The sequence below is a fragment of the Shinella kummerowiae genome, from assembly GCF_009827055.1.
Lineage (GTDB): Bacteria > Pseudomonadota > Alphaproteobacteria > Rhizobiales > Rhizobiaceae > Shinella > Shinella kummerowiae.
In genome coordinates, this window is the sequence record NZ_WUMK01000004.1 from 229,500 (window position 1) to 555,158 (window position 325,659).

356 protein-coding genes, 12 tRNA genes and 1 riboswitch (1 of these 369 cut by a window edge) are annotated in these 325,659 nt (G+C 62.1%); of the genes, 166 read left to right on the forward strand and 202 right to left on the reverse strand.

What is annotated here, in order from left to right:
* The 6 genes in view from GR138_RS11960 to GR138_RS11985 are tightly spaced (at most 60 nt apart) and all read left to right on the forward strand, a layout consistent with a single transcriptional unit that may run on beyond the window.
* Positions 1-70 carry the end of a head-tail adaptor protein gene (locus GR138_RS11960; protein WP_160859484.1) on the forward strand. The gene continues 287 nt to the left of window position 1, outside the view, so the window shows 70 of its 357 coding nt (coding positions 288-357); the start codon falls outside the window, past its left edge; the stop codon is at positions 68-70.
* A 28-nt stretch (positions 71-98) separates the two neighbouring features.
* Positions 99-590, forward strand: a complete 492-nt coding sequence (locus GR138_RS11965) for an HK97 gp10 family phage protein (protein ID WP_160859485.1) — start codon at positions 99-101, stop codon at positions 588-590.
* Positions 587-994, forward strand: coding sequence for a DUF3168 domain-containing protein (locus GR138_RS11970; protein WP_160859486.1), 408 nt, complete (start codon positions 587-589; stop codon positions 992-994). The genes GR138_RS11965 and GR138_RS11970 overlap by 4 nt, the downstream gene beginning before the upstream one ends.
* A gap of 60 nt (positions 995-1,054) precedes the next feature.
* Positions 1,055-1,489 carry a phage tail tube protein gene (locus GR138_RS11975; RefSeq protein WP_202402622.1) on the forward strand — a complete coding sequence of 145 codons (435 nt, stop codon included), beginning with the start codon at positions 1,055-1,057 and terminating at the stop codon, positions 1,487-1,489.
* A 3-nt stretch (positions 1,490-1,492) separates the two neighbouring features.
* Entirely contained in the window at positions 1,493-1,876 is a 384-nt protein-coding gene (locus GR138_RS11980) for a hypothetical protein (RefSeq protein ID WP_202402623.1), read from the forward strand.
* Complete coding sequence (locus GR138_RS11985; protein WP_338091088.1) at positions 1,873-2,088, forward strand: phage tail assembly chaperone; 216 nt, start codon at positions 1,873-1,875, stop codon at positions 2,086-2,088. Before GR138_RS11980 ends, GR138_RS11985 begins: the two co-directional genes overlap by 4 nt.
* 18 nt (positions 2,089-2,106) lie before the next feature.
* On the opposite strand, the gene GR138_RS11990 is transcribed toward GR138_RS11985, so the two are convergent.
* Positions 2,107-2,355, reverse strand: coding sequence for a hypothetical protein (locus GR138_RS11990; protein ID WP_160859488.1), 249 nt, complete (start codon positions 2,353-2,355; stop codon positions 2,107-2,109).
* Between the two features lie 57 nt (positions 2,356-2,412).
* On the opposite strand from GR138_RS11990, the gene GR138_RS11995 reads away from it, so the two are divergent.
* The 7 genes from GR138_RS11995 to GR138_RS12025 all read left to right on the forward strand — a co-directional run bounded on the left by GR138_RS11995 (position 2,413) and on the right by GR138_RS12025 (position 12,930).
* Positions 2,413-5,370, forward strand: coding sequence for a phage tail length tape measure family protein (locus GR138_RS11995; RefSeq protein ID WP_160859489.1), 2,958 nt, complete (start codon positions 2,413-2,415; stop codon positions 5,368-5,370).
* 3 nt (positions 5,371-5,373) lie between these two features.
* A complete protein-coding gene (locus GR138_RS12000; RefSeq protein WP_160859490.1) occupies positions 5,374-6,096 on the forward strand; it encodes a hypothetical protein in 723 nt (240 codons plus the stop codon).
* A gap of 80 nt (positions 6,097-6,176) precedes the next feature.
* On the forward strand, positions 6,177-6,776 hold the full coding sequence (locus tag GR138_RS12005) for a hypothetical protein (RefSeq protein WP_160859491.1): 600 nt from the start codon (positions 6,177-6,179) through the stop codon (positions 6,774-6,776).
* Between the two features lie 15 nt (positions 6,777-6,791).
* Positions 6,792-7,208 carry a DUF6950 family protein gene (locus tag GR138_RS12010; RefSeq protein ID WP_160859492.1) on the forward strand — a complete coding sequence of 139 codons (417 nt, stop codon included), beginning with the start codon at positions 6,792-6,794 and terminating at the stop codon, positions 7,206-7,208.
* A complete protein-coding gene (locus GR138_RS12015; protein WP_338091077.1) occupies positions 7,205-9,853 on the forward strand; it encodes a phage tail protein in 2,649 nt (882 codons plus the stop codon). The genes GR138_RS12010 and GR138_RS12015 overlap by 4 nt, the downstream gene beginning before the upstream one ends.
* Before the next feature lie 65 nt (positions 9,854-9,918).
* Positions 9,919-12,162, forward strand: a complete 2,244-nt coding sequence (locus GR138_RS12020) for a hypothetical protein (protein WP_160859493.1) — start codon at positions 9,919-9,921, stop codon at positions 12,160-12,162.
* Between the two features lie 9 nt (positions 12,163-12,171).
* The gene (locus tag GR138_RS12025) at positions 12,172-12,930 is read left to right on the forward strand and encodes a LamG domain-containing protein (RefSeq protein ID WP_160859494.1); all 759 of its coding nucleotides are present in this window, start codon (positions 12,172-12,174) and stop codon (positions 12,928-12,930) included.
* A gap of 34 nt (positions 12,931-12,964) precedes the next feature.
* On the opposite strand, the gene GR138_RS12030 is transcribed toward GR138_RS12025, so the two are convergent.
* On the reverse strand, positions 12,965-13,549 hold the full coding sequence (locus tag GR138_RS12030; RefSeq protein WP_160859495.1) for a hypothetical protein: 585 nt from the start codon (positions 13,547-13,549) through the stop codon (positions 12,965-12,967).
* A 258-nt stretch (positions 13,550-13,807) separates the two neighbouring features.
* On the opposite strand from GR138_RS12030, the gene GR138_RS12035 reads away from it, so the two are divergent.
* The 4 genes from GR138_RS12035 to GR138_RS12045 all read left to right on the forward strand — a co-directional run bounded on the left by GR138_RS12035 (position 13,808) and on the right by GR138_RS12045 (position 15,976).
* Positions 13,808-14,746 carry a glycoside hydrolase family protein gene (locus GR138_RS12035; RefSeq protein ID WP_160859496.1) on the forward strand — a complete coding sequence of 313 codons (939 nt, stop codon included), beginning with the start codon at positions 13,808-13,810 and terminating at the stop codon, positions 14,744-14,746.
* A gap of 164 nt (positions 14,747-14,910) precedes the next feature.
* Positions 14,911-15,105: a hypothetical protein gene (locus GR138_RS30250; RefSeq protein ID WP_202402647.1), complete on the forward strand. Its 195-nt coding sequence runs from the start codon at positions 14,911-14,913 to the stop codon at positions 15,103-15,105.
* Entirely contained in the window at positions 15,102-15,416 is a 315-nt protein-coding gene (locus tag GR138_RS12040) for a hypothetical protein (protein ID WP_160859497.1), read from the forward strand. The genes GR138_RS30250 and GR138_RS12040 overlap by 4 nt, the downstream gene beginning before the upstream one ends.
* Before the next feature lie 317 nt (positions 15,417-15,733).
* The gene (locus tag GR138_RS12045) at positions 15,734-15,976 is read left to right on the forward strand and encodes a hypothetical protein (RefSeq protein ID WP_160859498.1); all 243 of its coding nucleotides are present in this window, start codon (positions 15,734-15,736) and stop codon (positions 15,974-15,976) included.
* Between the two features lie 1,429 nt (positions 15,977-17,405).
* Here GR138_RS12045 and GR138_RS12050 read toward each other — a convergent pair.
* The 3 genes from GR138_RS12050 to GR138_RS12060 form a co-directional block, all read right to left on the reverse strand.
* Positions 17,406-17,639, reverse strand: coding sequence for a hypothetical protein (locus tag GR138_RS12050; RefSeq protein WP_160859499.1), 234 nt, complete (start codon positions 17,637-17,639; stop codon positions 17,406-17,408).
* 328 nt (positions 17,640-17,967) lie between these two features.
* A complete protein-coding gene (locus GR138_RS12055) occupies positions 17,968-18,639 on the reverse strand; it encodes an SOS response-associated peptidase (RefSeq protein WP_160859500.1) in 672 nt (223 codons plus the stop codon).
* 293 nt (positions 18,640-18,932) lie between these two features.
* Complete coding sequence (locus tag GR138_RS12060) at positions 18,933-19,307, reverse strand: hypothetical protein (RefSeq protein WP_160859501.1); 375 nt, start codon at positions 19,305-19,307, stop codon at positions 18,933-18,935.
* Positions 19,308-19,984: 677 nt separating this feature from the next.
* Here GR138_RS12060 and GR138_RS12065 point away from each other — a divergent pair.
* Positions 19,985-20,245 (forward strand): DUF982 domain-containing protein, encoded by a 261-nt coding sequence (locus tag GR138_RS12065; RefSeq protein WP_160859502.1) that lies wholly within the window; start codon positions 19,985-19,987, stop codon positions 20,243-20,245.
* A 606-nt stretch (positions 20,246-20,851) separates the two neighbouring features.
* Entirely contained in the window at positions 20,852-21,154 is a 303-nt protein-coding gene (locus tag GR138_RS12070; RefSeq protein ID WP_160859503.1) for a hypothetical protein, read from the forward strand.
* Positions 21,155-21,170: 16 nt separating this feature from the next.
* Here the strand turns inward: GR138_RS12070 and GR138_RS12075 are convergent, their stop codons facing one another.
* From GR138_RS12075 to GR138_RS12090, 4 genes are all read right to left on the reverse strand, one after another.
* The gene (locus tag GR138_RS12075; RefSeq protein ID WP_160859504.1) at positions 21,171-21,527 is read right to left on the reverse strand and encodes a hypothetical protein; all 357 of its coding nucleotides are present in this window, start codon (positions 21,525-21,527) and stop codon (positions 21,171-21,173) included.
* 78 nt (positions 21,528-21,605) lie between these two features.
* Complete coding sequence (locus tag GR138_RS12080) at positions 21,606-21,818, reverse strand: hypothetical protein (protein WP_160859505.1); 213 nt, start codon at positions 21,816-21,818, stop codon at positions 21,606-21,608.
* A gap of 511 nt (positions 21,819-22,329) precedes the next feature.
* Positions 22,330-22,824 carry a YciE/YciF ferroxidase family protein gene (locus tag GR138_RS12085; protein WP_160859506.1) on the reverse strand — a complete coding sequence of 165 codons (495 nt, stop codon included), beginning with the start codon at positions 22,822-22,824 and terminating at the stop codon, positions 22,330-22,332.
* A gap of 60 nt (positions 22,825-22,884) precedes the next feature.
* A complete protein-coding gene (locus GR138_RS12090) occupies positions 22,885-23,121 on the reverse strand; it encodes a helix-turn-helix domain-containing protein (protein WP_160859507.1) in 237 nt (78 codons plus the stop codon).
* Positions 23,122-23,411: 290 nt separating this feature from the next.
* Here GR138_RS12090 and GR138_RS12095 point away from each other — a divergent pair, with 290 nt between their 5' ends.
* Positions 23,412-23,693, forward strand: coding sequence for an HNH endonuclease (locus GR138_RS12095; protein ID WP_246200410.1), 282 nt, complete (start codon positions 23,412-23,414; stop codon positions 23,691-23,693).
* A gap of 205 nt (positions 23,694-23,898) precedes the next feature.
* On the opposite strand, the gene GR138_RS12100 is transcribed toward GR138_RS12095, so the two are convergent.
* Positions 23,899-24,081 carry a helix-turn-helix domain-containing protein gene (locus tag GR138_RS12100; protein WP_160859509.1) on the reverse strand — a complete coding sequence of 61 codons (183 nt, stop codon included), beginning with the start codon at positions 24,079-24,081 and terminating at the stop codon, positions 23,899-23,901.
* A 145-nt stretch (positions 24,082-24,226) separates the two neighbouring features.
* Between GR138_RS12100 and GR138_RS12105 the strand changes: the two genes are divergently transcribed.
* Positions 24,227-24,430 (forward strand): CsbD family protein, encoded by a 204-nt coding sequence (locus tag GR138_RS12105; RefSeq protein ID WP_160859510.1) that lies wholly within the window; start codon positions 24,227-24,229, stop codon positions 24,428-24,430.
* Positions 24,431-24,465: 35 nt separating this feature from the next.
* On the opposite strand, the gene GR138_RS12110 is transcribed toward GR138_RS12105, so the two are convergent.
* Complete coding sequence (locus GR138_RS12110) at positions 24,466-24,651, reverse strand: hypothetical protein (RefSeq protein ID WP_160859511.1); 186 nt, start codon at positions 24,649-24,651, stop codon at positions 24,466-24,468.
* A gap of 119 nt (positions 24,652-24,770) precedes the next feature.
* On the opposite strand from GR138_RS12110, the gene GR138_RS12115 reads away from it, so the two are divergent.
* On the forward strand, positions 24,771-25,070 hold the full coding sequence (locus GR138_RS12115) for a DUF982 domain-containing protein (protein WP_160859512.1): 300 nt from the start codon (positions 24,771-24,773) through the stop codon (positions 25,068-25,070).
* Positions 25,071-25,520: 450 nt separating this feature from the next.
* Here GR138_RS12115 and GR138_RS12125 read toward each other — a convergent pair.
* Positions 25,521-25,596: transfer RNA gene (locus tag GR138_RS12125), tRNA-Lys, on the reverse strand.
* Positions 25,597-25,821: 225 nt separating this feature from the next.
* Here GR138_RS12125 and GR138_RS12130 point away from each other — a divergent pair.
* Together GR138_RS12130 and GR138_RS12135 are read left to right on the forward strand one after the other, a co-directional pair.
* Complete coding sequence (locus tag GR138_RS12130) at positions 25,822-26,571, forward strand: cytochrome c biogenesis protein CcdA (protein ID WP_160859514.1); 750 nt, start codon at positions 25,822-25,824, stop codon at positions 26,569-26,571.
* Positions 26,572-26,716: 145 nt separating this feature from the next.
* Entirely contained in the window at positions 26,717-27,679 is a 963-nt protein-coding gene (locus GR138_RS12135; protein ID WP_160859515.1) for an AEC family transporter, read from the forward strand.
* Here the strand turns inward: GR138_RS12135 and GR138_RS12140 are convergent.
* Positions 27,647-28,855: a UbiH/UbiF family hydroxylase gene (locus tag GR138_RS12140; RefSeq protein WP_160859516.1), complete on the reverse strand. Its 1,209-nt coding sequence runs from the start codon at positions 28,853-28,855 to the stop codon at positions 27,647-27,649. The genes GR138_RS12135 and GR138_RS12140 overlap by 33 nt on opposite strands.
* A 250-nt stretch (positions 28,856-29,105) precedes the next feature.
* Between GR138_RS12140 and pcsA the strand changes: the two genes are divergently transcribed.
* From pcsA to GR138_RS12170, 6 genes are read left to right on the forward strand one after another with little or no spacing between them, the layout of a single operon-like run.
* Complete coding sequence (gene pcsA, locus GR138_RS12145) at positions 29,106-29,828, forward strand: phosphatidylcholine synthase (protein WP_160859517.1); 723 nt, start codon at positions 29,106-29,108, stop codon at positions 29,826-29,828.
* Positions 29,829-29,843: 15 nt separating this feature from the next.
* On the forward strand, positions 29,844-30,821 hold the full coding sequence (locus tag GR138_RS12150) for a quinone oxidoreductase family protein (RefSeq protein ID WP_160859518.1): 978 nt from the start codon (positions 29,844-29,846) through the stop codon (positions 30,819-30,821).
* Positions 30,822-30,850: 29 nt separating this feature from the next.
* Positions 30,851-32,449 (forward strand): ABC transporter ATP-binding protein, encoded by a 1,599-nt coding sequence (locus tag GR138_RS12155; protein ID WP_160859519.1) that lies wholly within the window; start codon positions 30,851-30,853, stop codon positions 32,447-32,449.
* Positions 32,439-33,530 carry an ABC transporter permease gene (locus GR138_RS12160; RefSeq protein WP_160859520.1) on the forward strand — a complete coding sequence of 364 codons (1,092 nt, stop codon included), beginning with the start codon at positions 32,439-32,441 and terminating at the stop codon, positions 33,528-33,530. The genes GR138_RS12155 and GR138_RS12160 overlap by 11 nt, the downstream gene beginning before the upstream one ends.
* Positions 33,530-34,450: an ABC transporter permease gene (locus GR138_RS12165; protein WP_160859521.1), complete on the forward strand. Its 921-nt coding sequence runs from the start codon at positions 33,530-33,532 to the stop codon at positions 34,448-34,450. The genes GR138_RS12160 and GR138_RS12165 overlap by 1 nt, the downstream gene beginning before the upstream one ends.
* 44 nt (positions 34,451-34,494) lie before the next feature.
* Positions 34,495-35,565 carry a BMP family ABC transporter substrate-binding protein gene (locus GR138_RS12170; RefSeq protein ID WP_160859522.1) on the forward strand — a complete coding sequence of 357 codons (1,071 nt, stop codon included), beginning with the start codon at positions 34,495-34,497 and terminating at the stop codon, positions 35,563-35,565.
* 102 nt (positions 35,566-35,667) lie between these two features.
* Here GR138_RS12170 and hspQ read toward each other — a convergent pair whose 3' ends face one another.
* Complete coding sequence (gene hspQ / locus GR138_RS12175) at positions 35,668-36,000, reverse strand: heat shock protein HspQ (protein WP_160859523.1); 333 nt, start codon at positions 35,998-36,000, stop codon at positions 35,668-35,670.
* 155 nt (positions 36,001-36,155) lie between these two features.
* Between hspQ and GR138_RS12180 the strand changes: the two genes are divergently transcribed.
* Positions 36,156-37,187, forward strand: coding sequence for a hypothetical protein (locus GR138_RS12180; RefSeq protein WP_160859524.1), 1,032 nt, complete (start codon positions 36,156-36,158; stop codon positions 37,185-37,187).
* Between the two features lie 42 nt (positions 37,188-37,229).
* On the forward strand, positions 37,230-38,267 hold the full coding sequence (locus tag GR138_RS12185) for a TAXI family TRAP transporter solute-binding subunit (RefSeq protein ID WP_160859525.1): 1,038 nt from the start codon (positions 37,230-37,232) through the stop codon (positions 38,265-38,267).
* 86 nt (positions 38,268-38,353) lie between these two features.
* On the opposite strand, the gene glnA is transcribed toward GR138_RS12185, so the two are convergent.
* The gene (gene glnA / locus GR138_RS12190; protein ID WP_160859526.1) at positions 38,354-39,763 is read right to left on the reverse strand and encodes a type I glutamate--ammonia ligase; all 1,410 of its coding nucleotides are present in this window, start codon (positions 39,761-39,763) and stop codon (positions 38,354-38,356) included.
* Between the two features lie 59 nt (positions 39,764-39,822).
* Positions 39,823-40,161 carry a P-II family nitrogen regulator gene (locus tag GR138_RS12195; RefSeq protein WP_003515720.1) on the reverse strand — a complete coding sequence of 113 codons (339 nt, stop codon included), beginning with the start codon at positions 40,159-40,161 and terminating at the stop codon, positions 39,823-39,825.
* A 366-nt stretch (positions 40,162-40,527) separates the two neighbouring features.
* Here GR138_RS12195 and GR138_RS12200 point away from each other — a divergent pair, with 366 nt between their 5' ends.
* Both GR138_RS12200 and GR138_RS12205 read left to right on the forward strand, forming a co-directional pair.
* Positions 40,528-42,018, forward strand: a complete 1,491-nt coding sequence (locus GR138_RS12200) for an NAD(P)H-hydrate dehydratase (RefSeq protein ID WP_160859527.1) — start codon at positions 40,528-40,530, stop codon at positions 42,016-42,018.
* 169 nt (positions 42,019-42,187) lie between these two features.
* Positions 42,188-43,078: an EamA family transporter gene (locus GR138_RS12205; RefSeq protein ID WP_160859528.1), complete on the forward strand. Its 891-nt coding sequence runs from the start codon at positions 42,188-42,190 to the stop codon at positions 43,076-43,078.
* A gap of 10 nt (positions 43,079-43,088) precedes the next feature.
* On the opposite strand, the gene GR138_RS12210 is transcribed toward GR138_RS12205, so the two are convergent.
* The 3 genes from GR138_RS12210 to uvrA are packed head-to-tail and all read right to left on the reverse strand — an operon-like array spanning position 43,089 to position 47,487.
* A complete protein-coding gene (locus GR138_RS12210) occupies positions 43,089-43,901 on the reverse strand; it encodes a DUF72 domain-containing protein (protein ID WP_160859529.1) in 813 nt (270 codons plus the stop codon).
* 37 nt (positions 43,902-43,938) lie between these two features.
* Positions 43,939-44,562: a glutathione S-transferase family protein gene (locus GR138_RS12215; protein WP_160859530.1), complete on the reverse strand. Its 624-nt coding sequence runs from the start codon at positions 44,560-44,562 to the stop codon at positions 43,939-43,941.
* Between the two features lie 6 nt (positions 44,563-44,568).
* Positions 44,569-47,487 (reverse strand): excinuclease ABC subunit UvrA, encoded by a 2,919-nt coding sequence (gene uvrA, locus GR138_RS12220; RefSeq protein ID WP_160859531.1) that lies wholly within the window; start codon positions 47,485-47,487, stop codon positions 44,569-44,571.
* A 289-nt stretch (positions 47,488-47,776) separates the two neighbouring features.
* Here uvrA and GR138_RS12225 point away from each other — a divergent pair, with 289 nt between their 5' ends.
* The 11 genes from GR138_RS12225 to GR138_RS12275 all read left to right on the forward strand — a co-directional run bounded on the left by GR138_RS12225 (position 47,777) and on the right by GR138_RS12275 (position 57,304).
* A complete protein-coding gene (locus GR138_RS12225) occupies positions 47,777-48,292 on the forward strand; it encodes a single-stranded DNA-binding protein (RefSeq protein ID WP_160859532.1) in 516 nt (171 codons plus the stop codon).
* Between the two features lie 81 nt (positions 48,293-48,373).
* Complete coding sequence (locus GR138_RS12230; protein ID WP_160859533.1) at positions 48,374-48,781, forward strand: cupin domain-containing protein; 408 nt, start codon at positions 48,374-48,376, stop codon at positions 48,779-48,781.
* A 177-nt stretch (positions 48,782-48,958) separates the two neighbouring features.
* Complete coding sequence (locus tag GR138_RS12235; RefSeq protein WP_160859534.1) at positions 48,959-49,174, forward strand: hypothetical protein; 216 nt, start codon at positions 48,959-48,961, stop codon at positions 49,172-49,174.
* 228 nt (positions 49,175-49,402) lie between these two features.
* Positions 49,403-50,419 (forward strand): septal ring lytic transglycosylase RlpA family protein, encoded by a 1,017-nt coding sequence (locus tag GR138_RS30800; RefSeq protein ID WP_338091079.1) that lies wholly within the window; start codon positions 49,403-49,405, stop codon positions 50,417-50,419.
* 70 nt (positions 50,420-50,489) lie between these two features.
* Positions 50,490-51,653 (forward strand): D-alanyl-D-alanine carboxypeptidase family protein, encoded by a 1,164-nt coding sequence (locus GR138_RS12245; RefSeq protein WP_160859535.1) that lies wholly within the window; start codon positions 50,490-50,492, stop codon positions 51,651-51,653.
* 120 nt (positions 51,654-51,773) lie between these two features.
* A complete protein-coding gene (tmk, locus tag GR138_RS12250; protein WP_160859536.1) occupies positions 51,774-52,457 on the forward strand; it encodes a dTMP kinase in 684 nt (227 codons plus the stop codon).
* Positions 52,454-53,485 carry a DNA polymerase III subunit delta' gene (locus tag GR138_RS12255; protein WP_160859537.1) on the forward strand — a complete coding sequence of 344 codons (1,032 nt, stop codon included), beginning with the start codon at positions 52,454-52,456 and terminating at the stop codon, positions 53,483-53,485. Before tmk ends, GR138_RS12255 begins: the two co-directional genes overlap by 4 nt.
* A gap of 68 nt (positions 53,486-53,553) precedes the next feature.
* Positions 53,554-54,012, forward strand: a complete 459-nt coding sequence (locus GR138_RS12260) for a hypothetical protein (RefSeq protein ID WP_160859538.1) — start codon at positions 53,554-53,556, stop codon at positions 54,010-54,012.
* A 124-nt stretch (positions 54,013-54,136) separates the two neighbouring features.
* A complete protein-coding gene (gene metG, locus GR138_RS12265) occupies positions 54,137-55,687 on the forward strand; it encodes a methionine--tRNA ligase (RefSeq protein ID WP_160859539.1) in 1,551 nt (516 codons plus the stop codon).
* Positions 55,688-55,694: 7 nt separating this feature from the next.
* Positions 55,695-56,474, forward strand: coding sequence for a TatD family hydrolase (locus tag GR138_RS12270; protein WP_160859540.1), 780 nt, complete (start codon positions 55,695-55,697; stop codon positions 56,472-56,474).
* A 2-nt stretch (positions 56,475-56,476) separates the two neighbouring features.
* The gene (locus GR138_RS12275) at positions 56,477-57,304 is read left to right on the forward strand and encodes an MBL fold metallo-hydrolase (protein WP_160859541.1); all 828 of its coding nucleotides are present in this window, start codon (positions 56,477-56,479) and stop codon (positions 57,302-57,304) included.
* Here GR138_RS12275 and GR138_RS12280 read toward each other — a convergent pair.
* From GR138_RS12280 to GR138_RS12305, 6 genes are all read right to left on the reverse strand, one after another.
* Positions 57,292-58,236: a phosphoribosylaminoimidazolesuccinocarboxamide synthase gene (locus GR138_RS12280; RefSeq protein ID WP_160859807.1), complete on the reverse strand. Its 945-nt coding sequence runs from the start codon at positions 58,234-58,236 to the stop codon at positions 57,292-57,294. The genes GR138_RS12275 and GR138_RS12280 overlap by 13 nt on opposite strands.
* Before the next feature lie 560 nt (positions 58,237-58,796).
* Positions 58,797-58,873, reverse strand: a tRNA-Arg gene (locus GR138_RS12285).
* Between the two features lie 22 nt (positions 58,874-58,895).
* Entirely contained in the window at positions 58,896-59,201 is a 306-nt protein-coding gene (locus GR138_RS12290; RefSeq protein WP_069058865.1) for an ETC complex I subunit, read from the reverse strand.
* A gap of 129 nt (positions 59,202-59,330) precedes the next feature.
* A tRNA-Pro gene (locus GR138_RS12295) sits at positions 59,331-59,407 on the reverse strand.
* Between the two features lie 117 nt (positions 59,408-59,524).
* Positions 59,525-60,022 (reverse strand): DUF192 domain-containing protein, encoded by a 498-nt coding sequence (locus GR138_RS12300; protein WP_160859542.1) that lies wholly within the window; start codon positions 60,020-60,022, stop codon positions 59,525-59,527.
* Positions 60,022-60,600 carry a cold-shock protein gene (locus GR138_RS12305; RefSeq protein WP_160859543.1) on the reverse strand — a complete coding sequence of 193 codons (579 nt, stop codon included), beginning with the start codon at positions 60,598-60,600 and terminating at the stop codon, positions 60,022-60,024. Before GR138_RS12305 ends, GR138_RS12300 begins: the two co-directional genes overlap by 1 nt.
* 195 nt (positions 60,601-60,795) lie before the next feature.
* On the opposite strand from GR138_RS12305, the gene GR138_RS12310 reads away from it, so the two are divergent.
* From GR138_RS12310 to GR138_RS12330, 5 genes are all read left to right on the forward strand, one after another.
* Entirely contained in the window at positions 60,796-61,236 is a 441-nt protein-coding gene (locus GR138_RS12310; protein ID WP_160859544.1) for a VOC family protein, read from the forward strand.
* A gap of 332 nt (positions 61,237-61,568) precedes the next feature.
* Positions 61,569-62,894 (forward strand): YcbK family protein, encoded by a 1,326-nt coding sequence (locus tag GR138_RS12315; RefSeq protein WP_246200412.1) that lies wholly within the window; start codon positions 61,569-61,571, stop codon positions 62,892-62,894.
* 141 nt (positions 62,895-63,035) lie between these two features.
* Positions 63,036-63,110 (forward strand) — tRNA-Glu (locus GR138_RS12320).
* 131 nt (positions 63,111-63,241) lie between these two features.
* Positions 63,242-63,316, forward strand: a tRNA-Glu gene (locus tag GR138_RS12325).
* A 139-nt stretch (positions 63,317-63,455) separates the two neighbouring features.
* Positions 63,456-63,530 (forward strand) — tRNA-Glu (locus GR138_RS12330).
* A 25-nt stretch (positions 63,531-63,555) separates the two neighbouring features.
* Here the strand turns inward: GR138_RS12330 and recJ are convergent.
* The 4 genes from recJ to GR138_RS12350 form a co-directional block, all read right to left on the reverse strand.
* The gene (gene recJ / locus GR138_RS12335; protein WP_160859545.1) at positions 63,556-65,358 is read right to left on the reverse strand and encodes a single-stranded-DNA-specific exonuclease RecJ; all 1,803 of its coding nucleotides are present in this window, start codon (positions 65,356-65,358) and stop codon (positions 63,556-63,558) included.
* Positions 65,359-65,545: 187 nt separating this feature from the next.
* Positions 65,546-66,868: a homoserine dehydrogenase gene (locus GR138_RS12340; RefSeq protein ID WP_160859546.1), complete on the reverse strand. Its 1,323-nt coding sequence runs from the start codon at positions 66,866-66,868 to the stop codon at positions 65,546-65,548.
* A 58-nt stretch (positions 66,869-66,926) separates the two neighbouring features.
* A complete protein-coding gene (locus tag GR138_RS12345) occupies positions 66,927-68,144 on the reverse strand; it encodes an LL-diaminopimelate aminotransferase (protein ID WP_160859547.1) in 1,218 nt (405 codons plus the stop codon).
* Positions 68,145-68,318: 174 nt separating this feature from the next.
* A complete protein-coding gene (locus GR138_RS12350; RefSeq protein WP_160859548.1) occupies positions 68,319-68,660 on the reverse strand; it encodes an SHOCT domain-containing protein in 342 nt (113 codons plus the stop codon).
* 125 nt (positions 68,661-68,785) lie between these two features.
* Here GR138_RS12350 and GR138_RS12355 point away from each other — a divergent pair, with 125 nt between their 5' ends.
* From GR138_RS12355 to GR138_RS12380, 6 genes are all read left to right on the forward strand, one after another.
* Positions 68,786-70,642 carry a PHA/PHB synthase family protein gene (locus GR138_RS12355; RefSeq protein ID WP_160859549.1) on the forward strand — a complete coding sequence of 619 codons (1,857 nt, stop codon included), beginning with the start codon at positions 68,786-68,788 and terminating at the stop codon, positions 70,640-70,642.
* Positions 70,643-70,648: 6 nt separating this feature from the next.
* A complete protein-coding gene (gene sfsA / locus GR138_RS12360) occupies positions 70,649-71,368 on the forward strand; it encodes a DNA/RNA nuclease SfsA (protein WP_160859550.1) in 720 nt (239 codons plus the stop codon).
* 30 nt (positions 71,369-71,398) lie between these two features.
* Entirely contained in the window at positions 71,399-72,226 is an 828-nt protein-coding gene (gene map, locus GR138_RS12365) for a type I methionyl aminopeptidase (protein ID WP_160859551.1), read from the forward strand.
* Positions 72,227-72,233: 7 nt separating this feature from the next.
* Positions 72,234-73,061, forward strand: a complete 828-nt coding sequence (radC, locus tag GR138_RS12370) for a RadC family protein (protein ID WP_160859552.1) — start codon at positions 72,234-72,236, stop codon at positions 73,059-73,061.
* A 138-nt stretch (positions 73,062-73,199) separates the two neighbouring features.
* Positions 73,200-74,606, forward strand: a complete 1,407-nt coding sequence (sthA, locus tag GR138_RS12375) for a Si-specific NAD(P)(+) transhydrogenase (RefSeq protein ID WP_160859553.1) — start codon at positions 73,200-73,202, stop codon at positions 74,604-74,606.
* Between the two features lie 23 nt (positions 74,607-74,629).
* The gene (locus GR138_RS12380) at positions 74,630-75,433 is read left to right on the forward strand and encodes an endonuclease/exonuclease/phosphatase family protein (RefSeq protein ID WP_160859554.1); all 804 of its coding nucleotides are present in this window, start codon (positions 74,630-74,632) and stop codon (positions 75,431-75,433) included.
* A gap of 42 nt (positions 75,434-75,475) precedes the next feature.
* On the opposite strand, the gene GR138_RS12385 is transcribed toward GR138_RS12380, so the two are convergent.
* A complete protein-coding gene (locus GR138_RS12385) occupies positions 75,476-76,084 on the reverse strand; it encodes a flavin reductase family protein (RefSeq protein WP_160859809.1) in 609 nt (202 codons plus the stop codon).
* A gap of 4 nt (positions 76,085-76,088) precedes the next feature.
* The gene (locus GR138_RS12390) at positions 76,089-76,673 is read right to left on the reverse strand and encodes a nitroreductase family protein (RefSeq protein WP_160859555.1); all 585 of its coding nucleotides are present in this window, start codon (positions 76,671-76,673) and stop codon (positions 76,089-76,091) included.
* Between the two features lie 101 nt (positions 76,674-76,774).
* Between GR138_RS12390 and GR138_RS12395 the strand changes: the two genes are divergently transcribed.
* On the forward strand, positions 76,775-77,767 hold the full coding sequence (locus GR138_RS12395) for a hypothetical protein (protein WP_202402624.1): 993 nt from the start codon (positions 76,775-76,777) through the stop codon (positions 77,765-77,767).
* On the opposite strand, the gene GR138_RS12400 is transcribed toward GR138_RS12395, so the two are convergent.
* Together GR138_RS12400 and thrS are read right to left on the reverse strand one after the other, a co-directional pair.
* Positions 77,768-78,604, reverse strand: coding sequence for a 1-acyl-sn-glycerol-3-phosphate acyltransferase (locus GR138_RS12400; RefSeq protein ID WP_160859556.1), 837 nt, complete (start codon positions 78,602-78,604; stop codon positions 77,768-77,770).
* Positions 78,605-78,677: 73 nt separating this feature from the next.
* A complete protein-coding gene (gene thrS, locus GR138_RS12405) occupies positions 78,678-80,651 on the reverse strand; it encodes a threonine--tRNA ligase (RefSeq protein ID WP_160859557.1) in 1,974 nt (657 codons plus the stop codon).
* Between the two features lie 145 nt (positions 80,652-80,796).
* On the opposite strand from thrS, the gene GR138_RS12410 reads away from it, so the two are divergent.
* Entirely contained in the window at positions 80,797-81,006 is a 210-nt protein-coding gene (locus GR138_RS12410; protein ID WP_160859558.1) for a hypothetical protein, read from the forward strand.
* Positions 81,007-81,149: 143 nt separating this feature from the next.
* Here GR138_RS12410 and GR138_RS12415 read toward each other — a convergent pair whose 3' ends face one another.
* A complete protein-coding gene (locus GR138_RS12415) occupies positions 81,150-82,025 on the reverse strand; it encodes a DUF6602 domain-containing protein (protein WP_160859559.1) in 876 nt (291 codons plus the stop codon).
* Positions 82,026-82,565: 540 nt separating this feature from the next.
* Between GR138_RS12415 and GR138_RS12420 the strand changes: the two genes are divergently transcribed.
* Positions 82,566-82,913: a cupin domain-containing protein gene (locus tag GR138_RS12420; protein WP_160859560.1), complete on the forward strand. Its 348-nt coding sequence runs from the start codon at positions 82,566-82,568 to the stop codon at positions 82,911-82,913.
* A gap of 843 nt (positions 82,914-83,756) precedes the next feature.
* Positions 83,757-84,158 carry a hypothetical protein gene (locus GR138_RS12425; RefSeq protein ID WP_160859561.1) on the forward strand — a complete coding sequence of 134 codons (402 nt, stop codon included), beginning with the start codon at positions 83,757-83,759 and terminating at the stop codon, positions 84,156-84,158.
* Between the two features lie 95 nt (positions 84,159-84,253).
* Here GR138_RS12425 and prmB read toward each other — a convergent pair whose 3' ends face one another.
* Positions 84,254-85,171, reverse strand: a complete 918-nt coding sequence (gene prmB, locus GR138_RS12430; RefSeq protein ID WP_160859562.1) for a 50S ribosomal protein L3 N(5)-glutamine methyltransferase — start codon at positions 85,169-85,171, stop codon at positions 84,254-84,256.
* Positions 85,172-85,285: 114 nt separating this feature from the next.
* Here prmB and GR138_RS12435 point away from each other — a divergent pair, with 114 nt between their 5' ends.
* Entirely contained in the window at positions 85,286-86,098 is an 813-nt protein-coding gene (locus GR138_RS12435; RefSeq protein WP_160859563.1) for a pseudouridine synthase, read from the forward strand.
* Here the strand turns inward: GR138_RS12435 and GR138_RS12440 are convergent.
* Complete coding sequence (locus GR138_RS12440) at positions 86,095-87,339, reverse strand: GGDEF domain-containing protein (protein ID WP_160859811.1); 1,245 nt, start codon at positions 87,337-87,339, stop codon at positions 86,095-86,097. The two genes, GR138_RS12435 and GR138_RS12440, sit on opposite strands and share 4 nt — an antisense overlap.
* A gap of 248 nt (positions 87,340-87,587) precedes the next feature.
* Here GR138_RS12440 and GR138_RS12445 point away from each other — a divergent pair, with 248 nt between their 5' ends.
* The gene (locus GR138_RS12445; protein WP_160859564.1) at positions 87,588-88,169 is read left to right on the forward strand and encodes a methyltransferase family protein; all 582 of its coding nucleotides are present in this window, start codon (positions 87,588-87,590) and stop codon (positions 88,167-88,169) included.
* A gap of 5 nt (positions 88,170-88,174) precedes the next feature.
* Here the strand turns inward: GR138_RS12445 and GR138_RS12450 are convergent, their stop codons facing one another.
* From GR138_RS12450 to GR138_RS12465, 4 genes are read right to left on the reverse strand one after another with little or no spacing between them, the layout of a single operon-like run.
* Positions 88,175-88,702 (reverse strand): DUF1697 domain-containing protein, encoded by a 528-nt coding sequence (locus tag GR138_RS12450; RefSeq protein ID WP_160859565.1) that lies wholly within the window; start codon positions 88,700-88,702, stop codon positions 88,175-88,177.
* Complete coding sequence (locus tag GR138_RS12455) at positions 88,699-89,118, reverse strand: DUF2267 domain-containing protein (RefSeq protein WP_160859566.1); 420 nt, start codon at positions 89,116-89,118, stop codon at positions 88,699-88,701. The genes GR138_RS12450 and GR138_RS12455 overlap by 4 nt, the downstream gene beginning before the upstream one ends.
* Positions 89,119-89,122: 4 nt before the next feature.
* Positions 89,123-89,488 carry a membrane protein insertion efficiency factor YidD gene (yidD, locus tag GR138_RS12460; RefSeq protein ID WP_160859567.1) on the reverse strand — a complete coding sequence of 122 codons (366 nt, stop codon included), beginning with the start codon at positions 89,486-89,488 and terminating at the stop codon, positions 89,123-89,125.
* A gap of 6 nt (positions 89,489-89,494) precedes the next feature.
* A complete protein-coding gene (locus tag GR138_RS12465; protein WP_202402625.1) occupies positions 89,495-89,941 on the reverse strand; it encodes an iron-sulfur cluster assembly scaffold protein in 447 nt (148 codons plus the stop codon).
* Between the two features lie 393 nt (positions 89,942-90,334).
* Between GR138_RS12465 and folE the strand changes: the two genes are divergently transcribed.
* From folE to GR138_RS12480, 3 genes are all read left to right on the forward strand, one after another.
* Positions 90,335-90,946, forward strand: coding sequence for a GTP cyclohydrolase I FolE (folE, locus tag GR138_RS12470; RefSeq protein ID WP_160859568.1), 612 nt, complete (start codon positions 90,335-90,337; stop codon positions 90,944-90,946).
* An 86-nt stretch (positions 90,947-91,032) separates the two neighbouring features.
* The gene (gene hisI / locus GR138_RS12475; protein ID WP_160859569.1) at positions 91,033-91,485 is read left to right on the forward strand and encodes a phosphoribosyl-AMP cyclohydrolase; all 453 of its coding nucleotides are present in this window, start codon (positions 91,033-91,035) and stop codon (positions 91,483-91,485) included.
* A 364-nt stretch (positions 91,486-91,849) separates the two neighbouring features.
* Positions 91,850-92,812: a patatin-like phospholipase family protein gene (locus GR138_RS12480; protein ID WP_160859570.1), complete on the forward strand. Its 963-nt coding sequence runs from the start codon at positions 91,850-91,852 to the stop codon at positions 92,810-92,812.
* Between the two features lie 81 nt (positions 92,813-92,893).
* Here GR138_RS12480 and GR138_RS12485 read toward each other — a convergent pair whose 3' ends face one another.
* Both GR138_RS12485 and GR138_RS12490 read right to left on the reverse strand, forming a co-directional pair.
* The gene (locus GR138_RS12485) at positions 92,894-93,322 is read right to left on the reverse strand and encodes a CBS domain-containing protein (RefSeq protein ID WP_160859571.1); all 429 of its coding nucleotides are present in this window, start codon (positions 93,320-93,322) and stop codon (positions 92,894-92,896) included.
* 185 nt (positions 93,323-93,507) lie between these two features.
* On the reverse strand, positions 93,508-94,248 hold the full coding sequence (locus tag GR138_RS12490) for a rhomboid family intramembrane serine protease (RefSeq protein ID WP_160859572.1): 741 nt from the start codon (positions 94,246-94,248) through the stop codon (positions 93,508-93,510).
* A gap of 293 nt (positions 94,249-94,541) precedes the next feature.
* Between GR138_RS12490 and GR138_RS12495 the strand changes: the two genes are divergently transcribed.
* The 7 genes from GR138_RS12495 (at position 94,542) to GR138_RS12525 (ending at position 101,127) form a co-directional block, all read left to right on the forward strand.
* Positions 94,542-95,177, forward strand: coding sequence for a PAS domain-containing protein (locus GR138_RS12495; protein ID WP_160859573.1), 636 nt, complete (start codon positions 94,542-94,544; stop codon positions 95,175-95,177).
* A gap of 148 nt (positions 95,178-95,325) precedes the next feature.
* Positions 95,326-95,937 carry a PilZ domain-containing protein gene (locus GR138_RS12500; RefSeq protein ID WP_160859574.1) on the forward strand — a complete coding sequence of 204 codons (612 nt, stop codon included), beginning with the start codon at positions 95,326-95,328 and terminating at the stop codon, positions 95,935-95,937.
* A 481-nt stretch (positions 95,938-96,418) separates the two neighbouring features.
* Entirely contained in the window at positions 96,419-97,018 is a 600-nt protein-coding gene (locus GR138_RS12505; RefSeq protein ID WP_160859575.1) for a transglutaminase-like cysteine peptidase, read from the forward strand.
* 241 nt (positions 97,019-97,259) lie between these two features.
* Positions 97,260-98,021 carry a hypothetical protein gene (locus GR138_RS12510; RefSeq protein WP_160859576.1) on the forward strand — a complete coding sequence of 254 codons (762 nt, stop codon included), beginning with the start codon at positions 97,260-97,262 and terminating at the stop codon, positions 98,019-98,021.
* A gap of 120 nt (positions 98,022-98,141) precedes the next feature.
* The gene (locus tag GR138_RS12515) at positions 98,142-99,629 is read left to right on the forward strand and encodes a D-alanyl-D-alanine carboxypeptidase (RefSeq protein WP_160859577.1); all 1,488 of its coding nucleotides are present in this window, start codon (positions 98,142-98,144) and stop codon (positions 99,627-99,629) included.
* A gap of 165 nt (positions 99,630-99,794) precedes the next feature.
* On the forward strand, positions 99,795-100,067 hold the full coding sequence (locus GR138_RS12520; RefSeq protein WP_160859813.1) for a hypothetical protein: 273 nt from the start codon (positions 99,795-99,797) through the stop codon (positions 100,065-100,067).
* Positions 100,068-100,128: 61 nt separating this feature from the next.
* On the forward strand, positions 100,129-101,127 hold the full coding sequence (locus tag GR138_RS12525; RefSeq protein WP_160859578.1) for a helix-turn-helix domain-containing protein: 999 nt from the start codon (positions 100,129-100,131) through the stop codon (positions 101,125-101,127).
* Here the strand turns inward: GR138_RS12525 and GR138_RS12530 are convergent.
* From GR138_RS12530 to GR138_RS12540, 3 genes are all read right to left on the reverse strand, one after another.
* Positions 101,114-102,148 (reverse strand): alpha/beta hydrolase family protein, encoded by a 1,035-nt coding sequence (locus GR138_RS12530; protein WP_160859579.1) that lies wholly within the window; start codon positions 102,146-102,148, stop codon positions 101,114-101,116. The genes GR138_RS12525 and GR138_RS12530 overlap by 14 nt on opposite strands.
* 92 nt (positions 102,149-102,240) lie before the next feature.
* Positions 102,241-102,678 carry a DUF1489 family protein gene (locus GR138_RS12535; protein ID WP_160859580.1) on the reverse strand — a complete coding sequence of 146 codons (438 nt, stop codon included), beginning with the start codon at positions 102,676-102,678 and terminating at the stop codon, positions 102,241-102,243.
* A 76-nt stretch (positions 102,679-102,754) separates the two neighbouring features.
* On the reverse strand, positions 102,755-104,155 hold the full coding sequence (locus GR138_RS12540; protein ID WP_160859581.1) for an L-serine ammonia-lyase: 1,401 nt from the start codon (positions 104,153-104,155) through the stop codon (positions 102,755-102,757).
* Between the two features lie 564 nt (positions 104,156-104,719).
* Here GR138_RS12540 and GR138_RS12545 point away from each other — a divergent pair.
* From GR138_RS12545 to GR138_RS12555, 3 genes are all read left to right on the forward strand, one after another.
* Complete coding sequence (locus tag GR138_RS12545; protein WP_160859582.1) at positions 104,720-105,409, forward strand: DUF599 domain-containing protein; 690 nt, start codon at positions 104,720-104,722, stop codon at positions 105,407-105,409.
* Between the two features lie 76 nt (positions 105,410-105,485).
* A complete protein-coding gene (locus GR138_RS12550; protein WP_246200414.1) occupies positions 105,486-106,523 on the forward strand; it encodes an acetyltransferase domain-containing protein in 1,038 nt (345 codons plus the stop codon).
* 4 nt (positions 106,524-106,527) lie between these two features.
* Positions 106,528-107,001: a methyltransferase family protein gene (locus GR138_RS12555; RefSeq protein WP_160859583.1), complete on the forward strand. Its 474-nt coding sequence runs from the start codon at positions 106,528-106,530 to the stop codon at positions 106,999-107,001.
* Between the two features lie 69 nt (positions 107,002-107,070).
* Here GR138_RS12555 and GR138_RS12560 read toward each other — a convergent pair whose 3' ends face one another.
* Together GR138_RS12560 and mgtE are read right to left on the reverse strand one after the other, a co-directional pair.
* Positions 107,071-107,457 (reverse strand): MerR family transcriptional regulator, encoded by a 387-nt coding sequence (locus GR138_RS12560; protein WP_160859584.1) that lies wholly within the window; start codon positions 107,455-107,457, stop codon positions 107,071-107,073.
* Positions 107,458-107,570: 113 nt separating this feature from the next.
* Positions 107,571-109,001 carry a magnesium transporter gene (gene mgtE / locus GR138_RS12565; protein ID WP_160859585.1) on the reverse strand — a complete coding sequence of 477 codons (1,431 nt, stop codon included), beginning with the start codon at positions 108,999-109,001 and terminating at the stop codon, positions 107,571-107,573.
* A gap of 301 nt (positions 109,002-109,302) precedes the next feature.
* Here mgtE and GR138_RS12570 point away from each other — a divergent pair, with 301 nt between their 5' ends.
* The 5 genes from GR138_RS12570 to GR138_RS12590 all read left to right on the forward strand — a co-directional run bounded on the left by GR138_RS12570 (position 109,303) and on the right by GR138_RS12590 (position 113,404).
* Complete coding sequence (locus tag GR138_RS12570) at positions 109,303-109,797, forward strand: peptide deformylase (protein ID WP_160859586.1); 495 nt, start codon at positions 109,303-109,305, stop codon at positions 109,795-109,797.
* Between the two features lie 339 nt (positions 109,798-110,136).
* On the forward strand, positions 110,137-110,481 hold the full coding sequence (locus GR138_RS12575; protein WP_160859587.1) for a hypothetical protein: 345 nt from the start codon (positions 110,137-110,139) through the stop codon (positions 110,479-110,481).
* A gap of 522 nt (positions 110,482-111,003) precedes the next feature.
* Positions 111,004-111,672, forward strand: a complete 669-nt coding sequence (locus GR138_RS12580) for an SOS response-associated peptidase (RefSeq protein WP_160859588.1) — start codon at positions 111,004-111,006, stop codon at positions 111,670-111,672.
* Between the two features lie 155 nt (positions 111,673-111,827).
* Positions 111,828-112,574 carry a hypothetical protein gene (locus tag GR138_RS12585; protein ID WP_160859589.1) on the forward strand — a complete coding sequence of 249 codons (747 nt, stop codon included), beginning with the start codon at positions 111,828-111,830 and terminating at the stop codon, positions 112,572-112,574.
* The gene (locus GR138_RS12590) at positions 112,571-113,404 is read left to right on the forward strand and encodes a hypothetical protein (RefSeq protein ID WP_160859590.1); all 834 of its coding nucleotides are present in this window, start codon (positions 112,571-112,573) and stop codon (positions 113,402-113,404) included. Before GR138_RS12585 ends, GR138_RS12590 begins: the two co-directional genes overlap by 4 nt.
* A 524-nt stretch (positions 113,405-113,928) precedes the next feature.
* Here the strand turns inward: GR138_RS12590 and GR138_RS30255 are convergent.
* The 10 genes from GR138_RS30255 to GR138_RS12630 all read right to left on the reverse strand — a co-directional run bounded on the left by GR138_RS30255 (position 113,929) and on the right by GR138_RS12630 (position 125,961).
* Positions 113,929-114,375, reverse strand: coding sequence for a hypothetical protein (locus tag GR138_RS30255; protein ID WP_202402648.1), 447 nt, complete (start codon positions 114,373-114,375; stop codon positions 113,929-113,931).
* Between the two features lie 27 nt (positions 114,376-114,402).
* Positions 114,403-114,576 carry a hypothetical protein gene (locus GR138_RS30260; protein ID WP_202402626.1) on the reverse strand — a complete coding sequence of 58 codons (174 nt, stop codon included), beginning with the start codon at positions 114,574-114,576 and terminating at the stop codon, positions 114,403-114,405.
* Between the two features lie 18 nt (positions 114,577-114,594).
* On the reverse strand, positions 114,595-114,843 hold the full coding sequence (locus tag GR138_RS12595; protein ID WP_160859591.1) for a peptidoglycan-binding domain-containing protein: 249 nt from the start codon (positions 114,841-114,843) through the stop codon (positions 114,595-114,597).
* A gap of 11 nt (positions 114,844-114,854) precedes the next feature.
* A complete protein-coding gene (locus tag GR138_RS12600) occupies positions 114,855-115,514 on the reverse strand; it encodes a peptidoglycan recognition protein family protein (protein ID WP_160859592.1) in 660 nt (219 codons plus the stop codon).
* 40 nt (positions 115,515-115,554) lie between these two features.
* Positions 115,555-118,560, reverse strand: a complete 3,006-nt coding sequence (locus tag GR138_RS12605; RefSeq protein ID WP_160859593.1) for an SGNH/GDSL hydrolase family protein — start codon at positions 118,558-118,560, stop codon at positions 115,555-115,557.
* A gap of 65 nt (positions 118,561-118,625) precedes the next feature.
* Positions 118,626-121,265, reverse strand: a complete 2,640-nt coding sequence (locus tag GR138_RS12610) for a phage tail protein (RefSeq protein ID WP_160859594.1) — start codon at positions 121,263-121,265, stop codon at positions 118,626-118,628.
* Positions 121,256-121,687 (reverse strand): DUF6950 family protein, encoded by a 432-nt coding sequence (locus tag GR138_RS12615; protein WP_160859595.1) that lies wholly within the window; start codon positions 121,685-121,687, stop codon positions 121,256-121,258. The genes GR138_RS12610 and GR138_RS12615 overlap by 10 nt, the downstream gene beginning before the upstream one ends.
* 7 nt (positions 121,688-121,694) lie before the next feature.
* A complete protein-coding gene (locus tag GR138_RS12620) occupies positions 121,695-122,333 on the reverse strand; it encodes a hypothetical protein (protein WP_160859596.1) in 639 nt (212 codons plus the stop codon).
* Positions 122,333-123,106 (reverse strand): hypothetical protein, encoded by a 774-nt coding sequence (locus GR138_RS12625; RefSeq protein WP_160859597.1) that lies wholly within the window; start codon positions 123,104-123,106, stop codon positions 122,333-122,335. The genes GR138_RS12620 and GR138_RS12625 overlap by 1 nt, the downstream gene beginning before the upstream one ends.
* 2 nt (positions 123,107-123,108) lie before the next feature.
* The gene (locus tag GR138_RS12630) at positions 123,109-125,961 is read right to left on the reverse strand and encodes a phage tail length tape measure family protein (protein WP_160859598.1); all 2,853 of its coding nucleotides are present in this window, start codon (positions 125,959-125,961) and stop codon (positions 123,109-123,111) included.
* 60 nt (positions 125,962-126,021) lie between these two features.
* On the opposite strand from GR138_RS12630, the gene GR138_RS12635 reads away from it, so the two are divergent.
* Positions 126,022-126,333 (forward strand): hypothetical protein, encoded by a 312-nt coding sequence (locus GR138_RS12635; protein WP_160859599.1) that lies wholly within the window; start codon positions 126,022-126,024, stop codon positions 126,331-126,333.
* A gap of 9 nt (positions 126,334-126,342) precedes the next feature.
* On the forward strand, positions 126,343-126,711 hold the full coding sequence (locus GR138_RS12640; RefSeq protein WP_160859600.1) for a hypothetical protein: 369 nt from the start codon (positions 126,343-126,345) through the stop codon (positions 126,709-126,711).
* On the opposite strand, the gene GR138_RS30970 is transcribed toward GR138_RS12640, so the two are convergent.
* The 4 genes from GR138_RS30970 to GR138_RS12655 are packed head-to-tail and all read right to left on the reverse strand — an operon-like array spanning position 126,712 to position 128,712.
* On the reverse strand, positions 126,712-127,068 hold the full coding sequence (locus GR138_RS30970; protein WP_420853647.1) for a phage tail assembly chaperone: 357 nt from the start codon (positions 127,066-127,068) through the stop codon (positions 126,712-126,714).
* Positions 127,065-127,478 carry a hypothetical protein gene (locus tag GR138_RS12645; protein WP_160859601.1) on the reverse strand — a complete coding sequence of 138 codons (414 nt, stop codon included), beginning with the start codon at positions 127,476-127,478 and terminating at the stop codon, positions 127,065-127,067. The genes GR138_RS30970 and GR138_RS12645 overlap by 4 nt, the downstream gene beginning before the upstream one ends.
* Positions 127,479-127,491: 13 nt before the next feature.
* Complete coding sequence (locus GR138_RS12650; protein WP_160859602.1) at positions 127,492-128,223, reverse strand: hypothetical protein; 732 nt, start codon at positions 128,221-128,223, stop codon at positions 127,492-127,494.
* A 60-nt stretch (positions 128,224-128,283) separates the two neighbouring features.
* Positions 128,284-128,712, reverse strand: coding sequence for a phage tail terminator-like protein (locus GR138_RS12655; RefSeq protein ID WP_160859603.1), 429 nt, complete (start codon positions 128,710-128,712; stop codon positions 128,284-128,286).
* Positions 128,713-128,730: 18 nt separating this feature from the next.
* Between GR138_RS12655 and GR138_RS12660 the strand changes: the two genes are divergently transcribed.
* The gene (locus tag GR138_RS12660; RefSeq protein ID WP_160859604.1) at positions 128,731-128,928 is read left to right on the forward strand and encodes a hypothetical protein; all 198 of its coding nucleotides are present in this window, start codon (positions 128,731-128,733) and stop codon (positions 128,926-128,928) included.
* On the opposite strand, the gene GR138_RS12665 is transcribed toward GR138_RS12660, so the two are convergent.
* From GR138_RS12665 to GR138_RS12715, 12 genes are read right to left on the reverse strand one after another with little or no spacing between them, the layout of a single operon-like run.
* Entirely contained in the window at positions 128,885-129,343 is a 459-nt protein-coding gene (locus GR138_RS12665; protein ID WP_160859605.1) for a hypothetical protein, read from the reverse strand. The genes GR138_RS12660 and GR138_RS12665 overlap by 44 nt on opposite strands.
* Positions 129,343-130,395, reverse strand: coding sequence for a head morphogenesis protein (locus GR138_RS12670; protein ID WP_160859606.1), 1,053 nt, complete (start codon positions 130,393-130,395; stop codon positions 129,343-129,345). Before GR138_RS12670 ends, GR138_RS12665 begins: the two co-directional genes overlap by 1 nt.
* A complete protein-coding gene (locus tag GR138_RS30275; protein WP_202402628.1) occupies positions 130,395-130,562 on the reverse strand; it encodes a hypothetical protein in 168 nt (55 codons plus the stop codon). The genes GR138_RS12670 and GR138_RS30275 overlap by 1 nt, the downstream gene beginning before the upstream one ends.
* On the reverse strand, positions 130,559-130,924 hold the full coding sequence (locus GR138_RS12675; RefSeq protein ID WP_160859607.1) for a hypothetical protein: 366 nt from the start codon (positions 130,922-130,924) through the stop codon (positions 130,559-130,561). The genes GR138_RS30275 and GR138_RS12675 overlap by 4 nt, the downstream gene beginning before the upstream one ends.
* Positions 130,924-131,418, reverse strand: a complete 495-nt coding sequence (locus GR138_RS12680; protein WP_160859608.1) for a DnaT-like ssDNA-binding protein — start codon at positions 131,416-131,418, stop codon at positions 130,924-130,926. The genes GR138_RS12675 and GR138_RS12680 overlap by 1 nt, the downstream gene beginning before the upstream one ends.
* Before the next feature lie 3 nt (positions 131,419-131,421).
* Positions 131,422-131,766: a hypothetical protein gene (locus GR138_RS12685; protein ID WP_160859609.1), complete on the reverse strand. Its 345-nt coding sequence runs from the start codon at positions 131,764-131,766 to the stop codon at positions 131,422-131,424.
* Between the two features lie 52 nt (positions 131,767-131,818).
* Positions 131,819-132,862: a major capsid protein gene (locus tag GR138_RS12690; protein ID WP_160859610.1), complete on the reverse strand. Its 1,044-nt coding sequence runs from the start codon at positions 132,860-132,862 to the stop codon at positions 131,819-131,821.
* An 11-nt stretch (positions 132,863-132,873) separates the two neighbouring features.
* Positions 132,874-133,323: a hypothetical protein gene (locus GR138_RS12695; RefSeq protein WP_160859611.1), complete on the reverse strand. Its 450-nt coding sequence runs from the start codon at positions 133,321-133,323 to the stop codon at positions 132,874-132,876.
* Between the two features lie 4 nt (positions 133,324-133,327).
* The gene (locus GR138_RS12700; RefSeq protein WP_338091081.1) at positions 133,328-134,410 is read right to left on the reverse strand and encodes a hypothetical protein; all 1,083 of its coding nucleotides are present in this window, start codon (positions 134,408-134,410) and stop codon (positions 133,328-133,330) included.
* 45 nt (positions 134,411-134,455) lie between these two features.
* Positions 134,456-135,838 (reverse strand): anti-CBASS protein Acb1 family protein, encoded by a 1,383-nt coding sequence (locus GR138_RS12705; RefSeq protein WP_160859613.1) that lies wholly within the window; start codon positions 135,836-135,838, stop codon positions 134,456-134,458.
* Positions 135,835-137,283: a PBSX family phage terminase large subunit gene (locus tag GR138_RS12710; protein WP_160859614.1), complete on the reverse strand. Its 1,449-nt coding sequence runs from the start codon at positions 137,281-137,283 to the stop codon at positions 135,835-135,837. Before GR138_RS12710 ends, GR138_RS12705 begins: the two co-directional genes overlap by 4 nt.
* Complete coding sequence (locus GR138_RS12715) at positions 137,250-137,798, reverse strand: terminase small subunit (RefSeq protein WP_160859615.1); 549 nt, start codon at positions 137,796-137,798, stop codon at positions 137,250-137,252. Before GR138_RS12715 ends, GR138_RS12710 begins: the two co-directional genes overlap by 34 nt.
* A 24-nt stretch (positions 137,799-137,822) precedes the next feature.
* Between GR138_RS12715 and GR138_RS12720 the strand changes: the two genes are divergently transcribed.
* Positions 137,823-138,104, forward strand: coding sequence for a hypothetical protein (locus tag GR138_RS12720; RefSeq protein ID WP_160859616.1), 282 nt, complete (start codon positions 137,823-137,825; stop codon positions 138,102-138,104).
* A 108-nt stretch (positions 138,105-138,212) separates the two neighbouring features.
* Here the strand turns inward: GR138_RS12720 and GR138_RS12725 are convergent, their stop codons facing one another.
* The 18 genes from GR138_RS12725 to GR138_RS12810 all read right to left on the reverse strand — a co-directional run bounded on the left by GR138_RS12725 (position 138,213) and on the right by GR138_RS12810 (position 148,951).
* The gene (locus tag GR138_RS12725) at positions 138,213-139,289 is read right to left on the reverse strand and encodes a RelA/SpoT domain-containing protein (protein WP_160859617.1); all 1,077 of its coding nucleotides are present in this window, start codon (positions 139,287-139,289) and stop codon (positions 138,213-138,215) included.
* A gap of 416 nt (positions 139,290-139,705) precedes the next feature.
* Positions 139,706-139,778: transfer RNA gene (locus GR138_RS12730), tRNA-OTHER, on the reverse strand.
* Between the two features lie 225 nt (positions 139,779-140,003).
* Positions 140,004-140,627 (reverse strand): hypothetical protein, encoded by a 624-nt coding sequence (locus GR138_RS12735; RefSeq protein WP_160859618.1) that lies wholly within the window; start codon positions 140,625-140,627, stop codon positions 140,004-140,006.
* The gene (locus GR138_RS12740) at positions 140,624-141,073 is read right to left on the reverse strand and encodes a hypothetical protein (protein WP_160859619.1); all 450 of its coding nucleotides are present in this window, start codon (positions 141,071-141,073) and stop codon (positions 140,624-140,626) included. The genes GR138_RS12735 and GR138_RS12740 overlap by 4 nt, the downstream gene beginning before the upstream one ends.
* 210 nt (positions 141,074-141,283) lie before the next feature.
* On the reverse strand, positions 141,284-141,733 hold the full coding sequence (locus GR138_RS12745; protein WP_160859620.1) for a helix-turn-helix domain-containing protein: 450 nt from the start codon (positions 141,731-141,733) through the stop codon (positions 141,284-141,286).
* 328 nt (positions 141,734-142,061) lie between these two features.
* Positions 142,062-142,355, reverse strand: coding sequence for a hypothetical protein (locus GR138_RS12750; RefSeq protein WP_160859621.1), 294 nt, complete (start codon positions 142,353-142,355; stop codon positions 142,062-142,064).
* On the reverse strand, positions 142,355-143,812 hold the full coding sequence (locus tag GR138_RS12755; protein WP_160859622.1) for a DnaB-like helicase C-terminal domain-containing protein: 1,458 nt from the start codon (positions 143,810-143,812) through the stop codon (positions 142,355-142,357). The genes GR138_RS12750 and GR138_RS12755 overlap by 1 nt, the downstream gene beginning before the upstream one ends.
* Positions 143,809-145,113: a DNA-methyltransferase gene (locus GR138_RS12760; protein ID WP_160859623.1), complete on the reverse strand. Its 1,305-nt coding sequence runs from the start codon at positions 145,111-145,113 to the stop codon at positions 143,809-143,811. The genes GR138_RS12755 and GR138_RS12760 overlap by 4 nt, the downstream gene beginning before the upstream one ends.
* Before the next feature lie 64 nt (positions 145,114-145,177).
* Positions 145,178-145,801, reverse strand: coding sequence for a RuvC family protein (locus tag GR138_RS12765; RefSeq protein WP_160859624.1), 624 nt, complete (start codon positions 145,799-145,801; stop codon positions 145,178-145,180).
* A gap of 90 nt (positions 145,802-145,891) precedes the next feature.
* On the reverse strand, positions 145,892-146,434 hold the full coding sequence (locus GR138_RS12770; protein ID WP_160859625.1) for a hypothetical protein: 543 nt from the start codon (positions 146,432-146,434) through the stop codon (positions 145,892-145,894).
* A complete protein-coding gene (locus GR138_RS12775; protein ID WP_160859626.1) occupies positions 146,431-146,799 on the reverse strand; it encodes a hypothetical protein in 369 nt (122 codons plus the stop codon). Before GR138_RS12775 ends, GR138_RS12770 begins: the two co-directional genes overlap by 4 nt.
* Before the next feature lie 118 nt (positions 146,800-146,917).
* A complete protein-coding gene (locus tag GR138_RS12780; RefSeq protein ID WP_160859627.1) occupies positions 146,918-147,253 on the reverse strand; it encodes a hypothetical protein in 336 nt (111 codons plus the stop codon).
* A complete protein-coding gene (locus tag GR138_RS12785) occupies positions 147,253-147,429 on the reverse strand; it encodes a hypothetical protein (protein ID WP_160859628.1) in 177 nt (58 codons plus the stop codon). Before GR138_RS12785 ends, GR138_RS12780 begins: the two co-directional genes overlap by 1 nt.
* Positions 147,426-147,770 carry a hypothetical protein gene (locus GR138_RS12790; protein WP_160859629.1) on the reverse strand — a complete coding sequence of 115 codons (345 nt, stop codon included), beginning with the start codon at positions 147,768-147,770 and terminating at the stop codon, positions 147,426-147,428. Before GR138_RS12790 ends, GR138_RS12785 begins: the two co-directional genes overlap by 4 nt.
* Position 147,771: 1 nt before the next feature.
* A complete protein-coding gene (locus tag GR138_RS12795; protein WP_160859630.1) occupies positions 147,772-148,041 on the reverse strand; it encodes a hypothetical protein in 270 nt (89 codons plus the stop codon).
* A gap of 3 nt (positions 148,042-148,044) precedes the next feature.
* The gene (locus tag GR138_RS12800; protein WP_160859631.1) at positions 148,045-148,413 is read right to left on the reverse strand and encodes a hypothetical protein; all 369 of its coding nucleotides are present in this window, start codon (positions 148,411-148,413) and stop codon (positions 148,045-148,047) included.
* On the reverse strand, positions 148,410-148,754 hold the full coding sequence (locus GR138_RS12805; RefSeq protein WP_160859632.1) for a DUF6197 family protein: 345 nt from the start codon (positions 148,752-148,754) through the stop codon (positions 148,410-148,412). The genes GR138_RS12800 and GR138_RS12805 overlap by 4 nt, the downstream gene beginning before the upstream one ends.
* Entirely contained in the window at positions 148,751-148,951 is a 201-nt protein-coding gene (locus GR138_RS12810; protein ID WP_160859633.1) for a transcriptional regulator, read from the reverse strand. Before GR138_RS12810 ends, GR138_RS12805 begins: the two co-directional genes overlap by 4 nt.
* Positions 148,952-149,033: 82 nt before the next feature.
* Here GR138_RS12810 and GR138_RS12815 point away from each other — a divergent pair, with 82 nt between their 5' ends.
* From GR138_RS12815 to GR138_RS12830, 4 genes are read left to right on the forward strand one after another with little or no spacing between them, the layout of a single operon-like run.
* Entirely contained in the window at positions 149,034-149,837 is an 804-nt protein-coding gene (locus GR138_RS12815) for an XRE family transcriptional regulator (protein ID WP_276508784.1), read from the forward strand.
* Positions 149,837-150,607 (forward strand): hypothetical protein, encoded by a 771-nt coding sequence (locus GR138_RS12820; protein WP_160859635.1) that lies wholly within the window; start codon positions 149,837-149,839, stop codon positions 150,605-150,607. Before GR138_RS12815 ends, GR138_RS12820 begins: the two co-directional genes overlap by 1 nt.
* Entirely contained in the window at positions 150,604-150,795 is a 192-nt protein-coding gene (locus tag GR138_RS12825; RefSeq protein ID WP_160859636.1) for a hypothetical protein, read from the forward strand. Before GR138_RS12820 ends, GR138_RS12825 begins: the two co-directional genes overlap by 4 nt.
* Positions 150,792-151,367: a hypothetical protein gene (locus GR138_RS12830; protein ID WP_160859637.1), complete on the forward strand. Its 576-nt coding sequence runs from the start codon at positions 150,792-150,794 to the stop codon at positions 151,365-151,367. Before GR138_RS12825 ends, GR138_RS12830 begins: the two co-directional genes overlap by 4 nt.
* A 39-nt stretch (positions 151,368-151,406) precedes the next feature.
* Here GR138_RS12830 and GR138_RS12835 read toward each other — a convergent pair whose 3' ends face one another.
* Positions 151,407-151,568, reverse strand: a complete 162-nt coding sequence (locus tag GR138_RS12835; protein WP_160859638.1) for a hypothetical protein — start codon at positions 151,566-151,568, stop codon at positions 151,407-151,409.
* Between the two features lie 555 nt (positions 151,569-152,123).
* Here GR138_RS12835 and GR138_RS12840 point away from each other — a divergent pair.
* From GR138_RS12840 to GR138_RS12920, 17 genes are all read left to right on the forward strand, one after another.
* On the forward strand, positions 152,124-152,552 hold the full coding sequence (locus tag GR138_RS12840; RefSeq protein ID WP_160859639.1) for a hypothetical protein: 429 nt from the start codon (positions 152,124-152,126) through the stop codon (positions 152,550-152,552).
* A gap of 114 nt (positions 152,553-152,666) precedes the next feature.
* Positions 152,667-153,005: a hypothetical protein gene (locus GR138_RS12845; protein ID WP_160859640.1), complete on the forward strand. Its 339-nt coding sequence runs from the start codon at positions 152,667-152,669 to the stop codon at positions 153,003-153,005.
* Entirely contained in the window at positions 153,005-153,424 is a 420-nt protein-coding gene (locus GR138_RS12850; RefSeq protein ID WP_160859641.1) for a hypothetical protein, read from the forward strand. Before GR138_RS12845 ends, GR138_RS12850 begins: the two co-directional genes overlap by 1 nt.
* Positions 153,417-153,629 (forward strand): hypothetical protein, encoded by a 213-nt coding sequence (locus GR138_RS12855; RefSeq protein WP_160859642.1) that lies wholly within the window; start codon positions 153,417-153,419, stop codon positions 153,627-153,629. The genes GR138_RS12850 and GR138_RS12855 overlap by 8 nt, the downstream gene beginning before the upstream one ends.
* Positions 153,630-153,638: 9 nt before the next feature.
* Entirely contained in the window at positions 153,639-154,652 is a 1,014-nt protein-coding gene (locus GR138_RS12860) for a PD-(D/E)XK nuclease-like domain-containing protein (RefSeq protein ID WP_160859643.1), read from the forward strand.
* Between the two features lie 38 nt (positions 154,653-154,690).
* Complete coding sequence (locus GR138_RS12865) at positions 154,691-155,800, forward strand: recombinase RecT (protein WP_160859644.1); 1,110 nt, start codon at positions 154,691-154,693, stop codon at positions 155,798-155,800.
* Positions 155,797-156,081 carry a pentapeptide repeat-containing protein gene (locus GR138_RS12870; RefSeq protein ID WP_160859645.1) on the forward strand — a complete coding sequence of 95 codons (285 nt, stop codon included), beginning with the start codon at positions 155,797-155,799 and terminating at the stop codon, positions 156,079-156,081. Before GR138_RS12865 ends, GR138_RS12870 begins: the two co-directional genes overlap by 4 nt.
* Positions 156,078-156,272 carry a hypothetical protein gene (locus GR138_RS12875; protein WP_160859646.1) on the forward strand — a complete coding sequence of 65 codons (195 nt, stop codon included), beginning with the start codon at positions 156,078-156,080 and terminating at the stop codon, positions 156,270-156,272. Before GR138_RS12870 ends, GR138_RS12875 begins: the two co-directional genes overlap by 4 nt.
* A 1-nt stretch (position 156,273) precedes the next feature.
* Positions 156,274-156,702 (forward strand): DUF968 domain-containing protein, encoded by a 429-nt coding sequence (locus tag GR138_RS12880; RefSeq protein ID WP_160859647.1) that lies wholly within the window; start codon positions 156,274-156,276, stop codon positions 156,700-156,702.
* Entirely contained in the window at positions 156,699-156,956 is a 258-nt protein-coding gene (locus GR138_RS12885) for a hypothetical protein (protein ID WP_160859648.1), read from the forward strand. Before GR138_RS12880 ends, GR138_RS12885 begins: the two co-directional genes overlap by 4 nt.
* Before the next feature lie 65 nt (positions 156,957-157,021).
* Complete coding sequence (locus GR138_RS12890) at positions 157,022-157,366, forward strand: hypothetical protein (RefSeq protein WP_160859649.1); 345 nt, start codon at positions 157,022-157,024, stop codon at positions 157,364-157,366.
* Entirely contained in the window at positions 157,363-158,700 is a 1,338-nt protein-coding gene (locus GR138_RS12895; protein ID WP_160859650.1) for an RNA-guided endonuclease InsQ/TnpB family protein, read from the forward strand. The genes GR138_RS12890 and GR138_RS12895 overlap by 4 nt, the downstream gene beginning before the upstream one ends.
* Entirely contained in the window at positions 158,697-159,500 is an 804-nt protein-coding gene (locus tag GR138_RS12900; protein WP_160859651.1) for a phosphoadenosine phosphosulfate reductase domain-containing protein, read from the forward strand. Before GR138_RS12895 ends, GR138_RS12900 begins: the two co-directional genes overlap by 4 nt.
* Positions 159,497-160,300 (forward strand): hypothetical protein, encoded by an 804-nt coding sequence (locus GR138_RS12905; RefSeq protein WP_160859652.1) that lies wholly within the window; start codon positions 159,497-159,499, stop codon positions 160,298-160,300. Before GR138_RS12900 ends, GR138_RS12905 begins: the two co-directional genes overlap by 4 nt.
* Entirely contained in the window at positions 160,297-160,614 is a 318-nt protein-coding gene (locus GR138_RS12910) for a hypothetical protein (protein WP_160859653.1), read from the forward strand. Before GR138_RS12905 ends, GR138_RS12910 begins: the two co-directional genes overlap by 4 nt.
* Positions 160,611-160,796: a hypothetical protein gene (locus tag GR138_RS12915; RefSeq protein ID WP_160859654.1), complete on the forward strand. Its 186-nt coding sequence runs from the start codon at positions 160,611-160,613 to the stop codon at positions 160,794-160,796. The genes GR138_RS12910 and GR138_RS12915 overlap by 4 nt, the downstream gene beginning before the upstream one ends.
* Before the next feature lie 205 nt (positions 160,797-161,001).
* On the forward strand, positions 161,002-162,069 hold the full coding sequence (locus tag GR138_RS12920; protein ID WP_246200417.1) for a tyrosine-type recombinase/integrase: 1,068 nt from the start codon (positions 161,002-161,004) through the stop codon (positions 162,067-162,069).
* Between the two features lie 87 nt (positions 162,070-162,156).
* Here the strand turns inward: GR138_RS12920 and GR138_RS12925 are convergent.
* A tRNA-Leu gene (locus GR138_RS12925) sits at positions 162,157-162,241 on the reverse strand.
* Between the two features lie 196 nt (positions 162,242-162,437).
* Between GR138_RS12925 and lipB the strand changes: the two genes are divergently transcribed.
* Positions 162,438-163,184, forward strand: coding sequence for a lipoyl(octanoyl) transferase LipB (lipB, locus tag GR138_RS12930; protein WP_160859656.1), 747 nt, complete (start codon positions 162,438-162,440; stop codon positions 163,182-163,184).
* Here the strand turns inward: lipB and GR138_RS12935 are convergent.
* The 3 genes from GR138_RS12935 to GR138_RS12945 all read right to left on the reverse strand — a co-directional run bounded on the left by GR138_RS12935 (position 163,157) and on the right by GR138_RS12945 (position 167,470).
* Complete coding sequence (locus GR138_RS12935; RefSeq protein ID WP_160859657.1) at positions 163,157-164,401, reverse strand: hypothetical protein; 1,245 nt, start codon at positions 164,399-164,401, stop codon at positions 163,157-163,159. The genes lipB and GR138_RS12935 overlap by 28 nt on opposite strands.
* A 77-nt stretch (positions 164,402-164,478) precedes the next feature.
* A complete protein-coding gene (locus tag GR138_RS12940) occupies positions 164,479-166,431 on the reverse strand; it encodes an acetyl-CoA carboxylase biotin carboxylase subunit (RefSeq protein WP_160859658.1) in 1,953 nt (650 codons plus the stop codon).
* A gap of 97 nt (positions 166,432-166,528) precedes the next feature.
* Positions 166,529-167,470, reverse strand: a complete 942-nt coding sequence (locus GR138_RS12945; protein ID WP_160859659.1) for a DMT family transporter — start codon at positions 167,468-167,470, stop codon at positions 166,529-166,531.
* A 157-nt stretch (positions 167,471-167,627) separates the two neighbouring features.
* On the opposite strand from GR138_RS12945, the gene GR138_RS12950 reads away from it, so the two are divergent.
* The 7 genes from GR138_RS12950 (at position 167,628) to GR138_RS12980 (ending at position 172,169) form a co-directional block, all read left to right on the forward strand.
* On the forward strand, positions 167,628-168,032 hold the full coding sequence (locus tag GR138_RS12950; RefSeq protein ID WP_160859660.1) for a helix-turn-helix domain-containing protein: 405 nt from the start codon (positions 167,628-167,630) through the stop codon (positions 168,030-168,032).
* A gap of 85 nt (positions 168,033-168,117) precedes the next feature.
* On the forward strand, positions 168,118-169,245 hold the full coding sequence (locus GR138_RS12955) for an S-(hydroxymethyl)glutathione dehydrogenase/class III alcohol dehydrogenase (protein ID WP_160859661.1): 1,128 nt from the start codon (positions 168,118-168,120) through the stop codon (positions 169,243-169,245).
* Entirely contained in the window at positions 169,242-169,706 is a 465-nt protein-coding gene (locus tag GR138_RS12960; RefSeq protein WP_160859662.1) for a GNAT family N-acetyltransferase, read from the forward strand. Before GR138_RS12955 ends, GR138_RS12960 begins: the two co-directional genes overlap by 4 nt.
* Positions 169,707-169,727: 21 nt before the next feature.
* The gene (locus GR138_RS12965; RefSeq protein ID WP_160859663.1) at positions 169,728-170,189 is read left to right on the forward strand and encodes a YaiI/YqxD family protein; all 462 of its coding nucleotides are present in this window, start codon (positions 169,728-169,730) and stop codon (positions 170,187-170,189) included.
* A complete protein-coding gene (locus GR138_RS12970; protein WP_160859664.1) occupies positions 170,186-170,842 on the forward strand; it encodes a DUF1345 domain-containing protein in 657 nt (218 codons plus the stop codon). The genes GR138_RS12965 and GR138_RS12970 overlap by 4 nt, the downstream gene beginning before the upstream one ends.
* Before the next feature lie 18 nt (positions 170,843-170,860).
* Positions 170,861-171,694, forward strand: coding sequence for an S-formylglutathione hydrolase (gene fghA / locus GR138_RS12975; protein WP_160859665.1), 834 nt, complete (start codon positions 170,861-170,863; stop codon positions 171,692-171,694).
* Positions 171,695-171,854: 160 nt separating this feature from the next.
* A complete protein-coding gene (locus tag GR138_RS12980) occupies positions 171,855-172,169 on the forward strand; it encodes a DMT family transporter (RefSeq protein WP_160859666.1) in 315 nt (104 codons plus the stop codon).
* Here the strand turns inward: GR138_RS12980 and GR138_RS12985 are convergent.
* The 7 genes from GR138_RS12985 to GR138_RS13015 form a co-directional block, all read right to left on the reverse strand.
* A complete protein-coding gene (locus tag GR138_RS12985; protein WP_069058917.1) occupies positions 172,166-172,549 on the reverse strand; it encodes a DoxX family protein in 384 nt (127 codons plus the stop codon). The two genes, GR138_RS12980 and GR138_RS12985, sit on opposite strands and share 4 nt — an antisense overlap.
* Positions 172,550-172,572: 23 nt before the next feature.
* Positions 172,573-174,105, reverse strand: a complete 1,533-nt coding sequence (locus GR138_RS12990; protein ID WP_160859667.1) for an acyl-CoA carboxylase subunit beta — start codon at positions 174,103-174,105, stop codon at positions 172,573-172,575.
* Positions 174,106-174,192: 87 nt separating this feature from the next.
* A complete protein-coding gene (locus GR138_RS12995; RefSeq protein ID WP_160859668.1) occupies positions 174,193-174,846 on the reverse strand; it encodes a hypothetical protein in 654 nt (217 codons plus the stop codon).
* Positions 174,847-174,919: 73 nt separating this feature from the next.
* Entirely contained in the window at positions 174,920-175,705 is a 786-nt protein-coding gene (locus GR138_RS13000; protein ID WP_160859669.1) for an ATP12 family chaperone protein, read from the reverse strand.
* Positions 175,698-176,363, reverse strand: a complete 666-nt coding sequence (locus GR138_RS13005; protein WP_160859670.1) for an HAD-IA family hydrolase — start codon at positions 176,361-176,363, stop codon at positions 175,698-175,700. The genes GR138_RS13000 and GR138_RS13005 overlap by 8 nt, the downstream gene beginning before the upstream one ends.
* The gene (locus GR138_RS13010) at positions 176,363-177,355 is read right to left on the reverse strand and encodes an RluA family pseudouridine synthase (protein ID WP_160859671.1); all 993 of its coding nucleotides are present in this window, start codon (positions 177,353-177,355) and stop codon (positions 176,363-176,365) included. Before GR138_RS13010 ends, GR138_RS13005 begins: the two co-directional genes overlap by 1 nt.
* A gap of 55 nt (positions 177,356-177,410) precedes the next feature.
* Entirely contained in the window at positions 177,411-177,647 is a 237-nt protein-coding gene (locus GR138_RS13015) for an Lrp/AsnC ligand binding domain-containing protein (RefSeq protein WP_024271053.1), read from the reverse strand.
* A 214-nt stretch (positions 177,648-177,861) separates the two neighbouring features.
* Here GR138_RS13015 and GR138_RS13020 point away from each other — a divergent pair, with 214 nt between their 5' ends.
* From GR138_RS13020 to gcvP, 4 genes are all read left to right on the forward strand, one after another.
* Complete coding sequence (locus tag GR138_RS13020; protein ID WP_160859672.1) at positions 177,862-178,149, forward strand: hypothetical protein; 288 nt, start codon at positions 177,862-177,864, stop codon at positions 178,147-178,149.
* A 142-nt stretch (positions 178,150-178,291) separates the two neighbouring features.
* Positions 178,292-178,392: riboswitch (glycine riboswitch) on the forward strand.
* 159 nt (positions 178,393-178,551) lie between these two features.
* Positions 178,552-179,691: a glycine cleavage system aminomethyltransferase GcvT gene (gcvT, locus tag GR138_RS13025; protein WP_160859673.1), complete on the forward strand. Its 1,140-nt coding sequence runs from the start codon at positions 178,552-178,554 to the stop codon at positions 179,689-179,691.
* 43 nt (positions 179,692-179,734) lie between these two features.
* The gene (gcvH, locus tag GR138_RS13030) at positions 179,735-180,097 is read left to right on the forward strand and encodes a glycine cleavage system protein GcvH (RefSeq protein WP_160859674.1); all 363 of its coding nucleotides are present in this window, start codon (positions 179,735-179,737) and stop codon (positions 180,095-180,097) included.
* On the forward strand, positions 180,097-182,958 hold the full coding sequence (gene gcvP, locus GR138_RS13035; RefSeq protein WP_160859675.1) for an aminomethyl-transferring glycine dehydrogenase: 2,862 nt from the start codon (positions 180,097-180,099) through the stop codon (positions 182,956-182,958). The genes gcvH and gcvP overlap by 1 nt, the downstream gene beginning before the upstream one ends.
* Before the next feature lie 228 nt (positions 182,959-183,186).
* On the opposite strand, the gene GR138_RS13040 is transcribed toward gcvP, so the two are convergent.
* The 10 genes from GR138_RS13040 to GR138_RS13085 all read right to left on the reverse strand — a co-directional run bounded on the left by GR138_RS13040 (position 183,187) and on the right by GR138_RS13085 (position 192,931).
* Entirely contained in the window at positions 183,187-183,594 is a 408-nt protein-coding gene (locus GR138_RS13040; RefSeq protein ID WP_160859676.1) for a response regulator, read from the reverse strand.
* Positions 183,578-185,443, reverse strand: a complete 1,866-nt coding sequence (locus GR138_RS13045) for a PAS domain S-box protein (RefSeq protein ID WP_160859677.1) — start codon at positions 185,441-185,443, stop codon at positions 183,578-183,580. The genes GR138_RS13040 and GR138_RS13045 overlap by 17 nt, the downstream gene beginning before the upstream one ends.
* A 122-nt stretch (positions 185,444-185,565) precedes the next feature.
* Complete coding sequence (sufA, locus tag GR138_RS13050; RefSeq protein ID WP_160859678.1) at positions 185,566-185,955, reverse strand: Fe-S cluster assembly scaffold SufA; 390 nt, start codon at positions 185,953-185,955, stop codon at positions 185,566-185,568.
* A gap of 136 nt (positions 185,956-186,091) precedes the next feature.
* Positions 186,092-186,472: an SUF system Fe-S cluster assembly protein gene (locus GR138_RS13055; RefSeq protein ID WP_160859679.1), complete on the reverse strand. Its 381-nt coding sequence runs from the start codon at positions 186,470-186,472 to the stop codon at positions 186,092-186,094.
* A gap of 11 nt (positions 186,473-186,483) precedes the next feature.
* Positions 186,484-187,722 carry a cysteine desulfurase gene (locus GR138_RS13060; RefSeq protein WP_160859680.1) on the reverse strand — a complete coding sequence of 413 codons (1,239 nt, stop codon included), beginning with the start codon at positions 187,720-187,722 and terminating at the stop codon, positions 186,484-186,486.
* A 67-nt stretch (positions 187,723-187,789) separates the two neighbouring features.
* Entirely contained in the window at positions 187,790-189,064 is a 1,275-nt protein-coding gene (sufD, locus tag GR138_RS13065) for a Fe-S cluster assembly protein SufD (protein WP_160859681.1), read from the reverse strand.
* A 21-nt stretch (positions 189,065-189,085) separates the two neighbouring features.
* Positions 189,086-189,841, reverse strand: a complete 756-nt coding sequence (sufC, locus tag GR138_RS13070) for a Fe-S cluster assembly ATPase SufC (RefSeq protein WP_160859682.1) — start codon at positions 189,839-189,841, stop codon at positions 189,086-189,088.
* 48 nt (positions 189,842-189,889) lie between these two features.
* The gene (locus GR138_RS13075; protein ID WP_160859683.1) at positions 189,890-190,051 is read right to left on the reverse strand and encodes a hypothetical protein; all 162 of its coding nucleotides are present in this window, start codon (positions 190,049-190,051) and stop codon (positions 189,890-189,892) included.
* A 114-nt stretch (positions 190,052-190,165) separates the two neighbouring features.
* Entirely contained in the window at positions 190,166-191,635 is a 1,470-nt protein-coding gene (gene sufB / locus GR138_RS13080) for a Fe-S cluster assembly protein SufB (protein WP_160859684.1), read from the reverse strand.
* A 138-nt stretch (positions 191,636-191,773) separates the two neighbouring features.
* Entirely contained in the window at positions 191,774-192,931 is a 1,158-nt protein-coding gene (locus GR138_RS13085; protein WP_160859685.1) for a cysteine desulfurase family protein, read from the reverse strand.
* Between the two features lie 212 nt (positions 192,932-193,143).
* Here GR138_RS13085 and GR138_RS13090 point away from each other — a divergent pair, with 212 nt between their 5' ends.
* Positions 193,144-193,821 (forward strand): alpha/beta hydrolase, encoded by a 678-nt coding sequence (locus GR138_RS13090; RefSeq protein ID WP_069058938.1) that lies wholly within the window; start codon positions 193,144-193,146, stop codon positions 193,819-193,821.
* A gap of 61 nt (positions 193,822-193,882) precedes the next feature.
* Here GR138_RS13090 and GR138_RS13095 read toward each other — a convergent pair whose 3' ends face one another.
* Together GR138_RS13095 and GR138_RS13100 are read right to left on the reverse strand one after the other, a co-directional pair.
* Complete coding sequence (locus tag GR138_RS13095; protein WP_160859686.1) at positions 193,883-195,061, reverse strand: GGDEF domain-containing protein; 1,179 nt, start codon at positions 195,059-195,061, stop codon at positions 193,883-193,885.
* Between the two features lie 89 nt (positions 195,062-195,150).
* Complete coding sequence (locus GR138_RS13100; protein ID WP_160859687.1) at positions 195,151-196,284, reverse strand: anhydro-N-acetylmuramic acid kinase; 1,134 nt, start codon at positions 196,282-196,284, stop codon at positions 195,151-195,153.
* A gap of 129 nt (positions 196,285-196,413) precedes the next feature.
* Between GR138_RS13100 and tyrS the strand changes: the two genes are divergently transcribed.
* A complete protein-coding gene (tyrS, locus tag GR138_RS13105) occupies positions 196,414-197,667 on the forward strand; it encodes a tyrosine--tRNA ligase (RefSeq protein WP_160859688.1) in 1,254 nt (417 codons plus the stop codon).
* A gap of 46 nt (positions 197,668-197,713) precedes the next feature.
* Here the strand turns inward: tyrS and GR138_RS13110 are convergent, their stop codons facing one another.
* Positions 197,714-201,106 (reverse strand): YhdP family protein, encoded by a 3,393-nt coding sequence (locus GR138_RS13110; protein ID WP_160859689.1) that lies wholly within the window; start codon positions 201,104-201,106, stop codon positions 197,714-197,716.
* A gap of 148 nt (positions 201,107-201,254) precedes the next feature.
* Here GR138_RS13110 and GR138_RS13115 point away from each other — a divergent pair, with 148 nt between their 5' ends.
* The 5 genes from GR138_RS13115 to GR138_RS13135 all read left to right on the forward strand — a co-directional run bounded on the left by GR138_RS13115 (position 201,255) and on the right by GR138_RS13135 (position 206,079).
* Complete coding sequence (locus tag GR138_RS13115) at positions 201,255-201,722, forward strand: peroxiredoxin (RefSeq protein ID WP_160859690.1); 468 nt, start codon at positions 201,255-201,257, stop codon at positions 201,720-201,722.
* Positions 201,723-201,744: 22 nt separating this feature from the next.
* A complete protein-coding gene (locus tag GR138_RS13120; protein ID WP_160859691.1) occupies positions 201,745-202,572 on the forward strand; it encodes a ferritin-like domain-containing protein in 828 nt (275 codons plus the stop codon).
* 98 nt (positions 202,573-202,670) lie between these two features.
* Positions 202,671-203,960 carry a M23 family metallopeptidase gene (locus GR138_RS13125; protein WP_338091083.1) on the forward strand — a complete coding sequence of 430 codons (1,290 nt, stop codon included), beginning with the start codon at positions 202,671-202,673 and terminating at the stop codon, positions 203,958-203,960.
* A gap of 193 nt (positions 203,961-204,153) precedes the next feature.
* Positions 204,154-205,656, forward strand: a complete 1,503-nt coding sequence (locus tag GR138_RS13130; protein ID WP_160859692.1) for a DEAD/DEAH box helicase — start codon at positions 204,154-204,156, stop codon at positions 205,654-205,656.
* Positions 205,657-205,665: 9 nt separating this feature from the next.
* Positions 205,666-206,079 carry an NUDIX domain-containing protein gene (locus GR138_RS13135; protein ID WP_160859693.1) on the forward strand — a complete coding sequence of 138 codons (414 nt, stop codon included), beginning with the start codon at positions 205,666-205,668 and terminating at the stop codon, positions 206,077-206,079.
* Positions 206,080-206,096: 17 nt separating this feature from the next.
* Here the strand turns inward: GR138_RS13135 and GR138_RS13140 are convergent, their stop codons facing one another.
* The 8 genes from GR138_RS13140 to GR138_RS13175 form a co-directional block, all read right to left on the reverse strand.
* Complete coding sequence (locus GR138_RS13140; protein WP_160859694.1) at positions 206,097-208,247, reverse strand: TonB-dependent receptor domain-containing protein; 2,151 nt, start codon at positions 208,245-208,247, stop codon at positions 206,097-206,099.
* 110 nt (positions 208,248-208,357) lie between these two features.
* A complete protein-coding gene (locus GR138_RS13145) occupies positions 208,358-208,675 on the reverse strand; it encodes a TfoX/Sxy family protein (RefSeq protein ID WP_160859695.1) in 318 nt (105 codons plus the stop codon).
* 3 nt (positions 208,676-208,678) lie between these two features.
* Entirely contained in the window at positions 208,679-210,289 is a 1,611-nt protein-coding gene (locus tag GR138_RS13150) for an NTP transferase domain-containing protein (protein WP_160859696.1), read from the reverse strand.
* Positions 210,286-210,984: an XdhC family protein gene (locus GR138_RS13155; protein ID WP_160859697.1), complete on the reverse strand. Its 699-nt coding sequence runs from the start codon at positions 210,982-210,984 to the stop codon at positions 210,286-210,288. The genes GR138_RS13150 and GR138_RS13155 overlap by 4 nt, the downstream gene beginning before the upstream one ends.
* On the reverse strand, positions 210,984-211,310 hold the full coding sequence (locus GR138_RS13160; protein WP_160859698.1) for an XdhC family protein: 327 nt from the start codon (positions 211,308-211,310) through the stop codon (positions 210,984-210,986). The genes GR138_RS13155 and GR138_RS13160 overlap by 1 nt, the downstream gene beginning before the upstream one ends.
* Before the next feature lie 10 nt (positions 211,311-211,320).
* Positions 211,321-212,541, reverse strand: a complete 1,221-nt coding sequence (locus tag GR138_RS13165) for a vWA domain-containing protein (RefSeq protein ID WP_246200419.1) — start codon at positions 212,539-212,541, stop codon at positions 211,321-211,323.
* A 15-nt stretch (positions 212,542-212,556) separates the two neighbouring features.
* Complete coding sequence (locus GR138_RS13170; RefSeq protein WP_160859816.1) at positions 212,557-213,432, reverse strand: AAA family ATPase; 876 nt, start codon at positions 213,430-213,432, stop codon at positions 212,557-212,559.
* A 78-nt stretch (positions 213,433-213,510) separates the two neighbouring features.
* Positions 213,511-214,008 (reverse strand): flavin reductase, encoded by a 498-nt coding sequence (locus tag GR138_RS13175; protein WP_160859700.1) that lies wholly within the window; start codon positions 214,006-214,008, stop codon positions 213,511-213,513.
* Positions 214,009-214,180: 172 nt separating this feature from the next.
* Here GR138_RS13175 and GR138_RS13180 point away from each other — a divergent pair, with 172 nt between their 5' ends.
* From GR138_RS13180 to purB, 6 genes are all read left to right on the forward strand, one after another.
* Complete coding sequence (locus tag GR138_RS13180) at positions 214,181-215,257, forward strand: ABC transporter substrate-binding protein (RefSeq protein WP_160859701.1); 1,077 nt, start codon at positions 214,181-214,183, stop codon at positions 215,255-215,257.
* On the forward strand, positions 215,258-216,256 hold the full coding sequence (locus tag GR138_RS13185) for a P1 family peptidase (RefSeq protein ID WP_160859702.1): 999 nt from the start codon (positions 215,258-215,260) through the stop codon (positions 216,254-216,256).
* A 64-nt stretch (positions 216,257-216,320) separates the two neighbouring features.
* Positions 216,321-216,998 carry a ribulose-phosphate 3-epimerase gene (gene rpe, locus GR138_RS13190; RefSeq protein ID WP_160859703.1) on the forward strand — a complete coding sequence of 226 codons (678 nt, stop codon included), beginning with the start codon at positions 216,321-216,323 and terminating at the stop codon, positions 216,996-216,998.
* Complete coding sequence (locus GR138_RS13195) at positions 216,995-217,729, forward strand: DUF2259 domain-containing protein (protein ID WP_338091084.1); 735 nt, start codon at positions 216,995-216,997, stop codon at positions 217,727-217,729. The genes rpe and GR138_RS13195 overlap by 4 nt, the downstream gene beginning before the upstream one ends.
* Positions 217,730-217,731: 2 nt before the next feature.
* Positions 217,732-218,283 (forward strand): hypothetical protein, encoded by a 552-nt coding sequence (locus tag GR138_RS13200; protein WP_246200443.1) that lies wholly within the window; start codon positions 217,732-217,734, stop codon positions 218,281-218,283.
* 59 nt (positions 218,284-218,342) lie between these two features.
* Positions 218,343-219,650 carry an adenylosuccinate lyase gene (gene purB / locus GR138_RS13205; RefSeq protein ID WP_160859704.1) on the forward strand — a complete coding sequence of 436 codons (1,308 nt, stop codon included), beginning with the start codon at positions 218,343-218,345 and terminating at the stop codon, positions 219,648-219,650.
* 139 nt (positions 219,651-219,789) lie between these two features.
* On the opposite strand, the gene GR138_RS13210 is transcribed toward purB, so the two are convergent.
* Positions 219,790-220,593: a DUF2189 domain-containing protein gene (locus GR138_RS13210; protein ID WP_160859705.1), complete on the reverse strand. Its 804-nt coding sequence runs from the start codon at positions 220,591-220,593 to the stop codon at positions 219,790-219,792.
* Between the two features lie 168 nt (positions 220,594-220,761).
* On the opposite strand from GR138_RS13210, the gene GR138_RS13215 reads away from it, so the two are divergent.
* Both GR138_RS13215 and GR138_RS13220 read left to right on the forward strand, forming a co-directional pair.
* Positions 220,762-221,322: an RBBP9/YdeN family alpha/beta hydrolase gene (locus GR138_RS13215; protein WP_160859706.1), complete on the forward strand. Its 561-nt coding sequence runs from the start codon at positions 220,762-220,764 to the stop codon at positions 221,320-221,322.
* Between the two features lie 85 nt (positions 221,323-221,407).
* Complete coding sequence (locus GR138_RS13220; RefSeq protein WP_160859707.1) at positions 221,408-223,996, forward strand: sensor domain-containing protein; 2,589 nt, start codon at positions 221,408-221,410, stop codon at positions 223,994-223,996.
* A gap of 61 nt (positions 223,997-224,057) precedes the next feature.
* On the opposite strand, the gene GR138_RS13225 is transcribed toward GR138_RS13220, so the two are convergent.
* Positions 224,058-224,378: a DUF1476 domain-containing protein gene (locus tag GR138_RS13225; protein WP_160859708.1), complete on the reverse strand. Its 321-nt coding sequence runs from the start codon at positions 224,376-224,378 to the stop codon at positions 224,058-224,060.
* Between the two features lie 225 nt (positions 224,379-224,603).
* Here GR138_RS13225 and purC point away from each other — a divergent pair, with 225 nt between their 5' ends.
* Genes purC through GR138_RS13250 form a run of 5 tightly spaced genes read left to right on the forward strand, consistent with a single transcriptional unit; the run spans position 224,604 to position 227,038 of the window.
* A complete protein-coding gene (gene purC, locus GR138_RS13230) occupies positions 224,604-225,368 on the forward strand; it encodes a phosphoribosylaminoimidazolesuccinocarboxamide synthase (protein WP_069058962.1) in 765 nt (254 codons plus the stop codon).
* A 42-nt stretch (positions 225,369-225,410) separates the two neighbouring features.
* Complete coding sequence (gene purS / locus GR138_RS13235) at positions 225,411-225,653, forward strand: phosphoribosylformylglycinamidine synthase subunit PurS (RefSeq protein ID WP_160859709.1); 243 nt, start codon at positions 225,411-225,413, stop codon at positions 225,651-225,653.
* Between the two features lie 19 nt (positions 225,654-225,672).
* The gene (locus tag GR138_RS13240) at positions 225,673-225,930 is read left to right on the forward strand and encodes a hypothetical protein (protein WP_160859710.1); all 258 of its coding nucleotides are present in this window, start codon (positions 225,673-225,675) and stop codon (positions 225,928-225,930) included.
* Positions 225,927-226,598, forward strand: coding sequence for a phosphoribosylformylglycinamidine synthase subunit PurQ (gene purQ / locus GR138_RS13245; protein WP_160859711.1), 672 nt, complete (start codon positions 225,927-225,929; stop codon positions 226,596-226,598). The genes GR138_RS13240 and purQ overlap by 4 nt, the downstream gene beginning before the upstream one ends.
* A 47-nt stretch (positions 226,599-226,645) precedes the next feature.
* On the forward strand, positions 226,646-227,038 hold the full coding sequence (locus tag GR138_RS13250; RefSeq protein WP_160859712.1) for a hypothetical protein: 393 nt from the start codon (positions 226,646-226,648) through the stop codon (positions 227,036-227,038).
* Positions 227,039-227,049: 11 nt separating this feature from the next.
* On the opposite strand, the gene GR138_RS13255 is transcribed toward GR138_RS13250, so the two are convergent.
* Positions 227,050-227,265 carry a DUF1127 domain-containing protein gene (locus GR138_RS13255; RefSeq protein WP_160859713.1) on the reverse strand — a complete coding sequence of 72 codons (216 nt, stop codon included), beginning with the start codon at positions 227,263-227,265 and terminating at the stop codon, positions 227,050-227,052.
* A gap of 94 nt (positions 227,266-227,359) precedes the next feature.
* On the opposite strand from GR138_RS13255, the gene GR138_RS13260 reads away from it, so the two are divergent.
* The 6 genes from GR138_RS13260 (at position 227,360) to GR138_RS13285 (ending at position 233,474) form a co-directional block, all read left to right on the forward strand.
* Positions 227,360-228,778 (forward strand): aminotransferase-like domain-containing protein, encoded by a 1,419-nt coding sequence (locus GR138_RS13260; protein ID WP_160859714.1) that lies wholly within the window; start codon positions 227,360-227,362, stop codon positions 228,776-228,778.
* Between the two features lie 103 nt (positions 228,779-228,881).
* Complete coding sequence (purL, locus tag GR138_RS13265; RefSeq protein WP_160859715.1) at positions 228,882-231,119, forward strand: phosphoribosylformylglycinamidine synthase subunit PurL; 2,238 nt, start codon at positions 228,882-228,884, stop codon at positions 231,117-231,119.
* Between the two features lie 19 nt (positions 231,120-231,138).
* Positions 231,139-231,372, forward strand: coding sequence for a BolA/IbaG family iron-sulfur metabolism protein (locus GR138_RS13270; RefSeq protein WP_160859716.1), 234 nt, complete (start codon positions 231,139-231,141; stop codon positions 231,370-231,372).
* A gap of 8 nt (positions 231,373-231,380) precedes the next feature.
* Complete coding sequence (locus GR138_RS13275; protein ID WP_160859717.1) at positions 231,381-231,644, forward strand: hypothetical protein; 264 nt, start codon at positions 231,381-231,383, stop codon at positions 231,642-231,644.
* Between the two features lie 163 nt (positions 231,645-231,807).
* Entirely contained in the window at positions 231,808-232,143 is a 336-nt protein-coding gene (grxD, locus tag GR138_RS13280; RefSeq protein ID WP_160859718.1) for a Grx4 family monothiol glutaredoxin, read from the forward strand.
* Between the two features lie 125 nt (positions 232,144-232,268).
* Positions 232,269-233,474 (forward strand): multidrug effflux MFS transporter, encoded by a 1,206-nt coding sequence (locus tag GR138_RS13285; RefSeq protein ID WP_160859819.1) that lies wholly within the window; start codon positions 232,269-232,271, stop codon positions 233,472-233,474.
* A gap of 225 nt (positions 233,475-233,699) precedes the next feature.
* On the opposite strand, the gene GR138_RS13290 is transcribed toward GR138_RS13285, so the two are convergent.
* From GR138_RS13290 to GR138_RS13335, 10 genes are all read right to left on the reverse strand, one after another.
* Positions 233,700-234,521 carry an inositol monophosphatase family protein gene (locus GR138_RS13290; RefSeq protein ID WP_160859719.1) on the reverse strand — a complete coding sequence of 274 codons (822 nt, stop codon included), beginning with the start codon at positions 234,519-234,521 and terminating at the stop codon, positions 233,700-233,702.
* Entirely contained in the window at positions 234,508-235,377 is an 870-nt protein-coding gene (ttcA, locus tag GR138_RS13295; protein ID WP_160859720.1) for a tRNA 2-thiocytidine(32) synthetase TtcA, read from the reverse strand. The genes GR138_RS13290 and ttcA overlap by 14 nt, the downstream gene beginning before the upstream one ends.
* A 31-nt stretch (positions 235,378-235,408) precedes the next feature.
* Positions 235,409-236,335: a glutaminase gene (locus GR138_RS13300; protein WP_160859721.1), complete on the reverse strand. Its 927-nt coding sequence runs from the start codon at positions 236,333-236,335 to the stop codon at positions 235,409-235,411.
* A gap of 75 nt (positions 236,336-236,410) precedes the next feature.
* Positions 236,411-237,028 (reverse strand): 30S ribosomal protein S4, encoded by a 618-nt coding sequence (gene rpsD / locus GR138_RS13305; protein ID WP_069058975.1) that lies wholly within the window; start codon positions 237,026-237,028, stop codon positions 236,411-236,413.
* Between the two features lie 223 nt (positions 237,029-237,251).
* Complete coding sequence (locus GR138_RS13310) at positions 237,252-238,763, reverse strand: helicase HerA domain-containing protein (RefSeq protein ID WP_160859722.1); 1,512 nt, start codon at positions 238,761-238,763, stop codon at positions 237,252-237,254.
* Positions 238,764-238,881: 118 nt separating this feature from the next.
* The gene (locus tag GR138_RS13315) at positions 238,882-239,169 is read right to left on the reverse strand and encodes a HigA family addiction module antitoxin (RefSeq protein ID WP_160859723.1); all 288 of its coding nucleotides are present in this window, start codon (positions 239,167-239,169) and stop codon (positions 238,882-238,884) included.
* Positions 239,170-239,182: 13 nt separating this feature from the next.
* The gene (locus tag GR138_RS13320) at positions 239,183-239,461 is read right to left on the reverse strand and encodes a type II toxin-antitoxin system RelE/ParE family toxin (protein WP_160859724.1); all 279 of its coding nucleotides are present in this window, start codon (positions 239,459-239,461) and stop codon (positions 239,183-239,185) included.
* Between the two features lie 38 nt (positions 239,462-239,499).
* Positions 239,500-240,261, reverse strand: a complete 762-nt coding sequence (murI, locus tag GR138_RS13325) for a glutamate racemase (RefSeq protein WP_160859820.1) — start codon at positions 240,259-240,261, stop codon at positions 239,500-239,502.
* 34 nt (positions 240,262-240,295) lie between these two features.
* Positions 240,296-241,129 carry an RNA methyltransferase gene (locus GR138_RS13330; RefSeq protein WP_160859725.1) on the reverse strand — a complete coding sequence of 278 codons (834 nt, stop codon included), beginning with the start codon at positions 241,127-241,129 and terminating at the stop codon, positions 240,296-240,298.
* Positions 241,130-241,196: 67 nt separating this feature from the next.
* On the reverse strand, positions 241,197-241,772 hold the full coding sequence (locus GR138_RS13335; protein ID WP_160859726.1) for a hypothetical protein: 576 nt from the start codon (positions 241,770-241,772) through the stop codon (positions 241,197-241,199).
* Between the two features lie 215 nt (positions 241,773-241,987).
* Between GR138_RS13335 and GR138_RS13340 the strand changes: the two genes are divergently transcribed.
* Together GR138_RS13340 and GR138_RS13345 are read left to right on the forward strand one after the other, a co-directional pair.
* Positions 241,988-243,202 (forward strand): NADP-dependent isocitrate dehydrogenase, encoded by a 1,215-nt coding sequence (locus tag GR138_RS13340; RefSeq protein ID WP_160859727.1) that lies wholly within the window; start codon positions 241,988-241,990, stop codon positions 243,200-243,202.
* Positions 243,203-243,315: 113 nt separating this feature from the next.
* On the forward strand, positions 243,316-243,951 hold the full coding sequence (locus GR138_RS13345; RefSeq protein ID WP_160859728.1) for a glutathione S-transferase family protein: 636 nt from the start codon (positions 243,316-243,318) through the stop codon (positions 243,949-243,951).
* Positions 243,952-244,130: 179 nt separating this feature from the next.
* On the opposite strand, the gene GR138_RS13350 is transcribed toward GR138_RS13345, so the two are convergent.
* From GR138_RS13350 to recA, 4 genes are all read right to left on the reverse strand, one after another.
* Positions 244,131-244,991, reverse strand: a complete 861-nt coding sequence (locus GR138_RS13350; RefSeq protein WP_160859729.1) for an AraC family transcriptional regulator — start codon at positions 244,989-244,991, stop codon at positions 244,131-244,133.
* Between the two features lie 149 nt (positions 244,992-245,140).
* Entirely contained in the window at positions 245,141-246,373 is a 1,233-nt protein-coding gene (locus GR138_RS13355; RefSeq protein WP_160859730.1) for a GGDEF domain-containing protein, read from the reverse strand.
* Positions 246,374-246,482: 109 nt separating this feature from the next.
* On the reverse strand, positions 246,483-249,143 hold the full coding sequence (alaS, locus tag GR138_RS13360) for an alanine--tRNA ligase (protein ID WP_160859731.1): 2,661 nt from the start codon (positions 249,141-249,143) through the stop codon (positions 246,483-246,485).
* Positions 249,144-249,495: 352 nt separating this feature from the next.
* Positions 249,496-250,578, reverse strand: a complete 1,083-nt coding sequence (gene recA, locus GR138_RS13365) for a recombinase RecA (RefSeq protein WP_160859732.1) — start codon at positions 250,576-250,578, stop codon at positions 249,496-249,498.
* 230 nt (positions 250,579-250,808) lie between these two features.
* Between recA and GR138_RS13370 the strand changes: the two genes are divergently transcribed.
* Complete coding sequence (locus GR138_RS13370; RefSeq protein ID WP_160859821.1) at positions 250,809-251,756, forward strand: carbohydrate kinase family protein; 948 nt, start codon at positions 250,809-250,811, stop codon at positions 251,754-251,756.
* A gap of 46 nt (positions 251,757-251,802) precedes the next feature.
* Positions 251,803-252,729: a pseudouridine-5'-phosphate glycosidase gene (locus tag GR138_RS13375; RefSeq protein ID WP_160859733.1), complete on the forward strand. Its 927-nt coding sequence runs from the start codon at positions 251,803-251,805 to the stop codon at positions 252,727-252,729.
* 43 nt (positions 252,730-252,772) lie between these two features.
* On the opposite strand, the gene GR138_RS13380 is transcribed toward GR138_RS13375, so the two are convergent.
* The 6 genes from GR138_RS13380 to GR138_RS13405 all read right to left on the reverse strand — a co-directional run bounded on the left by GR138_RS13380 (position 252,773) and on the right by GR138_RS13405 (position 259,818).
* On the reverse strand, positions 252,773-253,534 hold the full coding sequence (locus tag GR138_RS13380; RefSeq protein ID WP_160859734.1) for an ABC transporter permease: 762 nt from the start codon (positions 253,532-253,534) through the stop codon (positions 252,773-252,775).
* A complete protein-coding gene (locus GR138_RS13385) occupies positions 253,531-254,457 on the reverse strand; it encodes an ABC transporter ATP-binding protein (RefSeq protein WP_160859735.1) in 927 nt (308 codons plus the stop codon). The genes GR138_RS13380 and GR138_RS13385 overlap by 4 nt, the downstream gene beginning before the upstream one ends.
* Before the next feature lie 93 nt (positions 254,458-254,550).
* Positions 254,551-255,372 carry a sulfite exporter TauE/SafE family protein gene (locus GR138_RS13390; RefSeq protein WP_160859736.1) on the reverse strand — a complete coding sequence of 274 codons (822 nt, stop codon included), beginning with the start codon at positions 255,370-255,372 and terminating at the stop codon, positions 254,551-254,553.
* Positions 255,373-255,745: 373 nt separating this feature from the next.
* Positions 255,746-256,399 carry a glutathione S-transferase family protein gene (locus tag GR138_RS13395; RefSeq protein ID WP_160859737.1) on the reverse strand — a complete coding sequence of 218 codons (654 nt, stop codon included), beginning with the start codon at positions 256,397-256,399 and terminating at the stop codon, positions 255,746-255,748.
* Between the two features lie 97 nt (positions 256,400-256,496).
* The gene (locus tag GR138_RS13400; RefSeq protein WP_160859822.1) at positions 256,497-257,720 is read right to left on the reverse strand and encodes an extensin family protein; all 1,224 of its coding nucleotides are present in this window, start codon (positions 257,718-257,720) and stop codon (positions 256,497-256,499) included.
* Positions 257,721-257,997: 277 nt separating this feature from the next.
* Positions 257,998-259,818, reverse strand: a complete 1,821-nt coding sequence (locus GR138_RS13405; RefSeq protein ID WP_160859738.1) for a methyl-accepting chemotaxis protein — start codon at positions 259,816-259,818, stop codon at positions 257,998-258,000.
* Between the two features lie 203 nt (positions 259,819-260,021).
* Between GR138_RS13405 and GR138_RS13410 the strand changes: the two genes are divergently transcribed.
* Positions 260,022-260,402: an acyl-CoA thioesterase gene (locus GR138_RS13410; RefSeq protein ID WP_069058990.1), complete on the forward strand. Its 381-nt coding sequence runs from the start codon at positions 260,022-260,024 to the stop codon at positions 260,400-260,402.
* A 17-nt stretch (positions 260,403-260,419) separates the two neighbouring features.
* Positions 260,420-261,010, forward strand: a complete 591-nt coding sequence (locus tag GR138_RS13415; RefSeq protein WP_160859739.1) for a hypothetical protein — start codon at positions 260,420-260,422, stop codon at positions 261,008-261,010.
* Here GR138_RS13415 and GR138_RS13420 read toward each other — a convergent pair whose 3' ends face one another.
* The 3 genes from GR138_RS13420 to GR138_RS13425 all read right to left on the reverse strand — a co-directional run bounded on the left by GR138_RS13420 (position 261,011) and on the right by GR138_RS13425 (position 262,353).
* Positions 261,011-261,496, reverse strand: a complete 486-nt coding sequence (locus GR138_RS13420; protein ID WP_476749640.1) for a DUF1501 domain-containing protein — start codon at positions 261,494-261,496, stop codon at positions 261,011-261,013.
* Positions 261,497-261,527: 31 nt separating this feature from the next.
* Positions 261,528-261,932, reverse strand: coding sequence for a hypothetical protein (locus GR138_RS30585; RefSeq protein WP_246200424.1), 405 nt, complete (start codon positions 261,930-261,932; stop codon positions 261,528-261,530).
* Positions 261,933-261,999: 67 nt separating this feature from the next.
* Entirely contained in the window at positions 262,000-262,353 is a 354-nt protein-coding gene (locus GR138_RS13425) for a DMT family protein (RefSeq protein WP_160859741.1), read from the reverse strand.
* Between the two features lie 172 nt (positions 262,354-262,525).
* On the opposite strand from GR138_RS13425, the gene GR138_RS13430 reads away from it, so the two are divergent.
* The gene (locus tag GR138_RS13430; protein WP_160859742.1) at positions 262,526-264,523 is read left to right on the forward strand and encodes a putative bifunctional diguanylate cyclase/phosphodiesterase; all 1,998 of its coding nucleotides are present in this window, start codon (positions 262,526-262,528) and stop codon (positions 264,521-264,523) included.
* Positions 264,524-264,593: 70 nt separating this feature from the next.
* Here the strand turns inward: GR138_RS13430 and GR138_RS13435 are convergent, their stop codons facing one another.
* Positions 264,594-265,181, reverse strand: a complete 588-nt coding sequence (locus tag GR138_RS13435) for an NAD(P)H-dependent oxidoreductase (protein ID WP_160859743.1) — start codon at positions 265,179-265,181, stop codon at positions 264,594-264,596.
* A gap of 88 nt (positions 265,182-265,269) precedes the next feature.
* Here GR138_RS13435 and GR138_RS13440 point away from each other — a divergent pair, with 88 nt between their 5' ends.
* Complete coding sequence (locus GR138_RS13440; RefSeq protein WP_160859744.1) at positions 265,270-266,172, forward strand: LysR family transcriptional regulator; 903 nt, start codon at positions 265,270-265,272, stop codon at positions 266,170-266,172.
* Between the two features lie 381 nt (positions 266,173-266,553).
* Entirely contained in the window at positions 266,554-269,004 is a 2,451-nt protein-coding gene (locus tag GR138_RS13445; protein ID WP_160859745.1) for a hypothetical protein, read from the forward strand.
* A gap of 314 nt (positions 269,005-269,318) precedes the next feature.
* Here GR138_RS13445 and GR138_RS13450 read toward each other — a convergent pair whose 3' ends face one another.
* Positions 269,319-270,266 carry a DUF3137 domain-containing protein gene (locus tag GR138_RS13450; RefSeq protein WP_160859746.1) on the reverse strand — a complete coding sequence of 316 codons (948 nt, stop codon included), beginning with the start codon at positions 270,264-270,266 and terminating at the stop codon, positions 269,319-269,321.
* Between the two features lie 112 nt (positions 270,267-270,378).
* Between GR138_RS13450 and uvrB the strand changes: the two genes are divergently transcribed.
* A complete protein-coding gene (gene uvrB, locus GR138_RS13455; protein WP_160859747.1) occupies positions 270,379-273,492 on the forward strand; it encodes an excinuclease ABC subunit UvrB in 3,114 nt (1,037 codons plus the stop codon).
* Between the two features lie 73 nt (positions 273,493-273,565).
* On the opposite strand, the gene GR138_RS13460 is transcribed toward uvrB, so the two are convergent.
* Both GR138_RS13460 and GR138_RS13465 read right to left on the reverse strand, forming a co-directional pair.
* The gene (locus tag GR138_RS13460; RefSeq protein WP_160859748.1) at positions 273,566-273,922 is read right to left on the reverse strand and encodes an RloB family protein; all 357 of its coding nucleotides are present in this window, start codon (positions 273,920-273,922) and stop codon (positions 273,566-273,568) included.
* A gap of 163 nt (positions 273,923-274,085) precedes the next feature.
* Complete coding sequence (locus GR138_RS13465) at positions 274,086-275,540, reverse strand: AAA family ATPase (RefSeq protein ID WP_160859749.1); 1,455 nt, start codon at positions 275,538-275,540, stop codon at positions 274,086-274,088.
* A 909-nt stretch (positions 275,541-276,449) separates the two neighbouring features.
* Here GR138_RS13465 and GR138_RS13470 point away from each other — a divergent pair.
* From GR138_RS13470 to GR138_RS13485, 5 genes are all read left to right on the forward strand, one after another.
* A complete protein-coding gene (locus GR138_RS13470) occupies positions 276,450-276,863 on the forward strand; it encodes a hypothetical protein (RefSeq protein WP_160859750.1) in 414 nt (137 codons plus the stop codon).
* A 109-nt stretch (positions 276,864-276,972) separates the two neighbouring features.
* The gene (locus GR138_RS13475; RefSeq protein WP_160859751.1) at positions 276,973-277,965 is read left to right on the forward strand and encodes an endonuclease/exonuclease/phosphatase family protein; all 993 of its coding nucleotides are present in this window, start codon (positions 276,973-276,975) and stop codon (positions 277,963-277,965) included.
* 64 nt (positions 277,966-278,029) lie between these two features.
* Entirely contained in the window at positions 278,030-278,203 is a 174-nt protein-coding gene (locus tag GR138_RS30280; RefSeq protein ID WP_202402649.1) for a hypothetical protein, read from the forward strand.
* Positions 278,200-278,829 carry an alpha/beta hydrolase family protein gene (locus tag GR138_RS13480; RefSeq protein ID WP_160859752.1) on the forward strand — a complete coding sequence of 210 codons (630 nt, stop codon included), beginning with the start codon at positions 278,200-278,202 and terminating at the stop codon, positions 278,827-278,829. The genes GR138_RS30280 and GR138_RS13480 overlap by 4 nt, the downstream gene beginning before the upstream one ends.
* Positions 278,830-278,926: 97 nt before the next feature.
* Positions 278,927-279,103, forward strand: a complete 177-nt coding sequence (locus GR138_RS13485; protein ID WP_160859753.1) for a hypothetical protein — start codon at positions 278,927-278,929, stop codon at positions 279,101-279,103.
* A gap of 107 nt (positions 279,104-279,210) precedes the next feature.
* Here the strand turns inward: GR138_RS13485 and GR138_RS13490 are convergent, their stop codons facing one another.
* Complete coding sequence (locus GR138_RS13490; protein ID WP_202402632.1) at positions 279,211-280,152, reverse strand: alpha/beta fold hydrolase; 942 nt, start codon at positions 280,150-280,152, stop codon at positions 279,211-279,213.
* A 266-nt stretch (positions 280,153-280,418) separates the two neighbouring features.
* Between GR138_RS13490 and GR138_RS13495 the strand changes: the two genes are divergently transcribed.
* Positions 280,419-280,733 carry a DUF1883 domain-containing protein gene (locus GR138_RS13495; protein ID WP_160859754.1) on the forward strand — a complete coding sequence of 105 codons (315 nt, stop codon included), beginning with the start codon at positions 280,419-280,421 and terminating at the stop codon, positions 280,731-280,733.
* Here GR138_RS13495 and GR138_RS13500 read toward each other — a convergent pair.
* Positions 280,730-282,037 (reverse strand): replication-associated recombination protein A, encoded by a 1,308-nt coding sequence (locus tag GR138_RS13500; protein WP_160859755.1) that lies wholly within the window; start codon positions 282,035-282,037, stop codon positions 280,730-280,732. The two genes, GR138_RS13495 and GR138_RS13500, sit on opposite strands and share 4 nt — an antisense overlap.
* Positions 282,034-283,437 carry a DegQ family serine endoprotease gene (locus GR138_RS13505; protein WP_160859756.1) on the reverse strand — a complete coding sequence of 468 codons (1,404 nt, stop codon included), beginning with the start codon at positions 283,435-283,437 and terminating at the stop codon, positions 282,034-282,036. The genes GR138_RS13500 and GR138_RS13505 overlap by 4 nt, the downstream gene beginning before the upstream one ends.
* A 204-nt stretch (positions 283,438-283,641) precedes the next feature.
* On the opposite strand from GR138_RS13505, the gene msrP reads away from it, so the two are divergent.
* Entirely contained in the window at positions 283,642-284,583 is a 942-nt protein-coding gene (gene msrP / locus GR138_RS13510) for a protein-methionine-sulfoxide reductase catalytic subunit MsrP (RefSeq protein ID WP_160859757.1), read from the forward strand.
* A complete protein-coding gene (gene msrQ / locus GR138_RS13515; protein WP_160859758.1) occupies positions 284,583-285,227 on the forward strand; it encodes a protein-methionine-sulfoxide reductase heme-binding subunit MsrQ in 645 nt (214 codons plus the stop codon). Before msrP ends, msrQ begins: the two co-directional genes overlap by 1 nt.
* Before the next feature lie 70 nt (positions 285,228-285,297).
* On the opposite strand, the gene rplQ is transcribed toward msrQ, so the two are convergent.
* From rplQ to rpsL, 31 genes are all read right to left on the reverse strand, one after another.
* A complete protein-coding gene (gene rplQ / locus GR138_RS13520) occupies positions 285,298-285,720 on the reverse strand; it encodes a 50S ribosomal protein L17 (RefSeq protein WP_160859759.1) in 423 nt (140 codons plus the stop codon).
* 136 nt (positions 285,721-285,856) lie between these two features.
* Entirely contained in the window at positions 285,857-286,867 is a 1,011-nt protein-coding gene (locus GR138_RS13525) for a DNA-directed RNA polymerase subunit alpha (RefSeq protein WP_160859760.1), read from the reverse strand.
* Positions 286,868-286,967: 100 nt separating this feature from the next.
* Positions 286,968-287,357 carry a 30S ribosomal protein S11 gene (gene rpsK / locus GR138_RS13530; protein ID WP_023513823.1) on the reverse strand — a complete coding sequence of 130 codons (390 nt, stop codon included), beginning with the start codon at positions 287,355-287,357 and terminating at the stop codon, positions 286,968-286,970.
* Between the two features lie 245 nt (positions 287,358-287,602).
* Entirely contained in the window at positions 287,603-287,971 is a 369-nt protein-coding gene (gene rpsM, locus GR138_RS13535) for a 30S ribosomal protein S13 (RefSeq protein ID WP_160859761.1), read from the reverse strand.
* Positions 287,972-288,256: 285 nt separating this feature from the next.
* Positions 288,257-288,841 carry an adenylate kinase gene (locus tag GR138_RS13540; protein WP_160859762.1) on the reverse strand — a complete coding sequence of 195 codons (585 nt, stop codon included), beginning with the start codon at positions 288,839-288,841 and terminating at the stop codon, positions 288,257-288,259.
* Positions 288,838-290,178, reverse strand: a complete 1,341-nt coding sequence (secY, locus tag GR138_RS13545; RefSeq protein WP_160859763.1) for a preprotein translocase subunit SecY — start codon at positions 290,176-290,178, stop codon at positions 288,838-288,840. Before secY ends, GR138_RS13540 begins: the two co-directional genes overlap by 4 nt.
* Positions 290,179-290,495: 317 nt before the next feature.
* Complete coding sequence (gene rplO, locus GR138_RS13550) at positions 290,496-290,975, reverse strand: 50S ribosomal protein L15 (protein WP_160859764.1); 480 nt, start codon at positions 290,973-290,975, stop codon at positions 290,496-290,498.
* 11 nt (positions 290,976-290,986) lie between these two features.
* Entirely contained in the window at positions 290,987-291,190 is a 204-nt protein-coding gene (rpmD, locus tag GR138_RS13555; RefSeq protein ID WP_160859765.1) for a 50S ribosomal protein L30, read from the reverse strand.
* A 13-nt stretch (positions 291,191-291,203) separates the two neighbouring features.
* Entirely contained in the window at positions 291,204-291,770 is a 567-nt protein-coding gene (rpsE, locus tag GR138_RS13560) for a 30S ribosomal protein S5 (protein WP_023515494.1), read from the reverse strand.
* A gap of 124 nt (positions 291,771-291,894) precedes the next feature.
* The gene (rplR, locus tag GR138_RS13565; RefSeq protein WP_160859766.1) at positions 291,895-292,257 is read right to left on the reverse strand and encodes a 50S ribosomal protein L18; all 363 of its coding nucleotides are present in this window, start codon (positions 292,255-292,257) and stop codon (positions 291,895-291,897) included.
* Positions 292,258-292,269: 12 nt separating this feature from the next.
* Positions 292,270-292,803 (reverse strand): 50S ribosomal protein L6, encoded by a 534-nt coding sequence (gene rplF, locus GR138_RS13570; protein WP_160859767.1) that lies wholly within the window; start codon positions 292,801-292,803, stop codon positions 292,270-292,272.
* A gap of 42 nt (positions 292,804-292,845) precedes the next feature.
* Entirely contained in the window at positions 292,846-293,244 is a 399-nt protein-coding gene (rpsH, locus tag GR138_RS13575) for a 30S ribosomal protein S8 (protein ID WP_069059023.1), read from the reverse strand.
* Positions 293,245-293,256: 12 nt separating this feature from the next.
* Positions 293,257-293,562 (reverse strand): 30S ribosomal protein S14, encoded by a 306-nt coding sequence (gene rpsN, locus GR138_RS13580; protein ID WP_160859768.1) that lies wholly within the window; start codon positions 293,560-293,562, stop codon positions 293,257-293,259.
* A gap of 34 nt (positions 293,563-293,596) precedes the next feature.
* Positions 293,597-294,154, reverse strand: coding sequence for a 50S ribosomal protein L5 (gene rplE / locus GR138_RS13585; protein ID WP_160859769.1), 558 nt, complete (start codon positions 294,152-294,154; stop codon positions 293,597-293,599).
* The gene (rplX, locus tag GR138_RS13590; protein ID WP_069059026.1) at positions 294,147-294,458 is read right to left on the reverse strand and encodes a 50S ribosomal protein L24; all 312 of its coding nucleotides are present in this window, start codon (positions 294,456-294,458) and stop codon (positions 294,147-294,149) included. The genes rplE and rplX overlap by 8 nt, the downstream gene beginning before the upstream one ends.
* 12 nt (positions 294,459-294,470) lie before the next feature.
* Positions 294,471-294,839 (reverse strand): 50S ribosomal protein L14, encoded by a 369-nt coding sequence (gene rplN / locus GR138_RS13595; RefSeq protein WP_003495199.1) that lies wholly within the window; start codon positions 294,837-294,839, stop codon positions 294,471-294,473.
* A 235-nt stretch (positions 294,840-295,074) separates the two neighbouring features.
* Positions 295,075-295,314 carry a 30S ribosomal protein S17 gene (gene rpsQ, locus GR138_RS13600; RefSeq protein WP_160859770.1) on the reverse strand — a complete coding sequence of 80 codons (240 nt, stop codon included), beginning with the start codon at positions 295,312-295,314 and terminating at the stop codon, positions 295,075-295,077.
* Between the two features lie 12 nt (positions 295,315-295,326).
* A complete protein-coding gene (gene rpmC / locus GR138_RS13605) occupies positions 295,327-295,527 on the reverse strand; it encodes a 50S ribosomal protein L29 (protein WP_069059028.1) in 201 nt (66 codons plus the stop codon).
* A gap of 12 nt (positions 295,528-295,539) precedes the next feature.
* Complete coding sequence (gene rplP / locus GR138_RS13610) at positions 295,540-295,953, reverse strand: 50S ribosomal protein L16 (RefSeq protein ID WP_117372290.1); 414 nt, start codon at positions 295,951-295,953, stop codon at positions 295,540-295,542.
* A 38-nt stretch (positions 295,954-295,991) separates the two neighbouring features.
* The gene (gene rpsC / locus GR138_RS13615) at positions 295,992-296,723 is read right to left on the reverse strand and encodes a 30S ribosomal protein S3 (RefSeq protein ID WP_160859771.1); all 732 of its coding nucleotides are present in this window, start codon (positions 296,721-296,723) and stop codon (positions 295,992-295,994) included.
* Entirely contained in the window at positions 296,723-297,112 is a 390-nt protein-coding gene (gene rplV, locus GR138_RS13620; RefSeq protein ID WP_069059031.1) for a 50S ribosomal protein L22, read from the reverse strand. The genes rpsC and rplV overlap by 1 nt, the downstream gene beginning before the upstream one ends.
* A 2-nt stretch (positions 297,113-297,114) precedes the next feature.
* Complete coding sequence (gene rpsS, locus GR138_RS13625; protein ID WP_023517272.1) at positions 297,115-297,393, reverse strand: 30S ribosomal protein S19; 279 nt, start codon at positions 297,391-297,393, stop codon at positions 297,115-297,117.
* A gap of 15 nt (positions 297,394-297,408) precedes the next feature.
* Positions 297,409-298,245: a 50S ribosomal protein L2 gene (rplB, locus tag GR138_RS13630; protein WP_160859772.1), complete on the reverse strand. Its 837-nt coding sequence runs from the start codon at positions 298,243-298,245 to the stop codon at positions 297,409-297,411.
* A 31-nt stretch (positions 298,246-298,276) separates the two neighbouring features.
* Positions 298,277-298,570 carry a 50S ribosomal protein L23 gene (locus GR138_RS13635; protein WP_160859773.1) on the reverse strand — a complete coding sequence of 98 codons (294 nt, stop codon included), beginning with the start codon at positions 298,568-298,570 and terminating at the stop codon, positions 298,277-298,279.
* Positions 298,567-299,187, reverse strand: a complete 621-nt coding sequence (rplD, locus tag GR138_RS13640) for a 50S ribosomal protein L4 (RefSeq protein WP_160859774.1) — start codon at positions 299,185-299,187, stop codon at positions 298,567-298,569. The genes GR138_RS13635 and rplD overlap by 4 nt, the downstream gene beginning before the upstream one ends.
* A 12-nt stretch (positions 299,188-299,199) precedes the next feature.
* Positions 299,200-299,883 carry a 50S ribosomal protein L3 gene (rplC, locus tag GR138_RS13645; RefSeq protein WP_160859775.1) on the reverse strand — a complete coding sequence of 228 codons (684 nt, stop codon included), beginning with the start codon at positions 299,881-299,883 and terminating at the stop codon, positions 299,200-299,202.
* Positions 299,884-300,051: 168 nt separating this feature from the next.
* Positions 300,052-300,360 carry a 30S ribosomal protein S10 gene (rpsJ, locus tag GR138_RS13650; RefSeq protein ID WP_003507767.1) on the reverse strand — a complete coding sequence of 103 codons (309 nt, stop codon included), beginning with the start codon at positions 300,358-300,360 and terminating at the stop codon, positions 300,052-300,054.
* 189 nt (positions 300,361-300,549) lie between these two features.
* The gene (gene tuf, locus GR138_RS13655) at positions 300,550-301,725 is read right to left on the reverse strand and encodes an elongation factor Tu (protein ID WP_160859776.1); all 1,176 of its coding nucleotides are present in this window, start codon (positions 301,723-301,725) and stop codon (positions 300,550-300,552) included.
* Between the two features lie 68 nt (positions 301,726-301,793).
* The gene (gene fusA, locus GR138_RS13660; RefSeq protein ID WP_160859777.1) at positions 301,794-303,893 is read right to left on the reverse strand and encodes an elongation factor G; all 2,100 of its coding nucleotides are present in this window, start codon (positions 303,891-303,893) and stop codon (positions 301,794-301,796) included.
* 31 nt (positions 303,894-303,924) lie between these two features.
* Positions 303,925-304,395 (reverse strand): 30S ribosomal protein S7, encoded by a 471-nt coding sequence (gene rpsG / locus GR138_RS13665; RefSeq protein WP_069059038.1) that lies wholly within the window; start codon positions 304,393-304,395, stop codon positions 303,925-303,927.
* A gap of 58 nt (positions 304,396-304,453) precedes the next feature.
* A complete protein-coding gene (rpsL, locus tag GR138_RS13670; RefSeq protein ID WP_022719193.1) occupies positions 304,454-304,825 on the reverse strand; it encodes a 30S ribosomal protein S12 in 372 nt (123 codons plus the stop codon).
* Between the two features lie 555 nt (positions 304,826-305,380).
* On the opposite strand from rpsL, the gene GR138_RS13675 reads away from it, so the two are divergent.
* Together GR138_RS13675 and GR138_RS13680 are read left to right on the forward strand one after the other, a co-directional pair.
* Positions 305,381-305,677, forward strand: a complete 297-nt coding sequence (locus GR138_RS13675; protein WP_160859778.1) for a transcriptional regulator — start codon at positions 305,381-305,383, stop codon at positions 305,675-305,677.
* A gap of 517 nt (positions 305,678-306,194) precedes the next feature.
* Complete coding sequence (locus tag GR138_RS13680) at positions 306,195-307,307, forward strand: helix-turn-helix transcriptional regulator (protein WP_160859779.1); 1,113 nt, start codon at positions 306,195-306,197, stop codon at positions 307,305-307,307.
* A 97-nt stretch (positions 307,308-307,404) separates the two neighbouring features.
* On the opposite strand, the gene rpoC is transcribed toward GR138_RS13680, so the two are convergent.
* From rpoC to GR138_RS13745, 13 genes are all read right to left on the reverse strand, one after another.
* Positions 307,405-311,616, reverse strand: a complete 4,212-nt coding sequence (gene rpoC, locus GR138_RS13685) for a DNA-directed RNA polymerase subunit beta' (RefSeq protein ID WP_160859780.1) — start codon at positions 311,614-311,616, stop codon at positions 307,405-307,407.
* A gap of 156 nt (positions 311,617-311,772) precedes the next feature.
* Positions 311,773-315,912 carry a DNA-directed RNA polymerase subunit beta gene (gene rpoB / locus GR138_RS13690; RefSeq protein WP_160859781.1) on the reverse strand — a complete coding sequence of 1,380 codons (4,140 nt, stop codon included), beginning with the start codon at positions 315,910-315,912 and terminating at the stop codon, positions 311,773-311,775.
* 253 nt (positions 315,913-316,165) lie between these two features.
* Positions 316,166-316,543 carry a 50S ribosomal protein L7/L12 gene (gene rplL, locus GR138_RS13695; RefSeq protein ID WP_160859782.1) on the reverse strand — a complete coding sequence of 126 codons (378 nt, stop codon included), beginning with the start codon at positions 316,541-316,543 and terminating at the stop codon, positions 316,166-316,168.
* A gap of 60 nt (positions 316,544-316,603) precedes the next feature.
* Positions 316,604-317,122 carry a 50S ribosomal protein L10 gene (gene rplJ, locus GR138_RS13700; RefSeq protein ID WP_160859783.1) on the reverse strand — a complete coding sequence of 173 codons (519 nt, stop codon included), beginning with the start codon at positions 317,120-317,122 and terminating at the stop codon, positions 316,604-316,606.
* Positions 317,123-317,481: 359 nt separating this feature from the next.
* Positions 317,482-318,174, reverse strand: a complete 693-nt coding sequence (gene rplA, locus GR138_RS13705) for a 50S ribosomal protein L1 (protein ID WP_160859784.1) — start codon at positions 318,172-318,174, stop codon at positions 317,482-317,484.
* A gap of 2 nt (positions 318,175-318,176) precedes the next feature.
* Entirely contained in the window at positions 318,177-318,608 is a 432-nt protein-coding gene (gene rplK, locus GR138_RS13710; RefSeq protein WP_023517311.1) for a 50S ribosomal protein L11, read from the reverse strand.
* A 199-nt stretch (positions 318,609-318,807) separates the two neighbouring features.
* Positions 318,808-319,338 (reverse strand): transcription termination/antitermination protein NusG, encoded by a 531-nt coding sequence (nusG, locus tag GR138_RS13715; protein ID WP_069059048.1) that lies wholly within the window; start codon positions 319,336-319,338, stop codon positions 318,808-318,810.
* Positions 319,339-319,354: 16 nt separating this feature from the next.
* On the reverse strand, positions 319,355-319,555 hold the full coding sequence (gene secE / locus GR138_RS13720) for a preprotein translocase subunit SecE (RefSeq protein ID WP_160859785.1): 201 nt from the start codon (positions 319,553-319,555) through the stop codon (positions 319,355-319,357).
* A gap of 195 nt (positions 319,556-319,750) precedes the next feature.
* Positions 319,751-319,826, reverse strand: a tRNA-Trp gene (locus GR138_RS13725).
* Positions 319,827-319,962: 136 nt separating this feature from the next.
* Positions 319,963-320,619 (reverse strand): hypothetical protein, encoded by a 657-nt coding sequence (locus GR138_RS13730; protein WP_160859786.1) that lies wholly within the window; start codon positions 320,617-320,619, stop codon positions 319,963-319,965.
* Between the two features lie 304 nt (positions 320,620-320,923).
* Positions 320,924-322,099, reverse strand: coding sequence for an elongation factor Tu (tuf, locus tag GR138_RS13735; protein WP_160859776.1), 1,176 nt, complete (start codon positions 322,097-322,099; stop codon positions 320,924-320,926).
* 219 nt (positions 322,100-322,318) lie between these two features.
* Positions 322,319-322,392 (reverse strand) — tRNA-Gly (locus GR138_RS13740).
* A 24-nt stretch (positions 322,393-322,416) separates the two neighbouring features.
* A tRNA-Tyr gene (locus tag GR138_RS13745) sits at positions 322,417-322,501 on the reverse strand.
* Between the two features lie 293 nt (positions 322,502-322,794).
* On the opposite strand from GR138_RS13745, the gene rlmB reads away from it, so the two are divergent.
* Positions 322,795-323,670 (forward strand): 23S rRNA (guanosine(2251)-2'-O)-methyltransferase RlmB, encoded by an 876-nt coding sequence (rlmB, locus tag GR138_RS13750; protein WP_160859787.1) that lies wholly within the window; start codon positions 322,795-322,797, stop codon positions 323,668-323,670.
* Between the two features lie 70 nt (positions 323,671-323,740).
* Here rlmB and GR138_RS13755 read toward each other — a convergent pair whose 3' ends face one another.
* Entirely contained in the window at positions 323,741-324,364 is a 624-nt protein-coding gene (locus GR138_RS13755) for an FMN-dependent NADH-azoreductase (RefSeq protein WP_160859788.1), read from the reverse strand.
* A gap of 130 nt (positions 324,365-324,494) precedes the next feature.
* On the opposite strand from GR138_RS13755, the gene GR138_RS13760 reads away from it, so the two are divergent.
* Positions 324,495-325,442, forward strand: coding sequence for a LysR family transcriptional regulator (locus GR138_RS13760; protein WP_160859789.1), 948 nt, complete (start codon positions 324,495-324,497; stop codon positions 325,440-325,442).
* Between the two features lie 52 nt (positions 325,443-325,494).
* A tRNA-Thr gene (locus tag GR138_RS13765) sits at positions 325,495-325,570 on the forward strand.
* The last annotated feature ends 89 nt before the right edge of the window (positions 325,571-325,659 follow it).

Here is a 325,659-nt window from a genome sequence, read left to right on the forward strand (position 1 = left end):
GGCGGTCTCGGATACGGACCAGACGAACGCCTGGCTTGAAATGATGGCCGACGACGGCGTGGCCACATAGCGGTAGGCGACATAATGCGGGGTAGGACATGGCGCTGAAGGCCACCATAACCGGCAAGGACGCGCTATTTCGCCGCCTGACAGAGGTTGCGCCCAATGTGGCCAAGTACGCCACCGAAGCCAAGCGGAAGGCCGGTGATGAACTGGCCGAAGCTATCCGTCGGCAGGCGCCTACGGGCGCGACGCTGGAATATATGGAAAGCATCGAGGCCGACGAGCTAGCCAATCGCCCGCATCAGGAACGTGTCAGCAAGGCCGCGGCCAAGGATCCGACGGCTGTTGGGCTGTTCGCCGAATACATCTGGCGGTTTCTGGAGTTTGGGACTGCGCCACACAACACGGCAAAAGGTGGCGGCACAGTGTTGGGGCAGGCGACGCACCGCGAAGGCGGAGGCACGCAGCATCCGGGCACACGAGCGCAGCCACATATCTTTCCTGTGTATCGGGCGATGAAGCCAAAAATCATGAAGCGCATTCGCGCCGCGGTGAACAAGGGCGTTCGGGAGGCCATGAAGAAATGAGTCCCGAATACGAACTGCAGGGTGCGATTGTCGCCAGGCTGAAGGCAGATGCTGCATTCTTGCAGGTGGCCGGCGGGCGGATCTACGATGATCCACCTGACAACGCGGTGTTTCCATACGCTACCATAGGCGAGGCGCAATTCATCCGAGATGACGCCACCTGTATTAGCGGCGGGGATGTTTATCTGACCATGCACGCTTGGTCGCGAGCCGTTGGATACCCAGAGGTCCGGAGAGTGGCGGATGCAGTGGCAGAATCACTGCACCTCGCGCCTTTAGCGCTTCCGACAAACCACCTTGTTTCGATCATGCACCGACAGACGCGCGTTTTCCGCGATCCTGACGGGCTAACCAGCCACGCCGTAATTGATTTCGCGGCGTCGGTACACAAGCCGCTGGCCTAGGCCGGGCATTCCTCAAAATCACACTGAAGAACGTCCGGCGCGCCCGGCGAAGGAGAAATTATGGCAGGTGAACAACTCGGCCGGCTACTTCTGATCAAGCTCGGCGATGGAGCCAGCCCCGGCCCGGAAGTCTTTACCAATCTCTGCGGCCTCAAGGATCGCAGTTTCGACCTTTCGGCAAACTCGGTCGACACGACCAAGCCTAGCTGCACCAACCCTGGCGGCCCGGTTCAGAAGACCAGCCGTCCCGGCATTGTGAGCCGCACCTTCTCCGGCTCCGGCACGTTCGTGTCGAGTGCTGCCATGAAGGCGTTCATGGTTCATGTGAACGACGCGACGGTCTTTAACGCGCAGGTGGTCGTGCCCGGTCTCGGCACCTACGAAGGCTCGTTCTTCGCAGCAAACTTCACCCTCGACGGCAGCATGGAAGACGATCTCCAGTTCAGTGGTTCGTTTGAGGCTGCTGATGCTCTGACGTTTACGGCCGAGGTCTAATCCATGGCTGAAGAGGAGAAAAAGCCGGTGGCAACAGAGAAAAAACCCTTCCCGCTGCAGGTCAATGGCGCGCGCGGGGAGGTTGCCCTGTGGATCGGCGACGTTCCGCTGGTGATTGCTGCGACGATGGGCGGTCTTTCCGCGGTGTCGACGCGGTTGGAGTGTAAGTCTTTTCAGGATCTGTTTGTCCGACTGTCTGGCGTCGAGGCTGCTGCTACGCTGGCCGGCATCGAACTACTGACCGTCAAGGGCGATCGTCTGGCAGCCATCGACAGCTTGAGGCTGAAGCACTTCCCGGCATGCGCAGCGGCGTTCTCCGCGGCGCTGGCGCATCACTTTGATGATGGTGACGAGGGAAACGTGGAAGCCGTCGAAAAGGCGGCATAAAACGAAAAGAAGACCCGTTCCCGTGGCGTGACTGGATGCGAATTGGCTTCGGCGGGCTGCAATGGCGGCCTGCCGACTTCTGGGAAGCGACGCTCACGGAGTTCTTTCAGGCCATCCACGGCCGGAACGAGGCTAATGGCGCCGAAGAAAAACCGAAGGCGCCGACCAAGGGCGAGATGGCGGAGTTGTTGGCATGGGCGGATGGAAAATGACGAAAGACACTGGTGAATTCAGCGAAGAGATTCCGACTGCGAAGCTAGATCGCTTAGACGCTGAAATGCAGTCTTTGCGGCAAGAGCTCGCAGATTTCCAAAAGGCATACTTCTGGCATCAGGAGGCAACCGTACGCGGATACTCAGGTTATCACCGACCAGATCAGAGTCATCTTTTCCGAAATTGATATCGACTTTGGCGATCAAGTCCTCGCCCGCTTCCAGGAAGCAGTCAACTTGATATCTCACGTTTTGGACGTTGCTCATAACCGCTCCATAAAAGCCCGCCTCGCGCGGGCTTCTCTATTTTAGGATGAACCCGCCTTGGCTGACAACTCCACCGACGACATGATTATCGCCATTGGCGTTGACGTGGCGACGATCCGGCGCGGGCTGAAGAAGCTGGAGCAGGAAGTCGCTTCGTCCACCGGCAAGGTCCAGAAGCAATTCGAGACCGTCGGACGTGGCATTGACAACGCCATGACGAGCGCGATGCAGAACCGCATCAATGCCATGGTGGGTATTGGCACCAAGGGCGCCAAGGAATGGACTGGGGCGCTTGCTGACCAGGGCAAGGAACTTGAGCGGCTTCGCGCCAAGTACAGCCCGCTCTTTGCGACGATCAACAATTACAAGTCGGCTGTTGCCGATATCAAGCGCGCTCACGCCGTTGGGGCTATTTCTGCTGACGAGATGACGGCAGCAATCCAGCGAGAACGGCAAGCGGCTCTTGCGAGCACTGCTGCTATCAAAGGGCGGAACGCCGCTCTTGTTCAGGGCGGTAGGGCAGGCCAAGGGTTCCAGACAGCCAATATTGCCGCACAGTTTCAGGACATTGCCGTAACCTCGGCGATGGGCATGAACCCGCTGCAAATTGCTCTTCAGCAGGGCACGCAGTTGTCTTCGGTGCTCGGCACCATGGGCAATGGCAAGCAAGTTATTGCTGGCCTTGGCGCGGCTTTTGCCTCGCTCGTCAGCCCTGTATCGCTTGTAACGATCGGTCTCGTGGCCGGCGGCGCAGCGGCTATTCAGTATTTCTCTACGATGGAATGGGGCGGCGCCAAATCAGAGGAAACTCTGAAGAAGGAAGCCGAACTCGTCGCCGCTGTTGCCAGCAAGTGGGGCGAGGCACTGCCAGCCCTGAAGGCTTACAACGACGAGCGTCAGCGGATCGCTGGCGACCAAGAGCTTCAAGAGGCTTTAAACATCGGCAAGAGCGCTCAGTGGGATGACCTCCGCAAGGCGCTTGGTGATGTCGATATTACTATTGCCGATATCGTATCTCGCATTGCTCAGATGGGCGAGGATACTGGCGCGATTTCGTCGCTTCAGTCCACATTCAATGAGCTAACTAAGGGTATCGACGACGGTACGGCATCAACTGCACTGGCGCAGCGCGCTCAAAAGGAACTGGCCGACGTTGTCAAGAACAACGCGACGCCAGAGCTTGAGGCGCTGCTCAAGATATTCCAGGAACTGATACCCGCGATCGATGGCGCGTCTCGCGCAGCGCAGCGCTTTGATCTGGATGATGCTATTGCGCGGACCTCCCGCTATCCGAGCCGCGGCACCTATGGTGGTGTGGCACGCAACGCTGACGGCACGCCGCAGGGCGAGGGCACATCGCTTCCTTTCAGTGGCCCGACGCCAGAGAGTCGTCCGCTTATCGAATTGGACGGCTTGCCTGGCGCAGACAAGGCAGGAAAGAAGGCCGAAACTGCCGCGCAAAAGGCGGCAAACGCCTACCGTGACCTGATCAAGTCAGCCGACGACCGTATCGGCCAGTTGCGTCTTGAGACCGAGCTAACCGGCCAGTACGGCGTTGCGACGGACGCCGCGCGCTTCCGATTGGAGCTTTTGCAACAGTCCGAGGACAAAGGACGGTCGCTCAGCCCGACACAACGTGCGGAAATCGAGCAAAAGGTTGCTCTCTACGAGAAATACTCGCAGGCGCTGGCGGAAACCAAGCTCCAGCAGGACTTGCTGAACACGGCGCGGTTTTCATCGCTGTCCAAGCAGGACCAGCAGGTTGTCTCGACGCTTCGGCAGTATGGCCTTCCGGAGGACTTGGGTGGCAAGAACGCGCAGGCCATCCGGCAATCGTTGCAGAGCGAAGAGATCAACTCGGCGATCGACGACTTTTCGTCGAGCCTCGCCAACAGCATTGTCTCGAGCGGTGGTGACACCGGCGAGGCTTTCGGTAAGACCTTCCTGGCCGCCTTGCAGGAGTCGGCGCAGAAGCAGCTGACAAACCTGTTTTCTCAGATGCTCAAGGGTTTATTCAACTCGACTTCCCTAGGTGGCGGTGGTGCTGCGCCGTTTGCCGCCAATACAACCATTGGCGCTTTGTTGGGCGCTGGTGCCGCTCCTGTAGGCGCTGTGTCTCGATCGGCGTTACCGGCTCTGCCTACGGGCGATATCGCCTCCTACATCACGCAGGCGGCGATCAAGCGCGGGATCGATCCGGCAATTGCCCTCAAGGTTGCCAAATCCGAGGGCGGCCTGGATAGTTGGAATCTCCAGTCGAGCTTCGTCAAGAACGGCGTGCGTGAACCATCATACGGGCCGTATCAGCTTTACATGGGCGGCGGCTTGGGGAATGCCTTCCAGAAGCAGACGGGTCTAGATCCGCGTCTTGCGGCGAACGGGCCCGCTGGCGTTGATTTCGCACTAGACAACGCCAAGAAGAGCGGTTGGGGTGCCTGGTACGGCGCCGCGAAAGTGGGCGTCGGCAACTGGGACGGAATCGGGAAGGGCGCAAACACGGCGACCGCTGCGCTCGAGAAGATGGCGGCGGCATCGACTGAAACGACCAAGGGGCTTGGTGGGCTCGCCAATAGTCTGGCATCCGGTCTCGGTGGCGCTGGCGGCGGGTTCGACTGGGGTTCGCTGTTCTCGTCGTCCTTCAAGCCGAACACAACGCTCTCGAATTTCCTCAACGGCGTTCCTGGATTTGCGACTGGTACGAACTCTGCGCCGAAGGGCATTGCTCTGGTCGGCGAGAAAGGGCCTGAACTCGTCCGCTTTCGTGGCGGCGAGCAAGTCATCCCAAACAACCAGATCAACGCCCCCCGAGCTCCACGCCTAGCCGCTGCCAATTCGAACCGCATGGTCCGCAATGAAACGTCGCTGACGGTCCAGATTCAGGGCGCCAGCGGCGACGACCATGTCCGCATGCTCGTGAATCAGGGCGTGCAGACGGCGCTTCGTGACCAGAACGAGCACATGCGTCGGCAGGGCTTCGGCAACATACAGCAAGCGTACACCACTGACAGGGGGTAGCCCATGGCTCTCATCGGCTTGCCGACTGTTTTTATCGACTTCCTGGCACCTGAAAAGGTACAGGTCGACCCGAAGGGCGGCGCTCAAGAGGGTGGCCGCCCGCTGGTTGGGGAGCCTGCCACGGCTGATATATCCGGAGGCGGCTTCCTGACTGCATCCTATGACGGATGCAAGATTACGACCGAGGAGCAGCACGAATACGTGAACTACCTCGGCGCTCGGTTGAACGGCAGCTTTCGGAACGTCAATGTTCCAATTCCCACCGACTGGTGGGGGCCGTTCCCGAAGATCGGCGGCATTCGCGCGCCCTACGTGACGAGCATTCCGCACTCCGATGGATCGACCTTCAGCGATGGTTCCGGCTACAGCCAGGCAACCGTGTCGGGTGAGATAACGGCGAGTGCCGCTTTGCGGGCCGGCGTCATTACCTTGACCACGACCGGGATGGACCGACGTCTTCGTCACAGCGATTGGTTCTCGATCTACCACCCGACCAAGGGGTGGCGAGCCTACCGCTACTGGGAGGTCATTTCGGCGCCTTCCGGCACAAATGGGTCTTACACGCTAGCCATCTCGCCACCACTGCGGGAAGCGGTCACGGCAGGCACGCACGTTGAATTCGCCCGTCCTCGTTTCGTCGGTCGGTTTCCCGCTGACTTCACGCTACCGTCCGTAACGGAAGCGTTCTTTGTGACCAAGCAGGACATTCGGTTCGTGGAGGCATAGTCCGCCGGGCCGGCCAAAATGATCGTCATTTGCATCCAATTTCCGGCCACTCGCGGGCCTTTTTCATTTCTGGAGGCCTGATGGATTGGGTTCCCTCCAATGTCGTCGACGCGCTTGCGTCAAGTCACCAACTCGGCATTTTCACCCACATCGCTACAGTTCCTCCTCTCCGCGTCTGGTTCGGCGTCGAAGATATCCCGATCACGATCGAGAGCGTGGACGAGGGTGGCGCCATCTACCAAGGCGGCGGGCGGCTTATCGGCCTTCCGACCCTAGAGGTCCTGGTGAACGGCACGGCTGATGCTGTCGAGTTCACCATGTCTGGTATCGATCCCGCGACGGGTGCCGCTCTGATCAGCAGCATTCCGCCAGTGCGGGGCGCTGATGTCTATGTCGGCATTACCACGCTGGACGACTACTACCAGCCGATGAGCCACATCATCCCGCTATGGCGGGGCACGGCCTCGCACACGACAGAGGCGAGCCCCACGGTAGTTGGGCAGCAAAACCGCACCACAACGCTCGGCTTGTCGATCGCTTCAGGCGGCGAAACCAGAAGTCGCCCATCGCGGTCGCTCTGGTCCGCAGCACAGCAAAAGGCGCTCTCTCCGACAGACAGGTTTTGCGACAACACCTCGCGCATGGCGCGAATGGTTCAGCCGGTCTGGCCAAACTACTGATCGTCAGGGGCATCCATGGACATCAAGGGCTTTTTGAGCCTGCCACATCGTTTTCGATGGGGCGGGGTAGGTGGCGACGACTGCAAAACGTTCCCTGCCACCTGGATGCAGTACGCGATCGGCATCGACCCCGCTGCCGGCCTGCGCGGCACCTACAGCACCAGGGCGGGAGCCCACGCCATTCTGGACACAGCGGGCGGCTCGCTTGCCTTCATGAGCGGGAAGCTGGCGCCCCATGGCTGCCGGCGCGTCGACGCTCCCCAAGACGGCGACATCGGCCTCGTGCGGATGCTGGCGGGAGAGACCTACGGCGAAGTCCGGCTGACTGAGGTTGGCGCCGTTCGCTTCGGCCCGCTCTGGGCATCGATCGCGCCACGCGGAGTCGTGGCATGCCGCGCCGAGGCTGTGGCCATCTGGAGATTGCCTTCGTGAACTATTTCAACCGCGAAATGCACAGCGGCGGTTACGAACGCATGTCTTCTGAGGACATCGAGCGTCGCGTTGCTGAGATGGATGGCTACCGCACGTTCATGCGGTCGACCACCAGCCACTACGACCCGATTTTTACGCCACTGTTTACTGCGATTGGCTTTTCGACTGTAGGCATCGCTGGAACGTCCATAAGCGCGGTCTCAATCGCCTCTGCCATCGCCACCACGGCGCTGTCGATCGGCCTGCAGTACCTGCTGGCGCCAAAGCCGCCAAAGCCAGACGACGGCAAGCAGCCGATGACGCAGGCAATCCCCTATCGCCATTGGGTGGTCGGGCGTCGCCGCGTCTCTGGCGCGTACATGCTTTGGGATTCTAAGGGCAAGTATCTCTATGCCGTCCAGGCTATTGCCGGTCACAAGATCAGCTCCATCAATCGCTACTGGCTGCACGACGACGAGGTAACGCTCGACGTAGACAGTAACGTCGAGGCTTTGGCCGACGGCCGTTACAAGAGCAACATGGTGCAGGTCTACTCGCGCCTCGGCCTGCCCACCGAAACGGCTTATGCGCCTCTGGTTGAGGCTTTGGCCGCCGACGACGTCTGGACGGAAAACCATCGCGGCGACGGACAGGCGTCTATTGCCCTGGTCGCGAAGACGCCTGTCGCGAAATACTACACCGAGCGATTCCCCTATGGCGCCCCGCGGCTCTCGGTTGAGGTCGACGGTGCATTCGTCTGGGACTATCGCATCGACGAAGACCCGTCCAACCCGGCGGCCTGGGTGTTTTCGCGCAATGCCGCGCTCATCATGGCCTGGCATCAGTGCTTCAACGAATTCGGTCATAAGCGCGACTACGCCAAGGCAATTCTTCCGGTCATCGACATGTGGAAGGCTGAGGCCGACGTCTGTGACGAGGACGTCCCGCTGTCTGGAGGTGGCACGGAAAAGCGCTATCTCTGCGACGGGTTTGCCACCGCAGAGAACGACCCGAAAGTCGGAACGAACGCCATTCTGGCGGCCTGCGACGGCTGGATCTGTGAGCGTGGCGACGGTGCCTTGCTGTTCGTGGTCGGCAAATTCCGTGAGGAATACTGCACCACGCTGCGGGATAGGGATATTACGGGCTATCAGCTTCAGCATGACGTCCTGTTCAAAGACGAGTGCAACCGGCTGGTCCCGAAATTCACCTATCCGGCGACTGACTACACCACCAGCGATACCGACTTCTTCGAGGACACCGACGCTCAGCTACTATCTGGCCGAGTCTTGGCTCAAGAGGCCGACTACGGCTGGTGCACCCAGTGGAGGCAAGCTCGCCGGCTCGGCATTCGTGACTGGCGGCGGTTCCAGCAGAAGAAGAAGGGCACGCTTGACGTTCGGCTTTGCGGCATCAACGCCGTGTATAGCCGGTGGATCAGGATGGAGACGCCGCTTGGCCTCCCGTCTCTTCACGATGCGATCATTGAAAACCGCAGGTCTGTCCTCGCTCTTACCAAGGGTGGGTACACGATGGACTTCATCCAGCACCCTGAGAACATCGACGACTGGACGCCGGCCACCGATGAAGGTGCTGCACCGCCTGTCCCGCCCAAGCCGACGATTGCGGGGATTCCAACGCCGGAAATCGACACAATCGAAGTGGTGCCAAAGAGCGGTGTCGTCTTCCTGCGGATATCGATCCCGGTTCCGGATGGCGATGAAGATGAGGTCGATGACAAATCCCTAGCTGTTCGCTATCGGCTGAAGGACGCTGGACTTGGTGTTCCTGGTGAGTGGGTTGAGCAAATCTTCCACGAACCTGAGATTGTCGCCGACGTTATGATCGTAAGTACAGCGCCGGTTCCATCTGACGAACTGCTCGAGGTTGAGGCGGCATACATTTCCGCGAAGGGTAAGTACGGTCTCTGGTCTATCACCGAGGAAATCTTCACGACATCCGACCCGGTTGCGCCGTCAGCCCTTACGGTTTTTACGCAGACAGCCGCCGCGCCGCATCTTGGCCATGCCGTCTTCAGTCTGACGACAGCGAACGACGCACACCTCAAGACTGTGAAGTTATATCGCAAGGCAACAGGTGTCGCGCTCAATATCGCCGTAGATACGCCGCTGGCGACACTGACGGTCGCTTCGTCGATCGCGGCGACATACGGGTACACGGACGGCGATGCCAGCCGCACCAACATCATCAGCAATGGCGACTTCGCTGCAAGTCTAACAGGCTGGACGGCGGGGAGCGGCTGGTCTTGGAACGCAGGCGTGGCGAAAAAGACGGCCGGCACCGCTTCCGACTTGACTCAGGCAGTCGGCGGAATGGCAGCGGGCGATGTTATGCGTATCGCTGTCGACATGAGTGCCCGCACGGCGGGGCAGATGACTATTAGCCTGACAGGCACCACCAACGTCAACAGCACAGGCAAGACTGTCAATGGCAGCTATCTGGAAAGACTTACAGCCAACGCAAGTAGCGTAGGCTTCAGACTTCGCGGAGATGCCACATTTGACGGTGCCGGAGACAACGTCGTCGTCTTCAAGGAAACGGGTACTTGCGCTCCGCAAGGCGTGTGGGACTACTACGCCGTGCCGTTCAACGGTTCTGGCGTTGCTGGCGCCACAAGCGGCCCGGTGACAGTAACCATCATCTAATCAATCAAAAAATTTGAAACCGTCTCCGGCCACCAGCCGGAGCGTTTTCGCGTGGAGAATAGCATATGGGAACTGTCGTCACCGACGTCATAAAGTCCGTTTTTGCGGATGGCCCGAATTCCAATCCAGATCAGGTCGATAAAGCACGCGTTCGCTCCGAGGTCGGGCCGACGATCGACAGCGAGTTGGATAAGTTGCGCGGCCTTTCGACCGTCGCGCTGCAGTGGAAGGTGCCGGTCACGCTTGCCACCTCGGCAAACATCACCCTGTCCGGCGAACAAACAGTCGACGGGGTGATGACTTCATCGACGGATGTTCTCGTCAAGGACCACGCTTCCGGTGTCTTGAAGGGGATCTACACCTCCGGCGCCGGAGCGTGGACGCGCCGCGCTGACGCGAACGAGGCCGCTGAACTGGTCGGTATGGCGGTGTTCGTGCGCTCCGGCACGGTCAATGCCGGCAAACAATTTGCCTGCACGACGCCGGCGCCGATCACGATCGGCGCAACAGCATTGACATTTGTGGAGATTTCCGACCAGGCCGCGCTCAATGCGGGGATCGCCGATCTGGAGGCCACGAAGGCCGACACGACCTATGTCGATGCGCAAATCGGCGCGATCGAGGAGCGGGTGCCCGATGCCGTCGCAGACAGCCGGTATGCCCATGTCGTTGGAGATCCGTCGGGCGCGGTATTTTACGGCATCGATTATGGCGGATATTTCCTCGCGGATCTGACCAAGGCTAATGCCCTTTCCGGTATCAATCCGCTAACGGATGCGTCGTTCGTCATCGCTTCCGGCACGAAGGACGACACACTGGCGGCGCGGTTGCGCAATGGCGTTCCTGCCGATTTCGGGATCGCGCGCATGCCGCTAACCGGCATCGAGCCCATCGGCGGGATGAGCAAGGCCGTGTCCTACTCTCCGGACGGCACGCGTCGGGTGCTTTCGGGGCCTGACTTCGAGTATTTCGGCGGTCAACCGGCTTACGGCAAATCCATGCGCTGCTATGCCCCGCGCCCGCTGTACGGTGCTGGTCGCATCGTATGCGTGGCGTGCGACGGATCGGGCATCGAAATCCCGGATGATCCCGACACGATCTACATGCTTCTAGGCACGGGCCAGTCGCTCATGGCGGGGAGTAACGGGACGGACGCCTACTTCTACACCACCGCCCTCTACCCGAGCCATACGCTGATGTTCCAGTCGAGTGTCTATTCGGATTTCCGGATGGGGCTTGCTGCCGCTGACATCACGCAAGTGCTGGATGGCAACACGCTGACCGGATTCACACCGGCAGTGGCCCGGGTCGGCCGGCTTGGGTATGGCGGGCAGGACATCCTGACATCGGCGGCCAACTACATGCAGCGCATGGCGATGCTCCATTGTGGCAAGACGTTTCCGCTGCTGATCGCCTCCGTTGCTGTTGGCGGGGCATCGCAGGCGGAAATCGGGCCTGGCACCGTGCCTTGGACGAACGGCCTGACGGCTGTTGCGCGGGCAACGGCAATCGCCGCATCGATGGGCAAGCGGCTCTGCGTCCTTGCTGTGGTGCGAAGCCATGGCCAGACAGACGCCACGACCCCGGCACAGACCTATGCCGACAACGAGATCGACCACATGAACCAGCTTTCGACGGCGATCAAGGCGATCACCGGGCAGGTCGGCGACGTGCCGTGGATGGTGGATCAGTGGTCGTCGATGGGCGAGGCGAGCGACAATGAGTCGACGAGCAACTCGGTGATAGGAATCACGCTTGCCGAGCAGGATCAACCGACGAAGTACATGATCTCGACGCCGCACTACCGATACAAGGAGTTCTATTCGCCGGACTTCGTGCACTTCCTCGGTCGCGGCTATGCGCAGATCGGCGAGAAGGTCGGGCATGCCATCCTGACGCGCCTGGTCGGCAATACCGGCAAGAAGGCGTTGCGCTTCTCCAGCGCTGTCTATGACGGCAACGTCACGATCACCGCCACCGCCAACCGGGCGGCCGATGACTTCTTGATCGACACCACTCTGGTGACGGCACAGACGAACCACGGCATCGAGGTCAGTTACGGCTCCGGGCAGTTCCGCACGATCTCGAATGTCGCGCGCTCCGGCAACACGGCGGTCATAACCCTGTCGGCGCCGATCGCCGGGGCGCACATGCTCGGCGTCGGCATGCTCGGGCACGACACCACCCGAACGCTCGCCACAGTGCCGCGAACCAACTTCCGCGATGCGTCCACCAAACGCGCATTGCTGGGCAACATTCCTGACCCCGACGTGATGCTGCACCAGCGCATTCCCGTCACCATGCCATAAGGAAGACCTATGACCATTTATCAGCAGACTGACGTTGTTCTTTCCTCGCCATCCCTGTTCGGGACGGTGCGGGCCGACGAAAACGGAGCGAAGATTGCCAAGCTCCCGGGCCTCATCGATTGGTGGTCCGCCGATCCGAGCTTCACGGAACAGCGCAGCGACGGCACGCTCGACTGGTTCGGGCGTGTCAACCGCAAGACGCTGCGCACGCCCGGCACGGCGGTTCCGCTGTTCACGCAGGGGCTCGCTGGCCGCCACACGTTCGAGTTCGACGGCACCCAGGAGTTCGATGCGATCGACTTCGCCCTGCCAACAGCGACGGCGACCGTTGCGTTCGTGGCGCGGCTTGCCGACAACAATGCATCGCTGCGCACGCTGGTCGGTCCCGCGACAACGGCGGTCGGCGCGAAAAGCTTTTCATTTTCGTGGTCTTCCGGTACGGCGCGCATCGTCCATAGCGGCACATCGCTCTTGATCGATGACCAGACCGGAACCTGGTACGATACCGACCTCTACGGCATGGTGACGCAATCCAATATCAGCGGCATGTCGATCTGGCGCAATGGCACGCAGGCGAAGCGAGGCACCGGCCTCAATGCCGTGCTGACCGATACATCGCTTTCCGTCGGGAATGGCGGCGTAGGATCGACCGCACGGTTCATCGGCGAGATTTCCGACATCCTCGTCTTCGACGTCGATGTGAGCGCGACCGAATATGCCTCGTCGAGGGCCATCCTAAACACGGTCCTGGCTGACTGGGCCAGTTGATCGCCGGCTCAAATCCAATAGCCTTGGCCCTAGATTATTCAATAGGTAGCGAGGCGAAGCCGAAGAAAACAGAGCTGAAGCCGACGGCGATCATGGCGAGACTAGCTAGAGATGGCCACCAATCTACCCTCAATGTCCGTACCCGTTCCAGAATCGACGCAACGGCGTCGCGGCCGAGTGTGTTATGCGAAATGTTGTGGAGGCTTTCCAAGTTCACGAAGAAGCAGGGCAGAATGTACGTGAGAAACATTTGCCAAATTGGCCATCTGTGTTCTTTGGGAACCTCCTTGAGATCCTCTTCGGTTATGCTCTCGGGCCGATATGTGATCCGGCTTGTGATCGCATCGGCCGCAGCTATCATAATAGCTAGCCGTCGTCGCTGCACGAGTTCCTGCCTCATGAAAGCGTGACATGCGATCATGCCACTCCAATACAACCAGTACATTAATTCAATTGGGCCGGCGTGCCGGTTTGAGAGAAGCTGCAGCAGAAGCACAGCGTTCGCCGTGAGAGTGAGGTAGGCCACGCTTTCCTTATGATTGTGAGCGGAATGCCATCGCTCCGTCTTAACGGCCATGTCATCCCAGATTCGGGTTAGCCGATCTTCCAATTTCGTCACTTGTCGATCTCCGCCACCAGTTTGGGAGAGTGGAGCAAATCGCGGCAAAGTTGTCGAGGGGCCAGCCAGCATTCTCTAGGCCTTCTCTGATCCGCGCCGGATCGTTTTCAACTGCAAGGAAATCCCCATGACAACGACCCTGGCCATCCAGGAGCGCGCGCGTCTCTGCGCGTAAAATCCCAAAATCCAAGGAGACCTTTATGGCTCGGGAAACCCTTCCCGTCGCCTAGTCTCTTTGGTGGCCCACAAGGAACCCCAATGACAATCACGACCACATCATCGCGTGGCCGCGCGTTTCTGCGTGACCACGAAGGCAACCCGCTGACCTGTTACCTGGATCCTGTCGGCGTCCCGACGATCGGGCAGGGGTTCACCATGCTTAGCGACGCAGTCCGGGCGGCGCTGGCAAAGCGCGGCATAACGAAACTTGTGCCGGGCAAGACCAAGATCACCGCGGTGCAGTCCGATGAGATTTTGCTCGAGGTACTGGCCGCAGAATTCGAACCAGCCGTAGTTGAGGGAAGCCCATCCAGTCGTAAGCAGCATCAGATGGACGCTTCTGTCAGTGCGGTCTACAACCTCGGCACTGGCGCCATGGGCTGGCGGTGGGCCAAGCTTTGGCGCGATGGCCTGGTGAAAGAAGCGGCGGCCTATCTTGGCAGCCACTACAACACGGCATCTGGCAAGCAGTTGCCAGGCCTTGCGCGCCGCCGCAAGGAGGAGGCCAACCTCTTCCTGAATGGCAACTATGCTGGAGTGACGTCGAGCAAGCCGGAAGGTGTTCCGCGCGAAGCGACCGTAGAACCGACGAAGCCGGACCCGGTCGTGAAAGAGGCGCAGGAAATCCTGACGTCGAAGGGTTTCAATCCCGGCTCCATTGACGGATGGATGGGCGAGAAGACCAAGGCGGCCATCATTGCCTACCAGAAAGCTCACCCGCACCTTGTGGCCGACGGCATCCTCGGCCCGGCCACGCTCAGCCAGCTGCGACGCGATGCCGGTACGGTGAGGGAAGCCGTCACCAAGGGCGTTTCGAGCGCGGCAGGTTCTGGTGTGCTGGCATTCGCTGCTGGCCTGCCGTGGGGCTGGATTGCCGCTGGCGTGGCCATTCTCGTGGTTGGCTATGTGGCCTATCGCAAACGGGACGTTCTGGAGCGCTGGTGGAATACGGTGACGGGGAAGACCGTCGATGTTTAGCGCTCTCTGGCTCAAATTCAAAGGCTACCTGGCAACGGCCGGCGTCGCGGTCGCGGTCATCGCGGGCGCCTTCCTCTATGGGCGCTCAGGCGGCAAGGCTGACGCTGAAGCCGAGCAGGCCCGTAACAACGCAAAAGCAATCAAGAAGGCGAGGGGCGTCGAAGATGCAGTTCAAGGTATGGGCAGCGCTGATGTTGACGCTGGTCTCGCTAAGTGGATGCGTGACGGCAAGCGGTAATTTCTGCGATGTCGCGCGGGCCGTGCGCCCCAGTGTGGAAGACAAGATGACAGAAGAGACGAAGCGGCAGATCCTGCGCGAGAACGAAAAGCTGGCAAAGCTTTGCGGGGTGGTGCCGTGACGCCAGAAATTCTAACTGGCCTGCTTGGCCTTGTCACGCTGGTCGGCGCTGCCTTCGGGTATTGGCGCTACTTCGAATCGCGTGTTGCCGGCGCCAAGGATCGCGCTGACAAGGTCGCTGAAGACCTGGCTGCGCATCGCCTGCACACTGCCGAGACCTACGTCACAAAGTCAGGCATGCGAGAAATCAAGGACGAAATCCTCGGCGCCGTATCCGGCATCCGAGACGACGTTCGTCATCTGGCCACCCGCATCGACGGGATGCATGAGGCGGCCAACAAGGCCAAGCCCGTAACTAGACGCACTTCCTGATCTAGCCCCCTCTGCCTTGACGGTGGAGGGGGCTTTTTGTTTGTGCCTTAGTCGGAGGGGGGAGTCGACTAACTCGGATTCCTCGTCCTATTTGGGGTCCATTGTCCTGCAAAAAGAGGGCCCCGCCGAAGCGGGGCAAGGCATGCGGATCCAGAGACGCGCCCGTCTCCCGGCGGGCAGCAAGGATTTTACCACGAGACGCGAGCGCGTAAAGATCATACGCCGGCATACTCGATCGGCGCCGTCTACCGTGCGGCCTGGAACCGAGCGAACACCCCATCCGTTTTCAATAATGTTCGAAAACACGGGAGGGTGAGATGTTCCACGCATCTGCCGGCGGCGGATTCGGCGCACAGGGCTATGGTCTGCGTGCGTCGATAAATGCCGCGATTGCGTATGATGAGGTCTGCGCCCAGCATAAGATCGAGGTTCAGTTCGAACCGCAGGCGATCATTATCCAGGGTCGAGTGCCGCCGGCAGTCGTTCAGCGGGTCCGCAGGATCATTGTCGAGGTTGCCGGGTCGGTCCCGGTCTGGGATCGGACGTTCTGGCTGGGGTGAACGGTTTCAGCCTCTGATACACAGGCCGGCAGCTTGCTCCGCCCACCGAGCAGGCTTGAGGGCGACGATTCGAAGTTGACCTAATATTACGGTGTGAATTTTTTAATAGCCTTGGACGTAATATCCATGGCGGCAGCATAACGCCGCCATCGTCTCAGCTTTGCGAGCCCTCCTCCGAAGCAAATCAAGAACGAAGGACATGCGATAATGTGGCTTAATCTCACGAAACCCGACGGAGCAAAGACCTCTATTGATTTCGGGAAGGTTTTACATTTCAGCGATCACAAGGCCGGAACCCAGGTCGTCGTGAACTCGTCTGTGCCCAGTAAGGAAAACGGCGCTCCCACGCCGTTGGTTCTTTACGTGGCTGAGAGCTTCGATTCAGTCGTAGCGGCACTCGGAGCCAAGAAAGTACGGCGATAGGCGCCGAAATCCTTCAAAGATCAGCGTGGCGGCATCCCAACCGTCTTTGATATTAGTGTCGCACGATCGCGCAAAAAAAAGAAGGTCGCTTCGGAGGGGGATCGAAGCGACCTTCTGTTGCGGCGGGTCGGGAAACGACGTGAGCGTGGGCGCACATCACTTGCCGCGCAGATCAAACGGCGTTGTCTGCCGCTTGTTCCGCTCGCCCTATCGAACGGCCATTGGCAACGTCGTGCACTTCCCCCACGACATCATGATTTGACCTCGCGCCATCGCCGAACCTCGAACATTTCGGCCACACCTTTACGCTTGAATTGCGGGCGCATTCTCGACTCCTTACCCGACGCATTTGCGCCAAGTAGGCCGAAGCGCTCTAGAACTCCGCGTTCGACTGTTCCGTCGTCTCGCTCATACAGGATCTCAAGACCAACAGGTGGGAGCGTAGTCTTCCATGCCGTCATCGCACTATGCTCCTGCATTCTCTAGCGCCATAAAGAGAGCCCCGCCGGAGCGGGGCGAAGGTGCGACTCTAGAGGCGCGCCCGACTTCCGGCCGGGCAGCGTGGATATTATCACGCGAGCCGAGCGCGTAAAAGATGGTGATCCGCAGGCCGGGCATTAAGGCGGGAGACCGATAAGCGGGGGCTCATCGATCTCCCTAATCCGGGCGACACCTGAGGCACCCGGGTATTCGTGACGGAAGCCGCTCGGCGGGATGTGCTTTACCGCTCCGCGGCCTCCGGCCTGCGTCGCAGCAGACTCTCCAAATATGGCGCTGACGAAATTTATTACAACGCCCGCGTCATCTCTCCGCCTGTCCGGTTCACGGTGCTGCCTGCTGAGAAGATAACCAGCCAAACCGGAAGCGACGGCGACGGATAGGTGGCATTCGCCGACGGTCGAAAAGGGTGCGAATCGACTGGCCGGTTTCCCGGTCATTTTTTTGCTCAACGCCCTGAAGTTTCAGCGTTTCGCCAGCGCGATTCCACTTTGAGCTTTTGCGCTACTTATGCACCCTCAACGAGATCGTACTGACCAGCCTCAGAGAACGCCGGCTCGACGTCCTCGTTGGGCCATCGGATTTTCACGCCTCGGCCAAAAGCTGGAATGTGCGCGACTTCGACGACGATGCCCACGGCGTTTCGGTCGTTCCAGCGCGTGCGTTCCAATGTACTGCCGCTGCGGACCCTGACCTTGTCGCCAACCTTGAGCGCCGGTCTACTTTCGTCCATGTCAACCATCTCGCTATTCCATCTCCGGGATTTCACCCGCCTGAAACAGGATCGTCGGCGGGCCATAATCCCCCAGCGTCGGATCCGCATCGCGGCTCCAGGCCAACAAGCCCCAAAAAAAATGCCTCGCTGGGGATGGCGAGGCAAGAGGCTGAACTAAAAGTGGCGCGCGTTAAACGGCGGTGAAGGCGAATGGTTCCCTACCACCCCATAAAAATGCCGAGGGCGAGCCAAGCCGCCGCTCCGTTCAACACCGCCGCCGCAAACAGCGACCAGTTCGACGGGCGGGACGCGGCCGGCAGTGCGGAGAATACCGCCAGGGCTGAGACCGCATAGATCATAGCGAATTCACGATCGGCGCCGGCCGCTCGGTGAACCTCGAACTGTTGATGTCACGGCTGACGCGATGCATCTGCATTTGTCCGTCGAGATGATGGCCGAGAATGCCCTTGAGGTTTTCCGCGGGCGTGTTGGGGTTCAGCCAACCGTCGAACACCTCTGGATCGAGGATGATGGGCATTCGGTCGTGGATCTGGCTGATGGGCGCAATCGATGGCGCGGTGATAATCGTGCAGCTCGTGACGTCGAGCTTCGAGTTGTGTGCCCACAAGCCCGCGAAGGCATACGGCGCGCCGCCAGGCATCTGGATCAGCCATGGGTCCTTGCCGCCGTCCTCTTCATTCTTCGTCCATTCATAAAAGCCGTCGGCGGGGATGAGGCAGCGGCGCACTTTGAATGCGTCACGGAAAGCCGGGGAGGAATCGACGGTCTCGATACGCGCGTTGAACATCGCGGCCTTCGGCATTTCCTTTGCCCAGTGCGGGACCAGCCACCACCGGCCGTCGTCGACCACCTGGTTGCCTTCGTCATCGAGCCGAACAAATGGCACCGTCTGCGTTGGGGCGACGTTGTAGCGCGCCTCGGTGTTCCGGATGAGGAATTTGTCGGTCAGGCGGTAGAGCCCGACGAGTTCGCGCCAGGACATCATCTGGGTGAAACGTCCACACATTCGATCCAATCCCCTCAGTCTTTGAGCTTTCTTATCGAGGCGCTTGTCCGGTCATTGCACTTGAGCGCGAGGATATGATGGTCCGCCAAGGAAGCGATCGCCACGCAGGCTTCGCCCTCATCCCACCCCGCCTTGAGTGCCTTCCAGACAAGCGCCTGGAAATCGGCTTCGAGGGCTTCCTCGCACTGGAGAAAGCGGTCTTCCGCCTCACCGATCGGTAGTGGTCCACGAATAGCCATGCACGAAGGATAGGGCGGGGCGCCTAGGTGGGCAAGGAGCCATTTGAGGGAGGGTTACCAACCGAACTTTCGGCCGCGCTCCTTCAAATCCGCTATTCGCTGTGAGAGAGCATCCGGCTTTGGCCCGGCGCGAGCAACACCTTCATCATACCAATCTTCAACACGCTTCGCAGCCTCCCAGGCCTCCGCCTCATGTCCGGATTGGGGCATCGGGCGCTCAAACTCCCACCATGAGGAACAGCCGCCAGCCCAGATGAACATGCCTGCCTTTAAGCTCGTCTTGTCGCGATGGATGCGACCAATATAGAGATCGCCGTCGTAGGCCGCCCAGTCCTCGTCTGCCTCCCCGGGCCATGTGAGCCGCCACTGGTATTTCCGCTGCCATCCGGATGGATCGGGCATCACCTTGCGGCCTTTGCGGCTATCCATGTGTTCGTACCGTTGTTTCCGCACTTCCGGCATCGCAGAAACTGCCGGAGAATATAGAGGTGCACGTCGGCGCCGACGCTCTCCTGGAGACGCCAACGATCAATCGCGCCCTCGCGCTCGCATCTCGAGCAGTGGCCGCCGAGTTCGTACAATTGCGGTAGGTCGCCTAACGTCGGACGTGCTGGAGCGAAGAGCGCTTCGAGGTCTGTCCATTCGGGGCTCTCATCACGCCGCCTCGCCACTCCATCAATCCCGCTCAGCTTGTGGCCGCCATCCTCGCGTAAAGCCTGAGCTAATGGCGCGATCGGCCAATTGAAGCTGCCATCGCAGATATGCGCAGTCAGCCAGGAGCGTCGCGACTGCGGCTCGGACGTTTCCGCCGTGCCAAGCCAAGGCTTCGTCGACTTCGTTTCGAGGCTCGTGTGATTCTGCGCGCACGTTTCCGTTCTCCTGTGTTGCTGCCACAGTAGGCATTCGTTCCGGTTTCGAGATGTTGCTAGTATGTTCTCGTTGGGAAAAGAGTCAAGGAGGCGGGGAAGATATTCCTAGATTGCGAGTCGGCGGGGCAAGGTCGGGGCCGCTTAAGAGACGAAACGCCCAGGGCACTCACTAGCGAGGCCAACAATCCGCGGAACGGAAAACGGCCCAGCTCGTTAATTAGGAGGAGGACATATCCGATGCGCGTTCCAGTTTTAGTTGACTGGCCGGCGAGCGTAATCGTGAATCTCGATGAACTCGGCGGTCCTCAAATTGTCGGCTCCACTCGAGAAGCCGCTTTCCTACTCATGCAATTTTGGCCTACACGCCGCGGTCAGGCATTCGGCGAAGCGCTACGCCTTTGCGCAGATGCCCTCGATGCTCACGTGGATCCAAAAGTTGCACGACGGGCATTCCTGAAGGCGGCAGAGGAAGCCGGAATTGTCGTGCGCCTACACTAAGGTGCAGGTGGACGGGATGAAGGTTGACCTCACGAGAGGGTGGCGGTGGAGATGGTGGGGAACCTTAGCTAGGTACGCTGCTCGAACTCCACGGGGCGCCCATACCGCTAATGAGGTGATGGGGAACGATAGCAATGGCCAACTTGGCCGATGCGTTTACTACAGACCCGGCGACAAAAAAACCGGATCGTCTGAGTGTGTCGTTCGTCGTGACAGGGGGTAATTGACGATCGTAGAAATCACCAAATTAAAAAAGCGGAAAGCGGCATGACCCGCAACACCGAATGGTGTGAATTTCGCAACGCGGGTATTGTCATTCCGGTCATGACCGGTAATTGATATGGGCAACCCCGCGAGGGGTTCGATGGAGCGCCGAGGGAGGGCTTGTGGTTTGGATGCCGCAGCCTTTCCTCGACTTCGCAAATTCTCAGCGCTTCCTATCCGGTTTGGACCCGCACAGTCGGCGGGTGTGGAATCCGCCGCGTCTGAAATCACGCAGACAGAACAGAACCAAATGCCGGTAATTGACGCAAGTGCTAACGCGAACTACCAACAGCTTCTTGCGCGGACTTCCCTTAAGTCATTGATAATATTGCCACCGCGGCAATGGGTATTTTCGATGTGCTGTCCATGCCGCAGATGCTGCGCGACCAGGGCGCGGAGCGGACTTTGAGCGTGCGGTTGCGTGAAGCTGCATGGAAGAGGATTCGCGAGCGCGAGGGTAAATCCATTGCCGTCCAGATTCTGGACGGCAATGACAAAAGGAAAGACGGGCGCCGAAAAGGCCCGCAGCACCAGAAACAGTTCGCCACCGAGACAGCAAGCGCCTCTGGCATGAGCCGCAGCGCCATATATCAGGAATTAAAGCGCGCTGAAGGGCTTGGCTGCGATGACGGAGCGGAGGGCTAGCCATGACGGCGGGCCTCTATCCCTTTATCAACCGATCGAACTCAGCTTCTGCCTTGGCTGAAGTTGGCCTTTTCGGCTCGCCGTCAAGAATATCATGAACCAAAAAGACGACCGTCCCGTACTGTCGCTCGAAGCCGATCTTAGAGATTAAGTCTTCAACCTTTCGAGCAAAAGCTCCATCGCTGTCGTTGGTGTACGCCTGCTCAATCTGGTCCATCTCACCCAGATTGAGCATGTTTGAGGTTTCCTGCTCGAAACGGTCTAGGAGGTTCGCGGCCCACTCAAAGCGCACATCTCCCGTCCGGCTAAATTCCTGCCGACGCTTTTTTGACTTTTCCTGAAGAGCATTTCGCAACGGCATAAGATTGAACATCTCGTTACCTTATTCGACTGGGAGCGATTCCTCCCGTGTTTTCTCAACCCTACGGCGAGCACGGGAGGTTGTCTAGGTCTACGCGGGTGGCGGCGCCTTATCCGCAGCCAGCATCGCGCGGATGCGATCGACCTGCTTTCCGGCGTCGCGCTTCTGCTTCGCCTTCGCGTATTCAGCCTCGAGCCGATCTAGCCAAGGCTGCATCACCTCGCCATATTCGTCGACAAGCTCGGCGCACAGGATCAGGTACGGTTCTAGGGATTCGGGGGTGTCCGCTCTTTTGCGCTTCATGCCATCCTCCTGTTGATGGAAGGATGGTGCGCCGAGATGGTGAATGCCGGATTAAGGCTGCCGCTCTTTAGCCCTACGCGCATCTCGTTCGCGCCGCCATTTTTGGAGGTCTGTTTCTCCGCTTTCTGTCTTTGCGGATAGCCCGCTTACTTCATCCAGGCGCGCATCGATCGCTTTCTTGTCCCACTTCCTCGTGCCTGGGATTGCCGGCGGCATCTTGTGGCTCGCCACCCACATTGAAAAGCAGGTCGGAGTGATACCGAGGTAAGCTGCGGCTTCCTTGCGACCTATCAGGCGTGGTCCCCCGGTCATGTACCCTTCCCATAGTACCAGTAGTCAATACACTTGAGGTTGGTGGCCACGAGTGCAGGCTAAAGCGAACGGCGGGGCGTGCAATACGCAAAATCTAGCTAAGTCTTTGACAAAATTGTAAAACTATATTGCCGACATTCGCCCTGACACCAAAAAGCCGGCCAGATTGGCCGGCCTTCTTTCTACCTGTCCTATCGACTTAGGCGGCTTTTTTTGCGGAAGACGTCTTGTTCACAGAGGTGACCGCCAGGTTCGTGAGTTTGTTGTTGGTGGCCTTTTCCTCGTCGAGAATTTCGCTGAGCAGTTTGTGGGCTTCGTCGTGCCCAAGGTCCTTCGCCCACTCGCGCAGCGAGCCGTAGCGCGAAATCTCATAGTGCTCTACAGCCTGGCAGGCAGCGAGCAGACCAGCGTCGAGCGCTGTTCCCGAAGCATCCTTGATGAGGCCGTCGGCTTCCTTGAGCAGGCCTTCGATCGCGTCGCACTTCTCGCCAGATGCCTTTTTGCCGATCGACTTGAAGACCTGTTCGAGCTTCTTGATCTGGCCCTTCGTTTCCTCGAGGTGGTCTTCGGCGGCCTGCTTTAGCTTTGCGTCGCCAGCTGCCTTCGCAACCTTCGGAAGGGCCTTAGCGATGGCGTTCTCGGCGTAGTAAATGTCCTGGAGCGTGTGCTCGAAAATGTCGGACAGGGTTTTCATTGGAATCTCCTTGATGCCTTAGTGGCGAGAAAGCAATGAAACGGGGAGGGTTTTGTTCCTTCAAGCTTGCCGATCCCGCAGCCGAACGCCCGGGCCGCCGGCAGTAGTCTCGCCGTCCGCCAGAAAGATCACCTTATCTTCGAGTGCTGTCCGGAGCGCATCTAGGGTCGATTGTTTGGCGTCGGCGCCATTTTCAATCCGCGTGATCGTGTTGGCCGTCACACCTGCCAATGCGGCAAGTTCTCGGACGCCGAGTCCGACGGCTGCGCGAGCCATCTTGAGCTGAAAAGCCTTCATATTGGTACCTTGTACAAATACATGTTGACACGGAACCAGAATCGGCTATTGTGTCGCTACAGTGTACAAACACACTTCGACAAACGCAACACGAGGAGACCCCATGACCGCCACGTCACCGAGATTAAGACCATACCACTTCGCCGAAGGTCAACCAGTCCTGCTTGGGGGTGATCTGCCCGCGGTTATTCGCGGAAGATTAAGAACCTTCGCAGGGCACGCGCTTTATCAGATCGAACTGACCGGCGAGACCGCCGGTCGCCCTTTCCGGACGGTGATGGAGGATGGGCTTGTCGAAGTCACTCAACGGCCGGCGCAAGCGCGCAATTACCGCGCTGCTGTTCTACCTGCAAGAAGGTCGATGCTGCTACTGCCGGAAGTTCCTGCGACTAAGCTATGCGCCGCTTTATAGAAGCCGGCATGACGCCGCGACGCTTGAGCACGTGCGCCGCCGCGCTGACGGCGGCCGACACTCCCTCGATAATCTCGCTCTGGCTTGTAAATCCTGCAACGACGGGCGCGGCGTGATCGACTGGCTCACCTATGCCAGTTGGATCCGCAATGAATTTTGAGTTTGCCGCTGACGCGCCGTAGGGGGCTGCGCGCGGTCTTTTATTCGAATGCTCGCGCCACGGGGTGGTATCCGCGGCGCCTTCCTCGTGAGGGGATAGGGTGGGCTGTGTTCGCCTCGTAGCCCACCCGAGCAAAAAAAGTCACCACAGGCCCGCGCTGCACCACCCGCGCCAACACACGCGGAGCGCGGGCCGTCTTTTTGCGTTAGATGGCCTTCACGCCCGCGGCGGTCAGGAGCCTGGCCAGCTTAGCGGGATCTACCAGTGCGCCGCTCTCGAGCTTTGTGATTTCCGCGACAGTCAAGCCGGAGATCAGCGACAACTGCTCCAGACTGTAGCCCGTGGATTTGCGTATATCCGCGATCGGGTTTGTAACGTTTATCGTCATCTTTCTCTCCTTTTATTGCATCGCAATATAGGTCGTTTGCGATGCACAGCAAGTGGCGCGGATGTGCCTGGTCAATCAATCCTCGGATCAAAATCCCTCTCTGCGCATTCCTCTGCCATCACCGTCCTCACAACAGGAGATCACGATGGACTGGAATCGCGTTGAAGGTAACTGGAAGCAGGTCAAGGGTAAGATCAAGGAGCAGTGGGGTAAGCTGACTGACGATGATCTCGATGTCATCGATGGCAAGCGTGATCAGCTCGAAGGCAAGATCCAGGAGCGCTACGGTTACGAGAAGGATCGTGCGACCAAGGATGTCGACGATTGGTACGGTCGCCAGACCTGGTAACAACGAAAGGCCCGTCGTTGACGGGCCTTTTCATTTTAGCGCTGCTTTTCGCCGGCGCTCTTGCCGTCAGAGCTTCTGGAGCGCTCGTCAAACCGATCCGCGCCTTTGGCGAGGTCCGAACCCTTCTCAGCTTCAACTTTGCGCTCATCGGCTCGTGCGGTCTTGTGTAAGCCCCTGGCGCCTTCCTTGCCGTCTTCCGTTGGTGCGTTTTCGATCGTCATTGCGTCCTCCTATCTGATCGCAGAAAAACGGTCGTAGCTGCGCGTTGTTCCGCTCTTGAAACGCAGCCGACCAAACACATATCGACTCCGCCAGAATTGTAATTGAAAGGAGCACCACGATGCTGGCTGACGTCTATTTCTCCGTCCCCCTTCACGTTCGTTTCCCCAACGGCGTGACGCGCTCTTTCGAGAGTCTGCACGACACCGTCGATTTTCTTGAAAATGAATGGCCCTTGCGTCACGGCGCCCGATACAAGCGCGCGTGCGAGAAGTGCCGCGCCGCGCTCTATCGAATGGCGCCGGTTGCTGTGGCGCGTGAGGCGTTTGTCTCCGCCTGCCTTGAGGCAGGATTACCTGTCGAAGCATTTACACCGGCTTGGCAAAAAGGACCGTCGTCACCGCCCCGCATGAGCGCCTGAGCGTAACGCCGCTCGTCGGGAGTGGGCGGGCGGCGCGCTTCGGGAACGAAGTTCAGCTAGGCGCGTTCGTCTCTTGATCAAAACAGGAGAGCGTCATGAACCGCATCATCTATATCGTTGGACTGGTCGTCGTCGTGCTGGTGGTATTGTCGTTCCTCGGTCTACGGTGAGCGCGATGAACGATCCACGCGAAAGGCGCATCACAGCGCTAGCTTTCGATCTGTGGCAGGCTGAAGGGTCTGTAGACGGTCGGAGCTTGGGTCACTGAAGCAGGCCGAGCGCGAGATTGAAGAGGAAGGCGCGACCGAGGAAAGCCGACTCGACGCAACTGCACTGGCAGGGGCGGTAAACTCTCACTAGCCGTGGCGACTCGGTGGCGACTCGAAAAGTGCGTCGTCTCGTTTGAAAACAGCTAATTTACGTTTTTCTGTTGATTTTCAAAGGTTTTTATGGTGAGCGCGCAGGGATTCGAACCCTGGACCTACTGATTAAAAGTCAGTTGCTCTACCGGCTGAGCTACACGCTCCCAGGCGGTGCGAACATGCCCCGCGGAAGTGCGCGGAACATAGGCAGGTGGATTTGCCGGGTCAACCCGGAAAATGCGATGAAAAACAGCTTTTGCTGCATTTTGCCGCGTTCTCCAAAAGGTGATTGGCAGGAGAGGGCTTCGGCCGATACTAGGAAGCGCAAATGAAGGAGCGGGCGGAGCGTTTTGGCCCGAACCGCTTTTTCCGCCGTCGCGGAGTTGCCAGTGTCGATTGCCGATATTTCTCTTCTAAGCGCGCTGCTTGCCGGAGCGCTTTCGTTTCTGTCCCCCTGCGTGCTGCCGCTTGTGCCGCCCTATCTCTGTTATATGGCCGGCATCTCCGTGGATCAGTTCCGCGGCAACGAGGCCGTCGCGGTTCGGCGGGATACGCGCGGGGCGGTGCTGCTGGCGGCATTCTTCTTTACCCTGGGCTTTGCCACGGTTTTCGTGGCGCTGGGCGCCGGGGCGTCGACGATCGGCATGGTGCTGCGCCGGCATCTCGACATTCTCGCGCAGATCGGTGGCGTGATCATCATCCTGATGGGCCTGCATTTTCTCGGGTTGCTGCGCATCGGGCTTTTTGCCCGCGAGGCGCGGTTCCAGGGCGGCGGCAAGCCGGCGACGGCATCGGGCGCCTATGTCATGGGGCTTGCCTTCGCCTTTGGCTGGACGCCCTGCATCGGCCCCGTCCTCGGAACGATCCTCGGCGTTGCGGCGGCGCGCGAAACGGTGAGCGACGGGGCGATCCTCCTTGCCGTCTATTCGCTCGGCCTTGCGGTGCCGTTCTGGATCGCGGCGGGTTTTTCCGGCGCCTTCATGCGCTTCCTCCTGCGTTTCCGCCGGCATCTCGGCACGGTGGAGAAGCTCATGGGCGTGTTGCTTATCCTGACGGGCCTTGCCTTCATCTTCGGCTATATCAGCACGGTCGCCATCTGGTTCCAGCAAACGTTTCCCATTCTCTCGCAAATCGGTTAGAGCATTTCCAGCCGGAACCGCATCGCTTCGGCGTCGGATAATGCGGCCAAAACAAATATCTAGAGCCTATCCGATGCACCGCGGTTCATCGGATAGGCTCTAGTCGGGGAGATCATCCTCGGCAAGCGGGAGGGCGCCTCGGCCCATGGGGGACATTGTCGGACTCGTTCTGCCGTTCTTCGGCATGATCCTGCTGGGCTATGTCGTCGCCCGAATCACCAGGCAGCCGGTCGAAGCGCTTGGTTGGCTCAATACCTTCATCATCTACATCGCGCTGCCGGCGCTGTTCTTCAAGCTGGTCGCGAAGACACCGATCGAGCAGCTGACGCGCGTCGATTTCATCCTCGCCAATATCAGCGCGACCTATCTCGTTTTTGCTCTGATCTTTGCTGTCGGGCTTTGGCTGCGCCGCGCGACGATCGGCGAAGCGACGATCCAGGGGCTCGCCGCGGCCTATGGCAATATCGGCTATATGGGGCCGGGGCTGGCACTGCTTGCCTTCGGCGAGCCGGCCGCCGTGCCTGTGGCACTGGTGTTCTGCTTCGAGAACATGCTGCATTTCATGGTCGCACCGGCGTTGATGGCGGTTGCCGGCGGCGAGAAGCAGCCGGCGATCCCGATCGCCGGCGGGGTGCTGCGCAAGATCGTCACGCACCCGTTCATCATCGCGACCGCAGCCGGGTTCGTCGCGGCCTTTGCCGGTTACGAGCCACCGGCGCCGCTGCAACGGCTGATCGACTATCTCGCGCAGGCAGCGGCACCCTGCGCACTCTTTGCCATGGGCGTCACGCTGGCGCTGCGGCCGCTGAAGCGCGTGCCGGTGGAAATCGGCTATATCGTGCCGGCGAAATTGCTGCTGCTGCCGGTGACGATGTATCTGGTGCTCGGTTTTGCCGGCAATTTCGATCCGGTCTGGGTTTTCACGGCCGTGCTCCTGGCAGCCCTGCCGACGGCGACGAATGTCTTTGTCATCGGCCAACAATATGGCGTGTGGCAGGAGCGGGCGTCGGCGACCATCCTCATCACCACCGTGCTGTCGGTCGCTACGGTGACGATCCTGCTCTATCTCATCAAATCAGGCCTGCTTGCGGGCGACCCGTTCCCGTAGGCTTTCGCGGAAAGCCTTCAGCGAGCCGAGCGGTTCGATGCCCTCGCGCATGACGATGCTGCGCAACGGCCCCAGCGCGGAGAGCAGGTGCAGGCCGGCCGAGCGCAGGAACTGCACCGGCAGGAAATCGGACAGCAGCGACCGGTTCAGCAGGTCGACGCTGACCGTGCGCGAGCGGATGTCGGCCTGGCGCTTGCGATCGAAGCGCTCGCCGATACCACTATAGTTTGCCGGCTCATCAATTCGGATGAGGTCTCGCAGCGCCATGATGTCGCGCAGGCTGAGATTGAGCCCCTGGGCGCCGATCGGCGGGAAAGCGTGCGCAGCCTCGCCGACCAGCACGAAACGGCCCTTGCCGAAATGATTGGCGGTCATGCCGGAAAGCGGAAAGCTCTGCGCGCTGCCGTCCACGGTCACCCTGCCGAGCATGGATTGCATACGCTCCTCGACGGCGCGGCCGAGATCGGCGGCGGAGAGTTCACGCATGCGGCTTGCTTCCTTCGGCGGCAGAACCCAGACGAGGCTGGAGCGATTGCCGGGCAGGGGAACCTGCGTGAAAGGGCCGCTCTCCGTGTGGAACTCCGTCGAGACATTGCCGTGCGGGCGCTCATGCGCAAAATTCAGCACGACGGCGGATTGCGGATAGGACCAGTTGCGCACGCTGATTCCGGCGCCGTCGCGGATGCGCGATTTCCGGCCGTCAGCGCCGACCACGAGGGCGGCGGTGACGCGTTCACCGCTGTCGAGCGCCAGCTCGACGCCGGTTTCGAAGCTGGTGGCGGCGGTGACGCCATCCTCCAGGCGCACGATGTTGCTGTCGGCGGCGAGGCGCGCGTCGAGAATGTCGAGGAACGGCGCGTTCGGGATGTTGTAGCCAAAGGCGGGGAGGTCGACCTCGCTGGCGCGGAAGGCGACCGGCGGGGCGCGCAGGAGGCGCGACGTACCGTCGAGGATCTGCATGGTTTCGAGTGCTGCGGCATGGCGCGCGATGTCATCCCAGAGACCGAGCGTCTTCAGGAAGGCGATGGACTGGTCCATCAGCGCGGTGGTGCGGCTGTCCGTGGCGCGGGCGGACGGGGCGATCAGCGCGATGCTGCGGCCCGAATCGGAAAGCGCCAGAGCCGCCAGGCTGCCGGCCAGGCCGGCGCCGACAATCGCGATATCGAACTGTCTCATGACCGATCTCCGAAATATCAAAGTGTTACCCACAGATTTGCGGTGCTTCTACTTCGGCAAAGGTAGGCCGGCAAAGAGGCAATTTCCATGGGGTGAATCGGCGCAGGCACGGAAAGTCGCCCGCAAAGCACCGGATTTCCACTGGCGATGACGGGCAATCAATGCATATTACCGGCAGTAACCGCGCAAGAGGGCCTGCCCGGCGAATTGCGGCCGGAGAAAAGCCCCAAGGGATGGACTGCGAACGGCAATGAAGTTTTTCAACTACAAGCGCGTGCCCTACGCGGAAATCCGTGCCTTTTCCGTCCATATCCTGACGGCATCCGGTTCGTTCCTCGCCTTTCTGGGTGTCGTCGCAGCCGCCGAGCATCGTTTCGTCGACATGTTCTGGTGGCTTGGCCTGGCGCTGCTCGTCGATGGTATCGACGGGCCGATCGCGCGCAAGGTGCGTGTCAAGGAAGTGCTGCCGAACTGGTCCGGCGATACGCTGGACAATGTCATCGACTACGTGACCTATGTTCTTCTGCCGGCCTTTGCGCTCTACCAGAGCGGCATGATCGGCGAGCCCTGGTCCTTCGTGGCGGCGGGCGCCATCGTGGTGTCGAGCGCGATCTACTATGCCGACATGGGCATGAAGACGGACGAATATTTCTTCTCCGGCTTCCCGGTCGTCTGGAACATGGTGGTGTTCACGCTCTTCGTCATCCAGGCGAGCGAACTGACGGCGTCGATCATCGTCTTCGTTTCCGTCTTCCTCACCTTCATGCCGATCAACTTCCTGCACCCGGTGCGGGTCCAGCGGCTGCGACCTCTCAATCTCGCCGTCTTCTTCCTGTGGTCGCTGCTCAGCGGCTATGCGCTGCTCCTGCATTTCGATACGCCGGCCTGGGTCGTCTGGGGTGTCGTGGGCACGGGTCTTTACCTCTATGTCATCGGCGCCGTGCTGCAGGCGATTCCGAGCCTCGGCCGGTAACAGAACAATCGGGAGATGAGCATGACCAAGGCGATCGTTGTCCGCAGTCTCGGCGGCCCTGACGTGCTGAAACTCGAGGACGTCGCGCTCGACGCTCCAGGTCCGGGCGAAGTGCAGATCAAGCAGGCCGCAATCGGGCTCAATTTCATCGACGTCTATTTCCGCACCGGCCTCTACAAGGCGGAACCGCCGTTCATTCCCGGCAAGGAGGGGGCGGGCACCATCACCGCTTTGGGCGAGGGTGTCACGGATTTCGCCGTTGGCGACCGCGTGGCCTATGCCTCGGCGGATGGCGCCTATGCGGCCGAGCGAAACGTCGCGACACGACATCTGGTGAAGGTGCCGGACGGCATTTCGCTCGAGACGGCGGCGGCGATGATGCTGAAGGGCATGACGGCGCAATACCTGCTGCTCCAGACCTACCAGGTGAAGCCCGGCACGGTGATCCTGTTCCATGCCGCCGCCGGCGGCGTCGGCCTCATCGCCGGGCAATGGGCCAAGGCGCTCGGCGCAACGGTCATCGGCACGGCCGGTTTGCAGGCGAAGATCGATCTGGCGCTGGCGCATGGTTATGACCACGTCATCGACTACGGCAAGGACGATTTCGTGGCCCGGGTGCGGGACTTGACCGGCGGGGCGGGCGTCGACGTCGTCTACGATTCCGTCGGCAAGGATACGTTCCCGCACTCGCTGGACTGCCTGAAGCCGCGCGGCCTGTTCGTCAGCTTCGGCAACTCCTCGGGCCCGGTCGATGCGTTCAACATGGGGCTGCTGTCGCAGAAGGGCTCGCTCTACGCGACCCGGCCGACGCTCTTTGCCTATATCGCCACGCGCGCCGCGCTCGATGCATGTGCAAACTCGCTCTTTGATATTGTGCAAAGCAACAAAGTGCGTATCAATATTAATCAGACTTATCCGTTGGCCGAAGCCGGCCGAGCACACACGGATCTGGAAGCAAGAAAAACGAGTGGAACGACATTGCTCATTCCCTGACACGACCCGAATGGGCGGCAAGGGCTGAGATGGCAGGAAAGAGGGGCAGAGTGTCAGCCGTTGGAGCGTCCGAGGGCAGGGGCAGTGCATTGCTGGCTGTCCGCAGCCTGACAAAACTATTCGGATCGTTTGCCGCGTGTAACGGCATCGACCTTGAGATTCAGCCCGGAGAAATCCACGCCCTGCTGGGCGAGAACGGTGCGGGCAAATCCACTCTCGTCAAAATGCTTTTTGGCGTCCTGGCGCCGACCAGCGGCGATATCCTGTGGAAGGGCGAAGCTGTCCGCATTCCGAGCCCCGGCGCCGCGCGCCGCCTTGGCATCGGCATGGTTTTCCAGCATTTTTCACTGTTCGAAGCGCTGACGGTGGCGGAAAACATCGCCCTGTCGCTCAGCCCCGGCATTTCGCTGTCCAAGGTGGCGGAAGAAGCGTCGCGCCTGTCGCATCTCTATGGCCTGCCACTCGATCCGAAGGCGCATGTCGCGGATCTTTCGGTCGGCGAGCGCCAGCGCATCGAAATCGTCCGCGCGCTGCTGCAGAACCCGGAACTCATCATTCTCGACGAACCCACCTCGGTGCTGACGCCGCAGGAGGCCGACCGGCTGTTCGAAACCCTCGCCAAGCTGAAGGCCGAGGGGCGCTCCGTGCTCTATATCAGCCACCGGCTGGAAGAGGTACAGCGCATCTGCGACCGCGCGACGGTGCTGCGCCACGGCAAGGTGACGGGCGCCTGCGATCCGCGGCAGGAAACGCCGGCCTCGCTGGCCCGCATGATGGTCGGCAGCGACGTCGCCTCGGTCACGGCGGCCGGCACCAACACCAAGGGCGAGGTCCTGCTCGAAGCCCGGCATCTCAGCGTTCCGGCGCGCACGCCCTTTGCCGTTACGCTGAAGAATGTCTGTCTCAAGGTGCGGGGCGGCGAGGTTCTGGCCATCGCCGGCGTCGCCGGCAACGGCCAAGGCGAGCTTTTCGATACGCTCTCCGGCGAGTATCCAGCGTCGGATGCGTCGGCCGTCTTCATTCGCGGCAAGGCCGCCGGCAATCTCGGCATCACAGCGCGGCGCCTGATGGGCGCGGGCTTTGTCCCGGAAGAGCGCCATGGCCATGCGGCCGTTCCGGCGCTGCCGCTCTCCGACAACCTCGTTCTGGCGCGCAGCCAGTCAGACCGGAAAACCTTTCTGGCCGGTGGCCTGCTCGGCATCATCCGCCAGGCCGTCGTGCGCATCGCCTCGAAGCGCATTTCCGAAACGATGGACGTGCGCAAGAGCGGCGAGAACCCGGCCGCCGGTTCGCTGTCGGGCGGCAACCTGCAAAAATACATCGTCGGGCGCGAGCTGGACCGCCAACCGGCGGTGCTGATCGTCAACCAGCCGACTTGGGGCGTGGATGCCGGCGCTGCAAGCCGTATCCGGCAGGCGCTGGTGGATCTCGCGAAATCCGGGTCGGCGGTGCTGGTCATCAGCCAGGACCTCGACGAAATCTTCGAAGTCGCGACCGAAATCGCCGTCGTCAACGAGGGGCGACTGTCCGATGCTTACCCGGCTCACGAACTGACGCGCGAAAAGATCGGCCTTCTCATGGGCGGCATGTACGGCAAGACAGACGGCGAGGTGGCCCATGCGCATTGAACTCGAAAAGCGCGCCAATCCCTCGACGCTGTTCTCCATCCTCTCGCCCTTCATCGCGCTGGCACTGACCATCGTCGCCGGCGGCATCATGTTCGCGCTTCTCGGCAAGAGCCCGACATCCGCGCTTTACAGCTTCTTCATCGAGCCTCTGCTCGACGTATGGTCGCTGCACGAGATCGCCATCAAGGCGGCACCGCTGATCCTGATCGGTGCCGGGCTGTCGATCTGCTACCGCTCGAACAACTGGAACATCGGCGCCGAGGGCCAGTTCATCGCCGGCGCCATTGCCGGCGCCATCGTGCCCGTCGTCTTCCATGACTGGCATTCGTCGCTCGTCCTGCCCTTGATGCTGATCTTCGGCATGATCGGCGGCGCGCTTTATGCCGGCATTCCCGCCTTCCTCAAGGCGCATATGAACACCAACGAGATCCTGACGAGCCTGATGCTGGTCTATATCGCCCAGCTCTTCCTCGACTGGCTGGTGCGGGGTCCCTGGCGCAGCCCGGATGCCTATAACTTCCCGGTCACGCGGGATTTTGCGCCCGAAGCCATCCTGCCGGAAATGATCGCGTCCGGCCGCGCCAATCTCGGCTTCGCCTTCGCCATCATCGCAGCCGTCGGGCTGTGGATCATGATGCGCTACACGCTGAAGGGCTTCGAGATCACCGTGCTCGGCCAGTCGGAGCGGGCAGGGCGCTTTGCCGGCTTCTCCTCCAAGCGCATGATCTGGTTCTCCATGCTGCTTTCCGGCGCGCTTGCCGGCCTTGCCGGCATTTCCGAGGTCAGCGGCACCATTGGCAAGCTGCAGCCGATCATCTCGCCCGGTTATGGCTTCACCGCGATCATCGTCGCCTTCCTCGGCCGCCTCAATCCGCTCGGCATCATCGCCGCCGGCCTGTTTCTCGCGCTGACCTATGTGGGCGGCGAGGCGGTGCAATTGACGCTGAGTGTCTCCGACAAGGTGACGCGCGTCTTCCAGGGCCTGCTGCTGTTCTTCGTGCTCTCCTGCGACACGCTGATCCAGTACAAGATCCGCCTGGTCTTCTTGCGGTTCGGCCAATCTAGCGAAGGAGCGCACTGATGGGTATCATCGAAGCGATCCTGCTCACCGTCATCACCGCGGCCACACCGCTGGTGCTGGCCTCGCTCGGCGAACTCGTCACCGAACGGTCGGGCGTGCTCAATCTCGGCGTCGAGGGCATGATGGTGATGGGCGCCGTGCTCGCCTTCGCCGCGACGCAGGCCACCGGCTCGCCTTATATCGGCATTCTTGCCGGCATTGCCTGCGGCGCACTGTTCTCGCTGCTGTTCGGCTTCCTGACGCTGACGCTCGTCGCCAACCAGGTGGCCACGGGTCTGGCGCTCACCATTCTCGGCCTCGGCGTGTCCGGCCAGATCGGCGAGCCCTATGTCGGCATGTCGGGCATCAAGCTGCAGCCGATCGTCATTCCGCTGCTGGCCGACATCCCGTTCCTCGGGCCACTGCTGTTCAAGCAGGACCTGATTTTCTACCTGTCGATCGCGCTCGTCTTCGGCGTCAACTGGTTCCTGTTCAAGAGCCGCGCCGGCCTGAAGCTGCGCGCCATCGGCGACAGCCACGGTTCGGCCCACGCGCTCGGCATCCACGTCATCCGCACGCGCTATCTCGCCGTGATGTTCGGCGGTGCCTGCGCCGGTCTTGCCGGTGCGCAGCTCTCGCTCGTCTATACGCCGCAATGGGTGGAGAACATGTCCGCCGGGCGTGGCTGGATCGCGCTGGCGCTCGTCGTCTTCGCCTCGTGGCGACCCTGGCGGCTGCTGGCGGGCGGTTATCTGTTCGGCGCGGTGTCGATCAGCCAGTTGCACGCGCAGGCACTCGGCATCGGCATCCCGTCGCAGTTCCTGTCGGCTCTTCCCTACGCCGCCACTGTCATCGTACTAATCCTGATATCACACAATCGGCGCATGACGCTGATCAACACGCCTGCCTCTCTCGGCAAGCCGTTTGTGCCCGATCGGTGAGAAGAACAAGAAGAAACAACCACTCCTAACCTACAGAGGATAAAATGAAGAAAATCATTCTCGCTCTCGCCACGTCGGCCGCCGTTCTCGGCTTTGCCGCCGCCGCAAGCGCCCAGGATAAGACGAAGATCTGCTTCATCTATGTCGGCTCCAAGACCGATGGCGGCTGGACCCAGGCGCACGATATCGGCCGACAGGCACTCCAGACGGAGTTCGGCGACAAGATCGAAACGCCGTTCCTCGAAAACGTGCCGGAAGGCCCGGATGCCGAGCGCGCCATTGAGCGCATGGCCCGCTCCGGCTGCGCACTGGTTTTCACCACCTCGTTCGGCTTCATGGACGCCACGATCAAGGTCGCGGAAAAGTTCCCGGACGTGAAGTTCGAGCATGCGACGGGCTTCAAGTCGGCCGCCAATGTCGGCACCTACAATTCGCGCTTCTATGAAGGCCGCTACATCCAGGGCCTGATTGCCGCGAAAATGTCGCAGAAGGGCGTTGCCGGCTACATCGCCTCCTTCCCGATCCCGGAAGTTGTCATGGGCATCAACGCCTTCGTACATGGCGCCCAGTCGATCAACCCGGACTTCAAGGTCAAGGTCATCTGGGCCAACACCTGGTTCGACCCCGGCAAGGAAGCCGATGCGGCCAAGGCGCTGATCGACCAGGGCGTCGACATCCTGACGCAGCACACCGACACCACCGCGCCGATGCAGGTCGCGGCCGAACGCGGCATCAAGGCTTTCGGCCAGGCGTCGGACATGATCAAGGCCGGCCCGGAAACGCAGCTGACCGCGATCGTCGACACCTGGGGCGCCTATTACATCAAGCGCACCAAGGACGTTCTCGACGGCACGTGGAAGCCGGAGCCGGTCTGGGACGGCCTGAAGGACGGCATCCTGACCATGGCGCCCTACACGAACATGCCTGATGACGTGAAGAAGCTGGCGGAAGAGGCGGAAGCCAAGATCCGCTCCGGCGAACTGCATCCCTTCACCGGCCCGATCAAGAAGCAGGACGGTTCGGACTGGCTGGCTGACGGCGCCGTCTCCGATGACGGCACGCTGCTCGGCATGAACTTCTACATCGCCGGCGTGGACGACCAGCTGCCGAAATAACCGGCAAGGCACGGATCAAAAAGAAAGGCGCCCCGAACGGGGCGCCTTTTGTTTACGGCAGGAGCGTTCCTGCCGATGTTGCTACAGGGGAACCGCGGGCGGCTAGTGGAAGATGCCGCTCTGTTCCTTCCAGCGATAATGCCCTTGTTCGCCGTCCATCAGGGCGCGAACCTGCGGATGACGGATCGGCTTGTCGCTGTCGTCGGCAACGAGGTTCTGCTCGGAGACGTAAGCGACATATTCCGACTCATCGTTTTCCGCGAAGAGATGGTAGAAGGGCTGATCCTTCGAGGGCCGGATTTCGGCCGGGATGGCGTTCCACCACTCTTCCGTGTTGGAGAATTCCGGATCGACATCGAAGATCACGCCACGGAAGGGAAAAACCTTGTGGCGGACCACGTCGCCGATTGCAAATTTTGCGTCACGCATCTTCATGGCGTACCTACCTTTCCCTGCATATTTGGGTAATTGCGCAAAAACATCAATAGTTCCGCGCTTTCATACGTTCTTCATGCAGAGGTTGGCGGCGCTTGCGCGCCTTGGCGTTTCGGCGTACCTCGAAGGGCAGCGTCTCAGGCGGGTTGGGTGGCATGAACGATCAATGGGGCAGGAGCGGTAGCGGGCGACCGGCAAGCGGCGGCGGCATTGGCGGCATGCTCTTTGCCTGCGTGGTGAGCCTCGCGCTGGGCGCGGCGGGCGGCTATGGCGCGTTCCGCATGATGGACGGCGCCGTTCCCACCGGCGAAATCGAAGAGCGCGGCCAGCGCATTGCCGATCTTGCCAAGGAGCTTGATGCCCGCGTGGCGCAGGTCGAGGAAAACACCCAGAAAGCCCAGGCCCTGAGCGAGGAAAACGGCGCGCTGCAGCGCCAGCTCGACGCCCTGCGCAAGAATGCCGGAACCGGCGATGCCGCCGCGGCGCTAGCCGAAAACGCCCGGCTGACCGGGAAAATCGTGCCGGAACTCAGGAACGAACTGGAACTGGCAAAGCAGCTCGTCGCCGATGCCGAGGCGCTGAAGAAGCGGGCCGAGGAATCGGTTCGTGACCGCGACCGGCAACTCTCCCTGCGGGCGGACGAAATCGCCCGGCTGGAAAAGGCCCTGACCGCTGCCCGCAACCAGCAAACCAGTTCGCAAAGCGTCGAGAAGGACCGCCAGGCGGCAGAGGATGCCTTGCGGCGCGAACTCGAGGAGGCGCAGCGCGCCCAGGACACGATCCGCACGACGGATCTGCCGGCGCTCCGCGACGAGATTGCCCGCAAGGAGAAGGAGATCGCCGAACTCAAGACGCGCAACGCATCGCTGACGGCGCGCATCGGCGCGCTTGAGAGTGCTGCGCGCGCCGCCACCGTGCGGGGCGAACCGGAGGGCGGCGGCAACAAGCCGGTGGTGATCGACAATCAAAAGCCCGGACAGGCGCGCGACCCACGCAGCGCGGTGCTGGTCGCGCTTGCAATCGACAATACGCCCGGCCTCGACCGCTTGAGCAGCGCCCAGCGCGAACAGCTCGAACGAACGCTGGTCTCCGGGGAATGTGTGACCAAGGCGCTTAACAGCGCTTTGCAGCGCGTGCCGGTTCTGGCGCTGCGCAACCTGATGCGCGACCTCGACAGCGACTGCTAGTTCTACGGCGGCTCGGCCGCTACCTCTGGGAAGGAGATTTTGATGAAGCGATCTGTTCTTTTGGCCGCACTTGGCCTGGCGCTGTCCGCAAGCGGGGTTTTGGCGCAGGAATTCGACCGCAACATCATGACCGGCGGTCCCCAGGGCACCTATATCAAGATCGGTCGCGACCTTGCCGCACTCGGCGCCGAATGCGGCTTGAAGCTCAATGTCGTCGAAAGCGCCGGTTCGCTCGAGAATTTCGTCGGCGTGCGCAACCGGCGCAACACGCAGTTCGGCATCGTGCAGAGCGACGTGCTGGAATATCTGAAGACCTTCGAGGCCAACGATCCGGAGGTGCAGAAGGCCGTGAAGGGCGTGCGCATCATGTTCCCGCTCTACAACGAGGAAATCCACGTCCTGGCGCGCAAGGACATCAACAGCATGAAAGACCTTGCCGGCAAGAAGATCGCCGTCGGCAAGAAGGATTCGGGCACGTTCCTGACCGCAACGCTCATCATGGACATCCTGCAGGTGAAGGCCGGGGAGCGCATGGACATCAACCCGGACGAGGCCTTGCCGAAACTCATGTCCGGCGAGATCGACGCCTTCTTCTACGTCGCCGGCGCCCCGGCCGCCTTGTTTGCCGGCAACACCATCGACAAGGCGAAGTTCCATCTCGTGCCGATCACCGAGGCGCCGCTGCTGGCGACCTACACGCCCTCGCGCATCGAGGCCGGCACCTATTCCTTCCAGGACCAGCCGGTCGATCTCATCGCCGTCAAGGCCGTGATGATGACCTATGACTACGACGTCAAACGCAATGCCTATCACCGCGATAGCTGCAAGACCGTCTCCGACTTCTCCAGCCTCATCCTCACAGGCCTCGACAAGCTCAGGACAACCGGCCACCCGAAGTGGAAAACCGTGGACCTGACCGCGCTGCCGCCGGGCTGGCAGGTCGGCGTCTGCGTCAAGGCCGGCATGGCGATGGATTACAAGCCGGCCTGCAAGCCGGCCGCCGGCAATGCCTCCGACGGCGCTGCGAACGATTCCAACGAGGAATATCTGAACCTCCTGAAGCAGCGGCTCCAGCAGTGACCTCCTGACAAACGACAACAAAAAACCCGGCCATTGGCCGGGTTTTTCGTCTGAAAGGGCCTCCCGTCCCAAGACGGGAGCGCCGATCAGGCGGAGTAGTACATGTCGAACTCGACCGGGTGCGGGGTCATTTCGTAGCGCATGACTTCCACCATCTTCAGTTCGATGTAGGAATCGATCTGGTCGTCGTCGAACACGCCGCCGGCCGTCAGGAACTTGCGGTCCTTGTCGAGGCTTTCCAGCGCTTCGCGCAGCGAGCCGCAGACGGTCGGGATCTTCTTGAGTTCCTTCGGCGGCAGGTCGTACAGGTCCTTGTCCATGGCCTTGCCGGGATGGATCTTGTTCTTGATGCCGTCGAGGCCAGCCATCAGCATGGAGGCGAAGCCGAGATAGGGGTTGCCGAGCGGGTCGGGGAAGCGGATTTCGACGCGCTTGGACTTCGGGCCCGTGCCGAACGGAATGCGGCACGATGCCGAGCGGTTGCGGGCCGAGTAGGCGAGCAGAACCGGTGCTTCATAACCCGGGACGAGACGCTTGTAGGAGTTCGTCGTCGGGTTGGTGAAGGCATTGATCGACTTGGCATGCTTGATGATGCCGCCGATGAAATAGAGGCAGCTTTCCGACAGGCCGGCATATTCGTCGCCGGCGAACTGCGGCTTCGAATCCTTCCAGATCGACAGGTGGACGTGCATGCCCGAGCCGTTGTCGCCGAAGATCGGCTTCGGCATGAAGGTTGCCGTCTTGCCATAGGCATTGGCGACCTGGTGCACGACGTATTTGTAGATCTGCACCTTGTCGGCGCTGCGCACCAGCGTGTCGAACTTGACACCGAGTTCGTGCTGGGCGGCCGCCACTTCATGGTGCTGCTTTTCGACGGTGACGCCCATCTCGGTCAGCACGGTCAGCATTTCGGAACGCATGTCCTGGCACGAATCGACCGGCGGAACCGGGAAATAACCGCCCTTGACGCGCGGACGATGGCCGAGGTTACCGGTCTCATAGTCGGTGTCGTCGTTGGACGGCAGTTCGGACGAGTCCAGCTTGAAGCCGGTGTTGTATGGGTCGGCCTTGTACTTGACGTCGTCGAAGACGAAGAATTCCGGCTCCGGACCGGCATAGACCGTGTCGCCGATGCCCGAGGCCTTGAGGTAGGCTTCCGCCTTCTTGGCGGTGCCACGCGGGTCGCGGTTGTAGGCTTCGCCCGAGACCGGGTCGAGGATGTCGCACATGATGACGAGGGTGGACTGCGCGAAGAACGGGTCGACATGGACGGTCGCCGGATCGGGCATCAGCACCATGTCGGACTCGTTGATCGCCTTCCAGCCGCCGATCGAGGAACCGTCGAACATGACGCCATCCGCGAACATGTCTTCATCGACGCAGCCGACGTCCATCGTGACGTGGTGCATCTTGCCGCGCGGGTCGGTGAAGCGCAGATCGACGAATTTTACATCGTCTTCCTTGATTTGCTTGAGGATATCATTGGCAGTCGTCATGGTTTGCAGTCCCTGTGTGAGATGACGAGATGGAAGCCTCGGCCGAACGGCCGGGCGGATTAGATGGCGTCGACGCCGGTTTCACCGGTGCGGATGCGGATGACTTCTTCGACGTTGGAGACAAAGATCTTGCCATCGCCGATGCGGCCGGTCTGGGCCGCGTTGCGGATCGCCTCGATGACGGCCTCCGCGTTCTCGTCCGCCAGCACGACCTCGACCTTCACCTTGGGCAGAAAGTCGACAACGTATTCGGCACCACGGTAAAGCTCCGTGTGCCCCTTCTGGCGTCCAAAACCCTTCGCCTCGGTGACGGTGATACCCTGCAGGCCAACTTCCTGAAGAGCCTCCTTCACCTCATCGAGCTTGAAGGGCTTGATGATCGCTTCGATCTTTTTCATGAGAAAATGTCTCTCCGCTTCTCCCGTTTGCGCAGGATTTCGCCCGCTGCTCACTTCAAATGCACATAACATGCCAAGTCTAGGCGTTATCTGTTCGAGATTAAGGAAAACCCGCCTCTTTCACCATAACGTTCGTCCTCACGCCGGCGATGATGGGGCTTTCCGGACGAAAGGGCCAGCGGAATTTGCCTAAAAAATGTCACTTTCTGCTTCGGCAGCGGCCGTCCCGGATCGCCGCATAGAAGGGTGACGCCAAAAGCTGCAACTCCGGGCGCACGGATTGTGCAAATGCATAAAAAGAAGGCTATTTTCTCCGCGGCCGGCATTGCGCTTGTCTGTCCTGGGGCTTTGCAGGCATGGTGGGGCATGCACAGGGAAATCGATACGCTGATCCTCACGCCCGACGATATGGGCCGCATCGACCACGACGCCGCCGCGTCGGGCCTTTCGAGCTATGGCCTGATGGAACGGGCAGGGCAAGCGGTTGCCGCCGCAGCCCTCCGGCGCTTTCCGGGCGCCCTGCGTTTCGCGGTGCTGTGCGGCCCGGGCAACAATGGCGGCGACGGCTACGTCGCCGCGCGCGCCCTGCAGGAAGCCGGAGCCGCCATCGCCGTCTATGCGTTCGGCGACCCGGCGACGCTGAAAGGCGATGCGGCGGAAGCCTTCGGCTGTTTCAAGGGTCCGGTTTTTGCCCTGGCCGACTACGCACCGCGTGTCGGCGACGTCGTCATCGATGCCCTGTTCGGCGCGGGCCTGTCGCGCGATCTGCCCGAGACGGTCATCCGCACCATCAATGCCGTACGCGAAAAAGTCCTGCCTGTCCTTGCGGTGGATTTGCCGTCCGGCATCGACGGCCGTACCGGGCAGGTGCGGGGTCGGGCCTTCGAGGCCGTGGCGACCGTCACCTTCATGTGCCGAAAACCCGGCCATGTGCTGCTGCCCGGCCGGATGCTGGCGGGTGACGTGGAGATCTTCGATATCGGTATTCCCGGGCGCGTCCTTGCCCGGCATGCCGGCCATAGCCGGGTCAACACGCCCGCCCTCTGGCGGGTCGCCCTTCCCACAGAGACCAGCGCGACCCACAAATATGTGCGCGGCCATCTCGCCGTCTTCTCCGGCGGGGCGACGGCAACGGGGGCCGCACGGCTCTCCGCCCTGGCCGGCCTGCGCGCCGGCGCCGGCCTCGTCACGCTGCTGTCGCCACGCGACGCGCTCGCCACCAATGCGGCGCACCTGACGAGCGTCATGCTGAAACCCCTCGACAGCGAGGATGACCTCGCCGCCTTGCTGGAAGACGCGCGCCTGAAAACCTTCGTCCTTGGCCCAGGCTTCGGACATATGGACAAGGCACGGCACTATGTCCGCCGCCTTGCTGAAACCGGCCGCCAGCTTGTTCTCGATGCCGATGGCATCACCGCATTCCGCGACGACCCCGGTTCGTTGTTCCAGCTCTTCGCCGCCTCCGACACTCGGCTGGTCCTGACCCCGCATGACGGCGAGTTTGCCCGGCTTTTCCCCGATCTTGCCGCCGACAAAGGCCTTTCGAAGATCGAGCGCGCGCAGAAGGCCGCGGCCCGCAGCAATGCCGCCCTTGTCCTCAAGGGGGCCGATACGGTGATCGCCGCACCGGACGGCCGCGCCCTCGTCAACGACAATGCGTCGCCCTGGCTGGCGACCGCCGGATCCGGCGACGTGCTGGCCGGCATTATCGGCGCCCATCTGACCCAGGGCATGCCCGCCTTCGAAGCTGCGGCCAGCGCCGTCTGGCGTCATGGTGAGGCCGGGCGGGCAGCGGGCGAGGGGCTTACAGCGGAGGATATCGTCAACGCTCTCAGCGGTTTGAGTGAGATCGGCTAACCAAAGCATTGATGAGAGGTGGCCCCAGCCGCCCGGCATCAAAACCCTGAATGGCTTTGATCAAATCTAATGACTTTGAGCGACGGGCATTCCCCGTTAAGCCCATGGCAGAGGCGCAGCTCGCGATGCGAACGCTTACCCCAGCGCCGAAGCGGAAAAGGCCCGGACCATGACTTTGATCGATATCGCGCTGCTCCTGCTCGTCGCCATCGCCTGGGGTTTCAACTTCGTCGTCATCAAGGTCGGCCTTGAGAATTTTCCGCCGATCCTGTTTTCCGCGCTGCGCTTCCTCTTCGCCGCCGTGCCTCTGGTGTTTTTCCTGCCGCGCCCGGCGGTGTCGTGGCGGATTATCCTCGGCATCGGCCTCGTGCTGGGCGTCGTAAAATTCAGCCTGCTGTTTATCGGCATGGATGTCGGCATGTCGGCAGGCCTCGCCTCGCTGCTCCTCCAGTCGCAGGCCTTCTTCACGGTCGTCCTCGCCGCCGTGTTCTACGGCACCCGCCCACGCCCGGCGCAAATCGCCGGCATCCTCATCGCCTTTGCCGGCATGGCCGTGATCGCGACGACGGTGGACGCCAGCTTCACCTATCTCGGCCTTGCCCTGGTGATTGCCGCCGGCCTGGCCTGGGCCTTCTCCAACATGCTGACGCGCAAGGCCGGCAATGTCGACATGCTGGCGCTGATGGTCTGGGTGAGCCTCGTGCCACCGATCCCGCTGGCCATCATCTCGCTGGCGACGGAAGGGCTGGATAGGGATATCGCCGCCCTTCAGGCACTCTCCTGGCAAGGCGTCGGTGCGGTGGCGTATATCGCCTATATCGCCACGATCTTCGGCTTCGGCGTTTGGGGTCTGATGATCCGCAAACACGGTGTCGCCACTGTCGCCCCGTTTTCCCTGCTCGTGCCGGTGTTCGGCATGAGCTTTTCGGCCCTGGCGCTCGGCGAGAGTTTTGGGGCCCAACGCCTCGCCGGTGCCGCACTCGTCGTCTGCGGCCTCATCCTGACGGTGCTCGGCCCACGCCTGCTCGATCGCCTGCGCGGCTCGCCATCGGCCGCATAGGGTCGGATCGTCAGGCCCGCGGCTGGGTGCGCTTCTGCAACTCACGCGCACCGTTCGGCGCATTCACCTTGCCGGAGGTGATGAAGAAGGCGAAGACGTCGCGCGCCTTTTTCGCCGGCTTCGTCTCAGGGTCGATCTTCGGCAGGTCCGACGGTTCGCCACCGCCCGCCCAGTCCTTCAGCCGTGCCGCCCATTCGTCCAGCGCCTTGGGCGGGTAGCAGGTCGGAACGTCGTCGGAGCCCTTCTGCAGACGCGCATAGACGAAATCCGCCGTCACGTCGGCGATCTCGGGATAGTCCTCATGCTGGGCGTAGACGATCGCGGCGTTGTATTTGCGGACGAGGGCCGCGAATTCCGGCACGAGGAACGTGTCGTTGCGCACTTCCAAAGCATGTTTCAGCGTCAGGCCGTCCAGTTTTTCCGGCAGCAGCTTCAGAAAACCCTCGAAATCCTCCGGTTCGAATTTCTTGGTCGGCGGAAACTGCCAGAGGATCGGGCCGAGATGATCGCCGAGTTCGGTCAAACCCTGCGTCAGGAATTTTTCGACCGATTCCCCGCCATCGGCCAGGACCTTGCGGTTGGTGGTAAACCGGCTTGCCTTCAACGAGAAGATAAACCCGTCCGGCACTTCGGAGGCCCATTTGGCGAAGGTCTCCGGCTTCTGCGAGCCGTAATAGGTGCCGTTGACCTCGATTGCCGCCAGCTCGCGGCTGGCAAATTCGAGCTGGCGCTTCTTCGTCAGTTTCTCCGGATAGAAGGTGCCTTCCCACGGATCGAAGGTCCAGCCGCCGATGCCGGTTCTGATGGTGCCGGATGTGCTCATGTCTTGCTCTCCTCGACAGACAGGATGGCGGCGCGGTTCACGCCGGCGCGATGAAGGGTTGCGAAATCTCCCGGAACACCGGCAGGGCCTCCATGCCGGCGCAGTGCGCGACGAGCGCCGGATAGGCCACAGGATTGATGAGCCCCGGATGCGCCTCGCTGACATGCCGCCAGGCGCAGGCGACCGCGATGTCCGCATGGGTGATCCGGCCGAACCAGAAATCTCCCGGCCGCCCGGCGCGTTCCGCATCGAGCGCGGTCAGCACCGTGCCGATCTGCGACCGGCAGCGTTCGACGAAATAGTCCGATGGCGTCTGATGCAGATGCAACTCGTAGAACAGGCTGACGCCTTTGTCGGCGACGCCGGTGGCAAAGGTCATGACCTTCAGCGCCTGCCGCCGCTCCGGTTCGGCCTGTGGCAGCAAGCGTGTTTCCGCCGGAACCAGGCCGTCGATATAGTCGAGGATCGAATGGCTGTCGGCCACGACATCACCGTCATCCAGCACCAGCGTCGGCACCCGCATCAGCGGATTGAGCGCCTGCACCTTCTCGCCGTCGCTGAACACCGACCAGGGCCGGTGCTCGAACGGCAGGTCATAGAGCCGCATGGCAATCGCCACACGGCGTACATAGGACGAGTCGTACTGGCCGATCAGGATCATAAAAACCTACTCCGCCGCCACCCGCTTCATCGGACGACGCTCCAGCAGTTCCTTCAGGAAATGGCCGGTATAGGAGCGCTCCACCTTGACGATGTCCTCCGGTGTGCCTTCCGCAATCACCTCGCCACCGCCGTCACCACCTTCGGGGCCGAAATCGATGACCCAGTCGGCCGTCTTGATGACCTCGAGATTGTGCTCGATGACCACGACGGAATTGCCCTGGTTGACGAGTTCGTGCAGCACTTCCAGCAGTTTTGCCACGTCATGGAAGTGCAGGCCGGTCGTCGGCTCGTCGAGGATATAGAGCGTGCGGCCGGTCGAGCGTTTCGACAGCTCCTTGGCGAGCTTGACGCGCTGCGCCTCGCCGCCCGACAGCGTATTGGCCTGCTGGCCGACCTTGATATAGCCGAGGCCGACCTGGTTCAGCGTCACCAGCTTGTCGCGCACCGCCGGCACGGCGGCGAAGAACTCGACGCCTTCCTCCACCGTCATGTCCAGGACGTCGGCGATCGACTTGCCCTTGAAGGTGACGTCGAGCGTCTCGCGGTTGTAGCGTTTGCCGTGGCAGACGTCGCAGGTGACGTAGACGTCAGGCAGGAAGTGCATCTCGATCTTGATGACGCCGTCGCCCTGGCAGGCCTCGCAGCGACCGCCCTTGACGTTAAAGGAGAAGCGGCCCGGCTGGTAGCCGCGTGCCTTCGCCTCCGGCAGGCCGGAAAACCAGTCGCGGATCGGCGTGAAGGCGCCGGTATAGGTGGCGGGGTTCGAGCGCGGCGTGCGGCCGATCGGCGACTGGTCGATGTCGATGACCTTGTCGATGAATTCGAAACCGTCGATGCGCTCGTGCTCGGCGGGAATTTCGCGCGCGCCCATGATGCGCCGCGCCGCCGACTTGTAGAGCGTCTCGATCAGGAAGGTCGACTTGCCGCCGCCGGACACGCCGGTGACCGCCGTGAAGACGCCGAGCGGGATGGCCGCCGTGACGTTCTTCAGATTGTTGGCCCGGGCGCCGACGACCTTGATTTCCTTTTTCTTCTTCGGCTTGCGGCGCTCGCCCGGAATGGCGACCGAAAGCTCGCCGGAAAGATATTTGCCGGTCAGCGACGCCGGATTGGCGATGACCTGCTCGGGCGAGCCCTGCGCAATCACCTCGCCGCCGTGGATGCCGGCGGCAGGGCCGATATCGACGACATAATCCGCCGTCAGGATGGCGTCCTCGTCATGCTCGACGACGATCACCGTGTTGCCGATGTCGCGCAGATGCCGCAGCGTATCGAGCAGGCGGGCATTGTCGCGCTGGTGCAGGCCGATCGACGGCTCGTCGAGCACATAAAGCACGCCCGTCAGACCCGAGCCGATCTGCGAGGCAAGCCGGATGCGCTGGCTTTCGCCACCCGACAGCGTGCCGGAATTGCGCGACAGCGAGAGATATTCCAGGCCGACATCGTTGAGGAAGCGCAGGCGCTCGCGGATTTCCTTGAGGATGCGGACGGCGATCTCGTTCTGCTTGGTGTTGAGATGCTCCGGCAGCGCCTCGAACCAGTCGCGGGCGACACGGATCGACATGGCCGTCGTCTCGCCGATATGCAGCTTGTTGATCTTCACCGCCAGCGCCTCGGGCTTCAGCCGGTAGCCGGCGCAGGCCGGGCAGGGGGCGGCCGACATGTAGCGCTCGATCTCCTCGCGCGACCAGGCGCTGTCCGTCTCCTTCCAGCGGCGCTCAAGGTTCGGCACGATGCCCTCGAAGGTTTTCACCGTCTTGTAGGAGCGCGCGCCGTCCTTGTAGTTGAACTCGATCTTTTCCTTCGTGCCGTTGAGGATGGCGTCCTGCGCATCCTCAGACAGTTCCGACCAGCGGTTGGAAAGCTTGAAGCCGTAGGCGGCGCCCAGCGCTTCAAGCGTCTGGTTGTAGTAGGGCGACGAGGACTTTGCCCAGGGCGCGATGGCGCCGTCGCGCAGCGTGCGCTCGGTTTCCGGCACGATGAGGTCCGGATCGATCTTCTGCTGGCTGCCAAGGCCGTCGCAGGTCGGGCAGGCGCCGAAGGGGTTGTTAAACGAGAACAGGCGCGGTTCGATTTCCGAGATCGTGAAGCCGGAGACCGGGCAGGCGAACTTTTCGGAGAACAGCACGCGCTCATGCGTTTCGTTGAGCGATTTGTTGGCCGATCCGCCGGCCGACGTTTCCTCGACCGGCAGCGGTTTATCGGCAAACTCGGCAATCGCCAGGCCGTCTGCGAGTTTCAGGCAGGTTTCGAGGCTGTCCGCCAGGCGCGAGGCGAGATCCGACCGCACGACGACGCGGTCGACCACCACGTCGATGTCATGTTTGTACTTCTTGTCGAGCGCCGGCACATCGGCGATCTCGTAGAACTGGCCGTCCACCTTGACGCGCTGGAAGCCCTTCTTCATCAGCTCGGCGAGTTCCTTCTTGTACTCGCCCTTGCGGCCGCGCACGATGGGCGCGAGGATGTAGAGGCGCGTGCCTTCGCCGAAATCGATGACGCGATCGACCATCTGGCTGACCGTCTGGCTCTCGATCGGCAGGCCCGTCGCCGGCGAATAGGGCACGCCGACACGCGCGAACAGCAGGCGCATGTAGTCGTAGATTTCGGTGACCGTGCCGACGGTCGAGCGCGGGTTCTTCGAGGTCGTCTTCTGCTCGATGGAAATGGCCGGCGACAGGCCGTCGATCTGGTCGACATCCGGCTTCTGCATCATTTCGAGGAACTGGCGCGCATAGGCCGAGAGGCTCTCGACATAGCGGCGCTGGCCCTCGGCATAGATCGTGTCGAAGGCAAGCGACGATTTACCGGACCCAGAAAGCCCGGTCATGACGATCAGCTTGTTGCGGGGCAGGTCGAGATCGATGCCCTTGAGATTGTGTTCGCGGGCGCCGCGAATGGAAATTGTCTTGAGTTCGCTCATGATACCCAGCGTCAGAAGTTCTTGCGCATGCGATTGAGGGGTTTGCCCCTATGTAGGAACTGGTTGGGGCGTGTCCATGCGCGGTCGCAGGAATCCGTGCCCGTTTCCGATTCGGTTGACAAGAGTGTAGGGAATTATTAGAACAAAAAAAGAACGAATTTTCGCAATTGATCTGTGGATTGTAGTCCCATGGGGCGGCGCTGGCGCGTGGCAGCCGATAAGATGCCGCATTCATGATGTGAAATGAAGTCGGGCGTCAGAGTCCGGCGCGACAACGGGATGTATGGGTATGGCTGGAAGCGTCAACAAGGTGATCTTGATCGGGAATGTCGGTGCGGACCCGGAAATCCGCCGCACGCAGGACGGTCGGCCGATCGCCAACCTGCGCATCGCGACCTCTGAAACCTGGCGCGACCGCAACAGCGGCGAACGCAAAGAAAAGACGGAATGGCACAATGTCGTCGTCTTCAACGAGGGCCTGTGCAAGGTCGTCGAACAATATGTGAAGAAGGGCGCCAAGCTCTATATCGAGGGCGCGCTGCAGACCCGCAAGTGGCAGGACCAGACCGGCAACGACCGCTATTCGACGGAAGTGGTGCTGCAGGGCTTCAACTCGACGCTGACCATGCTCGACGGTCGCGGTGAAGGCGGCGGCGATCGTCGTGGCGGCAATGATTTCGGCGGTGCGCCGAATTACGACGATTACGGCTCGCGTCCGTCCTCGGGTGGCGGAAGCAGCGGCGGCAGCAGCCGTTCCGGTGGATCGCCGCTGTCGCGCGACATGGATGACGACATCCCGTTCTGAGGACGACGGACCGACCGGCTTTCATGCCGGCCGATATTCGACGCGCCTCCGGCCGGGTACTGCTGGTAGAGGAGGCGCGTCATGAACGACGAAAAGACGGCCACAGATGTGCTTTTCCTGCGGCCGGGCGAGGGGCGAACCTATCCGCTTGGTGCCATGACGGCGGTTTTCAAGGCGGATCATGGCGAGACCGGGAGCGCCTACAGCGTTTCCGAATGGTGGCTTGAGCCGCACACGACGGGTCCGGGGGCCCATTCCCACAGCGAAAATGTCGAACTCTTCTATGTGATTGCCGGTGTCGCCAGTATTTTGGCCGGCGATCAGTGGCTTGATGCGCCGTCCGGTAGTTTCGTTCGGATCCCGGCCAATGTCATGCATGATTTCGAGAACCGCACGGACCAGCGTGTCGGCCTGCTCAACGTTTTCCTGCCGGGCGGGTTCGAGGAAAACATGCCGGCGATCACCAAATGGTTCGCTGACAATCCCTGATGGCGGGCCTGACGATAGGCTCATCAACGTGTCGATGTACCGGAAACACACATGTAAGCCGGCGAAACGAAAGCGGTGCGGCAACTTTTCCCGACTTGTTGCTGACGCATTCCAAGCCTAAGATTCTTGCATACCCGGAAGCAATAGCACCGGCCTATGTGAAAAGGGGAGGATGCAATGGACGTGCTTCGAGACCCCACGCATATCGGCATGTTCGAGCCGCAGGACCTGGATGTTCTCCAGGGCGTTTTCACACGATTGACGGCAAGCAAAAGCCCTGCCTTTGACGAAGCCCGGGCCCGTTCGCTCGCGCGCTCGATCATCACGCTGTATCGGCATGGCGTGCGAGACCCCGAGCAGATTTTCGACGTGCTACAAATCCCGTCGTCCTGACGCCGCAATCGGTATCACCAGTCTCCATCAAGCGCTCGCCCGGCCAAGGCGGGCGCTTAACCATATGGAAACCATAAATCGAACAAGCTCTCTCCCAGCGTTGCATCCATTCGCAATTTTGCCATCTTATTGGCATGATTAACGGACTGTTATTTACTGAGTGGCATTGACGGCCGACTTGCAGGGGCAAGGCAGGTTGGCTGGCACACCGTCGGGGACAATAGCGGCGTGGGACATAAAACTTTCGAGAAGAATGCGATCCGGTTCGGCAAGGGCTTGAGATTGCTGGCTATTCCTCTGGTCTGCGCGAGCCTCGCCGCCTGCGCGACGACGACATCCGCGCCGAAGAAGAAGGTGCGCAGCAAGGAATTCTTTTCTGAATCCGAATATGGCGTGAAGGCGAGCCCGCGCGTCGTGGAAGAAGGCCAATCCGTGCCGAAAGGTGGCGGCCGCTACCAGCTTGGCAAGGCCTACCAGGTCCGCGGCAAGTGGTACAAGCCGAAGGAAGAGCCGGGATACAGCAAGACCGGTCTCGCCTCCTGGTACGGTTCGGCGTTCCATGGCCGCAGGACGGCGAATGGCGAAGTCTACGACAAGTACCATCTCTCCGCCGCACATCCGACCTTTCCGCTGCCGAGCTATGCGCGTGTCACCAATATGGAGAACGGCACGTCGGTCGTCGTGCGCGTCAACGATCGCGGCCCGTTCCATGAAGGCCGCGTGATCGACGTCTCCTCGAAAACCGCCGACCTGCTCGACATGAAGCGCACCGGCACGGCCAAGGTGCGTGTGCAATATGTCGGCAAGGCGCCGCTCGAGGGCAACGACATGCCCTATCTCATGGCCTCCTACGTCACCAAGGGCTCGCGCGTCCCGGCGGTCGATCCGGGCGGCCAGATCGCGACGGGCGTCATGGTGGCATCGGCCGACAGCCGCGCGCTGCCCGGCGTCGCTGCGGACGAAAACATCCTGACCGTGCCCGACAAGAGCACGATGACGGCGCTCGCCAAGACGGCGCCGGAAGCCGACGCCTTCCAGGTGATGGAGCAGTTCGTCATGCTGCCGGCAATCGGCCCGTTGCCGATCGAACGGCCGAATTTCGTGCCGCAGCTTTCGGCCGAGCCGAGCTATGCGGCAGCCTATGCCGACGAGCGCGTGCGTGATGCCGCCGGCGCCTTCGATGCCATCCTGACGATCGACGGCCAGTTGACGCCGCTGTCCGCATTTGCCGACAACGCGGGCTGATCGCCCGCGTTCCCAAAGCCGTTTGCGCAATGCGGTCGGCTGTGGGAGTGTGACGACATCCGGAGTCGCCATGCATCGCCGCCTTTTCGCCTTCCTCATTGTCCTTCTCACCGTCTCTGGCGTCGCCCACGCCCAGTCCGCCGCGCCGCAAGCCGGTTTCGACGTCAAGGCGAAGCAGGTCTACCTCATCGAGGCGGAGACCGGCACGGTGTTGTTTGCCCGGGCCGAGGACGAAACCGTCCCGGCGGCCTCGCTTGCCAAGCTGATGACCATGGCGACGGTCTTCAAGGCGCTGGCCGGCGGCGACATCACGCTCGACACGCAATATCCCGTCACCGAACATGCCTGGCGCACCGGCGGCGCGCCCTCGCGCACCTCCACCATGTTCGCCGCCCTGAAATCGAATGTGCGCGTCGAGGATCTGGTCCGCGGCGTCATCGTTCAGTTCGCCAATGACGCCTGCATCATCCTCGGCGAGGGTATTGCCGGATCGGAGCCCGCCTTTGCCGAAAGAATGACGGAGGAGGCGCGGGCGCTGGGCCTGCAAAAATCCGCTTTCGCCAATGCCACCGGCCTGCCAAACCCCGCAAACAAGGTGACGATGCGCGAGATGGTGCAACTCGCCCGGCATCTGCAGACGACCTATCCCGATTACATGCGCTACTATCTCGAGCCGGAATTCGAGTGGAACAAGATCAAGCAGCGCAACCGCAACCCGCTTCTGGCCCTCAATATCGGCGTGACCGGTTTCGTCACCGGCTTTTCGGAGGAGGGCGGCTATTCCATCGTCGCAGCGGTCAATCGCGACGGCAAACACCTCGTGCTCGCCATGGGCGGCATGGAAAACGACAAGGCCCGGATCGAGGAAACCCGCCGCATCATCGAGTGGGCGCTCTCCTCCTTCGAGCGCCGCACGCTCTTCAGAGAGGGCGAGGCAATTGCCGATGCCAGCGTCTATGGCGGCGACGCGTCCAGCGTGCCGCTGGTCGCCGGCGAGCAGGTGGATGTGTTCCTGCCGAAGGACAATTCGCAAAAGCTCGTCGCGCGCGTCGTCTATACGTGGCCGGTGCGCGCGCCGGTCGAACCGGGCAAGGCGATCGGCACCCTGAAAATCTGGAACGACAAACAGTTGTTGCGCGAGGTTCCGGTGGAGACGGCCGGCTCGGTCGGTGTCGGCGCCCTGCGCTCGCGCGCGCTCGATGCGCTGATCGAACTGTTCTTCTTCTGGATTTGACGGGGCGGGCGAGGGTGAAAAGCGTTTCGCCGGCCGGAAACATCGGTTAGTAGTGGTCCGACTCGTCCCGGCCCCGCCGGGTAACGCCGCTCTGACGGCCATTGGTAACGGAAACAGGATTTGTCGGCCGCACCCGGTTTGTTTGTCACGTTCGAAGGCGGCGAGGGCGCCGGAAAGTCGACGCAGATCCGACTTCTGGCCGAGGCGTTGCGGGCACGCGGCCTGACCGTGCTGATGACACGCGAGCCCGGCGGCTCGAAGGGCGCGGAAGCCGTGCGGCACGTTCTCCTGTCCGGCGCGGCCGAGCCCTACGGTATCCGCATGGAAGCGATCCTCTTTGCCGCCGCCCGCAATGATCATGTCGAGCAGGTCATCCGCCCGGCGCTCTCAGCGGGCACCGTCGTGCTCTGTGATCGCTTCATGGATTCGTCCCGCGTCTACCAGGGCATTACCGGCAACCTGGAACAGCCGTTCATCGCAGCCCTGGAGCGCGTGGCGGTCAACGGCGTCGTGCCGGACTGTACCATCATCTTCGACCTGCCGGCCGCCATCGGCCTGGAGCGCGCCCGCAAGCGCAGCGCCGGGCCGGACGAACAACCGGACCGCTTCGAGAAAGAAGAGCTGGAAACGCACGAGAAGCGCCGCGAGGCCTTTCTCGACATTGCCGAGCGCGAACCGCTGCGCTGCCGCGTGGTCGACGCGACGCAGACGCAGGAGGCGATCGCCGACCAGGTGCTCGCCATCGCCGAGCCGCTGCTGCCGATCAACGCGCATGACCGACACGACCCGGAGCCTATCTCGTGAGCGACGATCGTCCCGGCATCCTCGACGGCGCGGTGCATCCTGCCGAGCAGACACGGTTTTTCGGCCATGCCGCGGCGGAGCAGTTCCTGGCGCGCTCCTACCGGTCCGGCAAGGGCCACCACGCCATCCTGATCGAGGGGCCGGAAGGCATTGGCAAGGCGACGCTCGCCTTTCGCTTCGCCAACCATGTGCTGCACCATCCCGAACCGGCCGAGGCGCCGGAAACGATGGCCGACCCATCGCCCGGGTCTGCGATCACCCGCCAGCTCGTGGCCGGCGCCTCGCACAATCTGTTGCACCTCACCCGGCCGGTCGACGAGAAAACCGGCAAGGTGAAGTCCGCCATCACCGTGGACGAGGTGCGCAAGGCCGGAAAATTCCTGGCGCAGACGTCCGGCACGGGCAATTGGCGCATCGTCATCATCGATCCCGCCGACGACCTCAACCGCAACGCCGCCAATGCCATCCTCAAAATCCTCGAAGAGCCGCCGAAGCGTTCGCTCTTCCTTGTTCTGACCCACGCGCCGGGCAAGCTGCTGCCGACCATCCGCTCGCGCTGCCTGCCGCTTGCGCTGTCGCCGCTGTCGGAAACCGATCTCGCCGCCGCACTCGACAGCCTCGGCGCCGCCCCGTCCGGCCCGCGTGCGGCAGACGTGCTCTCGGCAGCCCATGGCAGCGTCTCGGAGGCGCTGAAGCTGGTGAACTACGGCGGCTTCGATATTGTCGAAGCCTTCCGCACCATCGTCGATGCTGTAGCCGAGCCGCCACGCCGCGACGTGCACAAGCTCGCCGACGTGCTCTCGGCCAAGGACAGCGACACGGTCTTCTCGTTCTTCTGCCAGCACGTCACGGATTTCGTGACCGACAGCGCCCGCAACGCCGCGCTGTCCGGCAACATCGCTCGTGCCGATCGTCTCGCCCACCTTTCCTCGCAGCTTGGCGAACGCATCACCGTCGCGCAGGCCTACAATCTCGACCGGAAGCAGACGATCATCAGCGTGCTCGACGATATCCGGGCTTCGCTCTAGACGCTTGCGCCACAGTTCCGGCTCAGTCGGTTGCAACCTTTCTTCCGTATTCCGGGATGGGGATGTTCATGCCGACGAGGGTGTTCTCTTGCGCTGTTTTTGCAGTGTTACTTTCTGCGACGGCTGCCGTCGCCGACAGCAGGAACGGCGTTTCGTTTGCCGTCCAGGCGGCCATCCTGCCGGACGACGGTGAGCCGGTTGCTGGTGCTGCCACATGCACCCTTGGCAAGGATTGCGAGATTTTCACGCGGGAACAGCATAACTTTGACCTTTCCCTCAAAGTGCACGAAGGCAGTTCCCGATGCCTCTCGAGCGAAATAACCCTGCGCTGCGCATCGGGCGATTGCTCGTTTGGCACTGGCTATTCCAGGCAGACGTTCGGTAGCGAGCGAAGCCTGGACTTCTATGAGGGCAGCGATGGCAATGAACTCGTCCTCAGACGAAGGACGAAGATCGGTAGTATCCTCCTGATCCTTCCTGAATTCGGCCCGATATGCACGCCGTTAATACACGTCATCAAAGGGTAGGGCGATCGCGTTCCAGGCGCGGAGACAAGGCGCGAACACGACGAGAGGGAAACTTGCTGTTTCCCTCCGCGCCCGCATGGTCTAATACCTTGCGGCATTGCACAAACGAAGACAGATACGCCCCATGACCGACACATCCCGCTTCTACATCACGACCGCCATTTCCTACCCGAACGGCAAGCCGCATATCGGCCATGCCTACGAGCTGATCGCGACGGATGCCATGGCGCGCTACCAGCGGCTCGACGGGCGCGACGTCTTCTTCCTGACGGGCACGGACGAACACGGCCAGAAGATGCAGCAGACGGCACGCAAGGAGGGTATTTCCCCGCGTGAATTGGCCGATCGGAATTCGAAAGAATTCAAGGATATGGCCGTTCTTCTTAATGCGTCGAACGATGATTTCATCCGCACGACCGAAGACCGCCACTACGAGGCCTGCGCCGAAATCTGGCGCCGCATGGAAGCCAATGGCGATATCTACAAGGGCGGTTACGCCGGCTGGTATTCGGTGCGTGACGAGGCCTATTACCAGGAAAACGAGACCGAGAAGCGCGATGACGGCGTGCGCTACGGACCGCAGGGCACGCCTGTCGAGTGGGTGGAGGAGGAGAGCTACTTCTTCCGCCTGTCGGACTACCAGGACAAGCTGCTGAAGCACTACGAGGACAATCCGGACTTCATCGGCCCGACCGAGCGCCGCAACGAGGTGATCTCTTTCGTCAAGTCCGGCCTCAAGGACCTGTCGGTCTCGCGCACGACCTTCGATTGGGGCATTCCTGTCCCGGACGATCCTGCACATGTCATGTATGTCTGGGTCGACGCGCTGACGAACTACATCACCGCCACCGGTTACCTCACCGACCCGGAAGGCCCGCGGGCAAAATACTGGCCGGCGAACATCCATATCATCGGCAAGGACATCATCCGCTTCCACGCCGTCTACTGGCCGGCCTTCCTGATGTCGGCCGGCGTGCCTCTGCCGGAGCGCGTCTTCGCCCACGGCTTCCTGCTCAACAAGGGCGAGAAGATGTCGAAGTCGCTCGGCAACGTCGTCGATCCGGTCAACCTGGTGAACCATTTCGGCCTCGATCCGATCCGCTATTTCTTCCTGCGCGAAGTCTCCTTCGGCCAGGACGGCAGCTATAGCGAGGAGGGGATCGCGACCCGCATCAATTCCGACCTCGCCAACGGCATCGGCAACCTCGCCAGCCGCTCGCTGTCGATGATCGTCAAGAACTGCGACGGCAAGGTGCCGGAGTGCGGCGAGCTTTCCGACGCCGACCGTGCGATGCTCGATTCCGTCGATGCGCTGCATGCGGTGACGCGCGAGGAAATGGGCAAGCAGCAGATCCACAAGGCGCTGACGGCAATCATCGCCGTCGTGTCGGAGGCGGACCGCTACTTCGCCGGCGAGGCGCCGTGGGCGCTGAAGAAGACCGATCCGGTGCGCATGGGCACCGTGCTTTATGTCACGGCCGAAGTCGTGCGCCAGATCGCGATCCTGCTGCAGCCCTTCGTGCCCAAGTCCGGCCGCAAACTGCTCGATCTCGTGGCGGCCCCCGTCGACAAGCGCGATTTTGCAGCCCTTGGCGCGGCTGGCCGTCTTGTCAGCGGCACGCCGCTGGAGGCCCCGACGCCGGTCTTCCCGCGTTACGTCCCGCCAGAGGCTTAAAAGCGCAATGCTGATCGACACCCATTGCCATCTGGATTTTCCCGACTTCGAAGCGGAGCGCGACGACATCGTCGCGCGCGCGCACGCGGCCGGCGTGAAGCAGATGATCACCATCTCGACGCGAGTGAAGAAGTTTCCGACGATCCTGGCGATCGCCGAAAAATACCCGTCGGTGTTCTGCTCGGTCGGCACACATCCGCACAATGCGGATGAGGAACTGGATATTCCGGTCTCGGAACTGGTTGCACTGTCGCAGCATCCCCGCGTCGTGGCGATCGGCGAGGCGGGTCTCGACTATTTTTACGACAATGCGCCGCGAGACGCCCAGCAGATCGGCCTCGTCAACCACATTGCCACGGCCCGCGAAACCGGTCTGCCGCTCGTCATCCACAGCCGCTCGGCGGATGAGGACATGGCGGCGATCCTGACGGCGGAAACAGGGAAGGGGGCCTTCCCCTTCCTGCTGCATTGTTTCTCCTCCGGTCCGGAGATTGCCCGCGTCGGTGTCGAACTCGGCGGTTACGTCTCCTTCTCCGGCATCCTGACTTTCCCGAAATCGGAGGAATTGCGCGAGATCGCGAAAACCGTGCCGCTGGAGCGCATGCTGGTCGAGACCGACGCGCCCTATCTCGCGCCAAAACCGTTCCGGGGCAAGCGCAACGAGCCGGCCTATGTGGCGCACACGGCCGCGGTGCTCGCCGAGACCGTCGGCGTCAGCGTGGACGAGATCGCCCGCATCACCACGGAAAACGCCTTCCGCATCTTCTCGAAGATGCCGCGGGTGTAGGCGTGGCCACCGTCCGGCGCTTCACCATTCTCGGCTGCGGCTCATCACCCGGCGTGCCGCGCATTACCGGTGACTGGGGTGCCTGCGACCCGGCCAATCCGAAGAACCGCCGCACCCGCGCTGCCTTTCTCGTCGAGCAAATCGGCCCCGACGGCACGACGACCGTCGTCATCGATACCGGCCCGGATTTCCGCGTTCAGATGATCGCCGCGGGCGTGCAGAACATCGACGCGGTGCTGTTTTCCCATCCTCACGCCGACCATATTCACGGTATCGACGATATCCGCGGGTTCGTGCTGCACAATCACAAGCAGATTCCGATCTGGGCCGATGTGGCGACCATGGAGCGCATCCGCGAAGGCTTCGGCTATTGCCTGAAGACGCCGCCCGGCAGCATGTATCCGCCGATCGTGACGGAGAACCTGATCGAGCCGATGGATGCACCGGTGACGATCGAAGGGGCAGGGGGCTCCATTACCTTCCAACCCCTCCTCCAGGTGCACGGCTCGATCCATTCGCTCGGCTTCCGCATCGGCAATGTGGCCTATTGCAGCGATATCAGTGACTTCCCGGACGACACGGTGCCACGTCTTGCGGGCCTCGACATGCTGATCATCGACGCCCTGCAGTACCGCTACCATTCGAGCCATCTGTCGCTCAGCCAGGCGCTGGACTGGATCGAGCGGTTGAAACCGGCACGCGCGATCCTGACCCACATGCATGTGCCGCTCGACTACGACACCGTGCAAAAGGAAACGCCGGCCCATGTCGAGCCGGCGTATGATGGTCTGAGCTTCGAAATAACGCTCGCCGACGATCAGGCGAAATAGGGCGCCAGATTCGTGCGGATGCGGTCGAGAACCGTGTCGCCGGAAAGATCCGGCACAAAGGTCTTTCCGGTAATCTGTTCAAAGGCCTGGATGTAGACCTTCGACGTCTGCTCGACGAGATCGCGCGGGATTTCCGGGATCGGATCCTTGTAGGGATCGCAGCGCTCGGTGACCCAGGCGCGCACGAAATCCTTGTCGAAGCTTGCCGGACGGCCACCCGTGGCGAAACTTTCCTCATAGCTGTCGGCGATCCAGTAGCGGCTCGAATCCGGCGTGTGGATCTCGTCGGCCAGCACGATACGGCCGTCCTTGTCCGTGCCGAATTCGTATTTGGTGTCGACGAGGATCAGCCCGCGTTCCGCTGCGCGCGCCTGTCCGCGCGCAAAGAGTGCCAAGGCATAGCGCGACACCGTTTCCCATTGCTCGGCCGTCAGCAGGCCCTGGGCAAGGATTTCTTCGCCGGACAGCGGCTCGTCATGGCCGCCGTCGAACGCCTTGCTGGTGGGCGTGATGATCGGCTCGGGCAGTTTTTCGTTGTCCTTGAGGCCATCCGGCAGCGTGATGCCATACATCTGGCGCTCGCCCTTGCGGTACTTCGTCAGGATCGACGTGCTGGTCGTGCCGGCAAGATAACCACGCACGACGATCTCGACCGGCAAGATGTCCAGCCGCGTGCCGATGACGACGTTCGGGTCCGGATAGGACAGCACATGGTTCGGGCAGATATCGGCGGTTTCCTCGAACCAGTAGCGCGCCGTCTGCGTCAGAACCTGGCCCTTGAAGGGAATGGCCGTCAGAATGACATCGAAGGCGCTCAGCCGGTCTGTCGCGATGATGATGCGGCTGCCATCCGGCAGGTCGTAATTCTCACGGACCTTGCCGTTGTAGCGGTTCGGCAGTTCCGGGATATGGGCGTCGGAGAGAATGCGCAAATCGCTCATCGTCGCTGGCTTTCACTGTTGGTTCCGTCTGCCGTTCCGCTTAAGGCCGCGGGCGGTTCGGGGTCAAGGATGAAACCCGATTTCCAGCATTTTCAGGCTTCACGTCCACCAGTCAGTTCCATAATCTATCTTATGTGATCATTGTTATAATCGTGAGATGGGTTCAAGTTTGAAATGTCCAGACCCTGCAACGCCGGAATGCCACTCTCCCCGACTTTGGTGACGTGCGTGCGCCCGTTAAAGATCGAAAGTCTGTGGGCAAGTTCCAGCGACACGTTGAACCAATCAACCGGACGCCACAGGATCAGTCGATCGGCGAACGGATGATCGAACAGAGGGAGACGACGCATTGAAGGTTCGAGCGATTGCCGCTGTTATCTGTCTCGCCATCGTGGGACTGACACTCTCGGGCTGTGCAGGCCGCTCCTGCCGCGATTGGCCAGGGACATGCATCATTCAGTGATGCCGGACCTGGCGTTCCATGGGCTGCGCGAGACATTGGGACGCCCGCGCCCAGCGATCCAGCAAACACCCTAAGCACTTGAAAAGATTGGCGACCCCTGCAGGGCTCGAACCTGCGACATTCTGCTTAGAAGGCAGATGCTCTATCCAGCTGAGCTAAGGGGCCGGAACCGGCAAGGCCGGAAACCTCAATGGGTCCAGGGCTGTGTGCGGCTGAAGCGGAAATTGTCCGGGTAGGCAACGCGCTTGCGGGTCGCTTCCTTGGGCTCGATCACGCGGTATTCGATACCATTGCGCGTCGCGTAAGCCACCGCCTCTTCGCTGGTCTCGAAGGTCAGCTTGACCTGCTGGTACATGTCGCCGGAGCTCGTATAGCCCATGATCGGATCGATCGTCCGCGGCTTTTCGGCGTCGAACTCCAGAACCCAGAGGTTGGTCTTGGCCTTGCCGGACTGCATGGCGGTCTTGGCGGGACGATAGATCTTCGCGGTCATCGAAGCGGCTCCAGAATTCTCGCATAAAGGCGCACCGTTATGCCGGCGCGCGTCCGAGAATGCATAACCCAGATTCCGTGAAGGGGGAATGACCGGAAGAGCATTTGGCATCGAAACGCCCGCCGGACGTGGTCGGAGTGGAGAGATTCGAACTCCCGACCCTCTGGTCCCAAACCAGATGCGCTACCAGACTGCGCTACACTCCGTCCGTCCCGGCGATGGGGAGATACACGCATCGGCCCTGCGCCGCAACAGCAAAAGGCGGCTTGTCCCGGATTTTACAGCGAAACTGCCGTCTCGACGACAGGTCGCCGCCAAGGGCCCTATTGCGCCTTGCGCTGGGATTCGATCAGTTCGCTCTGCACGCGGTTGCCAGCGCGAATACCGAGGCGCTTCACGGTGCCGCCGTTCAGTTCCAGCACGTAGTCGATCGGCCCCTGCGAATCGATGATCGATTCGGACAGCGGCTCGGCATTTTCCTTGATGGCGCGCACCTTGCCGTCCTTGGCGATGAACAGCATGTCGAGCGGCAGATAGGTGTTCTTCATCCACATGAAGACCTGCCGCGTTTCACCGAACGCGAAAAGCATGCCGTGATCCGGCGCCATTTCGCGGCGGTTCATCAACCCCTGCTCCCGCTGGCGCGGCGTCACAGCGAGTTCCACCGTAAAGGCATGGCTTTTGCCATCCTTGGTGACGATCGCCAGCGGCTGCTTGTCGAAGGTTTCGGCGGCACAGGCCGCAAGCGGCATGAAGAGAACAACGGCCAGCAAGGCGCCGGGCAGGCGCGCCAAACCGAAAGCGCGCGCAAAAACCGTCATCAGTGCGCCCTGTTGCCGGGAGCCGGATTGTCGGGGTGAATTTCGGCAGCCATCAGGCCCTTGTCGCCGTCACCGAAGCGCACCAGAACCACCTGCCCCGGCCGCAGCTCGGTCAGACCGAATCGGCGCAGCGTCTCCATATGGATGAAGATGTCCTCGGTGCCCTCACCCCGTGTCAGGAAGCCGAACCCCTTGGTGCGGTTGAACCATTTCACCAGCACGCGCTCCAGCCCGCTCGACGGCGTGACCTGCACATGGGTCTTGACCGGCGGCATCTGCGAGGGATGCACGGCCGTCGACTGGTCCATGGAAAGGATGCGGAAGGCCTGGTAACCGCGGTCGCGCTTCTGGATCAGCGCCACGACGCGCGTGCCTTCCAGAACCGTCTGGTAGCCATCGCGGCGGAGGCAGGTGACATGCACAAGCACGTCCTGCATGCCGTTGTCCGGCACGATGAAGCCGAACCCCTTGGCGACGTCGAACCATTTGATGACGCCGGTGATCTCGATCAGATCGACAGCGTCATTGCTCTGGTCATCACGGCCCGTGATTTCCTTTGAAGACACTCTGTCCACCATGACCTGCCAGCCCCTCGTTTACGCGTCACATGAGTTACGGTTAACTGATTCTTGATAACCAGAATAACATTGTCCCGATGCGAATGCGCAAGCCCCTTTGAAAGTTTTGCCGGTCGTATTGGTAGGCCGCGAGGCTTGCCTCAGGCTGACAAAACCCTAATCTTCCGGGCGATTCCACATTCTAAGGATTTTCCAATGCGTTATCTCCACACGATGGTCCGCGTGAAAGACGTCGACCAGTCCCTGCATTTCTACTGCACCCTGTTCGGTCTCGTGGAAGTGCGCCGTTATGAGAATGAAAAGGGCCGCTTCACCCTGATCTTCCTGGCCGCCCCCGAGGATGTCGATGCCGCGCGGGAAAACGCCGCCCCCTGCCTCGAACTCACCTACAACTGGGACACCGAGGACTATGCCGGCGGGCGCAATTTCGGCCACCTCGCCTACGAGGTCGACGATATCTATGCGATCTGCCAGAACCTGATGGACAACGGCGTCACGATCAACCGCCCGCCGCGGGATGGCCACATGGCCTTCGTGCGCTCGCCGGACGGCATTTCCATCGAAATCCTGCAGAGGGGCGAGAACCTGGCGCCCGCGGAGCCCTGGGCCTCCATGGGCAATACCGGCGCCTGGTAAGGCCCCGCGCGGGACGCAAGCTCCGGGCAAAGCTTGCGTCCTATATTGTATGACAAGACCATTGTTTCGCCGTATTTGACCGGAATTTTCTTGCCGTTCCGGTCGATCGCCAGTGAGAGGGGTGTTTGGCCGATTCGGAGCCGGATGCTTCCCGTTCTGTGTTTTACGGCTTCGCGCGCTTCGACCTTTACACACCCGGTCGAAACGCTAACATCGCGGCAACCGCAACTTGGCCCATCGGGCTGTTCTCGCTTGCGGTTGCGACTGTTTGAAGACATGGCCCGACCGGCGGCAAGACCGAGGGCACGAACGTCGAATGCGGGGGAAAGCCTTTGCAAGATTTGCAGGGAAAGTGGTCAGGCCTGAAGGCGCTGCGGTATGGATTGCTGCTGGCCGTTTCGGTTGCCACGCTTTCGGGCTGCGTTTCCGCGGCCTCCACGGATATGCGCGCCGATAACAAGGCGGCGCAGGAAAGCGAAGATTCCGTCGGCGAAGGCAGCACCGAAGAGACCACAACGCCGGTCATCGCCGCTGGTGCGGCGGCTGGCGGGGCAACGCAGGATGCCTCCGTCACGGCCGATGCCGGCGCGACGGTGCAGCAGACCACAGGCGAAGCCGGCAGCGACATGGCTGGGCTCGTCATGCAGCCCACCTCGCTGAATGCCGGCAAGGTCAGCATCTATTCCAATGGCAACCAGGCGACGCCCACCAGCAATGCCTATGCGACCACGCAGACGACCGGCGCGAATGGCACCATCAACAGCCTCTATGCCGGTTCGGGCGCAGCACAGACCGCCGACCAGTCCGGGCGGCTGCCGGTAGAGGACATGCCGACGACCGATTCGTCCACGCAGCAGCCGGTCGCCACCCTCGGCGATGAAAAGGCCGAAGTCACGCTGCCGGAAACCGTGCCGATCCCGAAGACGGCGCGCACCGCGCTCGTCGCGGAAGCAGCCGCCGGCAATGCCGCGGACCTCGCGCTTGCAGCCCCGGCGGATGACGGCGCTGTCGCCGCCCTGCCGGAAACGGGCACACAGACCAAGGACCAGCCGCGCAAGACCGTGACGCTCGCCTCCCTCTTCGCCAACAAGCGCGAAGCCAAGGAGCAGTTCGACGGCGAACGGTTTGCCGTGCAGCCGCGCCGCGTCATCAGCCGCGACAGCGCTAATGCCACGCAGAAGGCCTCGCTCGGCACGCTTCCGGGCGTTACCACGGCCAACGCGCTGTTTTCGACGGACCACTCGGAATCCGAAGAGGTCGAGGACGACGCACCGCAGTTCAAGGAAGTCGCCTCGCTTGCCGGCCTTGCGCGCCTCGCGCCGAATGGCCTGTGGCTGCAGACCGAAAAGGTGCAGACCGGCTGTTTCAAGCCGGAACTGCTGCAGGTGCTGAAGACCATCGAGAAGCATTATGACAAGCCGATCATCGTCACCTCCGGCCTGCGCGACCTGAAGCGCAACCGGGCCAAGCAGTCGCTGCACACACGCTGCGAGGCGGCGGATATCCAGATCGCCGGTGTCAGCAAATGGGAGCTTGCGGAATATCTGCGCACCATGCCCGGCCGTGGCGGCGTCGGCACCTATTGCCATACCGAATCCGTGCATATCGACATCGGTACGGAACGCGACTGGAACTGGCGCTGCCGCCGACGCAAATAGGGTCTGCGGCCTAACCGCCTGCGATACCTGCGTTTTCACCCCTTCAAAGCCGCCCTCCGGGCGGCTTTTCATTTTTTTGTCACAACGGCTTTTTCCCGCTTGCGGAAGGCAAAACCTCCTTCTATAAGACGCCCACCGCACGCGCCCTTCGTCTATCGGTTAGGACGTCAGATTTTCATTCTGAAAAGAGGGGTTCGACTCCCCTAGGGCGTGCCACGGTTCCCTCCCCTTTCCATCTCTATCCCGATCCGCCTGAAACCTCTGTTTCGGCTGTGAAAAAGTTGCGTCGAACGCTATTTTTCGTCTTGCACATTCAGCCGGTCCTGATTAGAAAACGCCCACCGCACGCGCCCTTCGTCTATCGGTTAGGACGTCAGATTTTCATTCTGAAAAGAGGGGTTCGACTCCCCTAGGGCGTGCCACGGTTCCCTCGCAAAATCGATGATGACGCCCTCGCCCCGCGCGAATTCCGTGTTTGAGCCCGCCGTGGAAAAAATAGAAAATTCCTGCATTTAGGGCTTGCACGAATCCGCCCGCCCGACTAGAAGACGCCCACCGCACGCGCCCTTCGTCTATCGGTTAGGACGTCAGATTTTCATTCTGAAAAGAGGGGTTCGACTCCCCTAGGGCGTGCCACGGTTCCCTCCCCTTAGACTACCGTTCAGAACGCCTTCGCAGCATCGAGCACGCGAAACTGCATGCGCCGGCTGCCCTGCCAGCTATCGGCGGAAAGCGTGCCCGCAAGATGCACCGCCTGGCCGCGTTCCTTCATCAGGAAGAGGCCGAGATCGGCTTCGGCGGCACGGAACGCCATGGCATCCAGGCGACCGCCATCGGGGCCTTCCAGACCGATGCGCAGGTGATTGACGCCGACCGGGCGCACATCGCGCACGCGGTGCGCCGGTAGCGCGAAAATCGGCTGCGGGTGGCCGGAGCCATAGGGGCCGGCCTGTTCGAGCTGGTCGGCGAGCGCCAGCGTCGCGCCGCTTGCGCTCAGCGCGCCGTCGATCTTCAGCGTTTCCACGGCCACCAGGTCGCGCACGGCGCGTTCGGCGCGCTCCTCGAAGAAACTGCGCAGGCGGCCGAGATTGCTCCGCTCCACGGTCAGGCCGGCGGCCATGGCGTGGCCGCCGCCTTTCACGAGGATCCCCTCTTCCACGGCGGCGCGCACCATGCGGCCCATGTCGAAGCCGCTGATCGAGCGGCCGGAGCCGGTGCCCTTGCCCGATGGGTCGAAGGCGATGGCGAAGGCGGGGCGGCGGAACCGGTCCTTGAGACGCGAAGCGAGCAGGCCGACGACGCCGGGGTGCCAGCCCTCGCGAGCGGTGAGAATCACCGAGGCACCGTCACCCGTGCCATATTCCGCCTGCGCTTCGGCCTCCGCCTCGGCGAGCATCGCGGCCTCCATGGCCTGGCGCTCGCGATTGAGCTCGTCGAGCTGCTTGGTGATGCGCTCGGCCTCGCCCGGCTCGTCGATCGTCAGGAGCCGGCTGCCGAGCGCCGCATCGCCGATGCGCCCGCCGGCATTGATGCGTGGGCCGACGAGAAAACCGAGATGATAAGGCGTCACCGGCCCGCCGATACCCGCCTGCTTGAGAAGCGCCGTCAGCCCCGCATTGCCGAGATGACGCGCGGCGACCAGGCCCTTCACCACATAGGCACGGTTCAGGCCCTTGAGCGGCACCACGTCGCAGACCGTGGAAAGCGCCACGAGATCGAGCATGGAAAGAAGATCGAAGCCCGCGGCCCGCGTATCGCCGCGCGACCGCAAGAACCGCTGCAGGGCCACCAGCACGAGGAAGACGACACCGGCGGCGGAAAGATGCCCCTGCCCCGAAAGATCGTCCTCACGGTTCGGATTGACCAGCGCCAGCGCCGGCGGCAGGTCCTCGCCGACCTGGTGGTGGTCGAGAACGACGACGTCGATGCCGCGTTCGCGCGCCACGGCAAGCGATTCGTGGCTGGTCGAGCCACAATCGACGGTGACGATGAGCTGCGCGCCGCGCTCGATGAGCTGGGCGATGGCGTTGGGGTTGGGGCCGTAACCCTCGAAAATCCGGTCCGGGATGTAGATTTCCGCCTGAACGCCGAAATGCGCGAGGAAACGATAGAGAAGTGCGGAGGACGCGGCGCCATCGACGTCGTAGTCGCCGAAGATCGCCACCCGTTCCCCACGTTCGATGGCGCGTGCCAGCCGCTCCACCGCTGCTTCGCAATCCATCAGGCTGTAGGGCTCCGGCATCAGGCGCCGCAAGGTCGGGTCGAGGAATTCGAGCGCACCGTCGAACGACACGCCGCGGCCCGCCAGCACGCGGGAGATCAGGTCCGGCAGGCCGTGGCTCTGGCTCATCGCCAAGGCGCGGTTTTCCCCCGCCTGATCGAGCCGCGCCACCCAGCGCTGGCCGGTCGCCGAGCGCTCGACGCCGAGAAAGGCCCGGCTGACGGGATCTGCGTTTTCCAACATGCGTTTCGCTCCTGCCTCCAGACCGCTTAAAGTCCCAAAAACCTCTCCTTCGTCATGCTCGGGCTCGACCCGAGCATCCACAAACCGTCGAGAAGAATGGATCCTCGGCGCGAGGCCGAGGATGACGGCAGTGGGTGGGCAAGGCTTGTCGGCAACCTCATAGCATGCCGGACGGGAGAACGGGCAATCAGGCGGTCTTCGGGCGCTCGATGCGGATCACCTGCGGCTCGCCGACCAGATAGCCCTCGCTCTTGATGGAGGCGACGGCCTTGCGGACGGAATCCTCCATCGTCGCGTGCGTGACGAGGATGATCGTCTTCGGATCGGTCGATTCAGCACTTGCCTGCGCGCGCTGAACGATCGATTCGAGCGAGATGCCGTTTTCCGCCATGTGCTTGGCGATGCTGGCGAAGACACCGGTGCGGTCTTCCACCGACAGGCGAATGAAGTAGCCGCCGTGATGTTTGCGGATCTGTGCGCGCTTGTAGGGCGCCAGCGCTGCCGCCGGCCGGCCGAGAACCGGCACGGTCTGCGCGCCGGGGCGGCTCTTGGCGATGTCGGCGATGTCGCCGAGCACCGCCGAGGCCGTGGCATTGCCCCCCGCCCCCGGACCGACCATCAGCAATTCGCCGAGAATGTCCGATTCGATCGCCACCGCATTGGTCACGCCGTCGACCTGGGCGATGACTGAATCGAGCGGCACCATGGTCGGGTGCACGCGCTGTTCGACGCCGGTATCGGTCTTCTGCGCCACGCCGAGCAGCTTGATGCGGTAGCCGAGATCGGCGGCCGCACGGATGTCGTCGATCGAGATGTTGGTGATGCCTTCGAGATAGATGTCGTCGGCCGAGATCTTCGTGCCGAAGGCCAGCGTCGTCAGGATCGACAGTTTGTGCGCCGTGTCGTTGCCCTCGATGTCGAAGGCCGGATCGGCTTCGGCATAACCGAGGCGCTGGGCCTCCTTGAGGCAGGCCTCGAAGGACAGGCCTTCCTTCTCCATCTTGGTCAGGATGTAGTTGCAGGTGCCGTTCATGATGCCGTAGACGCGGGAAATCGTGTTGCCGGTGAGCGATTCCCGCAGCGCCTTGATGACCGGAATGCCGCCGGCGACGGCCGCCTCATAGTTGAGAATGCAACCGTTCTTTTCCGCGATGACGGCGAGTTCCACACCGTGCGCGGCCAGCAGCGCCTTGTTGGCCGTCACGACATGCACGCCGCGCGACAGCGCCGCCTTGACGGCCGAATAGGCCGGATCGCCCGCCCCGCCCATCAGTTCGACGAAAACGTCGATCTTCGCATCACGCGCCAGCGCAACCGCGTCATCGAACCATTCCGCCGAAGACAGATCGACGCCACGATCGCGGCCCTTGGTGCGCGCTGTGACCGCCACAATCTCGATCGGCCGGCCGCATGTCGTGGTGAGCATGTCCCTGCGTTCGACGAGAATCTTCGCGAGCGAGGCACCAACGGTACCCAAGCCCGCAATGCCGATCTTCAGGGCATCAGCCATGGTCATGTCCTATGTTTGGGAAGGAAACCCTCCGCGGGTCACGCGGAGGGTGGTTGTGTCAACGGTGGGCGTTCAGCGAGATGACGTTGTGCATCGTCTCGTCGGCCGTGGAGAGGAACTTCTTGATGTTGCGCGCCGCTTGGCGGATGCGGTGCTCGTTCTCGACCAGCGCGAGACGAACGTAGTCATCCCCCATCTCGCCGAAGCCGATGCCGGGTGCGACCGCGACATCCGCCTTCTCGACGAGCAGCTTGGAGAACTCCAGCGAACCGAGATGACGGAACTTTTCCGGGATTTTTGCCCAGGCGAACATGGTCGCTGCCGGCGGCGGAACCTCGAAGCCGGCCTTGCCGAACGCATCGACCATCACGTCGCGGCGGCGCTTGTAGATGTTGCGCACTTCCGCGATGTCCGAACCGTCGCCGTTCAGCGCATGCGTCGCCGCCACCTGGATCGGCGTAAAGGCGCCGTAGTCGAGATAGGACTTCACGCGCGTCAGGGCGGCGATCAGGCGCTCGTTGCCGACGGCAAAGCCCATGCGCCAGCCAGGCATGGAGAAGGTCTTCGACATGGAGGTGAATTCGACGGTGATGTCGATGGCGCCCGGCACTTCCAGCACCGACGGCGGCGGCGTGTCGTCGAAGTAGATTTCCGAATAGGCAAGGTCGGACAGAACGATGATGTCGTGCTTCTTCGCGAATGCCACGACGTCCTTGTAGAAATCGAGCGTCGCGACATGCGCCGTCGGGTTCGACGGGTAGTTGATGATCAGCGCCAGCGGCTTCGGGATCGAATGGCGCACCGCGCGCTCGAGCGGCGGGAAGAAGCTTTCGTCCGGCTCGACCGACATGGAACGGATCACGCCGCCGGCCATCAGGAAGCCGAAGGCGTGGATCGGATAGGTCGGGTTCGGGCACAGGATGACGTCGCCAGGCGCGGTGATCGCCTGCGCCATGTTGGCAAAACCTTCCTTGGAGCCCAGCGTCGCAACGACCTGGGTCTCCGGATTGAGCTTCACGCCAAAACGGCGGGCGTAATAGGCGGCCTGGGCGCGGCGCAGGCCCGGAATGCCCTTGGAGGAGGAGTAACGGTGCGTGCGCGGGTCCTGAACCACTTCGCACAGCTTGTCGACGATCGCCTTGGGCGTCGGCAGATCGGGGTTGCCCATGCCAAGGTCGATGATATCGGCACCACCCGCTCGCGCGCTTGCTTTCAAACGGTTGACCTGTTCGAAAACATACGGCGGCAGACGCCGGACCTTGTGAAACTCTTCCATTTTTAACCCCGTTGGGCGCGAAGCCCCTCCGGCGGCCCTGCCGGACGACGCAAAACTCCGCGCGAATCAAGTGATCGGTTACGGACAAAAGCGTTCAAAATGAAGGCGCTCCGCCCGGCCGACGGCCAAGTGGCCGTCATCCGCTTTGCTGCCAAACGGCAAGAAAGGCAAGTGTTAATTCTTGCCTTCGATCTGCGAAAGCGTCGCCTGGCCGTGACCGTCGCGCAATGCTTGCAATTCGGCGAGTTGGCGGCGGTATTCGGCGTCCGAAATCGCCCCCGAGCGGCGCCGTGCCGTCAGCGCCGTCAGGCGTGCGCTGTAGGTGGCGGCTTCCTCGTCGCTCATCTGCTGTGTTTCGGCGCTAACGATGGCGGTAATGTCCGGATAGGCGGCGGAACGGTCGGCGCCGGTATTGACCGTCGAGGCCGTCTCGGTCGTCGAAGCGCAGGAGGCGAAAACGACCGGCATGGCGGCCATGAGAAGGGCGGCGCTCAAGCGCCTGAATTCGAACGCCATGGGGACGTATGCTCCTGTCGAGACGACCGGTTCCGGATAATGCCGCTAGAGGCTGTCAGGCCCTTGTAATCTGTTTCGTTCAGAATGTAAAAATACAAAAGTAACAATAAAATCGGGAGGGAACGATGGCCGATGAACGCAAAGCGAATGAACGCGATGCGGCCGGAGTGAAGCCCGGTTTACAGCCGTTCGACCCCGCCACGATCGAACCCTATATCGTCAAGGACCCCGAGGCGCTGACGGTCAACCTCGCCCGCACGGTCGAGCAACTCGGCAAGGCCGCCTCCGCCTGGCTCGCCCCCCGCGAAAGCGGCGAGAAGGTCGACACTGTCTCCGAGCCGATGGTCGACATGGTCAAGACGCTCTCCAAGGTGTCGGAATATTGGCTGGCGGACCCGCGCCGCACGCTCGAAGCCCAGACCCTGCTGCTCGGCAGCTATTTCAACATCTGGTCGCGCACCCTCAACCGCATCGGTGGCCAGGAGGTCGAGCAGGCCCCCGACCCGCACAGCAAGGACAAGCGCTTCGCCGATGAAGACTGGATCAAGAACCCGTTCTTCGATTTCCTGCGGCAGGCCTATTTCGTGACCTCCGACTGGGCGGAGAAGCTGGTCGCGGATGCGGAAGGCCTGGATGAGCATACGCGCCACAAGGCCGGCTTCTACGTGAAGCAGATCGCGAGCGCCATTTCGCCGAGCAACTTCGTCACCACCAACCCGCAGCTCTACCGCGAGACGGTCGCCTCGAGCGGCGCCAACCTCGTGCGCGGCATGAAGATGCTGGCCGAGGATATCGCCGCCGGCCGCGGCGACCTCAAGCTGCGCCAGACCGACACCTCCAAATTCGCCATCGGCGAAAACATGGCGCTCACCCCCGGCAAGGTTCTGGCGCAGAGCGATGTCTGCCAGGTGATCCAGTACGACGCGACGACGGAAAGGGTGCTGAAGCGCCCTCTCCTCATCTGCCCGCCATGGATCAACAAATTCTACATTCTCGACCTCAACCCCGCGAAATCCTTCATCAAATGGGCCGTCGACCAGGGGCATACGGTCTTCGTCATTTCCTGGGTGAACCCGGACGAGCGTCACGCCACGAAGGACTGGGAGGCCTATGCCCGCGAGGGTGTCGGCTTCGCCCTCGACACGATCAAGCAGGCGACCGGCGAGGATGAGGTGAACGCCATCGGCTATTGCGTCGGCGGCACTCTGCTGGCGGCGACACTCGCCCTGCACGGGCAGGAAGGCGACAAGCGCATCCGCTCGGCCACGCTGTTCACCACCCAGGTGGATTTCACCCATGCCGGCGACCTGAAGGTCTTTGCCGACGAGGAGCAGATCGACCTCATCGAGCGCGGCATGAAGACGACGGGCTATCTCGACGGCTCGAAGATGGCGACCGCCTTCAACATGCTGCGCGCCTCCGAACTGATCTGGCCCTATTTCGTCAACAACTACCTGAAGGGCCAGGATCCGATGCCCTTCGACCTGCTCTACTGGAACTCAGATTCCACGCGAATGCCTGCCGCCAACCACTCGTTTTATCTGCGTAATTGTTATCTGAAGAATACGCTCACCAAGGGCGAAATGGTGCTGGCCGGCAAGACGCTGTCGTTGAAGGACGTCAAGATCCCGATCTACAATCTCGCCACCAAGGAAGACCATATCGCGCCGGCGAAGTCGGTCTTCGTCGGCAGCCAGTTCTTCGGCGGCAAGGTCACCTATGTCATGGCGGGGTCCGGCCACATTGCCGGCGTCGTCAATCCGCCGGACAAGATGAAGTACCAGTTCTGGACAGGCGGCCCTGTAAAGGGTGAGTTCGAGGACTGGGTGAAGAAGGCGGACGAGACGCCCGGTTCCTGGTGGCCGCACTGGCACGCCTGGATCAAGGCCGAGGACGACCGCATGGTGCCGGCGCGCAAGACCGGCGGCAGCATGAATTCCCTCGAGGAAGCGCCCGGCTCCTATGTGCGTGTGCGTGCCTGAAACGACATGAAATTTGATCCGCCGCTCGTCTCCGGCACCCTCGTGCAGCGCTACAAGCGCTTCCTGTTCGACGCCATTCTCGACGATGGTTCGGCGATCACCGGCTCGTGCCCCAATACCGGCTCCATGCGTGGCCTGACGGCACCAGGCTCGCGCATCTGGATGTCGACAAGCGACAGCCCGACGCGAAAGCACCGCCACCGGCTGGAGCTGGTGGAGGCGGACGACACGGTCGTCGGCGTCAATACCGGCCTGCCGAACCGGCTTGCCGAGGAAGCGATCCGCGCCGGTCTCGTCGCCGATCTCGGTACCTATCCCGTGCTGGAACGGGAACGGAAATACGGCCGCAATTCGCGCATCGACATCCTGCTTTCCGGTCCCGATCGGCCGGCGGCCTATGTCGAGGTCAAGAACGTGCATTTCCGCCGCACCCCCGACCTTGCCGAATTTCCCGACACGGTGACGGAGCGCGGCGCCAAGCACCTCGAAGAGCTCGGCGACATGGCCGAGGCCGGCTTTCGCGCCGTCATGCTCTATCTCATCCAGCGCGAGGACTGCGAACGCTTCCGGATCTGCGCCGACCTCGACCCGGCCTATGCGGCCGGCTTCCGACGGGCGCGGGCGCGCGGCGTCGAGGCCTATGCGGTCAAATGTGCGGTTACACCCCGGCAAATCCAGCCCGTCGCATCGATCGCCATGGACGAACCCGGTGCCGCTGCTTTATGAACAGTCCCAAAGACTAGCGAAAGTTCGACCATGGTGACCTATATCGACGCGACCTCCGCGCCGCTGAAGAACACGGGCGTGATCCGCCTCTACGACGCAGACGCCTTTGCCGGCATGCGCAAGGCCTGCCAGCTGACGGCACGCTGCCTCGATGAGCTCTATCCGCTGGTGAAGCCGGGCGTGGCCACCGATGTCATCGACCGCTTCGTCTTCGAATTCGGCATGGATCACGGCGCGCTGCCCGCCACGCTGAACTATCGCGGTTACACCAAGTCGAGCTGCACCTCGATCAACCACGTCGTCTGCCACGGCATTCCCAATGACAAGCCGCTGCGCGAAGGCGACGTCGTCAATATCGACGTCACCTATATCCTCGACGGCTGGCATGGCGATTCGAGCCGCATGTATCCGGTCGGCGAGATCAAGCGCGCCGCCGAGCGCCTGCTGGAAGTCACCCATGAATGCCTGATGCGCGGCATCGCCGCCGTCCGGCCCGGTGCGCGCACCGGCGCGATCGGCGAGGCGATCCAGGCCCATGCGGAAGCCGAGCGCTGCTCGGTCGTGCGCGATTTCTGCGGCCACGGCGTCGGCCGGCTGTTCCACGACGCGCCGAACATCCTGCATTACGGCCGCGCCAACGAAGGCCCGGAGATGAAGGAAGGCATGATCTTCACCATCGAGCCGATGATCAATCTCGGTCGCCCGCATGTAAAAGTCCTGTCGGACGGCTGGACGGCGGTAACGCGCGACCGCTCGCTGTCCGCGCAATATGAACACACGGTTGGCGTCACGGCGGACGGCTGCGAGATCTTCACCCTGTCGCCCGGCGGTCTCGACCGCCCCGGCCTTGCCGCATAGGCCGCCCATGACAGGACCGCGCGGGCCAAAGCAGACGCCTCCCTCCGCCACGGCGGGGGCCGAGCCTGCGCCCGCCAGGGATCTGCTCTACGACACGGATGAGCGCGGTCACTTCTTCGAGCAGCCTGCCCGCGCGACACCGGCCAAGGCTATTGCGCTTGACGAAAAACACTATCACGGCCACCGCGACCGGCTCCGGGCGCGTTTCAGCGCCAGCGGCGATGGCGCCCTTGCCGATTATGAAATCCTCGAACTGCTGCTCTTCCGGCTGATCCCGCGCCGCGATACCAAACCGGTGGCCAAGGCCCTGCTCGAGCGGTTCGGCACGCTGTCCGGCGTGCTCGGCGCGACGCCGGCACTTCTGCAGGAGGTGAACGGCATCGGCGAAGTGGTTGCGATGGACCTGAAGCTGATCGCCGCCGTGGCACAGCGCTCATTGAAGAGCGAGATCCGCAACAAGACGGTGCTCGGCTCCTGGTCCTCGGTCATCCAGTATTGCCATGCCGTCATGGCGCACGAACCGCGCGAACAGTTCCGCATCCTCTTCCTCGACAAGCGCAACACGCTGATTGCCGACGAGGTGCAGGGGCATGGTACGGTCGATCACACGCCGGTCTATCCGCGCGAAGTGGTGCGCCGGGCGCTGGAACTGTCGTCGACGGCGATCATCCTCGTCCACAATCACCCGTCCGGCGATCCGACCCCGTCGCGGGCCGACATCGACATGACGAAAACGATCGTGGACACCGCCCGCCCCCTTGGTATCACGGTGCACGACCACATCATCATCGGCAAGGACGGCCATGCCAGTCTCAAGGGCTTGAGACTTATGTGATATCCCAAAATCGGATGGGCGTTCTTTCATCCGATTGAAATGCTTTGCTGTCACAGTCGGTTGACGTAATTTGAGACCGCGGAGACAATTGCTGCAACGCAATACGATTCTTCCCGCACAGGACCAGGGCCATCTCACATGCAGGAATATGATCTCGTCGTCGTGGGCAGCGGCCCCGCAGGCCGTCGCGGCGCCATTCAGGCAGCCAAGCTCGGGCGCAAGGTTCTGGTCATCGAGCAGGGCAAGCGCGTCGGCGGCGTCTCGGTGCACACCGGCACCATTCCCTCCAAGACGCTGCGCGAGACCGCGCTGAACCTTTCCGGCTGGCGCGAACGCGGTTTCTACGGCCGCGCCTACCGCGTCAAGCAGGAGATCAGCGCCGACGATCTGCGCCGCCGCCTGCTCATCACGCTCGATCACGAGGTGGAGGTGTTGGAGCACCAGTTCGCCCGCAACCGCGTGCAGCACATTCGCGGCAAGGCGAAGTTCGTGACGCCGGACACGATGGAAATCGCCAAGGACGACGGCGAGATCATCCATGTGAAGGGTGCCAGCATCATGCTCGCCGTCGGCACGAAGCCCTACCGCCCGGACACCATCCCCTTCGACGGCGTCAGCGTGCTCGACAGCGACGAACTGCTCGACATCCAGGACCTGCCGCGCTCGATGGCCGTCATCGGCGCCGGCGTCATCGGCATCGAATATGCCACGATCTTTTCGGCGCTCGATACGCAGGTCACCGTCATCGACCCCAAGGCGACGATCCTCGATTTCATCGACAAGGAGATCATCGAGGAATTCATCCACGATCTGCGCGACCGCAACATGAAGCTGATCCTCGGCCAGAAGGCCGACAAGGTGGAGAAGCTGCCCAATGGCAAATGCGAGATCACGCTGGACAATGGCCGCCATGTCACCTGTGACATGGTGCTCTATGCCGCCGGCCGCGTCGGCGCGACGGACAGCCTCAACCTTTCCGCCGCCGGCCTCAAGGCGGATTCGCGCGGCCGCCTCAGCGTCAATCCGGAAACCTTCCAGACCGAGGTGCCGCACATCTACGCCGCCGGTGACGTCGTCGGCTTCCCGGCGCTTGCCTCCACCTCGATGGAACAGGGTCGCATCGCCGCCCGCGTCGCCGTCGGCGCCATCGCCAAGGAGCCGCCGAAATATTTCCCCTACGGCATCTATGCCGTGCCGGAAATCTCCACCTGCGGCCTCACCGAGGAAGAGGTCAAGGAGCGCGGCATTCCCTATGAATGCGGCATGGCGCGGTTCCGCGAGACCTCGCGCGGCCACATCATGGGGCTGAACTCCGGCCTATTGAAGATGATCTTCTCGCTGAAGACCCGCCGCCTGCTCGGCGTGCATATCGTCGGCGAAGGTGCCACCGAACTCGTCCATATCGGCCAGGCCGTCTTGAACCTGAAGGGCACCGTCGAATATTTCGTCGAAAACACCTTCAACTACCCGACGCTCGCCGAAGCCTACAAGATCGCCGGCCTCGATGCCTGGAACCGCATGGGCGACCTGTCGCAGACGGGCTGAGCCATCGGCGGGAGGGGCGGCGCATGAAAATCCTGTCGCTGAACGTCTGGGGCGGCATGCTGCATGCACCGCTCCTCGCCTATCTCGCCGCCGTCGATGCCGATGTCTATTGCCTGCAGGAAGTGCCGCGCGCGGTGGCCGCGCGGTCGGATTGGCTGACCTACCGCGATGGCGCGGTGGAACTCCAGCAACGCTCGAACCTCTACAAGGAAATCGCAACCGCCCTGCCCGGCCATGACGGCTTCTTCGCGCCGGCGATGCGCGGCGAACTGATGGACGGCGACCGTCCCTGCCGGCAGGAATTCGGCCTCGCCACCTTCGTCCGGCAGGATATCGCGGTGATCGGCCAGACGCTCGATTTCATCCACCAGGACTTTTCTCCGCATGGCTTCGGCGCCCATCCGCGCTCACGCAATGCGCATGCCTTCCGGCTCTATGACTATGCCGCGGATCGCCCGCTTTGCGTCGTGCAGTTCCATGGCCTGCGCACCGAGGATGGCAAAGGCGACACGCCGAGCCGCGATGCACAGGCCGAAGCGTTGATCGCCCTCGTCAATCGACTGCATCGCCCCGGCGAGGGCCTCGTGCTGTGCGGGGATTTCAACCTGCTGCCGGAAAGCCGGACATTCCAGCGCCTGTCAGGCCTCGGCCTCACCGACCTCGTCACCACCCGCGGCTTCACGGATACACGAACCTCGCTCTACACCAAGCCCGGCCGCTATGCGGATTACATGCTGGTGAACGACGCTGTACCTGTCGCGGCCTTCACGGTCGTGGAGGCACCCGAGGTCTCCGACCACCGGGCACTGCTCGTCACAATAGACTGAAAACGGACAAACGCCGCAGCGCGGGCCGAGAGAACGATCCCCTCACCCCACCTTCGGCCGCGTCATGGCAAAGACATCCGCCCCGCCATCGGCATAGTCCATATAGCCCATCCGGCCGAGCGGACGGGCGACAGCCATGTCGATCATGCCATCGCGCAGGATTTCCGGGCTGATATGGATGCCGACGACCTGGCCGAACACCACCCAGTTGTCCGTCTCCCGGCCCTCGATATCGGCCGGCCGCAGGATCTGCGTCGCGCGGCATTCCAGCACCGCATAGGCCTCGCCGACATAGGGCGCATCGACGAGACGCCCGGTGACCGGCGTCAGTTTGGCCAGTTCGAATTCGTCGATTTCCCGCGGCACGGTGGCCGAACTCAGGTTCATCTGCTCGGCAAGGTGCCGGCTCGCCAGCGAGCAGGTGAAAACGCCGGTTTCCTCGATGTTCGTCACGCTGTCCTTGTGGCCACTGGAGGAAAACATCACCAGTTTCGGCCTGTCGCTGATCGCGTTGAAGAACGAATAGGGCGACAGGTTGCGCCCGCCGTTCGCCGCCTTCGTGCCGATCCAGCCGATCGGCCGCGGTGCGACGATCGCCTTGAACGGATCGTGCTTCAGGCCGTGCGCGTTCTGCGCGGTCTCGTAGAACAGCGCGTCAGGCGTCATCGCCGACCCATGTGACGATCTCGGCAAGCTCCGGCCGCGGCCGCTCGGTCGGCGGTACGGTGGGCGTGCCGATATGGATGAAGCCGGCGACCTTCTCGCCCTCGTTCACGCCGAGGATCGCATAGGCGCGCGCGTCGAAAGCATACCACTCCGTCAGCCAGTTGGAGGCAAAACCATGCGCATTGGCGGCCATGACGAGGTTGAGGCAGACGGCGCCGGCCGACATTACCTGCTCCCATTCGGGGATCTTGAAGTGCGGTGCCGCGCGGCTGACGACGGCGACCACAACGGGCGCGCGGCTCAGGCGCGTATTCTCCACCTTCACCATTTCCTCGGACAGGTCCGGCCTGTCACCGATGGCGATCTTCGCCAGTTCCTCGCTGATGCGCCGGCGCTCTTCGCCGCGATAGACAATGAAGCGCCAGGGGGCGAGCTTGCCGTGATCCGGCACGCGCGAGGCGAGCGTCAGCATCTGCTCAACCTCGTCCTTCGACGGACCGGGTTCGCCCATCTGGAAGGCAGGGATCGACCGGCGGGTCGAAAGATAATCGATCAGCTTGATTTCGGTTTTCATCGGGAGGGAGTTCCAATATCTTGGCCCGCGAGCGCGGCCTTGAAAATGCCATTAGACGCGTCTTCAAGTGGAGCCTTACAGTCAGGAAGTCAACCATTCCCATGCGCATGCCGATCCATCCCGCCATTGCCGTGAGCCTTGCCGTGGCGAGCCTCGTCTCGTCGTTTGTCCCGGCCCGTGCGCAGGATTCGGTCGACAGTTTTTCCGAGGTCATCGCGCCGCTGAAAGGCAGCAAGCTCACCTCGTTCAATCCGATCGTGACGGGTGAAGCGACGCCGAAAAACCTGCGCGACATCACCTGCGAGGCGCTGCTGACCAAGGATGGCAGCCCCATGCAGCATGGCCTGACCTGGCGCGTCTTCTCGCCGATCCCGGCGGCCGACGGCAAGCTGCCGCTGCTCGCCACCTCCGAGGGCGGCACGGCCGCCTTCCAGCTCGTGCCCGGGGAATATTTCGTCAACGTCGCCTTCGGCCGCGCGGGCGCGACGAAAAAGCTGCTCGTTCCCGAATCGGGCGATATCGACAAACAGGTCATGGTGCTCGATGCCGGCGGCATCATGCTGAACGCTGTCTCGGGCTCCGACGTGCGCATTCCGCCGAAGGAACTGAGCTTCTCCATCTTCGCCGCCGAAGTGCGCGAGGACGGCGAGCGCAACCTCGTCGTCGCCGAGGTCAAACCGAACTCGGTCGTCCGCCTCAACGCCGGCACCTACCATGTCGTTTCCGACTATGGCTCCGTCAATGCCGTGATCCGCGCCGATATCCAGGTCGAAGCCGGAAAGCTGACGCGCGCGACGATCCAGCACCGCGCCGCGAAACTCACCCTGAAACTCGTCTCCGATCCCGGTGGCGAGGCGATCGCCGACACCGCCTGGTCGATCCTCACCTCCTCGGGCGACACCGTCAGCGAAAGCGTCGGCGCCTTCCCGACGGTCGTTCTGGCCGAAGGCAGCTATATCGCGGTTGCCCGCAACAAGAACCGCATCTACCAGCGCGACTTCACCGTAAAGGCCGGCGTCAACACCGACGTCGAAGTGCTGCTCGACGAAAACGCCAACGACGAGAAGGCGGCTGCGGAAGACGTCGTCGACTGATCAGCCGGCCCGCCGCAAAAACGGCTTCGGCGCCGGGGCCATGGCGAAGACGGCGTCGTAGAGGCGTGCCATGATGTTCTTGCGGTCGCCCGCGTCGAGGTCCGCCCAGCAGATCACGCCGCCGATGCGGGCGGCGATCGTCGAACCGGACAGCTTGCGGAACTCGCGGATCAGCAGCGACAGGCGCAGCGTCATCGACACCTTGCTCGCGAGATGGAACAGCCGGCCGTTCTGCCCCTCGAAATAGACGGGAATGACATTCGCCTGCGCGGACTGGATGAGTTTTGCCGGGAACATCTTCCACGGCAGGTCTTCCGCGCGGCCGAACACCTTCTTGGCCGTCGCGACACCGCCCGCCGGGAACACGATCACCGTCGTGCCCTCCTTGAGCAGCCGCACCGCCTCCGCCCGCGTCTTCATGTTGAGCGCCAGCGCCTCCTTCGTCTCCTCGAAGGAAACCGGCAGCGCATAGGGCTGCATTTCCGGCACTTTCAGCAGGTCGTTGTGGATCATCACCCTGAACGGCCGGCCGAGCTGTTCGGCGAGCGCCAGCACCGCGATGCCGTCGCCGATGCCGAAGGGATGGTTGGCGACGATGACGACGGGGCCGTCCGGCAGGTCCGGCGGCGGCCAAGAGCCCTGCACGGCGAGCCGCACGTTGATCAGCTCCAGCATGTCGCCGAAGACGCGCGCACTCGTGCCGACGATGGAATGGCGCCACGTATCGTAGAGCCGGGCATAGCGGTTACGCCCGGCAAGACCTTCCATGGAGCGGATGAACCATCGTTTGAGGCGCGGATCGTTTTCGTTGGCGTAGGACAGTTCTTTGAACCGCACGGTAGTCCCCAAAAAGATAATCCCGCACTGTTAGCACGGGATCATTACAGTTTTCAGACAGGGGCGGCGGCGCTCACGCCTTGCCGAGCTTGCGCTTGATATCCGGCGGCGTCGCCTCCAGCGTGAGCGTGGCGATCGCCTCGTCGAGCGACATCGCCGTCTGGTTCTGCGAGCCGAGGCGGCGGATATTGACGGAGCGTTCCTCCGCCTCCCGCTTGCCGCAGACGACGATGACCGGAACCTTGGTCACCGAATGCTCGCGGACCTTGTAGTTGATCTTCTCGTTGCGGAAGTCGGTCTCGACGACGAGGCCCGCCTCGCGCAGCAGTTCGGCGACCTCGCGGCCATAATCGTCCGCCTCCGAAGTGATGGTCGCCACCACCACCTGCATCGGCGCGATCCACAGCGGCATGTGCCCGGCGAAGTTCTCGATGAGAATGCCGAGGAAGCGTTCCATCGAGCCGCAGATGGCGCGGTGGATCATCACCGGCTGCTTCTTGTCGGAGTTCTGGTCGATGTAGAAGGCGCCGAAGCGTTCCGGCAGGTTGAAGTCGACCTGCGTCGTGCCGCACTGCCATTCGCGGCCGATGGCGTCCTTCAGCGTATATTCGAACTTCGGCCCGTAGAACGCGCCCTCGCCCGGCAGGATGCCGGTCTTGATGCGCCCGCCGGACTGCGCCTCGATCTGCTTCAAGACGTCCATCATGACGCTTTCCGCCCGGTCCCACAGGTCATCGGAACCGACGCGCTTTTCCGGACGGGTCGAAAGCTTGACGACGACCTCGTCGAAGCCAAAATCCTTGTAGACCGAGAGGATGAGGTCGTTGATGCGCAGGCATTCCGCCGCCATCTGCTCGTCGGTGCAGAAGACATGCGCATCGTCCTGCGTGAAGCCGCGCACGCGCATCAGCCCGTGCAGCGCGCCGGACGGCTCATAACGGTGCACGTTGCCAAATTCCGCAAGGCGAACAGGCAGTTCGCGGTAGGATTTCAAGCCATGCTTGAAGATCTGCACATGGCCCGGGCAGTTCATCGGCTTCAGCGCGAAGACGCGCTCGTCGTCGGTCTCGTCGCCGGCAACGGTCACCTTGAACATGTTGTCGCGGTACCAGCCCCAGTGGCCAGACGTTTCCCACAGCGACTTGTCGAGCACCTGCGGCGCGTTCACCTCTTCATAGGTGCCGGAAAGACGACGGCGCATATAGGCGACGAGCGTCTGGAACATGCGCCAGCCCTTGCCGTGCCAGAACACGACGCCCGGCCCTTCCTCCTGGAAATGGAACAGGTCCATTTCGCGGCCGAGGCGACGGTGGTCGCGCTTTTCGGCCTCGGCGAGGATGTGCAGGTAGCTGTCGAGTTCCTCCTGCGTGCGCCAGGCGGTGCCGTAGATGCGCGTCAGCATCGGATTGTTGCTGTCGCCACGCCAATAGGCGCCCGCGACCTTCATCAGCTTGAAGGCCGTGCCGATCTGGCCGGTGGACGCCATGTGCGGGCCGCGACACAGGTCGAACCAGTCGCCCTGGTAATAGATCTTCAGGTCCTGCCCCGCCGGGATCGCATCGACCAACTCGACCTTGTAGGCCTCGCCCTTGGCGGCAAAGACCTCCTTCGCCTTGTCGCGCGACCAGATTTCCCGGGTAAACGGCTTGTTGCGCTGGATGATTTCCTTCATGCGCTTTTCGATCTTCGGCAGATCGTCCGGCGTGAAGGGCTCGTTCTTGGCAAAGTCGTAGTAGAAGCCGTTGTCGATGACCGGGCCGATGGTCACCTGCGTGCCGGGCCAAAGCTCCTGCACGGCCTCGGCCATCACATGCGCGGCATCGTGCCGGATCAGCTCCAGCGCCCGATCGTCCTCGCGCGTGACGATCTCGATCCGCCCGTTGGAAACGGTCTCGGAGAGATCGCGCAGCTCGCCATCGAGCGCAATCGCAATCGCCTTCTTGGCCAAAGACTTGGAAATCGCCTCGGCGACATCACGGCCCGTCGAGCCCGCGGGGTATTCGCGGACGGAGCCATCGGGAAATGTCAGGGAAACAGGTGCAGACATCAAAAAATCTCCTATCCAGTCCCGCCAACGAATGCGGGTGGTATGCGAGGGAAGTGGCCGGATGCGCCGGCGCGTTGCGCAGCGCGGTATACGGGGATTTTGGGGGGATTGGAAGGGGGAGAAACCCTGCGATCGGATTCCGATCATGGTAGACATCGACTATCATAATCCGCTTGCTCAACGGCTGCTTTGCGCCAATAGCGGACAAATTTGTCGGGGCCGGAAATGTTTATACTGCCCCGAAATTTCGCGCACCCTTGTGATCCGCAAAATCCGCAAAGCAACCGCACTCGAAGGTCGGATGCGGTTTATCAAACCAACTGTAACCAAAGCCTTGACATCTGATCTACCATGACTGATGGTTTTGCCAAGCGTGGTCTGTGGGCCACCAACTAGGCAGCCAAAGCGTGTTTCCGGTCACTCCTGACGGCTAATAGCGGAAAAAACTGGGTAAGGGGGTCGCGCTGGAAACGGCGCGGCCTTTTTTACTTGAGCACTCTAGCGTAGCGAACTGAAAGCGATCTTTCCAATTGCCTTGGCCGGTTTTGATGCAAACGCCGTGAAGCCAGGACGCCTTACGCCAGTCCTTGTCTTATCGTAATATACTGACAGTATGCCCGACAATAAAAATTGAAAACCCTGATGCAATTCAGCGTCGGCCAGCTCTACATACATGTATCGGGCAACGCTATTCAAGGGAGTTGGATTAGATGGTGGCCGCGCTTTAAATACATGCCAAGCGGATAGATCGCCAATGAACCCTATCATATCGTCGAAAACGCTGCTGCTCCCGTAGAGGGCCTCAAGCTTTTCGAACAGTTTTTTTTCTTTCGGTTCCTTCTTGTCAGCAAGGTCAGAATCGGTCCCGACTAAGGCTAGGAACGGCCCGCGACGACGCGCTTCGAGACTACTCTCGTCACAGCGGCAAGCCTTCGAGGCCTCAAGAAGTGCATTACATTCTGCTACGATTTCCGCGTCCCGGAGAGTTTTCTTGACTGAAAGCACTGCAACGACGCCCTCGGGCGGGACAATTACCGTATCGACCATTCGTTGGAAAACGGGATAAGTTCCGGAGTCATAGATTATTATGTCAAGCTGGGTCGTGTGAAGATCCTTCTCGTTGGACCTTGATCTATTGTTATCCCCCAGCTTAACCGCTGGCCGGAGGATAAAGCCCGTAAGAACCTCGAGGTCTTTTGGCAGATACTTTTGAAGGTACGAGCGAACCAACGTTTCCACATACCTACCGTCTTCCCCACGGTGCTCGGCCCCTGCCGTCTTGGGATTGGGCAGCAAGGTTTCGAACTGCCTATAGACTGCTAGAAGTGATTTGACCTCCTGATTCCAGAAATCTTGGAGACGTTGGCCGTCCATATCGCCTTCACCTTGGATAGTTGGTTGTCGTAGTGCGGATGCGCATCGGGGCGAGAAATTACCAAAGACAGGTTATAATCACTTCATCGAACGAACGAACTCTACAGCGGAATACACTCGGCCGACAATTCAACCAATCTAATGCAAATTTTATCATTGAAGGTAGAACCTTGTCAGCCCTGCCAGATAAAGGCGAAGTAAAGTCCGGTCAGTTCGTTTCTTGCGAGATTCGTTGCGAGGAAATGGCCGCTTTCGAAATCGATCATTCATTCAGGTCGCAAGATGTTCGCTTAAGGCGAGACCGGGCCAAGTTAGCTAAAAAACTGTCCCACTCATTTTTCCCACCCCCAAAACCTCCCGTATCCTGAACCTCCTTCCGCCGCCGGACGGATCGCGTAACGTGTCGATGCGGGCGGGAGGAGGCGCTTTCGTGTTCTGCCGAAACGTACGGCCGGGGCGAACGAGGCGTGCAACGCTCTCCCCTTGGCACCCCGCCGCCCCAGCCCTACCTCCCTCCCAGACACACCACGGGAGAACACCATGAAGGTCCAGAAATTCACGGTCGCGGATGCGACGCTGGAAAAATCACCGGGGCAGGATGCGGATATTCTCGTCGGCAATGTGGTGGACGAGCGGCATGGCGGGCCGGTGTCCATCGGTTACGGGCGCTACGGGGCGGGCCAGAGCCTGACGGAGACCATGGCGGTGGACGACACGATGATCATTCTGGAGGGCCGGCTCTCGGTCTCGACGGAGGCCGGCACGCTGGAGGCCGGCCCCGGCGACATCGTCTATATGCCCAAGGGCGAAGCGGTGACGATCCGCTCCGATGCGGGCGCGCTGACGGCCTACGTCACCTATCCCCACTGGCGGCCAGTGCACGATTGAGCGACGCCGTTGCCGACACTGCTAACCTGTTTTTCGCCGCGGTGACAGGGAAAGCGGAGACATCGTGGCACCCACCCTCCCCTTGAGGGGGAGGGTAGGAGCGACGCTCCGGGGTGGGGTGACGCGGCCTCTCGACAATGGACGCCGGTGCGGATGGGATCACCCCCACCCGCCGCTGCGCGACGACCTCCCCCCTCAAGGGGGAGGTGGGAGTGCATGGCGCCGTCATGAGCAGGAAGAGCCGTCGAAGGCGCTGATTTTCCTCACCCTGCACTACTGATTTTCCCCGCTCTGCGCACATCGCCTATTCTAAACCTCCTTCCGCCGCCGGACGGATCGCGTAACGTGTCGATGCGGGCGGGAGGAGGCGCTTTCGTATCCTGCCGAAACGTACGGGAGGGGCGAAAGAGGCGTGGAGCGTCGTGGTGCGCAAAGGCCTTTTTCCGTGTCTTTACGGGATCGGGCCGGCGGGCACTGCGGCGGGCGAGGCTTCCCCCTTCCCCGGGTCGCGGGGTCGGCTTGGGTCCGCCATGCAAGCAGGACGGCCGTGCATATCCCCGAAAAGTGCGGAACGCGGTTTTCGGACAAGGTATATGCACCAACCAGACTGCGCAGCGAAGCCTTGCCATGCCTGAAGGAGGACTAGACCGCCTCCGAAGAACGCCTGGGCCGCGCGAAAGCGAAGCCACAATATACCCATTTCCAGAGGCAACGCTTTCGCGCGGTTCTCCGGATCAGGGCAATTCCGGCAGGGTGTCTGGAATTGCGAAACGAAAACGCCACACCAACCCGATGGGCAACCTGCGGGCCGCTTTCGGCTGCGCGCGATTTTGGGGAGTGCCGATGATGCCGGACAGGAGGAAGACACCGCAGCCCGCGATCGACCGCAGCAGCCTGCCGGTCTACCAGGCCGCGGCGAGCGAGGCCCGTTTCTTCCACACCTGCCGCCTGCCGCAGTGCCGGCGCGCCCGGCGTTGCATCGGCTGGCACCCGGAGGATGCGCGCGGTCCCGACGTCGTCGACCTCATGCTGCCGCCCTGCGTCACCGACGAAGCCAGCTTTCGACGGATGGGGCAGGCTCTGGACGAATTTAACCGATACATCCAGGCGGCGTTCGCCGCCGATTGCGACAGCGACGACACGCAGGACGGCGATGAGGACAGCGACGATGGCGCGGACGTCTGGCCGTTCCCCGCCGTCGTGATCCCCCGCCATCGGCGCAGCCGCCACGGCGGCCGGCGCTAGACAGTTTCAGCCGAAGCGGCATCGCTTCGGCGTCGAAGACGCGCGGGCTGGCGCCATGCCGGCGAACCGGATGTCACCGGCATGAGCCTGGCGGATCAGGAAACGCCGAGCGCTTCGGCCGAAATCCAGAACACCGCGTCCTGCGATTCGGCGGTTTCCAGCCAGACGAAATCGAGATGCGGGAATTCCTCTTCGAGGATTTCGCGGCCCGAGCCGATCTCGCAGATCATGCCGCCGTCCGGATTGAGGAAGGCGGGCGCGTCGTTCAGGATGCGGCGCACCAGATCGAGCCCGTCGACGCCGCCGTCATGGGCCATTTCCGGCTCGGCGCGGAATTCCGGCGGATACCCCTCCAGCGCCTCGTGGTCGACATAGGGCGGGTTGGTGATGATGAGGTCGTAGGTGCGGCCTTCGAGCGGCGCGAAGAGATTGCCTTCCAGCAGCGTCACCTGCCCCGCGACGTCGTGTTCGGCGACGTTGAGCGCCGCGACTTCCAGCGCATCGGCGGACAGGTCCACCGCATCGACCCGGGCATGCGGGAAGAATTTCGCCGCCAGCACCGCCAGGCAGCCCGAGCCGGTGCAGATATCGACGGCACTTTCCACCGCCATCGGATCGGGCAGGAAGGAGGAGCCGTTTTCGCCGAGATATTCGGCAAACAGGATTTCGCCGATATGCGAGCGCGGCACGATCACCCGCTCGTCGACATGGAAGCGCACGCCCTGGATATAGGAGCGGCCGGTGATGTAGGCGGACGGCTTGCGCGTCGTCACCCGCGTCTCGATGCGCTCGGCCAGCAGCTTGCGTTCGGCCGGCAGCAGGCGGGCGTCGAGAAAGGGATCGAGCGCGTCGATCGGCAGGTCGAGCGTGTCGAGCAGCAGGAAGGCCGCGTCGTCGCTCGCCGTCGTCGTGCCGTGGCCGTAGCTCAGCTCCGCCGCATTGAAGCGGGAGATCGCATAGCGCCAATAGTCGCGCAGCGTCACGAGTTCGGTTGTGATGTCGTCCTGTGTCAACGGCGGCCTCGCTTCGGCTATAATCCTCTGGACGGAACCGGCTTTAGAATGGCAAGGGCTGGCGGGTCAACCGATAGAAGGGTGACAGGACGACGATGGCAGGGTTTTAGGCTTATGGCGAAGGACATCCGCAAACCGCAGAGGCAAAAGCCCGGCGCCCGGCCGCGGGCCGGCCGTCCGTCTGTCGTTGATGATGGCGGCAAGCGCGTCACCCTGCCGCGTGCCCTGTCGAAGCTCGGCTTCTGTTCGCGCACCCAGGCCGAGGCGCTGATCGCCGCCGGCCGTGTTACGCTGTCCGGCCGCCTCGTCACCGATCCCGCCACCTGGGTGGACCTGTCCGATGCCGTGATCGCGGTGGACGGCAAGCCCGTCGTCGCCGAGGCGCCTGTCTACCTGATGCTCAACAAGCCGCGCGGCCTCGTCACCACGCGGCACGACCCGGAAGGCCGGCCGACGGTCTATGCCTGCCTCAAGGATCACGATCAGGCCCACCTGTCGCCCGTCGGCCGCCTCGACAAGGCAAGCGAAGGTCTGCTGCTGTTCACCAACGACACGGCCTTCGCCAACGCGCTGCTCGATCCGCAGACGCATGTCGCCAAGACCTATCACGTGCAGATGAACGGCTTTGCCGACGATGCCATGCTGGCGGCGCTCACCGCCGGCGTGCACCACGACGGCGAGTTTTTGCGCGCGCGCAAGGTCTTGCGGCTGCGCGAGGGGGGCAAGAACGCCTGGCTGGAAATCACCCTCGACGAAGGCCGCAACCGCCAGATCCGCCGCATGCTGGAAGCGCTCGGGCTCGAATGCCTGCGGCTCGTGCGCGTCTCGATTGGAAACCTTGCGCTCGGCGATCTGGAAAAGGGCGCCGTGCGGGCGCTCACCGATGGCGAGGTGGACGGCTTGCGCGCGCTCGCAGGAAAACGCTAGCGAAAGGCCACTTCAAGGTTTTGCCGGTCGCGCGACAGCACCGCGCAGGTCGTTTCGAACGCGTCAGCCTTGATGGACAGGGTGAAGTCGGGCGGGATGCCGGCAGAATTGCTGACCGTGATGCCGGCACCGTCCACGCCGAGGCTTTTGACGGTACAATCGATCGTCGAGCGGCGATCGTTGAAAATGATGACGCCCGCCTTTAGCACGCGCCGCCGGGCGCCCGTGCCCGGGGCGGCATTCAGGGCGGTCCAGGACATGCACCGGTTTCGCCCCGTCTCCTTCGCCCGGTACATGGCGGCGTCGGCCTGGGCGAGCAGGGTCTCGATGTCCCGGCCGACGATGGAAAGCGCGCTGCCGCCAAAACTGGCGGTGACGTTGAGCGTGCCGAAATCTCCGGTGACGGGCAAAGCGGCGATCTCCGCCCGCAGCTTTTCCGCCGTCTTCAGCGCGTCCTCGGCGCCGGTGTGAGACAGCACGATCGCGAACTCCTCGCCGCCGAGCCGGCCAAACAGGTCGCTGGTCCGCAGGTTCGCCCGGCAGGTCGCGGCAACGGCCTTCAACACCTCGTCGCCCGCCGCATGGCCATAGGTGTCGTTCACGCGCTTGAAGTGGTCGACATCCAGCACCACGCAGGCGAGATCCTGCTTGTGCCTCAGGGCGGAGGCGATGAGCTGTTCGGCTTCACGCTTGAAGGCGCGCCGCGTCAGGGCGTCGGTCAGACTGTCGGTCGCGGCCGTCTGCATCAGCTCCATCCGGTCCATTGCGGCCCCGGCCAGTTCCTGCAGAATGCCCAGATCCTTGCGGCCAAAGGAACGCGGCGTACGATCGATGGCGCAGACCGTGCCGATCGAATGGCCGGCCTTCGTCTTGAGCGGCACGCCGGCATAGAAGCGGATATGCGTGTCGCCCGTCACGGCGGGGTGCGCGAGGAAGCGCGGATCCTTCGTCGCGTCCTGAATGACCATCGGCTGCTCGTCATCCAGCACGTAGCGGCAGAAGCTGTCCGCGCGCGGCACCTCGTCATTGGAGAGGCCGGAGCACGCCTTGTACCATTGGCGGTGCGCATCGATGACGGAGACAAGGCCGATATCGACCGTGAAGACAGTCTGGATCAGGCGGACGATCCGGTCGAACCCTTCATCGCGCGGGCTGTCGAGCAGGTCGAGGTTTTCAAGTGCGGCAAGGCGTTCCCGCTCGCGCTGGACAAGCTCCGTCGACGACTTGCCGAATGTCTTCATCACGTCTCGTTTCCTCCGCGGAGGGGTCGACGGGACGCGCAACAACACGGCGGGCACCCGTCATGGACAATTCCGGTCGGTCTTTTTGACCATGCCAGTGCCCGACAGGCAACCATCGCCGGCAAATGCCGGGTTCGTTTTCCCCGTTCAAAAAATGCATGAGATCATGGAGCAGACAGAAATGACGGCTTGATCCTCTAGCGGCTAGAGGACGTAGCGTCAGGGAAAATCGAGCCGGAGATCCGAACATGCCGTCCCTGCCCCTTGTTTCCGCCGCCATCATGGGCGGCTATCTTGCCGCCTTTCTCTACCTGACGGCGCGCTCAGCGCAGGCCGCAGACAGGCCGGTCTGGCTGTTCAGTATGGGCGGCAAACAGGGGCTGCCAGCCCTGCTCTTTCGCCTGTGTTTTGCCGGCGCGCTTCTCTACCCGGCGCTTCTGGCGATCGGTGTCGAGCCGGTGCATGAGGTGTTCGACGTGCCGACGTCCGTGCGGGGTGCTGGATTGCTGCTCGCGCTCGTCGGCGGCCTTTTTGGCATCTACGCCCAGCACTATATGGGCGCCTCCTGGCGCATTGGCTCGGTCGAGGGGCATTCCGGCGCGATCGTCGATACCGGACCGTTTCGACGGTCGCGTAACCCGGTCTTCGTCGGCCAGGTGGCAATGTTTGCCGGCTTCCTGCTGGCCCGACCGGATCCCGTTCAGCTTGCGTTTACGGCGGCGCTCATGCTGGCCGTCTGGCTTCAGGTAAGGATCGAGGAGACCGTGCTCGCGCGTGATATGGGCGCGGCCTATCAGGCCTACCGCCAGATGGTGCCGCGATGGCTCTGAACGCGTCAGCCAAGCATTTTCGCAAGCCCATTGACGGTATTGGCGTTGCGCAGGGTGCCGACGCCAAGCTTCTTCGTCGTCAGGTGCGACAGCAATCGCGTTTCACTCGGCTTGCGCCGGAAGTCGATCCACAGGTCGCCATCGACGAGGGCAAGCCCGAGTTCCGGCCCGGCAATCTGCTCGAGCCTTGGCAGAACCGTGGCGGCAAGCGGCGTACGCATCACCCGCACCCCGACATTGGCGCCATCGTCGCCGGGGAACGGATTGCCAGCTGCCAGGCGATTCCAGGCCGCCGCACTGCGCAGGATGATATCGACCTGTTTGCCGAACCGGGCACGAAAAGCCTCCTCCAGGCGCTGTTCGATGCCGGCTATGGTTTCCCCCTCAGCCTCGAAGATCAGATTGCCGGTCGCGACGAGCGTGCGAGGGTTGCGGTAACCCAATGCCTCGGCCATCGCCCGCAGATCGGTCATTACCAGCCGCCGCCCGGGGCCGAGCACGATGCTGTGCAGCAGCGCCACATGAAGCGTCATGGCCGCCAGTACTCCCGTGCCGCCGGCTCAAGCTGCTCCAGCATGCGCGCAAAGGCCGCCGGTTCGACATGGCGATGCAGCGCGCTCGCAACGTCGGCTATCGCCGATTGCGGCGATACATTGTGGTCGCCCCGGAAGGCCAGAACCTCATGTGTCAGCGCCGCCCTGTCGTCGAACGGTATACGCTGTCTGGTGGTATCCCAGCCGGAAACGAACAGCGCGCGCACGACCGGCGGCAGGACATCGGCAAAGGCAATTGCCTGCGCAACGGAAAGCCGGCGGCGGAAAACCACCAGCACGGCCTCCACCATCGTGTATGCCTGGTTGGTGGTCTGCAGCATGGCGGTATCGCGGGCGTCGAGCAGAAAGGCGTCGAAACCCCGGGAGGCCTGGCGGTACTCCATCGGAACGGTCATCGGTTCAACCCTTCGCCGCCGAAACGCGCCAGAGCCGCCAGGGGGCCCACCAGCGAAAACGCGCCTCCAAGTCTTCCGGCACGGGATCGAAACCGTGGGTGCCGCCCGGACCACAGCGGGCCACGCGAAAAAGCGCCATGAAACCACCCTGCCAGAGCCCATGCCGGGCGACCGCCTCGTAGCCGTATTCCGAACAGGTCGGCAGATGACGGCAGGCATTGCCGATGAAACCCGAGAGCGTGAGCTGGTAGAGGCGGATGGCGCCCATGCCGAGCAGCCGGCCCGGCGTCTTGCGGAACGGCCCGTGCCAATTGCGGCCTTTATACGCCAGGCGCCCGGTGGCGTGCCGGCAGTCCGGGGCATTGCACATCGCCCCTCACCCCGTCTTTTCCAGCCGCTTCGCCTCGATCTGGCCGATCGCGTCGACGACGGCGTCGAAAGTCAGCATCGTGGACGCGTGGCGGGCCTTGTAATCCTTGACCGGCTTGAGGAAACGCATGTCCTCGAAGCGGCCGGCCGGTCCCTCGCCGTCGGCCTTCAGCATGGCGAGCATATCCTCGCGCGCCTGGCGGATTTCCGCGGTCGTCGCGCCGATGACGTGGCGCGCCATGACCGAGGAGGACGCCTGCCCGAGCGCGCAAGCCTTCACCTCATGGGCAAAATCGCTCACCCGGTCGCCGTCGAGCTTGAGGTAGACCTTCACGCGCGAACCGCAGAGTTTGGAGTGAGCGCCGGCTTCGGCATCCGCATCGGCAAGCGTGCCGATCTTCGGGATATTGCCGGCAAATTCCAGAATACGGCTGTTATAGATATCGTCCATCATGGCCCTGTTTTCCGCGTTTTTTGCGGAATCTTCAATGATCCGAGGAGATTATTCCGGCGGCGACGGGAAAAAAGCATGCCGTGTCGCCTTCAACCTCTTTCGCAGTCATCCATCGATACTATATGATAACTCGTATTGGGGTGAGCGTTTTGCAAGACGTGCGCAATTCCAGGAAAAGCGTGAAGCGGTTTTCCATTTGGAATTGCGACAAGCAGAAAGCAAGGCATTCACCTGTTGTTTGGGAAACCGTGCCGGACGGTCGAGCGCACTGATAAGCCGAGACCCGAAAGCCCCGGAGCCCGCCGACGGAACCCAAGCCTGCAGGGTTAGGCGAATGGCCAGTGGCGAGTCCGATAAACACGTCAGGTAACCTGCAGAAAGGTTTATGGGTCCATGGACGCCATCGTCACCAATTTTCCGCGTCTCGACGACCAGTCGGACCGCCCCTCGCAGAAAGAGGCCGAAGACGCCGTTCGCGTCCTGCTTCGCTGGGCGGGTGATGATCCGCAGCGCGAAGGTCTGCTCGATACGCCCGCCCGCGTCGCCAAATCCTATCGCGAACTTTTTTCCGGTTACGACCTCGCGGCCGAGGATGTGCTTGGCCGCACCTTCGAAGAGGTTGCCGGCTATGACGACATGGTGCTGGTGAAGGACATCCCGTTCTTCTCGCATTGCGAACACCATATGGTGCCGATCATCGGCAAGGCGCATGTCGCCTACCTCCCGAACGGCCGGGTGCTGGGTCTTTCGAAGATCGCCCGCGTGGTGGAAATCTTCGGTCGCCGCCTGCAGACGCAGGAAACGATGACGGCGCAGATCGCGAAATCGATCGACGAAACGCTGAACCCGCGCGGTGTGGCCGTGATGATCGAAGCCGAGCATATGTGCATGGCCATGCGCGGCATTCAGAAACAGGGCTCGACGACGCTCACCACCACCTTTACCGGTGCGTTCAAGACGGAGCCGACCGAACAGGTCCGTTTCATGACCATGATCCGGAGATAGGCGAAAGCCGGCTCCGGACACCGAAAATCAGGCAAAAGTGGGCAGCGGTTTTGCGTTCGCAATTGCGTAAGACAAAGACAACGCCCATGACAATCACGTTCAAAGCCCCCTCCAAGGACAAGGCCGAGCTGGAAACCGGCCCGGCCTTCACACCGCGTTTCGATGAAAACGGCCTGGTGACAGCCGTGGTGACGGACGCCAGGGATGGCGAACTGCTGATGGTCGCCCACATGAATGCCGCGTCGCTGGCGCTGACCATCGAGACAGGCATCGCGCATTACTGGAGCCGCTCGCGCAACGCGCTGTGGAAGAAGGGCGAGACCTCGGGCAATCTCCAGACCGTCGTGGAGCTCAGGACGGATTGCGACCAGGATGCCGTCTGGCTCAAGGTCTCGGTCGCCGGCCATGACGCGACCTGCCACACCGGCCGCCGCTCCTGCTTCTACCGCACGGTCTCCAACGGGCAGGATGGCGCGGTGCTGACGATCACCGGCGGCGGACCGCAGTTCGACCCGGACGCGATCTACGGTAAAAATTAAGCATCTGCGCGAATTCCGTTCAGTTCCGGCACGGATTCACCAATTGGCAACCGGTCTGATCGCCTAATGTCACGCATGGCGGCCCCTAACCCCGCCATGTGGATCAGGACATGGAACCCAATCGCTGTAGTGCGTCACGACCGGTTTCCACCGCCACCCCGAAGGGGGCGACGATCCCGAGGGCAAGCGCCCTCCTCCAGCTTCGAATGCACACACGCGGCAGGCGGAAGACAAGGATTTTTCCGGCAAAAGTTCCCCGGGTCACAGTCTGCCTCTATCCTGTCATCTATTGTGTAGCAGATGGGCCCGAGGTTCAGGAACCGATTGCCTCGGCGCGAATTCCTCTTTGGAATGGAGGCCTGGCATGCTGAACTGGAGTTTCAATCGTAGTCTCGTAACGGCGGATGCATCAGATCCGGGCGGCCCTTCCATGAACGACATGTCTCACATTCCTCCGGCGGCTCAGCCGCGCAAATCCAAGATCGCACTGGCGCTTGGCGGCGGCGCCGCCCGAGGCTGGGCGCATATCGGCGTGCTGCGCGCGCTGGACGAGGAAGGCATAGATGTCGGCATGATCGCCGGCACCTCGATCGGCGCCCTGGTCGGCGGCTGCTACCTTGCCGGCAAGCTCGACGAACTGGAAACTTTTGCCCGCTCGCTCACCATGCGGCGCATCGCGAGCCTTCTCGATTTCACCATTCGCGGCTCCGGCCTGTTCGGCGGCATGCGGTTGACCAAGCGCATGCAGGAGCACCTGGAGAACCTTTCGATCGAGGAACTCGACCGTCCCTTCGTCGCCGTCGCGACCGAAGTCAACAGCGGCCACGAGGTCTGGATCAACAGCGGCTCGCTGATCACCGCCATCCGTGCCTCCTACGCCCTGCCCGGCATTTTCGAGCCGATCAAGTGTAACAACCGGACCCTGGTGGATGGTGCGCTGGTCAACCCGGTGCCGGTTTCCGTCTGCCGGGCACACGAGGAGCCGTTGGTCGTCGCCGTCAATCTCAACTACGACCTCTACGGCCGCTCGGCCGTCATCAAACACAGCGCCAGCCAGCAGAAGATCGATGACAACCGGCAGGAAGACAGTGCAGCGCGCATGGGGCTGACGAGCGTGATGGTGCAGTCCTTCAACATCATCCAAGACCGCATTTCCCGCGCGCGCCTTGCCGGCGACCCGCCGGATCTTTCGCTGCATCCGAAACTGTCGGATATCGGTCTTTCGGAGTTCCACCGCGCGGGCGAAGCGATCGATCGCGGATACCTGGAAGCCAAGGCGCGGATTTTCGAGATCAAGCGCATGCAGGAAGTCGTCCTGATGCGCTGATGCGTCATCGGAAACAAGCAGACAAACGCACGGCGGGCGGAGCGATGACAATCGTTCCGCCCGAAACCATTCTGAGAGCAATCAGCTGGCGATATAGGCCTTGATGGCGTCGGCTTCGTGCTTGATGGCGCGGATGTGGGATTTGACCACGTCGCCGATCGAGATGATGCCGATGAGCCGGCCTTCCTTCTCCACCGGAATATGGCGGGCGCGCAGCTTGCTCATCATTTCCATGAGGTCGTCGACGGTTTGGTCTTCGCCGCAACGATAGACGTTGCCCCACATGATGGAGGAAATGGGCTTGTCCAGGCACTCGGCCCCGTTGCGGGCGACGGCGGCAACGATGTCGCGTTCGGTCACGATGCCCGCGATGCGGTCATTGCGGTCGACAATGACAATTGCGCCGATGTGATTTTCATGCAGATAGACGGCAGCCTGCTTGACTGTGAGCTGCGGGCCGCCGGTTACGACGTTGCGGCCTTTTTCGTCCAGTATCGTCTTTACATACATGCGTACCTCCCGAGTGCATCATGAAGCAGAAGGCGGGACACCCGCGCAGGGATGCCCTGCCAGTACCGGCGACATCCGCTTCCTCCCGCAGGATGTCGCATCCGTTCCGATGTGCATGTGCGAACCGGAACAATTCTATGGTGCGCCACGAAGGAGGCGATTGCAAGACCGCTAATGGACTATCGTTAATCCCGGCGGGTTTCCGCAGCACCGACGTCGAACAGCGGGAAACAGAGGAAACCGAAAAGGAAGCCGCCGATATGCGCTTCCCAGGCAATCGCGCCGCCCTCGGCCGAACCGAAGACCTGGCCGAACCCGATGAGGAAATTGGTCAGGAACCAGATGCCGGAAAATACCAGGACGGAGCGGTTGGAGAGCGCTTCGCCAATCGTCAGGCGCCGGTTGAGATGGGCGAACTGCCGGCTGATGCGACCGCTCGGCGAAAAGACGAAGCGGGCGGCCGCTCCCATCAAGCCGGAGACCACGCCGGACGCGCCGACCACGAGAATCATTGCACCCCAGTGCAGCGTCGTGTGAAAGGCAACGGCGGCGGCCGCCGACAGGCACCAAAACAGGAAGAACCGCAGGAGGCCGATGCGGCGCACGACGGGCGCACCGAAGGCGACCATCCAGAAGGCGTTGAAGATCAGGTGCTCCCAGCTGCCATGCAGCAGCGAATAGGTCACCGGGCTCCACAGCCACCCCATATCCTGTTCGGCAAACGGAATGGCATAGCGGCCGGGAATGAAGGCGAAGTGCAGCAGGACGAACTCGTCCGTCGACGGCGACAGCAGATAGGTCCGCACCACATGGATGGCGATCAGGATTGCCAGAACCGCGACGAGACTGCCCGGCAGGTTGAAGGCCGGCTCCCGCCTGCGGATATCCGCGCCGCCACCCTGCACCTCAACGCCATCGTTACGCATGAACAGTCCACCAAATACACAAAATACGAATCGCGCTTATACAGAGAAAAGAAAGGCCGTGCAGCTTTCGCTGAACGGCCAGTGCCCCCAATCCCCGGGACAAAATCGATGTGCAATAAACCATTCCCTCGTGGAGGGATGATTGGATGTTCCTTCAACCCGGCCGGGGACGCAATCGAAACCAATCATTAACCTTAACGACGGACTGGCACGAAACTCGCTCCTTCCTACTGAAGACCACCGCACACGGCGACTTTCGTGTCGGAACGGAACAGAATCGATTGGAACTGAGCATGCAGACGAAGGCCGTCACCGCACTTTACGACTATTGGACACGCCAGCGCGGCGATCGCACCATTCCGCTGCGCGGCACGATCGAGCCTGCCGACATCGCATCGATCCTGCCCGACGTCTTCATCCTGGAGCACAGCCGCCTCGCCGATCCGCACTTCCGGCTTGCCGGCACGCGCATCTGTGCGCAGTTTGCGCGCGAGCTGAAGGGCGCGGCCTTCGACCAGCTCTTCGCACCTGATCAGCGCAACCGGGTGGCGCGGATCGCCGAGAACGTCATGGCGCACGCAGCGCCGGCCGTCATGCAGGTCGCACTCGTCGACGGCACGCTGGAAACCACGGAGGCGGAAATCGTGCTGCTGCCGGTCGCCACGAAAGGCCGGACCGCGGACCGCATCATCGGCGCCCTCGCTCCCCTAGCCGGCCAGCCGCCGCCGCTTGCGGCCTTCCGCTACGCGACGCTCGGTGCACTTTCGGTGATCGACACGAGCCGCATGCCGGGTTTCTCCGGCAGCCGGCCGGCGGTTCCGATGCCCACCTCGATCATGGCCATCCGCCCGGCCGGACTGGGCCAGACGATGAGCCGCGTGCTGCACCTGCGGATCTTTGAAGGCGGACGGCAGGTCGACGACGCATAAACACGCATGACGACAACCAAATGGCCAAAAACACTAAATGGTTGTTAATACATATATTTACAGTTGCTTTTAGCAGCGCGGCAAACCTTCTGTTAACCCCGAAAGCTTAAGAGTTGGAAACAGATAGGATCATCAGGCCCGCGCGCACATGTATTCATTCCAGCAGGCATCACCGGCCGCCCGGAAACCGCAGCCCGAGCAACGCAGCTTCCAGCGCGTCTCGGTGAACCTCGGCGGGCGCCTGATGCTGCCCAATCACGACGAATATGACTGCTCCGTCCTCGACATGTCGCCGGGCGACGCCAACTTCGTCTGCGTCGCGCGTCCGCGTGTCGGCGAGCGCATCATCGCCTATGTCGATCATCTCGGCCGCATCGAGGGCACGGTCGCCGTCCTCAACGACAACGGTTTTGCGATCTTCCTCAACGCCACGGACCGCAAGCGCGAGAAACTCGCCGCGCAGCTGACCTGGATTGCCAACAAACACGAACTCGGCCTGCCGGAAGATCGCCGGCACGACCGCCTCAGCCCGCGCCAGGCACCGACCGACCTGACGCTCGACGACGGACGGCGTTATCCCTGCCGCATCATCGACCTTTCCCTTTCCGGTGCGGCGATCGATATCGATGTCCGCCCGGCACTCGGGACATCGGTCCAGCTCGGCAACATGAAAGGCCGCGTCGTGCGCCACTTCCAGGAGGGCGTCGCCATCGAATTTTCCTCTGTGCAATCCCGGGAAGCACTGACCGCGTTCCTGTAGCATTTCAGGACTTCAGCCAGTCGATCCATCGTATCGGGGCCCTTCGGGGCCCTTTGTTGTTTCAAGACGAGACAGCCGGCTGATGGACAAACAATCTCAGAAAAAATTTTCAGCCTCGGAATCCTGCACGGGCTCTTCAGAGCATACAGGCTGACGCATTTCCTGCCTGCAAGACACCATTGGCGGCCTCCACTTCGCCCCATCCAGCCCGGCCTAAAGGCCAGGATCTTCGTGCTTTATCGGCTCACGTGGTGTATTTTCATTTAGATTCAAATGGTTAAAAAGAAAGCCCCGCCGTCGCCTACCAGATAATTCATTCAAATTTTATTCAAATTCCACTCAAATACAGTTCAAATCAAGATCAAATTTTATGCTTGTTTTATTCTTATGCCTCCTTGATTTGAACTAAGTTATACTTCGGCTTTTCGCGCAAGCTCAAAACATAGCTGTCATTGTCACCTCATCAAACGGGGACGACACAATGACAAAAACAATCAAGACAGGGACGTTCGCATTCCTCTTTTCTCTGGTTGCGGCGCAGGCCGCCGTCGCACTTCCGGCCAACATTCCGCTGGCAGGCGCCACCAACCAGCCCATCGGACATTATGAATTCTGCAAGCAGTATTCCGACGAGTGCGGCCCGACCGGCAAAGACGCCGGCCCACTCAAGCTGACGCAGGAAAACTGGAAGACGATCCTCAACGTCAACTACGCCGCCAACACGGAATTCGTGCCGATGACCGACATGGAGATCTACGGCGTCGAGGAGCAGTGGACCTATCCGGATGGCGCCGCGGATTGTGAAGACTACGTGCTGATCAAGCGCAAGCGCCTGATGGAGGCTGGCATTTCGCCCTCCAACCTGCTGATCACCGTCGTGCTCCAACCCAATGGCGAAGGTCACGCCGTGCTGACGGTCCGCACCGATCGCGGTGACTTCGTGCTCGACAACATGCGCAACAAGGTCCTGCTGTGGTCCGAAACCGAATACCGCTACCTGAAGCGCCAGTCCTCGGTGAATGCCGGCAAGTGGGTGAAGCTGCAGGACGGTCGTGCCGACGCCGTCGGTAGCGTCAAGTAATCTCCGGCGCCCTCGAAGCGCCGCATGACGAGATTGCCCGGCGACACCGCCGGGCAAAAAAGGGCCCGGTCAGTCCCCCAATCCCCGTCCCGACCATGGCCCTGCGGCCGGTTCCGCTGTCCCCGGAACCGGCCGCCCCCCTTTTGGGACACCCGCACCCCCGATCTCAATCAAAAATTAACCCTGTTCGCAGACGCTCCGGCAAAGACGGTTCCGACCAGAGCCACCGGAGAGATGCGAGATGACACCGGCCGCAACCGGCACAGACGACCACGCCCCCCTGCTCTCGACCCGCCTCCTCACACGCCTGACCATCGGTGTCGCGATGCTGGCTGGCCTTACGGTGGCGATCAGCCTCGGCGGCCGCATGCTGGGCGAGCGCATCGCGCTTGCCGGCCACACGGAAAGCGACGAGGCCATCGACGTCGTTATCGGCCAGGACCAGATCCGGTTGCCGGCCAATACGATCCGCTTCGAGGAGCAGCGCCAGACCGGCCGCGCCGAACGGCTCGATCTTTACCTGACGTGGCCGGAAATGAATGGCTATTCCAATGCGCAGCGTGGTCGGTTCAACGACGCCAGCCGCCCGGAAAGCCTGATTTTCCTCAACCTTTCGCAAAGCACGATGTCGAGGGACATGTCCGGCCGGCTCGAGCCGATCTACAGCCACCTGTTCGAGAAGCGGGCGGAGCCCGGTCCGGTGGGCCTCACCATGCAACATCTCAAAGAGACGTCGGGTTACGGCGACGAGATTTTTTTCACCGGCACGCTGTCCGACGGCGCGCCCTATGTCGTGCGCTGCATGATGCCAGCCGATGAGGCGCAATCGACCAGCGCGGATTGCCAGCGCGATATCCACATCGGCCGCGATCTTTCCGTGCTTTACCGCTTTTCGAGCAGACTTTTGCCGCAGTGGCAGGCCATGGAGACGCGCGTTCGCGACTATCTCGGCCGATCCCTGATCCAGAACGGCCGTCCGACCTCCACCCGCCAGAGCCGATAAAACAAGACCGATCTCAGAAACCTATGATTCATCATAAACCGATTGGTAACGCTATCTCGCTACTGTGCCAGGAACGGTCGTTTCGGGAGGCCACGCCCGGAACCCATCTGCAATCCGAGAATGAAGAGTAACGTAGTGTCCCGTTCCGTATTCCTCGATTTCCTCCCTCGCTCCTGCCAGGCAATTGCCACCGCGGCGAAAAGTCTGGTGATGATCGGAATGGTCGCCACCGTTGTCGTGGCCACGCCCGCTCAGGCCGCTCCGAAATATGCCGGCATCGTCATCGATGCGAAGACCGGCAAGGTGCTGTACAGCGAGGATGCGGACCAGTTGCGCTATCCCGCGTCTCTCACGAAGATGATGACGCTGTATCTGACCTTCGAGGCGCTCGAGGCCGGCAAGATCCGTCTCAATACCCGCGTGCCCTTCTCCAAGAATGCAGCCAGTGAGCCCCCGACCAAGCTCGGCGTGGGCACCGGCAATTCCATCACCGTCGAACAGGCGATGCTTGGCCTGATCACACGCTCGGCGAACGATGCCTCGACGGCGCTGGCCGAATTCCTTGGCGGCTCGGAAGAGCGTTTCGCCCGCATCATGACGCAGAAAGCCCGTGCCCTTGGCATGACGCGCACCGTCTACCGCAATGCCAATGGCCTGCCCAACACCGCGCAGGTGACGACGGCGCGCGATCAGGCCCGTCTCGGCCTCGCCCTGCGTCAGCACTTCCCGCAATATTATTCGTATTTCTCGGTGCGCAGCTTCCGCTTCGGCAAGCAGACCATCAACGGCCACAACCGCCTGCTCGGCAGCGTGCGCGGCGTCGATGGCATCAAGACCGGTTATACCCGCGCTTCCGGCTACAATCTCGTAACATCCGCGGTTGCCGATGGCCGCAGCGTCGTCGGAGTCGTCCTGGGTGGCCGTTCGGGTGCTGCCCGCGACCAGCAGATGCGCAAGCTTATTGCCGCCTATATGCCGAAGGCCTCGCGCCGCGGCGGTGGCGACCTGATCGCCGAAACCAAGGATGCACCGACGCTGACGGCGGAAGCCAACGACACGCGGACCCTGACGGCCGACGTTGCCAGCAAGGCGACCGTTGCCTCGGTCTCCGGCACGCTCGACCTGCCGGAAAACGGCCCGGTACCGACCTATCGCTACAATGAAGCCCGCATCGAGACGGCCTATGCCGCGACGGCGGAAGACAGCTCCAGCGTCGTCGGCAAGCGCGCGCTCGCCGCAACGCTGAAAATCCAGCGCGATGCCGCCGTTCCGCCGGCCGAGCTGACCGAGCAAGGCGACACGAATGGCGATGTCGACGAGCTGACCACCTCCTCCACCACGGTCGCCTCCACCGCAACGCCCTCGGGCTGGGTCATCCAGATCGGCGCCACGCCGGACCAGGGCCAGGCGTCCGACCTCCTCGCCAAGGCGAAGAACCAGGGTGGCAAGGCGCTCTCCAGCGCGCAGCCCTTCACCGTCGCCGTCAACAGCGGCAGCGGCCAGCTCTATCGCGCCCGCTTCGGCGGCTTCGACAACCAGAATGGCGCAGCGGCTGCCTGCAAGGCACTGAAGCGCAAGGGTTTCGCCTGCTGGGCCAGCCAACAGTAACGGCATTGGAACGCGCCATGTGCTGGCGCGCTCCCTGAACTACCGCCTTGCGCCGCAACGGTCCCGGACAGGTATTGCGTACCGGGTGACTGCGCAGCAAGGCAGGCGGATCGCCGTGAAAACGGCCCTGCCATCCTCGATTGGGTAATGCGTACGAGGCAGATCATGGCGATGAACGAGAACCTGTTCGACTTCCCTCCGGCAGCGCGCGACGAAAAGCGCAAGTCGCTGAAGGGCACGCTCCATCCGCTGCACGAGGCGGCGATGCGGATTGCGGATATCGGGCTTGGCCGTTCACGCAACAGGACGAAGGATCTCGTCGGCATGCTGCTCGCTCATGGCGCCCGCGCCTGGCGTTCGGGTCAGCCGGCCGCCGGGATCCACCTGCATGTCGGCGTCAGCGAACGCCGTTTCCCCGTGCGGATGCGGCTGCGCTGAGCCTCACGGGCTGGTCCTGCCGGCCCTTGCAAAATCCAGCGGCATCTGCTGAGCATGGCCAATGCCGGCAATACCCCTTCCCTTCGTCATCGCGCTGCTTCTCGCCGTCCTTCTGCTGAGACTGGTCCTGCTGCGCGAACCGACGCTGCGACCAGCCATCGGGTTTGTTGCCGCCTGCATCGCCGTCGCCGCCATCGTCGGTGCACGCTGGACCTTCGATTGGCCGTTCGTGCGGTTTCTCCAGCCGGTCCTCGCCTCCGGCCTGCCGCCGATTGCCTGGCTGTGTTTTACCGCGGGGCAGGACACAAAGCGCTGGCTCCATGCCCTGCCGCCCGCATTGGTCTTGCTCCTGTCGGCACTCTGGCCGCTCTGGCAATCGCCCGTCGATCTCGTGCTCGCTTTTCTCTATCTCGGTTATGGCGCCGCACTGCTGCGCCTGGCGCTCGCCGGTCCGGACAGCTTCGTGACGACACGGCTCAGCGACGTGGCGGGTGTACGCAAGGCGACGCTCGCGGCGGGCACGCTGCTCATCACCTCCGCTTTCTTCGACCTGCTCATCGCGGTGGATTTCGGCTTTTACCAAGGCACGCATGCCGCCCGGATCGTGACGGCCGGCAATCTCCTTGTCCTGCCGGTCCTTGCCTATGTCGTCGCCGTGATCGGCAGAAGCATACCGCCGGAGGATGCCGGCGGCGGTCCGAAACCGGCCGTATCGAGTGAAGAGGATCTGCGGATCCTCGATGCGGTCGATCGCCTGATGCGGGAGAAACACTTGTTTCGCGATCCGGACCTGACCTTGAACCGGATCGCCCGGCGCGCGGGCATTCCGGCCCGCCAGATATCCGGCGCCGTCAACCGGCTGCAAGGACGCAACGTCTCGCAACTCGTCAACGGCTACCGGATCGAGGCGGCCAAGCGTCTGTTGTCCGAGACCGAGATGCCGGTCACCACGGTGATGTTCGAAGCCGGGTTCCAAACCAAGTCGAACTTCAATCGCGAATTCCTGCGGACGGCCGGTTGCAGTCCCAGTGATTTCCGCCGCTCCGCTACGGCAGGGTAGCGCCGAGGAAGGTGGCGATGCGATCGGCGACCTCGCGGTGGATCGCCGCCCGGCCGCGCGTGCCACCATCCTTGCAGGCGACGCCGTCGCCGGGCGATCGCTCCTCGATCAGCTTGACCGCGCCGGGCTTGCAAAGCTGCAGGAAGCTGAAATGCATGGCATCCGCGACGACCACATATTCACGTATCGCCATCGGCAGTTTCGCAGCGAGATAGCCCGATTCCAGATCGGCCGGCAGACCGCCGACATCGATGCCGGCGCCGAAGATCAGCATTGGAACGGTCACTGCGGCGAGGCTCTCCGGTGAGAAGCTGCGCGCCAGGCCAAGATCGAGCGACACGACGGCGCCGATGCGCGGGTCGCGCAGATCGCCCTCAAGGGTTTTTCTTGCTTCGCCCGTGCTGTCCAGCCCCAATTCATGGGAAAGCGCGCAGGCCCGCGGGCTGGTCTTCGCCTCGCAATCCGCCGCGAACTGCGCCGCATCAACCCGTGCGCCGGCAAGCGCCGCTACCGTCCAGCCGCCGAGCGAATGGCCGATGGCGGCGATCCGCTTCCCGTCGATGCGCGGTCCCAGTTCCTTGTCGGCAAGCAGGGCATCGATGAGACGGCTGAGGTCGCGGGGACGCTCCCAAAGTTTTGCCGCCTCCGTCCTGCTTCTGTCGAAGGTCGTCGTGCCGGGATGGTCGGTTGCCGCGACGACATAGCCCTTCGTGACCAGCTCTCCCGCAAGCCAGCTCAGATTGCGCCAGCTTCCACTATAGCCGTGGGAGAGCACGACGAGGGGATGGGCCGTCGCGTCCGGCAATGCATTGCGGATCGCCGAGATGCCGAGGAAGGCCGGGTTCTCGCCGACGATCTCGACCTTGCCGTTGGTTTCGGCCGGATACCAGACGACAGTCTTTAGCGCACGCCCATTCTCGGATTGGGGAACCGTGAAATCCCGGACACCGACGGCATCGGCATGGGCAAGGGTCGTGAAGCCGGCAAAAAGCAGGGCAGCGGAATAGAGCACTTTGATCATGGAGACCTCGTTGGTTGAACGAGGTCGGAATGCGCCGGGTGGCGGCAGAAAGAGACCTGAAACGCGATTGAGGACGCCGCGACGGCTATTTTCTAGAGAAGGCCGAGTTCGGCGAGCTCGCGGCGAAGCTCCAGCGGCAGATCGGCGGTGCCGTCGCCCATATTCTTGAGGTCGCGTGGCGCGTCCTCGTCCGGCAGGTAGCGCCAGCCCTGGAAGGCGCGGCGCGGTTGGAATTCGGTCTCGATGACTTCCGGCCCCAGCACCAGCTCGCAGCGCGAAATGCCGTCGACATCCGTAAAGCTCTTCAGATTGAGCAAGCGCTGGCGGGCCTGGACCTGGCCCTTGATCACCCAGTACAGCGAGCCGCCGTCGAGCAGTTCCTGATCGCGTTTCGGGATCATGCGGGTGATATGGCTAGAATGCGGCTCCATGCCCGCGGCGATCGCGATCAGCGAGCGTTCGGACACCCATTCACGCAGGTCATCGATGGAATCCGCGCCGACACAGAGTTTGATGAGATGTAGGGCCATGGCCTTTTGAACGCCCTTGCGGCGGCCGGGTCAAGGGGCCGCCGCGTCGCACTCCACAAGGAATGCCGCGAAAGTCTCAGCACTCCACCACGTTGACAGCGAGGCCGCCGGTGGAGGTCTCCTTGTATTTCTCGTTCATGTCGACGCCGGTCTGGCGCATCGTCTCGATACAGGCGTCGAGCGGCACGAAATGGACGCCGTCCCCCTTGAGGGAGAGCGAGGCGGCGGTTACCGCCTTCACCGCGCCGAGCGCATTGCGCTCGATGCACGGCACCTGCACGAGGCCGGCGATCGGATCGCAGGTCATGCCGAGATGGTGCTCGAGTGCGATTTCCGCGGCATTCTCCACCTGTTCCGGCGTGCCACCCATGACGGCGGCAAGGCCTGCGGCAGCCATGGCGGAGGCGGAGCCCACCTCCCCCTGACAGCCGACTTCGGCGCCCGATATCGAGGCGTTGTGCTTGATGATGCCGCCGACGGCCGCCGCCGTCAGCAGATAGTCGCGAATGCCGTCCTGATCGGCATCCTCATGAAAATGCAGGTAGTAGCGGATGGTCGCAGGCACCACGCCCGCCGCACCGTTGGTCGGCGAGGTGACGACGCGGCCGCCGGCGGCATTCTCCTCGTTGACGGCCATGGCGTAGACGGAGAGCCAGTCGTTGGCGAGCAGCGGGTTGGCCTTGTTGGAACGCCACTCCTCCTGCAGCTTGTCATGGATGGAGCGGGCACGACGGCGCACCTTCAGGCCGCCCGGCATGATGCCCTCGTTCTTGAGGCCACGGTCGATACAGCTCTTCATCGCGCCCCAGATCCGGTCGAGACCGGCATCCAGCTCTTCGCGCGACATGGTCGCTTCTTCGTTCGCGCGCTTCATCTGGGCGATGGTGAGGCCGGAGCGCTGCGCCATTTCCAGCATCTGCTTGGCCGATGCAAAGGGGAACGGCACCTTCTTGTCGCCAGCGCGCGCCTTGCTGGCGCGCATCTGCTCGAGTTCGGTGTCGGTGACGACGAAACCGCCGCCGACGGAGTAGTAGATGCGCTTCAAAAGCAGACGGTCGTCACGGTCGTAGGCAGAGAAGGTCATGCCATTGGCATGGCCGGGCAACGGGTTCTTCTTGTCGAAGATCAGATCGGTCTTCGGCTGGAAGGCGTAACCGGGATGGCCGGGCGGCGTGATCCGGCCGGTGCGCTCCACTTCGCCGACAATCGCATCCATCTGGTCGGGATCAACCGAATCGGGCCGCTCGCCCATCAGGCCGAGAATCACGGCGCGGTCGGAGCCGTGGCCGACGCCGGTATAGGCCAGCGAACCGTGCAGGCTCATGCGGATGGTGGCGACCTGCGCGCCGGAAGGGCGCGGCCAGTCGGAGGACAGGATCAGGTCGAGAAACCGGTTGGCCGCCGACATCGGCCCCATCGTATGGGAGCTCGACGGGCCGATACCAATCTTGAAAACATCGAATACGGAAAGAAACATAACCCGGACTTCTCCCTTGCCTTGGCAGGCGCCTTGATCCCTGAAGCTACGTTATCATGCAGTGCGGATAAGGCGATCTCCCGACATCGGGTTTTACCTGCGCGACATGGTCGCCAAAAACAAAAACAGCGCGTCTCGCGAGAGACACGCTGTCTATGTAGGGGCTATCGCCTGGTGTTTTCAGATGCCGCCGAAGAGATAAGCGATGACCAGAATGACGCCGAAACCGAGAACTGCGCGGGCCGTTACGCCCCAGCAGGACTTTTGTGCAGTGCTTTCCATGATTACCCCGATGGAAGATGTCGTTGCAGCAGCCGTGTTCAGCGCTGCATGGGCTCTGTTTAATGAAGATTTCATGAAACCGCAATCGCGAAAAATGGCGAAACCAAGGCGCCACAATCATAGGAGATACGCGCCCAGCGCATGACCTGTCGCAAAATCAGACATTTGCGCGCAGCGACAGCGGAAACGGAGCGCCCCTTTTCCGCCAAAGGCCTGAATGCGGCGCGGCCGTTTTTTTGGGGCCGCTTGCAAATTGCCGAATCCATGGCACAACGCTCAGCCATGAGCACCCCGGATCTTGCCGCCCTCGTCATCTTCGTCGTCCTGTGGACCGGGTATTCCTGGATCACCGACCGGGCGAAATTTTTCGATCGTGTCAGCCTCACCCGCGCGATGAGTTCGCAGCGCGCGGTGTGGATCCGCAACGCCATGCACCGCGACCTGCGCATGATCGACACGCAGATCATGGCCGGCCTTCAGAACGGAACGGCGTTCTTCGCCTCCACCTCGCTTCTGGCACTCGGCAGCTGCTTCGCATTGCTCGGCGCGACGGAACAGGTCTTCGCGATCTTCAACGACCTGCCCTATGTCTTCCGCGGCAGCCGCGCCGGCTTCGAGCTGAAGGTCGGCGGGCTTGCCATCATCTTCGGCTATGCCTTCTTCAAGTTCGGCTGGTCCTACCGGCTGTTCAACTACTGCACCATCCTGCTCGGTGCGATGCCGATGAGCGGCGACATCCACAAGGACCCCGCCGGCGCGGACCTCGCCGCCGACAAGGTCATCCGCATGAACATCCTGGCGGCTAAGCACTTCAATATGGGGCTGCGCGCCATCTTCCTGTCGATCGGCTATCTCGGCTGGTTCGTCAGCCCCTATCTGTTCATCGTGACGACCATCGGCATCATCATCGTGCTCGTTCGCCGCCAGTTCTATTCCGAAGCACGCCTTGCCGTGCTGGAGCGGCTCGACTGATCAATCCCCCCATCGGCCACCTTTCGGCCATCCGCCCGGCGCAAGCTTGGCGTGACACTTTCCTGTGGACCAGACAATGCGACGACCCCAAACCATGACCACCACGGTGATTGACGGCAATGTGGAAGGAGACGGCGCAGCGACGCGCCGGTTGCCGCGTATTCCGCTGATCGACCAGTTGCGCGGCGTCGCGCTGATCGCCATGGCGATCTACCACTTCACCTGGGACCTCGGCTTCTTCGGCTATATCGAACCGGACACGGCGACGACCGGCGGCTGGCGCATCTTTGCGCGAGTGATCGCCGGCAGTTTCCTGTTCCTCGTCGGCTTCAGCCTCGTGCTCGGCCATCAACGGGGATTTCGCCTTAGGCCCTTTCTCATCCGCTTCGCGAAGATCGGCCTCGCGGCGGCGGCCATCACCATCGCCACCTGGTTCGCCTTTCCCGAAACCTTCATTTTCTTCGGGATCCTGCATGCGATCGCGGCGACAAGCCTGATCGGTCTTCTCTTTCTGCGTCTTCCGGTCGTCGTTACGCTGCTTGCGGCGGCGGCCGTCGTCACCGCGCCGCTGTATCTGCGCGCGCCGCTCTTTGACCATCCGGCCCTGTGGTGGGTCGGCCTTTCGGTCAACATCCCGCGCTCAAACGACTATGTGCCGCTGTTGCCGTGGCTGGCGCCGGCGCTGCTCGGCATTGCGCTTGCTCGCCTCTTCGTCGCGAGTTCATTGCCGGAGCGGCTTGCCGGCTACGGCAATACGACGAAAATCTGGTGGAAAAGCCTGCTGGAGGCGGCCGGCCGCCACAGTCTTGCCATCTACCTTATCCATCAGCCGCTGCTGATCGCGCTGGTGTACGGCTTTTCCCTGGTGGTTCCGGCACCTGCGGCGGACCCGGTCGTCGGTTACACGAAGAGTTGCATGCGCGCCTGCGAGAATGGGAGCAGCGCGGCGTTCTGCCAGAGTTTCTGCGGCTGCACGCTGGATCGCCTGATCGGCGAAAACCTGTTTGCCGACCTGAACCGCGGCGCGATCGACATAACGACGGACGAGCGGATCTCGAAAATCTCCTCGCAATGCACAGCGGATGCGGCAGAGAAAACAAACCTGAAGGAGTAGGATCATGAATGCCTATCGCATGAAGCCACTCGCTTTTCCGTGGCCGCCGTTTATCTACGGCGCGGCCATAGCGGCGGCCTTCATGCTTCAGGCGTATTTTCCGCTCGCGGTCGCGGAAACCAATATCTGGATTGCCCGGGCCGCCGGTGGCGTGTTGATCGCGTCGGCGATCGTACTGGATGTGTGGGCGATGCGCACGCTGCTCGACTGTCATACGACAATCCTGCCGAACCGCTGTTCCACCCATCTGGTGACATCCGGTCCCTATCGCCTGACGCGCAACCCCATCTATCTCGGCTATACGCTAGCGACCGCCGGCATCGGCCTAGCGGTCCTCAATCCATGGTGCATCCTGACGGCCATGATCGCCACCGGCGCGACAAGCATCGTTGCCGTCCGTCGCGAAGAGCTGCACCTGCTCTCCCGTTTCGGCATCGATTTCGAGCGTTATTGCAACGGAACGGCGCGCTGGATCTGACGTTTTCCAGCAAACAGCGACCCGGTCCGCGCCGAAACGACGTTTGTGAAATTGTGTTACCGCAGGCTATCAGGTGCCGACGCCGATTTCGGCCAGGCGCGTGAGGCAAGCCTCCTCGACATTGTCGAGTTCGGCCAGCGTTTCCTCGATGTCGCGCCGCTTCTGGCGCAACTCTTCCCGCTTCTCGCTGACTTTGGTCATCAGCATTTCAAGTTGCCCCACCTCGCCCGGCGGGTCCTTGTAAACTTTGATAATGTCGCGGATTTCAGCGATCGTGAAGCCAATGCGGCGGCCACGCAGGATTTCCAGGATGAGGCGGCGGTCGGCAGGGCGAAAAAGCCGCGTGCGACCGCGACGTTCGGGGTGGATCAGCCCTTCGTCCTCGTAGAAGCGCAGCGTGCGGGTGGAAACCCCGAATTCGCGCGTCAGCTCCGTTATGGTATAAAACTTGTCCACGCCTGCTCCGATCTCGTCTGAGCAGGCATTTTATTGACTTTTACGTATAAGTCAATTTTTCCTGCCTGCCTGTGCAAATCAGAACGCAAAACGCCGCGCATTCTAACCCGATTTTAGCGGATCGCGAACCACCAGGTCGCCAGACCAAGGAATGCGAAGAACCCGACGATATCGGTGACCGCCGTCACGAAGACGCCGGAGGAAACGGCAGGGTCCGCCCCTGCGCGATCGAGCAGCATGGGGATCATGATACCGGCAAGGGCCGCCGCGCACATGTTGATCAGCATGGCAGTGGCGATAACTCCACCGATATTGACGTCATGGAACCACACGGCGGCAACAGCCCCGATCATCAGGCCGAAAGCAAGCCCATGCAGGATCCCGACACCCGCCTCGCGGCGCACGACGCGCCAGGAGTTGTGGATATCGAGGTCGCGGGTCGCCAACGCGCGCACGGTGACGGTCATCGTCTGCGATCCCGCGTTGCCGCCCATGCCGGCCACAATGGGCATGAGAACCGCAAGGGCCACGATCTCTTCGATGGTCGCCTCGAAGAGCGAGATGACCGAGGCGGCAAGGAAGGCGGTCAGCAGGTTGACGAGCAACCAGGGTGCACGCGACCGCACGGTCTCGATGGTGGTGTCCGACAGTTCTTCGTCGCCGACGCCGCCGAGGCGCATCAGGTCCTCCTCGGCCTCCTCCTGGATGACGTCGACCACGTCGTCGATGGTGAGCACGCCGACCAGACGACCGTTCTCGTCGACGACGGCGGCGGACAGAAGATCGTATTGCTCGAAGAGCTGTGCCGCCTCTTCCTGGTCCATCTCGGCCGGGATCGGATGGTTCGTCTCGCGCATGACGGCTTCGATCTTCGTGCCGCGCGCCGTGCGCAGGATGCGGTCGAGATCGATGGCGCCGAGCAGGCGGAAGGTCGGGTCGATGACAAAGATCTGCGAAAAGCTGTCCGGCAGATCGGCGTCCTCGCGCAGGTAGTCGATCGTCTGGCCGATCGTCCAGAACGGCGGCACGGCGACGAATTCGGTCTGCATGCGGCGACCGGCCGTGCTTTCTGGGTAATCCAGCGAGCGGCGCAGGCGGATCCGTTCGGTGAACGGCAGCTTGGAGAGGATTTCCTCCTGGTCTTCCTGATCCAGGTCTTCCAGAATGTAGACGGCGTCGTCCGAATCCATCTCGCCGAGTGCCGCGGCGATCTGCTCGTTCGGCATGTGCTCGACAATGTCGAGACGGATCGCCTCGTCCACCTCGGTCAGCGCCGCAAGGTCGAATTCCGCGCCCAAAAGCGAGACGAGCTGGCGGCGCTGCTCTGGCTGGATGGCCTCCAGAAGGTCGCCCATTTCCGATTCGTGCAGCCGCGCCACATGGCGGCGCAGGAACAGGAGGTCGCGGTCGGCAATCGCCGCACCGACATGCATGAGGAAATCCGAGCGGATCGAGCCGTCCTCGGCGTAGATATCCTCGCCGTCGAAGGTACTGTGTTCCGGCTGTCCCTGGTGGATACGGTGATCGTCGCCGGTGTTTTCCATCGGGCCGCTCCTTGTATCGGGTTCGTCCCGCCCGGCATGTCGGCGGAGGGACGACAGGGATTGAGATGCAGGGTTCCTCGGCAAGGCACGGCGCGCGACAGTGCTTGCTTTCACCGTGCTAAAGCAAAGCATGCGGCCGGTCCATTGCCGAAAGCGGCAAAAAGTCCGCGCAAATCAAAATTTCGCAAGCTGTTGCAATTTCATGCAAATCACACGATTTGCGGCAGGCGCTGGCGGCTGGCATTTTCCCGATGCCGCAAACAGGCTAGGAAGGGCAATCCCTTTTACACCCGGAGCCAGCATGGCGATCCTTCCCATTCTCCGTTACCCCGATCCCCGCCTGCGTCTGCCCTGTCAGAAGGTCGAAGCATTTGACGCACGACTGGCAGCGCTTGCCGACGATCTCGCCGCCACGATGCGCGCTGCCCCCGGTATCGGCATCACCGCCGCCCATGTCGGCATCCTCGAACGGCTGACGGTGATCGAACTCGACGGGCCGGCGTCGCAACGCGTCTATGTGAACCCGGAAATCGAATGGTTCTCGCCGGAGGTGCAGCGACACATCGAGGGAAGCGTCTCCATGCCCGGCGTGACGGACGAGGTGGAGCGCCCTGCCCGCATCCGCCTCACCTATCAGGATCTTTCCGGCAAGCACCACACGGAAGATGCCGACAGCCTCCTCTCCATCTGCCTCCAGCACGAAATCGACCAGCTGGACGGTATTTTCTGGATCGACCGCCTGTCGCGGCTGAAGCGCGACCGCATCGTCAAGAAGTACAACAAGACCCGGGACTGACACGTGCGGGGTTTGCTCCGGCCGGCGACCTCTGCCAGCCGGAATTTGCCGTGTGCAGCTTTCCCGCAAGCATTTCGCAGAAAACAAAAAACCCGGCTGTTAAGCCGGGTTTTTTTGGTGCGGTCGAGAAGACTCGGCCAAACGGCGCAACGTGCTGGAAATAGGGCGTTGAGCGGTCCAACGCGTCTCAAAACGGACCACAACGAATCAAGAACTTGCCAGGAAGTGGTCCAACGCTCGTTCGCCCTTTGAACTCCGTGGCCTACGCTGTCATCCACGGTTTTCGGATCGCTGTGGACAACCCTTGACTCCTCCCCCTCCCCGCATCATCTCCCGCCAATGACCGAACGCTCCTGGAAACGAAAATACCAATGGCGGCTCACATGGCCTGGCGAGGCCGATGAAGACTGGGCAGCTTATGACGGGGATCTCTATATCGGGCGCATCCATCGCGACAAGACGAGCTTAAAGGCCGGAATGTTTATCTGGGCCGGCGGCTGTTCCTCATGGTGGGAGTTTGAGCGCCCTATGCCTCAATCCGGACATGAGGCGGAGGCTTGGGAGGCTGCGAAGCGTGTTGAGGACTGGTATGATGAGGGCGTTGCTCGCACCGGGCCAAAGCCCGAGGCTGTCTCACAGCGAATAGCTGACCTGAAGGAGCGCGGCCGAAAGTTCGGCTGGTAACCTGCTCGGCTTTATAGCGCCCCGCCCCCTCGCCACGATAGCCGACTCACCCTAGACCACTGTCATGGCCTCAGACTTCAACAACGACAAAATCCCCGCTGGCGTGTTCGATCACTACTGCGAGCAACCTGGCTGTAAGGAGTGGGGAGGTTTCGGCTTCTCTCCGTCGAAGGCCGCGCCCGTCAAGTGGTGGTGCTGGGAGCACTACCCGTACAAGCAGCCCGGCAAGCCCGCCTCAAATGGTTCCTTGCCGACATAGGCGCCCCGCCCTATCCTTCGCCCATGGCTATTCGCGGACCAAGACCGACCGTTGAGGCGGAAGACCGCTTTCTCCAATGTGAGGAAGCCCTCGAAGCCGAATTTCAGGCGCTTGTCTGGAAGGCAATCAAGGCGGGATGGGATGAGGGCGAGGCCTGTGTGGCAATCGCTTCCTTGGCGGACCATCACATCCTCGCCCTGAATTGCAACGACCGGACAAGCGCCTCGATACGAAAGCTCAAAGACTGACGGGGTTTGGAACGCATGTGCGGACGCTTCACGCAAATGATGTCCTGGCGAGAGCTTGTCGGGCTTTACCGCCTGACCGACAAGTACCTCATCCGGAACACCGAGGCGCGCTACAACGTCGCTCCGACGCAGACCGTCCCTTTCGTTCGGCTGGACGACGAAGGCAACCAGGTAGTCGACGACGGCCGGTGGTGGCTGGTACCGCATTGGGCGAAGGAAATGCCGAAGGCCGCGATGTTCAACGCCCGGATCGAGACTGTTGATTCGTCGCCAGCGTTCCGCGATGCCTTCAAGGCGCGGCGCTGCCTGATTCCAGCTGACGGCTTCTATGAATGGACCAAGGGCGACGACGGCGGCAAGGACCCGTGGCTGATCCAGATGCCGGGCGGAGCGCCATATGCCTTCGCGGGCCTGTGGGCGCACAACACGAAACTCGACGTCACGAGCTGCACAATCATCACCGCGCCATCGATCGCACCTATCAGCCAGATCCACGACCGCATGCCGGTCATCCTCGACCCGGAGGTGTTTGACGGCTGGCTCAATCCGGCCACGCCGCAGGAAAACCTCAAAGGTATCCTAGGCCATCACCTCGACGGGCAGATGCAGATGCACCGCGTCAGCCGGGACATCAACAGCTCGAAGTTCACTGAGCGGCCAGCGCCTATCGTCAATTCGCTGTAAGGAAAAGAAAGCCGCGTATGCGAAAGCCTTATGCCGAGGCCAAGTACGTGCGTTTCGCCAAGCAGCGCGCTAAGCTAGCAAAAGTTAACATCTCGACAACACGAAGTGTTTAAAGATAGGAAAGCAAAAGATCTTGCAGGTCCATGGAGTGCAGAATGAGTGTTGGGATTATCGAGTGGCCAGCCGAGATGGTTCAGGGAACTCTATTCGTGCATCAGCGACACAACATACCTGCTTCAGTGCTTTTCGAGGCCGCTTTTAACAGACAGGCTACGGCCACTCAGGAAAACACTAACCCGCAATTCGGGCGGTCAGGTATGGCATCCGTTCAGGATCGGGACCATGTACTCAGCGTAAATCTGCAGCCGGGGCGCTGCGATATTAACCTCAACTCGGTTCATAACCCAAATAAATTCACCGGGTCTGGAAAAATCGTCAACGTAGGGGAAAGTATCGAAATCGTAAAAACCGCTATGATGGCTCTTGTTCCTATGATCGGCGATACGGCTAGATTAGCTTTTAGTACTCGGTTTGCGCTGGGCGCAAAATCCCGGGCCGATGCGAACAAATCTCTGCTTAGCGTGATGCCATACAAGATCAGCCTGGGCGATGAAGAGGACTTTCTACTTCAGGCAAACTGGCAAACGAACGTAGCGAGCCACAAGATAAACAGGCTGGTTCGCTGGTCCTCAGAGTCCCTCGTGATGTCGCTTGAGCAGATGGTTCCCGGCTTATCGCCCCAGGTCATAAACAGCGAGGCTATCGTAGGGGTTGTTAACCTGGACTTTAATACGTGGCCGGGACATACCAAATTTACAGCTGATAAAGCTCTTGACGTAGTAGATGCTCTGGTGGCAGAGACGATGAAAGCGCGAAAAAACAACTTGAGGTTCCGGTCGTGACCGAACTTATCCGATCACAGATGGCAAACGAAACTCATTCGACATGGTCTACGAGCGCGACCCTTGAATCCCTCTCTAGCGCTACGACCGACGCGACGAGTTTAACCAAATTCCTACATAGCGCTGTAGTGATGGGCACAGTTGCGGCTGTCTTGACCCCGCTACCTGCGCTCGCAGCCCGTCAGAAATTCGGTGACCTTGATCACAATATTCCTGCACCCGATGACGCAGCAGATCCGTCGCTGGACCTTATCGACGAGCACTATGTCTACCGTTCGGCGTTCGACAGCAATAGCAGCGTTTTCGAGAATTCGGGCGTTCTGTTCAAGCTGCAAGGTGGCAAGATCACGATGCGCCAGCATCGCACTCTTAAGACCAATCACGTGGACAGCAAACCCGCAGCTCGCTTGAAGCCGGGTCTTCCCGCATTCCGCACAAGGCTTCCGGTTACTTCAGCTTCAACATCGGGGCGCCCTCTCTGCTCGGTCAACGTCAAAGACTTGACCGTTAATGTGCGCACGCCTCTTAACAGTGATCCGCTGGTTAGGGCGTTGGAAAATGTCCACAGCTTGAGCCTGAATAAGGATGCCCTTACATTCGCAGGCATATTACGTGACCTCACTTGGCAGCCCGAAGTGTGGGCGGACGATTCTGAGGTTGTGTTCGAATGGATCGGCGATGGTCGTCATGCGGTCGCGAGCATTGAGGGGGATGGGCGGATTGGGTACACACTGATGATAGACGGCCAGTTCGTCTCCGGAGCTGATGCGGATGCATCCGTCACAACTCTTCCTGCCGATCTCAAGGAATACCTCACCAAGACAGCATGATCAGATGCGAATGCCCTAAAGAGGCAGTTTCCCAGAGCAATTTCTCGCCCGGCATTGTCGCAAATGACGAGATGATAGTTTATGCGCTGGTAAATCCGCTTACCAGCAGCGTAGGCCAAATCAGCAAGTCGCAGTTGAAGGAGGCAAGGTTATCCGTTTGCCGCGCCTCGTATATCACCGGTCCCAGCGCGAAGCAAAAGACCGTGGACGTACTATTGGCAAGTAATGTCACTCGGACGCACGAGGGGTACCTCAAGGCCACCTGCGAGGAAATCCGTGGGGTGAAACTTGGACGCTCAACAACCGGTGCATTTTGCGTCATCGACGATGCGCTGAAAGACTATTCAGCGCATGCGCACCTTGGGTATTCAGAACCATCTGATCCGAAGTTGCGCAACGATCGAGAAACCGCAAGAGCCAATCTAATGCTAGTTTTCAAGAAGCGTGGCGTGTCTACGGTTTGGGCTGGCGATCCATTCATAAAATAGAAATCGACCAGCGCGCATCTGGGAGTACGGAGGCGACTACTTTCGCTCGATCCCACTATGCTGCCCCGCCTCGATCCTCTGAAGGATCTCCCGCACAACCTTGATATCGCCCGCCTGCTGGCTGACGAGGTTCTGCAGTTCCTTGATGGCAGTTGCCGTCGATGTCGTGGTCTGCTCGGTTACTGTCACCCGGTAGGACAGGTTCTCCAGCATCGATGTGGCCTTGCGCCCATCGGCTTCGAGGCTCCGGAACCGCTCTTCCGTCCGCCCCTCTCCGGCCTTGACTTCGGCGAGGCGCTCCTTCTGGTATTGCTCGTGCCCGGTGCGCCACGTCTGAAGATCCTCGATGTCGCGGCTCTTGTCGACCCAGATGGTGACGCCGCCGATGATCATGCCCACCAGTGTGACGAGCTGGATGACCGTGTTGAGGTTCCATTCCATAGTCCTTGCACGGGTAATGCCCATGGTCTTCTCCTCGGTCATCCGCTCTTCCTGCATGCTTGCGATGGGTCAGTTGGCGTTCTTCGGCGCCAGATAGGTCAGCACGGCGGGAAGGCCGATCGTGATGACGTAGAGAGCGAGATAGCCATACCAAGGCGTATCGGCCGGCATGAACGGCAGGCCGATGGTGCCGGTTGCCGCGCCACCAGCGGCCGCAGCGAGTGCTTTCGTGATCTTTTCCATGGATATTTCCTTTCGTGATCAGGCCGCAGCCTTGGCTTCAAAGATGGAACGGAGGCGCGCGACCGTCGGCGCGTCGAACTCGCCGGTCTGGTCGAGACTGGATGCGAGCTGGAAAGCACGGATGCCGGCCCGGGTTTTCTTGCCGACGATGCCGTCGATCGGGCCGATGGCGTAGCGGCCGCGCGTGAGCAGGCGCTGGAGATAGGCGGTGCGCGTGTCCGGGCCGTCGAGCACTCCGGCCCTCTCCCTATAGGTGCTGCTGTCCATGGTGGTTCCTTTCAAGCGAGTGAGCTAAGCGGGTCCTTACGCACGTCAAACGACGGGCAGGCCTTGGCGGCGTATTGATTGTGGCCGGTGACTTTCTTGATGGCCGGGTATTTGGCGATCAGCGCCTTTGCGAGGTCGAGGAGAGCGGCCGTCTGGGCCGGTGTGCGGGTATCCTTCGGCGTCTTCCCATCAGCCGCGACGCCGCCGACATAGACGATCCCGATGGTTCCGCTGTTGTGACCGGCGACATGCGACCCGATCTGCGCTTCAGGTCGACCAGGCCGCACCGTGCCGTCGAGCCCCACCACATAGTGGTACCCGATATCCTTCCAGCCTTTGGCGAGGTGCCAGGAGCGTATCGTGTCGACCGAGACCTCCCGGCCCTCCGGCGTAGCCGTGCAGTGGACGATGATTTCCGTGATCTTTCGCGTGGCCTTGGGCTGCTTGAGGATCACTGCCGATGCGATAGACGCCGCATTCGGGTTGGCAGCAGCGATCGGGAAAAGCAGAGCCAGGGTTACAGGGCCGGCGATTCCGTCCGCTGTCACGCCTTTGTCACGCTGGAAAGCCTTCACCGCTTCCCTCGTCTTCGGCCCGTCGATACCGTCGGCCGGTCCCGGTTTGTAGCCGAGCGCAATCAAGCGCTCCTGCACTTGCAGGGGCGTAGTCATGGTGATTTCCTTTTGTGAGGGGTAAATCAGTGGAGGCCGGTCAATCTACCAGCTGTGCCGTGACCTCGGCGATTTGCACGTTTGCCGTATCGACGCGCACTCGCAAGGAGAGAAGACCAGCAATCGGCGGCACGGTGAACCGCACCGTGCAATTCTTCCACCACAGGCCCACCGGAACTTGCTGCAGCATGACGTAGTTTCCGTCGCCATCTGCTCCGACACCACCCGTAGTGTGGAACACCAGACCAACAAGCACTTGAGCGAGGTCGAAGCTGTCGGAGGTGATCGACCCCAGCGCCGGGAAATGTCGAGCGGTGACGACGATCTCCGCCTCACGCCCCCGCACCGGGTCGATGGAGTAGGTGAACGGCTGCTCGATGCTGTCGCTCGTGCCCATCGTGATGATGCGCGCCACACTATCGCGCGGGAACTGGTATGTTTTGTCCGTGCTGACGGCTGGCGCGCCTGTAACCGTCCAGCCCGTGAGGCTGCCGTCAACGAAGGTGGATACCGGCAATATCGCAGCACCCCGAGCTTCACGCTCCGGGAGACGAGGCAGGACGGATTTGCAGCAACCACCGCGCCATTCGACCACAGGAGCCGAGAGCGAGAAGCCGCCGGACTTGTACACGAGGAAACTGACATTATCGCCGTGCAGCTTGCCGGGAAGACTTGCGGATGGGATCGTGAAGCGACCATTGCCGTCGCCGGCAACCGCAGTCCACTTGCACACCGTCGGAGGATTGGTCGGGTAATCCGCCGCCGTGGTCGAGAACAACGCATCACGAACATAGACCGTGAGGCTGGGATCACCCAGCACGAGCGAAAGGTCATTGATCGTGCCGATTTGCCCATCAATCACGGCATCGATCAGCGCATAATCGGAAATGGAAATCGCCTGACCACCGCGCAGAGCGAGGTACTCCGAGCGGATGAGTTCCGAATCCGCACTCTCGTTGACGGCGTCGACTTTCGTTGGATCCAGCATGGAGCGGTGCTGCAGGCTGATTTCTCGCCAACGCTTGGTGCGGCCATAACGATCGCCGAAAATCAGGTCATCGATCGTGGAGAACCCTGAGCGAGGGCGGAAGATTTTTACGGAACGCTGCGTCCTCGGCATCACCGTCCGCAGCAGTCGGTTGAACTCGTCCGAGAGAATGTAGCCAGACCGCGCGCCTTGGTGGTTGGTGCTGGTGGCCCCGCCGCTATCCCAGAAGCCCGCATAGAAGGGTGAGGAGCCGCGCACCCGCAACGTGTTGGGGATAGGATTGATGAAATCCACGCCCATTTCGCGGCAAAGCAGTTCGATGCCGATCTGTGTGACGGGGTTTGCCCGGTCATAGGCCGGCTGCCATTCATGCGAGGCAACAACCTGCCCACCGAGCGACCGCAGGCTTTCGATCATCTCGCGCGAATCCTGGAGATACTGGGCATAGGAGACGCCGAGCGTCCCGCTGAACGCGTCGTTCCATCCGAACTCCACGAAGAAGGTTGTTCCGCGGTAATCCCTGATGCCCTTCTCGTAGGCGAGGATTGGCGGAAGCGATTGATTGCTCCTCACGCGGGTGTTGAGCATATGGCGCATGGTCGAGCCGCCAATGCCCATGACTTCGACATTGAAATCGGAAGCCGCAGAGAACGCCGCCACCCAGTGTTTGTCCTTCAACGTCCATGCACCGCCGGCCGCATACGAGGAGCTGATGATCACAAGCCGGCTAGCATTGTCGAGCGTCACCCGGTTGACCGAAGAGGCATATTTTGTGCGAACGACGACACGTATCTGCGGGGCTGATCCCGTGAAGGCTGCCGCCTGGTCGAAGCTGTCAACGACAGTGTCGGCTCGATAGTGTGGGTTTGCTCCTGTCACGGCAACGGACGTAGCCCACCCGCTATCCGGGGAGCGGAAGCCGATCAACTGACCCGCCCGGACATCGGCCTGAATGTCGATGTGGTTGACACCCGTCTTTGACACCGTCAGTCGGCGCAGGCGCTGCGCTTTGACAAGCGTTATCCCAAAGCGCTCGAACAAGCAGATTTCGATGTTGGCGCCGGCATTTGCCGTCATCTCGATGTAGTCGAGATATCCATCTTCCTTGACCGGATCGGCCAGGACGAGCGTGCCAGTCGGAAAATTGGTGCCCGTCGCAGGCGTCGTTTGCAGCCCGACAAAGCCAGAGGCCGTCGAGATATCCGTCAGGGTCTCGACAATCGGCTGCCGGTTGAAGACGTCGATCGCGAAGGATGCCTGAAGCTGAACCGTCGGGGCGCTCGTCGAGTCCGTGAATGTCCCGCTTGAGAGCGTGCCAGCGAAATGACCGATGTTGTCGACCGTCAGGGTGCTGATGAACCCGGCCGTATCAGAACGCAGCCCAATGTACTGCTCTGTATCGAAAGGCAGATCAACCTGGAAGGTATTGAGGCCCACTACCGTCTGTGCCGTCTTGTAGCGAAGGCGAGCGAACAGATCGGCATCCGAACGCGAAAAGATGCTGATCTCCACCAACGCGGCCACCATGCTGTAAAGCGTGACCTGACGAAGGACGCCCGCGCCTGGCGTTGCAGCCGCGTGGACGAACTGAATGCTTCCGGCCGCGTTATCTCCCGTGGCGGGGCTCGACGCCCCGAAGACCAAAGAGCGAGAAAACCCGGATGAAAGCGCGCCCGACCGATCATCTGCGCGCGTGGTCTGCGCCGCAGTGACCGCCAGCGCAGAGGCATCCGCCTTGGTCGCCAAGGCCGCTACGCTGGGCGTCGTGGCGATCAGAGTTGCGACGGGACCTGAGTCATGGCGGTAGGTATACGAGGCGACGTTCGGGTCAGCGGACGCCACTCGGAACTGTTGGCCGATCGTCGTTCCTGCAAGGCCGGCGGCTGTGTTCGCATACACATCGCCCGCCTCGAAGGCGAGATTTGTGATCCGGTCCAGTTCACTGTCGATTGTCGGCCCGACCTCTTGACGAACGCGTGCCTTGTTGACTTGCTCCGGATTGGAAGTCGGACCATCCGCAAAAACGGACTTGATGACGTCGGTGACGACAGTGGCCATATGCGATTCTCCACGCGAAAGCGCTCCAGCCACGGCCAGAGGCGAATTCCCAATTTTTCGGTTGATCAGATAATGGTGACGGTCACCGGCCCGCTTGGCGGCCCCGCAACGCCCGAGCCATTGAACGGCACGGCGTAGTAGTCCCACACGCCTTGCGGAGCGCAGGTGATGGTTTCTTTGAAGGCAATCACATTGTCCAGCGCGCCATCGAAGCTGGCATCCGCAACGAAGCGGATCGCCGTGCTCGTCGCATTGGCGGTTAGCCTTTCGCGATAGGTTCCATTGGTTGTCTTGGCCGTGCCGTTGACGTTCGGGCTACCCGTCAAGCCCGGCGTTACCTGCCCCGCGGTGCGGCCGGAAACATCAAAGCTGAAGCGCATGACATCGCCGTTCGCCATAGACTGAGTTTGCGAGAGCGTCGAGCCAGTGCCGGCCGTCTTCTTGGCCGTCCCTGCATTCCACGCCCAGCCGCTTCCCGCTGTCCAGCCGGTTAGGTTTGCCGCGAAGTCGCCGTTGCTGATGATGTTGGTGCGGCTGGCATCGCCGTCCGTGTACCCGTAGGTCGCAGCGATCGATGACGCGACCGTCAGCGCTGTCACCTTCGTGCATTGCGCAATAACGTCAGCAGCCGTCGTCAGCGCGGCGCCGGTCGTCTTTCGGTACAGCCCGACCGTCCTCAGATGTGCATCGTTCTGCGTAGCCAGGCTGAAAACAGCATTGCCGAGATGTGGCGCGGCGGCGGTCTGCGTGAACGAGATGAGCGCGGCCGGCGCTATCGGATCGACCGTTGAAGTGACATTTACCGTCGCCGACCAATCTCCGTCACCTCTCGACGTTTTGAACGCTACCTGAATTTCCAGCAGCTTGTCGTTTGGGACCACGTCCGTGTTTAGGTCGATGAAACCCAGCGCCGGTTGTGCGTCGGGAAACTCCTTCTCGATCCATGCGCCGGGCGTACCAAGTCCGTCAGCGTCGGCAACACGGTAGCGAACCATCGGGATGAGCGTATCGTCCTCGGGGTCGATGATGACCACTCGAATGTAAACCGAGCCGTTGCTCGTCTTGGCCTGCACGAGGTTGATGACAGGGGTGATAATGTCGTCAACGTTCGGCTTCGGCGGGACCGGCGGCTGGCGGCCCTCATCCGTTGCCGGGTTCCATGCGTCGATGTCCTCCGGGTGCTGGACGATCTCCATGTTGAAGCCGCCCTGAAGGAGGGCCAGCGTGGACTTGCGGTTCTCGACCAGTTTGCCGGACAGCCTTGGCAAGGAAAGAGGCGTCTGGAGACGCACCCAGCGCGTGAAAACGGCGTTGATGGCAGAGAGACGGAGGTCAAGGGCGCCTGAGACCTTCTCCTGCAGTCGCAGCCAGTCCCGCTTGCCTAACCGCCTCGCCTGCCGCCATTGGTGGCACCATTGATAGACACCATCTTGCGCCAGCACGCGGCCGGCCAGCAGGATAGCGTCTCCGTCCTCGAAGAAATCGGTATCAGAGGTGGCGTAATCGATCGCTGGATAGGTGAATTTCGGAACGAGCCGATTGATCTCGTCCTCGAAAAGCACGTCGTACTGGATCTGGTGGCCGACAATGTCCGCGTCCGTGATCGTGGCGACATACTTCTCCCGAAACTTTCCACAGATGAAAAGGAGTGCGCCGTCGCCGCGCTCGCAAATCCAGCCGTCACAGGTGGCGAGGATTGCATTGGTGCCGACCTTCGGGTCGTTTTCGGTCGTATCAAAGCCGTTGCACTCGTACCGCTTCTCTGTCCCGCCGCCATTGAGAGGAACATCCTCATCGCAGATGTCCGCCTCTTCCTTCCACATGTCGAGCACAGGCAGAAGGGCGCGGGTATAGTCGCGCTTGTGGCCAAAGGGGTTGAAGCACTGGTGCCACGCCAGGATGAGCGCTGAGTTGCGGGTCCACTCCCATGTGTCCGGGTCTTCCGGGTCTTGCGCTGGGTCACGGAAATCCCAGCACAAGGCCATGTCGGCTTCGGCCGAGAGCGATGGGGGACCGTACGGGAAGTTTTTGGGCTGATTGTTCTGGTTCGCGGCTTTGACGGTCATGCCCAAAGAGGCTTGGCCATCGCCTCGATGGTCGTTTGTCCAAGCCTGGCTACCAGGAGCCTCATCAGCGAAAGCGTCGACGATCGCTTCGTAGGGCGTTTCGGGGACAAGCCCGAGACGGTAGAAGATTTTGACCTTGTTCCGATAGCGGCTGCCGTTGATGATCGTGGTACCGGTCTCGTCCAGCAAGACTTCGTCATCGTGGAGCCAATACCGGTTGACCGACTGAATGCGGTGGCCAGCAATAGCCTGAACCGCGTAAAGCATGTTGTCCCGGCTCTCCCAGAGCATGTACGCGCCGGCCACGCGAACACGGCCCACGCCCCACCAGCGATGCGGCACACTCTGTGTTTTCGGAATCTTTCCGTCTTCCGGCTTCGGCGGCTTCGGAGCGAGAAGCATCTGGAGGCCGATAGTTGCCGCCGTCGTCACTAGCGCTGTCGCTGCGGAACCTAGGAACGCCGACACTGTGGCGCTAAAGCCAAGGCTGGCAAACCAAGACGTGAAGATCGGCGTCAGGATTGGGTCGTAGCGCGGCGGCGGGCAACGCAAGAACGTGCTTGCGTAGCGATCCCGCTCTAGCCAGCGGCGATAGGCCTCATCGCTCGGAGTGTCCTCGTACAAACTGCTCACGCGCATCCAGGAATACTCCAGGCGGCAACGCATTCAGCCTGTTTCGCTACAACTCTGCCCGGCGTGAGGAACGCCCAGACCGGCCCGAAGCGGATTGCTCCGATAAGGGTTTGCTCCGCTGTGCCGGTCGGCGCGATGATCACGCCAACGTCACCCGTACGGGGTTCCTGCACCCGCTTAGCGGAGACGAGGGCGAGCTGCCGCCCTGCGAGGTTCACCAGTCCGCCTGCGGCCGAGATTATGGCGTCCGCCTGCTCCTTGTTGTGGTAGGTCCCACGATACTCGCTCACGACGTCCACGCCGGTCTGATCGTGAACCCATGTTCCCGGAAACAGAACGCAGTCGTTGTAGATCTCGGCGCGGCCCGTAAAGCCATAGCCGGACCACTTGAACCGGTGGTCCAAGGCCAAGAACTCGTGCAATGTCATGAGTGCCTCAGTTGTATCGGGGCCAGGTGGGCTGAACGCCGCGCGATAGGCGACCGGTCTGGCTGCAGAACAAGTCGTCGGGGAGAGAAGCGTTGGCGGTACCTTCGCGGAGTTGGCGCGAAACCTCTATTTGTTGAGGCTCACTCCAGAGAGAGCTTGACTTACGAGACCGCATGTTCTCGCCGGCGACGACCGCCAGACTAAGCGAAAGGGTTGGGGTTTCTCCCTCGCCCACTGGCACGCGGGCCTCTTTCGGGTGGGATGCGACACCAGTCCAGAGCGGGATAATTGCGCTCATGGGCTGGTGGTACTGGTCCATGGTAGTGATGCCGAGTTGCACCAATGCCCCGCGGACTGGCGGGATGCTGTCAAGCATCGCCGCCCCCGTCGCCGGGTCTATTCCCGAGATGGTGAAGTCGACGGCGTCAGACGTGCCATTCACCAGAATTTCCAGTGACGGGATACCAAGCAGACGCCCTCCGCCCTGATAGACGGTCCCGTCAGGGTCGATGCTGTCAAAGCCGATCGGTACTTCGTCATCACCGAACCACAGGTGAAGTGCGGGATCCGTATTCACCCGAAGAAAAATGCCGAGCTGGTGGCTTGTCTGGAGCGCCTCGATCACATTGTCGGGCAACCACCCCATCAGAATGCCTCAACAAAGTTGATCGAGGGCCGCGACTGATACCAGCCTTCATATTCGAAGGGCACGGTCTCACCACGACGAAGCTTCATCACACAGGTAGGCCGCGCCGCCTCGATGCGCGTGCCTGCGACGGTTGCCTCTCTCAGCGGAGGATTGATTGCCAGCCGGTAGTCCTTGAAGGATAGGGACACACCCTCGACGGTTTCTGTGCCTTCGTTGAGCATGTCGCTCTCCCAATACCGCCATGCCCGCCAGCCCTTCGATGAGGCCCCGTTCTGGCTGTGATAGATTGAAAACCAGTCCGACCAGCGGAGATCCCGCGAGGCGCCATAGATGCGCATCGTGATCTGACCGGCGCGCAGCGGAGCGTTCTCGATCAGCTTTGCCCAGACTGTTGCCTGAGAATAACCAGAGCCGTCGGAAAAGAACGACCCGTCGGAGTGTTGAATACCTTTCACAATGGGCCGCACCGCGCCATTGATGACAGGGAACGGCCCGATTTTGTCGTTGACGATCGGCACGTTGATGAAACGGAAGCCGCCATTGAGGCGAGCGCCCAGCCAATTGATGATCTCGTGCCGTTCGTCCGGACCTTGCAAAACCATTCGCTCATAGGTGGCCGTGATCATGCCGCCGCCGGAGAGTTCCGACGTGATGCTCTCCCCGAGCCCGTTGACGCCACCGTCGATCGCGTTGCCGCGATTGTCGAAGGAAGCGCGCGTCGGCCGGAGAAAATCAACCGGGAACATGGGCTGACCAATGAAAGTAGCCATGATCAGCCCTTCCGAGAGTTAAAGCGTCTCTGGTCTTCGCCGTAGCCCATGCGCTGCTGATTTTGCTTGTAGGCGCCCATGGACTGCCGGTCCTCGGTCTTGGCCGTACTACGGGCGATGCTCTCGACCTTGGCCTGCCAGTTGCCGTCCTCGTCTACAAAAAGACGAATGCCGGCGATGCCATCCCCGCTCCTGTTGCTGTTCGCCGCCATCATGCTCATGAGCTTGTGATTGCTCATCACGCCAGATCCCTGTGGGAGGTTGAGCAGTTCGGGGCCTTTGTCCCCTACGATGGAGAGGCCACCGCGAGCGTAGTCAGAACCGTTCGCGTAGAGACCAACGCCACCTTTCAGCCAGGCTGAGGCGAACTGCGACGACCCGCCGAACAGGCCCATGCCGTACTTGGTCAGGCTGGCGAGAGCACCGGAGCCGCCGCCATTGGCCATGAGCGCCTGCGGGATGCTTGCGAGGGTCTGACCGAGACCAGCCGTCATCTTGGCTGTGTCGGTTGCCGCAGCGCCGAGATCCTTGACGGCCTTCGCGGACTTGTCGATGCCTTCCCAATCGCCAATGCCAGCCTTCGCTGCACCGTACCACTGCCCCCAGCCGCTCTTCTTGGCGTTGTCGAGTGCGAAATCCACACCAGCCGGACCGTTGGCAGCAAGCGCCGGGTCGAGGCCAGTCTGCTTCATCATGGCGTTGCCAAGACCACCGCCCTTGTAGAGCTGGAATGGTCCGAACGACGGCTCACGCACCCCGTTCTTGACGTAGTTGGACTGCAGGTTCCAGCTATCGATGCCGCCTTCCGACCTGGCCACGCGCAGGGCAATATCCGGGTCGATGCCGCGCTTGATCGCAGCTTCACGAATGTAGGCGCCGATCTCCGTCGTGGCGGGGAGCGCTGAGCGCGCAACGGACGTGACAGGAGCGGCCAATGCCGCATTGTCATTCGCGGCGGCGCCGATTGCCTTGCTTACGATGTCCGGGCCGGCGGCAGACGCGCCACTCTTGCCGGTGAAAAGCGACGCCAACCAGCCAGCCGCAGTATCGAACAGTGTTTCAAACGCCTTCTGGCTGGCTTCCTGCGCGGCATTGAGCGCGGCTGTAGCGATTGCCTTGCCGATCTTGCCGCCATTGCTCCAAGCCTCCGAATAGGCGCCGGAGAAGAAACCTTTGAAGATGTCCTTGGCCTCGCCCTCCCGAAGCTGCTCACGAAGGGCATTGGCCTCGGGCGAGTTCAGATCCTCATTGAAACCGTAGCGGTTCAGCGTGTTGGCGATCTGCCGGTCCATGGCACTACGGCCGGACTGTCGCTCGGAGAAGCTGAGATCGAGCCAGAAATCTGCCTTTGCCTCTTGCGCACGGCGGTAGGCCCTGGTGACCTCGTCAATCTTCTCGTTTTCCTTCTCCAGCTCGAAGAAGTTTGGCTTGCGACCGGGAATTCCAGGCGTGACTAGGACCCCATCTGAATTCTGAATGCGGCTATCAACCACGTCTGGGTCGCCGGCCAAGTCTGATGGCCGACGACTTGGAATGCCCGGAACACGCGGAATGAAATCGGAAGGCCTGCGGATCACGCCGTTGTCGTTGAATGTCGAGTTTTCAACAATGTCCTGCACGCTGGTGCCGCCAGCTATGGCAGCGATCCACTCGGTTCTAGCCTTCTGTGCGGCTTCTACGCCGCGATAAATAGCCGCCGTTACCTCGTCGAATGCCTTGCCGAACGCGAGAACCTGCGGTGTTCCATAGGTGCTAACCGCACCCGCAAGCTCCCGCTGCACTCGATTGAGGTCTGCCATGGAGGCCGTGCCGTTATCCAGCCGCTCACGCAGGTCTCCCCAAGCCGTGACAAGATCACGTACGATGATTGCATTATTGGGGTCGCCGCGAAGGGAACGGAGCGCCTCTGTCGCCTTAACCTTCAGACTGTCGAGATTAGACGAAAGCCCCTCAAGCTCGCGGCCCGCAAGGATGCCCCCGGCTTCCCTACCCTGTGCGATCTTGTCCGCTCGGTCGAGCTCGTCGACATAGCCCTTGAGCGCGGGGGTCGCTTCACCCCAAAGGTCAGCAGCCCGACGGATAACCTCGTTCTGCTCCTCGAAAAGCCTGGTGGTCTTTTCGCTGCCGCTCTCCGCTGTCGTGAAATACTGCACGAGTGCAGCGGCGCCACCGATGACACCGATGGTAACGAGCGAGATCGGATTCAGTATCTGCAAGAAGGCGCCAGCAACGGCCGGGCCGATCGATTGACCACTTGCCTTGATATCGTTGAAGACCTGTGCGACCTGCGGCCCCTGCTGAAGAGCGACCGTGTACCAAGGCATGAATGCCGCGGTGCTGCCGATATCGAAGCCTTGCGCCGCGAGGTTTGACGTGTTGAACCCGCCAGGACGAGCGCCTGGAGTATTCTGGTTTGCGGCTCGTACGGCATTGTCCGCCCCCAACGCAGACGTCTTCAGGCGGTCGAAGGCGAGACGCTCCTCATCGAGGCGCTTGGTCATCTGTTGAGCGTTGATGATGCCCAGCTGATGCGCTCGATTGATGTCTGATACGGTCGCCTCGTAATTTCTGGTCGCCTGCGCCAGCGGCTGGTATCGCATCGTCAGCCGTTCAATCTCAGCCCGGAACGCTTTTACGTGTTCGTCCTGGTTCTGGAATGGCTTGGCGGCCGGGGGCACCTTCTTGGTTTCGTCGCCGACACGCTTGAGCGCATTGGCAAGGGCGCCAGCGGACGCGGTAAGGGCGTCGGCAGACGCTTCCAGCTTAGTTGCTGCAGCGTCAAGCTTTGACAGATCGACGGCAGCGGCAGACGCTGGCGTAGAATCGATCTTGAAGCCGAGAACCGCAGTTGTCATGGGGGCTTTACCTTCAATGCAAATGGCGGCATCGTCGCCGCTCAATCAGGAGGTGCGAGATTGCGATTGCTCTTTTTTGCGGCATTGCTTGCCGCGTCAGCGTCGATCGCGGCGGCGCAGCAGGTGATGGATGGCTCAGGAACGCCGTACGGCGACAGTGTCGCCTCAGACATTGCGGCATCCCTTATCGGCTTGGCCAATGACCCGTACTCAGCGCAGATCGCGAAACTGCGCGCGTCGAGCGGTAGCGACGACGTTATTTGCGGCCTCGTGAATTTGAAAAGCCCTAGTGGCGGCTACACTGGGTTCCAGCCGTTCTATTTCAACCTCAAAACCAAGAGCATCGACCTCCGTCAAAGCTCGGGTTGCTAAGGAAGTACAATGAAGCGATACGCAATGCTGCCTCTATTGGTTCTGGCCGGCTGCCAATCTGACGCATCGGTCAGGAGCAAGCCACCGTTGCAGAGCTTCTCGTCAGGCAAAACGCCCGACGCCGCTGTCACCTGCCTCATCCCGTCTCTGCAAGAGAACTACAAAGCGATCGGCGCTCAACGGTTCGTCGCTCAGACATTGGCTCCTGGCAAGGAATACGATGTTGTCCCGACCGATGGCTTCGTGAACGGGCATTACATCTACACGGTCAACGTCAAGGCGAGCGGGTCTGGCTCAACACTCTCGCTCTACAAGGGACAAGCAATGTTGCCGAGCATCACGCGATCGGTAGAGGCAGGCATTCGCGCCTGCCTTTGATCACTTAACCTTGCTTGCGAAAAGGGCATCAAACAGGCGAGAGGTGAGAGGCCGCTTCGAGACCTCTGCCTTCGGCTCATCTACCGCCACGTTCACCTTTTCCGCCTCAACGGATCGCCGCTTCATATCCATCGCGAGGATGGCGTCCATCTGCCAGGGCAGGAGCTTGGGAAGGTCTCGCTCTTTCCGCCATGCCCGGATTTCCCGGAAGCCGAGGGAGTTCATGCCGTAGCCGTTGCCTTGTCGCTGCGTGTCGAGTTCGCGAAACCAGAACCAGACCTGCTCTCCGGCCGGTGGGATTTTGATCGGCTTGCCGGCCGCTTGGTCGGCGATCAGATCGCAGAGTCGGGCAATCAGCCTTTGGCGAAAGGGCCTCGGCGAACCGCCCTCACCTCAACCTGCTCGGCGAAGATGCGGAAGCGACCGAAGAACGTGCGAGCGTTCTCTTCCGAGAAAGACACGGCCTTGCCGGCGATGGAGGGGTTCGGGGACCAGCCGGTGGTGACCTTGGAGAGATAAGCGGCCGTGCGCTGGTCCTCTTCATCATCCGGGGTTCCCTCGCCCGCCAAGGCGCGGTCCTCGGCCCGCTTGGAGAATTCCTGCGCGACCTCCTTCATCGCCTTGCGGGCCTGTTTGCTGTCAGGGCCGACAAGGCTGATCTTCAGCCCGATCGGCTTGCCCATTTCGTCGACGAGGTCGAATTCGATGCCATCCTCCTGAGATTGGACGAGGGCATCAAAACGGTCGAGGTTGACTGTGTCAGTCATTGGTCACCAGTGGTTAAGCGGCCGCCGCGGCAACGCGCAGGATCGCAGAGTTGATTTCGAGGGTGGTGGAGACGAGCCGGGCCGTATTCGCACCGCCGCCCTGCTCAGGCGAGCCCATGACGATGGCGTAAAACAGCTTCGTCGAGCCGCTGGGAACGGTTGCGACGGTGTGCGTGCCACTCTGCGTGCCCGTCGTGGTGATAGCCGAGCCGCCCGCAGTTGCGGAGACGCTGAACGTGTCCGATGCCGGATTGACCACATAGTAGGTGGTGCCCGCGACAAGGCCGGTCGGCAGGGCGCCGGTCGTCGAGAACTTCACCCGATCGCCTGCAACCAGCGTGTGGCCCGTCCAGGTGATGACGCCGGGCGCGGCGATCGTCATCGTCGCCGTGGCCGACAGTGCCGGCGGTGCGTCGTCATGAACGATGCGGAAAGGGTAGTTGAACGACGTGTTCTCGGCCGCGATAAGGGCGAGCTGTCCGTCATCATCGGGAAGGATGAGGAACTGGTTCTGCATCGATCCGGCGTTCTTCGTGCCGCCCGCCTTGATATCGCGCCCGCGGTTGATGGCGGATTCCGTGATCAGCGCTTTGCTGTCACCGATGGCACCCATCGTCTGCCAGCCGTCGATTTCGGTCCAAGAGACCGAGGCGAAATCGGTGACGTCCAGGTCTTCGTCGTCGGGCACAGAGGTTACGGCCGGGCCGATATAGATGCGGCTTCCAGCTACAGGGTACAACTGCATGGCGGTTTCCTTTCAGGTGGGCTGATTGCGCTTGCCGAAGGCGCCCGAACGGCAGGCCAATCAGGCCGGTTGGAAGTACGAGCGCCACCGAATGGTGACTGGAATGGTGTGGTGTGTATCGCCTGAGACGAGCGGGCCGATCTCAGGGTCTTCGTCGATGCGGACCTGCACCGAGTCCCGAAGCAATTTGGTCCCGCGCTTCAGATGAGCCCGAAACTGGCCGGCGACCTCATAACCATCGACGATGGCCGCCCCCTTGGGCCACATGACATTGGCTCGCATGAAGCCTTGGCGGATCGGGTCGAGCTGCAGCGACAGATCCGTCTCGATCGAGCGGTTGAAGTGAACTTCGACTGAGATGAACTTGCTGGACGCCGTTGGAGAGAATGATGCCCCCGGCAGAACTACCGTGACCCCAGCCGGCGGCGTGAACCCTTGCGCTCGGGTAACCAGCGCCTGGTAGATTTTCTTCTCCACCGTGTCGGCCATCCGTGCTACGTCCTTCCCATGCCCGACCAGCCGTTGACCGACCGCGAGATATTCGCCTTGCTCGACAAGGCCGTTGATCTATTTCGAGGGCAAAAGGCCGAGACCGAAGGCGGTCAGGCCGTGGTGGAAATGTTCATCAAGAACACCGACTTCATTCAGCGGGCTATGCTGATCATGCTGGCTGAGAACCGCCCTCGAAGCGAGAACGAACCTTAGCCTCCGCCTCGGCGACGATCTGGGGCCAGCGCTGCGCTACCGCATCAACGAAGCCGAACCCGGCCTGATTGTAGACGCGTCCCAGACTGTCCTCGCCGACGAACCCGTAGTTCATTCGCGGCGCATAGGCCGCTTGAAACCCGAGATAAACCGCCCCGCCTAGCTCGGCGCCAGCGATCACCATCTCTATCCCGCTATCCGCGAACGTCGTCTGCTCCGGCTTGATTGTCGGCATTTCCGAGGTCGATGCCATCAGAGAGCGTCGGAGGTTGCCAGTGATTACGGGCATTCGACCACCCTCTTCGCGAGGATTACGCACTTCGTTTGCGACGGTCTGAGCAGCCGTCTGGTAAATCGCCTCGGCGCGCTCCAATTCGGCTTGGCCCCATTCGCTTATTGTGGCCGCGAAGCTCATCAGCGGCCTCGTGAGCGGGCGTAGGCCTCGGCGAAGTCATAGTCATATTCGGCGTCACACACGCAATTTACGATCTCAGCCGCGCCGGCACCAAGCGAAGTATCACCAGGGTAACGCAGGAGGGCGCCCGACGGAGATTGGAATGCCAGGTCCATTCCTCGAACCACCTGCCCGTTCAGAATCTGATGGGTATGCCGGACGTTTCGACGCCCGGAACTGCGCCACTTCCGTGTGACGAAGCTTTCGTCGCGGCCCATCTTTTCGAGCCCCTGCCGGTAAGCCTCATGCTTTGCCGACATGACGGAGGTCACGGTCTCTGTTCTGGCAATCGTCTCCCCGCGTAGTTTCAGGTTTCGGTCTCGCAGGCGCATCAGCACCTTGTCGAGAGTTGCCTTGTCCAGCGGCTTGCCGGCGTCGATCGCGCGCCGTACGGCTGCGTCAAGCCGCTTATCGCGGGTTTTCAGCGTCAGATACTTCCGCATCAGCTCAGGGTCACCTGAGAGCAGATTGATGCGGGTGCGCTCGATGAGTTCTGCTTGCGGGGCATTGAGGCCGATGACGCCACCCTCACGGCGCCCTGTCACACGGCTCTGTCGGCCGACGAGGTCAAGGGCGATCGTATTCGGCCCCTGCCCTTGAGCGTAAGCAGACACGATGGCCTCCCGCGTCGCTTCGCGGGTCTGCTGCGTGATGCCGGTGATCAGCTTCGACGAAATCTCACGGATGTTCGCCTCGGCGCCCTGGTTCTGGACGTCCCACCGAAGCACTACGCGTCCGCCTAGCGGATCGGAAAGCCGCGGCATGTCCTTGACGACCATTGTGCCGCCAGCGTTGTAGGCCTGCCTCAGAGCCTCGGCCAACGGGCGGAATGCAGCCTCGTCGATGTGAAGCGCCTCAATTGCGCCCTCAATGTCCCGGCGCTCCAGCCGCTCAACAATCTCCCGAAGCACAATCTCGGACTTGATGTCTTCGACAGCCTCAAGGAACGCCCGCTCCATGTCTGGGGCGAGCCTGTCGATGAGGTCAAGAAGCTGCTGGCGGAGCGTGGCCATTAGGCGACGGGCTTCTCGCTCTTGCTCTTCGGCTTGGAGGCCTCGTCCTTCACTTCAGAGCCGAGCCCCAAGGCCTTGATGGCCCTCGCATCCTTGGCCGAAACGCCGGTCAGGAGCGTGCCGGCTTCCTTGCCCTTGTAGGCCTTTGAGAGCAGGACGTTCGTCATGATGCAATCCTTCCTTGGACGATGAAGACGACGTTCGTGATTCCGTCGTAATTGTTCGGGTCGCCGTTGATGATGCGGAACGTCTTGCCGCTGGCGGTCACGTGGTCGCCGGGCTTCGGTTCGATGGCGAGGCCGACCGATGAAATGTAGATTTGCACGTCGCCGGCCAGGATGTTCGTCCCGTCGATCTCGCGGGCGCTGTAGGCCATTGGAACGAGCTTGGCCGGGTAGGCTGTCGTGGTGCCGTCGCCACCCTCAATCGGGTCTGGCGTCGTGGTGCGCGTCACGGTGCCCTGCTGGCCGAACTCTGCGATAAGCTCGTCGGCTACTGCCTGCATTTCGGCATAATTGAAGGTCGCCATCAGCAGCCTACCGACCAGATGCCGAAGCAGACGAGGTCTTCGTCCTTGAGGTAAGGTGCGAGCATCCCATCAACGATGGAGATGAGCGGCGTGATCGAGGCGGCCGTGCCGTCGCTGTCCTTTGCCGCCTGATATTCCTTCTCGATTTGGCCGACCTTCACGCGCTTCACGGCGCTGGAAGAGGTGCCGATGACTGAGAGAGACCCCGGCGCTACGGCCTCCTGATAGGCCGCATAGTACGAGGCGTTGGTGACGGCTACCGGCACCACGTTGCTCGGGATGAGCTTGCCGTTGACTATGGCGCCCTCACGCGGCCACTGGCGTTCCTGCTCGGCATCCACGACGGAGCCGAGGAAGCGGGAGCCGTACACCGCATCGATGTATTGGCTCCCGCGGTTGCGAAGCACGGCAGGCGACGACGCGCCGACGGGGAGCGCGTAGCCGTTTTCCGTCAGCCAGGAGTTGAATTCGCTGTCACCGCCATAGCCGGCCATGGGTCAGGCTTCCACCTTGTGCAGGTCTGCGAAGGCAGCCTTGTCCTCGTCGGACATCGTATCGAAGCCTTCAAGGTCGGACTGGCGCAGCTTCTTGGTCACGGCCTCGCCGTCCTTGTTGATGACGAACCAGCCGGGACTCGTTTCGGCAACGGCATAGGCGGGTGCGGGGTTCGTCACTGCCGTCTTTCCTTCGGTCGAGCCGCCGGAAATGATGTCGTAGCGCCCCACCCAGCCTACCGGCTCGTTTTCGAGGTCGAGTACTTCGCCGACGGCCATTTCCTTGCCGTCCTTGCCATAGATGCCGGTGGTGGTAGCGCCTGCCGGCGCTTTCAAACGAATCTTCATGTGATCGTTCTCCGTTGAGGATAAGCACCTCGCCCGAAGGCGAGGCACATCATCAGGTGTTGGTGGAGTAGAAGACGCCGGACTTCCCGTTATAGTCGGCCCGGATTTCGAGGCCCAGCGCGCCCATCTTGAGAAACTGATAGTTCGCCGTGGGGTAGAGGCGCGGCATCGCGGTCGTGTTGACGGCCATGCCGATCAGCGGGCGGATGAACTCCGCCGACGGAACGAAACCGAAGAATTCATTGCCCGAGAGCTTGAAGGTCACTTCGATCTTGTTGATGCGCCGGTTGGTCAGGAGGTACTGCAGCAACGTGCCGCCCTTGAAGCCGGCAGAACCGGAGTAGGAGCGGTCAAGGTTGCGACCGATCTCGGGCGAGACGTAGATATTGACCTTGCCCGTGATCAGGTTGGCGTCGAGCATGGTGCCGAGGGTCTGGGTGAAGAAGTTATCGATCGCATCCGACGTGGTCGACGTGGACGTGAGGTCGATGTTCGCACCGGAGGCACCGATGTTGATGGTCTTCGCCAGCGGATTGCTGCGGATGCCGGTACCGCTGTAGCCCTGGAAGACGATCGAAGTGTCGCCGTTCAGGACGTAGTCGGCCTGATCCTTGCGGATCTTGGCGTTTGCGGCTTCTTCGTCGTCTGCGATGGCGTCGAAGTTCTCCGACTGGAGCGTGTTCCATTCTCGCCATTCACGGCCATAGCCGTCCTGGAAGATCGGAACGGGCGTGCCGCGGAACGAATAGACCACCTTATCCATCGGAACCGGCACCTGCCCCGACATCGAGCGAATAACCGGATTGGAGGAATCGGACGCCACGCGGGTCATGCTGACGAGCTTGCCGATGTTGATCGGCCGAGCCAGCGCCATCAGATCGCGCATGTAGACTTCGCCCTCGTCGTCGCGCATTACACGGCGGGTGATGCTGTCGACGTCCATCCACGCATCGCGTGGCAGGACGGCAGCAGCATTCGAGAGCGCCGCCATATGCTCTTCCACCTGGTGGAAGTGTTCACGGTTGACAGAAACGTCGGCCCACCATGCCGCATGCGGGCGGGAGTTGGTGATGAGCTGTTCAGAAAAGTAGCGCATCCGGGTTCTCCTTATGCCGCTGCAAGCTGGTTGCGGGCCACGCGGGCGCGCACAAGCTGGTCCGCGCCGGACGTGTTGTTGTAGGCCTCTTCGGCGATCATGATCACCCGCTGACCAGTGGTAGCGAGAACGAACTTGCCGGCGGCAGAGGTGGTGAGCTGCGAGCCCCGAGCGACGTTGGTGCCGGTCGGGACGCGAACGTTGAAGAACTGCTCGTCAAGCATTTCCATGCCGACGATGCGGTCGTTTGCCAGTGTCGCATCGTCGACACCCTTCATCGCCAGATAGTTATCCTGGGCGATGTAGACCTTGGTCAGCGCGTTGGCGCCGGCCTGGGCAAAGTTCGACCCGGATTCCACCAGGGCAGTGCCGGGCAGGATGGCTGCCGTGCAGATGCGCTCCTGAACCTGCGGCAGGGGCTCGGAAACCGGACCGGCGTAGATCTTGTTATAGCGGGCCATCGGCTTACTCCCCCTTCGGCGGCGTAAAGGCAGGCTTATCCGAGCCGGTACCTTTGAATGCGGAGTTGAGCGGGGCGGCCTTGCCCGGCTCGGTCTTGGGCGCCAGGGCGCGCAGGGTGTTGAGCGGGGTGGCCTTCGCCGTCGCCTCATCCAGGAGGTTGGCCTTGACGACCTTGCCTACCAATTCGGCGTGCTCGGCGTCGTCCTTGGCCTTGGCGTTGGCGACCATCTCCGCCTGCTGATCCAGAACCGGCTTGAGGGCCGTCGTCACAGCGTTGGCGATCGTTTCACCGATCTTTCCCATGCCTTCCGAGAGGGTCTTGACCTCATCGGAAAGCGACTTGAACTGCTCGTCAGAGACAGACATGTCGTCTTCCTTCTTGTTGGTTGAGGGTGACCGCTCCGAAATGCCAAGGCCTTCCAGGATGACGGCTTTCAGTTTATCCAGGAGACCGGCGCGCTGCCGCTTCTCCAGTGCCCGAGCGAGGGAATCCATCGCCCAGTCGATGTCACGCTCCGCCTCTTGGACGGCGGAGTTGATGACCTCGATCTCTTCGACCTCACCTGAGGTCTTGTTCACGAGCATGCCGACGCCCTGTTCGGGGGTGGCTGCTCCGGTATCGTTCAGGAGGATCGCGTCATGATCCCAATGGATGTTGCGCGCGATGTGCTTGTGGTCCTTGGCGCCGTTGACGGCTTCCAGCGTGCAGAGCAGCCCTGTGGACGTGTGGATCGGCGTCCCGGCATTGACGGCTTCCAGCACCGCCTTGCCGCCCTCAGTCCGGTTGGCCACCTCGACGTCAATCACCTTGTCGATGAGGACGCGGCCCTTCTCGCGGCGCACGTTCTCGTTCCAGGCGCCCACGTATCCGAGGTTCAGGCCTTCCGGATCAGAGGCCGAGACGAACTTGCCGTTGATCGTCGGGTGGCCAAGCGGCGCGGGCGTGCGCTCAAGTCCCTTGAAGCTTTTCGCGATCTCGTCTGCCGGGTATTTGATCCCGTTCATGACGATGTCGTCGGGCAGCGTGGCGCTCGGGACGATCACGACATCACGGCCGTTGCGCTTTTCCTTGCGCGCAGCCTTCACGTTCGCCAGTGTCCTGACGTTCACACGAACTTGGGGCATGGGTGGCTATTCCTTCTTGGGCTCGGGCTTCTTGCCCAGCGCAGCCGCGTTCTCGTCGTCGGTGACGTCGTCGCGGTACTTTTCGTCGTCCTTCAGCGGCTCATAGCCGGCCGCACCGCGGATTTCTTCGGGGGTAAAGCCCCACTCGCCGCTGTCTTTGAGCTTCACATTGACGTCGGCCATCTTGTTGGCCCGGTCGATCTTCTCGCCAATCGTCGCTTCCGTGAGGTCAGCCCAATCGAGATACCAGTCCTTTTCGGGCAGGATGCCGACGCGCTCCAGGCGGTTGACCAGAGACATGATGTTCGGGACGGTCTGGTTGGCCCGGCGCGACATGTTCGTCTGCGACCACTCTGCAGCGTCTTCCTGGCTGGCTCGCTCGCCGGTCTGCATGCCTACGAGGATCTTGACCGGCATGTTCATGGACGCCGCGAAGTCCTGCAGGGCGATGGCATAGAAGTGCTCGGGCGACGGCAGGGTGACGTTCAGCGTCTTGGCCTGCATGCCCATGACCATGAGCAACTGGTCGAACCCGGCCTGCCAGTCCGCTACCTGATCGTTCATCTTGTCGGCGAGTTCGTTGGCCGGGATACCCATCGCCTTCGCCATTTCGAGCGGCTTGGCGTCCTTGTCGATCTCAAGGACCGGCGCGGACTTAGCATTCTTCCAGAAGCCCTCGCCTCCGGCGCCCCTCACCTTCTCCATGTCGACGAGCGAGTTGTATCCTGGCTCCAGAGACGATGAACCGTGAACCGTGCCATCCTTCGACCAGACAATCACCCGATCGGGGTGGATGACGAGATTGCGAGGCTGCTTGCTGTTCGTATCGACGGCGGATTCGTTGAACTGAAACTGCTTGGGCTGCCCATAGGTCTCGGATGTCTCGTCCGTATCCCACTGCGAGACCTGAAGCTGTCCTTCCCATGCCGGGATGACTTCGACGAGGCCGAGAAGCCCGCCGGGGACCTTATCAACCGGCTGGTCGAACCGCCTGCTGTCAGCGAACCGGAGGATCACGCCAGCATAGGCACCGACCATCGACATGCGGTCTGCTTCGGCCAAGCGAGCCCAGAGGCGCAGATCGTCGAAGCGCTGGCGGATTTCCTTTTCGAGAGAGGTCTCTTTATCCTCGCCGTCCTGCGAGCCGTCGCGTTCTTTCTCCAGCAGGAAGGGATTGTCCTGCCATGTCTTGCCGATCGTCTTGTTGACGCCGGCCGCCGCCACGCCATTGCGGCAGTACATCCGGTAGACATCGGTGAACTTCAGGTTCTCCGGATATCCGAAATCCTTATAGTGATCGTGCTTGGTGCTGCCACCAGCAAAGAAGGCTGGGAACATGCCACTGAGGCGCCTTTGGGCGTAGTTCGCCAGGCTGACAACTTTGCTCATCGGTGCCTCTTTGACAAAAACATGGCGACCGTCGGGCCGGAGATGTTGACGTTGTCGGCCGCAATGACCGCGTCAGCGAGGTTGTGCGACTTCACGCCAAGGTCTTTCTTCAACTTGGCCTTCGGTACCACGCGCTTTTTGCCCTCACTCTCGACCCACCACGGGACACAAAGCTCGGTGAAGAGCGCGTCGAGCTTGGCGGCGCTGATCACTGAGGAGAAGGACAAAACATCCTCTGGCTTGATCGAATGGCCGCGCGTGACTGCGTTGAACGTCAGCATGGCGCGGCGCGCTGTATTGGCCCACGCCTGCGCCTTCAGATTCAGGTACTCGTTTTTGTTCAGCGGGCTATTGCTGTTCTGCGGGTCGCTCGGCTCGTCCGGGTCCATGACCCCGCCGCCGGCATGAAATGCGTAGTGATCAACGCTGGCGGCGTTCGCCTCATTCTGCTCGTCGATATAGCCGCCAACGAACGCGCCCACGCCGATCGTGTCATACGATACCGTGGCGCCAGCATGCTTTGCCTTGGCCCATACCCTCTTGGCATTCTGAACAAGCTCGTCCTTGCCGGATGACCAGTCCTCAGCATCAGTGAAGACGCCTTCGATCTTGTCGGCCGTCGCGCTCTTGTCCTCGCCGTCGTCGGCCGGGTCGAAGCCGATGATGTTCCGGCCGGTGAGATCGATCTTGAGCTTTGTGTGGGCATCTACACAAGCATCCAGCCAGCGGCGCTTGAAGATTGATAGCTCGCTGTCGCCGAGAGGTACGCCGCCGTAGATATGCTCGAATAGCTCGGGGTTCGCTTCTTGCATTGCGGCGATGTCGCGCAACGCCTTCTGCGAGAGAAACGGGTTATCGGTCCAGTCGATCTTGTGCACCACCGTGTGCGGCGGGGTGTTGACGACGAAATTCTTCCAGACGTAGTCGGTGACCAGCTTCGGATTGAATAGCAGGATCGCTAGGCTGTCTTCCTTACGGATGGTCGGCCCGATGACCGTCCATTGCTCCTCGGTAAGCTTCTCTGCCTCTTCTACCCAGAGGACGTCGACGTCAGAGGTGCCCTTGATGTCCTCAAGGTTCCGCTCGATGCCGTAGAAGATGAACTCCGCGCCGGTTCGGCGATGGATGATCGTCGTCTTCTGGACGTCGAAGGCGGCTTCGAGCCCTAGGTGAGCTATGGCCCATTTCAGTTCGGTGTAGACCGAATCCTGAATGCGGTTCTGGAAGCGCCGAATGCAGAGAACCCGCATCCTGACGCTGACGTGATCGACCAGGCGCACCAGTTGACAGGCCGTGTCTCTCGTCTTTGAGCTTGAGCGGCCGCCGTGGAGCACCGCGATATCGGCTTGGCCTAGAAATACCTCTTCCCAGAAATCATGCAGCGCCGGGTTTGTAAGATGGGTGGTGGCGTCTAGCTCTTTTCGCTGCGCAGCACTTCCCGCCATGTTCTCGTCTCGGTCTGGATAGGGGCGCCGTCCTTGCCGGTGTGCTCGTGCTTCTCGACGACGAAGCCCAGCATTTTCGCCAAGTCGACCAGCGCGCCCTTCTTGTCATGAAGCTTGAACTTGACCCGCCGGACATCGCGGGCGTCTTCGCCTCGGCCGTCCTTGAAATCCTCGACAGTCACTTCGGAGAGCGCCGCGGCTTGATCGCGTGTCAAGCCAGAGAAGTCGAGATAGGGGTCTCCGTCTGGACCGGCCCGCATATAGTCGAGCATGTTGGAGAAGCCGATCTTGGCCAGCTCATCGACGATGCGTTCTTTGGTGATTTCGAGCCGTTCGGCGACCTTGCTCTGCTGCCTGGATAGCTCTTCCTGAACCACAACATTTAACAACAGGCGGCTGCCTTGCTGTTGCGCTGTCTTTGCGCTGTACCCTGCCCTGATTGCCGCTTGCGTTGCATTCAGGTCGATCACATACTCTGAGACGAACCGCTTCTGTTTTTCACTCAGGGCGGGCATGGGCGAACCTTTGGAGGGGTGGGCATGACAGCCTACATGATCAGCTACGATCTTCGAAAAAACAGGAACTACGACCCGCTCATTAAGCAACTTCGCGATTGGGGTTGTGTGCGGCCTCTGCAATCCCTCTGGCTTGGGAACCTCAAAGGGAACGCGGCCACGATACGCGACCTTCTGAGAACCCTGATGGATAGCGATGACGGTCTGATGGTCTGCGAGATTAAAGCAACCAGCGACTGGGCTACTTTCAAGATCGATAATAACGATGCCACGGGAGCCTGGATCAGACAGAATATTGGCCCCTAGAAGATACCCCTGTCTCTACCCTCCACCGAGGATACAGAGAGAAGCATCTGAGAAGCCGGACCTAAGCCCGGCTCTCGTTTCAGGCATGCGGGGCAGATATTCCGATGGCTAGGATGCTGGGATCTCCGGAAGATAATCATCGAGAGCCTGCATGAACATGGTGGTGTCTGCAAAGTAATTCGGATAAGCTTTTCGCAGGGCCGAAATGCTATCCACCTTTACAAGAACCGCCTGGGCACCCGGCTTGTCAGCCAGCGACTTCTCCATCTCAGTGTATTGTTGGTTGGCAACAATCGAATCTCTTGTGAGGAACCCTCTTGCCGAAATCCGCTTTTCGGCAGGCTCCAATGCCAAGAGGAAGAACTTGGCGTCCTTTGTAGACTGGCGTTCAAGCGCTCGTAGCATTTTCTGATAGGTATTCAAAACCTCTCTCACATTGAGCTTGTGGCCCAATTCTCTAATTTCCTCGTCGCGGGCCTTGGCGCTTCCCTCCGCGCCCGGTATTGGGGCGCCATGCTCCTTCTCCGCAATAACTGCACTCGCGAGCGAGAAGAAGCGAAGCCAATCCTCATCTCCTTCGCTAGATTTGAGCGCTTGTTTTGTAAAAATTCCTACTGTTTCAACGGCTGTGGCCCACGCGTGCTGTAAGATACTACGCAGTTGTATCTCAACTTTCAGCCCATCGTAGGAGCCGATCCTATTCGCGCCTTGATAACGATAGATGAGATGCAGACTTCTATACCCGTCCGGCTTCGGGAATGCGATGTAGTCATTCACCTTTGCCAGTTCGTGGGAGAGCTTTTTACTCTTGTATACTTCGCATAGCGCATAAACGTTCGCTGTACTCTGCATAATACACCGAAGACCACCGATGTCCTGCATCTGGGATAACTTCATATCCCCATGTTTGCGCAGCTTCTTCGTGATTGACTCAAGACGCTTTGTTCTGGTTGCAAATATGCACCTTTTATCCACTTTCTGAGCGCGCAATCTCAGCGTCGCCTGAAAGGTGTTTAGCGGGTAAGCGTGCGCCGCGCGCCAATTATTCACGACGGCAAGTGCATCATGATGAGCTTGTAACGCTTGGAACGTGATGTTTCCGGCATCCCATCCATCAGGACTGATCAGCTCTCTGCCAGCGGCGTTTACTGTTTCGCGCGTGTGTTGCGGTACTGCCCAGGCCATTCCATATGCCGCGAATGATTCTTCGCGCCCCCGGTTTCCTCCATCCGAAGTTGCAAGCAAGATGCGCCTCTGTCAATTATTGAGCGACATTACCGCATGGAAAAGACGAGAGCCCACACCGGTTGACCGGCCGGCGCAGGCTCTCTGGCGCACTCCCGAAGGGAGATGGGATAGGCATCGGTGGCTAAGCGCCTCACGTCGACGGATGCGACGGTTTCGGTTGACCTGCCTTACGACGCCGATGACGCCGCCAGAGTTTTTCGGCCCCTGGATGCCTACACCGCCTCACTACGCTTGGCAGTGGACCGGTTCTGTTACGGCTATGCCGTATGGGGTCGGGAAGACGGAGGGCGCGGGACCACGATCCAAATGAAACCGCTTCTTCTCACCTTCCCGATTTCGTTGCCTGCGCAGCAAGCTCCCGGCCGGAGTTGAACCGACGACCTCCAAGGATTAGCCAGGCGCTCTATCCAGCTGAGCTACGGGAGCCTGTTGTTCTGCGCAGTTCGTCTGCCTTTCGGCATATGGCTTTGGAATGGCTGGGCATGTACTGGCTCAGGCCTTGCGGCATACCTAGGATTCGGGGAGCACTACCTAGCCCAGCTTATAACCCCGATGTCGATTGCTGCGTTTCCGCCGCCATTCCAAACTCTCACCCCGACAAGGATAGCAAGGACGCATAGCCTGTAGTCCTTGCGGCATTCGGGGCATATCCTACCTCGCTCCGAGACTGCGGTTCTTGTCTGAATGCCGCGCCCGGACATTCCGGGGGTCGAGTACCCTGACCGAGGCCAGAGCAGGGTCAACTTGCGGCTTTGCGTCCGGTGCGATCCAGTGTGTGGCGCACTTTTCGGACGATACCGTTGTTGGTGTGTCTTCTACGCTGTTTTGCGACAGCCCGTCTAGACGAATGTCCAGCCGAACCAAATGCTTACGGTTGAGTTCTGATGCAATGGATTGACATGCCCGCTGAATTTTCCGCTCGAAAGTTCGGCGCACCATGTCATTTCTCTGCAAATATCGGTCGAGATAGAGGCCCTTCCGGGTCTTGATGAACCCGTAGTCGTAGATCAGCTTGCGGTTTGCTTCATCGAGGTAGGTGTTGATCCACGTCCAAGTCTCCTCCATGCGGGACAGAGCGCCGGGTGCCGGGATGCGCTTGTAACCAGCCGGAGCGGCCCCGTAGGCGTCGTTATATGCCTGTACCACCTCCGACATGCTGCCAAGCCTCATACGAGGCCCCAGAGCAGCTGGGGATGAAAGCAGGGTCTCTGCCGCCTCGATGATCCGCGCCCTCACCTGCTCGTATGTCCAGTCGACGAAAACGGCCACGTTCATGCTGCTTCTCCAATCATGTCCAAAAGGTCGCCCTGGATGGGCCGGTAGAAGCGCACCGAAATCAGCACGAGCAGCGCCTTCCAATTCTCTACGGGGAGCTTCATGGCCTTTGTCTTGCGGCGCAGACTCCCCAGATCGATCGCGTCGAAGTCCTTTGTGAGGGTCGGTGACTTTACCAAATCGGGGTTCTCGATCAGGAGGGACGATACCGCCTTGAGCATATCCGCGAACAGCTCCGCCGCGTTGATCTTCGTCCCGGTCATCAACATGAAGACAAGGCGGAGGTGTTCCTCCCCATGTTCCCGGCCGATGTCCCGCACCGTCGGCTTGCAATAGCACTCATACGCCTTCCGGCCCGTCGGGCTATGCAGATGCCCGTCGAACAGCTTCACGCCGCATTGGCGGGCGACCTTGTAGATGTCGCAGCGATGAGAGCGATGCGGCATCAAGTGATCCACCCTTTCCGAAGACAGAAGCCTACAATCCCATGGCGGTTGAGTGTTCCGGTCACTTCCTTTGCTCTGTCTAGGCGACGCTCTACGGCCCGTCGGCTGATGCCGAGGATTTCGCCGATCTCTTCACCTGTCTTCCCACGAGACAGCCATAGCACGGTCTCGATCTGGGGAAGGGTCAATGGGCACCCGCTGGGAACTTGGTCAGGCATGGGGTTCACCCCTCTTCTGGTCCAGCTCCGTCACGGCATAGAAGATGCTTGTGTGGTGGCGTTTGAACACCACGCCGATCTCTGGATAGGACGGCTGCGGTGACAGCATGTGGCGCAGCTCCCACATCAAGAGGTGCCGGACTGGCACGATGTCCCGGCGACGCGTCGGGCCGATCACGTCATTGTAGTTCGCTCCCAGCTCGATGCAGCGTGTGTAAACGTGCCTGCTGCAGCGCCCTACCGGGAGGACAAGCTTCCAGCGCTGCCACGCTTTAACGTGCTCGTCGTGCTGAACGTCGAGAGAAGGGACTTCCGCGGCCTGGGGGCGTGCTCGCACGACTTGTCGCACTGGATTGCCCATCAGCCGCCGTCGGCGTTCTATGATCGGCTGGCGGTAGTTTGCCGGGTCGAACGGCTGAACGGAAAGAGGTTGCCAGTTCATGCCGCGCTCCTTTCCTTGGTGTACCGACACAGCCGATAGCCAACGAAGCGGCGGCCTTCAACGTCCCAACCTATCGAACGAAGCTTCTTTCGTAGCTTGGAGATGTGCGACATGAGACTGTTGCGCGTTTCCGGCTCTCCGTCTCCGACGTCATCGTATAGGGCTTGAGCCATCTGATCGCTGCGAACCGCAGTTGGGAACGCAAGGACCATAGCGTCGAGCGCCAGTTGCTCCTTGCGTGGCTTGGGTAGCGCGTCCAACTCGTCGAGATCGGCGAGTGGGATCGTTGTTCTTGGGCGCTTGCAGCAGGGGCATATGATTTGAGTGCTCATGCCCGCACCGCCTTTCTCTCCCCCTCTGCTGGCCGGGGCTGGAAGAACACCCGATCGACCTCGTCGCGATAGGTGCTGCGACCGTCGAAGCGCTCGCCGCGGATCTCGTGGCCGTTCATGTAGGCAAGAAGGTGCTTTGCCGCCTCCTCCCATGCCTCGCCGGCGGAGTTGAACACCTTGGGCTTGGCGCCCTTTTCCATAACCGGATGTGGGCGGGCGTCACGCGCCAGGCGGAGCATGCACCACCAGCCGAGGCCGCGCTTCACTGGATAGGCTGCGTAACCGTTCATCAAAACATCCTCGTCTGGTCTTGCTCTTGCAGGTCGGTAAACATGGTCTTCGTGCCCTCCCAACCGACTTCCTTCCGCTGCGGCCAGCGGGTGTGACGGGACAGTGCCACGATGATCTCAGCCTTGCCGCGTACCGTGCCCATGACCTCTTCCCAGATCGGGTGAAGGTCAGAGCCCTCAGAAGGCTCTAGCTCCTGCAGGATCGGTTCGGCTCGGAATGGGATGATGACGTGGTTGGCGTCCTTTTCGCAGGAGCCGTAAATGTCCGCGTACTTCGGCCGGCGGCCGATAGCCATCATGTACGTGGACCGGCTCATCTTCCGGTCCTCAATGGCGAACGTGTTCTTCTTGAGCTGCGCCGCGGCGACGATTGGCAGGCGCAACCGGTTCGCAACCATCTTCAGGCGACGCGTGACGAACGGGCCGAACTCGGTCTCCGATAGCTTGCCAGTCTCCCGATCTCGCTCCACGAGGCCGATATGGTCGATTATGGCCATGCCGCCGGGGTGACGCTTGGCGAAGTCCTTCAGGTCTCGCTCGATCTGGGCGAGCGTCATGCTGTCATCACGGATGAAACAGCGGTCCTGCCATGTCTCGGCGTTCCTGCGAGCCGTCTCCAGCTGCTCGTATTCCCGTTCGGAGACCTTACCGCGGATCTGGCGCCATGCCTGGATGTCTGTCACGCGGGATAGCGACCGGTGGGCCAACTCTTCGACGCCCATCTCACCGGAGTAAATCCAGACCGGATGCCCATTGCAGGCAGCGCCGTGGATGATCTGCTCGATGAGGCTGGACTTGCCCTGCTTGGTTCCGCCGCCGATGACGATCAACTGACCGGGTAGGAATGGGCCTACCATGTCCATGAGAAAGCGGATTCCGTAGTCGACGCCGGCAACGCCGCTGCCTCTGTAGGCCGTCGCCGTCGATTCCAGCGCTCGCTTAGCACCTTCCGCGAGGGTCTTGGCCTCTGCCCGCCCGTTCAGCGCCCGTATGATGTCATCCAGCCGGGACCGAAGCGCCTCGATCTCGTCCATGATCTCCATGTCGGTCGAGAAGGCGGCGTCTTCCATCTTGTGGCCGATGGATATCACCGCCCGACGGGCCGCGCAGTCCATGATGGAGTAGGCGAAGTCAGGCACGTTGACGAGGTTCACGGCATTCACAGCCAAGGACGACACGTACTGCGCCGTCGTCTTGTCGCCGATCATCGTCTCGTCAAGGCGGTTCTTGATCGTGATTGTGGTCGCAGCCCTGCCCTGCCTGGCGCTCTCTACGATGACGCCGTAGATTTTACCGTGCACTGCTTCGGAGAAATGTTCGGCCTCGAGTGGGAGGCGGATGGCGTCCAGGGCCGTGTTGTTGACCAGTAGAGCGCCAAGCAAGGCTTGCTCCGCCTCTACGTTCGCTGGCAGTTCCCGCCGTGCCGCGCCATGCATGGACATGTCGTGGGCGTTCATGCTGCTTCTCCTTCATCCATCGGGAGAGCCGCCTTTATCCGACGCTCAGCGATATCAGCGTATTCCGGGTTCAGCTCGACGAGGACGCTGCGAAGTCCAAGCTGCTCGGCAACGAGGCCGACCGTACCGGCGCCGCCGAAGGGGTCGAAGACCAGACCGGGCTCGGTGCCAAACACCTCACAGATCGGTCCGCATCCCGACGGAGCGCCACAGCATGCGCAGATACGCTTGGGGGTCCCGGCCTTGATGCAGCGCTCGGCGAGTGCCGGCGGGAAAGTGGCGAAGTGGGCTTCGCGGAATGCCTTCGGCGCGATCGTCCAGACATTGCGGGCGTTCTTAGTTTCTGTGAGGTCCGATGTACCATCGCGAAACGATTGCTTACCCTTGCGGAAAGGATCGTCCTCAGGCGCGACGTTAGACGTCGCCTCGGTGCGGCCCTTGCGGTTGATCGTGCCGTGGGCGCCCTTCTCGACGTCCCATCCGCCCGGCACCTTTACTTTGCGGGATATCGGCACTCGATCGACATTTTGCCTGCTGTTCGGTCCGGGCTTGCGCGCATGGGCGGTCCCGGTCACGGGCTCGCGGATCGCCTCGTGATCATAGAAATAGTCCTCGCCCTTCGTAAGCAGGAAGACTTTCTCGTGAGCCGTCGTCGGCCGGTCGTAAACCGATTCCGGCATCGGGTTGGGCTTGTGCCAGATAATCTCGGAGCGAACCCACCAGCCGTCCTCTTGCAAGGCGAACGCCAAGCGGTTCGGGATCATGCAGAGGTCTTTCGGTTTCAGGTAGCCGCCGGCGACGACGCGCCCACCGGTCTCGACGCGGGACTGGCGATCGCTCACCTGAAAATGCCCGCGTGCGGTGCGATTGTACTTGGGGTCATAGATCGGGCCGACTGTCGAAAAGGGTTTGTCGCGGAAAGTTCGGTCATCACTTCCATCCGCCTTGTATGCTTCCGCGCTCTTCCCGTTCGGCGTTGATGCATAGCAATCGCCATAGTTCAGCCAGAGCGTCCCGTGCGGCTTTAGGATCCGCCAGACCTCGCGGAACACTTCGACCATGATTTGCAGGTGCTCGCCGAGCGTCGGTTCAAGCCCGATCTGTCCGACCACGCCATAGTCGCGGAGGCCCCAATAGGGCGGAGACGTCACAACGCAGTCGACCGAGTTTGCCGCCAAGGCCTTCATGGTCTCAATGCAGTCGCCGACATGGATGGTGCACCTGCCGTCGAGAATTGAACGAACTTGGATCACGCCGCCTCCTCCCGCCGATCGACCGGCTTCGCGCAGCGCGAGCACCATTTCTCGATCGCCTCGGCGGCGGTCAGCGGTTTGGTGCAGTGAGGGCATAGGGTGATTAGGTTCTTCATGCCGCGGCCTTCCGTTTCTGGTCGAACGCCCCGGTGCGCAGTTGCATGAACCGCTGCTGCATCCATTTGATTTCCGGGATGGCGCAATTGTGCCAGCAGGTGCAGATGCCGATCGCTTCGGCCGCGTCGCGCTGCTCGGCTTTGGTCGACGGAAGCGAGATCTGCTCGCGCTCGGCGTACTGGATGGCGAGGTCTTTCCAGTCCTGCTTTTCCTGCGGCTTGATACCCTTGCCGAAATAGACCGGGCGCCAGCTGGTGGCGGCGATGGTGCCGTAGGGAATGCCGCGGATCTGACAGACGGAAATGATGGCGCCGGCAATGCCGGTCAACTGAAGCGCGGCCGGGTTGATGGTTGACACCATCTCCTCCTTGCCGGTCAGGTCAACCTTGACCTTCTTCTTGAACTGGCGGACGCCATGTTCGGGCCGCTCGATGGCGACGAAGTCAGGGGCGTACTGCTTGGCCAGCTTCCAGAAGATGCCGGCGGCGATCGCGTATTTGGCCTCCCACTCCCAATCCTTCACCGAGAAGGTGCCGCATTCGATGCTGGAGCGGTGCTTCAGGCTGTCCCTGACAGCCCATCCACTTCTTGTCGCAAGGTCGAGACCCATGATGATCATCGTGCAATCCTCGGGAAGAAAAGGTTCTGGCCATTCGCGGCCAGACAGTGAACAGCGCCCTCCGCAGGGAGGAGAGCGGGGCGCTGGAGGTCAGGCCGCTTCGTCTTCGTCGAGGTCCGGCGGCGATTCCACGTCGGCGTCGTCTTCGAGGCGGGCGAGAATGTCAGGGATTTCCGTCTCGTACTCGGCTTTGCCGGCGTCGTACGAGGCCAGCCACAGCTTGTCGTCCGCGCTGCCGCCGTCGAACATCGACCGGCGCTCCAGACCCAGAAGACCGGCCTTGTATCCCTTGGCCTGGATGAGCTGTTCGTTGTCGACCCGGTCAACCTGCGCAAGCAGGTCACCGCCGCTTGTCGACGGGATCAGACCGAGCCATTCGAGGTTTTCACGGTCGGACTTGAGGCGATCGACCGGCTTCTGGTCGTCCTCGCCGAAGTGGGCCTTGAGGTAGTGGTCGAACTTCTGTCCGGTGAAGGTCGGATCGGCGGCCTTGGCCACCTTGCGGTTCGCCGTTTTGTCCGCCGCGGCCTCGCGCCGGGCCGTCTCCGCCGCCAGTTCCTTGCGGAAGTGATAGGCGAACAGCTTCTGCCGCTGCCCGTCATCCAATTTGCTGTTATGTGCTGCTGTCGTCATGCTCGTACTCCTCGTTTCGCCTTCTCGACTTTCGCCGCCAAAACCTCAGCTTCAGCAGCCAGATCCGCAAAAGTTTCATCGCTGCCGATCCTCGCTTTCTCGACTTCAATTTCGTGCTGCAGCTCGGCAATCTGCCTAGCGCAGAAGTCGAGGTAGGCCGCCCGAACACGGGCGAAGACCGACACGCCGGGGTCTTTCGTCTCGCCGTTGATCAGCCGGCGGAGAGAGCGGGCCGTCATCCCGCACCGACGACCCACCCGGTCCAATGCGTTCAACTGGTCGCCGTTGCCGCGGCTCTCTCGCTCAACCATCTTCCGCGCATACGCTGCGGTCATCTCTGGGGTGAATGCGTCTACAGAACTCATCGCATGCGCCTCTGCTTTGCGGTTTCGGCTATTCGTTGCCGGTCTGAAGTTTGCCATTTTCTGGTCGCCGCTCCTGATAGGTTGAACCCATCAGGACGGAGCGGCGCGTAGGAAGGAACTAAGCCGCCTCGCTCAGCCCCATGTATCGAACTGCATACGCGTCGGTGATAAGCCCGCCCGTCCGCTCGACCTGCCAGTCGAACGAGGAGAGCAACCGAGAGACGCGGATGCGGAGATTGTGAAACTTGATGAGACTTGCCTGATCCCGGCAGATCGTATTGCCGGCCGTATCGCGGGAAATCGGGACTGCCATCCCAAGAGCCCGCATGATTTCAGAAGCCCTGATTTGTGACGGATAGACCGAGCAGAGCGCGCGGATGAAAGCACGCTCGAGCTCGTCTGTCGTCGCCAGTTCGAAAGTCGTGACGACAAATGACGGAAGCCCTGCAGCCATCACACCACCTCACGGTTTTTGCGGGCGATATGGGCGCGAAGCCGATCAAGCCGGTTGACGATATCGACGACATAGGGGTCTGCGACCTCATCACTCCGGACTTCCACTTCGTCGTTCTGATCCAGCTTGGATACGAGACCGTGGAACGCATTGAAGACACGTTGGAGCCGGGTCATGCGTCTTCCCTCACCGGCTGGTTCTGCTTGTTCAGCAGTTCGCGTAGGATCGACATGCCCTTTTCAATGCCGCGCTCGACGACGGGGCGGAAACGCTTCGGATCGAAGCCCGATTCAAAATATCGGCCGCCGATGAACGAATGCGGTCGCTCTATCTCTTCAAGCAGAACAAGAGGGATGAGCCATGTGGGGCTAATCATTATCTCTCGGACTGTGTAGACGGCGCCCAATTGCAGCCCGTCGAGATCACCAACAAGCTGGGTACCTTGAGGCAATTGCTCGTCCCAAAACGCAGCATCGACACAAACGACCTTCTGCCCAACGCGAAATGAGCATTCCATGTCAGCACCCTCCCCCTACGTCTTCGATGATCGGGATTGCGTCTGCCGAGACCGGCAACAGATCGGCCGGCGGCATGTGATGCGGGTGGAGCGGGAGTTCGCACCACGCCAGCAACGAGTTCGCGTTTTCAGGAAAGCCGTCGAAGCGACCGTTCGGGGTGTGCTTCGTCGGCTGCAGCCATTTCGTGATCATTCGCTCGCCCTTGGCCGTGGCCATCAGGATTTGCGAGCCGTCGCGTGGGGCGTCGGTGAGATTGAGGTTCCAGGTCATGTCTCAGCCCTCCGCTTTCGGAGCGGCGGGAAACTCGCACCAAGCATCCGGCGCATCGCCGGGGCCGAGGTCACGACCGATGGCATGACCAAACGTCATCCAGCGAATGCCGGTGCCCATGTTCACGAGCATCCCGGCATAGACGCCGTTGTTGCCATAGTAATCGAGGTGCGGAATGTGGATCAGGATGGCGCGGTTTTCGGGCGCCGTTTCAATCTTCCTCCAATCGACGCCTTCGCGCTCGTTTTTCAGCGCCTTGATAATGGGCGTGCAATTTGCCACCGAAGACGCGATCCCGAGATCGGTACAGACCTCTCCAGCGGTGACGATTATGTCAGTTGGCGTTTTGTGGATGATGTCATCTGCGCTCATGGCTTTTCCTCCGAAGAGGAGGCACGGGCAATGGCGAGATCGAAAGCAGCAAGGACCTCGGCGTGAGTATGGCTGTCGTTGTAAACTCCAACCTCATCATCGAGCCCTGCCTCAAGAAGCTTGAATGCCGTAGAGCATTCAGCGGCGCTGATGTTGCAGCCGTAGGCCTTGGCTATGGCACCGATGCTGCAGAAGCAGACAGAGTCTTCGGGGATGTGATCGGACCCACAATTTACGTTATCTACCCCGTCGGTGTCGCGTGCGTACGCCTCCTGCGTCCAGCGCTTCGGATCGGAGATCAGCTCTCTTGCCTTTTGAAGGGCTTCTTGGGGGGAGGTCATGCTGCGGTCTCCGGCTGGCCGAAAACGTCCGGGCGAAGCTCGTGACGAGAAATCCCGGTAAGGCGCTCGATATCCAAGACCCGCTCAGCGGGAACGCGGTTCCACGAATACAGGGCCGTGTGCTTGATGCCGAGTTCGCGCGCCAGCGTTACAACGCCGCCCGCCTTCTCCGCTGCTCTTTCTACGATCTCTATCATGTAGGCAATGTAGGTTATGCCTACGTAATTTGTCAATGCCTACGTAGGTGCAAATTACGTAATCTCTGCCTACGATTTTGACATGGAGACATTCGGTGAGCGACTAGCCTTCGCGCGCAGGCAGAAGGGCATGACACAGGACGACGTTGCGGCTCGGTTTCACATCAACCGGGTCAATATCAGCCAATGGGAAAGCAACACCACGAATCCGGAAACGCCACGTATTCCCGCGCTGGCTGAGATGCTCGAGACAACGGTCGACTGGCTTCTGTCCGGCACCGGAACACCTCCCGCAAAGCAGCCAAAGAGGAAAAAGGAAACACTCGTTTCTTCTTACGATCCCGACAAGGTCGAACGCGATTCGGACCCGGATTGGGACGGGACCGGGGCCGGCGTTATTGATGGCCGGTTGAGTTATTCTCCCAAGCTTCCAGGCGGGATGCCAGAAACAGCCGCCTCGCCAGGCATGGGCCTAGGCCGCATTGACGACGGTCGCGCCGCGCGCTTGGTCACTGGGGGTATCGCGACAGGCCATCCTGTTCTTAATGAATGGGTGATCCCGCCAAGCTACGTTCGAAACGCCCTAGATGCATCACCATCGCAAGTTATGATCATGCCGGTCATCGGGCACTCTATGGAGCCGATGCTAAAGGCTAATGATCGTGTTTTGGTCGATATCTCGCAGAACGCTTGGGTTGGTGATGCGGTCTACGTGATTGACGACGGAGATACGGTGCTGCGGGCGAAGACCGTCAAAAAAGTGACGGCATCAACCCCTCCACAGTACCGAATTGTATCCGAGGCCGCGCCGGAAGAAGTGGAAATTCTCAACGCCGATCAGTTCAAGATTGTCGGCCGCGTCGTCGGTCGTTTTACGAGGATGTGATGGGCGACGATCTCCAGCGGTTATCAGCTTTGATCGACCGGCTGGATTCAACGCCAGTGCAAGGAAGTCTCGAAGCACGCCGTAGGAACAAGGCGTTCAGTCGCGCCGCTATCAGCCGCATGTTTGATGGCGGCGGAACGTTTGGTGAAGCCGCTGGCACGATGCCCTGGCTGAACGGGCCAGATGCTGTGCAAAATCTTCGCGCCCTCAACGATGACCTCGGCGCGCAAATCGGGATGGTGAACCACATATTGGACACCTGGTTCAAACATGGGGAGCCCGTCGCCCCGCATTATCCGTTTCGGATCGCCGTCATCCTCCGCAAGATGAAGCGCCCCGACCTCGAATCCGATTTTCTCCGTGCCTTTGGAAGACATTTCATTTCTCATCACTATGGCGCTCGGAGCGCCGACCTCGGGACGAGGATGGAGAAGGTACTCGGCGAGCAGGTTTGCGATGAACTATGGCTCGCGTCTGAAGCGCTCGAAGAAAGGCCTGTGGCCGCTCGCGGCGTCAGAAAGCTCGGTGTGTTCCCGCTCCACTCCGCGCCTGTTGCGGGCAGCGCCACGGCTCGCAACTTCACATTCGAGTTCTTATGCAAGCGATGCGGCGGCCGAAACATCAATGTTCCTGACGGACCCGATGATGGCGACATGGTGACATGCTCATCCTGCACGCTGGCTTTCGGCCCGTTTCCTGTCCTCAAAGAATACTGCAACTGGTTGGCGCTGGAGAAGATCAAAGACGACGAGATGGAGGGAATTCGATGAAAAAGACAAAGCCTCCCCGCGAACGCGCCGCCCGCGCCCTTTGCAGCCACTTCGGCGTACCCGAGAACATTGTGCGCGACAAAAAGCCTATGTGGACGCAATACCTGGATATGGCTGATGCCGCGCTTCAGGCCGCGTTGTCTCCGGAAGAATGGGAGCGCGTGAAGGCAGAAGGGCCGGAGGAGTGAACCTCCTCGCAATCGATAGCCCAGGTACTCTGTGGGCAGCTATCGGCGTGGGCGTGATGATCGTCTTCTACTTTTCGGACAAGATCATTGCCGCTTTGATGGCCTTGGTTCGCAGGACGAAAGCAGCCAATGTGCCGGTGGTTGAGCGTCTTTCGCACACGAGGAGCGCCGAACATCCGAATTGGGAAATTCTCAATTTTTCGGTCCGCAATCGAGACGATCTGCGATGGACGATAGAGGCGTTGCGATTTTCATCCCCGCACCATTGTAAAGCGATCAATCAATCGGCCCTCATCGACCACATAGAGGGCGGCGACCCGAACCCGGATGCCGTTGATTTGGCTAGCCTCTCCAATGAAGTAGCCTTGAACTGGGAACTCGCACCGGCTGGGCAAAAGCGCCCCACGCTGATCGCTGGCGATAATGACACCCACTACCTGACGATCTGGGTCTATCTGCCGCGCCGGAGTTCCGAAATCTTCTGTTCAAGCTCGCTTATTTTGCGGTCGAATCCCCAGAAGCGGGAAATGATAAAAATCGAATTCACGAGCCCCGCGATCACCAGCATATAGACGATCAGTTCGACATTCAGGCCGGTTACAGTTTCCATGTCATTCTCCTGCCTGGCGGCTTTCTAGGCGCTTCACGCGAGCAAGCAAAGCATCGATCGTTCGGGATTTGTAGTGCGCCGTTAAGAACGCAGCGATCCCAACAATCATCACAGCAGCAGACTGAAAAACGATCAGTCCCACGATCATCGTATCCATCTCCATCTACCTATCTCCCTCTTGCTGATTTTCGGTTTTGAAGGCTGGTGAGGGAGGGTTCCGGCCAAAGCTTCCCCCTACCCCATGAACCAAGTTCAAGAGGCGGGGGAAACCTTGGCCATGTCCTGAAGGCCGGAGCCGGGATGGGACGCGTGCCAGGACGCCTTTCAGCAATCCACCCTCATTTTCTGGCAGCACAGTAGGGCTTTCGCTTCCCGCGCCTCGGGCTTCACCAGCTCGGGAATTGCACCCGGTCGCCCGTCAAATCGATTTCAGCCCCGGTCGGATCATCCCGCCGGGGCTTTTCTTATGCCATCAGAAAAAATAGTAGGCAATACCTACTTTCTGAATTGACACCTACGTAGGCTTCACTTACATTTCTCCTCGTAGACTTCGATCACGAAGACGCCCCGGCAACTTTAGCCCGAGCCGATCTGGTCGCGGTGAAACGGATGACAGCCAGTCCAGATGGAGGCGGTCATGTGAAGCGCAGCACGGCAACAACGCGGCGGGGCCCGTGCCTCGAACAACCCCGCCGCAACAGCCTACCGGGGAAGACAGATGGCAACGAACGCAACAGCAATCGACCAGATCAAGACACTCAAGAATGACGCGGCCAAACTCGGCACCTTTCATGAGTGGTTCGCAGAGACTTTCGCGGACAAAGCCCACCACGACAAACAGGCGTTCGGCTTCGGCGTTGGCACTGGCGAATACTTCGCCTTCAAATCCAGCGTCTGGTTCTACGCCTACTGTGGGCAGTACGGCAGCTCATCGGTCTATAGCCAGCTCTCGGTTCAGGACAGCAAGGCAGTCAACGCCGCGTTCACTAAGGCGCTGAACCGGCATCAGAAGCTGATCTTTCAGACCATGGCTGAGATCATGACGGACGAAGCAACCAAGCTCCGCGATCAGGCGCAGAAGGAAGTCAGCGCCCTGCAGTCGATGCTGCACGATCTCGACACCCCGCAGACCTCCGAAGCCACCTGATCCCCTTCGGCATCCCGCACACAGTGGCGGGATATCGAAAGTGACCAACAGCCTACCGACTGATGCTCCCGAGGGACGACGAAACGGTACGGCGCCGAACATGAGGATGGGGCAATGTCAGCATTCAGCATCGATTACGATTTCGAGGAAATGCACCTCTGCGGCGACGGCCTGATGGCATGGGGCACCGCAACGCTGGTGCACGACGGGGACGGCGAGTTCTACGTGTCGGCCATCATGATCGGTGGGAAGAAGTTCACCCGCAACGGCTACGGCTCGGATCAGTTCTTCTCGACGACGAACAAGGACATCTTCCTCACGATCGCCAAGCAGCTCGAGGAAAGCAAACACACTCAGGAGACTTGGGGCGAGGCCCTGCGTGAAGATCGCGCCGGTGATCCCGACCGCGCCTATGACGAGCGCCGTGACCATCAGGCGATGGGGTGGGTGTGATGACGAACATCCAGAAGAACTGCGCGGCCTGCGGCAAGCCGATCACTGTTCGCCTTGCCGACCATAAGCGAGGTTGGGGCAAGTTCTGCGGAAAGGCCTGCGCCGCTGGCTACAAATGCGGGATGCGGCCGCGCGACGTCAACAAGCGGCACGCCAAGCAGAGCGCATGGGCTTCCGAAGCTCTCGCGGCCCGCGATGCTGCCGGCGTAAACGAATGGCCAAAGGCGCCTTCGGTCAAGGAGCAGCTTGGCCATCGCGTGAAGGTTCGCCCGATCTATCATTCGCCGTCTGAATGCCGCGAATGTGGCAAGCGCGTAAATGGCCCCGGCCTTTGCTGGGAATGCGAGGCCGAAAACGAGGCCAATGACGCCATGGAAGCCGGTTGGGATGGCCACAAGACCGGAGGCGCACATGCTTGACCGCTGCGGCCTCGCCGCCCATCGCGAATGCTCGTGCGAGCCATCGGCCGTTCCGTGCCGCGCTCATCCGGAGCCCATCGACATCATCGAAGACGCCAATACCGGCATCGCGACCCACGGCCCGATCTGCTTGGCCGCCCTCGCCGCGATCGTTTGGGCCATCACCTTTTACGCCGCGACCAAGTTCGGCACGGCCGCGATTTAGGAGCAACTTATGAACCGCAATGTTGATATCGACCGCGACGCTTCGCAAAGCATTGGCTCCATCGTCGGGAATATGATCAAGGGCTTCAGCCGCGAGAAGGTCTACGCCAGCGGCAAGATCTCCGCACCGGGCGTTTGGACGGCTGTTCCGATCGACGCCTACCACGGCGACACGAAGCTGTTCGACGGGTTTTCCATTTCCAGCTCTGGCCTTCGCGCCGTGCTCCGCCGTCCGTCCGAGTACTGGGGCTTCTCCCCCTACAATCCGAAGCCGTTCGAGAAGGAGGAAAAGACCTCTCTTGAGTTCGGCAAGGCGGCACACATGCTGTTGCTCGGGGAAGACGGTTTCAAGGAACGGTATGCGCTCCGCCCGGAGAAATACCCTGCTGAAAAGGGCGAGATGAAGCCCTGGAACGGGAATGCCAACTGGTGCAAGGGCTGGCTGGCCGACCAGAAGAACGCTGGCCGCACAGTCATCACAGATACCGAAATCGGGCATATCCGGCATATGGCCGACGCTCTCTCCCGGAAAGAGCCTATCCGGCTCGGCATCCTCAATGGCCGTATCGAGCGTTCGATCTTCACCAAGCACGGCAATATCTGGCTGAAGGCCCGTCCCGACGTCGTGCCGAACGATAGCGGCGACTTCGTCGACCTGAAGACTGCAGCGTCCGTCGATGACGAAAGCCTGTCCAAGGCAATCTACCAGCACGGCTACCATGTGCAGGCCGGCTTGCTCCGCATGATCGTCCGCGAAGTGCTTGGCGCCGATGCCTTCACCTCGTTCACCTTCGTCTTCGTCGAGAAGGCCCCGCCCTACGACGTCCGCGTCATGCAGTTGAAGGATGAGGACATCGACCTCGGCGAGCGCCAGGCACGCAAAGCCATCGCGACGGTGCAGGAATGCCTGAAGCGTAAGCGCTGGCCCGGTTTCGACGGTTTCGACCGCGAATTTTCCTACACCGAAATGCCGTCGTGGGCTCGCACCCGAATTGAGAACGAACTCAACCGTGAGGCCGCATAGCCATGAATCAGCTCGCAACGCAGCAGGAACGCCTGCCCATGGATTCCGTCGGCATCTCCAACGGATCGGCCGGTGCCAAGATCGCCCCGCAGAACCTTGCTGAGGTCGTGAAGTTCGCCGAGGTCATGTGCCGGGCCGATATCGCGCTCCCGAAGCACCTTCGCGGCAATGCCGGCGCCTGCATGGCTGTCGCTCTCCAGGCTCTGGAATGGCAGCTCTCGCCGTTCGCCGTTGCCAGCAAATCCTACGCGGTCAACGGCGCGATTGCCTATGAGGCGCAGCTTATCGCCGCCGTCGTAAACACCCGATCCGGCATCAAGGGCCGCCTGCGCTATCGCTACGAAGGTGAAGGCGACAAACTCACCTGCACCGTGACCGGCATCCTTGATGACGAGGAGTGCTCCTACACCACGCCGACGATCGGCAGCATCACGACGAAAAACTCCCCTCTCTGGAAGTCAGACCCGCAACAGCAGCTCGGCTATTTCGCCGCCCGGTCTTGGGCTCGCCGGCACTGCCCGGAAGTTATCCTTGGCGTTTACGACCGTGACGAGGCGGAGCAGTTCCGTGGACCGGAGAATGCGAAGGACGTCACCCCGTCCGTCATGGATCGCTTGAAGGCCCAGAGCGCCACGCAGGAGCCGCAGGGCGATCGCGAGGGATTTAGCCGAGCATTCATCGCCGACCAGACGGAAGAACATTCTGACGCCATTACCGGCGAAATCATCGACAACCAGAATACCGACACGGCGGACCAGTCCCCCTCGGGTCATGTGTCGGTAGACGACGAGACCGCCCCTGTCTCGTCGCAAGAGGACGGAGGCGAGGCATTACCCCCGTCCGCTTCGTCTCCGTCCTCGTCCATTCTGACCGACGCCGACCGGGCGTTGTTCATTGAGTGCGCGTTCAAACTGTTCGCCATCACGGTTCAGGAAGATCTTGATGGGCCGGCGAAGCGCGGCGTGCTCGCGTCGGCAAAGGACAACTGGAAAGAGGCTATCCGGTCCGAGCATCATCCGAAGCTCGCCAGCATCTTCCTCGCGGCCGATTCCGTCATCACCGGGAAGAACAAGGACCGGGCCGGCGCCATTCGTGAGGTGGCGGGCTGGCTGGAGTGTGCTCCCGAAGAGATCGGCGGTGCGGCATGACTATCGAACTCGACGCCGACGACAAGGCATTGATGAAAGCCCTGATGGACGCTGAAACCGACAACTTCGTCGAACTCGGCACTCTGGTTGGGCTGGACCCAGCCAAGGACTACCGCTTTGCCGATTTGCGCGGCTCAAACTTCTCGGATTGCGATCTGCGCGGCTTCGATTTCACAGGCGCCGACCTCACAAACTCGACCGGCACGGAAACGATCTGGGACGAAACCACCATCCTGACGGACGCCGATATCGAGGGCTCCATCTTTGAGGTGAAGGCATGACCAAGTCCCAAACCGACCGCCAGCACCTCATGACGGCACGCCTCCGCCAGGAACTCGCCGTAGCCGAAGCGCTGCGCCGGCTGAACCAATACCGCGACGCCGCAGGCTGGAAGCAGCACCGCACCCCGTCCCAGACGGAAACACTCTCCTCCCTCCCTCCTATCACTGCCTTCATGGGCATGGGAGGGTGAGATGAGTTGGCGTATCAACACAGCAGCCTTTCGCGATGAAGCCGAGCCACCGCGCCGTAGGCCGAAGAAGCGCGCCGACTATCTGTCGTTCCTTCACCAGCTTCCGTGTGTCGTCACGGGCCGTATGGGCGTTCAGGCCGCGCACCTCTCCTACGCCAATGTCTTTCACGGCCATTTCGGCCGCGGCAAAGGCACCAAGGCGCCCGACCGGTTCGCCCTGCCCCTATGCCCCGAGGAACACGCCGCCCAGCACGCCATGAACGAGCGCGCCTATTGGGAAGCCAAGGGCATCGACCCTCACGCGCTCGCCAACACGCTCTTTGGCCTCTGGAACGACTACGACGAGCCTGAGGCCATCACCTACTGCACCAACCGCATCATGCAGGGCCTGGCTGTTGCCGGCCGTCTGCCTTCGAGGGATTTGGCATGACCGACAGCAAGAAGATAGACGACGGCGGGCCGGCTTGGAGCCCGATTGCCACGGCCGACAAGGATGCAGACCGCATGCTGCTCGGCATCGTCAGAAATGACGTGCTCGAAGAAGTGCATATCGGCGGGTATCGCTATGCCATCAACGATGACGAGGTGTCTTGCTGGTGGAGTGATCAGGCCGATGACGAGGTCGTCCCGACCCATTGGGCTCCGATGATCCCGTTTGCCGCCCGGAAGGCAGGTGCCCAGTGACCTCCTCCCCCTCAGAGACCATAGCTAAGGCACTTGAAGGCGAATTCCGCCGTGCGGCCGTCAACTTGGTTGATACGCTCGTTCTTGAGCGCGAGACCAACGGCCAATCCAAAGAGTTCATGGACTGGGCGGTATTCATGACCGTCCGTGCATTCGAGGAGCAGACCGCCGCCCTCGCCCTCCAGTTAGAGGCGATGAAGCGGGAGATGGCAGAGAAGGACGAGCGGATTGCTGTGCTCACTGGCATCGACAGTGCGCAAGACCTCGTCTCCGATTGGCTCAGCGAAGGAACGGACGATCTTCCCGATGACACTCCGGTTCGGATCGAGATCGGAAGCCGCACTGTTATCGGCGACAGGCTCTGCTCGCTCCGCCGCGCCCGCACCCTCGTCCAGGGAGAGAAGCCATGAGGATCAGCCGAGGCCACAAGTTCAAGCTCGACCCGACTGACGCGCAGGCGGAAGCCTTCGCTCGTAACGTCGGCGTCTGCCGCGTGGTCTACAATCTCGCGCTGGAGCAACGCCGCGACCACTACCGTCAGTTCCGCCGCGCCACCGGATACGGCATTTCCTTCGCCTCCCAGTGCCGCGAACTGACCGAACTGCGCGCCGACGTCGAGTGGATCGCCGACGGATCGCTGACCGCCCAGCAACAGGCGCTCCGCGACCTGGCCGCAGCGTACTCCAACTTCTTTTCCGGCCGCGCCGAATACCCGACCTTCCGCCGAAAAGGCGTCAACGAAAGCTTCCGCTTCCAAGGGCGGGAGGTGACGTTCAGGCGATTGAACAAGTCGTGGGGTCTGGTGAAACTACCCAAGATCGGCGAGGTCCGCTTCCGCTGGACCCGCGACATTCCGAGCAAGTTGAAGAACGCCACCATCAGCCTCAATCCTCTCGGCTGGCACATCAGCTTCTCGACCGAGGTAGAGGTAGAGATCGGTCGCAACTTCGGTCCTGCGGTCGGCGTGGACCGCGGCATCGTCGAAGCTGTCGCCTATTCCGACGGCACCTTTGCCGACTTCCCCAAGGCTCGGATAAAGGGCCTCGACAAGAAGGCGAGACGCGCCGCACGGGCGCTGTCGCGCTGCCGCAAAGGATCGAACCGCCGTAAGGTGGCCAAGGCGCGTGTCGCGGCACTTCGGGCGAAGGCGGCGCGGGTGCGAAAGCACTTCCACCACGTCGAGACGGCGCGCCTCGCGCGCAAGTTCGGCGTGGTGTGCATCGAGGCATTGAAGACGAGGGACATGACGGCCTCGGCCAAGGGAACGGTCGCTGAACCAGGCCGCAACGTCCGCCAGAAGGCGGGGCTGAACCGGGCTATCTTGGAACGAGGCTGGCATCAGTTCGAGACCTTTCTATCCTACAAGATCGCCGCAAATGGCGGCACGCTCATCAAAGTTCCTGCCGCGTACACGAGCCAGACGTGCTCGGGGTGCGGCTCTATTTCCAAACACCACCGCAAGAGCCAAGCGGTGTTTGAGTGTTCCGATTGCGGGCATTCGGCTAATGCCGACACCAACGCCGCAATAAACATACTCAGGGCCGGAACGCGGCCTTCGGGGAGGGAGCCGGTCACGGCCCCGATGAACCGTAAATCTCCTCTGGAGGCGCCGGCTTCGTGGCCTGACGCCAGACAGGAAATCACCGTCCTTCAGGTCGGGGAAGACGTTAACCGTAAGGGCTCATCCGAGGGGGACGGCTCCGCCACTATCACATCTGACAACTCGAAAGGACGCGTCGAATGAAGATCGACAGCAGCTTGAAGATCCTTCGCGAAGCGATCGATCAGTTCAACCCGACGCATATCGTTTCGATGGTCTCAGGCGGCCAGGATAGCGCCGCATCCGACCAGGTGGCCGAAGAGCTAGACGTCAAGATCGACTTCCGCATCCACGGATTCACCCGCACAGGGATCAAAGAGACGACGGATCACGTCCGCGAGGTCTATGGGCGGAAGGGCGAATATGTTGAAGCCGACGCCGGCACAGCCTATGAGGACTATGTGCTGCGCAAAGGCTTCTTCGGCAAGGGCATCGATGCGCATGGGTTCGCCTACCGGGTTCTGAAGGCTACGCCGTTCCGGAAGGCCGTCTCTCGCGAGATCAGACAGGGCAAGCGCGGCGTTCGCGTCCTTCTGCTTAATGGAGCCCGCAAGGACGAGAGCGAAAACCGCAAAAAGCACCTTCAGACCTACCGAGCCGATCCCGCATCGCCGGGCAACATCTGGGTCAACATCATCCACGACTGGACGCAAGACGACCGGGACGAATACCTCAAGCGTTGCCAGACGCCGATTAACCCGGTTGCCAAGGCCCTTTGCCGCTCTGGGGAGTGCATGTGCGGCACGATGCAGACGCAGGCAGAACGCGTCGAAGCGGCGGCCCTCTACCCCAAATGGGGCGAGTGGCTGACCGAACTGGAGAAAGAGGCGATGCGCCTGCACGGCTTCGGCTGGGGGCAGAAATCGCCAAAGCCAGCGAAAGGCCAAGGCGATCTTTTCGCCCCCATGTGCAAGGACTGCATGACGAGGGGTGGCCAGGAATGATCGAGAGAATAGTCCCGTCATTCAATGTCGACATTCACATGGCAGGAGACATTGCCGCAGTGGCTCACGTTCTCCAGCAGGAAGCCGCCCGGAAAGGTATGTGCGTAACGCTCACGCCGCAGACCTTTATTTACAGCGGCGGTCGAGAAGATGGCTTCCGCGTTGGTCTGATAAACTACCCACGGTTCCCAAAAACACCAGACGACATAGTCGTCGAAGCCCGCGTCTTGGCCGACTGGCTGCGGGCCTACCTCGGCCAGGTAAGTTACAGCATCACAACGCCGACCGAGACTATCTGGATGTCAGTGCGGAACGAGGATCCCGACATTAAGGCCGAACTATTGGCGGTCGCCGAACGCATGGCGGCGCTTGAAGATGGTGACGGCATGCGGTTTCCGACAAGAGCAGAGACCGCGTGGGCTCGCGAGGTCATCGAAAAAGCCAAACAGGAAGGTCATGCGGGGAGCACATCCTCCACCAGCACAAGTGGAACCGCCCCCTCTCTGGATAAGGAGAGAGGGGATGGCAATCCGGTCGGTTGTGGTATTCTCTCTAGAAATGCTTACGGAGATGGCCATGACAGTGCATTTCACCCCGCCGAGCGAACCGCCGAAGAACCCGCTACAGATGGCGATCGAGGCGCTGAAGGCGCAGGGCAAGGACGTCGCACCGGCGGACATTCCGGGCCTCTTCTGGGTGAACGGGCAAGAGCTTACGATCAATCAGGTGATACAGGTGTCAGGAATTCGCTGACCGCAAACGCCTCTCGCTCCGCTCTGTCGAAGGAGACCGGAGAATGACAGCGCCGGCTGAACTTACCGATATCCAGTGGTGCGTCCTTGATCTGCTCTTGCGGGCAAAGAACAAGGGGGTGCCTCGCGTCAACCGGATGGAGCTTCTGCGTTCATCGTCGGTTCTCGACGGCGTCAAGGTGAAACTCGTGTTCGCCGCTCTAGGCATGTGCAATGGCGATTATGTCGAGTTGCACGGCCAGCACGATTTCGAAATTACGGCGGCCGGCGAGCAACTGTTCCTGGCGAGATATGCCAAACCGACGTCGGTCGCAGATATCGTTATTGCTCTGCCTGATAGGTCAAGGGAGGTGCTACAATGACAGCGCCGGCCCTGCCCTACATCTACCGCTGGAATCGCCAGGACCGCAAAGGCCAGCCCTGCGAGGTTCTTGCCCGCGGAACCATGAATTCCTGCGCCGTCCGATTTGCAGACGGATACAGCATGGTCACGAGCCGCAATGCCTTGAAGAAGAATAAGGCGATCGACGAGGTGCGCAAATGACAGCGCCGGCTCTCGTCCAACCAGCGAAGCGAGTCCGCGCCAGTGAGCGCGCGTTGCGCATTGCCTTGAAGGTAATTCAGGACGCGGGGTTGCCTGTGGATAAGCTGTGCGTAACCGGTGGACAAATCGAAATCCATTGCGGCCACGTTGATGAAGCGGCGCCCTCACCCGACCATGGAGGCCTCAAGGATTGGTGAGGGATTCCATGAAGGTCGACTATCCCGGCCTGATACGGCAAACGTTGCCGTCAGGCACGGTCATCTATCGCGTGCGCCCAAAGGGCCAACATGCGAAACGGATCCAAATTGACGGGATACCGGGCACGGAAGAATTCAGTCGGCAATACAACCTTGCCCGCCGGGGCGTGAAGCCAGACCCGCAGAAGAAGCCGTCGGAGGAGGCTCTTCCTCAATCGATCGGCTGGCTCGTCCATACCTATCTCGAATACCTGGAAGAGCGGGTAAAGGCTGGGAACACCAGCGCAAAGACCGTCAAAAAGAAGCGCAATCTGCTGGCCAAGCTCATCGTAGACCCTGATCGGAAGATGCAGGTCCCGCGTGAGAAGCTGATTGAGATGCAGGACAAAATGGCTGCATCCCCGGCTCAAGCCGACGCCTTCATCGAGGCGGTAGCCGTCCTTTTTGATTGGGCGATCGAGCGTAAGCACATCAAGGAAAACACGGCACGCGGCATCAAGTCGGTCTATAAAAAGGGCGATGGCGCCAAGCCTTGGAAGGCCGCAGACGTGACGGCATTCTTTGCCAGGCACAAGGCCGGGACCACGCCGCATGTTGCCATGTCGGTGCTCTTATGGACCGGATGCCGGATTGAGGACCTGACGATCCTCGGCCGCGACCATGAATGCGTCATTGATGGCATTGAGGCCCTTCGGTGGGTTCCGCTCAAGAAAGGCTCGGCCGAGGTCTGCATCCCACTCCTTGACCCGCTGAAGGCCGCTGTGCGCGCTCCCAAGGTTTTGCCGACGACGTATGTCGCGAAACGGGGCGGGAGCACCTATGCCAGTGGGGATGCCATGTCGGCCATGTTCAAGCGCTGGTGCCAGGATGCGGGGCTCGGGCACCTGTCTGCCCATGGCGTCCGAAAGGGCTTGGCAGAGGTGCTGGCTGAGATGGGGAGTTCGCAGTACGACATCATGGCCATCTTGGGCCATTCAGAAGCCAAAACGAGCGAGGTTTACACTCGTCGCGTCGAGCGCTGGAACCTTGCCAAGGCCGCGCTGGCGAAGGTCGGCAAGATGGGGCTCTGGGGATGATTGGTCCAACGGGTCGAAAACGTTGGACCATAAAAAAGTCTATGTAATTGAATACAAAAAGAAAAACCCGGCACTAGGCCGGGTTCTTGGTGCGGTCGAGAAGACTCGAACTTCCACGGGTTGCCCCACAGCGACCTCAACGCTGCGCGTCTACCAATTCCGCCACGACCGCATCGTGGTAGGCGTCGTCTTGCGGCGACGGGGGTGCATGTAGCAAAAGCATTTGGGGTGCACAAGGCCGATACGAAAGAAAAATGACGGAAAGCGGAACAATTTCAACAGGTCCTTCGCAAGGCCCCGGAAACCCCTGAAATCCTTGCATGATCGCCCCTATATCTGGCAGAACGAAACCAAAAGGACGGCCCTTCATGCAGCGTCAGGACATTTCGACATCCTTCCTCGCGATTCCCGGCTCGCCGCCGGTACGCTGGCGCATCGCGCGCGATCTCGTCTCCTATGACGAGGCCGTCGAAACCATGGAAAACGAGGCGGCGGCGATTGCCCGCGGCGAGGCGGACGAACTTGCCTGGCTTGTCGAACATCCGCCACTCTATACGGCCGGCACGAGCGCAAACGCGGACGACCTGGTGGCGCCGGATCGCTTTCCGGTTTTTTCCACAGGCCGCGGCGGGGAATACACCTATCATGGCCCAGGCCAGCGCGTGGTCTACGTCATGCTGGACCTTAAACGGCGGCGGCAGGACGTGCGCGCCTTCGTGGCGGCGCTCGAAGCCGTGGTGATCGACACGCTCGGCTCCATGAATGTCCGTGGCGAGCGGCGCGAGGACCGCGTCGGCGTGTGGGTGCGCCGGCCCGAGCGTCCGCCCCTGCCCGATGGTTCGCCCGCCGAGGACAAGATCGCCGCGATCGGCATCCGCCTGCGGCGCTGGGTGAGCTTTCACGGCCTGTCGCTCAACGTCGATCCGGATCTCGAGCATTTTTCCGGCATCGTGCCGTGCGGAATCCGCGGCTATGGCGTGACCAGCCTGGTCGATCTCGGCCTGCCGGTGATGATGAGCGATGTGGATATCCGCATCCGTGATTCGTTCGAGCGGGTGTTCGGCCCCACCATTTCCGAAGCGGACTGTCAGCCGAAAAGCCTGTCGCAAGCATAGATGATCGCATAGCCGTGCAGCACGACGGCCGAATAGAGGCCGAAGCCGGCAAGCAGCCGCTGCGGCGGCGTCATCGGATCGAGCGCCCGGCGCGGCTTGACGCCGCCGGCACCGATGAGGCTGAGCACCGTGAAGACGGCGAGGCCGGCGATCAGCATTTGCGCCGGCAAGCCGATTCGCCAGCCGACCCCGAGGATGACCAGCGTCACGAGGAAACTTGCGACAAGCAGGCTCGACCGGGTCGAAAAAACCTGACGCATGACCTGCCCGCCATCGAAACGGTGCATGGGCAGCAGGTTCAGCAGGTTGAAGGCACCGAGAATCAGCAGGAAAACCAGCAGCGCGATACCGGCCATATGGCCGGAGGCCTCGTGCACCGCGATGATGGGCGGCACGAGAAAAGCCGACATGCCTGCCCCCATGAGGGCGCAGACCGCCACCTCGAAGCGGGAATTGTACGGCCTGCCGCCGACGGCAATGCCGCCGAGCAGTGGCACGAAGATCATGCGCACGCGCTGATGCCCGAAAGCCCGGTAGGCGGCCATGTGGCCGAATTCGTGTAGCACGATCACCACGGTGAGCATCGAAGACAGCAACAACCCGCGCAGACCCAGCCCGAAGAACGGCCAGAGCAGCAGGGTGGACAGCACCGCCAGCCCCACCTGCATCAGCGGGCGTTCCAGAACGCCCCGCACCTCGCCGTCTCCTGTCGCCAGCCATTGGTCGAGCGCCTTCATCTCCCGACGAAGCTGGATGTAGCGAAACAAGAGAAAGGCGATGCCGCGATATTTGTCGGTCTGCTCGACCGTCAGCGCCGTGCCGCCGGAGACTGGGCGCAGGAAACGCCGCTCGACATAGTTTTTCCAGAAGGACGCGTCGAGCGCGCTGTCCTCGACAACGCGGGTCTCGCAGGCCAGGCCCGCGGCATCGGAGGTCTCGTTCACGGCGAGTGTGCGCGTGATCGGCTCGCCGCGACGGTCGGGATAGGAAAAGGTCTGCCTGACGCGATTGTCGGCCAACCGGTCGCTGGAGAGAACCGAGGGATGCCAGTCCGCCTCGGCGCCAAGCGGGTTGACGAGCGCTGCGATGCGGCCCGGCGGCGCGCGGAAGACGCGTGTGAGCCGGAGCGTACGGCGCCCGACCGGCGCGGCGATCAAAAGCCAGATCAGGCCGAGATTGATCGCCAGAAGCAAAAGCACCGAAAACGAGGTCGACATGCCCATCCTCCCTGTCCGTCATGGCAGGCAGGATGCAGGCTAACGATAACTTCCTAACAAACGTTAAGAACCCCGAATCAGGCGAACTCCATGATCACCGCATCGACGGCCAGGCTTTCGCCCGGCTTGGCATGGATGGAGCCGACCGTCAGGTCGCGCTCGGCGCGCAGCACGTTTTCCATCTTCATCGCCTCGACGACGGCGAGCGTTTCGCCTGCCTTGACCTCCTGCCCCTCGCTGACGGCGATGGAAACGACGAGGCCCGGCATCGGGCACAGCAGCATTTTCGACGTGTCCGGCGGCAGCTTTACCGGCATCAGGGCGTCGAGTTCGGCAAGGCGCGGCGTGAAGACACGGCTGCGCACGGACAGCCCTTGCCAGTCGATGCGCATGCCGTTCGGGAAGGGCCGCAGCTGCGCGGTCACGTCCACACCAGCGACCGTGCCATGCCAGACCGCATCGCCGGGCCGCCAGTCGCTCACGACAGCGTCGCCCGTGGCAAGCGTGTGATAGGCATCGCCGATCTTCACCGCCCAGTCCTTGCGCTGCACAGAGCCCGGGCGCAACCGGTCGAGATGATGCGCGCGGCGTTCGGCATCGACGAGATGGGCCGACAGCGCAATGCGCGCCAGAATGGCGGCCTGCTCGGCATCCGGTTCCATCGGCGCGAACCCGTCCGGATATTCCTCCGCGATGAAGCCGGTGGAAAGCCGTCCCTCGCGCCAACGCGGATGGCGCATCAGGGCGGCAAGGAACGGCACGTTGTGCTCGATCCCGTCCACCACGAAACCATCGAGCGCATCGCTCATGGCGTCGATCGCCTGCAGGCGCGTCGGCGCCCAGGTGCAGAGCTTCGCGACCATCGGGTCGTAATACATCGAGATTTCCGCGCCTTCGTAGACGCCGGTATCGTTGCGCACCACCGCCGCACCGTTGCTGCCTTCTGCCGGCGGGCGGTAACGCGTCAACCGGCCGATGGAGGGCAGGAAGTTGCGGTAGGGATCCTCGGCATAAAGCCGGCTTTCGACGGCCCAGCCGTTCAGCTTGATATCCGCCTGCGCCAGCGCCAGCTTTTCACCGGCGGCAACGCGGATCATCTGCTCGACAAGATCAATGCCTGTCACGAGTTCCGTCACGGGATGTTCGACCTGCAGGCGCGTGTTCATTTCGAGGAAGTAAAAATTGCGGTCGCGATCGACGATGAACTCCACCGTGCCGGCGCTCTGGTAGTCGACGGCTTTGGCGAGTGCGACGGATTGCTCGCCCATCGCGCGCCGCGTCGCCTCGTCGAGGAAGGGCGAAGGGGCCTCTTCGACGACCTTCTGGTTTCGCCGCTGGATGGAGCATTCGCGCTCGCCGAGATAGAGCGCCGTGCCATGTGCGTCGGCCAGCACCTGGATTTCGATGTGACGCGGATCGACGATGTATTTTTCGATGAAGACGCGGTCGTCGCCAAACGAGCTTTTCGCCTCCGAGCGCGCACGGTCGAAACCATCGCGCACCTCCGCCTCGCTCCAGGCGATGCGCATGCCCTTGCCGCCACCGCCGGCCGAGGCCTTGATCATGACGGGATAACCGATCTCGCCGGCGATGCGCTCGGCATGGGCCACATCTTCGATGATGCCGAGGAAGCCCGGAACGGTCGAGACATTGGCGGCGTTTGCGAATTTCTTCGATTCGATCTTGTCGCCCATTGCGCGGATCGCCTTTGGCTTCGGACCGATGAAGGTGATGCCCTCGGCTTCCAGCGCCTCGCAGAAGCTGGCGCGCTCCGAGAGGAAACCGTAGCCGGGGTGCACGGCTTCGGCGCCCGTCTCCTTGCAGGCGGCGATGATCTTTTCCGCGATGAGATAACTTTCCGCCGCCGGCGCCGGGCCGATGTGCACGGCCTCGTCCGCCATCTCGACATGCAGGGCGTCCCGGTCGGCATCGGAATAGACGGCGACGGTGGCAATGCCCATCCTGCGTGCCGTCTTGATGACGCGGCAGGCGATCTCGCCGCGATTGGCAATCAGGATTTTCTTGAACATGCTTTCCTCCCGGCACTCTCAGAGGGGAGTTGTAGCCACAAATACCCTGTCCATACAACGGCATCGCAACGGCAATTCGCCCGTTGCGCCAGGCACTTTAGTCGAAGGCGATATCGGCCGAAGCCTTGCGGTTCTTGTGTTCGCGCCAGATGATGAACAGGCCGGAGGCGACGATGATGGCAATGCCGAGCCATTTCGACGGTGTGGGAAAGTCGCCGAAGATCGCGTAGCCGAGCACGGTTGCCGAGATGATCTCGAAATACTGGAATGGCGCAAGCAGCGAGAGCGGCGCCATGCGGAAGGCGCGCACGACCAGCATATGCGCATAGCCCGACAGCGCGCCGAGGATGATGAGCAGCATCAGGGCAAAGACCGACGTCGGCAGGGATGGCGCAAAGTCGCCGATGCCGGCCGAATGGCCGGCGAAAAGTGCTGCGCCCATGAAGAGCGTGCCGCCGAAACCGGCGATCGTCTGCATGGTCAGCGGTGAATCGGCGTCACCGATCGCGCGGTTCATGAAGAGATAGATCGAATAGAGGAACGCGCAGGCGACCGGCAGCAGGGCGGTCCAGCCGAACAGTATGAAGCTTGGCTGGATGACGATGAGCGCGCCGCCGAAGCCGACGATGATGGCAAGCCAGCGCCGCCAGCCGACCTTGTCGCCGAGGAAGGCGGCGGACATGGCCGTGAGGATGAAGGGCTCGACGAAGTAGATCGCGAACACGTCGGCGAGCGGCATGTATTTGACCGCCGCGAAGAACAGCAGGCTGGCCGCACCGTGGATGGCGCCGCGCAACAGGTTCAGCCAGGGCCGCTTCGGCCGCAGCGTCGCGGCACCGGCGGCGGTGAAGATCAGCGGGATCGTGCAGACGACCTGGAAGAAGAAACGGTAGAACGTCACCTGCCCCGGCGACATGTCCGCAAATGTCGCCATATATTTGGCAATCGCATCCATGCAGGGCAGAAGCAGCATGGCGATGGCCATCAGCATGACGCCCCGCATGAGGTTTCCGTCCTGTCGGTCCGTCGTGGCGTTCATGATGCGACTCCCTAGATCGCCCCTGCATAGCCCTTTTCCGCGCTGCCGCAATGCCGGAAATCCTGTCCTTCACGCAGGCGTCGCGAAGCGGCGCATTTGAGGTAGAAGGCGATCCCGGATTGCCTGTAAGCTCGCCGGGAAGACAATGGAGGCCGCGATGACGTTTCCCGGCGAAAACAACACGATCCCCTTCCCTTCCGGCCGCGCCGACGGCGACACGCTTGGCGGCCGCATCTGGCGGGCGCGCGACGCACTGGGCCTGTCGCTGGCCGATCTCGCCTCGCGCCTCGGCCTGCCGGAAGAAACGGTAAGCGGCTGGGAACGCGACCACGCCGAACCGGATAGCAAGGCACTGTTCATGCTCGCCGGCGTGCTCTCCGCTTCGCCCTCCTGGCTGATCGCCGGCATCGGCGAGGCGCCAGCAGGCCCGGTCGGTGACGATCCCCTGCACCCGCTGCTGCGCCAGCTTCGTGAAATCCACCAGCTGCACGACCAGACGGGCAAGGCGATCGCCGCGCTCGAGGCTGAGATCGCCAAATTGATCAAATCAGATCAGGGCTGACATTTTTGCACCGAGCGGACTTGAGACGCCGGACGGCCTCTGCAATGGTCCGCCCGAACAGAGAATCCGTATAGGGAGATAGAAGATGGACGTACGCGCCGCCGTTGCCGTTCAGGCCGGAAAGCCGCTGGAAATCATGACCGTACAGCTCGAAGGCCCGCGCGCCGGCGAAGTGCTGGTCGAGATCAAGGCGACGGGCATCTGCCACACCGACGACTTCACGCTCTCGGGCGCCGACCCGGAAGGCCTGTTTCCGGCCATCCTCGGCCATGAAGGTGCAGGCATCGTCGTCGATGTCGGCCCGGGCGTGACATCGGTCAAGAAGGGCGACCATGTCATTCCGCTCTACACGCCGGAATGCCGCGAATGTTATTCCTGCACCTCGCGCAAGACCAATCTCTGCACCTCGATCCGCGCCACGCAGGGCCAGGGCCTGATGCCCGACGGCACCTCGCGCTTCTCGATCGGCAAGGACAAGATCCACCACTATATGGGCTGCTCGACCTTCTCGAACTTCACGGTCCTGCCGGAGATCGCGCTCGCCAAGATCAATCCGGACGCCCCCTTCGACAAGGTCTGCTACATCGGCTGCGGTGTGACGACCGGCATTGGCGCGGTCATCAACACGGCCAAGGTCGAGATCGGCTCGACGGCGATCGTCTTCGGCCTCGGCGGCATCGGCCTCAACGTGCTGCAGGGCCTTCGCCTTGCCGGCGCGGACATGATCATCGGCGTCGACATCAACCCGGACCGCAAGGCATGGGGCGAGAAGTTCGGCATGACGCATTTCGTCAATCCCAAGGAGGTCGGCGAGGACATCGTGCCCTATCTCGTCAACATGACGAAGCGCAATGGCGACCTGATCGGTGGCGCGGACTACACGTTCGACTGCACGGGCAACACCAAGGTGATGCGCCAGGCGCTGGAATCCTCGCATCGCGGCTGGGGCAAGTCGGTCATCATCGGCGTTGCCGGTGCCGGCCAGGAAATCTCGACGCGTCCGTTCCAGCTCGTCACCGGCCGCAACTGGATGGGCACCGCCTTCGGCGGCGCGCGTGGCCGCACGGATGTGCCGAAGATCGTCGACTGGTACATGGACGGCAAGATCCAGATCGACCCGATGATCACCCACACCATGCCGCTCGACGACATCAACAAGGGCTTCGAGCTGATGCATTCCGGTGAATCGATCCGCGGCGTGGTGGTCTATTGACGTCCACGCACCCCTACAGCGTCGATGTGCGGAGACTGCATGCATTCTCCGCCGTCGAACTCTATGCGCTGCTGAAGCTGCGCGTGGACGTCTTCGTCGTGGAGCAGGCCTGCGCCTATCCCGAACTCGACGGCAAGGATCCGGAAGCGCTTCACCTCCGTCTGCTGATCAACGGTGAAACCGCCGCCTATGCACGGCTCTGGCGGCCGGCGGATGCGCCGCCACGGATCGGCCGGGTCCTCGTCGCACCTGATCATCGTGGCAAACGCCTTGGCGACGCCGTGATGCAGGAGGCCATCCGCGTCTGCGCGCTGCATTTTCCCGGCGAACCGATTGCGCTCTCTGCGCAAAGCCACCTGGAACGCTTCTACCGATCGCTCGGTTTCACGCCGACATCGGCGGAATATGTCGAGGACGACATCCCGCATATCGACATGCAGCGCCCCGCCGGCCATTCTTGAGCCATGCAAAAGAACAGCACCATGATCTATGTCGACGCCGATGCCTGCCCGGTAAAGGCCGAAATCCTGAAGGTTGCCGAACGGCACGAGATGGAAGTGACCTTCGTCGCCAATTCCGGCCTGCGCCCGTCGCGGGACCCGATGGTGAAGAACATCATCGTGTCCGGCGCCTTCGACGCCGCGGACAACTGGATCGCCGACCATGTCGGTGACGACGACATCGTGGTGACGGCCGACGTGCCGCTTGCGGTGCGCTGTGTCGAGAAAGGCGCGCATGTGACCGGCCCGACCGGCCGCCTCTTCGACAAGACCAATATCGGCATGGCGAGCGCCATGCGTGACCTTGGCGCCCATCTGCGCGAGACCGGAGAAAGCAAGGGCTACAACGCCGCCTTTTCGCCGCGCGACCGCTCGGCCTTCCTTGAAACGCTCGACCGCCTCTGCCGCCGCGCGAAGAATGCGCGCACGGGACCCGCGCCATGACGACGGATCCGGGGCAAAGGATTTTTGGCCGCCACCTGCCCTTCTATGTCGGCATCGGTGCGGCCGCGCTCGGGCTTGCCGCCGCACTCTGGCTGAAGCCGGATTTCGCCATCGAAATCGCGGCGGTGGCCTTCTTCCTCTGTTACCTGCTGCTGACCGCCTGGCGCGTGCCCTATCTCACGGCCGCCCATCTCGAACACTATGCGACGGACAGCGACGAGCCGGTGGCCATCATTTTCGGCGTGACCTTCGCTGCCGCCGCCGTCTCGACGGGCTCGCTCTTCGTGGTGCTGAACCGGCCGGCGGCATCGCTTGCGGAATTCGTCCTCGCCTTCGCCTCCGTCGCGCTCGGCTGGCTCACCATCCACACGATGGCGGCGATGCATTACGCCCATCTCTACTGGCGGCCCGGCGCTACGGAAACCAGCCCCGACGCCGGTCGCAGCCTCGATTTCCCGGGGGATGCCGCGCCCGGCGCCTATGATTTCCTCTACTTCGCCTTCGTCATCGGCATGACGGCGCAGACCTCGGATGTCGCGATCACCTCCACGGCAATGCGCAAGGTCAACCTGCTGCACGCCGTCGTTTCCTTCTTCTTCAACACGGTGCTGGTCGCCGCCGCCGTCAATGCGGCCGTGTCGCTGGCCTCCTGACTTAACCGGAGTTTCCTGATGAAAGTGCTGTCCCAGAACACCGCCTTCGGCGGCATGCAGGGCGTCTTCGCCCACGATTCCGAGGCCTGCAAGGGCGAGATGACCTTTGCCGTCTTCGTGCCGCCGCAGGCGATCAAGGAGCCGCGCCCCGTGCTCTGGTATCTCTCCGGCCTCACCTGCAGCCATGCAAACGTGATGGAAAAGGGTGAATATCGCCGCATGGCCGCCGAACTCGGCCTCATCGTCGTCTGCCCGGATACCAGCCCGCGCGGCAACGACGTGCCGGACGAAATCACCAACTGGCAGATGGGCAAGGGCGCCGGCTTCTATCTCGACGCCACCGAGCAGCCCTGGGCCGAAAACTTCCAGATGTACAGCTATGTGACGGAAGAGCTGCCCAACTTCGTCAGCCAGCATTTCCGCATGGACATGAGCCGCCAGGGCATTTTCGGTCACTCGATGGGCGGCCATGGCGCCATGACGATCGCGCTGAAGAATCCGGAACGCTTCAAGAGCTGCTCGGCCTTCGCGCCGATCGTCGAGCCCTCGACTGCCGACTGGTCGATGCCCGCCTTCGAAAAGTATCTCGGGGCCGACAAGGCCGCCTGGCGCGAATATGACGCGTGCGCGCTTGTTGCGGACGGCGCGCGGTTTCCGGAATTCCTGATCGACCAGGGCAAGGCCGACGGCTTCCTGGATAACGGCCTGCGCCCCTGGCTCTTCGAGGAGGCGATCAAGGGCACGGATATCGGGCTGACGCTGCGCATGCACGAGCGTTACGACCATTCCTACTATTTCATCTCGACCTTCATGGACGATCACCTGAAGTGGCACGCCGAGCGTCTCGGCTGAGGAAGAGATATGGCGGGGGTGCATGGCTGACATGTCACCCCTGCCCTTGCCCTTCCCGTCCGGATCGGCAATAGTCCGCCCGGTAGACGACTACCGCCGGATTCTTCGTCCGGTCACGATCGCGGGGACGGCCTCGCTCCTTTGAAACGGAGTAGGCATCATGCCCTGGATCCTTCTTACCCTCGCCGGCCTCTTTGAAATCGGCTGGGCGATCGGCCTCAAATATACCGACGGCTTCACCAAACCGCTTCCGACCGCACTCACCGCCGGCTCAATGGTCATCTCGATCGTGCTGCTCGGCCTTGCCGTGAAGACGCTGCCGATCGGCACGGCCTATGCGATCTGGACCGGTATCGGCACGGTCGGCACGGTGATGCTCGGCATCTTCCTCTTCGCCGAACCGGTGACGGCGATCCGCATGGGCTGCATCACGCTCATCGTCACCGGCATCCTCGGCCTGAAGTTCGCGGCCTAACGACGGTTATCGAGGGCGAAAGCCCCCGGCCCTGCCGCGGTAATGTAGAGAAAGATGAAGCAGAACAGCACCGCGGCATCGCCGCGGTTGTTGATCGGGAAAAAGCTCTGCGGCGCATGCGCCATGAAATAGGCGACCGCCGTGAAGCCGCAGAGCACGAAGGCCACAGGCCGCGTGAAGAGACCCACCAGAATCAGCAGTCCGCCGACAATCTCCAGCACGCCCGCCAAGCCGATCAGGTTCATGAGATCGCCAAAGGGCTGCTCTGCCGGCGGAAAATTGAAGAATTTCTGCGTGCCGTGCTCGATGAGCAGCAGCGCCGTCATGATTCGAAGCGCTGCGAGCGCCTGCGGACGGTAAGCGGATAGTCGGTCGAACATGCTCTAACTCCCTGCCGGTTCACTCACAGGGGAATGTTATCGTGTTTCTTCCACGGATTTTCCAGATCCTTGTTGCGCAGCATGCGCAGCGCCCGCGCGATACGCTTGCGGGTCGAATGCGGCATGATCACCTCATCGATATACCCGCGCTCCGCCGCGACGAAGGGCGAGAGGAAACGGTCCTCGTACATCTTAGTATGCGCAGCGATCTTCTCCGGCTCGTTGATATCCTTGCGGAAGATGATCTCGACCGCCCCCCTGGCGCCCATCACGGCGATCTGCGCCGTCGGCCAGGCATAGTTGATATCGCCACGCAGGTGTTTTGACGCCATCACGTCATAGGCGCCGCCATAGGCTTTTCGCGTGATCAGCGTCACCTTGGGAACGGTCGCCTCGGCAAAGGCAAAGAGCAACTTGGCGCCGTGCTTGATGAGGCCGCCATATTCCTGTGCGGTGCCCGGCAGGAAGCCCGGCACGTCGACGAAGGTGACGACGGGAATGCTGAAGCAGTCGCAGGACCGCACGAAACGCGCCGCCTTGCGGCTGGCGTCCGAATCGAGCACGCCAGCCAGCACCATCGGCTGGTTGGCGACAAAGCCGACCGTCGAGCCTTCGATGCGGCCGAAGCCGCAGACGATGTTTTTGGCGAAACTCTCCTGAATCTCGAAGAAATCGCCCTCGTCGACAGTCTTGAGGATCAACTCTTTGATGTCATAGGGCTTGTTGGCATTGGCCGGGATCAGGGTATCGAGCGATTCGTCCACATCCTCGACTGACTGGAAGCACTCGATCTCCGGCACGGGAGATGTGTTCGACTGCGGCAGGAAATCGACGAGGCGCCGGACCTGCAACAGCGCATCGACGTCGTTGTCATAGGCGCCATCGGCGATCGAGGATTTCGTCGTGTGCACGGAGGCACCGCCAAGTTCCTCCGCGGTAACGGTCTCGTTCGTCACCGTTTTTACCACATCCGGCCCGGTCACGAACATGTACGACGTGTCACGCACCATGAAGATGAAATCCGTCATGGCCGGCGAGTAGACGTCACCGCCGGCACATGGCCCCATGATAACCGAAATCTGCGGGATGACGCCGGAGGCCAGCACGTTGCGCTGGAAGACCTCGGCGTAGCCGCCGAGTGCGGCCACGCCCTCCTGGATGCGCGCGCCGCCCGCATCGTACAGCCCGATGATCGGCGCGCGGTTCTTCAGCGCCATGTCCTGGACCTTCATGATCTTCTGGGCATGGGTTTCGGAAAGCGAGCCGCCGAAGACGGTGAAGTCCTTGGCGAAGACGAAGACGGTGCGGCCGTTGACGGTGCCCCAGCCGGTGACGACACCGTCGCCGGCGATCTTCGATTTCTCCATGCCGAAATCCGTCGAACGGTGTTCGACGAACATGTCGAACTCCTCGAACGAGCCTTCGTCCAGGAACACGTCGATACGCTCGCGCGCCGTCAGCTTGCCGCGCTTGTGCTGCGCATCGATGCGCGCCGGACCGCCGCCCATGCGGGCGCGCTCGCGCCGGACTTCGAGCTCGTGGAGAATTTCCTTCATGCCTTCGGTTCCTCCCGTTTCACCAATGGCTTAGCATGCGGGATCGGGAGCTTGAAGGGGCGTTTTCTAGATCGAAGGTCTTAGAATTCACTCGCAACTGATCGTCTGGGTGACGACGCAGGGCGCGATCTTCTTCTTGGAACCCTCGGGCAGCGCACGCGAACGCACCGTCAGTGCCGCTTCGGTCGGGATGACGACCGGGCGCGCATCCCGGCGCGAATGGTCCTGGACGGTCTGGCGCGATGCCGGCTTGCGCTGGCCACCCGCATGTTTGCGTCCCTTGCCGGGGCGCTTGCCGACAGAGGTCTTTCCGGTCGAAACCGGCGCCAGATGGTAGGCAAGCGCCACCCGCTTGGCGATCGCGTCGGCGAGCGCCGTTTCGCGGCCCTTGCGGCCCGGCATGTAGCTGTTGACGGTCATGGCCTGGCGGGACGACGTCCCGCCTTTCAGGTCGGAGAGCGTGACCGTGACACTGGCCGAACTCTGGCCACCGGCAGACTGCGTAACCGCGGAGACCCGGACATCCAGGGCGGCGCGGTCGATCTGTATTGCGCGACGGGTGGCCTTTGCGGCGCGCTTTAGGTGCTCGCCGGTCCGTTTCAGCACGGTCGATGGCACACTTTCATCGCCACTCACCACGACTTTGCGGATATCCCGCACGGGAAATCCTTCTGCGGCAGCGCCAAGCGGCGCGGAAAGGAGGAGGCAGGCGGAGAGAAACGAGCGGAGAAGGAACTGCATAAACGAATACCGGTAGGCGATGTCGATGATCGGTGGCGTGCCAAAATGGTCCGAAAATCTTAACGAAGTCTCATCAGCACGGAACCTCGGCGAGCACGGACGCCGCGACATCCATTTCCTCGCGCCGGAGTTCCCGGCGTTGGAAGGCTTCCTCGTCGGTGCCCCAATGTTCGATCTGCCAGTCCTCGTCGAGATGGGCGAGCGCCCAGGCCTTGTCGGCGTCGATCTCGCCTTCGGCGAGCGCCAGCGCCAGCAGCGCCGAGCCGGTGAGCGTCGTCACCGTGTGCAGGCAGGCGAGCGCAAGCGGGTGGCGGTAGGCGGAGAGTGCGGCCGAAAACGCCTCGATTGCCGGCACCGGCTGTTCCTGGTGCATGACACCTTCGACGAGAATGAAACGAGCACCCTTGGCGTCGGCAGCCCAGCGGATGATCGGATCCCAGCCGTCGCGCTGGCGATCGACCAGACCGGCCGGCGAATCCGCGCGGTAGCAGAGAAGATCCGTGCCGGAAAAGCGCACGATCTCGTCGAAGACAGCATCAAAATTGTCGGCGACGCCATCGACGGCGGTGTTGACGAGACGCGTCACCGGCATTTTTGCGGGATCGATCTCTTCGGCCTGTCCATCCCATTCGGCGCGCAGGCGATCGGCGATCGGCTGGGTCGGCACGGCGAGCAGCTTCTTGCCGGGCGTGCGCACCGGGCGCCCATCGAGCAGGATGCGAAACCCTTCGTCGGCGGTGTCCGTCGAAACCTCTTTGTAAAACCGCTTCGGCGGCGGGCGCTTCATCTGGATCTGCGCGCGACGCACCGGATCGGGATCGCTCATCGCATCGGAAAGGTCGCTCAGAATGTCACGCATCGGAAATCTCCAACCATTCGAGAAGGTCGGCGGGCGTGCGCAGGATGTGATCCGCCCCCGCCTCGACCAGTTCGGGCACGCTGGCATAGCCCCAGGAAACGCCGATCGCCGCAGCACCGGCCGCCTTCGCCATCTGCATATCGTAGATCGCGTCGCCGATAACAACCGTCCTGGCGGCGTCAATGCCCGCTTCGTCACAGCATTCGGTCACCATGGCCGGATGCGGCTTGGACGGGCAATCGTCCGCCGTGCGCGAAACGAAGAAGGTCTTGTCGAAACCATGGGTCGCGCGGATGAGATCGAGGCCGCGGCGCGACTTGCCGGTGACCGCGCCGAGGATCAGGTCGTCCTCCCGCTCCAGCCGCGCCATCATGGCCGCGATGCCGGGGAAAAGAGGCTCCTGGAAGCCCGGTTCGCCGCGCACGCCCATATAGGTCGCCTTGTAGTGCGCGGTCATCGCCAGGGCCTCGTCGTCGACATGCGGCTTGCCCTGCATGCGGGCAATCGCGATATCGAGCGTCAGGCCGATGATGGCCTTGGTCTCGGAAACGTCCGGCCGGGCATGGCCGAAATCGACGAAGGTGCGGGCCATGACCTCATGGATCAAGCCGACGCTGTCGACCAGCGTGCCGTCGCAATCGAAAAGAACGAGCCGCATCAGTCTTCCTCGTCCGCCATGCTCTGGTCGAAGCCGAAGAGGTTCCAGGTCTGCACCATATGCGCAGGCATGGGCGCCGTCACACGCAGCCGCCCACCGGAAGGGTGCGGGACGTCGATGCGGCGGGCGTGGAGATGCAGCTTGTTCTGTACGCCGCCGGGGAAGGCCCAGTTGAATTCGGCCTCGAAATATTTTGGGTCGCCGATAATGGGATGGCCGATATGGGCGGCGTGCACGCGAAGCTGGTGCGTGCGGCCGGTATAGGGCTCCATCTCCAGCCAGGCGAAATTCTGCGCGGCCTGTTCGATGATGCGGTAGAAGGACACCGCGTGGTCGGCGCCGTCCTCGCCGTGCTTGGCGATGCGCATGCGGTCGCCATCGGGCGTCTGCTCCTTGACGAGCCAGGTGGAAATCTTGTCCTCGCGCTTCTTCGGCACGCCCATCACCAGCGACCAATAGGTCTTCTTGGTGTCGCGCTCGCGGAAGGCTGCGGTCAGTTTCTGCGCGGCGCCACGCGTGCGGGCGATGACGAGCACGCCGGACGTATCGCGGTCAAGCCGGTGCACGAGGCGCGGCTTCTCGCCCTTCGGGCTCGTCCAGGCTTCGAGCATCTGGTCGATATGCCGGTTGATGCCCGATCCGCCCTGCACGGCGATGCCGGGGGGCTTGTTCAGCACGATGACCTTGTCATCCTCGTGCAGCAGCATGCGGGAGAGCAGTTCGTGATCCGAGGAATGCTTCAGATCGCGGCCGGCAATCGGCCCGGCCTTCGCAGCCTTGGCGTCGACATCCATCGGCGGGATACGGATCATCTGGCCGGGCTGCACGCGCGTGTCGCTCTTGGCGCGGCCGCCATCGATGCGGACCTGGCCGGAGCGCAGCAGTTTCTGCAGCGGGCCGAAGCCGAGGCCTGGATAATGGGTCTTGAACCACCGGTCCAGGCGCATGCCCGCCTCGTCGTTCTCCACCTGCCTGTGTTCAATGCCTGCCATCTTCGCCTTCTTTCGTTGCGCGTGCTTTAACGCAAGAACGGGCGAAGGGGAACAGCTAGAAGGCGCGGAACGTCAGCGTGGTCAGCGAACGCACGATGCCGGGAATGGAGGCGACGTGATCGTTGATGAACTTGCCGATATCCTCCTCGCTGTCGACATAGATCTTCAGGAGCAGGTCGTAGTCGCCGCTGGTGGAATAAAGCTCCGAGATGAGTTCCGTAGCGTAAAGCGCATCGGCCACCTCATAGGTCTTGCCCGGAGCGCATTGCAATTGCACGAAAATCGGCTTCATCGGTCCTCCCGCGCCATCGGCGGCATGCTGAACAGCCGCCGATTCCGGCGGCATTTCCAACTCTCTTATGACGGATTTCGCCGGACAAAGGCAAGGCCGACCGAAATTCGCACAGACTGTTAAAATTCGATGAAAATGCAACCACGGCGTTTCACACCCGCGAAAGACGCAACTGCTAACTTACTTGGACGCAACCTAACTTTGTTGATCGCCCATGACCCAGATCGTGACAGTCTCGCCGACCACAGCCGCCTATGCATCGCAGGGCACGCGAACGCAGACACGCGCGAACACATTGTTCGAGGAGCGCATCCACGTCTGGAGCGAGGACGCGAAGATCCGCGGCGATGCCCGCACGGTCGCGATGCTCAATGTCATCCAGCCGCCAGCCCTTGCCCTCGCCCTCATCACCGCGACCAGCGGCACGCCGCAAGTGACCGTCGCCGAGGCACAGCGTGTCTATGACGAAAACGGAGCGCTTGTACCGCAAGAGCCCGCCTGATCCTCCCTCAAGAAACAGCCGTCCTCCAATACCTTGGCCCCGTTTTCGGGGCCATTCTTTTGGCTCCTTCCCTCAACGACAAAAAATTGCTCGTGAGCGACGCCGCCTCTTGCCAAAACACAGGCAAGGTCGTTATCTGAAGCCGACCTCGCTGGGAGAAGCTGGCCGCCTGAACAGGGTATGGCCGGTGCCGAAGGAGCAACCGCCCCGGAAACTCTCAGGCAAAAGGACCAGCAAGGTGCCGTCGGAACTCTGGAGAGAAGCGTTTTAGCAGCGCTCGCCGAAGGGATAACAATCTCAGGCGAAGGGACAGAGGGGGCTCAGGAGAACGGCGCGACTGCGCCTGGATTGTGAGCCGGCGCCCGGAGGAATCGTGGGCGCCCAAGGACTGGAGGGCGCCTTTTGGACGGATCGTCTGAACTCAAGAAAACCCCGCTTCATGCGCTGAACCTGTCGCTCGGCGGCCGCATGGTGCCGTTTGCCGGCTACGAGATGCCGGTGCAATATGCCGCCGGCGTGATGAAGGAACATCTCCACACCCGCGCGGCCGCCGGCCTGTTCGACGTGTCCCATATGGGCCAGGTGACGGTGCGTGCCCGCTCCGGCGACAATGCCGACGCCGCCCGCGCGCTGGAAACCCTGGTGCCGGTCGATGTGCTCGGCCTCGGCGAAGGCCGCCAGCGTTATGCGCTGTTTACAAACAACGACGGCGGCATCCTCGACGACCTGATGATCGCCAATCGCGGCGACCATTTCTACGTCGTCGTCAACGCGGCCTGCAAGGACGCGGACTTCGCCCATATGCAGGCGGCGATCGGCGACGTCTGCGAACTGACGCTGCACGACGACCGCGCGCTGGTCGCCCTTCAAGGGCCGCATGCGGAATCGGTACTTGCCGAGCTCTGGGCCGATGTCTCCTCCATGCGCTTTATGGACGTGCGCGCCTGCGACCTGCACGACGCCGACTGCATCGTCTCGCGCTCCGGCTATACCGGCGAAGACGGGTTCGAGATTTCCATTCCGGCGGATCTTGCCGAAGCGGTCTGTCGCCGCCTGCTCGACCATCCGGACGTGCTGCCGATCGGTCTCGGCGCCCGCGATTCGCTGCGCCTCGAAGCCGGCCTCTGCCTCTATGGCAACGACATCGACACCACCACGACGCCCGTCGAAGGCGCGCTCGAATGGGCGATCCAGAAGGTTCGCCGCACGGGTGGCGACCGCACCGGCGGCTTCCCTGGTGCCGAGATCATCCTCGACCAGCTCGAAAATGGTGCGGAGCGCCGCCGCGTCGGCCTGAAGGCCGAAGGCCGCGCGCCCATCCGTGGTGGCGCGGTACTGGCAACCGATGCCGAGGGCGAGGATGTCGTGGGAACCGTCACCTCCGGCGGTTTCGGCCCGAATGTCGATGGCCCCGTCGCCATGGGCTACGTCACCAAATCCGCAGCAACGCCCGGCACGCAGCTCTATGCCGGCGTGCGCGGCAAATTCCTGCCGATCACCGTGGCGACCCTGCCCTTCGTCAAGAACACCTTCAAACGATGAGCGGGCTGCGCCTGCACCGTTACTTTTTCAGAGAGGAACAAACATGTTGAAATTCACAGAAGAACACGAGTGGCTGAAGATCGAGGGCGGTGTTGCGACCGTCGGCATCACCACGCACGCGGCCGAACAGCTCGGCGACCTCGTCTTCGTCGAACTGCCGGAAGTCGGCGCGACCTTCTCGAAGGGCGGCGATGCGTCGACCGTCGAATCGGTCAAGGCTGCCTCCGACGTCTACTGCCCGCTTGATGGCGAAATCGTCGAGGTGAACGAGGCCATCGTTGCCGATCCGTCCCTCGTCAACAGCGATCCGCAGGGCGCCGGCTGGTTCTTCAAGCTGAAGCTTGCCAACCCGGCCGATGCTGATGCCCTGATGGACGAAGCCGCCTACAAGGAGCTTGTCGGCTGATGTCTCTTCCCAAGGACTTTGCCTTTACCGATTACCAGCCCTACGACTTCGCCAACCGTCGCCATATCGGCCCTTCGCCGAAGGAAATGGAAGCGATGCTCAAGGTGATCGGCTATCCGAGCCTCGATGCGCTGATCGATGACACCGTGCCGAAATCGATCCGGCAGGAAAAGCCACTCGAATGGGGTGCGGCGATGACCGAGCGCGAAGCGCTCGACAAGCTGCGCGAGACCGCGAGCCGCAACAAGAAGCTCGTCTCGCTGATCGGCCAGGGTTACTACGGCACGATCACGCCCCCGGTCATCCAGCGCACCATCCTGGAAAATCCCGCCTGGTACACGGCCTATACGCCCTACCAGCCGGAAATCAGCCAGGGCCGCCTCGAGGCACTGCTGAACTACCAGACGATGGTCTGCGACCTGACCGGGCTTGACGTGGCAAACGCCTCGCTGCTCGACGAGGCAACCGCGGCCGCCGAAGCCATGGCGATGGCGCAGCGCGTGGCGAAGTCCAAGGCGACGGCCTTCTTCGTCGACGAGAACTGCCACCCGCAGACGATCGCGCTGCTCAAGACCCGCTCCGAGCCGCTCGGCTGGACCATCGTCGTCGGCGATCCCTTCACCGATCTCGACCCCGTCGACGTGTTCGGCGCGATCTTCCAGTATCCCGGCACCTATGGTCATGTGCGCGATTTCACCGGCCTGATCGCCCGTCTGCACCAGACCGGCGCCATTGCCGTGATTGCTGCCGATCCGCTGGCCCTCGCCCTCCTGAAGTCGCCGGGTGACATGGATGCCGATATCGCCATCGGATGCACCCAGCGTTTCGGCGTACCGGTCGGCTATGGCGGGCCGCATGCCGCCTATATGGCCGTCAAGGACGCCTACAAGCGCTCGATGCCCGGCCGCCTCGTCGGCGTCTCGATCGATGCGCGCGGCAACCGGGCGTACCGCCTGTCGCTTCAGACCCGCGAACAGCACATCCGCCGCGAAAAGGCGACGTCGAACATCTGCACCGCGCAGGTTCTGCTCGCCGTCATGGCCTCGATGTATGCCGTCTTCCACGGTCCGCAGGGCCTCAAGGCCATTTCGCAGAGCGTGCACCAGAAGACCGTGCGCCTCGCGATGGGCCTGGAAAAGCTCGGCTATACCGTTGAACCCGAAGTCTTCTTCGACACGATCACCGTTCACGTCGGCAAGTTGCAGGGTATCATCCTGAAGACGGCCGTCGCGGAAGAGGTGAATCTGCGCAAGATCGGCGACGACCGCATCGGCATCAGCCTCGACGAGCGCTCGCGCCCCGTCACGCTGGAAGCCGTCTGGCGCGCCTTCGGCGGCAATTTCGAGGTGGCGGAATTCGAGCCGGGCTACCGCCTGCCGGAAGACCTGCTGCGCACCAGCGAATACCTGACGCATCCGATCTTCCACATGAACCGCGCGGAAAGCGAGATGACGCGCTATATCCGCCGTCTCTCGGACCGCGATCTTGCGCTCGACCGTTCGATGATCCCGCTCGGCTCCTGCACGATGAAGCTCAATGCGACAGCGGAAATGCTGCCGATCACCTGGCCGGAATTTGCGGAAATCCATCCGTTCGTCCCGGCCGACCAGGCACAGGGCTATCGGCACCTCATCGAGGACCTGTCGCAGAAACTCTGCGACATTACCGGCTACGACGCCGTCTCCATGCAGCCGAATTCCGGTGCGCAGGGTGAATATGCCGGTCTGCTGACGATCCGTGCCTATCATCTCGCCAACGGCCATACGCACCGCGACGTCTGCCTGATCCCGACCTCAGCGCACGGCACCAACCCAGCGTCGGCCCAGATGGTCGGCATGAAGGTCGTCGTCGTGAAGGTGTCGGACAATGGCGACATCGACATGGACGACTTCCGTGCCAAGGCCGAACAGCATGCGGACAGCCTGTCCTGCTGCATGATCACCTACCCGTCCACACACGGTGTCTTCGAGGAGAATGTACGCGAGATCTGCGAGATCGTGCACAAACATGGTGGCCAGGTCTATATCGACGGCGCCAATATGAACGCCATGGTCGGGCTTGCCCGTCCCGGCGATATCGGCGGCGACGTCAGCCATCTCAACCTGCACAAGACCTTCTGCATCCCGCATGGCGGCGGCGGTCCCGGCATGGGGCCGATCGGCGTCAAGGCGCATCTGGCACCCTTCCTGCCGGCCAATCCGACGACTGGCGAGGCCGGTGCGGTCTCGGCCGCGCCCTTCGGCTCGGCCTCCATCCTGCCGATCTCCTGGAGCTACTGCCTGATGATGGGTGGTGCTGGCCTGACGCAGGCGACCAAGGTGGCGATCCTCAACGCCAACTACATCGCCGCCCGTCTGAAGGGCGCCTATGACGTGCTCTACAAGTCCGCCAAGGGCCGTGTGGCGCACGAATGCATCATCGACACACGTCCGCTGGTCGACAGCGCCGGTGTGACCGTCGACGATGTCGCCAAGCGCCTGATCGACAGCGGCTTCCATGCGCCGACCATGAGCTGGCCGGTCGCCGGCACGCTGATGATCGAGCCGACCGAATCGGAGACCAAGGCCGAAATCGACCGGTTCTGCGATGCGATGCTGGCGATCCGCGAGGAGGCCCGCGCCATCGAGGAAGGCCGGATGGACAAGGTCAACAACCCGCTGAAGAACGCTCCGCACACGGTGGAAGACCTGGTCGGCGAATGGGATCGCCCCTATTCGCGCGAGCAGGCCTGCTACCCGCCGGGCGCCTTCCGCGTCGACAAGTACTGGTCGCCCGTCAACCGCGTCGACAACGTCTATGGCGACCGCAACCTCGTCTGCTCCTGCCCGCCGCTTGAGGATTACGCAGACGCAGCCGAGTAACACTTGATCCGGCCGATCCCGTCGGCCGGATTTTCGCTCGTACCTCTCCTGCGTCATCCTCGGGCTCGACCCGAGGATCCACGCACGAACTCACGGCGTGCCGCGGGACTTGGATCCTCGGGGCGAGCCCGAGGATGACGAAGGTGGGTGGGGCGCCGTTACCGAAAACCGATGAACCCCGGCCGATCCTATCGGCCGGGGCTTTTCATTTTCGGGCAGGGAGGAGGATCAGGGGGCGACGGCGACGTCCAACCAGAAACGGGTAAAGCCCTCTGCGAAATCGCGGTAGCCGCTGACGGTCGAGGGTTTGACGGCATAGGCATTGGCGCCGTTTTGATAGGCGCGGTTCACGTCGACGGAATTCGAGGAGGAAGAGAGCATGATCACCGGGGTGACGGCCGTGCGCGTGCGTGCGCGCAACCGCTTGAGCAGGTCCATGCCGCTCGTTCCGGGCATGTTGATGTCGAGCAGGATATAGTCGAACGCTTCGCTGTCGAGCCGGTCGCTCGCCTGTTCCGCATCGGCGACGTGGGTGATTTCGATCAGGCTGCCGGCATCGCTGAAGGCACGCATGACGAAGCGTACATCGACGGGATCGTCATCGACGACGATCAGCTTTCTAGCCGAGCCTGCCACGTTCGTTCCCCCTTGATTTTACGGGTTGCGGAAACGTCACCACGAAGCGTGCGCCCGGACCATAGCTGGTGTCAAGCGCTATCACGCCGTTGTGGCTCTCGACGATCCGCCGCGCCAGCGCCAGGCCGACGCCGGTGCCCTGATAGACCGTTTCGTCCCGGTGAAGTCTCTGGAAAACCTCGAAAATCCGTTCGACATGCTGGGGATCGATGCCAATGCCGTCATCTTCAACGATGAAAGCAATGCCATCGTCGTTCTCTCTTGAATAGACGCGCACCACGGGGGCCTTATCCGGGTGGCGGTATTTCAGAGCGTTACCGATGAGATTCTGCGCCAGGCGCTTGAGAAGCTCCGGGTCGCCCATCACGTCCGGCAGCGGCCGGACATCGATCCGCCCGCTGGTTTCCTGCACATGGGTTTCAAGCAGCACCAGTGCATCGCGCACCACATCGGAGAGCGCGACCGGCTTTGGCGATGTGATGCGGTAGGCGATCTGGGAAAATTCGAGCAGGCTGTCGATAATGCGGCGCATGCGCGCGGCACTTTTGCGCACATGGTCCGAATAATGCGCCAGTTCGGCAAATTCACCGCGGTGCAGGTCTTCCGAAATCATCTCGGCGAACATGGAGAGATGGCGTAGCGGCGCCTTCAGATCGTGCGACACCGTCGCCGTGAACTGGTCGAGCGCCTCGTTCTTGCGGCGCAGTTCGTTCGTCTGTGCCTCCACCTGCTGCTGCTGGCGCTTGGCTTCAGTAATGTCCCGCCCGACGCTGACGACCTCGGTGACGCCGTCTTCATCGAAGATTGCGACGGCCGTCCAGAACATCCAGTCTTCCTTGCCGTCCGGCCCCTCGGTGCAGACTTCGAGCGAGCGCACGGGCGCTTCGCGCGTGTAGTTTTCGATGTTCATCAGGTCGGCGGTCTGTTCCGGCGCGCAGGCGACATCCGGCAGGTAGCGGCCGACAAGCTCGTCGGTGGTCGAGCCGACATGCGCGGCATATTTGTCGTTGGCAAAACGGATGGTGAGGTTCCTGTCGAAGCGCAGGATCATATCCGGCAGGATCTGCAGCAGCGAGAGATAGTCGCGACGCTTCTCCTCAAGCGCCGCCTCGGCGCGCTTCAATTCCGACACATCGACGCGCAACGCCACGATGTCGCCGGTTTCGGCCACATGGCTCTCGCCGCGAATCCACCGGTCCTTGCCGAACTGGAAGACGCTTCCGCCGCTGTCGGTGTTCCTGTGGCTTTCAAGGCGCTCTCGCACCGTCTCCTCGGCCTCCGGCGTACCCTCCCGGACGCCGGGAAACATGCCGACGCGCAGGCTGGCGCGGGCGATACTCTCAAGGGTCGCGCCGACACGCACGGCGTCGCGCGCCTGCCCGCACCGCTCCTTGTAGGAACGGTTGAACATGATCAGGCGTTCCTCCTGGTCGAAGATCGCAAAGCCTTCGGTCATGGTGTCGAGTGCTGCGGCAATACGCTGGCCAAGCAGGATCTGCTCGCCGTGGCTGCCGCCGCTGACAAGGCTGCGCAGGATCAGCGCGTAAGATGGGACCTCATTCTCCTCCGGAACGGCAATCACATGGGCCGTCGCATCGAAGGTCGTGCCGTTGTCGTGGCGAAAGCTGAAGACATGCGTGTTTTCCCGCCCGGCCGCAACGCAGCGGGCAAGCGTCGCAGTCGCGTCGTCGCTGTCGAAGATGAGCCTACTGGCCGGTGCGCTGCCCTCGCGATTCCAGCCGAAGGCCCGGCCGGCCGCATCATTGTGCGACACCAGCCGCGCTTGCGCGTCGACGATGACGGCAGGAAACGGCAGGTTCTGGTAAAGTGCCGCGGCAAAGCCGGTCATCGCTCGCGCCCCTCTCCCTGGCGATCACGCCGGCTGGCGAATACCGGCCGGGACCACGAGACTAGGCAAAACCATCAGCGAAGGAAAGGTGCAAGGATTAAGGGGGCTTGCACCCGCCGATTTCAGGCGCGCACCGTCGGCTGGCCGGCGGCAGCGAGTGCCGCAAGGTCTGCCGGCTTCAGTTCGACCGATTCGCCGCAGCCGCAGGCCGACGTCTGGTTCGGGTTGTGGAAGGTGAAACCGGAGCGCAGCGTCGTCACCTCGAAGCCCATCTCGGTGCCGAGCAGGTAGAGCACGGCTTCCGGTGCTACCCAGACTCGGGCGCCGTTCCGCTCGATCAGGTCATCCTTGGCGTTGGGGTCGGTGACGAGGTCGATGGAATATTCCATGCCCGCGCAACCGCCCTTCTTGATACCGACGCGAATGCCCTTGGCCTCGCCGCCGGCATTGTCGACGATCGCCTTGACGCGGTCTGCCGCCGCATCGGTGAGCTTCATAACTGCAAAGGCCATGGGCCATTTCTCCTTCGACCTGCCGGGTTCAAGGCCCGACGGTTTCCGAATCCGAATCTAGTGACCCCACGTTAAGGGATCAATACTGTCTGCCGCGTGATCTTGTCCGAAAAGCCTGCAACTTTTCGCGATCACGCTAGTACCAGCCGACGGCGACCTGGGCTTCTTCCGACATGCGATCCGGCGTCCACGGTGGATCGAAGGTCATCTTGACCTCGACGCCGGACACGCCTTCCACCGCACCGACCGCGTTCTCCACCCAGCCGGGCATTTCGCCCGCCACCGGGCAACCGGGCGCCGTCAGCGTCATGTCGATCTTGACCATGCGGTCGTCTTCGATGTCGATCTTGTAGATCAGGCCGAGTTCGAAGATGTCGGCCGGGATTTCCGGGTCATAGACCGTCTTCAGCGCGGAAATGACGTCATCGCTGAGACGTGCCAGTTCGTCGGCCGGGATTGCCGAATGAACGATGCCGTCGCGGACATCCACCTTGTCTTCCGTTGCGTCGAGGGACATGGGTTTACTCCTCAGGCAAAAAACTTGCGGGCATGATCAAGCGCGTCGGCGAGAGCATCCACCTCGGCGCGCGTGTTGTACATGCCGAACGATGCACGGCATGTGGAGGTGACGCCGAAGCGTTTCAAGAGCGGCTGGGCACAATGGGTGCCGGCGCGCACCGCAACCCCAGCCCGGTCGATGACCATCGACACGTCATGGGCATGGATGCCTTCCAGTTCGAAGGAGAAGATCGAGCCCTTGCCCGGCGCCGTGCCGAAAATCTTCAGCGAATTGATCGAGGACAGCCGTTCATGGGCATAATCGCGCAGATCCGCCTCATGGGTCGAAATCGCCGCGCGGCCGATCTTTTCCATGTAATCCAGCGCATGGCCAAGACCGATCGCCTGCACGATCGGCGGCGTGCCGGCCTCGAAGCGGTGCGGCGGGTCATTGTAGGTGACGATATCTTCCGTCACGTCGACGATCATCTCGCCACCGCCCTGGAAGGGCCGCATCTCTTTCAAGCGATCCATCTTGCCGTAGAGCACGCCGATGCCGGATGGGCCATAGAGTTTGTGGCCGGTCATCACGTACCAGTCGCAATCGATGTCGCGCACGTCGACCGGCATGTGCACGGCGCCCTGCGAGCCATCGACCAGCACCGGAATGCCGCGCTCGCGGGCGATGCGGCAGATTTCCTTGACCGGAACGATGGTGCCGAGTGCATTCGACATATGCGTGATGGCGATGAGCTTGGTGCGCTCCGTCAGGCACTTTTCGAACTCTTCGATATGGAACGCACCCGCCTCGTCCACCGGCGCCCAGACCAGCTTGGCGCCCTGCCGCTCGCGGATGAAATGCCACGGCACGATGTTGGAGTGGTGCTCCATGATCGAGAGCACGATCTCGTCGCCCTCGCCGATCTTCGGCATGCCATAGCCGTAGGCAACCGTGTTGATCGCCTCGGTCGAGGATTTCGTGAAGATGATCTCGTCGACCGAGGATGCATTCAGGAAACGGCGCACCTTTTCGCGCGCCGCCTCATAGGCATCCGTCGCAGCATTCGACAGGAAGTGCAGGCCGCGATGCACATTGGCATATTCGTTCGAATAGGCATGCGCGATCGCATCGATCACAACTTGAGGCTTCTGCGCCGAGGCGCCATTGTCGAGATAGACCAGCGGCTTGCCATAGACCGTCTTCGACAGGATCGGGAAATCCTTGCGGATCGCCTCGACGTCATAGGCCTTTGCGGGGGCGTGTTCCATCTCGACTTCCTTGTCTACGCAATCCCGGACGCAAAACCGCTGCACACTTTTGCGGGGATTGCTCCTGTTACGCGTGCTTTTCGAGCCAGGCGGCGATGACACCTTCCAGCGCTTCGACCAGCGGCTCGTCTTCCAGCTCCTCGACGATCTCGGCGACGAAGGCGTTGACCAGCATGGCGCGCGCCTTGTTCTCCGGAATGCCGCGCGCCATCAGATAGAAGAGCTGGACATGGTCGATATCGATCACGGTGGCGCCATGGCCGCACTGCACGTCGTCGGCGAAGATTTCCAGTTCGGGCTTGGCGGAGAAATCCGCCTCGTCCGACAGGAGCAGCGTGTTGCACGACATCTTCGCGTCGGTCTTCTGCGCGTCGGGAGCGACGCGGATCTGGCCCTGGAAGACGCCGCGCGCGCGATCGAAAATCACGTTGCGGATGACTTCTGTCGACGTCGTGTGCGGCACGTTGTGGCCGACCGTGAAGGTCACGTCATTGTGCGTCTCGCCGCCGAGCAGGTTGATGCCGCGCAGCTTGAGATCGGAGCCCTCGCCGGAGACGACGACATGGATTTCCTGCCGCACGAGCTTGCCGCCGGCATTGATTACGTAGAGCCGCAGCTTGGCGTCCGTGCCGAGCGTGACGCGGATCTGGCCGAGATGCGTATCGGCGGCACCCTGGCCCTGGAGGATGACCCAGGTGATGTCCGCGCCATCCGAAAGCGAGATATCGCTGACCGTCGTCACGAAGGCTGGATTTTCACCGGTCGCCACGTGGCGCTCGATGACGGTCGCCTTGACGTTTGCGCCGAAGGTTGCCGGGAAGCGCGTATGCGTCTGGCCGGCATTCTGCGTCGTCTGGATTTCGAGCGGTGCGGCAAGGTCGGTGCCGGCCGGGAAATCCAGCACGAAACCGTCGCGCACGAAGGCGCCGTTGATGCGGCCGATCGTGTCGTCGCTGTCGCGGGCGGTCAGGCCTTCGGCACCGCTGCCATCGGCAAGCGCTTCCGAGAAGGTGCGCAGCGTCACGCCCTCCACCGAACCGCGTGTATCGGCAACGCCGTTGACGACCGAAAGCACCGTCGAGCCTTCCACCAGCGGCGCGAGCTTGGCCGCGGAGGCCGCCGGATCGAAGGCGGGCACGGCGCGCAGCAGCGCCTTGAGGTCCGTGTAATGCCACGCCTCGACGCGGCGCGTCGGAAGGCCGGCTTCCTTGAAGTCGCTGATGAGAATGTCGCGGGCTGCGAGCACAGCGCCATCGCCCGGCAGTTCGCCGATCGCGTGGTCGTAGGCTTCGCAGAGCGCGGTCTCGGCGACCGAGAGCTTCATGCCTGTCTGCATGTTCATGAGATTACTCCTTCACCGTGCTCAGGCAGCAGCACCGATGATGTCGGCATAGCCATTTGCTTCCAGCTCATGCGCCAGCGTCTTGTCGCCGGACTTGATGACCTGGCCCTTGTAGAGAACGTGAACCGTGTCCGGCACGATATAATCGAGCAGACGCTGGTAGTGCGTGATGACGATCACGGCGCGGTCGGGCGAACGCAGCGCGTTGACGCCATCGGCGACGATCTTCAGCGCATCGATGTCGAGACCGGAATCGGTTTCGTCGAGAACGCACAGCTTCGGCTCAAGCAGCGACATCTGCAGGATTTCCGCACGCTTCTTCTCACCGCCGGAGAAACCGACGTTCAGCGGACGGCGCAGCATTTCCGGCGCGATCTTCAGTTCCGCGGCGGCGTCCTTGACGCGGCGCATGAAGTCCGGTGTAGTCAGTTCGGCCTCGCCGCGCGCCTTGCGCTGCTCGTTCATCGCGACCTTGAGGAACTGCATGGTGGCGACGCCCGGGATTTCGACCGGGTACTGGAAGGCCAGGAAGATGCCCTTGGCGGCGCGCTCGGCCGGGTCGAGCTCCAGAATGCTCTCGCCGTTGTAGAGGATATCGCCTTCGGTGACTTCGTAGTCTTCGCGGCCGGACAGGATGTAGGAGAGCGTCGACTTGCCCGAGCCGTTCGGCCCCATGATGGCGGCAACTTCGCCGGCCTTCACGGTGAGGTTCAGGCCACGGATGATCTCGGTGCCGTCTTCGGCGATGCGAGCGTGCAGATTCTTGATTTCAAGCATGGTTTCTCGGTCCTGCGTTTGGAGCACATCGGCGCTCCCGTCTTGGTTTCAGAAGCCGAGGAAGAAATGGACCACCGGGAGCATCATGGCGGATAAACCGCCGAGGCCGAGCCCCACCACCGTGCGTACCGCCAAATTTCGAAGGTTGGGCGCATACGCTGCAAGTCCACCGCAAACCACGGCATAATATGTCAGATTGACCGGATCCATGTCGTCTCTCCCGATGAGAACCGTACCCGTCTAGTATAACGGATCACGCGAAAACTTCATCGGAAGGCCAGTCCGGCCACCCGGCGGAAAACCGCCGGGGCACTCTTCATTCGATCAGCCGACCGAGCCTTCCAGCGAGATGCCGATCAGCTTCTGCGCCTCGACGGCGAATTCCATCGGCAGCTCCTGGATGACTTCCTTGACGAAGCCGTTGACGATGAGGGCGATGGCCGCTTCCGTCGGGATGCCGCGCTGCAGGCAGTAGAACAGCTGGTCTTCGGAGATCTTCGAGGTGGTCGCCTCGTGCTCGAAATGCGCCGTCGCGTTCTTCGCCTCGATATAGGGCACGGTGTGCGCGCCGCACTTGTCGCCGATCAGAAGCGAGTCGCACTGCGTGAAGTTGCGGGCATTCTCCGCCTTGCGGTGGGCCGAGACCTGGCCGCGATAAGTGTTGTTGGAGAAGCCGGCGGAAATGCCCTTCGAGACGATGCGGCTCGACGTGTTCTTGCCGAGATGGATCATCTTGGTGCCACTGTCGATCTGCTGGTGGCCGTTCGAGACGGCGATCGAGTAGAATTCGCCGCGCGAACCATCGCCGCGCAGGATGCAGGACGGGTACTTCCAGGTGATCGCGGAGCCGGTCTCGACCTGCGTCCACGAGATCTTGGAGTTCTTGCCCCGGCAATCGCCGCGCTTGGTGACAAAGTTGTAGATGCCGCCCTTGCCTTCCTTGTCGCCCGGATACCAGTTCTGGACGGTGGAATACTTGATTTCGGCATCATCGAGCGCAACCAGCTCGACGACGGCAGCGTGCAGCTGGTTTTCGTCGCGCTGCGGCGCGGTGCAGCCTTCGAGATAGGAGACGTAGGCGCCGTCCTCGCAAATGATCAGCGTGCGCTCGAACTGGCCGGTGTTCTTCTCGTTGATGCGGAAGTAGGTCGACAGTTCCATCGGGCAACGGACGCCCTTTGGCACGAAGACGAAGGAGCCGTCGGTAAACACGGCGGAGTTCAGCGTCGCATAGAAGTTGTCGGTCGTCGGAACGACGGTGCCGAGATACTTCTTCACGAGATCGGGATGCTCGCGGATGGCTTCGGAGATCGACATGAAGATCACGCCGGCTTTCTTCAGCTCTTCCTTGAAGGTCGTGACGACCGAGACCGAGTCGAACACCGCGTCGACGGCGATCTTCGAGGTCTGCACGCCGGCCAGGATTTCCTGTTCGCGCAGCGGAATGCCGAGCTTTTCGTACATCTTCAGAAGCTCGGGATCGACTTCATCAATCGACTTCGGGCCGCTCTGGTTCTTCGGAGCCGCATAATAATAGAGGTCGTTGAAGTCGATCTTCGGATAGTCGACGCGCGCCCAGGTCGGCTCTTCGAGAGTCAGCCAGCGGCGATAGGCGTCAAGGCGCCATTCGAGCATCCATTCCGGCTCGTCCTTCTTGGCCGAAATGAAACGGATGATCTCTTCCGAAAGCCCCTTCGGAGCCTTCTCCATTTCGATGGTCGTCTCGAAGCCGTATTTGTACTGGTCGACGTCAATCTGACGGACCTGATCGATCGTTTCCTGCACCGCAGGCATATCGTTCTCCAATCTCGCCGGATCCAAGGTCCGGCAGTTTGTCAACGTGTGGCGGGTGTTCCGCCGGTTATGTAAGCGCCAAAGGGCGGTTTTCCCACCTTTTGGCAAGCGAAAACTTGAGTTTCCGCAAGATTCCGCTCAGGCCGCGCGCCGCCGCGAGACGACACGCGAGAAGGCGGCCAGAAAGCGTTCCACATCGGCCTCCGTCGAGCCCGGGCCGAGCGAGATACGCAGCCCGCCAAGCGCAGCATCAAGCCCCATCGCCGTCAGCACATGGCTCTGGCCGACCTTGCCGGAGGAGCAGGCCGACCCCGCCGACAGCGCGATGCCTTCGAGATCGAAGGCGATCTGCCCCGTCTCCGATTTGAGGCCCGGCAGGCTGAAGAACGAGGTGTTGGCGACACGCTCGCCGTCGGCGCCATGAATGATGACGTCGTTCGTCGCCGTCCGCATGCCGGCTTCCAGCGCATCCCGCAGGCCGGCGATCCGGGCATTGCGCTCCGCCAGATCCGCCACGGCCGCGCGGGCGGCGGCGGCAAAGCCGGCCAGTGCGGCCGGGTTCTCCGTGCCGGAACGGTGGCCCTTCTCCTGCCCGCCACCGCGGATCAGCGGCACCGGCATCAACACTTCGCCACGCGAGACAAGCGCGCCAACGCCCTTCGGACCGCCGAGCTTGTGCGAGGAGACGATCAAAAAATCCGCGTCGAACGCTTCGATATCCACCGGCATGCGGCCAACGGCCTGAACGGCATCGACCACCAGCAGGCCGCCGTGACGGCGAACGATCTCTGCCGCGGCCTTGACCGGCTGCACGATGCCCGTCTCGTTGTTGGCGAGCATAACGGCGACCATCGGCAGGCCCTTGGCCTTGTCGTGGGCCTGAAGGCGCGCGTCCAGGGCGTCGAGATCGACGATACCGGCACGGGTGACCGGAATGGTCGTGACGTCTTCGCGCGCAAAACGACCACCTTCGCGGACCGCCGGATGCTCGATTTCGGAGACATAGAGGTGGCCGATCGTCAGCAGCGTGCGGCCCATGCGATAGTGCGGCGTCAGGACGAGGTTTGCGGCTTCCGTGGCACCACTGGTGAAGATGACATGGGCAGGCGCGGTATTGACGAGGGCGGCCACGTCGCGGCGCGCGGCTTCCACCAGCATGCGCAGCGCCCGGCCCTCGCCATGCACCGACGACGGATTGCCGACCATGTCGAGCGCCGCGACACAGGCCTCGCGCGCCGCCGGCAACAGGGGTGCCGTGGCGTTCCAGTCCAGGTAGGTGCGATCGATCTTCGTCATCCGTTTTCCGTGCCCGCCTAGCCAAGTTCCATGCGACGTGCATTTTTCTTGAAATTGCCGTCTGGCTTGCCTTATGACACCAAGCTCACGGCGCCCGATGCGCCCATACAGTTTCGAATTGTTCTAAACTAGGTTCTAGAAAAGCTGACTGCTTTCGTCAAGACTTCAGTTGACAAGAATCCGGTCCCGAACGCGAACTTGCCGGAGTAAGAATGCCCGAAATCATCTTCAACGGACCCGCCGGTCGCCTCGAAGGCCGTTACCAGCCGTCCAAGCAGAAGAACGCCCCCATCGCCATCGTGCTGCATCCGCACCCGCAGTTCGGCGGCACGATGAACAACCAGATCGTCTACCAGCTCTTCTACATGTTCCAGAAGCGCGGTTTCACGACACTGCGCTTCAATTTCCGCAGCATCGGCCGCAGCCAGGGCGAATTCGACCATGGCGCCGGCGAACTGTCCGACGCGGCTTCGGCGCTCGACTGGGTACAGAGCCTGCATCCCGATTCGAAGAGCTGCTGGGTCGCCGGTTATTCCTTCGGTGCGTGGATCGGCATGCAGCTTCTGATGCGCCGCCCGGAAATCGAAGGTTTCATGTCGATTGCACCGCAGCCGAACATCTATGACTTCTCGTTCCTCGCCCCCTGCCCGTCCTCCGGCCTGATCATCAACGGTGACGCCGACAAGGTGGCACCGGAGAAGGACGTCAACGGCCTGGTGGAAAAGCTGAAGACGCAGAAGGGCATCCTGATCACCCACCGCGTGGTGCCGGGCGCAAACCACTTCTTCAACGGCCAGACCGAAACGCTGATGGCGGAATGCGAGGACTATCTCGACCGCCGTCTTGCCGGCGAACTGACCCCGGAACCGGCCGCCAAGCGCATCCGCTGACCGGCCGCCCCGAGTACAATGAGCCCGATGGCCCGCCATCGGGCTTTTTCTTTGCCGTTTTTCAGTTGACGATCTTGAAGGCCTCGACCACCACGGCCGGCGGCTCCGCCTCATGCACGCGGTCACGCCCCGCGGCCTTGGCCGCATAAAGCGCATCGTCGGCCCGGCGCATGGCAAAGCGCAGCGGCTCGATCTGGCCGATTTCCGCAACACCAAAACTCGATGTGACCCGCACGCCCGGCGGCAGGCCCGGAATGGGAGACACAGCGCGTGTCGCGCGCAGCGCATGCGCAAAGAGCAGGGCGGCGTCCCTGCCGGTGCGCGGCAGGAACAGCACGAACTCTTCGCCGCCGATACGCGCCACCAGCGCGCCCTGCGGAGCGGCCGCATGCAACATCTCGCCGAACGCGCGAATGGCGGCATCGCCGCCCTGGTGGCCGTGGGTATCGTTGACCGACTTGAAGTGATCGAGGTCGCAGAGCACGATGCTGTGCGGCCCCTGCTCGATCATCAGACCGTCGACACGATTGTCGAAGCCACGGCGGTTGAGCAGGCCGGAGAGCGGATCGATCTCGGCATTCACCTTTTCTTCGGCCACGATCTCCAGCACGAGTACGCAGAGCAGCATCAGGCCAACGGCAACGATCAGCACCGCGCCCATGCTTTGCGAAACGAGGGCGAACTGGCTGGCGAGATAGTCCTTCGCCGTAGTGCCCGAACCCGCGAGCACGGCCGCGAAGCCCTTCACGATGAAATGCGCGCTCGTCACCGCCAAAAGCACGATGAGCGCCCTGTCGACGAAGGACTTTACCCGCGCCTGCCAGACGGCCCACGCGCACATGCCGAGCGCCACCGCAAACGGCGTCTGGTACGGCAGCGCATGCTCCAGCGTGCCGCGCGGCAGATCATAGATCATGACATCGAGCGCTACGAAGGCGCTGAAGATGGCGACCAGAGCCGCACGGTTGGTTTTCAGGCCGTAGAGGTGCCCGATGCCGACGCGCAGCATGAACATGCCGCCGAGCATCGAGGCGAAGGCGAGGATCGCCCAGGGTTTCGGCGGCGGCACATAGGCGACAAGCAGTTCGAAGATGGTGGCGAGAGAGGCGACGGCAAAGGCGCCGGCAAACCAGCGGGCGGCAACACGATTGCGGCTCCGGGCAGAGACTGCCAGGAAAAACATGCAGAAACACTGCGCGATGAGAAAGTTCACCGTGAGCAGGAAGCCTGCACCACTCATTGGCCACCCTACGCAAAACTCGACCGTCGGCCCGTGCAAAGCCCCGGGCCGATCCGCATCGATGCTAGAGAATGGCTGCGAAAAAAGCGTTAATCGCCAAGGCCGGTTTTCCGGAGGATACCGCCTGTCACAGGGGCTTTGACGCCCGTCGTGGCCGGGAATGTGAGCGGCAGGCCGCGCAGCGACCGCACGGCGAGATAGGCCCAGGCTTCGGCCTCCATGCTGTCGCCGTTGAGATCGACCGCCTCGGCCGCGACGACCTCCGCCCTCTCCGCTTCAGCAAGGGCTGCAAGGTCGCCCATGATGATCCGGTTCAACCGGCCGCCGCCACAGACGACATAGAGTTTCGGCCGCTCCGGCAGATGGCGGGCCGAGCGCAGGATCGCCGCCGCCGTGACATGCGCGAGCGTGCGCGCACCGTCCTCGAGGCTGGCATCCCTGCCCTCCGGCGGGCGGAAATCGTTGCGGTCCAGCGACCGGCGCACCGGATCGGTGAAAAAGGCGTGGTTCAGGTAGCGATGGGCAAGGTCCGGATCGACGCGACCCTCGGAGGCGATCATGCCGCCCTGATCGAAAGGGATGCCGGCATGGGCCTCGACCCACTGGTCGATCAGCGTGTTGCCCGGCCCGCTGTCATAGGCGACGATCGCGCCGTCGCCGCCGATGAAGGTGAGATTGGAAATCCCGCCGATATTGACGAAGACGACGGCCTTGTCGGCCGCACTCGAAAGGCTCGCGGCGAGTGCGGCGTGATAGACGGGGATGAGCGGCGCCCCCTGCCCGCCATGCGCCATGTCGTTTGCCCGCATGTCATAGACGACGTCGATGCCGGTCTCGCGCGCCAGCAGCCCGCCGTCACCGAGCTGCACCGTCAGCGCCGCATCGGGACGGTGCAGGACGGTCTGGCCGTGAAAGCCGATAACGTCGATATCGGCTGACGTCAGGTCATTTTCGGCGAGGAAGGTCCGGACGGCCTCGGCGTGGCGCAGCGTCAGGTCCCGCTCGATTTCGGCCAGCTCGCCCGGCCGCTCGCTGCGATCGCCGATCGCCTTGGCGGTTTCCAATGCACCTTGCAGGCGTCGCCGGAAGGCGGGATCGTAGGACAGCCCTATGGACGGGCCGCGCTCGACCACGGCCTCCCCGTCCGTGCGCACCAGCGCGACATCGATGCCGTCAAGGCTCGTGCCGCTCATCAGACCGATCGCCGTCCGCAGTGCCGTCATCCCATAACTCCAGAATCACTTTTGAAGTGATTATGCGGTGAAACAGTGTTAAACGCCCGGCGGTTCGCCGGAAAATTCCATCCGGCCGCAAACATCCCGCCCAAAGCATTCCGGCAAGAGAGACAGGCCATGTCCGAATTCAAATCCGATTTCCTTCGCACGCTGAAAGAGCGCGGCTTCATCCACCAGATTTCCGATGAAACCGGCCTCGACGATCTTCTCGCCAAGGAAACCGTGACGGCCTATATCGGCTTCGACCCGACGGCGCCCAGTCTGCATGCCGGCGGCCTCATCCAGATCATGCTGCTGCACTGGTTCCAGAAGACCGGCCACCGCCCGGTTTCCCTGATGGGCGGCGGCACCGGCATGGTCGGCGACCCGTCCTTCAAGGACGAGGCGCGCCAGTTGATGACGCCGGAAACCATCGACAGCAACATTGCGAGCATCAAGAAGGTCTTCTCCAATTACCTGACCTATGGAAATGGCCCGAAGGACGCGTTGATGATCAACAATGCCGACTGGCTGCTCGGCATCAACTACCTGGAATTCCTGCGCGATGTCGGCCGCCATTTCTCGGTCAACCGCATGCTCGCCTTCGACAGCGTGAAGATGCGCCTCGAGCGCGAACAGTCGCTGTCCTTCCTCGAGTTCAACTACATGATCCTGCAGGCCTACGACTTCGTGGAGCTCAACAAGCGCCACGACGTGCGCCTGCAGATGGGCGGCTCCGACCAGTGGGGCAACATCATCAACGGCATCGACCTCGGCCACCGCATGGGCACGCCGCAGCTCTACGCGATGACCTCGCCGCTGTTGACGACCGCATCGGGCGCCAAGATGGGCAAGTCGCTGTCCGGCGCCGTGTGGCTCAACCCGGACATGCTGTCGGCCTATGATTTCTGGCAGTACTGGCGCAACACGGAAGACGCGGACGTCTCGCGCTTCCTGAAACTCTACACGACCCTGCCGATGGACGAGATCGCCCGCCTCTCTGCGCTCGGCGGTGCCGAGATCAACGAGGTGAAGAAGATCCTCGCGACGGAAGTGACGGCCATGCTGCACGGCCGCGCCGACGCCGAACAGGCGGCCGAGACGGCGCGGAAAACCTTCGAGGAAGGCGCGATTGCCGAAAACCTGCCATCGGTCGATGTCGCCACAAGCGAACTCGACGCTGGCATTGGCCTGCTCTCGCTCATTGTCAAGGCTGGTCTTGCCGCCTCCAACGGCGAAGCCCGCCGCCATGTGCAGGGGGGTGCCGTGCGCATCAACGACGCTGCCGTTTCCGACGAGCGCCGTCTCATCGGCACGGCGGACGTTTCGGCCGACGGCGTCATAAAGCTTTCGCTTGGCAAGAAGAAGCACATCCTCGTCCGCCCTGCCTGAAAAGGCGCGATAGACCGACGATCAAGGCCGCCTCCGGGCGGCCTTTTTATTGGAACTCGAAAATGTTGCGGAAGACGCCCGGTGCGATGATCGACAGCGGGTTGATGGTGAGGTGCGGCTTGTCGAGCGGGCCGGACAGCTTGAAGGTGATGCCAATCAGCCCGCGGTCGTTGCCGTTGCCGAGAAGGATGCCGATGATCGGCAGTTCGGCGAAAAGCCGGTTGAGACCATAGGCCGGCATGAAGGTGCCGGTCATGTCGGTCCGGCCCTTGGCATCGCGGACGGTTCCGCGGAAGGTCGCGCCCACCATGTCGCCGCGCACCACGCCGTTGTCGAGGCTGAGCGCCCCCCCGCCGGTGCGCACCTGCGCAAAGCCGCGGGAGAATTGCACCGCGCTCACGTCGATCTCGCGCCGGACGGCATCGTTGAGGCTGCGCCCGTCGTCGCCGGACGGCGTCGAGACGAGAGAGCGCAGGCGCTCCTCACCGACGAGGGCGAAGTTGCGGATATCGACGGAACCGAGCCAGCCGTCGTTGGCTGTTGCGCGCAGGCGGAGGTTCAGGAGACCACCGCGCATGTTGCGGTAGATATCGGCAAAACGCGCGACGGCACCGGCATCGCCACTGGTGAGCTGAAGGGCGTCCGAGCCGCCGGTTTTCGCCAATTGCGCAACGACCGGCGCGCCCCCGGCCGTCACGGCCGAAAGATCGACGGCGGAAATGCGGCTGCCCGCCTTGCTAAAGCGGAAGTTGACGTTGGAGAGCGCCTCGCCGTTGAAGCCGATGGCGCGCGACAGGTTGGCGGTGACGCTGATACCCTGTTTTTCACCGGCGGCACTGCCGTTCCCGCTGCCCTTCAGCCGCGCCAGCACGGCGCGCACGTCGGCCGTTTCGCCATCCGCGACGACGGCGTAGCCGGATTTGCCGCGCGTCACCTTCAGGCGGTACCGATCGTCGGCGGACAACCGAACGGTCGAGAAATCGGCCGCATCCAGCGCCGAGCCACGGAACGTCAGGTTGCCGGCCACATTGAAACCATCGCCGGCAAAACGGAAATCGGAGACCCGCGTCACGCCGTCCTTGGTTTCCGCCGTCAGCTTGACCGTACCGCCGATCCCGGCCCCCTTGGTCCAGCCGATCCACGGAATGGACACCGCAGCAGCGCCGACATCCGCCTCCACCATACGTGGCCCGTCGCCATCCTGTTCCATCCTGATGCCGATCGGGCCTTCCAGCACCTCCTCGAACCCAGGCAGCAGCTTGCGACGATCCTTGTTGCCGAGCGTGCCGGAGAGGATTGTCTTGCGCGGAATGTTGGCAGCCTTGTTGACCGGCTCGATCAGTTCGAGATCGAATGTCACGCCGTCGATATCGGCCTTGGCCTTGAGGTCGGCCTTCTGCGGATCGATGGCGAGCAGCCCGCGTAGCCCCGTCACGGCACGACCCGCGACGGGCTTTGCGACGTCGACGTCATCGAGGGTCAAAGCGGCCGTCCATTGCGGCGGCGGCGGCTTGTGGGCGGCGATGATGCCGAAATGCGCCTTGACGTTCGCCTTTACCTGGCCGGAAAAATCCTCCGGTTTGAAGCCGGTTGCCGGCAGAGCACGGATCGGCCGATAGGTCACCAGTTCGGCGATCGCATCGGCATTGCCGGCCACGTCGATGTCCATGTCCGCCATCAGCGGCTTGGTATAATTGTCCGGCAGCACGAAGGTGCCGCCGGTCAATGCGACGGAGCGGCCGGACGGGAAATAGGCAGCGCCGCCGGTGATGGCGATTTCGGTGCGCGGCCCACGCAGGCGGAACTTGCCGGATGTGTCGCGCAGCGGCGGGATATCGCCGGCGACATTCATGCGCGCACCTTCGATGTCGAAATCGATCTTCAGTTCGTCTGCGCCGAGATGCATCGGCACGCCGGGCTTACGCTCGCGGCCTTCGGCAAGGTAGAACTCGATACGGCCATTGGTGACGGTGCCGCCGAAAATGTTCTTGATCACCCAGTTGCGCGCCGTCTTGGCCATCCAGAACGGCCAGAACTGCTTGACGGCGGCCGAGTCGAGCTTGCTCGCGATCATGACGAAACTGACTTCCGGCTCACGCTCGCCAAAGCGCATCGCCAGCGATCCCGCAACATTGCCCTTTTCGCTGGAGACGGCCATCTCCTCGAACAACAGGTTTTTCGTCTTCGGCAGGTAAAATCCGTTGACCTTCGCATCGAAGCGGATCGGCGTCTCGGTGGAATCGACCGGCCGGCTGATCGCATCGCTGAAGACCAGATCGATGGCGAAACCCTTGTCCGGCCGATCGGAAACGCGGTCGAGATCGATCAGTCCACCGGTAAAGGGAAAATGCGACAGGCCGACGCTGGCATTCTTCGAGGCAAGCTCGATCGACCCCTTGTCGAAATTGTAGACGGCCTTGAGGGTGGATGGACGCAGTTGCGCGGCGATGCCATCGCCATAGACGCTGCCTGCCGCCAGGCTGATATCGAGGCCGAGCACCGGTTTCGTGTTGGCGGTTTCGCGTACGGCATTGACGGAAATATCGGCCGACGTATCGATACCGGCATGAACATTGCCGTCCACGTCGTTGCCGAGCAGGAATTTTCCAAGCGCGACGTTGCGGATAGAGCCGTCCAATGTCTGGACGACATCCTTCGCACCGGTCGCGGTCAGGTCGATTTCGCCCTGGGCGCCATCCATGGCGAAATGGCCGTCGATCGACATGGTGCCGTCGCCGTCGCGGGAGAATTCGAGGCTGGCAATGGCAAGCGTCACCGGCTTGCCGCCCGGCCCCTGGAAGGTCGCGCCGAGATCGGCGATCCTGACGGTCTGCATGTTGTTGGCGTCGATCAGGCGATGAATGGCGTCCAGCCGCTCGAAGGTGGTTTCCAGATAATCGGGCACGTCGGAGATGCGCAGCGCGGCGAGATCAAGCGGCTTGCTCTTGGGCAGGAGTGCCGCGTTGAACATGGCGCCATCCACATCGAGCCGCGACACGGCGATACGTCCGGTGGCCAGCGCGAGCGGATCGAGCACGATGCCGACCGCCTCAATCGTCGCCAGTTCCCGTTCCGATTCGACCTCGATGACCCGGGCGTTCTCCGCCTTGAGGGCAAAGCCGTCGAGGCCGGCGAGACGCAGGACGGTGTGATCGACGGAGGCGCGGTAGCGCGGGCCGAGCGCCTGGTTGAGCGCGGTGACGGCGCGGGCATTCAGGGTGCTGTCGAAGACGCCCATTTCGACCAGGCCGATCAGCACGGCGCCGAGGAACAGGACGAGCGAAACGGTGGCGGCGATGACGCGGCAGGCAATCCCGGTGCGGCTCGCCTGCCGGGTGTGCAGGACGATCGGCTCATGCGCCTGTGCGGACGGCAGCTCGTGTAGCGGAACGATGTCCTGCTTGCGGAACACGACTTTCTCGCCGCGGATTTCTCCCATCGTGCGCTGGTTTCCTTTGCCCCTGGCGCAGCCTATTCCATGGAATCGGTGCGCATCGTCCGCTGGCCGCTGGACGATTCTGCCTGCCACTATATATGCGGGAGGCCGGGTCCTTGACTCAAAAAGCCGGCCAAAGAAAGGAAATCCCATGGCAGAATTGATCCCGGGCGCAAACGCTCCGGATTTCACCCTCCCGCGCGACGGCGGGGGTACCATTTCCCTTTCGCAATTCCGCGGCCGGCCGGTCGTTCTCTTCTTCTACCCCAAGGACGATACGCAGGCCTGCACGGTGGAAGCCAAGGATTTCACCGCCGCCAAGGCCGACTTCGATGCCGCTGGTGTCGCGCTTGTCGGCCTTTCGCCGGATCCGGTGAAGAAGCACGACAAGTTCGTCAAGAAACACGAGCTGGGTGTCGCGCTCGCCTCGGATGAAAGCCTTCAGACGCTGGAAGCCTATGGCGTGTGGAAGGAAAAGAGCATGTACGGTCGCACTTATATGGGCGTCGAGCGCACGACGGTGCTGGTCGATGCCGCCGGCAAGATTGCCGAAGTCTGGCCGAAGGTGAAGGTCAACGGCCATGTCGATGCGGTGCTCGAAGCCGCCAAGAAACTTTAGCATATCTATACAAGGCACTGGAATGATTGAAATTCCACACATAGAAAGCCTTCGCGGCGGGGCGACGGCGGCCATCAGCGCCGCCGATCTCGACGTGAAGACGGAACTGGCGCAGGAGACCGCGCGGCGCTGGTTTGCCCGCACGCTTTCGATGCGCTCGCCGCTGGATCCGGCGCTGCCGGCCCGTCCCGGCCGGCCGGAAAAACCCGCGCTGATCCCGCCCAAGCATATGGAAAAACGCTCGCTGCATACCGAGAAGGGCCGCATCGCCCTCCTCCATGCGCTCGCCCATATCGAACTCAACGCGGTCGATCTTGCGCTCGACATCGTTGCCCGCTTCACCACGGAGCGCGTGCCGCATTCCTTCTTCGACGGCTGGATGCAGGTGGCCTTCGAGGAGGCGAAACATTTTCGCCTGATCCGCGATCGCCTGCGCGCGCTCGGCGCGGATTATGGTGACCTGCCGGCGCATGACGGCCTGTGGCAGGCCGCGCACGACACCCGCAACGACCTGACGGCGCGCCTTGCCGTGGTCCCTCTCATCCTTGAGGCCCGCGGCCTCGACGTGACGCCGCCGCTCCAGGCCAAGATGCGCGAGACCGGTGACCACGCGAGCGCCGACATTCTCGACATCATCTACAACGACGAGAAAGGCCATGTCGCGGTCGGCGCCAAGTGGTTCCGCTTTCTGTGCGCCCGGGAGAAGAAGGACCCGTCCGCCACCTTCAGGGAGCTGGTGCGGACGAACTTTCGTGGGCCGCTGAAACCGCCGTTCAACGATGTCGCGCGTGCCGAGGCGGGCCTTACCCCTTCCTTCTACCGCTCGCTCGTTTCCGTCAGCCAGAGCTAATATCTTGATGTAAAAAACCCGCCGGGAAAGCCTTTATTAACCCTAACAATGTGTAATCCCCGCACGAGACCAGCATCAAACGGTCGGGGAGTAAACGGGTGGCGGAGCGTCCTGAAAACCGCGTCTTCGGAAAACGCGCCGAGCAGCATGTCGTTATCCTGGCAAGCGGCGACAAAATCCGTCACATGACGATCCGCCCCTGGATGGCGGCCGTCACCTTCTGTTTTGCCGGCATGTTCACGGTCGGTTATCTCGCCGCCACCTCCTATCTCGTGCTGCGCGACGACCTGATCGGCGCCACCATGGCGCGGCAGGCCCGCATGCAGCACGACTACGAAGACCGCATCTCGTCGCTGCGCGCCCAGGTCGACCGCGTCACCAGCCGCCAGCTTCTCGACCAGCAGGTCGTCGAGGAGAAGGTCGAAAAGCTCATGCAGCAGCAGCTTGCGCTGTCCGAGCGTCACGGCAAGCTCAACGCGCTGCTCAACCGGGCCGAAGGCAGCGGCGTGCGGGCAACGGAAGACGTTCCGCTTCCCGATGAAAAGCCGCTGACCGATGGACGCCGCGCCGACGCCGCCGGCGCAATCCATGCCATCATGGGCATGGCTGGCGACACGCAGCCGAAGACGACGCAGCTCGCCTATGCCGCGATCGGCGAATCGGTTGCCGACCGCTCCGACCGGCTTTTCTCCAAGGTCACGCTTTCGCTGAAAGACCTCGAGCACGAACAGATGGGTCGCATCCAGTCCCTGACGGCCGGCGCCTCCGAGACGGCCGACGCCATCCAGACCATTCTGCGCCGGACGGGCTTCGACATTGCCGAGGCCGCCCCGGCGGAAACCGACGCGGAGTCGGGCATCGGCGGCCCCTTCGTCGAACCGGCGAGCTTCACCGATCCGTTCGAAGATTCGATCAATGACCTCGACAGCGCCCTGGAACGCCTCGACAGCGCACGCCGCACTGCGAAAATGCTGCCCTTCGGCAATCCCTCGCCGGGCAGCAACATCACCAGCCGCTTCGGCAACCGCACCGATCCGTTCTTTGGCCGCCTCGCGCTTCACGCCGGCATAGATTTCCGCGCCAGCACCGGCACGGAAATCCGCTCCACCGGCGCCGGCACAATCACCGTCGCCGGCCGCAACGGCGGCTATGGCAACATGGTCGAAATCGATCACGGCAATGGACTGACGACGCGCTACGCGCATCTCTCGCGCGTGCTCGTCAAGGTTGGTGATCATGTGGAAGCGGCGGATCCGGTCGGGCTTTCCGGCACCACGGGCCGCTCCACCGGGCCGCACCTGCACTATGAAGTTCGCCGCGATGGCAAGGCGATCGACCCCATGCGTTTCCTCACCGCCGGCATGAAGTTGACGGCCTATATGGATTGACGTACCGCAAGGCGAGACGCCTTCGTATGACAAATTTGTCTGCCATGAACTTCAAATTGCTCGCGGATTTACCAAATTCGCTGAATTCCTTGACTTTCCGGCACTTTCGGCATATCTGCGCTGCATCCTCGCGGCACGATGCCCGCTGAAACCCATTGCGTTCGCAAGAACCGGAACGGAAACTGTTTTCCCTTTGACCACTTTTGCTGATCTTGGCCTGAGCCCGAAAGTCCTGTCCGCCGTCACAGATTCGGGCTACACGATCCCGACACCGATCCAGGCTGGCGCCATTCCGCCGGCCCTTTCGCGGCGCGACATCCTCGGGATAGCCCAGACAGGCACCGGCAAGACGGCGTCCTTCGTGCTGCCGATGCTGACGCTGCTGGAAAAGGGCCGCGCCCGGGCACGCATGCCGCGCACGCTGATTCTCGAGCCGACGCGCGAACTGGCGGCCCAGGTTGCCGAGAACTTCGAAAAGTACGGCAAAAATCACAAGCTCAACGTCGCGCTGCTCATCGGCGGTGTTTCCTTCGATGAACAGGACCGCAAGCTCGAGCGCGGCGCCGACGTGCTGATCTGCACCCCCGGCCGCCTGCTCGACCATTGCGAGCGCGGCAAACTCCTGATGACGGGCGTCGAAATCCTCGTCATCGACGAAGCCGACCGCATGCTCGACATGGGCTTCATCCCGGATATCGAGCGCATCGCCAAGCTCATCCCCTTCACCCGCCAGACGCTGTTCTTCTCGGCCACCATGCCGCCGGAAATCCAGAAGCTCGCGGACAAGTTCCTGCAGAACCCGGAACGCGTCGAAGTATCGACCCGCTCCTCGACCGCCACGACCGTGACGCAGCGCCTCGTCGCCACCCACGGCAAGGATTACGAGAAGCGCGCCACGCTGCGCGACCTCATTCGCGCGCAGGAAGACCTGAAGAACGCCATCATCTTCTGCAACCGCAAGGTCGATGTCGCGGATCTCTTCCGCTCGCTCGACCGCCACGGCTTCTCCGTCGGCGCGCTGCATGGCGACATGGATCAGCGGTCGCGCACGACCATGCTGGCCAATTTCAAGGAAAACAAGCTCACGCTTCTCGTGGCATCCGATGTCGCTGCCCGCGGCCTCGATATCCCGGACGTCAGCCATGTCTTCAATTTCGACGTCCCGATCCACGCCGAGGACTATGTCCACCGCATTGGCCGCACCGGCCGTGCCGGCCGTTCGGGCGCCGCCTTCACCCTCGTCTCCAAGCGCGACGGTAAGTTCCTCGATGCCATCGAAAAGCTGATCGACAAGAAGATCGATTGGCTGAGCGGCGGCCTCGAAGACCTGCCGCAAGCCGCCGAGAGCGAGGAGCGCGAACGGCCCCGCAACGGGCGCGATCGCGGTGGTCGTGACCGCGACCGTGATCGTTCCCGTGGACGCAACAAGGGCGAAGCCCGCGCCACGGAAACCCGCATCGAGACCGTTGAGACCGAAGAGAAGGTGGAAGTCGTGAAAGCTGAACGCAAGGCGGAAGGGCGGCCGCAGAATCCCGCTCGCAATCCGCGGGCTGCAAACCATGCCGCGCCGCGTCCGGCCAATGACGACAGCCGCGATCGCCGTAACCGCTATCGTCGCGATGAAGACGACGGCCCGACGCCGCTCGGCTTCGGCGACGAGGTCCCGGCCTTCATGCTGGTCGCCGGCAAGGCCTGATTTCTAAAAATGCCTGTTCCCGGCATCGATGTGCCAGGCCTCGGTTGCGGCCTGGCCATTTTGCGTGAGGGCAAGCTTTTGCTCTACCGGCGCCGCAATGCGCCGGAAGCCGGTTGCTGGAGCATTGTCGGCGGCAAGGTCGACCATATGGAACGGGCAATCGATTCCGCCCGCCGCGAGGCGCAGGAGGAATCGGGACTGACCATCGGCACGGTCGAGTTCCTGTGCATTTCCGAACAGATCATCGAGGAAGAGCGCCAGCACTGGCTGTCGCTCATCTATGTGACGGAGGATTTTGCCGGGGAGGCCCGCGTCATGGAGCCGGAAAAGCTGCCGGAGTTCGGCTGGTTCCCGCTCGATGCCCTGCCCGTGCCCCTTTCGCGCTTTGCCTCGGACGCCGTCAAGGCGCTCCGCGTGCGTTAAGCACTGGCGGTTCTGTCTCAGAACCGCGCGGTGGCGCCGAAGATGAAGGTGCGACCACGGCCGTTGTTGATGCCGGCGAGGTTGTCGGAAAGCCCGGAATTCGCCTTCATATAGGCCTTGTCGAAAACATTCTCCACGTTGAAGAAGACCTTGGCGTTTTCGTTGATCTGCCAGGAGGCGTGCACGTCGAACAGCGTGTAGGCGTCGACCTTGTAGGCATCGGGTTTCCCGAGGAATGCCTGTTTGCTTTCCCCGACATAGCGCATGCGCCCACCGACCGTCAGCGCCTCTTCGAGGAAGCGCATGCCGACGTCGACGGTTGCGAAATCGTCCGGCAACTGGCCGGTATCGCTCGTGGTGCCCGAGGAAGAGCCCTGCGGCTGATCGGTATCGGCAAGCGTCAGCGAGAAGCCAGCATAATAGCGCCCGGCATCATAGCCACCTTCGATTTCGAGGCCCTTCATCACCGTCGTGCCATCGAGATTGACCCAGCACGCGACGCTGCCGTCACCGGGCTCCCAATTGGGGCAAAGCGTGCCCGTGGCATCGGTCCGGTAGGTGATGTAGTCGCTGATGCGGTTGTGGAAGTAGCCGACCTTGAGCCAGGCGGTATCGCCGGCCGCCAGCAGGTCGTCGCCCTTCAGATTGACACCCAGCTCCCAGCCGCGGCTCTGCTCCGGCACGAGGTTCGGGTTGTTGTTGACCGGGTCGGACGATCCGTCGAAGCTGTGGCCGCCCGGATAGAACATCTCGGCCGCCGTCGGCGGGCGCGAGGTGTGCGCGTAGGTGACATAGGGCTGCAGCCAATCGAACGGGCGCGCAGACAGGGTGATCTTCGGGTTGAGGTCACCGCCATGCCGCGAGATGGCGTCGCCGGGGCATGGATCGCCGTCGGGGTCGCACCCATTGGAGCCCGGCGCATCGTAGCCGCTGATGCCGTCCACCTTCCAGTAATCGTAGCGCAGACCACCGGTCAGATCGAAAATGCCGCGCGTCAGCGTCGCCTCGCTGAAGGCGCCCGCCTTCTGCAGCGTTCCATCGGCATTGGCGCCGCGCTTGGCATTGCCTTCATATTCGTCGTGGCTATAGGCGACGCCATAGGAGAGCTTCAGCTCCGTCGCGCTGCCGAGGTCGAAATGCATGCGGTTGGTGATATCGAAACCCGTCGTCGTGTTGGTGCCCTTGCGGCCATCGAACGCCGCGCCATCGATGCTCGACCCGTCGAATTCCAGATCGGTGATGTTGAGATAGGCATTGGCCGAGAGGTCGATCAGGTCGTTGCCCGGCTTGTAGGTGTACTTGGCCGTATAGGTCTGGTTCTCGACCACCCAGTTGTAACCGGAACTGCCCGGCAGGAATTCGCTGCCGTACCAGATGCCGCCGAGTGACAGCTTGCGATCGGAATCCGGCTCGATGTTCACCTTGAACAGGCCCGACTTCGGATGCTCGTCGCCGGCGCTCGGATAGATGATACCGTCGCCGTTTTCGTAGGGGCTCTTCTTCGTGTCGCTGATTGCGCCGACGACGCCGATCTCACCCTCGCCCATGTCCGTCCGGGCCGCCCCGGCCAGCAGGCGCGAATAGTCGAAGCCGTTCGTGCCGATACGCACGGTGGACATCACGCCCACGTCCTTGCCCGGCAACAGCACGTCGTCGACATCGAGCGTGCGGAAGTTGGCAGCGCCCGCCAGCGTACCCATGCCCTCGGCGCCGGAAACCGCACCACGCGACACATCCACGCCGACCAGCATGTTCTGCTCGACATAGAGCATGTTGTCGAACGTGCCGGCGTGACCCGAGAGGTTGCGGAAGGTCTGCGGCACGCCGTCGATCATGCTGTTGACGCGGCCCATGCCCTGCAAGCCACGGATGTTGACGATGATGCCGGGCTGGTCTGCCGGTTCGCGCGTGAAGGTGCCGGGCATCGAGCGCAGCACCTGCGTCGCATTGCCGGAAAACTGTTCCTGGATTTTGACGCGGTCCGCCTTGGAGACGGCGGCCGGCACATCGACAACACCGTCGCCGTTGCCATCGCCTTCCACGTTGATCTGCTGGAGCAGGGTCGCGCCCGGCTCCTGCGCCTTCACCGGTGCAGCCGTCGCCAGAAGTGCAAGCGCCATGGCCGTGCCGGCGAGAAGCGTCGACGTGTGGAAACGATCATCTTTCATGGGAACCTCACCGGACATCAGGTCGCGCGAGCGCGCACGCGAACTGCTCGGTAATGGACAACATGATAAACCAAGTCAAGTTTAATTGCGGCAATTATCCGGCCGTATCGCTACTGCGCGCGCAGCGCCGCCTGATAGGCCCGGCGCACCCATTGCGCCATCTCGTCCGGATCGTCGAAAGCGTCGTCGGGAATGGACCAATAGGGCATTTTCACAGGCTTGCCCTGCTTGCCCTCATAGAACCATTGCCGGCAACCGGCCGCCTCGAAATCCGGCGCGCTTGTCTCGTCCGCCTTGAGCAGGATTTCGTCGGAGACTTCCAGCGCGAGAATCCGGCCCTGGTGATAGATGCCCTTGCCGCCGAACATGCGCTTGATCGTCACCGGCCCGAGCGCCTGGAACATTTCCTCGATCGCATCCCGGTCCATGCCCTAGCCTTTCAGAACGCCACCGGCGGCCACGACGGCCTCCGGCGTATCGACATCGACATGCGCCGCCTCGCCGATCTCCACATCCACCACGTCGAGCCCGGCGCTTTCCACGATATGCCGTGCGCCGACATCGCCTTCAAGCTGCAGGATGGCGGAAAACGTCGTGCGCGGCAGCACGACGGGATTGCCGCGCTTGCCCCCGGAAACGGCCCGCACGATGGCATGTCCGCCCGCCGCGGCAAAGGCATCGAGCAGCCGGCGCACATCCGCCTCGGTGACATGCGGCATGTCGGCCAGCATGACCACGATGCCGTCGCAGCCCGGCGACAGGGCGGACACGCCCGCGCGCAGCGAGGTCGACATGCCCTGTGCGTGATCGGGATTGCGCAGGAGATCGACCGTCAGCCCGGCCAGTTCCGCCTCCACCTCGTCCGCGCGGTGCCCGGTCACGACGAGCACCCGCGCTGGCCTTGCCGCCAGCGCGGCCTCCACCGAACGGCGCACCAGCGCCTTGCCATCGAAGGTCGCCAGCAGCTTGTGGTCGCCCTTCATGCGGCTGGCACGCCCGGCGGCCAGAACCAGCGCCGTGACGGCAAGCGGCCGCTCGGGCGCGCGCAGCTCGCGCGGTTGCGGACGGCTTGGAATTTCCGCAAGAAGACCTCCGACGCCCATGCCCGTAATCTCCCTGGATCCCGGTTTCTCACCGGCGAAAATGCGCGCCAGAATCCAGTCGAAGCCGTTTTCCTTCGGACTGCGCGCGCAACCCGGCGCGCCGAGCACCGGCACTGCACCGACCTGCCCCAGAACCAGCAGATTGCCCGGGTCGACCGGCATGCCGACATGCACGACGGCACCGCCCGCAGCGCGGATGGCGGCTGGGATGACGTCGTTGGCATCCGTCACGGCAGACGCGCCGAACACCACGACGAGGTCGTTTTCACCGGCTGCCTGGCGGATCGCCGCGGCAAGCGCCGCCGGCTGGTGCGGCACGCGCCGCTCGCCCGTCAACCAACTGTCGGAGGGGTGCAGGCGCTGTTCCAGCAGCCGGCGCGTCTTGTCCATGACAGAGGCCTTGAGCGCCGGCAGTTCCGTCGCAACCAGCCCGACCCGGTGCGCCACGAAGGGTTTCACCTCCAGCGTCCGGCTCGCCGCAAGCGCAGCCGCCGCCCGGCGCGCAAGGGCTTCCGGCACGGCCAGGGGAATGATCTTGATCGTCGCCACCATGTCGCCCGCGGCAACACTGGCATGATCCGGCAGGGTGGCGATGGTGATTGCCGGATCGACCCGGTTGAAGCGATCGATCGCGGCCCGGTCGGCGACGAAGAGGCCGTTCGCGGTGGCATGGAGATTGATGCGACCGGTCGCCGGCGGTGTGAAGCTGAGATGATCGGGGACGATTGCCGCCGCAATCAAGGTCGCCGCCTCGTCCTCGCCGATATCGCCCTCCTCGAGGCGCACCGCGATGACGGTGGCGACACCCGCAGCGACGAGGGCGGCCTGATCGTCGGTGGCCACCACATGCCCCTTGCGCAGCGACAGGCCCTCGGCGCGCACGCCATGGGCCAACCGCGCGCCCTCCGCCTCAACAACCGGGATTTCGCCGAAGATCACGAAACGGCTCCCAGCAAAGGCCGGCGACGCAGGTGCGCGACGATATCCGCCAGGATGGCGACGGCGATTTCGGCGGGGCTTGCGGCACCGATATCGAGGCCGATCGGTGCTGAAATCGTCGCGATCTCCGAGTCGCTGTGTCCAAGCGCCTTCAGCCGTTCGACACGCCTGGCATGGGTCTTCCGGCTGCCGAGCGCGCCGATATAGAAACAGCCGGTGGAAAGCGCCTGCGACAGCGGAAAATCGTCAATCTTCGGATCATGCGTGACCGCCACGAGCGCGGTATAGGCATCGAGCGGCCGCGCCGGCAGCACATCCTCCGGCCAGTCGGCGACAAGGTCGACATCGGCGAAGCGCTCCTCGGTGGCAAAAGCCGTGCGTGGATCGATGATCGTGATGTCGAAGCCGGCGACCTTCGCCATCTGCGCCAGCGCCTGGCTGATATGCACCGCGCCGATGACCACGATGCGCGCCGGCGGCAGGTGGACGTTCAGGAAGAAATTGCGATCCTCCGCCGCCACGATGGCGGATTTGCCGGACCGGAACGCGCTTTCGACCGCCGCGCCGAGCGGGCCGGCGACCGGATCACCCTCGCGGACCACCCGGTCGCGGCCGTCGCCGAGATCGGTCAGGTGGATGACCGCGCGGCGGGCGGCGCGCTCCGTGTTCAGCTTGCGCAGCAGGTAGGGATCCATCAGCCGACCCGCTCCACATAGACCCGGATGCGCCCGCCGCAGGAGAGACCCACACGCCAGGCCGTCTCGTCGGCGACGCCGAATTCCAGCAGGCGCGGCTCGCCGTTGCCGATCACCTCCATCGCCTCGCCGATCACCGCCCCCTCGACGCAGCCGCCTGATACGGAACCGTGAAAATTGCCCTCGCCGTCGATGACAAGATGGCTGCCGACCGGGCGCGGCGCCGAGCCCCAGGTTTCGACGACGGTGGCGAGCGCCACCATGCGGCCATCGTCCATCCAGCGTTCCGCGATGGTCAGCGGGTCGTGCGCGTCGTTTGCATCCATTCGTCCCTCCTCACGCTGCCGGCAGAAAACGTCTGGGATCACCCGCACCGCGCGGCGCTTCGCCGGAAAGCGCCGCCACCAGATCCGCCATGGCCTCCAGGTTGTGCACCGGCCGCAACTCGTCGACATGCGGCAGCATGGCCCTGACCCCGCGCGCCCGCGCTTCGAACCCCTCGAAACGCAGCAATGGATTGAGCCAGACCAGCCGCCGGCAGGAGCGGTGTAGCCGGTCCATTTCCGCCTCAAGCAGGTCCGTGTCCTCGCGCTCCAGCCCGTCGGTGATCAAGAGCACCACGGCGCCCTGCCCCAGCACGCGGCGCGACCAGAGCCGGTTGAACTCCTTCAGCGTCTCGCCGATGCGCGTGCCGCCGGACCAGTCGCTGACCGTCTGGCTGCAGGCTTCCACGGCGAGATCGGGATCGCGATGGCGCATCTGGCGCGTGACATTGCTGAGGCGCGTGCCGAACAGGAAGGCGTGCACGCGGCGGCGATGCTCGCCAAGCGCATGCAGGAAATGCAGGAAGATGCGGGTGTACTGGCTCATCGAGCCGGAAATATCGGCCAGCACGACCAGCGGCGGATGGATGGTCTTCGGCTCCCGGTAGCGCGGCAGAATCAGCGTGCCGCCGGTGCGCATGGCGTGGCGCATCGTGGCGCGAGCGTCTATGGCCACCGGCCGGTTGCTGCGGCGGAAACGGCGCGTGCGCACCTCGTCGACCGGCAGGACAAGGTTTGAAATCGTGCGTTTGGCTTCAGCCAGTTCCGCCGTCGTCATCTGCGCGAAATCGGTCCTGCGCAGGATTTCGCTGCCGGAGGCGGTGAAACGCGCGTCGATTTCGACATCGGGTTCGTCGCGCAGCGGCCGTTCATCCTGCCGATCGCCGAACAGCGCATCGGACACGCGGGTTTCCCCGGCCTTGCGCTTTTCCCGTTCCTCCTGCCGCGCCACCACCGGCGACATCAGCGCGATCATTTTCCCGACAAGATCGCGCGACCGCCAGAACAGGCGAAAGGCTTCGTCGAAAACGGCATCGTCCTCGTGCCGCTTGACCAGCGTCGCATGCAGCGCGGTGTAGAATTCCTCGCGCTCGCCGATACCGATCGCCTGCACCGCCTCGATGGCATCCGTCACCGCCGCCGGCCCTATCCGCAGCCCCGCGTTGCGCAGCACGCGGGCAAAATGCACGATATTGTCGGCGAGCCGGCCATCCTGCGCAAGGGTGCTGTCCAAAGCCGGGACCATCCTTCAGCCTGCCGCCGCCAGGGCGCTCTTCACGTCATCGAGCAGCTTGCGCCCCTCGGCGCCGTCGATGCGGGCGATGTCGTCCTGATATTTCAGCAGCGTACCGAGCGTGTCCGACACCGTCTCGGGGTCGAGGGCCACCCGGTCGAGTTCGGTCAGCGCCGTCGCCCAGTCGATGGTTTCGGCGACACCCGGATTCTTGAAGAGATCGAGCGCGCGCAGCTTCTGCACATAGGCGACGACCTGGCGCGACAGCACCTCGTTGCAGCGCGGCACCTTGCGGCGGATGATTTCCAGTTCCTGTGCCGCCGCGGGATAGTCGACCCAGTGATAAAGACAGCGCCGTTTCAGCGCATCGTGCACTTCGCGCGTGCGGTTGGTCGTGATGATGACGATGGGCGGCTCGGCCGCGCGGATCGTGCCGAGTTCCGGCACCGTCACCTGGAAATCCGACAGCACCTCCAGCAGAAAGGCTTCGAAGGCCTCGTCGGTGCGGTCCAGTTCGTCAATGAGGAAGATGGGGGCGCGGCCATCCGGCGACGACAGTGCCTGAAGCACCGGGCGGCGGATGAGATAACGCTCGGAAAAGATATCGGCCTCGATGCGGCCGCGGTCCGTGGTGCCGGAGGCTTCGGCGAGGCGGATTTCTAGCATCTGCGCCGGATAGTTCCACTCATAGACCGCCGAGGCGATATCGAGGCCCTCGTAACATTGCAGGCGGATCAGCGGGCGGTCGAGCGACGCGGCCAGCACCTTGGCGATCTCGGTCTTGCCGACGCCCGCTTCCCCCTCGAGGAAAAGCGGCCGCTTCATGCGCAGCGACAGGAAAAGCACCGTCGCCAGCGAACGCGCGGCGAGATAGTTGCCGGCCGACAGCATCTCGGCGGTCTCGTCGATCGATTGCGGGATCTGTCCACGTTGGTAAACCACACCGCTCCTCCACTCCGGAGGAGGAACTTATAGCGTGTGGTAGCCCCGGTCCATATAGAGAAGCGCCGGTTTGTGCGCACCGGCGGAAACGCCCATGACCTCCCCGATCAGCATCATATGCGTCGCAATGACCTTGAATTCGACAAGCCGGCAATCGAAGGCGGCGAGCGCGTCCTTCAGCACCGGCGCACCGGTCACCAGTTCCTCCCAGTCGCCCTTGGCGAAGCGCTCTTCCGAGGTCAGGGAAGGATCGCGGCCAGAAAAGGCATTGGCAAGCTCGATCTGGTCGGCGGAAAGCGTGTTCAGCGCAAAACGGCCGCTTTTCTCGAAGATCGTGTTCCTGGGATTGGAGGCGTTGACGCAAGCGAGAACCATCGCCGGATTGTCCGACACCGAGCAGGCGGCGGTGATCGTCACGCCGCGCCGCTCGCCCTCGAAGGCCGTCGTCACGATCTGCACATGGCCTGCATAGCGGCTCATCGCATTACGGTAGAGCGATGGGTCCAGCATCAATCTGTCCAACACGGCGTTCTCCTTCTCATGAAGGAGATACATGGCGAAAATGAAGAAAAATGTAACCCCCTAAAAGTGGAATTTTTTCATCCAGTTTTTTCATGAGGATTTTCAACCGAGATTTCCCTTTGACGCCTCTCGCACGATCCTTACAAAAGGCTCAACTGTGCGCCATGGATCCAGAATGAAGATCGCGTCCCTCGCCCCGCTGTTCGGTACCCTCCTGTTTGCGGCCGCCCCGGCCGCCGCCGCGGGCCTGACCTTTGCTGTCGTTGCGCCACAGGAGGGGCCGCTCGCCATTCTCGGCCAGCAGGTTCGTGATGGCGCGCGGTTTGCGGCAGAGACGAATGGCGACACCATCGTGACCATTGCCGAAACCTGCGACGAAAGCGATGGCGAAGGCATTGCCAAGCAGATTCTCGCCGCAGACGCCGTGGCCGCAGTCGGCTTCCTGTGCACCGAGGGACTTGCCGCCTCGCTTCCCGCGCTTGCCGAGGCAAATGTTCCGACGGTCACGCTGTCGGTCCGCTCCGGCATTCTCATGGAGGATGCGCTGAAGAAAAAATGGCCGCTCTTCCGCCTCGCGCCCGGCCCGAAGGCCGAGGCGGACAAGGCCGTCGATATCATCACGCGCGCCTGGAAATCCGAACCCTTCGCCCTCATCGACGACGGCACGATCCATGCCCGCGAGCTTGTCGAGACGGTTCGCCTGCGGCTGGAGGAAGTCGGCATGAAGGCGGCTTTCGTCGACACCTATCGTCCAACGCAGGAACAGCAGATCACCCTCGTCCGTCGTCTTGTCAAAACGGGGGTCACCCGCGTTTTCGTCGGCGGCGACCGCACCGATATCGCGGTGATCGCCCGGGATGCGAAGAACGAGAAGACGCCGTTGACGCTGCTCGGCGGCGAGGCTCTGCTCGGCGCCGATCCGCTCGTGCCGATGACGGATGGCGTGCAAGCGATTGCGCTTCCCGATTACCAGACGCTGCCGGCGGGGCTGCCGGTCGCCAGCGGGATGCAGCAACGCGGCGGGGTTGCGGAAGGCTATGTGCTGCCAGCCCACGCCGCTGTCACGGCGCTTGCGGCCGCGGCGGCAGAGGGCGGCAACCTCGTGGAAAAACTGGCCGGCGGCAGTTTCCCAACGGCAATCGGCACGGTCGCCTTCGGCGCGGATCATGAACTCAGTGAAAACCCCTACCGTCTGCTCGTCTGGCAGGCCGGCGCCTTCGTGCCGGCGGAAACCGCGCCGGAGAGCGAATAGATGAAACCGGGACCGAAGAACCGCATAACGGATGTCGCCGGCCTCAAGGTCGGCAATGCGACGGATCACGCCCTGCGCTCCGGCGTTACCGTGGTGCTCTGTGACGAGCCCGCCGTCGCCGCCGTGCAGGTACTCGGCGGCGCGCCGGGAACTCGGGAAACCGACCTTCTGGAACCGCACAATACCGTTCAGACCGTCGATGCCCTCGTGCTCTCCGGCGGTTCGGCCTTCGGGCTGGATGCTGCGTCCGGGGTACAGGCCGCCCTGCGCGGGGCGGGGCGCGGTTTTGCCGTCGGCCCCTTTCGCGTGCCGATCGTGCCGGCCGCCATCCTGTTCGATCTGATGAACGGCGGCGACAAGGACTGGGGCCGTTATCCGCCCTATCGCGAGCTTGGTTATGCGGCGCTTGCCAACGCCGCCGAAGACTTCGAGACCGGCAGTGCCGGTGCCGGCACGGGTGCGCTCACCGCGACCTTCAAAGGCGGCCTCGGATCCGCCTCCACCACTCTGGAAACCGGCTTTACCGTTGGCGCCCTCGTGGCGGTCAATGCGCTCGGTTCGGCGACGGTCGGCGAGACGCGTCACTTTTGGGCGGCGCCCTTCGAGGAAGCGCAGGAGTTCGGCGGGCTCGGCCTGCCCTTCCCCTTCCCGGCCGACGCCCGCATACCGCGCACGAAAATGTCGCGTCGACCGACCGGCACGGAAAACACCACGATCGCCGTCATCGCCACGGATGCCGTGCTGAGCAAGGCCGAAGCAAAGCGTCTCGCCATCGCCGCGCATGACGGTTTTGCCCGTGCCCTCTGGCCCGCCCACACGCCGCTCGACGGTGATCTCGTCTTCGCGCTGGCGACAGGAAAGAGCGGCCGCGTCCCGGCACCGGAGGATTTCATCGCGCTCTGCGCCGCCGCCGCCTCCACCATGGCACGCGCCATCGCCCGCGGCGTGCATGATGCCACGCCCATGCCGGGCGACATCATGCCGAGCTGGGCGCGGTAAATCGCCCGTTGTTCGCTCTGCGCGGGGATGGTATGGCCACGCAAATTTTTCCACGGAGCCTGACATGACCCTTCCCATCCGGATCGCGCCCTCCATTCTCGCCGCCGATTATGCCAAGCTCGGCCAGGAAGTGCGCGACGTCGTCGCGGCAGGCGCCGACTGGATCCATCTCGACATCATGGACGGCCATTTCGTGCCGAACATCTCCTTCGGTCCTGACGTCATCAAGTCACTGCGCCCGCATACCGACGCCTTCTTCGACTGCCACCTGATGATTGCGCCCGCCGATCCCTATCTCGAGGCCTTCGCCAAGGCCGGCTGCGACAGCATCACCGTGCATGCCGAGGCCGGCCCCCACCTCGACCGCTCGCTGCAGGCCATCAAGGCGCTGGGAAAACGCGCCGGCGTGTCGATCAATCCGGCGACCTCGGAAAGCGTGCTCGACTACCTGCTCGACAAGATCGACCTTATCCTCGTGATGACGGTCAATCCGGGCTTCGGCGGCCAGAAATACATTCCGGCGATGCAGGAAAAGCTTCGCCGCGTGCGTTCGCTCGTCGGCGACCGGCCGATCGACATTCAGGTCGATGGCGGCATTGCAGTCGATACGATCGCCATGCCCGCCGCTGCCGGTGCCAATGTCTTCGTCGCGGGCTCCGCCATCTTCGGTGGCGGTCACATTGACGCCTATCGCAAAACGATCGACACTCTACGCAGCAATGCGGAGGGTGCGCGGGCGTGAGGATTTTGCGAAAGGCGGCGTTCGCCCTTCTGGCGACCATGCTGGCGACGGCAGGTGCGTCAGCCGGCGACTTCTCGACCTTCCAGACCCTTGGCTTCTCGCCGGACGGCAAGGTCTACGCCTTCGAGGAATTCGGCGTCCAGGACGGCTCCGGCTTTCCCTATTCGACCATCTATTTCATCGACACACAGAAGGACGCCTATCTTCCCGGCACGCCGATCCGTGCACGGATCGACGACGAGGAAGCGGACCTTGCAAAGGCGCGGGCGGAAAGCCGCGACAAGGCGAAAAACCTGATCGCACAGCACAAGGTGCTCTCCAATCCAGGCCTGCTCGCGGCATTCAATCCGATGGGCGAAGCCGGTGTCGACCGCAAGCGTATCGAGTATTTCCCGCATGCGATCGAGCCGATGGTCGGCGGAAGCTATGCGCTGGCCCTCGAAGACATCGCGCTCGACATGACGGACAAATGCCGTGATCTCACTCCCGACGGGATAAAGGGATTCCGCCTCAAGCTCGTGAGACGCGACGGCCAGGCGGCCGACACGGTTGTGCATGAGGATACGCGCGTGCCCGAGAGCCGCAACTGTCCGCATTCCTACCAGATATCCGGCGCCGTAACCTTCAACGCGTTCGGCGCCGAGCCGGTGCATATGGCGCTCGTGCTGGTGCGTAGCTTCGGCTTCGAAGGCAGCGACGGACGCTGGATCGCCGTACCGTTCCGGCCGTGAGCATGAATCTGGCGGCGGGGGCAACGGGCGCAAACGCCGCATTTCAGAGCAGGCCCGCGCCGGTCTTCCCCTCCCTTCCCCTTCACCTTGGCGGCTCCGTTGCCTGGGGCCTGCTGATGGCGGCTTGCGCCTTCGCCTCGCTTGCAATGCAGGGGCGTGCGCAGACATTTCACCTCGCAATGATCCTGCTGATCTTTTTCGCAGGCGGCGTGCTTGCCTGGATCGTCGCGCTGCCGATGGCACGCCTGCTGACGCGGCGACGCAGCGCCGAGACCCGCTTTGCCGCCCATTTTGCGTTGCTCAGCCTCGGCACCATCGCCGCCACGGCCTTTCTTTTCGCCATGGATTACCGGCTGTTCTATGCGCAATGGCACCACCCCTTCGGCACGCGCATCTGGGCCTATCAGTTCGTCTTCACCGCCGTCGGCGCGGTCTACCAGTTCCTCGTCATGGGGCTCAGGCTTTATCTGCCGGTCGGCCTGCCCATTCTGGCGGGCGCAAGCCTGTGGCTCGCGCGGTCCATGCCGCCACACATGCCCCCACACATGCGTTGAGCTTGCCGGCCATCTTTGCTAAAGCGGCGGCAACGCCCACCTGAGAAAGTCTTGAGCTGATGATCCCTCGCTATTCCCGACCGGACATGGTCGCCATCTGGTCGCCCGAAACGAAGTTCCGCATCTGGTTCGAGATCGAAGCCTATGCCTGCGACGCGCTGGCCGACCTCGGCGTCATTCCGAAGTCGGCAGCCGAAACCATCTGGGAAAAGGGTGGCAAGGCGGAATTCGACGTCGCCCGCATCGACGAGATCGAAGCCGTCACCAAGCATGACGTCATCGCCTTCCTGACGCACCTCGCCGAATTCGTCGGCCCCGACAGCCGCTTCGTGCACCAGGGCATGACCTCGTCGGACGTGCTCGACACCACCTTCAACATCCAGCTCGTGCGCGCCGCCGACATCCTGCTTTCCGGCATGGACCGCCTGCTCGCCGCGCTGAAGGCCCGCGCCTTCGAGCACAAGGACACGATCCGCATCGGCCGCAGCCACGGCATCCATGCGGAGCCGACGACGATGGGCCTGACGCTCGCCCGCTTCTATGCCGAGATGGACCGCAACCGCGCCCGCCTGGTCGCCGCCCGCGCGGAAATCGCGACGGGTGCCGTCTCCGGCGCCGTCGGCACCTTCGCCAATATCGACCCGCGCGTGGAAGAACATGTCTGCGCCAAGCTCGGCCTGGTGCCGGAGCCGGTGTCCACCCAGGTCATCCCGCGCGATCGTCACGCCATGTTCTTCGCCACGCTCGGCGTCATCGCCTCGTCGATCGAAAACGTGGCGATCGAAATCCGCCACATGCAGCGCACGGAAGTTCTGGAAGCGGAAGAGTTCTTCTCGCCGGGCCAGAAGGGTTCGTCCGCCATGCCGCACAAGCGCAATCCGGTGCTGACGGAAAACCTGACGGGCCTTGCCCGTCTCGTGCGCATGGCCGTGACGCCCGCCATGGAAAACGTGGCTCTCTGGCACGAGCGCGACATTTCGCATTCCAGCGTCGAGCGCGGCATCGGCCCGGACACGACGATCACGCTCGACTTCGCGCTCAACCGTCTTGCCGGCGTCATCGAGAAGCTGGTGATCTATCCGGAGAACATGCTGAAGAATCTCAACAAGTTCCGCGGCCTCGTTCATTCGCAGCGCGTTCTGCTTGCCCTTACGCAAGCCGGCGTGTCGCGCGAGGATTCCTACCGTCTCGTGCAGCGCAATGCGATGAAGGTCTGGGAAAAGGGTGCGGACTTCCTGGAAGAGCTTTTGGCCGACGCGGAAGTGCGGGCTGCCCTCTCCGAAGAGCAGATCCGCGAGAAATTCGACCTCGGCTACCACACCAAACACGTCGACACGATCTTCCGCCGCGTTTTCGGCACCGTCTGAGATCGACCTTGTGAACATGCCGGCGAAGACCTTTCGTCGGCACTGGCGAAGTAACAGCGATGGCGCCCAAGGCGCCATCGCTCCCCTCTGGCAGGCGGTTTTGCGCCCTCCTCCTGGCGCGCCCCGCCTGCGAAATCGTTTACGTGCGCTCGTCGACGACGAGCTTGCGGTAGAGGTGCCAGGTGGCATGGCCGAGGATCGGCATGATCACGGCAAGGCCGACGAAGAGTGGGATCGTCCCGACAATCAACAGCGCCGCGACGATCAGGCCCCAGGCGGCAATCGGCATGGGGTTCATCAGCGTCGCGCGCAGCGACGTCTCCATTGCGACAACCGCTCCGACATCGCGATCCAGCATCAGCGGAAAGGCGATGACGGTCGTGGCGAGCACGACCAGCGCAAAGCAGAAGCCGATCGCATTGCCCGCCAGCATGAGCAGCAGGCCGTTTTCCGAACTGAAGATGGAGGCCATGAACAACCCCAGCGACTGTGGCGGCTCCGGCCCGAACAGGTTGGTATAGAGCATTTGCGCAAAGACCAGCCACGCGACGAAAAGCACAAATAGCAGGGCGCCGACGGCGAGGATGGACGGCAGTGCCGGCGAGTGGCGAACCTCCAGCGCATGGCGCCAGGAGGTGTCCATGCCAAGCTCGCGCCGACGGCTGATCTCATAAAGGCCGAGCGCAAAGAACGGGCCGAGCAGCGCAAAACCGGCGATCAGCGGAAAGATCAGCGGCAGCAGGTTGGCGCCGGAACTCCAGGTGACGAGCACCACGCCGCAAATCGGGTAGATCAGGCTTAAAAAGACATAGTGCGATGGTTTCGCGCGAAAATCCTCGAAACCGAGCGCCAGTGCGTCCCGGACATCGGACAGCGTGATCCGCCGGATCGCCGGCCGCTCTGCCATGTCATCAGAACCTGCCATCACATGAAATGTCGTCATGACCATTCCTCCTGCCGGTCGGGAACCGTCACGGCCTGTAGGTGGAGGGCAATCGTCCGCCACCACGACGGGCCGTGATTGGCATTGAAGACGGCGCAGCATACACCCCGCGTGCTGATTTGTCCCACCCTCTTGACTTCAGCACTTCGTGAACGCACATGCCGGCGCATGAAAGCGTCTGAAGCAGATATCCTCATCGTTCCCGGCTACACCAATTCCGGGCCCGACCACTGGCAGAGCCGTTGGCAATCCAAGCTCGGCTCGGCGCGGCGCGTCGAGCAGGCGGAATGGGCCAAGCCCGTGCGCGAGGACTGGGTGCAGCGGCTGATCGAGGAAGTGTCGGCCGCAACGAAGCCGGTCGTGCTCGTCGCGCATTCGCTGGGCGTGGCGACGGCGATCCATGCCGCCCCCCATCTTGGCAACAAGGTCGCCGGTGCCTTCCTCGTCGCGCCGCCGGACGTCGCCAATCCGGACATCCGCCCCAAGCACCTGATGACCTTCGGTCCCTATCCGCGTGAACCGCTTGCCTTCCCCTCCCTCGTCGTGGCGAGCCGCAACGATCCGTTCGGCACCTATGAGCATGCGGACGATATCGCGGCCGCCTGGGGTTCGCTGCTGCTCGATGCCGGTGAAGCCGGCCACATCAACACCGAGTCCGGCCATGGCCCCTGGCCGGAAGGCACGATGGTGTTCGCACAGTTCCTCAGCCGATTGAAGGCGCCGGAGTAACCTTTCGCGGATGTCCTCATTAAGAGGAATTTCATAGAAATCCTGCACGCTGCGGCTGTTGAGTTCATTGCAGGCGCCGCGTTTCATGGCCAAACCGTCCGGTTCGACCTCCACTGCCGTGCGAGAAACGGAGAGAGAACCGTTTTATCGCCGGCTTTTCGCGCGTTCCGGCTTCGGTTTCGCGGCACTGGATGCGCAAGGCCGCATCATCGATGCCAATGCGACCCTGCTTTCTGCCTTCAATGTCACCGCGCTCACGCAATTGCCGCCTTTCGAGGCCTGCGTTTCCCCGAAAGACCGGTCCGTCCTCGCCTTCGCCATGCGGCGGGATGCGTTCGAGCAGGCCCCTTGGGAAATCCGGCTGAAGCGGCTGGATGGCGAGGAATTCTGGGTGCTCGCGTCCTTCATCGTGCCGCCTCACCTGCCGGACGAAGACACCACGCCCGCGCTGATCGTTCAGACGATCGACATTGATGAACGCAAGCGCAACACGCTCGAACTGGCAGAACGCGAAAGCCGCTGGAATCACGCGCTCGAATCCGCCGGCCAGGGGGTGTGGGACCACGATTTCGCGCGTGGCGATCTGTTCTATTCCCGCCAATGGCGCGCCATCCGCGGCCTGCAGCCGAGCAACCCGATCGATGCTTCGCTGGACGCCTGGATCCAGACCGTGCATCCGGACGACCGGGCCCATGTTCTTGCCGAAATCGCCAAGCAGGAAAGCGGCGCCGCCTCCTTCAACGTCTTCAGCTATCGCGAGAAGCACAAGGATGGGCACTGGGTCTGGATCGAAAGCCGCGGTGCCGTCGTGGAATACGGCTCCGACGGTAAACCGAGCCGCATCGCCGGCACCGACACGGACGTCACCGAACGCAAGGAGGCGGAAGAGCGCCTCGCCCAGATGTCGCGCCGTCTCGAGCTGGCGCTCGGCGTCTCCCGCATCGGCGTCTTCGACGTCAATCTTCGGACCAATGACGTGCGGTGGGACGACCGCATGATCGAGATGTACGGCCTGACGGACGAGCCTGACGGGACGAGCTGGGAGCGCGCGCTGCACCCCGAAGACCACCGCAAGGCGACGGCGAAGGTCGATGACGGCATTTTCCGCAACCAGGATTTTGCCAACGAGTTCCGCATCGTGCGTGGCGACGGTGAAATCCGCCACCTGCGCGGCCGCGCCGCCCCCTATGTCGACACCACAGGCGCGCCCCGCCTCATCGGCGCCAACTGGGACGTGACGGATGACGTTCGCCTGCAGGAAGAGCTGAAACACGCCAAGGAGCTGGCAGAAGCCCGCAATGCCGAGCTGGAAACGGCCAGGGCGCGCATCGAATATATCGCGCTGCACGACCATCTGACCGGCCTGCCGAATCGACGCTATCTGGATGCGGCAATCGAGGCGGCGGCACAGGAGGCGCACAAGACCGGCCACCGCCTCGCCGTGCTGCACATCGACCTAGACCGATTCAAGGAAATCAACGACACGCTCGGCCACCTCGCTGGCGACCAGATGCTGGTGCATGCCGCAAGCGTGCTGAACGAATTGAAAGGCTCCGGTGATTTCGTCGCCCGTATCGGCGGTGACGAATTCGTCTTCCTCTCCACCGGTTCGGCCCGGCGCAATCTCGCAACGCTTGCCGAAGCGATCGTGGCGGCCATGCGCAAGCCGGTCACCTTCAACGGCCATATCTGCCGCTTCGGCGCCAGCGTCGGCATCGCCAACCAGTCCGGCAGCGCGGTCGATGCCAAGCAGCTTCTCGTCAATGCCGACCTCGCGCTCTACCGCGCCAAGAACCGCGGGCGCAGCCGCCACGAGTTCTTCACCAGCGATTTCCAGGCGCAGATCATCGTCAACAAGCAAACTGCCGACGAAATCCTGTCGGGCGTCGAGCAGCGGCGTTTCCTGCCCTATTACCAGCCGCAATTCTCCGCCCGCACGCTCGATATCGTCGGCGTCGAGACTTTGGCGCGCTGGGACCATCCGACGCGCGGCATCCTTGCGCCCGACACCTTCCTCAAGATCGCCGAAGATCTCGACTGCGTGGCGACGATCGACCGGATCGTGCTTGAACGATCGCTTGCCGATTTCGCCGAATGGCGAAGGCTCGGGCTCGGCATCGACAAGATCTCGGCCAATGTCTCATCGAAGCGCCTGCACGATCCCGAGCTTGGCCGATCGCTCCGCACGCTCGATATTCCGCCAAAATCGCTGTCCTTCGAGCTTCTGGAATCGATCTTCCTCGACGATTGCGACCGCACGGTGCTGGAAAACCTCGCCGAGATGCGCAAGCTCGGCATCGACATCGAAATCGATGATTTCGGCACAGGCCATGCCTCGATCATCAGCCTGATGAAGCTGAGCCCGCGCCGGCTGAAGATCGATCGCCAGCTTGTGAAGCCCGTCAGCCGCTCGCCCGGCCAGCGCAAACTCGTCGGGACCATCATCGAGATCGGCCGGTCCCTGAACATCGAGGTGGTGGCGGAAGGCGTCGAGACGCCCGCACACGTCACCATCATGCGCGACCTTGGCTGCGATATTCTACAAGGCTACGCGCTTGCCCGCCCCATGCCCGCGCATGCCATGCCGGACTTCGTCCAGCGGCAGGAATGGCGCGCGCACAGCGGCGCGGTGCGGGATCTGCAGAGCGAAGTACGCCGGGTCATCACCCGCTGAAAACCAAGAAAGCCGCCCGGCAGGACCGGACGGCTTTCGAACGCGAGCAATCGCGCTGCGATCAGTTGGCTTCGAGCTGTGCGATGGCGACGGCCAGAAGCTCGATCATCTGCACACGAATTTCGTCTTCGCTGCGGGCAACGCCGGCGGCATCGAAATCGGCCTTGACCTTGCGCACGACATCCTCGTGGCCGACTTCTTCGAAATCGGCGGCGACGACTTCCTTTGCGTAGGCGTCCGCGTCACCATCCGTCTTGCCGAGCAGGCCAGCGGCCCAGAGGCCAACCAGCTTGTTGCGGCGAGCCTCTGCCCTGAAGCGCAGTTCCTCGTCGAGCGCGAACTTGGCCTCGAACGCCTTTTCCCGATCCTGCATGTTGGTCATCCTTGACTCCCGTAGATTCTTTTTCCCATTGGGTTTCCCCGCCCATAAATCAAAACGACGGCAAAAGTGCAATGCGAACTTTTGTCCGGCTGGCCTTCCCGGAGAGGCCGGAAATCGGGGGATCGGGTGAGACGCCGATTGTTAAAGTGCGGCAATTCGTTTATGGAGCCGGAAACGAATGACACCTGCGCGAGCCCCCAAGCGCGCCAACAAAGAGAAAAATCCATGAACCGTCGCCGCCGTATCTACGAGGGCAAGGCCAAGATTCTCTATGAGGGTCCTGAGCCGGGCACGTTGATCCAGTTCTTCAAGGATGACGCCACCGCCTTCAACAAGAAGAAACACGCGGTCATCGACGGCAAGGGTGTGCTGAACAACCGTATTTCTGAATACGTCTTCACGCAGCTCAACAAGATGGGCATCCCGACCCACTTCATCCGCCGCCTCAACATGCGCGAGCAGCTGATCAAGGAAGTCGAGATCATCCCGCTCGAAGTGGTCGTGCGCAACGTCGCCGCCGGTTCGCTGTCCAAGCGCCTCGGCATAGAGGAAGGCACCGTCCTTCCGCGTTCGATCATCGAATTCTATTTCAAGGCCGATGCGCTGGAAGACCCGATGGTCTCCGAAGAGCACATCACCGCCTTCGGCTGGGCAAGCCCGCAGGAACTCGACGACATCATGGCGCTCGCCATCCGCGTCAACGACTTCCTCTCCGGCCTGTTCCTCGGCGTCGGCATCCAGCTCGTCGATTTCAAGATCGAGTGCGGCCGGCTCTACGAAGGCGACATGATGCGCATCATAATCGCCGACGAGATTTCGCCGGACAGCTGCCGCCTGTGGGACATCGCCACCCAGGAGAAGATGGACAAGGACCGCTTCCGCCGCGACATGGGCGGCCTGGTCGAAGCCTATCAGGAAGTGGCCCGCCGCCTCGGCATCATCAACGAAAACGAGCCTGTGCGCGGCACCGGCCCGGTTCTGGTGAAGTAACCTTCACGGCCGGCTGACACTATTTGGTTTGAAGAGGAAGACATGATCAAGGCACGCGTAACGGTGACGCTCAAGAACGGTGTTCTGGACCCGCAGGGCAAGGCGATCGAAGGCGCGCTCGGCAGCCTCGGTTTCGAGGGCGTGGGCGCCATCCGCCAGGGCAAGGTTTTCGACCTCGAGCTTCAGACTGCCGACCGCGCCAAGGCCGAAGCCGACCTCAAGGCGATGTGCGACAAGCTTCTGGCCAACACGGTAATCGAGAACTATACTATCGCCCTCGCCTGACGGTTGAAGGGAAGCAAAAGTGACGGATATTTCTCAGGAACTGATGTACGAACTCATGAAGCGTATCCAGTCGGATCTCGTCACTCTTAAGGACGGGCAGCGGGATATGCGGCAGGACATCGTAAGCCTGCGAAATCACATGCATGTCATGCAAGGGGACATCAACAACCTGCACGGCAGCATGGCCCAGGTATTGACGCGTCTCGACCGTATCGAAAACCGCCTCGAATTGCGTGAACTCGCCGAGGCCCAGGCAAGGTTTGAACCACACCCATGAAGTCCGCCGTCGTCCAGCTCCCCGGCCTCAACCGTGACCGCGACATGATCGCGGCGCTGACCAAGATTTCCGGTACCGCACCGGTCACCGTCTGGCAGACGGAAACGGACCTGCCGGATGTCGACCTTATCGTCATTCCGGGCGGTTTCTCCTACGGCGATTACTTGCGCTGCGGCGCGATTGCCGCCCGCATGCCGGTCATGCAGGCGATCAAGGCCAAGGCCGAAGCCGGCGTGAAGGTTCTGGGCGTGTGCAACGGCTTCCAGATCCTGCTCGAAGCAGGCCTGCTGCCGGGCGCGCTGATGCGCAATGCCTCGCTGAAATTCGTCTGCCGCGAAGTGAAGCTGGAAGTGGCGAATGCCGAAACCGACTTCACCCGCGCCTATGAGAAGGGCCAGATCATCCGCTGCCCGGTCGCCCATCACGACGGCAACTTCTTTGCCGATGCCGAGACGCTGGCAACCATCGAAGGCAACGGCCAGGTCGTGTTCCGCTATGCTGAGGGCACCAATCCGAACGGCTCGCTGAACGACATTGCCGGCGTGATGAACGCCAAGGGCAACGTGCTCGGCCTGATGCCGCATCCGGAAAACCTGATCGAGGCTGCGCATGGCGGCTCCGATGGCCGCGGCCTGTTCGCGTCGGTGCTCGACGTAATCGCCGCTTAACCGGTCGTTGTTATCAAGGGCGCGTGTCCATCCCCGAAAGGCTTTTCATGCGCCCTGTCCTCTCTGCCAAGCTTGTCCTGCCGCTCGTTGCCGTCGCGGCTCTCGCTGCTTGCCAGACGAAGACGCCGCCGCCGAAGGCCAATGGCGGCGCGCTGCCGACCATGGAGCGCATTGCGCTCGGCGCCAATGCCTGCTGGTTCAAGTCGGGTGACCCGGCCTTCAAATCGTATCGCCTTGCGCCGGAGTTGAACTCCTTCACCGGCCGCCCGCGCATCCTCGTCGTGCATCGCAATTCACCGGAATCGCGCCCGCTGCTCGTCGTGCAGGCCGAAGGCAATCCGGCCAAGCTCGCCGCCTTCGGACCCATGATGAGCGAACCCGTCAGCGCGCGTATCGCCACCGACGTCAAGCGTTGGGCTGCCGGCGGCAAGGGCTGCTGACGGCAACCGCCTCAATCCCAGTAGAATGATTTGCCGACTTCGCGCCGCGCGTCGCTTCGGCTGATGCCGATATCGCAGAGCTGGTCCTCGGTCATGTCCACAAGCGCATGGCGCGTGCGGCGCTTGATGCTCCAGGCGCGGCAGGCAAGCCATGCCCGATAGAGCATTGCGCCCAGGGAACGGCGGCTTCTTACGCCATCAGCGACGAAAATTGTATCAATTGCCATAGAACCTTCTCCTGAAATGCCACCGGGAGCGTGACAATCGGTGCATTCAGGAAATAATTGACTCTACGAACGGTGCAATATAAGAATTGCCACCATGACAAATTGGCTCCCCGACCTTCAGGCCTCAGACGGCCCGCTCTATGTCCGCATCGCCGACCAGATCGAGCGTGCCATCAACACGGGCGCGCTCGCCTCCGGAGCCAAGCTGCCGCCGCAGCGCAACCTCGCCTATGATATCGGCGTGACCATCGGCACCGTCAGCCGCGCCTACAGCATGGTGCGCGAACGCGGCCTCGTCAGCGGCGAGGTCGGCCGCGGAACCTATGTGCTTGGAACACCGGAAAATGACAATCCCGCCGGCGTCGACCCGATCAGCGCACGATTGGTCGGCACCCGCGCCGCGAATGCGCCACCCGGCAAACTGCGCTTCGATACGACGGCGGCGACGGATATCGGGCAATCGGCAGGCGTTACCGACATTCTGGCGGCGATCTGCCAGGAGCAGCCGAACGAAATCGCCAGCTACACACGCAATTTTCCGCGCCATTGGCTGGAAGCGGGCCAGCGCTGGCTGGGAAGCGGTGACTGGCAGCCGGGCATCGACAGCATCGTGCCCACGCTCGGCGCGCATGCCGCGATCATCGCCGCCGTTTCGGTCATCACTTCGCCCGGCGACCGTATCGTCTTCGAGCATGTCACCTATTCGCAGATCAGCCGCGGCACCGCCCTGCTCGGCCGCCAGACGGCGCTGGTCGAATCGGATGCCTACGGGGTGATTCCGGAAGATTTCGAGCGGGTCTGCGTGCAACAGCATCCCAAGGCCGCCTTCCTGATGAGCACCGCGCAGAACCCGACGCTCGCCATCATGCCCGAGGATCGCCGCCGGGCGATTGTCGCCATCGCCAAGCGGCACAATGTCTGGCTGATAGAGGACAATCTCTACGGCGCCACCGTGGACAGCGGCATTCCGCTGCTTGCGGAAATCGCACCGGACCGGACCTTCCTTGTCGGCGGCCTGTCGAAGAGTGTTGCGGCCGGCGTTCGTGGCGGCTGGGTCGCCTGCCCACCCCATCTGGCGCAACGTGTGCGCATCGCCCACAAGATGGTGAGCGGCGGCCTGCCGTTCCTGCTTGCGGAACTTGCCGCCCGCCTTGTGCTCTCGGGCAAGGCGGACGCCATTCGCAATGCCGTTGCGGACGAGGTGCAGGCGCGCGAAGCGATTGCGCGGGACATTTTTGCCGGGCTGGATTTCGTCTCGCACCCGCGTGTGCCGTTCCTCTGGCTGAAACTGCCCGATCCCTGGCTGTCCGGCACGTTCCGGCAGGCCGCCTTCGCGGAAGACATCCTCATCGACGACGAGGACGAGTTCAAGGCGGGCCGCTCGGAGAAGACCTTCCACCGTGTCCGCATCGGCTTTTCGCCGCCTGTCGACCGTGCGGATGTCGTGGCCGGCCTGGCGCGGCTGCGCCGTCTTATCGAACACGGCCCGACAGGCTATGACAGCCCGGCCTGACGGCCTCGTTCTGCTGTGGTTGCCGGTCATTTTCCTGTCGCGCTGCACGGCAGCATAGGTTAAAGAGACCCCAATCCTGCCCTCCACGACAAGACGAGCGACGATGACCATTTCGAACACCCGCCCGATCACCCCGGAGCTGATTGCTGCCCATGGGCTCAAGCCGGATGAATACGATCGCATCCTCTCGCTGATCGGCCGCGAGCCGACCTATACCGAACTCGGCATCTTTTCCGCCATGTGGAATGAGCACTGCTCGTACAAATCCTCGAAGCGCTGGCTGCGCACGCTGCCGACCAAGGGTCCGCGCGTCATCCAGGGCCCGGGCGAAAATGCCGGCGTGGTGGATATCGACGACGGCGACTGCGTGGTCTTCAAGATGGAGAGCCACAACCATCCGTCCTATATCGAGCCCTACCAGGGTGCGGCAACCGGCGTCGGCGGCATCCTGCGCGACGTCTTCACCATGGGCGCGCGCCCGGTCGCGGCGATGAACGCGCTGCGTTTCGGCGAACCGAGCCACCCGAAGACCCGCCACCTCGTCTCCGGCGTCGTCGCCGGCGTGGGCGGCTACGGCAATTCCTTCGGCGTACCGACGGTCGGCGGCGAAGTCGAGTTCGACCCGCGCTACAATGGCAACATCCTCGTCAACGCCTTTGCAGCCGGCCTTGCCAAGTCCAACGCGATCTTCCTGTCGGAAGCCAAGGGCGTCGGCCTGCCGGTCGTCTATCTCGGCGCCAAGACCGGTCGTGACGGTGTGGGCGGCGCGACCATGGCGTCGGCCGAATTCGACGAATCGATCGAAGAGAAGCGTCCCACCGTCCAGGTCGGCGACCCCTTCACCGAAAAGTGCCTGCTGGAAGCCTGCCTTGAACTGATGCAGACCGGCGCCGTCATCGCCATCCAGGACATGGGGGCTGCCGGCCTCACCTGCTCCGCCGTCGAAATGGGCGCCAAGGGCGACCTCGGCATCGAGCTGAACCTCGATCTCGTGCCGGTGCGCGAAGAGCAGATGACCGCCTACGAAATGATGCTGTCGGAAAGCCAGGAGCGCATGCTCATGGTTCTCGAGCCCGCCAAGGAAGAGGTCGCCAAGGCGATCTTCATCAAGTGGGGCCTCGCCTTCGCCATCGTCGGCTACACGACGGACGATCTGCGTTTCCGCATCCTGCACCAGGGCGAGGAAGTCGCCAACCTGCCGATCAAGGACCTGGGCGACCAGGCGCCGGAATATGACCGCCCGTGGCGCGAGCCCGGCACGCCCTCGCCGCTGCCGGCCAATCTGGTCGCCGAGCCGTCCGATTATGCGAAGGCACTCTTGGATCTCGTCGGTTCGCCGAACCAGTCGAGCCGCCGCTGGGTCTACGAACAGTATGACACGCTGATCCAGGGCAACTCGCTGCAGATCCCGGGCGGCGACGCCGGCGTCGTGCGCGTCGAAGGCCATGCCACCAAGGCGCTCGCCTTCTCCTCCGACGTCACCCCGCGTTACGTCGAGGCCGATCCCTTCGAAGGCGGCAAGCAGGCTGTGGCCGAATGCTGGCGCAACATCACCGCGACCGGCGCCGAGCCGCTCGCCTCCACCGACAACCTGAACTTCGGCAACCCGGAAAAGCCGGAAATCATGGGCCAGTTCGTCAAGGCGATCCAGGGCATCGGTGAAGCCTGCCGTGCGCTCGATTTCCCGATCGTCTCCGGCAACGTCTCGCTCTACAACGAGACGAACGGCATCGCCATCCTGCCGACGCCCACCATTGCCGGCGTTGGCCTGCTGCCCGACTGGTCCGTCATGGCCAAGATCGGCGGCGCGAACGATGGCGACCAGCTGATCCTGATCGGCGTCGATGGCAGCCATCTCGGCCAGTCCGTCTACCTGCGCGACGTGCTCGGCCTCATCGATGGCCCGGCACCGGAAGTCGACCTGCATGCGGAACGCCGCAACGGCGATTTCGTCCGCTCGGCCATCCGGAACGGCCAGGTCACGGCCTGCCACGACATTTCCTCGGGCGGCCTTGCGGTCGCGCTCGCCGAAATGGCCATGTCCTCCGGGAAGGGCGCGACGGTCGACCTGTCGGGTTCGAACGGCCCGGCCCATGCGCTGCTCTTCGGCGAGGACCAGGCCCGCTACGTGCTCGCCGTTCCGGCCGATCTCGCCAATTTCGTTTCGGCCAACGCGGAAGGTGCCGGCGTGCCGTTCCGCCGCCTTGGCGCCGTCGGGGGTGACAATCTCGTCGTGGGTGACCTTCTTTCGGTCTCTATTGAACAATTGCGCAACACCCATGAATCGTGGTTCCCTGACTTCATGGACGGCAACGGCAACGCCGCTGCCGCCGCGGAATAACGATAAGGGAGCAGTCCACATGCCTATGTCACCCGGCGACATCGAAGACCTGATCAAATCCGGCATTCCCGGAGCAAAGGTGGTCATCCGCGATCTTGCCGGCGATGGCGACCACTATGCCGCCGAGGTCGTCGCGGAAGCCTTCCGCGGCAAGACCCGCGTGCAGCAGCACCAGATGGTCTACGATGCGCTGAAGGGCAATATGGGGGGCGTCCTGCACGCCCTCGCCCTCCAGACCTCCATCCCGGAGTGACCTGAGCCATGGCCGGCCTCCTCGACGAACTCGTCTCCGGCGTGGTCGATGCAGCCCTGAAAGAGGTGCTGAAGAAGACCGGCGTGCGCAAGACAACGACGAAGCGCACGCGCCGCAGGACGACGACCCGCAAGAAAGCGTCCGGCGGCATCCTCGGTGATATCCTTGAAGCAGCGCTGAAGCCGGCGGCAAAGAAGCCGGCGCGGCGCCCGCGCAAGCAGGTCAGCCGTCGCCGCACGGCCGCAAGTCGCTCGCGCCAGCGCAGCCGCTAAGCCGCCACAGCGGCGCGGCGATCGCGCAACAGCCCCTGAAATCCTAAGGCAACCCCTTGCGTTTTTTCCGAGGGCCTTCTGGCAATTCTCAGCCGGGGTTGTTATCTAGGGCGAACGGTTCATCGCATCGGCCCTTGACGCCGATTTGCTAGGGAATACTGCAATGAGTGGCATCCACGATTTCATCGCCAACGAAGTGAAGACCAACGACGTCGTCCTGTTCCTCAAGGGCACGCCGGAATTCCCGCAGTGTGGGTTCTCCGGTCAGGTCGTTCAGATCCTCGACTATGTGGGTGTGGACTACAAGGGCATCAACGTGCTCGCCGACGCCGACATCCGCCAGGGCATCAAGGACTATTCCAACTGGCCGACCATCCCGCAGCTTTATGTGAAGGGTGAGTTCGTCGGCGGTTGCGACATCGTGCGCGAGATGTTCCAGTCGGGCGAATTGCAGTCGCACCTTCAGGAACAGGGCATTTCGATCAAAGGCGCTGCCTGACGCTTTACGGTCTTCCGACCTCTAGCTTTTCAAAGGCGCCGCACCCCAGCGGCGCCTTATCTCTTTCATGGATTATAGTGATTATGTCTGGACTTTCCCCTGAAGCTGCCCAGCGCCTCAAAGGCATGGGCAAGATAGAATTCATTGCGCTCATGGCCCTGTTGATGGCGCTCAATGCGCTCGCCATCGACATCATGCTGCCCGGCCTCCAGGAAATCGGCGCCAGCCTCGGCGTCGAGAACGAGAACCACCGGCAATACGTCATCTCCGCCTATCTGATCGGCTTCGCCTTCGCGCAGCTGCTCTACGGCCCGGTCTCCGACCGGTTCGGCCGGCGTGCGCCAATGTTCGTCGGACTGGGCATCTATGTCATCTCCTCGCTTGCCGCCATCCTCGTTCCGAGCTTTGCCGGGCTGCTCGTGCTGCGCTTCGTCCAGGGCATCGGCTCGGCGGCGATGCGCGTCATCACCGTCTCCATCGTCCGCGACATTTTTGGCGGGCGCGCGATGGCGGAAGTGATGTCGCTCATCATGATGGTCTTCATGGTCGTTCCCGTCATGGCGCCCGGCGTCGGTCAGGTTGTCATGCTGTTCGGCGAATGGCATCTCATCTTCGTCTTCATGGCGGTGATGGCCGGCATCATCTGGGCCTGGATGTACGTCCGCCTGCCGGAAACGCTGCATCCCGAAGACGTGCGGCCCTTCACGGTGCGCTCGGTTCTCGGAGGCTTCCGCATCGTCCTCACCGACCGCGTGGCGCTGTGCTACACGCTGGCGAGCACCTTCATCTTCGGCGCGCTGTTCGGCTTCATCAACTCCGCGCAGCAGATCTATGTCGGCATTTACGGGCTCGGCGTCTGGTTCCCCGTGGCCTTCGCCGCCGTCGCGGCCTTCATGGCGCTGTCGTCCTTCGTCAATGCGAAGCTCGTCGGCCAGTTCGGCATGCGGCGGCTGTCGCATGGGGCGCTGCTCGGCTTCCTTGCGGTCAACACGCTGTGGCTGCTGCTGACGCTCTTCTGGCCGGGGCATGTGCCTTTCGCGATCTTCATCGTGCTGTTTGCGCTGTCGATGTTCCAGTTCGGCTGGATCGGCTCGAACTTCAACTCGCTTGCCATGGAGCCGCTCGGCCACGTCGCCGGCACGGCCTCCTCGGTGCTCGGCTTCATGGGCACCGCCGGCGGCACGATCATCGGCGCGATCATCGGCCAGTCGTTCAACGGCACGGCCCTGCCGCTGGTCATGGGCTTCTTCTCGCTCTCGATCATCGGCCTGATCTTCGTTTTGATCGCCGAACGCGGAAAGCTGTTCCAGCCGCACAACAAGGCGGTCTGATGGTCGGCCCGAGGAAGCAAGCCCTCCTCAAACCTACGGCTTGAGAAACCCGCCGTACCTCTCCTCCGTCATCCTCGGGCTTGACCCGAGGATCCATGCCACAAGTGAGGGCGTGCGTTGGGGGTGGATCCTCGGGTCAAGCCCGAGGACGACGGAGGAGAGGTTAGTAGACAAAAAAGACCCGGTTGCGGATGCAGCCGGGTCTTTTGCTTTGTGGATAAAACCTCAGTCGACGAAGACTTCGCGGCGCAGCATGTCCCAGCTATCCTTGTCCGGCGCGACCAGCAGGCCACCCTCGACATGGTGCGGCTTGTAGGCCGAGCCGTCGAAGCGGGCGGCGTAGGCGCCGGCTTCCTGCGCGATCAGCGTGCCGGCGAGGTGATCCCACGGCATCAGCTTGTTGTACATCAGGTAATGCAGATGACCGCCGGCCAGGGTGCGGTACTCGTGCGCCGCGCACCGATAGTTCGAGACGAAGGCGACCTGCGCCAGGTTCGCCAGGATGCGCGCGCGGCGCTCGCGATCGAGGAAGCTGGTGGAGGCCATGCCGGTCATCGCTTCCAGCGGGGCGGCACCGCGCGCCTTGAGCCGGACGGCCGGGCGGTGATCGCCGGTCTGCCAGGCGCCGCCGCCCTTTTCCGCCATCACGAAATCATCGCCCATCGGGTCGTAGATGATGCCGCCCACGGTCTCGCCACCGGAGACAATGGCCGCCATGACGCCGAACAGCGGCACGCCGGCGGCAAAATTGAAGGTGCCGTCGATCGGATCGACGACGATGGCCGTTTCGGCATCGCCAAGCTTCGACAGCAGGGCCGGATCGGCGGCGACCGATTCCTCGCCGACGAACAGCACGCCCGGGAACTGCGCGGCCACTTCGCGCTTGATGAAACGTTCCGCCGCCTCGTCGGCAACCGTCACGAGGTCGTTGGCGTCCGCCTTGGTCTGGACGTCGCCTTTTGCGAGCGCGCGAAAGCGCGGGCGGATTTCGACCTCGGCCGCCTGTGCAAGCACGAGCGCCAGGGCATTGATGTCAATCGTCGTCATGGGGCCTTACCGTTTCGAGGGAAGAGAAATCGAAAAGCTTCGGGTCGAGAAGATGGGACGGATTGGTATGGCCGAGCGCGCGCAGCATGGCGTCCTTGCGGCCCGGCATGCGCGTTTCGATATCGGCCAGCATCGCCTTCATCGCGTTGCGCTGGAGGCCGTCCTGCGAGCCACAGAGGTCGCAGGGGATGATCGGGAACTGCATGGCAATCGCGAACTTCGCCAGATCGTCCTCGGCCGCATAGGCGAGCGGCCGCAGCACCATCAGGTCGCCTTCGTCGTTCAGGAGCTTCGGCGGCATGGCGGCCAGTCGCCCGCCATGGAAGAAGTTCATGAAGAAGGTTTCGAGAATGTCTTCCCGGTGATGACCGAGCACCAGCGCATCGCAGCCCTCCTCCCGGGCGATGCGATAGAGATTGCCGCGCCTGAGACGCGAGCAGAGCGAACAATAGGTCGCCCCCGCCGGCACCTTCTCCTTCACGATGGAATAGGTGTCGCGGTATTCGATGCGGTGTTTGACGCCGATCGATTTCAGATATTCGGGCAGGATATGTTTTGGAAAATTCGGCTGGCCCTGGTCGAGATTGCAGGCAACCAGCTCGACCGGCAGCAGGCCGCGCCATTGCAGGTCCATCAGAAGCGCAAGCAGGCCGTAGCTGTCCTTGCCGCCGGAGACGCCGACGAGCCAGCGCTTCTGGCCCTTCAGCATGGAAAAATCGTCCATCGCCTGCCGCACCTGCCGGAGCAGGCGCTTGCGCAGCTTGTTGAACGACACGCTGGAAGGCGCATCCGCGAAGAGCGGATGGCGGCCATCGTCCGGAGTGTCGTCGTCGGTTTCCGCGAATGCCAAGGTCATGGGCCTGCAATGCCCCGAACCGGCGGCACAATCAAGCCCCGAAGACCGACCAGCCGGTGCGCGCCGCCAGCATTTCCAGCGCCAGCGAGCCGATCAGCGAATTGCCATTGTCGTTGAGGCCGGGCGACCAGACGGCAACGGACGCCTTTCCGGGCGCAACGGCCAGAATCCCGCCGCCGACGCCGCTCTTGCCGGGCAGGCCGACGCGATAGGCGAAATCGCCGGAACCATCATAGTGCCCGCAGGTCAGCATCAATGCGTTGATACGCCGCGCCCGAAGATGCGAGACGACGCGGTGGCCGGTCAGCGGGTTGGTGCCGCTGTTGGCGAGAAACAGCCCCGCCTTGGCAAGCTGCCGGCAGCTCATGGCGAGCGCGCATTGGTGGAAATAGACGCCAAGCACCAGTTCGGCCGCGTGATCGAGTTTTCCGAAGGAGCGCATGAAATTGGCGAGCGCGAAATTGCGAAAACCCGTCGCCTGCTCGGAGCGCGCCACCGACTGGTCGATGATGATGTCGTCTTCATCCGCCAGATAGCGCAGGAACCGCACGATCTCGCCGATCGCCTCCTTCGGCGTATGGCCGGCCAGCACGAGGTCGGTGATGGCGATGGCGCCGGCATTGATGAAAGGATTGCGCGGGATCCCGCCCTCCTGCTCCAGCTGGACGATGGAGTTGAACGCAGAACCGGACGGCTCGCGGCCAACGCGCTTCCAGATCGATTCGCCGTGCTTGCCGAGCGCCAGCGTCAGCGTGAAAACCTTGGAAATGCTCTGGATGGAGAACGGTTCTTCCGCATCGCCGACGAGATGCACGTCGCCATCGACCGTCACCACGGCCATGCCGAATTTTTCGGGATCCACATGGGCGAGTTGGGGAATGTAGTTCGCCACCTTGCCCTCGCCGCGCCGCGGCGACAGCGTGGCGTGGATGTCTTCGATGATGCCCTGCAGATCCATCCGTCATTTTCCCCAAAGAAAAAGCCGCCAATTTCTTGGCGGCTTTTCCAGATTGCGCAAGGTGTCGACCGCGAATTAACGCGAGTAGAATTCGACGACCAGGTGCGGTTCCATGACGACGGCATACGGCACGTCGGAGAGAACCGGGATGCGAACGAAGGTGGCGACCATCTTGTTGTGATCGACTTCGATGTAGTCCGGAACGTCGCGCTCAGCGAGGCCAACGGATTCAAGAACCGTGACGAGCTGCTTGGACTTTTCCTTGACTTCGATGACGTCGCCCGGCTTGCAACGGTAGGAACCGATGTTGACGCGCACACCGTTGACCTTGACGTGGCCGTGGTTGACGAACTGACGGGCAGCGAAGACCGTCGGAACGAACTTGGCGCGGTAGACGATCGCGTCCAGACGCGATTCGAGCAGGCCGATCAGGTTTTCTGGGGTGTCGCCCTTGCGGCGCTCGGCTTCAGCGAAGATCGCGCGGAACTGCTTCTCGCGGATATCGCCATAGTAGCCCTTCAGCTTCTGCTTGGCGCGGAGCTGAACACCGAAGTCCGAAAGCTTGGACTTGCGGCGCTGGCCGTGCTGGCCCGGGCCGTATTCGCGGCGGTTGACCGGGGACTTCGGACGGCCCCAGATGTTTTCGCCCATACGGCGGTCGATTTTGTACTTGGATGCAGCGCGCTTGCTCATCGCATTTCCTCTAAGTCTTGTTATGGCCTGCCCGTTGCCGGACCGGCTCAAGGAAACACGCCCTCCTCTGAACCTTTTCGAGGCTCCGACAGGCTTCTCACGATCGCGACCGGAGAATCCACGGGACATGTCAAATGAAACACCGGACATTTCTGCCCGGCGTTGGCGGGGTCATTAGGCGAGTTTTACAAAACTGTCAACGAACAAAGCCCGGAAAATCGGCCTATTCCGCCGCATCGCGGTGGGAATCGGCAAGATCCGGCCCGTTGGCATCGCCCGGCAGCGTCTCGCAGCCGAGATCCGGGAAGGCGACGATGCGGTGGCCGGCGAGATCGCTATGCACCACGACCAGCCCCTGCTCCTCGAAATAGCCGAGCAAGCGGCGCGCCCGGCGGGCCGAATGCGTGCCATAGGCGCGCGCGATGCGCGCGTCCGATGGGCAGGCCAGCCCGCGCACCGCGGCTTGCGCGACCAACAGGAACACGCCCTGCAAATCCTCGGTGACGTTGCGCGACAGCTCGAGCGCCCTGCCCCAGATCTCTGTCGCCGCCGTCTCGGCATCGACGCCGGAGCGTGCCACCGCCATCTTGCGGCGGAAGGCCGGCAGCGACAGCGGTGCACCCGGCACGCGGCGGATGCGGCAGCGCACGAGGAAGTCCTGGAACAGTTCCGCATCGGCGCGGAAGGCGGCTTCCGGGTTGCTGAGGATTTCGGCGAGCGCCTGATCAAGCAGGCCTTCGCGCTCCTCGGCGGAAATTTCCGGCGCGGGCGCCTTTGTTTCCGTCTGCACCGGTTCGGGGCGTGCGCGCGACAGTTCGGCAAGGATATCCGTCGTCGGACGCGGCGCGGGCGGCGCGCGGCGCACCAGCGGACGGGTAAACTCTTCGGGATCGGGCGTGAAGATCAGGTCTTCGACATCCTGCGGCGCATCCGGCAGCGGCATCAGCTTGGGACTGGTCGAGCGGGCGGAGGTTTCCACCGCGCCGATGGTCACCGGCAACGGTCGGCGCGACAGCGCGGGCCCCAGCGCCACGAAGGAACCGCGCGGCAGGTCGCGGAACATTTCCGCCTGCCGACGATCGAGGCCGAGCAGATCGGCGGCGCGCGCCATGTCGATATCGAGAAAGGTGCGGCCCATCAGGAAGTTCGAGGCCTCGGCCGCAACGTTCTTGGCGAGCTTGGCAAGGCGCTGCGTGGCGATGACGCCGGCAAGGCCGCGTTTACGGCCACGGCACATCAGGTTGGTCATCGCGCCGAGCGAGAGTTTTCGCGCCTCTTCCGAGACCTCGCCGCTGACCGCAGGCGCAAAGAGCTGCGCCTCGTCGACGACGACGAGCACCGGATACCAGTAGTCACGGTCGGCATCGAACATGGCGTTGAGAAAAATGCCGGCCGCGCGCATCTGCTCGTCGGCCTCAAGGCCTTCCAGCGAGAGTACACAGGACACACGGTGCTGGCGGATGCGGGTCGCGATGCCGACCAGTTCCGCTTCCGTGCGCTGTCCATCGACCACGACATGGCCGAAGCGATCGGACAGCGTGACGAAATCACCCTCGGGATCGATGATGACCTGCTGCACCCAGGGCGCCGACTGTTCGAGCAGGCGGCGCAGAAGATGCGACTTGCCCGAGCCCGAATTGCCCTGCACCAGCAGGCGCGTCGCCAAGAGTTCCTCGATATCGAGCTTGGCCGGTGCGCCGCCCTGCACCGTTCCCATGTCGATGCCGACCTTCATGCCGTTCCTCGTTGCTGTAATTCATGATTCGCCCGACCGCCACCGGGCAACCGGAGAGCCCTAACACGAAATGAACGCCCGTCACGACCCGCTTTGGAAAAACCCACAGGGTTCTCGCTCAGGCGGCCTTGTCATCCAGTGGCTGAATTACGGGCTGATCGCGCTGCATGGCCGCTGCCAGATCGAAATTGGACTGCATGGAGAGCCAAGCACGCGCCGTGCCGACGCCAGCCCGCTCCAGTCGCAGGGCCAAATCCGGGCTGACGGCCGCACGGCCGTTGAGCACACGGGAAAGCGCCACCCGCGACATGCCGAGGCGACCGGCAGCATCCGTCACCGAAAGGCCTAGCGGCTGAAGCACATCTTCACGGAGCAGTGCGCCGGGATGCGGTGGAATTTTCATCATAACCACGGTCCTCTCAATGATAGTCTTGGTAATCGACCAATTCGACGTCGGCTCCAACGAAGCGGAAGGTCACCCGCCAGTTTCCGTTCACCCAGATCGACCAATGCCCCTTCTTATCGCCTTTGAGAGGATGGAGCTTGAAACCGGGCAGGTTCACATCCGCAGGATCGCTTGTGACATCGAGCAGGCCGAGGATACGACCAAGCTTCGCGGCATGTGCAGCCTGAATCCCTTTCGTCGAGCCCGTGCGATACAGGAGTTCCAATCCCTTGTGTCGGAAGCTGACGATCATGACGCACTGTATCGCGTACCGATACGCGATACAAGCCGTCAGACGACGCGCAGGCCAAACCCTTGCATCAGGCGGCGTGTCGAAAAATCCGGGGCGCCCGAGGTGAAGACGGCGATGTCCTCGCCGGGGGCAAGCGTTTCGAGCGGCGGCACCAGGCGGCGGGCCTGGCGGGCAATGGCTTCGGCGGGGTCGAGCCAGTCGACCGGCCATGGGGCGAGCTTGCGAAACAGGTTCGCCATGAAGGGATAATGCGTGCAGGCGAGTACGACGATATCGGTCTTGCGGCCGTTCTCATCGGTGAAACAGGGAATGATTTCCGCGCGCACCACCTCATCCGACAGGGATTCGCCGCGGATATAGGCCTCGGCCATGGGCGCCAGGCGCTCCGAGCCGACGAGCCGCACGTCGCACTGGCTGGCGAAGGACTGGATAAGATCGCGCGTATAGGCGCGCTTGACCGTGCCGGGCGTTGCCAGCACCGAAACGAGGCCGGAGCGGGTGCGCTCGGCGGCGGGTTTGATAGCGGGCACGGTGCCGACGAAGGGCATATGCGGAAAGGCGGCGCGCAGATCGGCGCCGACCAGCGTGAAGGCCGTGTTGCAGGCGATGACGCAGACTTCCGGATCGTGCTCGGCCAGCAGTTTCCCGAAGAGTTCGATCACGTGCGCCTTCAGCGCCGGCTCCTCCCAGGGGCCATAGGGAAAACCGGCATCATCCGCGACATAGATGAAATGCCGCTCCGGCATCAGCACGCGCGCTTCGCGCAGCACGGTGAGCCCACCGATGCCGCTGTCGAACATCAGGATGGGCTTTGCGGCATGCTCTGCAGATGGTCTAGTCGTCGTCACGGGGCACCTTGGGCCGGCGGTTGCGGGTGCGGTTGGGGTTCGCGGCCCCGCGTGGCGATTCCCGCGTGAAACGATCAAGGCAGGAAATGATGCCGCGCAGGACCTGGATCTCCGTACCGGTGAAGGAAGGACGCGTCAGAATGGCACGCAGGTTCTCCACCAGTTTTGGCTTTTTTTCGGCAGGCCGGAAATAGCCGCGCGCATCGAGCGTTTCTTCCACATGGTCGAAGAGGCCCTGCAGCTCTTCCTTCTTGGCCGGGCGCTGCGGCAGCGCGTCGAACGGCGTGTCCTCGACCGATGTCAGGCCGCTCTTCATCCACTCGTAGCTCATCAGCAGCACGGCCTGGGCGAGGTTCAACGAGGCGAAGGCGGGATTGACCGGGAAGGTCACCAATTCGTCGGCAAGGGCGATTTCCTCGTTGGTGAGGCCGGTGCGTTCACGACCGAAGAGAATGCCGGTCTTCTCGCCCGCCCGGAAGCGGCCGCGCAGATCGTCGGCGGCAACGACCGGCGAGCGGACTTCCTTGTAGCCGTAGCGGTCGCGCGCGGTCGTCGCATAGACGAATTCGAGGTCGGCGACGGCCTCCTCCAGCGAGGCATAGACCTTTGCTGCCTCGATGACATGATCCGCCTTGCTGGCGGCCGAAATCGCCTTCTCACTCGGCCAACCGTCACGCGGATTGACCAGGCGCAGTTCCGCCAGGCCGAAATTGGCCATGGCGCGCGCCACCATGCCGATATTCTCGCCGAGTTGCGGATGAACGAGGATGATCGCCGGTCCTTCGGCGATCAGCGTGCGTTCGCTGTTCGTGCCTGCCATGCCCAAAATTCCCTAGAAAGATGAGGCCTACTGGCACAAATGGCCGAAAATGAAAAGCGGCAGCCGCCTATTCCGGCGATTCCGCAGCACTTCCGTTGCCGCCATTGGCGCCACCCTCTGCAATCTCGACCAGTTCCTTCTTCAGCGACGCGGCGTCCTCGAAGCTCGGCCGCTCGATATCGTCGATGACCGCGCGGCCATCCTCCTCGATCAACTTGAAAACCAGCTTTTCCGGCTGCCAGTCGGAGGCGCGCTCGCCGAAACAATGGCTGTTGTCGAAGGTCACGGTGATGTCTTCGGCGCCCGCGGCCGGCTGGCCTTCGGTTGTCGTCACGTCCTTCAGCGCGCAGCCGTCCTGGCCGCCGATGATCGGATCGTAGTCGAAGGGCGAACCGCCATCCTCATAGGCCGGGTACTTCGCGGCCTCACGGTATTTCGCCACGAAATCCTTGCTGTAGAGGCGCTTTAGAAAATCCTCGCTGAAATAGTCGGTATAGGGCGGCGGCGTGTCGGTGTCGGTGCCCATGTCCTGCCAGTTGGTGGTGGCGGCAGACAGGATTTCCGCGACCGGCGCCTTGAAATCGGCAGCCTGGACCGAAACCGGCAGCAGAAGGGAAAGCGCAACGAGACCGAAACGCGACATGGCATTCTCCATTGGATGACGACAGGTCCGGATGGCCCTGCGAGCGGACCTTCCTGAAACGGAATTTTGGCGAAACTTATTCTTTCGTCTCATGAAAATAAACCGCCTCCGCCCATGCTTGGCTTTGCCTTCCCGGCCTTGAGTGCTATAGGGCCAAACGGTTCTTTCAAGTCCACGATCCGGGGCATTCTGCCCCTACAAGCACGAGGCTCCCCATGGCAAAGATCAAGGTCGCCAACCCCGTCGTCGAACTCGACGGCGATGAGATGACGCGCATCATCTGGCAGTTCATCAAGGACAAGCTGATCCATCCCTACCTGGACGTGGACCTCGAATATTACGACCTCGGCATGGAAAACCGCGACGCCACCGACGACCAGGTGACGATCGACGCGGCCAATGCCATCAAGAAGCACGGCGTCGGCGTCAAGTGCGCCACCATCACGCCGGATGAAGCCCGCGTCGAGGAATTCAGCCTGAAGAAGATGTGGAAGTCGCCGAACGGCACGATCCGCAACATCCTCGGCGGCGTCATCTTCCGCGAACCGATCATCTGCAAGAACGTGCCGCGCCTCGTGCCGGGCTGGACCAAGCCGATCATCGTCGGCCGCCACGCCTTCGGCGACCAGTACCGCGCCACCGATTTCAAGTTCCCCGGCAAGGGCAAGCTGACGATGAAGTTCGTCGGCGAAGACGGCAAGGAAATCGAATACGACGTGTTCGACGCCCCGTCCGCCGGTGTCGCCATGGGCATGTACAACCTCGACGATTCGATCACCGAATTCGCCCGCGCCTCGTTCAACTACGGCCTTCAGCGCAAGGTGCCGGTCTACCTGTCCACCAAGAACACCATCCTCAAGGTCTATGACGGCCGCTTCAAGGACATCTTCCAGCAGGTCTTCGACGCCGAATTCGCCGACAAGTTCAAGGAAGCCAAGATCTGGTACGAACACCGCCTGATCGACGACATGGTCGCTTCGGCGCTCAAGTGGTCCGGCGGTTACGTTTGGGCGTGCAAGAACTATGACGGTGACGTGCAGTCCGACATCGTCGCGCAGGGTTTCGGCTCACTCGGCCTGATGACCTCGGTTCTGATGACGCCGGATGGCAAGACGGTCGAAGCCGAAGCCGCGCACGGCACGGTGACGCGCCACTACCGCCAGCACCAGAAGGGCGAGGAAACCTCGACCAACTCGATCGCCTCGATCTTCGCCTGGACGCGTGGCCTCGCCCACCGCGCCAAGCTCGACGGCAATGCGGAACTCGCCAAGTTCTCCGACACGCTGGAACGCGTCTGCGTCGAAACCGTCGAATCCGGCTTCATGACGAAGGACCTGGCACTCCTCATCGGTCCCGACCAGCCGTGGCTCTCCACCACCGGCTTCCTCGACAAGATCGACGAGAACCTCAAGAAGGCCATGGCGGCCTGAGCCACACAACCCTTGGAAAGCCCGGCCTTCGCGCCGGGCTTTTTCATAGGCGCGCCCTTGCGGCGTTGGCGGCCTGCCTTATCTTCCCTCCCGCCACATGCAGGGAGGACAGCATGGCCGAAGACCTCGTATTCTACGCCAACCCGATGTCGCGTGCGCGCATCGCCCGCTGGATGCTGGAGGAAGTCGGTGCGCCCTACCGCACGGAATGGCTGACCTTCGACGGGACGATGAAATCGTCGGACTTTCTCGCCATCAACCCGATGGGCAAGGTGCCGACGATCCGGCACGGCAAGACGGTCGTCACCGAAGCCGCCGCGATCTGCGCCTATCTCGCCGATGCCTTCCCGGACGCGGGCCTTGCACCGCCGACCGACAAGCGCGGAGACCACTATCGCTGGATGTTCTTTGCAGCCGGGCCGCTGGAAATGGCGGTCTCGATCAAGGCCTTCAGTCTCAATGTGCCGAAGGAGCGCGAGCGCAGCATCGGCTGCGGAAGCTACGAATCGGTGATGGACGCCCTCTCCTTCGCCGTCACGCAGCATCCCTACATCACCGGCGAGACCTTCACCGCCGCCGACGTCTATGTCGGCGCGCATATCAGCTGGGGCCTGCAATTCGGCACGCTGGAAGCCCGGCCGGAATTTCAGGCCTACTGGGATCGCCTCAAGGAGCGCCCGGCCAGCAAACGCGCGACCGCCATCGACGACGAGGAAATGCACCGCCAGCTTGCGGCGGCGAAGGGCTAGAGTTTCTCCCGCTTTCGCTTCGTCTCGGCACACCCCCTCATCCGGCCCTTCGGGCCACCTTCTCCCCACGGGGGAGAAGGGAACCGGGACGTCAGCGATCTTCCCCTTCTCCCCCGTGGGGAGAAGGTGCCGGCAGGCGGATGAGGGGGGGTGTCGACAAGCGGCCCTGAATGCCTACCTCACCCCACTGGCTGGAGCGGCAGGAAAATCTCCGTCAGCAACTCATTGGGCGGGACTTCGCGCGGGTTGTTCAGGTAGGCCTCGAACATCACCTCGTCGCGGATCGAGCGGCCGGAGGCCGGCAGCCAGGTGGCATAGAGCCAGCGATAGGCCGCGCCCATGTCGGCATAGGGGCCCTTGTGGCGCAGCACGGCATAGTCGCCGCCCGCCAGCGTGCGCCGCACGAGCGGCGGCTCGGCCGGCACATCCCCGCTTGCCGTCACGCAGGCAAAGGAGCGGAGTTTTTCCTCCGGCACGAGATCGGGATCGTCGAGAAAGACGCCGACCATACGCATGTCCGGGCGAAAAATGTTGCGGGAGAACAGCGCGCCGTAGAGCGCCTCGAAGGCCTTGCCGATGCCCATATAGGAACCGGCATGCGGGATGCCGAGCAGCGTCTGCTCGGACATGGTGCGGATGGTGATGTCGTACATATGCGGCGACTCCTTGCCGTTTTCGGGTTCGAAGGCGCGATGCGGCCCCTCCTTGCGGTAGCGCGCCGGCGGCATGCCGTAGGCGGCCGCGAAGGTGCGCGTGAAGGATTGCAGGTTGGGATAGCCCCATCGCGCGGCGATGTCCCGGACGGAGGTGTTGCTGCGCACCAGATCACCCGCCGCGCGGTGCAGACGCAGCCGGCGCACGGTCGCCGCCAGCGTTTCGTTGTGCACGGCCCGGTAGACGCGGTGCCAGTGATGGGCGGAAAGGCAGGCGATGTCCGACAGCCGGTCAAGGTCGAGATCCTCTTCCAGATGTTCGTAGATATAGGCGGAGACGCGCAGCAGGCGCTTCTCGTACGTGGCCCAGATCTCGTTTGCGCTCATGCCGCTTCCTTTCTCGTCGGGACGCATTCAACCAAGCATGAGGCGATTTCACAAATCCTGCGCTTCTGCCGCGCCCGGCAATTTTCACGTCGTTGCGAAGACGGGTGGCCTGAAATGAGAGGGAGATCGACGCAGCGGCGCTGAGATGATTATCCGGCTACGGATATGCCGGTGGCCGGGTTGGACGACAGGCGCATGCGCTCGGCGACATCGGCGAGCCCCGTAGACGGCGCCCAACGCATCACGCAGTTGCGGCCGGCCTCCTTGGCAGCATAGAGCGCCTTGTCCGCCGCCGACTGCAGGCGGTCGAAATCCGAGCCGAAGGTGGCGACATCCGCAAGGCCGATGCTGACGGAAACGCTGATCTCGTGCCCTTCGCGGGAAATCGACAGGGCGGCAACCGCGCGCCGCAACCGCTCGGCAAAATCCGCCGCGTGGTCGATATCGTGCCGCGGGGCGAACAGCGCGAACTCCTCGCCGCCGAAACGGCAGAACAGCATGCCGTCCTCCAGCGACGACGAGATTTGCTCGGAAAAGCGCTTGAGCACCACATCGCCGGCGACATGGCCATGGGTGTCATTGATCGCCTTGAAGCGATCGAGATCGAAGATCATCAACGTGCCCTGCCCGCCGCCGGCAAGGTGCGCCTGTACATCCTCCAGGAACGAGCCGCGATTGGCGATGCCTGTCAGGGTGTCGGTGCGCGAGGCCTGGCGATAGAGGGCTTCGCCGCGCTCCTTGATCAGCACCAGCATGGCGACGGCAGCAAGGATCGTGTGGGCGAAGAGTTCCAGCGAGAAGAGCGCAAACCAGGTCGAATAGGCCGTGCCATGGCCGAGTTCGACCGGTGCGAGAACGGCCATGGGGATGCGCAGCGAATAGATGGTGCCGTGCGACAGGAAGAAGATGGCGGCAATCGAGCGGGTCGGCAGACGCTCCAGCCGACGACCCGCCCAGATATCCAGGCCGATCCAGATGGAATAGGCAGCGATGATCACAGACGACAGGATGACGCGATTGTTGATGTCATTGGCCACCGGCGGCAGCAGCAGGTAGGCCGCGCTCCACAGAACCGGGCCCGCCAGCACCACCGACAGATAGAGCGGGCGACGATCGAAGACGCGAAAGCCCGCCCACATGAACGCATAGCCGAAGGCCGCCAGCGCATTGCCGAGACCGACGGTGATAAGCGGAAAGCCGATGGGGCGTAGCGCGAAAAGCAGCGTGCAGAGGGAGCCCACCCACATGGACAGGCACCAATAGCCCGCTGCGGCGTGACGGCGATCGGTAAGCCAGACCTGAAGCATGAAAATCCCGACGACCGTCGTCGCCAGAAACGTGCAGATCATCAAGGTCGATATGCTGATGAAGTCTTCAATCAAAACACAGAACTCCGCGCGCGAGGATGCTAGGCGCAAACGCTGAAGACTTCGCAAACAAAACGGCGGGCCTGAGCCCGCCGTCGTATCTTCCATTCGTGAGTGCCGGAGGTCAGCCAGCGATGGCTGCGGCAACCGCTTCGATGGCGTCGGCAGCCTTTGTACCATCAGGGCCGCCGGCCTGCGCCATGTCCGGGCGACCGCCGCCGCCCTTGCCGCCGAGCGCTTCGGACGCGCGGCGCACCAGGTCCACGGCACTGAAACGGCCCGTCAGATCGTCGGTGACGGCAACCACGGCGCTTGCCTTGCCATCCGCCGAGACGCCGACGAAGGTGACGACGCCGGAACCGAGGCTCTTCTTGCCCTCGTCCGCCAGGCTTTTCAGGTCCTTCGGCTCGACGCCGGTGACGACCTTGCCGAGATATTTTGTGCCGGCAACGTCGCGCACGCCGTCATCGCCGCCAGTCGAACCGCCGGACAGCGCCAGCTTCTTCTTCGCCTCGGTCAGTTCGCGCTCCAGCTTGCGGCGCTCGTCGACCAGCGCCTCGACGCGGGCGAGCACTTCGCTCGGCTGCGCCTTCAGCACGGTCGCGAGCGTCTTCACGCGTTCGTCCTGTTCTGCGAGATAGGCGCGGGCCGCCTCGCCGGTCAGTGCCTCGAGGCGGCGCACACCGGAGCCGACGGCGCTTTCGGAGACGATGCGCACGAGGCCGATCTCGCCGGTGGCGGCCACGTGCGTGCCACCACAGAGTTCGACGGAATAGGCCCGGTTGGCCTTGGCGCCGTGCAGGCCGGTGCCCATCGAGACGACGCGGACCTCATCGCCGTACTTCTCGCCGAACAACGCCATGGCGCCCTCGGCAATCGCGTCGTCCACCGTCATGAGGCGCGTGGTGACCGGGGAATTCTGCACGATGATTTCGTTGGCCATGTCCTCGACGATGCGCAGTTCCTCCGCCGACATCGGCTTGGGGTGCGAGACGTCGAAGCGCAGGCGCTCGGGTGCTACCTGCGAGCCCTTCTGGGCGACGTGGGTGCCGAGCACTTCACGCAGCGCCTCGTGCAGCAGGTGCGTCGCCGAATGGTTGGCACGCAGGCGCGAGCGACGGGCATGGTCGACCGTCAGCGCGACCGCGTCGCCGACCTTCAGCGTGCCGTCGACAACGGTGGCGGCGTGAACGAAGACGCCCTCGCCCTTGCGCTGCGTGTCCGACACTTCGAGCCGTGCGGTGTCGGAGGAGATGACCCCGGTATCGCCCATCTGGCCGCCGGATTCCCCGTAGAACGGCGTCTGGCTGACGACGATCTGAACCTCATCGCCCGCCGAGGCGGCATCGACCGACTTGCCGTCGCGCACGATCGCCTGCACGACGCCTTCGGCCGTCTCGGTGTCGTAGCCAAGGAATTCGGTCGCGCCGAACTTTTCCTTGAGCTCGAACCAGATCGTCTCGGTCGCCTTGTCGCCGGAGCCGGCCCAGTGCGAGCGGGCCTCGGCCTTTTGGCGCTCCATCGCATCGGTGAAGCCGGACAGGTCGACATTGATTTCGCGCGCGCGCAACGCATCCTGCGTCAGGTCAAGCGGGAAGCCATAGGTGTCGTAGAGCTTGAAGGCGGTTTCGCCGTCCAGCATGTCGCCCTTGCCCAGCGTGCTGGTCGCGTCGGACAGCAGGCTCAGGCCGCGCTCCAGGGTGGTGCGGAAACGGGTTTCTTCCAGCTTCAGCGTCTCGGAGATTAGCGCTTCGGCCCGCTGCAATTCCGGATAGGCGCGACCCATCTCGCCGACCAGCGTCGGCAGCAGCTTCCACATCAGCGGATCCTTGGCGCCGAGCAACTGCGCATGGCGCATGGCGCGGCGCATGATGCGGCGCAGCACGTAGCCACGGCCATCTTTCGCCGGCAGCACGCCGTCGGCGATCAGGAAGGCGGAGGAGCGCAGGTGATCGGCAATGACGCGGTGGCTGGCGCGCGCCTCACCCTCGGCCGGAACGCCCGTCGCCTCGACGGACGCGTCGATCAGCGCGCGGAACAGGTCGATGTCATAGTTGTCGTGTTTGCCCTGCAGGAGTGCCGCGACACGCTCAAGGCCCATGCCGGTGTCGATCGACGGGCGCGGCAGGTCGACGCGCTCTTCCTTCGTGATCTGCTCGAACTGCATGAAGACGAGGTTCCAGATCTCGATGAAGCGGTCGCCATCCTCTTCCGGCGAGCCGGGCGGGCCGCCCCAGATATGATCGCCGTGGTCATAAAAGATCTCGGAACAGGGACCGCAGGGGCCGGTGTCACCCATCGCCCAGAAATTGTCGTTGGTCGCGATGCGGATGATGCGGTCGTCGGTCAGGCCGGCGATCTTCTTCCACAGATCGAAGGCATGGTCGTCCGTGTGGTAGACGGTGACGAGCAGGCGGTTCCTGTCGATGCCGAATTCCCGGGTGATCAGGTTCCAGGCAAGCTCGATCGCCTGCTCCTTGAAATAGTCGCCGAAGGAGAAGTTGCCGAGCATCTCGAAGAAGGTGTGGTGGCGCGCGGTGTAGCCGACATTGTCGAGGTCGTTGTGCTTGCCGCCGGCGCGCACGCATTTCTGCGCGCTCACGGCCGTCGAATAGGGACGGGTCTCAAGGCCGGTAAAGACGTTCTTGAACTGCACCATGCCGGCATTGGTGAACATCAGGGTCGGGTCGTTGCGCGGCACGAGCGGGCTGGACGGCACGACTTCGTGTCCGTTCTTGCGGAAATAGTCGAGGAAAGTCGACCGGATTTCATTCACGCCGTTCATATCGCGTCCTTCATCTCTGCACCGTCTGCACCTGTCGACGGTGCATTACCCACCCAATTTGATTACAGCAGATGCGAAACCGCCCCGCCGGCCGGAGTGCCCGCCCGGAGGCCATTGGAAAGACCATCCATCCGCGAATTCCGTCGAACTGCACGCGGCCGCCGCCTATCTTGCGGAAAGGTCGAATACCTTGGGGCGCGCGCGAGAACTCAAGGCTTTTATCGCCCGCCTCGGCACCTGTCCAGACACCAAAAAACCGGCCTTTCACGAAGAAGAGGCCGGTTTTTCAGGAATTTCGTATTTTGGTTTGCGCCTGTCCTCGGCGCAAACCGATGCCCGCTTTAGCCGGCGATCAGTTTTCGCCGTCGGTGTCGTTCGGATCCGGACCGCCATTCTCCAGGAAGCGTTCGGCGATCAGGCCGGCATTCTGGCGCAGCGACGTCTCGATCTCGCGGGCGAGATCCGGGTTGTCGCGCAGGAACGTCTTGGCGTTCTCGCGGCCCTGGCCGAGGCGCTGGCTGTTGTAGGAGAACCAGGAGCCCGACTTTTCGACGATGCCGGCCTTGACGCCGAGATCGACGAGTTCGCCGGTCTTGGAAACGCCCTCGCCATACATGATGTCGAATTCGACCTGCTTGAAGGGCGGCGCCATCTTGTTCTTGACGACCTTGACGCGGGTCTGGTTGCCGATGACCTCTTCACGCTCCTTGACGGCGCCGATACGACGGATATCGAGGCGGACGGACGCGTAGAACTTCAGCGCGTTGCCGCCCGTCGTCACTTCCGGCGAACCGTAGACGACACCGATCTTCATGCGGATCTGGTTGATGAAGATGACCATCGTGTTGGACTTGGAGATTGAGGCCGTCAGCTTGCGCAGCGCCTGGCTCATCAGGCGCGCCTGGAGGCCCGGCAGGCTTTCGCCCATCTCGCCCTCGATTTCGGCGCGCGGCGTCAGCGCGGCAACCGAATCGACGACAAGCACGTCGATGGCCCCGGAGCGCACCAGCGTGTCGGTGATTTCCAGTGCCTGCTCGCCGGTGTCGGGCTGCGAGATCAGCAGGTTCTCGAGATCGACGCCCAGCTTGCGGGCATAGATCGGGTCAAGCGCGTGTTCGGCATCGACGAAGGCGCAGATGCCGCCCTTCTTCTGGGATTCGGCGATCGTCTGCAGCGCAAGCGTCGTCTTGCCCGAGCTTTCCGGGCCGTAGATTTCGATGATGCGGCCCTTCGGCAGGCCGCCGATGCCGAGCGCGACGTCGAGGCCGAGCGATCCCGTCGAGACCGTCTCAGTTTCGATGATGCTATCCTTGCCACCGAGCTTCATGATGGAGCCCTTGCCGAAGGAGCGCTCGATCTGCGAGAGCGCTGCTTCGAGTGCCTTGCTTTTGTCCACTGATTTTTCCTCTACGAGCCGCAAAGTGTTCTGTGCCATTTGGTCCACCTTTAGGTTATTGAAGCAAGACAGGCAATGAAGCCGCCAATGAATGCTATGTACACATTTTGTTCTCTTTTTGCAAGCGACGTTCAACAATTTGAATATATTTGCAAATCGACGGTGTGTTCTTTTTTTGTTTCAAGTGGATACGCTCCCTGCGTGAACACGCCCGAACCCGGCGGGGCAGCACAGGTCGCGTGCCGAATCGGCGGGCGAAAAGGAAGATGATGACTGGCAAGACGATACTGGTGATGGGTGGGGCGCATGTGGACAGACGCGGACGCATCGCCGGTGAAACGGCGCCAGGCGCGAGCAACCCGGGCGCCTGGTTCGTCGAGGCGGGCGGCGGCGCGTTCAACGCGGCGCGCAACCTGTCGCGGCTCGGCCACCGGGTGCGGCTGATTTCGCCCCGCGGCGGCGATGCGGACGGCGATATCGTGGCCGCGGCGGCGCACGCCGCGGGCGTCGAGGATACGCCCTTCATCTTCCTCGACCGGGCGACGCCCAGCTACACGGCGATCATCGAGCGGGACGGCAATCTCGTCATCGCGCTGGCGGACATGGACCTCTACCGGCTGTTTTCGCCGCGCCGCCTGCAACAACGCGCGGTGCGCGAGGCGGTAGCGGATGCCGGGCTCATCCTCACCGACGCGAACCTGCCGGCCGAAACGCTGGCGGCGATGACGGAGGCTGCGAAGGCCGCCGGCGTGCCGATCGCCGGCATCGCGATTTCGCCGGCCAAGGTTGTGCGGTTCCGCGAGAGCCTTGCTGCCCTCGCCTTCCTGTTCATGAACGAGGCGGAAGCCCGCACCTTGACGGGTGCAGCACCGGATAACCCTGCCGACTGGCCGAAGGCGCTGCGCGCGACGGGCCTTGCCGCGGGCGTGGTAACGCGCGGCGGCAGGGGTGTCATCGCGTTTGACAACAGACAGGCCGCCCTCGTCGTGCCGCCGGCCATACCGGCGCTCGGCGATGTCACGGGGGCCGGCGATTCGCTCGCCTCCGGGTTTCTCAGCGCCTGGCTTGCCGGCTCGTCCCTCGGCGAAGCGCTGCGCCGCGGGGCGGCGGCAGCGGCGATCACCGTACGCTCCCCCCTCGCCGCCGCTGAAGAATTGTCGCAGGCCGCCCTTGCGGATGCACTTTCGCTTGTACCCGAGCCCGAAGGAATGGCATGAGATTCTTTTGCCCGAATTTTCGCCCAAGACCTTGCAAGGACACAGCATGACCAGACCCGTATCCCCCCTCCTTCCGGTGCAGTTTTCGACCGAAGTCGCCGCCGCCAGGGACCGTGGTGCGCCGATCGTCGCGCTCGAATCGACGATCATCACGCATGGCATGCCCTATCCGGGCAATCTCAACATGGCGCGCAGCGTCGAGCGCATCATCCGTGAGGAAGGCGCCATCCCGGCGACCATCGCCGTCATCGACGGCGTGCTGCATATCGGCCTCGAGGACAAGGAGCTTGAAACGCTAGCACAGACGCAGGGCGCGATGAAGCTGTCGCGCGCCGACCTCGCCTTTGCGATCGCCGAGCGGCGCACCGGCGCCACGACCGTGGCCGCGACGATGATCGGCGCGGCGCGCGCCGGCATCAAGGTCTTCGCGACGGGCGGCATCGGCGGCGTGCACCGCAAGGCGGAAGAGACGTTCGACATTTCCGCCGACCTCGACGAATTGTCGCGCACCGGCGTCATCGTCGTCTGCGCCGGCGCCAAGGCGATCCTCGACATCCCGAAGACGCTGGAAGTGCTGGAAACGCGCGGCGTGCCGGTGGTGACCTATGACAGCCCCGTCTTCCCGGCCTTCTGGTCGCGCGATTCGGGCATCAAGAGCCCGCTGACGCTGAACAGCCCGGCGGCGATCGCCAATTTCCAGAAGGTGCGCGACCAGCTCGGCATCGACGGCGGCATGCTGATCGCCAATCCGGTGCCGGAGGCCGACGAGATCGAACGCGAGGAGATGGAGATCTACATCGCCCGCGCGCTCGACAATGCCGAGCGCGACGAGATCGCCGGCAAGGCCGTCACGCCTTATCTGCTCGACAGCCTGTTCCACCTGACGGATGGCCGCAGCCTGAAGACGAACATCGCGCTCGTGGAAAACAACGCGCGCCTCGCGGCGGAAATCGCCGTCGCGCTGGTGGACTGAGGTTGCCGAGCGGCCGGTTTACACCGGCCGCATCCTCTCCGGCTCAATTCTTCAGCTTGTACCCCGTCTTGAAGATCCACGCCGTGATCGACAGGCACACCACCAGGAAGCCCAGCACCGTCACGAGACTGACGATGGGGTTCACGTCGGCGATCTCGTAGAAACTCCATCGGAAGCCGGAGACGAGGTAGAGCACCGGGTTGAAGTGGCTGACGGCCTGCCAGAAGGGCGGCAGCATGTCGATCGAGTAGAAGCTGCCGCCGAGGAAGACGAGTGGCGGCACGATGAGCATGGGGAACAGGTTGAGCTGTTCAAAATCCTTCGCCCAGATGCCGATCATGAAGCCGAACAGGCTGAAGGTCACCGCCGTCAGCACGAAGAACAGCACCATCATGACGGGATGCTTGATCGTTATGTCGACGAAGAACGAGGCCGTGATGAGGATGATCGTGCCGACGATCAGCCCCTTCGTCGCCGCCGCCCCGACATAGCCGATGACGATCTCCAGCATCGAGATGGGCGAGGACAGGATCTCGTAGATCGTGCCCATGAACTTCGGAAAATAGATGCCGAAGGAGCCGTTGCTGATGCACTGGTTGAGCAGCGTCAGCATGATGAGGCCGGGCGCGATGAAGGCGCCGTAGGACACGCCCTCCACCTCCTGCATGCGCGAGCCGATGGCCGCGCCGAAGACGATGAAATAGAGCGACGTGGTGATGACCGGCGAGACGACGCTCTGCAGCAGCGTGCGGCGCGTGCGTGCCATCTCGAACGCGTAAATGGACTTGATCGCCTCGACGTTCATTTGCCCTCTCCCACCAATTCCACGAAAATGTCTTCCAGCGAACTCTGCTCGGTGGAGATGTCCTTGACCCGAAGCCCCGCCTGCGACAGGGCGGCGAGCAACGAGGATATGCCGGTGCGCTCGCCGGATGCGTTGAATTCATAGACGAGCCGCGCGCCCTCCTCCGACAGCGTCAGCCCGAAGGGCGACAACGTGTCGGGGATCGCCGCCAGCGGCTCGGCAAGCTCCACGGTCATTTGCTTGCGGCCGAGCTTGGCCATCAGCGCCTGCTTTTCCTCGACCAGCAGGATCTCGCCGTGGTTGATGACGCCGATGCGGTCGGCGATCTCCTCGGCTTCCTCGATATAGTGGGTCGTCAGGATGATGGTGACGCCGTTGGCGCGCAGCCGCTCGACAAGCTGCCACATGTCCTTGCGCAGGCTGACGTCGACGCCCGCCGTCGGCTCGTCGAGGAACAGCACCTTCGGCTCGTAGGACAGCGCCTTGGCGATGAGCACGCGCCGCCGCATGCCGCCTGAAAGGTGGCGCAGCATCGTGTCCTTCTTGTCGTAGAGCGAGAGGTCCTTGAGGATGCGCTCGATCAGCGCCGGGTCGGGCTTGCAGCCATGCAGGCCGCGCGAGAAGGAGACCGTGTTCCAAACCGTCTCGAAGGCATCGAGCGTCAGCTCCTGCGGCACGAGGCCGATGATCGAGCGCGTCCGGCGGAAGTCTTGCTGAATGTCATGCCCGCCGACCGTCACCGTGCCGCTGGTCGGCGTGACGATGCCGCAGATGATAGAGATCATCGTCGTCTTGCCGGCGCCGTTCGGCCCGAGCAGCGCGAGGATTTCGCCCTCTTCAATATCGAGATCGACGCCCTTCAGCGCCTTGAACCCGGTTGCGTAGCTCTTGGTGAGATTGCGAATGGAGACGATGGGCGCCATGGGATGGTCCGAAATGAGGAAATTTCATGCGGAAGGACACCCTATATGGCGTGTCCCTTGTCAATTTTCACCCGGGCGGGAGAAAAAATTCGCTCACCCGTAGATGCTGTAGAGAAAACGCAGCGAAACGAGGATGAGGAAGACGCCGAAGCCGAGTTCGAGCTGCCGTTTGCTCATCGAATGGGCGAGCTGCACGCCCCACGGGGTGACGACGAGCGCGATGGGCACGATGAGCGCGACGGCGATCCAGTTGATGAAGCCGGTGGAGCCGAGTGGCAGGCCCGGCTCGCCCCAGCCGGCCCAGATATAGCCGAAGATACCGGGAATGGAGATGAGCACGCCAACGCCGGAAGAGGTCGCCACCGCCTGGTGGATCGGCCGACCGAACGAGGTCATATAGGTGTTGTTGAGCACGCCGCCGCCAATGCCCATGAGGCCGGAAAGCGTGCCGATGACGACGCCAGCGATCTGGTTGCCGATGCCTTTCGGCAGTTCGTTGCCGATCCGCCAGCTATCCCGGTTGAACAGCATGCGCAGCGCGACCAGCAATGCGATGCCGACGAAGACGAGGCGCAGCCCAACGCTGGAAATGAAGGCGGCGATCACCGAGGCGAGGATGGCGCCGAGCGGCAGGGCGATGATCCAACTCTTCAGCAGGTCGGTATCCACTGCGCTGCGTTTTCGGTGCGCCGTGAAGGAGCGGACCGACGTCGGCACGATGATGGCGATCGAGGTGCCGATGGACAGATGCATGCGCACGGCCTCCGGCACGTCGAGATAACCGAACACCTGATAGAACACCGGCACGAGGATCGCCCCACCGCCAATGCCGAAGATGCCGGCGAGCAGGCCCGACACAACACCCGCGGCAACGAGTGCGAGGGCAAACAGGAACAGGTCGGCAATGGGCGGCATGGGCGGCTCCTGGACAGGGCCATCGGGACGGCGGCGACTCGCGAAAATTTCGCATCTGCGAGACGCCAGATGTCATCAAACCGTGATCCATTTCAACCAGTGTCTGCGCGAGGCCGACGGGAACGGTTTGCACCCCGCTCCACCCATCGCTCCCCCCTGCGCCCTGCAGCGGCCTTGCTCCCAACCCTGAGGGAGCCCATTGGCGGCCCCATCCGCCCGCTTCCCCCGCGGAAGCCCGCATGCATCTTCGCCGGTCCGCGCCGGCGCGGGTGACGGAATGTGACGTTCCAGGCAGCAGCACCCCTACATGCGCTGCCACCCCATTTTCGACCGGCTCCCCGCCGGTCTTTTTTTGTCCAGTCGAAAGCGCGCCCTACTTGCCGGCGGAAGCGGCCTCGAAAACCGCAAGCTGATCGGCGAAGGCCTGTTTGTAGGCCGGCCGCGCTTCGCCACGGGCGATATAGGCGACGAGGTTCGGATAATCTTGCAGCAGGCCCGACGATTCTAGCCGGCGCAGCACATGCACCATCATCAGGTCCCCGGCGCTGAAAGCGCCGTCGAGCCATTCGGCATCGCCGAGGTGGCGGGAAAGCCGATCCAGTTGTGCGCACACGCGGCCATCGAGCATCGGCAGCCGCTCGGCATACCAGGGCTTGTCACGTTCCATCAGATAGGCGGCCGAACGCTCGACGATCGGCGGCTCCACCGTGCCGACTGCGGCAAACATCCACATGATCGCCCGCGCCCGCGCACCTACCTCGTTCGGTAGCAGGCCCGCATGCTGTTCGGCGATGTGAAGCACGATCGCCCCCGATTCGAACAGCACGAGATCGCCGTCTTCATAGGTCGGGATCTGCCCGAACGGGTGGAGCGAAAGATGCGCCTGCTTCTTCATCGCCGCAAAGGACAGGAGGTGGACGTCGTAGGGCTGGCCGACCTCTTCGAGTGCCCAGCGGACGCGCATGTCACGCGCCAATCCCCGCCCGCGGTCGGGCGATTGTTCAAATGCGGTTATGGTGACGGTCATCTTGGTTCTCCCTGGCTCTTCGTCTGGAAGACGGTTCGCCCTGCCCTAAACCGACATTGTCACCCGAAATAGCCGCGCCCTTCAGGCGAACGGGATTCTACAGGCTGCAATGCCGGTAGCCGGACTTGCGGGCGCGCAGGTCGAAGTGGAAGTGATCCTTGTGATACCGGTCGCTACCCGGGCCGAGCACGGTGGAAAAATACTTGCAGCTGTCGCTGCGTACCGATTTCAGCAGGCCCTTTTCGCGGAAGGCGAAGAAACCCTTCTTCTCGATGGCGATGGCCTTGCCGCTCTTCAGCACGATCTTGCCCACATCGATGGCGTTGCCCTTGGCATGTTCGGACATGGCGGCGCCGCGCTGCGAATTCATGGTGCGGCAGGAATAGGACGACATCTGGTGAATGGCCGAGACGCCGGAAAGATAGCGCGTGCGCGTCGAGGGTACGAGCTCCTGCTTCACCCAGCGGGCGAAGGCCTCGGTGATCTGGCAGTTGACCTGTGCGGCCGGCTTGATCTGGATGCCGCCGGAAAGGCCCGACAGTTCGACCGGCCAGGCAATGCCGCACGAGCGCCCTTTGGAAATGCGCGGCACGTCGCGGAATTTCACGCCGAGCTTCTGGAGCCGCTGCCGGCAGGCCTTTTCCGAGGCCGGCATGCCGCCCATGGTTTCCGGAAGCTGCATCGGGTTGTTGAGCCGCGGCAGGAAGGCGACCTGTTCCTCGTCGACGGCCTTGCGGCGGCGGGTCGTGGCCTTGTCCGGCACCTGGAGATAATCGTTGTTTTCCGCCGCCGTGCCGAGTTCCACCCCGGCCTCCGACATGGGGATCGTATCCGGCTGGCCGATCTGCTGCGGCGTATCCGTGCCGATGCCGTCGACGACGACCTGCGTGGCGTTGCCTTCGGCGATCTCGTTGGCCTGCGTTTCCGCGAGCCCCTCGACCCGTCCGACGCCGAGCCCCTCGTCCATGTTCACGCCGCCCTCCGGCACCGTGAGTACGCCGGACGGGGCCTGTGAAATCTCCATCGCCTCGTCGCTGTCGATCATCGGCAGGCGCTTGTTTTCCGTCACCGGCGTCATCATGGCCGTATCGGCCGTCGCCACACGGCCGGCGGGCTCCTCCACCGGATAGGCGGTGAGATCGCCGCCCGTATCGCCCATATCGTCGACCTGCCGCTCGGAAACCTCCGCCACCGGCCGGATAGCGCTGACACCGGCGCCATCGATGTCGTCGGGCGGGGTCAGGCCGCCGGAACAGGCGGCAAGAATCGCCGGGACGAGAAGCAGCCCGAGCGGCCTGCGAAGACGGGAAACGAACGCAATACCCATTGTCACTTCCGCCTGGCACCGCTTCGCACCATCGCGAAGTCCCGGTTGCACACACCTTTGTCCGGTGATGGTGCAGGCCGCTTTTGTCCGCAATCGGACGGCGAAGGCCTGAAACCGGACCTGCAGGGCGAGGTGCCTGCATTTCCAGAAGATTTTCCCGCAACAGGGTAAAGGAAACGTTCCCACCGGCCCCCGGATTCACAGGGGCAACGAAAAACCCCGGCGCTGGTCGAGCGCCGGGGCAAGGAAGTCCGGAGATCGTCTTCTTGGATTATGCAGCGCGGCGGCGATGATCCGCCGCCCCGGCCGGGTTCAGCCGGAAGTTCCCGAGCAGCATTTTCAACTGCTCGCTTTCCTGGGTCAGCGTCTGGCCGGCGGCGTTGGTTTCCTCCACCATCGCGGCGTTCTGCTGGGTCATCTGGTCCATCTGGTTGACCGCCGTGTTGACCTCGGCAAGGCCGGTGGCCTGCTCGCGGGCAGAGGTGGCAATCGACGTCACCTGCTCGTTGACCTTGTTGACCAGCACCTCGATCTCGGTCAGCGCGTCGCCCGTCGAGCGCACCAGCGCCACGCCGGTGCCAACTTCCGCGGCCGAATTGCTGATGAGGCCCTTGATTTCCTTCGCTGCATTGGCGGAGCGTTGCGCGAGTTCGCGCACCTCCTGCGCCACGACGGCGAAACCGCGACCCGCCTCGCCTGCCCGCGCCGCCTCGACGCCGGCATTCAGCGCCAGGAGGTTGGTCTGGAAAGCGATCTCGTCGATCACGCCGATGATCTGGCTGATGCGGCTGGAGGCATCCTCGATGCGGCTCATCGCGGCGACGGCATCGCGCACGATCCTGCTGGAGCGGCCGGTCGACTGCTTGGTCTCGGCCACCATGCGGCTTGCCTCGGCGGCCCGCTCGGAGGCGCTGCGCACTGTCGCGGTGATCTCGTCGAGGGCGGCGGCGGTTTCCTCCAGCGAGGCCGCCTGCTGCTCCGTCCGGTGCGAAAGGTTATTCGCCGCTTCGGCGATGCCGCCGGCGCTGCCATGCACGATCTCGGTCGAGTGGGCGATGGCGTTGATCACGCTGGACAGCGCATCGACGGCCCGGTTGAAGTCGTCGCGCAGCTTGGCATATTCCGGCGCGATCGCGCCGATGGAAACAGTGAGGTCGCCATTGGCAAGCCGCTCCAGCGCGCCGCCGACGACATGCATGGCATCCGTCTGGCCCTGGCTCACCTGCCGCTGCCGGCGCTCGCTCTCGCTGCGCTCCTCATCGAGGCGGATCTGCTGTTCGCCCTCGCGGACACGCAGTTGTGCACGCTCTGCCACGGACTGGCGCAGGATCGAAACCACCTTGGCCATTTCGCCGATCTCGTCCTTGCGGTCGGTTTCCGGCACGTCGCTCGAAACATCCTCCTCGGCGATGGCCTGCATCGCGGTCTTGAGGCGCCGGATCGGGCCCGTCACGCTCTTCACGATCGCATAGGCGACGAGAATGATGGCGAGGCCGCCGACGGCGAGGATCATCGCCGTTTCGATGGCATTGCTGCGGAACATCGCGGCGAGGTCGTCGGCATAGACGCCCGTGCCGACGATCCAGCCCCAGGGGGCAAAGCCGGCAACATGCGAATATTTCAGCACCGGCTCCTCGAAGCCCGGCTTCGGCCAGTAGTAGTCGACGAAGTCCTGGCCGGTCGGGCTTGCCTTCACCGCCTTCACGAATTCGGTGAAGATGTGTTTGCCGGTGGGATCGGCCATGCCGGACTGGTCGGTGCCGTCGAGCGCCGGCTTGATCGGGTGCATGACGATCACGGCATTCATGTCGTTGATCCAGAAGTAGCCGCTGTCCTCGTAGCGCAGCGCCCGCACAGCGTCCTTCGCCCGCGTCTGCGCCTCGTCGCGCGTCAGCGTGCCGGCAGTTTCAAGTTCGTGATAATGCTTGAACAAGGTCAGCATGCTCTGGTCCATCGCAGCAAGTTTTGCCTTGCGCTCGACGACCATGGCGTCCTGATAATGGTAGAGGCTATAGACGAGGGCCGCCGCGAAGATGGTCAGGGCCAGACCGACAAGCAATGAAAGTCGCGTGGAAATTCTGAAATTCTTCACCGGGCTCTCCTCGACACCACCGGGCGCAGTGCGCCTTGTCGGCGAAGGTCCCGGAAACCTTTTAAAATCGTCTAAAATTGCAACTATCAATTTTAGAGTCTGAGCATGCTCGAAAATGGCGCGTCCGGATTCGCGGCTGCGCATCCGCCCTCTTTCTCCGTCGCCCGCATTGGGCTAGACCGAAGGGAAACGGAGAGGACCGCATGACCAGCACGCCCAACGGACAGCTCACCCTTCGCACGCTCGCCATGCCGGGCGACGCCAATGCCGCGGGCGATATTTTCGGCGGCTGGGTCATGGCGCAGATGGACCTTGCATCCGGCATCCGCGCGGCGGAGCGCGCCCAGGGCCGCGTGGTCACGGCCGCCGTCAAGGAAATGGCCTTCGACCTGCCGGTGAAGATCGGCGACACGCTCAGCATCTACACGGATATCGCCCGCGTCGGCCGCACCTCGATCACGCTGTCCGTCGAGGCCTGGGCGCAGCGCTACCTCACCACGACGCTCGAAAAGGTGACGGGGGCGACCTTCGTCATGGTGGCGCTCGACAAGGACGGCCATCCGACCCCTGTCCCCGTCGAATAAGGCGACAGGAAGCGCCCATGGAACACACGACCCCGGATCCCGCCATTTTCGGCCATGTGCGCATCGTCATCGGCATGGTGGTCAGCCTCACCGTCGCGCGTCTCTTGACCGGCGTCGCGCTGTTCATCCAGCATCCCGGCAAGGTGAAGGCCTATCCCGTGCATCTTGCCTGGGCTGCCTTCCTTCTCCTGTTTCTGCTGCATTTCTGGTGGTGGGAGTTCCGTCTCCAGGCACTGACGACGATCGGCTTCGGCGTCTACCTGTTCCTGATCAGCTATTGCTGCCTGTTCTTCCTGCTCGCCGTCTTCCTGTTTCCGACGACGCTCGACGACTATGCCGGCTACGAGGACTATTTCTACTCCCGGCGAAAATGGTTCTTCGGCGCGTTCGCCCTCGTCTTCACCGTCGATCTGCTGGACACGGCGCTGAAGGGACAAGCCTATTTCGGCTCCTTCGGCTACGAATACCCGATCCGCAACGTCATCTTCATCCTGCTTTGCCTCACGGCGGCCTGGACGGCGAGCCGCCGTTTCCACACCGCCTTCGTCAGCCTCGGCATCCTCTACCAGCTAAGCTGGATTTTCCGCGCCTTCGACATGCTGGAGTGATCATCCGCGCAGGAAGGCCGGCCGCTTGTCGACGACGAGGCCGGGGAAAACGGATGCCTCGAGGTCGCGTGTGGAAATGCCGAACTGCTGGCGCAGCATGGCCGCCGCGATCTGGCGCAGATCCATCGTCGGCCGCAGATCGCGGTCCTCGAGCAGCTCGCCATCGGCCAGCGACGGCCAGTCGCGATAGACCTTGCCCCCGGCAACCGCACCGCCAGCCAAAATAGCGACGCCACCCGTGCCATGGTCCGTACCCGCCGAACCGTTCTCACGCGCCGTCCGTCCGAATTCCGTGATCGCCAGGATCGCGGTCTTGCGCCAGATTTCGGGAGAGAGGTTCGCCTTGAGCGCGGTGATCGCCGCAGCAAGATCCTTGGTCGGCCGCTGGAAGACTCGCGCCTGGCTGAGATGCGTATCCCAGCCGTTGATGGAGAAGCTGGCAATGCGATGGTCCGCCGACAGCATGCCTGCAGTAAATTTCGCCACAGCTTCGACACCTGGCCTCGGCTTTCCCTTCTTACCGTGGATCGTGTCGGACAACAGGTCCGTGTCCGTGGCCTCCTGCATCGCTGCGGAAAAGCCGCTCGAAGAAGCCGTTCTGTGAGACAACCGCCTGCTCGACCTTACGGTGCCGGTCGCGGTAAAGGGCATTTTTAAGCGCCGTGCTGTAGGGATTGATGCTGCTCTCGCCGATCATTGCCAGCGTACCGGCCTCACGCGCCTTCCTCGTGTCGGCCTCCACGGTGCGGTAAATGGCAAAGCGCCTGCGGCGTTCAGCAATGCCCTCGAAGGGAAAGAGACTGGTCTCCCCAACCCCGCGCTCCACCTGAAGGATCAGCGCATCCACGCTGTCCGGCGGTGTTTCGCCTGGCCGTCTGCCGTAGCCGAAGCGTATGGCCGCCATGGTGGCAAAGCTCGACATCACACAAGTCCCATCTGATCCATGCGCAATGCTTGCGTCCGATTGCGACTATTTTGGGAGACGCGGCCTATCCCTTGAACACGAAAGCGGCACCGGCGGCGATCAGCATGAAGCCGATGGCGTGGTTCCAGGTCAGGCTTTCCTTCAGCCAGAACACGGAGAAACCGGCGAAGACGAGGAGGGTCACGACCTCCTGGATGGTCTTAAGCTGTGCGGCGGAATAGACCTCGTGGCCGATGCGGTTTGCCGGCACCGCCAGGCAATATTCGAAGAAGGCGATGCCCCAACTCGCCAGAATGGCGATGAAAAGCGGGGCCGACTTGAACTTGAGGTGGCCGTACCAGGCGAAGGTCATGAAGACGTTGGAGAGGCAGAGCAGCACGATCGGCCAGATGGCCGCGGGGGTGAGGCTGAAAGGCATCGGCGGTTCCTGATTCCCGAGGAGATGGACCAAGGGCATAGCCGACGGGCCGATACCGTCAAGATCGGTGAGCCGCTGATTCTCGCGATCCCCCGTTAAGACAATCTTATGCCTCCCGCCACACCATCCCCGCGAGCCGTCCAGACGGCAAACCGACGGGGCTGGACTTAGAATGACGGATGCGAGCCGGCTGATGCCGGCGGATGAACCGACAAGACGCCAGATCCTTTCAGCACAGGCGCTGTCCGTGCTGGACGGCATCGTTCTGTCGCTGTCCGCCAACTGCTTCCTTGCCGTGACGACCGCGGCGATCCTCTGGCTCGACGGTCCCGACATCCGCATCCTTCTCTGGCTGGCCGCCGTGCTTGCCGTCAATCTCTCGCGCTATCTCGGCGTGCGCGTCGTCCGGCGTCTGAACTGTGCGGTGGAGCGGCCGCGGCGTGCGCTCGGCGTTCTGTCGCTCGGCGCGCTCGGCGGCGGCGTCGCGTGGAGCCTCGTGCCCTTCGTCGGTGCCACCCAGGGCGGCGGCCAACTCAATCCCTACCTCATCTTCATCATCGGCGGAATTTGCGCCGGCTCGCTGATGCAGAGCACCGCCTATGCCCGCACGGCCTTGCTGTTCGCCGGCCCGCCACTCGTCACCGCCGTCATCTCGCTCGTGAACACCGGCACGACGGATGCGCTGGTCATCGCCGCCGACGCCGTGCTGCTCGCCGTCATGATGGTGCGCGCCGGCCAGCTCAGCGAGGCCGGCTTCATCCGCAGCCAGATCGACCGGCTGAAGGCCGTGGCGCTGGCCGCATCGCTGTCGGATGCCAATGCGGAAATCCGCCAGTCTTATCACCAGCTCGCATCGCTGGCGAACCGCGACCCGCTGACCGGCCTTGGCAATCGCGCCCTGTTCAACCAGCGGCTGCGCGGCCTGCTCGCCGACGAATTCCCCAGCGGAACGCTGGCGCTGCTCGTCATCGACCTCGATCGTTTCAAGGCGATCAACGACACGATGGGCCATGGCGCCGGCGATGCCGTGCTCGTCGAAATCGCCAGCCGCCTTCTCGGCCTCACCGGCCCGATGGATACGGTGGTGCGCCTCGGCGGCGACGAGTTCGCCGTCATCGTCGAGGGCGAACAGGCGGAAGGGCGCGGGCGCGAGATCGGCGAGGGCATCGTGCGGCTTGCCGGCGATCCCATCGCGATCGGCGAGCGCCCCGTCACGGTCGGCGCCAGCGCCGGGCTGGCTCTCCACCCGCAACATGGGGACACGGCGGACGATCTTTTCGCCAGCGCCGATATCGCGCTTTATGCGGCGAAGGAGGGCGGCCGCCGGCGGCTCGGCCTGTTCAACCCCGTGCTGAAAGCCCGCATCGAGCGGCAGCGCCTCATCGAAGCGACGCTCGCCGAGGCGATCGAAAACCATCAGCTGGTGGTGGTCTTCCAGCCGCAGGTGGAGCTAGCCACCGGCCGCGTCACCGGGTTCGAGGCCCTGCTGCGCTGGACCCATCCCGATCTCGGCCCGGTCAATCCGCCGGATATCGTGCGCGCCGCGCAGGCCCTGCACATCGCCACCGAACTGACCGGCTATGTCGCCACCCGCGCCGCCGAGCTGCTGCGCACCCTGCCCCGCCTCGGCCTGCCGGCGGCCTGCGTCGCCGTCAACGTCTCGCCCCGCGAATTTTCCGGCCACACACTGTCGCGCCTGCTGAGCGGCATCGCCGCCGCACACGAGGTTTCCCCGGCGCTGATGGAAATCGAGATCACCGAAGAGGCGACGCTGGACAGCCAGGCTGCCGGTGCCGAGCTGGCCCGGCTCGAGGCGGCAGGTTTTCGCTTGGCCGTCGATGATTTCGGCATGGGTCATTCGTCGCTGGCCTATCTCGTCAGCCTGCATATCGACCGGCTGAAGATCGATCGCAGCTTCGTCACCGGCATCGCCAGAAGCCGCGAGAACCAGGCCCTCATCGCCGCCCTCGTCGGCATTGGCCATGCGCTTTCCATCGATATCGTCGTGGAAGGCGTCGAGGACGAGGAAGAGGCCGAAGTGCTCAGGATGCTCGGTTGCCGCCATGCCCAGGGCTATCACTTCGCCCGTCCCATGCCGGCCGCCGAAATCCCGCGCTGGCTCGACCAGCATGCTGCGCGGATCAGCCAGAACGCGGCCGGCGCGCCGTAGTCACCGCGCCGTCCGCAGATACCAGAACGGCGCGGTTTTGACGTGATTGCAAGATCAGCCGCGCCATGGCTCACCCCCAGGCTTCCACGAGGAAGCGCCGGAAATCCTCCTGCGGTTCGGTCGCCGTGCGCCAGTCCGCGAGACGCTGTGCATAGGTCTTCGCCGCGCCATGCAGGGCAATGTCGTCCAGCCTGTTGGCCTGGAAGAGCACGAAAGGCGGCTGCCACGGCAGGCCGCAGCGATGCGCGGTCGCTTCCAGCGGGCGCAGCAGTTCGGCCATGGTGAACTTGTTGGCGCCGTCGGCGGCGTAGGCTTCCGGCACATTGCCGGCCGTTGTGGCGACGAGCAACGGCGTGCCCTCCAGCAACCGGCCTTCCGTTTCGTAGTGGACGTAGTACATGCGCGTCAGCACCGCATCCTGCCAGGCCTTCAAAAGCGGCGGCGTGGAATACCACTGGATCGGGAACTGCAACACGATGCGGTCGGCCGACAGCAGCCTCGCCACCTCCTGCTCCGCATCGATCTTGCCGTCCGGATAGAGCGCATACATGTCGATGACCTCGACATCGGGCAGGCGAAGGGCGGTGCCGGCAAGCGCGGCATTGGCGCGCGAGCCGCTGAGATCGGGGTGAAAAAGAAGGATCAAGGTCTTGCTCATGGCGTCATCTCCTGTGTTGACGCCCCGAGAATGCCTTGCCCCTCAAAATCATTCCAATGGATGATTTGTATATGCTATTATCGATACGATGAATTTAAGATCGATCGACCTCAACCTGCTCGTCATCCTCGACGCCCTGCTCGACGAGGCGCATGTCTCGCGCGCCGCCGCCAAACTGAACCTGTCGCAGCCGGCCACCTCCAGCGCGCTGGACCGCTGCCGCCATCTCTTCGCCGATCCCTTGCTGGAGCGCGGCAAGGGCGGCATGCGGCTGACACCGAAGGCGGAAACCTTGCGCGACCCGTTGAAAAACCTGCTCGTCGGCATCGCCGCCGTGGTCGATGCCCCGGAGGAGCCACTCTCCGACATCCGCCAGACCGTGCGCATCGTCACCGCCGATCATCCCGGCATTCTCATCGCCGGCCCGCTGCACCACGCCCTTGCCCGCTCCGCACCCGGCATCGATCTGGTCATCCAGCCGTGGCATGGCGCCCCCGCCGTGCTCGAATCTCTCGCCCGTGGCGCCAGCGACATCGCGCTCTCGGTCTTCCCCACCATCGATGAGACCGCGTTCCACTGCGAAACCCTGCTGCAAGAGCACTATGTCATCGCCATGCGGAAGACCCACCCGGCTGCCGCCGGCTTCACCCTCGATCGTTGGCTGGCCTATCCGCACATCCTCGTCTCCGGTCGGGGCGACACGCGCACGCCCCTCGACGACCAGCTTGCCGCCCTCCAAAAATCCCGCCGCGTCGGCATCGTCGTGCCGAGCTTCCTGATGGTGCCGTCGCTGCTGGAGGACAGCGACCTCATCGCCATGATGCCGAGCCACTGCCTGCCGCCGGATGCCGCCGAGCGTTTCCACATCGTCCTGCCCCCCATCCCCGTCGCCGGCTTCCCGCTCCACCTCGCCTGGCACCGCCGCCGCGACAAGGACCGGGCGGTGCAGCATGTAGCGGGGGAATTGCGGGGGATGCTTTCAGGCAGATGATCGCGCATCGATTGCAATATACCAACGCACGGCAAATCACGCAAAACTAGAAAATTGTAACCATTGATTGATTTATGAATATGTGATTAAGTTCGTCGAGATATCTTTGTCATCTGCGCTGAATTGAAAGCGGAGAGCAGAAATGTTTCGCTTCCTCTTCCTTTTGCTGACGACCGGCAACATTCTCGGCAGCGTGGCCGCACATGCCCAGCCCCAGTGTCCAGTAGATGTCGAGATACGAGAAAGCCTCGACCCGAATTGCACGCCTACAGGCAGACGGATCAAGGTCTATTGCGAGGGAAGATTGCTGACGTCCCTCTGCAAAGCCCAGAGAAAAACCAATCCAAACACGACACGAGGCTACGACTCTGGAGACGCTCCATGATGACGCCCCTGTTGTTTCGAAAACGTACCGGAACGTCTCTGCAGGCTGCACGCACCTTTATGGCGAAGAGCCTCCGCCTCATAAGCGACGGCTTCGGCTTTCTGCTGGGAAGCAGGAAACTCTATGCCTTGCTTGCCGTCGTCGCGCTCTACTATGCGGTCACAAACCGGGAAAATCTGGCCAACGTCCTCGATGACTACACACAGTTCAGGACAAGCGGAAAAATCTACATCGACAGTCCCGAAGTCTACACCCGCGAAAGGCTAGTCAATGACCGCTATGAACAGGCCGTGTGGCTGCGCGATGAAATGGCGCGCCTCGACGCTGGCAGCTATCTAAGCACGCGCATCTCGGACAGCACGAGACGAACCACCGATCTTACCCTGCGCGCAAAAGAGGGTGACAAAACAGCCGGTGAGAGTGCCGGCGACACCAATGGTAGCAACGGAACGGGTGCGGCAGGCGCGGCTCTTCCTCAACTCGAAAAGATGCCATTCGACCTCGAACACGAGATCAAGGCGGCGACGCGTGACAAGATCCGCCAAAGCATCATTGAAAACATGCTCGACGACCGACACGATCTGATCGGCAACACGCTCGTGGCGCTTAAGTTCGACACGACGGTCATTCCCAACAGGTCCGTCGAGCGTCGCGCATTCGTGGAGGTTTCACTCGACACCGGCAACATCGCCTTCAAGTACGATGATGTCATGAATGAGTTTCCCAGCGAAAAAAATCCGATCCTCGCGGACTGCAAGGCTCGCAACCAGGACCAGCGGGTGCGATGGGAGGTCGTCCTCTATCTGTGCGGAAAATATTACGACATCCTCTCCGACCAAAGAACAAGTCTCGGAAAAATCAACGACCTCTACACGCGATGGCTGAAGAGTATTGAAAATCGTTTGAACGCGTCTCCCAAGCGCTGCGACTCCGATCCCCAGACGAAAGAAGAGACCAGACGGGCCGTCGAGGACGGACTCGGAGCCCGAATGATCGATGTTCTAGATACGGCGGCAGACGGACAGACACAGGCAGACGCAAGGCTTTACCGGGTTATTGTCGAGCCACCATGGAGAGACATTGTCGAAATACTTGGATCATGCACGAAAGGCGCGCTGACCTTTCAAGTCGGTAGCCTGACCGAGAGTTTCATCATTTTCGACGACGACATCAAAAATCTGGACGCCTGCAATGTCGCCAGCAAACCACGGGAATGCGGTGACTACACGAGCATCTACGCGGCCTACACCTCCAATTTGCTGGCGCGCTACAAGAACCGCAGCACGGGCCAGACGGGGCATTCCGATGCGGCTTCGGGTACCTCGTTACCCCCATCCATGCAGGCGGTTTTCGACCTCATAACCAACGGCGTCATCATTGCGAAAACAGAAGAAGCGGGTGGGCAATCAAGTTTGATCATCAAGGCGGCAGCCGGGGAGCAGGATAACTCCATCGCCAGGAATTTCACAGCGCAGATAAAATACAAAATATCCAGCGATGGGTGGTCAAGGCTCGGGGAACTATCAAACTACGCCAACACCGCCACTGCCGGAAAGCAGGACGCAACGAAATACACCATCGTAAGATATGACAGCGGGGAATGCGCCAACTTGCGCAAAAACTGCCTTCTATACGGTTTTCCATCGGGCTTTTTCAATTTCATCGGCCAGGTGTCCCGGATGGACAGCTTCGCCTATTCCCTGATGCCGACAAATCGTTCCAGTGCGATCTATGCTGCCCGATCTCTCGCTGATCGTGTCAGTTTCGGCATGGCACCAGCAGGCGACGAAGCGGCGGCGATTTCCTCCGAGGCGTTTCGCAGCGCATTGCGCGAAGGGTTTTCCAGCGAAACGGAAGGCATTGGCTACGGCATCGGTGAAAAAGACGCCAACCGGATAACGTTCGGATGGGTCATGAATGTCAGCGCCGTCGGTGGCGCTCGTCAACACTCCCAGACCGCCCTGTTGTCCATTCCCGCCTGGTTGGAGGAACTGAAGCTCAAAGTCCGCAAGGGATGGCTCAACCACGACGGTTCTGAACGGGAAGTTGAGGAAGTGACTGAGATCCCCGTGCCGCTACCGTTCGATGACGAGGTTCTGGATACCTATGTCGCCAATGACTTTCGGTACAGAAAACCTAGGATCATTTCTAGCAAGGCGCCCGGGCAGAAGATCAGCGCGGCGATTGGCGGCACCGTCATAATACCCGGTGACCGTCTATGGCGCAGCAGTGTCGTCCTGTTGCAGGGACGCAAGGCAAAGAGCCTGCTGGTTCTGCCCGACATGCGCGGCCTCATGGCGGAATTTGATGGCCCCTTCCCGGTCGGCCCGCTTTCTCTCGTCGTCTGGACAAGCGAAGACATGATTCAGACAGATGGGCTTGTCGTCGCTGTCGATGACGCGAAACCGGCGCCTGAAAACTTGATCAAAGCCGAGGCAGGCAAATGAACGTCGTTTTCCAAACACCCGTTGGCAGCCACTTGCACGAGGAGGATCCAGTATGAGCCGCCCATTCATCGTGACCGCACTCCTTCTGATGACTGCTTTCCCGGCGGAGGTCGTGCAGCGGTCCACCGCCGAGGCCACCCCGGAAAAACAGGCGCAAGCGCTCGGAATGCGCTGCATCGTTCCGGGAGGTCCGATATGTCTCATCCCGCCCACTCCAATGGGTAGCCCGTGCTTCTGCAATGGCCTTGTCGGATATGTCGCTCCCTAGAGTGGGGCGTCTATAGTTGAGCGTGCGACCTTTGCGCCCTGTGATGTTATGATATCCGGCTCACCAATTTCGCCGTGGCCAGCAGCATCACGAGATCGCGGATCATCGGCCGAAGGTGGCGGTCGAAGTCGATCGGTGTGTCCACCGGCGGCAGTTCGAAGAAATCCTTCCTCGCCGGCACCAGCAGGTAGCAGTCCCGGCCGTTCAGCGCGATGCGCACCACGTCGTCCCGCCATTCCGTCGCCAGATAATCCAGCGCCTTGGCAAGCGCGCCCTGCACGATCGGCGTCGCCGCGTCCGGCCGGTTGGTGCGGAATTCGTGCGAGCTGTCCACCTCGACATTGCCGCTGGTCACCAATGCCAGGCTGGAGCCGCCGAACAGGTCGCGCATGAATCGGTGCACGGCATTGGGCCGGCGCGCGGCGAGCAGCAGGCCGGGGAATTCCTGTTCGCGCAGGAAATGGAAGATCACGCCCTTGAAGGTGGTGTGCCTGCTTTTTCCGCTGCCGGTGATGAATTCGGATTCCGCCAGAACGAAGGTCAGCCCCTCATGCCGGCCGGCGATCAGGTCGCCATGCTCGTTTCGGTCGCGCTGCACCAGCTCCTTGCCGGGCATGGTGCGCATGAAATGTGGCTCCGCGCCGTGCCCGTATTTCACCTCGTCGACGAAGCCGAAAACCAGCGGCAGCATGCGGTCGCGCAGGCTTTGCTGGAACTGCCTGGCCGGCGCGATGGCAAACCGCCAGACGAAGCCGCCGCCGACGAACAGCAGCCCGAGCACGATGCCGACGACATCGGTGGCGATCTCCACCCAGGCGATGTAGGCCACGAAGGCCGCAAACACCAGGTAGCCGCCAAAGATCAGCACCACGCGCACATACATGTCGCTGGTCACCCGGCCGCGCGATGCATTGTAGGTCGCCACTGCCGCGTGCAGATCCGCCAGCGCGGCGTCCTTCGGCATCAGTGCCGCTTCGTCAACGATTGCGTTCATCACCGCCCCTCGCCGTGTTTCAGCGATAACGGATGGACACGGCCGCAAATTCGTTTCCCTTTTGTACTCATGCCCTCTTTTCTTTCCGGATGACTCTCGCCATATTCCCCGCATGGCCAGATCCCCGAAAAAACCCTCGCCCTCGAACCCCGGTTTCGAGGAAGCCCCGCAGTCCGACTTTGAAGGCGCGCCGATCTCCGGCAGCGTCTCCGACTGGGTGAAGCAGCTCGAGGCAGAAGCCGAGGCGGCAAGCGTCGAAAGCCGCCGCGAGGTCGCGTCGAAGGCCGGCAAACACCGCAAGACGGTGGAGAACGCCGCCCGCCGCCACACGGAAAACGTCACCGTCTCCAAAACCTCGCGCGGCGTGTCGATCGGCGGCTCGTCCGATCCGAAGACCCGTGCGGCCGCCGGCCTCAACCCGGTCTCCGGTCTCGATGTCTCGCTGGAGGACGCCGCCTCGCTCAGCGCCGGCACGGCCGTCACCGCGACGGTGGACGCGCTGTCGAAGCTCATCGAGAGCGGTAATCCGCTGTTCAAGGACGGCAAGCTGTGGACGCCGCACCGCCCGGCCCGGCCGGAAAAATCGGAGGGCGGCATCCCCATCCGCATGATCTCCGAATACCAGCCGGCCGGCGACCAGCCGACGGCGATCAAGGACTTGGTCGAAGGCCTCGGCTCCGGCGAGCGCAACCAGGTGCTGCTCGGCGTCACCGGCTCCGGAAAAACCTTCACCATGGCAAAGGTGATCGAGGCGACGCAGCGCCCGGCGGTCATCCTCGCGCCGAACAAGACGCTGGCCGCCCAGCTCTATTCCGAGTTCAAGAACTTCTTCCCGGAAAACGCGGTCGAATATTTCGTCTCCTACTACGATTATTACCAGCCGGAAGCCTATGTGCCGCGCTCGGATACGTTCATCGAGAAGGAAAGCTCGATCAACGAGCAGATCGACCGCATGCGCCACTCGGCCACCCGCTCGCTGATCGAGCGCGACGACTGCATCATCGTCGCCTCGGTCTCCTGCATCTACGGTATCGGCTCGGTCGAGACCTACACCGCCATGACCTTCCAGATGCAGGTCGGCGAACGGCTCGACCAGCGCCAGCTGCTCGCCGATCTCGTCGCCCAGCAATACAAGCGCCGCGAGATGGACTTTCAGCGCGGCTCGTTCCGCGTCCGGGGCGACACGATCGAAATCTTCCCCGCCCACCTTGAAGATGCCGCCTGGCGCATCTCGATGTTCGGCGACGAGATCGACGCGATCACCGAATTCGACCCGCTGACCGGCCAGAAGACCGGCGACCTGAAATCGGTGAAAATCTACGCCAACAGCCACTATGTCACGCCCCGCCCCACGCTGAACGGCGCCATCAAGGCGATCAAGGAGGAGCTGAAGCACCGCCTCGTCGAGCTGGAAAAGGCCGGCCGCCTCTTGGAAGCGCAGCGCCTCGAGCAGCGCACGCGCTACGACGTCGAGATGCTGGAGGCCACCGGCTCCTGCGCCGGCATCGAGAACTATTCGCGCTACCTCACCGGCCGCAAGCCCGGCGAGCCGCCGCCGACGCTGTTCGAATACATTCCCGACAACGCGCTGATCTTCATCGACGAGAGCCATGTCACCATCCCGCAGATCGGCGGCATGTATCGCGGCGACTTCCGCCGCAAGGCGACGCTGGCGGAATACGGTTTCCGCCTGCCCTCCTGCATGGACAACCGCCCGCTGCGCTTCGAGGAATGGGATGCCATGCGGCCGGATACGATCGCCGTGTCGGCGACACCCGGAAACTGGGAGATGGAAGCGGCCGGCGGCGTCTTCGCCGAGCAGGTCATCCGCCCGACGGGGCTGATCGATCCGCCCGTCGAGGTGCGCCCGGCGAAAAGCCAGGTGGACGACGTGCTGGGCGAGATCCGCGAGACCGCCGCCGCCGGCTACCGCACGCTCGTCACCGTGCTCACCAAGCGCATGGCCGAAGACCTCACCGAATACCTGCACGAGCAGGGTGTTCGCGTGCGCTACATGCACTCGGACATCGACACGCTGGAGCGCATCGAGATCATCCGCGACCTGCGTCTCGGCGCCTTCGACGTGCTTGTCGGCATCAACCTGCTGCGCGAAGGCCTCGACATTCCGGAATGCGGCTTCGTCGCCATCCTCGATGCCGACAAGGAAGGGTTTCTGCGTTCCGAAACCTCGCTGGTGCAGACCATCGGCCGCGCGGCGCGAAACGTCGACGGCAAGGTCATCCTCTATGCCGACAACATCACCGGCTCCATGCAGCGCGCCATGGACGAGACGACCCGCCGCCGCGAAAAGCAGGTGGCCTATAACCAAGCGCACGGCATCACCCCGGAATCGGTAAAAGCCCGGATTTCCGACATCCTCGATTCGGTCTACGAGCGCGACCACGTGCGCGCCGATATTTCCGGCGTCTCCGGCAAGGGTTTTGCCGATGGCGGCAACCTCGTCGGCAACAACCTGCAGGCCCATCTCAACGCGCTGGAAAAAGCCATGCGCGACGCCGCCGCCGACCTCGACTTCGAAAAGGCCGCCCGGCTGCGCGACGAGATCAAGCGCCTCAAGGCCGCCGAACTCGCCGTCATGGACGACCCGATGGCACGGCAGGAGGCGGCGAGTGCCGAAGGCCCGAGCGGGACTGCAAAAGGGTCCGTGAGAACAAAGGACGGTGCGAGCGGAAAGTCAAAAGGCACCGCGAAAGCGCAGGATGCCGGAAAGAAGACGGCCAAGCCGGCCACCCACCTCCCCCTTGAGGGGGGAGGTCGCCGCGCAGCGGCGGGTGGGGGTGACCCCGCTACGAGCGCCGTCGCCGGAGAGGATCACCCCACCCCGGACCTGCGGTCCGACCCTCCCCCTCAAGGGGAGGGTAAAGCCGGCACCAGCTATTTCCAGAAACCCGCCCTCGACGACATGGGCCGCGACGTCGCGACCCCGGCCGGCAAATCCCTGTTCCGCAAGAACAGCCTGGACGAAATGACCGTCGGCCGCACCGAAAAACCCGTCACCGGCACCCTCCCCGCCCGCCCGGACGAAACCCTCTCCAGCAAGAAACGTTTCTCGCCGTTGCTGGAAGGCCAGCCGGAGCGTGCAAGCGGGGCCGACGACGCCAAACCGGTGGTGCGCGGCAAGGTCGGCGTCGGGAGTTATGAGGACCCGGCGGAGGCGAAGCGCAAGGGGCGGACAAAGGGGAAAACGGGTCGGCCGGGGCGATAGACGATTTGAAAACGAATTTAGAAGAATGATCTAACAGTAAAATTTATACTCGTATCTCACCAACACTAACAACCTACTTCAGTCTCTCGTAAATAGACTCAACAAGCTTGTACACATGGGTACCCATTTTTTGCGGCCATCTATGGCTTGGGACGTCATCAAGATCCTTCGCCTTGCTCACCGCGGTCTCTATATTTTGAAGAATCCTTTTCGCATCATAGTTCGATTTCTGAAAAGAACCCAGCTGTTTTCGAATATGGCGTTCAAGCGTTCTCGAATTCACAGTACTCGGAAGATCTGCATCTAGATGCAAGGCAAGCCATAATTCAAAACATGGATTACTAATCGCAAGATTTATTCTCTTCTGCAAGCATAAGCTGGCAACACCGGCCAGCATTTTTTCTTTCCAGCGGTCCACGTCAACCGCCAATCAAAGTTCATCCCCATCACCTAGCTGGTATTCTTTTTCAAAACCCTGAAGATTCGAAAAAACAGCTTCCGGAGAGCTATTTCCATCAACCGATGCAATAGTTCTAACCTGCACCCGAGAACTTTGAAACTCGTCGAAATAAATCTTTTCGGTCTCACTTCCTTCAGTAGCTACGATTATCAATCGCGCGTCGCGCAGAGGTTTTCTTCCGCGATCCAGTGGCCTTCGTTTTCGTGTTGTTAGCGACATGTTGGTTTGAATCAGCCCATCCTAGATCGAAAATGTTACCCACGAATGGTATAGCACCAAATCTGCCATTTAAGTATCCGCGCCGCACGTCTACATCCGGGCGAACATTAAGGTCAGCGAGTGAATACACCGTAGACTGACCATTTCTATCCTTTTCTACAAACCAAATTTCATCCCGACGAAACAAATCCAAATCTAGCAAATGGGTGTTATGTGTTGTGAATATTATTTGCCCGCATTCCGAGGAATTAAGGAAGGATTTTAACAGCTCGTATGAAAGCAGTGGGTGAAGTTTCCTATCCAACTCGTCGATAACGAATGTTCTGTCCGAATTCCCTAGATCAACAAGCATCGGCAGAAGATTAAACAAGCGGCGAGTTCCAGAAGACTCTTCTTCCTGCGAAAACTTCACGAAGCCACCATCATCACGGCGATAGACCGCGAGAAGGTCGATTACCTCAACCTCACCACCTTCCTTCTTTTTTAAAATAACTTTCTTTCCATCAGGCCCAGCAAACTCAACCACATCCCCTTCACCGACAGTATTTTCAATAAAATCACCAATATCGAATGGAATACCTTTGAGGTCACTTAAGTCAAATTTTCTCGCCGCGGTCTCGATATGATCAATCCCAATACCGGTTTCTTTAATCCTATCGGAAAGCGCCTTTATAAAATCAGCGTCTTCATGCGCACGAACGTTGAGAGCACCGTAATCTGAATCAGCGCTAATAACCTGCAGCGATCGCCTAAACCAATTAAAGGGCGCCCTCAACCACTTAACATTTCGCTTTACGGCCTCCGTCAAATATGGCTGGGTTGGCGAGATGCCGATTGAGAGAAACTCCATAAACTCGGCGCCCGACGCACGATCACCACGGACCTTCCTTTTCAAGGGTGTGCCAAGCTCGACGAGTGTTTCGAAATCGCCATTCTTTTTGCGCTTGGTTACGCGCTCGAATACGCGAACATCACGGCCTTTCGGGGAGTGAAACAGCCACTCCTCTTCAACCGATGTGGAACTAAGCTTCAAACCATATTCATAATCCACACCGCCTGTAGAAAAATTGAATATGAATTCAGTCGCCTCTGGCGGAGAGGAATTGGATTTATATGACCTTACTGGTATTGGCCCTTCCTCATTTCCCTCTACGATGAACTCTTTTACGAATTTTATAGCATTGAAGAGGTTCGTTTTACCATGCCCGTTTGCACCGTATATTGCAGCGGACCGCAGTATTTTCTTCGGATTGTATTGCCGTTCTGCGAGGATATGGTCAGCGTGTCGTTCATCGTGAGACGCCACCATCGACAACGAGGCTTCATCCTTAAAACTAAGGAAGTTTTTCACGGAAAACCGCAACAGCATTTTCTCAGCCCACCACCAACTATCCGCCCTAAATAACACAGGAAACGAGTTTAACCCAGATTGGGAGAAAAAATCTCCAAAAGACGCTTAAAGCTTCCTGTGCCGCTTTGCCTACATTGTCAATCATAATGCAAGCGAAAACTGAGAGGATGAACGTTGGCCCGGCCTTCAGGATATCGCGGCCTTACAAGGATATTTGCTCAAATTTTCCCCACCCCCAATCCCCCATGCCATAATCCCCTCATCCCGCCGCGGATACACCGCAAGGCGTTGCGGCGAGGCGGGGGCGGCGCTTTTGGGGTGGGAGGGACGTAGGCCTGCTCCACGAGGGCCTGCGGAAAATGGTCTCCCTCCGGCGACACGGGGGAAGCGGCGGGGTGTCGGACCGATCCCGTCTCTTCACGCCCCGAACGGCGCGCCGGATGTGCCTGTGCGGCACACAAGGAGGCTGGCCCGGGGGATGCGTCGGCATCGTCCGCCGGGGTGATGTCTTTCCGGGACGGGTGCGGATCGCGCCTGTCCGGGCGGCAGGGCTCAAGGTGAGCGCCGCCGTCTCGTAAACCGGAAAAGCCCGCCCCGGAAACCGACGGGAACCGCCCGCCGGCGCCAGCCTTTGCAGAGGGACCGGAGTCGCAGGCAAAAACCGCTGAACGGGGTGCCGAGAGGTGCCATATACATACTTTAGATGCGGCAGCTCCGGCGCCCCGTCCGAAGTTCGTCTGCCCAAAGCCCGGCGTGTTTTCACGCGCGGGACCGTTTTCGCGCATCCGCAATCCGGCGGCGCGACGGCCGCAGCCGGCGCGCGCTCCGGGCGGAACGGCCTGCCCACTCGGCAACGGGGCGGCGCCTGTCCGGCCTGCGGCCACGGTGTCGTCCGGCCGGGACAGTCCCCAACCCACAGGAGCCCCCATGTTCGACCGCAGCCGCCTTCCCCCGCTCGACCAGCCGCTGCTTTCCCGCACCGCCGAGATGCTCGCCTTGCCGTCCCGCGCCTGCTTTATCCGCGCATGCCGGCGCGCGCGCCGCTGCTCGTTCCTCTATGAAAGCGACCGGCAGCCCTGCTGCCTCGACAATCTCGACGAAGAGCAGCGCCGCCTGTTCGACGCCTTCGCCGAGCTGGTGCGCGATATCAGGGACTACAGCATGCCCGCCAGCAAGCTGCTGTTCGCCTCGCCCTGGCGCGGCGAACGGGAGATGCAGGATGCGGCGGTCGCGGTGGCGCGGTCGCTGCTGCCGAAGTCGCGCCTGCGGTCGTTCCGGGCCTTCGTGGCGCTGCGGGCCAAGGCGCCGCCACCCTCGCTGGACGGTTTTCCGCCGGCCTGAGGCGGGTTTGCGGGGCTTTGTGCGTTGCGGCAACGGCTGCGGCGGGGTAAAGGCTGGACATCCCGTTGCGGGAATCGTCGCCTCTCCCGTGATGCGGAAGGAACAGCCGATGCCGATAGCGCCGCGCCGCGGACCGGTCGCCCTCGCCTACCGCGTGCTCGTCCTGCCGGGCGTCATCGCCTATCTGTTCACCGTCAGCATCGTCGTGCTTGCCGCCGACCGCTTCTGGCTGGTCGACCTCCTCACCTTCGCCTGGCCCTATGTCGTCGTCACGGGGGCCCTGCTCGTCGTAGCGGCGCTGGTGACGCGGCGGATCAAGGCGATCGTCATGGCCGTCGCCGGCCTTGCCGTCGCGCTCATCCCCGCCGCCGACGTGCCGACCGCCCGCCTCTCCACCGCCGCCAGCGGCCTGAAGGTGCTCTCCGCCAATCTCTACGTGCTGAACGCGCAAAGCCCCGAGACCTTCATCGACCTGCTGCGCCGGGAAAAGCCTGACATCGTCGTGATGCAGGAAACGACGCGGCGCTTCGTGGACGCCATCACGGCCGCGCGCCTGTTCCCCTATGAAAGCCAGTTCGATCCTTCCACGCGCGACGGCATAAAGGTCTATTCGCAGCTGCCGATCCGCGCCCAGACCGCCCTGCAGCGCGCCTTCACCGAGGAGGACGCCTACAAGCAGCCGCTGCGGCTGGAGCTCGATGCGCGCGGCAAGCCGCTGTTCCTCTACGCCTTCCACCCCGAGACACCCCGCCGCCTCTGGCAATGGCGCGACCGCAACGACTATCTCGCCGCCGCCGCCGACGCCGTAAAGGGCGACCTGGAAAAGGCGCCGGTCATCGTCGCCGGCGACTGGAACACGCCGACCTGGTCGCCGTTCTTCCGCAATTTTCTGAAGCAGGCCGGCCTTGCCTCCACCGCCGGCGGCTGGTTGCAGCCGGTCACCCGCTTCAGCCTGAAGCTCGCGCCGCTCGCCTATATCGGCGCCTCGATCGACCACATCGCCGTCTCGCCCGACATTACGCTCACCGCCCGCCGCATCGGCCCGGATTTCGGCTCCAACCACCTGCCCGTCATCGCCGAACTCTCCCTGCCGGAAAGCTGACCGGGGCCTCGCCTCGGGGTAAAAACACCCTATGTTAGGGACAGGATCACCGCGGGAGACAACCATGCCGACGGAAAAGGACAGCCCGAAAACCTCGCTCGAGCAGGAGCGCGCGCGCCAGAAGCAGAAGAGCCTGGAGGCCGAGCAGGACGACTATCTGGAAGAAGCGCTGGAAGAGACTTTTCCCGCCAGCGACCCGATCGCCCCCGGCGACGTGAAGGACCACGCCAAGCGATGAACTTCCTCTTCACCGGCCCGGACGACGCCGCCACCACGATCCTGCTTGCCCATGGCAGCGGTGCGCCGATGGATTCCGCATCCATGAACGCGGCAGCCGCCGCCCTTGCCGGCGAAGGCCTGCGCATCGCCCGCTTCGAATTTCCCTACATGGCCGCCCGCCGCACCGATGGCAGCCGCCGTCCGCCGCCGAAGGCCGAGACGCTGAACCCGGAGTTCCACGCGGCCGTCGAGGCGCTTGGCGCGAAAGGTAAACTCGTCATCGGCGGCAAGTCGATGGGCGGGCGCGTCGCCAGCATGGTGGCGGACGACCTTTACGCCGAAGGCCGCATCGCCGGCCTCCTCTGCCTCGGCTACCCGTTCCACCCGCCGGAAAAGCCCACGCAACTGCGCACCGCCCACCTGATGGCGTTGAAGACACCGACGCTGATCTGCCAGGGCACCCGCGATCCCTTCGGCACCAAGGACGAGGTTCCCGGCTACGGCCTGCCGGCCGGCATCCGCCTGCTCTGGCTGGAAGACGGCGACCACGATCTCAAGCCGCGCAAGAGCATTTCCGGCTTCTCCGCCGCCGACCACCTCGCCACGATGGCGAAAACCGTGAAGGCCTGGGCGGCGGGGCTTTAACACCTGTTCCGTGCGGAACAGCGCGGAGCCGCGCCCCATGCGACATTTCGGGCACTGGATGGAACGAACCATCCCAACCGAACCGAAGGGATCTCCCATGCGCAACCTCATCCTCGCCGCTGCTGTCGCCCTCACCGCCGTCGCTTCCTTCGCCGCCCCCTCGCAGGCCGGCTATTACAGCTACGATTACCAGCCCTATTGCTTCATCAAGAAGATCAAGAGCTACGACTACTACGGCAACCTGATCATCAAACGCGTCCGCGTCTGCCGCTAGGCGGAGCCCCTCGACCGGGGTCGCTCGCAGCGCGGCTCCCGCGGCCAGACGGCCTCACGGACGTGTGAAGCCCGGATGCGATTTCCGCATCCGGGCTTCAGACTGTTTCAGTTGCCGTCAACCTGCCCGGCCCAGCTCTGCGTGTTAGACTGGCCATCGAGGAAAGGCAGCGCGGTATTGACGAGGGCGGGCGCTGCGAAGGTTTCGTAGTGGGTCAGGCCCGGCAGGATGGCCAGACGGTTCTTTGACATGTTTTCCCGCATCCAGCCGGCATCCTTCAGCCCGCCGCCGAGCTTCTGGTAGAACTCGACGATATGTTCCGGGCGGATCATGTCGCTGTCGCCGAAGATCAGTATGACCGGCATGGAGAGTTTCGCCACCGCATCGGAAGCGTCATATTTCTCGCGCATTGCCGCCCCCATCGCGTCGAGGAGTTTTGGAAACTCCGAGACATCCGGCGCCACCGCGGCGTAGGATTTGTACATCGGCGTCTCCTTCATCATGTCCGCCATCGCGCCCGAAACCGCCTCCTGCTGCGGGATCATCTCGGGAAAGAAGCCGTTCCGGGCAAACGGCGCAGAGGCGATGACGAGGCGGCGCACCTTGTCCGGCGCCTGCGCGGCCATCTGCAGCGCGACACCGCCGCCGAAGGAATAGCCGAGCACATCGACCTGGTCGTAGCCGAGCGCCGTCACCAGTTCGGCCATATCCTTGCCGATCGCCGGAATGTCGATCGGCCGGTCGCCGAGCGGCGTGCGGCCGTGCCCCTGCAGATCGACGCCGATCACCTGGCGCTTGTCCTGCAACGTCTTGAGATTGGCGCCGAACATCTCGATCTGGCCGAGGCCGCCATGCAGCAGCAGCAGAGGTTCGCCCTCACCCCGGATCTCGTAATAGTAGTTGATGCCGTTGACCGCGAGATGGCCAGCCTTGTCCGGCTTGCCGGCCTCGCCCTGCAACGGGTTTTCCTTGGCCTCCTCGGCGGCTGCGACGGGTGCAAAAGCGGCAAGGGCCGCGGTCAGAAGGGTGATGATGGTCATCCTGGGCATGTCGTTCTCCTCGGTTCCAACCGGCGCCCCGCCGGCTTCATGCACCAAGGACGCCGGCCGCATCGCCGACCCGACACTGCAACGCAAATTTTCCGCGAAGCGCTTACGGATTTGATTCAACCGGCTGCCGGATTGAATCCGAACTCTTCGGCAACGCACTGAAATCAATAGAAGATTCAAATCACAGCCGACCCACGCCATGGAAGAAAACATTAACCGGCGCATGGCAATATTAGCGCAAAATCAGATACATTTCCGGGCAGACCATGGCACACAGCTTTTCCTACACGCACTATGATCTCGACCTGCAGCGCGGCGGGGCGGTGATCGAGATCACGCTGTCGGCGATTGCCAATGTGCGCCTGATGAGCCATGCCAACTTCGACCTGTTCAAGAACGCCCGCCAGCACAAATTCCTCGGCGGCGTCGCCAAACAATCCCCCATCCGCCTGAAGATCCCGGAAAGCGGCCACTGGCACGTGGTGATCGATATGGAAGGACATCCCGGCAAGGCGGAGTCGTCGATCAAGATCGTGCCGCTTGCCCCGCAGAAACCGGCGCAGCGCTTTGGTGCTGCCTAACCCCGCTCCCGCCGCAGCTTCGCCCACCATTCGAGCCGCTTGCGCAGCTCCCGCTCGAAACCGCGTTCCGGCGGGTCGTAGAATTGGCGGCGGCCCATTTTTTCCGGAAAGTAGTCCTGGCCGGAAAAGGCGTCGGGCTCGTCGTGGTCGTAGCGGTATCCGTCGCCGTAGCCTTCGCCCTTCATCAGCTTGGTCGGCGCGTTGAGAATGTGCTTTGGCGGCAGCAGCGAGCCGTGTTCCTTGGCCGCGCGCATCGCCGATTTGTAGGCGGTGTAGACGGCGTTCGATTTCGGCGCGGTGGCAAGGTAGAGGCAGGCCTGCGCCAGCGCGAGGTCGCCTTCCGGCGAGCCGAGGAAGTCATAGGCGTCCTTCACGGCATTGCACACGACGAGCGCCTGCGGATCGGCAAGACCGATATCCTCCACCGCCATGCGCACCATGCGGCGGCACAGGAACAACGGATCCTCCCCGGCATCCAGCATGCGGGTAAGATAGTAGAGCGACGCATCGGGGTCGGATCCGCGCACGGCTTTGTGCAGAGCGGAGATGAGATTGTAGTGGCCGTCCTGAGACTTGTCATAGACCGGTGCGCGGCGCTGCACGATGCGGAAGAGATCGTCCTGCCCGAAGGTTTCACCCGCACGGGCCGCGCGCCACACCTCCTCTGCCAGCGTCAGCACCGCCCTGCCGTCGCCGTCGGCCATACGCAGCAGCGATGCCCGCGCCTCCGCGTCGAGCGGCAGGGGTTTTTCCTGGACCGCCTCGGCGCGCTGCAACAGCTCCTCGAGGCTCGCCTCGTCATGCGGCTTGAAGGTGAGCACGCGGGCGCGGGACAAAAGAGCGGCGTTGAGCTCGAAGGACGGGTTTTCCGTCGTCGCGCCGACAAGCACGATGGTGCCATCCTCCATGACCGGCAGGAAACTGTCCTGCTGGGCTCGGTTGAAGCGGTGGATCTCGTCGACGAAGAGCAGCGTCTGACGTCCGCCCATGCGGCGCTGGCGGGCTGCGTCGAACATCTTCTTGAGATCGGCGACACCGGAAAAGATCGCCGAAATCTGCTCGAAGGCAAGACCGGTCTCGCCGGACAGCAGGCGCGCCACCGTCGTTTTGCCGGTGCCGGGCGGCCCCCAGAAGATCATCGAGCCGAGCGAGCCGGCCTCGATCATGCGCGACAGCACCCCGTCCGGCCCGGTCAAGTGTTCCTGGCCGGACACTTCGCCCAGCGTGCGGGGGCGCAGGCGATCGGCAAGCGGGCGCTTGGCGGCCATGTCCTCCGGTTCACGCGGGGCGAAGAGGTCGCTCATCGGAAGAACTGGCGGATGCGCTGGCCGTCACGTTCGATCTCGACGCGCCAGATGGATGGGTCCTCGTTGACGAGCTTGGCGAGGATTTCGCTCGACGTCACCTCGGTCCCGTTAAGCTCGATGATGATGTCGCGCGGCTGCAGGCCGATGCGGGCGGCCGGCGAACCACGGTTGATCTCGGTGATGACGACGCCGGTCGCCGTCCGGTTCATCGGCATGCGCAGCTCTTCGGCAATGCGCGGCGACAGGTTGGCGACGACCGCACCGGAGAAGGGATTGCGGCCATCGATCAGCCGCTCATCCCGCGGCGTCGTCTCGGGCGCACGGTCAAGCGACAGCGTCAGATCCTCTTCCTTGCCGTTGTTGACGACGGTGATGCGCGCTGTTCCACCGATGCCGACCGTGGTCAGGCGGTAACCGAGGGCGTCGGGATGTTCGACGGCAATACCGTTCACCGCCGTGATGACCTGTCCCGGCTTCATGCCGGCCTTTTCCGCCGGACTGCCGGCCTGTACCTGCGAAATCAGCGCGCCGCGCGCCCTTTGCAGGCCGAGCGCTTCGGCCACTTCCGAGGTAACCGCCTCGAAGGTAGCGCCGACGAAGGGGCGGTCGAAGCTGGCGCTGCCGTTCTCCGCACTGGCGATGAATGTTTTCACGAGGTTTGCCGGAATGGCGAAGCCGACGCCGTTCGAGCCGCCGCCGCGCGAAAAGATCGCGGTGTTGATGCCGATCAGCTCGCCATTCATGTTGATCAGGCCGCCGCCGGAATTGCCGGGATTGATCGAGGCATCCGTCTGGATGAAGAAGCCGAAATCGCCCGAACGCACCTGGTTGCGCGCCAGCGCAGACACGATACCGCTGGTCACCGTCTGGCCGACGCCGAAGGGGTTGCCGATCGCGAGAACCAGATCGCCGACCGCGACCGCGTCGCTATCGCCCAGCGGCAGTGCCGTGAATTCGAAGTCCCCTTTGACCTTCAGCACAGCGAGGTCGACACGCTCGTCCTTCAGAACGACGGTGCTTTCATATTCGCGACCATCGGCCAGCGCGATCTTGATGTCGCTGGCACCCTCGATCACATGGTTGTTGGTGACGACAATGCCCTTCGTGCCGACGATGACGCCGGAGCCGAGCGACGACTGCTTCTCGCTGCGGTTCGGCATGCGCTGGCCGAAAAACTCCTCGAAGAAGGGATCGCCTTCGAAGATCGAGCGGCGTTCGACGACGCGCTCGGCATAGACGTTCACGACGGCATTCTCGACCTGCTTGACGAGCGGCGCGAAGGACAGCTGCATTTCCATGCGCGACTGCGGCACGGTGCGCTCCTGGGCCATGGCGGGCGACACAAGCGCCAGCGCAAGAACCACCGGAGCGGCAAACAGGGTGCGGACATTCAGCATGGACGAGTCTCCTTCGTTTCTGCGCTACGATCAGATAGGATTTCGCGAGAAAAAAGGCAAACTGCGCCGGCACGTCCAATCGCGACGAAGTCACGCGCAAAGCACGAAAAAGTGGTCGCGGTAAATCTTTTGCTGCCGTTGAAACAACACGACCGCCATTTACGTAGGTACCAGGGAAAGCAACCGAACAGATCGAGCCTCACCATGCCTCTCTACCGCCCGCCCCGCATCGCCGCTTCGGATATCACGCCAGAACACTGTTTCCTCAATCGCCGCACCTTTCTGGCCGCTGCGGCGGGCGGTGCCCTGGCCGCAGCCGGAACCCCGGCTTTCGCGGAAGCGCTGAAGGCGTCGCCGAGCCAGTACAAGGTGGACGAGAAACTGACGCCGGAGAAAGACGTCACGACCTACAACAATTTCTATGAGTTCGGCCTGGGCAAGGGCGATCCGGCGGCGAATTCGGAAAAATTCAAGCCGACGCCGTGGACCATCAAGGTCGATGGCCTCGTCGGCAAGCCGAAGGAGTTCGGATTGGAAGAGCTGCTGGCCATGCCGCTCGAGGACCGGGTCTATCGCATGCGTTGCGTGGAGGCCTGGTCCATGGTCATTCCGTGGGTCGGCTTTCCGCTTGCCGCCCTGCTCGACCAGGTCGAGCCGCTCGGCGACGCGAAATACGTCGCCTTCGAAACTATCGTCCGGCCGGAGGAGATGCCGGGGCAAGGCGGCTATTTCCAGTCGCTGCCCTGGCCCTATGTCGAGGGCCTGCGGCTCGACGAAGCGCGCCACCCGCTGACGATCCTCTCCGTCGGCGTCTACGGCAAGACGCTGCCGAACCAGAACGGCGCGCCGATCCGACTGGTGGTGCCGTGGAAGTACGGCTTCAAGGGCATCAAGTCGATCGTCAAGATCACGCTCACCGACAAGCAGCCGCCTTCCACCTGGAACCTTGCCGCTGCAAACGAGTACGGCTTCTACGCCAACGTCAATCCGGAGGTCGATCACCCGCGTTGGAGCCAGGCGAGCGAGAACCGCATCGGCGAAGGCGGCTTCTTCGGCGCCAACCGCCGGCCGACCTTGCCGTTCAACGGCTATGCCGAGGAGGTCGCGAGCCTTTATGCCGGCATGGATCTGAGGGCGAATTTCTGATGGCCAGCCTGCCCGCCCTGCCCCGCAAGTACCACGCGGCATCGATCTGGCTGCTCTATGCCGTCGGGTTGGTGCCGGCCGCCTATGGTTTCTATCTCGGCGCAACCGGAATGCTGCCCGGCAATCCGGTCAAGGAGTTCGAGCACCTGCTCGGCCTCTGGGCGCTGCGCTTCCTCGTGGCGACGCTCGCCATCACGCCGCTGCGGGATCTCTTCGGCATCAACTGGATCCGCTACCGGCGCGCGCTCGGGCTGCTGGCGTTCTGGTATGTGCTGATGCACTTCCTGACCTATATGGTGCTCGACCAGTATCTCAACTTCGCCGCCATCCTCACCGATATCGCCAAGCGTCCCTTCATCACCATCGGCATGGCCGCCTTCGTGATGCTCATTCCGCTGGCGCTGACATCGAACAACTGGTCGATCCGCCGGCTCGGCCCGGGCTGGGTGAAACTGCACCGGCTCGTTTATGTGATTGCGGCGGCCGGCGCGTTGCACTTCGCCATGGCGGTGAAAGTGGTCGCGCTGGAACAGATGATCTATCTGGCGCTGGTGGCCCTGCTCATCGCCTGGCGCCCCATACGGCCGCGCTTCAACCGCTGGAAACGCGGGAACAACGGCCGGCCCCAATTCAACAGGGCATAAAGTTCAACACGTCATAGAAAAGGCCGGGAGATCGCTCTCCCGGCCTTTTTCAATTCCGTATCCCGAAGGATCAGGCTGCTTCAGCTTCGGCTTCAGCAGCAACACGTGCCTTGTCGGCCGCGCCCTTGGCATCGACGTCGCGTTCGACGAACTCGATGACGGCGAGCGGGGCGTTGTCGCCGTGACGGTAGCCGGCCTTCATGATGCGAAGGTAGCCGCCGTTGCGGGTGGCGTAACGGGTTGCGATGGCGTCGAACAGCTTGGCGACGACGGTGACGTCACGGATCTGCGAGATCGCCTGACGACGAGCGTGCAGGTCGCCGCGCTTGCCGAGGGTGACGAGCTTCTCGACGATCGGACGAATTTCCTTCGCCTTCGGCAGCGTCGTGACGATCTGCTCATGCAGGATGAGCGAAGCAGCCATGTTGGCGAACATCGCCTTGCGGTGGCTGGCGGTACGGTTGAGTTTGCGACCCGAATTCTGGTGGCGCATCTCTATTCTCCTTCACATGCAGGCAGTTGCCTGCCGTTTGATGGTTCCGCATGTCCGTCCCGCTCCGCGGAACAAGGTCATGCGCGTTTGTACATGCTAAGGCCAGCGTGACGCGCCCCGAAGGGCGCGCGCGGCCTTAGTACTGGTCTTCGTAGCGCTTGGCGAGATCTTCGATGTTCTCGGGCGGCCATGCGGGCACTTCCATGCCGAGGTGCAGGCCCATGGAAGCGAGAACTTCCTTGATTTCGTTCAGCGACTTGCGACCAAAATTCGGAGTGCGAAGCATTTCGGCTTCGGTCTTCTGAATGAGATCGCCGATGTAGACGATGTTGTCGTTCTTCAGGCAGTTCGCCGAACGGACCGAAAGTTCCAGTTCGTCGACCTTCTTGAGGAGCGCCGGGTTGAAGGCGAGCTCGGTGACCGACTCTTCTTCGGCTTCCTTCTGCGGTTCGTCGAAGTTGACGAAGACCGAGAGCTGGTCCTGAAGAATGCGGGCCGCGAACGCGATCGCATCTTCGCCGGTGACGGAGCCGTCAGTCTCGATCGACATGGTCAGCTTGTCGTAGTCGAGAACCTGGCCTTCGCGGGTGTTTTCCACCTTGTAGGACACTTTCTTGACCGGCGAGTAGAGGCTGTCGATCGGGATGAGGCCGATCGGAGCGTCTTCAGAGCGGTTGCGGTCAGCCGGGACGTAACCCTTGCCGTTGTTGACCGTGAACTCCATGCGGATCTCCGCGCCCTCGTCGAGGGTGCAGATGACATGGTTGGGGTTCAGGATCTCGATGTCGCCGACCGTCTGGATATCACCAGCCGTCACAACGCCCGGACCCTGCTTGCGCACGACCATACGCTTGGAATCGTCGCCATCCATCTTGATGGCGATTTCCTTGATGTTGAGCACGATGTCGGTCACGTCTTCGCGGACACCCGGGATCGACGAGAATTCGTGCAGGACGCCGTCGATCTGCACGGCGGTAACAGCCGCGCCACGCAGCGACGACAGGAGAACGCGACGCAGCGCGTTGCCGAGCGTCAGGCCGAAGCCACGTTCCAGCGGCTCGGCAACAAGGCTTGCCTTGGTGCGGCCGGAGGAGGTGAACTCCACCTTGTTCGGCTTGATCAGTTCCTGCCAGTTTTTCTGGATCATATGTTTTGCCTTCCGTTCGCCGCCACCATTCAATCGTGACGGCCGAGCCCTGAAGATCCATGGAAGCCGACCGGCTCCCATGGTTGTTCGAATGCGATGATCAGACGCGGCGCTTCTTGCGCGGACGGCAACCGTTGTGCGGGATCGGGGTCACGTCGCGGATCGACGTGATCATGAAGCCGGCAGCCTGGAGGGCGCGCAGAGCCGATTCACGGCCCGAACCCGGACCGCAGACTTCGACTTCCAGCGACTTCATGCCGTGTTCCTGAGCCTTCTTGGCGCAGTCTTCAGCAGCGATCTGAGCGGCGAACGGGGTCGACTTACGCGAACCCTTGAAGCCCTTGGCACCGGCCGACGACCAGGCAATGGCGTTGCCCTGTGCATCGGTGATGGTGATCATCGTGTTGTTGAACGAAGAATTGACGTGAGCAACACCCGAGGTGATGTTCTTGCGTTCGCGACGGCGGACGCGTGCGGCTTCCTTGGCCATGGGTAGTCCTTTCGTTGATCTCGACACCGCCGTAGTACCAGCGGCTCCACCGGGAAGGGACTGAAGTCCCTGCCCTGAACAATAAATGCACGCGGGGCCCGGAGGGCGATGCGTGCGGCGATATCGTCACTGCCGTAATGCCAGCAGCTCCACCGACCGGGACCAACGCATGATGCAAGGCCCCGCTCGAAACTCAAAAGAGGCCGGCGCGAAGCGCCAGCCTCTCATTCCCCGTTTCCGGGAAATTACTTCTTCTTGCCTGCGATGGCCTTTGCCGGGCCCTTGCGGGTGCGGGCATTGGTGTGCGTGCGCTGACCGCGGACCGGAAGGCCACGACGGTGACGCAGACCACGGTAGCAACCGAGGTCCATGAGGCGCTTGATGTTCATCGAGGTTTCGCGACGCAGGTCACCTTCGACCTGGTAGTCGCGGTCAATGGCTTCGCGGATCTGCAGGATTTCTGCGTCCGTGAGCTGGTGCACGCGACGATCAGCCGGGATACCGACCTTCTCGATGAGTTCCTGTGCGAATTTCGGGCCGATCCCGTGGATATAGGTCAGCGCGATGACTACGCGCTTCGCGGTCGGGATGTTGACGCCAGCGATACGTGCCACGCCTGTTCTCCTTGCTTCCAGTTGCCATCCGGCAAGTGGTTTTCTTCATATGAAACGGCCCAGAAGCCGTGTCGCTCAATTGAGGTTCGGGACATGTCGAAAACGACCGAACCCGGACTTCGTTTTTGGAAATCCGCGCCGATCGCAATGGTATGTCGCGAGTTGGCGCTGTCTTAAGGGGGAATCGGCCAAAAAGTCAACTCCCCGGCCGGCCCTTTTTAGGCTTTGAGCCGCGAAAGCGGTCCCTGACGGATAACCGCTTCACACTTTTCCTGGAATTGCTTCTCAGGCCTTCTCCAGAATCCCGTCGATTTCGGCGGTCACGACATCGACATTGGCCATGCCGTCGACCGTCTGGAGCTTACCGGTCGAAGCGTAGTAGCTCGACAGCGGCGCAGTCTTTTCGCGGTATTCCGTCAAGCGGCGCTTGAAGGCTTCCGGATTGTCGTCGGAGCGAACCGTACCGCCGGCGGCGATGGTTTCCGCCACGCGATTCTCCATGCGCTTGACCAGCGCATCCTCGTCGACCTTCAGTTCGATGACGGCATCAAGGGCGATGCCCTTGCCGGCGAGAATCTTGTCGAGGGCCTCGGCCTGCGGAACCGTGCGCGGGTAACCATCGAGGATGAAGCCCTTCGCGCAGTCGGCCGAATCAACACGATCGGACACGATCTCGTTGACAATCGCATCGGAAACGAGCTGGCCGGCATCCATGACAGCCTTCGCGCGCTTGCCGACATCCGTGCCGGCGGCTACAGCCGCCCGCAGCATGTCGCCCGTGGAAAGCTGCGGAATACCGTGCTTTTCCGTCAGGAGCTTGGCTTGTGTACCCTTGCCAGCCCCCGGCGGCCCCAGAAAAATCAGTCTCATCGTCCCCTCTTTCCTCCACGCAGCTTCGACTTCTTGATCAGCCCTTCATACTGCTGAGCGATCAGGTGACCCTGTATCTGTGCTACAGTATCCAGGGTCACGCTGACAACAATCAAAAGCGACGTACCACCAAGGTAGAACGGCACGCCGGTCTGCGCGATAAGGATTTCAGGAAGGATACAGACGAACATCAGGTAAGCCGCGCCGATGACCGTGATGCGGGTCAGCACGTAGTCGATATATTCGGCGGTGCGCTCGCCCGGACGAATGCCCGGAATGAAGCCGCCGTGCTTCTTCAGATTGTCGGCCGTGTCCTTCGGGTTGAAGACGATGGCCGTATAGAAGAAGGCGAAGAAGGCGATCATGGCAGCGTAGAGCGCCATGTAGAGCGGCTGACCATGGCCGAGGGCGGCGATGATCGTGGTCGCCCAGGACGGCAGCTCGGAGGTGTTTGAGAAGCCGGCCAGCGTTGCCGGCAGCAGGAGCAGCGACGACGCGAAGATGGCCGGGATGACGCCCGCAGTGTTGAGCTTCAACGGCAGGTGCGACGTGTCGCCCTGGAACATGCGATTGCCCACTTGTCGCTTCGGATACTGGATCAGAAGCCGGCGCTGGGCGCGTTCGACGAAGACGATCAGCGCGATAACGCCGACAGCCATGACCACGACGGCAATGACAACACCGATCGACAGGGCGCCCGTGCGGCTGAGTTCGAGTGTACCGGCGAGCGCGCCCGGCAGGGCGGCGACGATGCCGGCGAAGATGATCAGCGAAATGCCGTTGCCGATGCCGCGCGAGGTGATCTGCTCACCCAGCCACATCAGGAACATGGTGCCGCCCAGCAGCGAAATGACGGTGGAGATACGGAAGAACCAGCCCGGATCGTTGACCAGCCCTGCCCCGCTCTCAAGGCCGACCGCGATGCCATAGGCCTGCAGCGTGCCGAGCAGCACCGTGCCGTAGCGGGTGTACTGGTTGATGATCTTGCGGCCCTGCTCGCCTTCCTTCTTCAGCTGTTCCAGCGAAGGAACGACCGAGGTCATCAGCTGCACGATGATCGACGCGGAAATGTACGGCATGATGCCGAGCGCGAAGATCGCCATGCGCTCGACGGCGCCGCCGGAGAACATGTTGAAAAGGCCGAGGATACCGCTCGACTGGCCACGGAAGGCCTGCGCGAAGGCTTCGGGGTTGAGGCCCGGCAACGGGATATAGGTGCCGAGACGATAGACGAGCAGCGCGCCCAGCGTGAACCAGAGACGCTTCTTCAGATCTTCCGCCTTGGCGAAAGTCGAGAAGTTGAGATTAGAGGCAAGTTGTTCCGCTGCCGAAGCCATGCATTTCTCCGCGTAGCCGATCCGGCGGCGGTGAAGCCCGGCCAGGTCCGGAATGGCTGATCCTTTTTGGCACCTGCGACCGACCCTCCCCGGATCGATGACGCCGATGCTGAAATTCGTCGTGCCCCCTGCCGTTGCGGCAAATCGGGCGGATGGAGCCTAAACCGGTTGAAACGCGGATTGTCAAGCAATCCCGGCCTCACTCTGGTTTTTCTTCCGGATAACAGCGGGACAAGAATCCCGACCGTCGTTGTGAGGCTCACATATGGTAGCAAAATCGCCCGGTGTGAAGCACACCGGGCGAAGTTTTCGTCGAATTATTCGGCTGCTTCTGCGGCTGCCGAGAGAAGCTTGATCGAGCCACCGGCCTTTTCGATCTTCTCGATGGCCGACTTGGAGGCGCCAGCGACTTCGAAGGTCACCTTGGCCGTCAGCTCACCGTCGCCGAGGACGCGAACGCCATCCTTTTCGCGACGGATCACGCCAGCTGCCTTGAGAGCAGCGGCATCAACCGTTGCCTTGCCGTCGAGCTTGCCGGCATCGAGTGCCTTCTGGATACGCTCCAGCGACACGATGGCGAAGTCAGAGGCGAAGATGTTGTTGAAGCCGCGCTTCGGCAGGCGACGGTAGATGGGCATCTGACCGCCTTCGAAGCCGTTGATGGCTACACCCGAACGTGCCTTCTGACCCTTCACACCGCGACCACCGGTCTTGCCGGAGCCCGAACCGATACCGCGACCAACGCGCTTACGGTTCTTCGAGGAGCCCTCGTTGTCCTTGATTTCATTGAGTTTCATGATCTATCCCCTCACTTCTCTTCGACGACGCGAACGAGGTGCTGGACGGCACGGATCATGCCGCGGACAGACGGAGTGTCTTCCAGCGTGCGAACCCGATGCATCTTGTTGAGGCCCAGGCCGACCAGCGTTGCGCGCTGAACGGCCGGACGGCGGATGGGGCTGCCGATCTGCTCGACAGTCACCGTCTTCGTAGCGGTTTCTTTCTTAGCCATGGATCAAACTCCCTTATTCTTCGGAAGCGACGCCGGCGGACGCACGACGAGCCTGCAGCGTGGCATACTTCATGCCGCGCTGAGCCGCGATGTCCTTCGGGTGCATCTGGCTCTTGAGAGCGTCGAACGTCGCACGGATCATGTTGTACGGATTCGAGGAGCCGGTCGACTTGGCGACGACGTCATGAACGCCGAGCGTTTCGAAGACGGCGCGCATCGGACCACCAGCGATGATACCGGTACCGGCCTTGGCCGAACGCAGCAGAACCTTGCCGGCGCCGTGGCGGCCGTGCACGTCGTGGTGCAGCGTGCGGCCCGAGCGCAGCGGTACGAAAATGAGGTCGCGCTTGGCGGCTTCGGTGGCCTTCCGGATCGCTTCCGGAACTTCACGAGCCTTGCCGTGGCCGAAGCCGACGCGGCCCTTCTGGTCGCCGACGACGACGAGAGCTGCAAAGCCGAAACGACGGCCGCCCTTAACGACCTTCGCGACGCGGTTGATCGCGACGAGCTTGTCGACAAACTCGCTGTCGCGCTCTTCGCGGTTCTGGCGGTCATCGCGACCGCGCTTTTCCTGTGCCATTGTCCTTTTCCTTTTTCTTTTCCGGGTGCAATCGGCAGATTGACGAAAGTCGCCTCCATTCAGGAATGGAAGCGACCAATACCCAACTGAAGTCGGCGGGCGCTCTGGGCGCCCGACCGGATGATCAGAAGGTCAGACCACCTTCACGCGCAGCTTCGGCAAGAGCCTTGATGCGGCCGTGATAGATGAAGGCGCCACGGTCGAAAACGACCTCGTTGACGCCGGCCTTGACAGCACGCTCTGCAATGAGCTTGCCGACGGCAGCAGCTGCTGCCGTGTCGGCGCCCGTCTTCAGCGACGAGCGCAGATCGGTGTCGAGCGTGGAGGCGGACGCAAGCGTCTTGCCGGCCACGTCGTCGATAACCTGTACGTAGATGTTCTTCGACGAGCGATGAACCGACAGGCGCGGACGGCCATTGGCGACCGCCTTGATGGAACGGCGCACGCGGTTGGCGCGGCGCTGGAGAGCTTCTTTCCTGCTAGCCATTTCGCGTGATCCTTACTTCTTCTTGCCTTCTTTGCGGACAATCCGCTCTTCGGCATACTTGACGCCCTTGCCCTTGTAGGGCTCGGGGCCACGGTATTCGCGGATTTCCGCGGCGACCTGGCCGACCTTCTGCTTGTCGATGCCGGAGATGACGATTTCCGTCGGCTTCGGAACAACGATCGAGATGCCTTCCGGCGTCTGGTAGACCACGTCGTGGCTGAAGCCGAGTGCCAGCTGCAGGTTCTTGCCCTGCAGCGACGCGCGGTAGCCGACGCCGTTGATTTCGAGCTTGCGCTCGTAGCCGTCCTTCACACCCTTGAAGATGTTCTCGACCATCGTGCGGGACATGCCCCACTTGGAACGAGCATCCTTGGACGTGTTGACCGGCTGCACGACAACAGCGTTGTCTTCGAGCTTGACCGAAACTTCGTCGTTCGCGACGAAGAACAGTTCGCCCTTCGGGCCCTTTGCGGTGACCTTCTGACCGTCAACGGTCGCGGTGACACCAGCGGGAACCTGAACGGGCTTCTTACCGATACGAGACATTTTTATATCCTGTCTGTTCGTTATGGAGATCCTTGCCCAGTCTTAGAAGACCGAGCAAAGAATCTCGCCACCAACGTTCTGTTCGCGTGCCTGGTGATCGGCCATCACGCCCTTCGGGGTCGAAAGGATGGTGATGCCGAGGCCGTTCGCGACCTGCGGAATGGACTTGACCGAGACATAGACCCGGCGGCCCGGCTTGGAGACGCGGGCGATCTTGCGGATCACGGACGCGCCTTCGTAGTACTTGAGCTCGATGTTCAGCTCGGCCTTGCCGTTGCCGAATTCGACTTCCGAATATCCGCGGATGTAGCCTTCGGACTGAAGAACGTCCAGAACGCGGGCGCGCAGCTTGGAAGCCGGCGTGGAAACGCTCGACTTGCGGCGTGCGGCGCCGTTGCGGATGCGGGTGAGCATATCGCCCAGAGGATCAGTCATTGACATGTGCCCGTCTCCTTACCAGCTCGACTTGACAATGCCCGGCACCTTGCCGGAATTGCCCAGTTCACGAAGCGCAATACGCGACATCTTGAGTTTGCGATAAAAGGCGCGCGGACGGCCCGTTACTTCGCAGCGGTTGCGGATGCGGGTCTTCGAACCATTGCGCGGCATCGCAGCGAGCTTCAAGGTCGCCTTGAAGCGCTCTTCGATCGGAAGAGCCTGGTTCTGGGTGATCGCCTTCAGGGCCGCACGCTTTGCGGCATGATTGGCAACCAGTTTGCGGCGGCGCTTGTTCTTTTCAACTGCGCTCGTTTTCGCCATAACAGTTATCCTTCTTTACGCTTGTCGTTACGGATCAGGCGCGGAACGGGAAGTTGAACTCTTTCAGAAGAGCCCGCGCTTCGTCGTCCGTCGTTGCCGTCGTGCAAACGATGATGTCCATGCCCCACATCTGATCAACCTTGTCGTAGTTGATCTCAGGGAACACAATGTGCTCCTTGATACCCATGGCGAAGTTGCCACGGCCATCGAAGGACTTCGGGTTCAGACCACGAAAGTCGCGTACACGGGGCAGCGCGATGTAAACGAGGCGATCCAGAAATTCGAACATGCGGGCGCCGCGAAGGGTAACCTTTGCGCCGATCGGCATGCCTTCGCGCAGCTTGAAGCCGGCGATGGAGTTACGAGCGCGCGTGATGACCGGCTTCTGGCCGGCGATCGCTGCGAGGTCGGCAGCCGCTACGGACGGCTTCTTCGAGTCGCCCGTCGATTCGCCAACACCCATGTTGATGACGATCTTCTCGAGGCGCGGGATCTGCATCTCGTTGGCGTAGGAGAACTGCTCCCGCAGTGCCGGGCGGATGCGCTCGACATAGTCCTTCTTGAGCCGGGGCTCATACTTGGTGTCAGCCATCGATCGACACTCCCGAACGCTTTGCAACACGAACCTTCTTGTCACCCTCGACCTTGAAACCGACGCGGGTCGGCTTGCCGTCCTTGGGGTCGGCGATCGCGATGTTCGACAGATGGATCGAAGCTTCCTTGGTGATGATGCCGGCTTCCTGGGTCTGGGACTGACGCTGGTGACGCTTCACCAGGTTGATACCCTTGACGACCGCACGGTCTTCCTTCGGCATGACCTGAACAACTTCACCGGTACGGCCCTTGTCCTTGCCGGTGAGTACGACGACCTTGTCGCCCTTACGAATCTTTTGCATAGCCATCGCTCCTTAGAGTACTTCCGGAGCCAGCGAGATGATCTTCATGTGGTTCTTTGCGCGGAGTTCGCGCGGAACCGGTCCGAAGATACGGGTGCCGATGGGCTCTTTCTTGTTGTCGATCAGGACGGCTGCGTTGTTGTCGAAACGGATCACGCTGCCGTCGGCGCGACGGATGTCCTTGGCGGTGCGAACAACAACCGCCTTCATCACGTCACCCTTCTTCACGCGGCCGCGCGGGATGGCTTCCTTGATCGAGACGACAATAATGTCGCCGACCGAAGCGTACTTACGCTTGGAGCCGCCCAGCACCTTGATGCACATGACACGACGTGCGCCGGAATTATCCGCGACGTCGAGGTTAGTCTGCATCTGAATCATGTCAGGTCGCCTTCTTGTTTTACCGGACCGGTTGGGTGTTAGCCCCCTGTTCCAGCTTATGGAAATTCATGTTTTCGCGCGGGATGGTGTGTTGCCAAGGTGGTTTCCACGTCGGCGAACCGATGGACCTTCCGTGCGCTCAAAGCAAAAGAACGCTCGCGATTCCGAGCGTCCTTGCGCTGCTTCATACAGATTTTCGCGCCAGAAGCAAGAGCCCGGCGCTCAATCCTTGTATTTAAGCCTGGGCCGATACGACGACGGTCCAGCGCTTGTCCTTGGAGATCGGCGCACATTCCTCGATGGAAACGACGTCGCCGACCTTGAACTGGTTGGTTTCGTCATGCGCCTTGTACTTCTTGGACCGACGAACGGTCTTCTGAAGCAGCGGGTGAGCAAAGCGGCGCTCGACGCGGACGACAATGGTCTTGTCGTTCTTGTCGCTGACAACAGTGCCCTGCAGAATGCGTTTCGGCATATTTTTTGGTCCTTAGGCCTTGGCTTCTGCCGCCTTCTGGCGGGCAATGGTCTTGACGCGCGCGATATCCTTGCGGACTTCGTTGATGCGCGAGGTCTTCTCGAGCTGGCCGGTCGCCTTCTGGAAGCGCAGGTTGAACTGCTCCTTCTTCAGCTTGGCAAGCTCATCGTTGAGCTGGTCGGCGCTGAGCGCCCGAACGTCTACGGCTTTCATCGCTTCTGCCCCTTACTCTGCAATGCGCTGTACGAAGCGCGTCTTGACCGAGAGCTTGGCCGAGCCGAGACGAAGCGCCTCACGGGCGATCTCCTCGGAAACACCGTCGATCTCGAACATCATACGGCCAGGCTTGACCTTGGCCGCCCAGTATTCGACCGAACCCTTACCCTTACCCATGCGGACTTCGGTGGGCTTTGCGGTGACCGGAACGTCCGGGAACACGCGGATCCACACACGACCGGCACGCTTCATGTAACGGGTGATCGCGCGGCGGGCCGCTTCGATCTCGCGAGCGTTCACGCGATTCGGTTCCTGAGCCTTCAAGCCGAACTCGCCGAAAGCGAGGTCGGAGCCGCCCTTGGCGACACCCTTGATGCGGCCCTTGAACTGCTTGCGGTACTTGGTACGCTTTGGCTGCAACATTTTTTTACTTCTCCGATATTGGCTGCCAAACGCGACTGTTACGCGTTTTCACGACGACGGTCGCCGCGATCGCCGCGTTCACGGCTTGCGGGACCCTGGCTGTCACTTTCGCTTGCGCGACGCTCCGAGGCCATCGGGTCGTGCTCAAGGATTTCGCCCTTGAAGATCCAGACCTTGATGCCGCAGATGCCGAATGCGGTTTCGGCTTCAGCCGTACCGTAGTCGATGTCTGCACGCAGCGTGTGAAGCGGAACGCGACCTTCGCGGTACCATTCCGTACGCGCGATTTCTGCGCCGCCGAGACGGCCGCCGCAGGTGATCTTGATGCCTTCGGCGCCAAGACGCATCGCGGACTGAACAGCGCGCTTCATCGCACGGCGGAAAGCCACGCGGCGCTCGAGCTGCTGGGCGATCGACTGTGCGACGAGCGTCGCGTCGACTTCCGGCTTGCGCACTTCAACGATGTTGAGGTGCGTTTCGGAGTTCGTCATCGAAGCGAGCTTCTTGCGAAGCTTCTCGATGTCTGCACCCTTCTTGCCGATGATCAGACCCGGGCGAGCCGAATGGATCGTAATGCGGCACTTCTTGTGCGGACGCTCGATGACGACCTTGGCGATACCGGCCTGCTTCAGCTCTTCCATGACGAAAGCGCGGATCTTCAGGTCTTCGTGGAGCAGCTGGCCGTATTCGGCGTTGTCGGCGAACCAACGGCTGTCCCAGGTACGGTTGATGCCGAGGCGGAAACCGATTGGATTAATCTTCTGGCCCATTATGCGGCCTCCCCTTTGGCTTCGACTTCACGGACGACGATCGTGAGATGCGAGAAAGGCTTCTCGATCCGCGATGCGCGGCCGCGGCCACGAGCGTGGAAACGCTTCATGACAATCGACTTGCCGACATACGCTTCCGCGACGATCAGCGAGTCCACGTCGAGGTCGTGGTTGTTTTCTGCGTTGGCGATAGCAGATTCAAGCGTCTTCTTGACGGTCTCGGCGCTACGCTTGCGCGAGAATTCAAGCTCAGCGAGAGCCTTGTCCACCTTCTTGCCGCGGATGAGCGCAGCAAGCAGGTTGAGCTTCTGGGGGCTGACGCGGATCGTGCGCGCGATGGCCTGCGCCTCGTTATCCTTCAGCCGACGTTCGGCTTTAGCCTTACCCATCTTTACTTCCTCTTCGCCTTCTTGTCCGCACCATGACCGTAATAGGTCCGGGTCGGAGCGAATTCACCAAACTTGTGGCCAACCATATCTTCGTTGACGGCCACCGGGATGTGCTTCGAGCCATTGTAGACGCCGAAGGTCAAACCGACGAACTGCGGCAGGATCGTGGAGCGACGGCTCCAGATCTTGATCACTTCGCTGCGACCGCCTTCACGAACCTTCTCAGCCTTCTTGAGAAGATAGCCGTCAACAAACGGGCCTTTCCATACTGAACGAGCCATTCCTGACTACCTCTCTTACTTCTTCTTCAAGTGGCGCGAGCGCATGATGAACTTGTCGGTCGACTTGTTCGAGCGGGTACGCTTGCCCTTGGTGGGCTTGCCCCACGGGGATACCGGATGGCGACCACCGGAGGTGCGGCCTTCACCACCGCCGTGCGGGTGGTCGACCGGGTTCATGACGACGCCGCGGTTATGCGGGGTCTTGCCGCGCCAGCGGGTGCGACCGGCCTTGCCGTCGTTGATGTTGCCGTGGTCCGGGTTGGATACGGCGCCGATCGTGGCGAGGCAGGACGAGTGAACCAGGCGCTGTTCGCCGGAGTTCAGGCGAAGGATCGCCATGCCCTGATCGCGGCCGACGAGCTGGACGAAGGTGCCGGCGGAGCGGGCGATCTGGCCGCCCTTGCCCGGCTTCATCTCGACGTTATGAACAATCGAGCCAACCGGGATGTACTGCAGCGGCATGGTGTTGCCGGGCTTGACGTCAACGGCCTTGTCGGACGCGATGACCTTGTCGCCGGCTGCCAGGCGCTGCGGTGCCAGGATGTAGGCCTGCTCGCCGTCAGCGTATTCCACCAGCGCGATGAACGCCGTACGGTTCGGGTCGTATTCCAGGCGCGCAACGGTGCCTTCGACGTCGAACTTGCGACGCTTGAAGTCAACGAGACGGTAGGTGCGCTTGTGACCACCACCGATGAAGCGGGCGGTGATGCGACCGAGGTTGTTACGACCGCCGCTCTTGGAGAGACCTTCGGTCAGAGCCTTGACGGGCTTGCCCTTGTAAAGGCCCGACCGGTCGACGATGACCAGCTGACGCTGGCTCGGAGTGGTCGGATTGAAGTGTTTCAATGCCATTTTCCTGTTTCCTCTTTAGCCGACTGCTCGATTAGAGCCCGGTGGAGACGTCGATCGACTGGCCGTCAGCAAGCGTGACGACAGCCTTCTTGACATCTCCCTGCCGGCCGGCGAAGCCGCGGAAACGCTTAACCTTGCCCTTGCGGACGAGCGTGTTCACAGCCGTGACCTTGACGCCGAAGAGTGCTTCCACTGCAGCCTTGATTTCAGGCTTGGAGGCGCGCTTGGCGACGTTGAAGACAACCTGGTTGTTTTCGGAGACCAGCGTCGACTTTTCGGTGATCGAAGGAGATACGATCACATCGTAGTGGCGAAGATCCGTCATTTGAACCGCTCCTCGAGGGCTTCTACAGCAGCCTTGGACAGAACGAGCGTGCCGCGGCGCAGGATATCATAAACGTTGATGCCCTGGATCGGCAGAACGTCCACGTTCGGGATGTTCCGTGCTGCGAGCTTGAAGTTGCCGTCAAGTTCTGCGCCGCCGATGATGAGGGCGTTGGTGAGGCCGAGCGACGCAAAAGCGCCAGCCAGAGCCTTCGTCTTTGCTTCGGCAGCAACCAGATCGTCGATGATGATCAGGTTTTCAGCCTTCAGCTTGGCCGAGAGCGCATGACGCAGGCCGAGTGCGCGAACCTGCTTGGGCAGGTCGTGGGCATGGCTGCGGACAACCGGGCCGTGGGCCTTGCCACCGCCGCGGAACTGCGGAGCGCGTGCCGAATGGTGACGAGCGCGGCCCGTACCCTTCTGCTTGTACATCTTGGCGCCGGTGCGGGAAACTTCCGCGCGGCCCTTCGACTTGTGCGTGCCCTGCTGCTTCTTGGCAAGCTGCCAGCGAACGACGCGGGCAATGATGTCCTCACGCGGCTCAAGGCCGAAAATCGTGTCGGAAAGGGAGACCTTGCCGGCGTCCTTCCCCTCGAGGGTCGTGACTTTGAGATCCATGATCAGGCTCCCTTACTTAGCTGCGGCGCGCACGGCGGCCGGACGCGGAGCGTCGGACGGGGTGCCGGACTTGACGGCGTCGCGGACAACGATCCAGGCGCCCTTGGAGCCCGGGACTGCGCCCTTGACGAGGATGAGACCACGCTCTTCGTCGGTCGAAACGACTTCGAGGTTCTGGGTGGTGACGCGCGTCTGGCCCATGTGACCAGCCATGCGCTTGCCCTTCCAGACCTTGCCCGGGTCCTGGTTGTTACCCGTCGAACCGTGCGAACGGTGCGAAACGGACACGCCGTGCGTTGCACGAAGACCACCGAAGTTGTGGCGCTTCATGGCACCGGCAAAACCCTTACCGATCGTGGTGCCGGTAACGTCGACCAGCTGGCCGGCGACGAAATGGCTCGCGGTCAGTTCCGCGCCGATGTCGATGAGGTTGTCTTCCGAGACGCGGAACTCGACGAGCTTCGCCTTCGGCTCGACGCTTGCTGCGGCGAACTGGCCGCGCAGCGCCTTTGCCGTGTTCTTCACCTTGGAAGAGCCGGCGCCGAGCTGAACAGCCGTGTAGCCGTTCTTCTCCTGCGTACGCTGGGCAACGACCTGGACGTTGTCCAGTCGCAGTACTGTTACAGGGATGTGCTCACCTGCGTCATTATAGACGCGAGTCATCCCTACTTTCTGTGCAATCACACCTGAACGCATGGTTCAATCCTCTTAGAAGTCCTGTCGGGGTATTCCCGTGAGAGGGAGCCCCTTCATGCCTCTTGGTTTAAGGATTCCACTCGGGCTTCCTAGCCGTCGGGTTTCCCGTTTTCAGAAGACGTCGGCTTACGCCACGTACCTTCCTTGTTATTTCGGCTTACGCCGGACTTAGAGCTTGATCTCTACGTCTACACCGGCCGCAAGGTCGAGCTTCATAAGGGCATCGACGGTCTGCGGAGTCGGATCTACGATGTCGAGCAGGCGCTTGTGCGTGCGCATCTCGAACTGTTCACGGCTCTTCTTGTCCACGTGGGGCGAGCGGTTGACAGTGAACTTTTCAATACGGGTCGGGAGCGGAACGGGGCCGCGGACGCTTGCGCCGGTACGCTTTGCCGTCGACACGATTTCACGCGTGGAGGCATCAAGGATCCGGTGGTCAAACGCCTTGAGGCGGATGCGGATGTTCTGGCCGTTCATACGACTTTTTCCTTAGTTCGTTATCCGCGCGATTCTCTTGAGAATATGCGCTTTTTGATTCTGCGGTTCCCATAAAGGAACGCACACGAAAACACAATGCCGAAAGGCCAGTCCGCTAAATTATCAAAGACCGGAGGGGCAGGATAACACCCTGCCCTTCCTATTTCAGCGGCCTTAAAGCCTTAAGTCTTACTCGACGATCGAAGCGACGATGCCGGCGCCGACGGTGCGGCCGCCTTCGCGGATGGCGAAGCGCAGCTTTTCTTCCATCGCGATCGGAACGATCAGTTCGACGGCAACCGTCACGTTATCGCCCGGCATAACCATTTCCGTGCCTTCCGGCAGCGAAACGATACCCGTCACGTCCGTCGTGCGGAAGTAGAACTGCGGACGGTAGTTCGTGAAGAACGGCGTATGACGGCCGCCTTCTTCCTTCGTCAGGATGTAGGCTTCTGCCATGAACTTCTTGTGCGGCTTGACCGAACCCGGCTTGCACAGGATCTGGCCACGCTCGACGCCGTCACGCTGAACGCCACGGATCAGAGCGCCGATGTTGTCGCCGGCCTGGCCCTGGTCGAGCAGCTTGCGGAACATTTCAACGCCGGTAACCGTCGTCTTGGTCGTCGCACGGATGCCGACGATTTCGACTTCTTCACCAACCTTGACGATGCCACGCTCGACGCGGCCGGTCACGACCGTACCACGGCCCGAGATCGAGAACACGTCTTCGATCGGCAGCAGGAACGGCTGGTCGATCGGACGCTCAGGCGTCGGGATGTAGGCGTCAACGGCAGCCATCAGCTCGCGGATCGCGTCTTCGCCGATCTTCTTGTCCGAATCTTCCAGAGCGGCGAGCGCCGAGCCCTTGATGATCGGAATGTCGTCGCCCGGGAAGTCGTAGGACGACAGAAGTTCGCGCACTTCCAGCTCGACGAGCTCGAGAAGCTCGGCGTCGTCAACCTGGTCGACCTTGTTGAGGAACACGACGATTGCCGGAACGCCAACCTGGCGGGCGAGCAGGATGTGCTCGCGCGTCTGCGGCATCGGGCCGTCAGCGGCCGAGCAGACCAGGATCGCGCCGTCCATCTGGGCAGCACCGGTGATCATGTTCTTGACGTAGTCGGCGTGGCCGGGGCAGTCGACGTGCGCATAGTGACGGTTCGGCGTTTCGTACTCAACGTGCGCCGTCGAGATGGTGATGCCGCGCGCCTTTTCTTCCGGTGCAGCGTCGATCTGGTCGTACGCCTTGAACTCGCCGAAATACTTCGTGATCGCTGCCGTCAGCGACGTCTTGCCATGGTCAACGTGGCCGATCGTGCCGATGTTTACGTGAGGCTTGTTGCGCTCAAACTTGCTCTTTGCCATTTCCGGCTCTCCATTCGTGATCCCGCGAGGGGAAATTCATACAAATTGCTTTTTGGGGCGTACCCCGGTCACTTCTGACCGGAGTACTTTGCCTGGATTTCCTGTGCGACGTTCGACGGAACCGGCGCGTAGTGGTCGAAGACCATCGAGTACTGGGCGCGGCCCTGCGACATGGAGCGCAGGTTGTCCACGTACTTGAACATGTTCGCCAGCGGCACGTTGGCGGAGATCACGACGGCAACGCCGCGCGATTCCTGGCCCTGGATCTGGCCACGGCGGGAGTTCAGGTCGCCGATAACGTCGCCGACATAGTCTTCCGGCGTTACGACTTCGACCTTCATCATCGGCTCGAGCAGCTGGGCGCCGGCTTCACGCGATGCTTCACGGAAGCAGGCACGCGATGCGATTTCGAAGGCGAGGACCGAGGAGTCGACGTCGTGATAGGCGCCGTCGATGAGCGTCGCCTTGACGCCGAGCATCGGGAAGCCTGCGAGCGGACCCGAGGACAGAACGCTTTCGATACCCTTCTGAACGCCCGGGATGTATTCCTTCGGAACAGAGCCGCCGACGATCTTGGATTCGAAGAGGAAGTCTTCGCCATCCGGGTTCGGTTCGAACACGAGCTTCACGCGGGCGAACTGGCCGGTACCACCGGTCTGCTTCTTGTGCGTGTAGTCCTTTTCGGTCTTACGCGTGATCGTCTCACGGTAAGCAACCTGCGGAGCGCCGACGTTGGCTTCGACCTTGAACTCGCGACGCATACGGTCGACGATGATGTCCAGGTGAAGTTCGCCCATGCCTGCGATGATCGTCTGGCCGGACTCTTCGTCGGTCTTGACGCGGAAGGACGGGTCTTCAGCGGCCAGGCGGTTCAGGGCGAGGCCCATCTTTTCCTGGTCGTTCTTCGTCTTCGGCTCGATCGCGATCTGGATGACCGGCTCCGGGAATTCCATGCGCTCGAGGATAACCGGCTTCAGCGGATCGCAGAGCGTGTCGCCCGTCGTCGTGTCCTTGAGGCCGGCGAGAGCAACGATGTCGCCGGCAAAGGCTTCTTCGATGTCTTCACGCGAGTTGGAATGCATCTGCAGCATGCGGCCGACGCGCTCGCGCTTTTCCTTGACCGTGTTCATGACCGACGTGCCCTTTTCGAGCTTGCCGGAATAGATGCGGGCGAAGGTGAGCGAACCGACGAAGGGGTCGTTCATGATCTTGAACGCAAGCATCGAGAGCGGCTCGGCGTCATCGGCGTGACGCTCGATGTCCTGCTCGGTCTTGACGTCGATGCCCTTGATCGCCGGGATGTCTGCCGGGGACGGCAGATAATCGACGACGGCGTCGAGCAGCGGCTGAACGCCCTTGTTCTTGAACGCGGTACCGCAGAACATCGGGTGGAACTTCACGTCGATGGTGCCGCGGCGAACGAGCGCACGGATCTGGTCGTTGTCCGGGTAGTTACCTTCGAGATAGGCTTCCATCGCGGCTTCGTCGATTTCGACGACGGTCTCGATGAGCTTCTCGCGGTATTCCTCGGCCTTGGCCTTCATGTCTTCCGGGATCTCGACGACGTCCCACTGGGCGCCGAGCGATTCATCGCGCCAGACGAGAGCGTTCATTTCGATCAGGTCGACAACGCCCTTGAAGTCGCTTTCAGCGCCGATCGGCAGCTGCATGACGACGGCGGTCGCACCGAGACGCGACTTGATCATGGACACCGAGCGGTAGAAGTCCGCGCCGGTCTTGTCCATCTTGTTGCAGAAGATCATGCGCGGAACGTTGTACTTCTCAGCCTGGCGCCAGACGGTTTCCGTCTGCGGCTCAACACCGGCGTTGGCGTCGAGAAGAGCGATCGCACCGTCGAGAACGCGCAGCGAACGCTCGACTTCGATGGTGAAGTCAACGTGGCCGGGGGTGTCGATGATGTTGAAGCGGCGGGTCTTGCCGTCACGGCCCTTCCAGAAGGTCGTGGTGGCAGCCGACGTGATCGTGATGCCGCGTTCCTGCTCCTGCTCCATCCAGTCCATCGTGGCGGCGCCGTCATGGACTTCGCCGATCTTGTGGGACTTGCCGGTGTAGTAAAGGATACGCTCGGTCGTCGTTGTCTTGCCGGCGTCGATGTGCGCCATGATACCGAAATTTCGGTAGTCTTCGATTTTATATTCGCGAGCCATCTGGGACTCCTTTCGAGACGTCTAGTTTCGGTTACCAGCGGTAGTGCGAGAAGGCACGGTTGGCGTCAGCCATCTTGTGCGTGTCTTCGCGCTTCTTGACGGCGCTGCCGCGATTGTTCGCCGCGTCCATGAGTTCGCCGGAAAGGCGCTCGACCATGGTCGTTTCGTTACGCTTGCGGGCAGCTGCGATCAGCCAACGGATTGCGAGAGCCTGACGGCGCTCCGGACGAACGTCGACCGGAACCTGGTAGGTCGCACCACCGACGCGACGCGAACGCACTTCGACGTGCGGCGCGACGTTGTCGAGAGCCGAATGGAAAACCGTCACCGGATCCTGCTTGGCCTTGCCCTGAACAACATCGAAGGCGCCGTAAACGATCGTTTCGGCGACGGACTTCTTGCCGTCCAGCATGATGGCATTCATGAACTTGGTGACTACGAGATCGCCGAACTTCGGGTCCGGGTTGATCTCGCGCTTTTCTGCTCTATGGCGACGGGACATACTTTTTGTCTCTCAAACTTAGAATGGACTGACCAGCGAAATGGCGCCGGTTGACGTATTACTTCGGACGCTTCGCACCGTACTTGGAACGGCGCTGCTTGCGGTTCTTGACGCCCTGGGTGTCGAGAACGCCGCGGATGATGTGGTAACGCACACCCGGCAAGTCCTTTACGCGGCCGCCACGGATCATGACGACAGAGTGTTCCTGCAGGTTGTGACCTTCGCCCGGAATGTAGCCAATGACTTCGAAGCCATTGGTCAGGCGGATCTTGGCGACCTTACGCAGAGCCGAGTTCGGCTTCTTCGGGGTCGTCGTATAAACGCGGGTGCAAACGCCACGCTTCTGGGGGTTTTCCTGCAGAGCAGGAACCTTGTTGCGCTTTACCGACGCCTGGCGCGGCTTGCGGATCAACTGGTTTACGGTAGGCATAGACCCATCCCTTGCAATAGTGTCTCAGTACCCTTTCGGGCGGATACATGGCCACACGCCTGTTCATGCGCAAAACAAGGCCGATCCACCTTTTGTGGATGACCTCGATGAGCAGAGGACACGGACGTACCGCGTCATGCGTGCAGCATTCATGTTCTCAACGTGTGTCGAGCCCTGTTTGAGGCGAACTTCAGAACGAGTCGTTCCGAACCAGCCAGCCTCACATAGGCTCTGATGGCGTGCGGTCTACTGACTAAAGGGCAAAAGGTCAAGGGGCGGCACGAAAGAATCCGGGGTGGGAATGGCTGGCCTGCCTGAGAAGCAGGGCTTTCAGCGCCCCACCCTGCCCGTTCGCGGCACTTTTGAAGCGAACGGCCTTTGCTGGAGAACATTAAGAAAGCGTGAAGACGGAATCAACCGGAAGAGTCGAACGGACGAAACCACATCCACCGATTCTCACGACTCACCTTTTGGCGCCCACCACGATTTTGCATTTGGGTCCGGCCGCCCTACCCTTTATAGAACGGACATCGTTCATCCCGAGAGGAACACGCCATGGCGTCCAGTGCCGACAACGACAACAACACACTCGACGACCCGATGGTCTTCATCATCATCGGCAAGGCCTATGAGCGCGAAGGCGAGGACGGCATCGACATCCACGTCATGCTGCGCGCGCCGGACGATGACAGCGCCGTGCGCGAGGCGCTGAACGCGCTTTCGGAAGAAGGTTTCCTCGAGGCAGACCTCGACCAGATCGGCACGCTGACCGATGTTCCCGAAGAAGAGCCGCACGCCTCCGCCTACAAGGGCGCGCTCGAAGGTGAAGTGGCGATCATCCGCTTTGCATGAAGGCGTGCGGCGCAGGCATTGATAGGGCAATGCCTGCGCCGATGCGCTGTCGTACGAAACCTCTCCTGCCGAATCGTCCCCAGCCCGACGGCAGGCTCGGCTCCAGCCGGGCGCATGTCAGATTGACGGTTTAGGCGGTGTCAAAATTCGATACCGTCAAACTGTGTTCCTTGCCGAGAAGCGCGACCTGAACCACGGCGTCCCGCCTTCATAGAGCAGTTGGCCATAGCGTTTCCTCGCGGCGAAACCGGCTTCCCACAAGGCATATCACCAAGATTTCAAACAACCGCGCCCCCCAATTGGAGGTGTCGCGTCAGAATATTCTTGGGAGCACCGCCTCGGCCTCCACATCGCAATTGGCCATATGGAATTAGAACCATCAGTGGCATTTTCCAGCGAGAACGCCACGCACCGGACATCCGTCATCCCAATATGCGTTTGTTTTTTTTGTGAAATGCTCCACGATGCAAAATAGGTGGGAGCCTAATCCCCCGATGAAGCAACGCTTGGAACATCTATGGACGCGATACAGTCTGAACTGATCGGCAAGATCTACGAAGCCGCAATATTCAGGGACCGTTGGCCGGAGGTAGTTGCTACGATAGGCCGCCATTTCGATTTCTGGGGCGGCGCGCTTACCTGGGAAGCTGGCGGTGAGCGCAGATGGGCGGGAACGACCAATTTTCTGGACGTGATGGAAGAATTCATCGCCGAAGGGTGGGCGACGAAAAACATCCGGCTGGAAAGGGCGAACCGCGAAGGACAGTTCTCCTTCGTGCGCGATACCGACTTTTTCACCTCGCTGGAACGGCACAGCATGCCGATCTACCGCGAATTTCTCGCCCCGCGTGGCCTGGGATGCGCGACGGCGACCCTGATTGCCGGTCCTGAAGACATCAATATCAGCGTCTGCTTCGAACAGCACCTCACGAAAGGCAGTATCAGCGACGAGGCGATCCGCATTCTCGACAGCCTTCGTCCGCATATCGCCAGAAGCCTTGTGCTGGCAACGGAGCTGGACCGGCAGAAGGCCGACCTCCTCGCGGCCGGGCTGAGCGCGATCGGCGCACCCGCTGCCATCGTGCAGGACAATGGGTGCGTGCTGTCGGCCAATCCGCTCTTTACGACGGCGCTTCGCCGCGTCTCGATCCGCGCCCGCGACCGGATCTTCCTCCACGATGAAAGCGCCAATCGTTTGCTCTACGAGGCCCTGGCGAAAATCGCCGGTGACCAGATCAAATCGATCCCGCTGCCGGCGACGGAGGACGAGCAGGCCTGCATTGTGCACGTCATACCGCTGTGCGGGAATGCCCTCGATTTTTCGCCGCGCGGGACGGCCATTGTTCTGGTTGCCCAGCCGGCGGCGGCACAGGCGAACGATCTCCGCATCCTGAAAGGGCTTTACGACCTGACCCGCAGCGAAGCGCGCATCGCCATCGAGATACAAAGCGGCATGGCTTTGCCGGAAGTCGCCAAGCGACTTGGCATTTCCTATGAAACCGTACGCAGCATGGCCAAAGCCATCTATGCGAAGACCGGCAGCTCCGGGCAAAGCGACCTCGTTCGCCGCCTGTCCGTCGTCGCCAGATATTCCCTGCCATCGTCGCCGCAGGATCCCCCAAAGCGCTGAAAACCGCCTGGAGAAAACGCAAAAACGCCCGGATCGCTCCGGGCGTTTTTGATTGCGTTGTCGGGCGGGGCTGTCAAAGCCCCTGCCCTTGACCCGATTACTCGGCAGCCGCACCCTCGCCGCCGGCGAGATCGGCCAGCATCGGGGTTGCAACGCCAGCACCGGTCGACTTGCGGCGCTCGTCGAGGATCATCTCGTCGCGAGCCGTTGCGATGCGGCGGATCTGGGTCATCGTGCCACCGGTACCGGCCGGGATGAGACGGCCGACGATGACGTTTTCCTTGAGGCCCTGCAGGCCGTCGGTCTTGCCGGCGATCGCAGCTTCCGTGAGAACCTTGGTGGTCTCCTGGAAGGATGCGGCCGAGATGAACGACGGGGTCTGCAGCGACGCCTTGGTGATGCCGAGGAGGACCGGATCGCCGTAAGCCGGCTTCTTGCCCTCTTCGATCAGCTGATCGTTGACGTCTTCCAGCTCGATACGGTCAATGTTGTCGCCGACGATGTATGTCGAGTCGCCAGCATCGGTGATCTCGACCTTCTGCAGCATCTGGCGAACGATCACCTCGATGTGCTTGTCGTTGATCACAACGCCCTGCAGTCGGTAGACTTCCTGGATTTCGTTCACGAGGTAGGAAGCGAGTGCTTCCACGCCCTTGATCGCCAGGATGTCGTGCGGTGCCGGGTTACCGTCGAGGATGTAGTCACCCTTTTCGATGTAGTCGCCGTCCTGAAGGTGGAAGGGCTTACCCTTCGGGATCAGGTACTCGACCGGCTCGACACCGTCTTCCGCCGGCTCGATCATCACGCGACGCTTGTTCTTGTAGTCGCGGCCGAAGCGGACGGTACCGTCGATCTCAGCGATGACGGCGTGGTCCTTCGGACGACGGGCTTCGAACAGTTCGGCAACGCGCGGCAGACCACCGGTGATGTCCTTGGTCTTGGCGCTTTCCAGCGGCGAACGCGCAAGAACGTCACCCTGGGAGACCTTCTGGCCCGGCTCGACGGAAAGGATCGCATCGACCGAGAGCATGAAGCGGGCTTCGCCACCGCGGGCAAGCTTGGCGACAGCGCCATTCTTGTCCTTGATGATGATGGCCGGCTTCAGGTCGGAGCCGCGCGGCGTCGAGCGCCAGTCGATGACCGAACGCTTGGTGATGCCGGTGGACTCGTCGGTCATTTCCAGAACCGAGATGCCGTCGACGACGTCTTCGAAGTGAACGGTACCCTCGACTTCCGTCATCATCGGACGGGTGTAGGGGTCCCACTCGGCGAGACGCTGGCCGCGCTTCACCTTGTCGCCGTCATCGACGAAGATCTTCGAACCGTAGGCAACGCGCTGCGAGGAACGCTCCACACCACGCTCGTCGAGAATGGTGACCGCCATGTTGCGGCCCATCGCGACGAGTGCGCCATCGGAATTGCGCAGCATGTTGCGGTTCTTCATCTGCACCGTGCCTTCATACGATGCTTCCAGGAACGACTGGTCGACCACTGTCGCCGTGCCGCCCAAGTGGAAGGTACGCATGGTGAGCTGGGTGCCCGGTTCACCGATCGACTGCGCCGCGATGACGCCAACGGCTTCGCCCATGTTGACGGGCGTGCCGCGTGCAAGGTCGCGACCGTAGCAGACGCCGCAGACGCCGGTCTGGATTTCGCAGGTCAGAGCCGAACGGATTCGGATCGACTGGATACCAGCCTTTTCGATCGCCAGGACGTCCGGCTCCAGGATCATCTTGCCGGCATCGACGATGCGCTCACCCGTGACCGGATGATCGATATCGTCAAGCGCGGTACGACCCAGAACGCGAGTGCCGATCGACGCAACGACCTGACCGGCATCGACGATCGCCGTCATGGTGAGGCCCTTGTCGGTGCCGCAATCGACGTGCGTGACGATGCAATCCTGCGCGACGTCAACAAGACGACGGGTCAGGTAACCGGAGTTCGCGGTCTTCAAGGCGGTGTCTGCGAGACCCTTACGGGCGCCGTGCGTCGAGTTGAAGTACTCGTTCACGGTCAGGCCTTCCTTGAAGTTCGAGATGATCGGCGTTTCGATGATCTCGCCCGACGGCTTGGCCATGAGGCCGCGCATGCCGCCCAGCTGGCGCATCTGGCTCGGAGAACCGCGGGCGCCCGAGTGGGACATCATGTAGATGGCGTTCATCGGCTTCTGGCGACCGGTTTCGGCGTCGAACTCGACGGCCTTAATGCGGGCCATCATGTCTTCGGCAACCTTTTCGGTGGCCTTGCCCCAGGCGTCGACGACCTTGTTGTACTTCTCGCCCTGGGTGATCAGGCCGTCGTTGTACTGCTGCTCGTATTCCTTGACCAGGGTTTCGGTGTCACCGACGATCTTCGCCTTGGTTTCCGGAATGATCATGTCGTCCTTGCCGAACGAAATGCCGGCGCGGCAGGCATGGGCAAAGCCGAGCTGCATGATGCGGTCGCAGAAGATGACCGTGTCCTTCTGGCCGCAGTGACGGTAGACCGTGTCGATCATCTTGGAGATGTTCTTCTTGGTCATTTCCTGGTTGCAGGTCTCGAACGGCACGTTGACGTTCTTCGGCAGAAGTTCGCCGATGATCATGCGGCCAGGCGTCGTTTCATAGATCTTCGACACCAGATTGCCGTCGGCATCCATGGTCTTGAAGCGACCGCGGATCTTGGCATGCAGGGTGACGACCTTGTTTTCGAGCGCATGGTGCAGTTCGCCCATGTCGGAGAAGGCCATGCCTTCGCCCGGCTCGTTCTGGTTCATGATCGCCAGATAGTAGAGACCGAGAACCATGTCCTGCGACGGAACGATGATCGGCGCGCCGTTTGCCGGGTGCAGAATGTTGTTCGTCGACATCATGAGCACGCGCGCTTCCAGCTGGGCTTCCAGCGAGAGCGGAACGTGAACAGCCATCTGGTCGCCGTCGAAGTCGGCGTTGAAGGCCGTGCAGACGAGCGGGTGCAGCTGGATAGCCTTGCCTTCGACCAGGATCGGTTCGAAGGCCTGGATGCCCAGGCGGTGCAGCGTCGGTGCGCGGTTCAGCAAAACCGGATGTTCGCGGATGACCTCGTCGAGGATATCCCAGACTTCCGGCTTTTCCTTTTCGACGAGCTTCTTGGCCTGCTTGACGGTCGAGGAGAAACCCTTGGCGTCGAGGCGGGCGTAGATGAACGGCTTGAACAGCTCGAGCGCCATCTTCTTCGGCAGGCCGCACTGGTGCAGCTTCAGTTCCGGACCGGTCACGATGACCGAACGGCCGGAATAGTCGACGCGCTTGCCGAGCAGGTTCTGACGGAAGCGGCCCTGCTTGCCCTTGAGCATGTCGGACAGCGACTTCAGCGGACGCTTGTTGGCGCCGGTGATGACGCGGCCGCGACGACCGTTGTCGAACAGGGCGTCAACCGATTCCTGAAGCATGCGCTTCTCGTTACGGATGATGATGCCCGGTGCGCGCAGTTCGATCAGGCGCTTCAGACGGTTGTTGCGGTTGATGACGCGGCGGTACAGATCGTTGAGGTCCGACGTCGCGAAGCGGCCGCCGTCCAGCGGAACCAGCGGGCGCAGGTCCGGCGGGATCACCGGAACGACCTTCATGATCATCCATTCCGGACGGTTGCCGGATTCCATGAAGTTCTCGACGATCTTCAGGCGCTTCATCAGCTTCTTCTGCTTCAGTTCCGACGTCGTTTCCGCCAGATCCGAACGCAGGTCGCCAGCGATCTTCTCGAGGTTCATCGAGGCGAGCATTTCGAAGATGGCTTCGGCGCCGATCATCGCCGTGAACTGGTCTTCACCATATTCATCGACGGCGATCATGTATTCTTCTTCGGAAAGAAGCTGGTTTTCCTTGAGCGCGGTCAGGCCCGGCTCGGTCACGATGTAGTTCTCGAAATAGAGAACACGCTCGACATCCTTCAGCGTCATGTCGAGCAGCGTCGAAATGCGCGAGGGAAGCGACTTCAGGAACCAGATATGGGCAACGGGAGCGGCGAGCTCGATATGGCCCATGCGCTCACGGCGAACGCGCGACAGCGTGACTTCGACGCCGCACTTTTCGCAGATGATGCCCTTGTACTTCATGCGCTTGTACTTGCCGCACAGGCACTCATAGTCCTTGATCGGCCCGAAAATGCGCGCGCAGAACAGACCGTCGCGTTCCGGCTTGAACGTGCGGTAGTTGATCGTTTCCGGCTTCTTGATCTCACCGTAAGACCAGGAAAGAATCTTTTCCGGAGAAGCGATCGAGATCCGGATGGAATCGAACGTCTGCGCAGGCATCTGCGGATTGAAAAGGTTCATGACCTCTTGGTTCATGCCTATCTCCTTCGTGGGCCAATGGCCCTCTGCTTAGCAACCGATTGCGGCGATACCCGGGTGCCGCAAGGCTGCTTGAAACGGATGAGCCGCCCCTGCCCGGCCGGGCGGAGGCGGAAACGGTGCGCGCCGCATGCGGCGCGCACCCGATCAGGATTATTCCGCGGCGTCCGGAAGCTGGCCGGCTTCGGCGGCGGGATCGAGCTTCGAGTTCTCGAGCTCCACCGACAGACCGAGCGAGCGCATTTCCTTGACGAGAACGTTGAAGCTCTCCGGAATGCCCGCTTCGAACGTGTCGTCGCCACGAACGATCGCTTCGTACACCTTGGTGCGGCCCGCCACGTCGTCCGACTTCACGGTCAGCATTTCCTGCAGCGTGTAGGCGGCGCCGTAGGCTTCGAGCGCCCAGACCTCCATTTCCCCGAAGCGCTGGCCGCCGAACTGCGCCTTGCCACCCAGCGGCTGCTGGGTCACGAGCGAGTAAGGACCAATCGAACGGGCGTGGATCTTGTCGTCCACGAGGTGGTTCAGCTTGATCATGTACATGTAGCCGACGGTGACCTTGCGGTCGAAAGCCTCACCCGTACGACCGTCGTAGAGAACCGACTGGCCCGAGGAGTTGAGGCCCGCACGCTCCAGCATGCTGGCGACGTCGGGTTCATGCGCACCGTCGAAGACCGGCGTTGCGATCGAGACGCCCTTGCGGGACTGCTCGGCCAGCTTGATCAGGGCGTCGTCGTTGAAGTGCGCGACTTCGTCCTTGGCTTCGCTCTCGTAGACTTCCGTCAGCTCGCGCTTCAGGTCGGCGATGTCCATGGTCTTGCGATACTCGTCAAGCAGATCACCGATCTTCTTGCCCATACCGGCGCAAGCCCAGGCGAGGTGCGTCTCGAGGATCTGACCGACGTTCATGCGCGAGGGCACGCCCAGCGGGTTCAAGCAGATGTCGACATGCGTACCGTCTTCGAGGAACGGCATGTCCTCGATCGGCAGGATGCGCGAGACGACACCCTTGTTGCCGTGACGGCCGGCCATCTTGTCGCCCGGCTGGATCTTGCGCTTCACAGCGACGAAGACCTTGACCATCTTCATAACGCCCGGAGGCATTTCGTCGCCGCGCTGGACCTTCTCGACCTTGTCCATGAAGCGCTGTTCAAGGCGCGACTTGGATTCGTCGTACTGGCCACGGAGCGCTTCGATCTCGCCCTGGACCTTCTCGTCCTCGACGGCGAACATCCACCACTGCGAGCGGGGATATTCGGAGATGATCGCGTTCGAAAGCTCGGTGCCCTTCTTGAAGGCCTTCGGGCCGGCAACGGCAACGTGGCCACGCAGCATGTCGACAAGACGACCGTAAACGTTACGGTCGAGGATCGCCTGCTCGTCGTCGCGGTCCTTCGCCAGACGCTCGATCTCTTCACGCTCGATCGCCATCGCGCGTTCGTCCTTCTCAACGCCGTGGCGGTTGAAGACGCGAACTTCGACGACCGTACCGAAGGTACCGGGCGGCATGCGCATGGAGGTGTCGCGAACGTCGGAGGCCTTTTCACCGAAGATGGCGCGCAGAAGCTTTTCTTCCGGCGTCATCGGGCTTTCGCCCTTCGGGGTGATCTTGCCGACCAGGATGTCGCCCGGCTGAACCTCTGCACCGATATAGACGATACCGGCTTCGTCGAGGTTCTTCAGCGCTTCTTCCGAAACGTTCGGAATGTCGCGCGTGATTTCTTCCGGGCCCAGCTTGGTATCGCGGGCCATGACTTCGAATTCCTCGATGTGGATCGAGGTGAACACGTCGTCGGAGACGATGCGTTCGGACATCAGGATCGAGTCTTCGTAGTTGTAGCCGTTCCACGGCATGAACGCGACGAGCGCGTTGCGGCCGAGAGCCAGGTCGCCGAGGTCGGTCGACGGACCGTCCGCGATGATGTCGCCCTTGTTCAGGATGTCACCGACGGTGACCAGCGGGCGCTGGTTGACGCAGGTGTTCTGGTTGGAACGCTGGAACTTCTGCAGACGGTAGATATCGACGCCGGACTTCGACGGATCGAGGTCTTCGGTGGCGCGGATAACGATACGGGTCGCGTCGACCTGGTCGACGACACCGCCGCGGCGGGCCGCGATGGCAGCGCCCGAGTCACGGGCAACGATCGGTTCCATACCGGTGCCGACGAACGGAGCTTCCGCACGCAGGAGCGGCACGGCCTGACGCTGCATGTTCGAACCCATGAGCGCGCGGTTCGCGTCGTCGTTCTCAAGGAACGGGATGAGCGCGGCCGCAACCGAAACGAGCTGCTTCGGCGAAACGTCCATCAGGTTGATCTGGTCGCGCGGCGCCAGCATGACTTCGCCAGAGTGACGGCAGACGACGAACTCTTCCAAGAAGGAGCCGTCAGCGCCGAGCACGGAGTTCGCCTGGGCAACGTGGTACTTCGCCTCTTCCATGGCGGAGAGGTAGACCACGTCCGTCGTCACCTTGCCGTCGACGATCTTGCGGTACGGGCTTTCGATGAAGCCGTACTTGTTGACGCGGGCGAAGGTTGCGAGCGAGTTGATCAGACCGATGTTCGGGCCTTCCGGCGTTTCGATCGGGCAGATACGGCCGTAGTGGGTCGGGTGAACGTCGCGGACTTCGAAGCCTGCGCGCTCGCGGGTCAGACCACCCGGGCCAAGAGCCGAGAGACGGCGCTTGTGGGTGATTTCCGAAAGCGGGTTCACCTGGTCCATGAACTGGGAGAGCTGCGAGGAACCGAAGAATTCACGAACCGCGGCAGCAGCCGGCTTCGCGTTGATCAGGTCCTGCGGCATCACCGTATCGATCTCGATCGAGGACATACGTTCCTTGATCGCGCGCTCCATGCGCAGCAGGCCGAGACGGTACTGGTTCTCCATCAATTCGCCGACCGAACGAACACGGCGGTTGCCGAGGTTGTCGATGTCGTCGATTTCGCCCTTGCCGTCGCGCAGTTCGACCAGCATCTTGACCACGGCAAGGATGTCGTCCTTGCGCAGCGTGCGGACCGTGTCGGCAACGTCGAGGTCGAGACGCATATTCATCTTCACGCGGCCAACGGCGGAGAGGTCGTAACGCTCCGCATCGAAGAACAGCGTGTTGAACATGGCTTCGGCCGAATCCATGGTCGGCGGCTCACCCGGACGCATGACGCGGTAGATGTCGAACAGAGCGTCCTGACGGTTCTCGTTCTTGTCCACGGCAAGCGTCGAGCGGATGTAGGCGCCGACATTGATGTGGTCGATGTCGAGAACCGGGATTTCGTCGAAACCAGCCGACAGGATGACCGGAAGGGTCTTCTCGTCGATTTCGTCGCCGGCTTCGAGGTAGATTTCGCCCGTCGAGTAGTTGACGACGTCTTCGGCGAGATAGTTGCCGTAGAGGTCTTCATCGGTCGCCTTGAGAGCCTTGAGGCCCTTTTCGGAGAGCTGCTTCAGGAGGCGCGGGGTCAGCTTCTTGCCGATCTCCACGACGACTTCGCCGCTATCGGCGTCCACCATGTCCGAGACGGCCTTCTGGCCCTTCAGCGCGTCCGGATTGAAGGGAACGCGCCAGCCCTTGCCGTCGCGCTGGTAGAGCGACTTCGTGTAGAAGGTCGACAGGATCTCTTCGCCGTCCATGCCGAGCGCCATGAGCAGCGACGTGACGGGGATCTTGCGGCGGCGGTCGATGCGGGCATGCACGATGTCCTTGGCGTCGAACTCGATGTCGAGCCAGGAACCGCGATACGGGATGACGCGGGCAGCAAAGAGCAGCTTGCCGGACGAATGGCTCTTGCCCTTGTCGTGATCGAAGAACACGCCCGGCGAACGGTGCATCTGGGAAACGATGACGCGCTCGGTGCCGTTGACGATGAAGGTACCGTTGTCGGTCATGAGCGGCATGTCGCCCATGTAGACGTTCTGTTCCTTGATGTCCTTGATCGACTTCGCGCCGGTATCCTCGTCGATATCGAACACGATGAGGCGCAGCGTCACCTTGAGGGGCGCCGCATAGGTCAGGTCACGCTGGCGGCATTCCTCGACGTCGAACTTCGGCTGTTCGAATTCGTAGGAGACGAATTCGAGCATGGAAGCGCCGGAGAAATCGGTGATCGGGAAGACCGACTTGAAAACGGACTGAAGGCCCTCATCCGGACGACCGCCGGCGGGCTCTTCTACCATCAGAAATTGGTCGTAGGATGCCTTCTGAACCTCGATGAGGTTCGGCATGACTGCGACTTCGGGGATTTTACCAAAAAACTTGCGTACGCGCCTACGACCGTTAAACGAAAGGGTCTGAGCCATCGTCGCTCCTTCAAATTAAGCATCCGGGCCTGCAACGGACGGGGTTCGATGGCCAGTCGATCCCGTCTATCATGGGTTGGTTCAAACTCGTCTTGCCGCCGAACCACGGGCCGGATTGCCCAATTGCTCGGTAGAAGACCATCCTCTTGAAGAACCCATTACCCAAAAGCCGGTTTTCGCGGCTTTTGGGTAATCAGTTCAGAGGAATCGTCAATGGGAGAGGGGCGAAACCCTCTCCCATCGCATTCCGATATTACTTAACGTCGACCTTGGCGCCGGCGTCCTCAAGCTTCTTCTTGAGGTCAGCGGCTTCTGCCTTGGAAACAGCTTCCTTGACAGCCTTCGGAGCGGCTTCAACGAGGTCCTTGGCTTCCTTGAGGCCGAGGCCCGTGATAGCGCGGACTTCCTTGATGACGTTGATCTTGTTAGCGCCGGCGTCAGCCAGGATAACGTCGAACTCGGTCTTTTCTTCTTCAGCCGGGCCAGCAGCAGCAGCGCCGCCAGCAGCAGCAACTGCTACGGGAGCAGCAGCCGAAACGCCCCACTTCTCTTCGAGCATCTTGGAAAGCTCAGCAGCTTCCAGGACGGTCAGAGCGGAGAGGTCTTCAACGATCTTTGCGAGATCAGCCATTGTGATAGTTCCTTATATTCGGTTCGAACTGGTTAGTTTGATTTACAGCGAAAAACCGCCTCAAGCGGCTTCGTCCTTCTTGGCATAGGCTGCGAACACGCGAGCAAGCTGGCTTGCCGGTGCTGCAACGACCGTGGCGACGCGCGTTGCCGGGGCTGCAAGCAGGCCCAGGAGCTTTGCACGAAGCTCGTCGAGCGAAGGCAGGGTCGCGAGCGACTTGACTGCTTCTGCGTCGAGTGTGGTCGCACCCATGGCACCACCGAGAACAACGAGCTTGTCGTTGGTCTTGGCGAAATCCATGGCTACCTTGGGAGCAATCATCGGATCATTTGCGTAAGCAATGAGCGTCTGACCCTGGAAGAGATCAGACATCCCTTCCGACTCCGTACCCTGAAGGGCAATTTTGGCCAGGCGGTTCTTCGCGACCTTGACGGTACCACCAGCTGCACGCATCTTCGTACGAAGATCGTTCATCTGTGCAACGGTGATGCCGGCGTAGCGGGCCACGACAACCGAACCGGAAGCCTTGAAGACTTCGTTCAGCTCCGTGACGAATTCGCGTTTTTCCGCTCTTTCCACTGTGCCTATCTCCAGTTGACAGGACCGTGACTACTCACGGGACCTGCCGGGTTTACCTTTGCCGCTAGAGATCATCTCAAAAAGCTGATCCCGAGCGACGCTCGAGGATCCTGTCCCCTCGCGCTCGACCTTTCGGCCGCGACACAAGGTAAGGTAGGTTCGAACCGAATTTCGGCGTCATCCGACGCGGAAGAAATCCAGGTCTCACCCCGTCTCATGCAGGCAACGTGATTAAGGTCTAACCACCTGCAATCTCGGACAGGAGTTCCAGGCTTTGGGCCTGGAAATTCCCGGCCAGACAAGGCCGGGAATTCTGTTGCGGTGCGGCCGAAGCCGGACCGGAAACTTAAGCGCCTAAATCAGGCGACGGTCGACGGGTCGATCTTGACGCCCGGGCCCATCGTCGAAGAGATGGCTACGCGCTTGACGTAGTTGCCCTTGGCACCAGCCGGCTTCGCCTTGATGACGGCGTCGGCGAAAGCCTTGATGTTCTCTTCCAGAGCCTTGGCGTCGAAGGAAGCCTTGCCGATGCCGGCATGGATGATACCAGCCTTCTCGACGCGGAACTCGACAGCACCGCCCTTGGATGCCTTGACGGCGCCTGCAACGTCCATGGTGACGGTGCCGACCTTCGGGTTCGGCATCATGCCGCGCGGGCCAAGAACCTTACCGAGACGACCGACGAGCGGCATCATGTCCGGGGTCGCGATGCAACGATCGAAGTCGATCTTGCCGCCCTGGACGATTTCGACGAGGTCTTCGGCGCCGACGACGTCAGCACCGGCAGCCTTGGCTTCGTCAGCCTTGGCGCCACGGGCGAAGACGGCGACGCGAACGTCACGGCCGGTGCCGTTCGGCAGGTTGACGACGCCGCGGACCATCTGGTCTGCGTGACGCGGGTCAACGCCGAGGTTCATGGCGACTTCGACGGTTTCGTCGAACTTGGCAACCGCACGCTCTTTCACGAGAGCGATGGCGTCCGACAGGGCAACGAGCTTGGTGGGGTCGATGCCTTCGCGGATCTTCTGGAGACGCTTTGCAATCTTGGCCATGATCAACCTACCACTTCCAGGCCCATGGCGCGGGCGGAACCCTCGACCATTGCCATCGCGCCTTCGATATCGGCGGCGTTGAGATCCTTCATCTTGGCTTCAGCGATCGACTTGATCTGAGCCTTGGTGAGCTTGCCGACCGTGGCGCCCTTGCCCGGAGTCTTCGAGCCGGACGTGATCTTGGCTTCCTTCTTGAGGAAGTAGGTCACCGGCGGCTGCTTCATCACAAAAGTGAAGGACTTGTCCTGGTAATAGGTGATGACGACCGGAATCGGCATACCCTTTTCCATTTCCTGCGTAGCCGCGTTGAACGACTTGCAGAATTCCATGATGTTAATGCCACGCTGACCAAGCGCAGGACCAATCGGCGGGGACGGGTTTGCCGATCCTGCCTTGACCTGAAGCTTGAGCTGGCCTGCAACTTTCTTAGCCATTTCTCTCTGCCTTTCAGAATGCGGCCGGTCTCCCGGCCCATGATGCCGATCCGAAGACCGGCGGCTGCGGTTGCGTGGTGCGGATCGGCGCCCGGCTTATAGGCCGCCTGCCCTCCCACGCGATCAGCGGAAATCTCCGCCACCAACCCTCCTGGAGGATTGGATTTCGAACAGGCAGCGCCCGAAGGCGCTACCGAAATCAGATTTTCTCGACCTGGGCGTATTCCAGCTCGACCGGGGTGGCGCGACCGAAGATCGACACTTCCACCTTGAGGCGCGAACGCTCCTCGTCGACATCCTGCACGGTGCCGTTGAACGAGGCGAACGGACCGTCGGAAACACGAACCTGCTCGCCAATCTCGAACGAGATCGAGGGCTTCGGACGATCGACACCGTCCTGGACCTGCGACAGGATGCGCTCAGCCTCGGAATCGGGAATCGGAACCGGCTTGTTGTCGGAACCGAGGAAGCCCGTGACCTTCGGCGTATTCTTGATGAGGTGGAACACCTCGTCCGTCAGGTTCGCCCGCACCAGCACGTAGCCGGGGAAGAATTTGCGTTCGGCATCAACCTTGCGACCACGGCGCACCTCGACAACCTTTTCGGTCGGAACGAGGATCTTTTCGAACAGGTGATCAAGACCCTTCTGACGCGCCTTGTTCTCGATGTCCTCAGCGACCTTCTTTTCGAAATTCGAATAGGCGTGGACGATGTACCAACGGGAAGCCATGTTCATCTCCAACCAATCAGGCGCTTGCGCTGAGGATGAGGCCGATCAGCCACCCCAACAACTGGTCCGCGGCAAAGAAGAACACGGCCGCAAGGAAGACCATGACAAAAACCATGACGGTCGAGATCATCGTCTCGCGCCGCGATGGCCAAGTCACTTTCGCCGTCTCGGAGCGTACCTGCTGCAGAAACGCAATCGGATTTGTTTTCGATGCCATTGAATGTCCACGCCATTACGGCACGTAAAGCTGAACTATCAGCCCCACGCACCGCGTGTCTGTTTTGCCCTACATAAAGCCCGATTCTCTTTTTCACAAGAGGCAGCCCGGGCTTTTCACGAATTTAGACGGCCAAACGCCGTCGTGCCATCTCCCGCCGTCGCTGCAAGTCGTCCGCGCTGTTCGGCTTTGGAGTGGCAGGGGCAGCCGGGCTTGAACCGACGACCTGCGGTTTTGGAGACCGCCGCTCTACCAACTGAGCTATACCCCTAGATGCTTGCCGCCCCATGGCGAAACGCCCGTTGCCGGCAAGGCATGGCGTCTTTACGGCGCACGGAACGACTTGGCAAGCCCGAAGGCAAGATTTTTTCACAGCTTTGCAGCAGTTTACCTTCCCCGTCCCCGGATTACCAATCGAAGCGAAGCTGTGCCTTGACGGCGCCGATCAGGGACGTGTCTTCCCGCCGTACCGACGCGGTGAGGTCAAGGCAATCAAAGACGCGCTGCTCGACCCCGAATTCCGCGGCGACACGCCTCTGCCCGCTCGCCGCCGAGCCGGACGCGACGAACGACGTCCCGGTCCGCAGCGCCTGGACCCGGGCTTTCTGCGTCATACGAAGGGCGCCGCGGTCGTTATGCCGCACACTGGCATCCGCCGACACGGACGGCGCAACGACGACATCGAACGACGGTGACGCCATCCAGCGCCGTGAGACGCCGGCCGTCGCTGAAACGCGTCCGGTCAACGGGTTATAGCCGGCCGACACGCTCCGCTCCGCCCCCGAGCCGCCCTGTCCGCGCATTTCCGCCCAGAGGCGCGCATAGTCCCGCGTCGCGCGGATGCCGCCCGTCGAGGACGTGGTGATGGAGACATCCACCCCCGCGCTTACAGGATTGCCCGTTGCGGCCTGCGCGCCCATGCGCAGACGGTAGGCATTGGCGGAGAGCTTTGCCGGCGACCAGATGAGAAGAGAATCACCTGCCGCGGCAGCGCCAGCCGGTTGAAACGCGAGAATCATCGCGAGGGCGAGCGCTGCATGCGCTGCGCGTGCAAAACCGTCCATGAAGATAGGCCTGTCTGCTTGTTAACGTGATGCGCGCGGCACACTCATGCCCGCCACACGCAGGGGCGCTTTGCAATACAGATCAAAGATGATCCGCAGGCGCCAGGCGCGTGGTCTCTTCCCACGTGCCGTGCCGCTCGAAGCGACGCCCCAAACCTACCGCCTGGCGCCCACCGGCTCCATCCCCAAAACTGGCGAGTTATCGCCCACCGCTAAACAAGTGAACGTTTTCAAAGACGCCTTAAAACAGAAAGAGCCCCGCGGTTTCCCGCGGGGCTCCTCGTCAGGCCAAAAGCCTTAAGTCTTACTCGACGATCGAAGCGACGATGCCGGCGCCGACGGTACGGCCGCCTTCGCGGATGGCGAAGCGCAGCTTTTCTTCCATCGCGATCGGAACGATCAGTTCGACGGCAACCGTCACGTTATCGCCCGGCATGACCATTTCCGTGCCTTCCGGCAGCGAAACGATACCGGTCACGTCCGTCGTGCGGAAGTAGAACTGCGGACGGTAGTTCGTGAAGAACGGCGTATGACGGCCGCCTTCTTCCTTCGTCAGGATGTAGGCTTCTGCCATGAACTTCTTGTGCGGCTTGACCGAACCCGGCTTGCACAGGATCTGGCCACGCTCGACGCCGTCACGCTGAACGCCACGGATCAGAGCGCCGATGTTGTCGCCGGCCTGGCCCTGGTCGAGCAGCTTGCGGAACATTTCAACGCCGGTAACCGTCGTCTTGGTCGTCGCACGGATGCCGACGATTTCGACTTCTTCACCAACCTTGACGATGCCACGCTCGACGCGGCCGGTCACGACCGTACCACGGCCCGAGATCGAGAACACGTCTTCGATCGGCAGCAGGAACGGCTGGTCGATCGGACGCTCAGGCGTCGGGATGTAGGCGTCAACGGCAGCCATCAGCTCGCGGATCGCGTCTTCGCCGATCTTCTTGTCCGAATCTTCCAGAGCGGCGAGCGCCGAGCCCTTGATGATCGGAATGTCGTCGCCCGGGAAGTCGTAGGACGACAGAAGTTCGCGCACTTCCAGCTCGACGAGCTCGAGAAGCTCGGCGTCGTCAACCTGGTCGACCTTGTTGAGGAACACGACGATTGCCGGAACGCCAACCTGGCGGGCGAGCAGGATGTGCTCGCGCGTCTGCGGCATCGGGCCGTCAGCGGCCGAGCAGACCAGGATCGCGCCGTCCATCTGGGCAGCACCGGTGATCATGTTCTTGACGTAGTCGGCGTGGCCGGGGCAGTCGACGTGCGCATAGTGACGGTTCGGCGTTTCGTACTCAACGTGCGCCGTCGAGATGGTGATGCCGCGCGCCTTTTCTTCCGGTGCAGCGTCGATCTGGTCGTACGCCTTGAACTCGCCGAAATACTTCGTGATCGCTGCCGTCAGCGACGTCTTGCCATGGTCAACGTGGCCGATCGTGCCGATGTTTACGTGAGGCTTGTTGCGCTCAAACTTGCTCTTTGCCATCTCTTTATTTCCTACTGAACGAAAGTTGGGCTAACCGGCCCGTCCGGTTTGGCAGGCGTTTAAGGCTTTCGCAACGAATGCGCAAGCCTTAAATGCACTGGGAAATATGCCGGAAACGGGCTGAGGTGAGCCGGATTGCCTACAAATCGTGACGCCGAATCGTTTTTTCAAGGCAGGGTCTTACGACCACATGCTGATTCTTTTTCTGAAGGTTGGAAATGGAGCGGGTAGCGGGAATCGAACCCGCGTATTCAGCTTGGAAGGCTGCTGCTCTACCATTGAGCTATACCCGCGGGGGTCTTGACCCGGAGACAGAATGGTGGAGGGAGTTGGATTTGAACCAACGTAGGCTGAGCCAACGGATTTACAGTCCGTCCCCTTTAACCACTCGGGCATCCCTCCATATTCTGTCGGGATCAAGCGACCAGTGTCGACCGGCGGGCAGTGCCTTGTGGGCGGCGCCTTCGATCTGGCGGCGTATATGACGGGCACAATTCCTCCTGTCAACACGACCTCGCGGAAAAAAATGCGAAAAACGTCATCATCCCCAGAGGGTAGCCGAACGCGCCGTTTGCGATCAGCCTGATGCCGGCGGCGTTTTCCGGCTTTGCTCCCCGCTTGTGCGGTTTTGTTTTTTGCACGCCGTTTGCGCAAAACCCCTGCACACTTTTGCGCGACATGCTTTATATGGCCGCATGAGCAAAGACGATACCGGCGGTAAGTCCGCAAAAGACACCCATTACGCCAATCTGCGCCGGGCGCACCGCGACCAGCGGCGCGACCGTGGCGAGATCCCGACACCGAAAGACGACCGCCGCCGCAAGCCGGCGGAAGGCTGGAAGGCGCCGGCACTTGCCCCCGACCAGGTCTATCTCTACGGCCTGCACACGGTGCGCGCAGCACTCGACAATCCGGAGCGGAAGATCATCAAGCTTTCGGTGAGCCTGAACGCCGCCCAGCGACTGGAACTGCCCGAGTTCTCGACCCTGCCCTACCCCGTCGAAACCGTGCTCCCATCCGATCTCGATAAGGTGCTCGGCCCGGACGCCATCCATCAGGGCGTGATGCTCGAAACGCGGCCGCTGCCTGTGCGCCGGCTGGCGGCGCTGAAGGACAGCCCGCTGCTGCTGGTGCTCGACCAGGTGACCGATCCGCACAATGTCGGCGCCATCATGCGCTCGGCCGTCGCCTTCAATGCCGGTGCCGTCATCACGACGCAGCGCCATTCACCGACCGAATCGGGCGTGCTCGCCAAGACGGCCTCCGGCGCGCTTGAACTCATCCCCTATATCCAGGTCACCAACCTGGCCGACGCGATGGACGAGCTGCACAAGCTCGGCTTCCTGACAATCGGCCTCGACTCGGAAGGTCCAGCACCGCTCGAGGGCACGCTCTCGGGCAGCCGTGTCGCGCTGGTCATGGGGGCCGAGGGCAAGGGGCTGCGCCAGAAGACGCGCTCCACCTGCAATGCGCTCGCGCGGCTCGATATGCCCGGCGCGATCAAGTCGCTCAATGTCTCGAACGCCGCGGCGATCGCGCTCTACGCCACGCACCGGCACCTGTTCGGCTGAACAATTCCGTTGAACACGCAAAGGCCCGCCGGTTTGAGCCGGCGGGCCTTTGCGTTCAGGAGATTTTCGCTTAGCTGGCGAGGCGCAGGTTGGCGCGGCCGGAAATGGTGCGTTCGGCTTCGGAAATCGCCTCGATCTTCGAATCGGCGCTGAGGTTCAGGCCTTCGGCGCGAACGATCTCGATATCCGTGACACCGAGGAAGCCGAGCACGGCCTTCAGGTAGCTTTCCTGATGGTCCATCACAGCAGCCGGGCCGGCGCTGTAGTGGCCACCACGGGTGGACACGATGATGACCTTCTTGCCCTTGGCGAGGCCTTCCGGGCCGTCCGCAGAATAGCGGAACGTCTTGCCGGACACGGCGATACGGTCGATCCAGGTCTTGAGTTGGCTCGGCAGCGAGAAATTGTACATCGGCACGCCAAGGATGACGGTGTCGGCGGCAAGGAACTCTTCCAGCACGGCCGCACCCTGGACGTTGTCGGCGGCAATCTGCGCATCGACATCTTCCGGCTTGGCGTTGGCGGCCATCAGGTGGGCGCCCGAAAGATGCTGCAGCGGGTTGGCGACAAGGTCGCGATAGGTCACGCTCGCGTCTGGCTGCTCGGACTTGATCTGGGCGACGACAGCGGCCGTCAGGCGGCGGGATACGGAATGCTCTCCGAGAATGCCGGAGTCGATATGGAGGACGTTCATGGTTCAGCACCTTTGTTGTGTTTGGGTGCAAAACATATGATCTGAAAACAATCACCTGATTAGACGGCAAAAACCCAATTGACTGTTTCATGTGAGAAACAATAAATGGGGAAATCCGGGAGAAAATGCCATGCAGGACCTGAACGATCTCGCACTGTATGCCGCCGTCGTGCGCCACAAGGGCTTTACCGCGGCGGCGAACGCGCTGTCGGTGCCGAAATCGAAGATCAGCAAGCGCATCGCCGCCCTCGAGGAGCAGCTTGGCGTGCGCCTGATCGAGCGTTCGACGCGAAAGCTCTCCATCACCGATATCGGCCAGTCCTTCTATGAGCGCTGCGAGGCCGTGCTCTCCGGCGTGGAGGCGGCCGAGGCGGTCGTCGCCGTCGCCAAGGCGGAGCCCTCGGGCATGGTGCGCATGGCGATGCCGCCGGGTTTTGCCCCGGCCGTGTCGGATGTCCTGCCCAGCTTCATGAAACGGTATCCGCAGGTGCGCCTTTCCATCCTCACCACCGGCCGCCCCGTCGATCTCATCGAGGAGCGGATCGATGTCGCGCTGCGCGTGCGGGACGGCTACGACACCGACCAGTCGCTGATCGTGCGCCGCTTCGGCGGCACGCGGCGCTATCTGGCGGCAAGCCCGGATTTTCTTGAGCGCTTCGGCCCGATCGACCTCGACACGATCGGCCGCGTTCCCACACTTTCCATGCAGGAAAACGATATCAGGGCGATCTGGACGCTCTACAACGCCGAGGGCGCGGTGCACGACGTCGCCCATTCCCCGGTGCTCATGTGCTCCGATTTCAGCGTGCTGGAACGCGCGGCAACCACCGGCGTCGGCCTCGGCCTGTTGCCGGACATCATCGCCGAACGCGGCTTCCGCGCCGGCGCCCTGTCGCCTGTGCTGCCGGACTGGAGCAGCGCAGAATCAACCGTCCACGCCGTCTTCACCGCCCGCCACGGCATGCTGCCGGCAGTACGCGCCCTCATCGACCATCTCGCCGAAAACCTGCCGCGCTCCATGCTGCGCTGCAAGGAAATCATGCCCAAAACCCCATCCGACAGCAACTGGTCGATCTGAACCACCCTTTTCGCTTTACAGCGGCGAAAAATATGCTAACTCCACGCCAAGTGCCCTTATAGCTCAGTTGGTAGAGCACCTGATTTGTAATCAGGGGGTCCCGGGTTCGAGTCCTGGTGGGGGCACCATTCTTTTCCTTTAAAGCCAGGTTTTCAAGCTTTCCGTGGGTTCGCCCGCTCAGGGAATATAGCCAAGAACCAGCCTCAAATTCTCACAC

Bases quoted from the DNA above. Each gene is read 5' to 3' on its own strand.
- GR138_RS11965 (WP_160859485.1), top strand. From the start codon at position 99: ATGGCGCTGAAGGCCACCATAACCGGCAAGGACGCGCTATTTCGCCGC.
- GR138_RS11970 (WP_160859486.1), top strand. From the start codon at position 587: ATGAGTCCCGAATACGAACTGCAGGGTGCGATTGTCGCCAGGCTGAAG.
- GR138_RS11975 (WP_202402622.1), top strand. From the start codon at position 1,055: ATGGCAGGTGAACAACTCGGCCGGCTACTTCTGATCAAGCTCGGCGAT.
- GR138_RS11980 (WP_202402623.1), top strand. From the start codon at position 1,493: ATGGCTGAAGAGGAGAAAAAGCCGGTGGCAACAGAGAAAAAACCCTTC.
- GR138_RS11990 (WP_160859488.1), bottom strand. From the start codon at position 2,355: ATGAGCAACGTCCAAAACGTGAGATATCAAGTTGACTGCTTCCTGGAA.
- GR138_RS12000 (WP_160859490.1), top strand. From the start codon at position 5,374: ATGGCTCTCATCGGCTTGCCGACTGTTTTTATCGACTTCCTGGCACCT.
- GR138_RS12005 (WP_160859491.1), top strand. From the start codon at position 6,177: ATGGATTGGGTTCCCTCCAATGTCGTCGACGCGCTTGCGTCAAGTCAC.
- GR138_RS12010 (WP_160859492.1), top strand. From the start codon at position 6,792: ATGGACATCAAGGGCTTTTTGAGCCTGCCACATCGTTTTCGATGGGGC.
- GR138_RS12020 (WP_160859493.1), top strand. From the start codon at position 9,919: ATGGGAACTGTCGTCACCGACGTCATAAAGTCCGTTTTTGCGGATGGC.
- GR138_RS12025 (WP_160859494.1), top strand. From the start codon at position 12,172: ATGACCATTTATCAGCAGACTGACGTTGTTCTTTCCTCGCCATCCCTG.
- GR138_RS12035 (WP_160859496.1), top strand. From the start codon at position 13,808: ATGACAATCACGACCACATCATCGCGTGGCCGCGCGTTTCTGCGTGAC.
- GR138_RS30250 (WP_202402647.1), top strand. From the start codon at position 14,911: ATGCAGTTCAAGGTATGGGCAGCGCTGATGTTGACGCTGGTCTCGCTA.
- GR138_RS12045 (WP_160859498.1), top strand. From the start codon at position 15,734: ATGTTCCACGCATCTGCCGGCGGCGGATTCGGCGCACAGGGCTATGGT.
- GR138_RS12050 (WP_160859499.1), bottom strand. From the start codon at position 17,639: ATGGTTGACATGGACGAAAGTAGACCGGCGCTCAAGGTTGGCGACAAG.
- GR138_RS12055 (WP_160859500.1), bottom strand. From the start codon at position 18,639: ATGTGTGGACGTTTCACCCAGATGATGTCCTGGCGCGAACTCGTCGGG.
- GR138_RS12060 (WP_160859501.1), bottom strand. From the start codon at position 19,307: ATGGATAGCCGCAAAGGCCGCAAGGTGATGCCCGATCCATCCGGATGG.
- GR138_RS12065 (WP_160859502.1), top strand. From the start codon at position 19,985: ATGCGCGTTCCAGTTTTAGTTGACTGGCCGGCGAGCGTAATCGTGAAT.
- GR138_RS12070 (WP_160859503.1), top strand. From the start codon at position 20,852: ATGGGTATTTTCGATGTGCTGTCCATGCCGCAGATGCTGCGCGACCAG.
- GR138_RS12075 (WP_160859504.1), bottom strand. From the start codon at position 21,527: ATGTTCAATCTTATGCCGTTGCGAAATGCTCTTCAGGAAAAGTCAAAA.
- GR138_RS12080 (WP_160859505.1), bottom strand. From the start codon at position 21,818: ATGAAGCGCAAAAGAGCGGACACCCCCGAATCCCTAGAACCGTACCTG.
- GR138_RS12085 (WP_160859506.1), bottom strand. From the start codon at position 22,824: ATGAAAACCCTGTCCGACATTTTCGAGCACACGCTCCAGGACATTTAC.
- GR138_RS12090 (WP_160859507.1), bottom strand. From the start codon at position 23,121: ATGAAGGCTTTTCAGCTCAAGATGGCTCGCGCAGCCGTCGGACTCGGC.
- GR138_RS12100 (WP_160859509.1), bottom strand. From the start codon at position 24,081: ATGACGATAAACGTTACAAACCCGATCGCGGATATACGCAAATCCACG.
- GR138_RS12105 (WP_160859510.1), top strand. From the start codon at position 24,227: ATGGACTGGAATCGCGTTGAAGGTAACTGGAAGCAGGTCAAGGGTAAG.
- GR138_RS12110 (WP_160859511.1), bottom strand. From the start codon at position 24,651: ATGACGATCGAAAACGCACCAACGGAAGACGGCAAGGAAGGCGCCAGG.
- GR138_RS12115 (WP_160859512.1), top strand. From the start codon at position 24,771: ATGCTGGCTGACGTCTATTTCTCCGTCCCCCTTCACGTTCGTTTCCCC.
- GR138_RS12135 (WP_160859515.1), top strand. From the start codon at position 26,717: ATGGGGGACATTGTCGGACTCGTTCTGCCGTTCTTCGGCATGATCCTG.
- GR138_RS12140 (WP_160859516.1), bottom strand. From the start codon at position 28,855: ATGAGACAGTTCGATATCGCGATTGTCGGCGCCGGCCTGGCCGGCAGC.
- pcsA (WP_160859517.1), top strand. From the start codon at position 29,106: ATGAAGTTTTTCAACTACAAGCGCGTGCCCTACGCGGAAATCCGTGCC.
- GR138_RS12150 (WP_160859518.1), top strand. From the start codon at position 29,844: ATGAGCATGACCAAGGCGATCGTTGTCCGCAGTCTCGGCGGCCCTGAC.
- GR138_RS12155 (WP_160859519.1), top strand. From the start codon at position 30,851: ATGGCAGGAAAGAGGGGCAGAGTGTCAGCCGTTGGAGCGTCCGAGGGC.
- GR138_RS12160 (WP_160859520.1), top strand. From the start codon at position 32,439: ATGCGCATTGAACTCGAAAAGCGCGCCAATCCCTCGACGCTGTTCTCC.
- GR138_RS12165 (WP_160859521.1), top strand. From the start codon at position 33,530: ATGGGTATCATCGAAGCGATCCTGCTCACCGTCATCACCGCGGCCACA.
- GR138_RS12170 (WP_160859522.1), top strand. From the start codon at position 34,495: ATGAAGAAAATCATTCTCGCTCTCGCCACGTCGGCCGCCGTTCTCGGC.
- hspQ (WP_160859523.1), bottom strand. From the start codon at position 36,000: ATGAAGATGCGTGACGCAAAATTTGCAATCGGCGACGTGGTCCGCCAC.
- GR138_RS12180 (WP_160859524.1), top strand. From the start codon at position 36,156: ATGAACGATCAATGGGGCAGGAGCGGTAGCGGGCGACCGGCAAGCGGC.
- GR138_RS12185 (WP_160859525.1), top strand. From the start codon at position 37,230: ATGAAGCGATCTGTTCTTTTGGCCGCACTTGGCCTGGCGCTGTCCGCA.
- glnA (WP_160859526.1), bottom strand. From the start codon at position 39,763: ATGACGACTGCCAATGATATCCTCAAGCAAATCAAGGAAGACGATGTA.
- GR138_RS12195 (WP_003515720.1), bottom strand. From the start codon at position 40,161: ATGAAAAAGATCGAAGCGATCATCAAGCCCTTCAAGCTCGATGAGGTG.
- GR138_RS12200 (WP_160859527.1), top strand. From the start codon at position 40,528: ATGCACAGGGAAATCGATACGCTGATCCTCACGCCCGACGATATGGGC.
- GR138_RS12205 (WP_160859528.1), top strand. From the start codon at position 42,188: ATGACTTTGATCGATATCGCGCTGCTCCTGCTCGTCGCCATCGCCTGG.
- GR138_RS12210 (WP_160859529.1), bottom strand. From the start codon at position 43,901: ATGAGCACATCCGGCACCATCAGAACCGGCATCGGCGGCTGGACCTTC.
- GR138_RS12215 (WP_160859530.1), bottom strand. From the start codon at position 44,562: ATGATCCTGATCGGCCAGTACGACTCGTCCTATGTACGCCGTGTGGCG.
- uvrA (WP_160859531.1), bottom strand. From the start codon at position 47,487: ATGAGCGAACTCAAGACAATTTCCATTCGCGGCGCCCGCGAACACAAT.
- GR138_RS12225 (WP_160859532.1), top strand. From the start codon at position 47,777: ATGGCTGGAAGCGTCAACAAGGTGATCTTGATCGGGAATGTCGGTGCG.
- GR138_RS12230 (WP_160859533.1), top strand. From the start codon at position 48,374: ATGAACGACGAAAAGACGGCCACAGATGTGCTTTTCCTGCGGCCGGGC.
- GR138_RS12235 (WP_160859534.1), top strand. From the start codon at position 48,959: ATGGACGTGCTTCGAGACCCCACGCATATCGGCATGTTCGAGCCGCAG.
- GR138_RS12245 (WP_160859535.1), top strand. From the start codon at position 50,490: ATGCATCGCCGCCTTTTCGCCTTCCTCATTGTCCTTCTCACCGTCTCT.
- GR138_RS12260 (WP_160859538.1), top strand. From the start codon at position 53,554: ATGCCGACGAGGGTGTTCTCTTGCGCTGTTTTTGCAGTGTTACTTTCT.
- metG (WP_160859539.1), top strand. From the start codon at position 54,137: ATGACCGACACATCCCGCTTCTACATCACGACCGCCATTTCCTACCCG.
- GR138_RS12270 (WP_160859540.1), top strand. From the start codon at position 55,695: ATGCTGATCGACACCCATTGCCATCTGGATTTTCCCGACTTCGAAGCG.
- GR138_RS12290 (WP_069058865.1), bottom strand. From the start codon at position 59,201: ATGACCGCGAAGATCTATCGTCCCGCCAAGACCGCCATGCAGTCCGGC.
- GR138_RS12300 (WP_160859542.1), bottom strand. From the start codon at position 60,022: ATGACGGTTTTTGCGCGCGCTTTCGGTTTGGCGCGCCTGCCCGGCGCC.
- GR138_RS12305 (WP_160859543.1), bottom strand. From the start codon at position 60,600: ATGGTGGACAGAGTGTCTTCAAAGGAAATCACGGGCCGTGATGACCAG.
- GR138_RS12310 (WP_160859544.1), top strand. From the start codon at position 60,796: ATGCGTTATCTCCACACGATGGTCCGCGTGAAAGACGTCGACCAGTCC.
- recJ (WP_160859545.1), bottom strand. From the start codon at position 65,358: ATGTTGGAAAACGCAGATCCCGTCAGCCGGGCCTTTCTCGGCGTCGAG.
- GR138_RS12340 (WP_160859546.1), bottom strand. From the start codon at position 66,868: ATGGCTGATGCCCTGAAGATCGGCATTGCGGGCTTGGGTACCGTTGGT.
- GR138_RS12345 (WP_160859547.1), bottom strand. From the start codon at position 68,144: ATGGAAGAGTTTCACAAGGTCCGGCGTCTGCCGCCGTATGTTTTCGAA.
- GR138_RS12350 (WP_160859548.1), bottom strand. From the start codon at position 68,660: ATGGCGTTCGAATTCAGGCGCTTGAGCGCCGCCCTTCTCATGGCCGCC.
- GR138_RS12355 (WP_160859549.1), top strand. From the start codon at position 68,786: ATGGCCGATGAACGCAAAGCGAATGAACGCGATGCGGCCGGAGTGAAG.
- sfsA (WP_160859550.1), top strand. From the start codon at position 70,649: ATGAAATTTGATCCGCCGCTCGTCTCCGGCACCCTCGTGCAGCGCTAC.
- map (WP_160859551.1), top strand. From the start codon at position 71,399: ATGGTGACCTATATCGACGCGACCTCCGCGCCGCTGAAGAACACGGGC.
- radC (WP_160859552.1), top strand. From the start codon at position 72,234: ATGACAGGACCGCGCGGGCCAAAGCAGACGCCTCCCTCCGCCACGGCG.
- sthA (WP_160859553.1), top strand. From the start codon at position 73,200: ATGCAGGAATATGATCTCGTCGTCGTGGGCAGCGGCCCCGCAGGCCGT.
- GR138_RS12380 (WP_160859554.1), top strand. From the start codon at position 74,630: ATGAAAATCCTGTCGCTGAACGTCTGGGGCGGCATGCTGCATGCACCG.
- GR138_RS12390 (WP_160859555.1), bottom strand. From the start codon at position 76,673: ATGAAAACCGAAATCAAGCTGATCGATTATCTTTCGACCCGCCGGTCG.
- GR138_RS12395 (WP_202402624.1), top strand. From the start codon at position 76,775: ATGCGCATGCCGATCCATCCCGCCATTGCCGTGAGCCTTGCCGTGGCG.
- thrS (WP_160859557.1), bottom strand. From the start codon at position 80,651: ATGTCTGCACCTGTTTCCCTGACATTTCCCGATGGCTCCGTCCGCGAA.
- GR138_RS12410 (WP_160859558.1), top strand. From the start codon at position 80,797: ATGGTAGACATCGACTATCATAATCCGCTTGCTCAACGGCTGCTTTGC.
- GR138_RS12415 (WP_160859559.1), bottom strand. From the start codon at position 82,025: ATGGACGGCCAACGTCTCCAAGATTTCTGGAATCAGGAGGTCAAATCA.
- GR138_RS12420 (WP_160859560.1), top strand. From the start codon at position 82,566: ATGAAGGTCCAGAAATTCACGGTCGCGGATGCGACGCTGGAAAAATCA.
- GR138_RS12425 (WP_160859561.1), top strand. From the start codon at position 83,757: ATGATGCCGGACAGGAGGAAGACACCGCAGCCCGCGATCGACCGCAGC.
- GR138_RS12435 (WP_160859563.1), top strand. From the start codon at position 85,286: ATGGCGAAGGACATCCGCAAACCGCAGAGGCAAAAGCCCGGCGCCCGG.
- GR138_RS12440 (WP_160859811.1), bottom strand. From the start codon at position 87,339: ATGAAGACATTCGGCAAGTCGTCGACGGAGCTTGTCCAGCGCGAGCGG.
- GR138_RS12445 (WP_160859564.1), top strand. From the start codon at position 87,588: ATGCCGTCCCTGCCCCTTGTTTCCGCCGCCATCATGGGCGGCTATCTT.
- GR138_RS12450 (WP_160859565.1), bottom strand. From the start codon at position 88,702: ATGACGCTTCATGTGGCGCTGCTGCACAGCATCGTGCTCGGCCCCGGG.
- GR138_RS12455 (WP_160859566.1), bottom strand. From the start codon at position 89,118: ATGACCGTTCCGATGGAGTACCGCCAGGCCTCCCGGGGTTTCGACGCC.
- yidD (WP_160859567.1), bottom strand. From the start codon at position 89,488: ATGTGCAATGCCCCGGACTGCCGGCACGCCACCGGGCGCCTGGCGTAT.
- GR138_RS12465 (WP_202402625.1), bottom strand. From the start codon at position 89,941: ATGATGGACGATATCTATAACAGCCGTATTCTGGAATTTGCCGGCAAT.
- folE (WP_160859568.1), top strand. From the start codon at position 90,335: ATGGACGCCATCGTCACCAATTTTCCGCGTCTCGACGACCAGTCGGAC.
- hisI (WP_160859569.1), top strand. From the start codon at position 91,033: ATGACAATCACGTTCAAAGCCCCCTCCAAGGACAAGGCCGAGCTGGAA.
- GR138_RS12480 (WP_160859570.1), top strand. From the start codon at position 91,850: ATGCTGAACTGGAGTTTCAATCGTAGTCTCGTAACGGCGGATGCATCA.
- GR138_RS12485 (WP_160859571.1), bottom strand. From the start codon at position 93,322: ATGTATGTAAAGACGATACTGGACGAAAAAGGCCGCAACGTCGTAACC.
- GR138_RS12490 (WP_160859572.1), bottom strand. From the start codon at position 94,248: ATGCGTAACGATGGCGTTGAGGTGCAGGGTGGCGGCGCGGATATCCGC.
- GR138_RS12495 (WP_160859573.1), top strand. From the start codon at position 94,542: ATGCAGACGAAGGCCGTCACCGCACTTTACGACTATTGGACACGCCAG.
- GR138_RS12500 (WP_160859574.1), top strand. From the start codon at position 95,326: ATGTATTCATTCCAGCAGGCATCACCGGCCGCCCGGAAACCGCAGCCC.
- GR138_RS12505 (WP_160859575.1), top strand. From the start codon at position 96,419: ATGACAAAAACAATCAAGACAGGGACGTTCGCATTCCTCTTTTCTCTG.
- GR138_RS12510 (WP_160859576.1), top strand. From the start codon at position 97,260: ATGACACCGGCCGCAACCGGCACAGACGACCACGCCCCCCTGCTCTCG.
- GR138_RS12515 (WP_160859577.1), top strand. From the start codon at position 98,142: ATGAAGAGTAACGTAGTGTCCCGTTCCGTATTCCTCGATTTCCTCCCT.
- GR138_RS12520 (WP_160859813.1), top strand. From the start codon at position 99,795: ATGGCGATGAACGAGAACCTGTTCGACTTCCCTCCGGCAGCGCGCGAC.
- GR138_RS12525 (WP_160859578.1), top strand. From the start codon at position 100,129: ATGCCGGCAATACCCCTTCCCTTCGTCATCGCGCTGCTTCTCGCCGTC.
- GR138_RS12530 (WP_160859579.1), bottom strand. From the start codon at position 102,148: ATGATCAAAGTGCTCTATTCCGCTGCCCTGCTTTTTGCCGGCTTCACG.
- GR138_RS12535 (WP_160859580.1), bottom strand. From the start codon at position 102,678: ATGGCCCTACATCTCATCAAACTCTGTGTCGGCGCGGATTCCATCGAT.
- GR138_RS12540 (WP_160859581.1), bottom strand. From the start codon at position 104,155: ATGTTTCTTTCCGTATTCGATGTTTTCAAGATTGGTATCGGCCCGTCG.
- GR138_RS12545 (WP_160859582.1), top strand. From the start codon at position 104,720: ATGAGCACCCCGGATCTTGCCGCCCTCGTCATCTTCGTCGTCCTGTGG.
- GR138_RS12550 (WP_246200414.1), top strand. From the start codon at position 105,486: ATGCGACGACCCCAAACCATGACCACCACGGTGATTGACGGCAATGTG.
- GR138_RS12555 (WP_160859583.1), top strand. From the start codon at position 106,528: ATGAATGCCTATCGCATGAAGCCACTCGCTTTTCCGTGGCCGCCGTTT.
- mgtE (WP_160859585.1), bottom strand. From the start codon at position 109,001: ATGGAAAACACCGGCGACGATCACCGTATCCACCAGGGACAGCCGGAA.
- GR138_RS12570 (WP_160859586.1), top strand. From the start codon at position 109,303: ATGGCGATCCTTCCCATTCTCCGTTACCCCGATCCCCGCCTGCGTCTG.
- GR138_RS12575 (WP_160859587.1), top strand. From the start codon at position 110,137: ATGACCGAACGCTCCTGGAAACGAAAATACCAATGGCGGCTCACATGG.
- GR138_RS12580 (WP_160859588.1), top strand. From the start codon at position 111,004: ATGTGCGGACGCTTCACGCAAATGATGTCCTGGCGAGAGCTTGTCGGG.
- GR138_RS12585 (WP_160859589.1), top strand. From the start codon at position 111,828: ATGAGTGTTGGGATTATCGAGTGGCCAGCCGAGATGGTTCAGGGAACT.
- GR138_RS30255 (WP_202402648.1), bottom strand. From the start codon at position 114,375: ATGACCGAGGAGAAGACCATGGGCATTACCCGTGCAAGGACTATGGAA.
- GR138_RS30260 (WP_202402626.1), bottom strand. From the start codon at position 114,576: ATGGAAAAGATCACGAAAGCACTCGCTGCGGCCGCTGGTGGCGCGGCA.
- GR138_RS12595 (WP_160859591.1), bottom strand. From the start codon at position 114,843: ATGGACAGCAGCACCTATAGGGAGAGGGCCGGAGTGCTCGACGGCCCG.
- GR138_RS12600 (WP_160859592.1), bottom strand. From the start codon at position 115,514: ATGACTACGCCCCTGCAAGTGCAGGAGCGCTTGATTGCGCTCGGCTAC.
- GR138_RS12605 (WP_160859593.1), bottom strand. From the start codon at position 118,560: ATGGCCACTGTCGTCACCGACGTCATCAAGTCCGTTTTTGCGGATGGT.
- GR138_RS12610 (WP_160859594.1), bottom strand. From the start codon at position 121,265: ATGCGCGTGAGCAGTTTGTACGAGGACACTCCGAGCGATGAGGCCTAT.
- GR138_RS12615 (WP_160859595.1), bottom strand. From the start codon at position 121,687: ATGACATTGCACGAGTTCTTGGCCTTGGACCACCGGTTCAAGTGGTCC.
- GR138_RS12620 (WP_160859596.1), bottom strand. From the start codon at position 122,333: ATGGGGTGGTTGCCCGACAATGTGATCGAGGCGCTCCAGACAAGCCAC.
- GR138_RS12625 (WP_160859597.1), bottom strand. From the start codon at position 123,106: ATGGCTACTTTCATTGGTCAGCCCATGTTCCCGGTTGATTTTCTCCGG.
- GR138_RS12630 (WP_160859598.1), bottom strand. From the start codon at position 125,961: ATGACAACTGCGGTTCTCGGCTTCAAGATCGATTCTACGCCAGCGTCT.
- GR138_RS12640 (WP_160859600.1), top strand. From the start codon at position 126,343: ATGAAGCGATACGCAATGCTGCCTCTATTGGTTCTGGCCGGCTGCCAA.
- GR138_RS12645 (WP_160859601.1), bottom strand. From the start codon at position 127,478: ATGACTGACACAGTCAACCTCGACCGTTTTGATGCCCTCGTCCAATCT.
- GR138_RS12650 (WP_160859602.1), bottom strand. From the start codon at position 128,223: ATGCAGTTGTACCCTGTAGCTGGAAGCCGCATCTATATCGGCCCGGCC.
- GR138_RS12655 (WP_160859603.1), bottom strand. From the start codon at position 128,712: ATGGCCGACACGGTGGAGAAGAAAATCTACCAGGCGCTGGTTACCCGA.
- GR138_RS12660 (WP_160859604.1), top strand. From the start codon at position 128,731: ATGCCCGACCAGCCGTTGACCGACCGCGAGATATTCGCCTTGCTCGAC.
- GR138_RS12665 (WP_160859605.1), bottom strand. From the start codon at position 129,343: ATGAGCTTCGCGGCCACAATAAGCGAATGGGGCCAAGCCGAATTGGAG.
- GR138_RS12670 (WP_160859606.1), bottom strand. From the start codon at position 130,395: ATGGCCACGCTCCGCCAGCAGCTTCTTGACCTCATCGACAGGCTCGCC.
- GR138_RS30275 (WP_202402628.1), bottom strand. From the start codon at position 130,562: ATGACGAACGTCCTGCTCTCAAAGGCCTACAAGGGCAAGGAAGCCGGC.
- GR138_RS12675 (WP_160859607.1), bottom strand. From the start codon at position 130,924: ATGGCGACCTTCAATTATGCCGAAATGCAGGCAGTAGCCGACGAGCTT.
- GR138_RS12680 (WP_160859608.1), bottom strand. From the start codon at position 131,418: ATGGCCGGCTATGGCGGTGACAGCGAATTCAACTCCTGGCTGACGGAA.
- GR138_RS12685 (WP_160859609.1), bottom strand. From the start codon at position 131,766: ATGAAGATTCGTTTGAAAGCGCCGGCAGGCGCTACCACCACCGGCATC.
- GR138_RS12690 (WP_160859610.1), bottom strand. From the start codon at position 132,862: ATGCGCTACTTTTCTGAACAGCTCATCACCAACTCCCGCCCGCATGCG.
- GR138_RS12695 (WP_160859611.1), bottom strand. From the start codon at position 133,323: ATGGCCCGCTATAACAAGATCTACGCCGGTCCGGTTTCCGAGCCCCTG.
- GR138_RS12705 (WP_160859613.1), bottom strand. From the start codon at position 135,838: ATGAGCAAAGTTGTCAGCCTGGCGAACTACGCCCAAAGGCGCCTCAGT.
- GR138_RS12710 (WP_160859614.1), bottom strand. From the start codon at position 137,283: ATGGCGGGAAGTGCTGCGCAGCGAAAAGAGCTAGACGCCACCACCCAT.
- GR138_RS12715 (WP_160859615.1), bottom strand. From the start codon at position 137,798: ATGCCCGCCCTGAGTGAAAAACAGAAGCGGTTCGTCTCAGAGTATGTG.
- GR138_RS12720 (WP_160859616.1), top strand. From the start codon at position 137,823: ATGACAGCCTACATGATCAGCTACGATCTTCGAAAAAACAGGAACTAC.
- GR138_RS12725 (WP_160859617.1), bottom strand. From the start codon at position 139,289: ATGGCCTGGGCAGTACCGCAACACACGCGCGAAACAGTAAACGCCGCT.
- GR138_RS12735 (WP_160859618.1), bottom strand. From the start codon at position 140,627: ATGAACGTGGCCGTTTTCGTCGACTGGACATACGAGCAGGTGAGGGCG.
- GR138_RS12740 (WP_160859619.1), bottom strand. From the start codon at position 141,073: ATGCCGCATCGCTCTCATCGCTGCGACATCTACAAGGTCGCCCGCCAA.
- GR138_RS12745 (WP_160859620.1), bottom strand. From the start codon at position 141,733: ATGAACTGGCAACCTCTTTCCGTTCAGCCGTTCGACCCGGCAAACTAC.
- GR138_RS12750 (WP_160859621.1), bottom strand. From the start codon at position 142,355: ATGAACGGTTACGCAGCCTATCCAGTGAAGCGCGGCCTCGGCTGGTGG.
- GR138_RS12755 (WP_160859622.1), bottom strand. From the start codon at position 143,812: ATGAACGCCCACGACATGTCCATGCATGGCGCGGCACGGCGGGAACTG.
- GR138_RS12760 (WP_160859623.1), bottom strand. From the start codon at position 145,113: ATGGTGCTCGCGCTGCGCGAAGCCGGTCGATCGGCGGGAGGAGGCGGC.
- GR138_RS12765 (WP_160859624.1), bottom strand. From the start codon at position 145,801: ATGATCATCATGGGTCTCGACCTTGCGACAAGAAGTGGATGGGCTGTC.
- GR138_RS12770 (WP_160859625.1), bottom strand. From the start codon at position 146,434: ATGACGACAGCAGCACATAACAGCAAATTGGATGACGGGCAGCGGCAG.
- GR138_RS12775 (WP_160859626.1), bottom strand. From the start codon at position 146,799: ATGAGTTCTGTAGACGCATTCACCCCAGAGATGACCGCAGCGTATGCG.
- GR138_RS12780 (WP_160859627.1), bottom strand. From the start codon at position 147,253: ATGGCTGCAGGGCTTCCGTCATTTGTCGTCACGACTTTCGAACTGGCG.
- GR138_RS12785 (WP_160859628.1), bottom strand. From the start codon at position 147,429: ATGACCCGGCTCCAACGTGTCTTCAATGCGTTCCACGGTCTCGTATCC.
- GR138_RS12790 (WP_160859629.1), bottom strand. From the start codon at position 147,770: ATGGAATGCTCATTTCGCGTTGGGCAGAAGGTCGTTTGTGTCGATGCT.
- GR138_RS12795 (WP_160859630.1), bottom strand. From the start codon at position 148,041: ATGACCTGGAACCTCAATCTCACCGACGCCCCACGCGACGGCTCGCAA.
- GR138_RS12800 (WP_160859631.1), bottom strand. From the start codon at position 148,413: ATGAGCGCAGATGACATCATCCACAAAACGCCAACTGACATAATCGTC.
- GR138_RS12805 (WP_160859632.1), bottom strand. From the start codon at position 148,754: ATGACCTCCCCCCAAGAAGCCCTTCAAAAGGCAAGAGAGCTGATCTCC.
- GR138_RS12810 (WP_160859633.1), bottom strand. From the start codon at position 148,951: ATGATAGAGATCGTAGAAAGAGCAGCGGAGAAGGCGGGCGGCGTTGTA.
- GR138_RS12815 (WP_276508784.1), top strand. From the start codon at position 149,034: ATGGAGACATTCGGTGAGCGACTAGCCTTCGCGCGCAGGCAGAAGGGC.
- GR138_RS12820 (WP_160859635.1), top strand. From the start codon at position 149,837: ATGGGCGACGATCTCCAGCGGTTATCAGCTTTGATCGACCGGCTGGAT.
- GR138_RS12825 (WP_160859636.1), top strand. From the start codon at position 150,604: ATGAAAAAGACAAAGCCTCCCCGCGAACGCGCCGCCCGCGCCCTTTGC.
- GR138_RS12835 (WP_160859638.1), bottom strand. From the start codon at position 151,568: ATGGAGATGGATACGATGATCGTGGGACTGATCGTTTTTCAGTCTGCT.
- GR138_RS12840 (WP_160859639.1), top strand. From the start codon at position 152,124: ATGGCAACGAACGCAACAGCAATCGACCAGATCAAGACACTCAAGAAT.
- GR138_RS12845 (WP_160859640.1), top strand. From the start codon at position 152,667: ATGTCAGCATTCAGCATCGATTACGATTTCGAGGAAATGCACCTCTGC.
- GR138_RS12850 (WP_160859641.1), top strand. From the start codon at position 153,005: ATGACGAACATCCAGAAGAACTGCGCGGCCTGCGGCAAGCCGATCACT.
- GR138_RS12855 (WP_160859642.1), top strand. From the start codon at position 153,417: ATGCTTGACCGCTGCGGCCTCGCCGCCCATCGCGAATGCTCGTGCGAG.
- GR138_RS12860 (WP_160859643.1), top strand. From the start codon at position 153,639: ATGAACCGCAATGTTGATATCGACCGCGACGCTTCGCAAAGCATTGGC.
- GR138_RS12865 (WP_160859644.1), top strand. From the start codon at position 154,691: ATGGATTCCGTCGGCATCTCCAACGGATCGGCCGGTGCCAAGATCGCC.
- GR138_RS12870 (WP_160859645.1), top strand. From the start codon at position 155,797: ATGACTATCGAACTCGACGCCGACGACAAGGCATTGATGAAAGCCCTG.
- GR138_RS12875 (WP_160859646.1), top strand. From the start codon at position 156,078: ATGACCAAGTCCCAAACCGACCGCCAGCACCTCATGACGGCACGCCTC.
- GR138_RS12880 (WP_160859647.1), top strand. From the start codon at position 156,274: ATGAGTTGGCGTATCAACACAGCAGCCTTTCGCGATGAAGCCGAGCCA.
- GR138_RS12885 (WP_160859648.1), top strand. From the start codon at position 156,699: ATGACCGACAGCAAGAAGATAGACGACGGCGGGCCGGCTTGGAGCCCG.
- GR138_RS12895 (WP_160859650.1), top strand. From the start codon at position 157,363: ATGAGGATCAGCCGAGGCCACAAGTTCAAGCTCGACCCGACTGACGCG.
- GR138_RS12900 (WP_160859651.1), top strand. From the start codon at position 158,697: ATGAAGATCGACAGCAGCTTGAAGATCCTTCGCGAAGCGATCGATCAG.
- GR138_RS12905 (WP_160859652.1), top strand. From the start codon at position 159,497: ATGATCGAGAGAATAGTCCCGTCATTCAATGTCGACATTCACATGGCA.
- GR138_RS12910 (WP_160859653.1), top strand. From the start codon at position 160,297: ATGACAGCGCCGGCTGAACTTACCGATATCCAGTGGTGCGTCCTTGAT.
- GR138_RS12915 (WP_160859654.1), top strand. From the start codon at position 160,611: ATGACAGCGCCGGCCCTGCCCTACATCTACCGCTGGAATCGCCAGGAC.
- GR138_RS12920 (WP_246200417.1), top strand. From the start codon at position 161,002: ATGAAGGTCGACTATCCCGGCCTGATACGGCAAACGTTGCCGTCAGGC.
- lipB (WP_160859656.1), top strand. From the start codon at position 162,438: ATGCAGCGTCAGGACATTTCGACATCCTTCCTCGCGATTCCCGGCTCG.
- GR138_RS12935 (WP_160859657.1), bottom strand. From the start codon at position 164,401: ATGTCGACCTCGTTTTCGGTGCTTTTGCTTCTGGCGATCAATCTCGGC.
- GR138_RS12940 (WP_160859658.1), bottom strand. From the start codon at position 166,431: ATGTTCAAGAAAATCCTGATTGCCAATCGCGGCGAGATCGCCTGCCGC.
- GR138_RS12945 (WP_160859659.1), bottom strand. From the start codon at position 167,470: ATGAACGCCACGACGGACCGACAGGACGGAAACCTCATGCGGGGCGTC.
- GR138_RS12950 (WP_160859660.1), top strand. From the start codon at position 167,628: ATGACGTTTCCCGGCGAAAACAACACGATCCCCTTCCCTTCCGGCCGC.
- GR138_RS12955 (WP_160859661.1), top strand. From the start codon at position 168,118: ATGGACGTACGCGCCGCCGTTGCCGTTCAGGCCGGAAAGCCGCTGGAA.
- GR138_RS12965 (WP_160859663.1), top strand. From the start codon at position 169,728: ATGATCTATGTCGACGCCGATGCCTGCCCGGTAAAGGCCGAAATCCTG.
- GR138_RS12970 (WP_160859664.1), top strand. From the start codon at position 170,186: ATGACGACGGATCCGGGGCAAAGGATTTTTGGCCGCCACCTGCCCTTC.
- fghA (WP_160859665.1), top strand. From the start codon at position 170,861: ATGAAAGTGCTGTCCCAGAACACCGCCTTCGGCGGCATGCAGGGCGTC.
- GR138_RS12980 (WP_160859666.1), top strand. From the start codon at position 171,855: ATGCCCTGGATCCTTCTTACCCTCGCCGGCCTCTTTGAAATCGGCTGG.
- GR138_RS12985 (WP_069058917.1), bottom strand. From the start codon at position 172,549: ATGTTCGACCGACTATCCGCTTACCGTCCGCAGGCGCTCGCAGCGCTT.
- GR138_RS12990 (WP_160859667.1), bottom strand. From the start codon at position 174,105: ATGAAGGAAATTCTCCACGAGCTCGAAGTCCGGCGCGAGCGCGCCCGC.
- GR138_RS12995 (WP_160859668.1), bottom strand. From the start codon at position 174,846: ATGCAGTTCCTTCTCCGCTCGTTTCTCTCCGCCTGCCTCCTCCTTTCC.
- GR138_RS13000 (WP_160859669.1), bottom strand. From the start codon at position 175,705: ATGCGTGACATTCTGAGCGACCTTTCCGATGCGATGAGCGATCCCGAT.
- GR138_RS13005 (WP_160859670.1), bottom strand. From the start codon at position 176,363: ATGCGGCTCGTTCTTTTCGATTGCGACGGCACGCTGGTCGACAGCGTC.
- GR138_RS13010 (WP_160859671.1), bottom strand. From the start codon at position 177,355: ATGGCAGGCATTGAACACAGGCAGGTGGAGAACGACGAGGCGGGCATG.
- GR138_RS13015 (WP_024271053.1), bottom strand. From the start codon at position 177,647: ATGAAGCCGATTTTCGTGCAATTGCAATGCGCTCCGGGCAAGACCTAT.
- GR138_RS13020 (WP_160859672.1), top strand. From the start codon at position 177,862: ATGACCCAGATCGTGACAGTCTCGCCGACCACAGCCGCCTATGCATCG.
- gcvH (WP_160859674.1), top strand. From the start codon at position 179,735: ATGTTGAAATTCACAGAAGAACACGAGTGGCTGAAGATCGAGGGCGGT.
- gcvP (WP_160859675.1), top strand. From the start codon at position 180,097: ATGTCTCTTCCCAAGGACTTTGCCTTTACCGATTACCAGCCCTACGAC.
- GR138_RS13045 (WP_160859677.1), bottom strand. From the start codon at position 185,443: ATGACCGGCTTTGCCGCGGCACTTTACCAGAACCTGCCGTTTCCTGCC.
- sufA (WP_160859678.1), bottom strand. From the start codon at position 185,955: ATGGCCTTTGCAGTTATGAAGCTCACCGATGCGGCGGCAGACCGCGTC.
- GR138_RS13055 (WP_160859679.1), bottom strand. From the start codon at position 186,472: ATGTCCCTCGACGCAACGGAAGACAAGGTGGATGTCCGCGACGGCATC.
- GR138_RS13060 (WP_160859680.1), bottom strand. From the start codon at position 187,722: ATGGAACACGCCCCCGCAAAGGCCTATGACGTCGAGGCGATCCGCAAG.
- sufD (WP_160859681.1), bottom strand. From the start codon at position 189,064: ATGAACATGCAGACAGGCATGAAGCTCTCGGTCGCCGAGACCGCGCTC.
- sufC (WP_160859682.1), bottom strand. From the start codon at position 189,841: ATGCTTGAAATCAAGAATCTGCACGCTCGCATCGCCGAAGACGGCACC.
- GR138_RS13075 (WP_160859683.1), bottom strand. From the start codon at position 190,051: ATGGATCCGGTCAATCTGACATATTATGCCGTGGTTTGCGGTGGACTT.
- sufB (WP_160859684.1), bottom strand. From the start codon at position 191,635: ATGCCTGCGGTGCAGGAAACGATCGATCAGGTCCGTCAGATTGACGTC.
- GR138_RS13085 (WP_160859685.1), bottom strand. From the start codon at position 192,931: ATGACGAAGATCGATCGCACCTACCTGGACTGGAACGCCACGGCACCC.
- GR138_RS13090 (WP_069058938.1), top strand. From the start codon at position 193,144: ATGCCCGAAATCATCTTCAACGGACCCGCCGGTCGCCTCGAAGGCCGT.
- GR138_RS13095 (WP_160859686.1), bottom strand. From the start codon at position 195,061: ATGAGTGGTGCAGGCTTCCTGCTCACGGTGAACTTTCTCATCGCGCAG.
- GR138_RS13100 (WP_160859687.1), bottom strand. From the start codon at position 196,284: ATGACGGCACTGCGGACGGCGATCGGTCTGATGAGCGGCACGAGCCTT.
- tyrS (WP_160859688.1), top strand. From the start codon at position 196,414: ATGTCCGAATTCAAATCCGATTTCCTTCGCACGCTGAAAGAGCGCGGC.
- GR138_RS13110 (WP_160859689.1), bottom strand. From the start codon at position 201,106: ATGGGAGAAATCCGCGGCGAGAAAGTCGTGTTCCGCAAGCAGGACATC.
- GR138_RS13115 (WP_160859690.1), top strand. From the start codon at position 201,255: ATGGCAGAATTGATCCCGGGCGCAAACGCTCCGGATTTCACCCTCCCG.
- GR138_RS13120 (WP_160859691.1), top strand. From the start codon at position 201,745: ATGATTGAAATTCCACACATAGAAAGCCTTCGCGGCGGGGCGACGGCG.
- GR138_RS13135 (WP_160859693.1), top strand. From the start codon at position 205,666: ATGCCTGTTCCCGGCATCGATGTGCCAGGCCTCGGTTGCGGCCTGGCC.
- GR138_RS13140 (WP_160859694.1), bottom strand. From the start codon at position 208,247: ATGAAAGATGATCGTTTCCACACGTCGACGCTTCTCGCCGGCACGGCC.
- GR138_RS13145 (WP_160859695.1), bottom strand. From the start codon at position 208,675: ATGGACCGGGATGCGATCGAGGAAATGTTCCAGGCGCTCGGGCCGGTG.
- GR138_RS13155 (WP_160859697.1), bottom strand. From the start codon at position 210,984: ATGGATCCCTACCTGCTGCGCAAGCTGAACACGGAGCGCGCCGCCCGC.
- GR138_RS13160 (WP_160859698.1), bottom strand. From the start codon at position 211,310: ATGGATGCAAACGACGCGCACGACCCGCTGACCATCGCGGAACGCTGG.
- GR138_RS13170 (WP_160859816.1), bottom strand. From the start codon at position 213,432: ATGCTGTCGGCCGGCAACTATCTCGCCGCGCGTTCGCTGGCGACGGTG.
- GR138_RS13180 (WP_160859701.1), top strand. From the start codon at position 214,181: ATGAAGATCGCGTCCCTCGCCCCGCTGTTCGGTACCCTCCTGTTTGCG.
- GR138_RS13185 (WP_160859702.1), top strand. From the start codon at position 215,258: ATGAAACCGGGACCGAAGAACCGCATAACGGATGTCGCCGGCCTCAAG.
- rpe (WP_160859703.1), top strand. From the start codon at position 216,321: ATGACCCTTCCCATCCGGATCGCGCCCTCCATTCTCGCCGCCGATTAT.
- GR138_RS13200 (WP_246200443.1), top strand. From the start codon at position 217,732: ATGAATCTGGCGGCGGGGGCAACGGGCGCAAACGCCGCATTTCAGAGC.
- purB (WP_160859704.1), top strand. From the start codon at position 218,343: ATGATCCCTCGCTATTCCCGACCGGACATGGTCGCCATCTGGTCGCCC.
- GR138_RS13210 (WP_160859705.1), bottom strand. From the start codon at position 220,593: ATGACGACATTTCATGTGATGGCAGGTTCTGATGACATGGCAGAGCGG.
- GR138_RS13215 (WP_160859706.1), top strand. From the start codon at position 220,762: ATGAAAGCGTCTGAAGCAGATATCCTCATCGTTCCCGGCTACACCAAT.
- GR138_RS13220 (WP_160859707.1), top strand. From the start codon at position 221,408: ATGGCCAAACCGTCCGGTTCGACCTCCACTGCCGTGCGAGAAACGGAG.
- GR138_RS13225 (WP_160859708.1), bottom strand. From the start codon at position 224,378: ATGACCAACATGCAGGATCGGGAAAAGGCGTTCGAGGCCAAGTTCGCG.
- purC (WP_069058962.1), top strand. From the start codon at position 224,604: ATGAACCGTCGCCGCCGTATCTACGAGGGCAAGGCCAAGATTCTCTAT.
- purS (WP_160859709.1), top strand. From the start codon at position 225,411: ATGATCAAGGCACGCGTAACGGTGACGCTCAAGAACGGTGTTCTGGAC.
- purQ (WP_160859711.1), top strand. From the start codon at position 225,927: ATGAAGTCCGCCGTCGTCCAGCTCCCCGGCCTCAACCGTGACCGCGAC.
- GR138_RS13250 (WP_160859712.1), top strand. From the start codon at position 226,646: ATGCGCCCTGTCCTCTCTGCCAAGCTTGTCCTGCCGCTCGTTGCCGTC.
- GR138_RS13255 (WP_160859713.1), bottom strand. From the start codon at position 227,265: ATGGCAATTGATACAATTTTCGTCGCTGATGGCGTAAGAAGCCGCCGT.
- GR138_RS13260 (WP_160859714.1), top strand. From the start codon at position 227,360: ATGACAAATTGGCTCCCCGACCTTCAGGCCTCAGACGGCCCGCTCTAT.
- purL (WP_160859715.1), top strand. From the start codon at position 228,882: ATGACCATTTCGAACACCCGCCCGATCACCCCGGAGCTGATTGCTGCC.
- GR138_RS13270 (WP_160859716.1), top strand. From the start codon at position 231,139: ATGCCTATGTCACCCGGCGACATCGAAGACCTGATCAAATCCGGCATT.
- GR138_RS13275 (WP_160859717.1), top strand. From the start codon at position 231,381: ATGGCCGGCCTCCTCGACGAACTCGTCTCCGGCGTGGTCGATGCAGCC.
- grxD (WP_160859718.1), top strand. From the start codon at position 231,808: ATGAGTGGCATCCACGATTTCATCGCCAACGAAGTGAAGACCAACGAC.
- GR138_RS13285 (WP_160859819.1), top strand. From the start codon at position 232,269: ATGGGCAAGATAGAATTCATTGCGCTCATGGCCCTGTTGATGGCGCTC.
- GR138_RS13290 (WP_160859719.1), bottom strand. From the start codon at position 234,521: ATGACGACGATTGACATCAATGCCCTGGCGCTCGTGCTTGCACAGGCG.
- ttcA (WP_160859720.1), bottom strand. From the start codon at position 235,377: ATGACCTTGGCATTCGCGGAAACCGACGACGACACTCCGGACGATGGC.
- GR138_RS13300 (WP_160859721.1), bottom strand. From the start codon at position 236,335: ATGGATCTGCAGGGCATCATCGAAGACATCCACGCCACGCTGTCGCCG.
- rpsD (WP_069058975.1), bottom strand. From the start codon at position 237,028: ATGAGCAAGCGCGCTGCATCCAAGTACAAAATCGACCGCCGTATGGGC.
- GR138_RS13310 (WP_160859722.1), bottom strand. From the start codon at position 238,763: ATGAAGGTCGGCATCGACATGGGAACGGTGCAGGGCGGCGCACCGGCC.
- GR138_RS13315 (WP_160859723.1), bottom strand. From the start codon at position 239,169: ATGATGAAAATTCCACCGCATCCCGGCGCACTGCTCCGTGAAGATGTG.
- GR138_RS13320 (WP_160859724.1), bottom strand. From the start codon at position 239,461: ATGATCGTCAGCTTCCGACACAAGGGATTGGAACTCCTGTATCGCACG.
- murI (WP_160859820.1), bottom strand. From the start codon at position 240,261: ATGTTCGACAGCGGCATCGGTGGGCTCACCGTGCTGCGCGAAGCGCGC.
- GR138_RS13330 (WP_160859725.1), bottom strand. From the start codon at position 241,129: ATGGCAGGCACGAACAGCGAACGCACGCTGATCGCCGAAGGACCGGCG.
- GR138_RS13335 (WP_160859726.1), bottom strand. From the start codon at position 241,772: ATGTCGCGTTTCGGTCTCGTTGCGCTTTCCCTTCTGCTGCCGGTTTCG.
- GR138_RS13340 (WP_160859727.1), top strand. From the start codon at position 241,988: ATGGCAAAGATCAAGGTCGCCAACCCCGTCGTCGAACTCGACGGCGAT.
- GR138_RS13345 (WP_160859728.1), top strand. From the start codon at position 243,316: ATGGCCGAAGACCTCGTATTCTACGCCAACCCGATGTCGCGTGCGCGC.
- GR138_RS13350 (WP_160859729.1), bottom strand. From the start codon at position 244,991: ATGAGCGCAAACGAGATCTGGGCCACGTACGAGAAGCGCCTGCTGCGC.
- alaS (WP_160859731.1), bottom strand. From the start codon at position 249,143: ATGAACGGCGTGAATGAAATCCGGTCGACTTTCCTCGACTATTTCCGC.
- recA (WP_160859732.1), bottom strand. From the start codon at position 250,578: ATGGCACAGAACACTTTGCGGCTCGTAGAGGAAAAATCAGTGGACAAA.
- GR138_RS13370 (WP_160859821.1), top strand. From the start codon at position 250,809: ATGACTGGCAAGACGATACTGGTGATGGGTGGGGCGCATGTGGACAGA.
- GR138_RS13375 (WP_160859733.1), top strand. From the start codon at position 251,803: ATGACCAGACCCGTATCCCCCCTCCTTCCGGTGCAGTTTTCGACCGAA.
- GR138_RS13380 (WP_160859734.1), bottom strand. From the start codon at position 253,534: ATGAACGTCGAGGCGATCAAGTCCATTTACGCGTTCGAGATGGCACGC.
- GR138_RS13385 (WP_160859735.1), bottom strand. From the start codon at position 254,457: ATGGCGCCCATCGTCTCCATTCGCAATCTCACCAAGAGCTACGCAACC.
- GR138_RS13390 (WP_160859736.1), bottom strand. From the start codon at position 255,372: ATGCCGCCCATTGCCGACCTGTTCCTGTTTGCCCTCGCACTCGTTGCC.
- GR138_RS13395 (WP_160859737.1), bottom strand. From the start codon at position 256,399: ATGACCGTCACCATAACCGCATTTGAACAATCGCCCGACCGCGGGCGG.
- GR138_RS13410 (WP_069058990.1), top strand. From the start codon at position 260,022: ATGACCAGCACGCCCAACGGACAGCTCACCCTTCGCACGCTCGCCATG.
- GR138_RS13415 (WP_160859739.1), top strand. From the start codon at position 260,420: ATGGAACACACGACCCCGGATCCCGCCATTTTCGGCCATGTGCGCATC.
- GR138_RS30585 (WP_246200424.1), bottom strand. From the start codon at position 261,932: ATGTCGAGCTTTGCCACCATGGCGGCCATACGCTTCGGCTACGGCAGA.
- GR138_RS13425 (WP_160859741.1), bottom strand. From the start codon at position 262,353: ATGCCTTTCAGCCTCACCCCCGCGGCCATCTGGCCGATCGTGCTGCTC.
- GR138_RS13430 (WP_160859742.1), top strand. From the start codon at position 262,526: ATGACGGATGCGAGCCGGCTGATGCCGGCGGATGAACCGACAAGACGC.
- GR138_RS13435 (WP_160859743.1), bottom strand. From the start codon at position 265,181: ATGAGCAAGACCTTGATCCTTCTTTTTCACCCCGATCTCAGCGGCTCG.
- GR138_RS13440 (WP_160859744.1), top strand. From the start codon at position 265,270: ATGAATTTAAGATCGATCGACCTCAACCTGCTCGTCATCCTCGACGCC.
- GR138_RS13445 (WP_160859745.1), top strand. From the start codon at position 266,554: ATGATGACGCCCCTGTTGTTTCGAAAACGTACCGGAACGTCTCTGCAG.
- GR138_RS13450 (WP_160859746.1), bottom strand. From the start codon at position 270,266: ATGAACGCAATCGTTGACGAAGCGGCACTGATGCCGAAGGACGCCGCG.
- uvrB (WP_160859747.1), top strand. From the start codon at position 270,379: ATGGCCAGATCCCCGAAAAAACCCTCGCCCTCGAACCCCGGTTTCGAG.
- GR138_RS13465 (WP_160859749.1), bottom strand. From the start codon at position 275,540: ATGCTGTTGCGGTTTTCCGTGAAAAACTTCCTTAGTTTTAAGGATGAA.
- GR138_RS13470 (WP_160859750.1), top strand. From the start codon at position 276,450: ATGTTCGACCGCAGCCGCCTTCCCCCGCTCGACCAGCCGCTGCTTTCC.
- GR138_RS13475 (WP_160859751.1), top strand. From the start codon at position 276,973: ATGCCGATAGCGCCGCGCCGCGGACCGGTCGCCCTCGCCTACCGCGTG.
- GR138_RS30280 (WP_202402649.1), top strand. From the start codon at position 278,030: ATGCCGACGGAAAAGGACAGCCCGAAAACCTCGCTCGAGCAGGAGCGC.
- GR138_RS13480 (WP_160859752.1), top strand. From the start codon at position 278,200: ATGAACTTCCTCTTCACCGGCCCGGACGACGCCGCCACCACGATCCTG.
- GR138_RS13485 (WP_160859753.1), top strand. From the start codon at position 278,927: ATGCGCAACCTCATCCTCGCCGCTGCTGTCGCCCTCACCGCCGTCGCT.
- GR138_RS13490 (WP_202402632.1), bottom strand. From the start codon at position 280,152: ATGCCCAGGATGACCATCATCACCCTTCTGACCGCGGCCCTTGCCGCT.
- GR138_RS13495 (WP_160859754.1), top strand. From the start codon at position 280,419: ATGGCACACAGCTTTTCCTACACGCACTATGATCTCGACCTGCAGCGC.
- GR138_RS13500 (WP_160859755.1), bottom strand. From the start codon at position 282,037: ATGAGCGACCTCTTCGCCCCGCGTGAACCGGAGGACATGGCCGCCAAG.
- GR138_RS13505 (WP_160859756.1), bottom strand. From the start codon at position 283,437: ATGCTGAATGTCCGCACCCTGTTTGCCGCTCCGGTGGTTCTTGCGCTG.
- msrP (WP_160859757.1), top strand. From the start codon at position 283,642: ATGCCTCTCTACCGCCCGCCCCGCATCGCCGCTTCGGATATCACGCCA.
- msrQ (WP_160859758.1), top strand. From the start codon at position 284,583: ATGGCCAGCCTGCCCGCCCTGCCCCGCAAGTACCACGCGGCATCGATC.
- rplQ (WP_160859759.1), bottom strand. From the start codon at position 285,720: ATGCGCCACCAGAATTCGGGTCGCAAACTCAACCGTACCGCCAGCCAC.
- GR138_RS13525 (WP_160859760.1), bottom strand. From the start codon at position 286,867: ATGATCCAGAAAAACTGGCAGGAACTGATCAAGCCGAACAAGGTGGAG.
- rpsK (WP_023513823.1), bottom strand. From the start codon at position 287,357: ATGGCCAAGGAAGCCGCACGCGTCCGCCGTCGCGAACGCAAGAACATC.
- GR138_RS13540 (WP_160859762.1), bottom strand. From the start codon at position 288,841: ATGAGACTGATTTTTCTGGGGCCGCCGGGGGCTGGCAAGGGTACACAA.
- secY (WP_160859763.1), bottom strand. From the start codon at position 290,178: ATGGCTTCGGCAGCGGAACAACTTGCCTCTAATCTCAACTTCTCGACT.
- rplO (WP_160859764.1), bottom strand. From the start codon at position 290,975: ATGAAACTCAATGAAATCAAGGACAACGAGGGCTCCTCGAAGAACCGT.
- rpmD (WP_160859765.1), bottom strand. From the start codon at position 291,190: ATGGCTAAGAAAGAAACCGCTACGAAGACGGTGACTGTCGAGCAGATC.
- rpsE (WP_023515494.1), bottom strand. From the start codon at position 291,770: ATGGCACAGGAAAAGCGCGGTCGCGATGACCGCCAGAACCGCGAAGAG.
- rplR (WP_160859766.1), bottom strand. From the start codon at position 292,257: ATGGCTAGCAGGAAAGAAGCTCTCCAGCGCCGCGCCAACCGCGTGCGC.
- rplF (WP_160859767.1), bottom strand. From the start codon at position 292,803: ATGTCTCGTATCGGTAAGAAGCCCGTTCAGGTTCCCGCTGGTGTCACC.
- rpsH (WP_069059023.1), bottom strand. From the start codon at position 293,244: ATGTCAATGACTGATCCTCTGGGCGATATGCTCACCCGCATCCGCAAC.
- rpsN (WP_160859768.1), bottom strand. From the start codon at position 293,562: ATGGCGAAAACGAGCGCAGTTGAAAAGAACAAGCGCCGCCGCAAACTG.
- rplE (WP_160859769.1), bottom strand. From the start codon at position 294,154: ATGGCTGACACCAAGTATGAGCCCCGGCTCAAGAAGGACTATGTCGAG.
- rplX (WP_069059026.1), bottom strand. From the start codon at position 294,458: ATGCAAAAGATTCGTAAGGGCGACAAGGTCGTCGTACTCACCGGCAAG.
- rplN (WP_003495199.1), bottom strand. From the start codon at position 294,839: ATGATTCAGATGCAGACTAACCTCGACGTCGCGGATAATTCCGGCGCA.
- rpsQ (WP_160859770.1), bottom strand. From the start codon at position 295,314: ATGCCGAAACGCATTCTGCAGGGCACTGTTGTCAGCGACAAGAACGAC.
- rpmC (WP_069059028.1), bottom strand. From the start codon at position 295,527: ATGAAAGCCGTAGACGTTCGGGCGCTCAGCGCCGACCAGCTCAACGAT.
- rplP (WP_117372290.1), bottom strand. From the start codon at position 295,953: ATGTTGCAGCCAAAGCGTACCAAGTACCGCAAGCAGTTCAAGGGCCGC.
- rpsC (WP_160859771.1), bottom strand. From the start codon at position 296,723: ATGGGCCAGAAGATTAATCCAATCGGTTTCCGCCTCGGCATCAACCGT.
- rplV (WP_069059031.1), bottom strand. From the start codon at position 297,112: ATGGGTAAGGCTAAAGCCGAACGTCGGCTGAAGGATAACGAGGCGCAG.
- rpsS (WP_023517272.1), bottom strand. From the start codon at position 297,393: ATGGCTCGTTCAGTATGGAAAGGCCCGTTTGTTGACGGCTATCTTCTC.
- rplB (WP_160859772.1), bottom strand. From the start codon at position 298,245: ATGGCATTGAAACACTTCAATCCGACCACTCCGAGCCAGCGTCAGCTG.
- GR138_RS13635 (WP_160859773.1), bottom strand. From the start codon at position 298,570: ATGACGGATCTTCGCCACTACGATGTGATCGTATCTCCTTCGATCACC.
- rplD (WP_160859774.1), bottom strand. From the start codon at position 299,187: ATGGATCTCAAAGTCACGACCCTCGAGGGGAAGGACGCCGGCAAGGTC.
- rplC (WP_160859775.1), bottom strand. From the start codon at position 299,883: ATGCGTTCAGGTGTGATTGCACAGAAAGTAGGGATGACTCGCGTCTAT.
- rpsJ (WP_003507767.1), bottom strand. From the start codon at position 300,360: ATGAACGGCCAGAACATCCGCATCCGCCTCAAGGCGTTTGACCACCGG.
- tuf (WP_160859776.1), bottom strand. From the start codon at position 301,725: ATGGCAAAGAGCAAGTTTGAGCGCAACAAGCCTCACGTAAACATCGGC.
- fusA (WP_160859777.1), bottom strand. From the start codon at position 303,893: ATGGCTCGCGAATATAAAATCGAAGACTACCGAAATTTCGGTATCATG.
- rpsG (WP_069059038.1), bottom strand. From the start codon at position 304,395: ATGTCCCGTCGCCATAGAGCAGAAAAGCGCGAGATCAACCCGGACCCG.
- rpsL (WP_022719193.1), bottom strand. From the start codon at position 304,825: ATGCCTACCGTAAACCAGTTGATCCGCAAGCCGCGCCAGGCGTCGGTA.
- GR138_RS13675 (WP_160859778.1), top strand. From the start codon at position 305,381: ATGGCGTCCAGTGCCGACAACGACAACAACACACTCGACGACCCGATG.
- GR138_RS13680 (WP_160859779.1), top strand. From the start codon at position 306,195: ATGGACGCGATACAGTCTGAACTGATCGGCAAGATCTACGAAGCCGCA.
- rpoC (WP_160859780.1), bottom strand. From the start codon at position 311,616: ATGAACCAAGAGGTCATGAACCTTTTCAATCCGCAGATGCCTGCGCAG.
- rpoB (WP_160859781.1), bottom strand. From the start codon at position 315,912: ATGGCTCAGACCCTTTCGTTTAACGGTCGTAGGCGCGTACGCAAGTTT.
- rplL (WP_160859782.1), bottom strand. From the start codon at position 316,543: ATGGCTGATCTCGCAAAGATCGTTGAAGACCTCTCCGCTCTGACCGTC.
- rplA (WP_160859784.1), bottom strand. From the start codon at position 318,174: ATGGCCAAGATTGCAAAGCGTCTCCAGAAGATCCGCGAAGGCATCGAC.
- rplK (WP_023517311.1), bottom strand. From the start codon at position 318,608: ATGGCTAAGAAAGTTGCAGGCCAGCTCAAGCTTCAGGTCAAGGCAGGA.
- nusG (WP_069059048.1), bottom strand. From the start codon at position 319,338: ATGGCTTCCCGTTGGTACATCGTCCACGCCTATTCGAATTTCGAAAAG.
- secE (WP_160859785.1), bottom strand. From the start codon at position 319,555: ATGGCATCGAAAACAAATCCGATTGCGTTTCTGCAGCAGGTACGCTCC.
- GR138_RS13730 (WP_160859786.1), bottom strand. From the start codon at position 320,619: ATGGACGGTTTTGCACGCGCAGCGCATGCAGCGCTCGCCCTCGCGATG.
- tuf (WP_160859776.1), bottom strand. From the start codon at position 322,099: ATGGCAAAGAGCAAGTTTGAGCGCAACAAGCCTCACGTAAACATCGGC.
- rlmB (WP_160859787.1), top strand. From the start codon at position 322,795: ATGAGCAAAGACGATACCGGCGGTAAGTCCGCAAAAGACACCCATTAC.
- GR138_RS13755 (WP_160859788.1), bottom strand. From the start codon at position 324,364: ATGAACGTCCTCCATATCGACTCCGGCATTCTCGGAGAGCATTCCGTA.
- GR138_RS13760 (WP_160859789.1), top strand. From the start codon at position 324,495: ATGCAGGACCTGAACGATCTCGCACTGTATGCCGCCGTCGTGCGCCAC.